This window comes from Gemmatirosa kalamazoonensis (assembly GCF_000522985.1).
GTDB classification, from domain to species: Bacteria; Gemmatimonadota; Gemmatimonadetes; order Gemmatimonadales; family Gemmatimonadaceae; genus Gemmatirosa; species Gemmatirosa kalamazoonensis.
The window spans coordinates 115,343-576,715 of record NZ_CP007128.1 but is presented as its reverse complement, the minus strand read 5'-3'; the positions used below and the strand labels follow the sequence as shown (position 1 = coordinate 576,715).

The 461,373-nt window shown below is 73.2% G+C and carries 368 protein-coding genes, 1 tRNA gene and 6 pseudogenes (2 of these 375 only partly in view); 193 read left to right on the top strand and 182 right to left on the bottom strand.

The window, feature by feature from the left end:
- Positions 1–26: the start of a DNA polymerase domain-containing protein gene (locus J421_RS02495; protein WP_025409583.1), read on the bottom strand. Its footprint begins 982 nt before the window's first position; the window shows 26 of its 1,008 coding nt (coding positions 1–26); it begins with the start codon at positions 24–26; the stop codon falls past the left edge of the window.
- Positions 27–42: 16 nt separating this feature from the next.
- Entirely contained in the window at positions 43–249 is a 207-nt protein-coding gene (locus J421_RS02490; protein ID WP_025409582.1) for a cold shock domain-containing protein, read from the bottom strand.
- 735 nt (positions 250–984) lie between these two features.
- On the opposite strand from J421_RS02490, the gene J421_RS02485 reads away from it, so the two are divergent.
- Positions 985–1,578, top strand: coding sequence for a hypothetical protein (locus J421_RS02485; protein ID WP_025409581.1), 594 nt, complete (start codon positions 985–987; stop codon positions 1,576–1,578).
- Between the two features lie 73 nt (positions 1,579–1,651).
- On the opposite strand, the gene J421_RS02480 is transcribed toward J421_RS02485, so the two are convergent.
- Positions 1,652–2,647 (bottom strand): 3'-5' exoribonuclease YhaM family protein, encoded by a 996-nt coding sequence (locus J421_RS02480; RefSeq protein WP_025409580.1) that lies wholly within the window; start codon positions 2,645–2,647, stop codon positions 1,652–1,654.
- A gap of 109 nt (positions 2,648–2,756) precedes the next feature.
- On the opposite strand from J421_RS02480, the gene J421_RS02475 reads away from it, so the two are divergent.
- Together J421_RS02475 and J421_RS02470 are read left to right on the top strand one after the other, a co-directional pair.
- Positions 2,757–4,046, top strand: coding sequence for a hypothetical protein (locus J421_RS02475; protein WP_025409579.1), 1,290 nt, complete (start codon positions 2,757–2,759; stop codon positions 4,044–4,046).
- Between the two features lie 259 nt (positions 4,047–4,305).
- Positions 4,306–5,166 carry a DMT family transporter gene (locus J421_RS02470; protein ID WP_025409578.1) on the top strand — a complete coding sequence of 287 codons (861 nt, stop codon included), beginning with the start codon at positions 4,306–4,308 and terminating at the stop codon, positions 5,164–5,166.
- On the opposite strand, the gene J421_RS02465 is transcribed toward J421_RS02470, so the two are convergent.
- From J421_RS02465 to J421_RS02435, 7 genes are all read right to left on the bottom strand, one after another.
- Positions 5,163–6,107, bottom strand: coding sequence for a sugar ABC transporter substrate-binding protein (locus tag J421_RS02465; protein ID WP_025409577.1), 945 nt, complete (start codon positions 6,105–6,107; stop codon positions 5,163–5,165). The two genes, J421_RS02470 and J421_RS02465, sit on opposite strands and share 4 nt — an antisense overlap.
- Positions 6,104–7,057, bottom strand: a complete 954-nt coding sequence (locus J421_RS02460) for an ABC transporter permease (RefSeq protein WP_025409576.1) — start codon at positions 7,055–7,057, stop codon at positions 6,104–6,106. The genes J421_RS02465 and J421_RS02460 overlap by 4 nt, the downstream gene beginning before the upstream one ends.
- Positions 7,054–8,151: a hypothetical protein gene (locus tag J421_RS02455; protein ID WP_148306117.1), complete on the bottom strand. Its 1,098-nt coding sequence runs from the start codon at positions 8,149–8,151 to the stop codon at positions 7,054–7,056. The genes J421_RS02460 and J421_RS02455 overlap by 4 nt, the downstream gene beginning before the upstream one ends.
- Before the next feature lie 113 nt (positions 8,152–8,264).
- A complete protein-coding gene (locus J421_RS02450) occupies positions 8,265–10,043 on the bottom strand; it encodes a hypothetical protein (RefSeq protein WP_025409574.1) in 1,779 nt (592 codons plus the stop codon).
- Between the two features lie 107 nt (positions 10,044–10,150).
- Positions 10,151–10,840, bottom strand: a complete 690-nt coding sequence (locus J421_RS02445; protein ID WP_025409573.1) for a response regulator transcription factor — start codon at positions 10,838–10,840, stop codon at positions 10,151–10,153.
- A gap of 93 nt (positions 10,841–10,933) precedes the next feature.
- Complete coding sequence (locus tag J421_RS02440; RefSeq protein WP_025409572.1) at positions 10,934–12,925, bottom strand: CHASE domain-containing sensor histidine kinase; 1,992 nt, start codon at positions 12,923–12,925, stop codon at positions 10,934–10,936.
- 76 nt (positions 12,926–13,001) lie between these two features.
- Positions 13,002–14,189, bottom strand: a complete 1,188-nt coding sequence (locus J421_RS02435; protein ID WP_025409571.1) for an MFS transporter — start codon at positions 14,187–14,189, stop codon at positions 13,002–13,004.
- 80 nt (positions 14,190–14,269) lie between these two features.
- Between J421_RS02435 and J421_RS02430 the strand changes: the two genes are divergently transcribed.
- Both J421_RS02430 and J421_RS02425 read left to right on the top strand, forming a co-directional pair.
- Positions 14,270–16,243 carry a CocE/NonD family hydrolase gene (locus J421_RS02430; protein ID WP_025409570.1) on the top strand — a complete coding sequence of 658 codons (1,974 nt, stop codon included), beginning with the start codon at positions 14,270–14,272 and terminating at the stop codon, positions 16,241–16,243.
- A gap of 44 nt (positions 16,244–16,287) precedes the next feature.
- Positions 16,288–17,595: an AAA family ATPase gene (locus J421_RS02425; RefSeq protein WP_025409569.1), complete on the top strand. Its 1,308-nt coding sequence runs from the start codon at positions 16,288–16,290 to the stop codon at positions 17,593–17,595.
- 250 nt (positions 17,596–17,845) lie between these two features.
- On the opposite strand, the gene J421_RS02420 is transcribed toward J421_RS02425, so the two are convergent.
- Positions 17,846–18,910 (bottom strand): glycoside hydrolase family 43 protein, encoded by a 1,065-nt coding sequence (locus J421_RS02420; protein ID WP_025409568.1) that lies wholly within the window; start codon positions 18,908–18,910, stop codon positions 17,846–17,848.
- Between the two features lie 196 nt (positions 18,911–19,106).
- The gene (locus J421_RS02415) at positions 19,107–21,089 is read right to left on the bottom strand and encodes an acetoacetate--CoA ligase (RefSeq protein ID WP_025409567.1); all 1,983 of its coding nucleotides are present in this window, start codon (positions 21,087–21,089) and stop codon (positions 19,107–19,109) included.
- Positions 21,090–21,222: 133 nt separating this feature from the next.
- On the opposite strand from J421_RS02415, the gene J421_RS02410 reads away from it, so the two are divergent.
- Positions 21,223–21,618: a DUF3597 domain-containing protein gene (locus J421_RS02410; protein WP_025409566.1), complete on the top strand. Its 396-nt coding sequence runs from the start codon at positions 21,223–21,225 to the stop codon at positions 21,616–21,618.
- 4 nt (positions 21,619–21,622) lie between these two features.
- Here J421_RS02410 and J421_RS02405 read toward each other — a convergent pair whose 3' ends face one another.
- Positions 21,623–22,822, bottom strand: coding sequence for an HAD-IA family hydrolase (locus tag J421_RS02405; RefSeq protein ID WP_025409565.1), 1,200 nt, complete (start codon positions 22,820–22,822; stop codon positions 21,623–21,625).
- Positions 22,823–22,966: 144 nt separating this feature from the next.
- On the opposite strand from J421_RS02405, the gene J421_RS34270 reads away from it, so the two are divergent.
- Positions 22,967–23,095 carry a hypothetical protein gene (locus J421_RS34270; RefSeq protein WP_260525838.1) on the top strand — a complete coding sequence of 43 codons (129 nt, stop codon included), beginning with the start codon at positions 22,967–22,969 and terminating at the stop codon, positions 23,093–23,095.
- Here J421_RS34270 and J421_RS02400 read toward each other — a convergent pair.
- Genes J421_RS02400 through J421_RS02375 form a run of 6 tightly spaced genes read right to left on the bottom strand, consistent with a single transcriptional unit; the run spans position 23,092 to position 31,898 of the window.
- On the bottom strand, positions 23,092–24,471 hold the full coding sequence (locus tag J421_RS02400) for a hypothetical protein (RefSeq protein WP_025409564.1): 1,380 nt from the start codon (positions 24,469–24,471) through the stop codon (positions 23,092–23,094). The genes J421_RS34270 and J421_RS02400 overlap by 4 nt on opposite strands.
- Positions 24,468–26,690 carry a hypothetical protein gene (locus tag J421_RS02395; protein ID WP_025409563.1) on the bottom strand — a complete coding sequence of 741 codons (2,223 nt, stop codon included), beginning with the start codon at positions 26,688–26,690 and terminating at the stop codon, positions 24,468–24,470. Before J421_RS02395 ends, J421_RS02400 begins: the two co-directional genes overlap by 4 nt.
- Entirely contained in the window at positions 26,687–27,499 is an 813-nt protein-coding gene (locus J421_RS02390; RefSeq protein WP_025409562.1) for a hypothetical protein, read from the bottom strand. The genes J421_RS02395 and J421_RS02390 overlap by 4 nt, the downstream gene beginning before the upstream one ends.
- 57 nt (positions 27,500–27,556) lie before the next feature.
- On the bottom strand, positions 27,557–28,621 hold the full coding sequence (locus tag J421_RS02385) for a glycosyltransferase family 9 protein (protein WP_025409561.1): 1,065 nt from the start codon (positions 28,619–28,621) through the stop codon (positions 27,557–27,559).
- Between the two features lie 46 nt (positions 28,622–28,667).
- Positions 28,668–31,271 (bottom strand): serine/threonine-protein kinase, encoded by a 2,604-nt coding sequence (locus tag J421_RS02380; RefSeq protein WP_025409560.1) that lies wholly within the window; start codon positions 31,269–31,271, stop codon positions 28,668–28,670.
- A gap of 39 nt (positions 31,272–31,310) precedes the next feature.
- Positions 31,311–31,898 carry an ECF-type sigma factor gene (locus J421_RS02375; RefSeq protein ID WP_025409559.1) on the bottom strand — a complete coding sequence of 196 codons (588 nt, stop codon included), beginning with the start codon at positions 31,896–31,898 and terminating at the stop codon, positions 31,311–31,313.
- A 95-nt stretch (positions 31,899–31,993) separates the two neighbouring features.
- Here J421_RS02375 and J421_RS02370 point away from each other — a divergent pair, with 95 nt between their 5' ends.
- The gene (locus J421_RS02370) at positions 31,994–32,605 is read left to right on the top strand and encodes an outer membrane protein (RefSeq protein ID WP_025409558.1); all 612 of its coding nucleotides are present in this window, start codon (positions 31,994–31,996) and stop codon (positions 32,603–32,605) included.
- A gap of 121 nt (positions 32,606–32,726) precedes the next feature.
- Here the strand turns inward: J421_RS02370 and J421_RS02365 are convergent, their stop codons facing one another.
- Genes J421_RS02365 through J421_RS02355 form a run of 3 tightly spaced genes read right to left on the bottom strand, consistent with a single transcriptional unit; the run spans position 32,727 to position 34,985 of the window.
- On the bottom strand, positions 32,727–32,945 hold the full coding sequence (locus J421_RS02365; protein ID WP_025409557.1) for a hypothetical protein: 219 nt from the start codon (positions 32,943–32,945) through the stop codon (positions 32,727–32,729).
- A gap of 17 nt (positions 32,946–32,962) precedes the next feature.
- Positions 32,963–34,045: an SPFH domain-containing protein gene (locus J421_RS02360; protein WP_025409556.1), complete on the bottom strand. Its 1,083-nt coding sequence runs from the start codon at positions 34,043–34,045 to the stop codon at positions 32,963–32,965.
- A gap of 34 nt (positions 34,046–34,079) precedes the next feature.
- Positions 34,080–34,985: a c-type cytochrome gene (locus J421_RS02355; RefSeq protein ID WP_025409555.1), complete on the bottom strand. Its 906-nt coding sequence runs from the start codon at positions 34,983–34,985 to the stop codon at positions 34,080–34,082.
- A 148-nt stretch (positions 34,986–35,133) separates the two neighbouring features.
- Between J421_RS02355 and J421_RS02350 the strand changes: the two genes are divergently transcribed.
- The 4 genes from J421_RS02350 (at position 35,134) to J421_RS02335 (ending at position 42,658) form a co-directional block, all read left to right on the top strand.
- Positions 35,134–36,714: a protein kinase domain-containing protein gene (locus J421_RS02350; RefSeq protein WP_025409554.1), complete on the top strand. Its 1,581-nt coding sequence runs from the start codon at positions 35,134–35,136 to the stop codon at positions 36,712–36,714.
- A gap of 149 nt (positions 36,715–36,863) precedes the next feature.
- On the top strand, positions 36,864–38,402 hold the full coding sequence (locus J421_RS02345; protein WP_025409553.1) for a hypothetical protein: 1,539 nt from the start codon (positions 36,864–36,866) through the stop codon (positions 38,400–38,402).
- Between the two features lie 14 nt (positions 38,403–38,416).
- On the top strand, positions 38,417–41,404 hold the full coding sequence (locus tag J421_RS02340; RefSeq protein WP_148306116.1) for a serine/threonine-protein kinase: 2,988 nt from the start codon (positions 38,417–38,419) through the stop codon (positions 41,402–41,404).
- Positions 41,405–41,458: 54 nt separating this feature from the next.
- A complete protein-coding gene (locus J421_RS02335) occupies positions 41,459–42,658 on the top strand; it encodes a hypothetical protein (protein ID WP_025409551.1) in 1,200 nt (399 codons plus the stop codon).
- A 162-nt stretch (positions 42,659–42,820) separates the two neighbouring features.
- Here J421_RS02335 and J421_RS02330 read toward each other — a convergent pair whose 3' ends face one another.
- The 7 genes from J421_RS02330 to J421_RS02305 all read right to left on the bottom strand — a co-directional run bounded on the left by J421_RS02330 (position 42,821) and on the right by J421_RS02305 (position 50,434).
- Complete coding sequence (locus J421_RS02330) at positions 42,821–43,702, bottom strand: DMT family transporter (protein ID WP_025409550.1); 882 nt, start codon at positions 43,700–43,702, stop codon at positions 42,821–42,823.
- Positions 43,703–43,709: 7 nt separating this feature from the next.
- The gene (locus tag J421_RS02325; RefSeq protein ID WP_025409549.1) at positions 43,710–44,780 is read right to left on the bottom strand and encodes a TolB family protein; all 1,071 of its coding nucleotides are present in this window, start codon (positions 44,778–44,780) and stop codon (positions 43,710–43,712) included.
- 70 nt (positions 44,781–44,850) lie between these two features.
- Positions 44,851–46,440 carry a S41 family peptidase gene (locus J421_RS02320; RefSeq protein ID WP_025409548.1) on the bottom strand — a complete coding sequence of 530 codons (1,590 nt, stop codon included), beginning with the start codon at positions 46,438–46,440 and terminating at the stop codon, positions 44,851–44,853.
- A 126-nt stretch (positions 46,441–46,566) separates the two neighbouring features.
- Positions 46,567–46,716, bottom strand: a complete 150-nt coding sequence (locus J421_RS32545; protein ID WP_158508637.1) for a hypothetical protein — start codon at positions 46,714–46,716, stop codon at positions 46,567–46,569.
- A gap of 198 nt (positions 46,717–46,914) precedes the next feature.
- Positions 46,915–47,751 carry a replication initiator protein A gene (locus tag J421_RS02315; protein ID WP_025409547.1) on the bottom strand — a complete coding sequence of 279 codons (837 nt, stop codon included), beginning with the start codon at positions 47,749–47,751 and terminating at the stop codon, positions 46,915–46,917.
- A gap of 177 nt (positions 47,752–47,928) precedes the next feature.
- Positions 47,929–48,627: an SDR family NAD(P)-dependent oxidoreductase gene (locus J421_RS02310; protein WP_158508636.1), complete on the bottom strand. Its 699-nt coding sequence runs from the start codon at positions 48,625–48,627 to the stop codon at positions 47,929–47,931.
- 115 nt (positions 48,628–48,742) lie between these two features.
- On the bottom strand, positions 48,743–50,434 hold the full coding sequence (locus J421_RS02305) for an ArnT family glycosyltransferase (RefSeq protein ID WP_158508635.1): 1,692 nt from the start codon (positions 50,432–50,434) through the stop codon (positions 48,743–48,745).
- 142 nt (positions 50,435–50,576) lie between these two features.
- Between J421_RS02305 and J421_RS31950 the strand changes: the two genes are divergently transcribed.
- Positions 50,577–51,896, top strand: coding sequence for a phospholipase D-like domain-containing protein (locus J421_RS31950; protein WP_158508634.1), 1,320 nt, complete (start codon positions 50,577–50,579; stop codon positions 51,894–51,896).
- A 131-nt stretch (positions 51,897–52,027) separates the two neighbouring features.
- Positions 52,028–52,570 (top strand): MerR family transcriptional regulator, encoded by a 543-nt coding sequence (locus J421_RS02290; RefSeq protein ID WP_158508633.1) that lies wholly within the window; start codon positions 52,028–52,030, stop codon positions 52,568–52,570.
- 90 nt (positions 52,571–52,660) lie between these two features.
- Here J421_RS02290 and J421_RS02285 read toward each other — a convergent pair whose 3' ends face one another.
- From J421_RS02285 to J421_RS02265, 5 genes are all read right to left on the bottom strand, one after another.
- Complete coding sequence (locus tag J421_RS02285; protein ID WP_025409543.1) at positions 52,661–53,392, bottom strand: sensor histidine kinase; 732 nt, start codon at positions 53,390–53,392, stop codon at positions 52,661–52,663.
- A gap of 79 nt (positions 53,393–53,471) precedes the next feature.
- The gene (locus J421_RS02280) at positions 53,472–54,488 is read right to left on the bottom strand and encodes a hypothetical protein (protein ID WP_025409542.1); all 1,017 of its coding nucleotides are present in this window, start codon (positions 54,486–54,488) and stop codon (positions 53,472–53,474) included.
- Positions 54,489–54,773: 285 nt separating this feature from the next.
- The gene (locus J421_RS02275) at positions 54,774–57,971 is read right to left on the bottom strand and encodes an efflux RND transporter permease subunit (protein WP_025409541.1); all 3,198 of its coding nucleotides are present in this window, start codon (positions 57,969–57,971) and stop codon (positions 54,774–54,776) included.
- A gap of 41 nt (positions 57,972–58,012) precedes the next feature.
- The gene (locus J421_RS02270; RefSeq protein WP_025409540.1) at positions 58,013–59,254 is read right to left on the bottom strand and encodes an efflux RND transporter periplasmic adaptor subunit; all 1,242 of its coding nucleotides are present in this window, start codon (positions 59,252–59,254) and stop codon (positions 58,013–58,015) included.
- 74 nt (positions 59,255–59,328) lie between these two features.
- The gene (locus J421_RS02265; protein WP_104022150.1) at positions 59,329–60,816 is read right to left on the bottom strand and encodes a TolC family protein; all 1,488 of its coding nucleotides are present in this window, start codon (positions 60,814–60,816) and stop codon (positions 59,329–59,331) included.
- 188 nt (positions 60,817–61,004) lie between these two features.
- On the opposite strand from J421_RS02265, the gene J421_RS02260 reads away from it, so the two are divergent.
- Entirely contained in the window at positions 61,005–61,379 is a 375-nt protein-coding gene (locus tag J421_RS02260) for a hypothetical protein (protein ID WP_148306115.1), read from the top strand.
- A gap of 414 nt (positions 61,380–61,793) precedes the next feature.
- On the opposite strand, the gene J421_RS02250 is transcribed toward J421_RS02260, so the two are convergent.
- From J421_RS02250 to J421_RS31945, 6 genes are all read right to left on the bottom strand, one after another.
- A complete protein-coding gene (locus tag J421_RS02250) occupies positions 61,794–62,885 on the bottom strand; it encodes an HD domain-containing phosphohydrolase (protein WP_025409536.1) in 1,092 nt (363 codons plus the stop codon).
- Positions 62,882–64,585: a sensor histidine kinase gene (locus tag J421_RS02245; RefSeq protein WP_025409535.1), complete on the bottom strand. Its 1,704-nt coding sequence runs from the start codon at positions 64,583–64,585 to the stop codon at positions 62,882–62,884. The genes J421_RS02250 and J421_RS02245 overlap by 4 nt, the downstream gene beginning before the upstream one ends.
- A complete protein-coding gene (locus tag J421_RS02240) occupies positions 64,567–65,910 on the bottom strand; it encodes a GAF domain-containing protein (RefSeq protein WP_025409534.1) in 1,344 nt (447 codons plus the stop codon). The genes J421_RS02245 and J421_RS02240 overlap by 19 nt, the downstream gene beginning before the upstream one ends.
- A gap of 124 nt (positions 65,911–66,034) precedes the next feature.
- A complete protein-coding gene (locus J421_RS02235) occupies positions 66,035–66,883 on the bottom strand; it encodes a menaquinone biosynthesis family protein (protein ID WP_025409533.1) in 849 nt (282 codons plus the stop codon).
- A gap of 5 nt (positions 66,884–66,888) precedes the next feature.
- On the bottom strand, positions 66,889–67,740 hold the full coding sequence (locus tag J421_RS02230) for a zinc ribbon domain-containing protein (protein WP_148306114.1): 852 nt from the start codon (positions 67,738–67,740) through the stop codon (positions 66,889–66,891).
- Positions 67,741–67,831: 91 nt separating this feature from the next.
- Positions 67,832–68,260, bottom strand: coding sequence for a CBS domain-containing protein (locus J421_RS31945; protein WP_158508631.1), 429 nt, complete (start codon positions 68,258–68,260; stop codon positions 67,832–67,834).
- A 139-nt stretch (positions 68,261–68,399) separates the two neighbouring features.
- Between J421_RS31945 and glnA the strand changes: the two genes are divergently transcribed.
- From glnA to J421_RS02200, 5 genes are all read left to right on the top strand, one after another.
- Entirely contained in the window at positions 68,400–69,734 is a 1,335-nt protein-coding gene (gene glnA / locus J421_RS02220) for a type I glutamate--ammonia ligase (RefSeq protein WP_025409531.1), read from the top strand.
- Positions 69,735–69,954: 220 nt separating this feature from the next.
- Complete coding sequence (locus J421_RS02215) at positions 69,955–70,944, top strand: hypothetical protein (RefSeq protein ID WP_025409530.1); 990 nt, start codon at positions 69,955–69,957, stop codon at positions 70,942–70,944.
- A 47-nt stretch (positions 70,945–70,991) separates the two neighbouring features.
- Positions 70,992–71,540: a sigma-70 family RNA polymerase sigma factor gene (locus J421_RS02210; RefSeq protein ID WP_260525837.1), complete on the top strand. Its 549-nt coding sequence runs from the start codon at positions 70,992–70,994 to the stop codon at positions 71,538–71,540.
- Between the two features lie 16 nt (positions 71,541–71,556).
- Entirely contained in the window at positions 71,557–72,816 is a 1,260-nt protein-coding gene (locus tag J421_RS02205) for a carboxypeptidase regulatory-like domain-containing protein (RefSeq protein WP_025409528.1), read from the top strand.
- 224 nt (positions 72,817–73,040) lie between these two features.
- Positions 73,041–75,032 carry a YfbK domain-containing protein gene (locus J421_RS02200; RefSeq protein WP_025409527.1) on the top strand — a complete coding sequence of 664 codons (1,992 nt, stop codon included), beginning with the start codon at positions 73,041–73,043 and terminating at the stop codon, positions 75,030–75,032.
- 78 nt (positions 75,033–75,110) lie between these two features.
- On the opposite strand, the gene J421_RS31940 is transcribed toward J421_RS02200, so the two are convergent.
- The 6 genes and pseudogenes from J421_RS31940 to J421_RS02170 form a co-directional block, all read right to left on the bottom strand.
- The gene (locus J421_RS31940; RefSeq protein ID WP_201773084.1) at positions 75,111–77,585 is read right to left on the bottom strand and encodes a beta strand repeat-containing protein; all 2,475 of its coding nucleotides are present in this window, start codon (positions 77,583–77,585) and stop codon (positions 75,111–75,113) included.
- Positions 77,586–77,597: 12 nt separating this feature from the next.
- A pseudogene (locus J421_RS34745) lies at positions 77,598–78,683 on the bottom strand (InlB B-repeat-containing protein); the annotation flags it as partial.
- 202 nt (positions 78,684–78,885) lie between these two features.
- Positions 78,886–81,114, bottom strand: coding sequence for a glutamine synthetase III family protein (locus tag J421_RS02185; RefSeq protein ID WP_236646283.1), 2,229 nt, complete (start codon positions 81,112–81,114; stop codon positions 78,886–78,888).
- A gap of 181 nt (positions 81,115–81,295) precedes the next feature.
- Positions 81,296–81,811 (bottom strand): hypothetical protein, encoded by a 516-nt coding sequence (locus J421_RS02180; RefSeq protein ID WP_025409523.1) that lies wholly within the window; start codon positions 81,809–81,811, stop codon positions 81,296–81,298.
- Positions 81,808–82,014, bottom strand: coding sequence for a hypothetical protein (locus J421_RS02175; RefSeq protein WP_025409522.1), 207 nt, complete (start codon positions 82,012–82,014; stop codon positions 81,808–81,810). Before J421_RS02175 ends, J421_RS02180 begins: the two co-directional genes overlap by 4 nt.
- Before the next feature lie 13 nt (positions 82,015–82,027).
- The gene (locus tag J421_RS02170; protein ID WP_025409521.1) at positions 82,028–82,624 is read right to left on the bottom strand and encodes a hypothetical protein; all 597 of its coding nucleotides are present in this window, start codon (positions 82,622–82,624) and stop codon (positions 82,028–82,030) included.
- A gap of 178 nt (positions 82,625–82,802) precedes the next feature.
- Here J421_RS02170 and J421_RS02165 point away from each other — a divergent pair, with 178 nt between their 5' ends.
- Both J421_RS02165 and J421_RS02160 read left to right on the top strand, forming a co-directional pair.
- Positions 82,803–83,156, top strand: a complete 354-nt coding sequence (locus J421_RS02165; protein ID WP_148306111.1) for an SWIM zinc finger family protein — start codon at positions 82,803–82,805, stop codon at positions 83,154–83,156.
- 176 nt (positions 83,157–83,332) lie between these two features.
- A complete protein-coding gene (locus J421_RS02160) occupies positions 83,333–84,502 on the top strand; it encodes an alanyl-tRNA editing protein (protein ID WP_025409519.1) in 1,170 nt (389 codons plus the stop codon).
- Positions 84,503–84,601: 99 nt separating this feature from the next.
- Here the strand turns inward: J421_RS02160 and J421_RS02155 are convergent, their stop codons facing one another.
- Complete coding sequence (locus J421_RS02155) at positions 84,602–85,765, bottom strand: trans-sulfuration enzyme family protein (protein WP_104022146.1); 1,164 nt, start codon at positions 85,763–85,765, stop codon at positions 84,602–84,604.
- Positions 85,766–85,963: 198 nt separating this feature from the next.
- Between J421_RS02155 and J421_RS02150 the strand changes: the two genes are divergently transcribed.
- Positions 85,964–86,293: a PadR family transcriptional regulator gene (locus J421_RS02150; protein WP_025409517.1), complete on the top strand. Its 330-nt coding sequence runs from the start codon at positions 85,964–85,966 to the stop codon at positions 86,291–86,293.
- Positions 86,290–88,965, top strand: a complete 2,676-nt coding sequence (locus tag J421_RS02145; protein WP_025409516.1) for an ABC transporter permease — start codon at positions 86,290–86,292, stop codon at positions 88,963–88,965. Before J421_RS02150 ends, J421_RS02145 begins: the two co-directional genes overlap by 4 nt.
- 80 nt (positions 88,966–89,045) lie before the next feature.
- Here J421_RS02145 and J421_RS02140 read toward each other — a convergent pair whose 3' ends face one another.
- Positions 89,046–89,756, bottom strand: coding sequence for a tetratricopeptide repeat protein (locus tag J421_RS02140; protein WP_025409515.1), 711 nt, complete (start codon positions 89,754–89,756; stop codon positions 89,046–89,048).
- Between the two features lie 145 nt (positions 89,757–89,901).
- Here J421_RS02140 and J421_RS02135 point away from each other — a divergent pair, with 145 nt between their 5' ends.
- From J421_RS02135 to J421_RS02085, 10 genes and pseudogenes are all read left to right on the top strand, one after another.
- Positions 89,902–90,372, top strand: coding sequence for a hypothetical protein (locus J421_RS02135; RefSeq protein WP_025409514.1), 471 nt, complete (start codon positions 89,902–89,904; stop codon positions 90,370–90,372).
- 133 nt (positions 90,373–90,505) lie between these two features.
- Positions 90,506–92,323, top strand: a complete 1,818-nt coding sequence (locus J421_RS02130) for a DUF3536 domain-containing protein (RefSeq protein WP_104022144.1) — start codon at positions 90,506–90,508, stop codon at positions 92,321–92,323.
- 532 nt (positions 92,324–92,855) lie between these two features.
- The gene (locus J421_RS02120) at positions 92,856–94,082 is read left to right on the top strand and encodes an ATP-grasp domain-containing protein (RefSeq protein ID WP_025409513.1); all 1,227 of its coding nucleotides are present in this window, start codon (positions 92,856–92,858) and stop codon (positions 94,080–94,082) included.
- Positions 94,083–94,188: 106 nt separating this feature from the next.
- Entirely contained in the window at positions 94,189–95,412 is a 1,224-nt protein-coding gene (locus tag J421_RS02115) for an ATP-grasp domain-containing protein (RefSeq protein WP_025409512.1), read from the top strand.
- A 13-nt stretch (positions 95,413–95,425) separates the two neighbouring features.
- On the top strand, positions 95,426–96,280 hold the full coding sequence (locus J421_RS02110; RefSeq protein ID WP_025409511.1) for an alpha/beta hydrolase: 855 nt from the start codon (positions 95,426–95,428) through the stop codon (positions 96,278–96,280).
- Positions 96,281–96,371: 91 nt separating this feature from the next.
- Positions 96,372–97,088, top strand: a complete 717-nt coding sequence (locus tag J421_RS02105) for an esterase family protein (protein WP_025409510.1) — start codon at positions 96,372–96,374, stop codon at positions 97,086–97,088.
- Positions 97,081–98,289, top strand: coding sequence for an ATP-grasp domain-containing protein (locus J421_RS02100; RefSeq protein WP_025409509.1), 1,209 nt, complete (start codon positions 97,081–97,083; stop codon positions 98,287–98,289). The genes J421_RS02105 and J421_RS02100 overlap by 8 nt, the downstream gene beginning before the upstream one ends.
- Positions 98,289–99,662: an ATP-grasp domain-containing protein gene (locus J421_RS02095; RefSeq protein ID WP_201773082.1), complete on the top strand. Its 1,374-nt coding sequence runs from the start codon at positions 98,289–98,291 to the stop codon at positions 99,660–99,662. The genes J421_RS02100 and J421_RS02095 overlap by 1 nt, the downstream gene beginning before the upstream one ends.
- A 31-nt stretch (positions 99,663–99,693) precedes the next feature.
- Positions 99,694–100,839: pseudogene (locus J421_RS02090) on the top strand (carboxylate-amine ligase); the annotation flags it as partial.
- Between the two features lie 262 nt (positions 100,840–101,101).
- The gene (locus tag J421_RS02085) at positions 101,102–101,863 is read left to right on the top strand and encodes a gamma-glutamyl-gamma-aminobutyrate hydrolase family protein (protein ID WP_025409506.1); all 762 of its coding nucleotides are present in this window, start codon (positions 101,102–101,104) and stop codon (positions 101,861–101,863) included.
- Between the two features lie 177 nt (positions 101,864–102,040).
- On the opposite strand, the gene J421_RS02080 is transcribed toward J421_RS02085, so the two are convergent.
- The gene (locus tag J421_RS02080; protein ID WP_025409505.1) at positions 102,041–102,757 is read right to left on the bottom strand and encodes an endonuclease III domain-containing protein; all 717 of its coding nucleotides are present in this window, start codon (positions 102,755–102,757) and stop codon (positions 102,041–102,043) included.
- Positions 102,758–102,913: 156 nt separating this feature from the next.
- On the opposite strand from J421_RS02080, the gene J421_RS02075 reads away from it, so the two are divergent.
- On the top strand, positions 102,914–104,410 hold the full coding sequence (locus tag J421_RS02075) for a hypothetical protein (protein WP_025409504.1): 1,497 nt from the start codon (positions 102,914–102,916) through the stop codon (positions 104,408–104,410).
- A gap of 134 nt (positions 104,411–104,544) precedes the next feature.
- Here J421_RS02075 and J421_RS02070 read toward each other — a convergent pair whose 3' ends face one another.
- Entirely contained in the window at positions 104,545–105,003 is a 459-nt protein-coding gene (locus J421_RS02070) for a hypothetical protein (RefSeq protein WP_025409503.1), read from the bottom strand.
- A 144-nt stretch (positions 105,004–105,147) separates the two neighbouring features.
- Between J421_RS02070 and J421_RS02065 the strand changes: the two genes are divergently transcribed.
- The 3 genes from J421_RS02065 (at position 105,148) to J421_RS02055 (ending at position 108,005) form a co-directional block, all read left to right on the top strand.
- Positions 105,148–107,256 (top strand): HAMP domain-containing methyl-accepting chemotaxis protein, encoded by a 2,109-nt coding sequence (locus tag J421_RS02065; protein ID WP_025409502.1) that lies wholly within the window; start codon positions 105,148–105,150, stop codon positions 107,254–107,256.
- Positions 107,257–107,381: 125 nt separating this feature from the next.
- Positions 107,382–107,846 carry a hypothetical protein gene (locus J421_RS02060; RefSeq protein WP_148306110.1) on the top strand — a complete coding sequence of 155 codons (465 nt, stop codon included), beginning with the start codon at positions 107,382–107,384 and terminating at the stop codon, positions 107,844–107,846.
- Between the two features lie 87 nt (positions 107,847–107,933).
- Positions 107,934–108,005: transfer RNA gene (locus J421_RS02055), tRNA-Cys, on the top strand.
- A 21-nt stretch (positions 108,006–108,026) separates the two neighbouring features.
- On the opposite strand, the gene J421_RS02050 is transcribed toward J421_RS02055, so the two are convergent.
- Both J421_RS02050 and J421_RS02045 read right to left on the bottom strand, forming a co-directional pair.
- On the bottom strand, positions 108,027–108,431 hold the full coding sequence (locus J421_RS02050) for an STAS/SEC14 domain-containing protein (RefSeq protein ID WP_025409500.1): 405 nt from the start codon (positions 108,429–108,431) through the stop codon (positions 108,027–108,029).
- 22 nt (positions 108,432–108,453) lie between these two features.
- Positions 108,454–110,034 carry an ATP-binding protein gene (locus J421_RS02045; protein WP_025409499.1) on the bottom strand — a complete coding sequence of 527 codons (1,581 nt, stop codon included), beginning with the start codon at positions 110,032–110,034 and terminating at the stop codon, positions 108,454–108,456.
- Between the two features lie 128 nt (positions 110,035–110,162).
- Here J421_RS02045 and J421_RS02040 point away from each other — a divergent pair, with 128 nt between their 5' ends.
- The 3 genes from J421_RS02040 (at position 110,163) to J421_RS02030 (ending at position 116,562) form a co-directional block, all read left to right on the top strand.
- A complete protein-coding gene (locus J421_RS02040; protein WP_025409498.1) occupies positions 110,163–112,094 on the top strand; it encodes a LysR family transcriptional regulator in 1,932 nt (643 codons plus the stop codon).
- A gap of 200 nt (positions 112,095–112,294) precedes the next feature.
- Positions 112,295–114,706 (top strand): ABC transporter permease, encoded by a 2,412-nt coding sequence (locus tag J421_RS02035; RefSeq protein WP_025409497.1) that lies wholly within the window; start codon positions 112,295–112,297, stop codon positions 114,704–114,706.
- A 110-nt stretch (positions 114,707–114,816) separates the two neighbouring features.
- On the top strand, positions 114,817–116,562 hold the full coding sequence (locus tag J421_RS02030; RefSeq protein WP_148306109.1) for a hypothetical protein: 1,746 nt from the start codon (positions 114,817–114,819) through the stop codon (positions 116,560–116,562).
- A gap of 9 nt (positions 116,563–116,571) precedes the next feature.
- Here the strand turns inward: J421_RS02030 and J421_RS31935 are convergent, their stop codons facing one another.
- From J421_RS31935 to J421_RS01995, 9 genes and pseudogenes are all read right to left on the bottom strand, one after another.
- Positions 116,572–117,033 (bottom strand): cbb3-type cytochrome c oxidase subunit I, encoded by a 462-nt coding sequence (locus tag J421_RS31935; protein ID WP_148306108.1) that lies wholly within the window; start codon positions 117,031–117,033, stop codon positions 116,572–116,574.
- Between the two features lie 8 nt (positions 117,034–117,041).
- The gene (locus J421_RS31930) at positions 117,042–117,539 is read right to left on the bottom strand and encodes a cbb3-type cytochrome c oxidase subunit I (RefSeq protein WP_025409494.1); all 498 of its coding nucleotides are present in this window, start codon (positions 117,537–117,539) and stop codon (positions 117,042–117,044) included.
- Positions 117,539–117,883 (bottom strand): cupin domain-containing protein, encoded by a 345-nt coding sequence (locus J421_RS02020; protein ID WP_025409493.1) that lies wholly within the window; start codon positions 117,881–117,883, stop codon positions 117,539–117,541. The genes J421_RS31930 and J421_RS02020 overlap by 1 nt, the downstream gene beginning before the upstream one ends.
- Positions 117,880–118,107: a DUF542 domain-containing protein gene (locus J421_RS02015; RefSeq protein ID WP_025409492.1), complete on the bottom strand. Its 228-nt coding sequence runs from the start codon at positions 118,105–118,107 to the stop codon at positions 117,880–117,882. Before J421_RS02015 ends, J421_RS02020 begins: the two co-directional genes overlap by 4 nt.
- A 16-nt stretch (positions 118,108–118,123) precedes the next feature.
- Positions 118,124–118,696, bottom strand: coding sequence for an SCO family protein (locus J421_RS02010; RefSeq protein WP_158508629.1), 573 nt, complete (start codon positions 118,694–118,696; stop codon positions 118,124–118,126).
- A gap of 14 nt (positions 118,697–118,710) precedes the next feature.
- Complete coding sequence (locus tag J421_RS02005) at positions 118,711–119,472, bottom strand: formylglycine-generating enzyme family protein (RefSeq protein WP_025409490.1); 762 nt, start codon at positions 119,470–119,472, stop codon at positions 118,711–118,713.
- Positions 119,473–119,497: 25 nt separating this feature from the next.
- Positions 119,498–120,589, bottom strand: a pseudogene (gene nirK / locus J421_RS02000) (copper-containing nitrite reductase); the annotation flags it as partial.
- Positions 120,590–120,613: 24 nt separating this feature from the next.
- The gene (locus tag J421_RS32540; protein ID WP_158508628.1) at positions 120,614–120,763 is read right to left on the bottom strand and encodes a hypothetical protein; all 150 of its coding nucleotides are present in this window, start codon (positions 120,761–120,763) and stop codon (positions 120,614–120,616) included.
- 268 nt (positions 120,764–121,031) lie between these two features.
- A complete protein-coding gene (locus J421_RS01995; RefSeq protein WP_025409488.1) occupies positions 121,032–121,688 on the bottom strand; it encodes a hypothetical protein in 657 nt (218 codons plus the stop codon).
- A gap of 282 nt (positions 121,689–121,970) precedes the next feature.
- Between J421_RS01995 and J421_RS01990 the strand changes: the two genes are divergently transcribed.
- Entirely contained in the window at positions 121,971–123,464 is a 1,494-nt protein-coding gene (locus tag J421_RS01990; RefSeq protein WP_025409487.1) for a sensor histidine kinase, read from the top strand.
- A gap of 93 nt (positions 123,465–123,557) precedes the next feature.
- Entirely contained in the window at positions 123,558–123,701 is a 144-nt protein-coding gene (locus J421_RS32535) for a hypothetical protein (RefSeq protein ID WP_158508627.1), read from the top strand.
- Here J421_RS32535 and J421_RS01985 read toward each other — a convergent pair.
- The 3 genes from J421_RS01985 to J421_RS01975 form a co-directional block, all read right to left on the bottom strand.
- A complete protein-coding gene (locus J421_RS01985) occupies positions 123,698–124,045 on the bottom strand; it encodes a hypothetical protein (RefSeq protein ID WP_148306105.1) in 348 nt (115 codons plus the stop codon). The genes J421_RS32535 and J421_RS01985 overlap by 4 nt on opposite strands.
- Positions 124,046–124,127: 82 nt before the next feature.
- Positions 124,128–124,943 carry a mycofactocin-coupled SDR family oxidoreductase gene (locus tag J421_RS01980; protein ID WP_104022994.1) on the bottom strand — a complete coding sequence of 272 codons (816 nt, stop codon included), beginning with the start codon at positions 124,941–124,943 and terminating at the stop codon, positions 124,128–124,130.
- A 1-nt stretch (position 124,944) separates the two neighbouring features.
- On the bottom strand, positions 124,945–125,484 hold the full coding sequence (locus J421_RS01975) for a carboxymuconolactone decarboxylase family protein (RefSeq protein ID WP_201773081.1): 540 nt from the start codon (positions 125,482–125,484) through the stop codon (positions 124,945–124,947).
- A 137-nt stretch (positions 125,485–125,621) separates the two neighbouring features.
- Here J421_RS01975 and J421_RS01970 point away from each other — a divergent pair, with 137 nt between their 5' ends.
- The 11 genes from J421_RS01970 (at position 125,622) to J421_RS01920 (ending at position 146,492) form a co-directional block, all read left to right on the top strand.
- The gene (locus tag J421_RS01970; protein ID WP_025409483.1) at positions 125,622–125,972 is read left to right on the top strand and encodes a PadR family transcriptional regulator; all 351 of its coding nucleotides are present in this window, start codon (positions 125,622–125,624) and stop codon (positions 125,970–125,972) included.
- Positions 125,973–125,984: 12 nt separating this feature from the next.
- Complete coding sequence (locus tag J421_RS01965; protein ID WP_025409482.1) at positions 125,985–128,657, top strand: ABC transporter permease; 2,673 nt, start codon at positions 125,985–125,987, stop codon at positions 128,655–128,657.
- Positions 128,658–128,779: 122 nt separating this feature from the next.
- Positions 128,780–130,069: a dicarboxylate/amino acid:cation symporter gene (locus J421_RS01960; RefSeq protein WP_025409481.1), complete on the top strand. Its 1,290-nt coding sequence runs from the start codon at positions 128,780–128,782 to the stop codon at positions 130,067–130,069.
- A gap of 135 nt (positions 130,070–130,204) precedes the next feature.
- The gene (locus J421_RS01955) at positions 130,205–131,140 is read left to right on the top strand and encodes a hypothetical protein (protein WP_025409480.1); all 936 of its coding nucleotides are present in this window, start codon (positions 130,205–130,207) and stop codon (positions 131,138–131,140) included.
- The gene (locus J421_RS01950) at positions 131,137–133,593 is read left to right on the top strand and encodes a hypothetical protein (RefSeq protein WP_025409479.1); all 2,457 of its coding nucleotides are present in this window, start codon (positions 131,137–131,139) and stop codon (positions 133,591–133,593) included. Before J421_RS01955 ends, J421_RS01950 begins: the two co-directional genes overlap by 4 nt.
- The gene (locus J421_RS01945; RefSeq protein WP_025409478.1) at positions 133,590–135,053 is read left to right on the top strand and encodes a hypothetical protein; all 1,464 of its coding nucleotides are present in this window, start codon (positions 133,590–133,592) and stop codon (positions 135,051–135,053) included. The genes J421_RS01950 and J421_RS01945 overlap by 4 nt, the downstream gene beginning before the upstream one ends.
- Positions 135,050–140,320, top strand: coding sequence for a penicillin-binding protein 2 (locus J421_RS01940; protein WP_025409477.1), 5,271 nt, complete (start codon positions 135,050–135,052; stop codon positions 140,318–140,320). Before J421_RS01945 ends, J421_RS01940 begins: the two co-directional genes overlap by 4 nt.
- Entirely contained in the window at positions 140,287–141,264 is a 978-nt protein-coding gene (locus tag J421_RS01935; RefSeq protein WP_025409476.1) for a hypothetical protein, read from the top strand. Before J421_RS01940 ends, J421_RS01935 begins: the two co-directional genes overlap by 34 nt.
- A gap of 265 nt (positions 141,265–141,529) precedes the next feature.
- Positions 141,530–141,874 carry a PadR family transcriptional regulator gene (locus J421_RS01930; RefSeq protein WP_025409475.1) on the top strand — a complete coding sequence of 115 codons (345 nt, stop codon included), beginning with the start codon at positions 141,530–141,532 and terminating at the stop codon, positions 141,872–141,874.
- Between the two features lie 5 nt (positions 141,875–141,879).
- Entirely contained in the window at positions 141,880–144,540 is a 2,661-nt protein-coding gene (locus tag J421_RS01925) for an ABC transporter permease (protein WP_104022136.1), read from the top strand.
- A 164-nt stretch (positions 144,541–144,704) separates the two neighbouring features.
- On the top strand, positions 144,705–146,492 hold the full coding sequence (locus J421_RS01920; protein WP_025409473.1) for a thiamine pyrophosphate-requiring protein: 1,788 nt from the start codon (positions 144,705–144,707) through the stop codon (positions 146,490–146,492).
- A 76-nt stretch (positions 146,493–146,568) separates the two neighbouring features.
- Here the strand turns inward: J421_RS01920 and J421_RS01915 are convergent, their stop codons facing one another.
- Together J421_RS01915 and J421_RS01910 are read right to left on the bottom strand one after the other, a co-directional pair.
- A complete protein-coding gene (locus J421_RS01915) occupies positions 146,569–148,038 on the bottom strand; it encodes a M28 family metallopeptidase (protein ID WP_025409472.1) in 1,470 nt (489 codons plus the stop codon).
- Positions 148,039–148,312: 274 nt separating this feature from the next.
- Positions 148,313–149,533: an ROK family transcriptional regulator gene (locus J421_RS01910; RefSeq protein WP_025409471.1), complete on the bottom strand. Its 1,221-nt coding sequence runs from the start codon at positions 149,531–149,533 to the stop codon at positions 148,313–148,315.
- Positions 149,534–149,904: 371 nt separating this feature from the next.
- On the opposite strand from J421_RS01910, the gene uxaC reads away from it, so the two are divergent.
- The 16 genes from uxaC (at position 149,905) to J421_RS01830 (ending at position 171,692) form a co-directional block, all read left to right on the top strand.
- On the top strand, positions 149,905–151,323 hold the full coding sequence (gene uxaC / locus J421_RS01905; RefSeq protein WP_025409470.1) for a glucuronate isomerase: 1,419 nt from the start codon (positions 149,905–149,907) through the stop codon (positions 151,321–151,323).
- 33 nt (positions 151,324–151,356) lie between these two features.
- Entirely contained in the window at positions 151,357–154,377 is a 3,021-nt protein-coding gene (locus J421_RS01900; RefSeq protein WP_104022135.1) for a PVC-type heme-binding CxxCH protein, read from the top strand.
- Positions 154,370–155,953, top strand: coding sequence for a UxaA family hydrolase (locus J421_RS01895; RefSeq protein WP_104022134.1), 1,584 nt, complete (start codon positions 154,370–154,372; stop codon positions 155,951–155,953). Before J421_RS01900 ends, J421_RS01895 begins: the two co-directional genes overlap by 8 nt.
- Positions 155,950–157,458, top strand: a complete 1,509-nt coding sequence (locus tag J421_RS01890; RefSeq protein WP_025409467.1) for a tagaturonate reductase — start codon at positions 155,950–155,952, stop codon at positions 157,456–157,458. Before J421_RS01895 ends, J421_RS01890 begins: the two co-directional genes overlap by 4 nt.
- A gap of 44 nt (positions 157,459–157,502) precedes the next feature.
- Complete coding sequence (locus J421_RS01885) at positions 157,503–158,153, top strand: bifunctional 4-hydroxy-2-oxoglutarate aldolase/2-dehydro-3-deoxy-phosphogluconate aldolase (protein WP_104022133.1); 651 nt, start codon at positions 157,503–157,505, stop codon at positions 158,151–158,153.
- Between the two features lie 152 nt (positions 158,154–158,305).
- The gene (locus J421_RS01880) at positions 158,306–159,346 is read left to right on the top strand and encodes a sugar kinase (protein WP_104022132.1); all 1,041 of its coding nucleotides are present in this window, start codon (positions 158,306–158,308) and stop codon (positions 159,344–159,346) included.
- 108 nt (positions 159,347–159,454) lie between these two features.
- A complete protein-coding gene (locus J421_RS01875) occupies positions 159,455–160,720 on the top strand; it encodes an MFS transporter (RefSeq protein WP_343123362.1) in 1,266 nt (421 codons plus the stop codon).
- 123 nt (positions 160,721–160,843) lie between these two features.
- Positions 160,844–162,109, top strand: coding sequence for a pectate lyase (pelA, locus tag J421_RS01870; RefSeq protein WP_025409464.1), 1,266 nt, complete (start codon positions 160,844–160,846; stop codon positions 162,107–162,109).
- Positions 162,110–162,225: 116 nt separating this feature from the next.
- Entirely contained in the window at positions 162,226–163,650 is a 1,425-nt protein-coding gene (locus J421_RS01865) for a glycoside hydrolase family 28 protein (protein ID WP_025409463.1), read from the top strand.
- Positions 163,650–165,014, top strand: a complete 1,365-nt coding sequence (locus J421_RS01860) for a glycoside hydrolase family 28 protein (RefSeq protein ID WP_025409462.1) — start codon at positions 163,650–163,652, stop codon at positions 165,012–165,014. Before J421_RS01865 ends, J421_RS01860 begins: the two co-directional genes overlap by 1 nt.
- A gap of 32 nt (positions 165,015–165,046) precedes the next feature.
- Entirely contained in the window at positions 165,047–166,285 is a 1,239-nt protein-coding gene (locus J421_RS01855; RefSeq protein ID WP_025409461.1) for a glycoside hydrolase family 88/105 protein, read from the top strand.
- On the top strand, positions 166,282–167,055 hold the full coding sequence (kduD, locus tag J421_RS01850; RefSeq protein ID WP_025409460.1) for a 2-dehydro-3-deoxy-D-gluconate 5-dehydrogenase KduD: 774 nt from the start codon (positions 166,282–166,284) through the stop codon (positions 167,053–167,055). Before J421_RS01855 ends, kduD begins: the two co-directional genes overlap by 4 nt.
- Positions 167,056–167,301: 246 nt before the next feature.
- On the top strand, positions 167,302–168,126 hold the full coding sequence (kduI, locus tag J421_RS01845; protein WP_025409459.1) for a 5-dehydro-4-deoxy-D-glucuronate isomerase: 825 nt from the start codon (positions 167,302–167,304) through the stop codon (positions 168,124–168,126).
- Positions 168,127–168,130: 4 nt separating this feature from the next.
- Positions 168,131–169,309, top strand: coding sequence for a DUF4861 domain-containing protein (locus tag J421_RS01840; RefSeq protein ID WP_025409458.1), 1,179 nt, complete (start codon positions 168,131–168,133; stop codon positions 169,307–169,309).
- Positions 169,310–169,428: 119 nt separating this feature from the next.
- Entirely contained in the window at positions 169,429–170,589 is a 1,161-nt protein-coding gene (locus tag J421_RS01835; protein ID WP_025409457.1) for a mandelate racemase/muconate lactonizing enzyme family protein, read from the top strand.
- A gap of 2 nt (positions 170,590–170,591) precedes the next feature.
- On the top strand, positions 170,592–171,692 hold the full coding sequence (locus J421_RS01830; protein WP_025409456.1) for a pectinesterase family protein: 1,101 nt from the start codon (positions 170,592–170,594) through the stop codon (positions 171,690–171,692).
- Between the two features lie 13 nt (positions 171,693–171,705).
- Here the strand turns inward: J421_RS01830 and J421_RS01825 are convergent, their stop codons facing one another.
- The 5 genes from J421_RS01825 to J421_RS01805 form a co-directional block, all read right to left on the bottom strand.
- Entirely contained in the window at positions 171,706–173,289 is a 1,584-nt protein-coding gene (locus J421_RS01825) for an APC family permease (RefSeq protein WP_148306104.1), read from the bottom strand.
- 96 nt (positions 173,290–173,385) lie between these two features.
- The gene (locus J421_RS01820; protein WP_025409454.1) at positions 173,386–175,773 is read right to left on the bottom strand and encodes a glycoside hydrolase family 31 protein; all 2,388 of its coding nucleotides are present in this window, start codon (positions 175,771–175,773) and stop codon (positions 173,386–173,388) included.
- A gap of 113 nt (positions 175,774–175,886) precedes the next feature.
- On the bottom strand, positions 175,887–176,768 hold the full coding sequence (locus tag J421_RS01815) for an EamA family transporter (RefSeq protein ID WP_158508626.1): 882 nt from the start codon (positions 176,766–176,768) through the stop codon (positions 175,887–175,889).
- 9 nt (positions 176,769–176,777) lie between these two features.
- On the bottom strand, positions 176,778–178,535 hold the full coding sequence (locus J421_RS01810; protein WP_025409452.1) for a glycoside hydrolase family 9 protein: 1,758 nt from the start codon (positions 178,533–178,535) through the stop codon (positions 176,778–176,780).
- On the bottom strand, positions 178,532–179,785 hold the full coding sequence (locus J421_RS01805; protein ID WP_025409451.1) for an ROK family transcriptional regulator: 1,254 nt from the start codon (positions 179,783–179,785) through the stop codon (positions 178,532–178,534). Before J421_RS01805 ends, J421_RS01810 begins: the two co-directional genes overlap by 4 nt.
- Before the next feature lie 267 nt (positions 179,786–180,052).
- On the opposite strand from J421_RS01805, the gene J421_RS01800 reads away from it, so the two are divergent.
- The 4 genes from J421_RS01800 (at position 180,053) to J421_RS01785 (ending at position 186,597) form a co-directional block, all read left to right on the top strand.
- The gene (locus tag J421_RS01800) at positions 180,053–183,238 is read left to right on the top strand and encodes a SusC/RagA family TonB-linked outer membrane protein (protein WP_158508625.1); all 3,186 of its coding nucleotides are present in this window, start codon (positions 180,053–180,055) and stop codon (positions 183,236–183,238) included.
- Between the two features lie 14 nt (positions 183,239–183,252).
- On the top strand, positions 183,253–184,941 hold the full coding sequence (locus J421_RS01795; protein ID WP_025409449.1) for a RagB/SusD family nutrient uptake outer membrane protein: 1,689 nt from the start codon (positions 183,253–183,255) through the stop codon (positions 184,939–184,941).
- A 7-nt stretch (positions 184,942–184,948) separates the two neighbouring features.
- Positions 184,949–186,079 carry a glycoside hydrolase family 26 protein gene (locus J421_RS01790; RefSeq protein ID WP_025409448.1) on the top strand — a complete coding sequence of 377 codons (1,131 nt, stop codon included), beginning with the start codon at positions 184,949–184,951 and terminating at the stop codon, positions 186,077–186,079.
- Positions 186,080–186,171: 92 nt separating this feature from the next.
- Entirely contained in the window at positions 186,172–186,597 is a 426-nt protein-coding gene (locus J421_RS01785; protein WP_025409447.1) for a TonB-dependent receptor plug domain-containing protein, read from the top strand.
- Between the two features lie 7 nt (positions 186,598–186,604).
- Here J421_RS01785 and J421_RS01780 read toward each other — a convergent pair whose 3' ends face one another.
- Both J421_RS01780 and J421_RS34740 read right to left on the bottom strand, forming a co-directional pair.
- A complete protein-coding gene (locus J421_RS01780) occupies positions 186,605–187,363 on the bottom strand; it encodes a rhamnogalacturonan acetylesterase (protein WP_025409446.1) in 759 nt (252 codons plus the stop codon).
- Between the two features lie 156 nt (positions 187,364–187,519).
- Positions 187,520–189,876 (bottom strand): annotated as a pseudogene (locus tag J421_RS34740) (glycosyl hydrolase family 95 catalytic domain-containing protein).
- An 84-nt stretch (positions 189,877–189,960) separates the two neighbouring features.
- Between J421_RS34740 and J421_RS01770 the strand changes: the two are divergent.
- The 3 genes from J421_RS01770 (at position 189,961) to J421_RS01760 (ending at position 193,833) form a co-directional block, all read left to right on the top strand.
- Positions 189,961–191,058 carry an ABC transporter permease gene (locus tag J421_RS01770; protein WP_025409445.1) on the top strand — a complete coding sequence of 366 codons (1,098 nt, stop codon included), beginning with the start codon at positions 189,961–189,963 and terminating at the stop codon, positions 191,056–191,058.
- 137 nt (positions 191,059–191,195) lie between these two features.
- Positions 191,196–192,263 carry a sugar ABC transporter substrate-binding protein gene (locus J421_RS01765; protein WP_025409444.1) on the top strand — a complete coding sequence of 356 codons (1,068 nt, stop codon included), beginning with the start codon at positions 191,196–191,198 and terminating at the stop codon, positions 192,261–192,263.
- Positions 192,264–192,333: 70 nt separating this feature from the next.
- Entirely contained in the window at positions 192,334–193,833 is a 1,500-nt protein-coding gene (locus tag J421_RS01760) for a sugar ABC transporter ATP-binding protein (protein ID WP_104022128.1), read from the top strand.
- Positions 193,834–193,908: 75 nt separating this feature from the next.
- Here J421_RS01760 and J421_RS01755 read toward each other — a convergent pair whose 3' ends face one another.
- From J421_RS01755 to J421_RS01745, 3 genes are all read right to left on the bottom strand, one after another.
- Positions 193,909–195,276, bottom strand: a complete 1,368-nt coding sequence (locus J421_RS01755) for a glycoside hydrolase family 28 protein (RefSeq protein ID WP_025409442.1) — start codon at positions 195,274–195,276, stop codon at positions 193,909–193,911.
- A gap of 180 nt (positions 195,277–195,456) precedes the next feature.
- On the bottom strand, positions 195,457–196,548 hold the full coding sequence (locus tag J421_RS01750) for a pectinesterase family protein (RefSeq protein ID WP_025409441.1): 1,092 nt from the start codon (positions 196,546–196,548) through the stop codon (positions 195,457–195,459).
- 103 nt (positions 196,549–196,651) lie between these two features.
- Positions 196,652–197,425 (bottom strand): hypothetical protein, encoded by a 774-nt coding sequence (locus J421_RS01745; protein WP_025409440.1) that lies wholly within the window; start codon positions 197,423–197,425, stop codon positions 196,652–196,654.
- Positions 197,426–197,701: 276 nt separating this feature from the next.
- Here J421_RS01745 and J421_RS01740 point away from each other — a divergent pair, with 276 nt between their 5' ends.
- On the top strand, positions 197,702–198,301 hold the full coding sequence (locus J421_RS01740; RefSeq protein WP_025409439.1) for a DUF937 domain-containing protein: 600 nt from the start codon (positions 197,702–197,704) through the stop codon (positions 198,299–198,301).
- Positions 198,302–198,398: 97 nt separating this feature from the next.
- Here J421_RS01740 and J421_RS01735 read toward each other — a convergent pair whose 3' ends face one another.
- On the bottom strand, positions 198,399–198,815 hold the full coding sequence (locus tag J421_RS01735) for a hypothetical protein (RefSeq protein WP_025409438.1): 417 nt from the start codon (positions 198,813–198,815) through the stop codon (positions 198,399–198,401).
- Between the two features lie 139 nt (positions 198,816–198,954).
- On the opposite strand from J421_RS01735, the gene J421_RS01730 reads away from it, so the two are divergent.
- The 5 genes from J421_RS01730 to J421_RS01710 all read left to right on the top strand — a co-directional run bounded on the left by J421_RS01730 (position 198,955) and on the right by J421_RS01710 (position 206,695).
- On the top strand, positions 198,955–201,225 hold the full coding sequence (locus tag J421_RS01730) for a spermidine synthase (RefSeq protein WP_148306103.1): 2,271 nt from the start codon (positions 198,955–198,957) through the stop codon (positions 201,223–201,225).
- Positions 201,226–201,296: 71 nt separating this feature from the next.
- Positions 201,297–201,644 carry a hypothetical protein gene (locus J421_RS32530; protein ID WP_025409436.1) on the top strand — a complete coding sequence of 116 codons (348 nt, stop codon included), beginning with the start codon at positions 201,297–201,299 and terminating at the stop codon, positions 201,642–201,644.
- A 107-nt stretch (positions 201,645–201,751) separates the two neighbouring features.
- Positions 201,752–204,127: a TonB-dependent receptor gene (locus tag J421_RS01725; protein WP_025409435.1), complete on the top strand. Its 2,376-nt coding sequence runs from the start codon at positions 201,752–201,754 to the stop codon at positions 204,125–204,127.
- A gap of 205 nt (positions 204,128–204,332) precedes the next feature.
- Positions 204,333–206,003 carry a sensor histidine kinase gene (locus J421_RS01715; protein WP_025409434.1) on the top strand — a complete coding sequence of 557 codons (1,671 nt, stop codon included), beginning with the start codon at positions 204,333–204,335 and terminating at the stop codon, positions 206,001–206,003.
- On the top strand, positions 206,000–206,695 hold the full coding sequence (locus J421_RS01710; protein WP_025409433.1) for a response regulator transcription factor: 696 nt from the start codon (positions 206,000–206,002) through the stop codon (positions 206,693–206,695). Before J421_RS01715 ends, J421_RS01710 begins: the two co-directional genes overlap by 4 nt.
- Before the next feature lie 135 nt (positions 206,696–206,830).
- On the opposite strand, the gene J421_RS01705 is transcribed toward J421_RS01710, so the two are convergent.
- The 3 genes from J421_RS01705 to J421_RS01695 all read right to left on the bottom strand — a co-directional run bounded on the left by J421_RS01705 (position 206,831) and on the right by J421_RS01695 (position 210,119).
- Positions 206,831–207,652 carry a DUF4097 family beta strand repeat-containing protein gene (locus J421_RS01705; protein WP_025409432.1) on the bottom strand — a complete coding sequence of 274 codons (822 nt, stop codon included), beginning with the start codon at positions 207,650–207,652 and terminating at the stop codon, positions 206,831–206,833.
- A gap of 213 nt (positions 207,653–207,865) precedes the next feature.
- Positions 207,866–209,542 (bottom strand): GMC family oxidoreductase, encoded by a 1,677-nt coding sequence (locus J421_RS01700; protein WP_025409431.1) that lies wholly within the window; start codon positions 209,540–209,542, stop codon positions 207,866–207,868.
- Positions 209,532–210,119: a gluconate 2-dehydrogenase subunit 3 family protein gene (locus J421_RS01695; RefSeq protein WP_025409430.1), complete on the bottom strand. Its 588-nt coding sequence runs from the start codon at positions 210,117–210,119 to the stop codon at positions 209,532–209,534. The genes J421_RS01700 and J421_RS01695 overlap by 11 nt, the downstream gene beginning before the upstream one ends.
- A gap of 132 nt (positions 210,120–210,251) precedes the next feature.
- On the opposite strand from J421_RS01695, the gene J421_RS01690 reads away from it, so the two are divergent.
- The 5 genes from J421_RS01690 to J421_RS01670 all read left to right on the top strand — a co-directional run bounded on the left by J421_RS01690 (position 210,252) and on the right by J421_RS01670 (position 221,730).
- Positions 210,252–213,407, top strand: coding sequence for an efflux RND transporter permease subunit (locus tag J421_RS01690; RefSeq protein WP_025409429.1), 3,156 nt, complete (start codon positions 210,252–210,254; stop codon positions 213,405–213,407).
- 187 nt (positions 213,408–213,594) lie between these two features.
- Positions 213,595–213,930, top strand: coding sequence for a PadR family transcriptional regulator (locus J421_RS01685; protein WP_025409428.1), 336 nt, complete (start codon positions 213,595–213,597; stop codon positions 213,928–213,930).
- A 160-nt stretch (positions 213,931–214,090) separates the two neighbouring features.
- Positions 214,091–216,805 carry an ADOP family duplicated permease gene (locus J421_RS01680; protein WP_148306101.1) on the top strand — a complete coding sequence of 905 codons (2,715 nt, stop codon included), beginning with the start codon at positions 214,091–214,093 and terminating at the stop codon, positions 216,803–216,805.
- A gap of 192 nt (positions 216,806–216,997) precedes the next feature.
- The gene (locus J421_RS01675; RefSeq protein WP_025409426.1) at positions 216,998–219,730 is read left to right on the top strand and encodes an ADOP family duplicated permease; all 2,733 of its coding nucleotides are present in this window, start codon (positions 216,998–217,000) and stop codon (positions 219,728–219,730) included.
- A gap of 128 nt (positions 219,731–219,858) precedes the next feature.
- Entirely contained in the window at positions 219,859–221,730 is a 1,872-nt protein-coding gene (locus J421_RS01670) for an MEDS domain-containing protein (protein WP_025409425.1), read from the top strand.
- A gap of 145 nt (positions 221,731–221,875) precedes the next feature.
- Here J421_RS01670 and J421_RS01665 read toward each other — a convergent pair whose 3' ends face one another.
- Complete coding sequence (locus tag J421_RS01665; protein ID WP_025409424.1) at positions 221,876–224,521, bottom strand: ABC transporter permease; 2,646 nt, start codon at positions 224,519–224,521, stop codon at positions 221,876–221,878.
- 215 nt (positions 224,522–224,736) lie between these two features.
- The gene (locus J421_RS01660; protein WP_025409423.1) at positions 224,737–225,072 is read right to left on the bottom strand and encodes a PadR family transcriptional regulator; all 336 of its coding nucleotides are present in this window, start codon (positions 225,070–225,072) and stop codon (positions 224,737–224,739) included.
- Positions 225,073–225,279: 207 nt separating this feature from the next.
- Here J421_RS01660 and J421_RS01655 point away from each other — a divergent pair, with 207 nt between their 5' ends.
- Both J421_RS01655 and J421_RS01650 read left to right on the top strand, forming a co-directional pair.
- Entirely contained in the window at positions 225,280–226,578 is a 1,299-nt protein-coding gene (locus tag J421_RS01655; RefSeq protein WP_025409422.1) for a dipeptidase, read from the top strand.
- Positions 226,579–226,661: 83 nt separating this feature from the next.
- Positions 226,662–229,028, top strand: coding sequence for a hybrid sensor histidine kinase/response regulator (locus J421_RS01650; RefSeq protein WP_025409421.1), 2,367 nt, complete (start codon positions 226,662–226,664; stop codon positions 229,026–229,028).
- On the opposite strand, the gene J421_RS01645 is transcribed toward J421_RS01650, so the two are convergent.
- The 5 genes from J421_RS01645 to J421_RS01625 form a co-directional block, all read right to left on the bottom strand.
- Complete coding sequence (locus tag J421_RS01645; RefSeq protein ID WP_025409420.1) at positions 229,004–229,807, bottom strand: molybdopterin-dependent oxidoreductase; 804 nt, start codon at positions 229,805–229,807, stop codon at positions 229,004–229,006. The two genes, J421_RS01650 and J421_RS01645, sit on opposite strands and share 25 nt — an antisense overlap.
- Positions 229,804–230,547 (bottom strand): cytochrome b/b6 domain-containing protein, encoded by a 744-nt coding sequence (locus tag J421_RS01640; RefSeq protein ID WP_025409419.1) that lies wholly within the window; start codon positions 230,545–230,547, stop codon positions 229,804–229,806. The genes J421_RS01645 and J421_RS01640 overlap by 4 nt, the downstream gene beginning before the upstream one ends.
- 287 nt (positions 230,548–230,834) lie before the next feature.
- Positions 230,835–231,641 (bottom strand): nitrilase-related carbon-nitrogen hydrolase, encoded by an 807-nt coding sequence (locus J421_RS01635; RefSeq protein WP_025409418.1) that lies wholly within the window; start codon positions 231,639–231,641, stop codon positions 230,835–230,837.
- Positions 231,642–231,651: 10 nt separating this feature from the next.
- Complete coding sequence (locus J421_RS01630) at positions 231,652–232,446, bottom strand: class I SAM-dependent methyltransferase (protein ID WP_025409417.1); 795 nt, start codon at positions 232,444–232,446, stop codon at positions 231,652–231,654.
- On the bottom strand, positions 232,443–233,693 hold the full coding sequence (locus tag J421_RS01625) for a pyridoxal phosphate-dependent aminotransferase (protein WP_025409416.1): 1,251 nt from the start codon (positions 233,691–233,693) through the stop codon (positions 232,443–232,445). The genes J421_RS01630 and J421_RS01625 overlap by 4 nt, the downstream gene beginning before the upstream one ends.
- A gap of 142 nt (positions 233,694–233,835) precedes the next feature.
- Between J421_RS01625 and J421_RS01620 the strand changes: the two genes are divergently transcribed.
- The 3 genes from J421_RS01620 to J421_RS01610 all read left to right on the top strand — a co-directional run bounded on the left by J421_RS01620 (position 233,836) and on the right by J421_RS01610 (position 237,466).
- Entirely contained in the window at positions 233,836–234,720 is an 885-nt protein-coding gene (locus J421_RS01620; RefSeq protein ID WP_025409415.1) for an aldo/keto reductase, read from the top strand.
- 188 nt (positions 234,721–234,908) lie between these two features.
- On the top strand, positions 234,909–235,709 hold the full coding sequence (locus J421_RS01615) for an extracellular catalytic domain type 1 short-chain-length polyhydroxyalkanoate depolymerase (RefSeq protein WP_236646334.1): 801 nt from the start codon (positions 234,909–234,911) through the stop codon (positions 235,707–235,709).
- 77 nt (positions 235,710–235,786) lie between these two features.
- The gene (locus J421_RS01610) at positions 235,787–237,466 is read left to right on the top strand and encodes a M28 family metallopeptidase (protein ID WP_025409413.1); all 1,680 of its coding nucleotides are present in this window, start codon (positions 235,787–235,789) and stop codon (positions 237,464–237,466) included.
- 41 nt (positions 237,467–237,507) lie between these two features.
- On the opposite strand, the gene J421_RS01605 is transcribed toward J421_RS01610, so the two are convergent.
- On the bottom strand, positions 237,508–237,939 hold the full coding sequence (locus J421_RS01605) for a four helix bundle protein (RefSeq protein ID WP_104022124.1): 432 nt from the start codon (positions 237,937–237,939) through the stop codon (positions 237,508–237,510).
- A 139-nt stretch (positions 237,940–238,078) separates the two neighbouring features.
- On the bottom strand, positions 238,079–239,887 hold the full coding sequence (locus tag J421_RS01600) for a glycoside hydrolase family 15 protein (protein WP_025409412.1): 1,809 nt from the start codon (positions 239,885–239,887) through the stop codon (positions 238,079–238,081).
- Between the two features lie 135 nt (positions 239,888–240,022).
- Between J421_RS01600 and J421_RS01595 the strand changes: the two genes are divergently transcribed.
- Positions 240,023–243,406 (top strand): CPBP family glutamic-type intramembrane protease, encoded by a 3,384-nt coding sequence (locus J421_RS01595; RefSeq protein ID WP_025409411.1) that lies wholly within the window; start codon positions 240,023–240,025, stop codon positions 243,404–243,406.
- Between the two features lie 164 nt (positions 243,407–243,570).
- Positions 243,571–245,745, top strand: coding sequence for a carboxypeptidase-like regulatory domain-containing protein (locus J421_RS01590; protein ID WP_201773076.1), 2,175 nt, complete (start codon positions 243,571–243,573; stop codon positions 245,743–245,745).
- 39 nt (positions 245,746–245,784) lie between these two features.
- On the opposite strand, the gene J421_RS01585 is transcribed toward J421_RS01590, so the two are convergent.
- The 3 genes from J421_RS01585 to J421_RS01575 are packed head-to-tail and all read right to left on the bottom strand — an operon-like array spanning position 245,785 to position 248,559.
- Entirely contained in the window at positions 245,785–246,987 is a 1,203-nt protein-coding gene (locus tag J421_RS01585) for a DUF418 domain-containing protein (protein WP_025409409.1), read from the bottom strand.
- Positions 246,988–247,033: 46 nt separating this feature from the next.
- Positions 247,034–247,531, bottom strand: coding sequence for a hypothetical protein (locus tag J421_RS01580; protein WP_148306100.1), 498 nt, complete (start codon positions 247,529–247,531; stop codon positions 247,034–247,036).
- Between the two features lie 35 nt (positions 247,532–247,566).
- Positions 247,567–248,559: a TolB-like translocation protein gene (locus J421_RS01575; protein ID WP_025409407.1), complete on the bottom strand. Its 993-nt coding sequence runs from the start codon at positions 248,557–248,559 to the stop codon at positions 247,567–247,569.
- Between the two features lie 128 nt (positions 248,560–248,687).
- On the opposite strand from J421_RS01575, the gene J421_RS01570 reads away from it, so the two are divergent.
- On the top strand, positions 248,688–251,594 hold the full coding sequence (locus tag J421_RS01570; protein ID WP_025409406.1) for a BTAD domain-containing putative transcriptional regulator: 2,907 nt from the start codon (positions 248,688–248,690) through the stop codon (positions 251,592–251,594).
- A gap of 3 nt (positions 251,595–251,597) precedes the next feature.
- Here J421_RS01570 and J421_RS01565 read toward each other — a convergent pair whose 3' ends face one another.
- Positions 251,598–251,990, bottom strand: a complete 393-nt coding sequence (locus tag J421_RS01565) for a group II truncated hemoglobin (RefSeq protein WP_025409405.1) — start codon at positions 251,988–251,990, stop codon at positions 251,598–251,600.
- A gap of 67 nt (positions 251,991–252,057) precedes the next feature.
- Between J421_RS01565 and J421_RS01560 the strand changes: the two genes are divergently transcribed.
- The 7 genes from J421_RS01560 (at position 252,058) to J421_RS01530 (ending at position 259,401) form a co-directional block, all read left to right on the top strand.
- A complete protein-coding gene (locus J421_RS01560; protein WP_148306099.1) occupies positions 252,058–253,509 on the top strand; it encodes a carboxylesterase/lipase family protein in 1,452 nt (483 codons plus the stop codon).
- Between the two features lie 160 nt (positions 253,510–253,669).
- Complete coding sequence (locus tag J421_RS01555) at positions 253,670–254,329, top strand: hypothetical protein (protein ID WP_025409403.1); 660 nt, start codon at positions 253,670–253,672, stop codon at positions 254,327–254,329.
- Positions 254,330–254,743: 414 nt separating this feature from the next.
- Positions 254,744–255,106, top strand: coding sequence for a hypothetical protein (locus J421_RS01550; protein ID WP_025409402.1), 363 nt, complete (start codon positions 254,744–254,746; stop codon positions 255,104–255,106).
- A 341-nt stretch (positions 255,107–255,447) separates the two neighbouring features.
- Positions 255,448–255,990, top strand: a complete 543-nt coding sequence (locus J421_RS01545) for an RNA polymerase sigma factor (RefSeq protein WP_025409401.1) — start codon at positions 255,448–255,450, stop codon at positions 255,988–255,990.
- The gene (locus J421_RS01540; protein WP_025409400.1) at positions 255,987–256,910 is read left to right on the top strand and encodes a hypothetical protein; all 924 of its coding nucleotides are present in this window, start codon (positions 255,987–255,989) and stop codon (positions 256,908–256,910) included. The genes J421_RS01545 and J421_RS01540 overlap by 4 nt, the downstream gene beginning before the upstream one ends.
- 42 nt (positions 256,911–256,952) lie before the next feature.
- Positions 256,953–258,557, top strand: coding sequence for a HEAT repeat domain-containing protein (locus J421_RS01535; protein WP_025409399.1), 1,605 nt, complete (start codon positions 256,953–256,955; stop codon positions 258,555–258,557).
- Positions 258,558–258,573: 16 nt separating this feature from the next.
- On the top strand, positions 258,574–259,401 hold the full coding sequence (locus J421_RS01530) for a HEAT repeat domain-containing protein (protein WP_025409398.1): 828 nt from the start codon (positions 258,574–258,576) through the stop codon (positions 259,399–259,401).
- A gap of 55 nt (positions 259,402–259,456) precedes the next feature.
- On the opposite strand, the gene J421_RS01525 is transcribed toward J421_RS01530, so the two are convergent.
- The 10 genes from J421_RS01525 to J421_RS01480 form a co-directional block, all read right to left on the bottom strand.
- Positions 259,457–262,186, bottom strand: a complete 2,730-nt coding sequence (locus J421_RS01525; RefSeq protein WP_025409397.1) for a putative bifunctional diguanylate cyclase/phosphodiesterase — start codon at positions 262,184–262,186, stop codon at positions 259,457–259,459.
- Between the two features lie 58 nt (positions 262,187–262,244).
- Positions 262,245–262,928: a sterol desaturase family protein gene (locus J421_RS01520; RefSeq protein ID WP_025409396.1), complete on the bottom strand. Its 684-nt coding sequence runs from the start codon at positions 262,926–262,928 to the stop codon at positions 262,245–262,247.
- A 96-nt stretch (positions 262,929–263,024) separates the two neighbouring features.
- Entirely contained in the window at positions 263,025–264,569 is a 1,545-nt protein-coding gene (locus J421_RS01515; protein WP_158508624.1) for a trypsin-like peptidase domain-containing protein, read from the bottom strand.
- Between the two features lie 180 nt (positions 264,570–264,749).
- Positions 264,750–265,220 carry a hypothetical protein gene (locus J421_RS32525; RefSeq protein WP_104022122.1) on the bottom strand — a complete coding sequence of 157 codons (471 nt, stop codon included), beginning with the start codon at positions 265,218–265,220 and terminating at the stop codon, positions 264,750–264,752.
- A gap of 3 nt (positions 265,221–265,223) precedes the next feature.
- Positions 265,224–267,734, bottom strand: coding sequence for a cytochrome c oxidase subunit I (gene ctaD / locus J421_RS01505; protein ID WP_104022121.1), 2,511 nt, complete (start codon positions 267,732–267,734; stop codon positions 265,224–265,226).
- Positions 267,731–268,927, bottom strand: coding sequence for a cytochrome c oxidase subunit II (coxB, locus tag J421_RS01500; protein ID WP_104022120.1), 1,197 nt, complete (start codon positions 268,925–268,927; stop codon positions 267,731–267,733). Before coxB ends, ctaD begins: the two co-directional genes overlap by 4 nt.
- A complete protein-coding gene (locus J421_RS01495) occupies positions 268,917–269,516 on the bottom strand; it encodes a c-type cytochrome (RefSeq protein ID WP_104022119.1) in 600 nt (199 codons plus the stop codon). The genes coxB and J421_RS01495 overlap by 11 nt, the downstream gene beginning before the upstream one ends.
- Positions 269,513–271,384 carry a PQQ-dependent dehydrogenase, methanol/ethanol family gene (locus J421_RS01490; protein ID WP_201773075.1) on the bottom strand — a complete coding sequence of 624 codons (1,872 nt, stop codon included), beginning with the start codon at positions 271,382–271,384 and terminating at the stop codon, positions 269,513–269,515. Before J421_RS01490 ends, J421_RS01495 begins: the two co-directional genes overlap by 4 nt.
- Before the next feature lie 130 nt (positions 271,385–271,514).
- Positions 271,515–272,435 (bottom strand): SMP-30/gluconolactonase/LRE family protein, encoded by a 921-nt coding sequence (locus tag J421_RS01485; RefSeq protein WP_025409391.1) that lies wholly within the window; start codon positions 272,433–272,435, stop codon positions 271,515–271,517.
- Positions 272,432–273,178 (bottom strand): hypothetical protein, encoded by a 747-nt coding sequence (locus J421_RS01480; RefSeq protein ID WP_025409390.1) that lies wholly within the window; start codon positions 273,176–273,178, stop codon positions 272,432–272,434. The genes J421_RS01485 and J421_RS01480 overlap by 4 nt, the downstream gene beginning before the upstream one ends.
- Positions 273,179–273,460: 282 nt before the next feature.
- Between J421_RS01480 and J421_RS01475 the strand changes: the two genes are divergently transcribed.
- Together J421_RS01475 and J421_RS01470 are read left to right on the top strand one after the other, a co-directional pair.
- The gene (locus tag J421_RS01475) at positions 273,461–274,402 is read left to right on the top strand and encodes a GntR family transcriptional regulator (protein WP_025409389.1); all 942 of its coding nucleotides are present in this window, start codon (positions 273,461–273,463) and stop codon (positions 274,400–274,402) included.
- Complete coding sequence (locus J421_RS01470; RefSeq protein ID WP_025409388.1) at positions 274,399–275,220, top strand: ion transporter; 822 nt, start codon at positions 274,399–274,401, stop codon at positions 275,218–275,220. The genes J421_RS01475 and J421_RS01470 overlap by 4 nt, the downstream gene beginning before the upstream one ends.
- Here the strand turns inward: J421_RS01470 and J421_RS01465 are convergent.
- The gene (locus J421_RS01465; protein ID WP_104022988.1) at positions 275,217–277,139 is read right to left on the bottom strand and encodes a chloride channel protein; all 1,923 of its coding nucleotides are present in this window, start codon (positions 277,137–277,139) and stop codon (positions 275,217–275,219) included. The genes J421_RS01470 and J421_RS01465 overlap by 4 nt on opposite strands.
- On the bottom strand, positions 277,132–277,635 hold the full coding sequence (locus J421_RS01460) for a MarR family winged helix-turn-helix transcriptional regulator (RefSeq protein ID WP_025409386.1): 504 nt from the start codon (positions 277,633–277,635) through the stop codon (positions 277,132–277,134). The genes J421_RS01465 and J421_RS01460 overlap by 8 nt, the downstream gene beginning before the upstream one ends.
- Before the next feature lie 246 nt (positions 277,636–277,881).
- Between J421_RS01460 and J421_RS01455 the strand changes: the two genes are divergently transcribed.
- The 4 genes from J421_RS01455 to J421_RS01440 all read left to right on the top strand — a co-directional run bounded on the left by J421_RS01455 (position 277,882) and on the right by J421_RS01440 (position 285,228).
- Positions 277,882–279,126, top strand: coding sequence for an efflux RND transporter periplasmic adaptor subunit (locus tag J421_RS01455; protein WP_025409385.1), 1,245 nt, complete (start codon positions 277,882–277,884; stop codon positions 279,124–279,126).
- A gap of 34 nt (positions 279,127–279,160) precedes the next feature.
- Positions 279,161–279,925: an ABC transporter ATP-binding protein gene (locus J421_RS01450; protein WP_025409384.1), complete on the top strand. Its 765-nt coding sequence runs from the start codon at positions 279,161–279,163 to the stop codon at positions 279,923–279,925.
- Positions 279,879–282,434: an ABC transporter permease gene (locus tag J421_RS01445; protein WP_104022116.1), complete on the top strand. Its 2,556-nt coding sequence runs from the start codon at positions 279,879–279,881 to the stop codon at positions 282,432–282,434. The genes J421_RS01450 and J421_RS01445 overlap by 47 nt, the downstream gene beginning before the upstream one ends.
- 349 nt (positions 282,435–282,783) lie before the next feature.
- Entirely contained in the window at positions 282,784–285,228 is a 2,445-nt protein-coding gene (locus J421_RS01440) for an ADOP family duplicated permease (protein WP_025409382.1), read from the top strand.
- A gap of 98 nt (positions 285,229–285,326) precedes the next feature.
- Here J421_RS01440 and J421_RS01435 read toward each other — a convergent pair whose 3' ends face one another.
- A complete protein-coding gene (locus tag J421_RS01435) occupies positions 285,327–285,683 on the bottom strand; it encodes a four helix bundle protein (protein ID WP_025409381.1) in 357 nt (118 codons plus the stop codon).
- Positions 285,684–285,886: 203 nt separating this feature from the next.
- Between J421_RS01435 and J421_RS01430 the strand changes: the two genes are divergently transcribed.
- The 7 genes from J421_RS01430 to J421_RS01400 all read left to right on the top strand — a co-directional run bounded on the left by J421_RS01430 (position 285,887) and on the right by J421_RS01400 (position 302,061).
- Positions 285,887–288,274, top strand: a complete 2,388-nt coding sequence (locus tag J421_RS01430) for an ABC transporter permease (RefSeq protein ID WP_104022114.1) — start codon at positions 285,887–285,889, stop codon at positions 288,272–288,274.
- Between the two features lie 499 nt (positions 288,275–288,773).
- Entirely contained in the window at positions 288,774–289,514 is a 741-nt protein-coding gene (locus J421_RS01425) for an ABC transporter ATP-binding protein (protein ID WP_201773074.1), read from the top strand.
- Between the two features lie 7 nt (positions 289,515–289,521).
- Complete coding sequence (locus J421_RS01420; RefSeq protein ID WP_025409378.1) at positions 289,522–292,023, top strand: ADOP family duplicated permease; 2,502 nt, start codon at positions 289,522–289,524, stop codon at positions 292,021–292,023.
- Positions 292,024–292,047: 24 nt separating this feature from the next.
- Positions 292,048–294,432 (top strand): ABC transporter permease, encoded by a 2,385-nt coding sequence (locus tag J421_RS01415; protein WP_025409377.1) that lies wholly within the window; start codon positions 292,048–292,050, stop codon positions 294,430–294,432.
- A gap of 46 nt (positions 294,433–294,478) precedes the next feature.
- On the top strand, positions 294,479–296,896 hold the full coding sequence (locus J421_RS01410) for an ABC transporter permease (RefSeq protein ID WP_025409376.1): 2,418 nt from the start codon (positions 294,479–294,481) through the stop codon (positions 296,894–296,896).
- A 197-nt stretch (positions 296,897–297,093) separates the two neighbouring features.
- Positions 297,094–299,514 carry an ABC transporter permease gene (locus J421_RS01405; RefSeq protein ID WP_025409375.1) on the top strand — a complete coding sequence of 807 codons (2,421 nt, stop codon included), beginning with the start codon at positions 297,094–297,096 and terminating at the stop codon, positions 299,512–299,514.
- Positions 299,515–299,580: 66 nt separating this feature from the next.
- Positions 299,581–302,061, top strand: a complete 2,481-nt coding sequence (locus J421_RS01400) for an ABC transporter permease (protein WP_025409374.1) — start codon at positions 299,581–299,583, stop codon at positions 302,059–302,061.
- A gap of 7 nt (positions 302,062–302,068) precedes the next feature.
- On the opposite strand, the gene J421_RS01395 is transcribed toward J421_RS01400, so the two are convergent.
- A complete protein-coding gene (locus J421_RS01395; protein ID WP_025409373.1) occupies positions 302,069–302,665 on the bottom strand; it encodes a Uma2 family endonuclease in 597 nt (198 codons plus the stop codon).
- A gap of 144 nt (positions 302,666–302,809) precedes the next feature.
- Between J421_RS01395 and J421_RS01390 the strand changes: the two genes are divergently transcribed.
- Together J421_RS01390 and J421_RS01385 are read left to right on the top strand one after the other, a co-directional pair.
- Positions 302,810–304,195, top strand: coding sequence for a sigma-54-dependent transcriptional regulator (locus J421_RS01390; protein ID WP_025409372.1), 1,386 nt, complete (start codon positions 302,810–302,812; stop codon positions 304,193–304,195).
- Between the two features lie 87 nt (positions 304,196–304,282).
- Positions 304,283–305,737 (top strand): sensor histidine kinase, encoded by a 1,455-nt coding sequence (locus J421_RS01385; RefSeq protein ID WP_025409371.1) that lies wholly within the window; start codon positions 304,283–304,285, stop codon positions 305,735–305,737.
- 23 nt (positions 305,738–305,760) lie between these two features.
- Here the strand turns inward: J421_RS01385 and J421_RS01380 are convergent, their stop codons facing one another.
- From J421_RS01380 to J421_RS01355, 6 genes are all read right to left on the bottom strand, one after another.
- Complete coding sequence (locus J421_RS01380; protein WP_025409370.1) at positions 305,761–306,180, bottom strand: DUF1801 domain-containing protein; 420 nt, start codon at positions 306,178–306,180, stop codon at positions 305,761–305,763.
- A 22-nt stretch (positions 306,181–306,202) separates the two neighbouring features.
- A complete protein-coding gene (locus J421_RS01375; RefSeq protein ID WP_025409369.1) occupies positions 306,203–306,721 on the bottom strand; it encodes a hypothetical protein in 519 nt (172 codons plus the stop codon).
- A 13-nt stretch (positions 306,722–306,734) separates the two neighbouring features.
- Positions 306,735–308,435, bottom strand: coding sequence for a S8 family serine peptidase (locus J421_RS01370; RefSeq protein WP_025409368.1), 1,701 nt, complete (start codon positions 308,433–308,435; stop codon positions 306,735–306,737).
- A 68-nt stretch (positions 308,436–308,503) separates the two neighbouring features.
- The gene (locus J421_RS01365; RefSeq protein WP_025409367.1) at positions 308,504–309,220 is read right to left on the bottom strand and encodes a response regulator; all 717 of its coding nucleotides are present in this window, start codon (positions 309,218–309,220) and stop codon (positions 308,504–308,506) included.
- A gap of 280 nt (positions 309,221–309,500) precedes the next feature.
- A complete protein-coding gene (locus J421_RS01360; RefSeq protein ID WP_025409366.1) occupies positions 309,501–311,312 on the bottom strand; it encodes a GAF domain-containing sensor histidine kinase in 1,812 nt (603 codons plus the stop codon).
- 265 nt (positions 311,313–311,577) lie between these two features.
- Positions 311,578–312,669: a C40 family peptidase gene (locus J421_RS01355; protein ID WP_025409365.1), complete on the bottom strand. Its 1,092-nt coding sequence runs from the start codon at positions 312,667–312,669 to the stop codon at positions 311,578–311,580.
- A gap of 389 nt (positions 312,670–313,058) precedes the next feature.
- Between J421_RS01355 and J421_RS01350 the strand changes: the two genes are divergently transcribed.
- The 7 genes and pseudogenes from J421_RS01350 to J421_RS34735 form a co-directional block, all read left to right on the top strand.
- Positions 313,059–314,294: an alkaline phosphatase family protein gene (locus J421_RS01350; protein ID WP_025409364.1), complete on the top strand. Its 1,236-nt coding sequence runs from the start codon at positions 313,059–313,061 to the stop codon at positions 314,292–314,294.
- Positions 314,295–314,299: 5 nt separating this feature from the next.
- Positions 314,300–314,623 (top strand): antibiotic biosynthesis monooxygenase family protein, encoded by a 324-nt coding sequence (locus tag J421_RS32520; RefSeq protein WP_025409363.1) that lies wholly within the window; start codon positions 314,300–314,302, stop codon positions 314,621–314,623.
- Positions 314,611–315,000, top strand: coding sequence for a globin family protein (locus J421_RS01340; protein ID WP_025409362.1), 390 nt, complete (start codon positions 314,611–314,613; stop codon positions 314,998–315,000). Before J421_RS32520 ends, J421_RS01340 begins: the two co-directional genes overlap by 13 nt.
- Positions 314,997–315,686 carry a cobalamin B12-binding domain-containing protein gene (locus J421_RS01335; protein ID WP_025409361.1) on the top strand — a complete coding sequence of 230 codons (690 nt, stop codon included), beginning with the start codon at positions 314,997–314,999 and terminating at the stop codon, positions 315,684–315,686. Before J421_RS01340 ends, J421_RS01335 begins: the two co-directional genes overlap by 4 nt.
- Positions 315,683–316,885: a sensor histidine kinase gene (locus J421_RS01330; RefSeq protein WP_025409360.1), complete on the top strand. Its 1,203-nt coding sequence runs from the start codon at positions 315,683–315,685 to the stop codon at positions 316,883–316,885. The genes J421_RS01335 and J421_RS01330 overlap by 4 nt, the downstream gene beginning before the upstream one ends.
- A 10-nt stretch (positions 316,886–316,895) precedes the next feature.
- Positions 316,896–317,678, top strand: a complete 783-nt coding sequence (locus tag J421_RS01325) for a hybrid sensor histidine kinase/response regulator (RefSeq protein WP_025409359.1) — start codon at positions 316,896–316,898, stop codon at positions 317,676–317,678.
- Between the two features lie 6 nt (positions 317,679–317,684).
- Positions 317,685–318,053: pseudogene (locus J421_RS34735) on the top strand (ATP-binding protein); the annotation flags it as partial.
- Positions 318,054–318,106: 53 nt separating this feature from the next.
- On the opposite strand, the gene J421_RS33785 reads toward J421_RS34735, so the two are convergent.
- Positions 318,107–318,493: a hypothetical protein gene (locus J421_RS33785; RefSeq protein ID WP_025409357.1), complete on the bottom strand. Its 387-nt coding sequence runs from the start codon at positions 318,491–318,493 to the stop codon at positions 318,107–318,109.
- Here J421_RS33785 and J421_RS34730 point away from each other — a divergent pair.
- Positions 318,384–318,806, top strand: a pseudogene (locus J421_RS34730) (response regulator); the annotation flags it as partial. The gene J421_RS33785 and the pseudogene J421_RS34730 overlap by 110 nt on opposite strands.
- A 181-nt stretch (positions 318,807–318,987) precedes the next feature.
- On the opposite strand, the gene J421_RS33505 reads toward J421_RS34730, so the two are convergent.
- The gene (locus tag J421_RS33505; RefSeq protein ID WP_025409355.1) at positions 318,988–319,653 is read right to left on the bottom strand and encodes a deoxynucleoside kinase; all 666 of its coding nucleotides are present in this window, start codon (positions 319,651–319,653) and stop codon (positions 318,988–318,990) included.
- A 325-nt stretch (positions 319,654–319,978) separates the two neighbouring features.
- On the opposite strand from J421_RS33505, the gene J421_RS01310 reads away from it, so the two are divergent.
- The gene (locus J421_RS01310; RefSeq protein ID WP_025409354.1) at positions 319,979–320,872 is read left to right on the top strand and encodes a PEP-CTERM sorting domain-containing protein; all 894 of its coding nucleotides are present in this window, start codon (positions 319,979–319,981) and stop codon (positions 320,870–320,872) included.
- Between the two features lie 78 nt (positions 320,873–320,950).
- Complete coding sequence (locus tag J421_RS01305) at positions 320,951–321,469, top strand: hypothetical protein (protein WP_025409353.1); 519 nt, start codon at positions 320,951–320,953, stop codon at positions 321,467–321,469.
- Here J421_RS01305 and J421_RS01300 read toward each other — a convergent pair.
- Genes J421_RS01300 through J421_RS01280 form a run of 5 tightly spaced genes read right to left on the bottom strand, consistent with a single transcriptional unit; the run spans position 321,466 to position 327,436 of the window.
- Positions 321,466–323,283, bottom strand: coding sequence for an AAA family ATPase (locus J421_RS01300; RefSeq protein ID WP_025409352.1), 1,818 nt, complete (start codon positions 323,281–323,283; stop codon positions 321,466–321,468). The genes J421_RS01305 and J421_RS01300 overlap by 4 nt on opposite strands.
- The gene (locus J421_RS01295) at positions 323,273–325,951 is read right to left on the bottom strand and encodes an ABC transporter permease (RefSeq protein WP_104022108.1); all 2,679 of its coding nucleotides are present in this window, start codon (positions 325,949–325,951) and stop codon (positions 323,273–323,275) included. The genes J421_RS01300 and J421_RS01295 overlap by 11 nt, the downstream gene beginning before the upstream one ends.
- Positions 325,948–326,301, bottom strand: a complete 354-nt coding sequence (locus tag J421_RS01290; RefSeq protein WP_025409350.1) for a PadR family transcriptional regulator — start codon at positions 326,299–326,301, stop codon at positions 325,948–325,950. The genes J421_RS01295 and J421_RS01290 overlap by 4 nt, the downstream gene beginning before the upstream one ends.
- Positions 326,302–326,315: 14 nt before the next feature.
- The gene (locus J421_RS01285) at positions 326,316–326,513 is read right to left on the bottom strand and encodes a hypothetical protein (RefSeq protein ID WP_025409349.1); all 198 of its coding nucleotides are present in this window, start codon (positions 326,511–326,513) and stop codon (positions 326,316–326,318) included.
- Entirely contained in the window at positions 326,510–327,436 is a 927-nt protein-coding gene (locus tag J421_RS01280; RefSeq protein ID WP_025409348.1) for an alpha/beta hydrolase, read from the bottom strand. Before J421_RS01280 ends, J421_RS01285 begins: the two co-directional genes overlap by 4 nt.
- 57 nt (positions 327,437–327,493) lie before the next feature.
- Between J421_RS01280 and J421_RS01275 the strand changes: the two genes are divergently transcribed.
- The 5 genes from J421_RS01275 (at position 327,494) to J421_RS01255 (ending at position 332,523) form a co-directional block, all read left to right on the top strand.
- Positions 327,494–329,398 (top strand): gamma-glutamyltransferase family protein, encoded by a 1,905-nt coding sequence (locus J421_RS01275; protein WP_025409347.1) that lies wholly within the window; start codon positions 327,494–327,496, stop codon positions 329,396–329,398.
- An 88-nt stretch (positions 329,399–329,486) separates the two neighbouring features.
- Positions 329,487–329,768 carry a GNAT family N-acetyltransferase gene (locus J421_RS01270; protein ID WP_025409346.1) on the top strand — a complete coding sequence of 94 codons (282 nt, stop codon included), beginning with the start codon at positions 329,487–329,489 and terminating at the stop codon, positions 329,766–329,768.
- A gap of 20 nt (positions 329,769–329,788) precedes the next feature.
- A complete protein-coding gene (locus J421_RS01265; RefSeq protein ID WP_025409345.1) occupies positions 329,789–330,898 on the top strand; it encodes an NADH:flavin oxidoreductase/NADH oxidase in 1,110 nt (369 codons plus the stop codon).
- 310 nt (positions 330,899–331,208) lie between these two features.
- Positions 331,209–331,493 (top strand): DUF4342 domain-containing protein, encoded by a 285-nt coding sequence (locus J421_RS01260; RefSeq protein WP_025409344.1) that lies wholly within the window; start codon positions 331,209–331,211, stop codon positions 331,491–331,493.
- A 154-nt stretch (positions 331,494–331,647) separates the two neighbouring features.
- On the top strand, positions 331,648–332,523 hold the full coding sequence (locus J421_RS01255; RefSeq protein WP_025409343.1) for a DUF4440 domain-containing protein: 876 nt from the start codon (positions 331,648–331,650) through the stop codon (positions 332,521–332,523).
- 10 nt (positions 332,524–332,533) lie between these two features.
- On the opposite strand, the gene J421_RS33775 is transcribed toward J421_RS01255, so the two are convergent.
- Both J421_RS33775 and J421_RS01245 read right to left on the bottom strand, forming a co-directional pair.
- The gene (locus J421_RS33775) at positions 332,534–333,532 is read right to left on the bottom strand and encodes a tetratricopeptide repeat protein (RefSeq protein WP_236646332.1); all 999 of its coding nucleotides are present in this window, start codon (positions 333,530–333,532) and stop codon (positions 332,534–332,536) included.
- Positions 333,529–335,979: a serine/threonine-protein kinase gene (locus tag J421_RS01245; protein ID WP_025409341.1), complete on the bottom strand. Its 2,451-nt coding sequence runs from the start codon at positions 335,977–335,979 to the stop codon at positions 333,529–333,531. The genes J421_RS33775 and J421_RS01245 overlap by 4 nt, the downstream gene beginning before the upstream one ends.
- Before the next feature lie 174 nt (positions 335,980–336,153).
- Between J421_RS01245 and J421_RS01240 the strand changes: the two genes are divergently transcribed.
- On the top strand, positions 336,154–337,257 hold the full coding sequence (locus tag J421_RS01240; protein WP_025409340.1) for a TonB family protein: 1,104 nt from the start codon (positions 336,154–336,156) through the stop codon (positions 337,255–337,257).
- Positions 337,258–337,269: 12 nt separating this feature from the next.
- Here the strand turns inward: J421_RS01240 and J421_RS01235 are convergent, their stop codons facing one another.
- Positions 337,270–338,028, bottom strand: a complete 759-nt coding sequence (locus J421_RS01235) for an energy transducer TonB (protein WP_104022106.1) — start codon at positions 338,026–338,028, stop codon at positions 337,270–337,272.
- A 166-nt stretch (positions 338,029–338,194) separates the two neighbouring features.
- Positions 338,195–338,644 carry a hypothetical protein gene (locus tag J421_RS01230; RefSeq protein ID WP_025409338.1) on the bottom strand — a complete coding sequence of 150 codons (450 nt, stop codon included), beginning with the start codon at positions 338,642–338,644 and terminating at the stop codon, positions 338,195–338,197.
- A 229-nt stretch (positions 338,645–338,873) separates the two neighbouring features.
- Here J421_RS01230 and J421_RS01225 point away from each other — a divergent pair, with 229 nt between their 5' ends.
- The 6 genes from J421_RS01225 to J421_RS01200 all read left to right on the top strand — a co-directional run bounded on the left by J421_RS01225 (position 338,874) and on the right by J421_RS01200 (position 347,305).
- Positions 338,874–339,266, top strand: coding sequence for a BlaI/MecI/CopY family transcriptional regulator (locus tag J421_RS01225; RefSeq protein ID WP_025409337.1), 393 nt, complete (start codon positions 338,874–338,876; stop codon positions 339,264–339,266).
- 1 nt (position 339,267) lies between these two features.
- Positions 339,268–341,832: a HEAT repeat domain-containing protein gene (locus J421_RS01220; protein ID WP_025409336.1), complete on the top strand. Its 2,565-nt coding sequence runs from the start codon at positions 339,268–339,270 to the stop codon at positions 341,830–341,832.
- A 60-nt stretch (positions 341,833–341,892) separates the two neighbouring features.
- Positions 341,893–342,711 carry a HEAT repeat domain-containing protein gene (locus J421_RS01215; protein ID WP_025409335.1) on the top strand — a complete coding sequence of 273 codons (819 nt, stop codon included), beginning with the start codon at positions 341,893–341,895 and terminating at the stop codon, positions 342,709–342,711.
- Between the two features lie 90 nt (positions 342,712–342,801).
- On the top strand, positions 342,802–344,169 hold the full coding sequence (locus tag J421_RS01210) for an amidohydrolase family protein (RefSeq protein ID WP_025409334.1): 1,368 nt from the start codon (positions 342,802–342,804) through the stop codon (positions 344,167–344,169).
- Positions 344,170–344,290: 121 nt separating this feature from the next.
- A complete protein-coding gene (locus J421_RS01205) occupies positions 344,291–346,882 on the top strand; it encodes a DUF5916 domain-containing protein (RefSeq protein ID WP_148306097.1) in 2,592 nt (863 codons plus the stop codon).
- A gap of 189 nt (positions 346,883–347,071) precedes the next feature.
- Positions 347,072–347,305, top strand: a complete 234-nt coding sequence (locus J421_RS01200) for a hypothetical protein (RefSeq protein ID WP_148306096.1) — start codon at positions 347,072–347,074, stop codon at positions 347,303–347,305.
- 52 nt (positions 347,306–347,357) lie between these two features.
- On the opposite strand, the gene J421_RS01195 is transcribed toward J421_RS01200, so the two are convergent.
- Positions 347,358–348,002, bottom strand: coding sequence for a hypothetical protein (locus tag J421_RS01195; protein ID WP_025409331.1), 645 nt, complete (start codon positions 348,000–348,002; stop codon positions 347,358–347,360).
- A 175-nt stretch (positions 348,003–348,177) separates the two neighbouring features.
- Here J421_RS01195 and J421_RS31915 point away from each other — a divergent pair, with 175 nt between their 5' ends.
- Positions 348,178–348,390 carry a CsbD family protein gene (locus J421_RS31915; protein WP_025409330.1) on the top strand — a complete coding sequence of 71 codons (213 nt, stop codon included), beginning with the start codon at positions 348,178–348,180 and terminating at the stop codon, positions 348,388–348,390.
- A 58-nt stretch (positions 348,391–348,448) separates the two neighbouring features.
- Here the strand turns inward: J421_RS31915 and J421_RS01185 are convergent, their stop codons facing one another.
- The 3 genes from J421_RS01185 to J421_RS01175 all read right to left on the bottom strand — a co-directional run bounded on the left by J421_RS01185 (position 348,449) and on the right by J421_RS01175 (position 352,056).
- Positions 348,449–350,068: a hypothetical protein gene (locus J421_RS01185; protein ID WP_025409329.1), complete on the bottom strand. Its 1,620-nt coding sequence runs from the start codon at positions 350,066–350,068 to the stop codon at positions 348,449–348,451.
- A 131-nt stretch (positions 350,069–350,199) separates the two neighbouring features.
- The gene (locus J421_RS01180) at positions 350,200–350,955 is read right to left on the bottom strand and encodes an ABC transporter ATP-binding protein (protein ID WP_104022104.1); all 756 of its coding nucleotides are present in this window, start codon (positions 350,953–350,955) and stop codon (positions 350,200–350,202) included.
- A 141-nt stretch (positions 350,956–351,096) separates the two neighbouring features.
- On the bottom strand, positions 351,097–352,056 hold the full coding sequence (locus J421_RS01175; protein WP_025409327.1) for a hypothetical protein: 960 nt from the start codon (positions 352,054–352,056) through the stop codon (positions 351,097–351,099).
- 170 nt (positions 352,057–352,226) lie between these two features.
- On the opposite strand from J421_RS01175, the gene J421_RS01170 reads away from it, so the two are divergent.
- Entirely contained in the window at positions 352,227–353,525 is a 1,299-nt protein-coding gene (locus tag J421_RS01170) for an EAL and HDOD domain-containing protein (protein WP_158508621.1), read from the top strand.
- Positions 353,526–353,898: 373 nt separating this feature from the next.
- Here J421_RS01170 and J421_RS01165 read toward each other — a convergent pair whose 3' ends face one another.
- The 10 genes from J421_RS01165 to motA all read right to left on the bottom strand — a co-directional run bounded on the left by J421_RS01165 (position 353,899) and on the right by motA (position 365,522).
- On the bottom strand, positions 353,899–355,023 hold the full coding sequence (locus J421_RS01165; RefSeq protein WP_025409325.1) for a Kelch repeat-containing protein: 1,125 nt from the start codon (positions 355,021–355,023) through the stop codon (positions 353,899–353,901).
- Positions 355,024–355,055: 32 nt separating this feature from the next.
- Positions 355,056–355,988, bottom strand: a complete 933-nt coding sequence (locus J421_RS33415; RefSeq protein WP_236646330.1) for an FtsX-like permease family protein — start codon at positions 355,986–355,988, stop codon at positions 355,056–355,058.
- Positions 355,889–357,766, bottom strand: coding sequence for an ABC transporter permease (locus J421_RS01150; protein WP_025409323.1), 1,878 nt, complete (start codon positions 357,764–357,766; stop codon positions 355,889–355,891). Before J421_RS01150 ends, J421_RS33415 begins: the two co-directional genes overlap by 100 nt.
- A gap of 13 nt (positions 357,767–357,779) precedes the next feature.
- Entirely contained in the window at positions 357,780–358,112 is a 333-nt protein-coding gene (locus J421_RS01145; protein WP_025409322.1) for a PadR family transcriptional regulator, read from the bottom strand.
- Positions 358,113–358,189: 77 nt separating this feature from the next.
- Positions 358,190–359,233, bottom strand: coding sequence for a hypothetical protein (locus tag J421_RS31910; protein ID WP_148306094.1), 1,044 nt, complete (start codon positions 359,231–359,233; stop codon positions 358,190–358,192).
- Positions 359,230–361,803, bottom strand: coding sequence for a protein kinase domain-containing protein (locus tag J421_RS01135; protein WP_148306093.1), 2,574 nt, complete (start codon positions 361,801–361,803; stop codon positions 359,230–359,232). The genes J421_RS31910 and J421_RS01135 overlap by 4 nt, the downstream gene beginning before the upstream one ends.
- Entirely contained in the window at positions 361,707–362,267 is a 561-nt protein-coding gene (locus J421_RS01130; RefSeq protein WP_025409319.1) for a serine/threonine-protein kinase, read from the bottom strand. The genes J421_RS01135 and J421_RS01130 overlap by 97 nt, the downstream gene beginning before the upstream one ends.
- Before the next feature lie 156 nt (positions 362,268–362,423).
- Positions 362,424–363,350, bottom strand: coding sequence for a flagellar motor protein MotB (locus J421_RS01125; protein WP_025409318.1), 927 nt, complete (start codon positions 363,348–363,350; stop codon positions 362,424–362,426).
- A gap of 72 nt (positions 363,351–363,422) precedes the next feature.
- The gene (locus J421_RS01120; RefSeq protein WP_025409317.1) at positions 363,423–364,658 is read right to left on the bottom strand and encodes a GGDEF domain-containing protein; all 1,236 of its coding nucleotides are present in this window, start codon (positions 364,656–364,658) and stop codon (positions 363,423–363,425) included.
- 6 nt (positions 364,659–364,664) lie between these two features.
- A complete protein-coding gene (gene motA, locus J421_RS01115) occupies positions 364,665–365,522 on the bottom strand; it encodes a flagellar motor stator protein MotA (RefSeq protein ID WP_025409316.1) in 858 nt (285 codons plus the stop codon).
- Positions 365,523–365,602: 80 nt separating this feature from the next.
- Between motA and J421_RS01110 the strand changes: the two genes are divergently transcribed.
- Positions 365,603–366,184 carry a hypothetical protein gene (locus J421_RS01110; RefSeq protein ID WP_148306092.1) on the top strand — a complete coding sequence of 194 codons (582 nt, stop codon included), beginning with the start codon at positions 365,603–365,605 and terminating at the stop codon, positions 366,182–366,184.
- 8 nt (positions 366,185–366,192) lie between these two features.
- Here J421_RS01110 and J421_RS01105 read toward each other — a convergent pair whose 3' ends face one another.
- From J421_RS01105 to J421_RS01065, 9 genes are all read right to left on the bottom strand, one after another.
- Positions 366,193–366,420, bottom strand: a complete 228-nt coding sequence (locus tag J421_RS01105; RefSeq protein WP_025409314.1) for a carbon storage regulator — start codon at positions 366,418–366,420, stop codon at positions 366,193–366,195.
- Between the two features lie 13 nt (positions 366,421–366,433).
- Entirely contained in the window at positions 366,434–367,849 is a 1,416-nt protein-coding gene (gene flgK / locus J421_RS01100; protein WP_025409313.1) for a flagellar hook-associated protein FlgK, read from the bottom strand.
- 12 nt (positions 367,850–367,861) lie between these two features.
- Positions 367,862–368,413, bottom strand: a complete 552-nt coding sequence (gene flgN / locus J421_RS01095; RefSeq protein WP_148306091.1) for a flagellar export chaperone FlgN — start codon at positions 368,411–368,413, stop codon at positions 367,862–367,864.
- Between the two features lie 63 nt (positions 368,414–368,476).
- Complete coding sequence (locus J421_RS01090; RefSeq protein ID WP_025409311.1) at positions 368,477–368,914, bottom strand: rod-binding protein; 438 nt, start codon at positions 368,912–368,914, stop codon at positions 368,477–368,479.
- Positions 368,911–370,344, bottom strand: coding sequence for a flagellar basal body P-ring protein FlgI (locus J421_RS01085; protein WP_104022102.1), 1,434 nt, complete (start codon positions 370,342–370,344; stop codon positions 368,911–368,913). The genes J421_RS01090 and J421_RS01085 overlap by 4 nt, the downstream gene beginning before the upstream one ends.
- 2 nt (positions 370,345–370,346) lie before the next feature.
- Complete coding sequence (locus J421_RS01080) at positions 370,347–371,027, bottom strand: flagellar basal body L-ring protein FlgH (protein ID WP_148306090.1); 681 nt, start codon at positions 371,025–371,027, stop codon at positions 370,347–370,349.
- Positions 371,028–371,032: 5 nt separating this feature from the next.
- The gene (gene flgA / locus J421_RS01075) at positions 371,033–371,461 is read right to left on the bottom strand and encodes a flagellar basal body P-ring formation chaperone FlgA (RefSeq protein WP_025409308.1); all 429 of its coding nucleotides are present in this window, start codon (positions 371,459–371,461) and stop codon (positions 371,033–371,035) included.
- 32 nt (positions 371,462–371,493) lie between these two features.
- Positions 371,494–372,282 carry a flagellar basal-body rod protein FlgG gene (flgG, locus tag J421_RS01070; protein ID WP_025409307.1) on the bottom strand — a complete coding sequence of 263 codons (789 nt, stop codon included), beginning with the start codon at positions 372,280–372,282 and terminating at the stop codon, positions 371,494–371,496.
- 67 nt (positions 372,283–372,349) lie between these two features.
- Positions 372,350–373,039 (bottom strand): flagellar hook-basal body protein, encoded by a 690-nt coding sequence (locus J421_RS01065; RefSeq protein WP_025409306.1) that lies wholly within the window; start codon positions 373,037–373,039, stop codon positions 372,350–372,352.
- 287 nt (positions 373,040–373,326) lie between these two features.
- Here J421_RS01065 and J421_RS01060 point away from each other — a divergent pair, with 287 nt between their 5' ends.
- Entirely contained in the window at positions 373,327–374,511 is a 1,185-nt protein-coding gene (locus J421_RS01060) for an alpha/beta hydrolase (RefSeq protein WP_025409305.1), read from the top strand.
- 40 nt (positions 374,512–374,551) lie between these two features.
- Here J421_RS01060 and J421_RS01055 read toward each other — a convergent pair whose 3' ends face one another.
- Positions 374,552–377,050 carry an ABC transporter permease gene (locus J421_RS01055; RefSeq protein WP_025409304.1) on the bottom strand — a complete coding sequence of 833 codons (2,499 nt, stop codon included), beginning with the start codon at positions 377,048–377,050 and terminating at the stop codon, positions 374,552–374,554.
- A gap of 599 nt (positions 377,051–377,649) precedes the next feature.
- Between J421_RS01055 and J421_RS01045 the strand changes: the two genes are divergently transcribed.
- Positions 377,650–379,305 carry a P-loop ATPase, Sll1717 family gene (locus J421_RS01045; RefSeq protein WP_025409303.1) on the top strand — a complete coding sequence of 552 codons (1,656 nt, stop codon included), beginning with the start codon at positions 377,650–377,652 and terminating at the stop codon, positions 379,303–379,305.
- A 4-nt stretch (positions 379,306–379,309) separates the two neighbouring features.
- Here J421_RS01045 and J421_RS34265 read toward each other — a convergent pair whose 3' ends face one another.
- The 9 genes from J421_RS34265 to fliQ form a co-directional block, all read right to left on the bottom strand.
- Positions 379,310–379,444 carry a hypothetical protein gene (locus tag J421_RS34265; protein ID WP_260525836.1) on the bottom strand — a complete coding sequence of 45 codons (135 nt, stop codon included), beginning with the start codon at positions 379,442–379,444 and terminating at the stop codon, positions 379,310–379,312.
- A 395-nt stretch (positions 379,445–379,839) separates the two neighbouring features.
- Positions 379,840–380,334 (bottom strand): hypothetical protein, encoded by a 495-nt coding sequence (locus J421_RS01035; protein ID WP_148306088.1) that lies wholly within the window; start codon positions 380,332–380,334, stop codon positions 379,840–379,842.
- Positions 380,331–381,164, bottom strand: coding sequence for a sigma-70 family RNA polymerase sigma factor (locus tag J421_RS01030; protein ID WP_025409300.1), 834 nt, complete (start codon positions 381,162–381,164; stop codon positions 380,331–380,333). The genes J421_RS01035 and J421_RS01030 overlap by 4 nt, the downstream gene beginning before the upstream one ends.
- A complete protein-coding gene (locus tag J421_RS01025) occupies positions 381,161–382,099 on the bottom strand; it encodes a MinD/ParA family ATP-binding protein (RefSeq protein ID WP_025409299.1) in 939 nt (312 codons plus the stop codon). Before J421_RS01025 ends, J421_RS01030 begins: the two co-directional genes overlap by 4 nt.
- On the bottom strand, positions 382,096–382,872 hold the full coding sequence (locus tag J421_RS01020) for a flagellar biosynthesis protein FlhF (protein ID WP_158508620.1): 777 nt from the start codon (positions 382,870–382,872) through the stop codon (positions 382,096–382,098). Before J421_RS01020 ends, J421_RS01025 begins: the two co-directional genes overlap by 4 nt.
- A 1-nt stretch (position 382,873) precedes the next feature.
- Positions 382,874–384,961: a flagellar biosynthesis protein FlhA gene (gene flhA, locus J421_RS01015; RefSeq protein ID WP_025409297.1), complete on the bottom strand. Its 2,088-nt coding sequence runs from the start codon at positions 384,959–384,961 to the stop codon at positions 382,874–382,876.
- Complete coding sequence (locus J421_RS01010) at positions 384,961–386,028, bottom strand: EscU/YscU/HrcU family type III secretion system export apparatus switch protein (RefSeq protein ID WP_025409296.1); 1,068 nt, start codon at positions 386,026–386,028, stop codon at positions 384,961–384,963. Before J421_RS01010 ends, flhA begins: the two co-directional genes overlap by 1 nt.
- Before the next feature lie 7 nt (positions 386,029–386,035).
- Entirely contained in the window at positions 386,036–386,827 is a 792-nt protein-coding gene (locus tag J421_RS01005) for a flagellar biosynthetic protein FliR (RefSeq protein WP_025409295.1), read from the bottom strand.
- On the bottom strand, positions 386,828–387,097 hold the full coding sequence (gene fliQ / locus J421_RS01000; RefSeq protein ID WP_025409294.1) for a flagellar biosynthesis protein FliQ: 270 nt from the start codon (positions 387,095–387,097) through the stop codon (positions 386,828–386,830). It abuts the gene before it with no gap.
- Positions 387,098–387,370: 273 nt separating this feature from the next.
- Here fliQ and J421_RS00995 point away from each other — a divergent pair, with 273 nt between their 5' ends.
- A complete protein-coding gene (locus J421_RS00995; RefSeq protein WP_025409293.1) occupies positions 387,371–388,213 on the top strand; it encodes an energy transducer TonB in 843 nt (280 codons plus the stop codon).
- A 4-nt stretch (positions 388,214–388,217) separates the two neighbouring features.
- Positions 388,218–389,024 (top strand): Cof-type HAD-IIB family hydrolase, encoded by an 807-nt coding sequence (locus J421_RS00990; RefSeq protein WP_025409292.1) that lies wholly within the window; start codon positions 388,218–388,220, stop codon positions 389,022–389,024.
- A gap of 37 nt (positions 389,025–389,061) precedes the next feature.
- Here J421_RS00990 and fliP read toward each other — a convergent pair whose 3' ends face one another.
- From fliP to J421_RS00900, 18 genes are all read right to left on the bottom strand, one after another.
- Positions 389,062–390,768, bottom strand: coding sequence for a flagellar type III secretion system pore protein FliP (gene fliP, locus J421_RS00985; protein ID WP_025409291.1), 1,707 nt, complete (start codon positions 390,766–390,768; stop codon positions 389,062–389,064).
- A 16-nt stretch (positions 390,769–390,784) separates the two neighbouring features.
- The gene (gene fliN, locus J421_RS00980; RefSeq protein WP_025409290.1) at positions 390,785–391,201 is read right to left on the bottom strand and encodes a flagellar motor switch protein FliN; all 417 of its coding nucleotides are present in this window, start codon (positions 391,199–391,201) and stop codon (positions 390,785–390,787) included.
- A 34-nt stretch (positions 391,202–391,235) separates the two neighbouring features.
- Positions 391,236–392,270 carry a flagellar motor switch protein FliM gene (locus J421_RS00975; RefSeq protein WP_025409289.1) on the bottom strand — a complete coding sequence of 345 codons (1,035 nt, stop codon included), beginning with the start codon at positions 392,268–392,270 and terminating at the stop codon, positions 391,236–391,238.
- 9 nt (positions 392,271–392,279) lie between these two features.
- Complete coding sequence (locus J421_RS00970; protein ID WP_025409288.1) at positions 392,280–392,843, bottom strand: flagellar basal body-associated FliL family protein; 564 nt, start codon at positions 392,841–392,843, stop codon at positions 392,280–392,282.
- 276 nt (positions 392,844–393,119) lie between these two features.
- A complete protein-coding gene (locus J421_RS00965) occupies positions 393,120–394,649 on the bottom strand; it encodes a flagellar hook protein FlgE (protein WP_104022097.1) in 1,530 nt (509 codons plus the stop codon).
- Between the two features lie 114 nt (positions 394,650–394,763).
- Positions 394,764–395,450, bottom strand: a complete 687-nt coding sequence (locus J421_RS00960) for a flagellar hook assembly protein FlgD (protein ID WP_025409286.1) — start codon at positions 395,448–395,450, stop codon at positions 394,764–394,766.
- Positions 395,451–395,494: 44 nt separating this feature from the next.
- A complete protein-coding gene (locus J421_RS00955; protein WP_025409285.1) occupies positions 395,495–396,742 on the bottom strand; it encodes a M15 family metallopeptidase in 1,248 nt (415 codons plus the stop codon).
- Positions 396,739–397,350, bottom strand: a complete 612-nt coding sequence (locus J421_RS00950; protein WP_025409284.1) for a hypothetical protein — start codon at positions 397,348–397,350, stop codon at positions 396,739–396,741. Before J421_RS00950 ends, J421_RS00955 begins: the two co-directional genes overlap by 4 nt.
- Complete coding sequence (locus J421_RS00945) at positions 397,350–398,207, bottom strand: magnesium transporter MgtE N-terminal domain-containing protein (protein ID WP_148306086.1); 858 nt, start codon at positions 398,205–398,207, stop codon at positions 397,350–397,352. Before J421_RS00945 ends, J421_RS00950 begins: the two co-directional genes overlap by 1 nt.
- 3 nt (positions 398,208–398,210) lie before the next feature.
- Positions 398,211–398,708, bottom strand: coding sequence for a flagellar export protein FliJ (gene fliJ, locus J421_RS00940; RefSeq protein WP_025409282.1), 498 nt, complete (start codon positions 398,706–398,708; stop codon positions 398,211–398,213).
- A gap of 3 nt (positions 398,709–398,711) precedes the next feature.
- A complete protein-coding gene (locus J421_RS00935) occupies positions 398,712–400,124 on the bottom strand; it encodes a FliI/YscN family ATPase (RefSeq protein ID WP_025409281.1) in 1,413 nt (470 codons plus the stop codon).
- Positions 400,117–400,806: a FliH/SctL family protein gene (locus J421_RS00930; protein ID WP_148306085.1), complete on the bottom strand. Its 690-nt coding sequence runs from the start codon at positions 400,804–400,806 to the stop codon at positions 400,117–400,119. The genes J421_RS00935 and J421_RS00930 overlap by 8 nt, the downstream gene beginning before the upstream one ends.
- On the bottom strand, positions 400,793–401,839 hold the full coding sequence (gene fliG, locus J421_RS00925; RefSeq protein ID WP_025409279.1) for a flagellar motor switch protein FliG: 1,047 nt from the start codon (positions 401,837–401,839) through the stop codon (positions 400,793–400,795). The genes J421_RS00930 and fliG overlap by 14 nt, the downstream gene beginning before the upstream one ends.
- A gap of 7 nt (positions 401,840–401,846) precedes the next feature.
- Complete coding sequence (fliF, locus tag J421_RS00920; protein ID WP_025409278.1) at positions 401,847–403,490, bottom strand: flagellar basal-body MS-ring/collar protein FliF; 1,644 nt, start codon at positions 403,488–403,490, stop codon at positions 401,847–401,849.
- A 271-nt stretch (positions 403,491–403,761) separates the two neighbouring features.
- Positions 403,762–404,103 carry a flagellar hook-basal body complex protein FliE gene (gene fliE, locus J421_RS00915; RefSeq protein WP_025409277.1) on the bottom strand — a complete coding sequence of 114 codons (342 nt, stop codon included), beginning with the start codon at positions 404,101–404,103 and terminating at the stop codon, positions 403,762–403,764.
- Positions 404,104–404,117: 14 nt separating this feature from the next.
- Positions 404,118–404,501, bottom strand: a complete 384-nt coding sequence (locus J421_RS00910; protein WP_025409276.1) for a hypothetical protein — start codon at positions 404,499–404,501, stop codon at positions 404,118–404,120.
- Positions 404,502–404,509: 8 nt separating this feature from the next.
- The gene (gene flgC / locus J421_RS00905; RefSeq protein WP_025409275.1) at positions 404,510–405,136 is read right to left on the bottom strand and encodes a flagellar basal body rod protein FlgC; all 627 of its coding nucleotides are present in this window, start codon (positions 405,134–405,136) and stop codon (positions 404,510–404,512) included.
- An 11-nt stretch (positions 405,137–405,147) separates the two neighbouring features.
- Positions 405,148–405,444 carry a hypothetical protein gene (locus J421_RS00900; RefSeq protein WP_025409274.1) on the bottom strand — a complete coding sequence of 99 codons (297 nt, stop codon included), beginning with the start codon at positions 405,442–405,444 and terminating at the stop codon, positions 405,148–405,150.
- A gap of 550 nt (positions 405,445–405,994) precedes the next feature.
- Here J421_RS00900 and J421_RS00895 point away from each other — a divergent pair.
- The 3 genes from J421_RS00895 to J421_RS00885 all read left to right on the top strand — a co-directional run bounded on the left by J421_RS00895 (position 405,995) and on the right by J421_RS00885 (position 409,606).
- Positions 405,995–408,055: a M13 family metallopeptidase gene (locus J421_RS00895; protein ID WP_025409273.1), complete on the top strand. Its 2,061-nt coding sequence runs from the start codon at positions 405,995–405,997 to the stop codon at positions 408,053–408,055.
- A 145-nt stretch (positions 408,056–408,200) separates the two neighbouring features.
- Complete coding sequence (locus tag J421_RS00890; protein ID WP_025409272.1) at positions 408,201–408,917, top strand: M23 family metallopeptidase; 717 nt, start codon at positions 408,201–408,203, stop codon at positions 408,915–408,917.
- An 11-nt stretch (positions 408,918–408,928) separates the two neighbouring features.
- Positions 408,929–409,606 (top strand): hypothetical protein, encoded by a 678-nt coding sequence (locus J421_RS00885; protein ID WP_025409271.1) that lies wholly within the window; start codon positions 408,929–408,931, stop codon positions 409,604–409,606.
- A 126-nt stretch (positions 409,607–409,732) separates the two neighbouring features.
- Here J421_RS00885 and J421_RS32505 read toward each other — a convergent pair whose 3' ends face one another.
- The gene (locus tag J421_RS32505; protein ID WP_158508619.1) at positions 409,733–409,894 is read right to left on the bottom strand and encodes a hypothetical protein; all 162 of its coding nucleotides are present in this window, start codon (positions 409,892–409,894) and stop codon (positions 409,733–409,735) included.
- 98 nt (positions 409,895–409,992) lie between these two features.
- Here J421_RS32505 and J421_RS00875 point away from each other — a divergent pair, with 98 nt between their 5' ends.
- Positions 409,993–410,931, top strand: coding sequence for a cation diffusion facilitator family transporter (locus tag J421_RS00875; RefSeq protein ID WP_025409270.1), 939 nt, complete (start codon positions 409,993–409,995; stop codon positions 410,929–410,931).
- A gap of 52 nt (positions 410,932–410,983) precedes the next feature.
- Here J421_RS00875 and J421_RS00870 read toward each other — a convergent pair whose 3' ends face one another.
- The gene (locus J421_RS00870; protein ID WP_025409269.1) at positions 410,984–412,420 is read right to left on the bottom strand and encodes a sigma-54-dependent transcriptional regulator; all 1,437 of its coding nucleotides are present in this window, start codon (positions 412,418–412,420) and stop codon (positions 410,984–410,986) included.
- A 218-nt stretch (positions 412,421–412,638) separates the two neighbouring features.
- Between J421_RS00870 and J421_RS00865 the strand changes: the two genes are divergently transcribed.
- The 21 genes from J421_RS00865 (at position 412,639) to J421_RS00765 (ending at position 431,468) form a co-directional block, all read left to right on the top strand.
- The gene (locus tag J421_RS00865; RefSeq protein ID WP_025409268.1) at positions 412,639–413,559 is read left to right on the top strand and encodes a flagellin N-terminal helical domain-containing protein; all 921 of its coding nucleotides are present in this window, start codon (positions 412,639–412,641) and stop codon (positions 413,557–413,559) included.
- Between the two features lie 20 nt (positions 413,560–413,579).
- On the top strand, positions 413,580–414,056 hold the full coding sequence (gene fliW / locus J421_RS00860) for a flagellar assembly protein FliW (protein WP_025409267.1): 477 nt from the start codon (positions 413,580–413,582) through the stop codon (positions 414,054–414,056).
- Positions 414,057–414,228: 172 nt separating this feature from the next.
- On the top strand, positions 414,229–415,851 hold the full coding sequence (locus J421_RS00855) for a flagellin N-terminal helical domain-containing protein (RefSeq protein ID WP_025409266.1): 1,623 nt from the start codon (positions 414,229–414,231) through the stop codon (positions 415,849–415,851).
- A 226-nt stretch (positions 415,852–416,077) separates the two neighbouring features.
- Entirely contained in the window at positions 416,078–417,457 is a 1,380-nt protein-coding gene (fliD, locus tag J421_RS00850) for a flagellar filament capping protein FliD (RefSeq protein WP_025409265.1), read from the top strand.
- 59 nt (positions 417,458–417,516) lie between these two features.
- Positions 417,517–418,038: a hypothetical protein gene (locus tag J421_RS00845; RefSeq protein ID WP_025409264.1), complete on the top strand. Its 522-nt coding sequence runs from the start codon at positions 417,517–417,519 to the stop codon at positions 418,036–418,038.
- 187 nt (positions 418,039–418,225) lie between these two features.
- Positions 418,226–418,735, top strand: a complete 510-nt coding sequence (gene fliS, locus J421_RS00840) for a flagellar export chaperone FliS (RefSeq protein ID WP_025409263.1) — start codon at positions 418,226–418,228, stop codon at positions 418,733–418,735.
- Positions 418,732–419,154, top strand: coding sequence for a hypothetical protein (locus tag J421_RS00835; protein ID WP_025409262.1), 423 nt, complete (start codon positions 418,732–418,734; stop codon positions 419,152–419,154). The genes fliS and J421_RS00835 overlap by 4 nt, the downstream gene beginning before the upstream one ends.
- Positions 419,155–419,200: 46 nt before the next feature.
- Positions 419,201–419,806, top strand: coding sequence for a hypothetical protein (locus tag J421_RS00830; protein ID WP_025409261.1), 606 nt, complete (start codon positions 419,201–419,203; stop codon positions 419,804–419,806).
- Positions 419,807–419,877: 71 nt separating this feature from the next.
- On the top strand, positions 419,878–420,189 hold the full coding sequence (locus J421_RS00825; RefSeq protein ID WP_104022096.1) for a flagellar biosynthesis anti-sigma factor FlgM: 312 nt from the start codon (positions 419,878–419,880) through the stop codon (positions 420,187–420,189).
- Between the two features lie 84 nt (positions 420,190–420,273).
- Positions 420,274–420,648, top strand: coding sequence for a response regulator (locus J421_RS00820; protein ID WP_025409259.1), 375 nt, complete (start codon positions 420,274–420,276; stop codon positions 420,646–420,648).
- A gap of 4 nt (positions 420,649–420,652) precedes the next feature.
- Entirely contained in the window at positions 420,653–421,297 is a 645-nt protein-coding gene (locus J421_RS00815; RefSeq protein ID WP_025409258.1) for a hypothetical protein, read from the top strand.
- Between the two features lie 148 nt (positions 421,298–421,445).
- Entirely contained in the window at positions 421,446–422,831 is a 1,386-nt protein-coding gene (locus J421_RS00810; protein WP_025409257.1) for an ATP-binding protein, read from the top strand.
- An 89-nt stretch (positions 422,832–422,920) separates the two neighbouring features.
- Entirely contained in the window at positions 422,921–423,670 is a 750-nt protein-coding gene (locus J421_RS00805; RefSeq protein ID WP_148306084.1) for a response regulator, read from the top strand.
- A gap of 31 nt (positions 423,671–423,701) precedes the next feature.
- Entirely contained in the window at positions 423,702–425,726 is a 2,025-nt protein-coding gene (locus J421_RS00800) for a chemotaxis protein CheA (RefSeq protein ID WP_025409255.1), read from the top strand.
- 37 nt (positions 425,727–425,763) lie between these two features.
- Positions 425,764–427,782: a HAMP domain-containing methyl-accepting chemotaxis protein gene (locus tag J421_RS00795; RefSeq protein WP_025409254.1), complete on the top strand. Its 2,019-nt coding sequence runs from the start codon at positions 425,764–425,766 to the stop codon at positions 427,780–427,782.
- Complete coding sequence (locus J421_RS00790) at positions 427,779–428,306, top strand: chemotaxis protein CheW (RefSeq protein WP_025409253.1); 528 nt, start codon at positions 427,779–427,781, stop codon at positions 428,304–428,306. The genes J421_RS00795 and J421_RS00790 overlap by 4 nt, the downstream gene beginning before the upstream one ends.
- On the top strand, positions 428,303–429,112 hold the full coding sequence (locus tag J421_RS00785; protein ID WP_025409252.1) for a CheR family methyltransferase: 810 nt from the start codon (positions 428,303–428,305) through the stop codon (positions 429,110–429,112). The genes J421_RS00790 and J421_RS00785 overlap by 4 nt, the downstream gene beginning before the upstream one ends.
- Entirely contained in the window at positions 429,109–429,606 is a 498-nt protein-coding gene (locus J421_RS00780) for a chemotaxis protein CheD (RefSeq protein WP_025409251.1), read from the top strand. Before J421_RS00785 ends, J421_RS00780 begins: the two co-directional genes overlap by 4 nt.
- A gap of 5 nt (positions 429,607–429,611) precedes the next feature.
- Complete coding sequence (locus tag J421_RS00775) at positions 429,612–430,061, top strand: response regulator (protein ID WP_025409250.1); 450 nt, start codon at positions 429,612–429,614, stop codon at positions 430,059–430,061.
- On the top strand, positions 430,003–430,452 hold the full coding sequence (locus J421_RS00770) for a chemotaxis protein CheX (RefSeq protein WP_104022095.1): 450 nt from the start codon (positions 430,003–430,005) through the stop codon (positions 430,450–430,452). The genes J421_RS00775 and J421_RS00770 overlap by 59 nt, the downstream gene beginning before the upstream one ends.
- Positions 430,449–431,468, top strand: coding sequence for a protein-glutamate methylesterase/protein-glutamine glutaminase (locus J421_RS00765; RefSeq protein ID WP_025409248.1), 1,020 nt, complete (start codon positions 430,449–430,451; stop codon positions 431,466–431,468). The genes J421_RS00770 and J421_RS00765 overlap by 4 nt, the downstream gene beginning before the upstream one ends.
- 201 nt (positions 431,469–431,669) lie before the next feature.
- On the opposite strand, the gene J421_RS00760 is transcribed toward J421_RS00765, so the two are convergent.
- The 3 genes from J421_RS00760 to J421_RS00750 form a co-directional block, all read right to left on the bottom strand.
- On the bottom strand, positions 431,670–432,914 hold the full coding sequence (locus J421_RS00760) for a sialidase family protein (RefSeq protein ID WP_148306083.1): 1,245 nt from the start codon (positions 432,912–432,914) through the stop codon (positions 431,670–431,672).
- Between the two features lie 167 nt (positions 432,915–433,081).
- Positions 433,082–435,472, bottom strand: coding sequence for a TonB-dependent receptor (locus J421_RS00755; RefSeq protein ID WP_025409246.1), 2,391 nt, complete (start codon positions 435,470–435,472; stop codon positions 433,082–433,084).
- A gap of 153 nt (positions 435,473–435,625) precedes the next feature.
- A complete protein-coding gene (locus tag J421_RS00750; RefSeq protein WP_025409245.1) occupies positions 435,626–436,042 on the bottom strand; it encodes a hypothetical protein in 417 nt (138 codons plus the stop codon).
- A 182-nt stretch (positions 436,043–436,224) separates the two neighbouring features.
- On the opposite strand from J421_RS00750, the gene J421_RS32500 reads away from it, so the two are divergent.
- From J421_RS32500 to J421_RS00720, 5 genes are all read left to right on the top strand, one after another.
- Positions 436,225–436,647 carry a hypothetical protein gene (locus J421_RS32500; protein WP_025409244.1) on the top strand — a complete coding sequence of 141 codons (423 nt, stop codon included), beginning with the start codon at positions 436,225–436,227 and terminating at the stop codon, positions 436,645–436,647.
- Positions 436,648–436,884: 237 nt separating this feature from the next.
- Positions 436,885–437,511 (top strand): DNA-3-methyladenine glycosylase family protein, encoded by a 627-nt coding sequence (locus J421_RS00735; RefSeq protein ID WP_025409243.1) that lies wholly within the window; start codon positions 436,885–436,887, stop codon positions 437,509–437,511.
- Positions 437,489–438,316: a helix-turn-helix transcriptional regulator gene (locus tag J421_RS00730; protein ID WP_025409242.1), complete on the top strand. Its 828-nt coding sequence runs from the start codon at positions 437,489–437,491 to the stop codon at positions 438,314–438,316. The genes J421_RS00735 and J421_RS00730 overlap by 23 nt, the downstream gene beginning before the upstream one ends.
- A gap of 30 nt (positions 438,317–438,346) precedes the next feature.
- The gene (locus J421_RS00725; protein ID WP_025409241.1) at positions 438,347–438,733 is read left to right on the top strand and encodes a VOC family protein; all 387 of its coding nucleotides are present in this window, start codon (positions 438,347–438,349) and stop codon (positions 438,731–438,733) included.
- Between the two features lie 236 nt (positions 438,734–438,969).
- The gene (locus J421_RS00720; protein WP_025409240.1) at positions 438,970–439,863 is read left to right on the top strand and encodes a TIGR01777 family oxidoreductase; all 894 of its coding nucleotides are present in this window, start codon (positions 438,970–438,972) and stop codon (positions 439,861–439,863) included.
- A gap of 10 nt (positions 439,864–439,873) precedes the next feature.
- Here J421_RS00720 and J421_RS00715 read toward each other — a convergent pair whose 3' ends face one another.
- Complete coding sequence (locus J421_RS00715; protein ID WP_025409239.1) at positions 439,874–440,818, bottom strand: UDP-glucuronic acid decarboxylase family protein; 945 nt, start codon at positions 440,816–440,818, stop codon at positions 439,874–439,876.
- A complete protein-coding gene (locus J421_RS00710; protein ID WP_025409238.1) occupies positions 440,815–442,149 on the bottom strand; it encodes a UDP-glucose dehydrogenase family protein in 1,335 nt (444 codons plus the stop codon). The genes J421_RS00715 and J421_RS00710 overlap by 4 nt, the downstream gene beginning before the upstream one ends.
- A 584-nt stretch (positions 442,150–442,733) precedes the next feature.
- Here J421_RS00710 and J421_RS32495 point away from each other — a divergent pair.
- From J421_RS32495 to J421_RS00635, 16 genes are all read left to right on the top strand, one after another.
- Positions 442,734–442,874, top strand: coding sequence for a hypothetical protein (locus J421_RS32495; protein ID WP_158508618.1), 141 nt, complete (start codon positions 442,734–442,736; stop codon positions 442,872–442,874).
- Positions 442,875–442,932: 58 nt separating this feature from the next.
- Positions 442,933–444,567: a hypothetical protein gene (locus J421_RS00705; protein ID WP_025409237.1), complete on the top strand. Its 1,635-nt coding sequence runs from the start codon at positions 442,933–442,935 to the stop codon at positions 444,565–444,567.
- A 680-nt stretch (positions 444,568–445,247) separates the two neighbouring features.
- Positions 445,248–446,687 (top strand): nucleotidyltransferase family protein, encoded by a 1,440-nt coding sequence (locus tag J421_RS00700; protein WP_025409236.1) that lies wholly within the window; start codon positions 445,248–445,250, stop codon positions 446,685–446,687.
- Positions 446,688–446,871: 184 nt separating this feature from the next.
- The gene (locus J421_RS00695) at positions 446,872–448,704 is read left to right on the top strand and encodes a sugar transferase (RefSeq protein WP_148306082.1); all 1,833 of its coding nucleotides are present in this window, start codon (positions 446,872–446,874) and stop codon (positions 448,702–448,704) included.
- A 49-nt stretch (positions 448,705–448,753) separates the two neighbouring features.
- Positions 448,754–449,575, top strand: a complete 822-nt coding sequence (locus tag J421_RS00690) for a WecB/TagA/CpsF family glycosyltransferase (protein WP_104022093.1) — start codon at positions 448,754–448,756, stop codon at positions 449,573–449,575.
- Positions 449,572–450,798: a hypothetical protein gene (locus J421_RS00685; RefSeq protein ID WP_148306081.1), complete on the top strand. Its 1,227-nt coding sequence runs from the start codon at positions 449,572–449,574 to the stop codon at positions 450,796–450,798. The genes J421_RS00690 and J421_RS00685 overlap by 4 nt, the downstream gene beginning before the upstream one ends.
- Complete coding sequence (locus J421_RS00680; protein WP_025409232.1) at positions 450,795–452,369, top strand: oligosaccharide flippase family protein; 1,575 nt, start codon at positions 450,795–450,797, stop codon at positions 452,367–452,369. The genes J421_RS00685 and J421_RS00680 overlap by 4 nt, the downstream gene beginning before the upstream one ends.
- Positions 452,362–452,994 carry a polysaccharide biosynthesis/export family protein gene (locus tag J421_RS00675; RefSeq protein ID WP_201773073.1) on the top strand — a complete coding sequence of 211 codons (633 nt, stop codon included), beginning with the start codon at positions 452,362–452,364 and terminating at the stop codon, positions 452,992–452,994. Before J421_RS00680 ends, J421_RS00675 begins: the two co-directional genes overlap by 8 nt.
- A gap of 179 nt (positions 452,995–453,173) precedes the next feature.
- Positions 453,174–454,553, top strand: coding sequence for a GumC domain-containing protein (locus tag J421_RS00670; RefSeq protein ID WP_025409230.1), 1,380 nt, complete (start codon positions 453,174–453,176; stop codon positions 454,551–454,553).
- Entirely contained in the window at positions 454,550–455,767 is a 1,218-nt protein-coding gene (locus tag J421_RS00665; protein ID WP_025409229.1) for a glycosyltransferase family 2 protein, read from the top strand. Before J421_RS00670 ends, J421_RS00665 begins: the two co-directional genes overlap by 4 nt.
- Positions 455,768–455,814: 47 nt before the next feature.
- Complete coding sequence (locus J421_RS00660; RefSeq protein ID WP_148306080.1) at positions 455,815–456,372, top strand: hypothetical protein; 558 nt, start codon at positions 455,815–455,817, stop codon at positions 456,370–456,372.
- Between the two features lie 17 nt (positions 456,373–456,389).
- Positions 456,390–457,601 carry a GNAT family N-acetyltransferase gene (locus J421_RS00655; RefSeq protein WP_148306079.1) on the top strand — a complete coding sequence of 404 codons (1,212 nt, stop codon included), beginning with the start codon at positions 456,390–456,392 and terminating at the stop codon, positions 457,599–457,601.
- On the top strand, positions 457,594–458,439 hold the full coding sequence (locus J421_RS00650) for a glycosyltransferase family 2 protein (protein ID WP_025409226.1): 846 nt from the start codon (positions 457,594–457,596) through the stop codon (positions 458,437–458,439). Before J421_RS00655 ends, J421_RS00650 begins: the two co-directional genes overlap by 8 nt.
- A gap of 50 nt (positions 458,440–458,489) precedes the next feature.
- Positions 458,490–459,341 (top strand): glycosyltransferase family 2 protein, encoded by an 852-nt coding sequence (locus J421_RS00645; RefSeq protein WP_201773072.1) that lies wholly within the window; start codon positions 458,490–458,492, stop codon positions 459,339–459,341.
- Complete coding sequence (locus J421_RS00640; protein ID WP_025409224.1) at positions 459,320–460,258, top strand: alpha/beta hydrolase; 939 nt, start codon at positions 459,320–459,322, stop codon at positions 460,256–460,258. Before J421_RS00645 ends, J421_RS00640 begins: the two co-directional genes overlap by 22 nt.
- Before the next feature lie 92 nt (positions 460,259–460,350).
- Positions 460,351–461,373: the 5' portion of an acyltransferase family protein gene (locus J421_RS00635; protein WP_201773071.1), read on the top strand. The gene runs 150 nt beyond the window's last position; 1,023 of the gene's 1,173 nt are visible here — the first part of the coding sequence; the start codon lies at positions 460,351–460,353; the stop codon falls past the right edge of the window.

The following is a 461,373-nucleotide window of genomic DNA, read 5'->3' as shown; positions in this document are numbered from 1 at the left end:
CTCTGGGTGCGCCGTTTGGCGGGCATGCCGTCCGGGTGGGGTTCAGACCTTCCGGACGTTCGCCGCCTGTGGGCCCTTCTGTCCTTGCACGATCTCGAACTCGACCTGGTCGCCCTCGGCCAGGCTCTTGAAACCGGTGGACTCGATCGCGGTGAAGTGTACGAAGACGTCCGGTCCCCCCTCACGGCCGATGAACCCGAAGCCCTTGGCGTCGTTGAACCACTTCACGGTGCCGGTCATACGATCCATGCCGCGTACCTCTCTTCTCTTTCGAATCCTACGGGGTGTCGGTGGAGCCCTCGCCAAAGGCTCGGCGGCGGCGGGCGGTTCGGAATCGGACGGGCGAGCAAATCTCGGACCCTTACACCGGCGTCACGTTCGACACGCAAAAGCCCCGGGGCTTCGTGCGCCCCGGGGCCGTTCCTTGCTCTTCGTACCCGTCAGCCGATCAGTCGACGCTCAGGCGGCGCCGGCGATGTACTTAGCAAAACGCCCGCAGCTCGTGCAGCGCAACGTGACGTGCGCGCGAGGCAGCGGGGGAATCTGGGAGGGGTCTCTCTCGATGGGGCCGGAGCAGGACGGACAGCTGAGTGGCGTGCCGGCTCGATCGCTCGTGATGAGGTGGAGCGCCTGCGCCGGGTTGTACGTGTTCGGGCGTGGCTTACGCATGACCCCTCCTGATGGGTGCCGCCGCTTCGAGTTGACGAAGCGGAGTTTCACCCCTGAATGGTAACCACGAAAATGATCTGTTCACAGTGGCGGCGAGGCCTGCCACGGCGACGATCGATCGTGCTCGATACAGTTACGCATGACGGGGCACTGGCGCTGAGGCGTCTCGTCACACGGGGGGTGCTGGCGTTGCTGCCGCTCCTGGCCGGTCTCACCGGGTGCGGCCCCCATGCGCACGTCCCGCCCGTTCCCTCCCCGCAGACCATCGGTGCCGACACCGGACGCGTCGCCCGACTGGCGCGGGCCCTCGCGCCAGTGCTCTACCTGCAGCACGACGAGTGGTTCCCGTTGAGCCGCGCCGTCGCCGTCGTGCATCCCAGCCGCCGAGTCATCGCGTACCACTTACTGTGGAAGGACGATGTCTTCGGCGCGTGGATTCCCAGGACCGTGCCCACCGACGAGGAGATCGTCTGGGTCGGCTACGACACGACGGGGGCGCCCACCGAGGTGTGGACGTACTGGCACGGGACGATCCTCCACACCGCGTGGCCGAAGCGGCAGGTCGCGATCGACGTGCAGTGGGGGAAGCACGGCTCGCTGCCGCACGGCATGCTGCTCGGCGGGCTGCCGCGCTACCAGTCGCTGAACTCCTTCTACGTGATCCAGTCGCTGCTGATGCCCGACTTCTGGCTCGGCAACCTCACGCGAAAGGGGCCGCTGTGCTTCTGTCACGGGTACCGGCGGTACCGCGACTTCGACCACACGGAGCTCCTCGCCGACCATCTCAGCGCCGTCGTCGTGGCCGAGGACCCGAAGCCCGTGCTGCGCGCGGTGTTCGGGCAGCCCTACTCGGAGAAGCCGGCGTGGCCGTGGAAGAACGATCTCTCCAAGGTGAAGGAGATCTCGTAACTCTCTAACGGCGACCGGGTGACGGCGACGGCGTGACCGCGACGGCCCAACGCCGACGGCCCAACGGCGGCCGTCAGTCCCAGTCGTGGCTCCGGCGGTAGACGCGGCGTCCCAGGCGCCAGCTTCGCTTCGACGTGTCGGCGCCGTCGGCCCACAGGTCGGGGTCGTCGAGCGCGTCGAGGAAGTCGGTGGCCTTCGCGCTCGCCTCGTCGGCGCGGTGGACGATCTCCGCCTCGACGGTCATCGGCTCCACGGGGCTGCCGAACTCCAGCTTCCCGTGGTGCGACAGGATCAGGTGCTGGAGCTCCACGAGCTGCGCGTCGCTGCACAGCGGCTTGCCGAACGCCGCGAGGCGCCGCTCGAGCATGAGGATGCCGAGCACGACGTGGCCGACGAGGAGGCCGCAGGGCGTGTGGGTGAAGCCGCCGGCGCCGATCTCGTACGCCTCCACCTTGCCGATGTCGTGCAGCAGCGCGCCGACGACGACGAGGTCCTCGTTCGCGCGGCGCACGGTCTTCGCGGCGGCGACGGCGATGCGCGCGACCTCGAGCGTGTGCTGCAGCAGCCCGCCCATCTTCGCGTGATGGCCGTTCGTGGAGCCGGGGGCGCGCTCGAAGCGCGTGCGGAAATCGTCGTCGCCGAACACGAGCTGCAGCACGCGGCGCAACGTCTCCGACCGCACGGTGTTGCGTGCCCGGTCGAGCGCCGACCAGAGCACGTCGAGGTCCTCGTCGACGTGGGGAAGGAACTCCTCGGGGTTGAACTGCTCCGCGGGGAGCACGCGCAGCGGCGCGGTGAGCTTGAGCTGACGCTTGAGCTGCCCGTTCTTCTCGTACGGCGCGACCTCGCCGATGGCCTGGACGATCTTCCCGCGGTCGGCCCCGTCGGCCCACTCCATCTGGCTCGGCCAGATGGGCGCCGTGTCGATCTGCCCGGACCGGTTGCCGAGCGTCAGGATGACGAACGGCTCGCCGGTGGCCGCCATCTTCTTCTCCGTGCGCTCGCGCACCAGCAGCTCGTGCTGGACGCGGGCGCCGAACGACAGGGACGGCAGAGACAAGAGGGCCATGGGCGAGTAAGCTCGGTCGCTGCGTGATTCTGAGCAAGTAGGCTGCCGGGGCCGGCGCGGTGAGAATGCGGCGCGGCTGCGTCCGTTTCCTGGCGACCAGGAGGGACACATGCCCGTGGTGCACTCGCTCGTCGCGTCGCTCGCCATCCCGATCGCGCTCACGCTGTCGTCGCCGAAGATCGTCGGCGGCAACCCGCTCACGGCGACGATCGCGCTCGCCGCGCCGGCGCCGGCGGGAGGCGTGGAGGTCACGCTCACGAGCTCGAACAATTCGGTGGCGCAGTTCGGCGGCCGGCTCGCGCCGGCGATCGGCACGTCGCAGCTCACGATCGCGGCGGGGAGCGTGAGCGCGACGTTCCCCGTTCGCACGTTCGGCGTCGCCGCGCCGACCACGGTGACGCTGAAGGCGGCGGTGCTCGGCGGCACGGGCACGGCGACGCTGACCGTGGTCCCGGCGTCGATCCTCTCGCTGACGGCGGCGCCGGCATCGGCGATCGGCGGCACGGGCGTCACGGGGACGATCACGCTCGACGGCGCGGCGCCTCCCGGCGGCGCGACGGTGACGGTGCGGCCGGCGCTGGCGTCGGGGCCGGCGACGTTCCCGGCCACGGTCACCGTGCCGGCGAACGCGACGTCGACGTCGTTCGCGATCGCGACGACGCCGGTCGGTCGGCAGACGACGGTGTCGTTCGATGCGGCGCTCGGTGCGTCGGGCACACCGACCAGCGCGACGTTCACGCTGCTGCCGCCGACGATCGGCGCGCTGCTCGTGCTGCCGCCGACGGTGGTGGGAGGCGGCGCGGCGACGGCTCGCGTGAAGCTCACGGGCAAGGCGCCGCTCGGCGGATTCCCGGTGTCGCTGACGTCGTCGGGCGCCGCGGCGAGCGTGCCGTCGACGGCGCTCGTGCCGGCGGGGACCGACCAGGTCGACGCGCCGGTCGCGACGACGCCGGTGCCCACCACGCAGACGATCACGCTGCGCGCCGCGCGCGGCACCACGACCGGCGGGATCACGACGACGCTGGTGGACGGATCGAGCAACACCGTGCAGGTCGGCGAGACGGCGCCGAGCCCCGGGACCGCGACGGCGACGCTGTCGGTGACACCGCCGCCGCCGCCGCTCGCGTCGTTCACGGTGCGCCCGACGACGGTGACGGGTGGGCTGAACGCGATCGCGACGCTGACCGCATCGAGCGGCGTGACGGCGCCGGTGACGGTGAGCCTAACGAGCGACCACCCGCAACTCGTGACCGTGCCCGCGACGACGACGGTGCCCGTGCCGCCGCAGGTCCGCTCGCTCACGTTCACGACCGCGGCGACGACGTCGCCGGTCACGGTGACGGTCACGGCGACGGCGGGCGCGCAGTCGATCACGACGACGCTGACCGTGGTGCCGTAGCGCGCGATGAGACGGGTCGCTGCGACCGATGCTTGACGGCCGCGGCGGAGGGCGGCAGCTTCGCGGCGACCCAACCGGCTGGTGGCTAGGGTTCCGGCACGCGGCAGCGCGGCGAACTGCCTAACGCGTGCGCTGGACCGAGCGCCACGGAAAGCCGCCCGGCCGAGGCGGCAGGCACCCGAAGCGCAAATCGCTCGAGGGGATAGGTTGGCGCGCCGCAGGCGCGCGCAGCCGTCCCCTCGTTCGCGTGAGGTGCCCCGTGTCCGTCGCCGCGCTGTCGCTCGTGCTGGCCGCCGCGTTCGTCCACGCGACGTGGAACCTGCTCGCGAAGCGCGTGAGCGCGACGACGAGCGCACCGGCGTTCGTGTGGCTGTACGGCGCGCTGTCGGCGGCGCTGTACACGCCCGCGGCGCTGTGGGTGCTGCGCGACGCGCCGCCGCTCGGTGCGCTCGATCTCGGGCTCGTGGCCGGCAGCGCGCTCGTGCACCTGGCGTACTTCCTCGTGCTCCAGCGCGGCTACCGCGACGGCGATCTGTCGGTCGTCTACCCGCTCGCGCGCGGCACGGGGCCGCTGCTGTCGGCGACCGCGGCGGTGGTTCTGTTAGGCGAGCGGCCGAGCGTGGTCGCCGTCGCGGGCATGCTGCTCGTGGTGATCGGCGTGCTGCTGTTCGCGTCGCCGGGAAATGGCGAGGGCTCGCGCCGCGCGGGTGTGGCGTTCGGGCTGGCCACCGGGGTGCTGATCGCCGCGTACACCGTGTGGGACAAGTACGCGGTGGCGACGCGCGGGATCTCGCCGCTCCTCATGGAGTGGGCGACGAGCCTCGCGCGGGTGCTGCTGCTCGCGCCGGTCGCGTGGAAGGGGCGAACGCTCGTGCGCGAGGCGTGGCGGCGGCACCGCGCCGCCGCGCTCGGCGTCGGCGTGCTGAACCCGCTGTCCTACCTGCTCGTGATGATCGCGATGCGCACGACGCCGGTGTCGTACCTCGCGCCGGCGCGCGAGATCAGCATTCTCGTGGGCGCGGTGATGGGCGCGCGGATCCTGAAGGAGGGCGACGTCGCGCGGCGCCTCGTCGCGGCGGCGGTGATGCTGTTAGGCGTGCTCGCGCTCGCGTTAGGCTAGGGCGCGCCGGCGTTCGCCTTCGTCACGAGCTCGATGGCGACCGGCTGCTCGGCGGGGACGGGCTGCTTGTGCAGCAGCTTCCACGCGCTCTCGACGGCGCGGCGGCCCATCTCGGCCGGGTGCTGGGCGATGGACGCGGCGAGGCGGCCATCGCGGATGGCGGTGCGCGCATCGGCCTGCGCGTCGAAGCCGACGACGAGCGGCGGCGGTGCCTTGCGCGCCGCGGCGATCGCCTCGAGCGCGCCGAGCGCCATGACGTCGTTCGCGGCGAAGAAGCCGCGCACCTGGGGGTGTGCCTGCAGCGTGTTCTGCGTGACGTTGAACGCCTGGTCGCGCTCCATGTTCGCCGGCTGCGAGCTGACGATGCGGACGTTCGGGAACCCGGCGACCGCCTCGCGGAAGCCGCGCAGGCGCGAGTCGCTCGTCTCGTGGCCCGGCACGCCCTCGAGCACCGCGACGTCGCCGCGGCCGCCGAGCTGCTCGGCGAGGAACTTCCCGGCGAGGCGGCCGCCGTCGACGTTGTCCGATCCGATGAACGTGGCGATCGTGCCGCCCGCCTGACGCAGCGCGGCGGTGTCGAGGCGCGTGTCGACGTTCACGACGGGGATGCCCGCCCGGTTCGCCTTCACGACGGCGGGGACGATCTCGCGCGAGCCGTTCGGCACGATGGCGAGCACCTTCACGCCGCGCTGCACGAGGTTCTCGACGATCTGCATCTGCGCGTTGGGATCGATCTCGCGCTCCGGCGCCTCGACGACGAGCCGCACGCCGAGGCTGTCGGCGGCGGCGGTCGCGCCCTGCACCATGTCGACGAAGAACGGGTTGTTCAACGTCTTCGGCACGAGCGCGACGACGGGCTTGCCGGCGTCGGGGCCGCGGTTGCAGGCGTTCAATGCCGCGAGCAGGAGCGCGGCGACGATCGTTAGGCGGGAGCGCGTCATTTGGTGGGCTTCTCCGAGCGGCGGCGGAGCGTCATGTCGACGACCACCGCGGCGATGATGACGAGGCCGATGGCGACCTGCTGGAGGTACGACGAGACGCTGAGGAGGTTGAGACCGTTGCGCAGCACCGTCATGAGCAGCGCGCCGACGAGCGTGCCGAGGACGGTGCCGGCGCCGCCCATGAGGCTCGCGCCGCCGATGACGACGGCGGCGATCGCGTCGAGCTCGTAGCCGAGGCCCGCGACGGGCTGCGCGGAGTCGAGCCGCGCCACGAGGAGCACGCCGGTGAGCGCGCTCGCGACGCCGCTCAGGACGTAGACCACGCGCTTCCACGCCGACACGCTCACGCCGGAGAGCGCGGCGGCGACCTCGTTGCCGCCCACCGCGTAGACGTACCGGCCGAGGACCGTGCGCGTGAGCGCGACGTGCGCGGCCGCGTAGACGGCGAGCATGAGCAGCACCGGCGCCGGAATGCCTAACGGCTCGGCGTGCGCGATGGCGCGCACCGACGTCGGGAAGCCGGAGATCGGCCGCCCGCCGGTGAGCATGAGCGCCGCCCCGCGCGCGACGGACATGGTGCCGAGCGTGGCGATGAACGGCGGGAGACGCCCCGGGGAGACGAGGAGCCCGTTCGCGAGACCCGACGCGCCGCCGACGACGAGCGCGGCGAGCACGGCGAGCACCGTCGGCAGACCGGCGTGCGACGCGGCGCCGAACGCGATGCCGGCGAGCGCGACGAGCGAGCCGACGGAGAGATCGATCCCGCCGGTGAGAATCACGAACGTCATGCCGACGGACAGCACGCCGACGATCGCCGACTGCTCGAGAACGTTGACGAGGTTGTCGACGGTGGCGAAGTACGGCGTCGCCGCCCACAGCACGAGGGAGAGCAGCAGCAGCCCGGCGAACGTGCCGGCCTCGCGGCGGTGCAGGAGGCGCGCGAGCGTCACGCGCCGGCCGCGTGCCGGTAGGCGTCGATGGACTCCATGCCCGGCACGCCGGCGACGGCGTCGATCAGCGGCGGCGCGCCGGTGACGCCGCGCTCGTCGCGCAGGCCTAACGCGACGTGCAGATCCCACAGCCACCGCCGCGCCGCGCGGCCGGCCATCTCGAGGTCGCCGGCGATGACGCGGCGCAGCACCTCGCGCGCGAGCGTCAGCCCGGCGGGGAACACCTCGGCGACGCACGCGGCCTCGTCGAGCGTCGGCTCGGCTTCGGCGTCGACGGTCTCGCCGGCGCGCAGCATGGTGGCGGCGTCGGTCGCGCCGGTAGCGGCGCCGGCGACGAGGCGGTGCGCACGCGCCGCGCGGCGGACGGCGACGGCGCGCAGCAGCGGGTCGCGGCGCAGCACGTCGAGCAGCAGCGGCTCGCCGATGGCGCCCTCCGGCGCGCGCTCGTAGGGCTCCGGCGCGAGCGGGCCGGCGAGCGCCTGCTGGCGAGCGTCGTCGGTCATGGCGTCGGTCCAGTCCCAGCGGTCCGACGCGGCGTCATAGGCGCCGAGCACCGCGTCCTGCATCTCGTCGGCGTAGTCCTCGGCGATGCTGCGCGCGCGCTCGCCGACGTGGGCGAGCGGCGCGGCGAGGCGTTGGGCGCGCTCCTGCGTGGGCTCCTCGGCGAGCTCCGCGGCGAGCGACGCGAGGTACTCGTTCCACGCGGCGAGCCCCGGCGGCGCCTGCAGGCCGAGCGCGGCGCAGAGCCGGCTCTCGGGATCGTCGAGCAGGAGGAACGGGTGCGTGCCGGGCGCGCCGCGATCCTTCGCGGCGTGGATCGCGCACGCGGCGAGCGCCACGCGGGCGCGTCCCGCGCGCTCGTGCGCCCGCTCCCGCGCCTGCTCGCTCGGCGCGCGCTCGCCACGCGCGGGCGGCGCGACCGAGGCCGCGACGTCGGCGAGCAGCGACCAGAGCGCGAACGGGCTCGCCGCGCCGCGCAGCCCGCGCCGGCCGTCGCCCTCGACGAGCGCGCGCGCGGCGTCGCGCGCGGCGGCGGCGTCGAGAGACTTCGTGAGCGCGCGGTAGGCGGCGGCGTCGAGCACTACTCGTGTCATGGGCCCGAATCTATCCACGGAGGCGGCGGAAGCCGAAACTGCGGAACCGGAAACTGCGGACGCCGGAGCTGCGGAAGCGCCACGCGCTTGCACGGCACTCGATTCGGCCGTTCTCAGTCTCGAACGACTCGCACCGTGTCCGTTGCGGTTGCGGCGCGGTCGCCGGTGCGCACCGTCACCTCGAGGCGATAGGTGCCGGTGGCGTCGGGGGGCCAGGTGAGGGCGAGGGAGCGGGCGGCGGCGACGTCGTTAGGCCGCGCGGCGTCCACGAAGCGGACGGCGACCGGCGTCGGCGGGCCGCCGGCGAGCTTGAGGGCGCGGCCGAGTCGCGCGTACCACGCGGCGTCGATGCGCGTGGCCTGCACCGTGACCTCGGCGGAGTCCGCGCGCGGCAGGTACGTCTCCCAGTAGAGTCCCACCGGCATGCCGGCGACGATGGTGTGCGTGCCGAGCGCGTCGCGCGCGAGCTGCTCCACCGTCGCACCGGGCGCGGCGGCGTGCGCGAGGAGCAGCAGATCGGAGACGACCGTGTCGCGCGGCAGCGGGGCGAGCCCCGTGCGCGCGCGGGCGGCGCGGCCGCGCGCGGGGGCGAGCAGCTCGACGCTCGCCAGATACGCCGCGCGCGGCACGGCGACGATCAGCGCGCCGGCGGTCGTCGCGCTGTCGCGCGCCACCGTCGTCATGCGGCCCGCGGTGTCGACGAGCACGAGCGCGGCACGCAGCGTGTCCGGGCGCGTCGAGTCACGCGGCATACGGCGCCGCAGGTCGCGCGCGGAGTCGGCGCGCGCGGAGTCGCCGTGCCACACGCCGTCCCGCGCGACGCTCCACGCACCGACGACGAGCGTGGAGTCGCCGCGGCGGAAGCGCGCGAGCTGATGCTCGAGCGGGCGCACGCCGCGCCACGCGTAGCGCGGTGCGTAGCGCATCGCGGGAAGCCGCGCGTCGAGCTCCCAGTCGTCGGCCTCGCTCGTCGTCGGCGACTCGACCGCGTCGGCGCGCGGCACGAACGCGTAGCTCGGCGTCGGCTCGTGTCCGATGACGGAGCGCGACTCGCTGCCGAGCATCATCGTGCGGTCGGCGGCCGACCACGCGGTGGGCCACCCGAAGCGCACCTCGGACTCCGCGAGGTCGTCGCCCCACGCCATCTGGTACTCGATGGCGCCCTCGGAGCGGATGCGCGACATCGTGCGGCGCGCCAGCAGCTCGCTGCGCAGGTCGTTGCCGGGGAGCGAGAGCAGCGGCCGCGCGGCGACCCAGAAGCGCCGCTCCCACGCGTCGCGCGCGGGGCCGCACGGCTGCCGCTTGTAGCTGCGCTCCAGCGCGCCCTCGAGCCACCACGCGAGGTCGGTCCAGCGACAACGCTCGGCGGACGGCATGAGCGCGAGCGCGGAGTCGAACGCGGCGGCGGCGGCGGCGTGGTCGCTGCGCTCGTGCCACGCGAAGCCGCGGAGCGCGGCGCACCACCATGCCGTGCCGCGACAGGCCGTGGCCGCGCGCAGCGCGTCGTCCCACCGTCGCGCCTCCACGAGGTAGCGCACCGACTGGCCGGCGACCCAGTCGCTCGTGGAGTCGTCGTGCGCGGCGCGCGACAGCCGCTCGATCAGCGCGTCGCGGGCGGTCGCGATGGCCGCCGGCTCGAGCGGCGGCGGGATCTCATGATTGTTGTCCCAGTAGCAGAGGCGGCCGATGCGGACGTCGCACGGCCCACCCGATCCGCCGGGCCACGTCGGCATCCGGTCGCGGCGGCGCAGCTCGAAGTCGCGCTGGGCGCGGCGCGCGGCGGCGACGGATTCCGGCGCGGAGCGAGGGCGGGACCGGGGGGGCGCCGTGGACTGCGCGAGGGCGAGCGGCGCGAGCAGTGCGAGGCAGGCGACCGCGGCACCGGAACGCATGACTCGGAATCTAGGGCAGGAGGGCAGGAGCGCAGGAGGGCAGGAGGGCAGGAGAACTCGAAAGCTCTCCTGCCCTCCTGCGCTCCTGCCCTCCTGCCCTCGTCCTATCAGCGCTCGTCGTCCTCGGGCTTCGCGGTGAGCAGGAAGCCGATGCCGCGGACGGTGCGGATCTCGGGGGTCGTGATGGCCTGGCGGAGCTTCTGGCGCAGCCGCGCGACATGCGCGTCGACGACGTTGGAGCCGGGGTCGAAGCTCATGTTCCACACGCGCTGGAGCAGCTCGGCGCGCGAGACCACCTGCTCGCTGCGGAGCATGAGGTACTCCAGCATCGAGAACTCCTTCGGCGTCAGCGACAGCGTCTTGCCGTCGCCGGTGACGACGCGGCCCAGGCGGTCGACGGTGAGCGGGCCGAGGTTCAGGACGTCCGGCGGGCCGGAGCCGCCGCGACGGATGGCGGCGCGCACGCGCGCCCGCAGCACGTCGGTGCTGCCGAGCGGTTTCAGGAGGTAGTCGTCGGCGCCGGCGTCGAGCCCGCGCACGATGTGCTCGTCGTCGCCGCGCCCCGTCATGATGAGCACGGGCGTGGTCGAGCCCGCGCGCCGCATCGCGCGCACCACGTCGAGGCCATCGCCGTCCGGCAGCTCGAGATCCAGCAGGATGGCGTCATACGTCTCGTCGAGCGCGCGGTGGGCGCCCTCCGTCGCCGAGTCGCTGACGTCGACCGTGTACTCGCTCTCCAGCGCTCGCGCGACGACTCGGGCCACCATCGGCTCGTCCTCGATCACCAGGACGCGCAAGTCTCCTCCAGGGGATGGTCGGTTCGGTGGCATGCTAACGGGGCCGGTCCATGTCGTGAAGGCCCAAAACCTTACGCCTCCGTCATAGTGTGCCTAACGCGTGCGTCGCGTGGGCAGCGTGACCGGGATCGTGACGCAGAACGTGCTACCTCTTCCGGGCGCCGACGTCACGCCGAGACTCCCGCCGAGCAGCTCGGCGAGCCGCCGTGAGATCGGCAGGCCGAGGCCCGTGCCACCCGGCGTCGCACCCGGCAGCTGCACGAACTCCTCGAAGATCCGCTCCTGGTCCGCGGGCGCGATGCCCGGGCCGTGATCGGTGACCTCGATGAGCAGCGCGTCGCCCGCCGTGCGGCGCCGCTTGCCGCGCCCACGCGTCGGGACCGGCGCGCCATGCGGCAGTCGTGCGCACCGCAGCTCCACCGGATGCCCCGCACCGAACTTCGTCGCGTTCGACAGCAGATTGAGCAGGACCTGCCGCAGCCGCCGCGGATCCGTCTCGACGGTCGCCACGCAGTCGGTCCCATCGAGCCGCAGCTCGCATCCGCGCTCCTCGGCGAGTGGCCGGATGGTGACGAGCAGATCCTCGAGCAGCTCCTCCAGCTTCACCGGCTCGACGACGATCTCCGTCTTGCCCGCCTCGAGCTTGCTCAGATCGAGCACGTCGTTCACGAGCTCTAGTAGATGACGCGCTGCTCGCTGGCTTCGCTGGATGCCGTGCTCCTGCGTCGACGAGAGCGGCCCGTAGACGCCGGCGAGGAGCAGATCGTTGTACCCCAGAACCGCGTTGACGGGCGTGCGGAGCTCGTGGCTCATCGCCGCGAAGAAGCGCCCGCGCAGCGCATCGGATCGCTCCGCCGACTCGCGCGCGCGCACCTCGGCCGCGGTGATCTGGAAGAGCAGCGCGCCGAGCAGCAGACCGAACAGCGCGACCGCGCTCACGATGAGCGTGTTGCGCGTGCTGGCGGTGGTCTCGGGGAGCGGCGTGAAGACGAGCGTCCACACGCGCCCGCCGACGTCGAGCGGCACCACGCTGAGGAGCCTCGTCGCCTCGTCCGCGGACGCGGCGCGGCGTCCCTCGGCCACGTGCGCGACGGGCGCGCCAGGGGTCGCGTAGAGCGGGGTGCTCGTCGTGTCGATCCCGTCGAACACGCGGAACGCGACGCGCGGCTCCTTCTCGCTGCCGAAGATGCCGGCGAACAGGTCGCCGCCGCGGAACGGCGCGTAGACGAAGCCGCGCAGGGCCTCGCGGCGCGCGGCCGTGTCCGCCGGCGTCACGCCCCCCGTGTAGACGGGGACGTAGACGAGGAATCCCGACTGCTCGTCGGCGTCGATCTCCTGCTTCAGTCGCACGACGCCCGACGCGGCGGGCAGGCCGGTGTCGCGCGCGCGGTCCATCGCGTCGCGCCGCGTCGGGTCGGTGTGCATGTCGTAGCCGAGCGCCGCGCGGTTGCGCGCGTCGCGCGGCTCGAGGTAGACGATCGCGTGGTACTCGTCGCGTACACCCCCGGGCCACACGAACGTCGCCGGCGATCCGTCGCGGCGCACGGCCCGCGCGAGCGCCGCGCTGTCGACACGCGGGCCGACGTCGAGCCGACGACTGAAGCCGATGCCGCGTACGCCTCGGTAGTGCACGCCGAGCTCGAGCCGGTCGACGTAGGCGCCGAATTCCGCGGCAGTCACGTCGTCGCTCGCCGCGAACAGGCCGCGCGCGCCGTAGAGCAGCGCGACGTAGGTGTCGAAGCGGCCGCTCACGCGATCCGCCGCGGACTGCACGGCGTTGTCGAAGCGCGCCGCGTCGGACGCGTGGAGCGACATGAGGACGAAGCTCGACGCGGCGACGGTGAGCAGCAGCGTGCCGGCGAGCATGAACGCGGGGAGCCGCGCACGCCACCACGGCCGCCGCAGCCCGCGCGCGGCGGACATGAACACCGCGTGCGCGCTGACGCTCGGCCGATCGTCGAGGACGACCCGCTCCTTCGGCCGCTCCGACGCCGACGCGGCGCTCGCGCCGGCGCCAGCGCTGCCGCTCGACGCGTCGGCGTCGGGAGCATCGCGTGCGGGATCGGCGTGCGGCGGGACGGACATGGGGGCACGGGGAGCGGGAACCATGCCCAATCTAGGGTGGTGACCGCGCGGCTGCCCGTTCCGCGATCGACTGCTGTTAGGCACCTCGCGATCGCGCCAGCCGCCGGATGCTCGCGATGCCGAGCGCGGGACCGACGGCGAGGAACACGAAGGCCCACCGCCAGCCGACGCGCGCGGCGAGCAGCGGCACGAGCTGGATGGAGACCATCGTCAGCAGGAAGCCGATCGACGTCTGTACGGTGAGCGCGGTGCCGACGGCGTGCGGGGGGACGCTCTCGGTGACGAGCACCGAGAACTGCGCGCTGTCGGCGATGACGAAGAACCCCCACGCGAGCGCGACGACGACGAGCGCGCCGGCCGAGCGCGCGAACGTGAGCCCGATGAGCATCGCGCAGGCGCCGCTCGCCGCCATCGACACGACGACGAGCCACTCGCGCCCACGCCGGTCGGCGGCGAGCCCGCCCCACACGCACCCGAGCCCGCCGACCGCGAGCGCGGCGAACGCGAGCGCGCTCGCACGCCCCGCCGCGAACCCGCTCGCGGCGATGAACACGGGGAGCCACGTCCACGCCGCGTAGAGCTCCCACATGTGCCCGAGGTAGCCGCCCATCGCGAGCCGCCAGGGACGATCGCGCACGATGGTGCCGACGAGTCCCCACGAGAACGGCCGCGGCGGAAACGGGTACGGCCCGTCGCGGTAGCCGACGCCGACGAGCAGTGCGCCGACGAGCGCGGCGGCGGACGTCGCGGCGACGACGGGGCGGATCCCGGCGCCGGGGAACGCGTGCACGAGGTACGGCGTCGCCTTGCCGATCGTGAGCGCGCCGACGATGGTGCCGACGGCGAGACCGCGGCGGGCGCGGAACCAGGTGGCGATCATCTTCATCGCCGGCGGGTAGACGCCGGCGAGCGCGACGCCGGTGAGGAAGCGGCAGAGGAGCGCCGCGGCATACGCGTCGGCGGCGAGCAGCCCGGCGTTCGCCGCCGCGCCGACGACCGCGGAGAGCGCGAACAGTCGCCGCGACGGGACGACGTCAGCGAGGTTGAGCAGCGCGGACGTCGCGGTGCCGGCCACGAAGCCCACCTGCACGACGGTGGTGAGCCAGCCGGTCTCGGACGGGGAGAGGTGCCAGCGCGCCTGGTACTGCGCGCTCACGGCGCTCGCCGCGAACCAGAGCGACATGCCGAGGAGCTCGGCCGTCGCGAGCAGTACGAGGGTGCGCCAGCGATCCGGGTGGGTGTCGCGGTGGATGTCGCTCGTCACGGCGTGAACGATAGCACGGTGCCTGGCGGCGGCATGACGCACGCGGATATCGTCCCCGCGTCCCCGACCCGGAGCCGAGCATGTCCCGCGCCCCCCACCCGCTGCTGGCCGCGACGCTGATCGCGACGCTGATCGCACTCGTCGCGGCGCCGCGCCTAACGGCCGCGCAGCCGGCGCCCCGCGACACGGCGCTCGCCGCGCGGCGCGACTCGATCGAGCGGGCGCTCGAGGCGGTCGCGGTGGTCGACCGCAAGATCATGGTGCCGATGCGCGACGGCGTGCGCATGGCGGCGGACGTCTACCGGCCGAAGAACGTCGCCAAGGCGCCGGTCATCTTCTCGCGCACGCCGTACAACTTCAACTTCTGGGACGTGCGCAACGGCACGTGGCGCGACATGAGCACCGCGCTCGACGCGGTGCGGCGCGGCTATGCGTACGTGGAGATGAACGAGCGCGGCCACTTCTTCTCCGAGGGGAGCTACGACATCCTCGGCGCGCCGCGCACCGACGGCTACGACGCCATCGCGTGGCTCGCGTCGCAGCCGTGGTCGAACGGCAAGGTGGGGCTCATCGGCTGCTCGTCGACGGCGGAGTGGCAGATGGCGGTGGCCGCGCTGTCGCCGCCGGGGCTCGCGGCGATCGTGCCGCAGGGGTTCGGCGCGGGCGTCGGACGCGTGGGGCCGTACGTGGAGCAGGGCAACTGGTACCGCGGCGGCGCGGTGCAGATGCTGTTCATCGCGTGGCTCTACGGGGAGCAGAACCAGGTGCGTCCGATGATGCCGCCGAGCGCGACGCAGGCGGAGCGGATCCTCGCGTCGAAGCTGTTCGACCTCGCGCCGCAGATGCCACCGGTGGACTGGTCGCAAGCGCTGCGACACCTGCCGGAGATGGACATCATCTCCGCCGTCGGCGGGCCGCGTGGGATCTTCGCCGACTCCATGCCGGGCCTCGCGACCGGCGGCGCGATGATCCGCCGCACGCCGAACGACTCGGCGTGGTACCGCGGGGGACTGTTCCACGACGACATGCGCATCGACACGCCGGGGCTCTGGTTCATGTCGTGGTACGACGTGTCGGTGGGGCCGAACCTCGCGACGTACAACCACGTGCGGAAGACGGCGTCGCCCGCGGTGGCGAACGAGCAGTACGCGGTGATCGCGCCGACGCTGCACTGCGGATACAAGCGCGCGACGGAGCACACGGTCGTCGGCGAGCGCGACGTCGGCGACGCGCGGCTCGACTACGACGCGCTCACGTTCGGGTGGTTCGACCACTTCCTGAAGGGGGAGGACAACCGCCTGCTCGACACGCTGCCGAAGGTGCGCTACTACACGATGGGGCTGAACCGCTGGCAGACGGCGCCGACGTGGCCGCCGCCTAACGCGAAGCCGCTCACGCTGTACCTGGCGAGCGGCGGCAAGGCGAACACGCTCGACGGCGACGGCCGGCTCACGCCGGCGGCACCGTCGGCGGATCGGCCCGACGGGTTCACGTACGACCCGATGAACCCGGTGCCGTCGCACGGGGGCAACGTGTGCTGCACGGGGAACGCGGTGCAGGGAGGCGCGCTCGACCAGCGCGAGATGGAGCGGCGCGACGACATCCTCGTGTACACGTCGGACCCGCTGAAGGAGGGGACGGAGGTGAGCGGGCCGGTGGAGGTGACGCTGTTCGTGTCGAGCGACGCGAAGGACACCGACTTCACGGTGAAGCTGCTCGACGTGTACCCCGACGGCCGCGCCTACAACCTCGACGAGACGATCCAGCGCGCGCGCTACCGCGAGGGGTACGACAAGCAGGTGTGGATGACGCCGGGCCAGGTGTACAAGGTGACGCTCGGCCCGCTGAACACGAGCAACTACTTCGACGCCGGGCACCGCATCCGCGTCGAGGTGTCGAGCAGCAACTTCCCGCGCTTCGACCGCAACCTGAACACGGGCGGCCGCAACTACGACGAGGCGACCGGCGTCGTGGCGCACAACGGCGTGCACCACTCGCGGAAGTATCCGTCGAGCGTGACGCTCACCGTCATCCCGGGGACGCGGCGCATGTGAGGCCGTTCGCCTCCGCGTGAGATCGCCGAGCACAGGTCATCGGCATGCGCCTCGAGATTCCCAGCCCGTCGCTCGTCCTGCTCGTCGGCCCGTCGGGCTGCGGCAAGAGCACGTTCGCGCGCGCGCACTTCCGCGACACCGAGGTGGTCTCGTCGGACCGGTGCCGCGCGCTCGTGTCGGACGACGAGGCCGATCAATCCGCGACGCGCGCGGCGTTCGAAGTGCTGCACCTCATCGTCGCGAAGCGGCTGGAGCGGTGCCGCTTCACGGTGGTGGACGCGACCAACGCGCATCCCGACGCGCGGCGGCCGCTGCTCGAGCTCGCGCGCCGCTACCACCTCCCGACGGTCGCGGTCGTGCTCGATCTGCCGGTGCCGACGTGCGTCGCGCGCAACGAGCAGCGCGTCGAGCGACAGGTGGCCGAGGACGTCGTGCGGCGGCAGTGGGAGCAGCTGCACAAGGCGCTCGCGCAGCTCCCGCACGAGGGGTTCGGCACCGTCTTCCACCTGCGCTCGTTCGACGACGTGGCGGCGGCGACGGTGTCGCGCGTGCCGCTGCCGGTGGACCGCCGCACGGAGCTCGGCCCGTTCGACGTCGTGGGGGACGTGCACGGCTGCGGCGACGAGCTGGAGGCGCTGCTCGCCGCGCTGGGGTACGCACGCGATCCGTTAGGCGTGTACCGCCACCCGTGGCGGCGGCTGGTGTTCGTCGGCGACCTGGTGGACCGCGGCCCACGCGTGACGGACGTGCTGCGCATCGCGATGGACATGGTGGACGCCGGCGCGGCGTTCTGCGTGCCGGGCAACCACGACGGCAAGCTGCTGAAGAAGCTGCGCGGCCGCCCCGTGCAGGTGTCGCACGGCCTCGCCGAGTCGCTGGAGCAGCTGGAGCGCGAGCCGCGCGAGTTCTGCGAGCGCGTCGTCGCGTTCCTCGACGCGCTGCCGAGCCATCTCGTGCTCGACGGCGGCCGACTGCTCGTCGCGCACGCGGGCATGAAGGCGTCGCTGCAGGGGCGCGACTCGGCGCGCGTGCGCGACTCGGCGCGCGTGCGCGACTTCGCGCTCTACGGCGAGACGACGGGGGAGACGGACCAGTACGGGCTGCCGGTGCGGCTGGACTGGGCGGCGTCGTACCACGGCGAGCGGTTCGTGGTGTACGGGCACACACCGGTGGCGGAGCCGCGGTGGATGCACCGCACGGTGAACATCGACACGGGGTGCGTGTTCGGCGGGCGGCTCACGGCGCTACGGTGGCCGGAGCTGGAGACGGTCTCCGTGCCGGCGCACCGCGAGTACGCCCGCTCGTCGCGGCCGTTCCTGCCGTTTCACTTCGCGGAAGGGACATCGGCCTAACTGGCGCACGCGGAGCCGCGGAGGACGCGGAAAACACCTGCGGATTTCTCGAACTCTCGCGATTCGCTGAATCGAGCCCCGCGTCGTGGAGTCGTCTCCGGCGCGATTCAGTGTCGCCGAGCACGACTCCACGGTCTTGGTCTTCAATTCGAGGAATTTCGAGAATTCGAGGAATCGCTCGGCTTTGCAGGGGTCTCCGCGTCCTCCGCGGCTCCGCGTGCGCCCAGTTACGAGCCGGCGGCGCAGCGTCTCACTTGGTCACCTTCTGCGGCGCGACCGTGGGCGTGCAGCGCGGGCCGTCGGGCGTCCAGCGCAGCGGGTCGACGCAGAGCTGGCGCACGGTCATCTCCTTGTTCCACGCGTGGTAGAGCACCCAGTCGCGGCCGTCGGGGCCCGTGACGATCGCGTGGTGGCCGGGACCGCGCGCACCGCCGGGCGAGCCGCGCAGCACGCGCGCCGACTGGCCCTGGCCGGTGTACGGGCCCAGCACGTGGTCGGCGACCGCGTAGTCCACGCCGTAGTTCGGCGTCTGCCAGTTGGAGCCGCTGTAGAAGAGATAGTACTTGCCGCCGTGCCGCCTGACGTAGGGCGCCTCGATCGTGTGCCAGTCGAACGTCGCGTCGTAGACGTTCATGCGGCGGTGCGCCTCGTACAGCGTCCACGGGTAGCGCGCGCGAAGGATGGTACGGCACTCGCCGGCGAGCTTCGTCATGCCGACGAGGCGATCGGCGGCCAGGCCGGTGCCGGGGTGGAAGCCGCCCTCGGTGTTCGGGTAGTTGCGCGCGTAGAACAGGTACCACGTCCCGTCGGTGTCGCGGTACGGGTGCGGGTCGATGGTGAAGCGGTTGCCGGTGCAGTCGACGAGCGGCGTGCCGGTGTCGACGTACGGCCCCTCCGGCCGGTCGGCGACCGCGACGCGCACGGCGAACTTCTCCTCCTCGATGCCGCCCTGCGCGTAGTACAGGTAGAACTTCCCGCCGTCGAACGCGGGCTCGGGGGCCCAGTACTCGTACCGCGCGTCGGTCGACGGCGGCGTGAGCGCGCCGCCGAGCTCCTCCCAGTCGAACAGATTGCGCGAGCGGAGCAGCGTGAAGATGCGGCCGTCGCTCTTGCGGTCCTTGCCCGTGGTGCCGAACGCGTAGTACACGCCCTGGTGGAGCAGCACGCCGGGGTCGGGCATGGAGCCGGCGTAGACGGGGTTCGTGTACGAGCGCGGCTGGGCGGCGAGCAGCGGAGCGCCCAACGCCGTTAGGCCGGCGGCGCCGGCGGCGCCGGCGAGCTGCGCGAGGAACTCGCGGCGGGAAGTCAGAGGCATGAGGGTTCGCTCTGGGGCTTGTTCACTGCGCAGGTTAACTGCGCGGGCGGTACGGCGCTGACGATACGGCGCGATGGGGCGCGAACGACGCTCGAACCGCTGAAGGGCGCCGCACTGCGCAGTCGAGCGGGGTGAGACGCGTCTTGCGCTGCACCGCGCAGCATCGCCAGCGGCGTATCGCCCGCGCCGTCACGAATCACAGGTGGAGCTCCGGTAGATCGCGGTAGAGGGCGAGCGCCTCGGGATTCGCGAGCGCGTCGGTGTTGCTCACCGTCCGCCCGTGGATGACGTCGCGCACCGCGAGCTCGGTGATCTTGCCGCTGATGGTGCGCGGGATGTCGGCCACCTGCACGATGACCTTCGGCACGTGGTGCGGGCTCGTGCCGTCGCGGATCCGGCGGCGGATGCGGTCGCGCAGCGCGTCGTCGAGCGCGAGGCCCGGGCGAAGGCGCACGAACAGCACGACGCGCGTGTCGGTGGCGCCGCCGTCGGGCACGTCCTGGCCGACGACGAGCGCCTCCACGATCTCCGGAAGCTGCTCCACCTGCCGATAGATCTCCGCGGTGCCCACCCGCACGCCGCCCGGGTTCAGCGTCGCGTCGCTGCGCCCCGTGATCACGAAGCCGTCGTGCACCGTGCGCGCGATCCAGTCGCCGTGCCGCCACACGTTCGGCCACGTGGCGAAGTACGCGTGGCGATACTTCGCGCCGCCGGGATCGTTCCAGAACGCGACGGGCATGCTGGGGAAGGGCATCGTGCACACCAGCTCCCCCTGCGCGCCGACCGGCGCCGGTCGGCCGCGCTCGTCGTACACGTCGACGCGCATGGCGAGCGCGGGCCCCTGGATCTCGCCGCGCCACACGGGCCGCGTCGGCACGCCGCCCACGAAGCACGAGATGATGTCGGTGCCGCCGCTGATGCTCGCGAGGTGCACGTCGCGCTTCACGTCGCGGTACACCCAGTCGAAGCTCGCCGGCGCGAGCGGGCTCCCCGTGGACAGGATCGCGCGCAGCGCGGAGAGGTCGTGCGTGCGATGCGGCGCGAGGCCGTCCTTCTCGCACAGCGCGAGGTACTTCGCGCTCGTGCCGAACACGGTGAGCCGCTCCTCCTGCGCCATCGTCCACAGGGCGTCGGGCGTCGGCGCCATCGGCGCGCCGTCCCACAGCACGATCGCCGCCCCCGTCGCGAGCACGCTCGCGAGCCAGTTCCACATCATCCACCCGCAGGTGGTGTAGTAGAACACGCGGTCGGCGGGGCCGATGTCGCAGTGCAGCGTGTGCTCCTTGAGGTGCTGCAGCAGCGTGCCGCCCGCGGAGTGCACCATGCACTTCGGCAGCCCGGTGGTGCCGGAGGAGTACATGATGTAGAGCGGATGGTCGAACGGCAGCCGCGCGAACGCGAGCTCGGCCCCCGCGTGCGGCGCGACCCAGTCGTCCCACCGGACGGAGCTCGGCACGCCGATGTCGGCGCGCGTCCCGACGACGACGACGCGGCGCAGGCTCGGGATCGCGGCGGCGATCTCGCGCACGCGGCCTAACGAGTCGACCGGCTTGCCCGCGTACTGGTATCCTTCCGCGCACACGAGCACGACCGGCTCGATCTGACTGAACCGATCGAGCACGCCCTTCACGCCGAAGTCGGGAGAGCACGACGACCACACGGCGCCGAGGCTCGCCGCGGCGAGCATCGCGATCACCGTCTCCGGCACGTTAGGCATGAAGCCGGCGACGCGGTCGCCCGCGCCGATGCCCTCCGCCACGAGCGCGGCACGCGCCGCTGCGACGCGGGCGCGCAGCTCGTCCCAGGTCAGCTCGCGCCGGTCGCCGCGCTCGGTGCGCGCGACGATCGCGGGCCCATCACGCGCTTCGCCCGGCCGCAGCAGGTTCTCGGCGAAGTTCAGGCGCGCGCCGGTGAACCAGCGCGGGCCGAGCACCGGATCGGGCGGCGCCATGCGGTCGACGCCGACCACGACCTCGTCCCAGCGGTCGTCGGCGATCACGCGGCCGGCATCCCAGATCGCCGCCCAGAAGCGCGCGGGCTCGTCGACCGACCACCGCCACAGCGCATCGTAGTCCACGCCGCCCGCCGTGCGCCCCACACCGATGCGCTCGGCGAACGCGGCGAGGTTGGAGCGGGCGACGCGCGCGGGCGAGGGACTCCAGACGGGGCCGTCGGTCATGCGCGCATCGTACGGCGTGCTTCACGCCGGCGGCAGGGGTGTCCGGTCCCGTCCTTGCTCGATCGTACGGTACTCCGCCGCCCGGAGGTCCGGGCCGGCGTCGACACTTCCCCGACACTTACGAGACCTGACCATGAGCGTCTTCGGCGAACTCGTCTCCAAGATCTTCAGCCACAGCAAGGCCGCGGCCCCCGCCTCCGCACCTGCGGCTGCCGCGGCACCGGCGGCGCCCGCACCGGCGGCCGCGCCCGCCATGGCCGCCGCGAACTCCGAGCGCGCCGAGGACATCCTCGAGCAGCTCGCCGCGCAGAGCTCGCAGAAGCTCGACTGGCGGAACTCGATCGTGGACCTGATGAAGCTGGTCCACATGGACAGCTCGCTCGCGAAGCGGCAGGAGCTCGCGAAGGAGCTCGGCTACACGGGCGACATGAACGACAGCGCGAAGATGAACGTGTGGCTGCACCAGAAGGTGATGGAGAACCTGGCGCAGGATAACGGGCAGGTCGCGGCGAACCTGCTCAACAAGTGACAAGTCACGCGTCCCGCAGCAGCTGCTCCACGTAAGCCGCGGCGCGCTCGCCGCGATGGGCGGCGAGCCATCGCGTGAGCAGCGCGCGGCTGTCGTCGGCGAGCACGCCGCCGACGATGCGGGGCATCTGGCTGTCGGGGTCCTCGGGGTTGCGCACGCGCAGCATGCCGCCGTCGGCCGGCGCGGCGAGCGCGTGGACGACGGTGTCCACCGCGCTCACGATCGCCGCGCCGAGGCACATGATGCACGGTTCCACCGTGGCGACGAGCACGAGGTCCCGCGCGCTCGCCTCGTCGCGCGGCACGCGCTCGGCGAGCTGCCGGAACGCTTCCATCTCGGCGTGCGCGGTGCGGTCGCCGGTCGCGTTCTCGGCGTTGAAGGCGCGCGCCACCACCGCGCCGCTGCCGTCGGCGATGACGCAGCCGACGGGGACCTCGCCCGCCGTTAGGCCCTCCGCGGCGGCCGCGAGCGCGTCGCGCATGAGCCGCTCGAGCAGCGCGTGCGTGAAGTGCGCCGCGCCCGGCGACGCGACGTGCAGCGCGTCGTCGAGCTCCGCGAGCAGGTGCGCGGGGTCGCGCCACACGCGGCGCGCGCCGGCACCGCGCAGCGTCCGCTCGTCGTTGTAGCCGCCGCACAGCACGCCGAGCGTCACGACGCCGGCGCGCTTCGCCGCTTCCGCGTCGTGCGGCGTGTCGCCGACCATCGCGCACTGCGCGGGCGACAGCGCGAGCTTGTCGAGCGTGGCGAGGACGACGTCGGGCTGCGGCTTGCTCCGCTCGACGTCGTCCTTCTTCACGACGACGTCGACGTGCTCGCGCAGGTCGATGCCCGCGCTCCGGAACGTCGCGTCGAGCTGGCGGTCGCCGCTCGACGTGGCGAGCGCGGTGCGCACGCCGCGGGCGCGGATCGCGGCCAGCAGCTCCACCACGTCGGCGAACACGCGCAGCCGCCGCTCGGTCGTGACGATCTTCACGTACTCGTCGGCGACCATCTGCCGCATCGCGTCGCCGTCGCGCGCGTCGGCCTCGGGGCCGAGCACGTCGGGGACGAGGTTGTCTCCGCCCTTGCCCATCTCGGGGCCGATGCGGTCGGCGCCGAGCCGGTAGCCGAAGCGCGCGAGCGTGCGCACCCACGACTCCACGTGCGCGCCGTTCGTGTCGACGAGCGTGCCGTCGAGGTCGAAGATCAGTGCGTCGAGTGCCATGCGGCCGCCCCTGCGCAAGGGACGGTCCGCTTGCCGCGTGGGCGGGCGGCCGGTACGCTCCCCGTCCCTTCCCCGGACCCAGCGATGCGACGTTAGGCAAGCTGGAGGCGCACGTCACGACGCTTCACGACGCTCGAGGGCGTGATGCGGCGCGCACCGGCGGGGAGCCTGATCTTCGAGGCGTCGAACGAGCTGCACGGCGTGCGCAACGTCGGCGCGGACACGGCGGTGTACTACGTCATTCGGCCGATGCCGAAGACCGGCACGCCCTAGCGCACCGCGGCGTCCGCCGCGGCCGCGAGGTCGTCCCACGTCGCGAACTCGCCCGTCAGCGCCTTCGTCGGCAGACTGACGACAGCCGTCGGCTCGCGATGCCAGAGCACGGGCTGCAGCTGGCGACCGACGGTGTGCTCGAACGACTGCTGCAGGCGGTCGAGTCGATCCGCCGCGAACTCGCGCAGCGACGCGGTCACGACGTACGGCGTCGCTTCGCCGGGATGGTGCTCGCTGTTGCGCACCATCTCCTGCAGCCCCGACTCGAGCTGGTCGAGCGTGAGCGGCAGCACGCCGACGCGCGCAGGGAGCGGCCACGCGGGGAGCGGCGTGCGCTCGTCGACCACGAGCACGCGGAACTCCGTCGGCGAGCCCGCCTGGAGCCACGACCACTGCCTGATCCGCTGTCGCGCCTGTTCGGCGAGCGCCGTCGGGCGCTGCTCGCCGGGACGCTGCGCCAGCAGTCGCAGCAGCGTGTCCTGATGCGCGGCCAGGACGCCGAGCGCGCACATCGCGATCGGCGCCATCCAGTACGGGGCGAACGTCGGCTTCCACGGCGGCGCGTCGTCGATCGCTCCGTGCAGCACGCGCGTCCACTGGTCCACGGTCATCGTCGATGGATCGCGCGCGATCATGCCGCTCGGCCCGAGCCCCAGCACGTACGCGAACATCTCGAGCGCGCGCGACTCCGTCTCCGACGTGTCGCCCGGGAGCCACGCGCGCGCGATGCGCCCGCGCGCCGAATCCCACGCGCGCTCCACGAGCTCCTGCGACCGCGCCATCAGCCGCCGCTCGGAAGCCTGGAACGCGGCATCGATCTCCTGCTGCAGCCGGTCGAGCCACGGCCTCGCCGAGCGCGTGGCGACGAGCGCGGGCGGCGCGGCATGCGCCGTCGGCGGCAGCGCGAGCGGGGCCAGCCCCTCGAGCACGCGCCGCGCCTCGGCGACGACGCGCGTGGCGTCCTCCGTCTTCAGGTCGCGCAGGTTGTACACGTCGCTCAGCGCGTGCAGGCCGTACAGCAGCCGCTCGTGGCGCGCGCGGACGCGCGCGGAGTCGCCGCCGCGCACGCCGCCGGCATACGCCGCGCACACGAGCGCGTCGCGCAGCAGCGGCCCGGTGCGCACGAGCATCGCGGCGAACGAGCGCACGATCGTCGCGTCGGAGGTGTGGCTGTCGGGCTTCCATCCACGCTCGGCCGCCCGCGCGAGCCGAGCGATCGCGTTCACCGTCTCGCCCCACGACGACGACGTCTCCAGGATGCGCAGCGTCGTCGACAGCAGCTCGAAGTCGATGGGCCGGCGCCGGTCGACGCGGAGCGCGGTGCCTAACGATCCGGGCGCCGGTGCCGCCTGCGGCGGTGTGGGGGGGACGGTCACGACGCGCCGAGCCCGCGGAGGAACGTCTCGAACTCGCGCGCGAACGCCGCGTACGGCCGCCAGCGCGACTCGGGGTCGATCTCCTCGGGATCGCCATTGCCCGCGGGGTCGTAGACCCATCGGAACTGCCACGCGTCACCGTCGGTGCGCGCGAGCGGCAGCGGCACCGTGACGACGCCCTCGGAATCGGGCATCGCGGCGTCGAGCTGCAGCGCGTCGAAGATCGCGCCCTCGTACGGTGGCGGGTCGAGTGTCCGCCCTTCCCAGTCGTTCTGATGCTCCTCGAGCCGCGCGCGGAATGCCTCGGGGTTCGACAGCATCTCGGCGAGGCTGCGCACGGCCTGGAACAGAAGCGCGAGATCCTTCTCCGACAGCTCGAGCGTCCACCGCGAGCCGCCTCGTTCGGCGCCGGTGCGGCTCCGCAGATATGCCTCGAAGCGCGAGAGCGCGTCGTCGGAGAGGTCCACCGTCTGCTCGCGCTCCCTCCACGTGCGCGACAGGTAGTACACGGCGTCGTGCGCGAGCCGACGGAACGCGGGATCGCGCTCGAAGCGCTGCCGCAGCTCGCGTCCGTCGAGCACGATCTCGGCCGCGACTTGGATCCGCACGTCGTTCCATCCCGCGGGACCGTCGCGCACGACGGTGAGCGACGGCGCGACGTAGCCCTCGGCGTCGCGGTGGAGCAGCAGCTCGCGGTGCAGATCGATGGTGTGCGCGCGCGACCGGTGCAGCAGGATGTAGGGCAGCACCGCCGCGTCGTCCTTGATCTTGTTCGCCTCCGACGTGGTGGAAGCGACGACCTCCGGCGCCACGAACAGCGCGCTGTCGAGGAACCGGTGCAGCGCGAGCATGTCGTACGACACGAACAGCCGGTGCGTGTAGAACGTGTACTCCTCGGCGAACACGCGCGACGCATCGAGCCGCAGCAGCTCCTCGTAGTAGCTGCGGTCCGTGAGGAAGCAGAAGAACGCGCTCTCCGCCACGAGCTTCTTGAGGTGACGCACCGCGCGGCGCAGCCGCTTCGCGAGGTCGCCCGATTCGGCGTCGACCTTGTCCAACTCGTCGACGACGAACACCGGCGCGAGCCCCGCGGCGCGCGTGCGCTCGATGAGCAGCGGGATCACGCGGTCGAGCGTCGCACGCGACAGGTCGGGGAGAAACGTCTGCTCCCACGACATTCGCCGCGTGCGCTCGGTGTCGACGGAGAGGCGGAGCGTGCCCGCGGTGGCGGCCGCGGTGGCGATGCCGCCCAACGTCGCGAGCAGGCCATCGGTGGACGTGAGCAGCGCGCCGCCCGCGAGGCCGCCCGCGACGAGCGACACGAGCGGCAGCGTGACGGCGCGCGCGGCGTCGGCGCTCCACCCCGCGCGCGCGCGGCGCCGTCCGCTCTCGGCGAGCCGCTCGCGCCGCGTGAACGTGCCGGAGATGCGCTGGTAGGCGTGGCTCGCGCTCACGAGCGCGACGAGCTCGCGCAGCCCGCGGTCGCCGAGCGCGTCGCGCGCCGGGACGCCGTCGGCGAACCATGTCGCGTAGTACCACTCGCTGGACGTATCGCCCGAGCCCACGCCGTGCGGGAGGAATCCGCCGCGCCGCCAGTACTCGTTGAGACGCAGCGGCGTCGGCGACTCGAACAGCTCGAGCTCGAGCTGCGCCGCGAGCTCGAACGCGTCGCGCAGCTCCGCGCGCCGGCGCTCGGCGAACCGCGTCACGCGTCGCCGCGAGCGCGCGTCACGCGGCGAGGTCGCGTTCTTCTCCCACTTCGCCAGCGCCTCGACGCGCTCCACGACGCGGCGTCGGTACTCGCCCGCGAGATGCGTCGCGAGCGCGCGGTGCAGGCCGAGCACGATCTGCTCCAGCACGCCGCGCAGATCGTCGGTCGCCGCGTCGTCGCCCTCCGCGCGCGGCAGCAGGCTGGGACCGTGCAGCGGCACGAGCAGCGGCCGCACGCCGCTCGCCGCGCGCGTCGCGCGCTCCACGGCCGCCGCGACGAGCGTGGTCTTCCCGGCGCCGCGGTGCCCGGCGATGAGGAACGAGCGCCCGCTGATCTCGGCCTTGCAGTAGCGCGACAGCTCGCCGACGAGGCGCATCAGCTCGCGCGATTCGGCATGCGCCGCGGTGGTCTCCGGCGCCGCCTGCGTGCCGGCGAGCGGCTCGGGGAGCTGCCGGATGAGGATGCTCGTGAGGCGGCGGTCGGCGACGGCCGAGGAAGGCCCGGTCATTCGCCTTTCGCCGGCGGCGCGGCGGCCGGCGCCGCGGCGGCGTTCGGCGCCGGCCGCAGCGCCGCGGTGGCGAAGGCGGTGAGCATCGCGCCTAACGCGAGCAGCCCGACGAGGAACAGCACCGCCGGCGACACGCGCCAGCCGCTCGCGCCGCCGCCGAAGCCGCCCCAGTGTCCCTCGACGAGCGGACGGTCGCTGCGCGCCGCGTCGACGAACAGCGCGAAGCAGGCCGCGGCGCCGACGACGAGGACCCCCGCGACGGCGAACACGAAGCCCAGCCCCGACCCGTCGAGCGTGGCGATGGGCGGCAGGGCGACGGCCGCGTGCACGCTGTCGGACGTGATGCGTGCGGCCGGCAGGACGTTAGGCGGCGACGAGACGGCGCCGGCGGGCGCGCGGCCACCGAGCAGCGTGGGCGGCGCGCCGGTCAGCAGAAAGGTCCCGAGAGTGGCGGCGCCCACCACGGTCACGAACGTCACGGTGCCGCGTGCCAGCCGCCTCCACCGCCGCACCTGACTCGACACGTCGGCAGGCCGATCGTCCAGCAGCTCACCGCCGAACGCCAGCAGGAACGCGCCGACGAGAAGCACGACGCCGAACGCGCGCTCGAACCCGGTCGGCGTACCGACCTCACGCGTGGGAGTCGTGCTCGTCCGCCGCGGGGCGCTGTCGAGCCGCGTCGCGGTGTCGCGCACCACCGTCGCGGTGGACGATGCGGGCTGCTGCGTCGCCGGCTGCGAGGACATCCCGTGCGGGAGCGCCAGGCAGAGCACCGCGAGCAGCGGGGAGAGACGACGCCTCGTGCGCATGCGCGGGCCTCGGAGACCGGTTGGCGCCATGATACACGCCGCACCGGGCAGGGCAAGTCACGCCTCGCGCTTCACGTCCAGCACGCCGTAGCGCGCGATCGCCACGTCCACCTTTGCGAGCACGTCGTCCGGCGTGATGAGCGCCATGCGGTCGTCGGGCGGCGGGTCGAAGCTCGACGGGTCGGGCGCCGTGCCGGGCGGTGTGTAGCGGTCGATCCAGAGATCCTCGTACGCGCGGTACGGGCCCACGCGCCACGGGTTCGTGTGCCCGAACAGCCCGACCACCGGCACGCCTAACGCGCGCGCGATGTGCAGCGGCCCCGTGTCGGGCGCGAGCACGAGCGCGCACCGCTCGAGGATCCACGCCACGCGCCGCACGCCGTCGCCCATCGCCCACGTGATCGGCCCGCGCGCCGCCGCCTCGATCGCGCGTGCCACGCCGGTCTCGCGCGCGCCCGGTCCGCCCACGAGCGCGACCTCGAAGCCGCGCTCCACGAGCCCGTCGGCCACCATCGCCCATCGCTCGGCGCGCCAGTCCTTCGCCGCGTTCGCCGACGCGGGGACGATCGCGGCGAGCGGCCGGCCGCTGCGCTCGGCGACGAACGCCGCCTGCGCCGCGCATTCCGCGGGCGAGAACGCGATGCGCCAGTCGCGCGGCATCGACGGCGGGTGGTGCGGGACCTCGAGGTGCGCGAGGAACTCCAGGAACATGTCCTGGGTGTGTGCGCGCGGCCGGGGCGCGAGATGATCGTTCGTCGCGAGCCAGATCCCGTCGCGCGCGCGTCCGCGCTCGAAGCCGAGTCGATGCGGCGCGCCGGAGAACAGCACCGGCCACACGCTCTTGAAGTACACGTTGAGGTTGACCGCGAGATCGAACCCGCCGACCGCGCGCCGCGCCGCGCGCAGCTCGCGACGCAGCGCGAGCACGCCGCGCGCACCTTCGCGACGCCGGTAGCGCACGATCGTGTCGACCGACGGATGGTGCTCGAGGATGCTCGACGGCATCGGCTCGGACACCCACGTCACGTGCCATCCGGCATCCTTCAGCGCGTTGGCGATCGGCAGGCCGTGCACGACGTCGCCGAGCCCTGTGAGGAGTACGATGCAGACGCGCCGAGGCATGGGGAGAATCTAGCGCGGAGCGCAGAGCGCTCTACGCTCTGCGCTCTCAGTGCCTGCCGAGCGCCGCCTTCGCCTCGGCGAGATCGGCGCGCCCTTTCACGAGCCATGCCGACGACGGGTCCGAGCCCTTCGACACGATCGCGATCCCGGCCTCCAGCTCGCGCGTGGACTCGGCGTAGCGCCGCTGACGGAGCAGCGCGCGTCCGAGCTTGATGCGCGCGATGCCGACGTAGAGGTGATCGGGCGGGAGCGTCTTCGCGTAGATGGCGAGCGCGTCGCGCAGCAGCTGCTCGGCACGCGCGTTGTCGCCGCGCTCCGTGAACGTCGTGGCGCGGTTGCCCAACGACGCCCCGACCAGGTAGTGCTCGTTGCCGTACACGGCGCGGAAGATGTCGGCCGTGCGCGCGTAGTAGTCGTCGGCCTCGGCCTGCCGTCCCTGCTCGGCGAGCGCAGCGCCCAGGGCGTTCAGCGTGCCGGCGACCCGCGGGTGCACCTTGCCGTACACGCGCTCCTGGATCGCCAACGCGCGCCGCAGCAGCGGCACCGCCTCGTCCACGCGGTGCAGCTTGATGAGCGGCTGCGCGAGCAGCATCAGCGCCCCCGCGGTCTGTGGATGCTCCGGACCGTACCACCGCTCGAAGATCGCCACGCCCTCGCGGTAGAGGCGCTCCGACTCGGCGTACATGCCGCGCTCGAAGTGCACCGACGCGAGATCCATCAGGTCGGTGCCGATCTGCGGGTGCCCCAGGCCGTAGAGTCGACGGTCGGTGGCGAGCGCGCGACGATAGATCGAGTCCGCGGTGGCGAAGTGCCCCGCGTAGAGATGCGAGACGGCGAGCACGTTGAGCGTCACGGCCAGCTCGCGCGTCATGCCGCCCGACGCCGACTGCATCCGTACGGCGTCGTCGAGCGCGCGGATGGCGTCGTCGAACGCGCCGCGCGCCTGCAGCGCGCGCCCGAGCGCGACCGTCGCGCCCGCGATCTCCGGGTGCCCGGCGGGGCGCAACCGCCGCGTCATCGCGAGGCCGTCGCGGATCAGCTTCTCGCCGTCCGCCACGCGCGCCTGGTCGACGCGCAGGAGCCCTAACGCCACGAGGCTCGCGGCCACCTCGGGGTGCTCCGGGCCGCGGATCGCGCGGCGGCGCGCGAGCGCGCGGGTGAGGAGCGTGTCGGCGCGGTCGAGGCGGCCCAGCTTCTGGTAGATGCCGCCCAGCGTGCCGTAGAGCTCCGCCTGCACCGCGGGCTCGGCGCCGAGGCTCGCTGCCTGCTGCACGCCCTGGTCGAGCAGCGTGATCACGCGCAGCGAATCGGCTGGCCCCTCGTCGGGATCGCCGCCCTCGAAGACGCCGAGCATGAACCGCTGGATGCGCTGCGTGCGCGCCGCCTCGTCGACCGCCGCGTTGCGCGCCGCGGCGAGGCGCACGGTGTAGAACGCGACCAGCGTGACCACGACGACGAGCACCGCGGCGGCCGCCGACACCGGACGCCAGTGACGCCGCAGGAACTTGCCGAGCGTGTAGCGCAGCGTGTCGGCGCGCGCCTCGAGCGGCTCGCCGCGCAGGAAGTGGTCGACGTCGCGGACGAGCGCGTCCACCGTCCCGTAGCGCCGCGCCACGTCCTTGTGCATCGCCGTGAGGCACAGCACGTCGAGGTCGGCCCACGCCGAGCGCCCGACGCCGCGCACCGACGAATCGTTAGGCGCGCGCCGCGCCACTGCCGACGGCCGCTCGGGCTCGGCCTCGAGGAGCAGCGTCTCCGCCTCGCCCGGCGTACGATTCGAGAGGTCGAACGGCAGCCGGCCCGCGAGCAGCTGGTAGAGGATGACGCCGAGCGCGTACACGTCCGTGTGCACGCCGAGTCGGTCGCCGCGGAGCTGCTCGGGGGCGGCGTAGGCCGGCGTGAGCATGCGCAGCCCCGTGCGCGTCTGGTCCTCCGCACCGGCGCCCTCGAGGTGCTTCGCGATGCCGAAGTCGAGCAGCTTCACCGCGCCGTCGGCGGACACGAGGATGTTCGACGGCTTCAGGTCGCGGTGCAGCACGGCGTGGCGGTGCGCGTGCTGCACGGCCTCGCACACGTCGCGGAACAGCCGCAGCCGCTCCGTCACCGACAGCGCGTGCTCGTCGCAGTACGCGGTGAGCGGCGCGCCGGCGACGTACTCCATGACGAACCACGGCGTGCCGTCGGCGAGCGTGCCGGCGTCGAACAGCCGCGCGATGGACGGGTGACTGAGCTGCGCGAGCGTGCGCTGCTCCGCGGCGAAGCGCGCGCGCCGCGCCGGCGAGAGCCACGCGTCGCGCAGGATCTTCACCGCCGCGCGGCTGCCGAGGTCCGCGCGCTCGGCGAGGTACACGACGCCCATGCCGCCCTCACCGAGCACGGAGGTGACGTGGTACGGGCCGAAGTCGTGGAGCGGGAGCGTGGCAACGGTCTCGCCGTCGAGCACGACCCCCGCGACGTCGGCGAGTGCGTCGCGGCCGTCGTCGAGCAGCGGCGCGCCGCGCGCGTCCTCCTCGAGCAGCGTGAGCACGTCGGCGAGCAGCTCGGCGTCGTCGCCGCACTCGCGCGCGAGGTACGCGTGCCGCTCCGCGTCGCGGAGGTCAGCGGCGTGATGGAAGACGATCTGGATGCGATCCCAGCGCAGAGCGTCCATGCCCCCTCCTCGAGGAGGTCAGGCGTCACGCGTCATCCGTCACGCGTCACGCGATTCTCGCATGCGGTGCGCGAGCCACGCCTTCGCCGCGCGCCAGTCGCGAAGGATGGTGGCCTCGGAGACGCCGAGCAGCTCGGCCGTCTCGCCGACGTCGAGGCCGCCGAAGAAGCGGCTCTCGACCATCGTCGCCTGCCGTGGGTGCAGGCGCGCCAGCTCGTCGAGCGCGTCGTCGAGTGCGAGCAGCTCCTCGACGCCGGTCTCGCCGGCGGCGACGGCGTCCTCGAACGTCACGATGGCGACGTCACGGCCGCCGCGCTTGCGCGCGAAACGGCGGCGGGCCGCCTCGACGAGCACCTGCCGCATGGCGCGCGCGGCGATCCGCTTGAAGTGCAGCGACGAGGCGATCCGCAGCCCCGGCGAGTCGGCGAGCTTGAGCCACGCCTCGTTCACGAGCGCCGTGGGGCTGATCGTCGCCGCCGGGTCGGCGCGGCGCACGGTCGCGGCGAGTCGCTTCAGCTCCTCGTAGGTGGCGCTGAACAGGTGGTCGAGCGCGTGGCGATCGAGCGTCCAGGAGACACTCGCGTCGTCGGCGAGACCATGGATCCTGCCGCCACTGGGAGAGAGCATGACGGTCCTGTGCGCGCGTCTGCGCAATGCGGGGCGCTGACCCTCGCGCCACGAAGCGGGGGTAACGGTACCACGCTCACACGGGAGCCGCCACCATGCCTACCGCTGCTCGCAACGTCGTCCGCGTCGTCGCCGCCACCGTCCCTCTCATCGCGCTCGCCGCCGCCCCGCTGCTCGCGCAGGGTGCCCCGGCCGCCGGTAAATCCGCGGCGTCTGCTACGTCCGCACAGTTCCAGTCGGGTCCCCTGTACGCGGGACCGCGGCTGTGGCTCGGCAACCTGAACGGCGCCATCGCGATCGGTGGGCAGGCGGAGCGCGGCTTCACGCAGCCGGGCGCGTTCGGGCCGGGGATCATCGCCGGCGGCGTCGGCATCGACTGGTACAGCTGGAGCCAGAGCTTCGGCGCCGCCGGCGTGCGCGGCGAGTACAAGTACACCGTCATCCCGGTGCAGCTGTTCGGCAACTACCACTTCCCGATCGAGAGCAACAAGAAGATCGACCCGTACCTCGGCGTCGCGCTCGTGTACTCGCACTACAGCGGGTCGTGGAACGGCACGTTCACCGCGCCGGCCAGCGCGAGCGCGAGCACGACGGCGTTCGCGGGGCAGGGCGGGGTGCGCTACTTCGTGACGGACAAGATGGCCGTGCAGGGGCAGGTCGGCTTCGGCTACGGCACGCTGGGGCTGGGCGCGACGTGGAGGTTCTGATGAGGCGGCGCTGATGAGTCGGCGCTGGTGAGGCGGCTCTGATACGGCGGCGCTGAAACCACGCGTCATCAGCGCCGCCTTTCCAGCGCCGACATAACAGCGCCGAAGTGCGAGCGCCGCCTCACCCGACGTACACGATGTCCCCCTCGTCGTCGATCCCCAGCTCCTGGTGCGTGCCGCACACGCCGCAGACGAGCCGTGCGCTCCACGCCACGTGCAGCTCGTGACGGATCGACGCCTCGGCCGGGCGGACGGTGAGCTTCTTGTAGCTGTACTCCTGACAGCGCACGCAGGCGTGCGCGCGGGCGATGCGCTCGGCGCGCTCGCGGGTGATCGCCATTCGTTCCTGACGAGGGCCTAACGGTCGCCGGCGTCGCGGGCCGGCCGCGCGGTCGGGTCGAGCAGGGAGCGGAGCGCGCCCGGCGGCGCCTCGGCCGGGCGCCCGTCGACCGGCGGCGCCGCCGGCACACCCTGCGCGCGCAGCATCTCGCGGAGCCCGCCGAGGGCGCCCATCACGCCGATCGCCTCGGTGGGGAGGAAGACCGTGGAGCCCTTGCCCTGCGCGATCTGCGGCAGCGCGTCGAGGTACTTCAGCCCCAGCAGGTACATCGACGCGTCGCCGCTCGGCAGCGACAGCGCGATGCGGCGCACCGCCTGCGCCTCGGCATCGGCCATCGCGAGACGCGCCTCGGCGGCGCCCTGTGCACGCAGCACGGCGGCCTCCTTGTCGCCCTCGGCGCGGCGGATCGCCGCCTCGCGCTGGCCCTCGGCCTCGAGCACCGCCGCGCGCTTGCTCGCCTCCGCGTTCGTCACCGCCGCGCGGCGCTCGCGCTCGGCCCGCATCTGCAGCTCCATGCTCTGCTGGATGTCGCGCGGTGGCTCGATCGCCTGCAGCTCCACGCGCGTCACGTCGACGCCCCAGCCGATCGCCGCCTCCTCGATCACCTCGCGCATGCGCTGGTTGATCATGTCGCGGCTCGCCAGCGTCTGATCGAGCTCGATCTCGCCGACGATGTTGCGCAGCGTGGTCTTCGTCAGCGTCTCCAGCGCGTACGGGAGGTTCTGCACCGCGTACGTCGCCTTCTGCGGATCGGCGATGCGGTAGTACAGCACCGCGTCGATGTCGATCGTGACGTTGTCCTTCGTGATCACCGGCTGGCTCGGGAAGTTCAGCACCTGCTCGCGCAGATCGATGCGCGACGTGGTGCCGGCGGTGATCTTCTTCATCCCCGAGACGTCCGTCGTCGCGTACCGCACGTCGATCGCGCGCGGCCGCTCCACGAACGGGATGAGCACGTTGAAGCCGGAGTGCGCGATCCGGTGAAAGCGCCCGAGCCGCTCGATCACCATGACCTCGGCCTGGCCGACGATCTTGAAGCTGTTCGTGGCGACGAACAGCACGATGAGCGCGACGACGAGCAGCGGTACGAGTGCGAGCATCGGAGGACTCCTGTGGGTGGCTGCGCAGCAGGTCTCACCGGTTGCCGAACGGCTTCGCCGGCACCGTCTTCAGGAACGCGTAGACGGCCTGGATCTCGTCGTCGGTCATCTTCGCCGTCGCCTTCCACGGCATGATGGAGTCGATCGGCGAGCCGTCGGGGCGGCGGCCGGTGCGGAGCGCGCGCGTGAAGTCGTCGTACGTCCACTTCCCGAGATTGCCCGCCGGCGTGAGGTTCGCCGCCGGCCGCCAGTCGGGCGGGGTGCCCGGGATCTTTCCGCCGGACAGCCCGGGGCCGTGGCACCCCGTGCAGCCGCCCACGTCCGCAAGGTAGTGCCCGTACTCCGCCGTCGGCGCCACCGCCACCCGCTCGGGCGCCCGCTTCGCGTGATCCATCCGCAGGGCGTCCATGAGCGGGAGCTGGCCGCTCGCCCACAGCGCGCGCGCGAGGAAGTGCAGCTCCGTGGCGGGTAGCGGCTTCGCCACCGGCGGCAGCGACCGCAGATAGGCGATCACCGCGCCGACGTCCTCGTCCGAGAACGAGGCGTAGTCGCTCGACGGCATGATGAGCAGCCCCTGGCCGTTCTTCCGCACGCCGTGCCGGATGGCCCGTGCGAACTCGGCGTCGCTGTAGCGCGCGACGTCGCCGCCGGGCGTGAGGTTCCGCGCCACCACGCGGCCGAGCGCGGGATCGTCGACGAACACCTTGCCGGCGTAGTCCGATCCGTGGCACTCGGCGCATTTCCCGATCGCCGTCACGAGGTGCTCGCCGCGGGCGCGCGTGGCCGAGTCGTGCGCGACCGGTACCGGGGTCGCGGCGACCTGGAAAGTCCTGCCGGTGCGCGCCCACGTCACGCCGTAGATGGCGACGACGAGCGCGGCGACGACGGTCAGGAGGCCGCCGAGCGCGTAGGCGAGTCGGCGGAGCCAGCGGTTCTTCATCGGAGGGTCGGTGGGCGGGGTCCGGAGGATTCCGGAGGGCGAGGGACGGCCTACGATGGCACCAGGAGTTTCTTTAGTCCAGAAAAGTCGACAGCCGTACGCCCCACCGCCGTTGCCAGGTCGCCGTCATGAGTTCCACATTGCCCCCATGAGCAGCCCCCCCTCCGGCCAGTCGTCTCCCCCGCACGGCACCCCCGCCCCGCTCGATCCGGAGCTGCACGCCCTCGAGGCGCTCCGTCGCGCGCTCGCCGGGAGCTACGAGGTGGAGCGGCTGCTCGGGCAGGGAGGGATGGGGAGCGTCTACCTCGGGCGCGACGTGACGCTCGACCGGCGGGTCGCCATCAAGGTCATCTCCTCGGATCTCGCCGCGTCGACCGCGCTCCGCGAGCGGTTCCTGCGCGAGGCGCGCACGGTGGCGCGGCTGCGGCACCCGAACATCGTGGCCGTGCACGCGGCGGGCGAGACGGAGGGGCTGCTGTACTTCGTGATGGAGTTCGTCCCCGGGGAGAGCCTCCGCGACCGCCTCGCCCGCGGCCGGTACGACGACGCGAGCGCGGTGACCGCGCTGCGCGACCTCGCCCGCGCCCTCGGCTACGCCCACGCGCAGGGGATCGTGCACCGCGACGTGAAGCCCGAGAACGTGCTGCTCGACGCCGAGACCGGACGCGCGATGCTCACCGATTTCGGGGTCGCGCGCGCGTTCTCCGCCGAGGACGAGCGGATGACCGGCACCGGCTTCGTCGTCGGCAGCCCGCGCTACATGAGCCCCGAGCAGGCGGCCGGCGAGCGCGAGCTCGACGGGCGGAGCGACGTGTACTCGCTCGGCCTCGTCGGCTACGAGATGTTCGCCGGCGAGCCCGCGGTCGCCGGCGGGAGCGCGGCGAGCATCATCATGCGCCAGATCACCGAGCGCCCGGCGCCGCTCGTGACGCGCAACGACCACGTGCCCCCCGCCGTCGCCGGCGTGATCGATCGCGCGCTCGAGAAGAGGCCCGAGGCGCGCTGGGCCACCGCGAACGACATGGCCGACGCGCTGGACACCGGAGTGCGGGACTCGGGACTCGGGACTCGGGACTCGGGAACTGCTCCCCCACGAGTCCCGAGTCCCGAATCCCGAGTCCCGACCCGCCGCCCGATGCTCGTCGGGGTGGCGATCCTCGCGCTGGCGGCGGCGGCCGCCGCGGCGTGGGCGGCCTTAGGCACGAGCGGCGGCGTCCCGCGCGGCGTCGACCCCCGCCGGTCGTATCTCGTCGCGCCGTTCGACGTGCTGAGCCCCGACCCGCAGCTCGCGTGGCTGCGCGAGGGCGCGGTGAGCATGCTGTCGCTCGACCTCGCGCAGTGGCGCGACCTGCAGGTCGTCGACTACGAGCGCGGGCTCGATCTGCAGCGCGACCTCAAGCTCGACGGCGCGCGCCGCATCGGCCTCGACGACGCGCGCCGCCTCGCCCGCAAGGCGGGCGTGTGGACCGTCGTCACGGGCCGCGTCACCGGCATCGGCGACTCCACGCTCGTCGTCGCGAACGTCTACGACGTCGCCTCCGGCAAGAAGGTGGATTCGGCGATGCGCGCCACCCCGCGCGGCGCCGATCCGCGGCCGCTGTTCGACGCGCTCGCGCGCGACCTGCTCGACCTCGTCGGCGCGCCCGCGGTGTCGTTAGGCATCACGAAGAGCACCACCACCTCCGTCGCCGCGTACCGCGACTACCTGGATGGCGCGCGCGCGCGCTGAACGCGTGGCAGCTCCCGCGCGCCGACTCGCTGTTCGCCGCCGCGACGGCGGCCGACTCCACGTTCGCGCTCGCGTACTACAAGCGCGCGCTCACCTACGGCTGGTGGAAGGCCGGCGACCCGCTGCAGTCCGAGCTCGTCGAGCGCGCCGTGCGCAACGCGGGGCGGCTGCCGGCGCGCGAGCGCGCCCTGCTCGACGCGTACGCCGCGTTCTCCACCGCGATGTACGGATCGGAGGCGACCGACTCGGTGCGCGATGCGCGCTTCGTCGACGCACAGCGCAAGTACGCCGCCGCGGTGGCGCGCGACTCCGGCGACGCCGAGGCGTGGTACGGGCTCGGCGACGCGTACTTCCATCACACCACCGGCGGCGGGCCCGACTCGACGACCCGCGACCACTGGACGAAGTCGCTCGCCGCGTTCAATCGCACGCTCGCGCTCGACTCCACGTTCCACCTCGCGTACTCGCACAAGGTCCAGATCTACCAGCAGGCCGCGGGGCCGAACGCGGCGCTCGTGCTCGACGGCGAGACGCTGCGGTCGTTGGGCGATGCCGCGACGCGGCAGGCGTTCCAGGGCCCGCGGCTGACGGCGGCGAAGGAGCGTGCACGCCAGCTCGCCGTGCGCGACGCGCGCGCGTGGGCGGCCGCCGATCCGGTGCCACCGGCGTACATGGCCGTCGCGCAGGCGTACATCCCCGCGTACTGGGACTCCGCCGCCGCGGTGCTCGACGACGCGGTGCGCCGTCTCGGTCCCGATGCGGGGCTGCTGCCGTTCGTGCGGTCGGTCGTGCTCGTGCGCACCGACGCGTCGCGCGCGGTCGCCAGCGTGCACGACGCGCTCGCCACGAGCGACTCGGCGGCGCTCACGCGCGTCGGGGGATCCGATCGGTTCGCGATGCTGATGGCGACGATGCAGGTGGCGGCGCTCGGCGGCCGGCTGTCGGACGCCGACCGCGCCGGACGGCTCGCCGCCGCGGTGCAGCCGACGATTCCCGGCGCCGGCACGCCGACGTCGCTGCTCGTGCAGTGGTACGGCGCGGCCACGCGTGTCGCGGCGGGCGTGAGCACGCCCGCGCTGCGCGGCACGATCGACGGCGGTCTCGCGGGGCTCGACCGCATCCCCGGCCGCTTCGGCGACGGCGCGCGGCGTCAGTCGTTGATGGTGCCCTACGTCGCGATGGCGGCGTTCCGCGACCGCAAGTACGTGGACATGATGCGCCGGTGGCGCGGTGCCGACACCACCGCCTGGCCGGAGGTCGACGCGTTCGACGCGCTGCTCGCCGGCGACACGGCGCGCGCCCGCGTTGCCGCCCAGCGCTTTCCGTCGCCCGACTCCGCGCGCGCTGCCTCCTTCGGGATCAACGCGCCGCGGTGGGTGGTGCGCGCCGAGGTCCTCACGGCGTTGGGCGACACGCGGCGCGCCGTCGCGATGTACGAGGTGATCGACCCGAAGCGCTTCCCCGACGTGCAGATCTTCGATCCGTCGCCGGTGCTGTGGGCGCGCAGCCTGCTCGCCCGCGCGCGGCTGTACGAGCAGCTCGGCCAGCGCGCGGAGGCAGCCGCGGCGTACCAGCGGTTCGCCGCGCTCTGGAAGGACGCCGACCCCGCCCTGCAGCCGCAGCTCCGCGAAGCGCAGGCGGGGCTCGCGCGCGTGCGCGATGTCGGCCCGGCGACGCCGGTCCGTTAGGCGTGGCCCGCGGCGTGAGAGCGGGCGTCCGCGACGAGCTGCAGGCGGCGTTCGGCGCCGCCTATCGCGTCGAGCGGGAGCTCGACGGCGGCGGCATGTCGCGCGTGTTCGTCGCCACCGAGGTCGCGCTCGGTCGTGAGGTCGTCGTGAAGGTGCTGCCGCCCGAGCTGACCGGCGCGATCAGCGTCGAGCGGTTCCGGCGCGAGATCGCGATCGCCGCGCGGCTCCAGCACGCCCACATCGTGCCGCTGCTCGCCGCCGGCGAGTCGAGCGGCGACGACCGGCCGGCGTGGGCGCCGCTCCTCTACTACACGATGCCGTTCGTGCGCGGCGAGTCGGTGCGCGCGCGGCTGACGCGCGTCGGCGCGCTGCCGATCGCCGAGTCGGTGTCCGTCGCGCGCGACGTGGCATCGGCACTCGCGTACGCGCACCGCGAGGGCGTCGTCCACCGCGACATCAAGCCGGAGAACGTGCTGCTCACGGAGCACGACGCGGTGGTCGTCGACTTCGGCGTCGCCAAGGCGCTGCGCGCGGCGGCGACGGACGCGAGCGCGCTCACCTCGGCGGGGCTCGCGTTAGGCACCCCGTCGTACATGGCGCCCGAGCAGGCGACGGCCGACCCGCTCGCGGACCACCGCGTGGACCTCTACGCGCTCGGCGTCCTCGCCTACGAGATGCTCGCCGGCACCCCGCCGTTCGCCGGCCGCGGCGCGCAGGCGCTGATCGCCGCGCACGTCGCCGAGCCGCCCGAGCCGATCGAGCATCGACGGCCCGACGTGCCGCCGGCGCTCGCCGCGCTCGTGATGCGCTGCCTCGCGAAGAATCCCGCCGACCGGCCGCCGACCGCGGACGAGATCGTCCGCGCGCTCGATGCGCTCGACGTGCGGGCCACGCCCGCCGACACGTCGGTGACGCCGCACGCGACGCGTCCGCCGGAGCCCGACGCGCGTCGCACGACGCGACGCACGTTAGGCATCGCGGCGCTCGCGTCGGCCGCGGTGCTCGTCGGCGGGGGCGCGTGGATCGCGTCGCGGCTGCGCGACCCGCCGGTGCTCGTCGATCGCGACGCCGTCGCGGTGCTCCCGTTCCGCGTCGTCGGCGGCGACGCGTCGCTGCGGCTGCTGCGCGAGGGGATCCCCGACCTCGTGGCGGCGCTGCTCACGGGGCGGGTGCATGCGGTGGACGTCCGCACGGTGCTCGCCGCGTGGCGCGCGGCCGGTGGCGAGCGCCTCGACCTGCCGCGCGACGCGGCCATGCTGCTCGCCCGCCGCGTCGGCGCGGGCGCCGTCATCGAGGGGAGCGCGATCGTCGCGCCGGGTAGCCTGTCGCTCGACGGGACGCTGCTCTCGGCCCACGACGGGCGCGAGCGGCACGCGTCCGCGCGCGGCGCCGCGACCGCGCTGCCCGCGCTGCTCGACTCGGTGGTCGGCAAGCTGCTCGCGCTCGACGCGGGCGAGAACGACGAGCGCGCGACCGCGCTCGCCGGCGTGCCGCTCGCCGCGCTGCAGCACTACCTGGAGGGACGCTCGCTCGAGCGCGCGGGACGCTACAACGACGCGACCGCCGCGTACGCGCGCGCGATGGACGCCGACTCGACGTTCGCGCTCGCCGCGCTGCGCTTGTGGCTCACGTCGACGAACTGGACGCCGAGCGCGCGCGCCGCGGACGCGCACCGCCTCGTCGCGCGCTACGCCGACCGACTCGGTCCGCGCGACCGCCTGCTGCTCGGATCGACCGCGGAGCTCGAGCGGCCGCGCACGTGCGCCGAGTCGCTACGCGAGCACGAGCAGGGCGTCGCCCAGGCGCCCGACATGCCGGACCTCTGGTATCTGCTGGGCGAGACGCTCGTGCACTGCGGTCCCGCCATGGGCATCGACGACGCGCTGCGCCGCGCGCTCAACGCGTTCGACCGCGTGCTCGCGCTCGACTCGTCGTACGCCGGCGTGCGCGATCATTACGCGCCGACCTACCACCTCCTCGGCGACACGGCGCGCGAGCGGCGGGCCGTGGACGCGGCGCTGCACGACCCGGCGCTGGCCGACTCGCGGCTGTTCACGGGGTTCATCCAGGGCGATTCGGCGACGATGCGCGCCGCGCTCGCCGAGCTGGAACGCGGGCCGGCGTGGATGGCGGGAGCCGCCCTCGGCCTCGCGGTGACGTACGCCGGTGGCACGCGTGCGGAGGCGGCGGAGCCCCTGCTCGCGCGGGTCCGGCGCGCGGCGGTGACGACGGCCGACCGGGATCGCGCCGAGCGCCAGACGCGTGAGTTCACGCTGACACGCGGCCAGCCGTCGCGCGCCGCGGCCGCGATGCGCGCGAGCCCGGGCGGCGTCGACACCGCGTTCGCGCTGCTCGCCGCGCTGTTCTGGGACGGTGACAGCACGCTCGCGCGCTCGGTGCGCGACGGTGCGCGCCGCACGCTCGACGCACCGCTCGACACCGCGCCGTCGCGGAACGCCGTGCTGACCGCGTTCGCCGTCGGCGAGGATGCGGCGGCCCGACGCGACACCGCGAGCACCCGGCGGGCGATCGCCGCGCTGCGCTCGGTGCCCGCGTCGCCCGCCGCGCCGTGGTCCAACGCACCGGCGCGCCGCTTCGCGCTGCTGCTGGACGCGCAGATCGCGGCCCTCGAGCGCCGTTCCGACGCGCACGCGCTGCTCGTCGCCGCCGACTCCATGCTCCGCGAGGGGCCCGGCGGTCGGGAGCTCGAGGGGGCGGGGAATCTGATCGTGGCGTCGCTGTGGGAGCGTGAAGGGGATCTGCCACGCGCGCTCGCCGCGACGGGACGGCGTCGCGTCGACACGTCCATCCCGTTCGCGTTCTCCACGTATCTGCGCGAGCGTGCCCGCCTGGCCGAGCGCGGGGGGGCGCGGGAGGAGGCGATCCGCGCCTACCGGCACTATCTGACGCTGCGCCGGAACGCGGAGCCGTCGTTCGCGGTCCACCTCGCGTCCGTGCGCGACGCGCTCGCCCGGCTCGAACGGGCGAGCGCGGGACGCTGACGGCGCGTACTCTATCTTCCGAATCTCACCACCACCGAACGCGAGGACGCCGTCGTGTACACCGCCTGCCTGTGGTGCAATTCGCCGCTCGGGAAGAACGAGGTGCTGCCCAGCTTTCCCGTCGGACGCCGGTTCGCGTTCGACGCGCGGAAGGGGCGGCTGTGGGTGATCTGCCCACATTGCGAGCGGTGGAACCTCACGCCGCTCGACGAGCGGTGGGAGGCGATCGAGGCGTGCGAGCGGCTGTTCCGCAGCACGCGGCTGCGCTACTCCACCGATCGCATCGGGCTCGCGCAGCTCGTCGAGGGCGTGGACCTCGTACGCGTGGGCGACGCGCTGCGGCCGGAGCTCGCGGCGTGGCGCTACGGTCGCACGCTCGCGCGCGTCGCCGCGCCGGGCGCCGGCGGCACCGCGCGTGCCGTGGCCGTCGTGGCGCACGCGGTGCTCACCGTCGCCGAGCGGGCCGAGCGCGCGGCGGGGAAGGCGGCGCGACTCACGCGGCCCATCGGGGAGAAGCTCCTCGCGCCGCTGCGCGACGTCGCGCCGCGCGGCGAGGACGTGCAGCTGTGGTGGCGGCTGCACGTGCACGGCGAGAAGGTCGCGCACGTCACCGGCGCGCACGACGGCGAGCGCATCGTGCCGGCGGTGGTCCGCTATCGCCACCTCGCGCACGCGGAGCTCGTGCGGCCTAACGATCGCTCCGACCCGTGGCGCCTCGACGTGCCGCACGACGACGGCGTGCTCACGCTCCGCGGCACCGACGGCCTGCGCGTGGCCGGCAAGCTGCTCGCGAGCCTGAACACGCGGTGGCCGAGCGGCGAGACCGTGCGGCTCGCCGTGCGCAAGCTCGACGACGCCGGCCAGCCCGACGGCTTCTTCCACCGCGTGATTGGGCTCGCCATGCGCACGCGCTGGGGCCGCGTCGAGACGCCGCACGTGTTCCCCTCGGCGATCGTCCCCACGCCGGCGTCGACGACGACCGAGGCGCTCGCGCTCTACATCACGAACCGCTCGTTCTGGAGCCGCGGCGGCATCGGCAGCGAGAGCCGCACGCCGCTGCCCGGCATCAACACGATCGACCGGCTCGCGCTCGAGATGGCGGCGAACGAGGACGTGGAGCGGCGCGCGCTGGAGGGCGAGCTGGCCGAGCTCGAGGCGGCGTGGCGCGAGGCGGAGGAGATCGCGGCGATCGCGGATCAGCTGCCCAACGTTCGCGCCCGCGCGCCGTTCGGGCTCGCGCCGGTGCCGGTGTGAGGCGCGACATTCACGGCTCCACGTACGAGTTTCTGGAGGACTGAAGAAGGACTGAAGGAGGACTGAAGAAGGACCAACAACACTTTCTTGTGTTTGCTCCTTCTTCAGTCCCTCTTCAGTCCAACGAGCACACGTACGTGGAGTCTGGGAGAGGCGAGCACCTCACCGGCCCCACGCCATCAGGAAGCACCCCGCGAGCACCAGCGTCACCCCGACCCGCCGCGGCGTCGACACGTGCTCGCCGAGGAAGCGCGCGCCCAACAGCACGCCGACCGCGATGCTGATCTGCCGCAGCCCCACGACGTACGTCGAGCCGCCGTCGCGCAGCGCGAACAGCGCGAGGCCGTAGCTCAGCGTGTTGAGAACCCCGACCGCGACCGCGGCGCCGCCGTGCGCGCGCCACTCCGCGCGCACCGCGTCGCCGCCCTGCCGGCGCAGCACCCACGCCAGGTAGCACGCGCCGGCACCCGCGGTGTAGCCGTAGAAGTACACGAACAGGTTGACGCGCATCACGGACAGCTTGTCCCAGATCGTGCCCGTGGCGAGCACCAGCGCCATGAGCAGCGCGAACAGCGTCGCCGGCCCGCTCGCGTGGCTGAAGAACGCGCGCAGCTCCACCCACGCGAGCCGCGGCAGCTGCATCACCACCACCCCGCCGAGGATCGCGGCGATCGCCGCCCAGCCTAACGGGCCGACCCGCTCGCCGAACGCGAGCCACCCGAACGCGGGGAGGAACAGCAGCGCGCCGCCGCGGGCGATCGGGTACGTGAACGACAGGTCGCCGTGCCGGTACGCCGTGGCGAGAGTGACGTACGAGACGAGCGTCATCACCGTTCCCACGAGCACGTACACGCCCGTGCCGCGGAGCGCGTTCGACGGCGCCGTCCACAGCACGGCGAGGAACACGGGCAGGTACACGACCGCCTCACACGCCTTGCTGATGCCGACGAACGCGTGCGACCCGCCGGCCCGCTTCAGCAGGTAGTTCCAGTAGGCGTGCGTGACGGCCGAGAGCAGGACCAGCAGAACGGCGGTGAGCGTCACCGCGCGCTCACGGGACCCAGTCCGCCACGAACAGGTTCGTCGAGCTCGCGGTCTCCGCGTGACGGTTCGACGCCCACACGAGCGTGCGGCCGTCGCGGCTGAACATCGGGAAGCCGTCGAACGTGCCGTTCGTCGTCACCTGCTCGAGCCCCGTGCCGTCGAGGCCCACGAGGAAGAGATCGAAGTTGCCGCTGCGCGGGTTCTTGTAGTTGCTCGAGAAGATGATGCGCCGCCCGTCGGCGGTCCAACTCGGCCCGAAGTTCGCGCCGCCTAACGACGTGATCTGGCGCTGCCCGCTGCCGTCGGCGTTCATCACCCACAGCTCCATGCGGTTCGGCCGCACGAGCTTCTCGGCGAGCAGCCCGCGGTACTCGGCCAGACCGGCGCTGTCCGCCGGGTGCCACGCGCGGTAGACGATCGTCGTGCCGTCGGGGCTCCACCACGGCCCGCCGTCGTAGCCCGGCGTGGTCGTCAGGCGCCTAACGTTCCGCCCGTCGATGTCCATCGTGTAGATGTCGAGGTCCCCGTCCTTGAGCGACGTGAACACGATGCGCCTGCCGTCGGGCGAGACCACCGCCTCCGCGGTGTAGACGCCGTAGCGCGTCAGGCGCCGGACGTCGGATCCGTCGCGGCGGCTCGTGTAGATGTCGTAGTCGTCGAGCTTCCACACGTAGCCCTTCGACCGATCCGGCGGGGCGGGGCAGCCGCGCGCGTTGTCGTGCGTGGAGCCGAACAGCACGCGCTCGTCGTTCCCGTAGAAGAAGCCGCACGTCGTCTTGCCGTCGCCCGGCGAGATGCGCGCCAGGCCGCCGCCGTCGCGCACGCGCACGACGTACTGCTGGTCGCAGCCGTTCGGGTCGACGCGACCCTGGAACGTGAGGAACCGTCCGTCGCGGCTGAAGTACGCCTCCGCGTTCTCGCCGCCGAACGTGAGCTGCCGGACGTTCGCGAGATGCCGCTCGCCGCTGTCGGCGGCGACGGCGCGCGAGCCGGTGGGGATGCGCTGGTTCGCGGGGATCGGCGCCTGCGCCGTGAGCGGCGCGGCGGTGAGGACGGCGAGGAGGACGGGGGATCGCATGGACGCAAAATAAAACGGGACCCGGAACGCGAGTTCCGAGTCCCGAGTCCCGAGTCCCGAGTTCCGGCCGTCAGCGCGGCGTCCGCACCGGCGACGCCTGCGCGATCGCGAACAGATCCTTCTGCGACTGTCCCTTCTTGAGCAGCTCGATCGCCTTCTGCAGCTGCGGGTCGTCCTTCAGCGAGTGGCGCAGCGCCGTCGAGTCGCCGAACGCCACGCGCGCGACGCGCTGCTCGATCTGGCGGTCCACCCACTCGTGCCCCGCGTCCCACACCGGGCGCTCGACCTTGATGTTCGCCCGCTGCAGCCGGTTGTAGAAGTCCTCGCGCCACTGCGGCTGCACGGTGAAGTCGGGCGTCACCTTGCCCTTCAGCTCGAACGCGAGATCGCTGAGGATGCCGAACACCTCCGGCGACTTCGGCACGAGCGCCTTGGCGAGCGTCTGCTCCGCGGTGCTCAGCGTGTCCGGACGCACCGTGACGTCGGGCGACACCGCGCCGCCGCCGTACACGATGCGGCCCGCGTCACTGTGATACACGGGGCGCGCCCTCTTCGCCGAGTCGCTCTCCAGCGAGTCGGGGTGCACCTCGACGTACTGCCCGTCGATCATCTTGCGCTCCTTCTGGATCGACCGGCCGCTCGGCGTGAACCACTTCGCCGTCGTCATCTTCAGCGCGTAGCCGCCGTCGAGCGGGAAGAGCGTCTGCACGAGCCCCTTGCCGTACGACGTCGTGCCGACGACGAGCGCGCGATCGTGATCCTGCAGCGCGCCGGCGACGATCTCCGACGCCGAAGCGGAGTACTGGTTCACGAGCACGACGAGCGGGATGGCCGGCGCGAGCGGGTTCTGCGTCGCCGCGTAGCTCTGCGCGTCGCCGCCGCGCCCGCGCACGCTCGCGACTTCCTGACCGCGGCGCAGGAACAGGTTGCTCGTCGCGATCGCCTGCTCGAGGATGCCGCCCGGGTTGTCGCGCAGATCGACGATGACGCTCTTCGCGCCCTTGCCCTGCAACGTCTGCAGCGCGCCGGCGATCTCCTCGGCCGTCTGCTCGCTGAAGCGCTGCACCGGGATGTAGCCGACGGAGCCGTCGAACGAGATCTGGAACGGCACGGCGGGGATGTGGATCTCGGCGCGCGTGAACGTCGTCGTGATCGGCGTCGTGACGCCCGGGCGCTGGAACGACACCTTCACCTTCGTCCCCGGCGTGCCGAGCAGCGCGTTCGACACCTGCGTCGACTTCCAGTGCGTGGTGTTCGAGTCGCCGATCTGGACGATGCGGTCGCCCGACTGGATCCCCGCGTTCTCGGCCGGCGTGTGCGGGAAGACGTTCTGCACCGTCACGAAGCCGCTCTGCTCCGTGATCTCCATGCCGATGCCGCCGTAGCGCCCGTTCGTGGTGCGCGAGAAGTCGGCGATCTGCTTCGGCGTGAACAGCTCGGTGTACGGATCGTTCAGCTCCTTCACGAGCCCGCGCGCCGCCTTCTCGTACAGCGCCTGCGCGCCGACGGTATCGACGAAGCGGTTGGAGACGAGATCCATCACCTGACCGAGGAGCTGGGCGCCGTCGCGGTTCGCGCGCGACTGCAGGATCCACCCGCCGGCGAACAGCGGGGCGGCGCCGAGGAGGACGACGGTCAGGGAACGACGCGAGACTCGCATGTGGGCTGCGGTCGAAGTGTGTGGAACGGGAACGTAGTACATACTGACGGCCGGGCAGGGTGTTCCGTTGCTACACCCGTTGGCGCCCGGCCGTCTCCGGCGGTGCATCCGCGTATCGCGTGCCGTTCACGGCTCTCCCGCCGGCGCTCCCGACGTGCGTCCGGGCGGCTCCGGTCCTTCCTCGGCGCCGAGCGCGAGAATGGCCCGCCAGCTCAGCCCGCGACCGATGCGGAACCCCTTCGCCGTCACCTTCACCCCCCGGGGGCCGACGGTCACGGTGTGGGGGACGCCGTCGATGAGGATTTCACGTTTGAGAGTCTTGTCGAGAGGGAGCGGCATGGGGAGGGCTGGTGAGGCGGCGCTGATGCTTCGGCGCTGATGGGGCGGCGCTGATACGTCGGTGCTGATACCCCGCGCGTTCACCGCCGCCGTTCCAGCGCCGCCCAACAGCGCCGCCCCATCAGCGCCGCCTCATCATTTCATGGCATACTCCACCCACCACTCCCGCCCCTCCTGCCGGATCGCCGCGCTGCGTACGACGCCGCCGGCGACGAGCATCTCGTGGGCGGGCTGGAGCACGCGCTGGAGGTGCGAGGGGTAGCGCTGGGAGAGCGGCAGCTGCTCGGCCCACCGGTCGAGCGGCGCGCGCCAGCGGCCGGCCGACTCGACGCGGAGCCCGGCGAGCAATCGGTAGAGACGGCGGGCGACGGGCGAGTTGAGCTGCTGGTAGCGGCTCCAGGAGATCGTCGTCACGTGCTGCGCGGCGATGTTCGCGCGCAGCGGCGGCGACAGGACGACGCGGGCGTCGCCGGGCTCGTTCGCGGTGAGGGAGGGGAAGAGCGCGAGCTGCTCGCGGTCGCCCACCCGGCGACGCTCGATGACGACCGCGCTGAGGATGGTGAAGCTGAGCGTCGCCGGCGCGCCGCTGGCCGCGCTGAACCATGCGTCGGTCGACTCCAGCGTCGTGCGCTCGAGCCGCGACAGCGCCGCACGGAGCTGCTCGTACGTGCGGCCGTCCGCCTTGCGCCCCATGGTGCGCAGGAACGAGTGCAGCGTGAACGTGAGCGCGCCGTCGTCGGGGCAGTCGGCCTCGTGGAAGCGGTGCAGCAGCTCGACGTAGACGTCCTGGTCGAACGTGCCGGGGAGGCGGTCACCCGGTGCCGGCAGCACCCGCCAGCGGCCCCCGCCGTCCGGGGCGTACTGCAGCGCCCCGTCGTCGGCCGAGTCGCTGAGGCGAAACAGCGGCAGCACCTCGAGCGCGCGATCGAGGAGGACCGTGGTCACCTGCGAGCGACGGGACGCGAGGGGCATGCACGGAAACTACAACCCGGCTGGGGTTGGTGACGACTGAACCCTCGTGCGGCGGCGCTGGAACCGCGGCGCTGAAGCCTCGGCGCTGGTCCGGCGGCGCTGGAAACGCGCGGGATCAGCGCCGCGGTATCAGCGCCGAGGCTTCAGCGCCGTCGTATCAGCGCCGCCGCACCAGATCTAGCCGAGCCGCACGATCTGCCCTGTCACGCTCGCCGACTCGGCCGAGCACAGCCACCGCACCACCCGCGCGACGTCCTCCCGCTCCACGAACGGCCCGTCGCCGCCCATCGCCGCCACGTTCGCCGTCGTCCGCACCGCGCTCAGCGCGACCGCGTTCGCTCGCACGCCATGCGCCCGCTCGTCGGCGGCCACCGCGCGCATGAGCGCGATCACGCCCGCCTTCGCCGCCGCGTACGCCGCGATGCCACCCGCGGCCGCGCCGGGCAGCGCCGCCGGCGACGTGAAGTAGACGAGGGCCCCGCCTCGCCGGCGGAGGGACGGGAGCAGCGCGCGGGTCGTCCGGTGCGCCGTCGCGAGGTTCACGGCGAGCATCCGGTCCCAGTCCGCCACGCTCCCCTGGTCGAGCGGTCCCGTCGGGCCGAAGCCCCCGGCCGCGCACACCACCGCGTCGAGCGACTCGCCGCCGAGTGCCTGCCCGGCGTCGTCGGCCAGCCGCGCCAGGGCGTCGGCGTCCGTGAGGTCGCAGTCGAACGCGTGCGCCTCCGCGCCGCGCGCCCGCACCGCGGCGGCCCGCGCCTCGACGTTTGCGCGGGTGCGGTCCACGAGCAGGAGCCGCGCACCGTCCGCCGCGAACGCCGCGGCGAGCGCCTCGCCAATCTGCCCCTCTCGGCCCACTCCGGTGATCAGGACGTTCATTCGTGCCCCTCGACGGCGCGCTGGAGACGGCGACATGAAGACGGCGACCCCGTCGACGGCGACCGTTCGCCGTGACCGGCTCGCCGTCGCGAGGTCGCCGTCACAGGGTCGCCGCTCAGGGTCTCAGGTTGGGCCAGACGTCCTGCAGCGTCTGATACGGCTCCTCGCACAGCGCCACGACCACGTCGCGCTCCTCGTCCACGACCCACCGCGTGAGCTCGTGCCGGATGCGCCCCATCGGCGTCACTCGGCGGAAGTAGCGGCGGAGCTGCTGCAGCGGGATGCCGACCGCGATCGTCGTCGTGCCGGGCAGGTCACCCGGACCGAAGAACCAGAAGCTCCCCGCCGGGCTCACCACCGGCGGCAGATCGAGCGGCGGACCGTAGTACTCAAGCGCGCCCGCCTCGCCGTAGTTCCCGGCGAGCAGCACGACGTCGGTGCGCTTCGCCGGCGGCAGCGTGTTCACGATCGCGTCCACCCGCGCGGCCTGCTCCGGCCAGCCGAGCATGTCCGCGTAGTCCTGAGGCAGCGCGAGCCGACCACCCGTGTTCGTCGTCGTCCCGGTGCCGCCGAGCGCGGACGCGTAGCGCGCCATCGACGCCGGCGCGAGGATCGGGAGCCCGAACGGGAGCGTCACCGCGCCGTACGCCGCGATCACCGCGTAGGCCGCCCCGCGCGCGATCCGCCGCATGGAGAGCCGCGGCAGCCGCAGCACGCGCCGCTCGAACGCCACCGCGCCGGCGGCGAACAGCACCGGGTAGACGGGGCCGAGGTAGTACGGCTTCCCGCGCAGCACGAGCAGGAGCACGAACGCCGTCACGCACGCCCATCCCACGGCGCGCCAGCGCTCCGCGTCCTCGGCACGCAGCAGGTGCCACGCGCCAAGGACCGCGAGCGCGAACGCGGGGCCGAGCAGCAGCTGGCCGGCGACGAACTCGATCGGCCCCACGCGCTCGAGCTGCGTCGCGCGCAGGTCGAACAGCTGCCCCACGACCGGCCAGCCGAGCCGGATCTGCCCCACCAGGCTCGCCGCGCCGATCGTCAGCGCGAGGGCGACGGCGGCCCACGGCCACGGTGTCGCGAGGCGACGGCGGAGCGGCGTGGCGAGCACGCCGACGAGCACCGCGACGGCGAAGAACGCGATGCTGAACTTCGTGAGCAGCCCGAGCCCCACCGCGGCGCCGAGCCCGAGCCACGCCACGCGATCGGGCGCCGGCGTCGCGCGCGGACGCCGCATCGAACCGCGCGGCGCGAGCGTGCCGATGCGCACGAGCGCGACGAAGCCGAGCGTCCACCACAGCTGGTCGAACACGACCGGCTGGAACAGCGTGCCGGTGCGGAGGAACAGCGGGCTCGCGAGCACCGCGAGGCCGGCGAGCGCGCACGCGCGTCCGCGTCCGCCGAACAGCCGCGCGAGCCCGTACGCGAGCATCACGAGCGCCGTCGCGGCGAGCGCGCTCGACAGCCGGATCGCGGGCAGCGATGCGCCGATCAGCCCCCGGGTCAGCTCGGCCACGACGGCGATGCCGGGCGGGAAGTCCATCTCCCAGAACCGCAGATGGCGCCCCATCGCGAGATACAGCAGCTCGTCGCGGTGCGGGCCGTATGGCGACACGAGGTTCGCGACCATGTGCACCACGAACGTCACCACGCCCGCGACGACGAGGCCGATCCAGACCGGGTTGCGCCAGCGCGCGCGTATCGGATAGGGCGGCTCGTCGTCGGCGACGATCGGGCGCGTGTAGCGAGCCGGCGTGATGACGGGCGCGTAGCCGGTTCGCGGCGGCGTCGCGAGGCGATCGGGCATCATCTGGGGTGCGGCACGGGCCACCCATGCTGGGTCATGCTGGGCGACGACGGCGCAAGCGTACAGTCCGGCCCCCCCCGAGTCCAGACGCGCGGCGCGTCGTGGATCACACGCTTCCTTGATCGCGGAACGGGAACGAGGCGTGCACAACAGCCGGCGCATGCTCGTCTGGCTCAAGCGCATCGCGCTCGCGCTGCTGCTCATCGTGGTCCTCGTGTTCGCGCTCATCGGCCTGCTCACGGTCACCCGTGGCACGCCGGTGGAGTACGTGCTCGCGAAGGGCGATCCCCGCGGTCCGCCGGCCACCGACGACCCGCTGTTCCGTCGCACGATCGAGCTGAACACCGGCGTCGACCTCGAGGCGGGGAACGCCGTGCAGGTGCTCGAGAACGGCGTCGGCACGTACCCACTGCTGTGGCAGGACATCCGCACGTGCCGTCAGACCGTCACCGTGCAGATGTACTTCGCGAAGCCCGGCGCCGTCGCCGACACGATGGGCGCGGTGCTGCGCGAGTGCGCGAAGCGCGGCGTGCGCGTGCTGCTGCTGCTCGACGGCTTCGGCGCGCAGAGCCTCACGAAGGAGTGGCGGGCGTCGCTCACCGCCGCGGGCGTCGAGGTCGCGTACCTCCGCCAGCTGCGGTGGTACACGCTGCACATGGCGACCGAGCGGTCGCACGCGCGCGTCATCGTCGTCGACGGGCGCGTCGCGTACACCGGCGGCTTCGGGCTCGCCGACTACTGGCTCGGCAGCGGCCACAAGCCGGACGAGTGGCGCGAGACCAACGTGCGCTTCGAGGGCCCCGCCGTCGCCGAGCTGCAGGCGGCGTTCGCCGTCGCGTGGGCGGAGGCCACCGGCGAGCTGCTCACCGGCGATGCGTTCTATCCGCCGGTGTCGTTCGACACCGCGGGCACCGTGCGCGCGGGGCTGTTCCATGCCGTGCCGTCGACCGGGAGCACGCCCGCGGAGCGGTTCTACGCGCTCACCATCGCCGGGGCGCGCAAGACGCTCTACATCACGAACGCGTACTTCGTCCCCGACGACGACTTCCGCAACCTGCTGAAGGCCGCCGCGAAGCGCGGCGTCGACGTGCGCATCCTCACGACGGGACCGAACACCGACGTGCGCTCCACGCTGTGGGCGGGACAGTGGCGCTACCCGGAGCTGCTGCGGGCGGGCGTGCGCATCTACGAGTATCAACCCGCGAACATGCACGCGAAGACGCTGAGCGCCGACGGCGTGTGGGGCTCGGTGGGGTCGATGAACTTCGACAACCGCTCGCTCGCGTTCAACAACGAGACGACGCTGCTGATCTACGATCGCCGCATCGTCGCCGGCATGGACACGATGTTCCTGAACGACCTCAAGGCGTCGAAGGAGATGACGCTGGCCGAGGTGCGGCGGTGGCCGTGGTGGCGCCGCGCGCGCTCGGCGATGGCGGACATGCTCGAGCGGCTGCTCTGAGCGTGACGCCGGCGTGACGGGTGCCGTGTAGCGTCGCGCCCCTTCCGCCGCGAGGAGCTGCCATGTCGGTCGTGACGTCGGGTTGGGCACGTGGCCTGGAACGCCCAGGAGTGGGGCAATATCCTTCGCGCATGGCTGACTCCCCCGTGCAATTGCTGCGGCTGCACGCGCGGCACGCGCCGTTCAACGCGCGCAGCCTCGCCGCGCACGCCACCGCGCTCGTCGACGCGGCGGGACTGCGCCCCACGAACGCATCGGCGCGCGCGGCACCGAGCGCGCGCTCGGTGCGCTTCTACGTGTCTAACGGTTTGCTCGACCGCCCGGAGGGGACCGGCACCTCGGCCACGTACGGCTACCGTCATCTCCTCCAGCTGCTCGGCATCAAGATCCGGCAGCGCGAGGGACAGACGCTCGACGCGATCAAGCGCGAGATGAAGGAAGTGAGCGGCGACGCGCTCGAGCGTCGCGTCGCGAACTCGCTCGCTCCCGCGCTCGGCGTCAGCGACGGCGCCGCGCTCGCGCGCCGCAGCGAGGAGGGCCCCGCCACGTGGCGTCGGCTCCCCGTCGCCGAGGGCATCGAGATCCACGTGCGCGACGACTCGTCCGCCTCGTCGGAGGACGGCCTGGTCGCGCTGCGCGAGGCCGTGCGCGCCGCCCTGGGGCGGATGGCGTAAGGCACGAGGGCAGGAGGGCAGGAGCGCAGGAGGGCAGGAGAGTCCGAAGCTCTCCTGCCCTCCTGCGCTCCTGCCCTCCTGCCCTCCGCCTTAGCCGTGCGGCAGGTCGATCGTGGCCGCCACGCCGTCCGGCTGCGCGTTCTCGAGCGTGATCGAGCCGCCGTGGCCGTCGATGACGCGCTGGCAGAGCGCGAGGCCGAGGCCCGTGCCGCCGGCCTTCGTCGTGTAGAAGATCTCGAACGCGCGCTCCTGCGCCTCGCCGGCGAGCGGCGGACCGGCGTTGCGCAGCGTGCAGTGCCACGATCCGTCGGGCGTCACCGACGACGCGAGCGCGAGGTCGCTCGCGTCGGGCGCGGCGTCGATCGCGTTCACGAGCACGTGACGGAACGCCTGCGCGAGCAGCTCGGCGTCGATGCGGCAGCTCGCCGGCGGCTCGGCGCGCGTGCGTTGCACGAGCAGCGACTTGCTCTCGAGGCGCCCGCGCTCATTCTCGAGCACCGTGTCCCACACCGCGTCGGGATCGCCCGGCGTGAGTCGCGGCGGCGTGGGGCGGCCGAAGTCGAGCAGCTCGGTGACGAGGCGGTTCATGCGCTCCACCTCGCGCAGGATCCGGCCGACGTTGCGCTCCACGACCGGGTCGTCGCGCACGCGGAATCGCAGCAGCTGCGCGGCGGACGAGATGCCGTAGAGCGGGTTCTGGAGCTCGCGCGCGACGCCGGCCGCCACCTCGCCGATCGTCTCGTGCCGCCGCCGCCGCTCGGCGCGCTCGTCGGCCGGCCGCGGTGCCGTCGTGGGTGACGGGGAGGGGGACAGGGAGGCCATGGCGCCAAGTTAGGGCTCGGGATATCGACGCGAAACGGCGGAGGACCGGTGGTCCCCCGCCGTGTGCCCGGCGCGCGGCTCAGCGCGCGCGGCCGCCCTTCTTCGCGCCGCCCTTCGCCGCGCCGCGCTTCGCGCCACCCTTGGCCGCGCCCGCGCCGCTGCCGCCGGGGCGCTGCGCGCCGCCGCCGCGGCTGGTGTTGCCGGCGCCCTTCGTCGCGCCGCGGGTCGGGCCGCCGCGCTTCGCCGCGCCGCCGCCCTTCGTGACCCCCTTCTTCGCGCCGCCCGCGGCACTGCGGCCGGCGGTCTTCGCGGCGCCCTTCGTCGCGCCCTTCGTGCTCGTGCCGCGCCCCGGAGAGGTCCGGCCGCCGGCCTTCGGGGCTCCCTTCGTCGCGCCGCCGCCGGTGCTCTTGCCGGTGCCCTTCGCGGAGCCCTTCGCCACGCCGCGCGTCGCCGCGCCGCCCCGGCTCGACCCGCGCTCGGCGCCGCCCTTGGCCGCACTCTTCGTCGCGCCCACGGAGCCGCCCTTCGCGGCGCTCTTCGTCGCGCCCTTCGTCGCGCCCTTCGTCGCGCCCGTCGCGGGGCTCGGGGCAGCGCTCTTCGTCGCCCCGCTCTTGGTCGCCGCGCCCTTCGTCGCCGCGCCCTTCGTCGCCGCGCCCTTCGTCGCGCCGGTCTTCGTGGCGCCGCTCTTCGTCGCGCCGCCGCTCTCCGCACCGCCCTTCGCCGCGCCGCCCTTCGACGCGCCGCCCTTCGACGCGCCGCCGCTCGTGGCACCACCCGCCGCACCGCGGGTCGCACCGCCCGCGGGTCGGCCGCGCCCCCCGCCCGCACCGGCGCCGCCGGCCGACCCGAACAGGTCCGCGTCGTCCTCCTCGTCGTCCTCGTCCTCGGCGCCGAACCCGAGCTCTTCGTCGTCGTCGTCCTCGTCGGGGTTGTCGAACAGCGAGTCCGCGTTGCCCCGGATGCCGGTCCCGTAGGCCTCGTCCTCCTCGTCCTCCTCCTCGTCGTCCGCGTAGCCCGGATCCTCGAAGCCCCCGAGGTCGTCGTCGTCGCGGTCGGCGAAGCGAAGATCGTCGTGCAGCTCGTCACCCATCGGCATAGCGCCTCCTGTGCGTGTGTCGCCTGCTGTGGAGTGTGTCGCCTTGTCGTCGGCGTGGCGTGCGGGGGAATCGCTTCGCCTCCGCGTCGTCGCACGCAGGTCGCACGCAGGTCGCGTGCCCCGTACCGACATATGTTCCTCGCGCGCGCGGCGCGTTGTGCGCAGAACGCGACGAATACTTAACACCGAGGGCAGGAGGGCACGAGGGCGCGCGCGAAACGCGCGAGGGCAGGAGAGCCAATGACTCTCCTGCCCTCCTGCCCTCGTGCCCTCCTGCCCTCGCAGTTAGTCGCCGGAGACGGGCTCCGGTGCGGGGACGTGCGTCGGCGCGCGGCGCACGCGCGACAGCACGGCGTGGCCGACGTCGTCGAGCAGCGTGTACATCACCGGCACGACGAACAGCGTGAGGATCGTCGACGTGATGAGGCCACCGATCACCGCACGCGCCATCGGCGCGCGCTGCTCGGCGCCGGAGCCGATCGCCAGCGCGAGCGGGATCATGCCGAAGATCATCGCGATCGTCGTCATGATGATCGGGCGCAGACGCTCGCGCGACGCGGTGAGGATCGCCTCCACGCGCGCCTTGCCCTTCGCGCGCTCCTGGTTCGTGAAGTCCACGAGCAGGATGCCGTTCTTCGTCACGAGCCCCATCAGCATGATGATGCCGATCATGCTCATCACGTTCATGTTCCCGTTCGTGAGCAGCAGCGCGAGCGTCACGCCGATGAAGCTCAGCGGGAGCGCGAGCATGATCGCCAGCGGCTGCAGGAACGACCCGAACAGCGACGCGAGGATCAGGTAGATGAAGACCACCGCGAGCAGCAGCGCCGAGAGGACGTAGCCCTTCGTCTCGTTCAGGCTCTGCACGTCGCCGGTGAACACCGCGTGGTAGCCGGGCGGCAGGCCGAGCGAGTCGATCGCCGACTTCACCCGATCGGCGACGTCGCCGAGGCCGTAGCCGGGGAGCACGCCGGAGTTGATCGTGATCTGACGCTCGAGCTGGCGCCGCTCGATCTGCTGCGGCCCGACGCCGGCGCGGATGTCCGCCACCTGCGCGAGCGCGATCGTCCCCGGAGGGGCGCCGGCGACCGGCGTCGTGCCCGACGTGGCGTTGGTCCCCGTGAACGTGCCGGTGCCCGAGCGCGGCACCGGGATGTCGGCCACGTTCGCCGCCGTCGTGCGCAGCGAGTCCGGGTAGACCACGATCACGTCGTGCTCGTAGCCGAGGGGATCCTCCCACCGCGTGGCGCGCTGGCCGGCGAACAGCGGCTGCAGCGTCTGCCCGATCGTCCCCACGCTCACGCCGGCCGCCCATGCCTGCTGCCGGTCCACCTGCACGTCGAGCTGCGGGATGTCGCCTTCGTCGCTCGACGTCGGCTCGGCCACGCCGGGAATCGTGCGCATGGCTTCCAGCACCTGGGCCGCGGCGATCTTCAGGCGCGTGATCTCGGGGCCCTGGATGTTGACGCGGATCGGCTGGCCCCGGCCGCCGAAGATGCTCGACGCGCCCTGGATGGTGGCGCGCATGCCGGCCACGTGCCGCAGCCGGTCGCGCAGATCGTTCTGGATGTCCTTCAGGTCGCGGTCGCGCTTCGTCGACTCTTTGAGCTTGATGTTGACGTTCCCGTTGTTCGGCGTGCCGCGGAAGCCGCCGCCCACGTTCAGGTACGTGAACTCGACGTCGGGGTCCTTCTTGATCTCGCGGACCACCGCGCGCGTGCGCTCGAGCGTGTACTCCAGCGTCGAGCCAGGCTGCGTGCGGACACTGACGGAGTAGTCGTCGCCGTTCAGGTCCGGCATCCACGTGAAGCCGAGCTTCGGCACGATGAGGAACGCGATCACGACGGAGACGAGCGCGCCCGCCATCACGATCGCGCGGTGCCGCAACGCCCACGAGAGCCCGCGCGGGTAGCGGTCGCCCACGCGCTCGAACCAGTCGTTGAACGCGAACGCGAACCGGCGGACGGGGTTCCGCGTCGCGCGCCGCGACGCGTGCCCCCCCTCCACGTCGGGGTCGTACCACACGCTCGAGAGCATCGGGTCGAGCGTGAACGACACGAACAGCGACACCAGCACCGCGAACGCGACGCTGACGCCGAACTGGAAGAAGATGCGGCCGATCATGCCGCCCATGAACGCCACGGGGATGAACACCGCGATCACCGCCATCGTCGTGGAGAACACGGCGAGCCCGATCTCGCTCGTCCCCTCGCTCGCCGCCTGGTGGTGGTCTTTCCCCATCTCCATGTGGCGCACGATGTTCTCGCGCACCACGATGGCGTCGTCGATGAGGAGCCCGATGGCGAGCGACAGCGCGAGCAGCGTCATGGTGTTCAGCGTGAAGCCGAACAGCCACATGCCGAAGAACGACGAGATGACGGAGATCGGCAGCGCGAGGCCGGTGATGACCGTCGAGCGCCAGGAGTTCAGGAACAGGTAGATGATCGCGATCGTGAGCAGCGCGCCGAGCCCGATGCTCATCTCGACGTCCTCGAGCGAGTCGCGGATGCGCTTGGAGTCGTCCTTCGTGAGCTGGATCCGCACGTCGCTCGGCAGCCGGCGCTGCAGGTCGGCCACCGCGGCCTTCACCGAGTCGGCGACGGCCACCGTGTTCGCGCCGGAGAGCTTCACGATGTCCACCGAGACGGCCGGCTTGCCGTCGAGCTCCGAGGCGTTGCGCTTGTCGGCGATGCCGTCGACCACCGTCGCCACGTCGCCGATGGTGACCGCGACGCCGTTGCGCACGAGGATCGGGATCGCGGCGAACGCTTTCGGATCGGTGATGCGCCCCGTGATGCGCACGAGCTGCTCGACGTTGCCGCGGTCCACGCGCCCGGCGGGGATCTCCTGGTTCTCCCGGTCGAGCACCTGCATCACCTGCGGTGGGCTGATGCCGTAGGCGCGCATCGCCGAGGGATCGAGCTGCACGCGGATGGTGCGCGCCGCGCCGCCCGAGCGGTTCACCGCACCGACGCCGGGCACCGCCTCGAGGCGCGTCACGACCGACTCGTCGACGAGATCGGTGATCTCGCGCAGGCTGCGCTCGCCGCTCTGCACGGCGAGCGTCACGATCGGCGAGTCGTTCGGATCGAAGTTCTGGATGATCGGCTCGTCGATGTTCGGCGGGAGCTGACGGCGGATGCGGGCGACCTTCGCCTGCACGTCCTGCCGCGCCGCCTGGATGTCGACGCCGAGGTTGAACTGCAGGCGGACGAGCGAGCTCCCCTGCAGCGAGGTGCTGGAGACCTCGTACATCCCCTGCACGGTGTTCACCGCCTCCTCGATGGGGCGCGACACCTGGCGCTCCATCGTCTGCGGCGACGCGCCCGGGTACGTCGTGTTGACGATGACCGTCGGGTACGTGATGTCGGGATACTCGTCGATCGCGAGCCGCTGGTACGCGACGACGCCGAGCACCACGAGGGTGAGCATCATCATCGTCGCGAAGACGGGCCGACGAATACTGACGTCCGATATGAACATGGGCGAAGTCGGGTACGACGGAGTCGATTACTGCGGGCGCATCAACCGCGCGGGCGGCGAGCGTTGGCGGCGCCGCGGTTCCCGCCGCCGGTGCCGGGCGCGCCGTTCCGACGGGTCGGATCGGCGTCGAGCACCTGCACCTTCATGCCGTTCCCGAGCGTGCCGACGTTGCCGGCGACGACCTTGTCGCCCTCGTCGACGCCGGCGAGGACCTCGGCCGTCCCCTGCGACTCGTCGACGATGCCGATGCTCACCGGCGTGCGCGCGAGCTTGTCGCCGTCGATCTTGTACACGAACGGCTTGTCGGCCGCCTCGGGCGACTGGCGCACCGCGGCCGTCGGGACGAGCAGCGCGCCCTGCGCGGTTCGCGCGACGACGCGACCCGTGGCGAACGTGTTGCCCTTCAGCGCGCCGTTCGGGTTCGGGATCTGGACGTACACCGTCACCGAGCGCGACGTGGGATCCACGGTCGGGCTCACGCGCGAGACGGTGCCGTCGAAGCGGCGCGCGTCGGCGACGAAGTGCACGACCTGCCCGGGGCGCACGTCGCCGGCGAGTCGCGCGGGCACCGCAGCGGTGAGCTCCAGCACGTCGCCGCGCACCACGGTGAACAGCGTCGTGCCGCGCGAGACGTGCTCGCCCGGCTCGGCCAGCCGCTTCTCGACGACACCGCCGCTCGGCGCGAGCACGCGCGTGTCGCGCGCCGTGTTCGACGTCGCGGCGAGGCGTGCCTGCGCGGCGGCGACGCGGGCGCGCGCGGCGTCGGCGTCGTTGCGCGCGGCGCGCATGTCGCGCTCGGCGATCGCGCCGGCCTTGTACAGATCCTCCGACTGCTTCGCGTTCCACTCCGCGGTCGACGCCGAGGCGCGCGCGCTCGCGAGATCCGCTTCCGCGCTCGCGCGGTCGCTCTGCTGCGTCACCGACTCGAAGCGCGCGAGCAGCTCTCCCGCGCCCACGCGCTGTCCCTCGCGCACGAGCACCGCCTCGAGGTCGCCCTCGATGCGCGCGCGCACGTCGATGACCTCGAGCGGGCGCAGGTCGCCGGTGACGGGCACCGCGGACTCGATCGCGCCGCGGTGCACGGTCGCGACGTCGGCCCCGGAGAGCATGATCGTCGACGCGCCGCGCCCGCCGCCACCGGGGCCGCCACCGCCACCCGGTCCGCCGCCGCGGCCCCCTTCGGCCCCGCGCCCGGCGGCGGTGCCGGCCGCCTCGGCGTCCGACGACTTGCCGCCGCATGCACCGAGCAGCAGAAGCGCTCCGATGAGCGCTCCACGCGCCACGCTCCGCGCTCGCCATCCGCCGCGAGCTGGCCGAGCGTGGAGCGTGGCGCGTGGAGCGTGGTAGTGATCCTTGGTCATTGAGATTGTCCCACGAGGGGAATCGGCCGGCCGAGCGCGCGATCGAGATCGGCGGCCGCGAGATAGACGTCGAACGTGGCGCGCAGGGCGTTCGTCTGCGCGGTGAGCAGCGCGAGCTGTGCGTCGGAGACTTCGAGCTGCGTGCCGAGGCCGCGCGTCTGCCGCAGCTCGGCGAGGCGGAACGCTTCCTCGGCCTGTGCGACGTTCGCGCGCTGCGACTGGAAGAGCGCCGTCACGCGCCGTGCCTGCGCGCGCGCCTGTGCCACCTCGACCGCCACACGCTCGCGCGTCTGCGCGAGCTGCAGCTCCGCGACGCGCTGGTTCGCCTGCGCGAGGTCGACGTTCCCCTTCGTGCGCAGCCCGTCGAACAGCGGCCAGCTCACCTGCAGGCCGGCCGAGCGGTCGGCGAAGAAGCCGTTGTTCTGGCAGATGCGCGTGTCGGGCGACCCCACCGGACAGAGGTCGTTGCTCGCGCGGCCGAGTCGGAACGGGAACGCCGGCGTCGCGGGCAGTGCGAGATAGCCGGTCGTGAAGAACACGCTGATCGTCGGCAGGTAGTCGGCGCGGGCCACCTTCACGGCGGCCGCGCGCGCACCGACCGCTTCCTCCGACGCGCGGAGCAGCCCGCGGTCGCCGGGCTCGGTGTCGGACGCGACGCGCGAGAGCACGGCGAGCACCGACGTCGAGTCGGTCGACACGCTCGTGGTGAGCGCGAGCGGCCGCTCCAGCGGCAGGTTGAGCAGCCGCTTCAGCTCGAGGTACGCGAGCTCGCGATCGTTGCGCGCCTGGATGGCGAGCGGCTCGAGGTTCGTGCGCTCCACGCGCACGCGCAGCACGTCGTAGCGCGACGCGCGTCCGCCGCGCTCGAGCTGCTCGGCCTGCGCCACGCGCTGGGTGGAGAGCGCGAGGTTGCGCTCCTGGATCGCCACGAGCTGATCGGCGGCGAGCGCGTTCAGGTACGCGCGCTGCACGTCGACGGTCACCTGCGCGCGCGTCTCCGCGGTCGCGAAGCGGCTCGACGCCTGGGTGTGCCGCGCTCCCTGCATCCCGGCGACCGCTCGGCCGCCCTGGAACAGCGGCATCGAGAGGTTGACGTTGCCGTTGTAGTTGTAGCGCTGCGCGAACACGGAGCTGACGATCGTCGAGCGCGCGTTCTCGATGGTCTGCGTGTAGCCGCCGTTGAAGCGGAGCTGCGGCAGTGCCGTCGCGCGTGCGACGGTCAGCTGCGCGCCGGTGGCGTCCTCCTGCGCGTCCGCGATCCGCACCTCATCGCCGACGTTCAGCGCGCGCGTGACGGCGTCGGGAAGCGACACGAGGAGGGTGTCGCCGCGCGCCTGGAGCGTGACGGGCGGCTGCGCGGCGAGCGCCGAGAGCGGCACGAGCGGCGCGAGCCCCGCGCCGCCGGCGAGCAGGGCGGCGGCGACAGGGCCAAGAAACGATGAGACGCACCGTCGAGGTGCGCCCGGAAATGACTGCGTCGGCATACGCCAGTATACGAGCGCCGGAGGGGGAACGTTCAATCGTGCGTGCGAGGCGGAATCGGGTGCGTCGAAAGGGGATACGGCCGAACGGGGTAGGGCGGCCAGTCCCGCGGCCGCCGTTCGCGCTTCCGCTTCACCCGATTCCGCCGGACCCGATTCCGCCTCACGCGGTGGTGCGGTATCCGTTCCTCATGCCTAAGACGCTGATTGTGTTCGCCGGCGACGATCCGGCCGGTGCCGAGGCGATCGCCGAGGGCGCGCGGTCCGTGCGGTTCGCCGAGGTCGACGTGCTGCCGATCGATCCGCCGCCCGATCCGACGTCGTACGACGCGGTCGTGGTGGACGCCGCGCTTCCCGACGTCGGTCTGCTGGGCGGGGCGCCGCTGGCCGACAAGGTGGCGTCCGCGTTCGGGGTGGACGACGCGGCGCGCTGGGGGACGCTCCGATCGCTGGCCGACCGCGGGTGCCTGATCGTGCCGCCGGCGGAGGATGCACACGCGCACGGGCGGCGGGTTGCGACGGTGGCGGGATGGATTCATCACGCGCGGTCGCATCGTCATCACTGACGCACGGCGGGACGATCGACGGCGGGACGATCGACGGCGGGACGATCGACGGCGGGACGGTCGACGGCGGGACGTTTTACGGCGGGACGATCGACGGCGGGACGGTCTACTGCGGTGATCACACCGCGTTCGGCTGGATCCGGTCGGCGTCCGATTGGTACGCCGGCGCGTTCAGCGCATAGCATATTGGGCGAAGGGGGGGAGCCCCCCTAGGACCTAGGGACCGCGCGCCCGCCGTATCCGTCCCGCCGTCGATCGTCCCGCCGTAAGGCGTCCCGCCGTAAGGCGTCCCGCCGTAAGGCGTCCCGCCGTAAGGCGTCCCGCCGTAAGGCGTCCCGCCGTAAGCGTCCCGCAGTGAGGCGTCCCGCTGTGAGGCGTCCCGCAGTGAGGCGTCCCGCAGTGAGGCGTCCCGCCCTACTCGATGAACGTCAACCGCCGCCCCCGCTCCACGACCGCGCGCAGCGCGTCGTAGACCACCGGATCGAGCAGCGACCCGGCGAGCGTCGCGAGATGCGCCAGCGCCTGCTCGGCGCTCATCGCCGCGCGGTACGTGCGCGACGACGTCACCGCCTCGAACGCGTCCGCCGCGGCGAGGATCCGGCCGCCGATGGAGATGTCCTCGCCGGAGAGCCCCTTCGGGTAGCCGCGCCCGTCCCACCGCTCGTGGTGGTCGGCGACGAAGCGAAGCACCGGGCCGAGGTGGCGCAGCGGGCCGAGGATGTCGAGGCCGATGCGCACGTGCTCCTTCACCTGCGCGTACTCCTCCGGCGTCAGCGCGCTCGGCTTCGACAGCAGCACGTCGCTCACGCCGATCTTGCCGACGTCGTGCAGCCGGCCCGCGAGCCGCACGTCCTCGATCGTGTCCTCGTCGAGATGCAGCTCGGACGCGACCGACGCCGCGAGGTCGGCGATGCGCGCCGACGCGCCGCGGAACGACACGTCCTTCGCCTCCATCGCCGTCACGAGCGCCTCGGCCACCTGCACGCTGATGTCGCGCAGCGCCGTCTTCTCGCGCTCGAGCTCCCGCGTGCGCTCCTCGACCTCGTCGCGGATCGTGCGCTCCACCGCCTGCTGGCCGGCGACGAGCGTGCGCCGGTGCAGCGCCTGCTCCACCGACTGCAGCAGCACCGCGAGCTCCACCGGCTTCACGAGATAGTCGACCGCGCCCTGGGTGAGCGCGTTGCGCGCCGTCGGTGCGTCGTTCACGGCGCTCAGCATCACCACCGCGAGCTGCGGATCGATCGCGTGCGCCTGCGGCACGACGTCCAGGCCGCTCAGCCCCGGCATGCGCACGTCGCAGAGCATGAGCGCGAACGCGCCCGGCGTGATCGCGTCGAGCGCTTCCTGGCCGGACGCCACCGCGTGCACGTCGTAGCCGCGCGCGCGCAGGAAGCGGCCTAACGCGAGGCGGATCGTCTCCTCGTCGTCGACGACGAGGATGCGCACGCCGGTGGCCGGCGCGACGCCGGTCAGCGGGACCGCGGTCGCGGCGAGAGGATCGGTCATGAGGCGGAGGAGGAGAGCGCGGCGTCGATGGCTGGCACCCCGGCGGGGTGCGTCGGCAGCACCATCTCCAGCGTCGTGCCGAGTCCCGGCGTGCTCTCGACGCGCAGCTCGCCGCCGTGCGTCTGCACGATGCCGTAGCTCACGCTGAGGCCGAGCCCCGTGCCCTCGCCCGCCGGCTTCGTCGTGAAGAACGGTTCGAAGATGCGCGGCAGCACGTCGGGCGCGATGCCGGTGCCGGTGTCGGTGAGCGACAGCACGACGCGGTCGCCGGTGTGGCGCGTCGCGGCCTCGATCCGACGCAGCGGTGTCTCGCGCATCGCATGCTCGGCGTTCAGCACCACGTTCAGGATCACCTGCTGCAGCTTCGCCTCGTCGCCGTACACCACCGGCAGGCTCGGGTCGAGCGCGAGACGCACGTCGATGCCGGCGGCGCGCAGCGCGTAGCTGCGCAGCCGCAGCGTGCGCTCCACGAGCTCGTTCAGATCGAGCTCCGCGTACGCCGGCTCCGTCTTGCGCGAGAACACGAGCAGGTCGCGCACGACCCCCACCACGCGGTCGGCCTCGCGCTTGATGAGGCGCACGCTCTCGCGCTGGTCGTCGGTGAGCACGTCGTCGGCCAGCAGCTCGGCGAACGCGGAGATGCCGGTGAGCGGGTTGTTGATCTCGTGCGCCACGCCGGCCACCAGCTCGCCGAGCGCCGCCATCTTCTCCGCCTGCCGGAGCTGCTCGGTCATCTGCCGCTCCTCGACGAGGCGGCGGCGCCGCTCCTCGCCGAGCAGCAGCGCGTCGAGCGCGAGCGCGATCGGCGCGGCGAGCTGCGCGAGCGTGTCGCGCGCCGCCTCGGCGAGCGGGATGCCTAACGGCGTGGTCACGGCGAGATCGCCGAGCGTGCGCCCGCGCGCGACGAGCGGCACCATCACGGCTGCCGCCGCCGTCCCCGGCTGCCCGGTGGCGTCGGGGCATCGCTCGGGGGTGAGCACCGTGCGCAGGTCGTCGACGATCACCGGACGCACGCGCGCGTCGGAGGCGCGCCGCGCGGCGCGCGCGCTCGTCGCCGAGCGCAGCCCGCGCAGGAACGTGATCGTGCCGACCGCCGCCGCGCACTCGACGTAGGCCGCGCCCGCGCCCTGGTCGCGCAGCACGCTGAGCGCCTTGCCGGCCGACGGCACGAGGCGGTCGAGCACGCCGAGGATCGCCGCCGCGCCGGCGTCGAGCGACGACGCGTCGAGCGCGACGCGCGCGATCTCGGCCGCCGCCGCCGCGCGGTCGCGCTCCCGCTCGCGCGCCACGAGCAGCGTCGCGTTGCGCACCGCGACCGCGACGTGCGCCGCGAAGTCGGCGAGCAGTCGACGCTCCGGCTCGTCGAACGCGTGGCGCTCGGCGAACTGCAGCGACAGCACGCCGCGCGTCTCGTCGGCGACGAGCGGCAGGATGGCGAGCGCACGCGCCGGCGTGCCGCGCAGCCGGTCGGCGATGCGGCGGTCGCCGGTCGACGGCGACTCGGGAAGCGTGCCGTCGACGAAGCTCGGCTCTCCGTCGCGCACGGCGCGGCCGCCGGCCGTCTCCCAGAACGTCGCGGCATCCACCGCGCCGGCGACGGCGGCGCCGGTGCCCTCGCTGTACAGCCGCTCGACGGTGCGCGTCCCCGGATCGGTGAGCACGACGGTGAAGCCGCACGCGCCTAACGCCTCGCGCACCACGCCGGCGAGCGCGGGGTAGAGCGTCTGCGGCGTGACGTGCCGCGCGAGGATGCGCGCCGCGTCGGCGAGCAGCCGCGCGTCGCGCGCGCGCCGCGCTCCACCGTGCGGTACAGCCGGTTGTTCCGCACCGCGAGCGCTCCGTGCTCGGCCAGCTTTTCGGCCAGCGCGCGGTCGTGCGCGGTGAAGCCCTCGGCTCCGCCGGTGACGACGCACAGGGCGGCGAGCACCTGCTCGCCGACGGCGAGCGGCGCGACGAGCACCTGCCGCGGCGCGCTCCCCGCCGCCGGGTCGTCGAACCGGCTCACGACGACCTGCCGCGCGGCGATCGCCTCGTGCAGCGGCGACGGCGGCTCGTGCAGCTCGGTGCGCTGTCCGGCGAGTGCGCCGAGCGTGCCGTTCGCGGCCGCGATGCGCGCGTCGCCGTCGAGGACCACGATGCACGCGCCGTCGCCGCCCAGCAGCGCTCGGCCCGCGGCGGCGAGCTGCTCCAGCGCCCGGTCCACCTGATCGGCGGCACCGGCGATCTCGCGCGTCAGGTCGACGAGCGCCTCGCTCGTCTCGCGCTCCGCCGTCGCCGGCGTGCTCGGCGTCTCGCTCGGCGTCTCGCTCGGCGTCTCGCTCGGCGTCTCGCTCGGCGTCTCGTGCGGCGTCTCGCTCGCAGCAACGGGGTTCGTCGCCGTCTCGTCCGTCGCCGTCGTCGCGTTAGGCGCCTCGTTCGGCCACAGGTCGCCCCACTCGTCGTCGATGGGCGGCGTCGCCTTCGAGGGCTCGACGCGCGCGGGCTCGACGCGCGACGGCTCGACACGCGACGGCTCGACACGCGGAGGCTCCGCACGCGCCGGCTCCGCACGCGGCGGCTCGACCGGCCGCGCCGGAGGACGCACGAACAGCGCGTTAGGCGGCGCGTCGAGCGCGGCGTTCGGCGACGGCGCGGCGCCACGCAGCGGCTCGCCGGTCGGGCGCACCATCACCGACACGCCGGTCCCGTGCGGCGACACGTGCCACAGCGCGCGCGGCGCGCCGCGGGTGTCGTGCACCGTGAACGACGCGTCGGGCACCGTGCGCCCGCGCACCGCGTCCGCCGCCGACTGCAGCGCGAGCGCGGCGATCTCCTGGCCGCCCTGGCGCAGCAGCGCCGCGAGCTCCATCCCCACGATGCCGAGCGGCGACTCGGCGCCGAGCAGCTGCGCCGCGCCGAGGTTCGCGTACACCACGCGACCGGTCGCGTCGAGCCGCATCACCGCGTCGCGCGCCTCCCCACCGGTCGCCCGGTCCGCCTCTTCCCCCGGCCGCCCGGAGGTACGCGCGGACGCCGGCTCGCCCATGGTGGGCGCGTCGGTCGAGGAGGGGCGGAGTGTGTCGGAGGACGGCTGAGGCACGAGGGGACTGCGGACGGGGGCGCGGTTTAGCGACTCCGGGAGAGACCCGCGGGTAACAACATCCTCCGCTCTAGTCGACGAAGGTCACGTCGACCGCGTGTGGGATCACCCCCGCATCGACGCCGCGCTTCAGGAACAGCTTCACCGCCTCGCGCCCGCGCGGGCCGTAGTCCAGCGTCCAGTCGTTGACGTACATCCCCACGAACTCGTCGGCCTCGCCCTTCTCGAGCCCGCGCGCGAAGCGCATCGCGTGGTCGAGCGCCGCACCGCGGTGGTCGAGCGCGTAGGCGATGCTCTCGTGCAGATGTCGCGACACGAGCCGGATGGTGTCCTCGCCGAGGTCCTTGCGCACGACGTTGCCGCCGAGGGGAAGGGGCAGGCCGGTCTCGCCGTACCACCACACGCCCATGTCGGCCACGAGGTGCAGCCCGCGCGACGCGAACGTGAGCTGGCCCTCGTGGATGAGAAGCCCCGCATCCACCTCGCCGCGCTCGACGACGTCCTCGATCTGGTCGAACGGCGTCCACACCGGCGTGAACTCCGGCTCGTAGAGGCGCAGCGCGAGATACGCACTCGTGAGCGGGCCCGGCACCGCGATGCGCAGCCCCTTCACGTCGGTCTTCGTCATCGGAGTGCGCGCGACGAGCCGCGGGCCGTACTGGTCGCCCATCGACGCGCCGTGGGGCAGCAGCGCGTAGCGGTCGGCGATGTACGCGTACGCGTGGATCGAGACGGCGGTGACTTCGAGCTCGGCGCGGCGCGCGCGCTGGTTCAGCGTCTCGATGTCCTGCAGCTCGTGCACGTAGCGCAGGCCGTCGGTGTCGATCTTCCCTTCGGCGAGCGCGTAGAACATGAACGCGTCGTCGGAGTCGGGGCTGTGGGCGACGTGGATCGTGCGCGGTTCGACGGTCGTGGTCATCTGGCTTACTTGGCTCCCTTCGCGGCCTTCACCGCGTCGTCGATGTCGTTCGCGTGGCGCTGATACTCCTCGAGCCCGCGCTGCCGTTCCCCGCTGCGGTCGGCGGCGAGCAGGCGGTCGCGGTACTCGGCGAGCGCCTTCGCGTCGTTGCGCATCGACGCCGCCTTCGTGGCGAGGACGAGGCCGAGGAGGTGCGTCGGGTTGCGCTGGAGGATGGTGTCGGCCTGCGCCCGCATGACGTCGGCCTGTCCCGCGACCTCGGCCACGCGTCCCATGTCGTAGCGCTGGTCGAGGTCGAGGTCGCCCATGCCGGCGTAGTTCTGGAGCGCCATCTGGGCGAAGAACGTCGCGGAGTCGGCCTTCCCCTGCGTGCTGAGCGCCATCACGCGGTCGAACAGCCGGTCCGCGATCTCGCGCGGCGACATGCTCGCGAGGTTCGGCGGGCGACCGCCACCGCCGCCGCCCGCGAACGGCGCGTTCGCCGCCGCGCCTCCCTCGCCGAGCGACGCCTGCGGCAGCGCGTTCGCGGATCCGTCGACGGCCGAGCCCTTCGCCGACGCGAAGTTGCGGCCGGCGAAGTTCGCGGCGAGCGCGAGGAGCGCGACGAACGCCACGGCCCACGGGGCGAGCGAGGCGGTGCGGTCGCGCGCCGCGGCCGGGCGCGTCGGGGCGGCAGCGCCGGCGGCGAGGCCGCAGCGGTGGCAGAAGCGAGCGCCGGGCGAGAGCGGCGCGTCACAGCCGGCGCAGGTCGCGCCGCCGAGCGACGCGCCGCAGGCCGAGCAGAAGCGACCGGTCCCGGGCTCCCCGCAGGCGGGGCAGCGCAGGAGAGCGGGCGCGTTGGGGGCGGGCGAGGTCATGCCGCAAGCTAACTAGGGCAGGAGGGCAGGAGCGCAGGAGGGCAGGAGAGCTGATGACTCTCCTGCCCTCCCGCCCTCCTGCCCTCCTGCCCTAGTTGTTCGCGCCGGGCTGCGAGATCTTCTCGATCGTCTTCTCGACCTTCCGGCCGTCGGTCTCGAGGACGACGTCCGCCTGCGACACGATGCCGACCACGGAGCCGCCGTCGTCGACGATCGGGATGCGGCGGACCTGCGAGTCGGACATCGCCTGGAGGACGTCCTTCACGTTGTCGTCCGGGCGGCAGGTCTTCGGGTTCGCCGACATCGCGTCGCGCACCTGGGCGGACGACATGCCGTCGCCGACGACCCGGATGGCGATGTCGCGGTCGGTGATGACGCCGACGAGGCGGCGCGAGCCCTCGCTGTCGACGACGGGGAGGACGCCGGTGTCCTCGGTCTTCATCAGCCGCGCCGCCTCCTGCACCGACGTCTCGGGCGTGACGACGCGCGGGTTCTGCGTCATGATGTCTCTAGCTTTCATGCGTTTCCCTCCCTCGCGGGTGTGGTGGAACCCAACACCGAGGGCAAGCTGGATGCCGCACCCTTCGACGGCGACCTGGAGCCGGCGACGCCGTCGAGAGGTCGCCGTCGAAGGGTCGCCGTCGACTATTTTGGTGCCCATGGCAGACACCCCGACTCCGAAAGAACTGCTCGCCCGCGCGAAGGACGAGAACGTTCGCTTCCTCCGCCTCCAGTTCACCGACATCCTCGGCGTCAACAAGAACGTCGAGGTGCCCGCGTCGCAGTTCGGGAAGGCGCTCGCCGGCGACATCATGTTCGACGGCAGCTCCATCGAGGGGTTCGTGCGCGTCGAGGAGAGCGACATGCTCCTCAAGCCCGACCTCACGACGTTCCAGGTGCTGCCGTGGAGCGACCCCGAGGCGCGCGTCGCGCGCGTCATCTGCGACGTCGCGATGCCCGACGGGCAGCCGTTCGCCGGCGACCCGCGCGGAGTGCTGAAGCGTCAGCTCGAGCGCGCGCGCGCCATGGGCTACACGATGATGGCCGGCATGGAGGCGGAGTTCTTCCTGTTCCGCGCCGGCCCCGACGGCGGCACGAGCACCACGACGCACGACGTCGGCGGCTACTTCGACCTCGCGCCGGTCGACCGCGGCGAGGACGCGCGCCGCGCGATGGTCGACATGCTGGAGCAGATGGGCTTCGAGGTCGAGGCCGCGCATCACGAGGTCGCGCACGCGCAGCACGAGATCGACTTCCGCTACGCCGACGCGCTGCGCACGGCCGACAACATCGCGACGTTCCGCCTCGTCGTGAAGCACGTCGCGCAGCAGTTCGGGCTCGTCGCGTCGTTCATGCCGAAGCCGATCTTCGGGCAGAACGGCAGCGGGATGCACACGCACCAGTCGCTGTTCCGCGACGGCAAGAACGCGTTCTTCGACGAGAAGGCGGAGTGGCAGCTGTCGAAGACGGCGCTGCACTACATCGGCGGGCAGCTGCGCCACGCGCGCGGCATGTGCGCCGTGACGAACCCGCTCGTGAACTCGTACAAGCGGCTCGTGCCGGGCTACGAGGCGCCGGTGAACGTCGCGTGGAGCATGCGCAACCGCTCGCCGATGATCCGCGTCCCCGAGCGGCGCGGCGCCGGCACGCGCGTCGAGCTGCGCGTCCCCGACCCGGCGGCGAACCCGTACCTCGCGCTCGCCGTCATGCTCGCCGCGGGGCTCGACGGCATCGAGTCGCAGGCCGACTGGCGCGAGCCGGTGAACCAGAACATCTGGGAGATGAGCTACCGCGAGCGCCGCCGCCTCCGCATCGACGACCTGCCGCACGACCTGAACGAGGCGTGCGACGAGCTGGAGAAGGACGACGTGATGCAGGCCGCGTTAGGCGACCACGTGACCGAGAACTACCTCGCCGCGAAGCGGCAGGAGTGGCGCGAGTACATCACGCAGGTCACGGCGTGGGAGCTGGAGCAGTATCTCGCGAAGTACTGATGCGGCGGCGCTGGTGAGACGGCGCTGACGCATCGGCGCTGGAACGGCGGCGCCGAGCACGCGCGGGATCAGCGCCGCCGAAGCAGAGCCGCCCCATCAGCGCCGCGTCGTCAGCGCCGCCTCTCGCGCATCACACCACGCCGCGGATCCCACTCGGCATCCCGGTTTTGTGGCGCGGGTCTTGTCAGGCGACCTCTCACTCACGTGAAAGGTCGAAGCCATGGGACGCGCGATTCGATCGATCTCCGCCGTCGCGTGCGCCGCGCTCCTCGGCGCGTGCGCCGGACGGTCGCTGCACATGCCCCGTCTGCCGCGCATCGGCGAGAGCTTCCTGCCGCCCGTCGTGCCGTACGCGAGCCTGAGCGACACGACCACGATGAGCGGCCGGCTCTGGTATCGCGCGCGCGGTACCGCGTACGACCTCTACGTGCAGTCGCCGGCGGTCATCCCCGAGGTCGACGAGCGGCTGCAGGAGACGACGCGCCAGTTCGCGCGGCACTTCGGCGGCGCGCCACGCGTCGCGGTGCTGGTGTTCGAGACGCCGGCCGACCCGACGCGCGAGTTCGACTTCACGCCGTTCCGCGCGACCCACACGCAGGTGCTCGCGTTCGTGCGCGGCCGCAAGGGCGCGCGCGGCGGCACGGTCGGCATCGACGACGGCCTGATGCGCGCGCGGTTCGCCGAGCTGTTCCTCGCCGCGTACGCCGACTCGGTGCTCGCCGCGCGCACCGGACGGTGGGACGCGACGTCCGGCGGACACGCGGTCGACCGGCTGCCGCACTGGTTCGCCGAAGCGGTCATCTCGCGCGTCGCGGGCCCCGAGACGGTGGAGCCGGGCGTACGGTTCCTCCGCGCGAACCGCCCGCACCTCGTGCCGCTCCAGCGGCTGTTCGCCGCCTCGCGACTCGCCGCGCCGGCGTGGTGCGAGATGGCCGACCGGAAGCTGCCGTCGCTGTCGTTCGGCGCGCCGCGCGCCGGGGGCGCCGCGGGCGCCGACCCGCCGGCGCTCCTCGCCGCCGAATCCACCGTGTTCGGCGAGTTCCTCGTCGATCGGTACGGGCCGACGTTCCTGCAGGCGGTCGCCGACGCACTGCTCGAGGGGCTGCCGACGGAGCGGGTGTTCGCCGCGCTGCCGGGCGTGCCGGAGGACCGGACGGCGCTCGAGCGGAGCTGGAGCGAGTGGCTGGCGGCGGCGGCCGTCGATCGTTAGGCGGATGACGGCCGAGGCACGGACTCGTCGGGATCCGACGGCGATCCGTGTGCAAGTTCGCGCGGCTCGTACGTTCAAGAGACATGGACGACGCCGATCGGCTGTTCCGGACCTACCATGCCCCGCTCGTGCGCTACCTCACGCGCCGGCTCGGGGATCGCGACTGGGCCGAGGAGGTCGCGCAGGAGACGTTTCTGCGCGCCCTCCGCCACGGCCCCGTCGAGCACGAGCGCGCCTGGCTGTTCGCCGTGGCGACGAACCTCGTGCGCGACGAGGCCCGGAAGGACGCTCGGCGCCGCCGCCACCTCGAGCTGCTGCGCGAGGAGGCGGCCGACGCGTACGTGGAGCCGGAGCCGACGTCGCTCGAGCGGGCGCAGGAAGCGGCGCTCGCCCGGCGGGCGGTGGACGCGCTGGCGGAGCGCGACCGGATCGCGCTGCTCATGCGGGAGGAGGGCTTGGACTACGGGGAGATCGCCGAGGCGCTGGGGCTCTCGGTGGGGTCGGTCGGCACGACGCTGGCACGGGCGCGCCGGCGGCTCGTGGAGGCGTACGAGGCGCTCGTCGGCGGGCGCGGGAGGGACAGTCATGCGTCCTGACGAGACTCTCGCCCCGATGCCGCACCTGGACGAGGGCACGGCGCACGCCTGGCTCGACGGCGCGCTGTCGCCGGAGGAATCGGCGCGCGTCGAGTCGCACGTCGAGAGCTGCCGCGATTGTGCCGCACTGGTGGCCGAAGCGCGCGGGCTGATCGCCGGCGCGACGCGCATTGTCGGCGCGCTGGACATCGTGCCGGGCGGGGTGATCCCGACCCCCGCGGCAGCGCCCGTCGCGCCCGTCGCGCCCGTCGCCGCTCCGCGTCCCGCGCGCCACCCGCGCCGGTGGATGGTGCGCGCCGCGGCGGGGATCGCGGTCCTCGTCGGCGGTACCACGGTCGTCATGCGCTCCGCGTCGCGGCCGCAGTACGCGGCGGCCGACTCGGTCGCCTACAGCGTTCCGGCCGCGGCACCGGGTCCGAGCGCGGCGGCGGCCGATCTCGCGACGCCGTCGATGGCGCCCGCGCCGACGCTCCCGGCGCCGACGCAGCCCGTCGCGGAGGGGGCACCGCCGATGGGAGCGCGGGAGCCGGCCCTCGCGGAGCGGCGCGCGTCCACGCCGGCGATCGCGGCGGGTAGCGCGCCGCGGACCGCACCCACCGATGCGGCGAAGCTCGCCGCGTCGGCCCCACCGCGCGCCGACGCGCCGCGCGGCACGATCGCCGGCATGGTGACCGATCCCCGCGGCGCCCCGCTGCCGCTCGCGAGCGTGACCGTCGCCGGCGCGCCGCAGGGCGCGACGAGCGACTCGGCCGGCCGGTTCGTGCTCCCCGCGGTGCCCGCGGGCGAGGCGACGGTCGTCGCTCGGCGCCTCGGCTACGGGCCCGGAACGGCGACCGTCACCGTCGCGCCGGCGGAGACGGCGAGCACCGCGCTCACCCTCTCTTCGGCCGCCGTCGCGCTCTCCCAGACCGTCGTCACCGGTGCGGCGGCGGCGGCGCCGGCCGCCACGGCGCAGCGCATGCGCGCCGGCCGCGCCGCGCCCCGGAGCGACGACCGCGCCGTCGCGGGCTGCTACGTCGTGCGCCTGGACGCGACGCCGAAGCCCGACAGCGCGCGCTCGCTCGGGCTGCCGATGCGGCTGCGCCTCGACGCGCCGCCGCGCGCGGGCGCGCGCTGGTCGCTCGACGCCGACGGCACGCTGCGCGTCACGTTAGGCACCGCGCCGACGTCGCTCGTGCTGCGCGCCGCCGACGACGGCTGGTCGGGGACGGCGACGGCCGACGGGCGGAGCGCGCCCGTGTCGCTCACGCGCGCGTCGGACTGCGAGGCGCGGTGATCGGCGCGCCCGTCGGGGCTCCACGTACGAGTGGTCGTTGGACCACGGCGGACTGAAGGAGGACTGAAGAAGGAAACACCAACAAGAAGTGTTGGTCCTTCTTCAGTCCTCCTTCAGTCCTTCTTCAGTCCTTCAGAAACTCGTACGTGGAACCAGGCCACGTGCGTGTGCAAGCGAGCGCGCCGAGAGCGTCTCCCGTGTGCACCCTTCGACGGGAGACCTCGATGCGATCGATCCTCACTCATGCCGCGGCGGCCGGCGCGCTCGCCCTCGCCGCCGTGGCTCCCTCGCACGCCCGCGCGCGGCGCGCCGACGCGATCGTCACCGGCGTCGTCCGCGACGCGGCGCGCGGCGCGGCGATCGGCAACGCGTACGTCGCTATCGCCGATCGGCAGATCACCGCGCTCACCGACGCGAGCGGCCGTTTCGTGCTGCACGTGCCGCGCGCCGCGCGCGGCGACGTCGTCGTGCTCACGGCGCGCGCGATCGGCTACGGCACGGCGACGCAGCGCGTGCGCCTCGCCGGCGACACGACGCACGTGAGCCTCACGCTCGCCGCCGCGTCCGTGCAGCTCTCGGCGGTCGTCACGGGCGCCGCGGCGGGGGCAGCCGACGCGCAAGGCGCGCCTAACGTCTCGTACGCGCCGAGCACGCGGCAGCGGGCGCGGGTGATGCAGGGCGCGGCGGGCAAGCGCATCGGCCGCGGCACCGTGCGCGGTACGATGGGCGGCACCCTGCGCGACACCGCGCGCCCCGAGCCGTTGGGCGAGCGCGCGCCGGTCGATCGCGAGGGCTACGACCGCATCGAGGACAACCCGTTCCTCGCCGTCGCGACGAATCCGCGCTCGACGTTCTCGGTCGACGTCGACGCCGCGTCGTACGGCAACGTGCGGCGCTTCATCACGCAGGGCCAGCGGCCGCCGGCGGACGCGGTGCGCATCGAGGAGCTCGTGAACTACTTCCCGTACGACGTGCCCGCGCCGCGCGGCGACGACCCGATCGCCATCACCACCGAGGTCGCGCCCGCGCCGTGGCGCCCGGAGCACCGCCTGGTGCGCATCGCGCTGCGGGCGCGCCCCATCGACGTCGCGCAGCTGCCGCCGAGCAACTTGGTGTTCCTGATCGACGTGTCGGGGTCGATGGACGAGCCGAACAAGCTGCCGCTCGTGAAGCGTGCGCTGCGCCTGCTCGTCGACCAGCTCCGCCCGCAGGACCGCGTGGCGATCGTCGTGTACGCGGGGGCCGCGGGGCTCGTGCTCCCGTCCACCAGCGGCGAGGACAAGGCGCGCATCGCCGAAGCGATCGACCGGCTCGAGGCCGGCGGCTCGACGGCGGGCGGCGAGGGACTGCTGCTCGCCTACAAGGTCGCGCGCGACAACCGGGTGCCCAACGGAACGAATCGCGTGATCCTCGCCACCGACGGCGACTTCAACGTGGGCCCGTCGAGCGACGCCGAGATGGAGCGGCTCGTCGAGGCGAAGCGCGCGGAGGGCACGTACCTCACCGTGCTCGGCTTCGGAACGGGCAACTTCCAGGACGCGAAGATGGAGAAGCTCGCGAAGCGCGGGAACGGCAACTACGCGTACGTCGACGACCTGGCCGAGGCGCGCAAGGTGCTCGTCCGCGAGCTGGGCGCCACGCTGCACACCGTGGCCGACGACGTGAAGCTGCAGGTGGAGTTCAATCCCGCCGCGGTGCGCGGCTATCGGCTCATCGGCTACGAGGACCGCCTGCTGCGCGACGAGGACTTCGCCGACGACAAGAAGGACGCCGGCGACGTCGGGGCGGGGCACGCGGTGACGGCGCTGTACGAGGTGGTGCCGGCGGGCGTGACGGGCACCGTGTCGCTGCGCGGCGTGGACCCGCTGCGCTACGGCGCGGCGCCGGCGCCTAACGGCCGCGGGCGCGACGAGCTGCTCTACGTGCAACTGCGCTACAAGCGCCCCGGGGAGTCGACGAGCCGGCTCATGACGCACCCCGTGCCGACGACGGTGGCTCGCGACGCGTCGACCGACTTCCGCTTCGCCGCCGCGGTGGCCGAGTTCGGGATGCTGCTGCGCGACTCCGAGCACAAGGGCCGCGCCACGGGCGAGCAGGTGCTGACGCTCGCCCGTGGCGCGTTAGGCGACGACGACGGCGGATACCGCGCCGACTTCGTGCGCCTCGTGGAGCGGTGGCGCGGCCTGGAGCCCACCACCGCGTCGCGGGAGAAGTGATGCGGTGTGGCTGCGTCGCTGCGTGGCTACGTGGGCCCTCAGGCGACCACGCAGCCACGCAGCCACGCAGCTACGAGGTCACGGCTTCCGCATCCACACCACGCTCTTCGACCGCAGGAACTGGATGAACGCGCTCGACGAGCCGGTCGCGCCGGCGGCGACGATCTGCGCGTTGTTCTGCGGCGTGCCGCCGGCGAAGGTGAGGAAGTCGCCGCCGACGGCCGTCACCGTCCACGTCGTCTGCGCGCCGGTGCGCAGCCCCCACGTCGGGTCGTAGCCGGCGGCCGACAGATCGGGGATGTCGAGCGTCCAGTTCGCGGGAGCGGTGCCGGTGTACGCCGCGGTCTGCGTCACCGTCACGGTGTGTCCGGTCTGCTGGAACGACGCGGTGGCAAGCCCGTTGTAGTTGCTCTGCGATGGCACCTGCGCGCGCAGCCGCAGGTACGGCGTCGTCGCGAGGCTCGTCACCGAGGTCGCGCCGAGCGACGGCCCGAGCGTCACGGTCTGGGCGCCGGCCGTGCGCAGGTACGTGAAGACGTACCGGAACGACGTCGGCGTGTTGCCCGGCGGCGTGGCGATGACCGCGATCTGGTGGATGTCGCTCGGCTGCAGCTGCGACGCCGGCACCGCGTAGTACGGCAGCGTGTTGCCGCTCCCCAAGCCGGTGAAGAACCCGGCCGATGCGCCGTTCGCGGTGAGGAACGAGACGGTCGCGAACGCCTGGTCGGTGCCGAGGTTGTTGACCGTGATCGTGCCCTGCGCCGGATCGAACGCTTCGCTGCTCGAGAAGTCGAGCGTCGGAATCACGCTGTTGTTCGGGTAGTTCGTGTTGCGGCGGATGATGACCTTCGAGAGCGCCTGCGTGCCGGTGGACAGATCGAGCGACGCCCGCGTCGCGATGAGGTCGCGCGGTCCGTCGGGGACGTTCGTGAGCGTGAACGCGGTGCCCTGGAGCCCGAAGATCGACTTCGTCGCGCCGCCGACCGAGACGCTCGCGAAGTCGGTCTGGCCGAGGCCAGCGACGTTGCCGGTGAGCGTCTTCGCGCCGAGCGGCGCGGTGTTGCCGGTGCACCGGTTCGCCGTCGTCGTGAGATCGCTCACCACGCCGTACATCACGGTCGTGTTGAAGTTCGTCCCGTTCTGCGTCACGTAGGCGACGCCGCCGTTCGTCCCGACGGTGAAGCTGAACGTGTTGTTCGCCCCCGGCGTGACGCGCGTCCACGCGCCGGTGCCGTTCTGCACGGCGAGCCAGATGGGGACCTGCGTCGGGTCGCAGCCGGTGAAGCTGAACGTGACGTTGCCGGTGCCGCCCGTCGGCGCCTGCGTCACCTGCACGGTGAACGTCGCCGTCTGCTGCGTGACGCCGGTGCCCGTGCCGGTCACGGTGATGGTGTACGTGCCGGGCGCCGTCGTGGCGCCGGCTGTGATGTTGAGCGTCGACGTGCCGCCGGTGGCGCTCGCCGGGTTCGGCGTCACGGTGAGCCCCTGCGGCGCACCGGTGACGGCCAGGTTCACCGCGCCGGTGAAGCCGTTCGCGCGCGTGACGTTCACCGTCGTCGTCGTGCTCGCGCCCTGCTGCACGCTGACCGACGCGGGCGACACGGCGAGCCCGAAGCTCCCCGCGGGCTGCGCGGCGGTCACGGTGACGGCGAGCGTCGCGGTCTGCTGCGTGACGCCAGTGCCGGCGCCGGTGACGGTCACGTTGTAGGTACCCGGGGCGACGGTGGCGGCCGCGGCGACGTCGAGCGTGGCCGTGGTGCCGGTGACGCTGGCGGGGTTCGGCGTGACCGTGAGCCCCTGCGGCGCGCCCGACGTGGTGAGCGCGACCGCGCCCGTGAAGTTCGTGCGCGTGAGGGTCACCGTCGATGCGGCGGCCGCCGTGGCGCCCGCCTGCACGCTGACCGCGGCCGGCGCGAGCGCGAGCGCGAAGCTCGCCGCCGGTGCCGCGGTGACGTTCACCGTGAGCGTCGCCGTCTGCTGCGTGACGCCCACGCCGGTGCCGGTGATGCTGACGGGGTACGACCCCGGCGCGACCGTCGCTGCGACCGCGACATCGAGCGTCGCCGAGGTGCCGGAGACGCTGATGGGATTCGGCGTGACCGTGAGCCCCTGCGGCGCGCCCGACGCGGCCACGACGATGACGCCGGTGAAGTTCGTGCGCGTCAGCGTCACCGTCGACGCGGCGGTCGCGGTGGCGCCCGCCTGGACGCTCACGGCGGCCGGCGCGAGCGCGAGCGTGAAGCTCGCCGCCGGCGCGGCGTTGAACGTCGCGGTGACGTTCTGCGCCGCGTTCAGCGTGACGACGCAGGTGCCCGTCGCGTTCGTGCACGCGCCGCTCCACCCGGCGAACGCGCTGCCCGCGGCGGGAGCGGCGGTGAGCGTCACCGCGGTGCCCGACGCGTAGCTGTTCGTGCACGTGCCGGGGCAGGTGATGCCCGCGGGGCTCGACGTCACCGATCCCGTGCCGGTGCCCGCCGTCGCCACGGTCAGCGCGAACGTCTGCGCGACCTGGCTGAACGTCGCGGTGACGGTCGCCGCCGCCGTGACGTTCACGGTGCACGTGGTCGTCGTGCCGGTGCAGGCGCCGCTCCAGCCGCCGAAGGCGCTCCCCGCTGCCGGCGCCGCCGTCAGCGTCACCGACGTGCCGGAGGCGAAGTTCGCCGCGCAGGTGCCGGGACAGGTGATGCCCGCCGGCGCCGACGTCACGGTGCCCGTGCCCGTCCCCGCCGTGGCGACGGTGAGGGCGAACGTCTGCGGCGCCGGCGCGAACGTCGCCGTCACGCTCTGCGCGGCGGTCATCGTCACGGTGCACGTGCCCGTCGCGTTCGTGCACGCGCCGCTCCAGCCGGTGAACGTGCTGCCCCCGGTGGCGGCGGCGGTCAGCGTCACCTGCGTGCCGGCGGCGAAGCTCGCCGTGCAGGTGCCCGGGCACGTGATACCGGCCGGGCTCGACGTCACGGTCCCGGTGCCGCCGCCGGCCGTCGCGACGGTGAGCGTGTTGTTCACCGGCACGGTGTTGAACGTCGCGGTGACGCTCTGCGCGGCGCTCAACGTCACCGTGCAGGTGCCGGTGGCGTTCGTGCAGGCGCCCGACCAGCCGGCGAACGCGCTGCCGGTCGCCGGGGCCGCGGTGAGCGTCACGGTCGCGCCCGCGGTGAAGCTCCCCGAGCAGGTGGCGCCGCAGTCGATGCCGGCGGGGCTCGACGTCACGGTGCCCGTGCCGGTGCCGGCGCGCGTCACGGTGAGCGTCTGCGTCGCGGCGTTCACGGTGAGCGCGACGGTCGCCGTCTGGCTCGTGACGCCGGAGCCGCTCGCGGTGATGGTGAGCGTCGCGGGGCCGGCCGCGGCGTTCGCCGCGACGGCGACGTTCAGCGTGCTGGTCAGCGTGCCGCCGGTGAGCGACGTGGGCGTCAGCGTCGCGTTCACGCCGCTCGGCGCCCCGGTCACGGCGACGGTCACGGCGCCGGTGTAGTTGCCGCCACGCGTCAGCGTGACGGTCGAGGTCGCGCTCTGTCCCTGCGTCAACGTGAGCGTCGCCGGCGCGACCGACACGCCGATGGTCGGCGTCGGCGGGGGGACGTCGGTGCCGCCGTCCCCGCCGCCGCACGCGGCGACGAGAGCGCAGACCAACGCGGTGAGCGCACGCGGCATGACGCGCGGACGCGGGTTGCTGAGGATCATCGCGAGACCTCCTGATGCGGTTACGAGAATCGGATCGGAGGGACAGTGCGCAGGACCCTTCAGCCGTCCGTCATCCCGCTCTCATCCCGTCGTCATTTCCGGGTCCGAACGCGCGAGGGCCCCGGGGTCGACGACCCCGGGGCCCTATCATGCATGACGATCCGTGCGCGCGTCAGACCGGGAACAGCATCTCCCGGTACTTCGGCAGCGGCCAGTGGTCGTCGGGGAGGCCGAGCTCCAGCGCGTCGCTCGCCGCGCGCACGGCGGCCATCGCGTCGGCACCCTCGCTCGTGAGCAGCTTCGCGCAGGTGTCCGGCGACTCGTGCGAGTGCTCCGCACGGGTGACCACCTCGCCGAGCGCGCCGCGGGCCTCCTCGAGCGCGACGATCAGCTTGCCGACGCGGTCCGCCGCGGCGACCTGCGGGATCGTGCCGACGCCGGCCGACTTCGCGTGCGCGGCGCCCGTCGCGAGCTCGTTCGCGTACGAGTACGCCGCCGGCAGCACCAGCGTGTCCACGATCTGCTGCAGCGTGTGCAGCTCGATGAGCATGTCCTTCACGTACCGCTCGACGCGCACATGGTAGCGGCTCTCGAGCTCGGCCTCGCTCAGCACGCCGGTGCTCGCGAACAGCTTGCGCGTCGACTCCGTGGTGAGCTGCGCGAGTGCCTCGGGGGTGCGGCGCAGGTTGAGCAGCCCGCGGCGCTCCGCCTCCTGCACCCACTCGTCGGAGTAGTTGTTCCCCTCGAACAGCACCGACGCCGACGCCTTGAACGACGGCCGCACGACCTCCAGCACGGCGTCGTCGATCTCCTTCGTCGTCTCGAGCTGCTTCCGCAGCTTGTTCGTGAGGTCCTCGATCGCCTCGGCCACGGCGACGTTCAGCAGCATCACCGGGAACGCGATCGACTGGCTCGAGCCCACGGCGCGGAACTCGAACTTGTTCCCCGTGAACGCGAACGGCGACGTGCGGTTGCGGTCGGTGTTGTCCTTCTCGATGTCGGGGAGCTTCGCGACGCCGAGGTCGATGAGCTGCTGCGACGCGTGCTTCTCGCGCGACCGGCCGGCGCTGATGTCGTCGATCATCTGCGACAGCGTCTGCCCCATGAACACAGAGATGATCGCCGGCGGCGCCTCGTTCGCGCCCAGGCGGTGCTCGTTGCCCGAGGTGCCGATGCCGGCGCGCAGCAGCCCGGCGTGCTTGTGCACGGCCTGCAGCACGGCGGCGAGGAAGATGAGGAAGCGCACGTTCTGATGCGGCGTCTTCCCCGGCTTCAGCAGGTTCAGCCCGTCGAGGTCCGCGCTGTCGGCGGCGAGCGACATCGACCAGTTGCAGTGCTTGCCCGAGCCGTTGATGCCGGCGAACGGCTTCTCGTGCAGCAGCGCCTGCAGCCCGTGGCGGAGCGCCACGCGGCGCAGCGTCGACATCACGAGCTGGTTGTGGTCGACGGCGAGGTCGGTCTCCTCGAAGCGCGGCGCCATCTCGAACTGGCTCGGCGCGACCTCGTTGTGCCGCGTGACGATCGGCACGCCGAGCTTGTACAGCTCGTGCTCCACCTCGGCGATGCACGCCGCGATGCGCTCCGGGATGTTGCCGAAGTAGTGGTCCTCGAGCTGCTGCCCGCGCGGCGGCGCGGCGCCGACGAGCGTGCGGCCCGCCATCACGAGGTCGGGGCGCAGCGCGAACTGCGTGCGGTCGATGAGGAAGTACTCCTGCTCCGGCCCGAGCGTCGTGATGACGCGCTGCACCCCCGAGTCGCCGAGCAGCTCGAGCAGCGCGATCGCCTTCTCGGAGAGGACGTCGGAGCTGCGGAGCAGCGGCGTCATCTCGTCGAGCGCCTCGCCGTTGTAGCCGATGAACACCGACGGGATGCACAGCGTGCGCGTCCCCGGCCCCTCGACCACGAACACCGGGCTCGCCGGGTTCCACGCCGTGTAGCCGCGCGCCTCCCACGTCGCGCGCAGCCCGCCGCTCGGGAAGCTCGACGCGTCCGGCTCGCTCTGGATGAGCTGCGCGGCGCTGAACGCCTCGATCGGCGTCCCCTCGTCGTCGAACGACAGGAAGGCGTCGTGCTTCTCCGCGGTGAGCCCCGTCTGCGGCTGGAACCAGTGCGTGTAGTGCGTCACCCCCTTCGAGACCGCCCACTCCTTGATCGCCTCGGCGATCGGCGCGGCGATCTCGGAGTCGAGCTTCTTTCCGAGGCGGATCGTCGCCTGGAGCTTCTGGAAGACCTTCTTCGGCAGCTTGTCGCGCATCTGTCGCGCGCCGAAGGTGTTCTGACCGAAGTACTGCGACGTCTGCGTTCCCCCCTTGGCGTCGCCGTTCAGGCGCGCGAGGGCGGGAGCTTTGACGGTCATGTCGTGCAGGGCGGCCTTGCGGGGGGCGGCAGGCGCGGTGGCCATGGAGTGTGGCTCCGGGTGGGGCGGTGAGGGCGGGGAACGGGGGCACGACCGGACCCGCTGGGGAACGGCGTAACGTACCGGCTACCGTGCAGATTCGGCAAGGCCGGAACGACGTTCCGCAGAATTCGGCATTTGTTGTGTGCTACTGTCGCGCTCGTGCTGCGTTTTGTGCAATTCTGTGCTACGGCACGGCCGCCTGCTCGGGCTGCGGCGCCCCTGCCTGCACGGCGAACTGCACCCGCTCCATGAGCGTCTCGCTGAGCGTCAGCAGGATCACGACGAGGTTCCCCGAGCGCACGAACGTGGGATGCACGTCCCAGTGCCTGAGCGTACCGGTGGGGGTCACGCGCACCGTGTCGAGCGCTGCCACGTCGCGGGCCAGCCGCGTGGTGTCGTCGTAGAAGAATGCTTGGACCTCGCCCCGCCCCACCGAGTAGTGCAGCCCGGGCACGGCGAGGAACTCGTAGCGGACGGTGTCCGCCTGCGGCTTCACCACGAGCCCCGCCTTCTCGAGGCGGTCGACGAGCGCGCATGGACGCCAGCGGCCGTCGTGCACGCATCCCTTCGCGTCGGTCGTCGCGCGCGCGGCCGGCCGGATGGGCGGCGGGGCGGCCTGCGCGTCGTCGCCCGGCTTCCCGCCGCCGCCGCACGACGCCGCGAGGGCGACGGCGGCGACGATCGCGCGCGGTCGGGTCATGCGCCGACGTCGAGCGCCGGGCCGTGCGGGCCGCGCCGGTGGTGTCCCGGCGGGTCGGTGTAGTCGTCCGGCGAACGGGCGAACGGCGGATGCGGCGGCTCGTGCGCCCCCGACGTGCCGGCCGCCGTATCGGCCGCCGTGTCCGCTGCCGCGGTATCCGATCCCGCCGTCTCCGATGCCGCGTTCTCCGGTCGCTCCGTCATCGCGTCTCCGTGATCAGAAGCTGAAGTAGATGCCGCCCTCGGCGACGAAGTTCGCCGTCGTGGACGTGCCGAACACGAACGGGGCCCGCAGGTCGACCCGCGCCCCGAACCGGTCCACCATGCCGATGCGGGTGCCGACCGCCGGCGTGAACGCGAAATCGGTGCGCCTGATCCGGCGGCCGTTGCCGATCTGCGTCAGCAGGTTCTGGCGCGACGTGTGGAAGACGCCGATCCCGAACGAGATGAACGGGTCGACCGCGCCGCCCAGTGGCTGCGGCAGGACGCTCGCATCGGTCTGCACGCCGACGTGCAGCGTGCTGAGCTCGGGCCTGCCCTGGCTCGTGGTGTAGGCGGCGAACAGGCCGCCGCGTGTCCGTCCCCACAGACTGCGTGCCGGCCGGTCGGGATCGTAGCGCTCGAACTGGAGCCGTGCGCCGACTCCGTCGAGGCTCGACTTGTCCGTGCCGATCTTGTCGGCCAGCGCGTAGCGGGCGCCGAACACCTCCAGCGACCGCCGCTCCAGCAGGCGACGCTGCGCCTGCGCGCCCGCCGGCGCGAGCGCCAGGAGCACCGCCGAAAGGGCGGCGATCCGCCCGACGTCCATCCGCATCCGCCGTCCCTCCCCTGCCGTTGGCTGGCCCGCGTGCCCTGTCCGCGCTTTCCGGGCTGCAGCGTTCGTGCCTCCCGCCGGTCCCCCGACGGATGAACCCGGAGCGCGCCGCGGGGTACCTAGAGGGCGTGCCAACGTGTTGTCGGACATACGATTAAGCCTGGACTGGAGGTAGGACGTGGCACAGGTGTTCTCGAGCATCCCATCCACGGTGGGAGTGCTCATCGACTTCGATGCCCTCGGCGGCATCGATCTGGATCGACTCGAGCGGAGCCTCGACCTGCGGGCCGAGCGGGTGGGCCAGGGGCGCTATCGCGTGTTCGGCGGCTCCTCCGAGCACTGGGTCGACCTGCACGACGGTACCCACCCCCGCTGCGACTGCGGCGACCATCTGTGGCGCGAGCAGATCTGCAAGCACATCCTCGCAGCACTGCTCCGCGAGGGCGACGAGCGTGTGGTGCGGGCGCTCGCGGCACTCGCCGGGAAGTGGCGGGCGCTCGCGCCGAGCGCCACGCGGAAGCAGGCCGCATGACAAGCTAAGACGCCGCACGCGGCGACGTCGGGCACTCCCTCCTGGGATCGAACCGCAGCGGACGCAGAGGGCCGCGGAGGACTGCACTCGGTGTCCTCTGCGGCCCTCTGCGTCCGCTGCGGTCGACTCACGCTGCAGGCGAGGCGCGCCGAGAGGCACGTCTTACATTCTGCCGCATGACGACTCGCATCTATTACACCGACGCCGAGTGCGTCGCGTTCTCGGCTCGCGTCGTGGACCTCGCGGAGGACGGGCGGCGCGTCTACCTCGACCGCACGGCCTTCTATCCGACCTCCGGCGGCCAGCCGCACGACGTCGGCACGCTCGGCGACGTGCCGGTCGTCGACGTGGTGGACGAGGACGAGCGCGTGGCGCACGTGCTCGCGGCGCCGCTCGCCCTCGACGTCGGCGCGACGGTCGACGGCGCGGTGGACGCCGCGCGACGCGTCGATCACATGCAGCAGCACACGGGGCAGCACCTGCTGAGCGCCGTGTTCGCGGATCTGTTAGGCGCCGAGACCGCGAGCGTGCACTTCGGGCCCGCACTGTCGACGATCGAGCTCGCCGGCGGCACGGTGGATCGCGACGGGCTGGTCGCCGTGGAGGCGCGCGCGAACGCGCTCGTCGCCGCCGACGTGCCCGTGGCGGTGACGTTCGAGGATGCGGCCGCGGCGACCGGGCTGCGCAAGCCGACCGGGCGCACCGGGGAGATCCGCGTCGTGTCGATCGACGGCGTGGACCGGAGCGCGTGCGGCGGCACCCACGTGCGCTCGACGGCACGCATCGGCGCGGTGCTGCTGCGACGCGTGGAGCGCATCCGACAGAACGCGCGGGTGGAGTTCGTGTGTGGCCTGCGCGCCGCGCGCCGCGCGCGCGCCGACTACGACGCGCTCGCCGACGTCGCGGCCGCGTTCTCCACCAGCGTGGACCAGGCACCGGCGACGGCGCGCGCGCAGGCCGAGGCGCTGCGCGATGCGCTGGGCAGCGTCGAGCGGCTCACGAAGGATCTCGCCGCGCTGCGCGCCGAGTCGCTCGTCGCCGCGGCGGTGCCCGACGCGCGCGGCGCACGGTGGATCGTGCAGCGCGTGCCGGGGAAGGTGGACGAGCTACGGGCGCTCGCGCTCGCGGTGGCGGAGCGGCCGGGCGGGGTGTTCGTCGCGTTAGGCGCGGAGCCGCCGGCGGTGCTCGTGGCCGCGGCGGCGGACAGTGGGGTGGACGCGGGCGCGGTGCTGAAGGAGGCGCTCGCGCAAGTGGGCGGGAAGGGCGGCGGGTCGCTGCGGCTCGCGCAGGGCAAGGTGCCTAACGTGGCGGACCTGGACCGCGTCGCGGCGCAGGTCCGGGGCTGATCCGTCTCACGCGGAGGCGCGGAGCACGCGGAGAACACCAACTGCTCTGGTAGTTCTCCGCGTCCTCCGCGCCTCCGCGTGAGACCCCGACCGGTGTCGTCACATCTCCAGCGCCTGCGCGAGATCCGCGACGAGATCGTCCGCGTGCTCGATCCCGATCGAGACCCGCAGCAGGTTCTGCGGCGTCGTCGTCTCCGGGTGCTCGTTCGACGCGCGGTGCTCGATGAGGCTCTCGACGCCGCCGAGGCTCGTGGCGCGCGTGAAGACGCGGCAGCGTGCGGCGAGGCGCATCGCCGCGTCGCGGCCGCCTCGGATCTGCACCGAGAGCATGCCGCCGAAGCGCGGCTCGCCGTCGGCGCACATCTGGCGCTCGGCGATCGCGTGGCCCGGGTGCGTCGGGAGACCCGGATAGTGCACCGCCTCCACCGCCGGGTGGTCCGCGAGGAAGCGCGCGACCGCGAGCGCGTTCGCCGACTGCGCGCGGACGCGGAGCGCGACCGTGCGCACGCCGCGCAGCAGCAGCCAGCAGTCGAACGGCGACGGCACCGCGCCGGCGCGCTGCTGCACGGCACGCACGGCGGCGAACAGCGCGCCGGCGTCGCCGGCGAGCGTGCGCGTCACGATCACGCCGCCCGTGAGGTCGGAGTGGCCACCGAGGTACTTCGTCGTCGAGTGCATCACGAGGTCGGCGCCGAACGCGAGCGGACGCGAGAGCACCGGCGTCGCCCACGTGTTGTCGCACGCCACGAGCGCGCCGGCGCGCCGCGCGCGCTCGACGACCGCCGCGATGTCGGTGATGCGGAGCAGCGGGTTCGACGGCGTCTCGATCCACACGAGCCGGCGGGCGCGTTCCGGCGCGCGCCCGAGCGCGGCGCTCACCGCGTCGAGGTCGGTCGCGTCGACGAACGCCACCGACAGGCCCCACCGCGCGAAGATCTCGCGCAGCACGAGCCCCGTGCCGAAGTACGTGTCCGCCGCCGCGACGACGTGAGCGTCGGGGCCCAGCGCCTGGAACACCGCCGTCGTCGCCGCCTGGCCGGAGGCGAACGCCGCGGCGTCGGCGCCGCCGTCGAGCGCCGCGAGGCACCGCTCCAGCTCCGCGCGGTTCGGGTTCGTCGTGCGGGCGTAGACGTGGCCGGCGGGGTAGCTCCCGTCGGGCTCCCGCTCGAACGTGGTCGTGAGGTGGATCGGGGCGGTGACGGCGCCCGCGTCGCGCGACGCGGGGGCACCGGCGTGGACGGCGAGGGTCTCGATGTGGGGCATGCCGCGAACCTAACGTGACGCACCGCGTCGGGCTGGCAGGATGTTGCGCTCGAATGGTACGGCGGCGACGCTCGCGGCAGCGTACTCTGGGCGAAGGGGGGGGAGCCCCCCAGTACCTAGTCCCGGCCGCGGCTTACCCTTGCCGAACTAGGGTAGCGGCCCTATCGTGTCCCCCAGTTCAACTAGGGGAGAACGGCGATGCGCGTCGACCTGCCGCAGGGCACCCTCGAGACCCTCGTCCTCAAGACCCTCACCTGGGGGCCGATGCACGGCTACGGCGTCGGCCGATGGATCGAGCGCACCAGCGACGACTCGCTCATCGTCGAGGAAGGGTCGCTCTACCCCGCGCTCCACCGCATGGAGAAGCGCGGCTGGATCGCCCCCGACTGGCGGCAGACCGAGAACAACCGCCGCGCGAAGTACTACGTGCTCACCGACGAGGGACGTCGACAGCTCGCCAGCCAGACGCAGCGCTGGTCGTATCTCGTCGCCTCGATCGGCCGGGTCCTCGAGGCCAGCACGCCGTGAGCGCGGAGTCGAAGGTCCCGCTCTGGCGACGCTATCGCCGCTTCTGGGGCCCCGACGCAGCCGCCGACGTCGACGACGAGCTCGCGTTCCACCTCGAGCAGCGCGTCGCCGATCTCGTTGCCGCGGGGCTCGCGCCCGACGCCGCGCGCCGCGAGGCCGCGCAGCGCATCGGCGACCTCGACGCGCTGAAGCGGTCGGTCGTCGCGATCGACGAGTCGGACGCGCCGCGCCGCCGCGCGCTCGAGCTGTTAGGCACCGTGGGCGCCGACGCGCGCCTCGCGCTCCGTGGGCTCCGCCGCAACCCGATCGTGGCGCTCGTCTCCGTGCTCACGCTCGCGCTCGGGATCGGCGCGAACGCCGCGATCTTCGGGGTCGTGTACGCGGTGCTCCTGCGCCCGCTCCCCTACGTCGCGGCGGATCGCATGACGGTGGTGACGGAGACGCAGGGCGGCTCGCGCACCGGCGCAGGGCCCGGGCAGTACACGGAGTGGGTCCGCCGCAACCGTGCGTTCGAGGCGCTGTCCGCGCAGACGTGGACGAGCTTCAACCTCTCGGGGCCGGAGGGCGACGCGGAGCGCGTGGTCGGCGCGATCGCGACGCCGAGTCTGTTCCGCACGCACGTCATGAAGCCCGAGGCCGGGCGCTACTTCCTCCCCGAGGAGGCACAGCCTGGCCGCGATCACGTCGTCGTCCTCAGCCACGCGCTCTACGTCGAGCGATTCGGCGGCGATCCGAAGATCGTCGGACGCGCGATCCGTCTGAACGACCAGCCGTACACCGTCGTCGGCGTGGCGCCCGACGGCTTCACGCTGCAGGACGACGCGGAGCGGCTCTGGGTGCCGCTCGTGCTGACGGCGAAGGACGAGGCGATCTTCTCCGACCACTGGCTCACGGTCTTCGGTACGCTGCGCCCCGGCGTGTCGATCGAGGCCGCGCAGCGCGACATGGAGCGCGTCTCGCGCGAGATCGCCGCGCTGCATCCGACCGACATGGTCGCTCGCTCGGCGCGCGTCATCGACTACCGCGAGGACCTCGCCGAGTACTACCGGCGACAGCTCGCGGTGCTGCTCGGCGCGGTCGGCTTCATCCTGCTGCTGGCCTGCCTCAACGTCGCCGGGCTGCTCCTCGCGCGGCTGAGCGGGCGCCGCAAGGAGCTGGCGATCCGCGTCGCGTTAGGCGCGGGGCGCGCGCGCGTGATGCGGCAGCTCGTCACCGAGGCGATGGTGCTCGCGCTGGCCGGCGGCGTCGCGGCGCTGCTCGTCGCGCGCATCACGGTGCGCGCCCTGCTCGCCGTCGCTCCGGCGGGGGTGCCGCGGCTGAGCGAGGGCACGGCGGCCGCCGCGGCGCTGCTGTTCGCCGTCGTGCCGACGCTCGTGAGCGGCATGCTGCTCGGCGCGCTGTCCGCGGCGCGCGGGGTGCGCGGCGGCTCGCCGCAGACGCTCCGGGCGGGTGGGCGCGACGCGGGGGCGACGCCGCGCGACCGCATGCGGAGCGCGCTCGTCGTGGGGCAGATCGCGCTCGCGCTCGCGCTGCTCGCCGGCGCGGGGCTGTTCGTGCGCAGCGCGCGCAACCTCGGTCGCGTGGACCTCGGCTTCCGGGCCGACCGGTTGGTCTCGGCGCACGTCACCCTCGCCGGCACACGCTACGACACGCCCGAGCACCTCACCGCCGGCGCCGCGCGCCTCCTCGATCGCCTGCGCGCGCTGCCCGGCGTGCAGTCGGTGGCCGCGTCGACGTCGCTGCCGCTCGCCGACAACGGCCCCGACGCCGAGGTGCACGTCGAGGGGCGCGAGTATCCGGCGGGGCAGGCGCCGTACGCCGACTTCCGCATCGTGACGCCCGGCTACTTCGAGACGATGGGGATCTCCATCGTCCGCGGGCGCACGTTCACGCCCGACGACCGCGCGGGCGCGCCGCCGGTCGCGATCATCAGCGCGTCGCTCGCGCGGCGCCTGTGGCCGAACGAGAGCGCGCTCGGCAAGCGCTTCTCGTGCTGCGTGGGCGACGGCGTGCGCGTGTGGCGTGAGGTGGTCGGCGTGTCGCGCGACGTGCGGCACTACCTCACCGACCCGCCGCGCGACGAGATGTACGTGCCGTACGAGCAGACACCGCCGCAGACGTGGATCTGGTTCGGCAACGGCATCACGCTCGTGGCGCGCACGGTCGGCGACGCCGGGCCGGTGCTGCCTAACGTGCGCCGCGCCGTCGCCGCCGTCGACCCGACGCTTCCGGTGTACGACCTGCGCACGTACGACGACCTGCGGCGCATCGCGTCGGCCCAGAACCGGTTCGCGACGCTGCTCTTCTCGGCGTTCGCGCTCCTCGCGCTGACGCTCGCCGCGGTCGGCATCTACGGCGTGCTCGCGTACCTCGTCGCGCAGCGCACGGCGGAGATCGCGGTCCGTCTCGCCATCGGCGCGCGGCGACGCGACGTGCTGGCGCTCGTGCTCCAACAGGGCGCGCGGCTCGCCGCCGTCGGCATGATGCTCGGTCTCGCGCTCGCTGCCGCGGGGAGCCGCGCGCTCGCGTCGCTGCTCTTCGGCGTGCAGCCGACCGACCCACTCACCTACACCGTGGTCGTCGTCGCGCTCGGCGCGGTGGCGCTCGCGGCGTGTCTCGTGCCGGCGCGGCGGGCGAGCGCGGTGGAGCCGCACGCGGTGCTGCGATCGTAGGGCGCATCCCGGTCATCGCGTTCCCGTCCTCTCGATACGCTCGATGGATAGCGTGGTAACGCGATGCAGACGACGCGTCCTCAGACTGGCTCCAGCTCCCCCTTGATCCGCTCGATCGCCTCGCGCGCCCCGTCGCCCACCGCGGTGCCGGCATGCGCGTCGGCGAGGCGGCGCAGCTCGCGCAGCGCTTTTCGGGGCTCGCCGAGCGGGCCGAGATAGAGATCCACGAGACGGTTCGACGCGCGCAGGTCGTGCGCCTCGGTGCGCGCGGGGTGACGCTGCACCTCGCGCAGCAGCGCTTCGGCGCGCGCCGGATCGCGGGCGAGCACGAGCAGCTCGGCCGCGTGCAGCCGCGCGATCGACTCGCCGGGCTGCGCCTGGATGATGGCTTCGTAGCCGGCGAGCGCGCCGGCGACGTCCCCCTTCGCGGCGAGCGCTTGGAGCCGCGAGTACTCGGGCTCCGCGGGGCAGCTCGCGCCGCTCGGCTGGACGATCGACAGGAACGCGCGGCCCGCCGCGTCCGACAGTGAGCGCACGATCACCGCGGTCGCCACGCCGGTCACGACGCCCGCCGCGAGGCTGCGCAGGAACGCGTGCGCCGGCGTCGGTGGGATCATCGACGCGCCGAGCCCGAGCCCGGTCGTGATCGTGCCGGCGATGACGCCCCACACGGTGGCGCGGATGCCGATCACGGCGTCGGGCCCCTGTCGATCGAACAGCGTGAGGGTGTACGCGGCGGGGGGCGCCGAGGGAGCGGCCGCGCGGGCGGAGGTGGGATCCTGCGACGACATGAGGGAGGGGAAATCGGACGCCCGGAGGACGGTGCGGTGAGCGTCACCCCACATACGATCATCGCGCCGGAAGGAAACGCGGAGGCCGCCGTCGCCGCGCCCACCTCGCTCCGACCGGCGCGCCCATCGTGTTAGCTTCCCACGCATGCTGGACAATCATCTGCATCGCTTCTGCGGCGGCCGGTATCAGCGCGCCGTCGAGACCGTGACGATCCGCGTGAGCGGCATGAGCGCCGAGGTGCAGCGCGAGCTGTACCGCTGCATGAAGTGCAACGACGAGCAGCGCACCGTGGAGCAGCGCGAGCTCGCCGAGCGCGCCGCGGTGGATCGCATCCGTGCCGAGCACGCGCTGCTGCTGCCGAAGGAGATCCGACAGCTGCGCGAGTCGATCGGCGTCACGCCCGCGCAGCTCGGCGAGCTGCTCTACGGCACACCGCGCGGCATCGTCGAAGGGTGGGAGCGCGGCCGCTACCTGCAGAATCGCGAGACCGACGCCCTGCTGCGCAGCCTGCGCGACCGCGAGACGCTGGAGCGCCGCGCCGCGAAGGCCGGCGTCACGCTGCCGACACCCGCCGACGCCGCACCGGCCGCCGTCCCCGACTCCACGGCTCCGTGAGTGCCTAACGCAACGAGCGTTCGTCCACAGATTACACAGATGAAGAACAGCGATGAGGGACTAGCTCGCAGCTAGAACCGCATCGCTATTCTTTTTCTGTGTAATCTGTGGAAGCAAGCCGTCCCCATAATCCATGCACTCGGTCGTCATCCACGCCCACTTCTACCAGCCGCCGCGCGAGGATCCCTGGTTCGAGGAGATCGAGCGCGAGCCGGACGCCGAGCCGTATCACGACTGGACGGCGCGCGTGGCCGCGGAGTCGTATCGCGGCGTGGTGGCCGCACGGGTGCTCGACGGCGAGGGGCGCATCCGCCGCGTGGTCAACGCGCTCGCGTACACGAGCTTCGACGTCGGGCCGTCGCTGCTCGCGTGGCTCGCGCGGCGCATGCCGACCGTGCACGACGCGATCGTCGCCGCCGACCGCGAGAGCCGCGCGCGCGTGGGGCACGGCAACGCGCTCGCGCACCCGTACGACCACGTCGTGCTGCCGCTGCTCGGCCGGCGCGACAAGGTCACCACGGTGCGGTGGGGCATCGCCGATTTCGTTAGGCGGTTCGGCCGCGCGCCGGAGGGGATGTGGCTCCCCGAGACCGGGGTCGACGACGAGACGCTCGACGTGCTGGCCGAGCAGGGGATCCGCTTCACCGTGCTCGCCGGGCACCAGGTGACCGACGCGCCGCCCGACGGCGCGCCGGGCCTCTACACCACGGCGAGCGGGCGCGAGATCGCGCTGTTCGTCTACGACGGCAAGCGGTCGGCCGACGTCGCCTTCGGCGGGCTGCTGCGCGACGGCCGCCGCATGGCCGAGCAGCTCGCCGAGGAGACGGCGCCGGCGGACGGCGACTCCGCGGACAGCGGGCGCCTCGTGGCCATCGCGACCGACGGCGAGACGTACGGCCATCACCACCGCTTCGGCGACATGGCGCTCGCCGCGGCGGTGGACATCCTCGAGCGCGACCGGCGCGTGCGGCTCGAGAACTTCGCCGCGTATCTCGCGCGGCATCCGGCCACGCGCCCGGTGGGGATCGTGGCGCCGAGCGCGTGGAGCTGCGGGCACGGCGTGGACCGGTGGCGGCTCGACTGCGGCTGCCGCGTCGAGCCGGGGACGCAGCAGCGCTGGCGCGCGCCGCTGCGCGAGGCGGTGGACGGCCTCACCGCCGACGCGCACGCGCTGTTCGAGCGCGAGGGTCCCGCGGTGCTCGGCGACCCGTGGGCGGCGCGCGATCGCTACGAGGCGGGGGAGAACGGCGAGCGCGGCCCGCTGCCGCGCGGCGCACCGACGCCCGACGCGTCCGAGGTGCGCGCCCGCGCGCTGCTCGAGATGGAGCGCCACGTGCTGCGCGCGAACACGTCGTGCGCGTGGTTCTTCGACGACCTCGCGCGTCCCGAGCCGCGCATCGTGCTGCGCGCCGCGGCGCGCGTCATCGAGCTCGCCGGTCTGGTGGACGCGGACGCCGCGCGCGAGATGGAACGACGGCTGCTGGAGCGGCTCGCGCGCGCGCGGAGAGCAACGACGCCGGCGAGGGAACGGGCCGCGACGTCTACCTGCGCCGCGCGCGCCCGACGCGTCCGCCCGCGATCCGCGTGGCCGCCGGCTACGCCGCGCTTCGCCGCTTCGGCGCCGACGCGGACGCGGAGCTGCCCGAGGCATGGTCGGCCACCGTGCACGGACAGCACGGGCATCTCGTGCGGCTCGTCCAGCGGCGCACGGGGCGCGAGTGGACGTTCGACGTGCTCGTCGACGTGCCGGGGTTCGCGACCGGCGCGCAGCACGGGCGCACCGGCCTCACCCCGCCTGGTTCGCAGCCGGTGGTCACCGAGGAGCATCCGGTGCAGGGCCGCTCGGTCCCGGTGCGGCTGGCGGACGTCGATCCGCGCGCGATCACGGTGCTCGTACGACAGACCGCGCACGACGGCGCCCCCGAGGCGGCGCCGCTCGGCACCGCGCTGAAGCTGCCCGACCTGCCGTACCGCGCGCGCCAGGCGGTGGAGCGCGCGGTGCGGCGCGCCGTCGTGCACCGGCTGCTGAGCGAGGAGGAGCGCGAGCAGCTCGAGGCGGGCGAGGCGGAGCTCGCGCCGCTCGTCTCGTCGGCGCTGCGACGGGCGGTGCAGACGCTCGCCACCGACACGTCGCCGCCGGCGATCGCGCGGGTGCTCGGCCTCATCGACCTGCGCGACTCGCTGCGCGGCGTACCGCCGTTCGACGCGCAGACGCTCTTCCATCAGGTGCGCTCGACGGCGTCGCCGGAGGCGGCGGCGCGGCTGGCGCCGGTGGCCCGCCGGCTGGGATTCTCGCCGCGCGCGTGGTCGGACGACTGGGCGTCGTCGGAACTCGAGTCGTCGGGACTCGGGACTCGCGACTCGGGACTCGGCGCGGAGGAGCCAATGGAGCGGACGGACGCGGGCGAAGCAACGGCCTGATCCCTGCTGGCAGCACCGGATCCCCGAGTCTCGAGTCCCGAGTCCCGAGTCCCGAGTCCCGAATGCCGACCGTTCTCTTCGCCGCCCCGCTCCTGAGCGAGAATGCCTCGCGCATGGTGACCGCGATCGCGTCGCTGCCCGGCGTGCGGTTAGGCGTCGTCTCCACCGACCCGCAGGAGCGGGCGCCGGAGGCGGTGCGGCGCGCGATCGCGGCGCACTGGCGGGTGGACGACGTGCTCGATCCGGGGCAGCTCGCGTGGGCCGTGGAGTCGCTGGCCGATCGACTGGGACGCCCCGATCGGCTGTTCGGCGCGTACGAGCAGCTGCAGGTGCCGCTGGCCGAGGTGCGCGAGCGGCTCGGCATCGCGGGGCTGCCGAGCGAGGCGGCGCGCAACTTCCGCGACAAGGCGCGCATGAAGGACGTGCTGCGCGCGGCGGGCGTGCCGGTGGCGCGGCACCGGCTCGCGGAGACGGTCGCCGACGCGGACGCGTTCGTGCGCGAGGTCGGTTTCCCGGTCGTCGTGAAGCCGCCCGCCGGCGCCGGCTCGGTGGCGACGTTCCGGGCGGACGACGCGAGCTCGCTCGCGCACGCGCTCGAGGCGGCGCCGCCGTCCGGCGGGAACCCGGTGCTCGTCGAGGAGTTCGTGACGGGGGACGAGCACTCGCTGGAGACGATCTCGATCGACGGCCGGCAGGTGTGGCACTCGCTCACCCACTACTATCCGACGCCGCTCGAGGTCGTGCGCAACCCGTGGATCCAGTGGTGCGTGGTGCTGCCGCGCGAGGTGGACGAGCCCCGCTACGACGACGCGAAGGCGGTGGGCGACCGCGCGCTGCAGGCGTTAGGCATGACGACGGGGCTGACGCACATGGAGTGGTTCCGGCGGCGCGATGGGAGCGTGGCGGTGAGCGAGATCGCCGCGCGCCCGCCCGGCGCGCAGATCACGACGCTCGTCTCGCGCGCGACCGACACCGACTTCGTGCGGAGCTGGGCGGAGGTGATGGTGTTCGGCACGTTCGCGCCGCCGGCGCGGAAGTACGCGGCGGGCATCGCGTTCCTGCGCGCGCAGGGACCGCAGGGGGGACGCATCCGGGCCGTGCACGGACTGGAGCGGGTGCGCCACGACGTGAAGGAGCTCGTCGTCGACGCGCAGCTCCCGACGCTCGGCGCCGAGGCGCGGCCGACGTACGAGGGCGACGGCTGGATTCTCGTTAGGCACCCGGAGACGCAGGTCGTGGTGGAGGCACTGCGGGACGTGGTCTCGAATGTCCGAGTCGAGCTGGCGTGAGATGCTGCGTGGCTGCGTGGCTGCGTGAGGGGCCTGCACGTCACGCAGCCACGCAGCACGCAGCCACGCAGCGAGGACGAACCTTGAACGTCCGAGGGATCTCTCGATGAACGTGATCATGATCGCGCCCGGGTACCCGGCGGAGATGCCGTACTTCACGCGCGGGCTCGCGCGCGCCGGGGCGAAGGTGTACGGACTGTCCGACGTGCCGCAGCACGAGCTGCCGCCGCTCGCCCGCGAGCACCTGAGCGGCTACATGCAGACGGCGTCGCTCGCCGACGAGGACGCCGTCGTGCGCCAGGTGGTCGAGGCGACGCGCAGCACCCGCGCCGGGATCGAGCGGGTGGTGTGCCTGTGGGAGCCGGGGGTCATCCTCGCCGCGAAGCTGCGCCGCGCCCTCGGCGTCCCGGGCATGGGTGTCGAGCAGGCGACGCTGTTCCGCGACAAGGACGCCATGAAGCAGGCCGTCGGCGCGGCCGGCATCCGCGTGCCGAAGCACGTGCGCGCGACGACGAACGACCAGGTGCGCGCCGGCGTGGAGCAGGTCGGCTATCCGGCGATCGTGAAGCCGATCGCGGGCGCCGGCTCCATGGACACGTTCCGCGTCGACGACGCGCGCGAGCTGGAGCAGGCGCTCGCGAAGATGGGGCACATCGACGAGGTGAACGTCGAGGAGTTCATCGACGGCGAGGAGTACACCTACGACACGATCTGCGTCGACGGCGAGATCAAGTTCTTCAACGTCGGCTTCTACCGTCCGCGCCCGCTCATCGCGCGGCAGAACGAGTGGATCAGCCCCCAGACGCTCACGCTGCGCGACGTGCACGGCGAGCGCGTGGCGGGCGGCGTCGCGATGGGGCAGGCGGTGCTGAAGGCGCTCGACTTCCAGACCGGCTTCACGCACATGGAGTGGTACAAGAAGCCCGACGGCGAGGTCGTGTTCGGCGAGATCGCGGCGCGGCCGCCCGGCGCCCACACCGTGGATCTCATGAACTACGGCAACGACATCGACTGCTTCGACGGCTACGGCGAGGCCGAGATCAAGGGCACGTGGTCGCAGAAGGTGGAGCGGAAGTACAACTCGGTGAACATCTTCAAGCGCGCCGAGGGGCAGGGGCGCATCCGGCGCATCGAGGGGCTCGACCGCATCCGGGAGCTGTTCGGCGAGTGGATCGTGAACGTCGACCTGCTGCCCGTCGGCGCGCCGCGGCGCGACTGGATCCTCACGCTCGTCTCCGACGGCTACGTGACGCTGCGCCACCCCGACCTCGAGCGCGCGCAGGAGATGGCGGATCTCGTGGGCACCGACCTCCGCATGTACGCCGGATGAGCGGAGCGACCGGATGCCGTTAGGCAGCCTCCCCGTCGGCGGCGTCCCCGGCGTGTCCCCGTTCCGCCGCCGCGCGCGCCCCGAGGGGATCGCGCGGCGGCGCCGCACGCCGCCGGGAAGCATGTACGTGCTCCCCGAGGTGTTCAGCCCGCAGCTGTTCAACACGCGCGACGTGTACGTGTACCTGCCGCCATCGTACGGGCGCGGCGACTTCCGCTTCCCCGTCATCTACATGCAGGACGGGCAGAACCTGTTCGACCCCGCGCTCTCGTTCTCGGGCTCGTGGCGCGTCGACTTCGCGATGACGACCGCGGCGCGACTCGGCTTCGAGGCGATCGTCGTCGGCGTGGCGAACACGGGGAGCGCGCGGCTCGACGAGTATGGGCCGTTCCTCGAGCCGGCGATCGGCGCGGGGGGCGTCGCCGACCTGTACGTGGACTTCCTGCTCGACACGCTGAAGCCGCAGATCGACGACGAGTTCCGCACGCTGCCGGAGCGCGAGCAGACGGGCATCGTCGGCTCGTCGATGGGCGGGCTCGTGAGCCTGTACGCGTTCTTCCGCCGCCCGCACGCGTTCGGCTTCGCCGGCGCGCTCTCCCCCGCGCTCTGGTTCGGCGAGCGGCGGATCTTCGACTGGGTGCGCCACACCCCGAATCCCCCGGGCATGGGCCGCCTCTACGTCGACATGGGCACGCGCGAGGGCGGCCACACGCTCGCCGACGCGCGCCGTCTCCGCGACGTGTTGCTCGCCAAGGGCTACACGGAGGGGGAGAACTTCCGGTACGTCGAGGAGGAGGGCGCGCGGCACACGGAGGCGACGTGGCGCAGACGCTTCAAGAAGGCACTACCGTTCCTACTCAGCGCATAACTCCACGGGTGGCTGCGTGCTGCGTAGCTGCGTAGCTGCGTGATCACGCAGGCGGTACGCAGCCACGCAGCCACGCAGCAAGGTTCGAGGCATGCACCACGAATACCACCGCTGGTACAGCCCATCGCTCGGCCGCGACATGGAGCTCCAGGTCTTCGGCCACGCGGGCGCGAAGCTGCTCGTCTTCCCGACGTCGCTCGGCACGCACCGCGAGTGGCCCGACCGCCGCATGCACCTCGTGCTCCGCGACCACCTCGAGAACGGGTGGCTGCAGATGTACACGCTCGACCAGGTGCACCACGAGAGCTGGTACGACGACATGCGCCACCCCGGCGCGCGCGCGTGGCGGCAGCTGCAGTACGACGAGTACGTGTATCGCGAGGTGGTGCCGCTCACCTACGCGCGGAACCGCAACGACTTCATCATCGCCGCCGGCGCGAGCTTCGGCGCCTACCACGCGATGACGTTCGGGCTGCGCCACCCCGACGTCGTGCGGCGCATCATCGGCATGAGCGGGAAGTACGACATCACGTTCATGACCGGCGGGTACGTCGACCAGAACGTGCACGCGGTGAACCCGCAGGCGTTCGTGCGCACCGCGCAGCCGTGGCAGGTCCGCGCGTGGCAGCAGCAGGACATCATCATCGCGATCGGCGAGACCGACCCGTCGATCGAGGACAACCGCGCGATGTCCGGCGCCCTGTGGGAGAAGGGTGTCGGCAACGCCCTGCGCATCTGGGATGGCTGGGCGCACGACTGGCCCTGGTGGGAGCGCATGATTCGCCTCTACCTTCGTGGACATGACTGACAAGAGCGACGAGCCGCCGCGTCCTGCGGCGAAGACGGGCGGACTCCGCCCGAAGAAGGGTCTCCCGGCGGCGGCGCCGACCGAGGCGACGGCCAAGCCGAAGGCGACCACGTCGAAGGCGACACGGGCGCCGTCGAAGGCGTCGCCGTCGGACGTGTCGTCGTCGGCGAGGGCGATCGCGCGGACGGGGACGGGCGACGCCGCCGCGGCCGGCGCGGTGGACGCGAACCTCGCCGCCGCCGGCGCGCCCGCCGTCGTGGAGCGCACGCGCACGGGGCGCATCGGGCTGTTCGTCGGCCGCGAGTGGTCGTGGCCCCCGGCGTTCATCGAGGCGGTGAACGCGCGCGACGCGGGCGTCGTCGCCGAGTTCGCGAAGATCGGCGCGCCGCACTTCGACGAGCCGTGCCCGTACGACGTGTGCATCGACCGCATCTCGCACGAGGTGCCGATGTACCGCTCGTACCTGAAGCAGGCCGCGCTCCAGGGCTCCACGGTCGTCAACAACCCGTTCATGTGGAGCGCCGACGACAAGTTCTTCGGGGCCGCGCTCGCGCACCGCTTGGGCGTCGCGAGCCCGAAGACCGTCGTGCTGCCTAACAGATCGTACGTCCCCGGCATCGTGCCGACGGAGAGCCTCCGCAACCTCGAGTACCCACTCGACTGGCAGGGGATCGTCGACTACGTCGGCCTGCCGTGCGTGCTGAAGGACGCCCACGGCGGCGGATGGAAGGACGTCTACATCTGCCGCACGGTCGAGGAGCTGATCGAGAACTACAACGAGACCGGGCTCCTCACGATGGTCGTGCAGGAGTTCATCGAATGGGAGCACTTCGTGCGCTGCCTCGTCATCGGGCGCCACGAGGTGCTGCCGATGAAGTACGACCCGAAGGCGCGGAAGTACATCGTCGAGCACGCGCACCTCTCGCCGGAGCTCGGCGCGCGCATCGTCGGCGACGCGCGCAAGCTGTGCAACGCGCTCGGCTACGACATGAACTCCATGGAGTTCGCGATCCGCGGCGGCGTGCCGTACGCGATCGACTTCATGAACCCCGCGCCCGACATGGACATCAACTCGCTCACGCCCGAGTACTTCAAGTGGGCGGTGGAGAAGATGGCCGACCTCGCGGTGCGGCTCGTGCAGCACCCGCGGCAGCTCCCGCGCGAGGTCGGGTGGGCGTCCCTGTTCGCGATGGGGCGCTGATGCGGCAGGCCGTCGACGCGTACCACGATCTGTTGGGCGGCACGACCGGGGAGCAGCTCGCGGCCGACACGCAGGGTGCGCTCGACGAGCAGCTCGCGCGGCGCGGGCTCGTGTTCGGCGAGCGCGCGCTGTGCACCGTGCTCCGCCCGCGCTTCTACGCGCCGGCGCAGTTCCGCCTCCTCGGCGACCGCGTGAAGCCGCTCATGCGCGCGTTCGACCAGGCGTTCCGCGCGGCGATGGAGGACGCGTCGCTGCGCGCGCAGTTCCGGCTCGCGGAGTGGGAGGAGGCGCTGCTCGACATCGACTCCGGGTTCGACGCGCCGAGCCCCACGTCGCGGCTCGATCTGTTCGTCATGGATCCGCAGCGCCTCGACGACCCCGGCTCCATGGCGCTCACCGAGTACAACGCCGAGGTGCCGGCGGGCGCGGCGTACGCCGACGCGCTCGGCGACGCGTTCCTCGACCTGCCCGCGATGCGCGAGCTCGCGCGGACGTGGCGCGTGTGGCCGATCCGCTCGCACAACGGCGTGATCCACGTGCTGCTCGACGCGTGGCGCCAGTTCTCGGGCGGCACCGCGAAGCCGCGGATCGCGATCCTCGACTGGCCGAGCGTGCCGACGTACTCCGAGTTCGTGCTCTACCGCGACCATTTCACCGCGCTGGGCATCGAGTCGGTGATCTCCGACCCGCGACTCGCCGAGTACCGCGACGGGAAGCTGTGGTGCGAGGGGCAGCCCGTGGACCTCGTGTACAAGCGCGTGCTGCTGTCCGAGCTCGTCGAGGAGATGGGGCTCGACAACCCGGTGCTGCGCGCCGTGCGCGATCGGGCGGTGTGCATGGTGAACTCGCCGCGCTCCAAGATCCTGCACAAGAAGGCGAGCCTCGCCGTGCTCTCCGACGAACGCAACCGCCGCCTGCTCGACGCCGACGCCGCGGCCGCCGTGGACGCGTTCATCCCGTGGACGCGTGTGGTGGAGGAGCGGCGCACGACGCACGGCGGGCGCGACGTGGACCTCGTGGAGTTCATCCGCCGGGAGCGTGAGCGGCTGGTGCTGAAGCCGAACGACGACTACGGCGGCGCCGGCATCGTCCTCGGCTGGACGGTGGACGCGGCCGAGTGGGAAGGGGCCCTCGCGCGGGCGCTCGCCGAGCCGTACATCGTGCAGGAGCGCGTGCCGATCCCGTCGGAGCCGTACCCGAGCCTCGCCGGCGGCCGCGTGCACATCATCGACCGCATGATCGACACCGCTCCCTTCGTCTCCTACGGCGCGCACGCCGACGGTCTGCTCACGCGGCTGTCCACGGCGGCGCTGCTGAACGTCACGGCGGGCGGTGGATCGCAAGTGCCGGCATTCGTCGTGGAACCGCGATAACGCGGCTGCCGCGCAGCGTTCTCGGAGGGTTATGAAGCAACCAAGCCTGACGTTAGGCGTCGAGGAAGAGTACCAGATCATCAACCCCGAGACGCGCAACCTGCAGAGCCACATCAGTCGGCTCCTCGGGCGCGACATCCCGGGCGTGGGGGAGCTGAAGCCGGAGCTCCACCAGTCGATCGTCGAGGTGGGCACCGAGGTGTGCCGCACGCCGGCCGAGGTGCGCGCGGAGCTCGTGCGGCTGCGCGGCGGCGTGATGGACGCGCTGCGCGAGGACGGCCTCACCATCGCCGCCGCCGGCGCGCATCCGTTCGCGAACTGGATGGAGCAGGAAATCACGCCGCTCGAGCACTACATCGGCGTGCGGCGCGACATGGGCGACCTCGCGCAGCGACTCCTCATCTTCGGCATGCACGTCCACATCGCGATCGAGGACCGCGAGTTCCTCATCGACGCGATGAACGTCTCGCGCTACCTGCTGCCGCACATCCTCTGCCTCACGACCAGCTCGCCGTTCTGGTTGGGCCGCGAGACGGGGCTCAAGTCGTACCGCAGCGCGGTGTTCCGCGGCTTCCCGCGCACCGGCATCCCGGCCCGCATGACGGGGTGGGGGGAGTATCAGCAGTACGTCGATACGATGGTCGCCACGGGCTCCATCCCGCACGGCGGCAAGATCTGGTGGGACGTGCGGCCCCACCACAAGTTCCCGACCCTCGAGTTCCGCGTCTGCGACATCTGCACGCGCGTCGACGAGGCGGTGTGCATCGCCGCCATCATCCAGGCGATGGTGTTCAAGCTCTGGAAGATGCGCCGGGACAACATCACGCTGCGCAACTACGCGTCGCCACTCATCGAGGAGAACAAGTGGCGCGCGATGCGCTTCGGCCTCGAGGGAAAGCTCATCGACTTCGGCAAGGAGCAGGAGCAGCCGGCCGCGGACCTGATCCGCGAGATGTGCGACTGGTTCTGCGGCGACGCGGCCGACGAGCTGGGGACGCGGAAGGAGATCGAGTACGCCTACCGCATCCTCGCCGAGGGCTCGAGCGCCGACCGCCAGATCGCGACGTGGCGCCGCACGGGCGACCTGCGCGCGGTCGTCGACCAGCTCATCGTCGAGACGGCCGAGGGGGTGCGCGAGCCGCTGCTGGCGCGGCCCGACGAGGTGGCCCCCGACGCGCTCACCGCCGCCCGCGAGCGGCACGCGGTCGCGTCGGCCGGCACGGAACCTGTCCAGGAGGGCGACGGCGGCTCGAGCGCTCCGCCGACCGTGGACGGGCCGCTCGACCGGCGCCAGTCGCCGCGCCCCGGCCGCCGCGCCTCCGACGGCTTCGACCTCACGGCGGCCCCGCCGGGCATCCAGGCCAGCCGAACGGAACCGTAGTGCGTATATGGTCGTCCAGGGGTATAGTACGGGACGATCTTCCGTAGATGAGAGGTCAATGAGCGAGCTTTCCCGACGCCCGGTCATCGGGGTCACCACCCAGACGCTGCACGCCATCCAGGGAATCCCCGAGGGGCTTCCCGAGAGCTGGGTGATGAACCAGCGCTACTTCCGGGCGATCATGGAGCTCGGCGGCGTGCCGTGGATGATCCCGCTGATCCCGGAAGATCCGGACACGCTGCGCGCGATCTACGAGCACCTCGACGGGCTGCTCATCCCCGGCGGGGTGGACATGGATCCCCGCACCTACGGCGAGTCGCCGTCGCCGCACCTCGGCGTGCTCGACCCGGCGCGCGACGCGACCGAGCTGCAGCTCACCCGCTGGTCGATCGCCGACGGGCTGCCGGTGCTCGGCCTCTGCCGGGGCGCGCAGGTCATCAACGTCGCCGCCGGCGGCACGCTGTTCCAGGACATCGCGGCCGAGATCCCGGGGGCCCAGCCGCACGACCTGTATCCGACGAGGGGATTCGCGCGCACGCACCTCGCCCACCCCGTCGACCTGACCGAGGGGACCCGGCTGCGCGATGCGTTCGGCGCCGCGACCGCGCCGGTGAACAGCATGCACCACCAGTCGGTGAAGCGGCTCGGCGATGGGCTCGTGGTGTCCGCGGTGGCGCCGGACGGGGTGGTGGAGGCGGTGGAGGTGGCCGACCCGGCGAAGTTCGTCGTCGGCGTGCAGTGGCACCCCGAGGTGTTCGAGCGCAACGCCCCCGCCGTGCAGTCGCTGTTCGACGAGTTCATCGCGCACGCGGCGGCGTGACCGTCCGATGCGGCGGTTCCGATAGCGCGGTTCTGAAACGGCGGTTCTGATGAGGCGGTTCTGATGGGGCGGTTCTGAAACGGCGGGCAGTCGCCTTTTCAGTCGCCGTTTCAGAACCGCCGTTTCAGAACCGCCTCATCAGAACCGCCGTTTCAGAACCGCCGCATCAGCACGGCATCACCGGTGCGACGTCACCCCGACCTGCCGACACATGTCGAGCACCGGGCACGTCGAGCACTTCGGCCTCACGCCGGTGCAGACGTGCTTGCCGAACGGCACGAGCAGCCGGTTGATCTCCACCCAGTAGCGCTTCGGGAGGATCTCCTCGAGCGCGACCATCGACTGCTCGGGCGTGCGCGTCGCGATCACGCCCCACCGGTTCGTGACGCGGTGCACGTGCACGTCGACGCCGATGCGCGTCTGGCCGCACGCGATGCCTAACGCGAGGTTCGCGCACTTCGGCCCCACGCCGTGGAACGACGTCAGCACGTCGAAGTCGCACGGCAGCGTGCCGCCGAACTCCTCGTGCGTGCGGCGCGCGATCTCGCGGATGGTGCGCGCCTTCCCCTCGTGGAACGTGGCAGCGTGGATCAGGCGGTCGATCTGCGCGTCCGTCAGGCGCGCCATCGCCGCCGGCGTCGGCGCGGCCTCGAACAGGGCGAGCGCGGTGGGAAGCATCGTCTCGTCGAGCGTGCGGATGGAGATCACGCACGCGACGAGCTGCTCGAACACGCTGCCGTGGCCGCGATCCTTGAGGTCGAACATCGCGGCGTCGGCGACGTCGAGCGCCTTCAGCTCGCGGCGGATGCGCGGCAGCGCGACGCCGAACCGGAACGGGCGCTTGTCGGGCGTCGTGCCCGGTGTCGAGCGACGCTTGGCGGAGCGGGTGGCCATGCCCCGATCGGTCGCACGAACCAAGCCCGTCACCCGCGGCGCCGTACCGCGATTCGCCCCACCGGGCGTGCGATCCGAGGACGCGACGCGGCAGACTGCCGAGGTACGGCGGGGGTCCACCGAGGACCCGCCGCACCCTCCCTCGACCTGCCGCCCATGTCACGCCCGCTCCGCCACGCCCTGCTCGCATCCCTGCTCGCGACCCCACTCGCCGCACAGCCGACGTCCGCCCGCGCCGTGATCGACACGGCCATCGCGCGCATGGGCGGCCGCGCCGCGCTCGACTCGCTGCGCACCGTGCAGTACGAGATCATGACGCAGTGGCTCAACCTCGCCGCCGACGGCCAGCCGATGCGCGACCGGCCGAGCTACGAGCGCCAGTCGGAGTGGCGCGACTACCGCAGCCGCACGTGGCGCAACGTGCGGCGCTTCGCCGGCCCGGCGCTCTCGTCGCCGGAGGTCGTCGACGTCGTGACCGACACCGTGGGCGCGCGCCGGCTCCCGCCCGGCATGCCCGGCACCCCGACCATCGCCACGCCGGCCGCGGCGATCGACCGCTGGGTGCCGCTCAACGTCGCGTACGTCGACGAGCGGCGCGAGCTGTTCGCGTGGGCGCCGGAGCGCGTGGTGCTGGAGCTCGCGGCGGCGCGCGATCTCGCGGCGCGCGCGGACACCACGATCGGCGGCGACCGCCATGCGGTCCTCACGGCGACGATCGATGGGCTTCCGTTCACGGCGTTCGTCCGTCGCGCGAGCGGCCTCCCCACCGCGGTGCGCTTCCGCGCCGACGAGACGAACGACTTCGGGCTCGCACCGTTCGGGCCGATGGAGGTCGAGATCTGGTACTCGATGTGGGCGCCGAACGCGTCGGCGCGCGCCACGCTGCCACGGCAGTGGGACACGAAGCGCGTCGGCAAGCCGTACAAGCGCATGACCGTGCTCGGCGCCACGTTCAACGCGCCGATGGCGGCTGACTCGCTCGCGTTCCCCGACACGGTCCGCACGCTCGCGCTCACGTTAGGCAGGAAGCCGATGGGCGACCTGCCGATCGACTCCGGCGTCGTGGTGGCGAACGGCGCGGTGGTGCAGTTCTACGGCGCGCCGTCGCCGGCCGGCGCCGTGCGCGTCGGCGACGCGTGGCATCTCGTCGACGGCGGCAACCTCGCGCTGAACGCGGAGCGCGCGGCGGCGTGGCTGGCCGCGAACGCGCCGGGCGACGCGAAGGGCACCGCGGCGGCGATCGTGACGTCGAACCGGCCGGCGAGCGTGGCGCTGTGGGCGGCGCGCGCGGGCAAGCGCACCTACGTGAGCCCGGCGGGCGCGGAGCCGGTGCGGCAGGCGCTGCGACGGTTCGGCGCGCCGACCACCGGCCTGCAGGTCGTCGCACGCGGGCAGTGGCTCGGCGCCGGCGCGCGCGACTCGCTGTGGATCGAGCCGATCGGCCTCGCGAACGGCGGCGGACTGCTGCTCTACGCGCCCGCGCAGCGCTGGGCGTACTCGGCCGCGGTGTCGGCGCCGTCCGACGTGCAGCTCGTGGCCGACGCGATCCGGCGCCGCGGGTGGGCGATCGAGCGCGTCGGCGTGCCGGGACGGCTCGCCGGCATGCCCGCGCCGGGCGGTGCGCCCGGCACGACTCCACGTACGAGTTTCTGAAGGACTGAAGAAGGACTGAAGGAGGACTGAAGAAGGAGAACACCAACAAGAAGTTGGTCCTTCTTCAGTCCTCCTTCAGTCCGCCGAGGTCCAACGACCACTCGTACGTGGAGTCGTCCCCGGCGCGCACCGCGCTAGAACACGAGTCCCACGGTCGCCAGGTCGCGGCCGAGGCGCTGGTGGCGGCGCACCTCGGCGAACAGCCCGGGGAGCAGCGGGAGCTTCGCCCGCACGCCGGCGCCGGCGCTCCACCCGCGCGTCTTCTCGTCGCCGCCGACGCCGTACTCGCCCCAGCCGGCGGTGACGTACGGCGTCACGATCGGCACGGGCAGCTGCGCGACCGCGTTCACCGAGAGCGCCAGCGGCCCGCCGCCGGTGCTCTTGCCGACGACGAGCGCGTCGCCGCGCACCGCGACCGGGAACAGCGGGAGCCCGAGCTGGACGTAGCCGAGCGCGTGGGTGTGCGTCTCGGCGGCCCGGGCGCCGCTGCGGTGGCCCACGCCCGTGCCCCCGCCGACGCCGGCCGACAGGAACTGCGCCCGCGCGGCGGAGAGCGGGACGGCGAGGGCGAGCAGCAGGTGGCGTGGGCGCATCGGGAGGCGGTGGGAGACGAGGCAATGTACCCCGCGCGGCGTCCCTGGGTCGGGCGCGCGTCACCGTCCCGCGCCATCTCAAGCCGCCCGCGGGAGGGGTCGATACTCCGAGTCTGGACTCCTCTCTCCTCCTTCCGCTCGCTCATGCGCTGGTTCCGCGATCTCGCCCTCTCCACCAAGCTCGCGCTGTCGTTCGCCGTCCTGGTCCTGCTCACCGAGGGACTGGGCGCGCTCGCGCTGCAGGGCACCTCGCGCGTGAACGGGGCCGCGGAGGAGATCGCGCGGCACTGGCTGCCGAGCGTGCGCTACTCGCTCGGCGCGAGCCGCGCGGCCGCCGACTACCGGAGCGCGGAGGCGATGCTCGCGCTGTCGAAGACGTCGGTCGACCGCGACGGGTACGTGGCGGAGATGGGGACGCACGCGCAGGAGCTCACCGAGCAGCTCGACAAGCTCGCCGCCACCATCCGCACGAAGGACGACTCGGCCACGTTCCGCGACTTCCAGCACGCGTGGTCGCAGTACGAGGCGACGAGCGCGCGGATCGCGGCGTTCGTGAAGGCCCGCGACGACTCCGCGGCGTTCGACCTGCTGAGCGGCGAGTCGCAGTCGCAGTTCGACGAGGCGAGCGCCGCGCTGGCGCGCGTGGTGGACGCCGCGGAGGAGGGCACGAAGCAGCAGGTCGCGTTAGGCATGCGCACGTACGACGTGACGCAGCAGCGCGTCGTGGTCGCGATCGTGTCGTGCATCGTGCTCGGCCTCGTCGTCGCGGTGAGCCTCACGCGGAGCATCGCGCGTCCGATCCGGATGATGACGGAGAAGATGCGCCGCCTCGCGCTCGGCGACACCGACCACGAGATCGTGCCGAAGAGCCGCGACGAGGTCGGACGGCTGCTCGAGTCGCTGCGCGACATCGTGGCGTCGCAGCAGCAGCTCGCCGACGCCGCGCGCCGCCTGGCGGAGGGCGATCTCAGCGTGCCGCTCACGCCGCGCAGCGAGCAGGACGTGCTGGTGCGGTCGTTCGCGGAAGTGCAGACGACGCTCGCGGCGCTCATCGGCGAGGGCAACACGCTCGTCGAGGCGGCGAAGGCGGGGACGCTGCAGGTGCGCGGCGACGCGGCGCACTTCCGCGGCGCGTATCGCGAGCTGGTGCAGGGCATGAACGACGTGCTCGCCGCCGTCGCGTCGCCGATCGCCGAGACGAACGCGGTGCTCGACCGCGTGTCGGCGCGCGACCTCGGCGCGCGCACGTCGGTCGACTGCGCGGGCGAGTACGCCGCGATGCAGGCGAAGGTGAACGCGACGCTCGACACGCTCGGTGACGCGCTCGCGCAGGTCGCGTCGGCGTCGTCGCGCGTCGCCGGCGCGAGCGGCGAGATCGCCGCCGGCGGCGCCACGCTCGCCGAGGGCGCGTCGCGTCAGGCGAGCGCGCTCCAGGAGGTGTCGGCGAGCCTGCACGAGCTAGCCGCGACGGCGAAGCAGAACGCGGCGCACGCGCGGCGCGCGCAGGGCATGGCGGAGCGCGCGCGCGCCGGCGCCGCGTTGGGCGTCGCGGGGATGTCGCGCCTGAGCGACGCGGTGACGCGCATCAAGCAGTCGAGCGACGCGACGGCGAGGATCGTGAAGACGATCGACGAGATCGCGTTCCAGACGAACCTCCTCGCGCTGAACGCGGCCGTGGAAGCGGCGCGCGCCGGCGACGCGGGCCGCGGCTTCGCCGTCGTCGCCGACGAGGTGCGCGCGCTCGCGCAGCGCTCGGCCGCCGCGGCGCGCGAGACCGCGGCGCTCATCGAGGACGGCGTGCAGAACGCGGAGCGCGGCGTCACGGCGAACGCCGAAGTGCTGAAGCAGCTCGAGGGGATCCACGGCGACATCGAGCGCGTGAGCGACGTGATGGCGGAGATCGCGGCGGCGAGCGAGCAGCAGGACGGCAGCGTGTCGCACATCAACGTCGGGCTCGAGGAGATGAACGCGATCACGCAGCAGGTCGCGGCGAACGCGCAGCAGTCGTCGAGCGCGTCGGTGGAGCTCTCCGGGCAGGCGGAGCAGATGCGCGAGCTGGTGGCGACGTTCCGACTCGGCGACGCGCTCGACGGGCCGCCGCAGGCCTCCACCCCGGAGGCGCCGGTCGCGCCGGTCGCGCCGATCGTGCGGCCGCGCCCCACGCCCGCTCCGCGGGTGTCGCGGTGGCGCCCGGATCCGGCGCGCGTGATCCCGTTCGGCGACGAGGACGACGAGGCGCTGCACGGGTTCTGATCGGCCTCGAGTGTGACGGGCGACGCGGATCGCGACGAGCGCGGCACAGGCTGTGCGCGCAAGCTCGCATCCACCGGGGAGGAGAGGTCGATGCGAGGATGGCGTACGGCACGCTGGGGGGAGGCATGACGGTGCCGTTCCCCGACGCGCGTCACGGCGCGCGGCGCGAGCTGCATCGCGACCAGCCCGGACGCGAGGGGATCGAGGCGGAGCTCGTGAGCCGCCTCACCGCCGGCCTCGGGTCGGAGAGCACGCGGCGCAGTCTCGTGCGGTGCCTCGACGGCGAGCTGTCGGGGCAGGCCGCGCTCATGCAGCTGCTGCTCGCCGGCACGAGCGTGACCGCGCTGCGCGAGCTGGTGGACGAGATCACCGCGCGCGCCGACGCCGACTCGCGGGCCGGCGACTCGCTCGTGCGCGACCGGGCCGACGCGCTGACGCGCCTGTTCGTGGAGAACGAGGCCGCGTGCGCCCGCGCCGCGGCGCGGCTGGCGCGCGCCGAGGAGCCGCGCGCGAGCACCGACGAGCCGGCGGCGGACGAGGTGACGTACTACGAGCGGCTGTTCGAGCAGCTCGTGACGCGCGAGGCGTGAGGCGCCCTCGTCGGCGCCGCGCGAGGGGTTGAGAAAGGGGGGCGGGACAGCGAACTTGCGAGCCCGGCCTGGACGACGGTCCGGTCAGGCACCGTAGCCAAGTGGTAAGGCAGCGGTCTGCAAAACCGCTATTCGCGGGTTCGATTCCCGCCGGTGCCTCCTCGCGAACGGCCCCCGAGCTCACCCTCGGGGGCCGTTCTGCGCATCGGCCGACGGCGGCGTCGCGAGCCACGACAGGGCATCGCCGAGCTCGTGAAAGATCTCCACCGTCACCTGCGGATGATCGTTCAGCGTCTGGAACATGCGCGCGATGCCTAACTGCACCCGGCTCGCGACCACGAGCGCCGACTTGATGGGGTTCGGCAGCACCATCCCCAGTCGCCGCTCGGTGAACGCGAGGAACTCCGCGAAGCCGACCTCCACGCCGGTCACGTCCGTCATGTCGGTGAGGCGGTTGGGCATCGGGAGCACGCGCGCCTCCGCCTCGAGCACGGCGTCGGCGAGCGCGCGCAGATCGCGCGGCGTGATCGTGTCATGGATGCGGATCCGAATCAGATCGCCTTCCATCCAGAGTGCGAACGCCATGTGACGTGTTCCCGTGCGTCGGCTAGCGCCGGCCGGAGGACGACGTTCGCGACGCGTCGTCGAGCACGTCGCGGACATGGCGGAGGAGCGTCTCGGGCCCGAACGGCTTCGCGAGCAGCGCTGCGCCTTCCGCGAACGTACCGCGCGCCGCGACGGCATGCGCGCTGTAGCCCGACATGAGCAACGCTCGCAGACGCGGCCGCGCGGACCGCAGACGCTCGATGAGCGAACCAGCGCTCACCCCGGGCATCACCACGTCGGTGAGGACGAGGTCGATCGCTCCCGCGTGCTGCTCGGCGGTCGCCAAGGCATCCTGCGCGTCTCTCGCCGCGAGGACGCGGTAGCCGCCGCGCTCCAGCATCCGCCGCACGGCCGCGCGCACCGGCGCCTCGTCCTCCACCAGCAGCACGGTCTCCCGCCCACCGGTGATCGTCCCGGTCGGCGCCGGCTGCTCGGCGACGTCGCCGCGCGCGGCCTGCGGCAGCAGCACGGTGAACGTCGACCCCGCTCCGGGCGCGCTCTCCACGTACACGACGCCGCCGGACTGCCTGACGATGCCGTCCACGGTCGCCAGCCCGAGGCCGGTGCCCTCGCCCGGCGCCTTGGTGGTGAAGAACGGCTCGAAGATCAGCGCCTGCGCGGGCGCGTCGATCCCGACGCCGGTGTCGCGCACGCGCAGCGCGACGTACGCGCCCGCCGCCACGCCCTCGTGCGCCGCGGCCGCGCGCGCATGCAGGGTGACGTTCTCGGTCGAGAGCGTGAGCGTCCCACCGTTAGGCATCGCGTCGCGCGCGTTCAGCGCGAGGTTCATCAGCACCTGCTCGAGCTGACCGACGTCGGCGTCCACCGGCGCGAGGTCGGGAGCGAGCGCGATCACCAGCGCGACGTCCTCGCCCAGCACTCGACGGAGCATGCGCTCGACGTTGGCGACGACGCGGTTCAGGTCGAGGCGCTCGGGACGGAGCACCTGCTGGCGACTGTAGGCGAGCAGCTGCTGCGTCAGCGCGCCGGCTCGCTTCGCCGCCGCCTCGATGTCCACGATCTCCTGGCGCGCCGGCGCGTCGGACGGCAGCGTCTCGCGCGCGAACTGCGTCGCCGCGCCGATCACCGTGAGGAGGTTGTTGAAGTCGTGCGCGATGCCGCCGGCGAGGCGGCCGACGACCTCCAGCTTCTGCGCGTGCCGGAGCTGCGTGTCGAGCTGGTGCCGCTCGGTCACGTCGAGCGTGACGCCGATCATCCGGCACGGCGTTCCGGCGGCGTCCGGTATCACGCGGCCGTGCAAGCGCTGGAATCGTGTCGCGCCCTCGGCGTCGAGGATCCGATACTCGACCGTGAACTCCTCACCGCGCCGCACGGCCTCGGCACTCGCCTGCGCGACCTTCTCGCGATCGGCCGGCAACACGGCGGCGAGAAACGCGGTGAAGTCCTCGAACTCGACCATCGGGATCGACGCCGCCGCGCCGGCGCTCGGTCGCGCGGCCACCTGGACGCGGTCGGTCCGCAGGTCGCGCTCCCAGACGACCATGCCGACGAGCTCCAACGCGAGTCCCAGGCGCTCGTCGCACTGCCGTGCGGCGTCGGTCGGATGCGACGAATCGGTCATGTCACGGCTGCCTCGTGTGCATAAGCGAGCAGGATAGACGGGATGGCGTGCGGGAGCGAATACTTCGTGGGCACCACAGCCATGCCTGGTCGGCATGGCGCGACCATCGCGCCGGCGGAGCGCACCGCATGGAGCTGCGCCAGCTTCGTTATCTGCTGACCGTCGCGTCCGAGGGGTCATTCCTCGCCGCATCACGCCGGCTGCGGGTCGCGCAGCCGGCGCTCTCGCGTCAGGTGGCGCGTCTGGAGGCGGAGCTCGGCGTGTCGCTGCTCGAGCGCGGGCCGCGCACGGTGACGCCCACGCCGGCCGGTGTGGCCGCGGTGCGGCTCGCCGGCGCGTTGTGCACGGCCCTGCGCGACGCGACGACGGCGGCGCGGGTCGCGGATCGCGGCGTCGCCGGCGCGTGCCACCTCTGCGTGTCGCGCATCGCGATCTGGAGCGAGCTCGTCGCGCGCATCGTGACCGCGGCGGCGCGCGCGCTGCCGCGTGTGGAGCTCGTCATCTCGGAGGCGGACGGTCCCGATCAGTGGAGCGCGGTCCGCGAGGGAAAGGCGGACATCGCGCTCGGGTTCGCACACCCGCCCGGCGACGCCTCCGGCGACGACGGGCTCGAGATGATCGCGGGCCCATGCAGCGAGATCGACGGCGTGCTGCTCGGCGCCGAGCACCCCCTCGCCGGGCGGACCGCGATCGCGGCGCACGAGCTTCGCCCGTATCCGATGGTGCTCGTCGAGTGGCTGGAGCCGGCGGCGCGACGCGCCTTCGGCCGGTCGCCGCTCCGCGCGGCATGGCACGAGTCGCTCAGCGTGCGGACGTACGAGGACGCGCGCACGCAGCTCACGCTGGGGCGTGGATGGCTGCCGTTCTCCACGCACTGGACGCACTGGACGCTGCCCGGCATGGTCCTCGTCCCGCTCGCCGACTGCCGCGCGCCGATGCCGCTGTGGGCGGCGCATCGTGTCGACGAGCGGGACGAGACGGTCCGCGCGGTGATCGCCCTCATCGCGCAGGAAGCCCGTGCGCCGGTGACGCACACGGGCACCTCGTCGGCGCCTAACGGCCCGGCCGCGAGCGACGCGGCGCTCGCCGACGAGGACGCACCGGAGCGCACGCTGCGCGAGACGGAGCTGCGCCACTTTCGGTACTTCCGGGCCATCGTCGAGCAGGGAAGCACGAGCGGCGCCGCCGCGTGGCTCGGCCTGACGCAGCCGGCGCTCTCGCGGCAGATCCGGGCGCTGGAGCGCGCCGTCGGCGTACCGCTGCTCGCGCGTGGCGCGCGCGGCGTGGCGCCGACGGCGGCGGGACGCGCGCTGCACGAGCGGTGCGCGCCGCTGCTCGCCGCCGCGGAGCGTTTTCCCGACGACGTGCGCGCTGCCGCGTTAGGCGCGCCGGGCCGCTGCGTCCTCGCGTGCGCGAGCACGCCGATCGTGCAGCACATCTCGGCGAACGCGCTGCGCGCATGCGTGGCGGCATCGCCGCCGTTGACGCTCGACGTGATCGACGTCGCGTCGCCGATGCAGCCCACCGCGCTGCTCGACGGGCGATGCGACCTCGCGCTCGGCCATCCATCGCCGACCTCGCTGCCCGCGGTCTCGGCGCGCCTCCGCCGCGAGTTCCTGCTCGACGATGTGGGCGAGCTCGCGCTCGTGTCGCCGTCGCATCCACTCGCCGGCCGCGACGAGATTCGGCTCGCCGACCTGCACGATCTGCCGCTGCTCTTCATCCCGCGCGAGCTGTCGCCGTCTGTCTACGACCGCGTGTTCGACGCGTTCGCGCGGGCCGCTTTCACTCCCAAGCTCGGGCCGGCGGCGGACGGGCTCCAGACGCAGTGGATGCGGGCGCGCGCGGGGCTCGGTTGGTGCCTCGGTTTCCGATCGTACCGCATCGCGCCGCCGCCGGGGCTCGCGCTGCTGCACGTGGCCGACCTGTCGGTCGCCTTCGGGGTCGAGCTCGTGTCGCACCGCGACGAGTCGCGTGAACCGGTGCTGCGGGCGATCGCCGCGATCCGCGCCGGCGCCGCCGAGGCGAGCGCGGCTCTCGCTTCCGGCGCACGATCCTGAGCACCTGTCCGCATCCGGACACCGCCTTCCCACGAGCGCGCACGACGGCTTCTCGTGGCGCCGGACGTTCACCGCCAACTCGTTGTGCCGCAACGGATTCTGTCGCATCTCGCGAGTCGGCGTGGTGGCATGCGACTTCCTTCGCACCAGGGTGCCCGGCGGTGCCTCCCGCCGCCGAGGTCCCCCCTACCGACCCGCCCATGCTCGCCGATCTCCGGCTCGCTCGCCGCACGCTCACGAGGGCGCCCGGCTTCACGACCGTCGCGCTCCTGACGCTGGCCCTCGGCATCGGCGCCACCACCGCGATCTTCAGCGTCGTCTACGGCGTGCTGCTGAAGCCCCTGCCGTTCGCCGAGCCGGAGCGGCTCGTGAGCCTCATGCACCGCGGGCCGGGGATGAACATCCCGCTGATGAACCAGGGCCCCGCGACGTACTTCACGTACGTCGACCACCAGCGCGTCTTCCAGGACATCGGCGCCTGGGACACGAAGGAGGTCTCGATCGTCGGGCGGGGCGACCCGGAGCGGGTGCAGGGGCTCGCCGTCTCCGCTGCCACGCTGCCGCTGCTGCGGGTGCATCCCGCGCTCGGCCGACTGTTCACGGCGGAGGAGGATGCGCCGGGCGCGGCGCTGCGGACGATCCTGACCTACGGCTACTGGCAGCGCCGGTTCGGCGGCGCCCCTGACGTCGTGGGGAAGCCGATCGAAATCGGCGGGCGGGTGGCCGAGGTGGTCGGCGTGCTGCCGCCGTCGTTCCGGTTCCTGCGCACCGACCCGGCCGTGATCCTGCCGCTCCAGCTCGACCCGGCGGACGCGGCGCGCGGCATGAGCTTCGGGTTCCAGGCACTCGGCCGCCTGAAGCCCGGCGTGACGCTCGCCCAGGCGAACGCCGACGTCGCGCGCATGATCCCGATGCTGCCGCATGCGTTCGACGTGCTGCGGCTGGAGCCTAACGTCCGGCCGCTCGCCGACGACGTGATCGGCAACGTCGGCCAGCTGCTCTGGGTGCTGCTCGCCGCGGTCGGCGTCGTGCTGCTCATCGCGTGCGCGAACGTCGCGAACCTGCTGCTCATCCGCGCCGAGGGGCGCCAGCAGGAGTTCGCGCTGCGCGCGGCGCTCGGCGCGAGCCGCGGGCGCGTCGCGCGCGCGGTGCTGGCGGAGGGCGTGCTGCTCGCGCTCGGCGCCGGCGCGCTCGCGCTCGTGCTCGCGCACGGCGCCATCCTGCTGCTGCGGTGGATGGCGCCGGCGCAGCTCCCGCGCGTCGACGAGATCGCGATCGATCCGACGGTGCTGCTGTTCACCGGAGCGATCTCCGTGTCGGCCGGTCTCCTGTCCGGCGTCGTCACGCTGCTCCGGTTCGGCGCGCCTAACGCCGCGGCGCTGAGGGACGGTCGCCGCGCGACGAGCGACGGGCCCGGGCGGCAGCGGACGCGTCATGCGCTCGTCGTCGCGGAGGTCGCGATGGCGCTCGTGCTGCTCGTCGTCTCGGGATTGATGATCCGGACGTTCGTCGCGCTGCGGCACGTCGATCCCGGCTTCGTGCGACCGGCGCAGGTGCAGACGTTCCGCGTCGCCGTCGCGCCGGGCGTGATCGACGACGATGCGCAGCTCGCGAGCACGCATCAGCAGATCGCGGAGCGTCTCGCTGCGGTGCCCGGCGTGACCTCGGTCGGCCTCGCGTCGCACATCACGATGGACGGCGAGGACAACGGCAATCCGCTCTACGTCGACGGCGTCCCCGTCGCGGAGGGGACGATGCCGCCGCTCCGACGCTTCAAGAGCGTCGCGCCCGCGTTCTTCGAGACGATGGGGATCCGTCTGGTGGCGGGACGGCCCATCACGTGGAGCGACGTGCACGAGCGCCGGCTCGTCGCCATCGTCTCGGAGACGCTCGCGCGCGAGTACTGGAAGGATCCGGCGCGCGCCATCGGCCAGCGCGTGCGGAGCAGCCCGGACAACCCGTGGCGCGAGATCGTCGGCGTCACCGGCGACGAGCGCGACGACGGTCTGGATCGGCCGCCGACGGCGATCGTGTACTGGCCGCTGCTGAACGACAGCTATCCGGAGCGGACGATGGCGTACGCGGTGCGGTCGAGCCGCGTCGGCACGGCGGGGTTCGTGCGGGAGCTGCAGCATGCGGTGTGGTCGGTGAACCCGAACCTGCCCGTCGCCGCCGCGCAGACGCTGGCGGAGATCGAGTCGCGCTCCATGGCGCAGACGTCGTTCGCGATGGTGATGCTCGCCGGCGCCGCGACGGTCGCGCTGCTGCTCGGCGTGGTGGGCATCTACGGCGTGCTCGCGTACGTCGCGGCGCAGCGGACGCGCGAGATCGGGCTGCGCATGGCGTTAGGCGCGCAGGCCGGCGCGGTGCGGCGGCAGTTCCTCCGCCACGGGCTCGTGCTGACGGGCGCGGGCATCGCGGTCGGCGTCGTCGCGTCGCTGGCGCTCACCCGCGTCCTCTCGGCGCTGCTGTTCGGCGTCGGCCCGATGGACCCGCTCACCTATGGCGCGATGTCGGCCGCGCTCGCGGCGGTGGCCCTGCTCGCGACGTGGATTCCGGCCCGGCGCGCGTCGCGCATCGATCCGGTCGTGGCGCTGCGCGCGGAGGGGTGAGCGCCGCGTGGTCGGCGCGGCGGCGGCCGTGGTGACGGTCGGCATCGTCTCTGCGAGACGCTCGTCCCGACCGATCACGGTCGAGTCGTCGTCCCAGCCCGCCGTCGCCGATGTCGCTCGCATCTTCACACGCCGCCGCTCGCGCGATCCCGGCTCTCGCTGGGATGCTGCTGCTCGCCGCCGTCCTGGCGTGCGGCGGCTCGCCGGACGCCTCGCGGGAGTCGCCGCCAGAGCCGACCCGACCGATCCAGGTCGCGGACGGCACGCCGCCGACGGTCAGCTACACGCTGCGGCCGCTCGGGGACGACACGCTCGAGCTGGCCGGCACGGCGACGGACGACCGCGCCGTCACGGCCGCCGATTGGATCTTCGTGCGGCCGGCGCTCGGCGGGGGCCGGCCGGACACTCTCCGTGGCAGCGTCGGCATCGTCGTGCCGGCGCGGCAGATCACGTTCCGCTTCCTCCTGCCGCGCGACGGCCGGCTCATGACGTACGCGGCCTACGTGACCGCGCGCGACAGCGCGGGGAACGTCACCGCGGGCCCGCCGGCGTGGTTCGACGACCTCGATCCGCGCGTCCGGCTGTTCGGCCTGCCGGGCGGCAACGTCCTGGAGAGCGCGGACACGCTGCGGCAGCGGGGCGTCTCGTTCAAGGCCTTCTATGCCGTCGCGGGCGGCGTGTCCCTGATGACCGCGACGCTCGACGCAGGCACGCCGGGCGAGCGGATCCTGAAATCGTGGCCCGCGACCGAGCTACCCGTCGTGCAGGACACCGCGCGCATCGTGATCGACGGGCCGCTGCCCGCGGGGCGGCACACCATCACGGTGAGCGTCACGGACCTCTCGGCGCACGAGGGCCGCGCGAGCTTCACTCGCGTGTACGAGCCCAGGATCGACGACGTGGCGTACTCCGTCAGGCTGCTCCCCGCGCCGGCGGACGCACCTGGCGGTACCGTCGCGCGGTACCTGGCGAGCGACGGCACGGTGGCCGGCGGCGTGATCTCACTCGACGGTCAACCGTACCCGGTTGTGTGGCACGCCGGCGTCCCCGAGTTGCTGCCGCGTGGCCAGAACGGACCGGGCTTCGCCGATCGCGTGAACGCGGTCGGTGACGTGCTCGGAACGCTCGGCGGTGTAACGCACGCGTGGGTGGCGCACGGTCCACTCGTCCGGATCAGTCCGAAGGGCGTGCCGACGCCGGGGTGGTTCACCGATGGACTCTGCTGCGGACTGTCCGTTGGATTGAACGACGCGGGGATGGCGCTCGTCGTCGGCAACGGGGTCTTTCTGTACGACATCCACGCGGAGCAGGCGCAGTTCCTCACCACACTGATCCCGCCGATCGAGCACGTCGTGGCGCTGAACAACCGGGGCCAGGTCCTCGGCAACTTGGCCTCGGGTCTCGTCATCTGGGGTCCGCCGCTCGATGTCCGGCCGCCCGTACTGAGCGCGCAGGACCGGTTCCTCACCGCGCCCCTCGCGCTGAGCGACGCGGGGCACGTGCTGATGACCATCGACGGACGGCTCGCGCTGTCGACGCCGGGGCAGGACGGGCTGCTGCTCAGCGACTTCCTCGGTCGGAGTCCGATCGTCCCAACCAGCGCGGTGATGGACCAGCGCGGCACGTGGGTGGTCGCGCGCACGGCGCTCGACACGGCGCAGCCGCTCGAGCTCCTCCGTTGGCGGGTGGCCGATCACACGACCCGACGCGTCGTGTTCTCGGCGCCCGGCTGGCAGCTGGAGCAGCTCGTGGGCGTGAACGAGCGCGGGCAGATCCTGCTGAACCTCGTCGATGCGAACCACGCGCCGGACACGCCCGTTAGGCACGTGGCCGCGGTGCTCGATCCGCCGGGCTGACGACAGCGCTCAGAACCGCTCGCCCCGCGCCTCGCGCCCCGCGCTCCCCACGGGCCGGATGCGCGACCACATCGTGTAGAAGAAGATGCCGAGCCCCGCGACCTGCATCGCGCCGCCTAACACGATCGACCATCGCAGCCACGCCGCGGCCGAACCGCTCAGCGCGCGCGCGAGCTCGCCGGCGACGCGCCCCGCCGTGCCGAGCGTCACGAGCCAGTACGCCGCCTCGGCGAGGCGCGGCTGGTAGCGCGCGTCCTCCTTCGCCGGCCGCGGGAAGAGCCACAGCGCCACGCCGAGGATCATCAGCATCACGAACCCGACGAGGATCGCGTGCGTGTGGGCGCTCACCGCGTGCGGCGTCACGTGACCCCAGCCCAGCTCACGGGCCGTGACGAGCCAGAGGCCGATGAGCAGTCCGACGGCGAGGAAGCCGATCGCGGTCTTGAGGTAGCGGCGGACGAGGCTGTGCATGACGAACGTCACGACGGCGCGTGCGGCGCGGCACCGACGACCGGCGGCCGAGCGCGGGCGGGCGCCACTGCCATGCGCTCGTCGATCCGACGCGCCGCGCGACGATGCGCCGGGCTGCCGTCGATCGTGCGCCACACGAGATAGACGAACACGTACGCGCCTAACGCGGACAGCGTGCCGCCGGTCGCGAGCAGCGGCGTGCCGACCGACGGATCGTGGGCCCGGACGATGAACCCCGACACCATGAGCGCGAGTCCCGCGTTCGATCCCCACCAGTGCCACGCCGCGGCGCGCCGGCTGCGCAGCGGATTGCCGCTGAAGCGCGGGATCACGTGGTACGCGACGCCGTAGATCATCATCGTCACGAAGCCGAGCAGCACCATGTGCACGTGGGCGAGCCGATAGATCGTCCACGGCGGGTACGCCGCCATCGCCACGCCGAACGTGACGCCGAGCGCGAGCCACGCGAGGCTCGCCTTCAGGAACGCCTTGACGAACCATTCCATCAGCGTGTCCCCGGTCGCGGCGTGATCGCCGCGAGCAGCAGCAGCTCCTCGGATTCGGCGCGCATGGCGTGCAGCTCGTTAGGCGCGTAGACGACCATGTCGCCGGCGGCGCACGCCGCGTCCACCGGTGTGCCGTCCTTCTCGCCGGTGAGCACGCCGCGTCCGGCAAGGACCACGAGGTGCACCGACGACGCGTTGCGGTGTGGCGGTACGTGCTGCCCCGGCCCGAGCCGGAACACGACGAGCCGCGCGTCGGGTGAGTCGTGCACGATCGCGGTCGCCGGGCGCGAGGGGTGCGGGGCGGCCGCGTCGCGCGCGGCGCGGATGGGATCGAGCCGGATCACGGCCGCACCTGCGATTGGTGGATCGTCCGCTCGAGGGTGCCGAGGAGGATCGCCAGGTCGGCGCCGTCGTCCGCGGCGGCGTCCCGGAGGGAGCGCGCGCCGCCGCAGCACGCGTCGATGCCGAACGCATTGAAGACCACCGCCGTTTCCGGATGGTCGCGGAGCAGCTCGTTCACGCTGCGCGCCTCGTCGACGCGCGGGATGCGAATGGATGACTGATTCATGATGTCGTTGGTCGGGTCAACGCGCGAGGCGCCGCGCGAGCCGGATCGTCTCCGGCGTGCCGGCCAGCGTCGCCTGCTGGTGCACCACGGCGCCGTCGGCGTCGAGCAGCGTGATCGCGTTCGAGTGCGCGAGCTCCTCCGCCGACAGCCGGCGGTAGCGCACGCCGAGCGTCGCGGCGAGATCGCGCACGTCGCCGTCGCTGCCGCTCAGCAGCGTCCACCGCGACGCGTCGAGGTCATGCTCGGCCGCATATGCGGCGAGGCGGCCGGCCGTGTCGCGCTCGGGATCGAGCGACACGAGCACGATCCCCGCCGTCGTCGACGCGGCGATGCGCCTCAGCTCCCCGATGATGAGCGGGCACGTGCTCGTGCAGTGCGTGTAAACCATCGCCACCGCCTGCGGCCGGCCGCGCAGCGAGGCGAGCGTGCGCTCGGCGCCGCGCTGGTCGCGCCACGTCGATCCGAGGTCGTAGACCGAGTACGCATCCACGCTCTCGACCGGTGCCCGCGGCGCGGCGCGCTCCGGACGGGTGCACGCGGCGGCGCCTGACAGCGCGGCGGCGATGAGGAGTGCAAGGCGAGGCGTCATGGCGAGGGCCATCGTCACACGGCGCAGCGCACGCCGAGCGTGCGGAGCGTCGAGCGTCCGGTGAGGCCGGCGCGCACCGCGTAGCGCATGAACGCCGGATAGTTCGTGGGATCGGTCGCGCCGACGGCGGCGCTCGCGCAGAACAGCGCGTGGTCGCTCGCCGCCACGCCGCTGCCGCCGTCGCGCGAGTCGTCGGAGACGAGGATCCCGTTGAAGTCGAGCGTCCACTCCCACGCCAGCTCGTGCAGGTCGCGCACGCCGTACGCGTTGCGCGCGGCGCCGCCGACGGGCAGCGCATGCGCCGAGCGGCGCGCGTAGAGGCTCAACAGCCGGCGCACGAAGTCCGGCTCGCGCGCCGCGTCGCGCCGCGTCTCGCTCGCCGCGGCGGCGTACTCCCACTCGTCCACCGTCGGCAGGCGCTTGCCGCGCCACGCACAGTACGCCTTCGCGGCGAACCACGAGACGTCGGTGACGGGGCGACGCAGCGCGTAGGCGTCGCCCGGCGCGAGCGCGTCGCGCCACGTCGCGAGATACCCGCGCTCGGCGAACAGCGGCTTCACGGCGCCGCGCCGCCACTGCGGGTTCGCGCGGACGAACGCGAGGTAGTCGGCGTTCGTCGCCGGCTCGATGTCGAGCGCGAACGCGGCGACGGCCACTCGCCCCTCGCCGGCGCGCCGGTAGAGCGGCTCGTACGATCCCGCCGGGAGGCGCACCATCCCGGCGAGCGTCGCGGCGACGAGCAGGTGGCCGAGCGCGTTCGCGAGCACGTCACTCACCCGTCGAGACGAGGCCCTTGATCGACGCGAACACCTTCGGGTTGTCGGGGCCCGTGACCTTCAGGATGCCTAACGCTCCCTTGTTGAAGGCGCGGAAGATCGCGTGGTCGACGAGCACCAGGTCGCCCGGCTTCTCGACGCCGAACTCCACGATCACCGAGCCGCCCGCCGGCACCGCCGTCGTCTGCACGCCGTGCTGCGTGACCTCGGTGCCGCCGTCGGCGTAGACGTTGTCGAACACCTCGCCGATCACGTGGAAGGAGCTCGTGAGGTTCGGGCCCGCGTCGCCGAAGAAGATGCGCACGCGCTGGCCGACGTTCGCTTGGAGCGCCCCGTCGCCGGTGAGCGCGCCGACCGCGCCGTTGAAGACCACGTACGTCGGGCGCTCGTCGACGCCCTTGTCCATGTCGAGCGTCTGCAGCCCGTGCTCGCCGAACTTGCCTTTCGTGTAGAACTCGGACTGCATGACGTAGAACTCGCGGTCGACCTTCGGCAGCCCGCCCTTGGGCTCGACGAGGATCATGCCGTACATGCCGTTCGCCATGTGCATCGGCACCGGCGACGTCGCGCAGTGATAGACGAAGAGGCCCGCGTTCATCGCCGTGAACGTGAACACCGACTCGTGGCCGGGGATCGTGAGCGACGCCTTCGCGCCGCCGCCGGGGCCGGTCACCGCGTGCAGGTCGATGTTGTGCGGCATGGTCGCCTTCGGATCGACCTTGAGGTGCAGCTCGACGAGGTCACCCTCGCGGACGCGGATGAACTTCCCGGGCACCGAGCCGCCGAACGTCCAGATCGGGTAGTCGACGCTGTCGGCGATGCGCGCGACCTTCTCGATCACCTCGAGGTTCACGATCACCTTCGTCGCGTGGCGGCGGGTGATCGGCGGCGGAACGTTAGGCGCGTCGGTGAGCACCGCGACCTCCTCGCCGACGATGCGCTCGGCGGGCGTCCGCACCGGCACCGCGCCCGGCGCTTCGGCGGCGTCGGCCGACGGCGTGCCGCAGCCGGTGAGCGTCGCCGACGCGAGCACGGCGGCGCCGGCGAGCAGGGAGCCGAACAGCACGCGGCGGGTCGGTGTGGCGACGACGGCGACGGAGAGCGTCGAGCGAGTCATGATAGGAGTCCGGTTGGGGGATGCTCAGGCGGCGGCCGATGCCGGCTGGCCGGGAGCGCCGAGGAGCTGCGCGATCGTCTCGTCGGCGTGCAGGGCGGTCGCGCGCTGCTCGCTCGACGCGCGAGCGAGGACGAGGATGGCGCGGAGCGCGTAGTCAGCCGTGTGCGAGAGCACCGGGACGACCTCCAGACGAGTTTCTCATGTGCATATGAGTTTCGTCGGTGGCCGTGGCTTGCTCCGTCGGCGGAACGGTGGAAATCCCGTGCGGGTTTCCCGGACGCGCGTTCCGCACATCGGCATGCGGCATGGGCGAGCGCGACGGGGCGGCTTCCACGTGGAAGCCGCCCCGTCGCGCGCCGCGATTCGCAGCGTGGAGTCGTTCAGGAGGTCGTGACGATGTACCCCGCGTCGTGCGCGCTCGGCTGATCGACGTAGGAATCGGTCACAGGGCACCCGCCGTGTCGGTGAGTCCGAAGACCACGTTGTAGCCGCTGAAGTGCTTGATGCGGCGCGCCACCTTGCCGCTCGTCACGTACGTCGTGAGCGTCGGGTCGTCGACCGACTCGTCGATGCAGCCGGTCGCGAGGAGCGGCGAGCACCACTCGATCGTCGCCTTCTTGCCCGCGCCGGGCGCGGCGTCACCGAGGAAGAGGATCTCCGTCGTGCCGGGCACGAAGCGCACGTCGGGGGAGAACACGACCTGGACGCGGCCGTCGGCGTTGCGCCACGAGGTCACGGTGAACGTGATCGGCTGCGTGGCCGGCGTGCACGGCTGGTCCCAGGTGCCGGGGCCATAGCCGGAGGTCTTCGGGTCGCAGACGCTGTTCGCGTCGAACCGGACGCTGTGACCGTCGCCGAACGACTGGGTCCGGGCGCGGCCGTCGTAGACGAACGTCTCGGTCTTGGGGTCCGTCGCCGCACCGGTCTTGTCGAACGCGCTCGTGGCGCGGGGGCGGGAGGTGCCGGCGGCCTCGGTCGGCGAGTCGGAGCACGCCGTCACGAGCGCCATCATGGCCACGAGCGGAAGCAGCACGAGCGCGCGGCCGGGACGGCGGCGGCTCAGGGCGAAGCGTAAACGAAGACGACGGGCGGTGATCATGAAAGCTCCGTGAGGTTCCGGTGACGTGCACGGGCCCGCGCGAGCGCGGACCAGCTTGCGGTCGGGTATCGGCACCTCGCGCGAGAACTTGAGTCCGGGCGGGCGGCACGACGGTTGCCCCCCGGCCCGGACCCGTCGGGCGCCTCCCGGCGCCTCCCGCCCCTCCAACGTCCTCGAACTCTGGCCTTCACCTCCCGAGACCGGACCGATCGGCATTCCGCCCCCCGCGCCGCGGCGCCGGCGCTGACGCCAGGGCGGCGTGCCGCTGCTGTCGCCTTCGGGGTGGCCGCCGTGGTGCTCCTCGGGCTGTTGACGTTCGGCACGACGCAGCGGGGGCGGGAATCGACCGCGTGGGTCGGGCATACCTATGAAGTGCTCGCCTCGCTGGAGGCCGCGCAGGGTCGGGCCGTGGATGCCGAGACGGGCGTGCGCGGCTTCGCGGCGACGGGCGTGCCGCGCTTCCTCGACCCGTACGCCAGCGCCGAGGGCGACGCCCGCCGCGAGCTCCAGCGGCTCCGGCGCCTGACGGTCGACAACCCCGGGCAGCAGCGGCGGCTCGACACCCTCGAGGCCCGGCTCACGCGGGTCTTCTCGCACCTGGACTCCGCGGTGGCGCTCGTGCGCGCCCGCGCGCCGGCGCAGATGTCCGCGCCGGAGGTCACGGCGCTGTTCGCCGGCGGCAAGGCGGAGATGGACGCCGTGCGCGTGGCGGTGGCGGCCGTGGGCGCCGAGGAGCGGCGGCTCCTCGCCGCGCGCACCGCCGCCGACCGCCGGCTCGATGAGCTGATGGGTCTGGCCGTCTTCGGCGAGACGCTCGCCGCCGCCGTGTGCGTGCTGGTCGTCGCCCTGCTGCTCGCGGCCGCCGAGCGCGCCCAGGAGCGTCACGCCGAGGCCGAGCACGCGGCGCGGGTCGAGGCCGAGGACGCCGCGGAGCGGCTGCAGGAGCAGGCGATCGAGCTCGAGGCGCTGAACCTGGAGCTCCACGAGCAGGCGGAGGCGCTCGAGGCGCGCGGCGCCGAGGCCGAGCGGGCGCGGGAGGAGGCCGAATCGGCGAGCCGGGTGAAGGGGCAGCTGCTCTCGACCGTGAGCCACGAGCTGCGCACCCCGCTGAACGCGATCGGCGGCTACGCGGAGCTGCTCGAGCTCGGGCTCCGCGGCCCGCTCACCGACGCGCAGCGCGAGGACATCTCACGCATCCGGCGCGCGAACCAGCACCTGACGGGGCTCGTGACCGACCTGCTGAACTTCGCGCGGCTGGAGTCGGGGCAGGTCGCGTTCGAGCGGGCCGACGTGGCGCTCGCGACCGTCGTCGACGACCTGGAGGCACTGCTCGCCCCGCAGCTCGCGGCGAAGGGGCTCGCGTTCGTTCACCACGCATGCGCGCCGGCACCCCCGGCGCCGCCGTGGGTGGTGCGGGCCGACGCGGAGAAGCTGCGGCAGCTTCTCCTCAACCTCCTCACGAACGCCATCAAGTTCACGGAGCCGGGTGGGCAGGTGATGCTCGTGTGCGAGTCGGACGCCGACGCGGGGGTGGTGCGGCTCGTCGTGCGCGACACCGGGCGCGGGATCGAGGCCGAGCACCTGGCGCGCATCTTCGAGCCGTTCGTGCAGGTGGACCGGCACCGCACCCCCGCGAGCCAGCAGGGCGTCGGACTCGGTCTGGCGATCAGCCGCGACCTCGCCCGCGGCATGGACGGCGACCTGACGGCGGAGAGCACGCCGGGGCAGGGGAGCACGTTCACGCTGACGCTCCCGGCCGCTACCCCAATGGACTGAGTCACATGCGTTCCGATGTGACGCGGCTCACATAAGCCGGCCGGCGATCCGGGTATTCTCTCGCGTCTTCAGAGGGGATCGGGAGGCCGCGGTATGGGCACGCTGCTGAGCACGGTCGCCGGCTGGGTCGAGGCCGGGGTCGTCTACGGGGTGGTGGTGATCGGATCGCTGCCGCTGTACGCACTGATGCTCTTGCATCCGCCGCGCGGCACGCGGCGTCGGGCGCGGCCGCGTTAGGCCGTCGGCCGGGTGGCGTCCGTCGTCACCGGCCCGCAGGGGACGCCGATGTGGTCCACCGCATCCATCGCGACGCGCATCCACCGCGCGGCGAGCCAGTCGGCCGCCACGGGCACGTTCGATCCCGACGCGACGCCGTGCATCACCGTCCCGATGATGAGCCGCCCGTCGAGCGCGCAGTGACGCCCGAGTCGCACGACCGCGGCGCACACCCGCACGATCGCCGGCTCCGCGTCGAGCACCGCCTCCACCGTCGGCACGCCGGTGCCCCGCTGCATGATCTTGATGAACTCGAGGCGGAGCACCTGCAGCGGCTCGTTCAGCTCGGCGGCGATCATCGGCACGGTTAGGCGGGAGGCAGCGGTCGTGGAGACGCTGTGCTGATTTGGCTCCCATGCACGCGCGTGTCAATGCCGCGGGCGCGCGCTACCGGGTCAGCAATCCCGCGTCGAGGACGAGTGACGCGCCCGTCACGTATCGCGCCTCGTCGGAGGCGAGGTAGAGCACTGCCGCGGCGACGTCCTGCGGCTCGATCCACGGCACGGGCAGCAGGTTGCCGGCCGAGCGCTCGGCGATCGCCTGCGGCGTCGTGCCTTCGAGCTCGGCGAGGCCGTCGTTCATCGGCGTGTTGACGCCGGTGGGATGGATCGCGTTCACGCGCACGCCGTGCGGCGCGAGCTCGATGGCCCACGACTTCGTGAGCCCGGTGAGTCCCCATTTCGACGCCGCGTAGTGCGACAGCCGTCCCATGCCGCGCAGCCCGGCGACGGAGGAGTTGTTGACGATGACGCCGCGCCGCTGGCGGATCATCACGGGGATGACCCGCCGCGCGACGAGCCACGCGCCCTTGAGGTTGATGTCGAGCATCGCGTCCCACGCGTCCTCGGTGAGCTCGTGGGCGAGGCCGTAGGCGCAGATGCCGGCGTTGTTGAACAGGACGTCGATGGTGCCCAGGGTGCGCACCGTCTCGTCGACCGCGGCAGTGACCGCGGCGTCGTCGCGCACGTCGCCGGCGAACGTCAGGCAGCGTGCGCCTAACGCCTCGCACTCCGCGGCGAGCGATCGCAGATCGTCGGACGTCCCCATGCCGTAGCCGGGGTAGGCGAGGGGCTTCGCGACGTCGAACGCCGCGACGCTGGCGCCCTCGCGCGCGAACGCGAGCGCCGTGGCGCGCCCCTGCCCGTGCGCCGCGCCGGTGACGAACAGCACGCGGTCGCGGAAGCGACCCTCAGGCGCCGGCATGTCAGGCGCCGGCATGTGCGCGCTCCCGCCGGTAGGGCTCGAGGTAGCCGTCGAGCGGCACGCCGAGCGCGTTGTTGACGACGTTCGTCGCGATCATGAGCGCGCCGAACGCGGTGAGCGCGACGAGCTGCGCGTCGGTGTAGCGCGCGCGGAGCGGCGCGAACACGTCGTCCGGGACGCGGTGCTGGTCGCGGGCCATCGCGCGCCCGAACGCGACGATCTCGGCCTCCGCGTCGGAGAGCGCGAGCCGGTCGGGATCCTCGCCGGAGTCGATGAGGATGCGGCGGAAGAACGTGGAGCAGATCAGGCAGTCGGTCTCCGCCGACACGGCGTGCGCGAAGATCGTCGTGAGGCGGTCGCCGAGGAACGGGCGCACGGTGTCGCGGAGGTCGTACCACGTCATGAGCGCGCGGAACGCCGGCACGGAGTGGAGCAGCGTACGCTTCATGTTCGTGATGCGTCCGACGTGGGCCGCGTGGTCGTCCGCGGCGGCGCGGGCGTCGGTGGGCGCGTGGTCGAGGTCGAGCGGGGCGATGCGCATGGTGGATCCGATCGCGGGTGCGATCCGAAAGCTGCACCGGGCGGCGGTGCCGCGACAGCCCGCGTCCAGGACGGTCATTCCCTTGACATTCGAGGAAATGCGTCGCATCGTGTCCTCAAACTTCTAGGGAATGACGCATGCCGACCACCGCCACCCAGCTCGGCCTCCTCCAGGGCACGCTCGACGTGCTCGTGCTCAAGGCGCTGTCGTGGGGCCCGCAGCACGGCCACGCCGTCGCGCGCCTGATCCGCAGCTCCACCGACGGCGCGTTCGAGGTGCTCGACGGCTCGCTCTACGCCGCGCTCCACCGCATGGAGGAGCGCGGGTGGGTGGAGGCGGAGTGGGGACTCAGCGACCGGGGAAAGCGCGCGAAGTTCTACCGCCTCACCGCGTCCGGCCGGCAGCAGCTCCGGGCCGAGGTCTCGGCGTGGCAGAAGTACGCGGTCGCCGTGGGCAAGATGCTCGGCGCCGTCGCCCAACCCGCCTAACGGGAGCCCGCCATGCCCACGCCCAAGCCGCCGCTCTGGCGACGCTATCTCCGCTTCTGGGGCGCGAACCCGGCGCAGGATCTCGACGACGAGTTCCGCTTCCACCTCGACACCGAGATCGAGGAGCTGGTCGCGGCCGGGATGTCGCCGGAGCGCGCGCGGGCCGCCGCGCTCGCGAAGTTCGGCGACGTGGAAGCGGCGCGCGCCGATTGCCGCGCGTCGGACGAGCGGCGCGAGGCGCGCGCCCAACGGGCCGCGTCGCTCGACGTGCTGCGCCAGGACGTGAAGCACACGTGGCGGTCGTTCCGACGGCGCCCGCGCTTCCTCGCCGCCGCGGTGCTCACGCTCGCCATCGGCATCGGCGCGAACACCGCGATCTTCAGCGTCGTGAACGGCGTGCTGCTGAGCGACCCGGGCTACCGTGATCCCGACCGGCTCGTGCTGCTCTGGCAGACGGCGCGCGACGTGCCGCAGATCGCGGTGTCGTATCAGGACTTCCTCGACTGGCAGCAGCGCACGCGGAGCTTCGAGGGCGGTGGCGCGGGCCTCGCCGCCGTGAACGGCTACGAGTCGTTCACGCTCACCGGCGTGGCCGAGCCGGAGCGCCTCTCGGGCGCGCTGACGACGGGGAACATGTTCCGCGTGCTCGGCGTGAGCGCCGCGCATGGCCGCACGCTCACGCCGGCTGACGAGGCCGCGGGGGCCGAGCCGGTCGCGGTGCTCACCGACAAGTTCTGGCGGCGTCGCTTCGCCGGCGACGAGCGCGTCGTCGGCCGCACCATCCTGCTCGACGGGCGGAGCTACACGATCGTCGGCGTGATGCCGCCGTCGTTCCGCTTCGGCGGCGTCGACGTGTGGGTGCCGATCGGGCAGTTCGCGCACGAGGAGCGCTTCGCGTCGCGCAGCAACCACCCGGGGCTCACCGGCATCGGGCGGCTGCGGCCGGGCGTCACGCTCGACGCGATGAACGCCGACCTGGCGCGCGTGTCGGCGCAGATCCACAAGGAGCATCCCGAGACGGACGGCATCGGCGCCGCCGGCACGTCGCTCGAGGAGATCACCGTCGGCGGCGTGCGCCCCGCGCTGCGCATGCTGTGGGCGGCCGTCGGGCTCGTGCTGCTCATCGCCTGCGCGAACGTCGCGAACCTGATGCTCGGCCGCGTGGCCGAGCGGCGGCACGACTTCGCGCTGCGCGCGGCGATCGGCGCGGGGCGGCGGCGGCTCGTGCGGCAGGCGCTCACGGAGAGCGTGGTGCTCGCGCTGTTGGGCGGCGCGCTCGGCGTCGCGCTCGCGTGGGCCGGCGTGAAGCTGCTGCTCGCGCTGGAGCCCGCGAACCTGCCGCGGCTCTCCGCGATCCGCGTGGACGGCGTGGTGCTCGCGTTCGCGCTCGGCGTGTCGCTCGTCACGGGGCTGCTGTTCGGCGTGGTGCCGGCGCGCATGCTGGCGCGGAGCGATCCGATCGGCACGCTGCGCGAGGCGGGGCGCGGCGCGGTGGGCACCGGCCGGCGGCGCGGGCTCGCCGCGGGGCTCACGGTGACCGAGGTGGCGCTCGCGCTCGTGCTGCTCGTGGGCGCGGGGCTGCTGCTCCGCAGCTTCGCGAAGCTCACCGGCGTCGCGCCGGGATTCGACCCGCGGCACGTCGTGGCCGGGCTCGTGGAGCTGCCGAAGGCGCGCTATCCCGACGACGCGTCGCGGCGTCGCGCGTTCGACGAGCTGCTGCGGCGCGCGGCCGCGGTGCCGGGCGTGGAGGTGGCGGCGTTAGGCAGCGACCTCCCGGTGAACAGCGGGTGGCAGACGACGGTGACGTTCGAGGGCGTGACGTTCCGCGAGGGGAACCCGCCGCTGCTCGACGCGACGCTGGCGTCGACGGGCTTCTTCCGCGCGCTCCGGGTGAAGCTGCTCGAGGGCCGCACGTTCGAGCCGGCCGACGATGCGTCGCACCCGCGCGTCGCGGTGGTGAGCGCGCGCGTGGCGCGGCGGGTGTTCGGCGCATCGAGCGCGGTGGGGCGTCGCATCAAGCAGGGGCCACGCGAGTCGGACGCGCCGTGGATCACGATCGTCGGCGTGGTGGACGACGTGCGCAACGACGGCCTCGCGACGGAGCCGCGCGGCACGCTGTACTTCCCGTTCGATCAGTCGCCCGGGAGCTCGTCGTGGGTCATCGTGCGCACGACGCTGCCGGCGGGGCGCGTGGTGCCGGCGCTGCGGCGCGAGCTCGCGGCGATCGACCGGGACCTGCCGCTGTCGGAGGTGCAGACGCTGGAGGACGCGCTGTCGCGCACGGTGTCGCAGCCGCGCTTCTCGATGCTCATGCTCACGATCTTCGCCGGCGCCGCGCTGCTGCTCGCCGCGGTGGGGCTGTACGGCGTGATCGCGACCGGCGTCGCGCAGCGGCAGCGCGAGATCAGCGTGCGTATCGCGCTCGGCGCGCGCCCGCGCAGCGTGGTGCGGTGGGTGGTCGGCCAGTCGCTCCGGCTGACGGTCGTCGGCATCGCGATCGGCGCGGCGGCGGCGTACGCGTCGGGGCGCGTCCTCGCGTCGCTGCTCTACGAGGTGCGTCCGACCGACCCGCCGGTGTTCGTCGCGGTGGCGGTGCTGCTCGCCGCTGTGGCCGTGGTGGCGGCGCTCGTGCCGGCGATGCGCGCGGCACGCACGGATCCGGCGGCGGTCATTCGCGAGACCTGACGGCGGGACTCGGGACTCGGGACTCGGGACTCGGGACTCGGGACTCGGGACTCGGGGGGGACGAGTTCCGAGTCCCGAGTCCCGAGTCCCGACTCCCGCTGTCAGGTCGTAAGTTGACAGCCATGTCGCTCACGACCCGCGTGCTCGTCGCGCTCGTCCTCGGTCTCGCGCTCGGCGTCCTCGTCTCCGCGGTGGGCTCGCCGGCGCTCGTGCGCGCGGCGGGGGCGATCGAGCCGCTCGGCACGTTGTGGATCAACGCCATCCGGATGGTCGTGATCCCGCTCGTCGTCGCGAGCCTCGTGGTGGGCGTGGCGTCGTCGTCGGACACGCGGTCGGTGGGACGGATCGGAGGGCGCGCGCTCGTGGTGTTCGTCGTCGCGCTGCTCGTCGGCGGCGTGTACGCGGTGCTTGTCGCCACGCCGCTGCTGCGGCTCGTGCCGTTGTCGCCGGCCGCGACGTCGGCGCTGCGGGCGAGCGCCGCGTCGACGGCCGCGGTCGCGCGCGAGGGCGCGACGAAGATCCCTACGGCCGCGCAGTGGCTCGTGGATCTCGTGCCCCCGAATCCCGTGAAAGCCGCGGCCGACGGCGCGATGCTGCCGCTCATCGTGTTCACGCTGCTGTTCGCGCTCGCCGCGTCGCGCCTAACGGCGGAGCGGCGGGCGCCACTCGTCGGCTTCTTCCATGCGGTGGCCGACGCGTCGCTCGTGCTCGTGCGGTGGGTGCTCGCGGTGGCGCCGATCGGCGTGTTCGCGCTCGCGCTGCCGCTCGCCGCGCGGTTGGGTGCCGCGGCGGCGGGCGCGGTGGCGTCGTACGTCGTGATCACCGCCGCGGCGACGACGCTGTTCATGCTGCTCGTGCTGTACCCCGCCGCGGTCGTGCTCGGGCGCGTGCCGCTCGGCCGCTTCGCGCGCGCGGCGCTTCCCGCGCAGGCGGTGGCGTTCAGCTCGCGGTCGTCGCTCGCCGCGTTGCCGGCGATGATCGAGACGGCGCGCACTCGGCTCGCGCTGCCCGAGGCGGTGACGACGTTCCTGCTGCCGCTCGCCGCGGCGACGTTCCGCGTGGGCGGCGCGGTCGGGCAGACGATCGGCGCGCTGTTCCTCGCGCGCCTCTACGGCGTCACGCTCGACGTCGAGGCCATGCTCGCGATCGTCGCGACGGTCGTGGTGATGACGTTCAGCATCCCCGGCGTGCCCGCGGGCTCGGTCATCGCGATCGTGCCGGTGCTGCTCGCGGCGGGCATTCCGGTCGAGGGGCTCGGCATCCTCATCGGCGTGGACACGATCCCGGACATGTTCCGCACGACGACGAACGTCACCGGCGACCTCGTGGCGGCGACGATCGTGGGGGGCAGGGGCGGGGCGACTCCACGGACGAGTTTCCGTGGGACTGAAGAAGGACTGAAGGAGGACTGAAGAAGGAGAACACCAACGAGTCGTTGGTCCTTCTTCAGTCCTCCAAGAACACGTACGTGGAGTCCCGACGGGCGCGACTGGCACTTCCGCCCGCCCACCGCCGTAAGGGAATCCGTCACTCCAGTGGAGAGGCTGATGACGGAGTCGTACCAGCCCGACGTCCCGCGCCGGATCGTGCTCTGGGGCGCGACGGGCGCGGGGAAGTCGACGTACCTCTCGACGCTCGTGTTCTACCACCGGCAGCCCGCCGACGAGCGGCGGCTGTGTGTGCTGCCGGCCGACGCCGTGACCGCGGAATGGGTCACGCGCCAGGTGCGCGCGCTGCGCGGCGACGGCCCCGACGCGCGCGCACAGACCCGCGAGGCGCGCGAGCTGCGCTTCCAGCTCTACGACCTGCCGGCGCGCGCCGCGTCTCGCTTCCACGATGCCGCACGGCGACCGTCGCGGCGACTCGGCGAGCTCGCGGTGTGGGACGTGCCCGGCGCGACGTACGACGGCGCGCCGCCGCCCGAGATGCTCGACGCGATGCTCGACGCGGCCGGGATCGTGCTGCTCGTCGATCCCGGCCGTCATGCCGAGCGCGGCGACGGACGCCGGGCCGTCGACGATGCGGCGGCGTATTACACGTCGTTCTTCCAGAGCACGCTCGGCGCGCTCGTGCTGCGCCTGCGCGCGCGCGCCGGCGGGCGCCCCGATCCGCGCCTCGACGAGCAGAATCGGCTGCGCATCCCGGTCGCGGTGTGCCTCACGAAAGCGGACGAGCACGAGATGCTGCGCGCCGACGAGAGCCGGCGCGTGCAGCTCCGCGAGATCGTCGGCGAGAGCGCGGGACTGCTCGAGACGTCGCTCACCACGCACACCGTGATCGCTATCAGCGCGCTCGGCCGCGCGCTCGAGAAGCGCGACGGGCGCGACGTGCTCGTCGGCGACCCCGAGCCGTGGAATGCGCTGCGCCCGCTGCGGTGGGTGCTCGAGCACGGCGCCCCGCGCCCCGCCGCGCCGCTTCCCGATCCGAGCGCCGCACCGACGATCGAGGTCGCGCGCGCCGTCCGCCCGGAGGTCAGCGCATGACGACGGTCCCGCTGGCCGGAGCGCCCGACTACGCGCCGTCCGCGCCCGGCGCGCCTAACGGGCCGAACGAGGCGCCCCCGTTCGCCGGCACCGCGCGCGCCGTGTTCGGCCTCGTCGACGACCAGTACGCCGTCGTCGCGCACTCGCCGAACCTGACGCCGGAGGCGGCGCACGCGCTCTGTCGCGCGGTGAGCATCGGCGACCCGACCGTGCCGATCGACGGCGCGCTGTCGTGCCTCGACGTGCCGGGGTGGGGGATCGTCTGCACGCGCTACGCGACGCTGCACGACGCGCGCGGGCGCCTCGCGCTCGTGTCCGACAGCGTGGCGATCGACCGCGCGACGTTCCTCGCCCTGCGCGCCGATCCGTTCCGGTGCATGCCGCGCCGCCAGGAGCTCGCCGGTGTCGACGCGCCGCGTGCGCTGGACGTGCCGCGCTTCGCGCCGAGCACCCCGGCCGCCGAGATGGCGCGGCTGGCCGAGGCGCGGCGCGCGGTGGACGAGATGCACGAGCTGCGGCCGCTGCTCGCCGCGCTGCTCGCCGGCGACCGCGTGCTGTGGGTGTCGCCCGCCGCGCCGCTCGTGGGGCTGCTGCAGTGCGTGGTGCTGCTGCTCCCGCCGACGCTCCGCACGCTCGTGACGTTCCAGACTGCGGCCACGCGCGCGCCTCGCAGCATGCCGCGCCTCACCGGCGCCGACCGGCGCTACGCGGAGCTGGGCACGGTCGAATGGACGCGCGAGCTGCCGCGCGAGATCGGCCTGGCCGACGCGCGCGCCGACGCCGCGGCCGACGCGCTGCTCGCGCTCGACGGCGACGCGCTGCTCGCCGCGCACGCGCTGTACGAGGACCTCGCGCCGGCGACACCGCAGCCGCGCGCCCTGCTCGTCGAGGTGGAGCGCGTCGCGCGTCTCGGCGCGCACGCGACGGCCCGCAGTCGCGGCGACGCGGCCGGGGCGCTGCGCGCGGCGGCGCGCGCCGACGATGCGCGCGAGCGCGAGCGGCTCGCCCGCGCGACGCTCGCCGCGTTCGCGCCCGAGGCGTTAGGCGCCGCGCTCGTGGCCGTGCTGGCCGAGCGGAGCGCCGACGCGTACGCGCTCGGCGCGCGACTCGTGACGGAGCTGCTGCGCGAGGAGGCCGGCGCCGACGGCGCGGTCGCGTCGCGCGTGCTCGATGCGGTGCTCGGCGGATGCGATCGGCTGCGCTGGGCAGGCGACACGGCGGCGCGCGACGCGCGGGCGGCCGTCGCCGTGGTGGCCGCGCGGCGCGGCGACGGCGAGCGGCTGGTGCAGCTCGCCGACGTGGACGCCTCGTACGAGGTAGGGACGACGCCGTGGCGCGGAAGCGCCGCGTCCCGGCTCACCGGCACCGTGGTGACCGCGCTCGTCCACGCGCGCGACGGCGACGCCGAGGCGGCCGTCGCCGCGCTCGACGCGATCGGCGCGCTGGCGACGACGCTCGCCGGACCCGCGCGCCGCGACGCCGCGGGGCTCGCGCTCGCCGTCGCGGCACGCGCCGTGGCGACGTGCGCGCGCGCAGCCTCGGACTCTGGCACACCGGACCGACTGCGCAGGCTCGCCGAGTCGCTGCTCGGCTTCTGGGCGCGCGTGGCGCCCGGCGATGCGCGCGGCGAGGCGGTGCGCTGGCTGCTCGACGATGCGGACACGCGCGCGCTTTCCCCGCACGACGAGGGCGCCGCGATGCGCTCGCTCACGAGCGCACCGCGCGACGAGCGCGCGGGATGGCTCGGCGCCGCGACGCTGCGCGCGCTCGCCCACGGCACCGACGTCGGCGCCGTCGTCGCGGTCGCCGAGTCGCTGCCCGCCGACGCGACGTTAGGCACCGTGCTCGGCGCGCTGCTCGGGCGTGCCGCGCTCGATGGGCCCCCACTCGGCGGACGGTGGCCGGCGCTGCTCGCGCACGTCGACGTCGATGCGCGGCGCGTGCTCCTCGCGCGGTCGCTCGCACGCGCGACGACCGATCCGATCGCGCTCGACGAGCTCGCGGCGACGTGTGCGGCGCTCGCGGACCTCGACTACCGCCTCGATGCCGCGGCGGCCGATGCCGCGGCGCCGTCACTGGCCCGTTGGGCGGCGACGCTGCCGCCGACGCGCGCCGGCGCCGCAAAGCTCGGCGCCGCGCTCGCGCTGCTCGGTGAGCTCGCCGACGCCGACGCGGCGTCGTCGCTGGCCGCCGCCGTCGTGCACGACGCGCCCGAGGCGCTGCGCTCGCTCGTGCAGCTCCGACGGCTCGCCGCGAGCGCGGCCGAGGTGGAGGCGACACGCGAGCCGAGCGCGTGGGCCGTGCGGCGCGCGGCGCTGCGCACGCTCCGCCGCAGCGACGAACTGCTTCCCGCGCAGCGCGCGCTGTTGCGCGCGTTCCTCGGCGCGCCGGACGATGCGCGCCCGTGGTGGCGTGCGCTGCTCGGGCGCCGAGGCCGGGAGGACGGACGATGACGCTCCCCGACGCGACGCTGGAGCACGGCGTCACCCTGTGGGGCGCGCCCGGGGCGGGCAAGAGCGGACTGTTAGGCGCGCTCTACGCCGCGTCGCTCGCCCCGGATGCCGACGGCTGGTCGGCGCACCCGAAGGACGCCGAGGACGCGCTCACGCAGGAGCGGCTGAAGGACGCGTACCTCGGTCTGCGCGGGCGCACGAACACGAAGACCGGCATGCCGGCCGCCGGCGAGTATCCGCCGCTGCGGGTGCTGCTGCGCCGTCGTCGCGGCGGGCGGCAGGTCGGCGCGATGCGCGTCGCGCTCGTCGACCCGGCGGGCGAGTTCTCCACGCAGCTCGAGCTCGGGACGACACGCGAGGGGCGCTCGCTGTTCGCGCGGATCGCGCGCGGCGGCGGCGTCGTGTGGCTCGTCGAGCCGGGGCAGCGGCCGCACGACGTGGGCGCACGCATGCTCGCGCTGCAGCACCTCGTCGCGCTGCTCGAGGCGAGCGGCGGCCGACAGCTCGGCATCCCGGTCGCGCTGTGCCTCAGCAAGGTCGACCAGCTGCCCGACGCCGAGCGCGCCGCGGCGCGCGCGGATCCGGCCGCCGCGCTCCGCGCGCATCTCGGCGAGACGACGTTCACGTGGTTCGAGGCGGCGTGTCCCGCGATGCGGTGCTTCGCCGTCACCTCCGCGGGAAGCGTGGAGGGCCGCGTCCAGCCCGAGGGGCTCGATCCGGTGTTCGACTGGCTCGCCGAGCTGTCGACGCCGCATCCGACGGTGCGCGACCGTGTCGCGCGCGCGAAGGAACTGTTAGGCACCGCTCGTCCCGTCGTGCGCGCGTCGGTCGCGCTCGCCCTGCGGAACCGCGTCGTGCAGGTCGTGCTCGTCGCCGCCGCGGCGGTGACGGTCGGCGCGGCCGCCGTGCAGCTCGTGCCGGTGGCGAAGCACATGCTCGCGCGGCCGGTACGCGCGCTCGAGTCGCTGCCGCGTGACAGTGCGGGCGGCGCGGTCGCACGCACCGCGACGGGCGAAGTCGCGCGCGCGGCGCTTCCCGACGGCCAGGCGCTCGCGCGACTCCGCGACGCGCGCGGCGCCGCGAACCGTGGCGAGTGGCGCGACGCGGTCGACGCGCTCGCCAACCGGGTGCCGCCGCCGGCGCTGCGCTTCGCGTGGGACTCGCTGTACGTCGTCGCCGCGCTGCAGGCCGCGGCCGACGAGAGCGACGCGACGGTGGCGCGCGGGCTGCGCGAGGCGGCGCGCGCGCGGGCGACCGACGCCGTGCGGCGCGGGCCGGCAGGGAGCCGCCGGCTCGTCGGTCTCCGCTTCGCGCGCGGCGTCGCGTGCGTCGACGGCGGGCTCGCGTGCCCGCTCGCCGACGTGCGCGCCGACTTCACGTGGGCGCTGTTAGGCCCGCCGCCGATGCGGCGCGAGGCGCGGCTCCGGCTCGCGACGCTCGACGCGGGAGGTGCGCCGTGACGCTCGCCCTCGCGATCCTCGCCTGCCTCACGATCACCGCGCTCGCCGCGCTGTGGGCGGCGCGCAGCGGCGCGCGCTGGCGCCCGCTGCAGACGCTCGTCGTCGCGCTCGCGCCGCTCGCCGCGCTGGCGCTGCTCGTGCGCCAGGCGCCGCCGCGCGCCGGATGGGCGCTGCGCGTCACTGGCCAGTACGCGCCGATCGCGGACACGGTGCTCGTGGGCGGCACGCCGGCCGCCGACGTGCGGCTGCCGGTGTCGACACCCGGCGTGGGCGGAGCGCTCGTGCGGCTCTGGTACGACCATGCAGCGCACGCCGTTCGCGTGCGCGTCGACTCCGGCGTCGCGCCGGTGTCGCTCGACGGCGCGCCGGTGAACGCGGCGCCGCTCGCGCACGGCACGCGCGTCACGCTGACGTCCGCGCCGCGACTCGTCGTCACCGCGGCGATGCCGATGTGGCCCGCCGGCTGTCTGCTGCGCGTCGAGCGGCTGTGCGGCGAGCGTACGCTGATCGTGCACGACGGCGCGAACGTCGCGCGGATCCCGGTGCGCGTCGGGCGCGCGGGCGTGCCGGCGGGCGCCCTCGGCGACCGTCGCCTGTCGCGCGCGCCGTTCGCGCTCGTGACGGCGGCGCGTCGCGTGTGGATCGTCGCGAGCCCCGCGGGCCCCGTGCGCGTGAACGGACACCCGGTGCCCGGCGCCGCCTCGGCGCGCGCCGGCGACGGCCGGTGGCCCGAGCTGCGCGTCGGCGTCGGCATGCTCGCCGAGGGGCTGCGCGTGCATCCGGACACGCTCGCGAACCGGGTGTCGCTCGACTTCGTGGGGCGCACGCGCGGCGACCGGTGGTCGCTCGGCACGTCGAGCGGGCGCGTCGTGCACCGCGTCGTCGCGGCGACGCGCGCTGGCCCGGGAACGCTCCGGCTGCTCGACCTCGACGCCGCGGCGCCGTTAGGCCCACGCGCCCGCCCGTACGCCGGCGCCCTGGAGTGGACGGGCCGCGAGTTCCGCTGGCACGTCGCCGGATCGTCGCGCGTCCTGCGGCCCAACGCGGTGGAACGCTTCCCCGGCGTCGGTGCGCCGGTGGCCGAGCGCGGACACCTCGTCCGGATCGAGGCGCCGGGCGCGGCCCGTGGAGCGCTGCTCGCCGCTGGGGCGATCTGGGCCGCGGGCGCGCTGCTGCTGGCCCTCGCGGCGCCCGGCGGCGCGTTGCGCGTCGCGGTGCTCGGCCTCGCGTACCTGCTCGCACTCGTGCGCATGGCGCTCGCATGGCGCGTGAGCGCCGCGCCGCCGTACAACGCCGAAGCGCTGCCGTGGGCGGCGCTGTTCCTGGCGACGTTCCCGCTGCTCGTGTTCCTGCTCGAGCGGTGGCCGAGCGCGGTGGGGCGCGGACGCGAGCGGATCGCCCGCGCGCTGACGCCGGCGGGCGGCAATCCGTTAGGCGTGCTCGGCGCGCGTCCGGCCGCGGCGGTCGCGGCGCTGCTCGCGCTCGCGGCGGTCGTCGGCGCGCTCGTCGTCGCGGCCGGGCCGCTGCGCCTCGCCGGGACGCACCTCATGCTCGGCCTGTTCGTGCTCGGCGCCGGCACCGTGGGGCTCCTGCTGCTGCAGCGCGTGCTCGTCGCCGGCGAAGCCGGCGCGTTCGTGCACGCGTCGCCGGTGGGGATGCTGTCGCCGCGCGCGGAGCGCGGCTTCGGCGCGCGGCAGATGTGGCGCGCCTTCACCGCGCTGCTCGTCGTGCTCGGGCTCTACGTCGCGCTCGCGTGGTCGATCCGCGGCGTGCCGTCGCCGCTGCTCGCCGTCGGCTACGCCGCGGGGGCCGCGCTCGCGTACGCGTTCGTGTGGGCGCGCGAGCGGGTGCGTCCGCGCGTCGAGCCGCGTCGGCTCGCGACGTGGGTGGGCGGCGCGTCGCTCGGCGCGGCGGTGGTCGCGTTCCTCGCGACGAGCGTGGTGCGACCGCACGCCGTGGCGCTGCCGCTGCTCGTCGCCGGCATGGTCGGCGCGGCGACGGCGGCGGCGGGTGCGGCGGCGCTGCTGCCGCTCGCGCGTCCGCTGCGCGGGTGGCCGTATCGCCGCGCCGACGTGCTGCCGCCGTTAGGCTTCGCGCTGCTGCCGGTGGGGCTCATCTTCGTCGCCGGATGGACCGGGCTGCGGCGCGTCGCGATCACCGTGGGCTACGCGCTCGCCGTCGCCGCGCTGCTGCTCGTCGTGCGCGTGTTCGCCGCGTGGTGGCACCGCGAGACGGGACTGCGCGTGCGGCAGCAGCTCGGCGCCGCGCCGGAGCGGCTGTCGCGCATGCTGCTTTTCGGGCCGCTGCTCGCGCCGCTCGTCGTGTACCTCGCGTACGGCGTGGTCGACCGCGGTCTGCTGCTCCTGCTGCTCGCGGCGGTGCTCGTCGCCGGGACCGTGGCCGCGGCGACCGTGGGACGCGCGGCGCTCGCCGCGGCGGCGACGGCAGTCGTCCTCGTGCTCGGCGTGCTCGTGCCGCGCGCGGTGTCGGTCGACGCGAGCGCGCTGGCGACGCGGCCGATGTCGCTCGCCACGCCGCAGATCCGCTACGCCGCGGTGCGCGCGCCGGACGCGCTCGGCCACCAGCTCGCGCTCGCCCGCGAGGAGACGGGGCGCGAGACCGTGAACACGCTGCAGCAGACGTGGGGCATGCGCGCCCACGCGGCGAACGGCGGCACCGCGGGCGGCGGGCTGTTCTCGCTGCCGTTCGACGGCGCGGCGATCCCCGAGGAAGTCGCGCTCACCGACAACGCGTTCTCGGTGTTCGTGCTCGGCGAGCACGGCTTCGTCGGCGGGGTCGCGGTGCTCGCCGCGTTCGTCGCGTTCGGGCTCGTGCTGCTGCTCGCCGCGCGCGTCGCGGCGCGTCGCGTGGAGACGGCGCACCTCGCGCTGCTGCTCGCCGGCATCGCCGCGTACGTCGTGCTGCCCGCGCTGTACATGGCGGCGGCGAACGTGGAGCTGCTCCCGCTCACCGGACAGAACTTCCCGCTGCTCGGCCTCCGCTCGGGCGCCGACGTCGCGTTCGTGTCGTGGCTCGCCGCGCTCGCCGTCGTGGCGCTGCCCGCCGCGCCGCGCGACGACGATCCGGAGCGCGAGGAGGTGCGGCGCGGCGACCTGCGGCGGCTGCGGCTCACGTTAGGCACCGTGGGGGCGCTCGTCGTCGCGGCCGCGGTGAGCGTCTCCGCCGCGGCGTGGCGCGCGACGCACGCGGAAGTGCCGACGTTCGGGCTCGACGCGCTGGCCGACGACCTGCGCGAGCTGGTGCGGCGCGGTGATCTCGTGCGGCAGGGCGACACGCTCGCGGTGGCGACGGCGTCGTCAGGCAAGGCCGGGCTGCGCGACGGGGACCTCGTGCGCGCGCTCGTGCAGCGCAGCAACGCGTTCGCGCGCGGCACGGCGGCGCCCCGCGCGACGTGCCTGGACCGCGTGCCGTGGCTCACGTGGAGCGGCGAGGCCGCGGTGCGCGTGAACGACGCCGGCTGTCGGCTCGGTGGGCCCGCGGCCGGCGAGCGGTGGCGCGGCGCGCTCGTCGCCGGCGCGGCGTCGGGACAGATCGTCCTCACCGGCCTCGCCGCGCCGATCGTGCTCGGCCCGGGGGGTGCGGCGCGCGCCGTCGCGCGCTGCGGCGGTCCCGCCGATACGATCCGCGCGCTCGCCGTCGAGCTGACGTGCGGCGACGTGGCGGTGGAGGTGCAGGGCGGCGCGCATCCAACGGCGCGGCTCACGGCCGGATCGCTCGCGTCGCTCGACGGCACGCCGCTCGGCCGCGCGCACCGGGCGCTCGCTCGCGGTGCCGTGCTCTCGTTGGGCGCCACGGCGACGCTCGTCGTGGACTCGCTGCCGGGCGGCGCGCTGGGCTTCGCGCGGTGGCGCAACGGCGCCGTGGAGCGCGTGACCGACGGCGCGCCGCCGCTGCTCGCCGCGCTCGACTCGGTGCTCGCGCGCACGATCGTCACCGCGCGCGCCGGGGACGACGCCGACGTCGCGCTCACGCTCGACCCGTCGCTCTCGCACGCCCTGTCGGCCCGCCTCGCCGAGCGGTGCGCGGCGCTCGGCGCGCCGGCCGGCGAGGTGCGACGGTGCAGCGCGATCGTCGTCGATCCCGAGCGCGGCGACGTGCTCGCGGTCGCGTCGTGGCAGCGGCCAGGGCTCGCGCGGCCGCCGTACGAGCCGATCGACGCGAACTTGCGTGCGCACCGGCCCGGTTCCGTCATCAAGCCGATCCTCGCCAGCGCGGTGCTCGCGCGCTATCCCGCGCTCACCACGCTCGAAGTCGCGCAGCCGTCGGACACGTTCTCCGACGCGGCGGGGTGGCCGCTCGGCGGGCGCGCCATGCACGCCGCGCGCAACGGCTGCGACGATCCCGTCATCACCTGGCATTGCTTCCTCCCGAACTCGAACAACCGCTTCGCGGTGACGTTAGGCCTGTTCGGTCTCGCCGAGGAGCCGGCGACGGGCGGGCTGCCGGTGCTGGGCGCGGCGGCCGAAGGCCCGCCGATGACGGTGCGCGGCACGCGGCTCGATCGGCGTCCGGCGCTCCCCGCGAAACGGCCGGCGGCGTATCTCGCGTCGCCGCTGGCGCGCAATCTCGCGCTGCTGTTCGGCGCGCGCGCCGGCCGGCAGACGCCGGGCGCGTTCGACGACGCGCTGTGGCGCGCGGCGCGCGACTCGGGGCTCGTCCGCGGCGGCGCGGCGTGGCAGCGCGTGTCGCCGGCGCTCCCCGAGATGCCGCTCGACGACCGCGCGTTCGCCGACCTGCGGCACGTCGCGGGATTCCTCATCGGCGAGACCGACAACCGGTGGAGCAACGCGGCGCTCGCGCAGGCGGTGAGCCGCATCGCGACGGGGCGCGCCGTGGAGCTGCGCATCGTGCGCCGCATGGGCGCGGTGTCGCTGCCGGCGCCGGCGTTCGACACGCTGCCGTTCGGGCCGGGCCGCGACGCGGTGCTGGAAGGGATGCGCGGCGTCGTGCACCGCGGCACCGCGCGCGACGTCGCGCCGCTGTTCGCCGCGCCGACGCTCGACCTCGTCGGCAAGACCGGGACGCTGGAGAGCGACGCGCTGGAGCCGCTGTCGGCGTTCCTGTGGGCGGGCCGTTCGTCGGCGAAGGGCGCCGCCCTGTGCGCCGCGGCGGGGATCGTCGTCGTGGAGCTCGAGCCCGGCGCCGCCGAGCGGCTGCGCGCCGCGAAGCTGTTCGCCGATGCCGTCGCGCCGTCGCTGCGGGAGGAGTTCGGATGGGGAGGCACGCCGTGTACCCGCGCGCGCTGACACGCCTAACGACGTTGGTCGCCCTCGCCGCGCTTCCCGCGGCGGCCGGCTGTCGCGCGCGCGACACCGTGCGCCGGCTGGTCGGGGCCGAGGGGTCGCGCGCCGCGGTCGACTCGCTCATCGCGCTGCGCAACGAGGTGGAGTATCTGCGCGCGGCGTCGGCGGAGCGCGACACGCTGCTGCAGCAGGTGCGCGAGACCCAGGACTTCATCGACAGCGTCGACACGGACCTCACGCGCCTCGCCGGCCCCGACACGCTGCAGCTCCGTCTCGCCGGCGAGGGCGTCGACTCCGAGCCACCGGTGCGCGAGCTGATGCGGCGCCGCATCCAGCTCGTCGCCGAGCGGCTCGCGCGCAACGAGGCCGAGGCGCGCGAGCGGGCCGAGCGCCTGCGCGACCTCGCGCGGCGCAACGACGTGCTCGAGGCGCGCGTCGCGGAGCTCGACTCGAGCGTGGTGCGCTTCCGCGAGATCGTGCAGGGGCAGCAGGAGCAGATCGCGTCGCTGCTCGCGCGCGTCGACACGCTGGAGAGCGAGAAGGCGCAGCTCACGGCGGAGCGTGGCGCGCTCGCCGACTCGGTGCAGCGGCTCACCGCGCGCGCCGATTCGGTGTTCGTGATCGCGGCGTCGCGCCAGGAGCTGCTGCGGCTCGGCGTGGTGGTGGAGGAGGGCGGCACGCGCGTGCCGCTCGTGGGGCGGCTGAACACGGTGATCGTGCCGGCGCGCGCGCCGCGCGATCGGCTGTTCGCGGTGCTCGATCGTCGACACGACCTCGTGATCCGGCTGCCCAACGGCGACCGGCCGTACCGCATCGTGTCGTCGCACGACCCGGCGCTGCTCGATCCGGCGCAGCCGGGCAACCCGGTGGTGCGCGGGGTGCTGCGCATCGCCGATCCCGACCGGTTCTGGGCGACGTCGCGGTACCTGGTGCTCGTCGAAGAGTGACGACGGCGCCGGGAACGGCGCGGGCGGTGCGGCGCCGACGATACGGCGCGATGCTGCGCAAACGGCGCCAACCGCGCGGCATGGCGCAGTGCCGCGGTGTGAAACGTCGTTTGCGCTTCACGGCGCAGTATCGTCGGCGCCGCATCGCAGCCGCGTGCGCGGCGCCGTCCGCGCCGCTGGCGCAGTCGGGATCGCACCGGTCGTTCACCTTGCAAGACTATGTGAGCGGCGATACGTTGCCCGCGAACCACGATTGGAGGCGCGGGTGGCACGCGACCAGGGAGCGCTGCTCCAGGGCACGCTCGGACTGCTGATCCTGAAGGCGCTCGTCGTGCAGGAGCTGCACGGCTACGGCATCGCGCGGTGGGTGCAGGACGTCACCGGCGACGTGCTGCAGATCGAGGAGGGCTCGCTGTATCCCGCGCTGCGGCGCCTGGAGGACCGCGGGCTCATCTCGTCGCGCTGGGCGATCACCGAGAACAATCGGCGCGCGCGCTGGTACGCGCTCACCCGCGCCGGCCGCGCGCACCTGCGCGAGGACGCGTCGACGTGGCTGCAGTTCTCGCGCGCGGTGACGCAGGTGCTGCGCGCCGAGCCGTCGGTGCTCTGACGCCGATGCGCTTGCGCCGAGTGCTCCGCTTCTGGGGCCCCGACGTCGAGGCCGACGTGGACGACGAGCTGCGCTTCCACCTCGAGTCGTGCGCCGCCGACCTCGTGGCGCGCGGCCACCCGCCGGACGAGGCGCGCCGCCTGGCCCGCGCGCGCTTCGGCGACGTCGACCGCGTGCGCGACTGGCTCCGCACGCACGACCACGACCTGCAACGCCGAGCGAGGAGAGCCGAGTCGATGGAGACGCTCCTGCAGGACCTGCGCTACGCCGCGCGCAAGCTGTGGCAGCAGCCGGCGTTCACCGGCGCGGTGACGCTCGTGCTCGCGTTGGGCATCGGCGCCGCCGCCGCGATGTTCAGCGCGGTCGACGCCGCGCTCCTGCGGCCGCTGCCGTTCCTGCGCGACGACCGGCTCGTGATGGTCGACGACGTCGACATCCCCGTGCGCGAGTTCGCGCGCCCGGCGGGCGTCCCGAAAGCGGCGCCCGACATCGCCGACGTGCGCGCGCTGCGCGGCGTGTTCGCGGCGGTCGCGGCGTACGCGCCGGGTGGGCTCAATCTCACCGGCGGCGACGAGCCCGCGCGCGTGCGCGTCACGCTCGCGACGCGCGACTTCTTCGCGACGATCGGCCGAGCGCCGGCGCGCGGGCGCGGCTTCACCGTCGAGGAGGCGACGCCCGACGGACCGCGCGCGGCGGTGCTGTCCGACGCGCTGTGGCGGCGGCAGTTCGGCGGCGACCCCGCGGTGATCGGCCGCGAGGTGCGGCTGAACGACGTGCCGCACCGCGTCGTCGGCGTCATGCCGCCCGGAGTCGCGTTCCCCGAGCAGACGGAGATCTACCTCCCGCTCACCGAGCCGATGTCGCTCGCGCGGTGGGAGCCGTTCCGCCAGTTCATGCCGACGCGCGTGATCGCGCGCCTCGCGCCCGGCGTGACCGCGCACGCGGCGGGGGAGCGGATGCTCGCGCTCGTGCGTGCGTATCGCCACGCCGGCGGCCCGGGCATGCCGCGCCTCGCCGCCGACTCGCTCGCGCGGCCGCTGCGCGAGGCGCTCGTGGGCCGGCGGCGTACTGCGCTGCTCGTGCTGTTCGCGGCGACAGCGATGGTGCTGCTCGTCGCGTGCGCGAACGCGGCGAACCTGCTGCTGTCGCGCGCCGCCGCGCGCCGCGCGGAGATGACGCTGCGCGCGACGTTGGGCGCCACGCGCGGGCGGCTCGTGCGCCAGCTCCTCGTCGAGTCGACGCTGCTCGCGCTCGCCGGCGCGGCCCTCGGCGTCGCCTTCGCGTTCGCGGGGCTCGGTGCGTTAGGCAGCCTGATGCCGTCGGCGCTCGCCGGCACGGCGCCGCCGCGCGTCGACCTCCGCGTGCTCGGCTTCTCGCTCGGCGTCGCGCTGCTCACGGGGCTCGGCTTCGGGCTGTGGCCGGCGATCGGCGCGTCGCGCGCGGACGCGGCGGAGACGGTGAAGGCCGGCGCGCCGGGCGGCACCGCGCCGCGCGAGGGTGCGCGGCTGCGGCAGGCGTTCGTCGTCGCCGAGCTCGCGCTCGCCCTCATGCTCGCCGTGGGCGCGGGTCTCATGCTGCGCAGCTTCGACGCGCTGCTGGCGACCGACATCGGCGTGCGCGCGGAGCACGCGGCGACGCTCGAGCTGTCGCTCCCGAACGCGCGCTACCGGCAGCCCGCCGCGAGCCGACGCTTCCTTGCCGACGTGCTCGCGCGACTCGCGGCGATGCCCGACGTGCAGGCGGCGGCGTTCGTGAACAACCTGCCGCTCAGCCCCAACCGCGGCATCGGGATCAACGTCACGGCGGTCGGCCGACCGCAGCCGGCGGGCGAGATGGTGTTCGCGTCGCAGAACATCGTGAGCCCCGACTACTTCCGCGCCGCCGGCATCCCGCTGCTGCGCGGCCGCACGCTCGCCGCGGGACTCGACTCCACGCGCCGCGCGGAGCTCGTCGTGAGCGATCGGATGGAGAAGGTCTACTGGCCGGGCGAGGACGCGCTCGGCAAGCTCGTCGCGTTCGGGCGCGACACGCTCGTCGTCGTCGGCGTCGTGGGCGACGTGCGCGCCGGATCGGTGGAGGATGCACCGCCGCCGCAGATGTACCTGTCGATCGATCGCTCGCCGCCGCAGAACGTCGCGCTCGTCGCGCGCGGCCCGGCGTCGGCGGACGTGCTCGCGCGCCGGCTGCGCGACGCGGTGCGCGCGGCGGATCCCGCGCAGGCGGTGTTCAACGTGCGGCCGATGTCCGACGTGGTCGCCGCCGCCGTGGCGCCGCGTCGCACGAACACGCTGCTCATCACGTTGTTCGGCGTCGTCGCGCTCGGGCTCGCGGCGGTCGGCGTGTACGGCGTGATCGCGTACGCGGTGGCGCGTCGCACGCGCGAGATCGGCATCCGCATGGCGCTCGGCGCGCAGCGCGACGACGTGCTGCGGCTCATGGTCGCCGAAGCGATCCCGCTCGCCGGCGTGGGCGTGGCGATCGGGCTCGCCGGCGCGTGGGCGCTGCGCACGGTGATCGCGAGCCTGCTCTACGGCGTGACGCCGGCCGATCCGGCGACGTTCGTCGGCGCGGCGGCGCTGCTGCTCGCCATCGCCGCCGTCGCGACGCTGGTGCCGGCGCACCGCGCGACGCTCGTCGATCCGGCGAGGACGATAAAGGCAGACTGATGATTCGGCGCTGGTGAGGCGGCGCTGATGCTGCGGCTCTGATGCGGCGGCGCTGATACCACGCGTCACCAGCGCCGCCGTTCCAGAACCGACAGTCCTAGCGCCGCCGTTTCAGCGCCGCCGCATCAGCACCTGCTGGTACGCCGTCTGCCTCCCGCCGGGCCATGGCGAACAAGACGGTGGCGGACCACATGGTGGAGCGGCTGCGCGCGTGGGGCGTGCGCCGCATCTTCGGCTACTCCGGCGACGCGATCAACGGCGTCATCGGTGCGCTGCATCGCGTGGGAGCGGGCGAGCCCGGCGCGCCGCTCGAGTTCGTGCAGGTCGCGCACGAGGAGCTCGCGTCGCTCATGGCGACCGCGCACGCGAAGTTCACGAATGAGGTCGGCGTCTGTCTGTGCACCGGCGGGCCGGCGGCGATCCACCTGCTGAACGGGCTCTACGACGCGAAGCTCGACCACGTGCCGGTGGTCGCGATCGTCGGTCAGCAGGCGATGACGGGGCTCGGCGGCGGCGAGCAGCAGGAGACGAACCTGCACACGCTGCTGCAGGACGTCGCGAGCGCGTACGTCGAGGTGCTCGCGACGCCGGAGCAGCTGCGGCACGTCGTCGACCGCGCGTTCCGCATCGCGGCCGGCGAGCGCGCCGTGACGGCGATCATCGTGCCGCACGACGTGCAGAAGAAGCCCGCCGTCGAGGTGCCGCCGCACGAGCACGGGCAGCAACACTCGGCGCCCGGCTGGCTGCCGCCGCGGCTCGTGCCGCGCGACGAGGACCTGCGCCGCGCCGCCGACGTGCTGAACGCGGGACGGAAGATCGCGATGCTGATCGGCGCCGGCGCGCGCGGCGCGGGCGACGAGGTGCTCGCCGTCGCCGAGCGATTGGGCGCCGGCGTCGCGAAGGCGCTGCTCGGCAAGGACGCGGTGCCCGACGACCTGCCGAACGTGACCGGCTCGGTGGGCTTTCTCGGCACCGCGGCGAGCAACCGCATGATGCGCGAGTGCGACACGCTGCTCATGGTCGGCACGTCGTTCCCGTACACGGAGTTCCTGCCGGAGGAGGGGCAGGCGCGCGGGGTGCAGATCGACGTCGCGCCGCGCAACCTCGCGCTGCGCTATCCGGTGGAGGTGCCGCTCGCCGGTGACGCGGCGGAGACGCTGCGCGCACTGCTGCCGCTGCTGCGGCCTAACGACGGTTGGCGCGCACAGGTGGAGGCGTGGACGCGCGACGCATGGGACGCCGCGGACCGGCACGCGATGACCGAGGCCGCGCCGGTGAACCCGCAGCGGCTCGCGCTGGAGCTGATGCAACGCCTCCCCGACGGCTGCATCCTCACCGCCGACTCGGGGTCGTCGACGATGTGGGCCGCGCGGCACGTGCGGCTGCGGCGCGGCATGCAGTTCTCCGTCTCGGGCGGCCTCGCGACGATGGGATGCGCGATCCCGTACGCGACCGCCGCCAAGCTCGCGCACCCCGACCGCGCCGTGATCGCGCTCGTCGGCGACGGCGCGATGCAGATGAGCGGCCTGAGCGCGCTCGTCGACGTCGCGAAGCACTGGCGGCGCTGGGCGGACCCACGTCTCGTGGTGTGCGTCTTCAACAACCGCGACCTGAACTTCGTGACGTGGGAGCAGCGGCTCATGGAGGGCGAGCCGAAGTTCCCCGCGTCGCAGGACCTGCCCGACGTGCCCTACGCCGATTACGCGAAGCTGTTAGGCCTCGGCGGCGTGCGCGTGGAGCGGCCGGAGGACGTGGGCGCGGCGTGGGGCCGGGCGCTCGCCGCCGACCGCCCGTTCGTCATCGACGCCGTGGTGAGCGCCGACGTGCCGACGTTCCCGCCGACGCTGAAGCCGGAGCAGGAGGACACGCTGGCGAAGGCGCTCGCCGAGGATCCGGACGCCGCCGCGGTGCTCGAGCAGATGCAGCGCCAGGAGATCGCACAGAGAGCGTAGAGCGTGGAGCGTAGAGCGTGGAGCGTAGAGCGTGGAGCGTGGAGGAGATAGTTCGCTCCACGCTCCACGCTCCACGCTATCTCGACGAGGTGCGAGGCGTCCCGCGCGGGAGGGGCTCGGGTAGATCGGCGATCACGTACGCATACGCAGCGATCACGCCGACGAGCTTCGCCATGTCGGCCGGATCGAGCTTGTCGGGCGTGTCGGCGTTCGTGTGATGGAACCAGAAGTACTTCGAGCCGTCGACCTCGGGCTCGCCCACCGGCACGCCGAGCTGCGCGAGCGGACCGACGTCGGTGCCGCCGCCGCCTAACGTCAGCGCCGCGGCGTTCATGCGGCCGAGCAGCGCGCCGACCTGGCGCAGGATCGCGACGGCGGAGTCGCTCGCCGTGACGCCCATGCCCAACGGCCGGAACGCGCCGTTGTCGGACTCCATCGCGAACACGTGCTTCGCCGCCTCGGCCGCGTGCGCCTTCGCGTAGCCCTGGCCGCCGCGCGCGCCGTTCTCCTCGTTCGTCCAGCCGACGACGCGGATCGTGCGGCGCGGCGTGAGCCCGAGTCGCTTCAGGAGCTTCACCGCCTCCCACGAGACCGCGACGCCGCCCGCGTCGTCCATCGCGCCCTGGCCGACGTCCCACGAGTCCATGTGCCCGCTCACGATCACGATCTCGTCGGGCTTCTCGCGGCCGACCAGCTCACCGACGACGTTCTTCGACGGCACGTCGGGGAGCACGTGCGCGCCGAGCTTCAGCGTGACCGTGATCGGCTGGCCGCGCTGCTGCATGCGGTGCATGAGCATCGCGTCCTCCACGGTCACCGCGGCGGCGGGAATGCGCGCGACGGTGCTGTCGTAGCGCAGGCCGCCCGTGTGCGGCGTGTTCATGGAGTACGACGCCACGGAGCGCAGCAGCATGGCGACCGCGCCGAGCTTCGCGGCGCGCGACGCGCCGAGCGCGCGGTACATCACCGTCTCGCCGTAGCTCACGAACGGCGCGTCGATGAGCACGATCTTCCCCTTCACGTCCGCCGCGCGGCGCTGCAGCTCGTCGAAGTCGGAGACGACGACGACCGGCGCGGTGATGCCGTTAGGCGGCGTCCCGACGGTGCCGCCGAGGCCGAGGATGGTGAGGCTCTTGCGGCGCGTCGGCGTCACGAGCTCCGCCGACTCGGCGCCGCGCACCCAGTGCGGCACCATCACCGGCTCGCCGCGCACGTTCTGCAGCCCGTCGTCCTTCATGCGCGCGAGGACCCAGTCGAGCGCCTTCTCCAGCGCGTCGGAGCCGGCGAGCCGTGGGCCGAACGTGTCGGTGAGCTCCGCCATGCGCTTCCACGCCGTGCTGTCCTTCACCGCCGCGTCGACGATGCGGTCGACCGTGGCCTGGTACGCGGCGATCGTCGGGCCCGGCGTGACCGGGGGCAGGGCGCCGGCGACCGTGTCGCTGCCGACGTGCAGCTGCGCGGCGCGCGCCGGCGCGTTAGGCGTCTGCGCGGCGAGGGTCGATGCGGCGAGCGTCGTCAGCGCCGCGATGGAAAGAGATCGAGTCATGTCGAAAGATAGTCGCGCCGCGGGACGGGCCACTGGCAGAATCACGCGGAGAACTGCTTTGGCCGTATGAGTTGACCGCAGAGGACGCGGAGGGCCGCAGAGGACTGCCTCTTCCTGCCCTTCTTGAATTGAACCACGGAGGACACGGAGGACACGGAGGAGAACCACTTCAATTGGTTTCCTTCGTGTCCTCCGTGTCCTCCGTGGTTGAAAAAAGCAGTGACGTTCTCTGCGGCCCTCCGCGTCCTCTGCGGTTCGATCACACAGTAGAAGCCTACGCCACCTGCGGCGCCGCGAAGACGGGCGCCGTCACGAGCGCGGTCGCGCCACGGAGGCGCGGCGAGACGCCGGCCGCCTCGGGGATGATCGGCGTCGCGCTCGCGGCGAGCGTCAGCGCGCGCTTCGCGACCTCGGCGTGCACGATCGGCGCGATGCGGTCCCACGCGGCGGTGAGCTCGCCGCCGACGATGATCTGGGCGGGGTTCAGCGCGTTGATCACCGTCGCGAGGCCGACGCCGAGGAAGTGCGCCGTCTCGTCGAGCGCGGCGCCAGCGCGCGCCTCGCCGGCGCGGGCGCGGGCGAGGACGTCGTTCACCGTGAGGCCGCTCGACCGCAGGAGGTCGCGCGTCTGCGCCGGCGAGAGGTCGCGGCCGAGGTAGCGCTTCAGCGTCGCGAGGTTCGAGGTGTACGCCTCGAGACAGCCCTGCGAGCCGCAGAGGCAGGTCGGGCCGTCGAGCGCGATCGGGATGTGGCCGAACTCGCCCGCCGTGTTGCCCTGGCCGCGGACCACCTGGCCGTTCACCACCACGCCGACGCCGACGCCGTCGGAGACGGTGACGTACGCGAAGTCGCTCGTCGGCTCGACGCCGTGCTGGCCGAGCCACATGTGGGCGAGCGCGCAGGCGATCGGCGCGTTCTCGATGAACACCGGCAGCCCCGTGCCGGCGGCGATCGCGTCGCGCACGTCGACGTCGCGCCAGCCGAGCTGCGGGGAGTTCAGGACGCGCCCCGTGCGCTGGTCCACCATGCCCGGCACGACGAGGCCGATCCCCTCGCAGCGGCCGACCGCGCCGTGCTCGCGCAGCAGCCGGCGGATGCGCGTGACGAGCGCCTCGACGAGCGCCGTCGGCTCGACGAGCGTGTCGAACGACTCGGTGGCGACGGGCGTGCCGCCGAAGTCGCCGAGCATGAGGTAGGTGCGCGAGAAGCGGACGTCGACGCCGACGACGAGGCGGTCGCGGGTGCGGACGTAGAGCATCTTCGGCTTGCGGCCGCGCGGGGCGTCGACGGTGGCGCCCTCGTAGATCGACTCCTCGTCGAGCAGCTCGTCGACGAGCGCGGTGACCATGCCGCGGCCGATCGCCATGCGGCGGGCGAGGTCGGCGCGCGAGATCGGCTGGTGCTCCCGGACGAGGTTCAGCAGGATCTGCCGATTGATCTCGCGCGGGGTGGAGCGGGTGGCGCGGACGAAGCGACGGGTGTCGATCTTACGCATGGCGTGTCCGGGCTGCCGAATTGGAGGTACGCCCCCGATGTTGCGGTGTATTGCGGCGGGGGGCGTTCCGTCATAGACTGACGTGCCCTTTTGTTCCGACCAGGAACAATATTGGGCGGCCGCATCGATTCGTCCAGCGCCAGTCGGTCACCGGTCGCTCCCGCTCGAAGATCCGCCGCTCCGCCGCGCGGCGCCGTTCGCGCCCTGCCGCGCCGCTGTCGTCCCTCCGCGGTCCCGGTGCGCGGGGCTCCCCAGGAGATTGTTCGTTGTCCGAGCAAAACGTCGTCGACAGCGCCCGGCCGGCCGCCGCCGGTCGCACCAACGGCACCAACGGCAGCAGCGTCGCCCGCGGCCCCGTCGCGTCGCCGCTCGTGCTCCACCCGGACCGCTTCTTCGATCCGGATCCCGCCATTCGCCGCGTGGCGCGCGCGCTGTACGAGGAGACGCGCACGCTCCCGCTGATCTGCCCGCACGGCCACGTCGATCCGGCGATCCTCGCCACGAACGACGCGTTCCCGGAGCCGACCGCGCTGCTCGTCATCCCCGACCACTACATCTTCCGGATGCTCTACTCCCAGGGCGTCCCGATGGAGGCGCTCGGCATCCCGACGCGCGACGGGACGGTCGAGGAGCGCAGCCCGCGCATGATCTGGCGGGTGTTCGCGAGCCACTACTACCTGTTCCGCGGCACCCCCACGGGGATCTGGATCGACGCCGAGCTGCACGACGTGTTCGGCGTGAAGGTGAAGCTCACCGGCGAGACCGCCGACCGGGTGTACGACGAAATCGCCGAGAAGCTCGCGAGCCCCGAGTTCCGACCCCGCGCGCTGTTCGAGCGATTCGACATCGAGGTGCTCGCGACGACCGACGCGGCGAGCGACCTGCTGCCGCATCACCAGGCGATCCGGGCGAGCGACTGGGCCTACGGCGCGCGTCGCGTGGTCCCCACGTTCCGTCCCGACGCGGTGCTGCGGATCGCGCGCCCGTCGTGGCCGCACGAGCTGGCGGCGCTGGAGCGGGCGCACGGCGCGCCGATCACGTCGTTCGAGGCGTTCCTGGCCGCGCTCGCCGAACGCCGGCGCTACTTCCAGGCGCTCGGCGCGACCGCCACCGACCACGCGGTGCTCGAGCCGTGGACCGCGCGCCAGACGCCGGAGACGATGGAGGCGCTCTTCCAGCAGGCCCGCCGCGGCGAGGCGACGGCGGCCGACCAGCGCACGTTCGAGGCGCACCTCTTGATCGAGCTGGCCCGGCTCTCGACCGAGGACGGGCTCGTGATGCAGCTCCATCCGGGCAGCTGGCGCGACCACAACGCGCCGATCGCCGCGCGCTACGGCCCGGACAAGGGCGCCGACATCCCGGTGGCCACCGAGTACACGCGCAACCTCCAGGCGCTCCTGGCCGCGCACGGCAACGATCCGCGGCTGACGCTGATCCTGTTCACGCTCGACGAGACGACCTACGCGCGGGAGCTGGCGCCGCTGGCGGGGCACTATCCGGCGCTGAAGCTCGGGCCGGCGTGGTGGTTCCACGACAGCCTGGAGGGGATGCGGCGCTACCGGGAGCAGGTGACGGAGACGGCGGGGGTCTACAACACGGTGGGGTTCAACGACGACACGCGGGCGTTCTGCTCGATCCCGGCGCGGCACGATCTGGCGCGGCGCGTGGACGCGAACTGGCTCGCCGGGCTCGTCGCGCGCCACCAGCTCGACCTCGCCGACGCCCGCGAGCTCGCCCGCGCCCTCGCTTACGACCTGGCCCGCACGACCTATAAGTTCGACCGGACGTAACAAGCGCCGCCCGCCTCCGCACGGAGCCTCGCCATGCCTCACCGTCTGCCACGCCGCGCCGCCTTGGGCGCGCTCGTCGCCGCGCTGCCGGCGGCCACGGTCGTGTGGACCGGCACGCCGATGCCGGGCGTGGCGGCGATGCCGGGGCTGGAGGCCGTGGTGTTCGCGGACTCGGCCATGCTCACGAACCCCACGGACCTCGACGTCGACGCGCGCGGGCGCGTGTGGGTGCTGGAGGGGTTCAACTACCGCACGGCGATGCACCCCGAGAACCCGGTGCGGCCGGAGGGCGACCGCATCCTGATTCTCGAGGACACGACCGGCGACGGCCGCGCCGACAAGGAGACGGTGTTCTACCAGGGGCGCGACGTCGACGCGGCGCTCGGGATCGCCGTGTTGGGCGGCAAGGTCATCGTGTCGGCGTACGAGCACGTGTTCGTCTTCACCGACGCCGACGGCGACGACCGGCCGGAGAAGAAGGAGGTGCTGTACACGCTGTCGCCCGAAGAGAGCGACCACGGCGTGCACGCGTTCACGTACGGTCCCGACGGGCGGCTCTACTTCAACGTCGGGAACGCGAGCAAGGTCCTCAAGGATCCGCGGGGCAACGTGATCGTCGACCGCGCGGGGAACCGCGTGACGAGCGAGGGAACGCCGTACCGTCAGGGGATGGTGCTCCGCGCGGAGCCGGATGGGAGCGGCGTCGAGGTGCTCGCCCACAACTTCCGCAACCCGTACGAGGTGGCGGTCGACGCGTACGGCACGCTGTGGCAGAGCGACAACGACGACGACGGCAACCGCGCCGTGCGCATCAACTACGTGATGGAGCACGGCAACTTCGGCTTCACCGACGAGATGACCGGCGCGGGGTGGTCGGCGCACCGCACGAACGTCGAGCCGGAGATCCCGAAGCGGCACTGGCACCAGAACGACCCCGGCGTGGTGCCTAACCTCCTCTACACGGGGGCGGGCGCGCCGTCGGGGATCATGGTGTACGAGGGCGCGCTGCTGCCGGCGCCGCTGCGCGGGGCGATGATCCACGCCGACGCGGGCGCCAGCGTGGTGCGCGCGTACCCGGTGCGCCGCGACGGCGCGGGCTACGCCGCGCGCTCGGTCGACGTGCTGAAGTCGACCACCGACGCGATGTTCCGCCCCGTGGACGTGGCCGCGGCCCCCGACGGCTCGCTGTTCGTCGCCGACTGGTACGACCCGGGGGTGGGCGGCCACGACGTGGGCGACCTCTCGCACGGGCGCGTCATCCGCCTCGCGCCGCGCGGGGCGCGCTACCGCGTGACGCCGCCCGACCTGTCGACCGCCGCCGGCGCGGTCGCCGCGCTCGCGAGCCCGAACCACGCCGCGCGGCAGCTCGCGCACGCGAAGCTCGCGTCGTTAGGCGCCGCGGCCGAGCCGCAACTCGCGGGCGTGTGGCGCACGGCGCCCGACCCGCGGCGGCGCGCCCGCGCGCTGTGGCTGCTCGCCGCGCTCCCCGGCGACGCCGGCGCGAGGTGGATCGGCGCTGCGCTCGCCGATACGAACCCCGACCTCCGCATCACCGCGCTGCGCGCCGCGCGCCGCTACGACCGCGACCCGCTCGCCGTCGCGGCGAAGCTGGTGCGCGACCCGTCGCCGCAGGTGCGGCGCGAGGTGGCGCTCGCGCTGCGCGGCGAGCGGAGCGTGGAGGCCGAGCGGTTGTGGGTCGCGCTCGCGCTCCAGCACGACGGACGCGATCGCTGGTACCTGGAAGCGTTAGGCATCGGCGCCGACGAGCAGTGGGACCGGTTCTTCCCGGCGTGGCGGCACGCCGCTGGGGACGGGTGGAACACGCCCGCGGGCCGCGACGTCGTCTGGCGCGCGCGCACCGACTCGGCGCTGCCGCTGCTCGCCGCGCTGATCCGCGACCCGCGCACGCCGGCGGCGGAGCGGCTCCGCTACTTCCGCGCGTTCGACTTCCAGCGCCGCAGCGACGCCCGCCAGCGTACGCTGCTCTCGCTGCTCGACGGCGCCGACGGGACGACCACGACGCTGGTGCTCGCGGCGCTCGACACCGGCGGCGTGGCGGCCGACGCGCGGCTGCGCGCGGCGCTCGACCGCGCGCTCGACGCCACGCGCGGCACGCAGGAGTACGTGGAGCTGGTGCGCAAGTACGACGTGCGCGACCCCGCGCGCGCGGACGAGCTGCTGCAGCTCGCGCTCGCGACGCCGGAGAGCAGCGAGGGGGTGGAGGCGGCGCGTGTCGTGCTGCGCCGCAGCGGCGTCGCGCCGTTCCGCGCGCTCGTCGAGGGCGACGACCCCGATCGCGCGGTGGCCGCGCTCACGGTGGTGGGGCGCGCGGGCGGAAGCGCGGCCGACGCGTACGTGGAGGAGGTCGCGCTCGACCGCGCGCGTCCGCTCGCGCTGCGCCTCGCGGCGGCGCGGATGTGGGCGCCCGGGTGGGGCGGCTCGGTGCGCCTGCTGAAGGTGGCGCAGGAGGGGAAGCTGCCCGACGACATGAAGGCCACCGTCGCCGACCTGCTGCGCACGTCGTGGCGTCCGCAGGTCCGCGACGCGGCGATCAAGCTCTTCGGCGCGCCCGCGCTGACGACCGCCGACGGCCGCACGCTGCCGCCGCTCGAGGCGCTCGCCGTGCGCACCGGCGACGCGGCGCGCGGACGCGTCGCGTTCCAGCGCACGTGCGCGACGTGCCACAGCACGACGCGCGGCGCGGCGCCGGTGTTCGGCCCCGGACTCTCCGCGATCGGCGGCAAGCTCGCGAAGCCCGCGCTGTACACGGCGGTCCTGCACCCCAGCTCGGGGATCGCGTTCGGCTACGAGGGCACCGTGCTGCGGCTGCGCGATGGATCGCAGGCGGTCGGCATCGTGGCGAGCGAGACGGCCGACGAGATCGCGCTGCGCGTCGGGCCGGGCATCACCACGAAGTACAGGAAGTCCGAGATCGCGTCGCGCGAGACCCTCGACCGCTCGCTGATGCCCGAGGGGCTCGCGCGGTCGCTCACCGAGCAGCAGCTCGTCGACGTGGTCGAGTATCTGGCATCACTCGGGAGCGGACATGACTGAACCGGTGACCATCGGCGTGAGCGAGCGTGTGCTCGACCGCGCGCAGCAGCAGGGGGTCGGGCGTCCGACGGAGCTTCCGCCGGGCGCGCCCGATGCGGTGCGCGTGCATCCGAGCGACGACGTCGCCGTGGCGGTGCGGCCGCTCGCCGCCGGCACGCGCGTCGACGTGCCCGGTGCGAGCGTGACGCTGGCGGAGGACGTGCCCGCCGGTCACAAGATCGCGCTGCGCGACATCGCCGCCGGCGAGGCGGTGGTGAAGTACGGCATGCCGATCGGCGCCGCGACCGCGCCGATCGCCGCCGGCGCGTGGATCCACTCGCACAACATGGCGACGCGCCTGTCGGGCGCGGAGACGTACGAATACCACGGGGCCACCGCGCCTAACGCGAGCGCCGGCACGATCCCGACGTTCGACGGCTACCGCCGCCCCGACGGCCGCGTGGGCACGCGCAACGAGGTGTGGATCATCAACACCGTCGGCTGCGTGAACACGGCCGCCGAGCGCATCGCGAAGCTGGCGAACGAGCGGTACGCGGGCGAGATCGACGGCGTGTTCTCGTTCTCGCACCCGTACGGCTGCTCGCAGCTCGGCGACGATCTGAAGAACACGCAGAAGGTGCTCGCCGGCCTCGCGCGGCACCCGAACGCCGGCGGCGTGCTGGTCCTCGGACTCGGCTGCGAGAACAACCAGATGGCGAGCTTCCTGGGTGTTGCCGAGGGCGTCGATCGTTCCCGCCTGCGCTTCTTCAACTCGCAGGACGTCGTCGACGAGCTGGAGACGGGCGTGGAGCTCATCGGCGAGCTGGTGGCGGAGATGAAGCACGACCGCCGCGAGCCGGTGCCGGTGTCGGAGCTCGTGATCGGCCACAAGTGCGGCGGGTCGGACGGCTTCAGCGGCATCACGGCGAACGCGCTGCTGGGCCGTCTCGCCGACCGCCTGACGGCGATGGGCGGCGGCGTGATCCTCACCGAGGTGCCGGAGATGTTCGGCGCCGAGCAGGTGCTGCTCGACCGCGCCGCGAGCCGCGAGGTGTTCGACGAGCTCGTGTCGATGGTGAACGACTTCAAGGAGTACTTCATCCGCCACGGCCAGCCCGTCTACGAGAACCCGTCGCCGGGGAACAAGGCGGGCGGCCTCACGACGCTGGAGGAGAAGTCGTTAGGCGCGATCCAGAAGGGCGGGCGCGCGACGGTGACGCGCATCCTGCGCTACGGCGAGCGGGCCGCGCCGGGCGGGCTCTCGCTGCTGGAGGCGCCGGGGAACGACGGCGTGTCGAGCACCGCGATGACGGCGAGCGGCGCGACGGTGCTGCTGTTCACGACGGGACGCGGCACGCCGTTGGGCTTCCCCGTGCCCACGGTGAAGGTCTCGTCCAACTCGCCGATCGCCGAGCGCAAGCCGCACTGGATCGACTTCAACGCCGGCCGCCTGCTGGACGGCACGGCGACGATGGACCAGCTCACCGACGAGCTGCTCGCGTTCGTGATCGACGTGGCGAGCGGCCGCGTGAAGGCGAACAACGAGAAGCACGGCTACCGCGAGATCGCGATCTGGAAGGAGGGAGTCACGCTGTGACCGACACGACCACGCTGCCGCGTCTCAATCGCTCGCTCGTCCCGGACGCGGACCGGCGGCTGCTGGAGCTTCCGGAGAAGGCGGTGCAGTTCGGCACCGGCGCGTTCCTCCGCGGCTTCATCGACTTCTTCGTCGACGCGGCGAACCGGCAGGGAACGTTCGACGGGCGCATCGTCGCCGTCGGATCCACGGGCAGCGGGCGCGACGAGATCCTCGAGGCGCAGGATGGCCTGTACACGCTCGTGTCGCAGGGCGTCGTGAACGGCGCCGTCGCCCAGGACACGCGCGTGGTGTCGAGCGTCAGCCGTGCCCTGTCGGCGAACGCGGAATGGGACGCGGTCCTCGCCGTCGCGCGGTCGCCGGAGCTGGCGCTCGTGTTCTCGAACACGACCGAGGTGGGGATCGTGCTCGACGAGAGCGACGCGTTCGAGATGTCGCCGCCGAAGTCGTTCCCCGCGAAGCTCGCGCGCTTCCTGTACGAGCGCGCCTCGGCGTTCGAGTACGACCCCGCGCGGTCGGTCGTGGTGGTGCCGTGCGAGCTGATCGAGGACAACGGGGCGAAGCTGAAGGCGATCGTGCGCGCGCACGCCGAGCGGTGGCGGCTGGACGCGCGGTTCCTGGCGTGGCTCGACGCGGTGCCGTTCTGCGACACGCTCGTCGACCGCATCGTGCCGGGCGCGCCGAAGGGCGCCGAGGCGGAGCGGCTGCGCGAGACGCTCGGCTACGACGACGGCCTGCTGACGACGTGCGAGCCGTACCGCCTGTTCGCGATTCGCGGCGACGCCGCGTTGAAGGCGCGGCTCGGCTTCGCCGACGCGGACCCGGGCATCGTCGTCACGGACGACATCACGCCGTATCGCGAGCTGAAGGTGCGGCTGCTGAACGGTACCCACACCGCGTTCGTGCCGGCGGCGCTGCTCGCCGGGTGCGAGACGGTGCGCGAGGCGGTGGAGCATCCGCTCGTCGGCCGGCTCGTGAAGCGGCTCATGTTCGACGAGATCGCGCCGACGGTGCCGGCGCCCGGGGCGGAGCAGTTCGCGCGCGACGTGCTCGATCGGTTCTCCAACCCGTTCATCCGCCACGCGCTGGTCGACATCACGCTGCAGGCGACGATGAAGACGCGCGTGCGGCTCGTGCCGACGATCGAGCGGTACGCGGCCGCGCACGGCGCGGCCCCACCGGCGCTCGCCTTCGGCATCGCCGCGTACCTGCTGCTCCAGCGCCCCGAGCACGACGCGCTGCGCAAGACGGACGACCAGGCGGGCCCGGTGCGCGCCGCGTGGGCCGGCCTCGCGCCCGCCGGTGCGATCCCCGACGACCGCCGCGACGAGATCGCCGCGGAGCTCGTGCGGTGCGTCCTCTCCGACGTGGCGCTGTGGTCGACGGATCTGACGGCGGTGCCCAGCTTCGGCGTGTCGGTGACGGCGTCGCTGTTAGGCATGCTGCGCGACGGCGTGCCGGCCGCGCTCGAGGCGCTGCTCGCGGCGCCGGCCCGACCGGAATGAATCATCTGCGGACGACCAACACGAGCAACGAGACACTCCGAACCATGGCCACGACGCTCGCATCGACCGACGCCACCGTGCTGGCGCGCCTGCGGCAGACGAAGATCGTTCCGGTGATCGTCATCAACGACGCTGAGGACGCCGTGCCGCTCGCGGCGGCGCTCACCGAGGGCGGCCTCGCGTGCGCGGAGGTGACGTTCCGCACGAAGGCCGCCGGCGAGGCGCTGCGGCGCATCTGCGCCGAGAACCCCGACATGCTCGCCGGCGCCGGCACCGTGCTCACGCCGCAGCAGGCCGCCGACGCGAAGGCGGCGGGGGCGCACTTCATCGTCGCGCCGGGGTTCAGCCCCGCGGTGGTGGACTACTGCCTCGAGCACGACATCCCGGTGTACCCCGGCGTCTGCACGCCGACGGACGTCGAGGCCGCGCTCGCGAAGGGGCTGAAGACGCTGAAGTTCTTCCCCGCGGAACCGGCCGGCGGCGTGAACTACCTGAAGGCCATCAGCGCGCCGTACAACATGGTGGAGTTCATGCCCACGGGTGGCATCAACGCCTCGAACATCGGCGCGTACCTGGCGATGAAGAACGTGGTCGCGTGCGGCGGCTCGTGGATGGCGCCGAACGATTGGATCGCCGCGAAGGCGTTCGACAGGATTCGCGAGGCGACGCGTCAGGCCGTCGAGGTGGTTCGATAGGCTGGAGGGTCGAGGCGAGGACTCGCTGGGGATCCAACGGCGATTGAAAGGATCCAGAGATCCAACCGATCGCACTTGGATCCCCAGAAGTAGTCGCCTCGCCCCGAGTCCCACATCGCAACGATCAATCTCTCTCGAGGAGCACGAATACAATGGCCCAACCCCAGCGGGTGGTCACGTTCGGCGAGGTGATGCTGCGACTGAAGTCGCCCGGGTTCGAGCGGCTGTTCCAGTCGCCGGTGCTGGAGGCGACGTTCGGCGGCGCGGAGGCGAACGTCGCCGTGTCGCTGTGCAACTACGGGCTGCAGGCGCGCTTCGCGACGGCCATCCCGTCGAACAACATCGGCGACGCGTGCGTGGGTGAGCTGCGCCGGTGGGGCGTCGACACGAGCGCGGTGAAGCGCCAGGGCGACCGCATGGGGATCTACTTCCTGGAGACCGGCGCGAACCAGCGCCCGTCGAAGGTGACGTACGACCGCGCGGGGTCGAGCATCGCGTCGGCGAAGAGCGGCGACTTCGACTGGGACGCGATCTTCGACGGCGCGAGCTGGTTCCACGTCAGCGGCGTGACGCCGGCGCTGTCGCAGAGCGCGGCCGACCTCTCCATCGAGGCGGCGAAGGCGGCGCAGGCGAAGGGCGTCACCGTGAGCTGCGACTACAACTACCGCAAGAACCTCTGGAAGTACGGCAAGAAGGCGCCGGAGGTGATGCGCGAGCTCGTGAAGCACGTCGACGTCGGCATCGCGAACGAGGAAGACTGCCAGATGTCGCTCGGCGTCAAGATGGACGACGTCGACGTGCACTCCGGGCAGCTCGACACGGAGAAGTACGAGGCGATGGCGAAGAAGGTCCTCGCCGAGTTCCCGAACCTGAAGAAGCAGGTCATCACGCTGCGCGAGAGCCACAGCGCGGACCGCAACGGCTGGTCGGCGTGCATGCACAACGGGACCGAGTTCCTGATGAGCAAGCACTACGACATCACCGACATCGTGGACCGCGTCGGTGGCGGCGACTCGTTCGCGGGCGGGATGATCTACGGGCTGCTCAGCTACCCGAACGACCAGCAGGCGCTGGAGTTCGCGACGGCGGCGAGCTGTCTCAAGCACTCGATCAACGGCGACTTCAACCGGGTGACGGTGCCGGAGGTGGAGGCGCTCATGAAGGGCGACGCGAGCGGCCGCGTCCAGCGGTAGGTTACGATCGGCTCCCCACTTCGAGGCAACGACATGGCGACACGCACCGCGCGCGAGGCGACGACGCCCGGCCAGGCCCCGCCGCCCGGCTTCCGCCCGGGCTCGGGGATGGCCGAGAAGATCGGCAGGTACCGCTGGACGATCTGCGCGCTGCTGTTCTTCGCGACGACGATCAACTACATCGACCGCCAGGTGCTCGGCATCCTGGCGCCGGTGCTGCAGCGCGAGCTGCACTGGTCGGAGACCGACTACAGCGCGGTCGTGTCGTGGTTCACGGCGGCCTACGCGCTCGGCTACCTGTTCGCGGGGCGGCTGCTCGACAAGGTGGGGACGCGCGCCGGCTACGCGATCGCGATCGTGATCTGGAGCGTCGCGGCGATGTCGCACTCGCTGGCGCGCAACGCGTTCCAGTTCAGCCTCGCGCGCTTCGGGCTCGGGCTCGGCGAGTCGGGCAACTTCCCGGCGTCGATCAAGACGGTGGCGGAGTGGTTCCCGGCACGCGAGCGCGCGCTGGCGACGGGGATCTTCAACGCGGGGACGAACGTCGGGGCCATCGTGGCGCCGATCATGGTGCCCATCATCGCGTCGGCCTTCGGCTGGCGGGCGGCGTTCATCTGGACGGGCCTCCTGAGCGCGACGTGGCTCGTGTTCTGGCTCGTGATCTACCGCCCGCCGCAGGAGCACCCGCGGCTCTCGGCCGGGGAGCGGGCGTACATCACGAGCGACCAGCCGCCGACCGGGGCGGTGAGGATGCGGTGGACGGAGCTGCTGAAGCACCGCCAGACGTGGGCGTTCGCGTTAGGCAAGGGGATGACCGACCCGATCTGGTGGTTCTATCTGTTCTGGCTCCCCAAGTTCCTCGACGCGCGGTTCGGGCTGAAGCTCTCGCAGCTCATCGCGCCGCTGGTGGTGATCTATCTCATCGCGGACTTCGGGTCGATCTTCGGCGGCTGGCTGTCGGGCGCGCTCATCAAGCGCGGATGGTCGGTGAACGCCGGACGGAAGACGACGATGCTCATCGCCGCGACGATCATCGTGCCGACGATGTTCGCGCCGCGCGTGGACGGGATGTGGACGGCGATCTGCATCGTCGGCATCGCCGCGGCGGCCCACCAGTGGTGGTCCGCGAACATCTTCACGCTGGCGAGCGACATGTTCCCGCGGCAGGCGGTGGGCTCGGTGGTCGGCATCGGGGGCTTCACGGGCGCGCTGACGGGCTTCGGGTTCCAGCGACTGACCGGCTGGATCCTGCAGAACAACGGCAGCAACTACACGCCGGTGTTCCTGATGTGCGGCTTCGCGTATCTGACGGCGCTGCTCGTCATCCATCTGCTCGTGCCGCGGCTGCAGCAGGCGCGGCTCGAGGCGGCGTGACGACGGTGCTCGGCTTCTGAACCGCAGAGGACGCAGAGAACGCAGGGGAGGGCAACGAGCCCCTCTGCGTGCTCTGCGTCCTCTGCGGTTCCATTTCAGGTTCATTTGCTCGCCTAACGATCAATGTCGCGCCGCTGGGTCGTGATCGGGCTCGCCGTACTCGCACCGGCGAGTAGCGCGCAGCCCGCGCATCCGCCGGGGTGGAACCCGACGGACTCGATCCGGCAGCTGCCGTCGTACCGGCCGGCGCACGACACCGTCACGCTCCTCACGCCCGCCCGCATCGCACGCTACGCGCGGCGCGACTCGGCGGCGTGGATGGCGTATCTCGCGCGCTCGCGCGCCGTGCACGCGCGCGACACGGCGTCCATGCAGGCGGAGCTCCGCCGCGTCGGACGCGACACGATGACGCGCGCGCCGTACACGCACGACTTCGACGTGAAGCCGTGGATGACGCCGGCGTGGTTCGCGACCGACAGCGCGCGCCGCATGGCGGACGTCATCCTCACCTACCAGGCCCCGAACGGCGGCTGGTCGAAGCACGTCGACTTCACGCAGCATCCGCGCGCGCCCGGCGAGAGCTACTTCGCGGAGACGAACACGTGGGGATGGATCTCCACGCTCGACAACAGCTCCACGACGGAGGAGCTGCACTTCCTCGCGCTCGCCGACCGTGCCCGCCCCGACGCCCGCTACCGCGCGGCGTTCCTGCGCGGGCTCGACTGGCTGCTCGACGCGCAGTACCCGAACGGCTGCTGGCCGCAGAACTATCCGCTCGAGGGGAGCTACCACGACGCCGCGACGTTCAACGACGGCGCGATCGTGAACGCGACGCGCCTGCTGCGCGAGACGGCCGAGGGACGCTATCCGTTCGTGCCGGCGGCGACGCGCGAGCGGGCGCGCACGGGCGCCGCGAACGGGCTCGCATGCATGCTGAACACGCAGGTGCGCGTCGGCGGCGCGCTCACGGTGTGGGGACAGCAGCACGACCCGCTCACGCTCGCCCCGACGAGTGCGCGCAGCTACGAGCTCACGTCGCTCACGGGCTCGGAGAGCGTGGCGATCGTGCGCTATCTCATGAGCGTGCCGTCGCCGAGCGCGCGCGTGGTCGCAGCGGTGCACGCGGCCGCCGACTGGTACCGGCGCACGGCACTGCGCGACTCCGTGTACGAGGGCTACGAGCTGCGCGCGCGTCCGGGAGCGGGTCCGCTCTGGGCGCGTCTCTACGAGATCGGCACGAACCGCCCGATCTTCAGCAACCGCGACGGCGTGCTGCTCTACGACTGGAACAAGCTCACCGATCGGCGGCGCGGATACGGCTGGTTCACGACGGAGCCCGCGACGATGCTGCAGGAGTACGACGCGTGGGCGAAGGCCCATCCCCGCTGAGGGAACTGCTTCGTCCGCAGATTCCGCAGATTCCGCAGAAGCTCCTGACTCATTCACCGCGAAGGAATCTGCGTAAGCTGCGTAAGCTGCGGCCAAAACGAACAGCACCATGACACATGCCTAACACCAATCCCTCCCGCCGCACGTTCGTGAAGACGCTCGCCGCCGGCGCGGGCGCGCTGGCGCTCGCTCCGTCGCTCGAGGCGTGCCGCACGCTCGGCGCGGGCGGCGCGTCGAAGACGGGGTGGGACCTGGTGCCCGACATCCTCGCGCGCATCAAGCCGCCGACGTTCCCGGCGCGGATGTTCGACGTCACGCAGTACGGCGCGAAGGGCGACGGCGCCACCGACTGCACCGCCGCGTTCCGCGCCGCGATCGACGCGTGCAACGGGGCGGGTGGCGGCCGGGTGATGGTGCCGGCGGGACGGTTCCTCACCGGGCCGATCCACCTGAAGAGCAACGTGGACCTGCACGTGACGAAGGACGCCACGGTACTGTTCACGACCGACACGAAGGCGTACCTGCCGCAGGTGCTCACGCGCTTCGAGAGCACGGAGCTCATGGGCTACTCGCCGTTCATCTACGCGCTCGACCAGCAGAACATCGCCGTCACCGGCGAGGGGACGCTCGACGGCCAGGCGGGCGAGGAGAACTGGTGGCGGTGGAAGGGCGGCGCGAACCGCAGCGGCCAGTCGCAGGTGCCGGCGCGCAACCGGCTCGTGGAGATGGCGGAGCGCGGCGTGCCCGTCGCGCAGCGCGTGTTCGGCGAGGGCGACTACCTGCGGCCGAACTTCATCCAGCCGTACCGGTGCCGCAACGTCCTCATCGAAGGCGTGACGATCGTGCGGTCGCCGATGTGGGAGATCAATCCCACGCTGTGCACGAACGTCACCGTGCGCGGCGTGAAGATCGCCTCGCACGGCCCGAACAACGACGGCTGCGATCCCGACTCGTGCCGCGACGTGCTGATCGAGAACTGCGAGTTCGACACCGGCGACGACTGCATCGCCATCAAGTCGGGGCGCAACGCCGACGGGCGCCGCCTGCACGTGCCCACGGAGTACGTGATCGTGCGCGGCTGCCGGATGAAGGACGGCCACGGCGGCGTGACGATCGGCTCCGAGATCTCCGGCCACGTGCGCTACGTGTTCGCGGAGAAGTGCACGATGGACAGCCCGAACCTCGACCGCGCGCTCCGCTTCAAGAACAACGCGATGCGCGGCGGGATCCTGGAGCACATCTACATGCGCGACGTCACCGTGGGACAGGTGGCCGACGCGGTGCTCTCGGTCGACCTGTACTACGAGGAGGGGCAGAACGGCCCCTACGAGCCCGTGGTGCGCGACGTCGAGATGCGGAACGTGACGAGCAGGAAGAGCAAGTACGGGCTCTACATGCGCGCCTATCCGCGCTCCGAGATCGCCGACGTCCGCATCCTCGACTGCCACTTCGACGGCGTGGAGAAGGGGAACGTCACCGACGGCGTGCGCGGACTCGCGCTGCAGAACGTGACGATGAACGGCCGCCCGATCACCGCCTGATGCCGACGCGTCGGGAGTTCCTCGCGGCGAGCGGTGCGACGCTCGTCGGACTCGCCCTGCCGCGGGGCGCGCTGCTCGGCGCGGCCCCGGAGGATCCGGCCGTCGCGGCGATCCTGCGGCGCATCGTGGCGCCGACGTTCCCGTCGCGCGCCTTCCGCGTCACCGATCACGGCGCCGTGGGGAACGGCGTCGCCGACTGCCGTCCCGCGTTCGCGCAGGCGATCGACGCGTGCAACCGCGCGGGCGGCGGACGCGTGATCGTGCCCGCGGGGCGCTGGGTGTCGAACGGGCCGATCCACCTCAAGAGCGCCGTCGAGCTGCACCTCGAGGCCGGCGCGACGATCCGCTTCAGCGCCGACCCCGCGCACTACCTGCCGATGGTGCTCACGCGGTGGGAGGGCACCGAGTGCTACAACTACTCGCCGCTCGTCTACGCGTACGAGGCGACGAACGTCGCGATCACCGGCCCGGGCACGCTCGACGGCAACGGCGCCGCGGGGTTCGCGGCGTGGCGCGCGAAGCAGGACGCGGACGTGAACCGGCTGCGGCAGATGGGGATCGACCAGGTGCCGGTGCACGAGCGCGTGTTCGGCCCCGGCCACGTGCTGCGCCCCGGCATGGTGCAGCTCTTCGGCTGCCGCAACGTGCTGCTCGACGGCTTCACGATCGTCGACGCGACGTTCTGGAGCGTGCATCCGCTGCTCTGCCAGAACGTGACGATGCGCGGCGTGACGGTGCGGAGCCGCAACCCGAACAACGACGGCATCGACCCGGAGTCGAGCGTCGACGTGCTCGTGGAGCGGTGCACGTTCGACACCGGTGACGACTGCATCGCGGTGAAGTCGGGGCGCGACCAGGACGGATGGCGCGTGGGGCAGGCGGCGGCGAACATCGTGCTCCGCGACTGCGACATGACGTCGCTGAAGGCCGCGCTGTGCATCGGCAGCGAGATGTCCGGCGGCGTGCGCGACGTGCACCTCTACGGCTGCCGGGTGAAGAGCTGCGCCACCGGCGCGTACTTCAAGACGAACCTCGACCGCGGCGGCTCGATCCGGCGCGTGCGCATCCACGACGTCACGATCGGCGAGGCGGAGAGCTTCATCAACTTCACGACGGCGTATCAGGGCTACCGCGGCGGCAAGTTCCCGCCCGACGTGCGCGACGTGTCGCTCGAGCGGGTGACGTGCGACCACGCGAAGACCGGCATCCGCGCCGTCGGCGTGCCCGACGCCCCGCTGCGCGACCTGCTGCTCCGCGACGTGACGCTCACGCGCGCCGACGTGCCGCACGAGGTGAAGTACGTAGAGAACCTCAAGCTCGAGCGCGTGCGGGTGAACGGGCAGCTGTTGAGTGGCCTTTCATGACTCCGCGTCTCCGCGTGAGACGACACAGCACAATGACGATGCTTCGTTTCCTCGCCGCGATCACCCTTACGGCCGCGACGGCCGGGGCCCAGCAGCAGCTCGGGGAGGGCTCGCCGCAGCCTGGCAACAGGCCGTACGCGATCCCCGACTCGTCCGGGCGGCCGCGTGTCACGGCCACGCCCTGGTCGGTGCGGTTCGCCGAGTCGGTCATGAAGCGCAACCCGCAGACGCATCGCCGGTGGGACTACACGGCGGGCGTCGTCCTCGGCGCGATCGAGAAGGTCGCCCTCGCACGGCGCGACACGGCGATGCTCGGCTACGTGCGCCGCAACATGGAGCGGTTCGTGAAGCCCGACGGGTCCATCGACGGCTATAGGATGGACGAGTTCAACATCGACGCCGTGTCGCAGGGACGGCTGCTGTTCGGCCTCGCGCAGCGCACGACCGACCCGCGGTGGCGCAAGGCCGCCGACCTGCTGCGCGAGCAGCTGCGCCGGCAGCCGCGCACCGCGGAGGGCGGGTTCTGGCACAAGCAGATCTACCCGCAGCAGATGTGGCTCGACGGGCTGTACATGGGCGAGCCGTTCTACGCGCAGTACGCGAAGGAGTACGGCGAGCCCGCCGCGTTCGACGACGTCGCGCGTCAGTTCCTGCTCGTCGCGCGCCACACGCGCGACCCGCGCACGAGCCTCATGTACCACGGCTGGGACGCGGCGCACGTGCAGAAGTGGGCCGACAGCGCGACGGGGCTGTCGCCGAGCTTCTGGGGGCGCGCGATGGGCTGGTACATGGTCGGCGTCGTCGAGACGCTCGACTACCTGCCGGCGAGCCACCCCGACCGTGCGGCGATCGTGCAGACGCTGCGCGACGCGGCGGAAGGCGTCGCGCGCGTCCAGGACCCGGTGACGGGGCTCTGGTGGGACGTGCTCGATCAGTCGAACCGCCGCGGGAACTACCTCGAGGGGAGCGCGTCGAGCATGTTCGTCTACGCGCTCGCGAAGGCCGCGCGGCTCGGCTACATCGACACGCGTTACCGCGACGTCGCGCGCCGCGGGCTCGACGGGCTGCTGCGCAACCTCGTGCGCGAGAACGCCGACGGCAGCGTGTCGCTCACGAACATCGTCGCCGTCTCCGGGCTCGGCGGACAGCCGCGCGCCGACGGCTCGTTCCGCAGCGGCACGTTCGAGTACTACGTCGGCGAGCCCGTGGTGACCGACGACTACAAGGGCGTCGGCCCGTTCATCCTCGCCGCGCTGGAGCTGGGCAAGTGAACGCATCGCTCGAATCGCTGTTCTCGCTCGAGGGCCGGCGCGCGCTCGTCACCGGCGCGAGCCGCGGGCTCGGACGCGGCATGGCGGAGGCGCTCGCGAGCGCCGGCGCCGACGTCGTGTGCGCGAGCTCGAAGCCCGGCGGCGCCGCGGAGACCGCGGAAGCGGTGCGCGCGATGGGCCGTACGGCGTGGGAGGTGGACGCGGATCTCGCCGACCGCGACGCGGTGCTCGCGATGGCCGAGCGCGCGGAGCGGCTCGCGGGGGGGATCGACGTCCTCGTGAACAACGGCGGCACGATCCGGCGCCACCCGGCCGTCGACCATCCGCTCGCCGACTGGGACGCGGTGCTGCGCACGAACCTCGACGCGGTGTTCCTCCTCTCGCAGCGGCTCGGCCGCGGCATGATCGAGCGCGGCGCGGGGAAGATCGTCAACGTCGCGTCGCTGCTCTCGTTCAGCGGCGGCATCACGGTGCCCGGCTACACGGCGAGCAAGCACGCGGTGGCCGGCGTGACGAAGGCGCTGGCGAACGAGTGGGCGCGGTTCGGCGTGCAGGTGAACGCGATCGCGCCGGGCTACTTCGCCACCGACAACACCGAGCGGCTGCGTGCCGACGAGACGCGCTTCGCCGAGATCAGCGCGCGGATTCCCGCCGCGCGGTGGGGCGACCCGCAGGACCTCGCCGGCGCGGTGATCTTCCTCGCCTCGCGGGCGAGCGACTACGTGAACGGGCACGTGCTCGTCGTCGACGGAGGCTGGATGGCCCGGTGAGCACAACGACGACTCACGCGGAGCCGCGGAGGACGCGGAGACCGCAAAGCCGAGCGATTCCTCGAATTCTCGGAATTCCTCGAATTGACGAACCGAGGCCGTGGAGTCGTGCCCGGCGACACTGAACCGCGCCCGGGACGACTCCACGACGTGGGGCTCGATTCAGCGAATCTCGAGAATTGAGGAGATCCTCAGCCGTACTCCGCGTGCTCCGCGGCTCCGTGTGAGACCCGAAACAACGCACCCATGAGATACCTGCCTAACGCCGCGACGACGTCGCGGATGACCACCGAGGAGCTCCGCGCGAGCTTCCTCGTCTCCGACATCTTCCGCCCCGGCGAGGTCCGGCTCGAGATCGTCGATCTCGACCGCGTCGTCATCGGCGGCGCGGTGCCGACCGGCGCGCCCCTGAGGCTCGAGGCGCACCCCGACCTGCTGGCCGAGTACTTCACGGAGCGGCGCGAGCTCGGCGTGCTGAACATCGGCGGCGTGGGCACCGTCACGGTCGACGGCACGCGCCATCTGTTAGGCCGCAAGGACGTGCTGTACGTCGGGCGCGGGAGCCGCGACGTGTCGTTCGAGAGCGCGGACGCGAAGGACCCGGCGCGCTTCTATCTCGTGAGCTATCCCGCGCACGCGTCGCACCCGACCACGGTGGTGACGCAGTCCGAGGCGCAGGGAGCGACCATCGGCGCGCTGGAGACGGCGAACCGGCGTCGCGTGGCGCGCTACATCCACACCGCCGGCGCGCGCAGCGCGCAGCTCGTCATGGGCGTCACGACGCTGGAGCCGGGGAGCGTGTGGAACACGATGCCCGCGCACACGCACCACCGCCGCACCGAGATCTACCTGTACTTCGACCTGCCGCACGACGCGATCGTGCTCCACCTGCTCGGCCAGCCGTCGGAGACGCGGACGATCGTGGTGCGCGACGGCGAGGTCGCGCTGTCGCCCGGCTGGTCCGTGCACGCGGGATGCGGCACGAGCGCGTACTCGTTCTGCTGGGCGATGGGCGGCGAGAACCAGGACTACGCCGACATGCAGCCCGTCGACATCTCCACGCTGCGGTGAGCTCATGATCCGTCACCTCACACTGCTCGGCGCCTGCGCCGTCGCCGCGCCGCTGGCGGCCCAGGCGCCGCGCGCCACGCTCCGCGCCGAGAACACGTTGGGCATCACCCGCGTCGACGAGATGATCGCCGTGCCGTGGTCCGCGGTGCGCCAGCGCCTCGCGGCGGCGACGCCCGAGCACGTACGGGTGCTCGACGCCGCTGGGCGCGAGCTCACGAGCCAGGTCGTCGACGACGATGGCGACGGCACGTCCGACGAGCTGCTGTTCCAGGGCACGTTCTGGCCGAACGAGACGAAGGACTTCACCGTGGAGGCCGCGGCGCCGACGGCGAAGCCGAAGGTGAAGACGTTCGCCCGCCACGACGACCCGCGCGACGACGTCGCGTGGGAGAGCGATCGCATCGCGTGGCGCGTCTACGGCGAGGGGCTCAAGAAGACGTCGTCGGCGATGTCGTCGAACGGCATCGACATCTGGGTGAAGAAGACGCGCGAGCCGATCGTCGAGAAGTGGTACGGCAAGGGACACGACTCGTATCACGTCGACACCGGCGAGGGCGCCGACTTCTACGATGTCGGCGAGACGCTCGGCGCCGGCGGCATCGGCGTGTGGCGCGGCGACTCGCTGTACCGCGCCGACAACTTCAAGGCGTGGAAGATCGTCGCGAACGGGCCGCTGCGCACGATCTTCGAGCTGCGCTACGACCCGTACGACGCCGCCGGCCAGCGCGTCTCCGAGGTGAAGCGCGTCACGCAGGACGCGGGGCAGAACTGGTTCAAGCAGGAGAGCACGCTCCGCTCCGCCGACGGCAGCGACATCACGTACGCCACGGGGCTGTTCAAGCAGCCGGCGGCGGTCGGCATCGAGAGTAAGGCGCAGCCGCTCGCCTGGCTCACCGCGTGGGCGCCCGTCGTACCGAAGAGCGGCGGCCACGGGGAGCTCGGCGCCGCGGTGCTCGTCGAGAAGAATCGCCTCGTCGACTGGAAGGAGACCGGGAACCACTACCTCGCGATCCTGAAGGCGAGGAGCGGCGTGCCGGTCACGAACTACGTCGCCGCCGGCTGGACCGACAGCGGCGACTTCCGCGACGTGAAGGACTGGTGGAAGTACCTCGACGCAGCGGCCCAGCGCATCGCGTCGCCCATCAGGGTCACGTTAGGCGGGGCGAGCGCTGCGGCTCGGTGACGCATCATTTCCATTGCGTTACCATCTATCTCCATAGGCCCGAGTGCCTTGGCGCTAGCGCCTATGGGGATGATGGTAACGCAATGGAAATGATGCGTAACGCTCTTGCCTCCAGCCCAATGCGCATCGTCGAGATCCGCGAGACCACGCACTCCATCGCCTCGCCCATCGCGAACGCGTACGTCGACTTCTCGGCGATGACGCTGTCGCTCATCGCGGTCGTCACCGACGAGGTCCGCGACGGTCGGCGCGTCGTCGGCTACGGGTTCAACTCGAACGGCCGCTACGGGCAGGGCGGATTGATCCGCGAACGGTTCGCGCCGCGCGTGCTCGAGGCGGATCCCGACTCGCTCGTGAACGACGCGGGAACGAACCTCGATCCGCACCACGTGTGGGCGGCGATGATGCGCAACGAGAAGCCCGGCGGCCACGGCGAGCGCTCGGTGGCCGTCGGCGCGATCGACATGGCGGTGTGGGATGCGGTCGCGAAGATCGCCGGGAAGCCGCTGTTTCGCCTCCTCGCCGAGCGGCACGGCGGCACCGCCGACCCGCGCGTGTTCGTCTACGCCGCCGGCGGCTACTACTACCCGGGCAAGGACCTCGGCGCGCTGCGCGGCGAGATGCGCAGCTACGTCGACCGCGGCTACACCGTGGTGAAGATGAAGATCGGCGCCGACATCGCCGAGGACGCGCGACGCATCGAGGCGGTGCTCCGTGAGCTGGGGAGCGACGCGCGCCTCGCCGTCGACGCGAACGGGCGGCTGGATCTCGAGCAGGCGATCGCGTACGCGAGGCTGCTGCGCGAGTACCCGCTGTTCTGGTTCGAGGAGGCGGGCGACCCGCTCGACTACGCGCTGCAGGCCGCGCTCGCCGAGATCTATCCGGGGCCGATGGCCACCGGCGAGAACCTGTTCAGTCACCAGGATGCGCGGAACCTGCTCCGCCACGGCGGCATGCGCCCCGACCGCGACTGGCTGCAGTTCGACTGCGCGCTGTCGTACGGGCTCGTGGAGTATCTGCGCACGCTCGACGTCGTCCGCGCCGCCGGCTGGTCGCCGCGCCGCTGCATCCCGCACGGCGGCCACCAGCTCTCGCTCGCCATCGCCGCGGGACTCGGACTCGGTGGCAACGAGAGCTACCCGGATCTGTTCCAGCCGTTCGGCGGCTTCCCCGATGGGACGCGTGTCGAGGACGGACACGTCGTGCTGCCCGAGCTTCCCGGGATCGGGTTCGAGGGGAAGGCCGATCTGATCCGCGTCATGCGCGACCTCGCCGAGTGACCATGCCCATCCTGCCCGTTCTGTTAGGCGCCGCGCTCGCACAGCCGCCACGCTACCAGGCCGTCGTCGACGCCAGGTTCGCCGGCAGGGACAGCGCGGTCGTCGACGGCACGCCGACGTTCCACACCATCGGCGCCGCGCTGCGGACCGTGCCCGGCGAGAACGCGGCCACGTTCGTCATCTTCATCCGCAACGGCACGTACCACGAGAAGCTCGTCGTGCAGAAGCCGAACGTCACGTTCCTCGGCGAGAGCCGCGCCGGCACGGTGCTGACGTGGGACGACGCGGCGGGCACGCCGGTTCGGCCGGGCGAGGAGATCCAGGGCGCGGAGCACGGCACGCACGGCACGCGCAACAGCTACACGCTGCGCATCGCCGCCACCGACTTCCGCGCCGAGCGCCTGACGATCGAGAACGGGTTCGACTTCGACGCGAACGCCGCGAAGCCCGACACCGATCCCACCAAGCTGCGCGGCACGCAGGGCGTCGCGGTCATGACGTACGACGGCGCCGACCGCACCACGTTCGTCGACGTGCGGCTCGTCGGGTACCAGGACACCGTGTTCCCGAACGTCGGCCGCCACTACTTCCACCACTGCGAGATACTCGGCCACGTCGACTTCATCTTCGGCGCGGGGCAGGCGGTGTTCGACGACTGCGACATCGTGACGCGGGACCTGCACCGCCCGCAGGAGGGGAACGGCTACGTCGTCGCGCCGAGCACCGAGATCTCGAAGCCGTACGGGTTCCTGTTCATCCACAGCCGGTTGAAGCGGGAGACGCCGGGGGTCGCGAAGGGATCCGTCGCGTTGGGCCGCCCGTGGCATCCCGGCGCGCGCGTGACCGCCGTCGGGAGCGCGGTGTTCGTCGACTGCTGGATGGACGACCACATCGGCGCGAAGGGATGGGACCGCATGTCGTCCGTCGACTCGGTGTCCGGCGTGCGCTACTGGTTCGCCCCGGAAGCCGCGCGCTTCCTCGAGTACGGCAGCACCGGCCCGGGCGCGATCGCGAGCCCCACGCGCCGCGTCATGACCGACGGTGACCTGCGCACCTACACGCCGGCGCGCGTGCTCGACGGCTGGATGCCGACCGTTCGTTAGGCGTCGAGCCGTCTCACGGATCCCCGGTGGAGGCGGCTCCGAGCGGTTCGGACGCGGATCGCGCGGATGACGCGGATAGCGACGTGGCACGAGGCGACGGGGCGACACTCGTCGCCACTCCGAGGCCGGCATCCGGCGCATCCGAGCGATCCGCGTCGACACTCGCGGAGGGCGACCCGTTCGCGGGGGCCTGCCCGCGAGGCCGCAGCAGCGGATACGCCGCCGCGCACACGACGAGCAGCGCCGCGGCGACGGTCGCCTCGCGCGGGTTCGTGAGCGACGTGTTGACGAGCAGCCCCGTCGACCCGAGCAGGAACAGCGCCGGCACCACGGGATAGCCGGGCACGCGGAACGGCCGCTCGGCGTGCGGCGCGCGCCGGCGGAGGCGGAACAGCCCCACGGCGTTCGATGCGAAGCCCACGCAGTACACGAGCGTGATCGTCGTCGTGAGCTGGTCGAACGTCCCCGCCCAGGCGAACGCGGTGCCTAACGCGCCCAGCGCGACGATGGACCAGACCGGGACGTGCGAGCGGTCGCCGACCCGACCGAACAGCGCGGGCAGCACGCCGTCGCGCGCCATCGCGTAGGGCACGCGCGGGATCGCGAGCATCGTCCCGTTCAGCGAGCCGACGACCGCGACGAGGAACAGCGCGGTGGCGAACGCCGCGCCCGGGCCGCCGAGCAGCGCCGTCGCCGCGCGGTTCGCCACGGACGGCGCGTGCGGGAAGCGCGTCGAGCTCGCGGTCGCGATCTGGTCGAGCGGCAGCGCGGCGAGGAACGCGACGTTCACGAGCACGTACAGCGCGACGACGACGAACGTCGCCGTGGTGAGCGCGAACGGCAGCACGCGGCGCGGGTCCTTCACCTCGCCGGCCGCCATCGACACCATGAACCAGCCCGCGTACGCCCACACCGACGCGAGCACCGCCGCGCCGAACCCCGCGAGCCCGCCGCGGGCGCCGCTCACCGCGTGCGCCGGTCCGAGGAACGCGAGCGACGCCGTGCCGCGCGCGACCGCGGCCGCGAGCCCGACCACGAGCACGAGCAGCCCGGCCACCTTCGCCGCGGCGACGACCGTCTGCAGCCGGCCGCCGACGCGCACGCCGAGGCAGTTGAGCGCCGTGAGCGTCGCGATGACCGCCGCGGCCACGAGCTTGCGCGCCATGGGCTCGAGCGGCACCAGCGCGGCGAGGAACGTGGCGAACGCCACGCCGTACGCCGCCGCCGCGCCCGCGCCCACCACCCAGCGCGCCGCCCCGAACACGAACGCCGGCCCGCGCCCGAACGCCTCGCGCAGGTAGACGTACTCGCCCCCCGCGCGCGGGAACATCGCGCCGAGCTCCGCGTAGGTGAGCGTCGCCGTGAGCGTGAGCGCGCCACCCACCACCCACGCGAGCAGCACCGACCACGCCGCGCCCGCCTCCTGCGCCATCACCGCCGGCTTGAGCAGGATCCCCGTGCCGATCATCGTGCCGACGGCCAGCGCCGTCGTGTCCACGCGAGTCAGCGCGCGCCGCAGCTCGCCCATGCGATGTCCCTCGGCAGGATGGATCGCGAACTTGGCGCGCCGGGGCTCGGCGCGCCAGCTGGACTCCACGTACGTGTGTCCGTTGGACCACGGCGGACTGAAGGAGGACTGAAGAAGGACCAACAACAAGAAAAGTTGTGTTGTTGGTCCTTCTTCAGTCCCTCTTCAGTCCTCCTTCAGTCCTTCGGACCTCGTATGTGGAGCCGTGACCCGCCACGCGACACGCCCCGCGAGCGGATCGCCGACCAGCCGCCCGCCCTGCACGCGGATGGTCCGCACGGAGTCGCCCGGCATCGTGAACGTCCCCGTCGCCGCTGCCCCGTCGGTGCTGAACGCGCGCAGCTCCACGTGCGCCCAGTCGATCGCGCCCGTGTGCTGCGCGACGGCGACGTGCGGGATCACCGCGTGATCGCGCACGAGCAGCACGATCGGGATCGGCCCCGCCTCGATGCGGTGCCAGCGCGCCCCGTCGTATGGGCGCCCCGTCTGGTAGTCGATCCACCTGCCCGGCGGCAGATACAGCGACCGCAGGGTCGCGTTCTCCTCGAGCAGCGGCGCGACGAGCAGGTCACTGCCGAACAGGTACTCGTCCTCCACCAGCCACGACGTCGGATCCTGCGGGTACTCGAAGAACAGCGCGCGCAGCATCGGCCACCCGCGCTCCGACGACAGCTTCGCCTGCGCGAGGATGTACGGCATGAGCGCGTACTTGAGATCCACCGCGCGCCGGAAGTCCACCACGAGCGCGCTGTCGTACTCCCACGGCTCGCGCGGCGGCGCACCGTGCGTGCGCGTGTGCGACGTCAGCACGCCGAACGCGAGCCACCGCCGGTACAGGTCGCGCGGCGCGCGCTGCACGAAGCCGCCGACGTCGTGGCTCCAGTACGTGAACCCCGAGAGGCCGAACGAGATCCCCGCGCGCAGCTCCGCGGCCATCGCCTGGTTCGTGTTCTCCGCGTCGCCGCCCCAGTGCAGCGGATAGCGCTGGCTTCCCGCCCACGCGCTCCGCCCCCAGATCACGCCGTCGCCCGTCACGCGCTTCGTGACGTCGTACACCGCCGCGTTGTAGCGCACGGGATAGAGATTGTGCTCGTACCACCCCGTGCGACCGGAGCGGTAGAGGCCCGTCGCCGGCGCGTTCTCGCCGAAGTCCGCCTTGATCGCGCCCACGCCTAACGACAGCAATCCGGCGAGCTTGTCCTGGTACCAGCGCACCGCGTCGGGGTTGCTGAAGTCGAGCACCGCGTCCTCGCCCGGCAGGCGGCCGCCCTCGTCGCGCACGTTGAGCCCCTTGTCGACGATCTCCTTCCACAGCGCGTTCTTCGGCGTGAAGTACGTGTACTGCCAGAGGCTCACGCGGAAGCCGTCCGCCTTCAGGTCGCGGATCATCGCCGCCGGATCCGTGAAGCGCGTCGTCGAGAACTGGTAGTCGCCGCGCCAGTCGGTCTCGAACCACCCCGTGTCGAGGTGCAGCACGTCGGCCGGGATGCGGTACGCGCGCAGCTTCTTCGCCACGTCGCGCACCTGCGCCTCGGAGTTGTACGTGATGCGGCTCATCCACAGCCCGAACGACCAGAGCGGCGGCACGGGGCTGCGGCCGGTGATCGCCGTGTACTCCGTGAGCACGTCCTTCGGGTCGCCGAGGAACACGAACAGGTCGAGCAGCTCGTCGCCGGTGTAGATCGTGTGGTGCGCGTCGTACTCCGCGCCGACGTCGAACGTCACCGGGGCGCTCGTGTGCACGAACATCCCGTAGCCGCGGCTCGACACGAAGAACGGCACGGCCTTGTACTGCCACCGGCTCTGCGCGCCCATCGCGTCGCGCAGATACGCCACCACGTGCTGCCCGCGCTTGTCGAGCCGCGTGAACGACTCGCCCATGCCGAAGATCTTCTCGTCCGGCGCGAGCTCGAACGTCGCCGCGGTGGAGCGCCCCACGTCGCGCGCGCGCCGCACGAAGGAGAACGGCACGTACGGGTAGTACGACGCCGGCTGTCCCGCGCGCTGCGTGCGCGTGAGCAGCCGGCCCGCCGCGTCGCGGATCTCGATCGACCACGGGTTGCGCACGAGCCGCACCGATCCGTACGCACTCGTGTACGTCACCGCGCTGTCCGTGGCCGCCGTGCGCCACGACCGGTCGCTCGGCACGGGCCCGGCGAGCATCGGGTCGTCGGCCGGCTGCATCGACTCCAGCGGCACGTCGCGCGTCGAGAAGCGGAGCCGCACCGCGCGCGGGCTCACGAAGTCGATCGCGAACGGCAGCGCGGGGTCGCGGTCGTACTCGGTGCCCGGGAACTCGTTGCCCGGCGCGCGCGACAGCCCCGGATCGAGCTTCTCGAAGTTGAAGCTCGGCACGCGCGCGTACCGCTCCCACTGCAGCGTGCCGCGCCCCGCCGCCGCGTCGAACCGCGTCATCCGCGCGCCGACGAAGTACAGCTGGTCGACGCGGTGGAAGTCCTCGCTCACGTCGATCGGGTCACCCAGCAACGGCTGCGATTCGACCTGACCGGCCCACGCGAGGCAGAGCAGGGCGGCGAGGAGTCGTGTCCGCATCGATGGCCGTCTCCAATGACTGGTTGGTGTCACGCGGAGCCGCGGAGGACGCGGCGAACTACCAAGCTCCTGGTGTTCTCCGCGACCTCCGCGGCTCCGCGTGAGTCATCGTCTCATCCTCCTAACGCGATCAGCGCCGCCCCCGCGCTCACGAGCACCGACCCCGCGATGCGGTGCGCCGCCGCCTGGCGCTCGCCGAGCACCAGCACCGCGAGCACGCTCACGAAGATGACGCTCGTCGACGAGATCGACACCACGTACGCGGCGTCCTGCATGCGCAGCGCGAGCTGCAGCCCGACCTGCTGCAGCGCGAAGAACAGCCCCGCGAGCAGCACGAGGCGCGTCCAGCGTCCGGCGTCCACCGCCACCGGGCCCGCGCGGCGTCGTCCCGCCAGCGGCAGCAGCACGGCGAGCGAGAGCGCCGAGCCGACGCCGAGCGTCGTGCCCCACGGCAGCGGCCCCACCTCCGCGATGCCGATCTTGTGCAGCACCGACGTGATGCTGAAGCACGCCGTCGACGCCACCGCGTACCAGCTGCTCGACTTGCGCGCCAGCGCGCGCACCGGCGCGAGGATCGACCCGCCGGCGGTGAGCCCCACCGTGTAGATGCCGGCGGCGAGCACCGCCACGCCGAACGCCGCCGTCGGCGTCGGCACCTCGCGCAGGATGACCGCGCCGCCGGCCATCACGAACAGCGGCAGCAGCCCGAAGATCGGCTGCACCTCCGACAGCTCGCCCTCGCGGAACGCGCGCACCATGCACAGCACGCCGACGCATTCCGGTGGCAGAACCTCCGCCACCGTGCGCCAGTACGCCGGCGTGGCGTGCGGCCGCGCGCCCATCGCCAGCACGATCGCGCCGAGCAGCAGCCCGCCCACGAACCGGTACCACACGGTGGATGCCACCACGCCGCCGTGCGCGAGCGCGCGCTTCAGCGCGAGGTTCGTGGCGGCGGACGTGAGCGCCGCGAGCAGAGCGAGCAGGATCCAGCTCACGTCGCGCACCTATCGCCGCGACGCGAGAGCGTCCAGCGCGACGGCGAGATACGCGAGCGGCGCGTTCCAGTTGATCGCGATCTCGTTCGCCGCGTACGCGCACGTCGCGTCCACGTACGAGCGCGCGGGCACGCGCGTCGGGTAGCCCGCGCACCGGTCCTGCTGCCCCGGGTTCGGCCCGCCGACGAGCATCCCCGGCACCGGCGCGACGACCGTGTCGGCCTCCGACGGACGGTGGTGCGGGTGCATCGGCGTGCGCGCGCCGAAGCCGGTCACGAACGAGTAGCCCGTCGCGTTCCGGCCGAGCAGGTAGTCGAGCACCGCGCGCGCGGTGCCTAACGCCGCGGTGTCGCCGGTGGCGCGCCACGCCTGCACGAGCGCCATCGCCTGGTTCGCCGCCACCGCGTTGCTCCCCCACACGAAGTCGCGCGTCGTCATCGGCACGCCGTACGGGGACTGCCGCGCGCGCGCGACGAGCGAATCGGCGAGCGACGCGAGCCGCCGCACGAGCGCCGTCGTGTCGAACCCCGCCGGCAGCGTCGCACGATGGTCGACGAGCGAGTACAGGCCGAGCGTGCGCACCGATCCCCAGCTCGGCACGTCGGCGGCCGGCGCCGCGTGCGGCTCGGCCGCGACGAGGAAGCTGTCGGCGCGCGTCGCGAGGTACAGCTCCGCGGCCGCCCACCGCCGCTCGTCGGCGAGCTGCGTGTCGCCGTACGCGCCGGTGTTGATCGCCGGCGCGTGCCGCTCGTTCAGGCGCCGCTGGTCGTACACCGAGTCCGGATGCTGCCGCGCCCACCGCCACGCGGCCAGCGCCTCGCGCGTGAGCGAGTCGGCGAGCCCCGGCAGCTCGCGCGGCCACGCGCGCACGACGAGCGACGCGTGCGCCGCGACGGCCGCGAAGTCGAGCGCCGCCGCGGTGCTCTTCTGCACGACGTAGCGCGGCGCGCGGTCCGCGTCGGGCATCTCGAACCGGTCGAACTCCGCGGTCGTCAGCTTGTGGTACACACCGCCGTCGGCGGGATCCTGCATGCGGCGCATCCAGCGCAGATTCCACAGCGCCTCGTCGAGCGCGTCGGGCAGCGCGTCGCCGCTCTCCGGCACGTCGGTGTCGAGCCGCGCCGCGTGCGCGGGAAACTGCTCGACCGCGAGCAGCAGCGTGTACGTGCTGATGGCGGAGTTGACGACGTACTTGTTGTAGTCGCCCGCGTCGTACCACCCGCCCGGCGCGGCGATCGTCGTGCCCGCGGGTCGCGCGTCGCTCGCCGCCGACGGGTGCACGAGCACGCGGTCGTCCGGGTGTCCGGCGGGGCGCGCCCACGGGCCGGCCCACCGCGCCTCGATCGGTGTCGACGCGCGGAAGAAGTAGAACGCCTTCACGGCGCCGCGCGCGAGCTCGTGGTACGGCGTGTCGCTCACCACGAACGGCGTCGACACGCCGACGTCGGGCACGGCGAGCACGTAGCGGCCGGGGCGCCGCAGCGCGCCGAACTCCGCGCGCCGCACGACCTCCTCCGATGGCGCCCATCGTTCCGGCGGCGAGAGCGCGCCCGCGAGCACCGTGTCGCCGCGCGCATCGAGCACGGCGAACCGCGTCGCCGCGCTGTCGGCGACCACGGCGGCCTTCGCGCCCGTCGTCGGGAAGCCGAGCTGATTCAGCCGGATCGCCGCCGACGGCTGCGCGCCCGCCCGCGCGGCGCCTAACGACACGCCCAACGCGGCGAGCGCGGCGCCGCGCGCCCCGAGTCGGCGGGCGGCGCGCGTCACGCGTGCGCGCCGAACGCGAACGCGGGCGTCGCCTGCTGCGCGCCGCGCTTCAGCAGCACCTGCGGCGCCGGCGAGAAGCACTGGTGGATCGGCAGCGTCGCCACACCGAGCGCCGCGGCGTCCTCGCCGGCGGTGCCGACGAGCAGCCGCGCCGTCGCCGCCTTCTCCGGCACTCGGCGACCGGGCAGCCGCCGCGTCACGGCGTCGAGCAGCGCCTGCATCATCCGCTCGGACAGCCGTCCGCCGAAGAAGATCGCCTCCGGATCGAGCAGGTACTCGACGGCCAGCGTGAGGCCTGCGAGGTAGTCGGCGCCGGTGTCCATCCACGCCTGCAGGGCGGGGTGCCCCGCGCCGTACAGCGCGTCCAGGTCGGCCGGCGTGCGGGCGGCGATGCCGTCGCGCCGGAGCGCCTCGTACAGCCGCGGCAGGTAGAAGTGCGCGCCGACGTGCGACCGCGCCTCGCTGTCGTCGCCCGACCCGAGGCCCGCGTCGCCGGCGAGCACCGGCGGCAGGTAGGCGATCTCGCCGGCGTTGCCGGTGAAGCCGTTGAACGCGGTCCCGTTCATCACCAGCCCGCCGCCGAGCCCGGCGCCGAAGCAGAAGTAGAAGAACGTGCCGATGCGCTGGCCGGCGCCGTACCAGCGCTCGCCGGCGGCCGCCGCGGTGGCGTCGTTCTCGAGCAGCACCGGCATCGCCAGGCGGGCCTGCAGCCAGTCGGCGAGCGGCACCTTGTGCCAGCCGGGGAACGACCGCGGGTTCACGAGATATCCCAGGCCGTCGGGCGTCGGATACATCGGCCCCGGGATCGCCACCCCCACCCCGCACACGGCCGACCGGGCGATCCCGCGCTCGGCGATCAATCGCTCGACGGTGGCGACCATGAGCTCGAGCGTCTCCGCCGGCGACGGGAACTCGAGCTCCACGTGCACGCGATGGCGCACGTTGCCGGCGACGTCGAGCAGCAGGCCGGTGAGGTGGTCGCGGTTGAAGTCGAGGCCGATGCCGAACGCGCCATCCGGGTTGATGGCGAGCGCGGTGGACGGGGCGCCGCGTCCCTCCTGCCGCCGGTCGCCCTCCACGATGAGGCCGAGCTCGCGGAGCTCCCGGGTGAGGTTGGAGATCGTCTGCCCGGTGAGGTGGGTGCGGCGGGCGATCTCGGCACGGGGGAGGGGGCCGAACAGCCGGATCACCTCGTGAACGAGCCGCAGGTTGTACTGCTTCGTGTGGAGGAGGTTGGATCCGGTGAGCATGGCGCCTGGGCGGGGGCGGGGGGCCCGCGGGGCCCGCGGCAAGATAGTGACGTGGACGCCGACCGGGGGGTCGAATTGACAAATCAACTTGACGAAATCGTTTATCGGCGTAGCCTAGACGGGACGCACGCCGCCGGCGGTCCGGGACCCGACGCATTTGGTACAGCGGACCGCCTAATTCACGTCGACATTTTGGAACGTGCCAAACCTCGATTTTGGAACGTGCCAATGTCCCGCCTTACCCCATCCCCTTCGGAGGCGCACGCCATGACGTTCCGCTCCCGCGCAGTGGTCGCGGCGACCCTGCTTGGAACGTTGGTCGCGACCACGCACGCGCACGCCCAGGTGCCGACCGGCAGCATCGCCGGCCGAGTCACCAACGCGACCACCCAGACTCCCATCGTCGGCGCCCGCGTGTCCGTCGTGGGCACCACGCGGCAGGCCGTCACCCGCGAGGACGGCCGCTTCGTCATCACCGCCGTCCCCACCGGCTCGCAGCGCGTCCGCGTCGCCGTCCTCGGCTACTCGGCCCAGGAGCAGCCGGTCGCCGTCACGACCGGCGGCAGCGCGACGCTCGCCTTCGCGCTCCAGCCGGCCGCCGTCCAGCTCAGCGAGATCGTCACCGTCGGCTACGGCACCCAGCGCCGCGCGGACCTCACCGGCTCGGTGGCGTCGGTCGCCACGACCGAGCTGCAGCAGACGACCGTCAACACGCTCGAGCAGGGGCTCCAGGGGCGCGTCGCCGGCGTCCAGGTCACGCAGGGTGACGCTGCCCCGGGCGGCGGCATGCGTGTCCAGATCCGCGGCGTCAACTCCATGAACGGCGGCAGCGCCCAGCCGCTCTACGTCATCGACGGCGTGCCGGTCGCCAGCTCGGGCACGAGCAAGATCCAGGGTGGCCTGAGCCAGATCGACCTCCGCTCCACGACCGAGACCAACCCGCTCGCCCAGATCGCGCCCGAGGACATCGAGTCCATCGACATCCTGAAGGACGCCAGCGCGACGGCGATCTACGGCAGCCGCGGCGCGAACGGCGTCGTCCTCATCACGACGAAGAAGGGCACGCGCGACCGCGCCGGGCAGTACACGTTCAACCTGTCGCAGGGCGTCTCGAGCGTCGTGCGGCAGATCGACGTGCTGAACGCGTTCGACTTCGCGACGTACGTCAACACCGCGTTCATCAACGCGTTCGGTCCGCAGACGCAGTACCCGTACGGCGGCCGCCCCGGCTCGCAGACGCCGGACAGCATCCGCAACACGTTGGGCAACGGAACGAACTGGCAGGACGCGATCTTCCGCAACGCGCCGGTCACCGACGGCACCCTCGGCTTCTCCGGCGGCGACGACAAGGGGAGCTACGCGCTCTCCGGCAACCTGCTGCAGCAGGCGGGCGTCATCCGCGGCTCGGAGTTCAAGCGCGGCGGCCTGCGGCTGAACCTCGACCGCAGCGTCAGCGATCGCTTCCGCGTCACGCCGAACGTCGCGCTCACGCGCTCCGTGAACAACATGGTGCGCTCGTCGACGATCAACGGCTGGAACGCGATCGGCATCGTGCGCGGCGCGGTCACCTACGTGCCGTTCCAGTTCCGCGACACGACCCAGGCCGACCCGCGCGCCGAGTCCCCGACCGTGCTGTCGCAGTACGGGTCCAACCCGCTGCGGTACACCGACGAGGTGCACGAGAACGACCAGATCACGCGCGGCATCGGCGGCGTGCGCGGCGTGCTGAAGCTCGGCCACGGCTTCTCGTTCGACGAGAACCTCGGCGCGAACTACGAGCGCCGCACCTACGGCGCGTACTTCCCGAGCACGGTGAACGAGGGGCGCCTCGCGAAGGGCGACGCGATCTCGAACGGCTCCGAGTTCGGCAACCTGCTGACCGAGAGCCTGGTGCGCTACGAGCACGAGATCTCGGGCCGTCAGCGCATCGACGCGCTCGGCGGCTTCACGTGGCAGAACGACAAGAGCACCTGGCAGTCGCAGGAAGTGCAGGGCTTCCCGAACGACATCCTCGGCGGGAACGTGCTGCAGAACGGCACGCAGCCGCAGCTCCCGTACAGCGGGCTCTCCACGTCGCAGCTCGCGTCGTGGCTCGGGCGCGTGAACTACTCGCTGAACGATCGCTACCTGTTCACGGCGACGATCCGCGCCGACGGCTCGTCGAAGTTCGCGTCGAACAACAAGTGGGCGACGTTCCCGGCGTTCGCGTTCGCGTGGAAGGCGATCGACGAGCCGTTCCTGAAGCACGCGCCCGGCCTCTCCGACCTCAAGGTCCGCCTGAGCTACGGCAAGTCGGGCAACCAGGCGATCGGCGCGTACCAGTCGCTCCCCGCCATCTCCGGCGTGGCGATGACGCTGAACGAGACGATCGTTCCCGCGTACGTCGTGACGCAGCTCGGCAACCCGAACCTGCGCTGGGAGACGACGTCGCAGTTCGACGGCGGCGTCGACTTCGGCCTGTTCGACAACCGCTTCACCGGCACGGTCGACGTCTACCGCAAGAACACGTACGACCTGCTGCAGCAGATCACGCTCGCGCAGAACACGGGCTTCTCGAGCGCGTGGATCAACTCGGGCAACGTGACGAACCGCGGCGTGGAGCTGCAGGCGGCGTTCGACGTCATCCAGAGCAACCACCGCGGTGGCCTGAGCTGGAACATCAGCGCGAACGCGTCGCACAACACGAACCGCATCGCGAGCCTCGGCAACGGCATCAAGCAGCAGTTCGCGGGCAACCTCGGCGCGGGCGGCAACCTCGAGGTCACGCCGTTCATCCAGAAGCCCGGCCTGCCGATCGGCGCGATGTGGGGCTACGTGACCGATGGTCTCGTGCGCACGCCGCAGGACTCCGTCGCGTACTCGAAGATCCTCGGCTCCGCCGCGTGGGTCGGTGACCTCAAGTACAAGGACCTGAACGGCGACGGCAAGATCAACGCGGACGATCAGACCGTGATCGGCGACGCGAACCCGAAGTGGGTGTACGGCGTGACGAACACGCTGCGCGTCGGCCGCTTCGACCTCAGCGCGCTCGTCACCGCGGTGCGCGGGAACTCGATCCTGAACACCGAGCGCATGCGGTACCTGACGCTCGACGGCACCATCAACATCCCGCGCGAGTTCTACGACAACGCGTTCGACCCGAAGACCAACCCGGACGGCAAGTACCCGATCATCCGCCAGAACCGCAAGGCGGACGCGCGGTTCCACGACCTCTTCCTCGAGGACGGGTCGTACGTGCGGCTCAAGAACGTGCAGCTCGGCTACAACATCAAGCTGCCGGGTGCCCGCACCGCGCACGCGTACGTGAACGGCGTGAACCTGCTCACGTGGACGAACTACACGGGCTTCGACCCGGAGGTGAGCGCGTTCTCCGGCACGAACCGCATGGGCGTCGACCTGGGAAGCTACCCGCTGTCGCGCATCGTCACCTTCGGCATCAACACGACCTTCTGAGCGGCGACCGAACCATGACGCTTCATCGAGCCACGATTCGCATCGCGTTGGGCGCGCTCGCCGCGACGATGCTGGCGGCGTGCAAGGACGTCACCGACCTCCCCGAGACGGCGGCGACGTTCATCTCGCCCGACAAGTACTACCAGACCGACGCGCAGGCCGTCTCCGCGGTGAACGGCGTGTACGCGCCGCTCATGGGCTGGAACGGCTGGAAGTCGCCCGCGCAGTACGGCCTGATGTGCGACGAGCCCGAGCTGCTGTGCTGGAACTGGATGGCCGGCGGCTTCGCCGGCCAGCAGGCGGGCCAGTGGTACATGCAGGACAACAGCGTGTACATCGGCGACTACCAGATCATCGAGCGCGCGAACGAGGTGCTCGCCAACGTGCCGAAGAGCGCCGGCATCTCCGACGCGACCAAGAAGCTGTCGCAGGGGCAGGCGCTGTTCGCCCGCGGCTACGCGTACTTCGACCTCGTCCGGCGCTACGGCGGCGTGCCGCTGCGCCTCGAGCCGTACCAGCCGGACGCGCAGATGGGCGCCCTGCCGCGCAGCGCGCCCGAGGTGATCTGGCTGCAGGCGGCGAAGGACCTCAAGGCCGCCGCCCCGCTGCTGCCGACGACGTACAGCCAGCCGAACGGCCAGGGGCTGCCGCGCGCCGCGACGGCGTGGGGGCTGCTCGCGAAGGTCTATCTGCACATGGCGGGCGACGAGGCCACGGGTACGCCGCTCGCCGCGCTGAAGTCCGCCTACCTCGACTCGGCGCGACTCGCCGCGCAGACCGAGATGGCCGACGCGTCGGTGCGCCTCGAGTCGAACTACATGGACCTGTTCGACATCAACAAGCAGAACACGAGCCCCGAGATCCTGTTCGCCATCCAGGGCGCGGCGGTGAACAACTCGGGCTCGCAGGTCCCGGCGTACTTCGGTCCGAAGGGCGACTGCACGGTCGTCGGCAGCTGCGGCCAGGGGTTCCTGAGCCTGCGCGAGGACTTCGTGAAGTCGTTCGAGGCGAACGACAAGCGCGCGGAGCACAACAAGGCGATCGCGATGTCGTGGGAGTTCACGAACAGCTCGTGGGGGAAGATCCGCGCGCTGCAGCGTGACTCGCTCGCCGCGCTCCAGAGCGCGGGGCTCGTGGCGAAGGACTCGGTGGTGCGCTACGGCAGCTGGAGCGAGGGCTGCGGCCGCTTCGCCGAGGACTTCCACCAGCTCACGCTGAAGGGCGGGCAGCCGACGATGGTCGCCGTCGCGCCGCCGTACTACACGCTGAAGTACATCGACCCGACGCACCTCAGCACCGATCAGGCGGCGGCGAACAACTTCATCATCCTCCGCCACGCCGACGTGCTGCTCGTGTTCGCCGAGGCGGAGAACGAGAAGAACGGCCCGACCGGCGCCGCGTACGACGCGATCAACCAGGTGCGCACGCGCGCCGGCCTCCCCAAGCTCGCGGGGCTCAGCCAGGCGCAGTTCCGCCAGGCCGTGTGGGCGGAGCGCTCGCACGAGCTGTACGGCGAGTTCCAGTCGCGCTTCGATCTCGTGCGCGAGGGGCGCTGGCTCGACGTGATGAACCAGAAGTCCGCGATCGCGGACTACGCGAGCCAGGGGACGTGCAAGCCGCGCCAGGCGTACCAGAAGCTGCAGAACATCCCGAGCAAGGAGCTCGCGGCGAATCCGGCGCTGACGCAGAACCCGGGCTACTGAGCCCCCGATGCGCGGATCGTTAGGCGCCCTCGTCGCGTTGCTCGTCGCGGCGGGGGCGTCGTGCGCTCGGTCGGCGGAAGCGCAGCCGGTCGACGCGCTCGCCACGGCGGAGACGCGCGCGCTGTTCGCGAACATGCGGCGGCTCGCCGGGCGGCAGGTCATGTTCGGTCATCAGGACGACCTCGCGTACGGCCACGACTGGACCGGCGAGCCCGGTCGCTCCGACGTGAAGGCGGTGGCGGGCGCGTATCCGGCGGTGTACGGCTGGGAGTTCGGCGGCGCCGATCTCGCCCGGTTGCGCGGCTGGATCGTGGAGGGCTACCGGCGCGGCAGCGTGATCACGCTGAGCTGGCACATGCCGAACCCGGTGACGGGCGGCAACGCGTGGGACACGACCGGCCGCGCGCTTCCCACGCTGCTGCCTGGCGGCGCGCACCACGCCACGTACGTCGCGTGGCTCGACCGCTTCGCCGACTTCGCCACGTCGCTGCGCGCGCCGGCGCCCGACGGCGGCACCGCGCTCGTGCCGCTCGTCTTCCGGCCGTTCCACGAGATGAGCGGCGGCTGGTTCTGGTGGGGCGCGTCGCACACGCGCGCCGACGACTACCAGCGGCTGTGGCGCTTCACCGTCGAGTACCTCCGCGACCGCCGCGGCGTGCACAACCTCCTGTACGCGTACTCCCCGGACAAGGTCTACGACTACGGCCCGTCGCACTACCTCGACTGGTATCCCGGCGACGCGTACGTCGACGTGCTCGGCGTCGACCAGTACTGGTGGCCGCCGAGCGCCACGTGGGCGCCGAAGGACCAGGTGCAGGCGCTCGTCGAGTCGCTGCACGTCGTGGTGGGCGAGGCGGATCGGCGCGGCAAGGTCGCGGCGATCACCGAGACGGGCTACGAGACGCTCCCCGACTCCACGTGGTGGACGGGGAAGCTGCTCGCCGCGCTGAATGCCGACTCGATCACGCGCCGCGCGGCGTACGTGCTCGTGTGGCGCAACGCGAACGCGGCGCGCGAGAAGCGCGAGCACTTCTATGCGCCGTACCCGGGGCAGGCGAGCGCCGCGGACTTCGTGCGCTTCCGCGCGCACCCGCTCATCGTGTTCGAGGACGAGCTGGGGGCGATGTATCGGGATTAGTGACGCATCACGTCCACGGCGTTACCATCAGCTCCATGGAGCCGGCCATGGCGGCTCGATGGATGATACGTTCCGCGACGGAGGTCCCGCTCATGAAACAGCGCCTCCTGGTTCTGCTGCTCCTCGCCGCGTGCCACGGGGGCACCGCGGCGCCGTCTCCCACACCCGAGCGGCCGGGTGCCGACGAGCGGGCGCGCACCGCGACGGCCGACGACTGGCGGGGGAGCACGCCGGTGCGGGCCGAGGAGCTGTTCATCGGCCGCTTTCCGGGCGTGCGCGTCGTCGCCGCGGCGGGCGGCATCTCGGTGCGCATCCGCGGCACGTCGACCATCAACGGCGACGGCGCGCCGCTCTACATCGTCGACGGCATGCCGATGGACGCGCCTAACGGCCTGCTCAGCATCAGTCCCGGCGACATCGCGAAGATCGAGGTCCTGAAGGACATCGGCGCTACGTCGTACTACGGTGTGCGCGGGGCGAACGGGGTGGTGCTCATCACGACGAAGCGCGGGCGGTGATCGTCGCTCAGTCCACGCCGACCACGTGCTTCGCGAGCGGCCCGCCGAGGCCGCGCAGCGCGCGAGCGGCCAGCCGCGCGACCTCCGTCGCTCCGCGCGGCGAGAGGTGCGTGTCGTCCTGCCGCGCCTGCGGGAACGACGGGAACTGGCCCTCCGTGGTGTACACGTAGAGCGCCTTCGAGCCCGTGGGCCCCGCGGCGGTCACGAGGTCCTCCGTCAGCAGCTGGAGATCCACGAAGCCCGCGCCCAGCTCGCGCGCCACGTCGCGCGCCACGAACGGATACGCCCCGTGCGTGTCCTCGAGCACGCCCTGCGCGTTGAACTTGCGCCGCACGATGGAGCTCAGCACGACCGGCGTCGCGCCCGCCGCCCGCGTCTCGGTCACGAAGCGCGAGAGGTTCCGACGATAGCCCGTGTAGGGGTTCGTGTAGCGCGTCGAGTCCTCGACCTTCTGGTCGTTGTGCCCGAACTGGATGAGGACGTAGTCGCCCTTCTTCAGCCGCGCGCGCACCGAGTCCCATCGGCCCTCGGCGATGAAGCTCTTCGTGCTGCGGCCGTTCACGGCGCGGTTGTCCACCGTCACGTCGCGGTCGAGGAACTGCGGGAGCGCCTGTCCCCAGCCGCGCTCCGGGTTGTGCTCCGGATCCGGTTTGTTCGCCATCGTGGAGTCGCCGATCATGTAGACGACGATGCGCTCCGGCGGGGCGACGCCGGTGAGGGCGATGATCGCGAGAAGGGATGCGGCGAGCCGGAGTGCTGATCTCATGGGTCGAGAGGGCGCAGGCTATGGGCGAGTACTCCATGGGGATTGCGAGAACGATGAACAGGATCTCCGGATGTGCTCAGGGCTGAGGCCTCAGCACATCTCGAGATCCTTCAGATCCTTCGAATCCCCAGTGAGTACTCGCCTCGGCGCTCCCACCTAGGGCTGGAACGTGATGTGTTGTCCCTTCTTGGTTTCATACGAACGAACGGTATCGCCGTACCGTACCTGCAGTCGCCCGCCCAGCCGCGACGTGAATCGCGCCTCGACGAGCTTGGCTCCCGTCCACGAGAGCAGATCGACGTCGAAGCCGCCGCGCGCGCGCAGACCGCGCACCCGTCCGTTAGGCCACGCCGAGGGCAGCGCCGGCAGCAGATCGACTTCCCCGGCGTGGCTCTGCAGCAGCATCTCCACGATCCCCGCCGTCAGGCCGAAGTTGCCGTCGATCTGGAACGGCGGGTGCGCGTCGAACAGGTTGGGGTACAGCCCGCCCGGCGCCGTCGTCGTGATCTTCAGGTCGCGCGTCGGCGAGACGAGGCTCCGCACGAGCGCGTACGCGTGGTCGCCGTCGCGGAGCCGCGCCCAGAAGTTGATCTTCCACGCCTTCGACCATCCCGTGCCCTCGTCGCCGCGCTCCTCGAGCGTGCGGCGCGCGGCGGCGAACAGCGCCGGGGTGCTCGGCGTGATCTCCGCGCCGGGGTGCAGCCCCCACAGGTGCGACACGTGGCGGTGGTGGTCGGTGGGGTCGTCGACGTCCTCCAGCCACTCCTGCAGCTGCCCGCGCCGGCCGATTGCGTCTGGCGCGATGCGCGCGCGCATCGACCGCAGCGTGTCGCGCAGCGCCGCGTCGACGTCGAGGATCTCGCTCGCCTGGATCACGTTCGCGAACAGGTCGCGCACGATCTGCCGGTCCATCGCCGGGCCGAGCACCAGGCCGCCGTGCTCCGGCGAGTTCGACGGCCCGGTGATGAGCATCCCCGAGCGCGGATCCTCGAGCAGCGCGTCGACGAAGAACCGCGCCGCGCCGCGCATGATCGGGTACGCGGTGTCGGCGAGGAAGCGCCGGTCGCCTCCGTACTCCCAGTGCCGCCACAGGTGCTGCGCGAGCCACGCGCCGCCCGACGGCCAGATGCCGTGGTTCGAGTTGTTGATCGGCGCCGCGCCGCGCCACAGGTCGGTGTTGTGGTGCAGCACCCACCCGCGCGCCCCGTAGTGCACGCGCGCCACCGCCGCGCCGGTCTGCGACAGGTCGCGCAGCATGTCGAACAGCGGCGCGGTGAGCTCCGGCAGCGCCGTCGGCTCCGCGAGCCAGTAGTTCATCTCCGTGTTGATGTTCACGGTCCACTTGCTGTCCCACGGCGGCTGGTTGCTGTCGTTCCACAGCCCCTGCAGCGTCGCCGGCTGCCCACCCGCGCGGCTCGACGCGATGAGCAGGTAGCGTCCGTACTGGAACAGCAGCGCGGCGAGCGCCGGATCCCCCGCCGTCGCGAAGCGCGCGAGCCGCTCCGCGGTCGGCCGCAGGGCAGCGTCTGCGCTGCCGAGGTCCAGCGTCACGCGGCGGAACAGCCGCTGGTGGTCGCGCTCGTGCGCCGCGCGCATGGCGGCGTAGCTGCGCGCGCGCGCGTCGCCGCGATCGTGCGATCGTCGCGCGCCGTGGGATCGGCGGACACGTCGTGATAGCTGACGTGGTTCGTCGCGCCGGCGAGGACGAGCGTCACCGCGTCGGCGCCGGTCACCGTGATGGACGTGTCCGACGTCGCGACACGTCCTCCGTCGGGCCGCACGTCGAGCCGCGCCTCGAAGCGGATCGCGCCGCCGGCCACGCCGCCGCGCATCGCGAGCTGCCGTGCGCCGACGTGCACGCGCGTCGCGCCGTCGTGCGCGCTGGCGAGCGACGCGACGACGGTCACCGCGCCCGGCCGGTCGGCCGAGAGATGCACGACGATCGCGCCGTCGGGGTGGCTCGCGAACACGTCGCGCGCGTACGTCGTGCCGCCGATGCGGAAGCGCGTCGTCGCGACGGCGCGGTCGAGGTCGAGCGCACGGCGGTAGTCGGTCACCGCGGCGCCGTCGAGCGCGGGAAAGGCGAGGTGCAGGTCGCCGAACGCCTGGTACGCCTGCTGCCGCAGCGGCACGCTCATGAAGCGCTCCATCGCGAGCGCTTCCGCCTCACGCTGCTTGCCGGCGAGGAGGAGCGAGCGCAGAGTGCCGAGCACCGCGAACGCACCCGGGTGCTCGTACGCGTGCGGCGCGCCGGTCCACACCGTCCCCTCGTTGAACTGGAGTCGCTCGTGGGCCACGCCGCCGAACACCATCGCGCCGAGTCGTCCGTTGCCCACCGGGAGCGCCTCGATCCACTCGCGTGCCGGGGCGACGTACCAGAGCGTGAGCGAGTCGCCGGGCGCGGCGGGGCGCTGCGCTCCCGCGCGTGCGGCGAGGAGTGGGAGGATTGGGACGAGTGCGACGAGCGGGAGCGTCCGGAACGTCACGCGGATGGTCATGATGCACGAAGAGATCTGGTGCGCTGCTGTCTCGCGTTGACACTGCTCGGTTCGCCCCTACCTTCCTGAAGAATACTTTATCCCGTCTTGGAGCCCCTCGTGGAAGCCACGGCCTCGCCGACCACCGACCTCCCCCTCTTCCGGCGCGTGAGCGGCACGCTGCTGCGCTCGCAGCAGCTGGGTCTCGTCATCGTCCTGATCATCCTCGGGGCGGCGCTCACCGCGGCCGCCGGGTCGCATCCCGACCGCGTGACCGGCGCGCAGGTGAACAATTTCCTCAACGCGTACACGCTGATCCAGATGGCGACGGACGCGAGCGCGTTCGCGATCATGGGCGTGGGCGCGACGATCGTCATCATCTCGGGCGGCATCGACCTCTCCGTCGGCGCGATCTACGCGCTCGCCGGCGTGGTGATGGCCATGGTGCTGCGCGCCGCGGGACCGATGGGACCCATCGCCACGGTGCTCCTCGGCCTCGGCGCGTGTCTCGGCGTGAGCCTGGTGTGCGGGCTGCTGAATGGATTGATGGTGATCGGGCTCGGCGTGCACCCGTTCATCATCACGCTCGGCACGATGTGGATGCTGCGGGGCATCGCGTTCGTGATCAGCAAGGCCGAGAGCATCCTCGTGCCGAGCGCGCTCACCGACGTCGTGAAGGCGAGCCTCGGCTTCCGCACCGCGCTCTATCCGGTGCCGCTGCTCGTGACGCTCCTCGTGACGGTGATCGGCAGCGTGTACCTCGTGCGCACCGTGATGGGGCGGCACGTGTTCGCGATCGGCGGCAACGTCGAGGCGAGCCGCTTCTCCGGGCTCGGCGTCGACCGCGTGAAGCTCGGCGTGTACGTCATCTCCGGGATCTCGGCGGGGATCGCCGCGTTCGTCGGCGCGGCGTTCTACGGCTCCGCGACGTCGTCCGACGGGACGGGGTACGAGCTGTACGTGATCGCGGCCGCGGTCGTCGGCGGGGCGAGCCTCGCGGGCGGCAAGGGGAGCGCGGTCTCCGCGCTGCTCGGTGCGCTGCTCATCGTCACGATCCGTCAGGCGATCCGCACGCTGCACCTCGACCAGAACTACGAGTGGATCATCATCGGCGGCGCGCTCATCATCGCCGTCGTGCTCGATCAGAGCGGCAGCCGGCTGCTCGCCCGGCGCCTCGCCGCGGCCAGCGCGACCGCCAACCGCCCTCGCGCTGCGTAGATGCCTGACCACACTTCGTGCTCACGCGGAGCCGCGGAGCACGCGGCGATCCCGGCCTTCGCCGGGATGACGTCACCGTGGTCTTCTCCGCGTCCTCCGCGGCTCCGCGTGAGACGTGCCCACACCCGAGAACCCGAATGTCCGTCACGTCCGTGATCACGCGCCGCGCGGCGCTCGGCCTGCTCGCCACCATCGGTCTCGGCGCGTGCAGCCGGGGCGGCGCCGGGAACGACTCGGCCACGTCCGGCACGCCTAACGCGACGACCGCCGGCGCCTCCGCGTCCGGCAAGAAGACGTTCACCATCGCGATGATCGCGAAGAGCTCCACGAACCCCGTCTTCCTCTCCGGACGGCAGGGGGCCGAAGCAGCCGCCGACTCGATCGGCAAGGCGACCGGTGTGACGGTGAAGATCGACTGGCTCACGCCGCCGAACGAGGACGCCGCCGTGCAGGCGCAGCGCATCGCGCAGGCGGTGAACGCGGGCGACGACGCGATCCTGCTCTCGGCGAGCGACGCGAGCAAGCTGGTGGGCGCGATCGACGAGGCGGTCGCGCGCGGCGTGCCGGTGATGACGTTCGACTCCGACGTGCCGACGTCGAAGCGCTTCAGCTTCTACGGCGGCGACGACGAGGCGATGGGCCGCCAGGTGATGGCCGAGCTGGCGAAGCAGATGGGCGGCAAGGGGAAGATCGGGATCCTCGCCGGCAACCAGAACGCGCCGAACCTGCAGAAGCGGGTGAAGGGCGCGAAGGACGAGGCGGCGAAGTATCCCGGCATGCAGATCCTCGGGACGTTCTATCACATCGAGACGCCGCAGGACGCCGCCGCGGAGGTGCTCCGCGCGCAGAACGCGTATCCCGACATCCAGGGGTGGGCGTTCATCGGCGGCTGGCCGCTGTGGACGAAGACGCTGCTGACGGACCTCGATCCGAACAAGGTGAAGATCGTCTCCGTCGATGCGCTGCCGTCGGAGCTGCCGTACGTCGACAAGGGGCTCGCGCCGGTGCTGTTCGCACAGCCGACGTACAACTGGGGCTACGTGAGCGTGAAGACCATCTGGGACCACGTGCACGACAAGAAGGACGTGCCGGCGCACGTGCAGATGGATCTCATCCGCGTCGACAAGTCGAACCTCAACCAGTGGGCCAAGCAGCTCAAGGACTGGGGCTTCAGCGACGTCGACCCGAAGTATCTGAACCAATGACACCGACGTGGCTGCGTGGCTGCGTAACAGCGACGTGCTCACGCAGCCACGCAGCGACGCAGCCACGTAGATGACCTCTCCTGCAGTGGAGTTCCGCGGCGTCACCAAGCGCTTTCCCGGCGTGGTGGCGCTGGACGACGTGTCGTTCGACGTGCACGCGGGCTCGGTGCACGCGGTGTGCGGCGAGAACGGCGCGGGGAAGAGCACGCTCGGAAAGATCCTCTCCGGCATCTATCAGGCGGACGCCGGCGAGGTGCGCCTCGAGGGGCGGCCGGTGCGGTTCGCGAGCCCGCGCGACGCGCTCGCCGCGGGTGTCGCGATGGTGCACCAGGAGCTCGCGTTCTGCGAGAACCTCACCGTCGCCGACAATCTGTGCCTCGGCCGCCTGCCGAGCCGGTGGGGCTTCGTCGACCGCGGCGCGCTGCGCGAGCGGGCGCGCGCGCTGTTAGGCACCGTCGGCGCGTCGATCGACCCCGACCGGCCGATGGCGTCGCTGGGCGTCGCCGAGCAGCAGGTGGTGCAGATCGCCGCCGCGGTCGGCGAAGGGGCGAAGGTCGTCGTGTTCGACGAGCCCACGAGCTCACTCGGCGAGGCCGAGGCGGCGAACCTGTTCCGGCTGATCGACGAGCTGCGCGAGCGCGGCGTCGCGATCCTCTACGTGTCGCACCGCATGCCGGAGATCTACCGGCTGTGCGACACCATCACCGTGCTCCGCGACGGTCGGCACGTCGGCACGCATCCGACATCGGAGCTCGACGAGGCGTCGCTCGTGCAGCTCATGATCGGCCGCCGGCTGGAGCAGTACTTCCCGGCGCACGTCAGCGCGCCGCGCGGCGAGGAGCGGCTGCGCGTGGAGGGGCTCACGCGACCCGGACACTTCGAGGACGTGTCGTTCACGCTGCACGCGGGGGAGGTGCTCGGCCTCGCGGGGCTCGTCGGCGCGGGGCGCTCCGAGGTGGCGGAGACGATCTTCGGCATCGTGCCGGCGGCGCGCGGATTCGTGTCGGTGCGCGGCAAGCGCGTGCAGATCGCGCACGCGACGGACGCGATGGCGCACGGCATCGGCTTCGTGCCCGAGGACCGCAAGAAGCAGGGGCTCGTGCTCGGCATGCGCACGCGCGAGAACACCACGCTTCCCACGCTCGACCGCCTGTCGCGCTTCGGCTTCGTCGACCGCGCGGCGGAGCGCGACACGGTGCGCATTTACTTCGACCGGCTGCGGGTGAAGGCGACACAGGAGACCGTGACCGCGGCGCTCTCCGGCGGCAATCAGCAGAAGATCGTGATGGCGAAGTGGCTCGCCGCGGGCGGCGACATCCTCATCCTCGACGAGCCGACCCGCGGCGTGGACGTCGGCGCGAAGGCCGAGATCCACGCGTGGATCGACAAGCTCGCGGCGGAGGGCGCGGCGGTGCTGCTCATCTCGAGCGAGCTGCCGGAGCTGCTGAACCTCTCGTCGCGCGTCGTGGTGCTGCGCGAGGGGCGCGTGGTCGGCGAGCTGCCGCGCGAGGCGGCGTCGCAGGACGCGCTGCTGCGGATGATGGCCGGGCTGACCTCCGAGGCCGCCTAACGCGGGGCGGATCTCACGCGGAGGCGCGGAGCACGCGGAGAACTCCCTTGGCTCTGCGGTCGATGCTTTGGCTGTTCACCGCACCGGGAACGGCGCGAAGCGTCCCTCGCACGACGGAGCCGCGGCGGCGTCCTTGCGCACGGCGGGCCCGGTCATCTTCACGTCGTCGCCCGCGATCGGCAGGTTCGTGCCGCCGGCGCCGAGCGTCACGTCGGCGTGCGACGCCTTCAGCTTCACCGTCGCGACGTCGTCGAACGTCACGCCGTCGAGCGTGATCCCGAGCCGGCGCTCCGCGTCGTAGCCGTCGAGCGTGATGCGGCCGGCATCGAGCACGCGCACGTTGCGGAGCACGATGTCGCGGAACACCGGGATCAGCGTGCCCGTCGTCTGCGGCGAGGCGCTGTAGTGCGTGTCCATGAAGATCGGCTCCTTCGTCTTCCGGATGCACACGTTCTCGTACGTCACGTTCGACACGAGCCCGCCGCGCGACGCGTTGGACTTGATGCGCAGCCCGTTGTCGGCGCCGTCGACCGTGAGGTCGGTGACGAGCACGCGCTCGACGCCGGCGTTCGTCTCGCTGCCGATCGACATGCCGTGGCCGCGGTAGAAGTGGTTGTGCGACACGGTGACGTGCGTCGTCTTCGCGCTGCCGCCCTTGATCGCGACGTTGTCGTCGCCGGTCAGGATCCAGCTCCGCGTGATCGTCACGTTCGTCGCGCCGGCGGGGTCGATGCCGTCGGTGTTGCGCGCGTTCGGGCTCGGCGTGTGGATCTTCACGCCCCACGCGGTGAACCCGTCGCCACGGTCGAACACGACGTGGAAGTTCGGCGAGTTGCGGAGCGTGATGCCGTAGAGCGTGAAGTCGTTCGATCCGTTCGTCTGGATCATGCGCGGGTTCTGCTGCGGCGGGCCGGTGCGCGCCTGCTGCGCGAGGTCCCACCACGAGATCGTCTGCCCCGCCATCGTCGCCCAGCCGCGGCCGTCGATCGTGCCGCCGCCCATCACGCCCGCGTGGTCGGCTCTGTCGACGGCGATGAGCGGGCGGCAGCCGCGAGCGCCCTCCTTCCGCACGCCGCAGCTCCCCGCCGACGTCGCGTACACCTCCGGATCGCGCGAGCCGAACAGGATCGCGCCCGAGTCGACGACGAGCGTGACGCCGGGCCGCAGTTTGAGCGGCCCGCCGAGGAACGCGCGCCGCGGCCCGTCGGCCTTCAGCACCACGGCGCGCCCGGCCGCACAGCCGTCGATCGCGCGCTGGATGCGGTCGGTGTCGAGCCTTCCCTCGTCGGCGTCGGCGAGCGTCGTGTCGCCCACGGGCACGAGCGACGCGTCGAGCGTGGCGCACGCCGGCGGAATCTTCGGCTCGGCGACGGTGCGCGTGTCCTGCGCGCCTAACGGTGAGACGAGCGTGGCGAGGGCTGCGATGACGGCGAAACGTGGCATGTGCTCGGTACCGCTGGAGAGGTCTCACGCGGAGCCGCGGAGAACGCGGAGAATGTCAAGAGCGAACGCCTGGGGATGACAGGATCCCAGGATCCTGAGGATCTCTTCATCCCCAGGTCTTTGCTGTTCGAAGAGGCAGTGCCCCGCGTTCTCCGCGGCTCCGCGCGAGACGAAACGGCATCATCGTCGAGCCGACGGTGGCGTCCATCCATCGAGCACGCGCTCCACGGTGTAGCGCGCCGCGTCGGCGTCGGTGAGCTGGAGGCGGCGCGGGCTCGCGACGGCGCCGGGGCCGGTGCTGCGGTACTCGTAGAAGCGCGACGCGTTGGGCTCTGCCCACACCGCGTTGCCGGCGGAGTCGGTGCCCATGCGCATGCGGTCCCACCCCTTGGCGCCCACGTGGTCGTCCATCCAGCAGTCGACGAACACCGCGCTCCCCACCGCCTGCGGATCGCCGCCGGCATGCCACGGCCGTCCGAGCACCACGGTGTTGGCCGCCATCGCCGGCGTCTCCTTCGTCAGGCGGCTGCGCACGAACAGGAAGCCGTACGGCCGGCGGAGCGGGGTGCTCGGCGCGGCGACGTAGCCGTTGTTCGTCGGGCTGCCGCGGTCGCGCGACACGATGACGCACTCGTCGAACACCGCGACGCCGGCGCCGAAGATGAAGTCGACGCTGCCGGTGATCTCGCACTTGTGGAAGTACGCGCGTCCCGCGTTCGGGTACAGCGTGTCCTGATGTCCCGCCACGCGCACGTCCTCGAACGACGCGCGGTCGCTGGCCGAGTCGAGCGCGAGCGCGACGGCCTGCGCGCCCTGCAGCTTCGTGGGGTCGTCGGCCGGCTTGCGCATGTTCGCGAGGTAGTCGAACGCGTTCTCGACCGTGAGATGCTCGGCGCGGAAGTCCGGCGCCGCGACGCGCAGCGTGTAGCTGCCGAACGTGCCTAAGGGCGCGCCGCCGCCCGGGCGCGGGGTGCCGGCGGCGTCGTCCCACGTGATCACGACGCCGTCGCGGCTCTCGCCGACGAGCGTGACGCGCGGCCGCGCGACGACGAGCTTCTCGCGGTAGCGACCGTTGCGCAGGTAGACCGCGGCGGGCCCGGTCTTGGGCAACGCGCCGAGCGCCGTGCCCAGCGTGTGGTACGTCGGCGCGCCGGCGACGCGGGCACCGTCGCGTCCGGTGAACCGCGCGTCGACGACGGCCGCCCACCGCTGGGCGCCGGCGCCCGCGGGGGCCACGAGAGCGAGCGTGAGGACGAGGGCAGCGCGCGTCATGCACGAAGAGTGGGCGGCTGTATTGTTCCCGGCAAGAACAATATGCGGGGACGCGAAAACGCGCCGGCCGGGTGCCCCGGCCGGCGCGTTCGCGATCCGTGCGTCAGTCGTCGTAGCGCTCGCGGCCCCGCCGGCCGTTGTTCGACTTCTCGTACACCGGCTTGCCGTTGCGGTCGAACACGACGTTGCCGTTGCGGTCGCGGACCAGCGTCTGGTTGCCGCGGCGCTCGTACACGACCTGGCCGCGCCGGTCGTAGACGACGTTGCCGTTCCGGTCGAGCGCCACCTCGCCGCGGCCACGCGCGACCTCGCCGTTGCGCTGGTACACGTCCCCACGGTCCCAGCCGCCGTTGCCGTTCGTGCTGCCGTTCGCGTCGTGATCGCAGCTGTCGTTGTGGTTCCGATCCCAGCAGCCGAGCCGCGAGTTCCAGTCGCCGTTCCCGTTCCGGTCGGCCACCGTGCCGTTCGACTGCCAGTACGCGCGGATGTCGTAGTAGCCCTGCCCGCCCTGCGAGTCCGTGATGCGGATGATGCCGTCGCCGGAGTTGTAGCCGGGCTGCTGGATGACCTCGACGTTCCCGCGCCCGCTGACGCGCTGCACGTACAGCGTGCCGTTGCCGGTCGGGAGCGTCCCTCGCGTCACGAAGCGGCCGCGGCTCTCGTTGCTGCTCGCGCCGTACACGCTCACGCCGCCGCGCCCGACGTTGATGCGCGTATCGCGATCGACGTTGCCCTGCCACTCGAAGACGAGCCGCATGTTGCCGTTCTGCGGCTGGCCCCACTGGGCCTGGGCCGCGCGACCGCCGAGCAGGGCGACCGCTCCGACGAGCGCCGCCTGGAGCTGCTGTCTGCCGAAAGAACGAAGCGTCCGAGTCATGCTTGCCTCCTGCGAGTTGACCTGCCGTCGGCGGCCTCTGCGTCGCCGGCCTGCCCACCCGAAAGGCAACGCGCGTGCGCGATCGGGCCGCCGCCTGTTTGTGGTTGCAAGTCGTTCATCCGTAGCTACTTACGTGACAGAACGTGACCCGGGTCACGGACTTCGGCGGCGGCGTTGTACACGCTGTGGGACGAAACGCCGTCCAGATCATGGGATGGGCGGAAGGCGGCGCGGTTCTTCCACCCGCGACCGATCTCACCCGAACCGCACCCTCCAATGAGCGTTCTCGACCTCGTCCAGCAGCACCTCGGTCCGGACCAGATCCGGCAGCTCAGTCAGCAGATCGGCGCCGACCCGGCGCAAACCGAGACGGCCGTCCAGGCCGCGCTGCCGATGCTGCTCGGCGGCATGGCGAGCACCGCCCAGGATGCCGGCGGTGCCCAGGGCGTCCAGGAAGCGATGCAGCAGCACGAGGGGTTGCTCGGTGGCCTCGGTGGCCTCGGCGGCTCGCTCGGCTCGATCCTGTCCGGCGCGCTCGGTGGCGCGGGCGGCGCCGGGGGCGGCATCCTCGGCAACGTCCTCGGACGCCACGAGGGGCAGGTGAACGACGGCGTCCAGCAGGCGTCGGGGCTCGACGCGGGTCAGACGAAGAAGCTGCTCCTCATCCTCGCCCCGATCGTGCTCGCCGCGCTCGCGCATCAGCGCAAGCAGCAACAGCAGAGCGCCACCCAGCCGTCAGCGGCTGACCTGAACGCCGACGGCATCCCCGACGCGCTCCAGCAGGAGGCCCGTCAGGCGCAGGCCCAGACCCAGCGCACCGCGCCGCACATCGGCGGCATCGTGGGGAAGATCCTCGACGCGGCGACGCGGCACTGACCGAGACAGGGCAGGAGGGCAGGAGGGCGCGCGCGAAACGCGCGAGGGCAGGAGACCTTATGGCTCTCCTGCCCTCCTGCCCTCCTGCCCTCCTGCCCTATCTCTTGGCCGTCCAGACGTCGTTCGTCCGATTCGCGTCCGGGTACTCGTGGTCCGGATCGAGCTCGACGCGCACGATCGCGGGCTTCGCGGGGACGCGGAAGCGGGCGACGCGGGAGCCGTTCAGGAACACCTCGAGCGGCACGCCGCAGCGCGTCGGCGCCTTGCCGTCCGCGCGGTAGATCGCGATCGGCGCGGGGGCCTTCGCGCGACCGAGGTCGTGGATGAGGATCTCCACGAGGCCGTTCTCGACGGGGTAGACGTCGACGATCGCGTGGTCGAGGTACGACGCGCCCATCCCGCGCGGCGGCTTCGGGTCGGACGGGGGCGACGGTTGGGCCGCACCGACGGACGCGGTGAGCGCGGTGACCGCGGTGACCGCGGCGGCGACGGCGAGCGACGACGACAGGCGCATCGAGTGAAGTGCGGGCGACGCCCCCACGGCGCCGCGTCCCTCGCGTTCATGCACGGCGCGGACCAGCCGAGTCGGCTCCGGTGACGCTCGAGCGCGGTCGGCGGCAGATTACCCGCGCCACCACCGTCCGCGGGAGGTCATGCGCCACAGGTCGTTGTTCGTCGTCACGGTCGCGTGCAACGCGGCGCTGCTGTTCGCCGTGGAGCCGATGGTGAGCAAGCGCGTGCTGCCGCTGTTCGGCGGGGCGCCGTCGGTGTGGAACACGTGCCTGATGGCGTTCCAGGCGATGCTCCTGGCCGGCTACCTGTACGCGCACGTGGTGGCGCGCCGGCTCGGCCGTCGGCAGACGGTCGTGCACCTCGCGCTGTTTGCCGCGTCGCTGCTCGCGCTGCCGCCGGTCGTGCGCCATGCCTCGCCCCCCGCGGGATGGCCGCCGGCCGGGTGGCTGCTCGTGCTGCTGCTCGGCGCGGTGGGGGCGCCGTTCGTGGTCCTCTCGGCGGGGGCGCCGCTGCTCCAGCGGTGGTACGCGGCGCTCCCGGGACGCGGCGAGCCGTACTTCCTCTACGCGGCGAGCAACGCGGGGAGCATGCTCGCCCTCCTCGGCTACCCGCTCGTCGTCGAGCCGCGGGTGGGACTCGCAGGGCAGGCGCACGGATGGGCCGCGGCGTACGCGGTGCTCGGCGCGGCGCTCGCCGCGTGCGCGTTCGTGGTGCGCGGATCGGGGACGGGGCTCGTCGCGACCGCGCCGGCCGTCGACGCGTCGCTCGGGTCGCCGGGCGCCGTGTCGGCCGAGCGGCTGCGGTGGACGTTCCTCGCGCTCGTGCCCTCCGCGCTGCTGCTCGGCGTGACGCGCTACGTGACGACCGACGTGGCGCCGGTCCCGCTGCTGTGGGTGATCCCGCTCGCGCTGTATCTGCTGTCGTTCGTCGCCGCGTTCGCCGAGCGGGCGCGGGTGCCTAACGAGATCCTGGAGCCGCTGTTCGCCGCCGCGCTGCCGCTGCTCGCGCTGCTCGCCGCGCTCGGCGTGAACCGTCCGCTGTGGTCGATCGCGGGCGCGCACCTCGCCGCGGTGGCGCTCGCGTCGCTCGTCTGCCATCAGGCGCTCGCCGACCGACGTCCGGCGCCGGAGCGGCTCACGGAGTTCTACCTGTTCGTGTCGCTCGGCGGGCTGGCCGGCGGCGTGTTCGACGCGATCGTGGCGCCGGCGGTGTTCGACACGCTCGCCGAGTATCCGATCGCCATCGGGCTCGCGGGCGCGGCGTGGGCGTTCGGGCGCGTGCGGCACGCGCCGACGCCCGCGCCGGTGGACGGGCCGCGGCCGCACCTGTTCGCGCGCCTCGTCGACACCACGTCCGACTCCGACGAGACGACCGACCGGCTCGATCGGCTGGTGTGGTACGTCGTCGCGCCGGTGACGGCGGGCGGGCTGCTGCTCGCGGCGGTGCTCGTCCGCGCGGACGTGCCGTCGGGCGCGCGCGCCGCGGCGACGGCGGCGCTCGGCGTGCCGGCGGCCCTCATCGTCTTCGCGCTGCGGCGGCGTCCCATGGCGTTCGCGCTCGGGCTCGCGGCGCTGCTGCTCGGCGCGACCGTCGGACAGCTCTCGCGCGGGGGCGGGGTGCTGCTGCGGGCGCGCAGCTTCTTCGGCACGTACGCGGTGCGCGTGAGCGGGCCGTACCACCACCTGCAGAACGGGACGACGCTGCACGGCGCGCAGGACGTGCGCGCGCCCACGACGCCGATCACGTACTACCACGAGCGCGGACCGTTAGGCGCGCTGTTCGCCCGCGTGCCGACGCTCGCGCGCGACGGCCGCCGCGTGGGCGTCGTGGGGCTCGGCACCGGCACGCTCGCCTGCTACGGCCGCCGTGGCGAGCGGTGGACGTTCTACGAGATCGATCCGGTGATCGTGCGCATCGCGCGCGACCCGCGGCTGTTCACGTTCCTGCGCGACTGCCCGCCGACGGCGGACGTCGTGGTGGGCGACGCGCGCCTGCGGCTGGCCGAGGCGCCCGCGGCGACCTACGACCTGCTCGTGCTCGACGCGTTCAGCTCGGACGCGATCCCGACGCACCTGCTGACGCGCGAGGCGATGGCGCTCTACCTCGCGAAGCTCCGCCCGGACGGCGTGCTCGCGGTGCACGTCAGCAACCGCTACCTCGACCTCGTGCCGGTGCTCGCGGAGCTGGCGCTCGACGCGCGGCTCGCCGGGTCGTACGGCAACGACGTGAGCGGCGAGGGCCGGCGCCACCCGATGATCTCCGCGTCGACGTGGGTGGTGCTGTCGCGCCACGCCGCGGCGCTCGGCGCGCTCACGCGCACGCGCGGGTGGGCGCCGCTGCCGCCGACGGGCCGCGTGCGGCTGTGGACGGACGACTTCACTGACGTGCTGTCGGTCGTGAAGTGGCGCTGATGCCCTCCCGGGGTCGCAGGCGGCGATGGCGTCCTACCCGGGCGGTGCCGGTCGTGGCTATCGTTCGGCCGATGCGTCGCCTCCGGCTTCTCCGCGGCCTCTCCGCCGTCCTCGCGCTGCTGCACCTGCTGGTGCCGCCGCTCGTGGGCATCGCGGACGCGCGCCTGGAGGCGGAGGCCGCGCGCTCGGGTCGGGCCATCGTCCACGTCGAGTCACACGGCTCGCCGACGTGTCCGCGCGTCCACCCGACGGACTGCGCGCTGTGCCAGGTGGTGGCGCTGCTCGCCACGCCGTCGCGCGCCGCGTGCGCGCTGCCGACGGCCACGATCGCCCTGGCCGCGCCCGTCGCGACGGCCCTCGGCCGCCCGACCGTCGGGCGCCACACCCTCGCCCTTCCGCGCGGGCCTCCGACCGCCTGACCGCCCACGACCGCCCGTCCGGGCGGCCGTCCCCGCGCGCTGCCCATGCCCGTGTTTCCCCGGGCGTCGGCGCCGTGCGCGCGCATCCACGGTCAGGAGACCCCATCATGTCGAGCTTTCCCGCACGACGCGCCGCCGGCGCGCTGTGCCTCGTCGGCACGTCCGTCGTCGCGCCGGTCGCCGGCGCCACGACGCATCATCCCGCATCCGCCGTCACGTCGCCCGTCGCCGCGCCGCCCGTATCCGGGGTGGTGCAGGACGAGGTCGGCCGCCCCCTCGCGAACGTCGACGTCGTCGTGAGCGAGGCCGGCCGCGCGACGACCACCGCGGCCGACGGCACGTTCACCCTGCGCGGCCTCGGCGCCGGCACCTACCACCTCAACTTCCTGCTGCTCGGGTACGCGCCGGGGCACGTCGCGGTCACCGTGCCGGAGAGCGGCGCACCGGTGCGCGTGACGGTCACGCTGAAGGCGACCACGGTGCGGCTGCAGACCGCTGTCGTCACGGCGACGCCCACGGGCACCGATCCGATGGCCATCACCCAGTCGACGGCCGAGCTCTCGGGCAAGGCGCTGAGCCGCGAGCTCGGGGCGAGCGTCGCGCAGACGCTGTCGAACGAGCCCGGGCTCGCGATGCGCTACAACGGGCCGGCGGCGAACGTGCCGGTCATCCGGGGGCTCACCGGCGAGCGCATCCTGGTGCTGCAGGACGGCCAGCGCGCGGCCGATCTCTCGTCCGCGTCGAGCGACCACGCGCTGTCGATCGACCCGCTGAACGCGCAGCGCATCGAGGTCGTGCGCGGCCCCGCGTCGCTGCTGTACGGCAACAACGCGCTCGGCGGCGTGGTGAACGTCATCTCGAACGACATCCCGACCGAGGTGCCTGGCCACCTCGCGGGCGACTTCGGCACGCAGGCGGAGTCGGTGAACCCGGGTGGCGCGGTCTCGGCGGGGCTCACCGCGCCGGTCACGCGCCGCGTCGCCGTGTCGGCGCGGCTCAACGCGCGCTCGCTCGACGACGTGCGCGCGGGCGGCGACGTGCGGCAGCTCGGCACGTTCTCGCGCAACCAGGGCGCGGTGCTCGGCCTCGGCTACGTCGGCGTCGACGCGACGGGCGGGCTGGCGTATCGCGGGCAGCGCTTCGACTACGGGCTGCCGACGGCGGCGGGCGACCCGGAGGAAGGCGGCCACATCCGCGGCCAGCGCAGCGAGGGGGTCGGGCGGTTCGATCTCAACGTGAACCGCGCCGGCGTCGAGACCGTGCGCCTCGACGGCACGGCCCAGTGGTACCGGCACGACGAGGTCGAGAACACCGGCGCGGTGGGGACGAGCTTCGACCTCGCGACGCAGACGATGAACGCCACCGCCCGCACGCTGTGGGCGCCGGGGTTCAAGGGGGCGCTCGGCCTGTCGGGGCTGTTCAAGCAGTACGCGTCGACCGGCGAGGAGGCGCTGACGCCGGCGGCGAACAGCACCAGCGGCGGTCTGTTCGTCTATCAGGAGATCCCGTTAGGCACCGTGGTCACGGACACGACGGCCGAGTCGCGGCGCGCGCACCTGCAGCTCGGCGGCCGCTACGACGTCTACCGCATCCGGTCGATCGCCGGGGACGCGAAGTTCGGCCCCGGGCGCACGACGACGTTCACGAACGTCTCCGGCTCGCTCGGCGCGAGCGCGCCGCTGGGCAGGTACGTGACGCTGAGCGGCAGCGCGTCCCGCGCGTTCCGCGCGCCGACGGTGGAGGAACTGTACTCGAACGCGTTCCACGCCGCCGTCGGCACGTACGACGTCGGCAGCCCGAGCCTGCGGGCGGAGGTGAACACGGGCGTGGACGGCATCGTGCGCGCACGCAGTGGCCGCACCTCGGTGCAGGTCTCGGCGTACGCGAACCGGATCGCGAACTTCATCGCGCCGAACCTCGTGCGCGACACGACGCTCGCCGACGAGGGCACGGTGCCGCTCAACGTGTACGCCCAGCGCGACGCGGCGATGCACGGGGTGGAGGGACAGCTCGAGGCGGAAGTCGTCAGGCACCTGGTGGTGGGCGCGGTCGGCGACGTGGTGCGGGGGCGGTTCACCTCGGGGGGCGCGCTGCCGTTCCTGCCGTCGGGGCGCCTCGGCGGCTCGCTGCGGTGGGACACCGGGCGTTTCTTCCTCGGCGGCGACGTGCGCCACGGCTTCGCCCAGTCGCAGGTGTCGCAGCCGGGATGCGCGCCGGCGGACCGGGCGCGGCTCGGCCCCGGCGGCGCGTTGCCCAGCGATCCGACGAGCGACACGCCGTGCGTGGACGTGCCGACGCCGGCGTACACGCTGCTCAACCTGAACGCGGGCGCGACGTGGCTCGTGCGCGGGCTGAGTCACTCGGTGACGCTGCGCGTCGACAACGCCGGCGACACGCGCTACTTCGACGCGTCGAGCCGGATCAAGAGCTTCACGGCGAACCCGGGGCGGAACGTGAGTCTCGTGTACAAGCTGCTGTACTGACTCGGGACTCGGGACTCGGGACTCGGGACTCGGGACTCGGGACTCGGGACTCGGGACTCGGGTGACGGGGCGGTTCGCGTCAGAGTCTCGTCAATGCGTCACCGCTCCCTTGCACCTCGCGGTGCGGCGGCGCAGATGACGACGGAGGCCGCCGAGTCCCGAGTCCCGAGTCCCGAGTCCCGAGTCCCGAATCCCGCCCCTCGGAATGAAGACCGCCGCGCTGCGCGCGCCCCAGCTCATGCTGCTGCTCCTCGCCACCCTCGCCGTCGCGGCGCTCGCCGCGATCGAGGCCGAGGGGGACGTCGGCGCGCACCGGGCGACGGCGGAGCGGGCGATGCGCGACTACCTCGCCGTCGCCGGCCGCGACGCAGTGGACGCGGTAGCCGACGCGGCGACGGCGGAGGCGACGGTCGCGCTCGCGCCGGCGGCGGGCCCGCGCGCGAGCTCGCCGTACGACCTGCTGCCGCCGCCCGAGGTGCTCGCGCGCCCGACGGCGACGCCGCTCGCCTGTCCGACGGACGGCGCGACGGCGTTCGCGCGGCTCGACCTGCGCGACGGCACGCTCGCCGCCACCGGCGCTCCGGGTCGCGACTCGACGCTCGCGCGGTGGCTGCACGACACGCTCACTGCCGTGGTGACGAACGGCGAGGCGCGCGCGGCGACGCCCGGCGGGATGCCGGTGGGCATCGTGTTCGGCCGCGGGCCCGGCCCGGGCGCGGGGCGCGCCGTGGTGTATGGCGTCAAGCGCGCGCCGTTCGACGCGCCGATCGCGGTCTACGGTGTGGTGACGTGCGCCGCGGCGCTCGGCCCCGCGCTCGTGGCGCGCGCGGCGAGCGCGAACGCCGCGCTCGCGCCGACGCTCGCCGACTCGCTGCTCGTGCTCACGGCGGGCGACGACGGCGTGGGGCACGAGGACGCCGCGGCGCCGGTGGCGCGCGCGCGCGTCGGCGGGCTGGAGGTGCGCGCGTGGGCGGGGCCGGGCGCGCAGCGCCGGCTCGTGGTGCGGCGTGGGAGCGGGCCGCGGCTCGCGCTGCTCGGCGTGCTCGCCGCCGTCACCGCGTCCCTCGCGTTCCTCGCGCTCGCGCAGCTCGGGCGCGAGCAGGACCTCGTGCGGCTGCGCGCCGACTTCACGTCGAGCGTGTCGCACGAGCTGCGCACGCCGCTCGCGCAGATCCTGCTCTACGGCGAGACGCTCGCGTTAGGCCGCGCGCGGAGCGACGGCGAGCGGCGCGCCGCCGCGGAGACGATCGTGCGCGAGGCGCGCCGGCTGATGCAGATGGTGGAGAACGTGCTGCACGTGGCGCGCGCCGAGCGACGGGCGAACGGCGTGTCGCCGAACACGCTCGCGCTCGCGCCGCTCGTCGGCGAGGTGGCGGCGGGGTTCGCGCCGCTCGCCGCGGCCGCGAGCGCGACGGTGCTCGTGGCGCTGCCCGGCGCGCTCTCGGTGCGGGCCGAGGCGGGTGCGCTGCGGCAGGTGCTGCTCAACCTGCTCGACAACGCCGTGCGCTACGGCCCGCCCGGCCAGGTCGTGCGCGTCGGCGGGGCGTACGCCGCGCGCGGCGCGGTGCGGCTGTGGGTCGACGATCAGGGCCCGGGCGTGCCGCCGCGCGACCGCGAGCGAATCTTCGCGCCGTTCGTGCGTCTCGCGCGCGACCGCGTGGCGCGCGACCACGGCGAGGCGTCGCGTCCGGGGAGCGGGCTGGGGCTCGCGGTGGTGCGCGACCTCGTGGCGCTGCACGGCGGGCGCGTGTGGGTGGAGGACGCGCCGGGGGGCGGGGCGCGGTTCGTCGTCGAGCTGCCTAACGGCGACGTGCCCGACGGCGAGGTGCCCGACGGCGAGGTGCCTAACGGCGACCTGGCGCGGGGGCGCGCGTGAGCGAGGCGGCGGCGCGCGCGGCGCGCATCCTGGTGGTGGAGGACAACGAGGCGCTCGCGGCGGGGCTGCGCAACAACCTCGAGTTCGAGGGCTACGAGGCGTACGTCGCGGGCGACGCGGCGGCGGGGCTGGCGGCGGCGCGGCGGCACACGCCGGACCTCATCATCCTCGACCTCATGCTCCCCGACGCGGACGGCTTCCGCGTGCTGCGCGCGCTGCGCTCCGCGGGGGACGCGACCCCGGTGCTGGTCCTCACGGCGCTGGGCGATGAGGCGGACAAGGTGCGCGGGCTGCGCGTCGGCGCGGACGACTACGTCACGAAGCCGTTCGGGCTCATGGAGCTGCTCGCGCGCGTCGAGGCTCTGCTGCGGCGCACCGCGCGCGCGACGGGCGCGACGACGGTGCGCTTCGGCGACGTCGCGGTGTGCCTCGCGACGCACGACGTGACGCGCGCGGGGCGGCCGGTGCCGCTGCGGCCGAAGGAGTACGAGCTGCTCGTCGCGCTGCTGCGCCGCGAGGGCGCGGTGGCGGCGCGGCACGAGCTGCTGCGCGAGGTGTGGGGCTACGACCCGAGCGTCAACAGCCGCACGGTCGACACGCACGTGCTGGAGCTGCGGCGCAAGCTGGAGGCGGACCCGTCGAACCCGCGGCACCTGCTGACGGTGCGGAAGGCGGGGTACCGGTTGGCGTGACGACTGGAACGGCGGCGCTGATACCTCGGCGCTGAAACGGCGGCGCTGGAACAGCGGCTCTGAAAGCGCGCGGTTCCAGCGCCGCCGTTTCAGCGCCGCCTCGACAGCGCCGAGGTATCAGCGCCGCCGTTCCGATCAGCCCCGCCGCCGCACCCGCACGCCCCCGTTCGTCGTCCGCACCCGCACCGGCGGCCCACCCGCGCCGAGCCGCGTCGTGATCGTCCGGCCGAGCCGACCGCTCACCGTGACCGGGAAGTCCAGGTCCATGCGGCCGTTCACCGTCCCGGTCTCGAGGTCCGCGTTGTAGCGCTCCGGCACCTCCAGCGTGACGCCGCCGTTCTGGGTGCGCACCTCGAGCCCCGCGCCGCGCCACCGGTCGCCGTCGAGCGCGACCTGCACGCCGCCGTTCTCCGTCGCGCCGTGCACGTCGCCCGAGAGGCCCGTGAGCCGCACACCGCCATTGACCGCATCGAAGCGGATGCTCCCCTCGACGTCGGCGATGCGGATGCCGCCGTTGTTCGTCACGAGGTCGAGGTCCGTGCGCCGCGGCACGTACACGGTGTAGCTCACCCACCAGCCCTCGCGCGACCGCGTGCTCGGCCCCGTCGCGCGCACGTCGGGCGACGTCTCGATCTTCACCTGCTCCACGAGATCGCCGGCGTCGGCCTCGCTCCGCGCCTGGGCCTCGATGCGGGCCACGATCTTGATCTCGCTGCGGTCCCAGCCGACCACCGACACGCCGCCGTTCTCCCGGCCGTCGACGCGCAGCCGGCTGCGGGCGGGGATCGTCAGCTCCTTCACGTCGCACGCGTGCGCGCGGTCGTCGCCCCACCGCTGATTCTCGCAGCGCACGAGCCAGTCGGCGATGGACTCGTCGCGCTGGGCGGCGGCGGGGGACGCCGCGGCGGCGGCGACGAGAGCGACGAGAGCGGCGAGAGCGAGGCGGCGGATCGACACGAGCAGTGTCCTCTGGTGATGGGGCCGACGGTCAGACAGCGGCCGCGCGCCAAGGGTTTGCTTCGCGCGGAGCGGCGGACCTGAGCTCCACGTACGTGTTTTCGTTGGACTGAAGAAGGACTGAAGAGGGACTGTTGTTGGTCCTTCTTCAGTCCTCCTTCAGTCCTTCTTCAGTCCTACAGAAACTCGTACGTGGAGTCCGGATAGGCGCGACTAGATCTCGTTGCGCCGCGCGGCCCGGATCATCCCGTCGGCCGCGCGGAACGCGAGCGCCATGATCGTCATCGTCGGCTGCCCGCGCCCGCTCGTCACGAACGACGAGCCGTCGACGATGAACAGGTTCGGCACGTCGTGCGCGCGGTGCCACGCGTTCACCACCGAGTGGCCCGGATCGTTTCCCATGCGGCAGGTGCCGAGCAGGTGGGGGTTCGCGTAGTCGGGGAAGTCGGCGATCGGGAACGACCACCGCCGCTGCGCGCCGGCCGCGTCGAGCAGATCCACGGCGCGATCCCGGAACCAGTGATACAGCTTGAGGTCCTCGGCGTGCTCGCGGAACGTCACGCGGATCGCCGGCTGCCCCCACGCGTCCTTCGCCGTCGGGTCGAGCGTGATGTCGTTCGTCGGCACGGGGAGCGACGTCGTGTGCCCGAACGCGTACACGGTGCGCGGAAACTCGCGCAGCCGCCGCTTGAAGTCGGCGCCCCACGTCGGTGCCTCGGGATCGAGGCTGCCTAACGCGTACATCACCGGCGGCGTGTCGAAGCGGAAGTCGAAGCCGCCGCCCCCGTGCAGGCCGAGCTTCGGATCCAGCTCGTAGGTGTCGTGGACGACGCGCGTCACGGCGACGCCGCGGTAGCCGTTCACCGGATGCTCGAACACGCCGACGCCGATGCCGGCGCCGTTGAACATGAGGTTCCGCCCGACCATCCCGCTGGAGTTCGCGAGCCCGTGCGGGAACAGCGTCGACGCCGACATGAGCAGCAGCCGCGGCGTCTCGCCGCCGTTCGCGCACAGCACCACCGCTTTCGCCCGCTGCACGCGCTCGCGCTTCTCGCGGTCGAAGTACACGACGCCCGTCACGCGGCCGCGCGCGTCGTGCTCCACGCGATGCGCGTAGCTGTTCGGCCGAATCTCGCACGTGCCGGTGCGCTCGGCCTCGCGGATCATCGTCGCCAGCGTGCTCGACTTCGCGCCGAACTCGCAGCCGAAGAACTCGCAGAAGCCGCAGTGCTGACACGCGCTGCGCCCGCGATACGGCACCGACGCGATGGCCAGCGGCGCCGGGAACGCGTGCCATCCCACCTTGCGCGCCGCGCGCTCGAGCAGCACGCCGGGCGACTGGTTCGGCAGCGGCGGCATCGGATACGGGCGGCTGCGCGGCGGGTCGAACGGGCTCGCGCCGGCCTGGCCCGAGACGCCGACCTCCCACTCGACCTTCGTGTAGTACGGCTCGAGGTCGGCGTAGCGGATCGGCCAGTCGTCGAAGCTCGTGCCGGCGATGGGGCCCTTCTGCGACCGCTCCACGAAATCGATCTCGTGAAAGCGCCAGAAGTTCGCCGTGAAGTGCAGCGTCCCGCCGCCGACCGCGCGGCCGTAGACGAGCAGCTTGCGCGGCGTCGCCGTGTCGGCGGCGGTGCGGCGGCCGGTCTGCGGCGAGCGCGCGACGTCGTTCGTCAGCGCATTGCCCTGCATGACCGTGAGCTCGTCGTGCGTGAAGTCGGCCTCGGTGAGATATGGCCCCTGCTCGAGCACGACGACGCGCAGCCCGGCGCGCGAGAGCTCGCGCGCCACCACGCCGCCCGCCGCGCCCGAGCCGACGACCACGAAGTCGACCGCGTCGGCGTCGGCGTACCGGGGGCCGCGGGGTCGGGACGCACGCTCAGTCGGCATCGGTGGTCCTCCCGTCGTACCAGCCGAACGGCGCCATCCAGTGGAAGCGGTTCTCGAAGCCGATGAGCCGCCAGCCCACGCGGCCGCGGTTGCCGCCGTGCTTCGGGTCCGCGAGCAGACCGGCGACGACGGCAGCGCGCGCGGCGCCGAAGAACTCCGACTTCGCCTCCTCCATCGCGCTCAGCACCGCGAGCTGTCCGGCGGCCGGCAGCGCGGCGAACGAGCGCCCGCCGCGCGCCGCGGCCGCATCGCGCAGCTCGCCCAGCCCCTTCGTGAACAGCGGGCGCTGCTCCTTCGCGAACGTCGCGAGCCCGCGGTCGATGAAGAACACCGAGCCCGCCTCGCGCGCGCCGAGTCCGTCGGGCTCCGAGGGGACGATCTGCGCCGCGAACGCGTCGAGGTCCGCGGCCTGGCTCGCGGTGAGCGTCGCGAGCCGCTCGCCGCGATAGGTCTCGGTGTCCGTTGCGTTAGGCTCGGCCGCAGCGGGCGGGGCGTCGAGCGCGGTGAGCCACAGCGCCGCGGCACCGCCGGCGACCGCGCCGAGGAAGCGGCGTCGGGTGAGCTCGTCTGGGGACATGGCGGGGCGGGGAGGAGGGGAGCGGCGCGCTACGCTACGTCCGCCCGGACGTCGGCGCAACGACGCCATCCACACGCGCGTGTGACAGGTAGCAGTCGCCTCCGGCACGGCTCCCGCGACAGATTTCACCGCATGTACATCTCCGATTTCGCCATCCGACGGCCGATCATCACGGTCGTCGTGATGCTCGCGCTCGTCGTGTTCGGCCTGGCCGCGCTGCGCCGGCTGCAGACGGACGAGTTTCCCGACATCGACGCGCCGATCGTCTTCGTCGGCATCGCGTACCCGGGCGCCTCCCCCGAGCAGGTGGAGCGCGAGGTCGTCGACCGACTCGAGGACCGCATCGCCGGCATCAGCGGTCTCGACGAGCTGCGCTCGACGTCGACCGACGGGTTCGCGCAGATCATCATCATCTTCAAGTTCGACAAGCCGACCGACGAGGCGACGCAGGACGTGCGCGACGCGATCTCCGCCGTGCGCGCGCAGCTCCCGCAGGAGATCATCGAGCCGATCGTCCAGCGCTTCGACCCGTCGCAGCAGCCGATCGTGTCGCTCGCGCTGACGTCGACGACGCTCACGCCGCCGCAGCTCACCGAGATCGCCGACAAGACGATCGGCGGCGAGCTGCGCGCGGTCCCCGGCGTCGCGCAGGTGAACATCGCCGGCGCCGACTCCGCGACGCTGAACGTGATCCTCGATCCGAACCGGCTCTCGGCCACCGGCGTCGGCGTCGACCAGGTGGTGAACGCGCTCCGGTCGCAGAACCTCGCCGCGCCGGTGGGCTCGGTGACGGGGCCGATCACCGAGCGGTCGATCCGCCTCGAGGGACGGCTGGAGCGGCCGGAGGACTTCGCGCGCCTCACCGTCGCGCAGCGGGGCGGCGTCGCGATCCCGTTAGGCCAGGTCGCGACGGTCGAGGCGGGAGCCGCGGAGCGGCGCTCGGCGGCGCTCTACAACGGCCGTGAGGCGATCGGCATCGACATCGTGAAGTCGAAGGGCTACAGCACGACGCAGGTGGCCGACGGCGTGAAACAGCGACTCCCGGCGCTGCGGAAGGCGCTGCCGGCGGGAACGACGATCGAGATCGTGCGCGACGCCGGCGAGCGCGTCGACCGCTCGGTGGAGGACGTGGAGAAGACGCTGTTCGAGGGCGCGCTGCTCACCGTGCTCGTCGTGTTCCTGTTCCTGAACTCGTGGCGCTCGACGGTGATCACGGGGCTCGCGCTGCCGGTGAGCGTGCTCGCGTCGTTCGTGCCGCTCTGGCTGCTCGGCTTCACGCTGAACTCGATGTCGCTGTTGGGCCTCTCGCTCGCCATCGGCATCCTGATCGACGACGCGATCGTGGTGCGCGAGAACATCGTCCGGCACGTGGAGATGGGGAAAGACCATCTCACCGCGTCGCACGAGGGCACCGACGAGATCGGGCTCGCCGTCGCGGCGACGACGTTCTCGATCGTGGCGGTGTTCGTGCCGGTCGGCTTCATGAGCGGCTTCGCGGGGCAGTGGTTCAAGCCGTTCGCGCTCACCATCGCGTTCGCCGTGCTCGTGTCGCTGTTCGTGTCGTTCTCGCTCGACCCGATGCTCTCGGCGTACTGGGCCGACCCGCAGATCGAGGCGCACGAGCGGCGCAACCCGATCGCGCGCGCGCTCGACCGGTTCAACCGCTGGTTCGACCGGCAGGCGAACCGCTACCGGTCGGGCGTCGCGTGGGCGCTCGACCACCGGTGGACGATGATGGCGCTCGCCGCGCTCACGTTCTTCGGCGCGCTGTTCATCCAAGTGCGCTTCGGTGGCTTCGGCTTCACGCCGGACAGCGACCGCAGCGAGCTCACGGTCACGGTGGAGGCGCCGCCGGGGTCGAGCCTCGAGTACACGCGCGTGCAGACCGAGCAGATCGCGGCGCGGATCCGCACGCACAAGGAGGTCGCGTACACGTACGCCACCGTGGGCAGCGCGAGCGGGTCCGGCGCCGTGGACGTGGGGTCGATCTACGTGCGGCTCGTGCCGAAGGCGCAGCGCGACCTGAAGCAGTCGGCGTTCGGCCGCGTGCTGCGGCAGGAGCTGCGGCGGTTCGCGAGCGCGAACGCGTACCTCCTCGAGGCGGGCGGTCCGGGCGGCGGACAGAAGCCGTTCCAGCTCCAGCTCCAGGGTCCCGACGCGCGCACGCTGACCACGCTCGCCGACTCGATCGCGCGGAAGGTGCGCAGCGTGCCGGGCGCCGTCGACGTCGGCCTGTCGACGAAGGGACAGAAGCCCGAGCTGCGCGTGACGATCAACCGCGGACTCGCCGGCACGCTCGGCGTGAGCGTCGGGCAGATCGCGCAGGCGCTGCGCCCCGCGTTCGCCGGCGTCGACGCCGGGAACTGGGTGGACCCGAGCGGCGAGACGCGCTACGTCCGCGTCAGGCTCCCGGCGGGCTCGCGCGAGAACGCGGCCGACCTCGCGCGGATCCCGCTCGCGCTGCCCGGCGCCGGCGGCCCCGGCGGGGCGCCCGCCGTCGTTCCGTTAGGCCAGGTGGCGGACATCGCGCCGAGCGCGGGGCCGGCGCAGATCGACCACTACCAGCGGCAGCGCGTCGTCGTCATCGGCGCGAACATCGAGCGGCCGCTCGGCGCGGTGACGCAGGGCGTGCAGCGCGCGCTGCGCGACGTGCACCTGCCGGCGGGCTACCAGATCGTGCCCGGCGGCCAGGTGAAGAGCCAGGGCGAGATCTTCTCGAGCTTCGGCATCGCGATGCTGATCGCCGTGATGCTGATGTACCTGATCCTCGTCATCCAGTTCGGCAGCTTCCTGGATCCGCTCGCGATCCTCATGTCGCTGCCGCTGTCGCTCATCGGCGTCGTGCTCGCGCTGCTCGTGACGCGCGACACGCTGAACATCATGAGTCTCATCGGCATCATCCTGCTCATGGGCATCGTGGCGAAGAACGCGATCCTGCTCATCGATTTCGCGAAGTGGACGCGCGAGCAGAGCGCGGTGCCGCTGCGCGACGCGCTGATCGAGGCGGGCGCGATCCGGCTGCGGCCGATCCTCATGACGACGCTCGCGCTGATCGCCGGCATGATCCCGGTCGCGCTCGGCCTCGGCGAGGGCGCGGACTTCCGCGCGCCGTTAGGCCGCGCGGTGATCGGCGGCGTGATCACGTCGACGCTGCTGACGCTGTTCGTGATCCCGACGGTGTACGAGATCTTCGACGGCTGGCGCTCCTACCTCGGCGCCAAACTGCGGCGTCGAGCACCGGCACCGCACGGGGTGGCGACTCCGGCCGCGGAGCCGGCTGGAGACTGATGCAGCGGCGCTGATACGGCGGCGCTGATGCCTCGGCGCTGATACGGCGGCGCTGATACCGCGCGTGTTCAGCGCCGGGTTATCAGCGCCGGGGTTCCAGCGCCGCCGTTCCAGCGCCGCCGCATCAGGTCTTGCCCTCAAACTCAGAGGGGTGCATATTCGCCCTCAAATTCTGAGGGGACTCCCAATGCCGCCCGTGCCGGACCTCGATCTCCTGAAGGGCACGCTCGACGTGCTCGTGCTGAAGACCCTCTCGTGGGGCCCGCGCCACGGCTACGCCGTCTCGCGCTGGATCGCCGAGACCACCGACGACGCGCTGAGCGTCGACGAGGGAGCGCTGTACACCGCGCTCCACCGGCTCGAGCAGCGCGGGCTCGTGGAGAGCGAGTGGGGGCTCTCCGAGAACAACCGCCGCGCGAAGTACTACCAGCTCACGACCGCCGGCCGCAGCGCGCTGCGCGCGCAGACGCAGCGGTGGACGCGCTATGCCGAAGCCGTGTTCAAGGTGCTGCAGACCGCCTGAGACCAGAGAATGAGCGGCGTCGACGGCGCTTCGCCCGCCGCGCTCGAACCGCGCGGTACGGCGCCGTTCAGCGGTGTGAGACGCCGTTTGCGCTTCACAGCGCACCATCGTCAGCGCCGTATCGCCCGCGCCGTCCCGGCGCCCGCACCCCACGAGCCTCATGCCTAACATCCCAGGGTTGCGCCGCGTCTTCCGCCTCGCCACGCGCCGCGCGTCGATCGACGAGGACATCGACGCCGAGCTCGCGTTCCACTTCGAGCGCGCCGTCGCCGATCGCGTGGCCCGCGGCGTCGCGCCCGCCGCCGCGCGGGCCGAGGCGGAGCGGCGCTTCGGCGACCTGCAGGCGACACGGCGCCGGCTCCACGACATCGACGCGCGCCGCGACCGCGGACGCCGTCTCGTCGAGCGCGCGCAGGATCTCGGACACGACGTGCGGCTCGCCGCGCGCACGCTCCGCCGCGCTCCCGGCCTGACGGCGGCGATCGTGCTCACCCTGGCGCTCGGCGTGGGCGCGAACGCGATGATGTTCGGCGTGATCGACCGGCTGCTCCTGCGGCCGCCGGCCCACCTGCGCGACGTCGAGCGCACCGGGCGCGTGTTCGTCACCCGTCCGGGCGCGGAGCCGACCGCGGACGTGAGCTATCCCGCGTTCCGCGACCTGCGCGAGGCCACCGCGGGCGCGCTCGACGTCGCCGCGGTCACGACGTACACGGCGCCCGTGGGCGAGGGGGAGGGGGCGCGGCTGGCCCAGATCGGGCTCGCGAGCGCGAGCTTCTGGGGACTGTTCGACATGCGCCCCACGCCCGGGCGTCCGTTCGTCGACGCCGAGGACCGACTGCCTAACGGTACGCGCGTCGCCGTCCTCGGCCACGACTACTGGCGTGAGCTCGGCGCCGACTCCGCGGTGATCGGCCGGCAGCTCTACGTCGGCGACCACCGCTTCACCGTCGTCGGCGTCGCCGCGCCGGGGTTCACGGGCCTCGGCCTGCGACCGGTCGACGTGTGGGTGCCGCTCACCGCGGGGGCCGCCGACGCGCTCGGGCCGACGTTCGCGACGGCCTACGACCGCGACTGGTTCACCGCCGTCGCCCGCCGCCGCCCCGGCGTGAGCGCGGTGGTGGCCGACGCGCGGCTCACCGCCGCCCTGCGCGCGAGCGCGGCACGCCACGACACCACCGGCACCGCGTCGACCGTGCGCGCGGCGCTGTACCCGGTCGCCGGCGAGCGCGGGCCGCGCGCGAGCGACAGCGTGCGCGTGACGCTGTGGGCGACGGGCGTGGCGGTGATCGTGCTGATCGTCGCGTGCGCGAACGTCGTGAACCTGCTGCTCGTGCGCGCGCTGCAGCGCGAGCGGGAGACGGCGGTGCGCCTCGCGCTCGGCGTGAGCGGCGGGCGGCTCGTGAAGCAGCTCGTCGTGGAGGCGTCGCTGCTCGCGGCGCTCGGTGCCGCCGCGGCGCTGGCGCTCGCGTGGGTGGGCCGCCTGCTCGTCGCGCGCGCGCTCGTGCCGAGCACCGGATTCGGCGGCGTCCGTCCGACGGGCAGCGTGTGGCAGGGCGCGCCGGTCGATGCGCGCACGCTCGCCGTCACGGGCGCGATCGCGCTGGGGAGCACGCTCGTCGCGTCGCTCGCGCCGGCGCTGCACGCCCTGCGTCCCACGCTCGTGCGGCGGCTGCGCGGTGGTGCGCGCGAGGGAGGCACCGGCGCGCGCCACGGCCGGCTGCGCGGCGCGCTCGTGGTGGCGCAGGCGGCGCTGTCGGTGCTGCTGCTCGTCGGCGCGGGGCTGTTCGTGCGCTCGCTGCAGAAGGCCCGCGCGGTGCGACTCGGCGTCGATCCGCCGCACGTGCTGTACGCGTGGGTGGAGCTGCGCGACGTGCCGCTCGACTCGGCGGCGCGCGCGGCGCTGTACGAGCGGCTCGCCGAGCGGGCCCGGACGCTGCCGGCGGTGGAGGAGGTTGGGACCGCGCTCGCGTTCCACCTGGGCCGGCGGGCGCGCGACGTGCGCCTCGCGAACGGCGATCGCGTGGAGCTCGGCGACCACGGCGTGCGCGACAACGTCGTCGGCGGCGACTACTTCCGCGCCGTCGGCACGCGCCTCGTGCGCGGCCGCGCGTTCGATCGGCACGCCGTGGCGCGCGACGCGGCGACGATCGTGGTGAGCGAGCGGCTCGCGCGCGCCGTGTGGCCGACGGCGAGCCCGTTAGGCCGCTGCCTCGTCGTCGGCCCCGACCCGACCTGCCGTGAGGTGATCGGCGTCGTGGAGGACGTGCGCGCGGCCGACCCGCGCGATCCGCTCGAGCCGTCGGTCTATCGTCCCGCCGCGCCGACGGAGGGGAGCGGGATCGGCGCGATCGTGGTGCGCACGCGTGGCCCGGCACGGGCGGAGGCGCAGACGCTGCGCCGCGCGCTCGTCCCGCTGCTGCCATCGCCGGCATACCTCGCGGTGAGCTCGCTCGACGAGGACACGGCGTCGGCGCTGCGCCCGTGGGAGACCGGAGCGACGCTGTTCGGCGCGTTCGGGGTGCTGGGCCTGCTCGTCGCGTCGCTCGGGCTGTACGGCGCGCTCGCCCACGACGTCGCGCAGCGCCGGCACGACTACGGGATCCGTCTCGCGTTAGGCGCGCTGCGCGGTGACGTCCTGCGGCTCGTGCTGCGCCGCGGGCTCGGCGTCGCGCTCGGCGGGCTGACGCTCGGTCTCGGTCTCGCGCTCGTCGCGGGGCGCGCCGTCGCGAACCTGCTGTTCGGCGTCACGCCGCACGATCCGCTCACGTTGCTCGGCGTCGTGGGGGTGCTCGGCGCCGTCGCGCTGCTGGCGAGTCTCGTTCCCGGCTGGCGGGCGGCGCGGGTCGATCCCAACACCGCCTTGAGGGCCGAATGAACGGCGCTGGTGGCGGCGCGGGCGATACGGCGCTGACGATGGTGCGCTGTGAAGCGCAAACCCCGTCTCACACCGCGGCACTGCGCTGTACCGCGCGGTTCAGCGGTGTGAGCGTCGTCTGCGCCCCATCGCGCCGTATCGCCCGCGCAGTATCGCCCGCGCCGTGCGCGGCGCCCGAACCCCACGAGCCTCATGCCTAACATCCCAGGACTGCGCCGCTTCTTCCGCCTCGCGACGCGGCGCACCGACGTGGCCCGCGACGTCGACGCCGAGCTGGCGTTCCACTTCGAGATGACGGCAGCGGAGCTCGAGCGCCGCGGCCTGTCGCCGCAGGCGGCGCGGGACGAGGCGCGGCGCCGCTTCGGCGACGTCGATGCGCGGCGCGCCGAGCTCCGGCGCATCGACGAACGGCACGACCGCGCACGGCGGTCGACGGAGTGGCTGCAGGGGCTCGCGAGCGACGTGCGACTCGGCGCCCGCACGCTCCGCCGCTCGCCCGGCTTCGCGGCCGTGGTGGTGGTCACGCTCGCGCTGGGCATCGGCGCGAACGCGATGATGTTCGGCATCGTCGACCGGCTGCTGCTGCGGCCGCCCGCGTACCTGCGCGACGCGGGGCGCACGGGACGCATCTTCTTCACCCGCACGCTCGACGGGTCCACGGACACCTACGACAACGTCGGCTACGCGTTCCTGCGGGACATCCGCGAGGGGACGCGCGGCGCCGTGGACGTCGTCGGCGTGTCGACGGGGGAGGGGATCGTCGGCGACGGTGTGTCGGCGCGCACGGCGCACGTGGGCATGGCGTCGGGCGAGCTGTGGTCGCTGTTCGACGCGCGGCCCGCGTTAGGCCGCTTCTTCGGGCCGCAGGACGACCGGCTCCCGGTGGGCGCGCCGGCCGCGGTGCTCGGCTACGAGTACTGGCGGCGCGAGCTCGGCGGCGATCCGTCGGTGCTCGGGCGCCCGCTGCGCGTCGGCGGCGGCACGTTCACCGTCGTCGGCGTCGCGCCGAAGGGCTTCACCGGCGTCGGCCTGCGACTCGTCGACGTGTGGGTGCCGCTCACCGCCGGTTCGGCGAGCTCCATCGGGGCGGAGTTCGCGTCGCGCTACAACATGTCGTGGTTCGAGCTCGTGGCGATGCGCCGCGCCGGCGTGAGCGAGACGCGGGCGAACGCGCTGCTCACGCGCGCCTACGTCGAGAGCCTGCGCCGGCGCATCGCGGTGCAGCCGACCGCCCGCATCGCGCACGTGCCGCTCGCGTCGCTGCAGCCGAAGGCGGCGATGTACTCCGTGCTGCTCGACCGCGGCCCGAAGGCGACGGACGGCGCGCGCGTGGCCGTGTGGGTGGCGGGGGTCGCGCTCATCGTGCTGCTCGTCGCCTGCGCGAACGTCGCGAACCTGCTGCTCGCGCGCGCGGTGGGACGCGAGCGCGAGGTGGCGGTGCGCGTGGCGCTCGGCGTCGGGCGCGCGCGGCTCACGCGGCAGCTGCTCACCGAGGTCGCGCTGCTCGCCGCGCTCGGCGCGGTGGCGGGGCTGCTGCTCGCGCGCGTGGGCGGCGCGTTCGTCACGCGCGTGCTGATCCCCGACATCGCGTTCGGCGACGCGCTCGCCGACGGGCGCACGCTCGCCGTGACGGCGGCGATCGCGATGGCGGCCGGGCTGCTCGCGTCGCTCGCGCCGTCGCTGCGCGCGCTGCGCCCCGACCTCGTCACCCGCCTGCGCGGCGGTGCGCGCGAGGGCGGCGAGCGTCACGGCCGCACGCGCGCGGCGCTCGTGCTCGCGCAGGCCTCGCTGTCGGCGGTCCTGCTCGTCGGCGCGGGGCTGTTCGTGCGATCGCTGCGCAACGCGCACGCCGTCGACTTCGGGTTCGAGCCGGCGCGGGTGCTGTACGCGTCGGTGCAGCTGCGCGGCGAGCGGCTCGACAGCGTGCGCACCGCGACGCTGTACGCGCGCCTGGCCGAGCGCGCCGGCGAGCTGCGCGACGTGGAGACCGTGGGCACGACGTTCGAGCTGCCGTACTACCGCGGGTTCACGACCGACCGCGTGCGCGTGCCGGGGCGCGACTCGGTGACGGGGAACGCGGAGGTGCACGGCAACACCGTGGGGCTCGACTACTTCCGCGCGATGGGCACGCGCGTGCTGCGCGGCCGGGTGTGGGATCCGCGTACCCCGGCCGCGGACACCGACGCGGTGGTGCTCAGCGCGGCGCTCGCGAAGCTCGTGTTCGGGACCGACGACGTGGTGGGCCGGTGCGTGATCGTGGCCGAGAACGACCCCGCACCGTGCCGACCGATCATCGGCGTGGTGGCGGACGTGCGGCGCGGCGATCCGCGGCAGCCCGGCGTGCCGGGGTTCTACGTGCCGCGCCCGGAGGTCCCACGGTGGTTCGACATGAGCGGGCTCGTGATCCGCACGCGGGGCGATGCCGCGCAGCAGATGCTCGCCGTGCAGCGGGCGCTGCAGCCGCTCGCGCCGGGCGCGGCATACGTGAGCGTGCACGCGATGGCGGACCTCGTCGCTCCCGAGCTGCGGCCGTGGATGGTGGGCGCCACGCTGTTCTCCGCGTTCGGCGCGCTCGGCCTGCTCGTCGCCGTGGTGGGCCTCTACAGCGTGCTCGCGTACGACGTCGCACAGCGGCGCCGCGACATCGGCGTGCGGCTCGCGTTAGGCGCGCGGGCCGGCGACGTGCTGCGGCTCGTCGTGCGACGCGGGGTCGCGTTCGCCGCGGTGGGCGTCGCGACCGGCGTGGCGCTCGCGCTCGCGGCAGGGCGCGCGATGGGCGCCCTGTTGTTCGGCGTCTCGCCGCACGACCCGACGACGATCGGCGTCGTGGCCGTGGTGCTCGTCGCCGCGGCGGTCGCGGCGAGCCTCGTGCCCGGCTATCGCGCCGCGCGGATCGACCCGGCGACGAGCCTCAAGGGCGAGTGAGGTAGCCTCGGCCCGTGCCGCGCCGTGTCGGCGGCACGGGGCGTGCCCCGTGTGTTATCCTTCGGGAGGGGCGGGGACGGAGTGGAGCGGTGTGCCACCACTCGGCCGGTCCGCGGAGGCGCCGAGGCATGACGATGCAGCCGATCGAGTCGGGTTCGTCCCACGAACCCGCCGAGCGTTTCGTACGCAGGCGCGACGAGCACGCGCCGGGCCACCGGCACGCCGTGCAGTTCTACGAGCGCGACGACTTCCTCGCGCGGGTGGTGAGCGATTTCGTGAGCGACGGCCTGGCGGCCGGGGAGCCCGCGCTGATCATCGCCACGGCAGCGCACCGCGCGGCGATCACGCGCGCGCTCGCCGCGACCCACGACGTCGACGCGCTGCAGCGCCGCGGCGACCTGCGGCTGCTCGACGCGCAGGCGATGCTCGACACGTTCATGGAGGGCGGCGTCCCCGATCCGGCGCGCTTCCGCGAGGTCGTGGGTGCCGCGATCGCGCGCCTGGCCCACGGACGGCCTCGGGCCGTCGTCCGTGCGTACGGCGAGATGGTAGACGTGCTGTGGGGCGAGGAGAACGTCCACGGCGCGCTGCGGCTCGAGGCGCTGTGGAACGAGCTCGCGTCGACGCACCACTTCACGCTGCTCTGCGCGTACGCCATGGCGCGCTTCGGCGACGCCGCGCAGGCCGAGGCGTTCGCCGAGCTGTGCGCGGCGCACGACCACGTCGTACCGGCCGAGACGTACCCGCACGCCGACGCGACGGCGCGCCAGCGCGAGATCGCGCGCCTGCAGCAGCGTGCCGCCGCGCTGGAAGCGGAGGTGGCGCGCCGCGAGCGGCTCGAGCGCCAGCTCCGTGCGGAGCTGGCGGCGCGCGAGCGGGCCGAGGCCGCCGTGCGGGCGAGCGAGCAGGAGCTGAAGGACTTCCTCGAGAACGCCGCCGAGGGGATCCACTTCGTCGCCGCCGACGGGACGATCCTGTGGGCGAATCGCGCGGAGCTGGAGCTGCTGGGCTGCACGCGCGAGCAGTACCTCGGTCGGTCGATCAACGACTTCCACGCCGACGCGCACGTCATCGCCGACATCCTCGCGCGCCTCCGCCGCGGCGAGACGCTGCACAACCGCGCCGCGCGCCTGCGCCGACCGGACGGCGAGATTCGCCACGTGCTGATCAACTCGAACTGCCTCTGGCGCGACGGCGAGCTGCAGTACACACGCTGCTTCACGCGCGACGTCACCGAGCTGCACGCCGCGGAGACCGAGCGCGAGGCGCTGCTCGCGCGCGCCGAGGCGCTGCGGCGCGAGGCCGAGGGCGCCAGTCAGGCGAAGAGCGCGTTCCTCGCGATGATGAGCCACGAGCTGCGCACGCCGCTGAACGCGATCGGCGGCCACGTGCAGCTCATGGAGCTCGGCATCCACGGGCCGCTCACCGACGCGCAGCGCGACGCGCTGGACCGCGTGCAGCGCAGCCAGCGGCACCTGCTGTCGCTCGTGAATGACGTGTTGAACCTGGCGCGCGTGGAGAGCGGCCGCATCGAGTACGATGCGGAATCGCTCCCGCTCGAGTCGCTGCTCGCCGAGATGCGCGCCATGGTCGAGCCGCTGCTGGAGGGGGGCGCGCTCACGTGCGAGGTCGGCGCGGCGGCCGACGCGACGAACGTGTACGCGGACCGCGAGAAGGTGCAGCAGATCGTGCTGAACCTGCTCACGAACGCCATCAAGTTCACGCCGGCGGGCGGCCGCATCACGCTGGAGTCGGGCGTCGACGGCGACGCGGCCGTCGTGCGCGTGCGCGACACCGGGATCGGCATCCCCGCGAACCGGCTGGAGAGCGTGTTCGAGCCGTTCGTGCAGATCGGGGCGCGCGCGTTCTCGCCGCAGGAGGGCGTCGGGCTCGGGCTCGCGATCAGCCGCAACCTCGCGCGTGGCATGCGTGGCGACCTCACCGTCGAGAGCACGGTCGGCGAGGGGTCGTGCTTCACGCTGCGGCTGCCGCTCGCCTAGCTCCACGTACGAGTTTCTGAAGGACTAAAGAAGGACTGAAGGAGGTCTGAAGAAGGAACCTTTCAAGTGTCCTTCTTCAGTCCTCCTTCAGTCCTTCTTCAGTCCAACGAACACACGTACGTGGAGCCCTGCCGGGCGCCCCGAGTCACGCGTCGCGCATCACCACCAGCGGCTCCACGCGCGCCGCGCGACGCGCGGGAATGACCGTCGCCGCGAGGGCGACGACGGCGAGCACCACCGGCACGGCGAGCAGCACGAGCGGATCGGCCGGCGCGACGCCGAACAGCAGGCCGCGCAGCAGCCGACCGGCGGCGAGCGCGCCGACGAGCCCCGCGACGACGCCGGCCGCGGCGAGCGTGCCGCCCTCGCGCAGCACCATGCCGCGCACGCGGCCGGCCGATGCGCCTAACGCGAGACGCACACCGATCTCGCGCCGGCGGCGCGCGACCCCCGCCGCCACGACGCCGTAGATCCCGACGGCGCCAAGGAGCACGGCGACGAGCGCGAACGCGGCGAGCAGCGTCATGGTGAAGCGCGGACGCGCCGCGGAGTCGGACACGACGTCGTCGAGCGTCGTCACCTCGCCGACCGGCACCGACGGATCCACCGACGCCACCGCGGCGCGCAGCGCGCGGGCGAGCGTCGCCGGATCGGTCGACGCCTGCGCGCGCACGACGAGGCGCATCGGCCGCGCGATCGCCTGGCGCATCGGCACGTAGAGCGACGGCGCGGCCGCCGCGCTCAGGCTGTCGCGGCGCACCGTGCCGACGACGCCGACGATCGTGATCCAGCTCGTCGGATCCCACACGTAACGAACGCGGCGTCCGATCGGATCCTCGCCGGGCCAGAACCGGCGCGCGGCCTCCTCGTCGACGAGCCCGACGCGCGGGGTTCCCTCGCGGTCCGTCGGCGCGAGCGCCCGGCCGCGGAGGAGCGGGATGCCTAACGCCTGCAGGTAGTCGCCGGTGGACCACGTCACCACGGGGAGCGGGGGCTCGACGCCGGGCGGCGTCGGGTGGTCCTCGACGGCCATCGCGGTGAAGTACGCGCCGCCACCGAACGGGAGCCCGTTCGCGAACGCCGCCGCGCGCACGCCCGGCACCGCGCGCACGCGCTCGAGCGCCGCATCGTAGAACGCGCGCACGCGCGCCAGCGTGTCCGACGCGACGATCGGGTTCGGCACCGTCGCGGTGAGCACGCGCTCGGTGCGGAAGCCGAGCTCCACCTGCCGCAGGCGCCAGAAGCTCTTCATCAGGAGCCCCGCCGACGACACGAGGACGACGGCGAGCGCCACCTGGGCGACGACGAGCGCCCGCGGCGCGCTCGCCGCCGCGGCGTGACCGCTCGCCCCGCCGCGCAGCGCCGCCTGCGCGTCCTGCCGCGACGCGCGCAGCGCCGGGAGCAGCCCGAACGCGAGCCCGCTCAGCGTCGCCAGTGCGGCCGTGACGCCGAGCACGCGGAGGTCGATGCCGATCTCCTCGACGCGCGGCACGCCCGGCGGCAGCAGCGCGACGAGCCCGCGCACCGCGAGCGCGGCGAGCGCGAATCCCGCCGCGGCCCCCAACGACGCGACGAGCACGCTCTCCGTGAGCAGTTGCCTCGCGATGCGCCGCCGTCCCGCGCCGAGCGACGCGCGCACCGCGATCTCGCGCGTGCGGCCGGCGGCGCGCTCCGCGTACAGCGTCGCGACGTTCACGCACGCCACGAGCAGCACGAGCGACACGGCGCCGAGCAGGACGAGCAGCGTCGGTCGGGCCGAGCCGACGACCGCGTCGCGCAGCGGCACGACGTCGACGTCGTGTCCCCAGCCGTCGGGCATGCGCACGGGAAACGCGGATCGCGCGCGGTCGAGCAGCACGTTCGCTTCGGCGCGCGCCTGGGCGGGCGTGACGCCGGGCGCGAGGCGGCCGACGAGCGCGAGGTACGTGCCCCACCAGTAGTCCGGCGACGCGCGCGTCGCGGTCGGCACGGACCACAGCTGGACGTCGCCGTTCGGGAAGCGGAAGTCGCGCGGCATGACGCCGAGCACCGTGTGCGCGACGCCGTCGAGCCGGATCGTGCGGCCGACGACGCGCGGGTCGCTCCCGTAGCGCGTGCGCCAGAGCGCGTCGGAGAGCACCACCGCGTGCCCGCGTCCGGGGTCGCGCGCGTCGGGCGCGAACGCGCGGCCCAACGCCGGCCTGACGCCGAGGACGTCGAACGCGTTCGGCGTGACGAGCGAGACGACGAGCCGCGCCGGCTCCCCCTCGTCGGTGACCGAGACCTCGCGCCCCGTCTCCGCGCCGGCGAGCCCGCGGTACGACCGCGACTGCGCGACGAGGAGGTCGTAGATGCCTAACGGCACCTTGCCGGTGGGCCACACGCGCACGAGGCGGCCGGGCGCGGCGTAGGGCAGGGGCTTCAGGAGCACGCCGTCGACGACGCTGAAGATCGCGGCGTTCGCGCCGATGCCCAACGCCAGCGTGAGCACGGCGGAGGCGAGGAACAGCGGCCGGCGGCGGAGCGAGCGCGCGGCGAAGCGCAGGTCCTGGCGCAGCCCGTCCCACCAGTCGCCGAGTCGCACGCGGCGCACGCGCGCACGGTCGATCGCGCGGAGCTCGGCCCGCGCGGCGCGCACGTCGCCGAACTCGCGCGCCGCCTGGTCGCGGGCGGCGTCAGCGCTCGCGCCGGCGGCCGTCAGCTCGCGCACGCGTGCGTCGAGGTGGAAGGCGACCTCGGTCTCGACGTCGTCGTCGATCTGGCGCGGGGACCAGGGGAGGCGGAAGAGGCGGCGCGGGGAGTCGTTAGGCATGGGTGTCGTGCCTGGGAAAGCGGTTCCTTCACGGCCGGTCTGGAAGGGCGGTTCTGGAACGGCGGTTCTGACACGGCGGGAGGGGCGGAGACGGCGGGGCCGCGGGGCCCGTGCAGCGGCAGCCCGCCGCATCAGAACCGCCGTATCAGAACCGCCGTATCAGAACCGCCGTATCAGAACCGCCGTTCCAGAACCGCGTGATCGGTACCGTGGTATCACGTCGTCGCCCCGAGCACCTTGAACACCGCCTCCGCATACCGCGTCCACCGCGCCGTCTCGGTGCCGAGCTGCCGCCGCCCGGCCGCGGTGAGCCGGTAGTACTTCGCCCGGCGGTTGTTCTCCGAGAGCCCCCACTCGGCCACCACCCAGCCGCGCGCCTCGAGTCGATGCAGCGCCACGTACAGCGCGCGATCCTCCACCGTCAGCGCCTCGTCCGACGTCCCCTTGATCCACCGCGCCACGGCGTACCCGTGGCGCGGCCCGAACATCAGCGCCTTCAGCACGAGCACGTCGAGCGTGCCCTGCAGCAGATCGAGGTCGGCGGTCCCCATCGGTTTCCCCGGAAATGTTCCGGGGAACCATGCGCCCCGCTCCCCGCGCCGTCAAGACATCCGACAGCGCGGAGGGACGAACGGATGCGCGCCCCATCGAACGCGGTCCCCGCGTGTACCTTTCGACGTTCGTCCGCGTCTCCCCCCACCGACCGCCATGCGACCCGCCCCCCCCTCGCCGCGCGGCTCCTGCTCGCCGCCGCTCTCGTGGCCACCGCCGCCGACGCCCAGCCCGCCGCCCAGCCGTCCGATGCCGCGCTCCGCGCCCGCGTCGAGCGGCTGCTGAAGTCCACGCCGCTCATCGACGGGCACAACGACCTCCCGTGGGCCATCCGCGAGGCCGGCGACCGGGCAGGGAAGCACGGCACGCTCGACGTCGAGGGCTACGACCTGCGCCAGCACACCACCGGCCAGACGGACTTCGCGCGCATGGCCCAGGGACACCTCGCCGGGCAGTTCTGGTCCGTCTACATCCCCGGCGAGCCGACCGACCCCGCGTACGCGCGCGACGGCGCGGTGACCGACCGGCCCGGGTACGCTGCCGTGCAGCTCGAGCAGATCGACGTCGCGCGGCGCATCATCGCGCGCTACCCGGACAAGATGGTGCTCGCGACGAAGGCGGCCGACGTCATGCCCGCGTTCCGCGCCGGCAAGATCCCGTCGTTCCTCGGTATGGAGGGCGGGCACGCGATCGACAACTCGCTCTCGCTCCTCCGCACGTACTACGACCTCGGCGTGCGCTACATGACGCTCACGCACAACGTGACGCTCGACTGGGCGGACGCGGCGCTCGACACCGCGAAGCACGGCGGGCTCACGCCGTTCGGCCGCGAGGTCGTGCGCGAGATGAATCGCCTCGGCATGCTCGTCGACCTCTCGCACACGTCGCCGGGAACGATGAGCTCCGCGCTTGACGTCACGGAGGCGCCGGTCATCTTCTCGCACTCCTCCGCGCGCGCGATCGCCGACCACCCGCGCGACGTCCCCGACTCCATCCTCGCGCGGCTGCCGAAGAACGGCGGCGTGGTGATGGTGACGTTCGTCCCGAGCTTCATCTCGCAGGCCGTCTACGACTGGCAGAAGACGCGCGAGGCGGCGGTCGCCGACGCGCGCCGGCGGGCGAACGGCGACACGGCGGCGGCGCGCGCCGCGGTGCGTGAGTGGGAAGCCTCGCACCCGGAGCCGAAGACGACGGTGAAGGACGTCGCCGACCACGTCGAGCACGTGCGCAAGGTCGCGGGCATCGACCACGTGGGGCTCGGCGGCGACTACGACGGCAACTCCGACTGGCCCGAAGGGATGACCGACGTGACGTCGTATCCGATGCTGTTCGTCGAGCTCGCTCGCCGTGGCTGGTCCGACGCCGACCTCGCGAAGCTCGCGAGCGGCAACGTGCTCCGCGCGCTGCGCGAGGCAGAGGCCGTCTCGGCGCGGCTGCGCCGGTCGCGCCCCGCATCGGCCGCCACGATCCGCGAGCTCGATCGGCCTAACGTGACGCACCCGTAACCGTTACGACGCCAGCGATCGCTCGTCTCTCACCGGTCGCGTCTCCCCCGCCCGACGCGACCCCGCCCCTTCCGCGCCCTCCGATGTCGATCTCCGGTTCGCTCCTGATCGAGTCGCGTCGCGTCGCCGTACCGGGCCTCGCGCCCGTGACCGAGGCCGATGACGTGCGGATGCTCCGCGAGCTGCTCGACGCCAGCACCGATCTCGTCTGCGCCGCCACCCCCGACGGGCGGCTGACGTTCGTGAACCGCGCCTGGCAGCGCACGCTCGGGTACACGGCCGACGAGGCCGCGTCGCTGTCGGCGCCCGATCTCGTCGCCCCGGAGGACCGCGGGCGCTACATGGACGTCGGGCGGCGCCTCGTGACCGGCGAGACGATCGAGGAGTTCGAGGCGGTGCTCGTGGCGAAGGACGGTCACCGCGTCGTCTGCCGCGGCCGCGCCGTCCCGATCATGGTCGACGATCCCGCGATGCCGGGCCGCCGGATCTGCGTCGGCACGCGCGCCGCCTACCGCGACGTCACGGCCGACCGCCGCGCCGAGGCGATGCGCGCGCGACTCGCGAAGACGATGGAGGCGACCCCCGACTTCGTCGGGATGAGCTCCCACGACGGCCGCATCCTGTTCCTGAACGACGCCGGTCGCCGACTCGTCGGCATCGCGCCGAGCGACGATCTGTCGACGATTCTCGCGCCGCATCTCCATCCGCCGGAGACCATCGCGCTGCTGCTGCGCGAGGCGTTCCCGGCCGTGGAGCGCGGCGAGACGTGGACGGGCGAGGGCGAGCTGCTCTCGTTGACCGGCGAGCGCATCCCGGTGTCGATGGTGATCGTGCCGCATCCCGGCATCGGCGGCACCGACGAGGTGCCACGCTTCACCGCGGTCATGCGCGATCTGCGCGAGCGCAAGCGCGCCGAGGCGGAGCTGGCCGCGCGCGAGCGCGAGCTGCGGACGCTGCTCGGCGCGCTCGCCGACGTCGTCCTCGTGCTCGACGCCGAGGGCACGTACCTGCGCGCCGTGCCGGCGTGCTACGAGCTGTACATCGCGCCGCCCGAGACGCTCATCGGCCGTAAGGTGCACGACGTGCTGCCGCGCGACGTCGCCGAGGCGGTGCTCGGCGTGGTGCACGCCGCGCTCGTCTCCGGTGCGCCGGCGACGCTGGAGTACGCGCTCGACGTGCCCCGCGGCCGTACGTGGTTCGCCGCCACGTGCTCGCCCCTCGGCGACGGCACCGTGCTCTGGGTGGCGCGCGACATCACGGCGCGGCGCGAGGCGGAGGAGCAGCTGCGCCAGGCGCAGAAGATGGAGGCGCTCGGTCAGTTCGCCGGCTCGATGGCGCACGACTTCAACAACTTCCTCATGGTGATCCGCGGCAACGCGGACGCCGTGCTGGCCGATCTGCCCGCCGACGACGCGGCGCGCGAGGCGTTAGGCGACATCGTCGCCGCGGCCGATCGCGCGGAGGGCCTGACGCGGCAGATCCTCGCGTTCAGCCGCCGGCAGGTGCTGCGTCCGGCGCGCGTGGAGCTGAGCGCCGCCGTGCCGGCGATCCAGCGGCTGCTCGAGCAGGCGGTGGGCCCGCAGGTGCGTCTGGAGATCCGGCTCTGCCCCGACGCCGGCGGCATCCGCGCCGACGCGACGCAGCTCTCGCAGCTGCTCATCAACCTCGCCGTGAACGCGCGCGACGCGATGCCCGACGGCGGCACGCTGACGATCGAGACGACGGCCGTGACGCTCACGCGGGGCACGCCGCACGTCCACGGCGTGGTGCCACCGGGCACGTACAGCATGCTGACGGTGCGCGACACGGGGGTCGGCATGAGCGAGGCGACGCTCGCGCGCATCTTCGAGCCGTTCTTCACGACGAAGCCGCGCGGACGCGGCACGGGCCTCGGCCTGGCGACGGTCTACGGCATCGTGCAGCAGTCGGGGGGCCACCTCACCGTGGCGTCGCGCCCCGGCGAGGGGACGACGTTCGTGATCTACTTCCCGCAGCTCGCGCCCGAGCCGGCGCCACCCGCCGATCCCGCCGGCGCGCCGACCACGGCCGGGGGCCATCGCGTGCTCGTGGTCGACGACGAGCCGGCGGTGCGGCGCATCACCCAGCGCATCCTGAAGCAGGGCGGCTTCGCGGTGACGACCGCCGACGGCGCCGAGTCCGCGCTCGCGCTGCTCGCCACCGACGCGACGCGCGGTACGCTGCCGCACGTCGTGCTCACCGACGTCCAGATGCCGGGCCTCGGCGGCCGCGAGCTCGGCGACCGCATCGCGGCGCGCTTCCCCGACCTGCCGGTGCTCTACATGTCGGGCTACACGACCGACGACCTGCTCTCACAGCACCTCGTGCGCGACGGCCAGCACATCATCGTGAAGCCGTTCACGGCGGAGACGCTGGTGGCCGCCGTGAAAGAGGCGGCACTCCGCACTCACGTCCCTCCGTACCACTCGTAGCCCGCGTCCGTCCAGTAGCCGCCGTTGCGCTGGGCCATGAACACGACGCGCGTCAGGTACTTCGTGTTCTTGTAACCGAGCTTGATCGGCGAGTGCACGCGCGCCGGCGCGCCGTAGGCCGGGGAGAGGAACTGCCCGTCCTTCGCGTAGACGACGAGCGTCTGCGGATGGGTCGCGCTCTCGACGTCCCAGCTCTCGTGGTACGGCGTGTCGCCGTCGACGTCGAAGCTCTGGAAGTCGACGTACTGCGCGTTGGGCAGCGCACCGGCGAGCCGCGCGAGCTCGCGCAGCCGCACGCCCCAGAACGTCGCCACCGCGTTCCATCCTTCCACGCAGTAGTGGTTCACGCGCTGCTGCGTCTGCGGCAGCGCGACGAGCTGCTCGAGCGACAGGCGGAGCGGCGTGCGCACGAGCCCCGACACCTCGAGCGCCCACGGGCCGCGTGCCGCCGCGTCCCACGTCGGCACGGCGCGCGCGACGTGGTACGACGGGAACGCCATCCCGGCGGCGTGCGCGCCGCGGCGGGCGTGGTCCATCGCGGTGTGGCGCAGCAGCCACCGCTCCACGCCCTCGTTCTTTCGCTCGGCGAAGCGCAGCAGCCGCTGCGCGGCGCGCGGGCCCTGCGAGTCGCACGCGGCGAGCGCCGCGCCGGCGAGCGCCGCGGCGAGCGACGTGCCGCGCGCGAGGAACGCGCGGCGGTCGAGCGAGGCCTCGGTCTCCAGACGGTGCGCCGCGCGGTCGACGAGCTGCGCGGCGAGGATGCGCAGGTCGCGGCTCACGATGCCTTCTCCATGTCGGGCGCCGGGCGCGTGCCCGCCCACTTCGGCAGCAGGTGGTGGAACGGCCGCGCGTTGCGCGACTCCGGCGACAGCCGCTCGTCGTAGCCGCCCGTCGTCATCGACCGCAGCGCGTACGGGTCCACCGCGAGCACCATGAAGACGTGCCCCACCGCGAGCAGCGCGACGAGCACCATGCCGACGAAGTGCCAGTAGCGCGCCCACACGTAGCCGCCGAACAGGCTCGTGAGCCAGCCTAACGACACCGGCTTCCAGATCGCGAGCCCGGAGAGCACGACGAGCGCGGTGACGACGGGCAGCGTGAAGTACGTGAGCTTCTGCAGCGTGTTGTGCTTCCCCTGCCGCGGGTGGTCGCGGCGCAGGCCGAGGTAGAAGCGGATCATCTCCACCGCGCGCCGGCCGTCGCCGCGCCGCGGCACGAGGTCGCGCCAGTCGCCGTGCAGGAAGTTGAAGATCACGTACGTGACGCCCGCGGCGACGAGCAGCCACATCGCCGCGAAGTGCCAGTGCCGCGCGCCCGCCAGCCAGCCGCCGAACGTGAGCCACTTCGGGATGGGGTGCCCCTCGAACGGGTAGCAGCAGAACGTCTGCCCCTTGCGGTGGAACGCGGGATACGCGTTGAAGATGCGCAGCCCGGACGTGATCATGAGGCCGACCGCGAGCGCGGCGGCCCAGTGCGTGACTCTGACGACCCAGTGGTGGCGGACCCGCGTCTCAGGCATGGCGGCTTCCTCGGAGGCGACGCTGCCTGAATGCCGGGCAGGCGAGAATGGTTCCCAGAAGGCTCACGCGGAGCCGCGGAGCACGCGGAGAACGGGTCCTTTGAATTGAACCGCAGAGGACGCAGAGGGCCGCAGAGGACTGCCTCTTCGAACAGCAAGCGATCTGGGGATGAAAGGATCCTGAGGGATCCTGGGATCCTTTCATCCCCAGGTCTTTGCTGTTGACGTTCTCTGCGGCCCTCTGCGTCCTCTGCGGTTCAATGCCGTTCCACGGCTCCGCGTGCCACTCAGTAGTCGACGCCCTCCACGCGCAGCGGCACGACCGGGAACTCCGCCCGGTACCGGTCGACGACCGCGCGGTCGACCTCTCCCACCACGACCGTCTCGTCGGAGTCGCCCGCGTCGACGAGCACCTCGCCGTTCGGCGCGACGAGGCACGAGCCGCCGCAGAACACGGCGCCGTCGGCGGCCGGGCCGACGCGGTTGCAGAGCGCGAGGTAGGCCTGGTTCTCGGCGGCACGTGCGCGCGCGAACAGTCGCAGCGCCTCGCCGCGCGGATGCGGCCACTCCGACGACACCACGAACAGCTGCGCACCGTCGACGGCGTCGCGGCGGTACTGCTCGGGGAAGCGCAGGTCGAAGCAGATGCTGAGCGCCGAGTCGATCGCGCGCGCGCCGTCGCCGATGCATGCGCGCACGCGCTGCGCGCCGCCGGTCAGATGCTTCGGCTCGTCCATCGCCGCGAACAGGTGCGCCTTGTCGTAGCACACGGGCGCACGTCCGTCGGGCTGCGCGAGCCACAGCCGGTTCGCGAGCGCGCCGCTCGCCGTCTCGGTGATCACGCTGCCGCCCACCCACGCGTTTCGAGCGTCGGCGAGGCGCTGCATCGCGGCCACCGCGGCCGGCGTGTGCCGACGCGCGACGTCGCGCCACGTACCGTGCGCGTAGCCGGTCGTCCACAGCTCGGGCAGCAGGTACAGGTCGGCCGGCCCTGCGTCGCCGACGAGCGATTCGGCGCGCGCGACGTTGCGCTCCGGCGCGCCGTCCGCCACCGCCATCTGCACGAGCGCGATGCGCAGCGTGGTCTCGCTCATCTCTCCCCCGTCACGTCGTTAGGCGCTCGGCGCGCACGATCATCTCGGGCGCGCCGTCGGTGAGCGGCGACCGGTCGAAGTCGCCGAGGATCTCGCGCACGGCGAAGCCCGTGCGGGCGAGCAGGTGGACCAGCTCCGCGCGGACGTACCAGCGCATGTCGAACGCCTGCACGACCCGCCGCGGCGGGTCGCCGGGCGCGCCCACGTAGTATATCAGCTCCGTCTCGCTCACCTGCTCGGTCCACCGGACGCGCGGGATGCGCACCGTGCGCCGCAGGACGCGGCCGTCGGGGAGCGTCACCGTCGTGTCCTCCTGCTCGGCGGCGCGGTCCCGCGTCAGCGCGGCGAAGCTCGGGTTGAAGACGTCGAGCACGAGCCGGCCGCCCGGCACGACGTGACGCGCCACGCTCGCCAGGCACCGGAGCTGGTCGTCGACGCCGACGAGATGCTGCAGGATGCGGAACGGCGCGATGGCGAGCGCGAACGTGGTGCCTAACGAGAAGTCCCGCGCGTCGGCGCGGTGGAGCGTGACGCGCTCGCGGACCGCGCCGGGCTCCGCGTCGAGCTTCGTCCGGCAGCGCGCGAGCATCCCCTCCGACGCGTCGAGCCCCGCGACGGCGACGCCGGCGCGCGCGATCGGCAGTGTGATGCGGCCGGTGCCGCAGCCGAGCTCCAGCACCGGCCCACCGCCGCGCGTCGCCTCCTCGACGTAGAACGCGACGTCGCGTCGCGCACCGTATGCGGGGACGGCGTCGTAGAGGGCTCCGACCTCCGGGACGACGTCGTAGGCCCCGCCCGCGGTCATCCCGCCGTCGCCGCGACCGCCCCGCGGTCGGCGCTCGGCTTCAGCGGACGCTCGCCGGTGAGCAGCGCGCGCAGCACCGCCGATCCCTCGCGCACCATCGTCGTGTCACACGAGTACGCGAAGCGGATCGCGTCCTTCGCGTGCTCGCCGAACGCCTCGCCCGGTGCCGAGCCGACGCCTAACGACGCGAGCGTGTCGGACAGCTCGTTCGCGTCGCCGACGCCGAGCCGGCGGTACACCGACGGGTCGAGCGCGACCCAGAGGTAGAACGCGCCCTGCGGTGTGAACGGGCGCACGCCGTCGATGCCCTTGAGCGCGCCCAGCAGGATGTCGCGCCGCACGAGATACTCGGCGCGCATCGCCTCCAGATGGTCGCGCGGACCCTCGAGCGCGGCGGTGGCGGCCCACTGCGCGACGGAGTTCACGCCGTTGATCGAGCAGCGGAGCACCTTCGGCAGCCGCTCCTGCAGCTGCGCGCTCGGCGTCGCGACGTAGCCGACGCGCAGGCCGCTCATGGCGTGGCTCTTCGAGAACGAGAACACGCTCACCACGCGCTCGGCGAGGTCGCGCGACACCGTGCGCGCGACGGCGGCGGCGGAGTGGTGCGCGTTCGGCGGATAGATGACGTCCTCGTACGCCTCGTCGCTCACGACCCACAGCCCCTTGCGGTCGGCGATCTCGAGGATCGCGCGCAGCCGCTCGCGATCGAGCACCGCGCCCGTCGGATTGTGCGGCGTGTTCACGAAGATCGCCTTCGTGCGCTGCGTCACGTGGCGCGCGACGGCGTCGGGATCGTACACGTAGCCGTCGCCCTCGTGCAGCGGCACGCCGACCGCGTAGCCGCCGGCGAGGCGCACGTGCTCCGCGACCTCGGTCCACATCGGATCCGGCAGGATCACCTCGTCGCCCGGATCGAGCAGCGCCTCGAACGTGACGAACAGCCCGTGCATCGCGCCGTTGGTCACGAACACCGCGTCGTCGCTCGCGAGCGGGATGTCGTTCACGCGCTCGAGCTTCCGACGGATCGCCGCGCGCAGCGCGGGGATGCCGGAGGTGGCGACGTAGTGCGTCTGCCCGCGCGCCGCGGCGTCGTTCAGCGCGGCGAGGATGTGCGGCGCGACGGAGAAGCTCGGGTCGCCGGACTCGAAGCGGTACACCTTCGCGCCGGCGGCCTGCGCGTCGAGCAGACGTTCGCGGATCTGGACGATCTTGCCGAGCGAGATGTGGTCGAGGACGTGGGAAGGCATCGTGTGGTGGGCCTGGGGACACGGTGGATGACGATCCTCGTCTCGCACGCTGTCCGATCCCGTCCACGAATGCAATGCGCCACGCAATAGTTGTTTTCGTGTACGAAGTCCGGCCGGCGCGCGCCTTGCCCAACCGACGGGTATGACTTCCACGTTGCCCACCACTCCGACCGCTGCAGCGAGCGGCACCTTCGCCCTCGGCGGCGACCTCCCGATCCACCGCCTCGGCTACGGCGCGATGCAGATCACCGGGCCCGGCATCTGGGGGATGCCGGCCGATCCGGAGGAATGCCTGCGCGTGCTGCGCCGCCTTCCCGAGCTCGGCGTCAACTTCATCGACACGGCGAACTCGTACGGCCCGCACGTGAGCGAGATGCTTATCGCCGACGCGCTGCACCCGTATCCCGAGGGGCTCGTCATCGCCACGAAGGCGGGGCTCGAGCGGCCGGGACCGGGGAGGTGGACGCCGAAGGGCGATCCGGCGTACCTGCGCGCGGAGTGCGAGGGGAGTCTCTCGCGTCTCAAGGTCGAGCGCATCGATCTGTTCCAGCTCCATCGCGTGGACAAGGACGTCCCCGCCGACGAGCAGTTCGGGCTGCTCGCGGAGCTCGTGCAGGAGGGGAAGGTGCGCCACGTCGGCCTGAGCGAGGTGACGGTGGAGCAGATCGAGGCGGCGCGCCGCGTGGTGCCGATCGCCACGGTGCAGAACCGCTACAACCTCGCCGAGCGGCAGTCGGAGGACGTGCTCGAGTACTGCCAGCGCGAGGGGATCGGGTTCATCCCGTGGTACCCGCTGCTCACCGGCAAGCTCGCGCAGCCCGGCAGCACGCTGGCGCGCGCCGCCGAACGGTTAGGCGCGACGCCGGCGCAGGTCGCGCTCGCGTGGCTGCTGAAGCGCTCGCCGGTGATGCTGCCGATCCCCGGCACGTCGAAGGTCGCGCACCTCGACGAGAACGTCGCCGCGGCGTCGCTGCAGTTGTCGGCCGACGAGGTCGAGGCGCTCTCGCGCGAGGTGGGCGCGGCGTGACTCGTTTCGTCTCACGCGGAGCCGCGGAGCACGCGGAGAGCTGTCTTTGCCGTGCGATCGAACCGCAGAGGGCGCAGAGGGCCGCAGAGGAAACCAACAGCAAGTGGTGCTCCTCTGCGATCCTCTGCGTCCTCTGCGGTTCGATTCGAAGCGGCAGTTCTCCGCGCCCTCCGCGGCTCCGCGTGAGCATGCTCGTGCTCCTGCTCGCGCTCGCGGCCGTGCCGAGCGCCCGCGCCGCGGCCGACGTCACGACGTCGACGATGGCGACGGTGCGCGTGAACGGCATCGAGCGCCGCTACCGGCTGCACGTGCCGCGCGGGGCGCCTAACGAGCCGCTGCCGCTCGTCGTCGCGTTCCATGCCGCGGGGTCGAGCGCGGAGCGGCAGGAGCGGGCGAGCGGGCTCTCCGCGCTCGCCGACCGCGAGGGATTCGTCGTCGTGTACCCCGAGGGGCGCGCACGGCACTGGCGGGCCGACGACGGCGACGAGCGGTTCGTGCGCGCGGTCGTCGCCGAGGTCGAGCGGCGCGTGCGCATCGACCCGCGGCGCGTGTACGCGACCGGCGTGTCGAACGGCGCGACGATGGCCGAGCGTGCGGGGTGCGCGATGAGCGACCTGTTCGCCGCGATCGCGACCGTCGCCGGCGTCTACCGCGTCGACGCGACGTGCGCGGCGTCGCAGCCGGTGCCGGTGCTCGCGATCCACGGCGCGCGCGACCGGCTCGCGCCGGTGTCGGCGGCGGAGGGCTGGGTGGCCTCGTGGACCGCGCGCAATGGCTGCGCGCCGTCGCCGGCGGCGGTGCAGGGGCCGGGCGTGACGACGCGCGCGTGGGGCGGCTGCGCGGCCGGCGCCGACGTCGTGCTCGACGTGCTGTGGACCGTCGGCCACGGCTGGCCCGGCGACCCGTCCGACCCCGCCGTGCGCGCCTCGCCGCTCGACGCGACGGGCGCGATCTGGGCGTTCTTCGAGGGGCATCCGATGCGGGAGTGACGAGCGCGCATTGCGGACGGCGCGATCGCGTGTTGCGTAGTGGGTGTAGTGCATCCGAGCTCTCGACGACACCCGCCATGTCCCTGCCGCGCCGCGCCGCCACGATCGCGCTCCTCGCGCTTCACTCGCTCGCCGCTTGCGCGCACCCCCGCGCGCCCGCTCCTGTCACCGCGACGTCGCCGGACATCACCGAGGCCGATCTGCGGCGCCGCCTCTTCCTGATCGCCGACGACTCGCTGATGGGCCGCGAGACGGGCAGCGCGGGCGCGTACCAGGCCGCCGAGTACATCGCCGCGGAGTTCCGTCGGCTCGGGCTCGAGCCCGCCGGGGAGAACGGCACGTACTTCCAGACCGTCCCGTTCTGGCGCGCCGCGATCGACGCCACGTCGCGACTCGATGCTGGCGGCGTCGCGCTGACGTTAGGCCGCGACTTCGTGCCGGCGAGCATCGGCGCGGCGCCGCGCGTGCTCGACGGCGCGCCGGTCGTCTACGGCGGACCGGCGAACGATCCCGCGCGCTGGATCTCGGCCGAGCAGGCCGCGGGCAAGGTCGTCGTGCTCGACCTGCCGCCGGGCGTGTCGATGCGCGGCCTCGCATTCATGACCGCGAACTGGCGCGACGCGCGGGCCGTGGCGCTCGTCGCGCTGGAGCAGATCGGCGCCGAGACGATCGCCCGGCTGCGCGAGGGGCGCCCCGTGGCCGACACCGCGCGCAACCCGCGCGTGGTCCCCGTGCTCTGGATCTCGCGCGCCGCGGCGGGAGCGATGTTAGGCACCTCGGCGCCCTCGGCGCCGGGCGCATCCGGGCGCGCCCTCAGCGGCCACTTCGACATCGCGCGCACGCCCGTCGCGTTCCCGGCGCGCAACGTCGTCGCGGTGCTGCGCGGGCGCGACCCGTCGCTGCGCGGGGAGTACGTGTCGCTCACCGCGCACAACGACCACGTGGGGTTCGACCACAGCCCCGTCGACCACGACTCGCTGCGCGCGTTCAACACCGTGGTGCGACCGATGGGCGCCGACTCGCCGCCGCGCGAGCCGACGGCCGAGGAGTGGCGGCGCATCCACACGATCCTCGACAGCCTGCGTCGCGCGAACCGTGCGCGCCCCGACTCGATCCGCAACGGCGCCGACGACGACGGCTCCGGCACCGTGTCGATCCTCGAGATCGCCGAGCGCATGGCCCGCGGCACGCCGGAGCAGCGGCCGCGGCGGTCGATCCTGTTCGTGAGCCACACCGGCGAGGAGGCCGGTCTGCTCGGCTCGCGCTGGTTCGCCGATCATCCGACGGTGCCGCGCGACTCCATCGTGGCCGAGATCGACCAGGACATGGTGGGGCGGGGCACGGTGCACGACTTCCCGCGCGGCGGCACCGGCGCCGGCGGCGACGCGTACCTCGAGGTGGTCGGCGCGAAGCGGCTGTCGCGCGCGTTCGGCGAGATGGTGGAGGCGGCGAACGCGCGCCAGCCGATCCCGTTCGTGTTCGACTACACCTACGATCAGCCGGGGCATCCGCTGCAGTACTACTGCCGGGCGGACCACTACAGCTACGCGCGCTATGGCATCCCGTCGCTCGCGATGTCGCGCGGCGAGCACCAGGACTATCACCAGGTGACCGACGAGGCGCAGTACATCAGCTATCGCGACCTCGCCCGGGTGTCGCGCCTCGTGTACGACGCGGCGGGCTCCATCGCGAACGCCGACGCGCGCCCGCCGCTCGATGCGCCGAAGCCGGACCCGAATGCGCCGTGTCGGCAGTGAAGCGTGGGTGCGTGGCTGCGTGGCTGCGTGGCTGCGTGGCGTCACGAGTCGCGGCCGAGGTTGCGATGCCTCTCGCGCGGAATGGTGATGAGCAGCATGCGTATGATGCGCTCGAGCGTGTCCTGACGATGCTGCACGATCTCGTGACCGAGTAGCGGCAGGCCGAGACGATACCAGACGACGCTCTCTCGTGCCGAGCCGAGCGAGTACTCGTACAGCCGAACGCGGTCGCGACCCGAGCTGCGACTGTAGCCCTCACTCAGGTTGGCACCGACTGAACCGAGTGCGCGGTAAAGCTGTCCTGCGATCGGCGCAGTGACTGGATGTTTCGAGAGGAGCAACACGTCGGGCCATGCGACGTCGGCGGCAAAGAGCGCGTTCTGGTATGCCGGAAGACGCCAAACCGGATCGCCGCGGACATCGGCACGTGGTCCGGCAAGCCACTGCTCGAGCGAGGGTAGGCGAATATCCATGCCTGCAAGGTCCCGTGCGCGGCCGTGCGAACAGAGTCATTCCGACGCACGAGTCGTCCGAGCCCACGCAGCCACGCAGCCACGCAGCCACGCAGCCACGCAGCCACGCAGCCACGCAGCCACGCAGCCACGCACCCACTCACGTGCTCGCCCGCTGCTCCACCGGCTTCTGCGGCTGCTCCTCGCGGCGCGACAGGTTCATCGCGGTGCCGACGAGCGCCACGTGCGGGAACGCCTGCGGGAAGTTGCCCGTGAAGCGCTGCGTGCGCGGGTCCCACTCCTCGGCCAGCAGGCCGACGTCGTTGCGCAGCGCGAGCAGCCGCTCGAACAGGCGGCACGCGTCGTCGCGGCGCCCCTGCAGCACGTAGTTGTCGGCGAGCCAGAAGCTGCACGCGAGGAACGCGCCCTCGCCCGGCGGCAGCCCGTCGGCGGTGTGCTCGGAGTCGTAGCGCATCACGACGCCGCCGTCGACGAGCAGCCGCCGCTCGATCGCCGCGACCGTGCCGCGCACCCGCGGATCCTCCGGCGGCAGGAAGCCGACGATCGGCAGCAGCAGCAGGCTCGCGTCGAGCTGGTGCGAGCCGTACGCCTGCACGAAGCTGCCTAACGACGCATCGTAGCCGTGGCGGCACACGTCGGCGTGGATCGCGTCGCGCAGCGTGCGCCACCGGTCGACCGGCGCTTCGAGATGGAACTGCGCGGCGCTCTTCAGCGCGCGGTCCACCGCGACCCACGCCATCACCTTCGAGTGCGTGAAGTGCTGCGGCCCGCCGCGCACTTCCCAGATCCCCTCGTCGGGCTGCGTCCAGATCTGCTCGACGTACTTCACGAGCGCGCACTCGAGCGACCAGCCGTCGGCGTCCGACGCGATGCCGCCCTGCCGCGCCTGATGCAGCGCGTCGAGCACCTCGCCGTAGACGTCGAGCTGCCGCTGCGCGTGCGCCGCGTTGCCGACGCGCACCGGCTTCGAGTTCTCGTAGCCGGGAAGCCACGGCGCCGTCCACTCGATGAGGTGCCGCTCGCCCGCGATGCCATACATGATCTGCAGCTGCGACGGGCTGCCCGCCGCCGCGCGCAGCAGCCAGTCGCGCCACGCCGATGCCTCGTCGTAGTAGCCGGCGCCCATGAGCGCGAGCAGCGTGAGCGTCGCGTCGCGCAGCCAGCAGTAGCGGTAGTCCCAGTTGCGCGTGCCGCCGAGCTGCTCGGGGAGCGACGTCGTCGGCGCGGCGACGATGCCGCCCGTCGGCCGGAACGTCAGCGCCTTCAGCGTGACGAGCGACCGGCGCACCGCCTCCTTCCAGTCGCCGTCGTAGGTGCAGCGCGCATCCCAGTCGTTCCAGAACGTCTGCGTGTCGGCGAGCGCCGACTGCGGCTCGCAATGGTTCGGCGGGTCGAGATGCGACGGCCCGTAGGCGAGCACGAACGACCGCGTCTCGCCCTCGCCGACCTCGAAGTCAGCGACCGTGGTGAGCGACTCGCCGCGCACCGGGACCTCGGTGCGCAGCACGACCATGTCCGGGCCGGCGATGGCGCGCAGCGCACCGTCCGGGAGCCGGCTCACCCACGGCACGAGCGCCCCGTAGCCGAAGCGCAGCACGAGCTCCATGTGCATCGCCACGCGTCCGCGCTTGCCGACGACCATGCGGACCAGGTCGGAGGTGGTGCCGCGCGGCGGCATGAAGTCGACCAGCGTGACGGCGCCGTCGGCGGTCTCGAACTCGGTCTCCAGGATGAGCGTCCCCTCGCGGTACCGGCGCGTGCTGCGCGCGCCGGCGTCGGCGGGCGCGAGGTGCCACCGCCCGTTCTCGGGGCGGCCGAGCAGCGCGGCGAACACGGCGCCGGAATCGAAGCGCGGCCAGCAGAGCCAGTCGATGGAGCCGGTGCGCGAGACGAGGGCAGCGGTCTCGCAGTCGCCGATGAGCGCGTAGTCTTCGATCCTGGCAGTCACGACGTCGGGAGTGGCTCTCGCGGGGACTAGGTCCTGGGGGGGCTCCCCCCCCTTCGCCCATGGTTGCTGGGACGGAACGCGAAGACGGTACCATTCCGACGCGCCGCCCCTCGTTTCGAACGCCTTCTCCCGCGCATGCCACGCCGCGCCCTGGTCGTCGCCGCGCTCGCCGCGGTCTGCGTCGCCGTCACGCTCGCCCTGTTCGACCGCGCCTACCCCCTCGTCGACGTCGGGCTGCGCCTCGACCGCGAAGACGCGATTGCGCGCGCACGCACCCTCGCGGCGCGCGACCGGCTCGCCCCGCCAGCCGCCCGCGCCGCGGCGCGCTTCGAGTCGAACGACACGCTCTCCACCTACGTCGACCTCGCGGCCGGCGGTCCCGATGCGCTCCGCGCGCTCGTGCGCGGCCGCGAGCTCGCCGTCTACACGTGGGCGGTGCGCCTGTTCGAGCCGGGCAGCCCGCGCGAGACGGTGGTGCGCTTCGCGCCCGACGGACGGCTCGTCGGCGTCGACCGCACGCTCGCCCAGGACGAGCGCCGCCCCACCGTGCAGGACGCCGTCGGCCGCGCCACCGCCGACACCACGCTCGCCCGCTGGGGCGGCGGCGACCCCGCGCGCTGGCGCTTCGTCTCCGCGAGCTACGTGACGCGGCCGAGGAGCGGGCGCGTGGACCGCACGTACACGTACGAGCGCGTCGCGGGCGGGCCGGGCGCGCGGGTGGGCGCGGCGCCGGTGCGCGCCGAGGTGACCGTGACGGGCGACAGCGTGGACGCCACGCGCGCCGCGCCGTTAGGCGTGCGCGTGTACGCGGAGATCCCCGAGGCGTTCCTCCGGCGCTACGGCGAGATGCGCTCGGCGAACGACTTCCTCGCGTCGCTCACGATCCCGGCGATGGGGATCTTCCTCGTCGCCGCGTTCGCCGCGCTCGTGAAGCTGCGCGAGCACGGCATCCGCTGGCGCCCCGCGGCGGTGCTCGGCGCGGTGGTCGGTGTGCTGTTCCTCGCCGCGGGGCTCGATCAGATCCCGGGCGCCTGGTTCGACTACGACACCGCGACGTCGCCGACGACGTTCGTCGTGCAGCTCACGCTCGAGGCGCTCACGGCCGGCGTCGGCGCGGGGCTGTTCGTCGCCGGGGTCGTCGCGGCGGCGGAGCTGCTCACGCGGCGCGCGTTCCCCGCGCACTACGACTGGTGGAGCTACTGGCGCCACCGCGGCGCCCCGCCGATCGCGCGCCGAGTGCTCGGCGGCTACGCGCTCGCCACGTTCGGCTTCGCGTACGTCACGCTGTTCTACGTCGCGACCCGCGCGCTGCTCGGCTGGTGGGTGCCCACCGGCACGCTCGACGACCCGAACCAGATCGCGTCGCCGCTGCCGTGGGCGACGGCGCTTGGCCTCGCCACGTTCGCCGGCACGTGGGAGGAGTCGATCTTCCGCGCCGTGCCGCTCGCGCTCCTCGCGCTGTGGGCCGCGCGTCGCGCGCACCGCGCACGGTGGATGGCGTCGGGCATCGTCGTCACCGCGCTCGTCTTCGGCTTCGGGCACGCGAACTACCAGTCGTGGCCCGCGTACTCGCGCGGCGCGGAGCTGTTCCTCGAGGCGGCGCTGTGGGCGGTGCTCTACGTGCGGGTCGGTCTGCCGACGACGATCGTCGCGCACGCGCTGTACGACCTCACGTGGTTCGGGCTGTTCTCGCTGCACGGCAGCGGCGCTGCGTACCGCGTGACGTTCCTCGTCGTCCTCGCCTCGCTGCTGGCGCCGGCGCTCGCCGTCGCGCAGGGATGGCTCGTGCGCCGCCGCGCGCTCGCCGCGGGCGCGGTGCTCCCCGATCCGCCGCGTCTCGGCGACTGGCGTCCGGCGCCGCCCGAGGATGCGCCCGAGCCGGTGCCGGCGGAGGCGCCCGTCGGTGCGCGGTCGCGCGCCGCGCCCGTGGTGACGCGAGCCGCGCTGGCGATCGCCGTCGTCGGCCTGCTCGCGCGCGTGCTCTGGCCCCGCCCGACGCCGTTAGGCCCCGCGTTCAGCGCGCCGGCCGCGCGCGCGATCGCGGCGGCCGATTCCGCGGCACGCGCGTTCGGCGCGGATCCGGCGCGACTGCGGCGCTTCGTCACCACCGATGGCGATGCCCACGGCGACGTGCGCCGCTTCCTGCTGCGCGCGGAGGGGCGCGACGCGGCGGCGCGCGCCGTCGAGGTGCTCGCGACGACGTACCTGCCGACGAGCTGGTGGCACGTGCGCTACGCGCGCACCGCGGGCACGGTCGCCGAGCGCGCGGAGGAGTGGCGCGTGCGCGTGCTCCCCGACGGGCGCGTGCTCGACGTCGTGCGGGTCGTGCCCGAGGCGCGCGCCGGCGCAGCGCCGTCCGCCGATTCCGCGCGCGCCATCGCCCGCCGTGCGCTCGCCGGCGCGCGCATCGCGTTGGTGACGCTCCGGGAGGCGGACCTGGAGCAGACGCCGCGCCCGGCGCGGCTCGACACGCGGCTGGAGTACGACGACCCGTCGGCGCGGCTGCCGGCGGGGGCGACGGCACGCGTGCGCGTGGTGCTCGCCGGCGACGAGGCGGTGTCCGTTAGGCGGCTGGTGCGGCTGCCGGAGACGTTCGAGCGTGCGGAGCGCGAGCGGGCGAGCCGACGCGCGCTCGTCCTCGCGCTCGCCGGCATCGCGCTGTTCGCGCTCGTCGTGGGGCTCATCCTCGGTGCGCTGCGCCGGCCGCTGCTCGCCGACGCGCCGCGCCTGGTCGACCGTCGCGTCGGCCTCGCGCTCGGCGCCGCCGCGGCGCTGGCGTCGATCGGCGCGTGGGCGAACGGACTCCCCTCGATACTCGCCGCGTGGCCGACCGAGCAGCCGTGGACGACGTACCTCGCGCAGGCCGCGCTGTCCGCGGCGATCCTCGGCGGCGCGACGGCGGTGCTCGTCGCCGCGCTGTGGACGCTCACCGACGCGCTGCGCCGCCGCACCGCGATCCCGTTCTGGCCGCGCCCCGTCGAGCGACGCGTCGCCGCGCTGCACGGCATCGCGTTGGGCATCGGCGTCACGACCGTGCAGTTCGCGGCGGCGCGGCTCGCCGTCGTCGGATGGCCCGTGCCGCGCGGCACCGCGGCGGCCGAGCTGCTGCCATGGGCCGGCGGTGCGATCGGCGTGCTGCCGACCGCGCTCGTCGCGCCCACCGCGGCGATCGTCGGCCTCGCGCTCGCCGTCGTCGCTCGACGCCCCGCCGCGTGGTGGAGCGCGCTCGCCCTCGCCGCGGCCTGCGCGGCGACCATGGCCGGCGCGGGTGCCGAGCGGCCGGTGGAGAGCGCCGCCGTCGCGGTCGTGGCCCTCGCCGCGGTGGTCGCGCTCGCGCGCGGGTTCGGCGCGACGAGCGGCGCGTCGTGGGTGTTCGCCGCGCTCGCCGCCACGTTCGCCGCATCGCTGCGCGGCGCGTTAGGCGGCGAGACGGTCGCCGATGCCATCTCCGCGCTGCTCGGCGCGGCGACGGCGGCGGGGCTCGCGTGGGTGCTCTGGCGGGCGTGTGCCGTGCGTTGAACCGCAGAGGACGCAGAGGGCCGCAGAGGACACCAAGTGCAGTCCTCTGCGGCCCTCTGCGTCCTCTGCGGTTCATAAGGTGTTCTCTGTGGTTCGGATTCACGCCCTGTCCCGCGCCGAGATCCAGGGATACCCTTGTGCGGACTCTCCACCGGAGACGAGCGATGCGCATCCGCAGCGCCTTGATGATCGGTGCCGTCACGATCGCCGCGGGGATCGTCGCGGCCGCGGCACTCCCCGACACGCGCGACGCGATCGTGGAGCGATCGACCGTGCACGTCGGCCCGACCGACATCGGCGGCGTCGTCACCGGGCCGAAGGGTCCCGAGGCCGGCGTGTGGGTGATCGCCGAGACGAGCGACCTGCCGACGAAGTTCGTGCGCATCGTCGTCACCGACGACGCCGGACGGTATCTGATCCCCGATCTGCCGCGCGCCGGCTACAGCGTGTGGGTGCGCGGCTACGGCCTCGTCGACTCGCCGAAGCGGAACGCCGCGCCGGGTGCCACGCTGAACCTGCGCGCCGTCGTCGCGCCTAACGCGCAGGCGGCGGCCGAGTACTACCCCGCGGGGTACTGGCTGTCGCTGCTGCGCGTGCCCGACAAGCGCGAGTTCCCCGGCACGGGCCCCGAGGGCAACGGCATCTCGCCGAACATGAAGAGCCAGGCCGAGTGGATCCGCGTGGTGAAGTCCGGCGGCTGCATGGCGTGCCACCAGCTCGGCAGCATGGGCACGCGGCGGATCCCGCCGTCGTTGGGCAAGTTCCCGTCGTCGTTCGCGGCGTGGGAGCGGCGCGTGCAGTCGGGGCAGGCGGGCGCGCAGATGCTGTCCACGATCGACGGCCTCGGGCACCAGCGCGCGCTCGCCATGTTCGCCGACTGGACCGATCGCATCGCGGCCGGCGCCGTGCCGCCGGCGCCGCCGCGGCCGCGCGGCATCGAGCGCAACGTCGTGATCACCGAGTGGGACTGGGCCGATCCGAGAGCGTACCTGCACGACGAGGTCTCCACCGACCGGCGCAACCCGACGGTGAACGCGTACGGCAAGATCTACGGCGCGCTGGAGCTGAGCGCCGATTACCTGCCGGTGCTCGACCCGCGCCGCAACGAGACCGACCGCGTGCCGCTCACCACGCGCGACCCCGAGACGCCGATCGCCGCCGGCAACGTGCGCGGTGCGCGCTCCGCGTACTGGGCCGACACCGTGCTCTGGACGAGCCGCAACAACGTCCACAACCCGATGCTCGACGCGCGGGGCCGCGTGTGGATCACGTCGGCCGTGCGCGGGCCCGACAACCCCGCGTTCTGCAAGGCCGGCTCCGGACATCCGTCGGCGCTGTTGTTCCCGCTCGCGCGCTCGGGACGCCAGCTCGCCATGTACGATCCGTCGACGAAGAAGCTCACGCACATCTCGACGTGCTTCGGCACGCACCACCTCATGTTCGCCGAGGACGCGAACAACACGCTGTGGACGAGCGGCGGCGGACCGGTCGTGGGGTGGCTGAACACGAAGCTGTTCGAGGAGACCGGCGACGAGGAGAAGGCGCAGGGGTGGACGGCGCTCGTCCTCGACGCGAACGGCAACGGCCGGCGCGACGAGTACGTCGAGCCTAACGCGCCGCTCGACCCGACGAAGGACAAGCGCATCGCCGCCGGCTTCTACGCCGTCTCGCCGGCGCCCGACGGCTCGGTGTGGGGCTCGTCGCTCGGGTTCCCCGGCGCCGTCGTGCGCCTCGTGCCGGGCGCGAATCCTCCCGCCACCGCACTCGCCGAGCTGTACGAGCTCCCGTACGGCCAGCCCGGCATGCGCAACGTCGGCTTCTCGCCGCGCGGCATGGACGTCGACCGCGACGGGGTGGTGTGGGCGGCGCTCGCGAGCGGGCACATGGCGTCGTTCGACCGCCGCAAGTGCAAGGGCCCGCTGAACGGCCCCACCGCCACCGGTCAGCACTGCCCCGAGGGATGGACGTTCTGGGCCGAGCCGCTGCCGCAGCTCCAGGGCGTGAGCGATCCCGGGAGCGCGGAAGGGAGCTACTACACGTGGGTCGACCAGTTCGACGCGCTGGGCCTCGGTCGCAACACACCGATCGACACCGGCAACGAGTCGGAGGCGCTGCTCGCGCTGAAGGACGGGAAGTGGGTCGTCCTGCGCGTGCCGTATCCGTTGGGCTTCTACACGAAGTGGATGGACGGCCGCATCGACGACCCGAACGCCGGCTGGAAGGGGCGCGGGCTCTGGGCCACGGTGAGCACGCGCGCGCCGTTCCACATGGAGACCGGGAAGGGAACGACGAGCAAGGTGCTGCACTTCCAGCTCAGGCCCGACCCACTCGCGCATTGATGGCTGCGTCGTCGCGCTACCACGCCGCCCGGCGATGGCTCAGAAGCGCGCCCCGTACGTCGCGCGTCGCCACAGCCACTCCACCGGCCCGTACCGGAACCGCCGCAGCCACCACACGCTGAGCGGGATCTCGACCGATGCGACGCCTAGGGCGAGCAGCACGCCGCGCGTCGGCGTCACGGCGTCGAACAGGCCTAACGCCAGGCACGCCGGCACGACGAGCACCGCCTGCAGCAGGTAGTTCGTGAACGCCATCCGTCCGACGGCGCGGAGCCACGCGAGCCGCGCCGACCACGCGGGGCGCCGGAGCAGCAACGCGAACGCCGCGACGTACGTCGCCGTTAGGCTCCACGCCGAGATCCAGTACGTCTGGTTCAGCACGATGTCGCGCGCGGCCGACGCGTGCCCCGGCCCCCACCACGCCGGGAGCAGCGCCACGGCGGCGCGGCTCGCGATCGCCGCCGGCAGCGCGACGGCGAGCGTGCGCAGCGCCAGCCGCCGGTCGGCGGCGAGACGCGTGAGGAACCGCGCGCGGTCGGCGAGCACCCCGACGAGCATGACCGCCAGGATCCGCGGCCACGACAGCCACGGCGACGTCACGTACCAGTACCGGAGCCACGCGAGATTGTCGGCCCAGTAGTGGCGCCACGACACGTCCGGTACCGCGACGGGTCGCTGGGCGAGACGCCAGTGTGCGGCGCGCAGCGCGAGCTCCACCGCGTACGGCACCATCGCGAGCACCACCGCCGCACCGACGATCCGACGCGCCGGCCACCGGCGCGCGACGAGCAGCAGGAGCCCGAGGATCGCGTAGTTCGCGAGGATGTCGCCGTTGCGCAGCAGCGCGGCGTGCAGGATCCCGACGGCCAGCAGGAACAGCATGCGCCGCACGTGCACCGCCGTCGGATCCCACCCGTGCGACTCGACGCGCCGCCAGTGCTGCGCCGTGCCGACGCCGAACAGGAACGCGAACATCGTCAGGAACTTCGCGTCGACGAGGATGCTCAACACCGTGTCCACGGCGCGCTCCGCCGAGGTCCACGTCTCGGGCGGCGGTGAGCCGAGGTTCCACATCGTGTACGCGACGAGGACGCCGAGGATCGCGACGCCGCGCAGCGCGTCGACGAACGCGAGCCGCTCCGACGCGGCGAGCGGCCCGACGCGCGTCGGGAGGGGCGGTGCGGAGTCCGACGCGGGGGTGTAGCCCGCGGATCGCGGCGGACGTGTCGTGTGGAGAGGCATGTGTCTCGGGTGTGGGGCGCTCGGTGTCCGCGGGCGGGTGTCTGCCTCACGGCCTCGCCCTCTCGCGAGTGTGTCGTTGCGCCGCGAACACGATGTACGCGACGTCGTGCAGGTCGATCTCGACGCCATGCTGTGTCACGACCCCTTCCGAGAACGCGACTCGCGTCAGCGTCACGCGCCCGACGGTGCGGCGCCCGTCGCGCCGCACGACGACGTCGTCAAGCACGCGCCCCGTCGGCGCCGCGGGGAGCGTCTCGCCGGCGGCGGGCCGCGCGGCGACGTAGCGGACGCGCGCGCGCGGGAGCGTCCGGCCGCGCGACGTGAGTCCGCCGACGGAGACGGCGAGCGTGGTGTCGTCGGGCGCGCCGAGCGGGTTCGCGTCGACGTGCGTGCCGTCGCGCAGCCGCACGTCCCACTGCCGCCAGCCGCCCTGCGCGACGTAGCCGTGCAGCACGCCGCCGTACACGCCGCCCGACGCGCGCACCGTGCCGAGCGGCGACACAGCGGTGAGGAGCACGGCCGCCGCGATGAGAATCGTCGTCATGGGATCTGCCTCGAGTGAGAGCGTGATCGCGGCGCCTAACGCCACGAGAGCGGCCCGTAGGGGTAGACGGAGAGCTGGCGGACCACCGCCGACTGCGGGTCGCCCGGCCGGAACAGCACGACCAGGCGCATGGGCATGGAGACGTCGTACGTCACCGCGGCCATCGACTGGCCGTCCGGCGACCACGCGCCGGCGGTGACCGACTTGCCGAGCCGCGTGAGCTGCGTCAGCTCGGGGCGTCCGACGAGCGGCATCGCCCACAGCTGCTGGTTCCACACGAACGCGAGCCGGCGTCCGTCGGGGCTCACGACCGGCGCGCTCGCCGGCGTGGCCACCTGCCCGCCGTCGACGCGCGACGGCCCGCGCAGCGCCGCGTCGGTGACCCACACGCCGGCGTTGCGGCATCCGCTGCCCATCATCAGCAGCCGGCCGTCGGGCATCCATTCGGGGTCGTAGAACCCCTCGTACCGCGCGAGCTCGGCGCCGCGCCGATCGCGCACGATGACGAACGACCCGAAGTACATGTCGTAGTTGTCGCGGCACACGGTGCCGCCGCCGCCCATCGCGCTGAACGCCACGAGCCGGCCGTTCGGCGCCACCTTCGGCGTGCGGCACACCCGGTTGTCGCTCCACCGGAACTCGCGGCACACGAACAGCGGCGGGCCGGGCACGCCGCGCGCGTCGGCGACGACGACCGCGTGGTCGGCGTACAGGCCACCGCCGACGCGCTGCAGGAACGCCGTCTCGCCGGATCGCGCGACCGATCCGTCGAGCCCATTGAAGCGGACCGTCACGTCGCCGGTGGCGAGGTCCATGTCGAGGATCGTCGCCGGGTGGAACGGGTCGCCGTTGCCGGGCGACGAGAACGTGAGCACACCCGAGTACGACGGCGCGGTGTTCGCCGCGCGGAGCGAGCGGACGCCGCGTCGCGCCGCGCCCATCGCGGCGACGAGGCAGAGGAGGAGCGCGGTGAGGCGCGCGCCGCGCAGCGCGAGCCGGCCGATCTGGAGCGAGGTCCGGAGTCTCATGGCAGGGGGTGGATGCGTCGTGCTTGTTGGCGTCCGGGGCGGCGGGTAGAATCGGGGCGCCAACCTCGCCCTCGGACGTCACCACGCCCTCAACGGCGCGTCACGCCCGCTTCATCAGCGCGTCAACGGTGTCCAACGCGTTGCGGCTCAGGACTTTCGGCGGGCTGTCGATCGATCGGCCGGGCGGCGACGCGGACGTGGGCGCGCGCCCGCGCACGCTGGCCCTGCTCGCCATCCTGGCCGCCGCCGGTGCTCGAGGCCTGCCGCGCGAGCGGGCGATGGCCGTGCTGTGGCCCGACGCCGACGAGGACCGGGCGCGCCACGCGCTCTCCCAGGCGCTCTACAACCTCCGACGCGACCTTCGCGGCGACGTCGTGCTCGCCGCGCCGACGCTCCGCCTCGATCCGGCGCGGATCACGAGCGACGTCGCCGAGCTGAGGGACGCGGTCGCGGCGAAGGAGTGGGACGTCGCGGCGGGGCTCTACGTCGGGCCGTTCCTCGACGGCTTCCAGCTCGCCGACGCCCCCGAGTTCGAGCGATGGGCGGAGGCCGAGCGGGCGTCGCTCGCCACCGCCGGCATTCGCGCCATCGAGATCGTCGCGAAGGCGTGCGCCGAGGCCGGCCGGCTCGACGAGGCCGCCGAGCACTGGCACCGGCTGACGCGCCTCGACCCCGCCGACCCGCGCCTCGCGGCGTCGTACATGGAGGCGCTCGCCGCGCTCGGCGACCGCGCCGCCGCGCTCGCCCACGGCCGCGCCCACGCCGAGCTGCTGCGACGCGACTACGAGGCGGAGCCGCACTCCGCGATCGCGCGGCTCATGACGCGCCTGCGCGAGCTGCACGTCACCGGCGCGCACGCCGCCGTCGCCTCGCCGCCCGCGACCACGGTCTACGCGCCGCCCGCGCCCGCCGAGGTCGAGGAGCCGCCCGACGTGCCGCCGACCGCGCCGCCGGCCGCGCCGCCTAACGCGCCCCGTCGCCGCGCGTCGCATATGACGGTCGCTGCCTCGGTCGTCGCCGTCGCGGTGCTCGCCGTGCTCGCGGCCCTCGGCTGGCGGTGGGCCGCCGCCACGCGCGCCCCCGCGCGGCCCATCCTCGCCGTCGGCCGCATCCACGACCTCGCCGCTCCCGACTCGGCGGCGCCGGGCGCGGTGCTGAGCGAGATGCTCGCCACGAGCCTCGGCCGGTTGAGCGACCTGCAGGTCGTCGCGAACTCGCGCATGGTGGAGCTGACGCCGCGCGACGCGGACACCACGCGCACCGCGTTCACCGACGCGGCGCGCCGCGCCGGCGCCACCGAGATCGTCGAGGGCGAGCTGATCCCGCTCTCGGGCGGGAAGCTCCGCCTCGAGGTGCGGCGCGTCGACCTCGCGCGCGGTCTCGTGCGCGGCGGCTACCGCGTCGCGGGGGTCGACCGCTTCGCGCTGTTCGACAGCGTGACCGCGCTCATCGCGCTCGACCTCGAGGTCGGTGCGCCTAACGGATCGCTCGCCGAGGTGAGCACCCGCTCGCCGCTCGCCTATCGACTCTACGAGGAGGGGCTCCGCGCGCTGTACCAGTACGACGCGGGCGCCGCCTACCGCCTGTTCACGGCGGCGATCCGCGAGGACTCGTCGTTCGCGATGGCGACGTACTACGCGTGGCGCGTGGCGCAGGGCTCGGACGACGCGGCGGCGTGGCCGCTCGCCGATCGCGCGCTCGCGCTCTCGTCGCGCGCCACGCCGCACGATCGACTCATCATCGTCACGCACCTCGGCGGCGTCCTCTCCGATCCGCGAGCCCGCGCCACCGCGGAGACGCTCGCGACGAGCTACCCGCGCGACCCCGAGGCGCTCGTGCGCGCGGCGGACGTCACGACCGACCTGCCGCGCGCGGTGGAGCTGTACGATCGGTCGATCGCGCTCGATTCCGCGGCCGGCCTCGGGCGCGACGCCGCGACACCGTGCCGGCTGTGCGACGCGCTCCACAACCTGACGGGCCGCTACGAGGCGGAGGACTCGAGCGACGCGGTGTTCCGCACGCTCGCGCGGTGGCGCGCGATCCGGCCGACGGATCCGATGCCGTGGCGCGTGATGGCCGACTGGCTCGTCGGGTTCGGGCGGCGCGCCGAAGCGGACGAGGCGGCGCGCCGCGCCGAAGCGTTAGGCAGCCCCACGGTGCGCTCGCGGCTCGGCGACCTCGTCACCGCCATCCGGCTGGACGATCTGCCCGCCGCCGACAGCGCCTGCACCACGGGGCTCCCGACGTCGGACAGCGCGGCGTTCGGGCAGTTCCGCTGGTACTGCGCGATCGCGCTGCGCATGGAAGGGCGGTACCGCGAGGCGCGCGCGCTGATGCACGAGGGTCTGCTGCCGCGCTCCACGGTCGTGCGGTCGCGGTGGCCGGCGGACCCGTACGCGCAGGCGATCGTCGATCTCGAGGCGGGCTACCCGCTGCTCGCGGCGCGCGAGTTCCACGCCATCTATCGACCGGACATGGATCCGGACGCGAGGCCGTCCCGCGCCGGCCATCGGGCGCGCTACGCCGCGTGGGTGCTCGCGCTCACCGCCACGGCGGCCGTCGCCGGCGGCGACACGCTCCAGGCGCGCCACCTCGTCGACAGCATCCAGTACTACGGCCGGCGGAGCCTGTTCCCGCGCGACCCGCCGCTGCACCACTTCGTGCGCGGGCTGCTCGAGTCGCGCGCGGGACGCGAGGAGTCGGCGGTGCGCGAGCTCCGCGCGGCGATGTCGTCGCCGACGTTCGGGTACTCGCGCATCAACTACGAGCTCGGTCGCGGTCTCCTCGCGCTCGGCCGCCCGGCGGACGCGATCGGCGTGGTGCAGGCCTCGCTGCACGGCGGCTTCGAGGGGCCGGGGCTGTACGTCACGCGCACGGAGCTGCACGAGCTGCTCGCGCGCCTGTTCGACGCGGCGGGACGGACGGACAGCGCCGCGGTGCACTACGCCGCCGTGGAGCGCGCATGGCGCTCGGCCGACCCGTTCCTGCGCCCGCGCTACGACGCCGCGCGGCGATGGCTCGCCGCGCAGCGTTAGGCGTCACTCCTCTCGATTGCGCATGTGATCGGCGAGCGCGTGCAGCCGCCCGCGCAGGTGCTCGCGCACCTCGCCCGGCATCTCCTGCTCGTCGAGCGCGCGGTCCATGCACCACAGCCACTCGTCGCGCTCCTTCGCGCCGATCGAGAACGGGAAGTGCCGCATGCGGAGCCGCGGGTGACCCCGCGCCTCGGCGTAGATCGGCGGTCCGCCGGTCCACCCGGTGAGGAACATGTACAGCTTCTCGCGCGACGCCTTCAGGCTCGCCGCGTGGAGCCGGCGGATCGTCGCCGCCTCGGGGGCGGTGTCCATCAGGTCGTAGAAGCGGTCGACGAGGCGGCGGACGCCGGCGTCGCCGCCGAGCAACTCGTAGTGCGTGGCAGTCGATGTGTTCATCCTGTCGAAACATACCACGTCGTCGCGCCGGCTTGTGGAGCGTCGCACCGGCGTGCAGCATGACCGCATGCGCACCTCCCACCGCCGCCTCGCCGTCGCCCTCGCGCCGATCGCCGCGTGCCTCGCGATCGCCGCGCGTCCGCTCGCCGCACCCGCCCCACGCGTCACCGTCGACACCGGCGTGCTCGAAGGTACCGTCGACTCGGCGAGCGACGTGCTCGTGTTCCGCGGCGTGCCGTACGCCGCGCCGCCGGTCGGCGCGGGCCGCTGGAGGCCGCCGCGGCGCGCCGCGCGGTGGACCGGCGTGCGCAAGGCCGACCGGCTCGGCCACAACTGCATGCAGGGGCAGCCCTACGCCGACATCGACCCGTACGCGGCGGGCGTGTCGGAGGACTGCCTGTACCTCAACGTGTGGACCACGTCGTTAGGCGGCCGCCGGCCGGTCATGGTGTGGATCCACGGCGGCGGCTTCTTCGCCGGCTTCGGCGGCGAGGAGCGACACGACGGCGCGCCGCTCGCCAGGAAGGGGGTGGTCGTCGTCACGCTGAACTACCGCCTCGGGCCGTTCGGCTTCATGGCGCACCCGGCGCTCGCCGCGGAGTCGCCGCATCACAGCGCGGGGAACTACGGGCTGCTCGACCAGATCGCCGCGCTGCAGTGGGTGAAGCGCAACATCGCGCGCTTCGGCGGCGATCCGTCGCGCGTCACCATCTTCGGCGAGAGCGCGGGCGGCATGAGCGTCGGGTCGCTCGTCGCGTCGCCGCTCGCCGCGGGGCTGTTCCAGCGCGCGATCATGGAGAGCGGCACCGGCGTCGGCGTCGGCATCTCGCGGCTGAGCGAGGGCGAGGCGACCGGGCGGCAGCTCGCCGATTCGTTAGGCATCCACGGCGACGGCGCCGACGCGCTGGCGCGGCTCCGCGCGGCGAGCGCCGAGAGCGTGCTCGCCGCGTCGGGACGGCTGGCGCGCCCCGGCACGCCGGTGCACTGGCCGGTCGTCGATGGCTGGGTGCTGCCGCACCCGGTGGACTCGGCGCTGTCGTTAGGCACGGCGAACCGGGTGCCCGTGATCGTCGGCAGCAACCGCGACGAGGGGGACGAGTGGATGGGCGCGCCCTCGCGCACGTTCGGGCGCCTCGCGTCGACGCGCGTGCCGACGTGGCTCTACATCTACTCGCGCGTCGGCGAGGACAGCGCGAGCCGGGCGCGCGGCGCGTACCACAGCTCGGAGATCACGTTCGTGTTCGGCCGTCCGCATCCGCTGCAGGCCTCGGCCGGCCGCGCCGCATACGACTCCACGCTCGCCGAGGCGATGAGCGACTACTGGGTCAGCTTCGCGACGAGCGCCGACCCGAACGGGCCGCCGAACGGGGGTCGGCTGCCGCGCTGGCCGCGCTACGATCGGGCCACGGATGCCCTGCTCGAGCTCGGCCCCGAGATCGCGCCGCGTACGCTGTGGCGGAAGGCCGTCTACGACTCGCTCGACGCGGCGGCGCGGGCGCGGGGGCAGCTCCGCCCCTGATATGGCTGGGGCTGCCTAACGCGGGCTCAGCCGACCCTTGCGGGTTTCGCGCATGGCTGACACCGTCACGCTACCGTCATGAAGTCGATGTCCGACGCGCTGTGGCGTCGCACCTCCCCGGTGCGACGCAGAGGTCCCCACCCCGCTGGAGGTCCCACCGATGCGTCCCGTCCGACTCGCCCTCTACGCGCTCTCCGCCGTAGCCACCGCCATCACCGTCGCGTGCGGTGACTCGGTCTCACCCCCGACCCTCCAGCCCGGCGCCGCATCGCTCGCCGCCGGCGGAGCACCAAAGGTCACGATCTGTCACGCCGCCGGCCGCGCCGGCACCACGCACTACATCGAGCTCACGATCGCCGTCGGCGGGCTCAATGGGCACTTCCTGAACAACGGCACGCCGAAGGCGGGACACGAGCTGGACTTCATGGGGCCGTGCAGCCCCACGGTCCAGACCGGCACGCTGCGGGTCTGCGTGGCGAACGGCACGCCGGCAGGCAGCGGACTCGGGAACGTCGCCTTCACCGGTGACGCCGGCGCGTTCAGCCTTGGCATCCCCGATGGCGGCAGAGCGGTTGGCGGCACGAACTGCAACGACGCGGTCGTCTCCGTCGGCGCGGCCGAGGTCACGGGGGATCCGGACGGCAGCTCCATCTGGCTGATGTGCTTCAATGGCGGGAGCCTCGTGTCGGGCCCCAACGGCGTCTACCACGACTCGAGCCCGACCACGGTGAGCGCCAACGTGACCGCTGGGAACACCACCACGGTGACCATGATGTACGGCCGCGACAACACGGCCGACATCGGACAGTGCTTCCTGTAGCGCGTCGTTCGCGCGCGTAGAGCGCGCGGACGGTCCGGACCGAGTCCCGGGCGAGTCCCGGGCTGGCTGGAGAGGCGGCGACGTCGACACGACGTCGCCGCCTCTCGCGTTCGCCGGCGTCTGCTGCGCGCAGTCCGACGCGGTAATCGCCCGGCGTCCCGGCGCACGAGCTTCCGCGGCTCCGCCGGCCGTCGTTAGGCACATGCCCCAGGCCGGCGGTCGTGATCGCGACCAGCGGCGACCTCGGCACCTGGATCGCGAGCCACGCCCGTGACAGGACGGCAGAGACCGCCTAACGCCTAACGTGCAAGCTCAGAGGAAGAATCTCGACTGACCCTTGCGTGGTTCATATGTCACCAACACCGTGACCAGCCGTCGGGCACGCTCAGGATCTGCGTCGCGAACGGCAGCAACATGACCGCCGCCTTTCATGGCAGCCCCCTCGGCGCGATCCACCTCGCCGGCGACGTGAACCCCTACGACGAGAACATCCCCGACGCCGGCAACGCGGCGAACTGCACCGACCAAACCATCTCCACGGGGCCGCTGCAGATCGACAACACGCACCCGTCGGACGTCTGGCTGATGTGCGTCTACGGCGCGACGCCGCTCCCGGGGGCCAACGTGAACGTCTACCTCCCGAAGGGCGGCACCAACTCGGTGACCACCTCGATCGCCGTCGCGACCACCACCGTGGTGACGTTCCTGCACGGGTTCGATAACTCGGCGGAGCCCGGCCAGAACTACGGGCCAGGTTGTACCGAGCTCGGGTTCTGATCGGCGGGCGTGCACCGAAGCTGTGTCGGTGCGCCCGCCGCGACCGGAGCACTAGGTAGACGGCTCGCGTAGAGTAGAAACAACGAGAGGGGCGGCACGTCGACGCGTGAACGTACGCGAACGACGTCGCCGCCCTTCGCGTCTCCCCCCGCCTCGCGCGTGACACCCGGGCCGCGCCGCCGTCGTACCTTTCGAACGCGCGCCTGACCACGTCGACGCGCGTCCCACCCCGCGCGCCCGCCTCTGGCCCCGCCGGCCGCGCCGCGCAACCGTTTCCGGGCCCCTCGTGTCAGAGGGTCGGCCGCTACCGAGAGGAGCGGCCCCATCCCAGCCAGGGTCGAGTGACCGAACCGAACCTCATCGCGCGCGCCGTCGCCGGCGACATGGCGGCCCAGCGCGCCCTCTACGACCAGCACGTCGACCGCGTCTACCGACTGGCCTACCGGCTGGCGGGGGACGAGGAGCTGGCGCGCGACTTCACCCAGGAGACCTTCGTGCGGGCGTTCGACCGGTTGGGGAGCTTCCGCGGCGATTCGTCGCTCGGGACGTGGCTGCACGCCATCGGCGTGTCGGTCGCCCTGAACGGGCTGCGCAAGGTCAAGCGGTGGCGCTCGCGCGAGACCCAGCTCGACGACGCGCTGACGGTCGGGACGACGGCTCGCACGTCGGAGCCGGACCTCAAGGAGCGGCTCCGCCAAGCGGTCGACGCGCTCCCCGAGGGCTACCGCACCGTGTTCGTGATGCACGACGTGGAAGGCTACACGCACGAGGAGATCGCCCAGACGCTCGGCATCCAGCCGGGGACGTCGAAGGCGCAGCTGTTCAGAGCCAGAGCGAAGCTCCGCACCGCACTCGCGGACTTCGCGGGAGAGTGGGTCTCATGACGTGGAACGACGACACCAGCTCCGACGCGCCCGACTTCGGCGGCGGCGATGCGTGGCCGAGCGACGGCCTCGATCGCCTGATCGCCGACACGGCGCGCGAGTACAACGCTCCCCCGCCGACCGTGCCGCGCGACGCGATGTGGCAGGCCATCGTGGCCGCCCGCGCGCCGCAGGCCGTCGACACCACGCCCGCCCCGGCGGTGGACGTGATTCGCCTCGCCGACGTCCGCGCTGACCGCGCGGCGCGTCGCCGCGGGCTGTGGGCCGTCGCGGCCGCGGCCGCGATCTTCCTCGCCACCGGCGTCGGCATCGGTCGGTGGTGGGGGCAGGGACAGGTCGCGAGCGGCGACTCGACCGCGACGCGCGTCGCCAGCACGGCGCCGACGTCGACGCCGAGCGCGGCCCGCGACACGGCGACGCCCGACACGGCGACCGCGGCACCCGACACGGCCACCGAGCCGTCGGCCGACGCGCCGCGCACGACGCGTCTCGCGACGGCCACGCTCCGGACGCCGGGCCGCTCGCCCGGCGACGATCGCGCCGTCTCCGACGCCTACGACGTCGCGGTGCTGCGCCACTTCGCGCAGGCCGAGGCGCTGCTCGTCTCGTACCGCGCCGACACCGTGGACGCGGCCATGGACACGCGGCTCGCCGCGTGGGCCCGCCCGCTGCTCGGCGACACGCGGCTGCTGCTCGACTCGCCCGCGGCGAGCGATCCGCGGCGGCGGCGGCTGCTCGAGGACCTCGAGCTGGTGCTCTCCGAGGTGGCGCGTCTCGCGCCGCCCAACGACATCGCGGGACGCGACTCCGTCGCCGGCCCGCCGTCGCGCCGCACCGAGCGGCAGCTCATCGACGGCACGCTGCGCAGCGCCCAGCTGCTGCCGCGGCTTCGCACCCTGGTGCCCGCGGGCACCGACTGACGATCGACACGACACCGTATCCAATTCCGGGAGACCGTCCCCATGATGCTGCTGACCCACCTCGTCGCGGCTGGCGCGCTGGCGCTCGCGGGAGCGCCCGCACCGGCGGCCGCCAGCGCGCCTAACGCCAGCGCGCCGCGCGCGATCGTCGCGCCGCACGCGAAGCAGGATTCCGCCGATGCGCTCTACCGCGCGGGCCGCGACGCGATCGCGCGCGGCGACTACAAGCGCGCCGCCGAGCTGCTGCAGCGCATCGACGAGCGCTTCCCCGGCTCGTCGCAGGCGAGCGACGCGCTCTACTGGCGGGCGTTCGCGCTCTACCGCGTCGGCGGCACGAACGAGCTGCGGAGCGCCCGCGCCGCGCTCGCGCGGCTGAAGGACAAGGGGAGCGACGCGTACCGCAGCCAGTCGGCGTCGCTCGACACGCGCATCTGCGGCGAGCTCGCGCGGCGCGGCGACGCGCAGTGCGCGGAGACGGTCGAGAAGCGCGCGGACAGCCTCGGCATCGTTGCGGCGGTCGGTGACGTGGTGCGCGCGGCGACCGCCGTCGCGGCCGACGCGGCGCGCGCCGCGACCGCGGCCACGGCGGACGCGCTGCGCGACCCGAGCGTGCAGGCGGCGCTCGCCGAGGCGCGCTCCACCGCCGCCGCCGCGACGCGCGCCGGCATCGACGAGGGCGTGCGCGCCACGAGCGACGCGCTGCGCGACGCCGACCGCGCCATGCGCGAGACGTCGCGCACGATGGGCCGCTCGTCGTCGCGCCGCTCGAGCGACTGCGCGGACGACGACGACGACGTGAAGGTCATCGCGCTGAACGCGCTGATGCAGATGGACGCCGACCGCGCGCTGCCGCTGCTCAAGAAGGTGATGGCGAACCGCGAGAAGTGCTCGGAGGTGCTGCGCAAGAAGGCCGTCTTCCTCATCGCGCGGAAGAACACGCCCGAGGCGGCCGACATGCTCGTCGACGCGGCGCGCAACGATCCCGACACCGACGTGCGCAAGGAGGCCGTGTTCTGGCTGTCGCGCGTGAGCGGCGACAAGGCCGCGGAGTTCCTGCGCGACGTCGCGCTGAACTCCGGCGACGTCGAGGTGCGGAAGCAGGCGGTGTTCTCGCTCTCGCAGTCGAACACGCCCGCCGGGCGCGAGACGCTGCGCCAGATCGCCACCACGTCGAACGTCGACGCGGAGATCCGCGGCGAGGCGATCTTCTGGCTCGGTCAGCGCGGCACGGCCGAGGACATGGACTTCCTGCGGACGCTCTACCCGAAGCTCACGGACCGCGATCTCAAGGACAAGGTGCTGTTCGCCGCGTCGCGCCGGCGTGGGAGCGGCGGGTGGCTGCTCGACGTCGCGAACGACCCGAAGGAGACGATCGAGCTCCGGAAGCAGGCGCTGTTCTGGGCGGGGCAGGGCGGGGCGCCGGTGGAGCAGCTCGTGGGGCTCTACGACAAGACGACGGACCCCGAGATGAAGAAGCAGCTCGTGTTCGTGTATCAGCAGCGCGGCACCGGGCCGGCGTTCGACAAGCTGCTCGACATCGCGCGTACCGAGAAGAACGCCGACGTCCGCAAGGACGCGATCTTCTGGCTGTCGCGCTCGAAGGACCCGCGCGTCGCCAAGCTGATCGAGGACATCATCAACAAGTGACCGGAGGATGACTTCCATGCTCCGCCCCTCGATCACGACCGCACTGCTGTTAGGCACCCTCGTCGCGCGCCCGGCGCTCGCGCAGGCCGACCTGTCGTCGCGCGGCGCGCCGCTCGCCCAGCGCGTGGCGGCGGTGCGCGACGGCACGGTGCGCCTCACGTTCACGGTGCGCCCGGACGTCTGCGGCAACGGCAGCAACATCCACATCCGCCGCGACGGCGACGACCGCACGCGCACCTACCGCGACGACTCGTGGCGCCGCTCGCGCGACGTCGAGTGGGACGACGACTGTCAGACGGGCCCCGGCCGGCTCGCGATGGACGTGAGCGGCGGCCAGGTGCAGGCGGTGCGCTTCTACGTCGGCGGCCGGTGGCGCGCCGCGGGGTCCGACGTCACGGACCTCGGCCAGGTGCCGGCGCCGCAGGCGGCGGGGCTGCTGCTCGGCCTCGCGGAGCGCGGCAGCGGGCGCGCGTCGCGCGACGCGGTGTTCCCGAGCACGCTCGTCGACAGCGTGACGGTGTGGCCCGCGCTGCTCCGCCTCGCGCGCGACGACCGCGCCGAGCGCGAGACGCGCTCGCAGGCGGTGTTCTGGCTCGGCCAGGCGGCGGGTGACGCGGCGACGAAGGGGCTCACGGAGCTCGCCGACGACCCGGAGCGCGAGATCCGCGATCAGGCGGTGTTCGCGTTGTCCCGGCGCCCGAGCGAGGAGGGCGTGCCGGCCCTCATCCGCATCGCCCGCACGCACCGCGACCCGGCCACGCGCCGCTCGGCGCTGTTCTGGCTCGGCCGCTCGCAGGACCCGCGCGCGCTCGCGCTGTTCGAGGAGCTGCTGACGAGCAAGTGACGCTGCGTGGCTGCGTGGCTGCGTGGCTGCGTTGAGCCGTCACGCAGCCACGCAGCTACGCAGCCACGCCGTCGCAGATCATCGCCTCGATCTCGTCCGCCGGCAGGGGCCGCGCGAACAGGAACCCCTGCCCGTAGCCGCAGCCCAGCGCCTGCAGGTGGCGGCGCTGCAGCTCGTCCTCGATCCCCTCGGCAACGCAGTGCAACGCGAGCGAGTCGCCCAGCGCCACGATCGTGCGCGTGAGCGCCGCGCGCGGGCCGCCGCGGGTCACGCCGTCGACGAACGCCTTGTCGATCTTCAGCACGTCGACGGGGAACTGCTGGAGGTAGCCGAGCGACGAGTAGCCGGTGCCGAAGTCGTCGATCGCGAGCCGCACGCCGAGCGCCTTCACCGCGGCCAGTGTCGCGAGCGCGGCCGACGGCTCGGCGATGATCACGCTCTCCGTGATCTCCAGCACCAGCGCGTGCGGCGGGAGCCCCGCGTCGTCGAGCGCGGCACGCACGTCGTCGGCGAGCGATGGGTCCTGGAGCTGCCGCGCCGAGAGGTTCACCGTGATGGTGAGCGGCGGCGCCAGCGGGTCGGCGGCGTGCCGCGCGGCCTGCCACCGCGCCGCCTGCGCGCACGCTTCGCGCAGCACCCACCGGCCTAACGGCACGATGAGCCCCGTGGACTCCGCCGCGGGGATGAACACCGTGGGCTGCACCAGCCCGCGCCGCGGGTGCTGCCAGCGCACCAGCGCCTCGAGCCCCGCCACCTTGCCGTCGGCCAGCTCCACGATCGGCTGGTAGTGGACGCGCATCTCCGCGCAGTCGTCCGCCACGGCGCGGCGCAGATCGCCTTCCAGCTCCATCCGGTCCACGACCGCGGCGTGCATCGCGGGCGCGAAGATCTCGTACGTGCTCTTGCCGCGCTGCTTCGCGCGGTACATCGCGACGTCGGCGTTGCGAAGCAGCTCCTCGGCGCCGTCGGTCGAGCGTGCACGCGCGATCCCGACGCTCGCCCCCACGCTCACGTCCTGCCCGGCGAGCGTGATCGGCACGCGCACCGAGTTCACGATGCGCTCGGCGACGATCACCGCGTCGGCGTCGGCGTGCGCGTTCTCGAGCAGCACGCCGAACTCGTCGCCGCCGAGTCGCGCCACGGTGTCGCAGCCGCGCGTCGCGTTCAGCAGCCGGTCGGCGACGACGGCGAGCAGACGGTCGCCCTCGCGGTGGCCCAACGAGTCGTTCACCGTCTTGAAGTCGTCGAGGTCGAGGAACAGCGCCACCACGCCGTGAGGGTCGCGCCCCTCGCGCGCGAGCGCATGCTCCACGCGGTCGCGGAACAGCGCGCGGTTCGCGAGCCCCGTGAGCGGATCGTGGAACGCCTGGTGGATGAGCTGCGCCTCGAGCCGCGCGCGCTCCGTGACGTCGCGCACCGTGATCAGCACTCCGCGCACGGCCGGATCGTCGTACAGGTTCTCCGCCATGCACTCCACGGCGCGCCACGTCGCGCCGTCGCCGCTCACGCGGTACTGCGACGGGCCGAACGTGCGGTGCTCGCTGCGCGTCACGGCCAGCGCCTCCGCCGCGTCGGCCGCGTCGTCGGGGTGCACGAACGTCACGAGCGGCTGCCCCTCCGCGTCCTCCGGGCGCACGCCGAGCATGCGCTCGAGCGACGGGCTCGCGAAGCGCACGATCCCGCGGCCGTCGACGATGAGAATGAGGTCCGACGAGTTCTGCACGAGCGTGCGGAACCGCGCCTCGCCCGCGCGCTCCGCCTCGAGCCGCACGCGCGCGCCCTGCAGCCGCACGTGCTCGCGCCCGACCATGTACTGGCGCACGAACACGAGCGACGTGACGACGATCGTGGCTGCGAGCAGCACCAGCGTGCGCGGCGTCCACGCGCCGCCGACCGCGACGGCGAAGAACACGAGCAGCAGCACCGCGCTGACGTACGGCAGCAGGCTCGCGCGCGTCTGCGGCGCGGTGCGCTCCTCGGCGGCGGGCTCGCTGGCGCGCCGCTGCGCGCACGCACCGGCGGCGAGCATCAGGCATCCCAGCAGCCACATCAGGTCACTGAGCCCACCCGGGTCGTACGCGCCGGTGAATGATTGCCGCAGGTACAGCAGGTCGCCCGCGAAGCGCGAAAGCAGGCCGGCCGCGGCCCAGCGTACCGCGCCGCGCGTCGCGCCGCCGCCGCGGCGGAGGGCCACGTACGCCGCGAACAGCAGCACGACGTCGCCGAGCGGGTAGAGCGTGTTGACCACGAGCTGCGCGAGGTCGTCGCCGCGCGCGATCGCCGGCCAGAGCGCGAGGTACCACACCACCGCCGCGCCGCTCGACAGCACCATCGCCGTGTCGAGCCACACGCGCAGTCGCTCCTCGCGCTCGAGCGGCGCCGCGGGAAAGCGCAGGACGCCGAGCAGGACGAGCGGGAAGAAGAGCAGCTGCACGCCGTCCGCGGCGGAGAGCGGCGGGCGGCCGAGCAGCTCCCACAGCACGCCGGCGAGCCACCAGACCGTCACCGCGGCGGCGAGGTCGCGCCACGCCCGCCGCGCCCGCCGATCCACGTCCGCGCGGCGCGGCGCGAGCCAGAGCACGACGACCAGGCCGACCCCGAGCGGCACGAGCGCGTTCGCGCAGAGCTGCGCCTTCGCCGCCGCATCGCCGCCGGGAGCGAACCGCCAGCCCCAGAGCAGGAGCGCCGCGGCCGCCGTGGCGACGACGACCGCCTGGAACGCCGCGCCGAGGCGGTCGCGCACCGGGGCGTGGCGCGTGGCGGGGACGTCGGACGGCGCGGGCATCGTGTACTAACATCGGCCGGTCCGACGACGACCTTGAGGCTGCGACGCTGCTACGGGGTCAGGGTCGCCGCTCGAAGCGGGTGAACGTCCCGAACACGACGTCCCAGAGCGGCGAGCTCACGCCGTAGTCGCTGTCCGTGTCGACGTAGTGGTGCCGGGCGTGGCGCTTCTTCAGGTAGCGGCCCCACGGCGTCGGCATGCCGAAGTGGTGCACGGCGTAGTGCGTCGTGTCGTACACGAGGTACCCGGCGACGAAGCCGGCGAACGGTGCCGGCGCGTGCAGCGGGCCGAGGACCGCGCGGAACAGCAGCCACGTCCCGATCGCGATCGGCACGCTCGCCCCCGGCGGCATGACGAGCCGGCTGGAATCGCTCGGATACTCGTGGTGCACGCCGTGGGCGATGAAGTACGAGCGGTGGCGCCAGCTCGGCAGCGCGGGGAGCACCGGCTCGTCGGGCGCGAGCCGCGCCACCACGTCGTGCGTCTCGGCCATGATGTGGTCCGGCGCGTGGAAGACGTGCCGGTGCAGCAGGTACTCGGCGAGCGTCCACAGCAGCAGGCCGGCGACGAACAGCAGCGCCGTCGTCCCTCGCGTCGTCCGCGCCGTCCACAGCAGCCCCGCGACGAGCGGCACGTAGATCACGTGCGGCACCGCCGGATGCACGTGACTGAACCGCTCGAGGAACCCGCTGCGGAACATCCGCACGGACACGTCGGCGTTCGAGACGTAGTGCTCGGGCATGGGGCACATATTAGGGCAGGAGGGCAGAAAGGGCAGGAGGGCAGGAGAGCTTCGGGCTCTCCTGCCCTCCTGCCCTCGTGCCCTCCTGCCCTGGCCTTACTGGTTCAGCGGCACGTTCACCACGCGGGTGCCCGCCGCGCCGACGCTGAGGCGCGAGTTGTAGACGAGCAGGCTGATGACGCCCGGCGCGTTGTCGACCGCGTCCTTGAGCTGCGCGCCCGACGTGATCTGCCGCTGGACGCCGCCGCGGCCGATCACCGCGACGATGACGTCGCCCTCGATGAGATGGCCGCGCGCGGGGCCCGTCTCCTTCACCTCGCTCACGAGCAGGCCGTGAATGCTGCTGTTCGTGACGCGCGCCTGGGTCGCCAGCTCGGGGGTGAGCGGTTCCACCGAGACGCCAAGACGTCCCGCTGGCGTCGCGTTGCTGCGCGGCTCGCCGGCGTCGTTGGCGGCGACCGTCTCCTTCTCCGGCGGCGCCTCCTGCAGCGGCACGCGCGCCGTGCCCTGCGTGCCGTAGCGCGCGTAGGCGAGCGTCACCGTCTGGCCGGGCTGGTAGCCGTAGATCGTGCGCTGCAGCGCGGCGACGCTGGAGATCGGCTTGTTGTCGACCGAGACGATGATGTCGCCCTGCTTCAGCCCCGCCTTCTCCGCCGGGCTCCCCTCCTGGAAGCCGCTCACGAGCGCGCCGCGGATCTCCTTCATCCCGGCGGCGAGCGCGTCCTCCGCCTTCACGTCCGTGATGGAGACGCCGAGGATGGCGCGCCGCACGCGGCCGTACTTGTGGAACTGGTCCATCGCGATGCGCGCGATGGAGGCCGGCACGGCGAAGCCGTAGCCCGCGTACACGCCGGTGGGGCTCTCGATCGCGCTGTTGATGCCGATCACCCGCCCGTCCATGTCGAGCAGCGGGCCGCCCGAGTTCCCGGGGTTGATGACGGCGTCGGTCTGCAGGAAGTCGGCAATCGCGAGCTGGGAGCTGAACAGGTTCGAGAGGTCGCCCCCGCGCTCCTTCGCGCTGATGATGCCCGACGTCACCGTGGAGCGCAGGCCGAGCGGCGCGCCGATCGCGAGCACCGGCTGGCCGACCTGCACCGCGGCGTCGTCGCCGAGCGGCAGCGTCGGCAGCCCCGTCGCGTCGATCTTGATGAGCGCGACGTCGGTCGACGGGTCGCGGCCGATCACGCGCGCCGGGTAGATGCGCCGGTCGTAGAGCGTGACGAGGAGCCGGTTCGCGTCCTCGACGACGTGGTTGTTCGTCAGGATCTCACCGTCCGACGAGACGATGAACCCCGAGCCGGAGGAGCGCTGGATCGGCGCGCGGCCGCCGCGCCCGCCCGGCGGCACGAGCTGGAAGCCGCGCGGCAGCAGGTCGCGCAGCCCCGGCGGGACGTCGCCGCCGCCGTTGTCGCGCGACGCGACGCGGGGCGCGCCCTCGTTCTCGATGTAGACGACCGCCGGCGTCACCTGCCGGGCGATCTTCACGAAGCCGGAATCCTGTGGACCGCCGGCACCGGGCGTCGCCGCCGGGGCGGTGAGGGTCGCCGGCGTCTGGCCGGTCATCGACGCGATCTGCGCCGGAGCGTACTTGAACGCGAGCGTGCCGCCGACACCGAGCACCGTGGCGGCGACTACGCGCACCGCGGTAGAGGCGGTCGCGCGGGAGAGCAGAGTACCACGCATGACGTGAATGCCTCGCCTGAATTGGTGTAACCGTGCTGTCCGTTCCAACGGAATCTACCCCGAATCGACACGCCGGTGCCGTGCCGTGGTTGCCTGCCAAGATGTCAGACGGCGCCGCGCGGGCAAGGGCCGGGTGACTCAGACGCCGCACGGTGGGACGAACAGCACGGCCCCCGCGTGGGCGACGCTCACCAGGAGGAACGTGAGACTGGTGAGCACGCCGGCCAGCGCCAGGAACCGCGTGCGGCCCTCACCCGTCTCGAGCAGCGCCGTCTCCGGCGCGTGCGCGGCGCCCCGGCCGGCCCCCGCCTGGTGCTCCTCGCGCGTCCGCGCCCACGTGCGCCACGCCACCGCGCCGGCCGCCGCGGCGACGACGATCGCCGCCGCGCTCACCGCGAGCGCCACCCCGCGCACGCCGCTCGCCGCACCGGCGAGCGGCGCAAGCCGCGGAAAGCAGCCGTGCGCGGCGACGGGGAGATTCACGAGCGTCTGGACGCTCCATGCCGCCGGTCCGCCGAACAAGCCGAACGCGAGCGCCGCGAGTCCCGCGCGTGCGCGCGCCGGGGCCGGATGCGCGTCGCCCGATCCATCGTGCGCTGCCGTCGCCATCGCTCACCTCAGGTGCGGGCTCACGTAGAGCGACGTGAACACGGCGAGCCACACCGCGTCCACGAAGTGCCAGTACAGCGCGACGTTCGTCACCGCCTCGTGCCGCCGCGCCGCGAAGTGCCCGCGCAGCGCGCGCACGAGGACCACCGCGAGCATGACGAGCCCCACGAGCACGTGCGCGCCGTGGAAGCCGGTGATGGTGTAGAACAGCGAGCCGTACGCGTCGTGCGTCGCCGATGCCCGCTCGCGGCCGTACTCCACGGCCTGCAGCGCGAGGAACGCCACGCCGAGCGCGATCGCGATGGCGAGGCCGGTGCGCAGCCGCGCGGTCGCGCCCACGCGCGCGCCGCGCTCCGCCCACCACACCACGACGCTCGACGCGAGCAGGATCGCGGTGTTCAGCAGCGGCAGCCCGAATCCCGGCATCGCGCTCGGCCACGCGTTCCCCGACATCGACGCGAGATAGAAGTAGGAGAACAGCAGGTAGGCGAAGAAGGCGCCCTCGGTGGCCACCGCCCCGGCCATCCCCCACCACCCGACGCTCCGGCGCCCGCTCGCGCCTACCGGCAGCTCTCCGAACGACGTGACCTCCGTGCCGACGAACGCCGTCGCCGCATCGGGCCACAGCCACGCGATCGCGCACGCCGCCGTGCCCACGGTGCCTAACGCGGCGAGCCAGAGCAGCGAGAACAGCAGTCCGTACGCGACGACGCCGAGCGAGGCGGCGAGCAGCACCGGCGCGTACGAGTCCTCGGGCATGCGCATCACCGCCGTGGCCTCGGCGTCGAGCGGCGTCGTGGCGAACGTCTCGCGGCCGTCGGCGAGCACGGGACCGCGGTCGAGCACCGAGCGCGCCGAGCCTTCCTCGAGGCGGCTCTCCCATAGCGGATGCCGGCTGCCGATCGTCGGCAGCACGGCGAAGTTGTACGGCGGCGGCGGCGACGGCACGCTCCACTCGAGCGTCGGCGCGTCCCACGGGTTCGCGCCCGCCAGCGCGCCGCCGCGGCGGCTGCGCAGCACGTTCACCGCGAACAGCACCACGCCGAGCGCGAACAGGAACGCGCCGACCGTCTCCACCGTGTTGTACGCGTCCCACCCGAGCCCCGCCGGATACGTGTAGATGCGCCGCGGCATGCCCAACAGCCCGACGATGTGCATCGGGAAGAACACGAGGTTCGCGCCGACGAACATCGTCCAGAAGTTCCACGTGCCCAACGTCTCGTCCATCAGCCGGCCGGTGAACTTCGGGAACCAGTAGTACACGCCGGCGACCACGGGGAACACGTTGATCCCCACGAGCACGTAGTGCAGGTGCGCGACGACGAAGTACGTGTCGGTGAGCTGCCAGTCGAACGGGACGGCGGCCGTCATCACGCCGCTCACGCCGCCGATGACGAACAGCGCGATGAAGCCGAGCATGAACTTCATCGCCGCGGGATACCACGGCTGGCCGTCCCACAGCGTGGCGAGCCACGCGAACACCGCCACCGCGCTCGGGATCGTGATGAAGATGCTCGACGCGCCGAAGAACGCGAGCGCGAGCGGCGGGATCCCGGTCGCGAACATGTGGTGGAGCCACACGCCGAAGCCGAGGATCCCCGTCGTCACGGTGGCGAGCGCGACGAACGTGTAGCCGACGAGCGGCCGGCGGCAGAACGTCGGCAGCGCGTCGCTCACGATTCCCATCGCGGGCAGCACGACGACGTACACCCACGGATGGCCGAACATCCAGAACAGGTGCTGCCAGAGCAGCGGATGCCCACCGGCGGCCGCGTCGAAGAAGTGCGTGCCGACGCGCCGGTCGAGGAACAGCATCACCGCCGCGGCGGAGAGTGCCGGCAGCGCGAACAGGTTCGCGAACGAGGCGGTGAGCGTGCCCCACACGAGGATCGGCAGCCGGTTGAGCGACATCCCCGGCGCCCGCGTCTTGAACAGGGTGGTGACGAAGTTGATCGACCCCACCGTCGTCGACACGGCGAGCAGCAGCAGCGTCAGCGCGTAGAAGTCCACGTTCAGCCCGGGATCGAACTCGCGCGCCGCGAACGGCACGTAGTCGAACCAGCCGGCGTTCGGCATCGCGCCCAACGGAAGGCTCGTGTACAGGAAGATCCCGGCGACGAGGTACGTCCAGTACGACAGCGCGTTCAGCCGCGGGTACGCCATGTCGCGCGACCCGAGCATGAGCGGCCACAGGTAGTTGCTGAACCCCGACAGCACCGGCGCGGCGTAGAGGAAGATCATCGTCACGCCGTGCATGCTGAACAGCTGGTCGTACCAGCCGGCGGTGAGCAGGTGCTGGCCGCTCACCGCGAGCTGCGCGCGCATGAGCAGCGCCTCCGCGCCGCCGATCACGAGGAACGCGATCGACGTCACGAGGTAGCGCAGGCCGATGGTCTTGTGGTCCACCGTGGAGAGCCACCCGCGCCATCCGCGCGGCGTCTCCCACGTCTCGCGCAGCCGCTCGAGCGGCGCGCGGTCGACGGTGACCGTGGGCAGGACGGGCGCGGCGCTCATCGCAGCGTCTCCAGGTAGGCGACCACGGCGCGCAGCTCGGCCGCGTCGAGCGGCATCGCGGGCATGCGCACGCCCTCCTTCACGCTCGGCGCGTCGTGGATCCAGCGCGCGAGGTTGGCCGGCGTGTTCTCCAGCGCGCCGGCGCCGATCGTCGGGCGCGACGCGATATGGGTGAGGTCGGGGCCGACCCTGCCTAACGCCATCGTGCCCGCCACCGCGTGGCAGACGCCGCACGAGCGCGCGAACACGTGCGCGCCGGCGGAAGCCACGCCGTCGTTAGGCACGGCGGCCTCCGCGCGCCGCGCCTGCGCCCACCGGTCGAACGCCACCCGCGGCTCGGCGGTGACGGCGAGCGCCATCTCGGCGTGCTGCAGGCCGCAGTACTCGCCGCACATGCCGCGCGACGTGCCGGGACGCTCGGCCTCCACCCACGTCTCGTTCGTCTGCCCCGGGATGACGTCGGTCTTGCCGGCGATCTGCGGCAGCCAGAACGAGTGGATCACGTCGGCCGAGTGCAGGCGCACGCGCACCGGCACGCCGACGGGAAGATGCACCTCGTTCGCTGTCGTGAAGCCGAGCTCCGGGCGCGCCGGATCGGAGTAGCGGATCTCCCACCACCACTGGTGCGCGATGACGTCCATCACGAGCGGCGGGGTGTACGGCGGGCGGCTCGCGGCGGCGAGCGTCGCCATCGTGCCGGCGTAGGCGACGAGCAGCACGGCGACCGTGACCGCGGTACCGACGTAGATCCAGCCGAGCCCCGACTTCACCTCGCGGCGTCCGGTGCCCTCGTCGCGCTCGCCGCGCCGGCGCGCCATGCCGGCAACGATCGCGACGCACACGAGGAGCACCACCGCGCACGCCGTGGCCGTGAGCCACCGGCCGAGCGTGGCCTCGCTCCGTCCCGCCGAGCCGGTCGCGTCGAGGTACGACGTGGTGCCGTTACAGGCGGCGAGGGTGAGCAGGGCCGTCAGGCGCGCGATTCCATGACTCCACGTACGAGGTTTCGTGGGACTGAAGAAGGACTGAAAAGGGACTGAAGAAGGACCAACTGCAAGTTCTTTGTTGTCGTCCTTCTTCAGTCCTTCGAAGTCCTTCTTCAGTCCTCCGCAAACTCGTACGTGGAGTCCCGACCGGCGCGAGCTCGATCGCGCCACGCGACTCGCCGGGCCGTGGCGCGCGTCAGTGCGCATTGTTCCGCCCCTTCAGCGTCGAGAACGACGTCGTGTCCTCGTCGCCGAGGTCGCCCTGGCGGCCACGGTCGGCGAGGCGGCCGGGGTAGGCGCCGCCCTTCGACTGGATGTAGGCGACGAGCTTCCAGATCTGCGCCGGCGGGACGGAGCGTCCCCACGCCGGCATCCCCTGCGGGCGCCCCTCGAAGATCGACTTGTAGATGTCCGCCGGCGAGCCGCCGTAGCGCCAGTACGTGTCGGTGAGGTCGGGGCCCATGCCGCCCTTCAGGTCGTAGCCGTGGCACCCGGCGCAGTTCATCCCCACGAACGTGTCGCGCCCCTGCGCGACGGCGGCGGCGTCGCTCGCGTACGGGTTCGTCACCGTCGCGTCGAGCGTGTTGTTGCCGACGCCCGCCAGGTCGCCGATGGCGACGCGCGCGAGCACCCCCTCGTCGGGGAGGCCGGTGGTGTCGGCGGCGTGCAGCGGCAGCGGCTGCCGCTGCGGGAGGGTGCGGTCGCCGACCTCGCCGCCGCGCACGTCCTGCGTGTCGCGACGACAGGCGCCCAACAGCGTTAGGCACGCCGCGAGGGCGATGCTGGCGCGTGTCATGGCTTCCCTCCCTGCTTCTTGGGGGCGCCCGACTGGTCGCCCGGCGCCGGCGTCGCCGTCGCGGGGATGTTGGCGCCCAACGTGAAGACGTAGTACGTGCTGCCGCGCGCCGGGAACCCGGGCTGGCTCTGCGTCGTCATCGCGCCGCCGCCGACGCCCGCGGCCACCGCGACGTACTGGTGGCCGTCCGGCGCGCGGTACGTCATCGGCGCGCTGATGATCCCCGAGCCGAGCTTGCGCGACCACAGCACCTTGCCCGTGCGCGCGTCCACGGCGCGGAACCAGCCGTCCACCGTGCCGTAGAACGCGACGTCGCCGGCGGTGACGAGCGCGCCGCTGTACGTGAGGAACGGCTCGGGAATCCCCCACATCTTCTTGCCCGTCGCGGCGTCGAACGCGACGAACTCGCCGTAGTTGCCGCCGGGCCCGACGTGCCGCGTCATCTGCGCGCCCCAGTACGGCGTGCCGGCAATGTAGCCCACCTCGCGTCCCTTGTAGTCCATGCAGATGTTCTGCACGGTGACGTAGAACCACCCCGTGCGCGGCGAGAACGCCGACGGCTCGAAGTCCTTCACGCCGATGTCGGCCGGGCAGATGTCGCGCACCCAGCGGCCCGGCGGCACCGTGTGCTTCTCGGGGACCACGTTAGGCATCCCGGTCGTCAGGTCGACGCCGGTCGACCAGTTCTCGTGCCCGAACGGCGCGGCGACGAGCACCTGGCCCGTGCGGCGGTCGATCGTGTACGCGAAGCCGTTGCGGTTGAACTGCACCATCACCTTGCGCGTCTCGCCCTGGATCGGCAGGTCGACGAGCACGTTCTCGTTCACGCCGTCGTAGTCCCACTCGTTGTGCGGCGTGAACACGTACGCCCAGCGCGCCATGCCGTCGTCGGCGTTCCGCGCGAACACGCCGCTCGTCCACAGGTTGAGCCCCGGGCGCTGGTCGGCGTTCCACGGCCCGGTGTTGCTCGTGCCGTAGTAGATCCACTTCGTCTCGGGATCGTAGCTCACCCACCCCCACACCGCGCCCGCGCCGTGCTTCCACGCGCCGGCGGGCCACGAGGTGGCGCCGAGATCCTTGCCCCTGAGCCACGGGTAGAACGGCGCGAACTCGGCGCCGATGCGCACCATGGAGTCGGGGCCGACGGAGTACGCGCGCCACAGCTCCTTGCCGGTGCTCGCGTCGAGCGCGGCGAGCCAGCCGGCGACGCCCATCTCGCCGCCCGAGTTGCCCACGTAGACTCTGCCGTCGGCGACGAGCGGCGCCATGGTCATCGTCGTGCCGTCCTCCACGTTCGCGAGCTTCGTGCGCCACAGCTCCTTGCCGGTGGCGGCGTCGACGGCGACGGTGTGATCGTCGAGCAGGTTGTAGATCAGCTTCCCGTCGTAGAGCGCGGCGCCGCGGTTCACCGCGTCGCAGCACGCCTTGCCGATCGCGATGGGGCTCGGGTTCGGCTCGAACGTCCACTTCACCGGCGCGCCGGGCTTCGTGAGGTCGAGCGCGTACGCGCGGTTCGGGAACGGCGAGACGATGTACATCGTGTTGTTCGCCACGAGCGGCGTCATCTCGTGGCCGTAGTGCGACTCGCCGTCGTCGAACGTCCACGCGAGCTGCAGCTGGCTCGCGTTCGCCGTGGTGACCTCGGCGAGCGGCGAGTAGCGCGTGCCGCCGTAGTCGCGCGACGGCATCAGCCAGTCGCCGTCGCCCGCGCCGGGCGGCAGCCAGGCCGCGCCGCGCGCCGCGATCGCCGGGAGCGCCACGTCGCCGCTCGACGCGGCGGTGACGCGCGCCGAGTCGGGGGTGCGGCCGGCGGCGTCGCGCGTGCCGCAAGCGCCTAACGCGAGTGCGCCGGCATGCAGGGCGAGCATCATCGTCCACGTGCGGATCTCACGCGGAGCCGCGGAGAACGCGGTGAAGGCCAAACCGGAAGTTGCAGTTCTCCGCGTTCTCCGCGGCTCCGCGTGAGACGCCGAGCGATGGCGCGACATCGGGATCCTCCTAACGGATGGGGAGCAGGTAGAGCGCGTTCCCCTGCATCGAGGTGACGGCGAGCCGGTGGCGGCGCGTGTCGAGCGCGACGCCGGCGGGCGACGTGACGCCGGTGAGCAGCGGCGTCACCGAGCCGTCGAGCGCGACGCGCCACACGGCCTTCGCATCCCAGCTCGTCACGAGCAGCGAGCCGTCGGGGAGCCGACGCAGCCCGTCGTCGCGCCCGGCCGGCAGCGTGCGCGCCGTGTCCCATCGCGACGGCACCGCGCCGCCGACGTGCTCAAGCCGGTTCGCGCCGAACGTCGTGACGAGCACCCCGCCGCCGTCGCGCGTGATGCCGTCCGGGCGGCCGAGCGCGAGCCCCCGCGCGATCGCGACGACGCGGCCGTCCGGCGCCACGCGCCACACCGCGTCCACGTCGCGCGTCGTGTCGGGCGGCGTCGTCGTGCGGTCGGGGCCCGTGTCGGTCACCCACATCGAGCCGTCGGGCGCGAACAGCACGTCGTTCATCATCCATCCCGGCAGCGCCACCGTGCGCAGCGGCGCACCGGTGCGGCGGTCGAACTCGTGCACGCCGCCGAGGTCCGCGACGGCGAGCGTGTCGCCGCGGATCGCGAGCCCCTTCGGCGCGTCGAGCGTCGCGCCGCGCACGCCGCCGGCAATCCACTTCAGATCCAGCACGCGCCCGTCCGGCGCGACTCGGCTGATGAAGCCGTTGCCATCGCGCGTGCCGCCGTCGCCCGCGACGTTGCTCACGAGGAACACGTCGGCGGCGGAGTCGTACACGAGGTTCTCCGGCCCCTGGAGGCCGGCGTTCGCCACCGACACCACGTCGGGCGCGCTGGGCGTGAGCGTGGCCGGGGCGCGACAGCCGCTCGACGCGACGGCGCCGAGCGCGGCGCCTAACGACAGAAGCCGATGTGCGCTCATCGCTGCGACTCCGCGAGCGGGAGCGCGAGCCCCACGATGAGCGCGAGCGGCCGCGCATCGGTCACGAAGTGCCGGCCGGTGGGCACCTCGTCGCCCGCCTTCGGCAGCCCCGTGGCCACGTAGTCGAGAATCCCGAACACCGAGGCGGCGTGCAGGTACGTGTACCGCGGTGCGGCGCGGAACACGTGCGCGTGCGCGACGAGGTCGAGGTCGAGCTTGTGCGTGTACGCGGCGCGGTCCCGCGGACGCGCGGCCTGGCTGAACAGATCGCCGACGTTCGCCGCGACGTCGAGCAGCCCGCGCGAGGCCGACGCGTCGAGCAGCGACACCGAACCGCCGATCGTGAGCGTCGGCGCGTTGGCGTGCACGTGCCCACCGAGCTCGTTCGCCGTGTAGAGCGTGAACGGGTTGCGCGCCTCGCCGGCGTTCGGCAGCCACTGCACGCTGCCGAACAGACTCACGCGCTGTATCGCGGTGCGCGCGGCGGCGGCGAGGATGAGCTCCAGCGCGGACGACGAGGGGAGCCGGTGCGCCGCGCCGCCGGCGCTCTGCACGACCGGGCCGTGCGCGAGGTGCGTGCGCAGCAGCCCTGGCATCGCGGTGACGCTCGGCGCGCACAGCACGCGGCAGTGCGGCGCTGGCGACTGGGCGGCGGCGGGCGCGGCGCCCACCGTGGTGCCGGCCGCGCCGGCGGCGACGAGCGCCGCCATGAGCCACGCGCGGGTTGGGTACGACTTCGACATGCGACACCTGCGGACTGCTGGACCGAATCGCTACGCCGCGCGGTGCGGCGTAGCGGCCGGGCCGCCCCGGTGCCGCTCGCGTCCCCGAGCCGGGCGGGTTCTGCGATGGCCGCCGGAGCGCCGGCCACGTGGAGGCATCGCATACCGCGCGCCAACTGCTGCACTCCATGTACAGTAATTAACGATCTTAACGCTCATTGGTGCACACCCGGCACAGCAGCTCGCGCTCGCGGCACGGGAGTGGCAGGCCCGAGCGCGCACCCGACATGGAGGAGACACGGCATGCCGCGCATCGGACGCGACGGGGTGGCGGACGCGCTGCGGGATCGGATCGTGAGCGGGCTCCACGTCGGCCGGCTCCGCGGGGGGCAGCGGCTGCCGAGCACGCGCGCGCTCGCCGCGGAGTTCGGCGTGAACGAGCGGGTGGTGCTCGCCGCGCTGCGGACGCTCGCCGACGAGGGGTTCGTCGAGCTGCGGCCACGCTCCGGCGCCTACGTCGTCCCGCCGCATCCGGCGGGCGGCGGCGGCCTGCCGGACCTCGCGGGGTGGCTCGTCGCGATGCTCGTCCAGGCGCGCGCGCGGGGGCTCGCGCCGCGCGAGGTCTCGGAGTACGTGCGGCGCGCGCTGGAGACGCGCCGCGTGCGCGCGGCGTGCATCGAGTGCAACCGCGACCAGCTCCACCTGCTGTGCTCCGAGCTCGCCGAGGACCACGGCTTCGTCTCCGAGAGCGTGGAGGTCGACGACCTGCGCGGGGCCGAGACGCCGCTCGCCGCGCGCCGCGCCGACGTGCTCGTGACGACGCTCTATCACGCCACCGAGGTGCAGGCGGTCGCCGACCGGCTCGGCAAGCCGTGGATCGCCGTCTCGCTGCGCCCGGACGTCATGGATGACGTCGCGCGCGGGATGCGCGAGGGGCCGGTGTACTACGTCGCCACCGACCCGCGCTTCGAGGCGAAGCTGCGCCGCATGCTCGGACCGTTAGGCCCGGCGGAGCGCGTGCACGTGCTCGTCGTCGACCGCGACGATCTGTCGACGATCCCCGACGACGCGCCGACGTTCGTGATGACGAGCGCGCGCGAGCGCGTCGCGGCGCTGCTCGGCGGGCGCTCCGGTCCCGGGCGGCCGATCCAGCCGCACCGCTTCCTGTCGGACGACGCGGCCCGCGCGCTGCTCACGTTCCTCGTGCGCGCGAACATGGCCGCGCTCGCGGGAGCGCACGCGTGACGGGCGACACCACGGCGCACCCCGCCGAGACCGCGGAGCGGTGGCACGCGCTGGGCGAGCTGGAGGCGTGGCTCGAGAAGCCGATGGTGGTGCTCAGCTTCGCGTGGCTCGCGCTGTTCGTCGTCGAGTTCACGCGCGGCCTGTCGCCGTTCCTGCAGGCGGTGGGCACCACGATCTGGGCGCTGTTCGTGGTCGACTTCGTGCTCCGGTTCTGGCTCGCCCCGCACAAGGTCGCGTACCTGCGGGCCAACTGGCTGACCGCGCTCTCCCTGCTCGTGCCCGCGGTGCGCGTGCTGCGCGCGTTCCGCGCCGTGCGGGCGCTCCGCGGGCTGCGGGCGCTGCGCGGCCTGCGGCTGGTGAAGGTGGTCGGCACGCTGAACCGCGGCGTGCGCGCGCTCGGCCGCAGCTTCGCGCGGCGCGGCATGGGCTACGTGGTGGCGCTCACCGGGCTCGTGGCGCTCGCCGGCGCGGCGGGCATGTACGCGTTCGAGCGCGACGCGCCGGGCACGGAGCTGACCAGCTACGGCAGCGCGCTGTGGTGGACGGCGATGATGCTCACCTCCGTGGGAAGCGACTACTTCCCGCGCACGGGCGAGGGACGCGCGCTCTGTCTGCTGCTGGCGCTGTTCGGCTTCGCGGTGTTCGGCTACGTGACGGCGGCGCTCGCGACGTTCTTCGTCGGGCGCGACGCGCACGACCCCGACGCCGAGGTGGCCGGCCAGGCGTCGATCGACGCGCTGCGGACGGAGATCGTCGCGCTGCGCGCCGAGGTGCGCGCGCTGCGCGACGACGTGCGCCCGCCTAACGGCGCGGCCTAACGATCCGGCCCGGCCGCCGCCGTCGCGCGCTGCGGCATGCGGAACGCTGGCGTGCCGCGGCGGCGCGCGGCCTGCAGCCGCGGCGCGTGCGCGGCGAGCAGGTCGCTCCGCGAGACGATCCCCACCACGCGGCGCGGCGCGTGGCGCTCCACCACCGGGAGCCGGCCGACCGCCTCGATCACCATCTGGTCCGCCGCGTCGCGGAGCGTGCTGTCGGTGAACACGATCGCCGGCGGCCGCTTCACGAGCGCCCCGATCGTCTGCCGTTCGTCGGCCTCGGGGGCGAGCAGGTCGCGCCGCGTGAGCACGCCGACGAGCAGCCCGAGATCGTCCACCACCGGGTAGCCCTGGTGCGATGCGTCGCGCGTGCTGGTGAGCAGCCACGCCCGCACCTCGGCGAGCGTGCGGCTCGCCGGCAGCGTGACGATGTCGGCGCGTCCGGCGATGACGTCGCGGACGAGGATCTGGCTCAGCCAGTCCGCCGCGTATTCCGTGCGCACCTCCGCGCCGCGGCGCGCGAGCTTCTCGGTCATGATCGACCGACGGTTCAGCAGCAGCGCCGCGAGGTACGCGGCCGAGCAGCCGCCGAGCAGCGGGAGCAGGCCTAACGGCTGGCGGGTCGTCTCGAACGCGAACACGATCGACGCGAGCAGCGCGTGCGACGCGCCGGCGAAGATCGCGGCCATGCCGACGAGCCCCGCGACCCGGGCGTCGACGCCGAGCGACGGCGCCGCCGCGGCGACCGCCGCGCCGAGCCACGCGCCCAGCCCGCCGCCGACGGTGAACAGCGGCGCGAGCGTGCCGCCCGACGTGCCGCTGCCGAGATAGATCGACCACGACACGAACTTCAGCACGACGAGCGCGATGAGCGCCCGACCCACGATCTGCCCGTCGATCGCCCCGACGATGTTGTTGTAGCCGACGCCGAGCGTTCGCGGCTCGACGAGCCCCACGAGGCCGACGACGACGGCGCCGATCGCCGGCCACCACATGAAGTGCACGTGGAATCGGTGCCCGAACCGCTCGAAGCCGTCCTCGATGCCGTAGGTGATGCGCGTGATGCCGGCGGCGAGCGCGCCGATCAGCGCGCCGAGCAGGACGTAGAACGCCATCGCCTCGCCGCCCGGCGACGTGACGCCGGAGAGAGGGAACATCGGCGCCGAGCCGTCGAACGCGATGCGCGCGGCGGCGGCCGACGCGGCGGCGAGCGCCACCGGCACGAGCGAGCGCGGACGGTACTCGAACAGCAGCAGCTCCACGGCGAGGAGCACCGCGCTGACCGGCGACCCGAACGTGGCCGACATGCCCGCCGCCGCGCCGGCGGCGAGGAGCGTCTTGCGCTCGTCGGCGGTGACGTGCACGAGCTGTCCGAGGAGCGAGCCCAACGCGCCTCCGGTCGCGATGATCGGCCCCTCGGCGCCGAACGGGCCGCCGGTGCCGATCGCCACCGCGGCGCTGAGCGGCTTCAGGAACAGCACGCGCGCCGGGATGCGGCTCTCGCCGAACAGCACCTTCTCCATGACCTCGGGGATGCCGTGGCCGCGGATGGCCGCCGAGCCCCATCGTGCCATGACGCCGACGACGAGCGCGCCGAGCACGGGCACGAGGACGACCCAGCCGCCGAGTGTGTGGCCGGCGGGGGAGGCGGGCGTGACGCTGAAGCGGTGGTGGAACGCGACGTTCGTGACGAGCGCGATGAGCCCCACCAGCACCTGGGCGAGCACCGCCGCCGCGACGCCGAGCGCGACGCACACCGCGGCGAGCGCCACGACGCGGCGGTCCACCGGCTCGTACTCCGCGGGGGTGCGGAGCGTGGCGGTGACGGAGGATTCGACGGCCGGCTCGAGGCCGGGTGCGACGGGGATGGCGCCGTCGGGGGCGGCGGCGTGCCGGGAGGCGGGCTGAACCGGATCAGCCATCGCGACGGCGCGGCCGATCACTGCTCCGCTCGAAGAACATCGGGGCCGGGGCGTCGGCGAGGCCCGCGGCGTCGACCCACGCCTCGAGTCCGGCGGCGATCGCCTCGCGCCGCGCCGCGGGGAGCTCGCGGAACGACGCGATGAGCCGCTCCTGAGTGGACGGCGGCGCCGCGTCCACGATGTTGCGGCCGCGCGCGCTCAGGGTCAGCTCGCGGCGACGGCCGTCGGCGGCGGGGGTCCGTCGCCGCACCAGCCCCGCGTCGACGAGCCGTCCGACGACCTCCGAGACGGTGCTCTGCGAGGTATGGACGCGTTGGGCGAGCTCGCCGAGCGACATGCCCGGCGAGGCGCCGAGCTCGCGGAGCACGAAGAGCTGGGCCGACGTCACGGCGTGCTTGCGGCGCGCGTCGCGCCCGGCGGCTCGCAGGGCGCGCACGAGGCGACGCAGCGCGTTCAACGCCCGGACGGACTCCGCGTCGTCACGCGGGTCGTCCATTCTGGGGGAATCCTCGGATCGAAGTGCCATTGCCGGCAATCTACGAAGGGAGGGGGGGGCGTGTCGAACGGTGTCCGGATCCGGACAGTGCGGTCCCGGGAGCGGACGCCGGCCCGTCGGGGAGGGGTGCCCGGTGGCACGTAAGTCGTTGATTCATAACGCACTACAAAGCGGCAACGGGGGCACGAAGCTTGTCTTTAGAGGAGGCGCCGGAACACCCCCGATCGACCCTCTTCCCGACCTTCCGTGGACATCGCACGCGCCCCAAAGCCGAAGCGCGGCCGCTACATCGCCATCGCCGGTGGCCTCGTCGCCATCGTCGGCGTCAGTGTCGCTCTCACGAAGCTGGAGCCCGCGGCGCCGAGCGTCGAGCGGGCGACGTTGTGGATCGACACCGTTCGCCGTGGGACGATGGTACGCAACGTCCGCGCTCCGGGCACGCTGGTGCCCGAGCACGTGCGCATCATCACCGCGCTCACCGCGGGCCGCATCGAGCAGAAGATCGCGACGGTGGGCCAGACGGTGCAGCCGGGGACGGTGCTGCTCGAGATGTCGAACCCCGACGTGCAGCTCCAGGCGCTCGAGGCCCAGCGCGCGCTCGCGGCGGCCGAGGCGAACCTCGTGAGCCTGAAGTCGAACCTGCAGACGCAGCGCATGCAGCAGCAGGCGACGATCGCCACGGTCACGGCCCAGTACAACGACGCGAAGCGCCAGCTCGACGTCTTCGAGTCGCTCGACAAGAAGGGGATGTCGAGCGCGAACGAGGTGGCCAAGGCGCGCGACAGCATGCACGAGCTGGAGGCGCGGCTGAAGATCGAGAAGGACCGGCTCGCGCTCCTCGAGCGGACGGTCGGCGAGCAGCTCAAGCTCGAGGAGGCCAACGTCGCGCGGCAGCGCAGCGTCGCGCAGTTCCAGCAGGACCGCATCAACTCGATGCACGTGACGGCCGGCGAGCCGGGGGTGCTCCAGGACATGACGCTGGATCTCGGCCAGTATGTCCAGGCGGGGGCCCCGCTCGCGCGCGTGGCGCAGCCCGGGAAACTCAAGGCCGTTCTGCGCGTACCGGAGACGCAGGCCAAGGACATCGTCATCGGCCAGCCGGTGTCGGTCGACACGAGAAACGGTTTGGTCAATGGGCGTGTCTCACGCGTGGATCCGTCGGCCGTGAACGGGACGGTCACCGTGGAGGTCGCGCTGGAGGGCGAGCTGCCGAAGGGCGCCCGGGCCGACATCTCGGTGGACGGGACGATCGAGATCGAGCGGCTCCCCGACGTGATCTACGTGGGACGGCCCGCCTACGGGCAGGCCGAGAGCACGGTGGGGCTGTTCCGGCTCGATCCGGACGGCAAGACCGCGCAGCGTGTCCAGGTGCAGCTCGGTGTCGGCTCGGTGAACACGGTCGAAGTGAAGAAGGGCCTGAACCCGGGCGACAAGGTGATCATCTCGGACGTCTCGCAGTGGGACGCGCAAGACCGGCTCCGCATCAAGTAACGCCCCGCTCCTCCCTACACCCGCCCCCCAGACCATGAGCAACGCGACCCAGCCGACCGGCGCTCCGCAGTCCTCGTCCCGCTCCCCGCGTCAGGCGGGCGACTCGCTGATCCGGCTCGAGGGGATCAAGAAGGTGTTCCTGACGGACGAGGTGGAGACGCACGCGCTCTCCGACGTGCACCTCGAGATCCGCGAGGGCGAGTACGTCGCGATCGCCGGCCCGTCCGGATGCGGCAAGACGACGCTGCTCTCGATCCTCGGGCTGCTCGACACGGCGAGCGACGGCGTGTACACGCTCGCCGGCCAGAACGTCACCACGCTCTCGGCGGCCGATCGGGCGCGCGTCCGCAACCGCCAGATCGGGTTCATCTTCCAGGCGTTCAACCTGATCGGCGACCTGACGGTCTACGAGAACGTCGAGCTGCCGCTGACGTACCGCACGGGCGACGCGGCGCTCTCGGCGAGCGAGCGGCGCCGCCGCGTGACCGAGGCGCTCGAGCGCGTCGGCATGGCGCACCGGCAGAAGCACTACCCGGCGCAGCTCTCCGGCGGTCAGCAGCAGCGCGTCGCCGTCGCCCGCGCCGTCGTCGGCGACCCGGCGATCCTGCTCGCCGACGAGCCCACGGGAAACCTGGACTCGGCGAACGGCGAGAGCGTGATGGAGCTGCTCCACGAGCTGCACCGCGGCGGCGCGACGGTCTGCATGGTGACCCACGACCCGCGCTACGCGCAGCACGCCGAGCGCAGCATCCATCTGTTCGACGGCCGCGTCGTCGAGGAGACGTTCGCGCCGGTCTGATCGGCGGTCGTTAGGCGCAGCACCCACAACGGGCGGCTCACGTCGTTGGGCCGCCCTTCGTGTATCCCGACGAACGGAATCGACCCATGATCACGGATCTCCGGCGCGCCGCGCGCGCGCCCTGCTGCGCTCTCCCGCGTACACGCTGGCCGCCGTCGCGACGTTCGCGATCGGCATCGGTGCGAACGCGACGGTGTTCGGCGTCGTGAACGCGGTGCTGCTGCGCGCGTTCCCGTTCCACGAGCCGGAGCGGCTCGTGGCCCTGTACGAGTACGCGCCGCGCGGGAAGGACGATCGCATGCCGCTGTCGGCGGCGAACTTCCGCGACTGGCGCGACGGCTCGCACGCGTTCGCGTCGATGGCGCTCGTCACCGACGCGGCGTTCACGCTGCGCTCGGACCCGTCGTCGGGCGCGTCGGAGCCGGAGCGGATCTCCGGCGCGCGCGCCTCGGCGGGGCTGTGGCAGACGTTAGGCGCCCCGCTCGCGCTCGGCCGCGGCTACACCGCGGACGAGGACCTGCCGGGCGCGGCACCCGTGGCGGTCATCAGCCACTCGCTGTGGCAGCGGCGCTTCGGCGGGGACCGCGGGATCGTCGGCCGCACGATGACGCTGAACGACGCGCCGACGACGATCGTCGGCGTGCTGTCGCCGGACTTCCGCTTCCCGCTCGCGCAGAGCACCGACGTCGTCATGCCGTTCCGGTGGGACGAGAAGACGTGGAATCGGCGCGGCAACCACTTCGCGAGCGCGGTCGCGCGGCTCAGGCCGGGCGTGACGGTGTCGGCGGCGCAGGCGGACCTGCAGACGATCGCGGACCGCATCGCGCGCGACTATCCGGAGATGCAGAAGGGCTGGGGCGCGCGCGTCGTGCCGCTGCACGAAGCGGTCGTGTCGGGCGCGCGGTCCATGCTGCTGCTGCTCATGGGCGCGGTGGGCGCGGTGCTGCTCATCGGCTGCGCGAACGTCGCGAACCTGACGCTGGCCCGCGTCGCCGCGAAGCAGCGCGCGACCGCGGTGCGCGCCGCGATCGGCGCCGGACGCGCGGAGCTCGTGCGGCAGCATCTCGCCGAGAGCGTGGTGCTGGGCATCGCCGGCGGCGCGGCGGGCCTGGCGCTCGCGAGCCTGATCTCGCGCGCGCTGCCGTCGCTCGTGCCGACGGAGATCCCGCGCATCTCCGACGCGGGAGTCGACTGGCGCGTGGCGGCGTTCACGTTCGCGGTGAGCGTGGCGGCGAGCGTGATCGCCGGGCTCGTGCCCGCGTGGCAGGGCTCGCGCGCCGATCTCGCCGAGGTGCTGCGCGACGGCAACAAGGGATCCACGGCGGGCGCCGCGCGTGCGCGCTCGCGCGACATGCTGTTCGTGGCCGAGGTGGCGCTGTCGCTGCTGCTGCTGGCGGGGGCGGGGCTCGCGCTGAAGAGCTTCGCGAAGCTGCTCGCGATCCAGCCGGGGTTCGCGCCGGAGCGCGTGCTGGTGGGGCGCGTGCAGCTGCCGCGGCTGCGCTACGCCGACAGCCTGGCGCAGACGCGCTTCTGGGACGCCGCGCTGCAGCGGCTGCGCGAGACGCCGGGCGTGCGCGCCGCGGGCGCGACGAGCTTCCTGCCGTTAGGCGGCGACGAGGCGTACGGCGCATACGGCATCCGCGGTCGTCCGGTGGACGTCGAGCACCGGATGATGGCGCAGTTCCAGTTCGCGACCGACGGCTACTTCGACGCGATGGGCATCCCGCTGCGCCGCGGCCGCGTGCTCTCGACGGACGACCGCGCGGGCACGCCGCTGGTCGCGGTGGTGAACGAGGCGCTCGCGCAGGCGCACTTCCCCGGCGAGGACCCGATCGGCCAGGAGGTGCAGCCGTTCGGCGAGGAGGGGCCGGCGTTCCGCATCGTCGGCATCGTGGGCAACGTGAAGCACCGCGCGCTCACCGATTCGCTGCGGCCGCAGATCTACTTCCCGTCGCGGCAGCTCGGCAGCGATGCCGGGTGGTTCGTGGTGCGCGGCACGGGGAGCCCGGAGACGCTCGCCGGCGCGCTGCGCCGCGAGGTGCACGCGGTCGATCCGACGCTGGCGATCGCCGACGTGCAGCCGATGCGCGGCGTGGTCGCGACGAGCGTGGCGCGGCAGCGGTTCCTGGCGCAGCTGTTAGGCGGCTTCGCGGTGAGCGCGCTCGTGCTCGCGCTCGTGGGCATCTACGGCGTCGTCGCGAACACCGTCGTGCAGCGCTCCGGCGAGTTCGGGATCCGCGTCGCGCTCGGCGCCACCCGCGGCGACGTGCAGCGCGACGTCCTCGGTGGCTCGCTCGCGCGCACGGCGCTCGGCCTCGCGATCGGGCTGGGCGGCGCGCTCGTCGCCGGGCGCGCGCTCGCGACGCAGCTCTACGACGTGCGCATCACGGACCCGGTGGTGCTCGGCGGGATCGCGGTGCTGCTCGTGGCAGCGGCGCTGCTGGCGAGCTGGGTGCCGGCGCGGCGGGCGACGCGCGTCGATCCGATGAGGGTGCTGCGGAGCGAGTAGCGCTCGTCGGATCTCACGCGGAGCTGCGGAGAACGACATTGAACCGCAGAGGACGCAGCGGGCCGCAGAGGAGAACCAACAGCAATTGGTTGTCCTCTGCGGCCCTCTGCGTCCTCCGCGGTTCATTCACACAGCCAAGGCAGTTCTCCGCGTTCTCCGCGTCTCCGCGTGCGACATGCCACGGCCACAGTGTCCGGTTCCGGGACGCCGTTTTTCACGTCCGCACAGCGCACGGCGGCCGCGGAATTCCAACGTGTTGCGGGAGTGAAGGTTAGGCGGTACATCGGTTGGCACGCGGCTTTCCTTGCGGTGCACCGGGTTCCGACCACGACCTCTCGCCCCCACCGCCGTGTCGACCGATCTGCGGTTGGTGCTTCGCCTGCTGCGCCGCGCGCCCGCGTTCACGTTCGCCGCGGTGCTCTGCCTCGCCGTCGGACTCGGCGCGAACACGGTGGCGTTCAGCCTTCTGGACGCGGTCGCGCTCCGCCCGATCCCGTTCCCCGACGCCGAGCGGCTCGTCGACGTGCACGAGACGAGCGCGACGAAGCTGTGCGCGGGGTGCGGCGTGGGCACGTCGTACGAGGGGTTCCTCGACTGGAAGCGCGACGCGCGGTCGTTCGACGCGATGGGCGCGTACGTGGAGCGCGGCGTGGTGCTCGGCGGCGACGAGGGGACGGTGGCCGCGGGACGCGCGCGGCGCGTCGCGGAGCGCGTGCAGGGCGCGGTGGCGACGGCGCCGCTGCTCGCGCTCGTCGGCGCGCGGCCGGTGCTGGGCCGCTCGCTCGTCGCGGCCGACGAGGGGCGCGACGCGGTGCGCGTCGTGGTGCTCGGCCACGCGCTGTGGCAGCGCCGCTTCGGCGGCGACTCGTCGATCGTCGGACGCACGGTGCGACTGAACGGGCTCGCGCACGTCGTCGTCGGCGTGCTCGCGCCGCGCTTCCGCTTTCCGGAGTTCGCCGAGCTGTGGGTGCCGCTCACGCCGTCGACCGCGAGCACGGGACGCGACGCGCGCGAGCTCGGCGTCGTCGCGCGACTGCGGCGCGGCGTCGGCGCGCCCGCGGCATCGGCGGAGATGGCGACGCTCGCGCGGGCGATCGAGCGCGCGCATCCCGAGACGCAGGCCGAGTGGAGCGCGGCGGTGACGCCGCTGCGCACCGACATGGCGGGGGACGAGGCCATCTTCGGCTGGACGCTGTTCGGCGCCGTGGTGCTCGTGCAGCTCGTGGTGTGCGCGAACCTCGCCGGGCTGCTGCTCGCGCGCGCCGCGGGGCGGTGGCGCGAGCTCGCGGTACGCGCCGCGTTAGGCGCCGGCGGGCGGCAGCTCGCGCGGCACGTCATCGTCGAAGTGGCGGTGCTCGCGGCGATGGGCGCCGCGGCCGGCTTCCTCGCCGCGCGGGCCGCGCTGACGGCGATCGCCGCGCAGGTCGAGGGGTCGATCCCGTACTGGATCGAGCTGCGGATGGACTGGCGCGCGGTGCTGTTCTGCGTCGGCGTCACCGCGCTCACGGTGGCGATCGTCGGCGGCGGCGTGGCGCGGCGCGCGGCGCGCCCGGACGTGCAGGCGGCGCTGAAGGACTCCGCGCCGACGGCGAGCGCCACGCGGCGCCAGAGCCGGATGCGCGACGCGCTCGTCGTCGGCGAGCTCGCCGCGTCGCTCATGCTGCTCGCCGGCGCGGGGCTGCTCGTGAAGACCTCGCTGCGTCTCATGCGCCCCGCGGAGGGCGCCGACGCGACGCGCCTCGTGTCGGCCGACGTCGCGCTGCTCGACACGCTGTGGGTCGACTCGTCGCGCGTCGCGGCGGCGGCCGAGCAGCTCGCCGAGCGCGTCACGCGGCTGCCGGGCGTGGAGGCGGCGGGTGCGTCGCGGTTCGAGTTCCTCGCCGGCTTCGGCGCGAGCGACCGGGCGATCACGATCGAGGGGGGCGCGACGCCCGCGGGTGCGTCGCCGCGCTTCGCGTACGCCGTGACGCCGGGATGGTGGCAGGCGCGCGCGCTGCGCGCGGTGAGCGGCCGGCTGACGACGGCGGCCGACGGCGCGGGCGCGGAGCCGGTCGTCGTCATCAACGAGGCGATGGCGCGGCGCCTGTGGCCCGGCGCGTCGGCGTTAGGCCGTCGGCTCAAGCTCGGGCCGAGCGAGGCGACGGTCGCGTGGCGCACGGTGGTCGGCGTCGTCGCCGACGAGCCGCGCACCGGCACGTCGACGCGCGTGCAGAACCTGGCGTACGTGCCGTTCGCGCAGTGGCCGGGCCGTCCGCTGTCGGTGCTCGCGCGGGCGCGCACGCCGGCCGACGTGCGCGCGCTCGTCGCGGCGATCCCCGGCGCGGTGGCGGCGGCGCTGCCCGAGGAGCCGGTGGAGCGCGTGCAGACGCTCGCCGCGGGGGCGCGCGCCACGGCGCGGCCGTTCTGGCTCATCGCGGTGACGCTCACGGCGCTGTCCGCGTTCGCGGTGCTCGTCACGGCCGTCGGCGTGTACGGCGTGATCGCGTACGGGGTGGCGCGGCGCACGCGCGAGATCGGCATCCGGCTCACGTTAGGGGCGACGCGGCGCGACATCCTGGCGCTCGTCGGCGGACGCGCGGTGCGGCTCGCCGCGGCGGGCGCGGCGCTCGGGCTGCTGGGCGCGGCGGCGTCCACGCGCGTCATGCGCGGGATGCTGCTCGGCACGGATCCACTCGATCCCGGCGTGCTGTTCGGCGTGACGGTGCTGCTGTCGGTCGTGGCGGTGGGGGCGGGGGCGATTCCGGCGAGGCGGGCGGCGCGCGTGGAGCCGACGATCGCCCTGCGGGCCGAATGAAACGGCGCCGATGACGGCGCGGGCGATACTGCGCTTACGATGCGGCGCGATGAGGCGCTAGAGACGCAAACACCGCTCAACGGCGCCGTGCTATGGGGTCAGGTGGTGGGTGGGCGGAGGCAGCGCAGGAGGCCGGAGAGCAGTTGTTGGACGTGACGGATGCGGCGCTCGATGTCGATGACGTCCTTCGATGGGGCCAGGGAGCGTATGCCGATGCGCATGATGTCGGTCTCCAGCTCGTGCAGTGAGCCTTCCGCGATGTCGAGGTAGCGCGCGAAGTCGGCGTCCGAGCGGCCGTGGCCCTCGGCGATCGAACGCGGGATTCCCTCGCTGGAGCGGCGGATCTGATCGGCAAGCGCAGCGCGCTTTCGCGGGAGCTGGTCGGCGAGCCGATCGATGTCGAGCGAGAGATCGAACGACTCCTTCCACACGCGGAGGTCTCGATAGGAACCCATGAGCGATCAGAGGACGGGTTGACCGATCCACCATCGCGCGTCCGAATCCACCGCACCAACCGAATCAACGCACCCCGATCCCTCACGACGCAGGGCGGCGCAGTGCGGCGCAGTGCCGCGGTGTGAGCGTCGTTCGCGCATCATCGCGCCGCACCGTCCGCGCCGTACCGCCCGCGCCGTCATCAGCGCCATCAGGAGGAACGATGCTGACCGATCTCCGCCACGCCGCGCGCGCCGCCGTGCGCTCGCCGTCGTCGTCCGGCGTCGTGGTGCTGTGCCTCACGCTCGGCCTCGCCGTCACGACGACGATGTTCGGGATCGTGAACGCGCTGCTGCTGCGTCCACTGCCGTACGCGGATCCGGGGCGGCTCGTCGTCGTGCGCGAGCGGCGCGCCGAGGCGCCGGGCGGCGTGCGCGGGTCGCTGTCGCTGCCCGACTTCGCCGATTACCGCGGCGCCGCGCGCGCGTTCGTCGGCTTCGCCGCGTACCAGGGGCGCGGCTACAACGTGCAGACGGCGAGCGGCGCGGCGTACGTGGAGGGCACGGCGGTGAGCGCGTCGCTGTTTGCCGTGCTCGGCGTGCGTCCGCTGCTCGGTCGAGGCTTCGTGGCGGAGGAGGAGCGGCCGGGGCAGGGGCGCGTGGCGATCGTGTCGTTCGACACGTGGCAGCGGCTGTTCGACGGCGACCGCGCCGTGGTGGGGCGGCGCGTGCTCGTGAACGGGGAGCCGTACACCGTCGTCGGCGTGATGCCGGAGGGGTTCGCGTTTCCGTCGACGGAGGGGCTGTGGACGCCGCTCACGCTCGACCCGACGCGCGACGTGCGCGGGGACCACGCGGTGACCGGCGTGGCGCGTCTCCGCGCCGGCGTGTCGCTCGAGGCGGCGCGCACGGAGCTCGACGTCGTCGCGCGGCGGCTCGAGGCGCAGTACCCGACGACGAACGCCGGGTGGCGGCCGACGGTGCGCACGATGCGCGACGACATGATGAGCGAGATGCGGCCGGCGCTCGCGATCTTCCAGGCGGCGACGCTGCTCGTGCTGCTCATCGCCTGCGCGAACGCGGCGAACGTGGTGGTGGCGCGCGGCGCGTCGCGCGAGCGCGAGCTGGCGATGCGTGCCGCGCTCGGCGCGCATCGTGGACGGCTGCTGTCGCTCGTGCTGTGCGAGTCGACGCTGCTCGCGCTCGCGGCGGGCGCGATCGGCCTGCTGCTCGCCTCGTGGGGACTGCGCGGATTCCTCGCCGCCATCCCGGTGGAGCAGCCGGCGTGGATGGACTTTTCGACCGACCGACGCGTGTTCGCGTACGCGTTAGGCGCGGCGCTGCTCGCCGGCCTCGTCGCGGGGCTGCCGGCCGCGCTGCGCGCGTCGCGCCAGGCGCTCGGCGTCGCGGGGGCGCGTTCGGCCGGCGGCGTGCAGCAGACGCGCACGCGCGGCGCGCTCGTCGTCGCGCAGCTCGCGCTGTCGCTCGTCCTCGTCATCGGCGCATCGCTGCTCGGGCGCAGCATCGCCGCGCTGCAGCGCGTGGATCCGGGGTTCGACACGCGCGGCCTGCTGACGCTGCGCGTGGTGTTCGCCGGGGGCGGCTACGAGATCGGTGGCGCGCGCGACGACGCGGTGGCGCGTACGGTGGAGCGGCTCGCGTCGCTGCCGGGCGTGCGCGCGGCCGCCGCGGCGACGCAGGTGCCGATGCGCGGCGCCGACGTCACGCGCGTGGACGTCGACGGCATGGCGCTCCGCGAGGACGACGGGCGCCGCGAGGTCACGTGGAACGCGGTGACGCCCGGCTGGTTCCGCGCGCTGGGCGTGCCGGTGCTCGCCGGACGCGACTTCACGGCGGTCGAGTCGCGCGACACCACGGTGGTGATCGTCAGCTCGGCGATGGCGCGCTCGCTGTGGCCCGGGCGCTCCGCGTTAGGCGGCCGGGTGCATCTCGGGCCGCGCGGGCGCGGGAAGTGGGCGACGGTCGTCGGCGTGGTGGGCGACGTGCAGCAGTGGGGGCTCAACGAGCCGCCGACGGTGGAGCTCTATCTCCCGTTCGGGGCCGAGCCGCCAGGGATCGCGACGTTCGTCGTGCGGTCGACGGCGCCGACGGTGACGCTCGCGCCGGCGATGCGCGCCGCGCTGCGCGGGGCGGCGCCCGGGATCGCGCCCGTGGACGTCACGCCGATGGAGACGGTGATCCGCGACACGCACTGGCAGCCGAAGGTGTTCTCGGCGCTGTTCGGCGCGTTCGGCATCGCCGCGCTCGTGCTGGCGGCGGCCGGCGTGTACGGGCTCACGGCCTACGCGGTGTCGCAGCGGTCGCGCGAGATCGGGGTGCGCGTGGCGCTCGGCGCGCGCGGCGGGCAGGTGGTGCGCCTCGTCGCGCGGCGCGGGCTCGCGCTCACGGGGATCGGGCTCGCGGTGGGGATCGCGCTCGCGCTCGCGGTGTCGCAGGTGATGCGGCGGGTGCTGTTCGGCGTGACGCCGACGGACCCGGTGGCGTTCGTCGCCGCGCCGCTGCTGCTCGCGCTGGTGGCGCTCGCGGCGAGCGTGGTGCCGGCGCGGCGCGCGGCGCGGGTGGATCCGGCGGAGGTGCTAAGGAACGAGTGAGAGGGGGGGAGGACGAACGGCGGGACGTCTACGGCGGGACGTCTACGGCGGGACGTCTACGGCGGGACGTCTACGGCGGGACGATCTACGGCGGGACGATCTACGGCGGGATCCTGCGGCGTTCGGAGGGACCCGGTCGGCGTCGGATTGGTACCGGAGCGCAATCGGCGCGCAGCACCTTGGGCGAAGGGGGGGGAGCCCCCCAGGTAACTACGATCGCGCGCGAGCGATCCCGCCCTGGATCGTCCCGCCGTTCGACGTCCCGCCGTCGATCGTCCCGCCGTTCGTCGTCCCGCCGTCGATCGTCCCGCCGTACCAACCATCCCCTCCCCCCAGGTGTCCGGGAGTGGGACGCCGGAATCCCATGCGCGGACAGCATCGCGCCTCGGCGTCCCGCACGGCTTGCGTAAGTCGTTGCGTCATCGGTAGTTGATGACGTGCCCGCGTGGCACGCGCCTTCCCTTGCACCCGGCCGTTCGATCCTCCAGCCCCGCCTCTCATGCCGCTCTTCGGATCCGCCCCCGCGCCCACCGACGCCGCGCTCGAGCTGCCCCCCGGCGCGCCGCTCGTGTCACTGCACGACGTCGAGAAGTCGTACGACGTCGGCGGGGGCAAGCAGTACGTGCTGCGCCGCATCTCGCTCGACGTGAGACCCGGCGAGTTCGTCACCATCATGGGCCCCTCGGGTGCGGGCAAGTCCACGCTGCTCGCCATCCTCGGCCTCCTCGACCACCAGTGGACGGGCGACTTCGAGTTCGCCGGCCACGCCGTGCACCGCCTCGCGCCGCGCGACCGCACCGCGTTAGGCCGCCGCCACGTCGGCTTCGTCTTCCAGCAGTACCACCTGCTCGACGACCTCACGGTGGCCGAGAACCTCGACGTGCCGCTCGACTACCGCGGCGTGAAGAAGAGCGAGCGGCAGGCGCTCGTCGCGGACGCGCTCGACCGCTTCGGCATGGTCGGCAAGAAGGATCTCTTCCCGCGCCAGCTCTCCGGCGGCCAGCAGCAGCTCGTCGGCATCGCGCGCGCCGTGATCGCGAAGCCCACGCTCCTCCTCGCCGACGAGCCGACGGGCAACCTGCACTCGGCGCAGGCGCGCGAGATCATGGAGCTGTTCACGCGGCTCAACCGCCAGGGCACGACGATCATCCAGGTCACGCACTCCGAGGAGAACGCGCGCTACGGCAGCCGCATCGTGAACCTGAAGGACGGCTGGGTCGTGTCGGACGAGAAGAACTGAGGAATCGATGAGCAACGACCTGCGCCTCGCGCTCCGCCAGCTCCGCCGCACGCCCGGCTTCACGATCGTCGTGGCGATCGTGCTCGCGTTAGGCATCGGCGTCAACGTCGCGACGTTCGGGGCGGTCGACGCACTGTTCTTCCGCGCGCCGTCCGGCGTGCGCGCGCCGGAGGAGGTCCGGCGCCTGAACGTGACGATGCCGCCGGTGCCGGGGCAGCAGGTCTTCTTCAACATCAACCACTCGTTCGCCGACGTCGCGGCGCTGCGCGCGCGGCACGAGACGTTCGCGAAGCTCGGCGCGTACACGACCGGCACGGCGGTCGTGAGCGCGGACGGCGCCGCGGCGGAATCGGGCGGCGAGCCGCCGAAAGCGCAGATGACGATCGCCGACGCGTCGTACTTCGCCACGCTCGGCGCGCGGCCGTTCATCGGTCGCACGTTCACCGCGGGCGAGGACTCCACGTTCGACGCCGCGCCGGTCGCGGTGCTCGGCTACGCGTACTGGCGCCGAGCGTTCGACGGCGACCGCGCGCTCGTCGGCCGCACCATCCGCGTGAACGGTCGCCCGTTCACCGTCGTCGGCATCATGCCCGAGGGCTTCGGCGGCGTCGAGCTGACGCCGGCGGACGTGTTCCTCCCTACGAGCATGGCGAGCGCGGTCGGCTACCAGGCGAAATTCATCCGCAAGCCGTCGATGAAGTGGCTCAACGTCGTCGCGCGGCTCGCGCCGGGCATCGACGCGCGCCGCGCCGAGGCCGTCGCGACGACGGTGCTGCGCGGCATCGACGCGTCGAACCCGGGGCCGGTGCTCGGCTTCGACAAGAAGCGGCCGCGCAGCATCGTCGCCGCCGCGCTGAACGATCACTTCGGCCACGGCGCGTTCACGTCGAGCGCGCCGGTGCCGCTCTGGATGCTCGGCGCGACGGGCGCCGTGCTCCTCGTCGTCTGCGCGAACGTCGCGAACATGCTCGTCGCGCGCGCCGAGCGCCGGCGGCGCGAGATCGCCACGCGCGTCGCGCTCGGCGCCGGTGGCAGGCGGCTCGTGCGCCAGCTTCTCGCCGAGGGGCTCGTGCTCGCGGTGCTCGGCGGCGCGGCCGGCGTGCTCGTCGCGATGCTCGGCGCGCGGCTGTTCGTGCTCGTGCCGAACATGCCGCGGCTGGAGCACCTCGTGGACGGCCGCGCGGCGCTGTTCGCGCTCGCCGTGACGCTGCTCACGACGATGGGCTTCGCCCTCGCGCCGGCGGTGCAGGCCGCGCGCAGCGACGCGGGAGAGCTGCTGCGCGCGGGCGTGCGCGGCACGGCGCGCGCCACGCCGGTGCGCGCGGTGCTGCTCGCGGTGCAGTTCGCGGCGTCGCTCGCGCTGCTCGGCGCCGGCGGGCTGTTCGTCCGCTCGCTCCGCAACGTGCAGGGCGTCGACGTCGGGTTCGACGTGTGGCACTCGCTCGTCGCATCCGTGGACTGGGACGCGTTCAAGGTGCCGTCGAAGGACGCGCGCGCGCTGCTCGATCGCGTGGCGGAGCGGGCGCGCGCGCTGCCGGGCGTGGTCGGCGTGTCGCCGGTGATGCTCGCGCCGTTCGACGGCGTGTCGATGGCGACGCTGAAGGTCCCGGGCCGCACGGACCTCGACGCGGTCTCCGGCGTGCCGGGCGGCATGTTCTTCACGAACGCGGTGGACACGGCGTACTTCCGCACGTTAGGCATCCCCGTGCTGCGCGGCCGCGCGTTCGACGGCCGCGACGGGCCCAACGCGCCGGGCACCGTGGTGGTGAGCGAGACGTTCGCGAAGCGCGTCTTCCCCGGCGAGGACGTCATCGGCAAGTGCGTGAAGACCGGGATGGAGGACAACGCGCCGTGCACGACGGTCGTCGGCATGGTGAAGGACGCGCGGTTCATGGGGCTCACGGGCGACATCGCGCCCATCTACTACTCGCCGCTCGCGACGCAGAGCGACGGGCCGGCGCAGCTCGTGGTGCGCCTCGCGCCGGGTACCTCGGCGGCGATGCGGCGACAGACGATGGCGGCGATCCGCGGGCTCCTCACGTCGCTCGACTCGCGCGTGCAGTTCGCGAGCGTGCGGCAGCTCGGCGAGGCGTCGATCCAGGCCGCGCTCGGGCCGTATCGGGTGGCTGCGGCGGCCTTCACGGTGTTCGGCGCGCTCGCGCTGCTGCTCGCGGCGATCGGGCTGTACGGCGTGGTGGCGTACGCCGTCGCGCAGCGCACCGGCGAGTTCGGGGTGCGCGTCGCGCTCGGTGCACGCGCGCGCGACATCACCACACTCGTGCTGCGGCAGGGCATCCGTCTCACGCTCGTCGGCGGCGCCTTCGGTGCCGCGGGCGCGGTCGCCGTCGGACGACTGCTCAAGAGCCGGCTCTACGGCGTGGAGCCGGTCGACTTCCCGACGTTGGGCGCGGTGGCGGCGCTGCTCGCCGCATCCGCGCTGCTCGCCTGCTGGATCCCGGCGCGCCGCGCGGCGCGCGTGAATCCGACGGAAGCGTTTCGCGCCGAGTAGCGTCTCTCTCGTTCCCCCGCTCACATGCTCTCGGACTTCCGCATCGCTGCCCGGCGTCTCCGTCGCGCGCCGGGGTTCACGACGGTCGCGCTGCTGACGCTCGCGTTGGGCATCGGCGCCACGACCGCGATCTTCAGCGTCGTGAACGGTGTGCTCCTGCGGCCGCCGCCGTACCCGGAGCCCGATCGCCTCGTGGTGGCGTGGGGCGTGTACCCCGACTTCGGGCGCACGAGCACCTCGCTGCCCGACTTCCTCGACTGGCGCGACGGCTTCGCGCGCGTCGGCGAGCTCGCCGCGATCGGCGATGCGCAGTACACGGTGACCGGCGACCGCGCGCCGGAGCGCGCGAACGGCGCCGCGGTGACGGCGAACTACTTCCACGTCCTCGGCATCGCGCCGGTGCTCGGCCGCGACTTCGTGGCCGACGACGAGCGCGGCGCGGTGCCGAGTGTCGTCATCCTCGGCAACGAGTTCTGGCGCCGACACTACGGGGCCGATCCTGCGGTCGTCGGCAAGGCGATCACGCTGAACGGCATCTCGCGCACGATCATCGGCGTCGCGCCGGCGGGTCTCGAGTACCCGGCGTCGCCCGACCTGCTCGTGCCGCAGCGCACCGACACGACGTTCAACCGGCGCTCCGAGTTCCTCGACGTGCTCGGCCGCCTGAAGCCGGGCGTCACGGTCGAGCAGGCGCGCGCGACGCTCGCCGCGGTGAGCGCGCGGCTCGCGCAGCAGTACCCGCAGACGAACGCGCGCATCCGCTCCGACCTCGGCACGCTGCGGGAGGAGCTCGTGGGGCCCGCGCAGCGCGCGCTGTGGGTGTTCATGGGCGCCGCCGGGCTGGTGCTGCTCGTCGCGTGCGCGAACGCCGCGAACCTGCTGCTGGCGCGGGCCGCGGGCCGCGCGCGCGAGGTGGCGCTCGTCGCCGCGTTAGGCGCCGGGCGGCGGCGCGTGTTCCGGCAGCTCCTCGTCGAGAGCCTCGTGCTGTCGGTGGCCGGCGGGGCGCTCGGCGTGCTGCTCGCGTCGCTCGGCGTGAAGCTGCTCGCCGCGTCGCACTTCGACGCGATCCCCCGGCTCGGCGCGGTGCAGGTCGACGGCCGCGTGCTCGGCTTCGCGCTCGCCGTGAGCGTGCTCACGGGGCTGCTGTTCGGCGTGGTGCCCGCGATGCGGCTGTCGAGCGAGAGCCTGCAGGGCACGCTGCGCGCCGGCGGCCGATCGCTCGCCGGCACGGCGGGCGGACGCCGCACGCGCGATGCGCTCGTGCTGGCCGAGGTCGCGATGGCCGTCGTGCTGCTCGTCGGGGCGGCGCTGCTCGCGCGCAGCTTCCAGCGGCTGCTGTCGGTGTCGCCGGGCTTCGATGCGGAGCACGTGCTGACGGCGCGCGTGTCGCTCCCCCGCGCGCGCTACCCGGACGACGTGCGTACGCGCGCCGCGTGGGACGCGGTGCTGATGCGCGTGCGCGCGGTGCCGGGCGTGACGTCCGCCGCGCTGACGTCGAACGTGCCGTTCGCCGGCATCGGCTACTGGAGCGTGCAGGTGGAAGGGCGCACGCCCGATCCCAACCGCACCACGAACGAGGACGCGCAGCCGTACTCGGTGACCGACGGCTACTTCAAGACGCTCGGCATCCGCCTCGTGCGGGGACGCGTGATCGACGCGCGCGACCGCGACGGCGCGCCGTACGTCGCCGTGATCAACACGGAGATGGCGAAGCGGTTCTGGCCCGGCCGCGACCCGATCGGCGGCCGCGTGAGCGTCGACGGCGAGACGTGGTGCACGGTCGTCGGCGTCGTCGCCGACACGCGGCAGGAGGGGCTCGGCCAGCGCCCGTACGCCCAGCTCTATTTCAGTGCCGCGCAGCTCGCGCGCGGCTCGATGTTCGTCGCCGTGCGCGGCGCCGGCGATCCGAGCTCGTACGTCGCTGCGGTGCGCAACGCGGTCGCCGCGGTCGACCCCGAGCTGCCGGTCTACGACACGCGCACGCTGGCCGAGCGCCTCGACCGCGACGTGGCGCGGCCGCGCGTCACGGCGATGCTCGTCGCGCTCTTCGCCGCGGTGGCGCTCGCCCTCGCCGCGGTCGGCATCTACGGCGTGGTGGCGTACGGCGTCGCGCAGCGCGCGCGCGAGTTCGGCATCCGGATGGCGTTGGGCGCGCGTCCGCGGTCCGTCGTGCGGCTCGTCGTCGGGCAGGGGACCGCGCCGGTGCTCGCCGGCCTCGCGTTAGGCCTCGGCGCCGCGTGGGGCGCGTCGCGCGTGCTCGGCGCGCTGCTCTACGGCGTGAGCGCCACCGACCCCGTGGCGTTCATCGTCGTCACCGTGTTCCTCGGCGCCGTCGCGCTCGTCGCCGCGTACGTGCCCGCGCGGCGCGCGACGCGCGTCGATCCCGTCGTCGTGCTCGCGCAGGACTGACACCGCCTGACGCCGCCCAACATCGCCTCACCCTGACTCACCGCCGATGCTCTCCGACCTCCGGTACGCTCTCCGACAGCTGCGCTCCGCGCCCGGCTTCGCGCTCGTCGCCGTGCTGTCGCTCGCGTTGGGCATCGGCGCGAACGCCGCGATCTTCAGCGTCGGCAACGCGCTGCTCCTGCGTCCGCTGCACGGCGCGGGTGATCTCGTACGCGTCTACCGCAACCATCACAGCCCGCTGAACTACAGCGAGCTGACGGCGGTGGCGGAGCAGACGCGCGGCGTGTTCGCCGACGTCGTCGGTGAGCGGCTGATGTCGCTCGCGCGCACCGACGGCACGGAGCCGGAGAAGCTCACCGGCTCCATCGTCGCCGGGAACTTCTTCCCCGCGCTCGGCGTGCGTCCCGCGCTCGGCCGCGTGCTCACCGGCGCCGATTCGGCGGCGCAGAGCGCGCAGCTCGTCGTGCTGAGCCACCGCTACTGGGAGCGTCGGCTCGGCGCCGACCCGAACGTCGTCGGCCGCGTGCTGCGCATCAACGGGCAGCCGTTCACGGTCGCCGGTGTCGCGGACGCGGGGTTCACGAGCTCCGTGATGCCGTGGCGCCCCGACGTGTTCTTCTCGAGCGCCGCGTCGCTGCCGCTCACCGGGCAGCGCGCCGAGGAGTGGGGCGGGAGCCTCTACATCACCGCGCGGCTGCGCGACGGCGTGAGCCGCCGTTCGGCCGACGCGGCGCTCGCCGTCGCGGCGCGGCGCATGGTGGCCGCCGACACGGCGCGCTACGCGGGCGACCGGTTCACGCTGCGCACGGACCACGCGCGCGGCGTCAACGCCGAGCTGCGCACGCCGGTCGTCGCCGGGACGGGCTTGTTGTTAGGCGTGGTGTCGGTCGTGCTGCTCATCGCGTGCGCGAACGTCGCGAACCTGCTGCTCGCGCGCGCGACGACGCGCGGGCGCGAGGTGGGGATGCGCGTGGCGCTCGGCGCGAGCCGTGGCCGGCTCGTGCGGCAGCTCCTGACGGAGAGCGTGGTGCTCGCCGCGGCGGGCGGCGCGCTCGGGCTGTTCGTCGCGTCGTGGGCGACGCGCGCCCTCGGCGACGCGCTGACGGCGCGCGTGCCGGAGCCCGTGCTCGTCGACTTCGCGCCCGACGCGACGGTGACGCTCTACACGGTGGCGCTCACGGTGGCGACGGCGCTGCTGTTCGGGCTCGTCCCGGCGCTGCGCGCGTCGCGCCCCGCGGTGCTGCCGGCGCTGAAGGACGGCGCGGGCGGCGCGGTGGGCACGCGCTCGCGGCTGCGCGGCACGCTGGTGGGCGTGCAGGTCGCACTGTGCACGCTGTGCCTCGCCGTCGCGTCGCTGCTCGTGCACAGCCTGTCGAACGCGCGGCGCATGGATCCGGGCTTCGACACCCGCGGCGTGCTCGATCTCGCGGTCGACCTGCAATCGCGGCAGCTCGAGCCCGCGGCGCGACGCGAGTTCTTCCGCCGGCTGGTGGAGCAGGCGCGCGCGACGCCCGGCGTGCGCGCGGCGTCGGTGGCGGCGATCGTGCCGTTGGGCGGCTCGAACATGCAGACGCTCGTGTGGGCGTCCGGCGTGCGCGGCGACCGGCCCGACGGCAGCCGCCTGGTCTACTTCAACACGGTGGGCGACGGCTACTTCGAGACGCTGCGGCTGCCGATCGTGCGCGGCCGCGAGTTCACCACCGCCGATCGCGACGGCGCGCCGGGCGCGCTGGTGGTGAACGAGACGATGGCGCGCCGGCTGTGGCCCGACGGCGACGCGCTGGGGCGCCGAGTGAGCCTCGACGGTCCGGGCGGTCCGTGGCTCACGGTGGTCGGCGTGGCGCGGGACGCGAAGTACAACTCGGTCGGCGAGGACACGCCCGCGTTCATGTATCTCGCGGCCGCACAGAGCACGCGGGCCGAGATGGTGCTCCACGCGCGCGCCGCCGACCCGACGACCGCCGCGACCCTCGGCCGCACGCTGCGGGCGGCGGTGGTGTCGATGGACCCGCTGCTGCCGCCGCCGACGGTGGCGACGATCGACGACGACATGCGCATCTCGATGCTCCCCGCGCAGCTCGGCGCGGCGTTCACCGCGGTGTTCGGCGGGCTCGCGCTGCTGCTCGCGGCGGTCGGCATCTACGGCGTGGTCGCGTTCGCGGTCGCGCGCCGCACGCGCGAGATCGGCGTGCGCGCGGCGTTGGGCGCGGCGCCGGCGCGGCTCGTCCGCCGCATGATGGGCGAGGCAGGGCGCGCGGTGGTCGTGGGCCTCGCGATCGGGCTCGCGCTCACGCTGCTCGTCGAGCGCCTGCTCGGATCCGCGCTGTACGGCATCGGCGCGGTCGATCCGGTGACGCTCGTCGCCGCGCCGCTCGTGCTGGGGCTCGCGGCGTCGCTCGCGGCGTACCTCCCGGCGCGGCGGGCGACGCGGGTCAGTCCTACGGTGGCGCTGCGATCGGAATGATGAGGCGCGAACCGCGCTGTTGACGGCGCGGGCGATACGGCGCCGACGATACAGCGCGATGAGGCGCGAACGACGCTCGCACCGCTGAACGGCGCCGTGCCGCGCGGTGAGCGTCGCTCGCGCACCATCGTGCCGTATCGTCCGCACAGTATCGCCGCCGCCGTCCCCAGCGCAGTAAGATCCCAAACCTCACACCGATGTTCTCCGACCTTCGCCAAGCCTATCGATCGCTGATCGCCGCGAAGGGTCTCGCCTTCGTCGCCATCCTGACGCTCGCGCTGGGCATCGGCGTCACGACCGCGACGTACACGGTGATCGACGCCGTGCTCCTGCGCCCGCTGCCGTACGAGGCGCCCGATCGGCTGGTCTATCTGTGGGAGCAGGGGAAGACGTTCGAGAACGTGAACGCGCAGTCGTCGCTGCACGACGTCACGGAATGGCGCCGCGACGCGCGCACGCTGTCGCACGTCTCGGCGTACCGCTACTGGCTGTTCAACCTCGCCGGCGCGCCGCAGGCGGAGGCGGTGCTCGGCGCGCACGTCACGGCCGACGCGTTCGCGACGCTCGGCGCGCGCCCGGCGCTCGGCCGCAGGTTCGTCGCCGGCGAGGACCGGCCCGGCGCGCCCCGCGTCGCGGTGCTGAGCGACGCGCTGTGGCGCCGGCGGTTCGGCGCGGATCCGCATGTCGTGGGTCGCACGTTCCGCATGGACGGCACGACGTACGCCGTGGTCGGCGTGATGCCGGCCGGCTTCGACCTGCCGAGCACCCTGCCGCACAACGCGCTGCTGCCGTCGCGCGCGCTCGAGCTGTGGGTGGCGTCGGACGTCGATCCGGTGAAGGACAGCCCGGACAACATCGGCTGGTGGGCGTTCGGGCGGCTCGCGCCGGGGGCGACGCTGGAGCAGGCGTCGTCGGAGCTCGCGCGCCTCGCCGTCGCGCAGCACCGGCGCAACCCCGCCGCGGCGGAGACGATCCATGTGCGCGGCCTGCGCGCGCACGTCGTGCGGCCGATCCGGTCCGCGCTGCTGCTGTTCGCGACCGCGGTGGGGCTCGTGCTGCTCGTGGCGTGCGCGAACGTCGCCGGGCTGCTGCTCGCGCGCGGCACGTCGCGCGGCCGCGAGCTCGGCGTGCGCGTGGCGTTAGGCGCGACCGGCGCGCGCCTCGTCCGGCAGCTGCTGGCCGAGAGCCTGCTGCTCGCCGGCGCCGGGGCGGCGGGCGGGCTCGCGCTCGCGTCGCTCGGCGTGCGGTGGCTCGTGGCGCTCGCGCCTAACGGACTGCCCCGCGTCGCCGAGGCGGGCATGCACCGGCCGGCGCTCGCGTTCGCGGCACTCGCCGCCGTCGTCGCATCGGTCGTCGCGGGATTGCTCCCGGCGCTGCACGCGGCGCGCACCGCGCCCGCCGGCGCGGCGCGCTCGGTCGGCCGCGGAACGACGTTGGGCGGCGCCGCGCAGCGGGCGCGCGGCGTGCTCGTCGTCGCCGAGGTCGCGCTGTCGCTCGTGCTGCTCGCCGGCGCCGGGCTGCTCGTGCGCAGCTACGTCACGCTCGCCGGCGAGCCGCTCGGATTCCGCCCCGAGCGGCTGCTCACGATGTTCACGCTCATGCCGGAGTCGCGCTTTCCGACGGACCGCGCGCGCGGCCAGTTCCTGCTGCGCGCGGCGGAGCGCATCCGCGCGCTGCCCGGCGTCGAGGGCGTCGCGATCACCGACGCGGTCCCGCTCTCCGGCCTCGGTGGCTACGCCACGGCATGGGTGGAGGGCGAGCCGCAGCCGAAGCCGGAGGATCTGCCGACGCTGTGGCCGCATGACGTGTCGGCCGACTATCACGCGGTGCTCGGCATCCCGCTGGTCGCCGGGCGCGCGTTCTCCGACCGCGACACCGCGGGCGCGCGCCGCGTCGTCATCGTCAGCGCGTCGCTCGCCCGGCGGCTGCTCCCGCACGGCAGCCTGGTCGGACGCAGGCTCGGCGGCCTGCGCGCGGAGCCGCTCACCGTCGTCGGCGTCGTCGGCGACGTGCGCGCGAACGCGATCGACGAGGGCCCGCAGCCGGCGGCGTACCTGCCGGTCGCGCAGGAGACCGACATCGCCGGCTCGCTGCTCGTGCGCACGCGCGGCGCGCCGCTCGCGCTCGAGCGCGCCGCCCGCGCGGCGATCGCGTCGGTCGATCCGGAGCAGCCGGTGATGAACGTCCGCACGATGGACGACTACGTCGCGCAGGCGCTCTCGACGCGGCGCTTCTCGCTGTTCCTCACGGCGGTGTTCGCGGGGAGCGCGCTGCTCCTCGCCATGGTGGGGCTCTACGGGCTGCTCGCGTATCTCGTGGCGCAGCGCGCGCGGGAGATCGGCGTGCGCGTCGCGTTAGGCGCGCAGCGGGTGGACGTCGCGCGGCTGGTGCTCGGCGGCGCGCTGCGCCTCGCGGGCACGGGAGCGCTCGTCGGCGCGCCGGTGGCGCTGCTCGGCGCGCGGCTGCTGCGGTCGCAGCTCTATGGCGTGGGGCCGAGCGATCCGATCACGCTCGTCGCGGTGGCGGCGACGCTGGTAGGCACCGCGGCGCTCGCCGCGCTCGTGCCGACGCGCCGCGCATCGCGCGTGGATCCCGCGATCACGCTGCGACAGGAGTGACGCGTCGGGGACGGCGCGGGTTGGGTTGGTGTTCCGCCCGCGCCACCCCGAACCGGAGCCACGCCCATGCCCTCCGACCTCACGCTCGCCCTGCGCTCGCTGCGGCGCGCACCGGGCTTCCTGACCGCCGTCGTGCTCACGCTCGCGTTAGGCATCGGCGCCACGACGGCGATCTTCACGGTCGTCGACGCGATGCTGCTGCGGCCGTTGCCGTACCGCGACGCGGCGCGGCTCGTCGCCGTCTGGGCGAACCCGGCGAACGACGCGACCATCCCGACGCCCGCGTCGTACCCCGACTTCGCCGACTGGCGCGCCGCGCTCGGCGGCCGGCGGTTCGACGACGTCGCGTTCGCGCGCAGCGAGGGGCTGCTGCTGCGCGGCACGGAGAGCGCCGTGAGCCTCAACGTCGCGTACGTGAGCGACGGCTTCTTCCGCGTGCTCGGCGGGCGTCCGCTGCTCGGGCGTACGTTCCGCCCCGACGAGGAGCGGGCCGGCGCGCCCCACGTCATCGTGCTCGGCCACCGGCTGTGGCGCACGCGCTTCGGCGCCGACCCGTCGGTGATCGGGCGCACGCTCGACTTCGCGGAAGGGAGCTACACCGTGGTCGGCGTGATGCCGCCGGGCTACGAGTATCCCGGTCGGTGGACGGAAGCGTGGGCGCCGCTCGCGCCGCTTGCCGCGGAGCGTCCCGCCGTCGCGCAGCGGCTCGAGCGGCGCGACCTGCGCGTGGACTCGCGGGTGATCGCGCGCCTCGCACCCGGCGTGTCCGCGGCGAGCGTCGGCGCCGATCTCGCCGCCGTGGCGCGCCGGCTCGCCGTCGAGCATCCGGACGCGAACCGCGACATCGGTGCGCACGTCGTGCCGCTGCGCGAGGAGCTCGTCGGCTCCGTGCGCACGCAGCTCCTCGTGCTGCTGGGGGCCGTCGGGCTGCTGCTCCTCGTCGCGTGCGCGGACGTCGCGAACCTGTCGCTCGTGCGCGCGACGGCGCGGGCGCGCGAGCTGGCCGTGCGCGCCGCGTTAGGCGCCGAGCGCGCGCGGCTGCTCAGGCGGCTGCTCGCGGAGAGCGTCGTCGTCGCGCTCGCCGGCGGCGCGTTCGGCGTGCTGCTCGCGATCGGCGGCGTCGCGGCGCTCCGTCGCGCGGCGCCGGAGCCGCCGCTGTCGAGCGCCGTGCCGCGGCTCGACGCGGTCGCGGTGGACGGACGCGTGCTCGCGTTCGCGCTCGTCGTGTCGCTCGCGACGGTGCTGCTGTTCGGCCTCGGCCCCGCGCTCAATGCGCTGCGCGCCGGCTCCGCGCGGACGCTGCGCGAGGGAACGCGATCGTTGGGCGGCGGCGCGGGCGCGCGGCGGTTCCGCGACGCCGTCACCGTCGCGCAGGTCGCGCTCACGCTCGTGCTGCTCGTCGGCGGCGGGCTGCTCGGCCGCAGCTTCCTCGCGCTGCGTGCGCAGGACGCTGGCTTCCCCGTGGAGCGCCTCGTCGTGCTCCGCGTCGCGCCGCTGGCCGAGCGATACGAGACACCGGAGCGGCTCGTCGCGCTCTACGATCGGCTGCGCGCCGCGGCGGCCGCGATCCCCGGCGTGCGCGCCGCGGGGATCGTGAACCACCTCGCGCTCACCGGCGCCGGCATCCCGACGCGCGTGCGGATCGCCGGCGGTCCCGACACGCTCGGCGCGCTGTTCCGCGTCGCCGACGGCGGCTACTTCGCGGCGAGCGGCATCCCCGTGCGGCGCGGCCGCGCGCTCGACGACGCCGACCAGGCGCGCGCCGCGACGCCCGACGCGGCCGACGTGCCCGCGGTGGTGGACGCGGAGCTGGCGCGCACGACGTGGCCCGGGCAGGATCCGTTAGGCCGCCGGTTCACCGTGTTCAAGCAGGCGTCGGGGCGCGCCGACTTCGGGCGACCGGTGCAGGCCGTCGTCGTCGGGGTGGCCGGCGACGTGAAGTTCCAGTCGCTCGCCGATGCGACGCCGATCCCCACGGTGTACCTGCCGATGACGGTGAACCCGTGGCGGTGGGGCTACCTCGTCGTGCGCGCGGCGGGGGATCCGGCGGCGCTCGTCGCGTCCGTGCGGCGCGCAGTGCGCGGGGTCGACCCCGACATCCCGGTGACCGACGTGCGCACCGGCGCCACGCTCGTCGGCGACACGATGTCGCAGCGGCGGTTCGACCTCGCGCTCGTGCTCGCGTTCGCGCTCTCCGCGCTCGCGCTGGCGGCGGTCGGCGTGTACGGCGTGGTGGCGCAGGGGACCGTGCTGCGCGCGGGCGAGCTCGCGGTGCGCTCGGCCATCGGCGCGGGACCGACGCGGCTCGTGCGGCTCGTGCTGCGCGGCGCGGCGACGCTCGCCGGCGTGGGGATCGTGTTGGGCGCCGCGCTGTCGGTCGTCGCGACGCGCGTCCTCGGCTCGTTGCTGTTCGGCGTCGGGCGGTTCGACGTCGTGACGTACGTGGGCGTCGCGGTGGTGCTCGGTGGAGTGGCGCTGCTCGCGAGCGCGATCCCGGCGCGGCGCGCGGCGCGGACGGATCCGGCGGCGGTGCTGCGCGGTGACTAACGGTTCGTCACGGCTCCGCGAACAGGTCCGCGAGCGTGATGACGAGCGGCTCGCCGGCGCCCTCGGGGTGCCAGGCGAGCCGCTCGCGTTCGATGCGAGGGAAGTGCGCGTCCGGCGTCCAGACCTCGACGGTTCGCGCGGATGGATCGGCGGTCCAGTAGGTGGGAACGCCGCGATCCTGGTACAGCCGCCGTTTCGCGAAGCGGTCGCGCATCCGGCTGTTCGGGCTCACGACCTCGATCGCGAGCAGCAGGTGATGCACCGGTGCGAAGCGGCCGGCGCGGCGCGCCTCCCGCGCCATCTCGCGCGGCACCACGAACACGTCGGGCTGCACCAGCACGTCGTCGCGCCCCCACGTGATGTCGGCGGGGGCGAAGTAAACCACCGCGTCGAGCCGCTCGGCCTGCACGTACTGTTTCAAGCGCGAGTAGATCTCGCCGGCCGTGAACTGGTGCGGCTCCCCCGGGCCGGGCGTCACGAACAGCTCCCCGTAGACGCACTCGTACCGCGTCGAGCCCTCCTCGGCCTCATTGAGCGCGCGCACCATCTCCGCCGTGTAGTACGACGGCTCCGGCTCGACGACCGTGGTCCGTGGAGTCTCCATGCCCCAATCATCCGCTCGGCTCCGGCGAGTTCGCAAGTGCCTCGGCGCCAACAACTTCGGAGCCGCCCGCCGAGCGCCCGTCACATTCGAACGCACGCCGTGTCCCGCTGACGCCGCTGCCTCCCGCGCGTAGCTTCCAGAACGATGACCGCCCCCACCGACACCACCGAGAATCCGCCGCGCGTCCTCGTCGCCGACGACCAGGCCGCGATCATCGACGCGCTGCGTCTGCTCTTGTCCGACGAGGGCTTCGAGGTCGAGACCGCGCGCTCGCCGCAGCAGCTCGTGACCGCCGTCGAGTCGCGCGACTTCGACGTCGTGCTGATGGACCTCAACTACACGCGCGACACGACGTCGGGCCGCGAGGGGCTCGACCTGCTGCCGCGGCTGCAGTCCGCCGACGGCGCGCTGCCCGTCGTCGTGATGACGGCGTGGGGGAGCGTGGAGGGCGCGGTGGAGGCGATGCGGCGCGGCGCGCGCGACTACGTCGAGAAGCCGTGGGACGACGCGCGGCTCGTGCACACGCTGCGCACGCAGGTGGAGTTGGGCCGGGCGCTCCGCCGCACGATGCGGCTGGAGAGCGAGAACCGCGCGCTCCGCCGCGACGCGTCGAAGAGCGTCGAGATCATCGCCGAGAGCGCGGCGATGCAGCCCGTGCGGCGGCTCATGGAGCGCGTCGGCCCCTCGGACGCGAACGTGCTCGTCACCGGCGAGCACGGCACGGGGAAGGAGCTCGTCGCGCGCTGGCTGCACGCGTCGAGCGCGCGCGCCGGCAAGCCGCTCGTGATCGTGAACATGGGCGGCCTCTCGGAGGGCGTGTTCGAGTCCGAGCTGTTCGGCCACGTGAAGGGCGCGTTCACCGACGCGAAGGCCGACCGCGTGGGCCGCTTCGAGCTCGCCGACACGGGCACGATCTTCCTCGACGAGATCGGCAACATGTCGCTGTCGCAGCAGGCGAAGCTCCTTCGCGTGCTGCAGAGCCGCGAGGTGGAACGCGTGGGCTCGTCGCGCCCGCGCCGCATCGACGTGCGCGTGATCTCGGCCACGAACGCCGACCTGCGCGCGGAGGTCGCGGCGGGGCGCTTCCGCGAGGATCTGCTGTACCGGCTGAACACGGTCGAGATCCACCTCCCATCGCTGCGCGAGCGGCGCGACGACGTGCCGCTGCTCGCCGCGCACTTCCTGCGGCTGCACGCCGCGCGCTACCGCAAACCGCTGAAGGGCTTCGACCGCGACGCGCTGCAGCTGCTGCTGTCGCACCCGTGGCCCGGCAACGTGCGCGAGCTCGATCACGCCGTGGAGCGTGCCGTGCTCATGGCCGTCGGCGACGCCGTGCGCGCCACCGACTTCGCGCTCTACGTCGACCGCGGCGCCGGCGCGGCGCTCGAGGAGATGACGCTCGAGGCGGTGGAGAAGGTGCTCATCCAGAAGGCGCTCGCGCGGTGGAACGGGAACGTCAGCCACGCGGCCCAGGCGCTGGGGCTGTCGAGGAGCGCGCTGTACCGGCGAATGGCGCAGTATGGGCTGTGAGCGGTCGGGACTCGGGACTCGGGACTCGGGACTCGGGAGTCCGCAGCCCCGAGTCCCGAGTCCCGAGTCCCGAGTCCCGATTGCTCCATGACCCACTCCGGGAAAGTCTTCCTCTGGGTGTTGGGCAGCGGCCTGCCGGCGGTGGCGGTCGCGCTGGTGCTGCTGGAGCGCACGCCGATGGACGGGTCGCTCCGGTGGACGCTCGAGCTGCTCGTCACGATCGCGTGGGTCGTCGGGTCGGCCGTCGTGCGCTCGCACGTCGTGCGGCCGCTGCAGACGCTGTCGAACATGCTCGCCGCGCTGCGCGAGGGCGACTTCTCGACCCGCGGTCGCGGCGCGCGTCCCGACGACGCGCTCGGCCTCGCGCTCCTCGAGGCGAACCTGCTCACCACGACGCTGCGCGAGGAGCGGCTCCGCGCGCTGGAGTCAGCGGCGCTGCTGCGGCGCGTGATGCAGGCGATCGACGTCGCGGTGTTCGCGTTCGACGAGGCGCGGCGGCTCCGACTCGTGAACCGACAGGGCGAGCGGCTCATGGCGCGGCCGGCGGAGCGACTGCTGGGCGTGGACGCGGAGGAGCTCGGGCTCGACGAGCTGCTCGCCGGTGAGGGCGACGGCGCGCTGCGCGACACGACGCCGCGCGTGGTGAGCGCGACGTTCCCGGGCGGCGGGGGGCGGTGGGAGGTGCGGCGCGGTGAGTTCCGGCAGGGCGGCCGCCCGCACGAGCTGCTGCTCGTCACGGACCTCAGCGAGACGCTGCGAGCCGAGGAGCGGCTCGCGTGGCAGCGACTCATCCGCGTGCTGAGCCACGAGATCAACAACTCGCTCGCGCCGATCAAGACCATCGCCGGCAGCCTGCTGCGGCGCGTGCGCTCCGCCCGCGAGAAGGCGCAGCGCGCCGCGGCGCTCGGCGCGGGCGCTGGGGCGCCGCCTAACGGATCGCCTAACGCGCCGGCGCTTCCGGCCGCGCCGCCGACGTCGTCCGGTGTGGTCGCTGCGTTCGGCGCCGCGGACGACGACTTCATGCACGGACTCGGCGTCGTCGCCGAGCGGGCGGACGCGCTCGGGCGGTTCATCGGCGCGTACGCGCGGCTGTCGCGTCTCCCGCCGCCGCAGAAGCGGCCCGTCGACGTCGCGGCGTGGGTCCGGCGCGTCGCGTCGCTCGAGCCGCGCGTGCCCGTCACGGTGAAGGCCGGGCCGCCGCTCGTCGTGCTCGCCGATCCCGACCAGCTCGACCAGCTCCTCATCAATCTCGTGCGCAACGCCGCCGACGCGTCGCTCGAGACGCACGGCGGCGTGGTCGTGCGGTGGGAGGCGATGCCGTCCGCGGTGCGCGTGGTCGTCGACGACGAGGGCGCGGGGATCGCCGACGCGACGAACCTGTTCGTGCCGTTCTACAGCACGAAGCCGCAGGGCTCCGGCATCGGCCTCGCGCTCTGCCGCCAGATCGCCGAGGCGCACGGCGGCACGATCACGCTGGAGAACCGCGACGACAAGCGGGGCGGGCGGGCGACCGTCGTGCTGCCGCGCGCGGAGGCGGCGTGAGCGCGCACCGCGTCCGTTAGGCGTCAGGCCTTGCGGCGCGGGCGGCGCGCCGCATCGGAGGCGTTCAGCGCCGCGGCCTCGCGGATCAGCGCCACGAACGCGGCCTCGTCGATCTGCTCTCCCTCGTGGATGTCGATCACGCGCCGCGCGTTGCCCTCGAGGCTGGAATTGAAGAGGTGCCGCGGATCGGCGAGCTGCGCGCCCTTCAGGAACGTCAGCTTCACGACGTTCTTGTAGCTCTCGCCGGTGCAGATGATGCCGTCGTGCGACCAGACCGGCACGCCCCGCCACTTCCACTCCTCCACCACGTCCGGGACCGCCTGCCTGATCAGCGCGCGCAGGCGGGCGAGCGTCGCGCCTCGCCAGTCGCTCAGCTCCTCGATCCGCGCGTCGATGAGCGCGGACGGTGACTCGCCCGTCCGGTTGCCGGTGCTCTTCTTCATCTCGTCCCGTCGTTCGAGTTGTTCACGGTGCGCGCTGCAGCATCTCCGCCACCTCGTCCCACGCGCCCGCGTCAAGCCGCTCACACAGCCGCGCGAGCGCCGCGAGTCCCGCCATCTGCAGCCACAGCTTCACGTGGTCCGGGTATCCCGCGTTCGCCAGCACGCCCAACAGCCCGGTGCGCGACACCACGCCCTCGCGATAGCGCGCGAGCACGCCGCAGAGCCGTGGCTGGTCGGCGATCAGCGGCAGCAGCTCGAGGGTGATCGCCGGGCTCACCGTGCGCGCGAGGCAGGCGAGCACCCGTGCGCCCAACGCGCGCAGCGTGTCGTCGGGCGCGTCGCTCGTCTCGACGAGGTAGAGCAGCCGCCAGAACAGCCGCTCCTCGTCGGGCGCCTCCTCCCACGGCGCGGCGTCGCTCTCGGCGACGTCGAGCGGGTCGGCGGCGAGCACGGGGGCCGCCCACTCGCGCAGCTCGTCGCGCGTCGCCTCGCCGGCGACGTACGCCTTCAGCCGCGCGGCGAGGTCGTACAGCGACGCCACGGTCGCGACGCGCTCACATCTTCTTCTCGAGCACCATCTTCACCGCCTCGTACACGTTCACGATCCCTCCCGACGTGGAGAGGGACCCGAACGGCACGCGCGTGTCCTCCGATCCGGGCCGCACGACACGCTGCGTCGCGTGGCGTGCCGCGGACGCGACGAGGACCCGCTTCACGTCGGCCGCGGTGAGCTCGGGGAAGTATGACATGAGCAGCGCCGCGGCGCCCGCGACGACCGGCGAGGCCATGCTCGTGCCGCTCAGCCGCTCGTAGCCGCCCGGCACCGTGGAGTAGATGTCCTGGCCCGGCGCGAACAGATCCACGCGCTCGCCGTTCCAGTTCGAGAACTCCGCGGCGAGCTTCTCGCCGCCCTTCCAGCTCGACGCGCCGACCTCGATCCAGTTCTGCGCGTGGCCGCCGGTGACGTAGAACGGCGTCGGGAAGCTGGGCTTCGTCGCGATGTCCTCGCCGTCGTTGCCGGCGGCGTGCACGAGCAGCACGCCCTTCGAGTCGGCGTACTTCACGGCGTCGTCCACGGCGCTCTTCTGCGGCGACCATCCCTTGCCGAAGCTCATGTTGATGATCTGCGCGCCGTGGTCCACCGCGTAGCGGATCGCGTTCGCGATGTCCTTGTCGCGCTCGTCGCCATCGGGCACCGCGCGCACCATCATCACGCGCGTGCCGACGGGGGCGATGCCGTCGAGCCCCACCCCGTTGCCGCGCACGCCGGCGATGATCCCCGACACGTGCGTGCCGTGCATCGCGTCCGGGCCCATGACGTCGGAGTTGCCGTACGTGCGCTGCCCGAGGTTCGCCGGGTCGTCGCCGACGATCGGGCGCGGGTCGTAGTTCAGGTTGAGCCCGTACTTCACGCGGCTCTCCACGTCCTTGCGGGCCTCGGCGATCGCCTGCGGCGTGATGCCGCCCGCGGCGAGCTGCAGGTAGAGCGAGCGCGCCTGCTGCACGCGCGCGTTGCTCGACGACAGCGCGCGCACGCGGGCCGTCGTCACCGAGTCGTGGATCGCGGCGCGCAGCTCCACCATCGCGGCGTCGAGCGCGTTCGCGATCGACACCACCTGCTGCTGCTCGCGCAGCGCGTTCTCGCGCGCCTCCTCGTACTCCGTCGCGACGCGCGGGCACACGCTCGTGAGCGAGTCGCCGCCCATCGCGCGCGCCTGGCAGCGCACCTGCAGCCGCGTCACCTCGTACGTGTCGTGGTCGACGTCGCGTCCGTCGCGGCCGCCGATGAAGTTCCATCCGTGCACGTCGCCGGCGAGCCCGTCGCCGTCGCCGTCGGCCGCGCCGGACGACCCGTTCGTCGCCGTCTCGCGCGGGTTCGTCCACAGGTTCGCGCGCAGGTCGGCGTGCGACGTGTCCACGCCGCCGTCGATCACCGCGACGAGCACGGCACGCTGCGGCTGCCGGCCGGCGAGCAGCTCGCGCTCGGCCTTCCGCAGGCTGATCCCCGCGTAGCCGTCCGCCGCGAGGTCGAGCAGATGCCAGTCCTGCGGCGGCTCGTCGGCCGTCACCGCCGGCACCGGCGTGCTCGCCGTCGCGGGCGGGGTTGTCGTGTTAGGCGCGCCCGTCGTCGGCGTCGGCGTGGGAGCCGGTGCGGGCGCGGCGCGGCCGGAGGTGCACGCGCCGAACGCGAGCGCGACGGCGAGGGCGAGCGGTGCGGCGAGGCGGCGCGGGACGGCCGAGCGGGGCATGGACATGGGATGACGCGAAAGGGTCCCTCGTACGTCGGAAGCGGCGTGCGAGCGCACGCGCGGATCGGCGGCCGTCAACGCGGGCCGCCGTCGCCCGAGCCGACGCCGCCGGCGTCGAGCACGAACCGCGTGAGCCCCGCCACCGTGCGGATGCCGAGCTTGCGCATGAGGCTCTCGCGGTGCGTCTCGACGGTGCGGTGGCTGATTCCGAGCTCGCTCGCGATCTCCTTGTTCGTGAGGCCACGCGCCACGCCGTCGAGCACCTCGCGCTCGCGCGCCGTGAGCAGCTCGAGTGACGCGGCCGCGCCCGCGGCATCGCCACGCGCACCGGCGCTCGGATCGACGCGCGACGTGTCGCCGCGGCCGCCGTCGGCGCCGCTGAGGCCGAGCGCGGCGGGGGTGCTGAAGTACGAGCCGCCGGCGTGCACCGCGCGCACGGCGAGCCGCAGCTCGGCCGCCGCGCTGTCCTTCAGCAGATAGCCGCTCGCGCCTGCGCGCACGCCCTCGCGCACGTACTCGGCGTTGTCGTGCATGCTCATGATGAGCACGCGCGTCTCCGGCGCCGCGTCGCGGATCTTCGGCGCCACGCGCAGCCCGGACTCGCCCGGCATCGACACGTCCAGCACGACGACGTCGGGGCGGTGCTCGGCGGCGAGCCGCACGGCGTCGGGCCCGTTGCCCGCCTCGGCGACGACGACGAACCCGGTCTCGCCCTCGAGGATGTGACGGATCCCCTCGCGCACGACGGCATGGTCGTCGACGACGAGGACGCGGATCGGTTCGGTGCTCATGGATCCCAATCTAGTCGGGTCCCCCCCCTGACAGCCCCGCCGGTGGGGCGAGCCGTCGCGCCGCATGATCGTAGCTATAGCTACCAGGGGGCGGGCGCAAACGACGCCGGGGCCGGCGCGGGCGGTACGGCGCGGACGGTGAAGCGCGATGATGCGCAAACGACGCTCACACCGCTGAACGGCGCCGTACCGCGCAGTCGAGCGCTGTTGGCGCCGCGAGCGCCCCATCGCGCCGGATCGTCGGCGCCGTATCGCCCGCGCCGCATCCAGCCGTCACCCGTCACCCGTCCCGCGTCGCCAGCGGCACCCGCACGTTGAGCTGCGCCCCGCGTCCCGCGTCGCCGATCGTCACCGTGCCGCCGAGCGCCGCGATCCGCTCGCGCATGCCGACGAGCCCCATGTGTCCCTCGCGCTCCCATCGCGTGAGGTCGGCGGGCGCGCCGAGGCCGCCGCCGTCGTCGCGGATCGTTAGGCGGACCTCCGGCGCGGCGCCGTCGTTCACCGCCACCGTGACGTGCGCCGACGCCGCGCCCGCGTGCCGCGCGACGTTCGAGAGCCCCTCCTGCAATGCGCGGAACAGCGCGAGCTCCGCGTCCTCCGTCAGCGGTGGCAGCGTCGCCGGCGCGTCGAGCGTCGTGCGCACGCCGCTCCGCTCCTGGAAGTCGGCGCACAGCGAGCGCAGCGCCGGCAGCAGCCCGAGGTCGTCGAGCAGCGACGGACGCAGGTCGTTCGTCACGCTGCGGATGCTGCCGATCCCGGTGTCGATGAGGCTCAGCACGCGGTCGAGCCGCTCGCGCCGCTCGGGCAGGTCGGCGCGCAGCACGCCGAGCTGCATCTTCACGGCGGTGAACACCTGCGCGGTCTCATCGTGCAGCTCGCGCGACAGCCGGCGGCGCTCCTCCTCGTGCTGCCGCACCATGCGCGTCGACAGCCGCTGCAGCTCCTCGGTGCGCGCGCCGAGCTGCTCGTAGAGCGCCGCGTTGTGCAGCGCCGCGCCCACCTGCTGGCCGAGCGCGCGGAGGAACGTCTCGTCGAGCGCGGTGAACGGGTCGCGCGCGTCGCCCGCGAGCACGAACGCGCCGGTCGCGACGCCCTCGCGCAGCACGGGAAGCGCGGCGACCGACGCGTGCCCCGCGACTCCCGGCGCGACCTGCGGACGACCCGAGCGCATCACGCGGTCGAGGAGCGTCGCGAGCTCGCCCTCCGGGTGCGTCCCCGTCCATGCCGCGCAGGAGCCACCTCCGCGAATGCAGGTGAGCGTGGAGCGTGGAGCGTGGAGCGTGGCAGCGGCGAGTGCTCCGCGCTCCACGCTCCACGCTCCACGCTCCTCGTGATCGGATGCGAAGTATGCGCTCCCGCGTACGGCGGGGAGCTCCAGCGGACGCTCGAGCAGCGCGGTCAACACGTCGCCGCCGCGCTGCAGGTCGCCCGACAGCGCGCTGAGCGCCGAGAGGCCGCGCCGCAGGTCGTCGAGCACGAGCACCAGGATCCCCGCGCCGACCGCGAGCTCGAACAGGATGTCGAGGTAGTAGCCCCACGGCGTCCACGCGCCCTGCGCGCGCAGGAACGGGTAGTCGAGATGGTGCAACCCCCACAGGAAGAACGCGCCGGCGAGCAGCCGCGCCCCCGACGACCGCACGCGCCGATGGTAGTCGAGGAACGTCCATCCGCTCCACAGCGTCGCGAGGCTGAGGAACGTCACCATCGGCGCCGCGGCGAGCAGGAACGAGTCGAGCCGGTAGATCGCGACGACCGACCACACCGGCGGGAACAGCGCGACGAGCAGGTAGCGCCACCGCCACGCGAGCTGCCGCGAGAACACCAGCGCCGCCCACAGCAGTGCGAGCGCGGTGAGCCCCGTGATGACCTGATGCACGTACAGCCACGGGCGCTTCCCGCTCAACAGGAACGAGCCGATCGCGCCGAGCCGCAGCAGGTACAGCGTCCACGCCGCGGCGAACCACGCGAAGTACGCCTTGCGGTGGCGCTGGAACAGGAAGATGCAGAGCGTCGCGAGCGCCGCCGTGATGACGGCCTGCAGCAGCGCCGCCGCGAGTTCGTCGCTCGCGACGGGCGGGAGTTGCGGTGGCATGACTCAAAGCTACCAGCGGCGGTTCTGATGCGGCGGTTCCGACGCCTCGGTTCCGATGAAGCGGGAGGGGCTGATACGGCGGGGCTCATACCGCGCGGCCGATGGTCGGTTCTGGTACGGCGGCTGCCCGCTGTATCAGCACCGCGGTGTCAGCCCCGCCGTACCCGCCCCGCCGCATCAGCCCCTCCCGCCGTTCCAGAACCGCGGTATCAGAACCGCGGTATCAGAACCGCGGTATCAGAACCGCCGCATCAGCACCGCGGTATCACAACGGCTTCGGCGCCCGATCCGGTGGGTCCAGCACCGCGTCCGCGGCCGTCCCCACGCGGCCGAGCAGGGCCCGCACCAGTGAGCGCCCGTCCGACGTCACGCGCCGCGCCGCCACCATCCGCTGCACGTACCACTGCCCGCGCCGCGTGTCGAGATCGTCGTACCGCACGCCGCCGCCGCTCGACGACGCGTGGATGATGCGGCGTCCGCCGGCATAGATCGCGACGTGGCTGATCGCCTCGCCCGGCTCGGCGAACATCACGAGGTCGCCCGGCGCCACCGCGTCCCACGAGGCGGGAAGCGCGAGCCCCACCTGCGCCTGCTGACGCGACGTGCGCGGCAGCTCCACGCCGTTGCGCGCGTAGACGTACTGCACGTAGCCCGAGCAGTCGAATCCCGTCGTCGGCGACGTGCCGCCCCACTTGTACGGCACGCCGAGGTAGCGCTCCGCCGACGACAGCACGCGCGCCGCCGACGCGCTCGCGACGGTGCCGCCTCCGCGTCCGCCGCTCGGCGCGGGCATCGAGATCACGCGGCCGCCCGTGCGTGCTCGCCCGGCCGCGCCGAATCGCAGCGCGAGGCCCACCCGCATCTCGCTCCATCGTGTCGACCCGCCGCTCGACGAGAGCGGTGTACGCGTGCGCGACTCCGCCGAGAGCTCCAGGGTGCCTAACGGCACGAGCAGCCCCGCGCCGTAGCTCCACGTCGTCGCCGACGAGCCGTCACCGCCGGTCGACATGCCGATGCCGGCGAGCCCGTAGAGCATCGGCGTCCCCGCCGCGCGTCGCCCGCCGAGTGCCTGCGGCAGCACGAGCAGGTCGCCGTCCGCCGTCCATCCCGCGGCGTGCATCGACGACGACGCGTCCACGCTCGACTCGCGCTCGAGCGACGTGCCGCCGCCGAGTCGGACGCCGACCGCGCCGCTCGACATCGTCCCCTGCAGCCCGACGACGAGCCCCGTCGGTCCGGCGGACGGCGCGGTGCCGAGCGGATAGGCGGCGTACGGGCCGACGGAGGCGGAGCCCTGGGCCGTGGCCACGGCGGGGACGAGCAGGGCGGGGACGGCGGCGAGCGCGCGGCGGTGCATCGGGGACTCCAGGCGGGAACGTCGCCCGCTCGCTGAGGCACCCGGCGGGCCAGCCGGGCCCCGCCGCCTAACGACCCGGCGCGCAACGACTTGCGCGCGGGTCGCGGGAGCCGGCGCGTCACTCCGCGGGGACGACGGGCCGTCCGGTTGGGACGACATCTGGTTGGGGCGCGCGCGATGGGCGAGGTTTGGTATGGGGCGTGGTGGGGACGGCTCGCCGCCACGTACGGCTCCCCGTGAGTTGGAACGCGGATCACGCGGATGCCGCGGATAGGCTCGCGCCTTCAGCCTATCCGCGGCATCCGCGTGATCCGCGTTCCAGGAGGAGCCGTCCGCACGCGGAAGCCAGCCACGGTGCGCATCCCCGATTTCCGTCCGCCGACTCTCGCATGCGTCTTCTCACGCTGTTCACGGCACTCCTCGCCACCCTCGCCGGCCCGACCGTCGAGGCGCAGCCCGACGACGCGCGCCCCTACGTCGTCCTCGTCTCGTTCGACGGCTTCCGCGCCGACTACCTCGACCGCGTCTCGCTCCCCGCGTTTCGCCGCGTCGCCGACGCCGGCGTGCGCGCGCGCGCGATGTGGCCGAGCTTTCCGTCGAAGACGTTCCCGAACCATTACACCATCGTCACCGGGCTCTATCCCGGCGATCACGGCATCGTCGCGAACACGTTCTGGGATCCCGTGCGCGGCGCCGGCTTCCGCATCAGCGATCGCGCCGCGTCCACCGACGGCACGTGGTACGGCGGGGAGCCGATCTGGGTGACCGCCGAGCGGCAGGGCGTGCGCGCGGCGTCGTGCTTCTGGCCGGGCTCCGACGCGGCGATCGGCGGCGTGCGGCCGAGCACCTGGATGCCGTACGACGAGTCGCTGCCGAACGACGCGCGCGTCGACAGCGTGGCGGCGTGGCTCCGCCGGCCCGCGGCGTCGCGGCCGCATCTCGTGACGATGTACGTCTCCATCGTCGACAAGACGGGGCACGAGCACGGTCCCGGCGCCGCCGCCACCGACAGCACGCTGCGCGAGGCCGACCGCATCCTCGCCCGGCTGCTCGATTCGCTCGCCGTGTCGCCGACCGCGGGGCGCGTGAACCTCGTCGTCGTCGCCGACCACGGCATGATGGACGTCGCGAGCGACCGCGTGGTCGACCTGTCGCGCTGGGTCTCGCTCGACGGCGTGCGCACCGCCGATCCCGGGCCCGTGCTGTCGCTCTGGTTCGGCGCCGACACGGCGCGCCGCGATTCGGCGTACGCGGCGCTCGCGCGCGGGCTCGCGGCGAGCGGCGCTCACGCGCGCGTGTACCGCCGCACGGAGACGCCGGAGCGGTGGCACGTGCGCGCGACCGCGCGCGCCGGCGACCTGCTCGTCGCCGCGGATCCCGGATGGATCGTCACGCCGACGCCGCCGAAGGGACCCGTCACCGGCGGCCAGCACGGCTGGGATCCCGCCGTCGCGCCGGAGATGGGCGCCATCTTCCTCGCCGCCGGGCCCGACGTCCGCGCCCGCGGCACCATCGTGCCGTTCGCGAACGTCCAGGTGTACCCGCTGCTCGCACGGATGCTGCGAATCACGCCCGCTCCGCGGCTGGACGGCGACGACCGGCTCGCGCGGGCTATCCTTCGCTGACCGGCATGTTCGTCTTCATCTCGCACCTCACCGTCCCACCCGCGGACCACGCCGACCTCGAGCGCCACTTCCGTGAGCGCTCCGGGCTCGTCGACGACTTCCCGGGGTTCCTGTACCTGCAGCTGCTGCGGCCGCAGGCGGGCGGCGCGACGCACACGTTCCTCACCGCGTGGGAGAGCCGCGAGGCGTTCCGCCGTTACATGCGCAGCCGCGAGCACGCGGTGTCGCACGCGCGCGAGCCGGGCGAGATCATGGGGCGCACCGAGGTGCGGCACGAGGCGTACGAGGTGCTCATGGACTCGCGGAGGCCCGCGGCATGGATGCCGTGACGCCGTCGGCCGAGGGTCGCGCGGCGTCGCGGCTGCTCGCGCAGAAGACCGAGCTCGCCCACGCCGTCACCGAAGCGATGTACGCCGAGCGCCCCGAGCTGCTCGAGCGCTACGGCGAGACGGGACGCGCCCGCTGCCTGGAGGATCTGCACTTCACGCTCGAGCACCTGGTCCCCGCCGTGGACCTCGGCGACGCGTCGATGTTCGCCGGCTACGTGCGGTGGCTCGACGCGCTGCTCCGCGCGCGCGGCGTGCCGACGCGGGACGTGCTCCGCTCGCTCGAGCTCGTGGAGCGCGAGGTGCGCGCGCGCTTCCCCGACGACGAGGCGGACGCGGTCGCGCCGTATGTGCGCGCCGGCATCGAGGTCGTGACGTGACGGCGGCCGGGTCGGGCGCCGCCGAGGTCCGCGACGCGTACGTGCGCGCGCTGCGCGACGGCGACCGCCGCGAGGCGTTCCGCCTGATCGACGAGGCGCGCGCGGCCGGTCTCGATCTCGGCACGATCTACATGGACGTGTTCCAGCCGGCGCTGCGCGAGGTCGGGCGCCTCTGGCAGGAGAACGCGCTCACCGTCGCCGACGAGCACCTCGCGACGGCGATCACGCAGGCGGCGATGGCGCGCGTCTACGAGCAGGCGGCGACATGGGACGGCCACGCGCGGCGCACGCTCGTCGCCGCGTGCGTGGACACGGAGCGCCACGAGGTCGGCCTCCGCATGCTCTGCGATCTGCTCGAGTGCGCGGGGTGGGACACGACCTATCTCGGCGCGACGGTGCCGGTGGACAGCCTCGTGATGATGCTGCGGCGGCGTCGACCCGACGTGCTCGCGCTCTCCGCCGCGCTGCCGCCGCATCTGCCGCGACTGCGCGACACCATCCGCGCCGTGCGCCTCGCGATGCACGACGCGCCGCCGCTCGTGCTCGTGGGCGGTCGGCCGTTCCTCGAGGATCCGGCGCTCGCCGCGCGGCTCGGCGCGGACCTGACGGCGGCCGACGCGACGACCGCCGTGCGCCTGCTGAACGAGCGGCTCGCCCCGCCCACGGCCGCGTCCGACGCCGCGTGACCGAGACGTCGAGCGGCGCACCGATCCCGCGTCTCGCGGGATCCTTCCGCGCGTTTCCCGGTGGCGTGCTGCTGCTCGACGCCGACGGCGTGGTGCGGGAGTCGAACGGCCGGCTCGACGAGGCGTTAGGCACGCCGCTCGTCGGGCGGCCGTTCGGCGACGCGCTGGACGGCCCCTCGTCGCGCGCGAAGTGGGAGCGCGCGCTCGCCGCGGCGCGCGACACCGACGACGGCGACGCGGCCGACGGCCGCGTCGTGGAGCTCGTGCTCGCGGGGCGCGAGACGCTCGGCGAGCCGCGGGCGTTCTCCATGCTGTGGGACGACGACGGGCGCGCGGTGTGGCTCGTGGAGCACCCGCGCGACGCGCGGCTCGACCGGCTGCGCGAGCAGGTCACCGACGTGAACTCCGAGCTCGCGAACGCGCAGCGCGACCTGCTGAAGGAGCGGAGCCGCCTCGCTCGCGCGCTCGCCGAGCTGGAGACGCGCAACGCGGAGCTCGAGGCGACCACGCGCGAGCTGGCGCGCAGCAATCGCGCGCTCGACGAGTTCGCGCACGTGGTGTCGCACGACCTCAAGACGCCGCTGCGTTCCATCGCGAACTACGCGCGGTGGGTGGCCGAGGACGCCGGCGGCACGCTCGCCGACGAGCCGCGCGCGCACCTCGACGCGCTGCGCGGGCAGGTCACGCGCATGCGATCGATGATCGACGGCGTGCTCGCGTACGCGCGCGCTGGGCGCGAGCCGTCGGCGCCGGAGCCGGTGGACGTCGGCGCGCTGCTCGGCGAGATCGTCGCGCTGCTGCATCCGCCGGCCGGCGTGCGCGTCGTCGCGGAGGGGCCGCTTCCCACGCTGCGCACGGCGCGCGCGCCGCTGCAGCAGGTGCTGCAGAACCTGATCGACAACGCGATCAAGCACGCCGGGAGCGACAGCGTGGACGTGCGCGTCGGCGCGCACGAGGCGGGCGACTGGTGCGAGCTGGCGGTGTCCGACGACGGTCCCGGGATCCCGGAGCCGTCGCGCGAGCGAGTCTGGGAGCTGTTCCACACGCTGGCGCCGAGCGATGGCGAGCGCACGGGCATCGGGCTCGCCGTCGTCAGGCGCCTCGTCGAGGGACATGGTGGGCGGATATGGGTGGAGTCGCCGAACGATCGCGGAGGCGCGACGTTCCGATTCCTGTGGCCGAGGGTGAGCGGTGGTTGACGAGACGACGATGGAGCGACGCACGATCCTGCTCGTGGAGGACGAGCCCGGCGACCGCGCGCTGGTGCGCCGGCTGCTGCGCGGCGCGCGCCGGGCCTACGACATCATCGAGGTGACGACGGGGCGGGAGGGGCTCGCGCGCTGCGCCGAGTCGCCCCCGGACTGCGTGCTCCTCGACTTCCATCTCCCCGACATGACGGGGCGCGAGTTCCTCGACGCGCTGCCTAACGGCGCGCGCGCGGTGCCGGTGGTGGTGCTCACCGGCGAGGAGGACGACGCCGTCGCGAACGACACGCTGAAGCGCGGCGCGCAGGACTACGTCGCGAAGGACGGCGTCACGGCGCAGGGGCTCGCGCGCGTGATCGAGAACGCGATCGAGAAGCTCCAGATCCGGCGGGCGCTCGAGGAGCAGCGCGCGGCGATGGAGCTGCAGAACCGGCGGCTCGAGCTGCTGCGCGACGAGCTGCAGTCGAAGCTCGTCGAGCTGGCCGACGCGACGAAGGCGAAGGACCGCTTCCTCGCCGTGATGTCGCACGAGATGCGCACGCCGCTCAACGCGATCCTCGGCTACGCGGACCTGCTCGACATGGAGCTGGAGGGGGATCTGTCGCAGGGGCAGCGGCACTACCTCGAGCGGATGCGGCTCGTGAGCGGCCACCTGCTCGCGCTCATCAACGACGTGCTCGATCTCACGCGGGCCGACGCGCGCAAGCTCGAGCTCGACCTGCGCCCCGTGGACCTCGGCGCGGTGGTCGAGGAGTCGGTCGCGCTGCTCGAGGGGCACGCGCGCTAGAAGGGTGTGACGCTCGCGATCGACGGATGCGGCGCCGCGCTGCCGCACGTGCACGCCGATCTGCAGCGGCTGCGGCAGGTGCTCACGAATCTCGTCGGCAACGCGTTGAAGTTCACCGACGATGGCTCGGTGCGCGTGCGCTGCGAGACGCGCGACGACGGCACGGTGGAGATCCAGGTCGTCGACACCGGCATCGGCATCGACTCCGCGGTGCTGCCGCTCGTGTTCGACGAGTTCTATCAGGCGCACTCCGAGCTGACGCGCCGTCACGGTGGGAGTGGGCTCGGGCTCGCGATCTCGCGCCGCCTCGTGGAGCTCATGGGCGGCTCGCTCGACGCGACGAGCGTGGTCGGGCGCGGCTCCACGTTCACCGTGCGGCTGCACGCGGCGGCGGCGGGGAGCGAGCTGCGCCCCGAGGACGTCGCCCGTCACGCGGCGCAGCACGACGCGCGGCGCGCGCACCAGCAGCCGGTGCCGAACGTCTCCGTGGTGGCATATGGCGCGGACCGCGACGCGCTGGCCGAGCTGTCGCGGCGCGTGAGCCCCGGCGTGACGCTGCGATGGACCACCGACCCGGATGGCGTCGCCGCCCTGGCGACCGAGGCGGGCGCGGCGCTCGTCGTGCTCGACGTCGGCAGCGCGGGCGGCGCGGCGTGGCGTGCGGCGCTCGCGCTGCAGGGTGTCGGCGATCTCGCGTCGACCGCGGTGCTGCTGCTGCCGTCGCTCTCGGCAGCGATCCCCGACGAGACGTCGCCCGTGCTGGACCTCGGCTGCGTGTCGCTCGTGCCGAAGCCGTTCACCGCCGAGCAGCTCACGCGCGCGGTGTCGTCGGCCGCGCATCAGGGCGTCGCGTCGCCGGTGAGCGATGGCCCATCGTTCGACGTGCTCGTGGTGGACGACGATCCCGACTCGCGGCGCGTCGCGGCGCGCTTCCTGGAGGACGCGCGGCTCACCGTGCGCGAGGCGCCCGACGGCGAGTCCGCGCTCGCCGACATGCGCGCGCACAGGCCGGACGTCGTGGTGCTCGACCTCATGATGCCGGTGCTCGACGGCTTCGGCGTGCTCGCCGCCATGCGCGCCGACCCGCTGCTCGCCGGTGTCCCGGCGGTGGTGCTCACCGCGAAGAGCCTGACGGAAGCGGAGCGCCAGTACCTGTCGCGCACCGCCGTGCGTGTGCTGCAGAAGGGTGAGCACCGCCTGGCCGACGTCGCCGCGCTCGTGCTGCACGCGGCAGCGCGGACTCGGGACTCGGGACTGGGACTCGGGACTCGTCCCCCCGAGTCCCGAGTCCCGAGTCCCCAGTCCCGAGTTAGGCGCGCGCCGCGAATAGCTCCGTCTGCGGGAGCTCCGGCTCGAGGCGGCGCCGCACGCGCGCGGCCACGGCGTCGATCGCGTCGGGGTCGGCCACGAGGTCGTAGTCGCGCACGTCGATCGAGAGCACGGGACAGCGGTGGAACCCCGCGATCCACCGCTCGTAGCGGCGATGTAGCGCCGTCCAGTACGCGACGTCGGTGTCGCGCTCCTTCGGGCGGCCGCGGCGTGCGATGCGGCCGAGCACCACGTCGAGCGGGCCGTGGAGGTAGACGAGCAGCCGCGGCGGGCGCGCGCCGGGGGAGTGCAGCAGCTCCGCGTACAGCCGCTCGTACAGCTCCCACTCCGTCGCCGTCATGAGGTGCTCCTCGTACAGCCCGCGCGCGAACACCTCGGCGTCCTCGTACCACGTGCGGTCGAGGATCCAGCTGCCGCCGCCCGCGCGGATGTGCCGCATGCTCGCGAAGCGCGTCGCGAGGAAGTGGAGCTGCAGGTGCAGCGCCCACCGCCGCATCGACGCCGGCCCGCCCTCGTAGAAGCGCTCGAGCCAGGGGTTCTCGCCGTCGACGCTTTCCGGCGCGAGCTGCAGCCCGAATCGCGCCGCGAGCGCGCGCGTCAGCGTGCTCTTGCCGACGCCGACCATGCCGGCGACACCGATCAACATGAGGTGAGAGAGAGCGAGGTCGCGGGACGGCGCGGAATCGTGCGCGAACGGTGGCCGGGCGCGATGCGCGCGGCAAGGTCTTGACAGTGGCGCCGAGCCCGGACCCCCCGGCTGTGGCGCGCATGCCACGATCGCGCGACACGGGCGCCACAGCCGCCGTCGCGCGCGGCGCCGCAACGTTAGGCAGAAGGCGCGACACGCCAAGCAGTTAGGCGCAGTGGGCGGGACACCTCGGGTCGGGATCGCCGCTTGCGCTGGCGGGGCGCGTCGTGAATCGCACTCGACGTCGCAGCCGCTTCCTCCTCTCGTCGCACGGAGCCCTCTCGTGAACTCTCGCCGCGTCTCCCTCCTCGCCGTTCTGCTCCTCGCGCCCGCCGCGCCCGCGCTCGCGCAGACGGTCATCGTCACGTCCCCGAACGGCATGGTCTGGAGTGACGGCTCGCCGCGCTACACCGTCCCGTTCGCGTACGATCAGTGGTTGCCATCGAATCTCGGTGGAACGGACGCGCAGGGCGTGGCTGGCATCGAATCGTTCTTCCCGCGCAGCGGCAACGGTTCAGCCGTGATGAAGATCGAGCAGTGGAACGGCAGCTCGGCGGGCAAGGCCGATCTCGAGTACTTCTTCGGCGGCCAGTATCTCTCCCCGTTCTCGCTCGGCTCGCTCGACGGCGCGAGCTACGATTTCTACCGCGACGCTCAGAGCACGGTAGCCGCGAACCAGAATCCTGCGCTCCGCTTCTACGTCGACGCGGACGGTAGCGCGGCGACGACGGGCGATCGCGGCTACCTGATCTACGAGCCGGTGTACAACGGCAACGCCGCGCCTGCCCCGGACGTCTGGCACACGGAGCTGATCGGCGCGTCCAGCAACTTCTGGTTCCGCCAGTTCACGCCGGGCGTGAGCGACTACACCGCGACCGGCAACGGCGCAGCGCTCTCGAGCTTCCTGAGCTACACCGCGCCGAACGGCGCGTCGCTCTCGGCCAACAGCATGGTGTTCGGGTTGAGCACCGGGATCGGCAGCGGCTGGACCGCCGATGCAAGCTGGTTCGGCGCCGTGGACAACGTCAGCGTCACGGTGAACGGCAGCACGACGACCTTCAACTTCGAGACGGTCCAGGCGCCGTGCGTCACGACGCCCGAACCGGTGACCCTCGCCCTCGTCGGCGGCGGCCTGCTCGCGCTCGCCGCTGCCGCGCGCCGACGCCGCACCGCCTAACGACGGCGTCCCCTGGCGCGGGCGTGGCCGGAGCGGTATTCACAGCTCCGACCCCGTCCGCGCCTCGCGCCCCCGCCCATGCGCCTCTCTCTCGCGCTCGTCGCCCTCGCTGGACTGACCGCCTGCGGCCGCCGCGACCACTCCGACGTGAAGCTCTCGTTCGACTCCACCGCGGCCGCCGCCGCCGCGCACGAGCCGCTCGGCCCCGGCGACGAGCGCATCACGAGCACCGACGGCGCGGTCATCCTCTCGCTCGTCGGCGACTCGGTGCGCATGCAGCTCTCCGACTCCCTGCGCCGCAGCGTCCAGCAGTCGCTCGACACCGCGGGCAAGAGCGGCTTCGCCGGGATGATCACCCGCTCCGTGAGCGGCGTGGTGGGCAACGCGCTCGGCTTCGTCGTGCGCATCCCCGTGCGCGACATCGACGAGATCAGCGCCAACGACGGCGAGATCGACATCTCGTCGAAGGGCGGACAGAGCCACTTCCGCACCAGCGGCTCCAACAACCGCGGCGGCCAGCACTCGCGCTTCGCCCCCGCCGACGCCGAGCGCTTCGTCGCCGCGGTGAAGGCGCGCAAGGCGGAGCTCGCGCGTTAGGCGCGGCGGATCCCCGCCTCCGGCGTCCACGCGCCGAGCTCCACGAGATCCACCACGCGTGCCGCGTCGCCGGCGCGCACCGCGTCCGGCCACGCGCGCTGGTGCGTGGCGACGACGAGCTGCGTGAACGACGCGCTCTCCGCCGCGAGCAGCGCGAGCAGCCGGGCGGCGTGCGCCGCATCCACCGACGCGAGCACGTCGTCCAGCACGACGATCGGCGGCGCCCCGCCGCGCGACGCGTACTTCGTCGCCGCGAGCCAGAAGCAGAAGCCGAGCGTGTCGAGGTGCGACTCGCTGAAGTACGCCTGCGGCGGCACGTCGGCGAGCGCGCCGAACGCCGCGTCCTGGTGCAGCGAGCGGCGCCGCTTCTCGTCGAGCCGCAGACGGCCGATCCGCAGCCCTTCCTCGGGGTGGAGCGCCTCGTACAGGCGGTTGCACTCGTCGCGGATCGCGTCGAGCGTCTCCTGCACGAACGCGGTGCGCTCGCGGCGCACGAGCAGCAGCACCGCCTGCAGCCGATCGTGGGCCGCGCGCGCGTCGTGCAGCTCGTCGCGACGCGCCACCACCTGATCGTACGCCGCGCGCACCGCGTCCGCGCGGCCGATCTGCCGCTGCAGCTTCCCCGCGCGGCCCACCGCGAGGTCGCGCAGCGCCGCCGCCCGCTCTGCCAGCGCGGCCACGTCGTCGTCCGCCGCCGTCGCCGCGGCCGCGTCGCGCAGTCGCGTCGCGGCATCGCGCACGGGTGCGTCGAGCCGGTCCACCGTGAGCAGCCCGGCCAGCGCGCATGCCGACCCCGCGCGCCGCGCGTGTGTCGCCGCGATCGACGCGCGCGCCGTCGCCGCGTCACGCTCCGCGCTCTCGAGGCGCGCCGCCGCGCCCGCGAGCTCCTCCACGCGCGCGAGCCGCTCGGCGAGCCGCGCGCGCAGCGCCGCGGCGTCCACCGCGCGCTCGCACACCGGACACGCCTCGGCATCGGGGCCGAGGAGCGCGTACACCTCGCGCAGCACCACCGCCAGCTCGCGCGTCGTGCCGGCGCGCTCGAGCCGATCGAGCGCCGCGCGCGCGTCGTCCACCGCGGCCTGCGCCTGCTCGACACGGCGCGACGCGTCGGCGAGCGTCGCGTCGTCGTGCTGCAAGCGCTCGGCGGCGCGAGCCACCGCGTTCGCGCGCTCGGACTGCGCGTGCAGCGCGTCGAGCTGCGCGGCGTCCTGCGCCCGCGCCCACGCTTCCGCGGACTCCGACGGGCGCTCGGCGGCGATCCACATCTCTTCGAGTGCACGCTCCGCCTGCGCGAGCGCGCCGTCGAGCGACTTCGCGGCGTTCGCCGCGTCGCGCGCGGCGGCAGCGAGCGACGCCTCGCACGACTCGACCTGCGCGACGTCGATGAACCGCTCGATCACCGCGTATCGCTCGCTCGGCTGCGCGTCGACGAGGCGTACGAGCCCCGCGCGCCGCAGCACGTGCACCGGCGGGCCGCTCCACGCCGGCACGCCGACGACCCGGTCGCCCTTCAGCACCGCGCTCCACTCGCCGCGGCCGGTGCGGACCGCGACCTCCACGTCCTCCACGCGTGCGCCCGCGGCGACGAGGTGCTTCGCGTTCGTCGAGCTGCGATCGTCGATCGATCCGCGGCTCGCGTTGCACACCGCGTCGATCGCGTCGACGAGCGACGACTTGCCGGCGCCGTTCTCGCCGAACAGCAGCACGAGCGGACGCGACGCGTCGAGCGAGATCTCGGTGTCGCCCGTGGCGCCGCGGAAGCGGCGGAGGCGCACCGCGGCGATGCGGTCGCGGGCGTCGGGCTCAGTGCGCACGCAGCGCCCGCGTCGGATCCACGCGCGCCGCGCGACGTCCCGGCACCCACGCCGCGACGAGTGCCACCACCCCGAGCACCGCCGCCACGCCCGCCAGCACGCGCGGGTCGGTCGGCGATACCTCGTACAGCATCGCGCGCAGCACGCGTGTCGCCCACGCCGCGCCCACGCCGCCGATCACGATCCCGGCCGCGACGAGCCGCCCGCTGCGCCCGACGACGAGCCGCAGCACGTCGCCGCGCGTGGCGCCCAACGCGACGCGCACCCCGAGCTCCGGCGTGCGGCGCGTGACGCCGTAGCTCACCACGCCGTAGATCCCCGCCGCCGCCATCACGAGCGCCGACGTGGCGAAGACGCCGAGCAGCACGGCGTAGAACCGCTGCCGCGTCAGCGACTCCGACATCAGCCCGCGCATCGTCGTGATCTGATCGACGGGAAGCGTCGCGTCGACCGTCCGGATGGCCGTGCGCACGGCCCCCGCGAGCGCGGCGGCGTCGCCCGCGCCGCGCACGACGAGCTTCACGTACGGGGCCGGCGCCGCGGCGAACGACTGATAGATGTGCGGCGGCGCGGGCTGGTCGAGCGCGAGCCCCTTCGCGTCGCCCACCACGCCGACGATCGTGCCGCGCTGCGTGCCGTAGAACTCCACGACGTGCCCGATCGGATCGCGGCCGGGAAAGAAGCGCCGCGCGAGCGCCTCGCTCACGACGATCGAGCCGCGGTCGGCGGCCGCGTCGTCGGCCAGCAGCCGGCCGCGCCGCAGCGGGATGCCTAACGTGCGGAAGTACTCCGCCGTCGTCGCGGTGAACAGCGTGACGTCCCCGGCCTGCCGCTGCGGTGTCGGCCCGTCCACGACGGAGATGGTGCCGAGGTCCCCCGCGGCGAGCGGCGTGCCGCTCGATACGGCGGCCGCCGTGACGCCGGGAATGGCGCGCGCACGCTCGAGCACCGTCTGCGCGAACCGGCGCGTCGGCTCCTCGCCCGCGTGGCGCGTGCCGCGCAGCTCGATCTGCGCGACGAGCACGCCGTCGGGCTCGAACCCCGGATCACCGCGCACGAGACGCGCGAAGCTCGCGCCGAGCAGCGCCGCGCCGACGAGCAGCATCATCGTGAGCGCGACCTGCGCGACGACGAGCACGTCACCCGCGCGCCGCCGCTCGCCGCCGATCTCCACGACGTCCGCCGCCTCCTTCAGCGCGGCGGGCGACGCGCGCCGCACGCTCTGCAGCGCCGGCGCGAGCCCGAACGCGATGCCGGTGAGCACGCTGGCCAGGAGCGTCGCCGCGAGCACGCGCGCGTTCACGCCGATCGTCGAGACGTGCGGCAGCTCGTCGCCGCCCAGCGCCACGAGCAGCGGCACGCCCACGTACGCGAGCGCCACGCCGAGCGCGCCGCCCGCCAGCGCGAGCAGCACGCTCTCCGTCAGCAGCTGCCGCACGAGCCGCCCGCGCCCGGCGCCGATGGCCAGCCGCACCGCCACCTCGCGCCGTCGCGCGACCCCGCGCGCGAGCTGGATGTTCGCCACGTTCGCGCACGCGACGAGCAGCACGAACACCACCGCGCCGGTGACGAGCAGCAGCGGCCGGCGCGCCTCGCCCACGAGCTGATCGCGCAGCGGGATCACCACCGCCGCCACGCCGCTCCACGATTCCCCCTCGTTGCGCTCGAGTCGTGCCGTCGTCACGTCGAGCCGCGCCATCGCGTGCGCGGGCGTGACGCCCGGGCGCAGACGCGCCACCGTCCAGTAGCCACCGTACGGCCGGTGCGTCGTCTCCTCCGCGCCCGCGGCGGCCGGCGTGGCGAGCGCACGCCACAGCTGCGCGCTCTCCGGGAAGCGGAACGCGCGCGGCATCACGCCGACGATCGTGTGCGGCGTGCCGTCCAGCACCACCGTGCGCCCGATCGCCGACGGGTCCGCGCCGAAGCGCGACGCCCACAGCGCGTAGCCGAGCACCGCGACCGGCGGCGCGTCGGGCCGCGCGTCGTCGCGCGTGACCGCGCGCCCGAACAACGGCGCGGCGCCGAGCAGCGGGAAGAAGTTGGGCGTCACGCTCACCGCGATCACGCGCTCCGGATCGCCGCGGCCGCTGAGCACCGGGTCCCCGCCGCGGTACCCGGCCACGTCCTCGAACGCGTCGCGCTGCGCGGCCCACACGTCGAACGCGAAGCGCGACGCGGTGCCGTATATCGTCGCGCCGGCGCGCCGCGCGCGCGGGATCGGCCCCACGCCGACGAGCTGCTCCGGGTCGCGAAACGGCAGGGAGCGTAGCAGCACGCCCTCGACGACGCTGAAGATCGCGGTGTTCGCGCCGATCGCGATCGCGAGCACGAGCACCGCCACCGCCGTGGCGGCGCGGTTCGCGGCGTGCGTGCGCACGGCGAAGCGGAGGTCCTGCCAGAGGGAGCGCATGCCGTGGCCTCGCGGTGGAACGTGGTCGGTGCCTAACGGTCGCCGGGCGCGCGCCTCGGCCAGCCGCTCGAGCAGGCCGTGCGCGACGACGTCGCCGAGCGCGCGCACCCAGAATCGGACGCGTGCCGGACGCGACGGCGACGTGGCGAGGAAGTCGCGCCGCTGGTCCTGGAACGCCTCGCGCAGCGCCTCCTCGAAGCGCGCGCGGAACGCCGGCGGATAGAGCCGCAGCAGCCGCGCATACCAGGCGGGGCTCATGCGAGCCGCGGCCGTGCGCCGGACGCGCCGGCGACGAGTCGCGCGAGCCGGTCCATCTCCGCCGCGACGACGCGACCGCCGAGCGGCGTGAGGCGGTAGTAGCGTCGGCGCTCGTCGTCGCGCTCGGGCGCGGGCCGTCGCGCCGATTCCACGACGAGGCCGTCGTCGACGAGCCGCTTCAGCGTGCGGTACAGCGCGCCGGGCTGCAGCCGCACCGCCCCCTCCGAGCGCAGCGATGCGTCCTGCATGATCGCGTAGCCGTGCCGCTCCCCGTCGCGCAGCGCGAGGAGGATCATCAGCACGTCGGCCTTGAGCGGCAGGTGCCGTCGGAGTATGGACGAACTGTCCATAGTGTGCCGCTACGCTACCGGCCGCGGCGCGCGAGGTCAAGGGTGCCGTCCACGAGCGCTTCCCAGTCCCGCTGCGTCATCGCGCCCTGCGCGATCCGCTCGGCGAGCGCGTCGCGCTGCTCCGCGGCGACGACGCCTTCCGCGACGAGCCGCGCGGTGACGCGGCGCGCGAGCTCCCGCGCCGGCGCGACGCGCTCGCCGCCGTCCGTCACCGTGTCTCGCGCGCGAGGCCGTGCCGCGCGAGCCACCTGCCGGCGAGGTCGATCCACCCGCCGAGATACGGATCGCCCGGCGCGAGACCGAAGCCGTGCCGCCCCGCCTCGTAGACATGCAGCTCGACCGGCACGCGCGCGGTGCGCAGCGCCTCGTAGAGGTGGATCGAGTTCTCCACCGGCACCGTCGCGTCGTCGCTGCTCGCCACGATGAACGCCGGCGGCGTCTCGCGCGTCACCTGCGTCTCGTTCGAGAACAGCCGCAGCATCGACGAGTCGGGCGACGTGCCGAGGAGGCTCGTGCGCGAGCCGCGATGTACGAGCGGGTCGAACATCGTGACCACCGGATAGACGAGCACCATGAAGTCGGGACGCGCGCTCACCGTGTCGCTCGCGCCGACGCGCGCCTGCGTGCCCGCGTAGTGCGTCCCCACCGACGACGCGAGATGCCCGCCCGCCGAGAAGCCGACGACGCCGATGCGGTGCGGGTCCACCTTCCACTCCGCGGCGCGGGCGCGCGCGATGCGCACCGCGCGCAGCCCGTCGTCGATCATCGCCGGGTAGTGGTAGCGCGGCCCGAGCCGGTACGTCGCGACGAACGCGGTGACGCCGAGCGTGTTGAGCCAGTGGGCCACCGCGACGCCCTCCTTGCCCGTCGCGAGGTGCGAGTAGCCGCCGCCGGGGAAGATCACCGCCGCGGCGCCGGTCGCGCGGTCGGCGGGGGCGGGGAAGACCGTTAGGCCGGGCCGGTCGACGCTCGAGTCGCCGACGGCGCCCGGTGCGCCCGCGGGCCACAGCGGGATCACCTGCGCGTCGCGCGGCACGAACGTGTCGGCGGGAGCGACGTCCTTCTGGACGGGCTGCGCGGCGGCGGCGCCGGCGAGCAGAGCGAGAGCGGCGACGGAGGCGAGGGCGCGATGCATGACGATTATCTTGATCGGAGGACGATCGCTTCGCCATCTCGCACCGGGGATTCGTCGATGTTCCGCCTCCGCCTCGCACTCGTCGCGACTTTCGTGGTCCTGCCCGCGGCCGGGCACGCCCAGGCCCGACCGCAGGCCGAATGGCCGCTGCCGCCGCTGAAGACGCAGAAGCCGCCACTCCACGCGAAGCACTGGCTCGCCATCACCGGCAAGCCGCTGAGCGCGACCGCGGGGGCGATGATGTTCCAGAAGGGCGGCAACGCCGTCGACGCGGCGGCCGCGATGCTCGCCGCCGGATGCACCATCTGGGACACGCTCTCGTGCGGTGGCGAGACGCAGGCGCTGATCTACGACCCGCGCCAGAAGAAGGTGATCGGCATCAACGCGTTAGGCGTCGCGCCGAGCGGCGCCACGCCCGAGTACTACCGCTCGCGCGGCTACCGCTACCCGCCGGAGTACGGCCCGCTCGCCGCCGTCACGCCGGGCACGCCCGGCGGCTTGATGACGATGCTCGCCGAGTACGGCACGCTGTCGCTGAAGGACGTGCTCGGCCCCGCGATCCAGCTCGCCGACGGCTACCCGATCGAGGCGCAGCTCGCGCGGACGATCGAGCAGTACCGGGACACGATCAAGCAGTGGAAGGTCGCGCCGTCGATCATGCTCCCGCACCGCGGCGAGAACTGGGAGGCGCCGCAGCCCGGCGAGATCTTCGTGCAGAAGGATCTCGCCGCGACGTGGCGCAAGCTCGTCGAGGCCGAGCAGCAGGCGCTGCGCGCGGGGAAGACGCGCAAGCAGGCGATCTACGCCGCGTACGACCGCTTCTACAAGGGCGACATCGCGCGCGAGATCGTGCGCGGCACGCGCGACGACGGCGGGCTGTTCACGATGGAGGATCTCGCGACCTGGAAGGTCCGCATCGAGGAGCCGGTGAGCACCACCTACAAGGGCATCACCGTCTACAAGCTCCCGTTCTGGCAGCAGGGGCCCGCGATGCTGCAGGCGCTCAACATCCTGGAAGGCGTGGACCTGAAGTCCATGGGCTACAACTCGCCGCGTTACATCAACACCGTCTATCAGACGCTGAGCCTCGCGTTCGCCGACCGCGACTTCTACTACGGCGACCCGTACGTCGCCCCCGAGGAGCCGGCGAAGGGGCTGCTGTCGAAGGCGTACGCGAAGACGCGCCTCGCGCAGCTCTCCTGGGACCGCAACGACCCGAACGTGAAGCCCGGCGATCCGTATCCGTTCCAGGGAGGGCAGAACCCGTTCACGGATCTGCTCGCGAGGTGGACGGTCGTGCCCGCGCCCGACACGCTGAAGCGCTCGGGCCAGCAGGACAAGCCGGTGCCTAACGATTCGGCGTTCTTCGACTCCTTCTACGCCGGCACGACGTCGATCGAGGCGGCCGACTCGGCGGGGTGGGTGGTGTCGGTCACGCCGAGCGGCGGATGGGTGCCGGCGGTGATCGCGGGGCGCACCGGAGTCGGGCTGAGCCAGCGCGCGCAGAGCTTCGTCACCGACGCCACCGACGGGCCGTTCAACGTCATCGCGCCCGGCAAGCATCCGCGCGTCACGCTCACGCCGACGCTCGCGCTGAAGGACGGCGCGCCGTACCTCGCGTTCGCCGTGCAGGGCGGCGACTCGCAGGACCAGAACCTCCTGCAGTTCTTCCTGAACGTCGTCGAGTGGGGGATGACGCCGCAGCAGGCCGTCGAGGCGCCGAACATCAACAGCTACCAGATGCGCTCTTCGTTCGGCGCGCACGAGTCGCGCCCCGGCCGCATCCTCGTCGCGAGCTCGACGCCGCAGTCGGTGCGCGACGCGCTCGTGCAGATGGGCTACACGCTCGAGGTGGAGGCGCGCACCTCGGGACCGATCAACGCCATCCTGTTCGACCGCGCGCACCGCTCCATGTGGGGCGGCTCCAGCAACCACGGCGAGGACTACGGGATCGCGTGGTAGGCAGAGAGAGCGTGGAGCGTGGAGCGTGGAGCACGCATTGTGCGAGAGGAAGCCCTCTCCGCTCCACGCTCCACGCTCCACGCTCATCATGAACGTGACTCATCACCCCGACGCGCGCCGCTTCGTCGTCGACCTTCCCGACGGGCCCGCCTATCTCGCGTACGAGCCGCTCGGCCGCGACACGCTCGATCTCCAGCACACCATCGTCCCCGAGGCCGAGCAGGGGCAGGGCGTCGGCACCGCGCTCGTCGAGGCGGCGTTCGAGCACGCGCGCGCGAACGGGCTGCGCGTCGTGCCGAGCTGCCCGTTCGTCGAGGAATGGCTCGGCGACCACCCCGAGCAGCTCGACGTCGTCGCGAGCGGCGAGTAGGCGTTAGGCACCGGCGCACCATGGCCACCGCCACGCTGTTCACGCCGATCGAGGTCGGCGGCGTCAGGCTCGCGAACCGCATCGTCATCGCGCCGATGTGCCAGTACTCCGCGGTCGACGGCTGCATGACCGACTGGCACCTCATCCACCTCGGCCACCTCGCGCTCTCCGGCGCGGCGCTGCTCACGATCGAGGCGACCGCGGTGGTCCCCGAGGGGCGCATCACGTACGCCGACGTCGGCCTCTGGTCCGACGAGACCGAGGAGGCGATGGGGCGCACGCTGGAGAGCGTCCGCCGCTGGTCGCGCATGCCGATCGCCATCCAGCTCGCGCACGCCGGGCGCAAGGCGTCGAGCGAGGTGCCGTGGAAGGGCGGCGCACATTTCCCACCCGACCACCCGAACGGCTGGCAGACGGTCTCCGCGTCGGCCGTGCCGTACGACGAGCGCTCGTACGCGCCGACCGCGCTCGACGCCGAGGGGCTCGCACGCGTGCGCGACGGGTTCGTGGATGCGGCGCGCCGCGCCGCGCGGCTCGGCATCGACGCCGTGCAGCTCCACGGCGCGCACGGCTACCTGCTGCACCAGTTCCTGTCGCCGCTCGCCAACCAGCGCGACGACGAGTACGGCGGCTCGCTCGAGAACCGCATGCGCTTTCCGCTCGAGGTGTTCGACGCGGTGCGCGCGGCGTTCCCGGCGGAGCGCGCGGTGACCATGCGCGTCTCCGGAACCGACTGGGCGGACGGCGGATGGGACGTGGAGCAGACGATCGCGTTCGCGCGCGCGCTCGAGGCGCGTGGCTGCGCCGCGGTGCACGTCTCCAGCGGCGGCCTCACGCCGCACCAGCGCATCCCCGTCGGGCCGAGCTATCAGGTCCCGCTCGCCCGCGCCGTGAAGCAGGCCACGTCGATGCCCGTCGTCGCGGTCGGGCTCATCACGGACTTCGAGCAGGCCGAGGCGATCGTCGGCACCGGCGACGCCGACATCGTCGCGATCGCGCGCGCCATCCTGTACGACCCGCGCTGGCCCTGGCACGCCGCCGCCCACTTCGGCGCCCGCGTCCGTGCGCCGAATCAGTACCTGCGCTCCCAGCCGCGGCAGTTCCGCGACCTGTTCGACATGGGCGAGTGAGGCGCGGAGGGCGCGGAGAACACCATTGAACCGCAGAGGGCCGCAGCGGGCCGCGGAGAACGGCAACTGCTTTTTCTTACCACAGAGGACACGGAGGACACGGAGGAGAACCCTTTCAAAAGCGTGGGTTTCCTCTGTGTCCTCCGTGTCCTCCGTGGTTCAATACGAAGAGGCAGTCCTCTGCGGCCCTCTGGGGTTCGATCCGAGCAGCCCGTCAGTGCAGAAGGCTTGCAACCCGGCGCCGCGAGGCGCGTATGTTCGAGGGAGGGCCAGCTCCCGCCCTCCTGCGCTCCTGCCCTCCTGCCCTGTCATGGCCACGTACACCGAAGAGATCAGCGTCGCCGGCGGCAAGCTGAAGTCGACGCTCAAGAGCATCCTCCGCGAGGGGAACGTCCGCCGTGTCGTGATCCAGAATTCGAGCGGCCGTACGCTGCTCGACGTGCCGCTCGCCGCGGGGATCGTCGGCGCGGCGCTGCTGCCGTTCTGGGCGGCGATCGGCGGCATCGCGGCGCTCGCCGCCGACTTCAAGATCCTCGTCGTGCGCGACGTCGTCGGCCCGCCGGCGCCGATGCCTAACGACGCGCGCCGCCAGTAGCCGCCGTCGGTCGTCCCGGCGCGCGTCCTTCCGTCACCGGGGCGCGGCACCCCGTCACGGCGAGTGGCGGCGTGCCTCCCGGCGACGCGCATCGGCGGGGCACATTCGCGGGCGTGCAGCACCGTGCCGCCCTCGTTCCCCACACGCCCGCTCCGTGCGCATCGCCATTCTCGCCGCCCTGCTGGTCGCCGCGCCGCTCGCCGCGCAGGCACCCTCCGACGACGCCGCGTCGCTCATCGCCGCCGAGCGTGGCTTCGCGCGCCTGTCTGCCGACTCGGGGACGTGGCTCGCGTTCCGGACGAACCTCGACGCCCGCTCGATCATCTTCCAGCCCCGCGCGACCGACGCGCAGGCGTGGTACGCCGCGCATCCGCCGCGCGACGGGATGCCGCCGCAGGGCACGCTGTTCTGGACCCCCGCGCACGTCGGCGTCTCGTCCTCGGGCGACCTCGGGTTCTCCACCGGGCCGTACCGGTTCGAGCGGCTCGGGCGCGACACGGTGCGCGCCGGCGGCGTGTTCGCGAGCGTGTGGGGACGGCGTCCCGGCGAGCCGTGGCGCGTGCTCGTCGACCTCGGCGTCGGCGGCACGGCGGTGCCCACGGTCGACCCCGAGCGTAGCGTGCGCGTCGCGGCCGCCGGCCAGCCGTCGCGCGCGACGAGCGACGCGAGTCTCGCCGAGGTGCTGCGCGTCGACAGCGCGCTCGGCGCGCGCTTCGCCGATCCGTCGTCGCCGGACGGGCTCGTGGCGCGCACCGCGGACGACGCGGCGCTGCTGCGCGACGGCGTCGGCGCGCGCATGGGGCGTGACGCGGCGCGTTCGATCGCGGAGGCCGCCGGCGCGAGCTATCGGTCGACGCCGATCACCGGCACGGTCGCGCGCGCGGGCGACCTCGCGTACACGTACGGCACCTACACGCGCGTCGCGGGCGATGCGGTCCAGGCGGGCAACTACCTGCGCGTGTGGCGGCGCGACGCGGCGGGGTGGCGGCTCGTGCTCGACGTCGCGTCGCCGGTGCCGAAGGGCGCCTGACGTTAGGCGCTCAGCCGAGCGCGTCGAGCAGCTGGCGCGCGGCGACGAGATCGGGCGTGTCGAATCCCTCGGTGAACCAGGCGTAGACCGGCGCGAGCTGCTCGTGCGCGCGCGCACGGTCGCCGCGCGCGAGCCACACGCGCGCGGCGCTCGTCGCGGCGCGCAGCTCGAGCGACCTCGCATCGCGTGCGCGGGCGTCGGCGAGCGCGCGCTCGAAGGACGCGTCGATCTCCGACGCGTCGCCGCCGAGCGCGTGCAGCGCCTCGCCGCGCAGCCGCTCCAGCTCCGAGTCCCAGTAGTGGTCCGCCGTGCTCGCGGAGCACTCCAGCCCCTCCGCCGTCGCGGCGAGCACGTCGTCGACGCGGTCTGCATGCAGGCACGCGTCGGCGAGGATGGCGAGGAACTGCGGCCGCGCGACGAGCGAGCCCGCGGCGAGCTGCCCCGCGAGGCTGCCGCGGATCTCGGCGATCCCCTCGTCCACGTCTCCACGTATCGCGACGGCCCACCCGTGCAGCACCGCGCCCCACGCGCGTGTCGTGACGATGTCCCGCTCCTGCGCGATGGCGAGCACCGTCTCCGCGTACCGGAACGTGTTGGGCACGTCGTTGCGGAACTGGTGGATGAACGCGCCGAACAGCGGCGCGAAGCCGCGGGCCTCCGGATGCGGGACCCGATCGGCCAGTGCCTGCGCCGCGTTCACCTCGCGCAGCGCCTGATCGGGGTAGCCGAGCACCCACAGCGTCCGCGCCTTCTCGGCGCGCATGCCGACGCCCGGCTCGATGAGGATGGAGACGAACGCGGGGGCGAGCTCGATGCCGTAGGCCGCGAGTCCCCGCTCGAAGCAGGCGAGCGCCGCATGGTGTCGGCCGAGGTGGTGCAGCGTGATGCCGAGCACCTCCTGCGCGATGACGATCATGGCGCGGTCGCCGACGCGCTCGGCGAGCCGTAGCGCCTCCTCGCCGATCGAGAGCGCGACGTCGAGCTTTCCGGCGACGATGTTATACGTCACGACGCCGCCCAGCACGCCGAAGAACTCCGGCCGCTCGCCGAGCTGCTGCCACAGCGCGTGCGCCCGCCCGTAGGCCCGGGCGACTTCCGGTGCCGCCGACCCCTGGAGCGCGGCGAGCGACGTCGCGAGCACGCTCTGGAGCAGCATCTCGCGCTCGGCGCGCTCCGGCGTGTCGGGAAGCTGCGCGAGGAGCTGCAGCGCGCGGCGCGACAGCGCCACGGCCTCCTGGCTCGCGAAGACGCGCGCCGCGTTCTGCGCGGCGACGAGCATGTGCTCCGCCGCGTGGCGCGTGTCCCGCGCCGCCTCGAACAGTGCGGCGAGATCGCTCGCGATCTCCCCGCTGCGCGCGCCGTATGCGTCGCCGAGCGCCCGCGCGGCGCGCTCGCTGAGCGAGACGCGGCGCGACGGCGTGAGCGCCGCGTAGAGCGCGTTCTGGTAGAGCACGTGCACGAAGCGATAGCGCACGTTGAGCGCGCCGTTAGGCAGCTCGTGCTCGCGCGCGCGCGCTTCACGAACCCGTACACGTGCTCCAGCGTCTCCAGCCGCTCCTCGACGTCCGCGGGGTCGGTGCCCGTGAGCGCGGCGACGATGGCCGAGTCGAACTCGTAGCCCTGGACGCCCGCCGCCGTGAGCAGCCGCCGATCGTCATCGCCGAGCTGCTCGATCTTCCGCTGGATCATGCCGCGAATCGACTCCGGCAGCTCGACCTCGACGACGGGCGTCGGCCGCGCGAGCGTCCACCGCTCGTCGGCGCTCGCGACGACGCCGCGCGTGCGCAGGTAGCGCAGCAGGTCCGCCATGAACAGCGGGCTGCCGTCCGTCTTCGCGTGGATCAGCGCGGCGAAGTCGGGTGGGAAGTCGTGCCCCGGGAACTCCAGGCGCAGGTACTGCTCGACGTCGCCCACCGTCAGGAACTCCAGCGCGAGCTCGTGGCACAGCCCGCGCGCCTGCAGGTCGAGCTTGAGCTGCGCGAACGGGTGCCTGCCCAACAGCAGCTCCGCGGGCCGCACCGTGACGACGATGAGCAGGCGCATCGCGTCGAGCCGCGCGGCGAGATACGCCAGCACGTCGACCGTCGACGCGTCGGCCCAGTGCAGATCGTCGAGGAACAGCACCACCGGCGAGGTGCGCGACAGCTCGTCGAGGAACGTCCCCAGCTCGCGCTTGAGACGCTCCTGCGAGCTCGCCTGCACGCTCATCAGCGCGCGTCCCTCGGACGAGTCCTCGGCCGCGGCGGGCGCGAGCTGGAGGTACCACGTGGGCGCGTGGCGTCGCATGAGCGCCGCGACCGTCGACGCGCCCGCGCCGCGCAGCATCGCGTCGAGCGCCTCGAGGATCGGCAGATACGCCTCGGTGCCCGCGAGACGTTCCGAGCAGCGGCCGCGCGCGATGCGACACGGCCGCGTGGCGCTCGCGACTTCCGCGAGGAACGCCTCGACGAGCGTCGTCTTGCCGATCCCCGGCTCGCCGGCGACGCTGAGCAGCGCGCCGTGCCCGCGCTCCGCGTCGGCCATCGCCTGGCGCAGCGCCGCGCGTTCGCCATCGCGTCCGACGGTGTGCCGCTCCGATGGCGCGTCGCGCCGCGCGGCGGCCGGCGTGGCGCCGAGCGTCAGGCCGGCGAGCGCCGCTTCCACCTCCGCGGCGGACGGGCGCTGCCGCGGCTCGCGCTCCAGCATCCGCGCGAGCAGCACGTCCAGCTCGCGCGGCACCGCGGGGTTCGCGGCCGTCGCCGTCGGCGCCGGTCCGGTGAGCATCGCGCTGAGCACGGCCACGTCCGACGCGTTAGGCATGGCCGCGAACGGGTGGCGGCCCGTCGCCAGCTCGTACAGCACCACGCCGAGCGAGAACACGTCGGTCGCGCCGGTGAGCGGCTCGGCGCACGCCTGCTCCGGCGACATGTAGCGCACCGTGCCGACGGCGCGGCCCGCCTGCGTCGGCGCCGCCTCCGCGCCCGTCGCGCGTCCGTCCTGCGCCGCGACGAGCCGCGCGATGCCGAAGTCGAGCACCTTCACGTAGCCGTCGGGCCGCAGCATCACGTTGTCCGGCTTGATGTCGCGGTGGATGATGCCGTCCGCGTGGGCCACGGCCAGCGCGCGCGCGATCTGCGCACCGATGCGCGCGACCTGCTCCACGGGCTGCGGGCGCGCGGTGAGCGGCCGCAGCGTGGTGCCGCCGACCAGCTCCATCGCGATGTAGCGCCCCGGCTCCGCCTCGCCGATCTCGTAGATCGTGACGACGTTCGGGTGGTTCAGCGCCGAGGCGGCGCGGGCCTCGCGCACGAACCGCTCGACCGCCGTCTCGTCGGCGGCGACGCGCGTCGGCAGCAGCTTGAGCGCGAGCTCGCGGCCGAGGCGGAGATCGCGTGCCCGGTACACCTCGCCCATCCCGCCCTGGCCGAGCGTCTCCTGGATCTCGTACGGGCCGAGCTGGATCCCGGGTGTGAGCATGTGATCCGGTGGACGGGCCGTGGTGCACGAATGACGCGCTAGCATTCCACCCGGTCGACGGCGCCGCTAGGGGCGAGCGAGAGGGCACCATCGGCGCGCCGCGCGGTACCATTCCGGCGCGGCCCGTCCGGCCGCCCGTCGCCGCTCGCGCCTCCGACGCCCCGCTCCCGTCCCATGCGCCTCGTTCTCCTCGCGACCCTCGTCGCCGCGTCCGCGTCCGCGTCTGCGACCGCGGGCGCCCAGCCCACCGTGCGCGGTACCGTGCGCACCGCCGACGGTGCGGGGGTGCTGGGCGCGACCGTGTGGCTCGTCGGCGCGCGCGCACCGGACGACTCCGCCATCGCCGCGACGACGGACGCGACCGGCGCGTTCCAGTTCGCGCTCCCGTACACCGCGTCGAGCGAGATCGTGGTGCGCCGGCGCGGCCTGCGCGACGCGCGCGCGCCGTTAGGCACCGTGGCCCGCACCAGGCGCGGCGTCGAGCTGCCCGCAGTGACGCTCGCCCCGGCCGCGCCGCCGCTCGTCACCGCGGTGGTGCCCGACACCGGCGCGTTCACGGGGAACGCGGCGCCGTTCTACCGGCGGCTGGTCGCGCGGCGCGGCGACTTCCTGACGCGCGGCGAGCTCGCGCGCCTGAAGCCGTCGCGCGTGTCGTCCGCGCTGCGCACGCTTCCCGGCGTGATGGTGGAGACGGCGAACGGCGCGTCGTACGTGCGGCTGCGCGGCAGTCGCTGCTTCGCGTCGCTGTGGCTCGACGGCGTGAACGTCGGCGGCGGCCGCTTCGACGTCGACGCGATCGCGCCGTCGTCGCTCGCCGGCATCGAGATCTACCCGTTCCCCACCGGGCTGCCGATCGAGTACCAGTCGTACGAGGGGACGTCGTGCGGCGTCGTCGCGTTGTGGACCCAGCGCGACGGCTTCGACGATCTACCGGAGCCCGCGACGGTCGCCGAGCCGTCGAGCGTGCGGCTCGCGTCGGAGGTCGACACGCCGGCGCGGCTCGCCGACGGCAGCACGTTCGCGCCGGGCTATCCGGCGGCGTCGCGCGCCGAGGGGATCGGCGGCCGCGTGCTCGTGGAGCTCGTCGTCGACAGCACCGGCGCCGTGGAGCGCGGCACCGTCGGCATCGTCGCCGCCGCGTCGACCGATCTCGCCGACCCCGCGCTGCGGGCCGCGTCGCGCCTGCGGTTCGTGCCCGCGCGGGACCACGGTCGGCCGGTCAGGCAGCTCGTGCACGTGGTGGCGGACTACCGGGTCTCCCAACCGCGCCGCCGTTAGGCAGCGTTGCCGTCAGATCGGCTCGGGCAGCGTGTCCTTGTCCGTCTTCGGCGGCTGGAGCACGAACTGGAAGCTCTGGATCACCTGCTGGCGGACGACGCGGCCGCTGCGCACGGCGGGGCGGAAGTGCATCCCCGGGATGGCCTCGCGCACCGCGGCCGCGAACAGCGGGTGCGTCGTGCCGATGACGTGGAGCGACCCGTTCTCGATGCGCCCCGCGGTGTCGACCACGAACTCCACCGTCACGCCGCCGGTGATGCCGGCGACGCGGAGCGCCTCGGGGTAGAGCGGCGCGACGGCGTCGGCCTGGCGCTCCACCTCGCGGTCGACGTCCACCGCCTGGAAGATGTGGTCGTCGCCGACGAGCGTGGTGGAGTCGGGGGCGGGAGGCGCCTCGAGGTCGCGGACCGCGCGGGCCAGCGCGTGGCCGGCGCCGTCCGCGGCGCCGAGCGACGTGCCCACCGCGTCCGCCACGCCGCGCTGGAGCGCCGGGTCGATCCCATGCCAGGCGAGCACGCCGCCGGGCAGCCCGTCGCCGCGCACCGCGTCGGACGGGGGATCGTTCCGCGGCAGCAGCGGAGCGAGGAAGATCACCTCGTGCGCCGGGCGGTCGTCCGCCTTGTCGCGCGGAAGGAGGCTGACGCCGGAGGCGATGGCGAGCAGCGCGTGCAGGCCCAGGCTCGGCGCGATCCACCAGGTCAGTCGCGCAGCGGAGCTATGTCGGCCCGAGATGGGGGCGAACTGCAGCGGACGCATGGCGGTGGGTGCCATCGGATGGCGGGCGGCGCCGACGGCCGCCCGTACTCGTTAGACGATAGCATTCGTCCCCCGGTTTCGCCCGTTGGACGACGGTCGTTCGTCACCGGGTCCTGCGACTCGTCACCGGCGACCCGGCGCCAGAAGAGACCCCGGCGCGCCGGCGCGAGTCATCCCTGCGTCAGCGCGCCGGGCGCGGGTTCGTGAGGTAGACCGACGCCGCGCCCGCGCGCGACAGCGCCGCCGACACCGACATCACGTCGGTCGGCGTCGCGGCGGCCGGCAGCCGCACGCGCACCACGTAGCGCGCGACGTAGGCGGGGCGGGGATACGTGCCGAGGCCCTCGACGTCGGACGTGCGCGTGACGCCGAACGCGGTCGTGTCGCTGCGCGTGACCTGCGTGCCGAGCTGACGGACGACCTCCGCCACGTTCTGCAGCCGCGTCTCCGCGCGTTGCGCCGCGAACTCCGGCCGGTCGGCGCCCGCCTCGAGGACGATCGCGAGGCTCGGCGGCTCGGCGCTCGGCTGGCCGGCGACCGCCTCGGCGATCTGGGCGTGGGCCGAGCGGGCCGCGACGAGGGCGGCGGCGAGCAGCGAGAGCGCGGCGGGCAGCGATCGGCGCATCGGCATGTGGACCTCCGGGGTCGGAGACGGCACCAGCGACGGAACGGCACGTAGTGTTGTCCAACATACGGCACGGGGCGGACCATGCACGAGTTCGTTCTTCGGGTCCCTCCGCACGACGAGGTCATGGTGCGTGGAAACTCACTCTTGACGTGCCGCGTAGGTGCGAATACTTTCGCACTGTGCGAAGGATTTCGCACTTGCCGGACGCCACCACGCACCGGACTGTCCCCTCATGCCGAACCCGCCGCCGCTCTCCGCGCTCACCCGCCGGGAGTCGCAGATCATGGAGATCCTCTTCCGCCGCGGCCAGGCCACGGCGGCCGAAGTGCTCGCCGAGCTGCCCGACGCGCCGAGCTACTCCACCGCCCGCAAGCTGCTCGAGATCCTGGAGGAGAAGGGATACGTGCAGCACGCGCAGGAGGGCCCGCGCTACGTCTACACGCCGGTCGTAGCGGCCGACGACGCGCGCAACTCGGCGCTCGAGCAGATGGTGCGCACGTTCTTCCACGGCTCGATCGGGTCCGCCGTGACGGCGCTGCTCGAGCTGCAGGGCCCGCAGCTCTCCGACGAGGAGCTCGACCGGATCGCCAAACTCGCCGAGCAGGCGAAGAAGGAGGGACGCTGAGATGACGGCACTCCTCGGGACGAAGCTGTGGGGCGACCTCGCGACGTCGATCGCGTTCAAGGGCGCCGTCATCCTCGCCGTCGCGTTCCTCGCGACGCGCCTCCTGCGCCGGCAGCCCGCCGCCGTGCGGCACTCGGTGTGGCTCGCCGCGCTGCTCGCCCAGCTCGCGACGCCGCTGTTGGGCGCCGTGCTTCCCGCCTGGCGCCCCGCGCTGCCGGCGTGGACGCTCACGGTCGGCCTGCATCGGGATGCCGGTGCGACGCAGCTCACGGTGCCGCTCGTCGGTGATCCCGCAGACTTGCCGGCGGACCTGACGGCGGGACGGACTCCTGCGGGACGAAACACTGCGGGACGTCCACCGCGGGACGAATACGTCGGGGAGCTTCCCGCCGCCGATCGTCCCGCCGTCAGTCATCCCGTCGTCGATCGTCCCGCCGTCAGTCGTCCCGCAGTTCTGCTGTTAGGCGTCTGGAGCGTCGGCGCCGGCCTCGTGCTGCTCTGGCTGGTCGCCGGGTCGTTAGGCGTGACGCTCATCGCGCGGCGCGCCGAGCGCGTGACCGACGGCGAGTGGCTCACGCTCGCGACGCAGCTGTCGAACGACATGGGGCTGCGCCGTCCCGTGGTGCTGCTGCGCGGCCGCGGGCTCGCGGTGCCGGTGACGTGGGGCGTGCTCGTGCCGGTCGTGCTGCTGCCGGTGGAGGCGGAGGACTGGACGCTCGAGCGTCGGCGCACGGTGCTGCTGCACGAGCTGGCGCACGTGCGGCGGCTCGACATGCTCTCGCAGCTCGCCGCGCACGTGGTGCTCGCGCTCTGCTGGTTCGATCCGCTCGTGTGGATCGGCGTGCGCGCGCTGCGCAGCGAGGCGGAGCACGCGTGCGACGATTGCGTGCTGCAGCACGGCACCGAGCCGTCGGCGTACGTGAGCGACCTGCTCGCGATCGTGCGTTCGGCACGGCCGACGCGCGTGCCGGCGCTCGCCGCGTTCGGCATGGCGCGCCCGAGCGAGTTCGAGGGACGCGTGCTCGCCATCCTCGATGCGCGCACGCAGCGCCGCACCGTGGGACGGCTCGCGAAGCTCGCGACGATCGCCGCCACGTTCGGCGTGGTCGCGCCGCTCGCCGCGATGCGTCCCGCCGATCCGACGACCGCGCGCCCGGCGCAGGAGAATGCGCCCGCGGCGCCGACGCACGAGTCCACCTCGACGTCGCCGCGCGCGCCGGCCAGCGCGTCGGGCAGCGCGTCGGCGAGTGCATCGGCGAGTGCGTCGGCCAGTACGGGCGGCGCATCGACGAGCGCGTCGATCCAGACGCGCGACGAGCCGCAGTCGAGCGTGGCGGTCAACACGAGCACGGCCACGAACACGAACGTCGTCACGAACGAGACGAGCAGCGTCACGAGCAATGTCACGAACACGCTGACGCGCGCGGCGATGAGCTTCCTGAACGGTCTGTCGCAGTCGGTGCAGTCGGCGCAGCCGCCGGTCGTGCACGTCGCGCCGCAGCCGATGCCCGCGCCGACCCCGACGCCGTTCATCTACGACGGCAACGGCCGCTTCCGGCTGCGCAACGAGGTGAGGGTGCGGACGCCGCGGCCGCCGCGCATGTACATCGGCAATCAGCCGCGCGCCGGATCGAGCGCCGCCGTGGTGCCGCTCATCGGCGCGCTCGGCGACAGCGACGTGCAGGTGCGCCGCGCCGCGGTGCACGCGCTCGGCGAGCTGGAGGATCCGCGCGCGGTCGAGGCGCTCATGCAGGCGCTCCGCCGCGACACCGACGCGAACGTCCGCGAGAGCGCGGCGTGGGCGCTCGGCCAGCTCGAGGACGCGAAGGCGGTGCCGGCGCTCGTCGAGGCGCTGCGCGGCGACCAGTCGCCGTCGGTGCGCAAGCAGGCGGCGTGGGCCCTCGGCCAGATCGAGGACAAGGGCGCCGTCGACGCGTTAGGCGCCGCGCTCCGCGACCAGAGCGTCGACGTCCGCCGCACCGCGGTGTGGGCGCTCGGGCAGATCGAGGACCCGCGCGCCGTGCCGCTGCTCACGCCGGGCCTCACGAACTCCGACGCCGAGGTGCGCAAGCAGAGCGCGTGGGCGCTCGGGCAGATCGAGAGCAAGGACGCGATCGAGCCGCTCGCCGCCGCGCTGAAGGACGGGGAGCCGAGCGTGCGCGACATGGCCGCGTGGGCGCTCGGTCAGATCGAGGACGCGCGCTCGGTGCCCGCGCTCAGCGCGGCGCTGAAGGACCAGTCGGCGACCGTGCGGCGCAAGGCGGCGTGGGCGCTCGGGCAGATCGAGTCGCCGACGGCGGTGAATGCGCTCGTCGCCGCGCTCTCCGACGACGACCGCGACGTCCGCAAGACGTCCGCGTGGGCGCTCGGCCAGATCGAGGATCCCGCGGCCAGCACGGGGCTCGCGACGCTCGCGCGCTCCACCGATCCGGAGATGCGGCGCGTCGCGGTGCAGGCGCTCGCGCACATCGGCGGGGCGAACGCCGTGGAGGCGCTCGTCGCGCTCCTGAAGGACCCCGATCCGGAAGTTCGGCGCGCGGCGGTGGCGGCCCTCGGCCGCCGCTGACGCCGACCGAAGGGACTGCCTAACACCGGCCGACTCCGGGACTCCTTCCTCGAGGCCGACATGTCCGAGCCGCAATCCGGCGGGCGCAGGCGCGCCCGCCTCGCCCCCGGCGCGCTCGCCGTCGCAGCGGTGCTGGCGTCGGTGCTCCTCGTCGTGCTGGCGCGCACGCCACGCGCGCGCGCCGCGGTCGTCACGGCGGAGGGCGCGCTGCCTAACGGCGCCCTCGACCCGCGCCGCGTCGACGCGTTGCTCGCCGCGGTGCGCGGCACCGGGCCGGTGGCGTGCGAGCTCGCGGTGCGCACCGTCTCCGGCCGCAACTGGAACGGGCGCGGCGGCGATCCGACGAGCGCCGACACCGCGGCGCGGTCGCTCGTCGACGATGTCGTCACGATGAACGCCGACGCGTCGTCGGTGCCGTCGCTGCGCGCCGCGCTCGGCGACGCCGACGCCTGCGTGCGGCGCGTCGCCGCGCCGCTGCTCGGCCGCGTCGACGACCAGGCGGCGACGGACGCGCTGCTCGCCGCGCTCCGCGACGCGTCGGCACCGACGCGGGTCGCCGGGGCGACCGGGCTCGCGTACGGCGGCCGTCGTCGCGCGGCGGCGGCGCGCGACCCGCTCGTCGCTGCGCTGCGCGACGCCGACGCGGGCGTGCGCGCGGCGTCGGCGTGGGCGCTCGGGCAGCTCCGCGTGCCCGGTACGACGCCGCTGCTCGTGGCGGCGCTGCGCGACCGCGACGCGGCGGTGCGGCGCGCCGTCGCGGTCGCGTTAGGCAGCCTGGAGGACGCGGCCGCCGTGGACGCGCTCGTCGCCGCGCTGCGCGACGACGCGGATCCGCTCGTGCGGCAGGCCGCCGCCTGGGCGCTCGGGCAGATCAAGTAGCCCGCGCCGATCCCGATCACACCCGGCGCCTCGCGGCGTCTCGCCGGAGGCGCGTCCGCGAACGGCCGTCCCGGCCAGGAGAACCCTCCCATGACTCGGTTCCGCCGACTGCTCCCGGTGATCGCGACCGCGATCGCGTGCACGTCGGCCGCGTCGGCGCAGACGTCGGCGCGCCCGCCGCTGCGGATGGAGGCGCGCCCGCTCGCCGCGCCCGCATCGTACGCGCGCGTGAATCGCGGCGCACCGACGTACGCGCTCGTCAACGGGCGGTGGTGGGACGGCGCGCGGTTCGTGCCGCGCACGTTCTACGCGGTGGAGGGGATCCTGCGCGAGGCGCGACCCGCGCGCGTCGACAGCACGATCGACCTCGCGGGGCGCTGGGTCGTTCCGCCGTTCGGCGACGCGCACAGCCACAATCTGTACTTCGCCCGCGCGCGCATGGACTCGGTGCGCGACGCGTACGTGCGCGAGGGCACGTTCTACGTGCAGATCCTCGGCAACAGCGCGAGCAAGCTCGCCGCGGTGCGCGACCACTACAACACGCCGTGCGCGATCGACATCGTCGCCGCGAACGGCATCCTCACGCCGACCGACGGCCACGGGATCGAGGTGGCCGAGGCGCTCGCGTTAGGCTACCGCGACCCGTGGGCCGCGATCTACGACGCGCGCGCCGACACCGTGCGGCGGAGCCGTCTCGCCGAGGACGACCAGTACTGGCGGCTCGACGACGTCGCGGACGTGGAGGCGAAGTGGCCGCGCATCCTCGCCGCGAAGCCGGACCTCATCAAGATCACGATCATCGGCACGCCCGACGCGTCGGGGCAGCGGCCGTCGTGGCCGGAGCGCATGTGGTTCATGCGCGGGCTCTCGGAGGCGGTCGTGCGCGCGGTGGTGTCGCGCGCACATGCGGCGGGGCTACGCGTCGCGGCGCACATCGAGACGGCTCGCGACTTCGAGGTCGCGGTGCGCGACGGCGTCGACGTGATCGCGCACATGCTCGGCCCCGACTTCCGCGCCGGCGAGGAGACCGCGTACCGCATCGGCGACGACGTCGCGCGCATGGCGGCCGAGCGCGGCGTGGTGGTGGTGCCCACGGTCGCGATCACGCTCGACGTCACGCCCGACCCCGACGATCTCGCGCGCGTGCAGGCCGTGCAGCGCGAGAACCTGCGCCGCCTCGCCGAGCATGGCGTGCGCATCGCGATCGGGCGCGACGAGGTGTGGCACACCGCGCGCGAGGAGCTCGACGCGCTGCGCGGGCTCGGTGTGCTCGACACGCCGTCGCTGCTGCGTGCGTGGACGGAGACGCCGCGCACGATCTTCCCCGGCCGCCGCATCGGGCGGCTCGCCGACGGCTACGAGGCGAGCTTCCTCGCGCTCGGCCGCGACCCGCTCGCGAACCTCGACGCGGTGCGCGACGTCGCGATGCGCGTGAAGCAGGGATGCGTGCTGCCGTGAACGAAAACGTCAAAGATCCCACGAAACCATTTCGCTCGAGCGGCCGTCCAAGGTGACGCGACGAGCGACCGTAGGTGCGGCCGCTCACCGCCCGCCCGACCTCCTTCCTTCGGTGGATCGCATGCTGCGTCGTCTGACGTGCATCACTCTGGTGCTTCCCGCGCTGCTCGGCGCACAGCAGGTCGCGTCGAACCGCGGCACACCGCCCATCGCGTCGAGCGCGAACGGGGAGCCGGTCGCGGCGCGCGCGAGTGCCACCATCGCCTCCGCGGCGCGCGCACGACAGGCTCCGACGATCGATGGACGGGACGACGACGCCGCGTGGCGCGACGCGCAGGTGATCGACCAGTTCCTCGAGTACGATCCCAACCCCGGAGCCGAGACGCGCTTCAAGACCGAGGCGCGCGTGCTGTACGACGACAAGGCGCTGTACGTCGTGGTGCGCATGTTCGATCCCGCGCCCGACAGCATCGTGTCGCTGCTGAGCCGGCGCGACGTGCGCACGGCGAGCGAGCAGATCAAGCTGATGATCGACAGCTACCACGATCGGCGCACCGGCTTCGAGTTCTGCCTCAACCCGGCCGGCGTGAAGCGCGACTTCTACGTCTACAACGACAACAACGAGGACGTGACGTGGGACGGCGTGTGGGACGGCGTCGCGCGCGTCGACTCGACGGGCTGGGTGGCCGAGTTCCGCATCCCGTTCAGCCAGCTCCGCTTCCCGAAGGTACCGGAGCACACGTTCGGCCTCATGATCGTGCGCGACGTCGCGCGCACCGGTGCGCGCATCTCGTGGCCGCTCTACCGGCGCGATCGGCAGGGCTACATCTCGCAGGCCGGGGAGCTGAACGGCCTCACCGCGCTCCCGTCGCCGCGGCGGCTCGAGGTCGCGCCGTACGTCGTGGCGAAGAACGTGACGCAGGCGCGTGTGGGCGGCGCCGCCGGCTTCACGCATCCGCAGCAGACGACGTTGGGCGCCGACGTGAAGTACGGCCTCACGTCGAACCTCACGCTCGACGCGACGGTGAACCCCGACTTCGGCCAGGTGGAGGCCGACCCGTCGGTGCTCAACCTCTCCGCGTTCGAGCAGTTCTACGACGAGCGGCGGCCGTTCTTCCTCGAGGGCGCGGGCATCTTCAACTTCCGCACGTCGTGTCAGGACATCGACAGCGGCTGCACGGGGCTGTTCTACTCGCGGCGCATCGGGCGCGCGCCGCAGCTCGCCGGCCAGTTCGGCGACGCCGCGAGCCCCGCGTTCACGCCGATCGCCGCGGCGACGAAGCTCACCGGGCGGCTCGGGAGCGGGCTCTCGGTCGGCGTGCTCGACGCGGTGACGGGGCGCGAGAACGGACCCGACGGCGCCATCATCGAGCCGCGCACGAACTACTTCGTCGGGCGCCTGCTCCAGGATCTGCGGCAGGGACAGAGCGGCATCGGCGTCATGGTCACCGCGGTCGACCGCGCGCTCGATCCGACGGCCGCGCAGTACCTGCGGCGCAGCGCGTACGTCGGCGGCGTCGACTTCCGCCACCGCTTCTACAAGAAGTACTACGAGCTGCACGCGATGGCGGCGGGAAGCACGGTGCGCGGCTCGGAGCAGTCGATCGCGGCGCTGCAGCGCGACGGCGTGCACCGCTACCAGCGCCCCGACGCGGGGCTCGACTACGACACCACGCGGACGTCGTTAGGCGGCAACGCGCAGCGCCTCACGCTGTCCAAGTTCGGCGGCGGGCACACCCGCTTCCAGTCGCTCTACCAGCGCTACTCGGCCGGGTTCGAGTCGAACGACCTCGGGTTCCAGTCGCGCGCCGACTGGCAGCTCATGCACAACTGGTTCGCGCTCACGTTCCAGAAGCCGAAGTGGTTCTACCGCAGCGTGCAGATGAACTACAACCTCCACAACGAGTGGAGCGCGGGCGGACTGCCGACGTCGATCGGCGTGAACACGAACTACCACGTCCAGTTCAAGAACACGAACTGGATCCACATCGGCGGCAACTGGAACGACTTCACCGCGACGTACAGCGACCGCATGGCGCGCGGCGGTCCGGCGGTGCGCAAGTCGCCGTCGGTGAACTTCTGGTCGGGGTGGAACGGCGACTCGCGCCGCGTGGTGACGCCGACCTTCTGGATGGGCGGCTTCCGCGGCGACGAGGGGCGTTCGAGCGACTTCTGGATGAACCCGGGCGTGGATCTGCGCCTCGCGAGCCGCTTCTCGACCTCGTTCTCGCTGAACGTCGACCGCTCGATCAACGACGCGCAGTGGGTCGCGAACCTCGGCGCGATCGGCGCCGACACCACGCACTACACGTTCGCGCGCCTCGATCAGACGACGGTGAACATGTCGGCGCGCGTGAACTTCACCGTCTCGCCGACGCTGTCGTTCCAGTCGTACGTCGCGCCGTTCGTGAGCACGGGGAGCTACTCCGACCGCAAGCAGCTCACGAACCCGCGCGCCGCGCGCTACGCCGATCGCTTCGCGTCGTACCCGGGCGGCCCGGAGGGCTTCGACTTCAAGCAGGTGAACGCGAACGCGGTGCTGCGGTGGGAGTACCGCCCCGGCTCGACGATGTTCGTCGTGTGGCAGCACGCGCGCTCGGGCTACGTCGACACGGCGTCGCGCTTCGACTTCGGCCGCGACTACGGCGATCTGTGGAGCATCCACCCGAACAACACGTTCCTCGTGAAGCTCTCGTACTGGCTGAATCCCTGATGCGGCGGCGCGTCATCGTCTCCAACGAATCCATTTCGCCGCGCTTTCGCGTATGGAAGTGTGAGGGCGCCACGGCTCTTTCGACGCCGCTCGGTGTATATCAGCGCGAAGACCGGATCGCCCGGCACGCGCCTGGCAATACGGTCGGGCAGGGCAGTAGCGGCTGACGACTTCGGGAGGAGGGAGACCATGCCCCGCTTTCAGTTCTCGGTCGGACGAAACGGTGTCGTGCGGGAGGCGGGTGCAGTGCTCTGCGAGTCCTTCCAGGAAGCGCTCAGCGCGATCGCCGAGCAGTCCGACGTGACGGAGGGAGAGACGCTGGAGATCGGCGTCGCGGGATTCCCGCCCGCGCGCTACGACTTCGTGATCCCCGCGGTGGGGGATGCGGGCTGGCACCCTCGCATCCCGAGGCTCGCGGCCTGACTGCCTTTCGACGGCGACTTGTCACTGACAGGTCGCCGTTTTCACGTCGCCCTCAGAGCGAATCGAGCAGATCGTCGATCGCCTTCTGCGACGCGTCGGCGAGCGGGCCGCCGGTGAGGATCTTCTGGAGGATGTCCACTGCCTCGGCGGCGAGATCGTCGGGGTGCTTGCGGTCGCCGGCGAAACGGACGATGTGGCCGAGCAGGATCGTCTCCATCGGCGGGCCCTCGCCCTCAGCCTCGCCGTCGCCTTCCTCCTCCCGGTCCTCGAAGCTCGGCACGCTCGCCTTCCACGGCTCGTCGGCGTCGGCCGCCTCGCGCAGGGCGTCGGAGCGGACGAGCGCGAACAGGCGGCACTGCAGCCCCGGCTCCTCCTCGTAGGCGAACAGCCCGAGCGGCACGGGCTCGTCGAACAGGCCGAGCGAGAGCAGGCGCTCGATCGACTCGGCGTCCATCGCGCTGCGGGCGATCAGCCGATCGCCGATGAAGGCGCCGAGCGCCATCCCCTCCGGCGCGCGCTCGTCGGTGAGCCGGTCGACGCGCACGGGGACGGGCTGGGCCGTGGTGACGAACACCGCGGGACGCGGCTCTCCCTCCGCCTCGCCCTCGGCCTCCCCCTCGCCCTCGTGCTCTCCCCCGCCGAACGCCTCGTCGTCGCCGTCATCGTCCGCGTAGGGATCGTACGCGTCGTCCCGCATGTGGTCGTTCCTCCGGAAAACGTCGGTCCGCTCGTCGCGGGTGCCTGGCGCAAAGATACCCACGACCACGTGGCGGCGGAGCCCCGAACGGGCCCTCGGCTTGCCTAGTACACGCTGTGCACAAACACGGCGCTGCGAGGGACCAGCGCCCGACACACCCACTGGAGGACCACCCATGCGCGATGACATCCGCGACGACCGCACGCTTCAGGAGCGCGGCGTCGAGAACTCGGTCGAGGGCAAGGCCGACCACATGAAGGGACACCTGAAGGACGCCGTCGGCGGGCTCACCGGCGACAGCTCGCTGCAGGCCGAAGGGAAGGCCGATCAGCTGAAGGGCAAGGCGAAGGACACGCTCGGCAAGGTGGAGCGGAAGCTGGACCAGTAAGGCGTGGCTGCGTGGCGGCGTGGCTGCGTGAACTGACTTCACGCAGCCACGCAGCACGTCAGTTGATCGTCTCCGTCCGCTCGAACACCCGTCCCAGCCACGACAGCAGCGGTAGCAGCTCGGCCGCGACGGCGACGGTGCCGAGGAGGGCGGCCGGGGCGAAGGTCCAGATGCTCCACGTGCCGCGGAGCGCCCACACGACGCCGGTGGCGAGCGCCGCGGGGAGGGCGAGCAGGAGGCAGAGGATCGCGAACGAGGCGGCCACGGACAGGATGCTCTGTCCCATCGCTTCCACGCCGCGCGCGCCGGCGCCGAGTCGCACCCAGCCGGGGAAGAGCAGGGCGGCGCCGTTCTGGACCGTGAGCCCGGCCGCGTTCACCCCCGGCAGCGCGAGCGCCGCCGCCGCGGCGAGCGCGAGACGGTCGCTCGCCGACATCGGCACGATGCGGCCGAGGAAGCTCACCGCGAGCAGCCCGACGAGCAGCGCGAGCTGGAACACGGTCAGTGCCGCCGTCGAGGACGCGATCTGGGCGGCCACGATCTCGCGGCCGCTCAGCGGCCAGGCGCGGAGCACCGCGAGGTTCGGCAGGTCCTGACGGAGGTCGAACCGGATCCACATCGGTCCGGCGATCACGAGCAGGCCGCCCCACACGCCCGCCACGACGAGCGCTACCTCGGCGATCCGCTCGTCGCGCATGGCGAGGAGGAGCGCGGCGGCGGCCAACGCGCCGAGCAGGCCGAGCTGGCGAAGGAGGAAGCCGGCGCGGAGGGCGGCGACGGCGTTCTTCCAGAGGATCGCGACCGCGGGTGCCCCGGTCGGGGCGAGCGGGATGGAGCGTCGCCGCAGGATCCCGGTGCCGGCGTCGGTGGTGAAGTCGTCGCCCGGCCGGTCGTGATCGATGCCCGGCGTGCCGCGGGCGCGCGACGCCCGGCGCGCGGCGACCCGCTCCGACGCTTCGACCGCGGCGTCCTCGAACGCGACGTCGGTGCGCAGCACCCACAGCGCGTGCAGCGCGAGCAGGACGAGCGCGGGGCCGATCGCCCGGAGCCACTCCCCGGCGCTCACGGCGAGGGCGGGCGTCAGCAGCGCGCGGAACGGGGAGAGCACCGTGCGCGCGGGCTCGGCCTCGAGCTCGCGCATGAGCGCGCCGAGCAGCGCGGTCGGGCCCGACGACCAGGCGCGATCGAGCATCGGCGCGGCGCGCAGCAGCGTCCAGCCGAGCGCCGCGGCCCCGAGCGCGACGACGACGATCGGCACGGCCTGCCGCCGCCGTCCCGCGGCGCCGTGCTTCACCACGCTGGCCGTGCTGAGCGCCGCGCCGAGGCGGTGGAGGTAGAGCACGGAGAACAGCACCCACAGGCCGAGCGCGCGCCGCCACGCCGCGAGGTGCATCCCCTCGCCGCGCAGGATCACCGACCAGACGATGGTGTTCACGAGCACGATGAGCTGCGCGCGGAGCAGCTTCGCGCCGACGAGCGCGCGGCGGGTGAGCGGGGCCGCGAACAGGACGTGGATCTCGGCCGGCGTGAACGCGAGCGCGCGCTCGTTCGCGCCGGCGACCCACCACTTCGCGACGAGGAACGCGAGGCCGAACGCCGCCACGCGCACGACGGTGGCCTCGCCGAGCACCGCGGCGGCGCCGCCCTGGTGCGCGGGGCGCACGAGGAACCACCACATGTAGACGCCGCCGGCGACGAGTGCGATGGCGTGGCGCGGCGAGCGCAGGCGCCGGAGCTGGCGTCGCAGCCGGTTGCGGAACGACGCGCCGGCGAGGTAGACGAGGGCGGCGAGCGGCCCGGCGGGTCGCGTCAGACCGGGGCTCCGAGCGGGGGCGGCGGCGGGGCCTCGCCCTCGGTGAGCGCGACGAACAGCTCCTCGATGGGGAGCCCGGCGAGCGCCGGACGCTCGGCCACGATCTCGTCGATCGTGCCGTACGCCACCATGCGCCCCTGCCGGACGACGAGGAGCCGGGTGCACAGCTGCTCGACGAGGTGCAGCAGGTGGGAGCTGAGCACGACGGCGGCGCCGGCGCGCGCGCGGGCGGCGATCGTCGCCTTCATGCGGCGGATGCCGACCGGATCGAGCCCGGTGAGCGGCTCGTCGAGCAGGAGGACCTGCGGGTCGTGCAGCAGCGCGCAGGCGATGGCGAGCTTCTGCTTCATGCCGCGCGACAGCTCGTCGGGGAGCGCGCGCCGCTTCGCGGTGAGCTCCAGCTCCTCGAGCAGCGGCGCCGCCTTCTGCTCCGCGTCGGCGACGTGGTAGAGCCGCGCGACGAAGCGGAGGTGCTCCTCGACGGTGAGGTAGTCGAACAGGTGCGGCTCGTCGGGCACGAACGCGAGCCGCCGCTTGGCCGCGACCGGGTCCACCGCGAGGTCGATCCCCGCCACCTCGACGCGTCCGGCGGAGGGGCGGAGGATGCCGGCGAGGCAGCGCAGCGTCGTCGTCTTGCCGGCTCCGTTCGGTCCGACGAGGCCGAGCACCTCGCCCGGCGGCACGGCGAACGTGAGCGCGCGCACGGCGACGAGGCCGTCGTAGCTCTTCCGGAGCTCGTGGACGTTGAGCATCCACCAAATATGGTGAGGCGGCGCTGAAACCTCGGCGCTGAAAAGGCGGCGCTGATACGGCGGCGCTGGACACGCGCGGTATCAGCGCCGCCTTTCCAGCGCCGAGGTTTCAGCGCCGCCGTAGCAGCGCCGCCGTTCCGGTCAGATGGCGAGCGGCCCCGTGAGCCGCATCTTCACTTCCGCGCCCTTCGGCAGGCACCCCTCGTACTGGGTGTCGGAGCGCGCGCCGGCCGCGCCGGCCGCGGCGCCTGCGGCGGCGCCGATGACGGTGCCCTTGGCGCCCTTGCCACCGAACACGCGGCCGAGGATCGCGCCGGTCATGGCGCCCTTGCCGACCTTGCTCGCGTCGCTGCGGCTCCCCGGGGGGCCCTTCAGGGGCTTCCTCTCGAGCACCCCGTCCACCCACGCGACCTCGGCGACGATCGGGCGGAGGTAGCCCTCGATGGCGATGCTGCGCGCGGCGAGCTCCACGCGGCCGTGATCATAGGGGCCGCGGATGATGGAGGAGAGCTCGAGGACGACGTCGGTGCCGGCGGGGAGGGTGCCGCCGTCGGCGGCGGCGACGGGCTCGCGCAGCGTCGCGACGAACTTGTCGCCGGCCTTGTTCGTCGTGCTGCAGATCGGCTGCGTCGTCGAGAGCACCATCGCCGTGCCGGCGGCGAACGTGTGGCCGACGGCGGCGGGCGCCGGGCCGTGCATCGGGGTGGGCATCGGAGCCGGCACGGGCGCCGAGTCGTGCGACGCGGCGACGGCGGCGGGAGCGGTGGCGACGGGCTCCGGGCTCGGCGGCGGTGCGGCCGGCCGGGACGTGGGCTCCGCAGCGACGCGGCGCGGCGTGGGCGCGGCCTGCGGCGTCGGCGGCGTCGGCGCGGGCGACGGGGTCGCGGCGACGGGGCGCGCGGCGGGCAGCCGCAGGGCGACCGCGGTGTCCGCGTTCGGCAGCGGGAGACTATCCGTGCGCGTCGCGCGCCCGGCGTCGGCGGCGAGCGTGAGGTCGCGCGAGAGCGCGCTGTCGGCGGGCGCGGCGTCCTGGCGGGCGCACGCGGCGGCGGCCAGCAGGGCGAGCGCGCCGACGAGCGGCGGGCGTATGCGGGGGATCAAAGGCAGGCTCCCGAAGGGGGACGAGTCACTCGTTACAACGGGGCGGCGTGCGCCGCCAGGGCGCACTGCAGCGACCCGCCGATGCGGCAGTACCCACCGGCGCGCGCGCGGTTCCGACGGCCCGTTCGGCGGACGTATCCGGGCGGCGACTCGGTCGTCCAATGGGCATCATGCCCCTCCTCCGTCGCCGCGAGTCGGCCGCCCCATCTCCGTCGCCGGCCGCCGAGGCCGTGGACGCCACGGCGATCCGCGACGTGTTCGTCGCGCGGCAGCCGATCTTCGACGAGCACGATCGCCTGTTCGCGTACGAGCTGCTCTACCGGAGCGGCACGCAGCAGAACTTCGCGAACGGCGTCAGCGCGGACCAGATGTGCACCGACACGGTGCTGCACGCGGTCCTCAGCATCGGGCTGAACCCGCTCACGAACGGCACGCTCGCGTTCGTGAACATGACCCGCGACTTCCTGATGCGGAACCTGTACGAGCTGTTCGACCCGACGACGATCGTGGTCGAGCTGCTCGAGACGGTGGAGCCGGACGACGAGGTGGTGGAGGCGTGCCGCCGGATCGTGCGCTCGGGCTATCCGCTCGCGCTCGACGACTTCGTGAACGCGCCGGGCTACGAGCCGCTGCTCCGCATGGCGAAGATCGTGAAGATCGACGTGCTGAATCGCCCGGAGGAGGAGCTGAAGCAGGTCGCGCGCGAGCTACTGCCGCACGGCGTGCGGCTGCTGGCCGAGCGCGTGGAGTCGGCCGAGGTGCGCGACATGTGCCGGCGGCTCGGCTTCACGCTGTTCCAGGGCTACTACTACAGCCGCCCGCAGATCGTGTCGCACCGCGAGCTGTCGGTGGAGCACACGACGATGCTGCGGCTGCTGTCGATGCTCGACAACCCGACGGCGACGGACACCGAGATCGAGGACGGCTTCCGCTCCGACCCGTCGCTGTCGTACAAGCTGCTGCGCATCGCGAACTCCGCGGCGTTCGGCGGCCGCGACGTGCAGTCGATCGGCTTCGCGCTTCGCATGGTGGGCCGGAAGGTCCTGCACCGCTGGCTGTCGCTGCTGCTCATCTCGTCGGTGGCGTCGTCGAGCGGGATCGCCGGGGAGCTGGTGCTCGCGGCGCTCGTGCGCGCGCGGCTGTGCGAGCTGATCGCGCAGCGCACCGAGCGCGCGCAGGCGATGGGGCCGATGTTCCTCGTCGGGCTGTTCTCGCTGCTCGACGTGCTGCTGCGCATGCCGATGGAGGGGATCCTGTCGCGCATGGCGATCGCGCCGGAGGTGCGCGCGGTGCTGCTGTCGCGCTCCGGGCCGTACGCGCCGACGCTCGCGCTGGTGGAAGCGCAGGAGCGCGGCGACTGGCAGGCGGTGCAGGACGCGGCGGCCGCCGTGGGGATCGGCGCGGGCGACGTGTCGAAGGCCTACACGGAAGCGCTGGCGTGGGCGGGCGAGCGGATCGGGGCGGCCTAACTGGCGCCTAACTGCGGGACGCCCGACGGCGGGACGACGAACGGCGGGACGATCTACGGCGGGACGATCTACGGCGGGACGATCTACGGCGGGACGATCTACGGCGGGACGATCCACGGCGGGACGGCCCACGGCGGGATCGCGCGCGCGCGGGATCGTAGTTACCAGGGGGGGCTCCCCCCCCTTCGCCCATAGTTCCGCGCCGGCGGTCGCAGCGCGGTACCGATCCGACGCGGGCCGGATCCCGGCCACCGCATCCCGATCCCGCCGTTAGGCATCCCGCCGTTCGTCGTCCCGCCGTTCGTCGTCCCGCCGTTCGTCGTCCCGCCGTCAGTCGTCCCGCAGTCAGGTGTCCGTCACTCGTCCCGCCGTATCAGGGCTGAAACACGAACGTCTGCGCCGTAGCGGGCAGCCCACCCCGTTCCTCCGCGTAGCCGCCCGCCACCAGCACGCGGCCGTCGCGCAGCGGCGTGGCGGTGGCGAAGAAGCGGGCGGCGCCTAACGATCCGGCGGCGAGCGCGAACGTGCGGGTCGCGGGGTCGTAGACCTCGGCGCGGTCGCCGCCGCCGGCGATCAGCACGCGGCCGTCGGCGAGACGCGCGACGGCGTCGGGGAGCTTGAACCGCTCCAGCGTCGTGCGACCCGCGGCGACGAAGCGGCCCGACGTGGGCTCGTAGCGCTCCGCCTCGGCGATCATGCCGCGCCAGTCGCGGCCGTCCGATCCGCCGACGACGAGCACGGTGCCGTCGACGAGGCGCACGGCGGCGTGCTTGTAGCGCGGCGCGAGCAGGTGCCCCGTGGACGCGAACGTGCCGTGCGCGGGGTCGAACAGCTCGGCCTCGCCCTGCATCACGCGGTTCGGGTAGCGGCCCGCGCCGCCGCCGCCCACGACGAGCACGCGGCCGTCCTCGAGCAGCGTGGCGGAGTGCGCGCCGCGCGCGAACGCCATGTCGTGCGTCGGCGCGAAGCGGTTCGTCGCCGGATCGTAGATCTCCGCCGATGCGATCGGGCGCATGTCGGCGTCGTAGCCGCCGGTGACGAGCACGCGGCCGTCGGCGAGCAGCGTCGCCGCGTGGTCGGCGCGCCCGACGACGAGCGCGCCGGCGGGCGCGAAGCGGCCCGTGCGCGGGTCGAAGATCTCCGCCGCCGAGGTCACGCGATACCGTCCGCTCCAGCCACCCACGACGAGCACGCGTCCGTCGCGGAGCGCCGTGGCGGAGTGCCCCGAGCGCGCGACGCCGAGCGCGGGTCCGTCGACGAACGCGCCGGTAGCGGGGTCGAAGATCTCTGTGCTCGCGAACGCGATGCCCTCGGCGCCGCTCCCGCCGAAGCCGCCGGTCACGAGCACGCGGCCGTCGGGGAGTGCGGTGGCGGTGTGGCTCGCGCGCGCGATGCGCATGCGGCCGAGCGCGCGCACGCTGCCGGGCGAGGTGGCATCGTGGGCCGCGGTCGCGAGCAGGGTAGCGGCGGCGAGCGTGAGCGTGCGAACGATGGACATGGCACGGCCCTCCGGTCGATGAAGCCAGCGCGTCACTCCGCGCGCAGAGCGTCCGCGGGATTCGCGCGCGAGGCGCGGCGCGCCGGGAGCGCGCACGCGACGAGCGTGACGGCGAGCAGCAGCAGCGCGGCGCCTAACGGCAGCGCGGCGCCGGCGCCCGTCGCGCCGGCGACGGTGGCGCGCACGACCGCCGCCGCGGTGACCGCGGCCGGAATGCCGACGATGAGTCCCGCCCCGGCGAGCGCGAGCCCTTCGGCGACGACGTTGCCGGTGATGCGCCGCGGGGACGCGCCGAGCGCGAGGCGCACGCTGTGCTCGCGGCGCCGCTGCTCCACGCCTTGCGCCGCGACGCCGTACAGACCGAGCGCGGCAAGCAGCACGGCGAGCACGCCGAACGCGCTCACCCACACGGCGGCGGTGCGCTGCCGCCAGAGCGTACCGGCCATCTGCTCGCGCATGGTGTGCGCGGCGACGACCGGCAGATCGGGATCCAGCTCGTGCACGACGCGCGCGACGGCGGCCACCGCGGCCCGGCCGTCGCCGGCGCTGCGCACGGCGACCGTGGCGCGGGCATCGTACGCCTGCAGCATCGGCACGTAGAGCAGCAGCGGCGGCTCGTCGGTGAGCGAGAGATAGCGGATGTCGGCCGCGACGCCGACGACCGTCATCGCGGGGCGCGGCTCGCCCCATGGGTCGGGCCACACGATGCGGCGCCCGAGCGGATCGGCGCCGGGCCACAGCGCGCGGGCGAGGCGCGCGCTCACGACGGCGACGAGCGCGCCGCTGGAGTCGTCGCGCGCGGTGAAGTCGCGCCCGCGGAGCAGCGGGATGCCTAACGTGCCGAAGAAGCCCGGGCCCACGCGGTTCATGCGCACGCGGAGCCCGAGCTCGCGCTCGCGCGCGCGCGCAGCACGTCGCGCGGCGGCTCCTGTCCGGGCAGGAACAGCGACACGCCGTCGCTCCAGTCGCGCGGCGGCATCGTCTTCGCCAGCGTGGCGCCGCGCGCTCCCGGAAGCGCGGCGAGCCGGTCGAGCAGCGCGCGGTACACCTGCTCGCCGCGCGCGCGGTCGTAGCCGCGCATGCCGAGGTCCACCGACGCGACGGCGAGCGCGTCGGGATCGAACCCCGGGCCCGCGGCGAGCGTGTCGCGCACGGCGCCCAACGTCACACCGGTGGCGACGAGCAGCACGACCGACACCGCGACCTGCGCGGCGACGAGCCCGCGCTGCAGCTGCGTGCGACGTCCGCCGGCGCGCGGCGACGCGTCGGCGAGCACGCCGGCCGGCGCGGTGCGCGACACGCGAAGCGCGGGCACGAGCGCGAGCAGCAGCCCGGAGAGCGCGGCGGTGCCGAGCGCGAACAGCAGCACGCGCCAGTCGGGCGCGACGTCGAGCGCGCGGAGCGTGGAGACCTCGGGCTGCAGCCGAGTCGCGACGCGCGCCACGAGCCACGCGACGAGCACCGCGGGCCCGGCGGCGAGCAGCGCGAGCATCACGCCCTCGGTGAGGATCTGCCGGAGCAGCCGCACGCGCGTGGCGCCTAACGCGAGCCGCATGGCGACCTCGCGGCGGCGCGCCGCCGAGCGCGCGAGCACGAGCCCCGCGACGTTCACGCACGTGGCGAGCAGCAGCAGCCCGACCGCACCGCCGAGCAGCGCGAGCACGCTCGCGACCTCGGCCCGATCGTCGGGCGACAGTCCCACGCCGCGCAGCGCGCGCAGCGTCCGTCCGGCGTTCGTCGTCGGATGCTCGGCCGCGACGCGCGCGGCGATGGCGCCGAGCTCCGCGTCCACGCGCGCCGGCGCGGCGCCGTCGCGCAGCCGGCCGAACACGCCGAGCCACCCCGCCGAACGGTCCTGCAGGATGTCGCTCGAGAAGCGCGGCGCGGCGATGCGGAGCGCGCTCATGGGGAGCCACGCGTCCAACGGCGTGTCGGGCGCGACGCCGACGAATCCCGGCGCCGCGACGCCGACGACGGTGAACGGCCGCCCGTTCACCGTGACCGCGGCGCCGACGACGCGCGGGTCGGCACCGAGCGTGCGGCGCCAGAAGCCGTGCGCGAGCACCACGGCCGGCGCCGCGTCGGGTGCATCGTCGGCGGGGCCGAGCAGACGGCCTAACGCGGCGCGTGCGCCGAGCACGCGGAAGTAGTCGGCGGTGACGACGTCGCCTGCGATGCGCTCGGCGGCGCGGCGCGCATCCGGGCCGCGGAACGCGAGCGGCGCGTACGTGTGCGCGGCGAGGCCGTCGATCGCGCGCGCGGCGTCGCGCACGTCGGCGAAGTCGGGATAGGCGAGGCTGAGGTACGTGTCGCCGAACTGCACGCGCTCCAGCGTGACGAGTCGCGCCGGGTCGCGCACGCCGGCCGGCGGGCGCAGCAGCGCCGCATCGGCGACGGCGAACACGCCGGCCGTGCCGCCGATGCCGATGGCGAGCGTGACGACGGCGACGGCGGTGAACAGCGGCGCGCGCCGCATCGTGCGCAGCGCCCACCGCGCGTCGGGGAGCGCGGTGTATATCCAGCGGTCCACGCGCGCCGCGCGGACGCGCTCCTTCACGCGCTCGGCGCCGCCGAGCTCCTCGCGCGCGGCGCGCCGCGCGGCATCCGGGGCGAGCCCGGCGCGCGCCTTCTCCGCGGCGAGCAGCTCGACGTAGGCCTCGAGCTCCGCGTCGAGCTCGTGCTCGACGAGGTCGCGGTCGGCGAGGTCGCGCCAGAGGCTGCGGAGGCGAGCGAGGGGGCGCATAGCGGCGCGTCGCTCAGGTGGCCTCGAGGGCCGACGCGATGGCGACGGCGATGGCGTTCCACTGCGCGGTCTCGCGCGCGAGCTGCTTCCGTCCGGCCGGCGTCAGGCGATAGAACTTCGCGCGGCGGTTGTTCTCGGACTCGCCCCACACGGACGCGAGCCAGCCGGCTTCCTCCATGCGGTGGAGGGCGGGGAAGAGCGATCCCGGCTTGACCTGGAACGTGCCGCCGGTGAGCTGCTCGACGCGGCGCGCGACGCCGAGGCCGTGGAGATCCTCGAGCGCGAGGGCCTTGAGGATCAGGAGGTCGAGGGTGCCCTGGAGGAGGGCCTGGTTCTTCGGCGGCACGCGCCTTCTCCTATCGAATGGCTATACGAGAAGGTAGTGCGCTCGTATAGAATGTCAATAGGAGGCAGGCGCGTTGGTCAGAACGCCGCCACGCAGCACCCGAGCCCGCACGTCATCCACCCGGGATCGCTCGGCTGGTTGCGCAGCAGCCGAGCCAGGTCCGCCGCGTCGCGCCGGATGGCGGGGGACGACTTGTCGCGCACGCCGGTGAATTCGGCGAGCCGCTGTGGCAATGTGGTCGCGTCGAGGCCGACGCCGTTCACCCACTGCAACAGCGCATCGGTCCGAGACCGCTGGACAGGCAATGTCGCGCGGTACCGGTCGAGCGGTTCGCGGAGGAGTGCGGAGTTCGCCTTCAACGCGAGCATTCGCATACCGTCGCAGGTCATGAACGCCGCGCCGGTCATCTTCTCGTCACCGTCGTGCGCGTGATCGCATCGATAGAACGACCGCGAGTTGCCGACCGGGACGAGCTCACGGGTCTGCGCATCCACACCATACACGTGCCACTGGGAGACCTTGTGCTGCACCGGATTCGCCGGCGGCTGGCCCGTCCCGTCGAAGCGAAACGGCTCGATGACGAGGTAGAACTCGCGCTCGAGTCGTGTCCCGCGCCGGTTGATGCCGAAGAGCTTGTCCTCGGGCGCGTTGGGATCGCCATCGGCTTCGATCCGTGCGACGACGAGGGCCCGTTGCTTCAGCTTCGACAGCGGGACGAACTCCGCGTCCCAGGTCATCGCGATTCGAAACTGCGGTCCCGGCCCGGTTCCCGTCTTCGGTTCACGAGCGACGCGTTGCGAGTAGTTGAAGTACGGAACCGTATCACGGATCCAGGCTGCGACGGCGCGCGACTGGGGCTTCTTCCAGTCCGGGTTCCACGTCGAGCGTGCCCATCCGACGCATCGATACGGCGCTTTCGTGGCAGCGTCGTCGAACACGCAGGCATCCAAACCCTTGGGCTCGTAGTCGTCCTCCTTCGCGCCGAACGCCGCGCGGCCCGCGACGCCCGTCGAAGGCCGCGATGACTGCGCGCCGGCTGCCGGCCCTGCGAGCAGCCAGGCGACCAACAGCATCGTATCGACGATCCAACTCCTGGTGCGACGCTGCGACGGGTGTGTCATCTGCTCGGAGATTGTGTGGTGGAGAGCGCCCTCCGACGTTCCTGCCAGAGGCGACCCGCCGCGTCGCGAGCCGTGATCGATTGCAGCAAGTCCAACGACCGCCGGAGCCCGGCTGCCTGCGACAGCCTGCTGAGCGTGTAGGCATTCATGCTCGCGAGGCTGTTCATCGCGTCGAGCAGTTGCTGGCGCGCGTCCGTGGTATCGCCAGCCTGCACGAGTGCCCATGACTCCGCGAACAGGAAGTCCCACGTGATCGACGTGATGTCGGCCCCCGCGCGACGCTCGCGCGCCGCCGCGAGCACATGGCGCGCGGCGGAGGGATCGTGGCGAGCGAGCGCCAGGTAGGCCGCATCGACCGGAGCGGTCGGTGTGAACTCGGTGAGGATGCCCGGGCCGAGGCACGGCACCGCGTCGCGGTAGGCCGGCTGCAGAACGCGTGCACGCTGTCGCGCCACCTCCGCCGGCGCGAACGAGATCGAGACCGCGCGCTCGAGCCGCCGGCGACTCTCGTCCATCCCATCGCAGGCGCCGAGGACGGCGCGCACCTGGAAGAGCTGCAGCGAGTCGGCGACCGGCTGCGGCAGCGCGGGGTCGGGTGCTGCCGGTACCGACCAACGCTCCGCGCGCGCGACGTCGCCGACGAGGGCGGCGAGCGGCAGCAGCGTGTCGCGCGCCTCGCCGGGCTGCGATGGGCCGTCCGCCAATGCGGTGCGGGCGATCCGTGCGGCGCCCGCGAAGTCGCCGCGTCGCAACGCGAGGCGCGTGCGCGCGACGGCGATGCGCGCGCGCTCCTCCTCGGATCGTGCGCCGGCCGCCGCTTTCTCGAGCGCGGCGGGGGCCGACTGCTCCGCGGCGCCGTCGCCGATCTGACCAGCGAGCTCCAGCGCGAGGGCGCGTCGGAACCACGCCTGGCTCGACTCCGGTGCGCGCTGCGTCCACCGCTCGGTCAGGTCGAGCAGCACCTCGCGGCCGCGCCGCGTTGCGGCCGTGTAGGTGCGCGGCACGGCGCGGGCGCCCGCACGCAAGGACTCGTCGAGCGACACAGGGAAGAAAGCGAGCGTGTCCGCATCGAGCGACGGCAGCGCCACATACGGTCCGCCGCCGTCGCCCGCGAGCCAGCCGCGTCGCGGAACGTTGCCAGCGGCGGACGTGCTCCGAAGGATGCGCTCGAACAGCGCGCCAAGCAGCGCGGACGACGGCGCGCGCTCGACCGCTTCCCGGAAGGCCGCGAGCGATGCCCACGTGCTAGAGCGGAAGCGCGCGCCCTCGGGTGTCCGCAGCACGGTGGTGTCGAGCCGCGCGCACTCGCCGAGGCCGAACCATCCGGCGAACGACGACGGATCTCGCACCGTCGTCGCCCGGAACGCGGCGCACGCGCTCGGATAGTCCTTCGCTGCCATGGCGCCTAACGCCACGGCGAGGGTGGAATCTCGCCCCGTTAGGGAACCAGCGCGCGCCGTCGCCGTGAACGGCAGCCAGGGGCGTGGATCTCGCGGGTCGCGCCACGCGCCGGCCTGCGCCGCCCACAGCGACGCGAGGGCGAAGCGCGGATTCGCGCGTGCGCTCGCCATGAACGACTCGGCCGCCGAGTCGAGCTGGCCGGAACGCAATTGCTCCCAGCCTCGAACGTACGACCGCAGGGCGCCTAACGATCGACCCGGCATGGTCTCGGCATCTGGCGCGTCCACCACGTCGGGTCCAGCGAGGGCCCGTCGGACGAGTCGCGTCACCGTCGGTGCGGCGTCCACCGCCGTCGCTGATGCGATCTCGACGAGCCGTCGCGACGTGCCCGCACTCCCGTCCACCGCATCGACGATCACCCGCGCCGAGTCCCCCAGCCGCACCGCCGACGCCGTGAGCACCAGCGCCGGTCGTCGCGCCCGATCGCTCACGCGCACCTCCGACCACCCCTCGAGCTCCGCGCGCAGCGCCCGCGCCACGCGCTCGGTCAGCGCCGCGTCGCGCGGCCCGTCCGTCGCCGACGCCACGCGCACGAGCAGCGTCCCTGGCGGTGCCGCGTCGTCGCGCGCGCCTAACGCCCACCAGCCGAGCGCGGCGACCGCCGCGGCCGCCGCGACGCCCGCGACGCCCGCGACGCCCAACGCGACGCGCCGCGCGCGCTCGCGGCGATCCGGCCGCGGGCGCCGCGGCGATGGCGGCACCTCGCCGGTCCCCGTCGCGTGCAGCAGCCCCGTACCCGCCAGCGCCTCCGCGAACGCCCGTGCCGTCCCGAACCGGTCGGCCGGCGCCGTCGCGAGCGCCAGCCGCACGATCTCCTCCAGCTCCGGGCTCACCGTCGCGCGGTGGCGCGTGAGCGACTCCGGTGGGTGCGTGAACCGCTGCGCGATCGTCGCCTGCGCGGTCGCGGCGCTGAACGGCGGCACGCCGGCCAGCATCTCGTACAGCACGCAGCCTAACGCGTACACGTCGCTGCGCCCGTCGAGCTCCCGCTCGCCCGACGCCTGCTCGGGGCTCATGTACGCCGGCGTGCCGCGCACCAGTCCCGTCGTCGTCGTCCACCCCGGCGCGTCGTCCAGCGCGCGCGCGCGATGCCGAAGTCGCCGAGGCACGCCTCGTCGCCGACGAACAGGATGTTCTCCGGCTTCACGTCGCGGTGGATGACCCCGTGCGTGTGCGCGAAGTCCAGTGCGACCGCGATGGCGTGCGCGATCGCGACCGCCGTCCGGATCGGAAGCTGCCGCTCGCGCGTCAGCCGGTCGCGCAGGCTGCCGCCGTCGAGGTACGGCGCGACCCAGTAGAACTGATCGCCTTCCGCGCCCTGATCCAGCACGCTCACGATGCGCGGGTGCTGCAGCTTCGCCGTCGTGCGGATCTCGCGCAGGAAGCGCGCGGCGTCGAGCGACTGCGCCAGCTCCGGCCGCAGCACCTTCACCGCGACCCGCCGGTCCTGCGCCGCGTCACGCGCGAGGTAGACGAACGCGCTCGCGCCGCGTCCGAGCTCGCGCTCGACGGCGTAGCGTCGGCCGATCAGGGTAGGGGCGGGAGGCGTGTCGATGCGGGGCGGGACAGTCACGCGCGACCGGGGTTCGGAGGCGCGAACATATGAACCCGTTCATCCCCCCGCCAGCGCGCGCCCCCAGCGCGCGCCCAGCGCGCGCCCAGCGCGCGCCCAGCGCGCGCCCAGCGCGCGCCCAGCGCGCGCGGCCAGCGCGCGCGGCCCAGCCGATGATCAGCTCTGGCCGGGAACGGCGCTCGCCGCCGGAGACGCGGCGGCCGGCGCGCGGCGCGGCGGCGCGACGCGCGGGGCGCCGTCGACCGATGCGGCGTGCGGCATGGCGACCACGCCGGGCACCGAGTCGCCGATCGCGGCCTCGTCGGCGCCGAGGTCGCGGTAGCGCAGCAGCACCGAGATGCGGCGGTTCGACGGATCGAGCGGGTTCTCGGGCACGCGCAGGTGCCGGTCGGCGAGGCCACGCACCTCCGCCACGCGCTCGGGGGAGAGTCCCGACGCGGTGAGCACGCGTCGCGCGGCGTTCGCGCGCTCGGCGGACAGCTCCCAGTTCGTGAACCCCGCGTTGCTGCCGAAGCTCGCGGCGTCGGTGTGGCCCTCGAGCACGATCGGGTTCGGCAGCGGCTCCAGCTCGGGCGCGATCGCGTGCAGCACGATGACCGCGGCGGGCTTCATCTGCGCGCTGCCGAGCGCGAAGAACACGTCGCCGCGTCCCGTCTCGATCAGCTCGATGCGCAGCCCTTCCTTCGTCACCCCGACCTCGACCTTCGCGCCGAGTCGCTGCAGCTCGCCGTTCTTCGCGAGCATCTCGCGGAGCTGCTGCGCGAGCACGTTGAACTTCTGCGACTCCTGGTTGCGCACGATCATGCGCAGCTGGCTCGTCTGCACCTTGCTCGGCGACGCGCCGGAGGAGATGGGGCTGGCGCCGGCGGAGTAGCCCTTCTTGTAGCCGATCGGGTTCGAGAAGTAGCCCTCGATGGCCTGCTTCAGCTTGTCGTCCATGCCGAGGATCCACATCACCATGAAGAACGCCATCATGGCCGTGACGAAGTCCGCGTAGGCGACCTTCCACGAGCCTCCGTGGTGGGCGCCGCCCGCGACCTTCTTCTTCCGGACGATGACGATCTTCTTCGCGTCCTTGGACATCGACGGGGGAGGGGGACGAGGTGACGTGGGGAACGGCGCCCCACCCCCTGGAGTATCGGCAGCTCGGCGCCGCTACTGGACCAGCGCGAGCGCGCGTCGGCGCACCGGCGGCGCCTGCACGCCGTCGACCGCGAACGCGTTCTTGCCGCGGGTCTTCACGTCGTACATCGCGATGTCCGCGCGGTGCAGCAGCGCGTCGCCGGCCTCCGCGTCGCCCGGCGGGCCGCCGTGGCGCGCGACGCCGATGCTCGCGCCGACGTGCAGATCGACGCCGTCGATGACGAACGGCGCGGCGAGCGCGTGCAGGATGCGCCGCGCGATGATCTCGACGTCCGACGACTGCGCGACCTTCTCGACGAGCACCGCGAACTCGTCGCCGCCGAGGCGCGCCACGGTGTCGCCGCCGCGCGTCGCGTTCAGCAGCCGCTCGCCGACCATGACGAGCAGCCGGTCGCCGGCGGCGTGGCCGAGCCGGTCGTTCACGCACTTGAAGTCGTCGAGGTCCACCATGAGCACCGCGACCTGCGGCGCGTGCTCGCCGGCGAGCGCGCGCACGAGCCGCTCCTGGAAGCGCGCGCGGTTCGCGAGGCCGGTGAGCGGGTCGTGGTAGGCCTGGTGGGCGAGCGCCTCGCGCGAGCGGCGCAGCTCCTCGACCGCGGTGCCGAGCGCCTCCGCGGTGGAGTTGAAGCTGACGGCGAGGAAGCCGAGGTCGTCGAGCGCGCGCGTGGGAAGGCGTACGGAGAAGTCGCCGCGCTCGAGCGAGTCGAGCGCGCGGCGGGCGCGGCGCAGGCGATACGTGAAGCGCATCGGCGACGCGATCGCGAGCCAGCTCAGCGCGACGAGCACCGCGGTCTCGAGCGCGACGGTGGTCCGCGGCGTACCGCTCACGAGGCGCGCGATGGGGTACACGACCGCCGTGACGGCGACGTGCACGCGCGCGGCGCGGGGGAGCCCCAGCCCGTACGCCGCGGCGACGACGACGTAGAACGCGACCGCGAGCTCGCCGTGGTCGCCGGTCATCGCGCACGTCGCCGCCGTGGCGACGGCGTCGGCGCACAGCATCGCCCAGAAGTGCCTAACGCGGATGTGGTCCGCGCGGATGCGCCACGCGCACCATGCGTTGCCGAGCAGCAGCACGGCCGACGGCAGCGCGACCGCCCACCACGGGGCGGGGAAGAAGTCGAGCGCCGCGTCGCACAGCCCGAGCGCGAGGCCGAGGAGTCCGAACGCCCACCGCCGGTGGACCGACTGGCGGTGTCGCGCGAGAACGGTGAGCCGCTTCTCGCGCGCGAAGCGCGGGTCCGTCATGGGCGCTTACGCGGCCTTCTTGCGCGTGAGCGCCTCGAGCTCGGCGAAGCTCGGCCGGTCGTGCGGATCGATGTTGCGGCGCGCGAACTCCACCGCCGTCATCGGCGCGTCGCCGCGGGCGAACGAGAGCAGCGCGGTGCGGATGCAGCACATGTACGCGTGCTCCGCCTTCACGCGCCCCTCGATCGCCTTCGCCATGGGACCGAGCACGCCGTACGAGAGCAGGATGCCGAGGAACGTGCCGACGAGCGCCGCGGCGACCTTCTCGCCGATCTCGCTCGCCGCGCCGCCGATGGAGCCCATCGTGATGATGACGCCGAGCACCGCGGCGACGATGCCGAAGCCGGGCATCGCGTCGCTCACCGTCGCGAGCGCGTGCGGCACGTGCATGTTCGCCTCGTACTGCTGGTCGAGGTCGATGTCGAGGATCTCGCTCAGGTTGTGGTCCTCGACCGCGCCGGTGAGGAGCACCTTCAGCGTGTCGCTGAGCAGCGCGACGCCGGCCTTGTGCGAGCTGAAGTGCGAGAACTTCGTGAAGATGTCGCTCTTCTCCGGCTCCTCGATGTGCGCCTCGAGCCCCACGAGACCGTCCTTGCGGGCGCGCTGAAAGACCTCGTAGAGTACCTGCAGCAGCTCGCTGTACGTCTCGTGCGCGAACGGGTTGGGCTTCAGCAGCCCGAGGATGCCGGTGAACGTCCCCTTGATGACCCCCATCGGGTTCGCGATCACCATCGCGCCGAACGCGCTGCCGCCGATGATCAGGAACTCGTTCACCTGAATGAGCGTCGCCACGTGACCGTGGTGCATCACGTAGCCACCGATCACGCTTCCGAACAGGATCAGGAGTCCGATGACGACGAACACGGCGACGAAGGCAGGGGAGAGGAGAGGGCAGGGCAGATGACCGGTCGTTCGACCGGGGTCTCTCCTCAGTATCGGCCCGGATGACCGAAAACTTTGCTGTCGCCGTGCGCTGGCTCACCGAACAGGACGCGCTGCTGCGCGGCCTGGCCCACGCGTTGAGCAACCGCGTCGGCACGCTCGTCGCCGCCACCGGGCTGCTGGAGCCGGGCGCGGTCGCGCCGGCGTCGATCGTCGGCGTGCTGCGCGACGAGACGGAGCGGCTGGAAGGGGTGCTCGTCCTCGTGCGGCTGCTCGCCGGCTCGGCGTCGGACGTCGACGTCGCGGAGCCGCTCCACCTGCCGGATCTCGTCACGCCGATCGTGGAGCTGCACGCCCATCACCCACAGCTGCGCGACGTGCCGGTGACGGTGACGCCCGACCCGCTCGCGCCGCCGGTGCGCGCGCGGCACGTGGGCCTGGCGCGCGCGCTGCTGCTGCTCCTCGGCACCGCCAAGCGCGGCGCGGCGGCGAGCATCGCATGGACGCTCGACGGCGACGACGTCGCGCTCACGGTGAGCGGCGCGGCGGGCGACGAAGCGTCGGCCGCGGCGGCGCGATGGCTGGCCGGCGTGCCGGTGGAGGCGACCGCGGCGGGCTACGTCATGCGCCTGCCGCGCGTCTGACCTGCGCGTCACGCATCACGCGTCTTGAGTCGCGCGACCCACTCGCCGGCGTGCGCCGCGGTCGCGCTCCGGTTCGAGTCGGCGACCGCCGCGGCGATCTCGCCGCGCAGGATGGCGACGTTCGCCGGCGCCTCGATGCCGAGCCTAACGCCCCCGCGGTCGGACGCGAGGACGACGATGCGAATGCCGCCGTCGATGACGATGGATTCGCCGGGGCGGCGGGCGAGAATGAGCACGGGAAATCCTCGGTCAGATCATGTCGACGAGCGTCTTCATCATGTCGCTCGCCGTGGAGATCACCTTCGCCGCCGCGGCGTACGCCTGCTGCGCGCGCATGAGCGTCGTGAGCTCCTCGTCGAGGTTGACGCCGCTCACCGACTTGCGCCGCGTGTCCGCCTGGTCGGCGAGCGTCGCGTGCACGTCCGCGTCGGTGCCCGCGGCGGAGACGCGAGCGCCGAGCCGGCTCGCGACGTCGCCGTAGAAGCTCGTGAACGAGCCGCTCTGCGTCTGCCCCGTCGCGTCGACGTACGTGACCTGGCCGGCGGCGGAGCGCAGCCCCGCGAGCGCGAGCGCCACGTCGTTGTTGCCCGGCCCCGGGATGGCGGCCGCCGCGGCGCCGGCCGCGATGTTCGCCGCGCTCGCGGCGACCGCGGCGCTGAGCGAGATGTCGCCCGCCGTCACGTGCGTCGGATCGAAGAAGTTCCCCGCCGCGACCGGGGCGCCGTTCGCCGGGTACAGCTCGCCCGTCGCGTGGATCGCGTTCACCGCGGTGACGAGCCCGTTCGCGAGCGCGTCGAGCTGCCCGCGGACGTCGGGGAGGTCGCGGTTCATGAAGTCGACCATCGCCTGCGACGTGCCGCCGAACGGCAGCGCCGGCTCGTTGCCCGGGTCGAGGTGGATTCCGACGACGCCGGTGGCCGAGACGATCGTGCGCGCGTGGCGGCCGGTGGTGCCGTCGACGACCGCGTTCGTGCCGAGCGACACCTGCACCGATCCGTTCGGGTACTCGATGACGTGCGTGTCGCCGAGCTTCGCCAGCTCGTCGATCGCGAGGTTGCGCTTGTCGCGCAGGTCGGCCGCGGTCGTGCCGCCGACCTCCGCGCCCATGATGCGCTCGTTGTAGCCCGCGATCTGGTCGGAGAGCTGGTTGATGCGCGTGACCGTCGCATCGAGCTGGGTCGCGACCTGCGCGCGCATCCCGACGAGCTGCCGGTCGAACCCGTTCAGCATCTCCGCGACGTGCTGGCCGTTCTGCTGCACGACCGAGCGCGCGGCGGAGCTGGCCGGCTGCGACGCGAGATCGGACCACGACGACCAGAACGCGTCCATCGCCGCAGCGAGCCCGGTGTCCGACGGCTCGCCGAGCAGCGACTCGATGCCGCCCAGCAGATCCTTGCGGAGCTGCGACGACGCGGACCCGGACGCCTCGTTGCGGTAGGCGGTGTCGAGCGCGGAGTCGCGCAGCTGCGCGACGTCGGCGACGCGCACGCCGTTGCCCATCTGCCCGAGCATCGGCTGCTTCATGAACTCGGCCGAGAGCTCGACGCGCTGGCGCGAGTAGCCCTCGGTGTCGACGTTCGCGATGTTGTGGCCCGCGGTGTCGATGATGAGCTGCTGCGCGCTCATCCCGCTGCGCGCGATGCCGAGAACGGAACCGAGTGACATGGCGGGCTCCGGTCAGCCGGTGCGGTCGAGCAAGGCGCCGGCGTTGCCGCCGACGTTCGCGCCGACGACACCGTTAGGCGCGGCGGCCGGGATGCCGGCGAGCGCGCGCGCCTGCGCGTCGCCGCTGGAGAGCGCGTCGCGGAGCACGCGGCGGTTCACGTCGACCTCGCGCGCGAGCACGGCGGCGCTGGCCTGCAGCTCGTCGCGCGCGCCGCGCAGCACGTCGTCCATGCCCTCGCCGAGCACCGTCTCCAGATCGCGCGCCGGCAGCTCCTCGACGCCGACGATGAGGCGGTTGATCTGACGCCGGCGCACGCGCGCCTGGCCCAGCGTGGCGAGGATGCGGTGCGTCGCGAACACCGAGTCGTCGACCGCCTGCAGGTCGTCGGTGCCGACGGCCGAGCGCTGACGGCGCAGCGTCGCCACGAGCTCGTCGAGCAGCTTGCGCTCGGAGCGCAGCGCGTCGAGCAGCGCGTCGCGCGCCGCCGGCGTCATCGGGCGCGGCTTCGCGGACGGCCGCGCGGCGCCCTCGAGCGCGAGCGCGAGGGCCGGCGCGTGCGCCATGCTGCGGGGCGGGGCGTACGACGGCACGGCGATGGTGCTGGCGTGAGGCGTGGGAAGCGCCATTTATCGCGAGGGGAGCGGGATCACGGGCGTCGGCGCGCGGAGCTGCGTCAACTTCGTGGACGGCGCAGTGTGCTCGGTGGTCTGTTCGGTCTTCGATCCAGGGAGCGCGGCGCGGAGCTGCCGGTACGCGGCATCGGCCAGGCCGTGCGCCCACTGCGTGGGAGTATCGGCCGCCAAGTGCTGGTCCATGAGCCCCGTGAACATGTCCTCGCCGGTGGCCGCGCCGATCGCGCCCTCGCCCTGCGGGACGGTCTCGCGCATGGCCTTGAACAGCTGCTCGACGAACAGCGACTCGAGCTGCTGCGCGGTCTTCTTCAGTTTGACTTCATCGGGGGTCGGGACTCGGGACTCGGGACTCGGGACTCGGGAACTGCTCCCCCACGAGTCCCGAGTCCCGAGTCCCGAGTCCCGAGTCCCGGGTCCAATGGGTCCACTCATCGGACGACCACCTCGGCGGCGAGCGCGCCGACCTCGCGGAGCGCGAGGAAGATCGCCGCGATCTCGGGCGCCGGCGTCTGCACCGCGTGCAGCGCGGCGGCCACCTTCTGCACCGTCGTGCCGGGCGTGACGCGCACGTCGCCCGGCGCGACCGACGTGTCGCCGGGCGCCGGCGCGGGGCCGGTCTGGGCGCCGATGGTGAGCGTCACCGCGCCGTGGCTCACGACCGCCTCGCCGACGGTCATGTCGCCGCCCGCGACCACCGTGCCGTCGCGTCCGTCGATGACGAGACGCGCGATGCGGTCGGGGCGCACCGCGAGGTCGCGGACCTTGCTCAGCATGAGCGCGCGGTCGCCGGTGTCGGGGAGCGCGAGCGCGACGGCGCCCGGATCCTCGACCGTCGCGGTCTTCGCGCCTAACGCGCCGTTGATCGCGGCGGCGATCTTCGAGGCCGTGCCGACGTCGGGCTCCTTCAGCAGCAGCCGCGACGCGCCGGCGAAGCTCGGACGCGGCAGGTCGACCTCGAGCTGTCCGCCGTTCGGCAGACGCACCGTCGTCTCGACCGTCGGCGCGGCGTAGCGGTCGCGCGGGTCGGCGGACTCGCTCACCATGAGCGCGCCCTGCGCGAGCGCGTACGGCTTGCCGCCCGCCTCGGCGACGAGTGGCGTCATCCACAGCACGCCGCCGCGCAGCGAGCGCGCGTCGCCCATCGACGCGACGTGCACGTCGAAGCGGCCGCCGGAGCGGAGATACGGCGAGACCTCCGCGGTGACGAGCACCGCGGCGACGTTGCGCGTGCGGAGCAGCTCCGCCGGCACCTCGACGTCGAAGCGGCGGAGCAGGTTCACGACGCTCTGCACCGTCATGCCCGAGCCGCGGACGCCGTTCGCGCGGTCGCCGGTGCCGTCGAGGCCCACCGCGAGGCCGTAGCCGACGAGCCGGATCGGCGCGGCGCCCTCGGCGATCGTGAGGTCCTTGATGCGGACGTCCTGGGCGCGCAGCGCGGCGGGCGCGAGGGCGCCCAACGCGAGCAGCACCGCGCCGACGGCCGAACGCGTCGGACGGCGGACGGTGTCACGCACCGAATCGGCGAGCTCCGCGACGACGAGGGCGACGGCGCGCTCGAGGCCGCGCTTCGCGGGCACGGCGACGGCGGCGAACGCCTGGAACGGCGTGAGGCGGAGGTGCTCGAGGCGCGGCGGGTGCTCGGCGTCGGCCGACGGTGTCGGCTCGTCGACGACCACGGTGCCCATGGCGAGCGCGAGGCGGCGGCGGCGCGCGTCGGCGGCGCGGCGCGTCTCGAGCGCGCGCGCGTCGTACTCGGCCAGCAGGCGGCCGAGCGCGGCGTAGTCCGTGGCGGTCTGCTTGGGCGGTGCCACGACGGCGTTGCGCAGCGCGGCGCGGAGGAGGGAGAACGGGTAACGGCGCATGCTCACGGCCAGACGATGCTGACCACGCGGGAGACGAGGCCCTGCTTCGGCTTGCCTAACGGGCCGGGGGAGAGGTAGGTCAGCTGTGCGTCGGCGATGCGCGACGACTCGACGACGTTCGCGGTGGAGACGTCCTGCGCGCGGAGCCAGCCGGCGAGGGAGATGTTCTGCTTCCCCTTGTCGACGTCGACCAGACGCGTGCCCTTCACCTGCAGCAGCCCGTGCTCGCCGACGGATACGACGCGCACGCTCATCTCGCTCTGGAAGCGGTTCTCGCGGCGCGCCTCGCCGCGGTTCTGGGCGTCGGCGTTGTTGCGGCTGTTGATGCGCGCGTCGATCGCCGTGGCCTTCGGGCCGCCGGTGTTGACGTCGACGCCGAGCCCGAGGTCGCGGTTGCGCCGCTGCGTCGCGAGGTCGTCCTTGATCGCGCTCGAGATCGTGTAGTCGTCGACGAGCACGGTGATGATGTCGCCGACGACGAACTCGCGGCGGTCGGACAGCCAGCTGTGCAGGCCGGGACGGGCGGGAGCCGGTGCCGCGGGAGCGGAAACCGCGGATGCGGGTGCGGCGGCGGGTGCGGCGGCGGGTGCGGCGGCGGGTGCGGCGGCCGGCTGCGCGAGAACGGCGGCGGGCGCGAGCAGCAGCGCGGCGGCGAGCGTGAGACGCATGCGGGTGTTAGGCACGTTGGTCACTTCACTTCCACGACGCCCGGCGCGACGACGATGCCGTCGAGGCGGCGGCGGACGTCGACGTGCACGGTCACGCGTCCGCCGAGCGGCGCGGCGTTCTGGGCGACGCCCTTGAGGCGCACCTCGATCCCCGTGTCGCGGTAGACCACGGCGACCGGCGTGTTCGCGGCGACGACGTTAGGCGGCGCGACGGCCGGCTCGCGCAGCGGCTCGCCGGCGGCGATCATCCGGCGCGTCTGCGAACCGACGAGCGCAGAGCGCAGCGCGCAGAGCGCAGAGCCGCCCTTCGCGTCCACCATGCTGATGTCGTCCGCCGTCAACGTCTGCCCGCGGACGAGCGCGCGCGCGGCCACGGGCGTGCACGACGCCTTCGGCTGCGCGGCGAGCGGCGTGCCGAGTGCGACGAGCAGGAGAAGCGCGAGCAGCACGCTCCACGCTCCAGGCTCCACGCTCGACGCTCTCATTTCACCAGGTTGTTCGCGATCTCCAGCATGTCCTCGCTGTTCTTGATCGCCTTCGAGTTGATCTCGTACGCGCGCATGGCGGAGATCATGTCCACCATCTCCTGCACGATCTCGACGTTGCTCGACTCGACCGCGCCCTGGACGCAGCGGCCGAAGCCGTCCTCCTGCGGGAAGCCGGTGACCGGCTCGCCGCTCGCGGCCGTCGCGGCGTAGAGGTTCTCGCCCTGGGCCTGCAGCCCGGCGGGGTTCGCGAACCGCGCCACCTCGATGCGCCCGAGCTCCTCGGGCTGCGTCGACTGGCCGCGCGTCGCGCTCACGATGCCGCTGGCCGAGATGGTGAGGCCCGTCGCGTCGCTCGGGATCTTGATGTTCGGCACCAGCGTGTAGCCGGAGCCGGTGACGAGCACACCCTGGTCGGAGATCTGGAACGTGCCGTCGCGCGTGTACTCGGTCTGGCCGCCGGGCGCCTGCACCTGGAAGAAGCCCTCGCCCTCGATCGCGACGTCGAGCGGTCGGTTCGTCGTCTCGAGCGCGCCCTGCGTGTGCAGCCGCTGCACGCCGACGAGCCGCGTGCCGCGCCCGATCTGCACGGCGGGCTGCGTCTGGCTCTCGGGCTGTCCGAGCACGGCGGCGCCCTGCACGGTCTGATAGAGCAGGTCCTCGAAGTTCGCGCGGCTGCGCTTGAAGCCCGTCGTGTTGACGTTCGCGAGGTTGTTCGCGATGACCTCGGTGCGGAGCTGCTGGGCCATCATGCCGCTGGCGGCGGCGCGGAGGGCGGGATCCATATCGGGACTCGGGACTCGGGACTCGGGACTCGGGACTCGGGACTCGGAACTCGTGACTCGTTCGTGGTCAGACGGGCTTGCCCAACTCGTTGGCCGCGGTGCCGCGCACGGCGTCCATCGTGCTGATCGCCTTCTGCACCGACGCGTACGCGCGCTGCACCGCGATCATGTCCACCATCGACGAGACGGTGTTGACGTTGCTCTCCTCGACGAAGCCCTGCGTCACGGAGCGCTCGGCGTCGGGCACCCGGGCGCGGGCGCCGTCGGGGACGAGGAGGGTGCCCCCCTCGTGCGCGAGCGTGGCCGGGGCGCCGGCGCGCTCGAGGCGCAGCCGGTCGATCGCCGCGCCGTTCACGCGTACCGTGCCCGTGCCGTCGATCGTCACCGTGCCGTCGGGCACGACGATCGGCCCCTGCTCGCCGAGCACCGGGTGGCCGCTGCCGTCCACGAGGCGGCGGGCGGGGTCGAGGGCGAGCGATCCGCCGCGGCTGAACCGCTCGCCGTTCGGGGTGTCGACGACGAGGAACGCGTCGCCCTTGATCGCGACGTCGAGCGGGTTGCCGGTCTGGCGGAACGAGCCGGCGCGCGTGTCGGTCGCCGTCTGGGCCACGGTCAGGGCATCGCCGAACATCTTCCCGAACACGCGCTCGGCCTTGAAGCCGTCGGTCGACGCGTTCGCGAGGTTGTTCGAGGCGATCTCCTGCCGGCGCTCCCAGTAGCGGAGCGCGCTGGCGGCGCTGGAGAGACCGTTCGGCATGTGCGGCGGGAGGGAGGGGGCGTGCGAGAGGGGGCGCGACGTGGTTCCGCGCGCCACAGGGGCAAAGCAACCGCCGGACCGTCGTCGGCCGACCCCGTGCTCTCCGGCAAGTCGCTGCAAGGAAACGACTTGCGCGATAGGCCGCGGATCGCGCGCGGGCGCGGCCCGCCGGCAGATCTGGCCGCTGCGGCAAATTCTGCCGGTCGCTCGACGCATCCGGCCCCGCGGCCGCCGCGTAGAGCGCATGCTCGCGCCGACCGCCGTCCTTCCCCGAATGCTTCCGCCAGGTGCGCCTCCGCCGATCGATCGCGATCCTGCTCGTCGCCCTCCCGCTCGCGGCGACGCTCGTCCCGCTCGTGCTGCCTCCATGGCGGTTCGGCCTCGTGGTCCTGCGGATCGCGACGGCCGAGGTGGGCCCGCTGCTGTCGCTGCTGGCGCTGATGCTCGGCGGCGTGGCGATCGCGCTGCTCCGGGACGCACGCCACCGGTGGCTCCTGACTGTCCCCGTACTGGCGGCAGCCGTCCTCGGGCTCGTGCCGGCGGCGACAGCGTTCCGCGCCGGGGCAGCGGGGATGGCGGCCGTGGACGGGCTGGAGCTGCGACGCCCGCGCCCGGCGGACGGCTCGGCGGTCCATCCGGTGCTCCCGCCGCGACGGCTCCTGCTGGGCGCGGTCCGCGGGCTACCGGCACCGACGGGTGTCACGGAGCGGGTGGTCCACTACGCCGCGGTCGACGGCTCGCCGCTCGCGCTCCGTCTGTACCGCGCGGCTGGCGGCGCTCCACGGCCGACGGTCGTCGTGCTCTACGGCGGCGCGTGGCGCAACGGCGACGCCGCGCAGGGGGCGCCGATCCAGCGGTGGATCGCGGCAAACGGCTACACGGTCGTCGCGCTCGACTACCGGCACGCCCCCGCCCACCCGTACCCGGCGGCGCTCGACGACGTCCGCCGCGGCCTGGCGCTCGTGCGCGATTCGGCCGCCGCGTGGGGTGTGGACACGGCGCGCGTCGCGCTGCTTGGCCGCTCGTCGGGCGGGCACCTCGCGACGCGCACGGCATGGGGCCCGGTCGCGCCGCCGCTGACGATCCGCGGCACCGTCAGCTTCTACGCGCCGTTCGACCTCGCGCGCGGCTACGTCGACCCGCCGTCGCCCGACCCGATCGGCGTGCGCGCCGTGCTGCGCGACTTCCTCGGCGGCGCGCCCGACGCGGTGCCCGACCGCTACCGCGACGCGTCGCCGAAGACGTGGGTGCGGGCGGGGCTGCCGCCGGCGCTCCTCGTGTACGCCGGACACGACCACCTCGTGAAGCCGGCGTTCGGCCGCGCCGCCGCGGCGGCGCTACGGCGCGCGGGGGTGCCGGTCGTGTACGTCGAGGTGCCGTGGGCGGAGCACGGGTTCGACCTGGCGGACGGGGGGCCGGAGGGGACAGCGGTGTTGGGCGTCGTGCTGCGCTTTCTGCAGCGGGTGCTATGAGTTCGATCCGACTGCGCCGGGGACGGCGCGTCGTCGATCCTCAGTCCGCTCGGAGTGTGATCGCCGGATCGACGCGCCCCGCGCGCCGCGCCGGCACCCACGTCGCGAGCAGCGCCACCGCGCCCACGAGCGCCGGCACGACGACGAACGTCAGCGCGTCCGCCGCGTCCACACCGTAGAGCAGCGCGCCGAGCGCGTGCGAGCCGACCCACGCGCCGCCGATGCCTAACGTGAGCCCGGCGGCGATGAGCGGCGCGCCCTGGCGCATCACGAGCCGCGCGAGGTCGGTCTGCCGCGCGCCGAGCGCCAGGCGCACGCCGAGCTCGCGGGTGCGCTGCGCCACGCCGTACGCGACGACGCCGTAGACGCCGACGCCGGCGAGCGCCACGGCGACGAGCGCGAACATCGCGACGAGCCCCGTGCGCGCGCGGGGCGCGCCTAACGACTCCGCGACGCGCAGCTGCATCGTCGACGTGCGGGCGACGGGCTGGTTCGGGTCGACGGTGCGCAGCTCGCGGCCGACGGCGGCGGCGAGCGCCAGCGGGTCGCCGGTCGTGCGCGCGACGACGCCGAGCGAGCGCGCCGGGCGCTGGCGGAACGGGAGGAAGATCTCGGGGCGCGCGACGTCGGTGAGCCCGTCGTGGCGCACGTCGCGGACGACGCCGACGATGTGCCGCTCCGCGCTCGGGAAGTCGAGCCGCGGCGGCGCGTTCGGGCGATCGAAGCGCAGCGCCTCGATGCTGATCGCGAGGCGCTTGCCGATCGGATCCTCGTCGGGAAAGTACTTGCGGGCGAGCGCCTCGTTGATGACCGCGACGGGCGGCGCGTGCTCGTCGTCGGTGGCGGCGAGCGCGCGCCCGCGCACGACCTCGATGCCCATGGTCGCGAAGTACGTCGGCGTCACCGCGCCGAAGATCGCCTCCGGCTCGTCGTTCGGCGCGGGCTCGTCGCGGCCGAGGACGCGGAAGTCCGAGCTCGGCGGCGGCCCGCCTAACGGCAGCGTCTCCGCGGCGCCGACCGCGCGCACGCCCGGCAGCGCGGCGACGCGCGGCAGCAGCTGGTCGACGAGCTGCGCGGTGCGCGCCGGGTCGCGGTACGTCGGCAGCGCGAGGTTGAGGTCCACGACGAGCACGTCCTCGGCGCGGAAGCCGGGGTCGACGCGCGACAGCCGCAGGTAGCTGCGCAGCAGCAGCCCCGCGCCGACGAGCAGCGCGAGCGAGAGCGCGATCTGGCCCACGACGAGGCCGTGCCGCGCCCGCCGGCTCACCGGCCCGCCGGTCGCGCGCGCGCCGCCGGCGAGCGCGGCGTGCGGCGCGAGCGCGGAGAGGCGAATCGCCGGCAGGAGGCCGACGAGCAGGCCGGTGCCTAACGTGAGGACGGCGGCGAACGCGAACACGCGTCCGTCGAGCGCCACGTCCTCGCGTCCCACCGCGAACGGCGTGAACGGCGTCGGCGCGACGAGCGCCGCGGCGGCCGGGAGCCGGACGATCCAGCTCGCGACGAGCATCGCCGCGGCGCCGCCGAGGAGCGCGAGCGCCGCGCTCTCCGCCAGCAGCTGCGCGACGAGCCGCGACCGACTCGCGCCGAGCGCCGCGCGGAGCGCGATCTCGCGGGAGCGCGTGGCCGAGCGCGCGAGCAGCAGGTTCGTCACGTTGAAGCAGCCGATGAGCAGCAGCGCCGCCGCGGTGCCGAGCATCATGCCGAGCGCGGGGCGCACGGCGCGCGCGTACTGCTCGCGGAGCGGGACGGCGCGCAGCGTCCATCCCTGGTTGAAGTACGGCTCCGCGCGGGCGAGCTCGCCGGCGACGCGCGTCAGCTCTCCCTGCGCCTGCTCGATGCGCACGCCCGGCCGCAGCCGAGCGACGACGCCCATCGCGTTCGCCCCGCGCGCGTAGACGCGCTGCGCGAACGGGTCGAGGCCTAACGGCAGCCACACGTCCGGCGGCTCGGGCGCGCGCACGAACGCGAAGTCGGGCGGCAGCACGCCGACGACGGCGTACGACACGCCGTTCAGCACGAGCTGCTTGTCGGCGACGTCGTGCGACGCCCCGAAGCGACGCGCCCACAGCCGCGCGCTCACGACGACGCCGCGCGCGGTCTCGCGCCGGTCGTCGTCGGGGGTGAACAGCCGGCCGTGCAGCGGGCGCACGCCGAGGAGCGTGAACAGCCGCGCCGACGCGACGGCGTACTGCACCTCTTCCGGCTCCGCGCCGCCGGTGAGATCGAACCGACTGCGCGCATCCGTGGTCCACGCGGCCATGCCGTCGAACGACCGCGCGGCGCGCTCGACGTCGAGGAAGTTCGGGAGCGAGAGCGGGAGGTCGGCGTAGCCCGAGCGCGGGTTGTCGCCCCACACGAGCACGAGCCGGTCGGCGTCGACGTAGGGCAGGGGGCGCAGCAGCACCGCGTCGGCGACGCTGAACACCGCGGCCGTGGCGCCGATGCCGAGGGCGAGCGTGCACAGGGCGGCCGTGGTGAAGCCGCGGGTGTGCGCGAGGGTGCGCAGCGCGGTGCGGAGGTCACGCAGCAACGAGCGCATGGAGCGGTCCGGGTGCAGGGGCGGAACGAACGTCGACCGACGGTCCGGCAAGGGAAGGAGCGTGCCCGTCAGCCGCGCGGCGAAGTCGGTGTCACTGCGTCACTTGCGCGCGCGAGCGCGGCGCGGGCTGTCCGCTCGTGGGACGGTGTGTCGCGTTGCGCGACAGAGGGGTCGACTTACTGCGGGACGATCCACGGCGGGACGATCCACGGCGGGACGATCCACGGCGGGACGGTCAACCGCGGGAGAACCACCGGCGCGGTACCTAGTTACTAGGGGGGCTCCCCCCCCTTCGCCCAAGGTGCTATGCGCTCGAAGCACCGCCGTACCAATCGAACGCCAATCGGATCCTCTGACCGTATCCCGATCCCGCCGTAGACGTCCCGCCGTTCGCCGTCCCGCAGCAATTCGTCCCGCAGTGGATCGTCCCGCCGTCCCTCGCTCGTTAGGCGTCCCGCCGTTAGGACACCGCGTTAGTCCGCGTTGCCCCCGTCCGTACCGGGCGCCACTATGGAGACGCGTCCCGGCCACCCGTGCCGTGTCGACGACGATGCCGCCGTGGCCGGGATGCAGCAGGTGGCTGTCGGGAGTGCTGCGACATGGGCAAGCGACGCACGACGCAGCGGGTGCTGAAGTTCAAGCAGAACTGGTCGGTCGGATCCAACGCGGCGGAGTACGAGGACAGGGATCTCCTCGAGCGCGCGTTCGTCGACACGGGCGTGCTCGATCTCCTCCGCGACACGCGCGACCCGAAGTGCGTCGTCGTCGGCCGCACCGGTGTCGGCAAGACCGCGCTGCTGCTGCAGCTCGAGCGGAGCTCCGACCGGGTGCTGCGCATCCGCCCCGACCAGCTCTCGATGAAGTACCTCGTGGGGTCGACGATCCTGCCGCGGCTCCGGGCGCTCGACGTCGACCTCGGGCCGTTCTATCAGCTCCTCTGGCGCCACGTGCTCACGTCCGAGGTGCTGCGCCACTACTTCCGCCTGCACGGCGGCGGTCCGTTCGACGCGCCCGGACGGTGGACGCGGCTGCTCCGCCTGTTCGATCGACGGAAGCGCGAGGCGCTGGAGTACTTCCGTCAGTGGAGCCCGTCGTTCTGGGCCGACACCGACGTCAGGCTGCGCGAGATCACGCAGAAGCTCACCGACGACATCCAGGCGAAGCTCGGCGCGGACCGCTTCGCCGCGCTCACCGGCGAGAGCCGGCTCGAGGACACGGTGCGTGAGGAGATCGTGCCGCGCGTGCAGCAGGTGATCGACGCCACGTCGCTCCAGTACATCCAGCGCGGCATGGAGATCCTCGAACGCGACGTGCTGCCCAACTGCGTGCAGCCGTACTTCGTCGTCGTCGACGATCTCGACCAGGACTGGATCGACAGCGAGACGGCGTACGAGCTGATCGACGCGCTGCTGCAGGTGCTCGGCGACTTCGTGCGGCTGGCGAACATCAAGGTCGTCGCCGCGCTGCGCGAGAACGTCCTCGTGTGGCTGCATGCCGACCGGCCGCGCGGGTGGCAGCAGCGCGAGAAGCAGCGCGACCTGCTGCTGCCGCTCGCGTGGTCGAAGCCGCAGCTCGAGGACATGCTGGAGCGGCGCGTGCGCGCGTCGGTCACGACGGAGCACGATGGGACCATCCACCTCGCGACGATCCTGCCGCCGCCGCGCGTCGACGGCGTCACCGCGCTTGACTACCTCGTCGCGCGCACGCTCAACCGCCCGCGCGACCTGATCAGCTTCACGAACGACATCCTCAAGAAGGCCGCGTCCGAGCTGCGCCACGGCAAGGGGCTGCTCTCGTGGGAGATCATCGAGCTCGCGGAGCGCGAGCACTCCAAGCACTTCCTGCAGGCGCTCGAGGACGAGTGGCGCGCGAACTACATCGACCTGCGCGCCGTGCTCGAGGTGCTGCGCGGCGGCCCGCACCGCTTCACGACGGCGTCGCTGGCGCGCGCGAAGAGCGCCGCGCTCGTGCACGAAGGGAAGGCCGCGCTCGCGCGGGGGCTCGGCTCGGCGACGTCGCTGTGCGCGCTCGCCGCCGACGTCTACGAGCGGAGTCACGACCACACGCTCGTGTGGTGCGCCGTGCTGCCGGTGCTCTACCAGATCGGCGCGTTGGGCGTGTGCCGCGCGCCGGGCGACCCGCCGGTGTACGGCTGCGACCCCGACGCGCACGATCCGCGCGTCGTCGCGGGGTTCAGCATGCAGGCCGAGTGGATCGTCCACCCCGCGCTGCGTTCGGCGCTCGGGACGGTCTGACGGCTCAGCCGTCGCGCTCTTCCGGCGCGGGCGGCTCCTCACGGCCGTCGTCGCGCAGCGTCTCGAGCGCCTCGTGGCGGCGGTGCGGCGGCAGGTCGATCAACCGCGTCGCGAACGCCGCGCGCTCGTCGGTGGTCATCGATTGGTCGTCGGCGGCCGATGCGTCGGGCGGTCGGTCGGCGGACTGGGCGTCGTCCGGCGCGTGTTCTCCGGCGGCCATAGACCTCTCTGCCAGGTGAGATTCGAGAGGCATAATAGGGCGCCGGTGGGACGTGTCAATGACGGTATCGTCACGCCGCTCCGACCTTCGTTGTGTGAATGAACCGCAGAGGACAGGGCGAGGTGCCAGGCGAGTACTCCGGGGATCCAAGTGCGATCGAAAAGATCTCGAGATCCTCTTCATCGCCCTTGGATCCCCAGCGTACTCGCCCAGCACCTCGAACCGGCCGAACGGAACGTCGAGTCCTCGTGGTTCAATTCAAAGAGAGCCGCCTCTGCGGCCCTCTGCGTCCTCTGCGGTTCAATTCAGCGGCGTCAACGCTGCCGACTCACGTTCAGCGCGAGCGCGATCGCGTCGCGCGACAGCCCGGTGCGCCGCGCGATCTCCGCGCTCGGCGCGCCGGCCGCGGCGAGCGCGATGACCGGCGGGGCGGGGCGGCGCGTGGACGGCCGCGTGCGGCGCCACAGCACGAGCGCGCGCAGCCCGGCGGCGAGCGCGGCGGCGACGAGCAGCCCGAGCGCGACCCGCGCGACGAGCGTGCCGATGTCGTGCGTCGACAGCAGATCGTGAGCGTAGCCGCGCGCCGCGTAGCGCACGTCGGTCCCGCGCCACCGCGCAGCGAGATCGGCGGCCGTCGCGGCCGCGCGGTGGACGATCGCGCCGCGCATGCTCGCGCTGCGCGCGATGGCGCGCGCCGCGCCGCCGAACGCGAGCCCCGCCGCCATCGCCGTCGACGCGCCGAGGAGCGCGCGCCCCGTCGCCGAGCGCGGCAGCTTCACGTTAGGCAGCTGCATGTCGGGCCGCCTCACGCGACGCGCGCCCGCAGGGGCGCCAGCTCGCCGCGCAGCTTGCCGAGCGCCTTGGAGCGGATCTGCGACACGCGCGACTCCGTGAGGTCGAGCACCGTCGCGATCTCGTGCAGCTTCAGCTCCTCGAAGTAGTACAGCGACAGCACCACGCGCTCCTGCTCCTTCAGCTTGAGGATCGCCTCGCGCAGGATCGCGACCTCCTGCTCGTGGTTCAGCTTGTCCTCGGCGCCGTCGTCGTCGGACGGCAGCAGGTCGAGCGGCGTCGGGTTCTGCGAGTCGCGATCGCCGGGCGCGCGGTCGATCGGCACGTGGTGCGCGCCCTCGATGTCGCCCTGCCACTTCCACAGCGTGTCGAGATCCACGTTCAGGTGGTCGGCGACCTCCTTGTCCTCCGGAGCGCGGCCGAGCACGCGCATGAGCGACTCGCGCGCGGCGGCGATCTCGCGCGCCTTGCGCCGGATCGAGCGCGGCACGTGGTCCTGGCGCCGCAGCTCGTCGAGGATCGCGCCGCGGATGCGGGGCGCCGCGTACGTGCTGAACGCGAGGCCGCGCGACGCGTCGAACGACTCGAGCGCGTTCATGAGCCCCATCGTGCCGGCGCTCACCAGCTCGTCGAAGTCGGCGCGCACCGCGAGCGTGCGCGACATCTGCCGCGCCACGTGGTGCACGAGGCCGAGGTGCTCGGTGAGCAGCTGCTCGCGCGCCGCCGTGTCGCCGGCGGCGAGGCGCCTCCACGTCGGGTCGGTGGCCGGGGCAGCGGATCCGTTAGGCGGCGTCGCGCGCGGCGTGCCCTGCGGCGTCGAGCGGCGCGTGGCGGAGGGGGAAGTCATCGAGTCGCTCCGGAGGGAACTGCCGAGGAACGGAAGGAAGGGGCGTACGAGGTAGGAATCGATCGGCGCGGCGCGCGTTCCGCCGCGCGATCACTCGCGAGATCGGCGAGCAGCCGCTCGACGAGCGCGTGTGCCGCCACCGCCGCCGGCGAGCCGGCCGCGGCGTCCTGCAACGGCATCCCCGCGCGCAGCGCGAGCGCCAGCGAGCCGTCGTCGGGCAGGGTGCCGGCGTGCCGCACCGGCGCCCCGAGGAACTCGGTGCACGCCGCCGCGATCTGCGCGAAGCCGAGCCGCGCCGCATCGTCGTCGCGCCGATTGACGATCACGTCGCAGGCGACCGCGCCGCCGGGGAGCGCCGACGTCCGCTCGCGCGCCGCCTTCACGAGCGCGTAGCTCGCGGCGAGTGCGATGGGGTCGGTGTCCGCGACGACGAGCAGCCGCGCCGGTGGGGCGCTGCCCCCGCCGGCGTCGCAGCACGCGCACACCGCGTCGAGCCGCGATCCACCGTCGAGGACGATCAAGTCGTGCGCCGGGTAAAGCGCCGCCACGCGCCGCAGCAGCGCGCGCTGCTCCGCGGGGTCGAGGGCGGGGGACCCCGCGCTTCCCGGACCGCCCGGCACGAGCGACAGCGTCGCGCTCACCGGCACGGCGAGCGACGCGACGTCGACGCCCGCGCGCAGGTCGGCGAGCGTGCGCTCCGGCGCGATGCCTAACAGATACCGCTGCGGCCCGACGTGCGGGTCCGCGTCGACGAGCAGCACGCGGCGGCCGAGCGATGCGGCGGCGAGCGCGACGAGCGCCGCGACGACCGACGTGCCCGCGCCGCCCTTGCCGCTGCCGACGACGAGCACCTGCGCGCCGCCGTCGTCGGGCACCGCGGCCGCGGCGGGGCGGCGCGCGACGAACGAGCGCAGCGCGTCGAGCTGCGCGCTCACTCGATCCCTCCGCGAACGCCGAGCGCGCGCACGAGGCGCGGCACGCCGGCGGCGAGGTCGGTGGGGATCGACTGGCCGTCGGTCACCCAGCGCACCGGGAGATCGAGCGCCGCGGCGAGGTCGGCGACGCCGGACTCCTCGGGCACCTCGTCGAGCTTCGTGAGCACGGCGTGCGTCGCGTGCTCCATCGCGTCGCGCACCGCCTCGGCGACGTCGCGCCGCACGGTCGCCGGCACCACCAGATGCACCTCGTCGGGCGCGATCGCGTCGAGCAACGCGCGCCACTCCGCGGCGTCGCCCGCCTTCGGGCCGCGCCCGGGCGTGTCGACGATGACCACGTCACGGTCGGCGAGCCGCGCGAGCGCCGGCGCGACGTCGGCCGGCTCGTACGCCACCTCGAGCGGCACGCCGGCCACCTGCGCGTACGTCTCGAGCTGCGCCACCGCGCCCGCGCGGTACGTGTCGAGCGTCACGAAGCCGACGCGGCGGTCGCCGAACGCGTCGGGGTGCAGCGCGGCCTTCACCGCGGTCGTCGTCTTGCCGGCGCCGGTGGGGCCGACGAACGCGATGACGGACGGCCGCTCGGGCTTCGGCGTCATGCGCGCGCGGAACCGCTCCACGTCGCGGTGCGGCGCGGCGACGATCTCGATCGCCGACGCGGCGCCGACCTGCAGCGACGACGTCCGCAGCACCACGGCGTCGTCGCCGAACGCGGCGCGCGCCTGCGCCGACACCGCAACGAGGTCGCGGCCGCGGAAGATCCGACGTGTCACGTCACGCCGCATGCAGCATCTCCCACGTGCCCGCGCTCTGCAGCGTCACGTTAGGCGGCAGCTCGGCGAGCGACACCACCGGCAGGGCGGGGAGCACCGGCTCGATGAGGCGCCGCACGCCGACGCGGAGGCTCGGCGGCGTGATGAGCGGCAGCGGACGGCCGTCCATCGACGCGCCGGTCGACAGCCCGTTCAGGTCGCGCAGCAGCCCGGCGAGACCGTCGGGCGTGAGCAGCCCCATGGCCTGCGCGTTCTGCCGCGGGCCGAAGAGTCCCGTCAGCGCCTGCTCGAGCCGCGGCCCGATCGTGATCCCCTGCACGACGCCGGTGGCGTCCGCGTAGAGCCGCGCGATGACGTTGGAGAGCGCGCGGCGCGCGTGCTCGCACAGCAGCTCCGGATCCTTCGTCGCGTCCGCCGCGTCGCCGAGCGCCTCGAGGATCGTGACGAGGTCGCGGATCGGCACGCGCTCGCGGAGGAGGCGCTGCAGCACGCGGTGCAGGGTGCCGAGCGACATCTTGTTCGGGACGACTTCCTCGACGAGCGCGGGGTGCGTCTTCTTCAGCGTCTCCACCATCTCCTGCACGTCCTGGCGGCCCAGCAGCTCGGCGGCGTTCGCCTTCAGCACCTCGATGAGGTGCGTGGCGACGACGGTGGTCGGCTCGACGACGACGTAGCCGTACGTCTCGGCCTCGCCGCGGCGCGTGCTCGCGATCCATTTCGCCGGCATGCCGAAGCTCGGATCGACCGTGTCCATGCCATCTATCTCCTGCATGACTCCCCCGGTATTCAGAGCCATGAGGAAGCGCGGCATCACCTCGGCGCGCGCGATCTCGCTGCCGCGGAGCTTCACGAGGTACTCGTTGCTCGGCAGGCGGATGTCGTCGCGGATGCGGATGGGCGGGATGAGGATGCCCAGCTCCAGCGCGCTCTGCTTGCGCAGCATCGAGATGCGCTCCAGCAGGTCGCCGCCCTGGCGCTCGTCGATGAGCGGGATGAGCGCGTAGCCCACCTCGAGCTCGATCGGGTCGATCTGGAGCAGGTCCTTCATCGGGTCCGGCGCCTGCACCGGCTCCGGCGTCTGGACCTCCACCTGCTCGGCCGCGGCGAGGCGCGACCGCTGCGCGCTCTGCGAGAGCCTGCCTAACGCCGCGGTCCCGCCGGCGAGCGCGAGGAACGGGAACATCGGCAGGCCGGGGACGAGCGCGAACACCGCGAGCACGCCGGACGCCATGAACAGCGCCTTCGGGTGCGCGCCGAGCTGGCTCGTCACGACGTTGCCGATGCGCGCGTCCTGGCCGGCGGCGGTGACCATGAGGCCCGCCGCGGTGCTCGTGATGAGCGCCGGCACCTGCGACACGAGCCCGTCGCCGACGGTGAGGATCGTGTACGTCGCGGCCGCCTTGCCGATCGGCAGCCCGCGCTGCACGACGCCGATGAAGATGCCGCCGACGATGTTGATCGCGGTGATGAGCAGCGCGGCGATCGCGTCGCCCTTCACGAACTTCGACGAGCCGTCCATGGCGCCGAAGAAGTCGGCCTGCTTCGCGATCTCCTCGCGGCGGCGCTTCGCCTCCTTCTCGTCGATGAGCCCCGCGCCGAGGTCGGCGTCGATGGCCATCTGCTTGCCGGGCATCGCGTCGAGCGTGAACCGCGCCGCGACCTCGGCGACGCGCCCGGCGCCCTTCGTGATGACGATGAAGTTGATCCCGATGAGGATCAGGAAGATCACGATGCCGACGGCGTAGTTGCCGCCGATGACGAACGTGCCGAACGCCTCGATGACCTTGCCCGCCTCGCCGCGGCTGAGGATGAGCCGCGTGCTCGACACGTTCAGCGCGAGGCGGAACAGCGTCATCACGAGCAGCAGCGCGGGGAACGAGCTGAACTCGAGCGGGTCGGTCGTCTGCAGCGACACGAGCAGCACGACGAGCGACATGCCGATCGACGTCGCGAGGCTCAGGTCGAGCAGCACCGGCGGGAGCGGCACGACGAGCAGCGCGACGACGAGCACGACGGCGACCGCCATGCCGATCTCGGCACGCGAGCGGTTGCCCGCGTTCGCGGGGACGGGAATCGCGGCGGTAGCCATCAGGCGGCCGTGTTGGTGCGCTTGCGCATGACGAAGGCGAGGACTTCGGCGACGGCGAGATAGAGCTCGGTCGGGATCATCTGCCCCAGCTTCACGGCGGCGATGAGGGCACGAGCGAGGGGGACGTTCTCGACCACGGGGACGCCGGCCTCGTAGGCGAGCGCCTTGATGCGCTCGGCCACCTTGCGGCGGCCTAACGCGACGACGTACGGGGCGGGCGCGACGCTCGGGTCGTACTTCAGCGCGACCGCGATGTGCACCGGGTTCACGAGCACGACGTCGGCCTTCTTGACGTCCTTGAACATCTGCTGGCGGACCCGCTGCCGGGCGAGCGCGCGCATGCGCGACTTCACCATCGGGTCGCCCTCCTGATTCTTGTGCTCCTGCTTGACCTCTTCCTTCGTCATGCGGAGCCCCTTCTCGTGCTGCCACAGCTGCCACGCGTAGTCGGCGCCGGCGAGCGCGAGATACGCGAGCCCCGCGGTGCGCAGCATGCCCACGCCGTACTCGCGCACGATCTCGAGCAGCGCGCGCGGCGGCTGCTGGCCCAGCGCGGTGATCGCCGGCCACGCCGGCGCGAGCACGTGCCACACGGCCCACCCGACGATGAGCAGCTTGAGGAGCGCCTTGAACAGCTCCACGAAGCCCTGCGTGCCGATCACGCGCTTCGCGTTCTGCGCGGGGTTCAGCCGGTTGAAGTCGGGCGTGATCGGCTTCGCGCTCATCGTGCCGCGCGCCTGCAGCGCGCCGATGGCGAGCGACGCGCCGGCCATCGTGGCGAGGAACGCGGCGAGCGCGCCCAGCGTCTTCCAGCCGAACAGCCGGATGAGCGAGACGATGCCCGGCCCGTCGACCACGCCGACGCTCGCGTACCCGAGCCCCGAGCCCATCAGGTCGCGCATCGCGCGCGCGAGACCCGGGCCCGTCGCGTTCAGCGCGAGCGCGGAGGTGAGCAGCAGCACGGCCGCGTTCAGCTCCTGGCTTCGCGGAACGCGCCCGTCCTTCGCCGCGTCGTCGCGCTTGCGCTGGGTCGGGGCTTCTGTCTTCTCCTGCTCGGTATCGGCCATCGGAGCGTCAGCGAGCGGCGAAGGCGTGGAACACGAGCTCGAGCTGCCCGGCGAGCGCGGTGCCCCATCCGGTCATCCACGTCGCGACGAACGCGAGCGACGCGCAGAGCGCGACGAGGCCCAGCGCGATCTGGATCGGGAACGCGATCGTGAGCGCGTTGAGCTGCGGCGCGACACGCGACAGCACCGCGAGCGCGACGTTGCCGATCATCGACGCGGCGATCACCGGCGCGGCGAAGCGGAGGCCGAGCACGAACAGCGTCGCGCCCTGCGACAGCAGCGCACGCAGCCCCTCGCTCACGTTCAGCGCGGTGCCCACCGGCAGCGCGCGCGTCGACTCGGCGAGCGCGTCGAGCATCACGAGGTGGCCGTTCACGGCGAGCAGCACCGTCACCGCGAACATCTGCCCGAACTGGGCGAGCACGCTCGACGACGCGCCGTTCAGTGGATCGAGCAGCGAGGCGCCGGAGACGCCGATCGCCGTCGACGTGAGGTCGCCCGCCGTCTCCATCGCGCCGACGAGCACCGCGGCGCCGAAGCCGATCGCGAAGCCGACGAGCGACTCGGTGAGGAACGCGGCCGGCGTGATCTGCGGCCCGGTGCGCGACGCGTGCAGCGCCGCGGCGTGCGCGCTCGGCGCGAGCAGCACCGTGAGCAGCAGCAGCACGCCGGTGCGCAGCTGCATCGGGATCGGCTTCGCCGAGAACACCGGCGCGATGAGCACGAGCCCCCCCACGCGGCAGGCGAGGAGCACGAGGGTCGGGGCGTAGCCCGGCGCGAAGAGATCGAAGCCGGGCATCTACGACACGAACGACGGGAGGCTGCGGAACAGCTCCGTCGTGTACTTGATGAGGATCTGGAGGATCCAGGGGAGCGCGATGAGGAACGTCGCGCCGACCGCCACGAGCTTCGGCACGAACGACAGCGTCTGCTCCTGGATCTGCGTCACCGCCTGGATCACGCTCACCAGCAACCCGACGCCGAGCGCCACGATCAGCATCGGCCCCGCGACCATCAGGGCGAGCATGATCGCGTTGCGCGCGAGATCGACGATGAGCTGATGCGACACGGCGGGGGGGAAACGCGGGGGGACGTGCGGAGGGGGTCCGACGCACCGGGAGAAGGCAGGCCCGGTGCCATGGCGCGCTCGGCCGATGCTGGCGGCCAAGTCGTTGGCGGAGCGAGACTTCGTGATTCGCGTCACGCGGGGTCGGGGGACGGCGATCGTGCCGGACGGCAGTTCTTGCCGGGTGGCTGGCGGCGCAATCTTCCGCCTTCCGGGGCGGTGCCGGCGTCCGCGTGGGGCGGCTAGGTTGCCCGTTCGCCGCCGTTGAACCTGTCGATGCCGCCTCTCCCTCTCGTCTCGCTCGCGCTCCTCACGACGCTCGCCGCGCCGCCGGCCGCGTGCGACTCGGCCGCGCTCCGCACCCCCGTGGCGACGGTCGTGGACACGCTGCGGCTGGTCGCGCGCGGGGGGAACGGGCTGGCCGTGCTGCCGCACCCGTGGATCGACTTCGTGCTCGATGCGGTCGCGACTCGGCTACGCATCGCGCAGCCGCTGGACATGCCGGTGTTCGACGGCGCGGGCACGGTGATGGGGGAGCGGGAGTCGTTCACGCGCCCCGTGCTGCGCGACGAGGTGCGCGTCACGATGCGCCGCGACGGACACGTCACCGACGTCGATCTCGTGACGCGGTCGCTCGCCGACGCCGCCGACGCGGCGCTGCTCGCCGCGGTGCACGCTGCCGACTCCGCGGACGCGCTGGTACCGACGCCGGCGGAGGTGCCGGAGCGGGCGACCGTCTTCGTGTCGCTCACCACGCGCGAGCCGCCCGACACCACGAAGCCGCCGATCGACCGCGCGACGCGCGACGTCGCCCTGCTCACGCTGCCGCTGTTCCGGGACGCGACGTGGGTGCTGCCGCGGCCGGGCAACCAGGGCCCGCGCTACCCGCTGGCGGAGAAGGCGGCCGGCGTCCAGGGGGCCGTGCATCTCGAGTTCGTCATCGACGAGCACGGACGGCTCGTGCCCTCGACGCTGCGCGTGCTGCGCTACACGAGCGAGCCGTTCGTGCGCTCGGTGTACGACGCGTTGCAGCACATGGAGTTCCTGCCGGCGACCGTCGGCGGCTGCCCGGTGAAGCAGCTCGTGCGGCAGCCGTTCACGTTCGAGCTCCGGCCGTGACGCCGTGATCCCTCTCGTCTTCGTCGACGTCGACGGCACGCTCGTCGGCACCTCCGGCGACGTGCTCCCCGCCGTGTGGACCGCCGTCGAGCGGGCGCGCGCGTCAGGCATCCGCCTCGCGCTCTGCTCCGGCCGCCCCGGGTTCGGCAAGACGCGCGGGTTCGCCGAGCGGCTCGATCCCGACGGCTGGCACGTGTTCCAGAACGGCGCGAGCGTGATGCGCTTCGCGTCGAACGGCCACCCCGGCGAGTCGCGCTCGCACGGCCTCTCGCCGGAGCTCGTCGCGTGGCTCGTGCGCCGCGCCGACGAGACCGGACGCGTGCTCGAGCTCTACACCGACGAGGAGGTCGCCGTGGAGCGCGACGCCGACCGCGCGCGGCGTCACGCGGGGTTGCTGGGCATCCCGTTCGTCCCGCGCCCGTTCGCATCGCTCCGCGCGCCCGCCGTGCGCGCGCAGTGGCTCGTGTCGCGCGAGGAGGCCGACGCCGTCGTCGCGGAGCCGCACGCGGGGCTGCACTACTCGCCGTCGGTGTCGCCGGTGATGCCCGACACCATGTTCGTGAACATCACCGCCGAGGGCGTCGACAAGGCGCACGCCGTGCGGCTCGTGGCGGCGGCGTACGGCGTGCCCGTCGCGCGCACGATGATGGTCGGCGACGGGGCGAACGACGCGGCCGCGATGCAGGCCGTCGGCTTTCCCGTCGCGATGGGGAACGCCGAGCCCGAGGCGCTGGCCGTCGCGCGCACCGTCGTCAGGCACGTGGACGAGCTGGGGCTCGTCGAGGCGCTGGAGCTGGCGGCTGGGCTCTGACGGCGACCGTGCGAGGGTCGCCGTCGTCAGGTCGCCGTCACTTGAACGACTGCACCACGCTCTGGATGACGAGCGTCCAGCCGTCGACGAGCACGAACAGCAGCAGCTTGCACGGCAGGGCGATCATCGCCGGCGGCAGCATCATCATGCCCATGCTCATGAGCACCGAGCTCACGACGAGGTCGATGATGATGAACGGCAGGAAGAGCGCGAAGCCGAGCTGGAACGCGGTGCGCAGCTCGCTCGTGACGAACGCCGACATGACGACGACGAGCGGCACCTCCTCGACCGTCTTCGGCGCCTGCTCCACGTGGCTCATCTCGACGAACGTCTGCAGGTCGCGCTCGCGCGTCTGCCGCAGCATGAACTCGCGGAACGGCCGCACGCCGACCTGCATCATCTCGGCCTGCTCGATCTTCCCGGCGAGCCACGGCTGCAGCGCGGTCTGGTTCACCGTGGAGAGCGTGGGGCCCATGACGAACCCCGTGAGCAGCAGCGCGAGCGCGGCGACGAGGTGATTCGGCGGCGCGTTCTGCGTGCCGAGGGCCTGCTTCAGGAAGTGCAGCACGATGAGGATGCGCGTGAAGCCCGTCATCATGAGCACGAGCGTCGGCAGCAGCGTGAGCACGCCCATCATGACGACGATGCCGACCGTGCCGCTCAGCCGCAGGCCGTCGCCCTTGCCGCCGGCGACGCGCAGATCGAGCTGTGGGGCGAGGCGGGCGATCATCGTGTCCGCGCTCGCCGGCGCGCCACGGGGCGCCGACGCACCCGGCGCCATCGGCGCGGGGCCGGTGCGCTGGCCGCCGGGCCCCGCCGGCGCCTGCGTGTCGCGTCCGCGACCGAGCCGCGCGGGAGCGGCCTGGCGCAGCGCGTTCTGGTACAGGGCCGCCCGGGTCGCGGCGGGAAGGACTGGAAGAGCCGTAGCGGCGGAAGCGGGTGCGGCGGGAGCGGGTGCGGCGGTGACGTTAGGCGCGTTAGGCGTGTTGGGCGCAGCGCTGTCGGGACGCGCCTGCGCGGCGGCGCGCGACGGCGTCCAGGCGAGCGCGCCGAGCACCGCGCCGACGAGCGCGAGCTTCGTGGCCGAGGAGAGCGCCATGCCGAGCATCGAGCGGAACGCGTCGGCGCCGGCCGGAGACGCGGCGCGCGCCGGAGCCGCGGGCGCCGAGACGTCGAGCATGATCCGCGACACGCCCCCCGGGGGCGTCGAGATCGCCGCGAGCCACGACGGCGCCGCGTCGTCGGCTGCGCCGGCCGACCCGGTGGCCGACCCGGCCCCCGACGCCTCGCCGACGCCGTCGGCCGACGCGTCAGGCGCCGACCGCGCGGCCGCGGCACGGCGGGCCAGCGTCGTGCGCAGCCATGCCGCGCCGGGGAGGCCGAGCAGCTCCGGATGCGCCGTGAGCGCCGCGACCACGCCCGACGACGCCGAGCGCGAGCTCTCGAACGGCACCGGCGTCGACGACGACGCGAGCACCGCGGCGCGGTCGTCGCCGTCCAGCTCCACGAGCTGCCGGATGCCGCCGTCGCTCACCGCCATCGTCAGCACCTTCTCGCCGACGCGCACGACGACGATCGACTGCTTCGGGCCGAGCGGCAGCCGCTGCACCACCTCCATCGGGAGGCGGTTCCGCGCGCCGCCGAGCGTGGGGCTGAATCGCTTCAGCAGCCGCAGCGCGACGAGGAGCAGCGTGAGGACGGCGCCTAACGCGACGAAGACGCCGAGGGTGGCGCTCGCGGTCATCGGAGTGGTCCGGCGGTCAGGCGGCGGACGCGGGCACGGCGCCGGTCGCCGCGAAGATGCGGCTGATGCGCACGCCGAAGTGCTCGCCGAGCACCACGACCTCGCCCTCCGCGAACTTGCGATCGCCGACGTAGATGTCGATCGGCTCGCCGGCGAGGCGGTCGAGCTGGATGACCGCGCCGCGGCCGAGGCGCAGGATCTCCTGCACCGTCATGCTCGTGCGACCGAGCTCGATCGACACCGGCAGCGACAGGTCGAGCAGCATGCCGAGCGGCACTTCCGTCGAGCCGCCGAGCGCGGCACCGAAGTCGGCGCCGAAATCCGATGCGGGGCTGTACGTGCCGTCGGCGTCGTCCGACGTCGGCACCGGCTGGCCGGTCGCCTTCGCGGCCTGCACGCTCGCGACCAGCGCGTCGATTTCTGCGGGATTCATACTCGGGACAGGTGGGAGCGGGGAGCGGAAGGCGCTATTCGGTGTCGTCGTCGTTCAGATTCTCGGGCGGGGCGATCTGGTCGAGCAGGCGCACGGCGAGCTTGCGGCCGACGCGGCCCGCGCTGCCGCGGAATCGCGTGCGCCCGCCCACCGTCACCGAGAGCTCGGCGTCGCGCGGGATGCCCGTCGCGACCACCTGGCCGGGCGCGAGCGCGCTCAGCTCGCGCAGCGACATCTGGAAGCGCGGCAGACGCGCCGAGACCGTCACCGGCGTCGCGCGCAGCGCGGCCTCCGTGCGCAGGCGCGCCTCCTCGCGCTCCTGCTCCGTGCCGCCCGCCTGGCCGACGCGCTTGTTGCCGCTCCCCTGGAAGAACTTCTCGAGCACCGAGAAGGGCAGGCAGATCAGCAGCAGAGAGCTCGTCTGACCCGCCACCACCTCGACGTTCGCGACGAGCACCGGATCTTCGCGGTTGGCGATCTGCAGGATTTCGGGGCTCGACTCGAAGCCGGTGATCTGCAGCTCGAGCGGCACGTGGTCCTGCCAGATCTCCGTCAGCAGCGCGACCGCGCGCTCGGCCACGATGCGCAGCGTCATGCGCTCGACCGGCGAGAACGCGCGGTTCGGGATCGTCGCCGCGCCGCCGCCGCCGAAGAAGCGGTCGACGGTGAAGAAGCCGAACTCGTGGCCGATGTCGATCGCGCCCTGCGCGCCACCGGTGTTCTGCACGTCGAAGATGTACGTCGCGCACGGCGTCGGCAGCGACAGCGTGAACTCGCCGAAGCTGAACTGCTCGACGCTCTGCAGGCGCATCTCGATCTGACCGCGCACGCGGCCGATGAGCCACCCTTCGAGCGACTTCACCATCCGCTCGTACATCGCCTCCAGCGTGCGCAGTCGCTCCTTCGAGACGCGGTGCGGGCGCCGGAAGTCGTACGTCTGCACCTCCGTCTCGTCGGACGACACGGTCTTGCCGCCGGCCGTCACCGTCGCCGGCATCGGCGCGGTGAGGTTGCCGGCGCCGCCGAGCAGTCGGTCGATGTCGTACTGGGAAAGCGTCTCGGTCGACACGGGCGGCTCTTACTGGATGACGAACTGCGGGAAGTAGATGCGCAGCGTCGCCTTCTTCTTGAACAGCTTGCGCGCGGCGACGGTCAGCTCGGCCTTGATCTGCTCGCGGAGCCGCATGTCGGCGAGCTGCTCGACGGTCTTCGCGCCTAACGTCACGAGCACCGCGTCGCGCAGCTCGGCGTCGCGCGTCTTCATGTCCTCGAGCAGCGCGGCGCTCGTCGTCTCGAACGCGACGGAGAGCAGCAGGAAGCGCGTGCCCCCCGACTCGGCGGGGTTCAGCACGAGGTTGTCGAGCGTGTAGACCTGGTTCGTGCTCTCGCCCGGCTTCGCCTCGCCGTCGCCGCCTTCGGCCGACGCGTCCTCGGCGGACGCCGTGGCGTCGGTTCCGCGGGCAGGGCGCGCGGCGGAGGCGGCGGGGCTGATCCCCTTCGCCATCGCGGGGCCCACGACGAACACGCCCGACGCGCCGCCGACCGCGAGGCCGAGCACGAGGGCGAGGGCGAACGGCATCATCGCCTTCATCTTGCTCGGCGACGAATCGGCGGCCGGCGGCGTCTGAGCGTCGGCGGACATTTCTGGGCGGGAGGGGAGAGGCGGGGGACGTGCTTTTCCGGGGCGAGGGAAAAGCAGGGCCGGTGCCAGGGGGCGCGATGAGCGTGGAGCGTGGCGCGTGGAGCGTAAGTATTTACCCAGCAACGAGTTCAAGTCGAACGCCGGTCGCCGGCCCGGGACGTGGCCGGATGAACGAAAGCGCCGAGCGGCAAGGATTGCCGCCCGACGCCCGGTAAGAGTTGCCGCGCGCTCTACGCGCTACGCTCCACGCTCATCGCTCTACGCTCTACGCTCGGCTTACCGCTTGATCTGCAGCAGCTCCTGCAGCATCTCGTCGCTCGACGAGACCACCTTGCCGTTCGCCTGGAAGCCGCGCTGGGCGACGATCATGTTCGTGAACTCCTGCGCGAGGTCGACGTTCGACATCTCGAGCGCGCCGGAGGTGATCTGCGACTGCGACCCCTCGAGCGCGAAGCCGAGGACCCCGGCGCCGGAGTTGGCCGACTCCTGGTACATGTTGTCGCCCGTGCGGAGGAGACCGGACGGGTTGTTGAAGTCGGCGAGGACGATCTTGCCGAGCGGCGACGTCGTGCCGTTCGTGAAGAAGCCGGTGATCGTGCCGTAGCGATCGATCGAGAAGTTCTGGAGCGTACCGGCGGTGTAGCCGTCCTGGTCGCGCAGCACCGCGGTCGACGACGTGGCGTACTGCGTGAGCCCGAGCGTGCCGCTGCCGTAGTCGACGCTCACGTTCACGTCGTCGGCGCCGAGGACGCCGAACTGGACGTTGATCTGGTCCGACTGCGTGGGATCGAGGTTGCCCTGCGTGTCGAAGACGAGCGTGCCGCTGTTGATGCCGTTGCCGGTCGCCGCCGGCGGGATGAAGTAGTCCACCGACACCGCGTCGCCGTCGCTGACGCCCGACTGCGGATCGATCGTGACGGCGCCCGACGCGTCGGGGCCGCTGATGTACTGCGGGTCCACCACGGTGCCGCTCGCCGTGACGACGCGCGCGACGACCGAGTTCGCGTCCGCGCGGGGCAGGGTGACCTTGCCGCTGGCGACGGTCTGCGTCGACGTCACGGTGCTCGCCGTCGGGTCGATCTGCCAGTTCCACGTGTTCGCCGCGGTCTTGTAGAACTGGATCTTCACGTCGTGCTTCGTGCCCTGCGAGTCGAAGATCGAGATCGACGTCTCGCTGAACGCGCCGGCGTTGCGGGCCTCGCCGCGGGTGCCGGCGTTGAAGCCGCTCTGCTGCGGCCCGGCGCCGTCCGGATCGCTCGTGTCGAACACCGGCGCGGCCGCACTCAGGTTGCCCGCGAGCTTCATCGTCGACGTCACCTTCGCGGCGACCTTCTGGCCGAACGGGAGCTTGATGTCCTGGATGCCGTCCTGCAGCACGCCGTTCTGGTACACCTTGCCCTGCACGACGAAGCCGTTCGTCGGCGAGACCATGCGGCCGTCGGCGTCGAGCTGGAAGTTGCCGGAGCGCGTGTAGAAGCTCTGGTTCCCCTTGCGCACGACGAAGAACGAGTCGCCCTGCAGCGCGAGGTCGGTCGTCTGCCCCGTCGTCTCGATGTTGCCCTGCGTGAAGAGCTGGTCGATGGAGCCGATCTGCATGCCCAGCCCGACCTGGATCGGGTTGATGCCGCCCTGGTCTCCGGGCGGACGGCTCGCACCCTGCAGCAGCTGCGCGAAGCCTTCCTTGAACGTCACGCGTCCGGCCTTGAAGGCGACGGTGTTAACGTTTGCGATGTTGTTGCCGATAACATCCATGCGGACCTGATGGTTCCGGAGGCCCGACACGCCGGCGAAGAGGGAACGAAGCATCGATGAAAGGGATGCGGGTTAGGCAGCCGTGCTGCGTGGCTGCGTAGCTGCGTGTAGCGTGAGTGTCCTTACGCAGCCACGCAGCACGCAGCCACGCAGCTGTCAGATGAACGATCAGCCCGTGATCTCGGTAACCGACATGTACGGCACTTCCACCCCGCCGATCGACACCACGGGGCCGTGCGACGAGAAGCGCACGCCGTCGATCTTGCCGCTGACGTACGTCGGCGCGGCGTTGGTCTCGTTCGTGCCCGCGTCGGTCTCCACGACGTACTTGTACGTACCGCCGGCGAGCGACTTCGCCGACGAGCCGACGGTGAAGGCGTGGCGCCCCGCGCTCACCGCGCCGAGGTCCTGCGACGCCACCTCGGTGCCGTCCGACGCGTAGACCTTCAGCGTCGCGTGCGTCGCGCCCGCGGGCACGTCGGCGAGCACCGACGCCGGCGCGCCCTTCGTCGTGTCGACCGAGTCCGCCGCGACGACGACCGACTTGCCGACCGCGCCGAGCGCGCCGTTGTTCGCGAGCAGCGTCGCGAGCCCCGTCTGGCCAGTCGACTGCGTGGACAGCGTCTCGTTGATCTGCGTGAGCTGCTCGACGCTCGAGAACTGCGCGAGCTGGGCCGCCATCTGGCTGCTGTCCATCGGGTTCATCGGGTCCTGGTTCTTCATCTGCGCGACGAGCAGCTGGAGGAACTGGTCCTTGCCGAGCGCGCCGCCGGGGCCGCGCGTCAGGCTGTCGGGCTGCGTCGTCGTGCTCTGCGTCGCCGTGCTCGGCGCCGCGGCGGAGATTCCGGTGGCCATGGGGGTCGGGGAAGGGTGATGCCTGACGGATGCCTAACCGATGCCTAACGGCCGTCGCGTCGCGGGCGGCGCCCGCCGCGCGGATCGGTGTCGTCCGGGCTGTCGGCGTCGCGCCGCTGCCGGCGCTGATCGTTCGCGTCGCGCTGCTGGGCGTCGCGCGCCTGCGCGTCGCGCCCTTGCGCGTCGCGGCCCTGCTGCTGCGCGCCCTGCTGCGAGCCTTGCGACGACGAGCCGCCCGCGCCGGAGCGCTCCGCGCCCGACGTGCCGGCCGCCGCGGCGACGAGCCGTCCGGCGTCGATCGCCTCGGCGCCGCGCCCGACGCTCGAGATCTGCACCGTGTCCGTCGTCAGGCCGTGCCGGTCGAGCGCGCCGCGCAGCTCGTTCACGCTCGCGCGCATCCGCTCCGCCGCAGCGTGGTCCGCGAGGTCGATCGACGCGCCGACCTCGAGACCGCGCAGCCCGACGCGGATGCGATCGATGCCGCCGGCGAGGTTCTCGAGCCGCAGCGTGATCGACGACATCGGCTGCGCCGGCGCCGCCTCGCGCGCGTCGAGCAGCTGCGCCACGCGCATCGCGGCATCGACGCCCGCCGCTGGGGCGGGGGCCGCCACGCGGGCGGACACGTCGGCGAACGTCGTCGCGCCCGTGCCGCTGCCTAACGCGCTCGCCGCGCTGTCGCCCGCCGGCTCGCCCGCGCGGCGCGACCCCGCCGTGACGGCGCTCGTGTCGCGCGGTGCCTGCCGCGAGCCGCCGCGCCGATCGCCGCCGTCGGAGCCACGCGACGCGTCGCCCTGCCGCTGCGCGGCGAGCGCGGCGTGCGCCGCCTGCACGAATGCGTGACGCGCGCCGTCGATCGTCGCGGCCGTGTCGACCGTCGACTCCACCGCTGCCTGCGCGCCCGCGACCTGCGCGCCCGCGACCTGCTCCGCCGACGGGTGCGCGCTGCGAGGCATCTCGAGGTGGCCGGGGTCGCGCATGCCGAGCGTGCGCAGCCCCTCCTCGCGCGCCACACGCTGCAGCGCCTCGAACCCCGCGCGGTCGCTCCACCCGCCGTCCACGGTGACGTCCACCGCCTCGCCGGCGGTGTGGCGCGAGTGGCGCGTCCACGTCACGACGTCGCCGTCGCGCGTGCGGCCCTGCGCGTACAGGAAGTCCTGCCGCTCCTGCGTGCGCGTGCTCTCGACCGCCTGCACGTCGTGGCCCGTCTCGTCGCGCATGCGCTCCACGACGCGCTCCAGCCGCGCGCGGAGCTCGGGGTCGACGCCATCGAGCGCGCGCGCGATCTGCGTCACGTCCGTCGCGGCCGCGCCGTTCGTCGCGTCGGCGCCCGCGGCGCCCTCGGTGCCGTCGGCATCCTTCGCGTCGTGCGCGCCGCGCGCGCCGCGCTCGTGGCGTCGGCCGCGTGCCGCGCTCGTGGCATCGGCGGCGTCGGAATGGTTCGTCGCGTCGGCGGCGGCAGCGGCATCGTGCTCTCGGGGGGGGGCCCCCGCGGCGGTCGTCGCGCCGCTCGCCGCGTCTCGTCGTCGTCGCGCGTGCCCGCGTCGCCGTGCGCGTCCTCGCCTGCCACGTCGCGCGCCTCGTGCCGCCCGACCTGGCGCCGCGCGTCCACGTCGTCGGTCCGGTCGGTCCGGTCGGTCCGGTCGGCGCGCGCCGTCGTGCCGCGCGTCGACGTGCCCTCGGCGCCCGTCTCCTCCGACGTCCCCTCGTCGCGATCGCCGAGCGACTCGGCGGCCGGCTCCTGACGGGGCGGCGGCTCGGGGCGCGGCGGCGGCGTCATCGCCGCCGTCAGCATGGACGCGAACGCCGGCGAGTCGGCGGGCGACGTGTGATCGTTAGGCGTCCGGCTGCCCGTCGACGCGCCGCTCAGCGTGTCGAGCAGCCCCGCACTCGTGACCTGCATCAGCGGCCTCCCGCGGTCGGGGTACGGAGCGCCAGCTTGCCGAGCGCCGCGGCGCGCGGCGCGGGAAGCGCGGCGAGGATCGCCGCCGCCTGGCGGTCGGCGAGCAGGGCGAGAATGGTCTGCACGTCGCGATCCTCCATCTGCTCGAGCACCCGCGCGGCCTCCTTCGCCGCCATGTTGCCGAACACCTTCGCGAGGCGGCGCTCCGGCGGTCCGTCGGCGCGCGCCGCCGCCGTGGCCGACGCGATCCGCGTCTCCACCAGCGGCTTCGGCGACCGCACCATCACCGCCGCCGAGTCCGCGCGCGCGGAGGCGCGGTGCGCGGGCTCCTTCGGCGTCCGCGCCGGCGGCGTGCTGCGCGGGGCGGGCGACGCGGTGTTCGGCGTCCCGCTCGACGGCTCGTTAGGCACCGCGGCCGGCACCGTGCCGCTCGCCGGAGCCGGCGTCTCGTTCGACGCGACCTGCGTGGGCGTGATGGGCGCGTGCGTCGCCGGCGCCGTCGTGCGCGGCCGGTCCACCGGGCGTCGCGGCACCGTCCCGATCGTCACCGGCCCCGCCGTCCTCTCCGGAGCCGGCGCCCGCGCGCTGTCGTGCGCCGCGCTGTCGTGCGCCGCGCCGTCGTGCGCCGCGCTGTCGACCGGCGCGGTCGCGGGCACGCTCGACGAGTCGGCCGCGGCGTGCTCGCCGCCTTCCGGCGCCGCCGGGTGCGCGGGCGCGGCCTTCGCCGGCGCGCGCGTCGGCATCACGCCGACCAGCGGCGCGGCGCTCTTCGCTTGCTGGATCTTCATCGCCGTCGTGCCGCTGACGCCGAGCAGCAGCCCGACGAGGAACGGCATCATCAAACGCACCATGCCCATGGCTTACGACTCGTCCGAATCGGTGGGGGACTGCTGTCCGGCGCCGCCGTGCGCGGTGTACGCCTGTGTGAAGCGCGTGAGCGCGATCTCGTCCATGCGCTGGCGGTCGGCGGCGCTCTCGCCGGCCCGCCAGGTCTCCTGGGCGCGCTCGCGCAGTCGATCGAGCGTGCGGCGGTCGCGGTACGCGGCGCGCAGGTCGTCCTGCCGCTGCGCCACGACGTCCTCCGCCGACGTCGTCGCCGACGCCGCTTCCTCGACGCGCTCGTCGAGCCGCCCGAGCAGGAACTGCAGCGTGCGCAGCGCGCCCACGCTCAACTCTCCCGTCTCCGCCACCTCGGTGGGCGCCGCCTGTCGGGCGAGCGCGGCGCGCGCGGCCTCCAGCCGCTCCTGCTCGGCGCGCGCGGCCGCCGCGATCTCCTCCGCGGCGACGAGCGCCGTGGCGGCGTCGCGCTCCTTGCGCTCGCGCAGGTCGAGCACGCGCTGCAGTCGGAACCGGAACACCCGTTAGGCTCCCCGCCGCGACTGCGCGGCGATCTGCTTGCCGAGGTGCGCGAGCGTCGCGCGCGTCATGTCGTACTTGCTCGCCTCGTCGGGGCGCTGCTGCAGGAAGCCGAGCGCCTGCTCGCGCAGCGCGATCGACGCGTCGACCATCGGGTCGCTCCCGCGCTGGTACGCGCCGACGAGGATGAGGTCCTCCTTCTCGCGATACGCCGCCTCGAGCTTCAGCAGCGCGTTCGCCGCGCCCTTGTGCTCGGGGGTGATGATCTGGTCGCGCACGCGGCTCTTCGAGTCGAGCACGTCGATCGCGGGAAAGTGGCCCGCGGCGGCGAGCTTGCGCGTGAGCACGACGTGGCCGTCGAGGATCGAGCGCGCGGCGTCGGCCACGGGCTCGTTGAAGTCGTCGCCGTCCACGAGGACGGTGTAGATGCCGGTGATCCCGCCGCGCTCACCGTTGCCCGCGCGCTCCAGGAGCCGGGGCAGGGCGGCGAACACCGACGGCGGATAACCCTTCGTCGTCGGCGGCTCGCCGACGGCGAGGCCGATCTCGCGCCACGCCATCGCGACGCGCGTCACCGAGTCGACCATGAGCAGCACCTGCTTCCCCTGGTCGCGGAAGTACTCGGCGATCGCCGTGGCGACGAGCGCGCCGCGGGCCCGCACGAGCGCCGCCTGGTCGCCGGTGGCGACGACGAGCACCGAGCGGGCGAGCCCCTCCGGGCCTAACGAGTGCTCGATGAACTCGCGCACCTCGCGGCCACGCTCGCCGAGCAGCGCGATCACGTTCACGTCGGCGCGCGCCTGGCGGGCGATCATGCCCAGCAGCGTGCTCTTGCCGACGCCCGAGCCGGCGAAGATGCCGACGCGCTGGCCGCGCCCGAACGTCAGCGTGCCGTCGATCGCGCGCACGCCCGTCTCCATCGGCTCGCTCACCATCTCGCGCACGAGCGGATTCGGGGGCTCGGCGGCGAGCGGCACGCGCTCCTCCACGTCGAGCTTCCCCTTGCCGTCGATCGGGTGGCCGAGGCCGTTCAGGATGCGGCCGAGCAGCCCCGGACCGACGTCGACCCCGAACGAGCGGCCTAACGGCAGCACCGAGCTGCCGGGGTGCAGCCCGTCCATCTCCCCGAGCGGCATGAGCAGCACGCCGCGCTCGTGGAAGCCCACGACCTCGGCCAGCACCGACTGGTCGCCGGCGAGCGACGTGATGCGGCACAGCTCCCCGAGCCCGACGTCGAGCCCCGCGGCCTCGATCACGAGGCCGACGACGCGCGTCACCTTGCCGTACGTGCCGAAGCGCGGACAGTCGTCGAGCAGGCCGAGGAGCGCCGTGGTCGGATCCTCGCCGGGCGACACCGTGAGGATGCCGCCGGGCGGGGTGAGGCGCGCCGTGCGCGCGGACCGATTCGCGTTAGGCATGGTGGCCGCTCAGCCGGCGGTACACGCGCTCGAGCGCCGTGTCCACGCGCCCGTCCACGATGCGCTCGCGCCCTTCCACCACCACGCCGCCGCGCTCCACGCGCGGGTCGGGGATCCACCGCACCTCGCCGGCGCGCCGCGACTCGGTGAGCGTCGACTTCAGCGTGTCGAGGTCCGACGGATGCACGCGCACCTGCAGCGACTGGTCCTGCGGGAACTCCGCCGTGGCCCGCGCCGCGAGATCGCGCACCAGCCCGTCGTCGTCGCGCACCTCGCGCCCGACGACGACGCGCGCGGCGGCCGAGGCGAGCGCCGCGACGTTGTCCTGCAGCGTGCCTAACCACCGCGCCTCGCCCTCGCGCACCGCTTCGGCGGCGAGCCACAGCGCCTCCAGCGCGCTCGCGAGCGCGAGGCGTCCGGCTTCCTGAGCCTCCGCGCGTCCCTGCGCCACGCCGGCCGCGTACGCGTCCGCCTGCAGCTGCTCGCGCTCGACGAGCGCCTCCTCCTCGCGCCGCGCGAGCGCCGCGCGCACCGCGTCCTCGAGATCCCGCGCGGTGACCGGGGTGTCGGCGTCGTAGGTCGGCTCCAGCTCCGGCATCTCGAGCTCGGGGAGCTCGAACGCCTCCACCGGGATCTGCTCCGGCATCCAGGCCGCCGCGCGGCCGCGATCAGACGAGAACATCGTCGCCATTCCCCGAGGTCAGCACGATCTCGCCCGACTCCTCGAGCTTGCGCACCTGCGTCACGATCACCGCCTGCGCCGCCTCGACGTCGCGCATCTTCACGGGGCCCATGAACTCCATCTCTTCCTTCAGCGCACCGACCGCGCGCTGCGACATCGCGCTCATGATCTTGTCGCGCAGGTCGTCGCTCGCCGCCTTCAGCGCGAGCGCGAGCTGCTTCGCCTCGATCTCGCGCAGCAGGCGCTGCAGCGACTTGTCGTCGAGCCCCGCGAGGTCCTCGAAGACGAACATGAGGTTCTTGATTTGCTCGCAGAGCGACGCGTCGCGCTCGCTCACGCCCTCGAGCAGCTCCTTCTCCAGCGTGCCGCTCACGAGGTTCAGCACGTTCGCCACGGCGGCCGGACCACCGGCGGCGCTCATGCCCTGCGAGAAGTTGAGGTCCGCCTCGCTCGACAGCGCGCGTTCGATGAGCTGCAGCATCTCCGGCGCGACCTTCTCCATGCGCGCCATGCGGAAGATCACCTCGCCGCCGAACGACGTCGGCAGCTCGCGCAGGATCGCCGCGGTGTGCTGCGTGTCGAGGTGCGCGAGCACGAGCGCCGCGGTCTGCGGATGCTCGCCGCGCAGCGTCGTCGCGAGCTGCTGCGGATCGGCCTTGCGCAGGCGGTGCAGCCCCGCGGTGTCGGCGATCTGCGACGAGATGCGGCGCATGATCGAGTCGGCGCGCTGGCGGCCGTAGGCCTTCTCCAGCACCTCCTTCGCGTACTCGAGACCGCCCGTCGTGAGCGACGCGACGCCCAACGTGGACTCGAGCCACTCGGTGAGCACCGCCTCCATCGTCTCGGGGGCGACGCGATCCATCCGCGCGATCTCGTACGTGACCAGCTCGGCCTCGTCGGGGCTCAGCCCCGACGTGAGCTTCGCGGCGGCCTCGGCGCCGACCGCCATGCAGACGATGGCGATCTTCTGGCGGCCGCTGATGAGACGACCGTGGACGGTCGTGGGCTTCGTGTGGGCGACGGCGGTCGTCATGAGTCGGTCAGTCCTGCTTCAACCACGAGCGGACGACGCGCGTCGCCGCCTCGGGGCGCTGGTCGATGATCGCGAGCGCCTGGTCGCGCACCGGGTTCGGCACCTCGTGCAGCACCATCGGCTCGTTCGTGTTGGCGCCGCCGGTGATGTAGACCGTCTGGTGCTCGCCGCCCTCGATGAGCGGCCGGCCCGTCGACGGGTCGTACAGCTCGCCCGGCGCGGCGCCGTGCCCGGCGCCGTACCCGGCGCCGTATCCGGCACCGTGCCCGGCACCCTCCAGCATCGGCCCACCGGCGCCCGCGGCGAGGGCAGGGACGCTCTCGCCCGCCGCCAGCTCGGTCACCTTCGTCGGCCGCAGCGCGCGCAGCGTGAGCACCGCGACGAGCAGCACGCCGAGCAGCGCGGCGGCCGTGACGACGGGCCGCTGCATCTCGCCGACGCGCGACAGCAGGTCCGTGCGCTGCTCCGCCATCGGGGCCATCGGCGCCATCGTGCCGTCGAACGCCGTGTTCACGACCGAGAGCTTGTCGCCGCGCGCCGAGTCGAGGCCGACCGCGTTGCGCACGAGCGTGTCGATGCGCGCGAGCTCAGGCCCCGTCCGCGGCAGCGACGTCGGCTTCGGGCCGGGGACGAGCCGATCGTTCACGAGCACCGCGACGGTCAGACGCCTCACGTTGCCGATCGCGCCGCTGAACGTCTCGGTGCTCCGCGTCGTCTCGTAGCTCGTCGCGGTGTTGCTCGACGCCGAGCCGCCCTGCGCGCCCGGCGTGACCTCCGCCTTCTGCTCGGTGGACACGACCTGCTTGTCCGGATCCACCGCCTGCGTCGTGCGCTCGACGCGGTCGAAGTTCACGACCGCGGAGACCTGCACGCGCGCGTTCTTCGGGCCGACGATCTCGCCGACGATCGCCTGCGCCTTCTTCTCCAGGTAGCTCTCGACCTCGCGCTGCACGGCGAGCTGCTGGCTCGTGAGGCCGGCGAGCGATCCGGCCTCGTTGTCGAGCGTGAGCATGCGCCCACCGTCGTCCACGATCGTCACGTGCTCGCTCCGCAGCCCGTCCACCGACGCCGCGACGAGGTGCGCGATCCCCTGCACGACGTCGTTCGGCGGCGTCTCGCCGTTCTGGAGCTTCAGCACCACGCTCGCCTCGATCGGCCGGTCGGACGCGCGGAAGACGGTGCCTTCCTGCATCGCGATGTGGACCTGGGCGAGCTCGATCCCGCGCATCTTGCTGATCGTGCGCTCCAGCTCCCCCTCGAGCGCGCGCCGGTAGTTGATGCGCTGCGTGAAGTCGGTCATCCCCCACGACGGCTGGTCGAACAGCTCCAGCCCGGGGCGTCCCGCGTTCGGCAGCTCGCCGCCGCTCGCGATCGCGACGCGGGCGCGGGCGACGTCCTCGGCCTTCACCTGCAGCTCCGTGCCGCCCTTCTCGAGGCGGTACTCGATGCCGACCTCGGTGAGCTTCTGCGTCAGCTTGTCGGCCTTCTCGAGCGGCACGTTCGCGAACGCAGGCACCCACGTCGGCGCGGTCGCCCAGCGCGAGATCCCGAACACGAGACCGGCGGCGAGCAGGCCGACGAGCAGGATCGCCGCGCGACGGGGGCCGCCGACGCGATCGAGCAGGGGCTGGAAAGCTGGGGAGAGTGCCACGTCGAGGAGGGGGAGACGCGGAAAGCGGGGCGGGACTTCGAAGCGGACCCCTCAGAGGCACGGCCCGTACCGTTCAGGTCTCTTCGGCTAAGTCGCTGCCGGAGCGGGACTTGTGAGGAAGATGGCGCTGCCGGGCGGAGCGGGCGAATGTGCCAGGCGGCAATTGTTGCCGACTCCGGAGCGGCCGGAAGTGCCGCTCGCGCAAATGGGGTCGGAGTCGATTGACCGCTCGTATCGACGCCGACCCCATCTCCCGTTCCTGACCCGGCCGTCAGCTCTGCATGCTCACCAGCGTGCGGTACGCCTCGGTCATCTTGTTCCGCAGCTCCACCATGAGGTCGAGCGACAGGCTCGCTTCCTCCGTCGCCGCCATGACCTGGTGGATCTCGACGTTCTCGCCGCGCACGAACCGTCCCTGGAGGTCGGCCGCGGCGTCCTGCTGCGCCGAGACGTCGCCGACGAACCGCTTCAGCGTGTCGCCGAACGACGGGCCCTCGGTCGAGCCGGGGCCGACGACCGGGACCTGGATGCCGGCGCCGTCGAGCGGACGCGTCGGGCCGAGCGCGCCCGGCTGCATCATGCGCCCGGACAGGGCGGAGATCGGATCGGACATCGAAGGGCTCCGGCTCAGGCGCGGACGTCGAGGCGCCCGCCGCGCACGGCGGGGGCAGCCTGCGCCATCGGGTTGATGTGCGCCGCCACTCGGCCGTAGGTCAGCGGCCCGCTCTGCGCGGCCTTCGCGAAGAACGCCCGCTCGTCGCTCGTCAGCACGCTCCACAGCTCCGGGTCGGTCCCTGCCGGGGCCTCGGCGGCGAGCGTCGTGGCGGGCGCGGCGAGCGACGGCTGCGGCTTCAGCGCCGGGGCGGCCGGAGTCGCGGCGGGCCGGGCCGCGCCCGGCCGCACCTGGCCGGGCTGCACGCCGCCGTTCTGGGCGGGGCGCGCGGGGCTCGTGCCGGCCGTGCGGCCGAGGTTGCCGAGCAGGGGATTGTTCTGGACGCCGTAGATGGACATGGGTGGGGTCAGATCGAGATCGCCGACTTGAGCATCGCCTTCGCCGACTGGAAGACCGTCGCGTTGGCCTCGTAGATCCGCTTCGCGTCGAGGAGATCGACCATCTCGTCCGAGACGCGCACGTTCGGGTAGCGCACGTAGCCGTTCGCGTCCGCGTCGGGATGCCCGGGGTCGTAGACGAGCGGGCCCTCGGAGGCGTCCTCGGCGATCTGCGCGACGCGCACGCCGTGCTGGCCGTCGTCGCTCGGAAGCGCCGGAACGGTGATGTTCCGCGGATCGTCCCCGCCGAGCCCACCGACCGACAGGCCGGGGACCTGGAACGCCGGCACCCCGAACGGCGGCACGTTCGGCGGCGCCGTCGTGCCGAGCGTGGCGGCGGTCTGCGGCACGCCGAACCGGTCCGTGTCCGCCGACGCGGCCTGGAGCACGGTCACCTTCCGCTTGTACGGCCCGCCGCCGTCGGTCCGCGTCGTCTCGGCGTTCGCGAGGTTGCTCGCGATCGTCTCGATGCGCTGGCGCTGGGCGGAGAGGCCGCTCGCCGCGAGGGCGAGCGAGCGGAACATCGGCCGGACCGGCGACTGCGGCAGGATCGCCGGCAGGAGGCCGATCGGGCGGGAGCTCGGGAAATCGGGCATCGGCTATCGGATCAGCGGTCGCGGATCGACGTCCGCAGCTGCGCGTACGTCTTCTCCAGCAGCTTCGCCGTCGTCTCGTAGCGGAGCTGCTCGTCGCCGAGGCTCATCATCTCCGCCTCGATGTCGACCTTCTCGCCCTGCGCGGCCTGACCGGGCGCGGCGGGGTCGGGGAGCGCGAAGCCGTCGGCGTTGCCGAGCGAGGCCTTCGCCACCCGATCGGCGATGCCGCGCGTGCGGGCCGCGCTGGCGTCGAGCCCCTCACGGAGCGAGCCGGCGTTGGACACGCGGTTGATGAAGCCGAAGAGCATGGCGGGAGAGGCGGGAAGGAGGTGGGACCGTGCGGCACCGTCCCGAGGCAACGGCCGGACCCGACCGCTCGAACCGGCGATCGCGTTGTGGCGCAATGACTTGAGCGATTCGGCCGACGATGGCTCCGCCCGGCAGGTTCGTCCGGAGCGGCAGATCCTGCCGGGTCCGTCGCGCCGTTCAGGACCTACGGTTCCGCATCGCTCCGCGAGGTTTGGACGCGGATCACGCGGATCACGCGGACACTTCCGGATAGGAATGAGGCCGAAGGCTCACGCCTCATTCCTATCCCGTAGTGTCCGCGAAATCCGCGTCCAACACTCGAGGAACCCGGCTCCGACGCGGCGCCTCGTCGGGCGCCACCGAGCCTCGCCCCGCTGGCCATCCGTTCAGAATTCGTAAAGAAACCGTGTAAACGGATGACGATCGTGTGACCTGGGCCACTAGCTTCCAGTCTGTAGACGCTTCCGCGCCCCACCGCGCTCCCTGGTGTGGCGCCCCGCCACCTCGTGCGCGCCGCCCTCGGTCGCCACGCCTCGGAGAGTCCCCCCGATGTCCTTCCGTCGTTCCCGCTTCACCGCGCTCGCCGCGGCCGCCGGTCTCGTCACCCTGCCGCTCGGCGCGCAGACCGCGTCGAACCCGCGGCCGCTCGACCGCACGAACATGGACACGACCTGCGCCGCGTGCACCGACTTCTTCCAGTTCGCGAACGGCGGCTGGCTGAAGACCGCGCAGATCCCGGCGGCGTACCCCCGCTGGGGCAGCTTCGAGATGCTGGCCGACAAGAACCAGCTCGTCCTGCGGCAGATCGTCGAGGAGTCGGCGGCGCAGAAGCCGGTGGCCGTGGCCGACCGGAAGGGCGCCGCGGCGAACGTGCAGAAGATCGGCGCGTTCTACCGCTCGTGCATGGACTCGGCGACGGCCGAGCGCCTCGGCATCGATCCCGTCCGGCCGCTGCTCACGCGCATCGACGCGATCAAGACGACCGACGACGTGAAGCGCTCGCTCGCCTCGCTCGAGGCGGACGCCGGGCTCGCGCCGTTCGGCTCCGGCGCCGGCCCCGACGCGAAGAACTCGAAGGCGCTCATCGTCATCGCCACGCAGGGCGGCCTCGGGCTCCCCGACCGCGACGTGTACCTCGTCGACAACCCGCGCTTCAAGCAGTTCCGCGACGCGTACGTGCAGCACATGGTGAACCTGTTCACCATGGCCGGCATGCCGGTCGCCGACGCGCAGGCCGACGCGCAGAAGGTGCTCGCGCTCGAGACGAAGCTCGCCGCCGCGCAGATGTCGCGCGTGCAGATGCGCGACCCGAACGCCGTCTACCACAAGACGACGCTCGCCGAGTTCCAGAAGACGACGCCGAACATCGATTGGGCGGCGTTCTTCAAGGCGCAGAGCGCGCCGGCGTTCACGGACATCAACGTGATGACGCCGGACTACTTCAAGGCGGTCGACTCGCTGCTCGTGAAGGAGCCCGCCGATGCGTGGCGCGCCTACTTCCGCGCGCACGCGCTGCACGGCGCGGCGGGGCTGCTGAGCGCCGCGTTCGTGAACGAGAACTTCAAGTTCGGGCAGCTGTTCTCCGGCGCGAAGGAGATGCAGCCGCGCTGGAAGCGGTGCACGAGCGCGACGAGCGCCGCGCTCTCGGATCCGGTGGGCCAGGAGTACGTGCGCCGCACGTTCACGGAGCAGGACAAGGCGCGCGCGAACGCGATCGTGAACAACCTCCGCGCCGCGCTGAAGGAGCGGATCGAGGGGCTCACGTGGATGAGCGACGCGACGAAGCGCCAGGCGCTCACGAAGCTCGCCGCGTTCACGCAGAAGATCGGCTACCCCGACAAGTGGAAGGACTACTCCGATCTCCAGATCGCCGACGGCTCGTACTACGCGAACCTGCAGCGCGTGCAGGAGTGGGGGCGCGCGCGGAGCTGGGCGAAGCTGAACAAGCCGATCGACCGCACCGAGTGGCTGATGATCCCGTCGGAGGTGAACGCGTACTACCGCCCCGACTGGAACGAGATCGTGTTCCCCGCGGGCATCCTCCAGTTCCCGTTCTTCAACCCGCAGGCCGACGACGCGGTGAACTACGGGGCGATGGGCGCCGTGATCGGCCACGAGATGTCGCACGGCTTCGACGACCAGGGCCGCCAGTTCGACGCCGAGGGCAACCTGCGCGACTGGTGGACGGCGGACGACGCCGCGAAGTACAAGACGCAGGCGCAGCGCGTCGTCGAGCAGTTCGACGGCTACACCGTGGTCGACTCGGCCACGCACGTGAAGGGGCAGCTCACGCTCGGTGAGAACATCGGCGACCTCGGTGGCCTCACGATCGCGTACGCGGCGATGGAGAAGGCGTTGGGCAACAAGCCGCGCACGAAGATCGACGGCTTCACGCCCGAGCAGCGCTTCTTCCTCGGGTGGGCGCAGGTGTGGCGCGAGACGATGCGGCCCGAGGCGGCGCGCAACCTCGTGCTCACGAACGTGCACTCGCCGGGGGTGTGGCGCGTGAACGGCCCGCTGTCCAACATGCCGGAGTTCAAGGCGGCGTGGGGCTGCAAGGACGGCGACGCGATGGTGCGGCCGGCGGAGAAGCGCGCGCAGATCTGGTGAGCCGGCGCTGATGGCGCGGCGCTGATGCCACGGCGCTGAAACGGCGGCTCCGAACCTGCGATCGTTCGCAGTGTCGGAGCCGCTTTTTCAGCGCCGCCCCACCAGCGCCGTCTTGCCGGCGCCGCCGTTCGAGTAGGATTCACCCATGCGACGACTCCTCCTGCTGCTGGTCTCGACGGCCGCGTGCGGCGTCGAGTACCGGCCCGGCGACGGGCACTCGGGCAGCTCCACCGGGGCGACCACCTCGGTCGCCGCGCGCGACACCGTCGTCCGCGTCGACACGGTGGTCCGCGTCGACACCGTGTGGCTCGCGCGCGACTCGCTCTGGGCGCTCGACCCGAGCGCCGGCGGCGACTCGGCGGCCGCGGTGCGCGTCGACTCCGCGCCGCCCCCGCCGGCGGCGTCCGATCTCGACGCGCTGCGCGCGCGGCGGCTCATCGTGCCGGTGCAGGGCGTGGCCGCGTCGTCGCTGCGGAGCAACTTCGCCGAGAAGCGGGGCGGCGGCCGGCCGCATCAGGCGCTCGACATCATGGCGCCGCGCGGCACGCCGGTCCTGTCGGCCGACGACGGGCGCGTCGCGAAGCTGTTCACGAGCAAGGCCGGCGGGCTCACGGTGTACGTCGTGAGCCCCGACGGCCGCTTCATGTACTACTACGCGCACCTCGACCACTACCGGGACGGCCTGGCCGAGGGCGCGACGGTGAAGAAGGGCGACGTGCTCGCCTACGTCGGCTCCACCGGCGACGCGTCGCCGGACGCGCCGCACCTCCATTTCGCGATCGCCCGCGTCACCGACCCGAAGCAGTGGTGGGGCGGGACGCCGATCGATCCGTATCCGCTGCTCGCCCCGTCCGGTCCCTGACCCCGTCCCGCATGCCGCACGCGCGTTCCCGCCGCGACTTCCTCGCCTCCCTCGCCGCGACGGCCGCCGCGGTGCCGCTCGCCGGTCTCGCCGCGCCCGCGGGGGCCGCCGCGCCTGCCCCGTTCGACGACGCGTGGACGGCCCGCGTCGCCGCCGCGAAGCACAAAGCCGTCTTCGACGGGCCCGATCCGACCGACGGGCTCGCGCTCACGCAGTCGTGGATCTACCGCCGCGGCTACGAGGCGATGGGTGCCGCGCCGCGCGACGTCGTGCCGGTGGTGGTCCTCCGCCACGCTGCGGCGGTCGTCGCGGCGGACGACGCGCTGTGGGCCAAGTACCCGATCGGCGCGCTGCGCAAGATCGACGACCCGGACACCAGGAAGCCGGCCGAACGCAACCCGTGGGCGCGCACCCCGGTCGGCAAGCCGACGGGCGTCGAGGACATGCTCGGTCCGGGCACGGACCCCACGGTGGAAGGGGTGATCCGCTCCGGCGGCATCGTGCTTGTGTGCAACCTCGCCCTCGCCAACTCGTCGCGCGCCATCGCCAAGCAGCGCGGGCTCAAGGCCGACGACGTGCTGGCCGAGCTCCGCGCGGGCCTCATCCCCGGCGTCATCCTCCAGCCCTCGGGCGTCTACGCGACGGCGCGGGCGCAGGAGGTGGGGGCGGTGTTCATGCGTAGTACGTGACTGGGTGGTCGGGACTCGGGACTCGGGACTCGGGACTCGGGACTCGGGACTCGGGACTCGGGACTCGGGACTCGGCGCTGCGGACTCCCGAGTCCCGAGTCCCGAGTCCCGAGTCCCGACATTCTGTCAGGCGGTGCGCATCCGCCGGGTCCCGCGCATGACGAGCTGCTCGATCGCGTAGCCGGCGACGGCGATGGCGACGACGCGGAGGAGCGGGTTCGGGATCCAGCGGGCGAGGCGGCGCTGGGCGGTGCGGTTCAGCAGGCCGGAAGCGAGGGGACGGAGCATCGGATCTATCCTCCAGGTCGATTGAGTCGGGGTGCGATAATCATCCGGTAGCAGGGGCAAGCGTCGTTCCGAGGGCGTCGCTTAGATTGCCCGACTCGATGAGCGCCCCCTCTCACGCTTCGAGCGCCGACCCCGTCCGGCGCGGCATCCGCTCCACACAGGCCGGGCTCGTCGCGAACGCGGTGCTCGCGTCGATCAAGCTCGCCGCCGGCCTGATCGGCAATGCCTACGCGCTCGTCGCCGACGCGGCGGAATCGATGGCAGACATCCTGGCGTCGCTCATCGTCTGGGGCGGCCTCGCGATCGCCGCCCAGCCCGCCGACGAGAACCACCCGTACGGCCACGGAAAGGCGGAGGCGCTCGCCGGCGCGGCGGTGTCGCTGATGCTCGTCGGGGCCGCGGTCGGCATCGCCGTCGAGGCCGTGCAGCAGATCCGCTCCCCGCACGAAGTGCCCGCACCGTGGACGCTCGTCGTGCTCGTCGTGGTGATGCTCGTGAAGTGGCTGCTCGCGCGCCGAGTGCACGCGGTCGGCGAGGACCTCGGCAGCACCGCGGTACAGGCGGACGCGTCACACCACCTGAGCGACGCCATCACGTCGGCGGCCGCGTTCGTCGGCATCAGCGTGGCCATCCTCGGAGCCCGCAACGGCGGCGGCGCGCGCTGGGCGGCGGCGGACGACTGGGCGGCGCTGTTCGCCGCCGGCGTCATCCTCTACAACGGCGTGAACCTGTTCCGCCCCGCGCTGCACGATCTCATGGACCGCATGCCCGGCACGGACGTCATCGGCCCCGTGGCCGACGCGGCGCGCGACGTGGCCGGCGTGCTGGCCGTGGAGAAGCTCGTCGTCCGCAAGGCAGGGATGCACTACTTCGTCGACATCCACGTCCAGGCCGACCCGTCGACGTCGCTGCACGACGCGCACATCATCGGCGGCTGCGTGAAGGGCGCCATCCGGCGGGCGATCCCCGCGGTGGCGGGAGTGCTCGTGCACATGGAGCCTTACGAAGAGACGGCGGCGCTGGAAGGGCGGCGCTGATGACTCGGCGCTGATACGGCGGCGCTGATCCCGCGTGTTTCCAGCGCCGCCGTCACGGCGCCGCCTCACTGGGGTTGTTCAGCTTGTTCCGCAGCGTCCGCACCGACATGCCGAGCAGCTCCGCGGCCCGCGTCCGGTTGTTGTCCGCCACCTGCAGGGCGCGCGCGATGAGCACCTTCTCGGCGTCGTTCACGTCGAGCGACGTCAACACCACCCGCATCGGATCGTCCGCCGCCGGGCCGCCGTTGCCCTCGGCGGGGTGCGCCGTCGGGGACCAGGGGGCCGACCCCGCGCCGCGGCCGCCGGCGATCGCGTGGGTCAGGCCGAACCGCTCGGCCTCGAGCGCGTGCGGCGGGAGCACCGGGTCCGGCGTCAGGATCACCGCCCGCTCCACGACGTGCTGCAGCTCGCGCACGTTCCCCGGCCACGGATAGCGCTGGAGCATCTCCAGCGTCTCGGGGGCGATCCCCTCCAGCTTCTTCCCCATCTCCTCCGCCGTCCGCATGGCGAACCGGTAGGCGAGCAGGGGAATGTCCTCGGCCCGCTCGCGCAGCGCCGGGATCTGCATCGGGATCACGCTCAGGCGGTAGAACAGGTCCTGCCGGAAGCGCCCGCCGCGCACCTCGTCCGCGAGGTCGCGGTTCGTCGTCGCGATGATGCGCACGTCGACCTTGATCGGCGCCGTGCCGCCGACGCGCTCGAACTCCTGCTCCTGCAGCACGCGCAGCAGCTTCGCCTGGAGGTCCAGGCGCATCTCGCTGATCTCGTCGAGCAGCAGCGTGCCGCGGTGGGCGCGCTCGAACGCGCCCTCGACGCGCTTGATGGCGCCGGTGAACGCGCCCTTCTCGTGGCCGAACAGGGCGCTCTCGATGAGCCCCTCGGGCAGGGCCGCGCAGTTCAGCGCGATGAACGGCCGGTCGCGGCGGTCGCTCTGCTCGTGGACCGCGCGCGCGAACAGCTCCTTGCCGACGCCGCTCTCCCCCTGGAGGAGGATGGGGGCGCGGGTGGGCGCGGCCGTCTTCACGGTCTGGAGGATCTTCCGGATCGCCGAGGAGTCGCCGACGATCTGGCGCTCGCTCCGGATCTCCATGACCTCGCGCTTCAGCGTCTCGTTCTCGCGCCGCAGCCGCACGTACTCCAGCGCCTGGTCGACCGCGAGCTCGAGCTGCTGGGGGCGCACCGGCTTCGTGATGTAGTCGATCGCCCCCGCCTTGATCGACGCGACCGCGTGCTCGATCGACGCGTACCCGGTGAGCATGATGACCGGGACGTCGTAGCCCTCGCGCTGCAGCATCGACAGGAACTCGAGCCCCGTGATGCCGGGCATCCGGTAGTCGGAGACGATGAGGTCGACGGCGTTGCGCTCGAGCAGGTGCAGCGCCTCCGGCACGTGCCGGGCGCCGAGCGTCTCGTGCCCGGCGCGCCGCAGCGTCTCCTCCACGATCAGCCCCACGGCCGGCTCGTCGTCGACGTACAGGATGGTCGCCATGACTCAATGATAGGGCAGGAGGGCACGAGGGCAGGAGGGCAGGGCGGCAATTCCTGCCGTGACGAAACGGCGTACCGCTGCGTCCTTGCAACGATTGCCGGTGTGCTTCGTCACGCCGGCCGGTACGGGACTCGGCGCGGCGTGCCGAGACTCGCGGGCATGGGAGGCGTTCTCCTGCCCTCGCTTCGCGCCCTCCTGTCCTCCTGCCCTCACCCGGCATGCGCATCACCAACGCTCTCGTCACCCACGGCCTCATCTCGCAGCTCACGGGCGCCAGCGCCCGGCTCACCGAGGCCCAGGAGCGCGTGACCACCGGGCTGCGCGTGCAGAAGATGTCCGACGACCCCGCGGCCGCGGCGACGATCATGCAGACGTCGAGCGCGCTCCGGTCGCTCGGCCAGTTCCGCACGAACGTCCAGCGGGCGAGCGCCGAGGTGACGGCGGAGGATTCGGCGCTCGGGCAGCTCGGCGACGTCCTCATGCGGGCGAAGGAGCTCGCCTTCGCGCAGCAGGGCGTGAACGCGAACGCGACCACGCGCGCCGCGGCCGCCGCGGAGGTGCAGCAGCTCATTGGGCAGGTCGTGTCGATCGGCAACACGAAGTTCGGCGACAGCTACATCTTCGGCGGCATGAACTCGACGAACGTCGCGCCGTTCGACGCGAGCCAGACGACGCAGACCCCGAACTACGTCGCCATCCCGGCGGGCGCCGCGACGCCGCGGATCCCGCAGGGGATGCGGTCGATGGAGACCGAGTCCGGACAGCCGATGACCGGCGCGCACGACGGCGACACGGTCTTCCTGCAGACCGGCGTGCTCTCCTCGCTGCAGGATCTCTACGCCGGCCTCACCGCGAACTCCGGCTCGGCCGTCACCACCTCGCTCGGGGAGCTCGACGGCGCGTTCAACGCCGTGCAGGCGCTCGTCGGCGACGTCGGCGCGCGGCAGAACCGCCTGGACGCGATGGCGGCGCACCTCGACGCGTACGAGCAGAACCTCCAGGGCACGAAGTCGTCGCTCTCCGAGGTGGACATGGAGGAGGCGATCACCGAGATGGTCGCCCGCCAGACCGCCTACCAGGCGGCGATGCAGGCGTCGTCGCGCGTCATGGGGCTCAGCCTCACGGACTACCTTCGTTAGGCGCGGGGCCCCACACGCCCGTGCCGCTCACCCTCGCCCCCGTCCCGGCGCCGATGTCGTCCGACGAGTCGATCGTCCTCCCGTCGCTCCTTCTGGAGTCGGTCACCGCGCGCCGGTCCGATCTCTTCACGCTGCCCGCCGGCGTCTACGGGTTCGAGAGCTGCCGCACGTACGCGCTCGTGCCGTCGGGCCGCGAGAAGCTGTGGTGGCTGCAGTCCGCCGACCGGCCGGAGCTCGTGTTCCTCGTCGCCGACCCGTTCCACTTCTTCCCGGGCTACGAGGCCGACGTGCCGCCGGCGGAGCTGGCGCAGGTCGGCGCGTCGAGCGACGGCACGCTCATGGTGCTCGCCATCGTGACGCTGCCGCAGCGCGACGGGGAAGGACCGACCGCCAACCTGCGGGCGCCGCTCGTGCTGGACGTGGATCGGCGCGTGGGCCGGCAGGTGGTGCTGGTGGACGAGCGGTACGCCGTGCAGACGCCGTTCGCGCTGAGCTGAGCGTCACCGGCTCCGCGCCGGCGCGGGCCGCGTTCGCACGGAGCACCGTGCGAGCGCGGCCCGCTCAAGTTTTCCGGGGGCGCGTCGATACGTAGACCCAGACGGCCAACAGGGGCTGTCGACGCACACCGGAGCACGGACGCTCCGCGAACTGTAAAAGGAGTTACACGGTATGAAGATCCAGACGAACACCGCCGCGACGAGCGCCCTGGGCTACATGAAGGTCAACGCCCAGAACACCGAGCGCTCGATCCAGAAGCTCTCCTCGGGCTTCCGCATCAACCGCGCGGCGGACGACGCGGCGGGCCTCGCGATCGCGAACGCGCTCCGCGCCGACGTCAAGACGCTCGGCCAGGCGCAGCGGAACGCGGCGCAGGCGAGCGCGATGCTGCAGGTCGCCGACGGTGCCGCGCAGACGATGGGCAACATCTTCGATCGTATGCGCGAGCTCGCGTCGCAGGGCGCCTCGGCGACGATCGGCGGCCAGGGCACGAAGCTGCAGGACGAGTGGGACGCGCTCTTCAGCGAGGCCACGCGCATCGTGACGAGCACGTCGTACCAGGGCACGAACGTGCTGAAGGACCTCGTCGGCTCGTCGTCGATCGCCGCGACCGCCGGTCAGATCGGCTGGGCGTCGGACAGCACGATCGACGGCGCGAACTCGGCGCTCGACGTGGCGCTGGCGGACGGCACGTACCAGCTGAAGGACGAGGTGGACGCGCAGGGCAACGCCACCGGTAAGCTCGAGCTGTGGTCGACCGGCGCGAACGCCGCGAAGCTCGCGACGTCGACCGCCGCGCTGACGACGACGGGCGCGACGCAGACGGCCCACTTCGGCGCCGGCTTCGGTGACGTGGAGATCAGCAGCTCGTTCGTCGCCGCGGCCCCGGCGAGCCTGGGCACGGCGGGCACGTCGACGCTCGGCGCGACGAACCCGATCGACGCCAGCGACACGACGTTCCTGTCGATCACGACCGACGTCGGCGTGGACACGAACGGCCAGTACACGGTCGATGAGGACGCGAACTTCATCACCCTGTACAAGCAGGGCAGCGGCACGCTGGACCCGGCGAACATCGTCGGCCGCATCGACAAGTCGACGCTCCATGCGGCGGCGACGCCGGGTGACGAGCTCGGTCAGGTCGCCGCGTTCGAGGATGCCGCGGGCAACAGCATCGGCATCACGCTCACGCTCGGCTTCAACTACGACAAGGCGAACACCGACCTCGCGACGCTGCAGTTCGACATCGCGGGTGCGGCGGCGGCGACGCCGGCTGCGGCCAGCAGCGCGAACGGCGACAGCTTCATCTCGACCGGCCAGAAGGCGGCGATCGCGGCGGGTGCTCCGTCGATCCTCGTCGGCACGAGCGCCAGCCAGGGCGCCGGCGCGGCGGGCTACCTGAGCGACGACTCGATCGGCCTCGACATCGGCTCGCTCGACGTCAACGCGATCAACGACCTGATGGGCGCCGGCAACACCGTCTCGTCGGCGGTCTCGCTGACGACGGCCGCGGGCTCCCGCGACGCGCTGGCCCGCCTCGACACCGCGCTGCAGACGCTGAACACGTTCGTCGGTAAGCTCGGTGCCGCGGAGTCGCGAATCGACTACGCGACGCAGAACGTCGACTCGATGCTGCAGAACACGCAGGCCGCCGAGTCCTCGATCCGCGACGCCGACATGGCGCAGGAAATGACGACGTTCACGAAGAACAACATCCTGCAGCAGGCGGCGCAGTCCATGCTCGCGCAGGCGAACCAGGGCTCGCAGGGCATCCTCCAGCTGCTCCGCGGCTGATCCGGATCCCGCTGGTTCGGTCGGTTAGGCACGACGCGACGTCCCCGGGGGCCTCCCCGGGGACGTCGCGCATTTCCGCCCGTCGGGCCGCGGTGGGTGAGGGGCTACAGTTTCGTGGCGCTGCGGTCGACACTCTCAGCCGGACCGACCGTGGCGTTCGCGCCGGTCCGGTCGTCCTCGCAGGAGGCCTCCACGGACGGAGGCGCCGCACGACAGGAGGGACCCCATGGCAGACCCGATCAGCACAATCCCCGGCGTCTCGAGCGGCATCGACTGGGCTTCCGTCGTCGACCAGATCATCGCGGTCGAGAAGAAGCCGGCGACGCGCATGCAGGCGACGCTCGACGACAACAGCAAGAAGCACGACGCGCTCGAGCTGCTGCGGCAGGCCGTGTCCGCGCTGCAGACGGCGGCCGACGGGCTGCGCACCGGCAAGGCGCTCGACGCGTTCACGATCGGCGCCACGGGCACCGACGGCAGCGGACGCAGCGTGCTCGCGGCGTCGGTGGGCACGGGCGCCGTCACCGGCACGACCTCCGTCGCCGTCACCGCGCTCGCCACGGCGCAGAAGACCGTCGCCGCCTCCGGCTGGAGCGCGTCGCAGACGCTCGCCGCGGACGGCGGCCTGCTCCTCGGCGGCAAGAGCGTCGCCCTGAAGCAGGGGGACACGCTGGCGATGGTCCGCGACCGGATCAACCTGCAGACCGGCACCACCGGCGTGCAGGCGTCGATCGTGTCGATGAATGCGAACGGCACCGACCAGCGGCTCGTGCTCACCGGCACGAAGACCGGCCTGGCGAACGCGTTCGCCGTCGCCGACGACACGAGCGGCGCGCTCGTCGCCTCGCTCGGCTTCGACGGCAGCAACGCGGTCGACGCGGGCGACGCGTCGTTCACGATCGACGGCGGGACCACGCCCGTGACGCGCCCGACCAACGTCGTCACCGACGCGCTCCCCGGCGTGACGCTCACGCTCACCGCGAAGGGGACGAGCACCATCACCGTGGACCGCCAGGCGGGCGCCGGCGCCAGCGCGGTGCAGTCGTTCGTCGACGCGTACAACCGCCTGCAGTCGTACGCCAAGTCGCAGAGCGTCAGCGGCGCCACGCTGCAGAACGATCCGATCCTGCGGTCGATCCGCGCTTCGCTCGGCACGATGACGCTGACCGCCGCGCCGGTGCTGGACGACAACGGCAATCCCACCGGCATCGCGGCCGACCTCGCGGCGTTAGGCACCCTCGGCGTCGCGGTGCAGAAGGACGGCACGCTGACGTTCGACCGCACGAAGCTCGACGCGAACTATCCGTCGCGCATGGAGGACGTGAAGGCGCTGCTCGCCGACCGGATGGGCGACTTCTACGACTTCGCGCGCGACATCACGGCGACGTCCACCGGCCGCATCGACAAGCGCGAGTCGGACATGGACACGCAGACCGCGACCATCCAGGCGCGCATCGACGCCCTGAACTCGCGGCTCGACAAGAAGCGCACCGCGCTCCTGCTCCGCTACGCGAAGTTCGAGGCGTCGCTCGGCAAGCTGAAGTCGATCGGCGACACGATGAGCACGCAGTTCACGAGTCTGATCAACAGCACCAAGAACAGTTGACCGACGTCCACCCGCGCACCCCGATACTCGTCGGCGGCCGCTGCCGCCGGGAGTGACCCATGCGACCTGTCTCCCCTTCCATCGACCCGCTGGCGCACCGCGCCACCATCGACGCGCTCGACGCGCAGCGTGCCGCCTACCGGCGCTACGCGCGCACGCTCGAGGCGCAGCGGGGCACCCTCACCGACGGCGACCCCGATCGTGCGGCGTCGGCGGTCGACGAGGCCGCGCGCGGCTTCGGTGAGCTGCAGGCGGGCGCCCAGAAGCTCGCGCCGGCGCTCGATCACGCGCGGCAGACGGCGAGCCCCGATCAGCTGCGCGAGATCCAGCAGCGCGTCGAGGAGCTGATGCACGCCGCGCAGTCGGCGGAGGCGGCGATCCACAACCTCAGCTCGCAGCTCGAGGTGTGGCGCGACGCATACGGGCGGCAGCTCGCCGAGCTGGGGATCACGCCGGGCGAGGGGAGTGGCGGCGACGATCCACCGGGGGCGGATCCGACGGCGCGCCCCGCGCCGTACGGCGCGCGCGGCGGCGGCCACGCGGGGCTCGCGGCGCCGCGACTGCTCGATCGGAAGGCCTGACGCGGGGCGCACCAGCACGGTGCGCCCCACGTCGTTCGTGGGCGCGCGGTCCGCGGTGAGGCGCGGTGAAGCGCGGTGAAGCGCGGTGAAGTGCGCTGTGAGCGATGCCGATACTGCTGTACAGCGGCGCGACGCGAGACGCGCACGGCACCCCGCCACGATTCACCGACGAACGCAGGCCCCACGAATGAGCTACCCGGCCACGACCTACACGCCGTCCGCCCCCTCGATGCCGTTCGCGCCGAAGACGCCGGTGCCCGTGCGGCGCCCGACGCCCGTCGCCGCTCGGCCCACGGCCTACGCCACGCAGGCCGCGCGCTACCGCGACGCGGAGCTGGGGACGGCGACGCCGGGTCAGCTCGTCGTGATGCTGTACGACAAGATGCTGCTCACGCTCCGCCGCGCGCGCATCGCGTTCGACGCGAAGCAGATCGAGGTGCGGTGCGAGCAGATCCTGAAGGCGGGCGAGATGATCGCCGAGCTGCGCGCGTCGCTCGATCACCAGCACGGCGGCGCGATCGCGAAGCAGCTCGACGCGTTGTACAGCTTCATGCTGCGCGAGCTGCTCGCCGCGAACCGCAAGCAGGACGCGCGCAAGATCGACGGCGTGATCCGCATGGCGAGCGAGCTGCGCGACGCGTTCGCCCAGGTCGTGGCGGGCGGCGCGGGCGCGACGCCGGTGGCGCGCGGCGCGTGACCGCTCCCGCGTATCCGGTGCACCCGCTCGAGGCGAGCGACCGGCTCGCCTGGCAGGCCACGGCGGCGGTCGGGCTGCTGGAGCGGTTCGGCGACCTCGTGATGGTCGCCCTCGACGCGGTCGGCAGCCGCGACGACGAGGCGCTCGCCGCCGCCCTCGCGGAGCGCGAGCGGCTCATGGCCCAGCTCCAGCCGCTCCTCGCCGACCTCGCGACGGCCCGGCTGTCCGCCTCGGAGCTGGAGCTCGCCGGCCCGTACTCGCGGCGCGCCGTGGCGACGATCCTCGGCCCGGTGGACGAGGCGCTCCGCTACGCGAACCTGCTGCACGCGCGGCTCACCGACGAGGTCTCCGAGCAGGCGCCTCCGGCGCCGGTCGCGCGACCCCGGCCGCGGCGCGCCGCGCTCGCGCTGGTGCGCTGAGTCGGTGAGCGCGTTGCGGCCGGACGGGTGGATCGTCGGAGACCGTATGGCCTCCTCACCCCGTTCCCGGCCAGCGAGCGAGCAGCGCGCGGCGCGCGTCGAGGCGCGGCTCGCGATCTACGCGCGCTACGCCACGCTGCTCGGCGAGGAGATGGCCGCCGCGTGGAGCGCCGACCCGGAGCGGGCCGCGCTGCTGACGCGGGAGCTCGCGCGGGCGCGGGCCGAGCTCGCGGAGCAGTACGACGAGCTGCGCGGGTGGCCCGACGAGGCGTCGCCGACGTCCCCCGACGGGTTCGGGGCGGTGCTCGCCGACGCGGTGCTCGAGGCCGACCAGCAGCGGGAGCTGGAGGCGGCGCTCCGGGCGCGCCTGGAAGCGCTGCGTCCCGGGCTGGCGCTGCCGGCGCCGCCGATGGCGCCGGACGCGTCCGACGAGGAGTCCGCGGCGGACGAGCCGGTCGATGGGATCGCCCCGTTCGGGGGCGCGCTCGTCGCCGCGCGGTCGAGTGGGGTCGGAGGGGTGCTCGGCGGGCAGTTCCCCGGCGTGGTCGCCGGGACGGCGTTCGGCATCCCGCACGAAGCGAAGGACGTCGTGGGCGCGGGCAGCGAGGGGGCACCGCCGACCGGCGGCGCGCGCCTCGACGTCCGGTTCTGAAGTCGGCCGGTCAGGCCGCTGTTAAAGTTCTCGGGCCGCCGTCCGATAATCGGAGGCAAGGAGGCATTGCCATGAAAATTCAGGGTCAACGCAGTGAAGCGCTCCGTCCGGCGACGCAGACGCCGGCGGTGCAGGGCACGACGGCCGAGCCGAAGGCTCAGCCGGCACAGGGGGGGACGACGGGGACGGGCGCTCGCCGCTCGGACTCGGTCCAGATCTCCGACGCGGGGCGCGCGCTGTCGACCGGCGAGACGTCGGGCAGCTCATCGCTGACGCCGGAGCGTGTCGCGGAGCTGCGTCGACGCGTGCTCGAGGGTGCGTACAACGCGAACCACGTGGTGAGCCAGGTCGCGCAGCGGATCCTGGAGCGCGGTGACGTCTGACCCCGGTGCGGCGCGGTGGACCGGCAGCGGCACGTCCGCGCACCGGCCCGCCCGCCGCGCGCTCTTTTTCGAGGATAGCCACTCATGAAGTTCCTGGTCGTCGACGACTCCTCCACGATGCGGCGCATCGTCGTGAACTCGCTGCAGCGCATCGGCTTCGACAACACGATCGAGGCGGGGGACGGTCGTGAGGCGCTGGAGAAGTTCGACCCGTCGGTGACGTTCGTCATCACCGACTGGAACATGCCGAACATGACGGGCACCGAGCTCGCCCGCGCGCTGCGCGGCCGCGCCGACGGCAAGCAGGTCCCGATCCTCATGGTGACCGCGCGCTCGGTGCGCGACGACATCATCGAGGCGATGGAGGCGGGCGTGAACAACTACATCGTGAAGCCGTTCACGCCGCAGATCCTCAAGGAGAAGATCGACGCGCTCCTGTCCGTCGCCACGGCGGGTTGACGTCATGGCCGTGCGTCACGAGGTGCTGTACGACACGGAAGCGGCGCTCCGGCTCGTCGACCACGAGCTGAGCGAGCACCGCCCGCCTAACGATTCGCCGGCGACGCCCCCGGCGACGGCAACGTCGCTGCCCGCGCTCCTGGAGCGGGTGACGGCCGAGATCCAGACCGTGCTCACGAGCCTGCGCGACAGCCGCGACGCGCTCGAGACGGCGACGGTGGAGCAGCTCCAGCGCACGAGCGAGAAGCTGCGCGAGGTCACGTCGGCCACCGAGGGCGCGACCACGGACATGCTCGACGCGCTCGATCGCGCGCAGGCGCTCGTCGACGACCTGGACGCCGCCGACGCGACGGGCGACCGCGACGGCGCGCGCGCGACCCGCGACCGGCTGCGCGAGGAGATCTTCGGCATGGTCGGCTCGCTCCAGTTCCAGGACATCACGACGCAGCAGCTCGCGTACGCGGGCAGCGTCCTGACGGAGATGGAGGACCGCCTGCTCGCGCTCGCGCAGCTGTTCGACCCCGCGGCCGCGTTCGCGCGCACCGCCGTCGGCGCGCCCGACGCGCGCAGCTACGACGCGCACGCGACGCTCGCCCAGCCCGAGCAGCGCCAGGCGCTGGCGGACGCGATCTTCCGGCTCGCGCGCTGACGGGCGAGGGCAGGAGGGCAGGAGGGCAGGAGGGCAGGAGGGCAGGAGGGCAGGAGGGCAGGAGACCTTGTGGCTCTCCTGCCCTCGCGCGTTTCGCGCGCGCCCTCCTGCCCTCCTGCCCTCGCGATACGTGCCGATACTTCCGGACATGATCCACGACCCCGTGCTCGCCCACGAGATCCGCACCCCGCTGCACGGCGTGCTCGCCGCAGCGGAGCTGCTCGACGACGGCGCGCTGTCGGCCGAGCAGCGGGGGCACGTGGAGACGATCCGCGAGGCGGCGCGCGCCCTGCTCGCGCTCGCCGACGACGCGCTCACCGTGGGACGCGACGCGCGCGATGCCGACGCGACGTGCGACGTGCGCGAGACGGTGCACGGCGTCTCCCGGCTGCTCGCGCCGGCCGCCGCGGCGAAGGGGCTGACGCTGCTCACGCGCATCGACCTCGACGTGCCCGCGCACGTGCGCGCCGCCGCGGGGCCGCTGCGGCAGATCCTCGTGAACCTCGTCGGCAACGCCGTGAAGTACACGGCGACCGGCGGCGTCACGGTGCGCGTGCGCCGCGACGGCGCGTCGGTCGCGCTCGAGGTCCACGACACCGGCCCCGGCCTCCCCACGCCGACGCCGCGCGCGTTCGAGCCCGCCGCCCCGAACGGCGGCGCGGGACTCGGCCTAACGATCGCCGCGGCCCTCGTTAGGCGGCTCGGCGGCACCCTGGAGGCGCGTTCGACGCCGCACGAGGGCACGGTGTTCTCGTTCACCGTTCGAGCCGCCGTCGTCGCTTCCACCGCGGTCACCCCGAGCGCAGCGACGGGCGACGGACCCTCTGCCGCAGCGACTGCGAGGCTTCTCGTGGTCGACGATGATCCCGTCGGCCGCCGGGTGACCGCGGGCCTGCTCGCGCGCCTCGGCCACCGCGTGGACGTCGCGGCGACGGTGGCCGAGGCGCGCGCGGCGCTCGATCGCGCGACGTACGACGCGTTGTTCCTCGACTGCGCGCTCCCCGACGGCGACGGCTGCGACGTCGCGCTCGCGCTGCGCCGCGCGGAAGGGAACGACGCGCACACGCGCATCGTCGCGCTCACCGCGAGCCCCGACGCCGCGGTGCACGCCCGCTGCCTCGACGCCGGCGTCGACGCGTGCCTCGTGAAGCCCGCCGATCTGGCGGACCTCGCCGCCGCCCTCGCGCCGCGCGCCATCGATCCGGCGACGCTCGACGCGCTCGCCCGCTTGGAGAACGACGCGCCGGGGTTGCTCGCGCGCGTCGCCGACGACTACGCGCGGGCCGCCGACGAGGCGCTCGGTGCGCTGCGCCGCGCGATCGGCGCCGGCGACCGTCGCGCGGCGGTCGAAGCGGCGCATCGGCTGCGCGGGTCGAGCGCGAGCGCGGGCGCGGCGCATGCCGCGACGCTCGCCGGTGCCGTGGAGCGTGCCGCGCTTCGTGACGCGCGGCACGTCGACGCGTCGCTCCTGCGCGCGTTGGAGCGGGCGGTGGTGGTGGCCGGGGAGGAGCTCCAGCGCGCGAATACGCGTTAACCCACGCGTTCCATCGGCCGATACTCGGTCGGAGAGGCAGTGGTGGGCGTCGTGGCCCCCGCCTCGCGCAATTCCCCCCGGAGCCGTTCGTGATTCTTCTCATCGAAGACGACCTCGTCACCTGCCACATCATGACGGCGCTGCTGAAGCGGCTCCGGCATCCGCACGTCGTGGCCCACAATGGCGCCGAGGCCAACGAGGCAGTGTCCAAGTATCCGGTCGATCTCATGATCGCCGACCTGATGCTGCCGGACACCAATGGCCTCGATCTCATCGAGCAGATCCTCGTGCGGCCGCACCTGCAGGACATCCCGGTCATGTTCTGCACCGCCCACGCCGACCCGAAGACGGTGGAGCGCGCGCTCGCCGTGGGCGCCGTGGACTTCGTGAAGAAACCGCTCAACGTCGACGCGTTCGCGGGGCGCATCGAGCGCGCGCTGAAGCGCGCGCCGGCGCGCTGGGAGTCGTGGCGCGAGATGATCAAGCGCCTGCGCGTCGACAGCCGCACGTTCCAGCCCCTGCTCACGCTCGCCCGCGACCAGCTCGCGGAGCTCGTGCAGACGTTAGGCCGCATCCGCGAGCAGAAGGCGACGGTGGAGGAGATCGGTCGCGAGGAGCTGTCGGCCCGCGTGCTCGGCGTGCGCGGCGCGGCGCTCAACGTCGGCGCCGTGCGCACGGTGCAGCTCATCGACTTCCTCTGGTCGGGGCGCGGCAGCGAGGAGGACGTCAACGACCTGCACGCCGCGCTCGTCATCGAGCTGAGCGCGTTCGAGCAGGCGCTCCAGAGTCGCACGTCGAGCTACTTCTCGGCCGCGGCGGCGGGCGGGTTCGGCCGGTAGCGGCTCGCGCACGCGCGGGGACAACGCTCTCATGGAATCGCTTTCCGACGTCGTCTCGCTGCTGCTCCAGCTCGAGCCGGACGATCGCGAGGAGCTCGCGCGAGTGCGCGAGCTGCTCGCAGAGCTGGCCTTCGAGAACCGCGTCTCCATCGCCGCGCAGCCGACGGTCGCGCGCGCCGTGCGCCTGCTCGCCCCGCTCGCCGCCGGCACCGCCGACGATCCGGGGGCCGCGTTCGCCGAGCTCACCGCGCTCGTCGAGACGCTGCTCGAGCCCGACGCGGAGGTCTCCGCCGTCGCCGCGCCGAGCGAGGCGAGCTGCGCGCCCGAGGTTCTCTCGGACGATCTCGACGCGGAGCTCTGTCGCGATTTCCTCACGGAGAGCCGCGAGTGCCTCACCGCCGCCGAGGCCGCGCTGCTTGCGCTCGAGCAGTCGCCCGACGACGCGGAGGCGGTGAACACCGTCTTCCGTGCGTTCCACACGGTGAAGGGGACGTCGGCGTTCCTCGGCCTCGCGCGCGTGAGCGCGTTCGCGCACGAGGCGGAGTCGCTGCTCGCGCGCGTGCGCGACCGCGTGACGCCGTACGACCCCGCGTGTGCCGACCTCGCGCTCCGGTCGGCGGACATGCTGCGGGCGTTGCTCGAGGCGGTCGACGACGCGCTCCGCGCCGGGGGGGCAGGATGCCCGGTCGCGTGTCCCGACGGATACGACGCGCTCGTCGCCGCGATGTCGCCGACAGCCGCGCCGGGCGCGGCGCGCGGCCTGGTGCCCAACACCGTGGCCGAGGACCCGGCCGAGGCGTCGCACGGCGAGCGCCGTCGCGGCGACCGCCGTCACGCGGACCGCCGCGCGGACGACGCGTCGAGCGTTCGCGTGCGCACCGACCGTCTCGACCGGCTCATCGACCTCGTCGGCGAGCTGGTGATCGCGCACTCCATGATCGCCGGCGACGAGGCGTTAGGCAGCCGCGGCGCCGAGCACCACGAGCTGGCGAAGAAGATCGGGCACGCCGGCAAGATCGTGCGCGAGCTGCAGGACCTCGGCATGTCGATGCGCATGGTCCCGCTGAAGCCGACGTTCCAGAAGCTCGCGCGGCTCGTGCGCGACGGCGCCGCGAAGCTCGGCAAGGACGTCGAGCTCGTGACGGAGGGCGAGGACACCGAGATCGACCGCACGCTCGTCGACATTCTCGGCGATCCGCTCGTGCACATGGTGCGCAACGCGCTCGATCACGGCCTCGAGACGCCGGACGATCGCGAGCGCGCCGGCAAGCGACGCCAGGGGCGCATCCGCCTCGCCGCCTACCACGCCGGGGGCAGCGTCGTCGTCGAGCTGCACGACGACGGGCGCGGCCTGTCGCGCGAGCGCATCCTGCACCGCGCCATCGAGCGCGGGCTCGTCGACGCCGACCGCCCGTTGAGCGACGCCGACGTCTTCCAGCTCATCTTCGCGCCCGGCTTCTCCACCGCCGAGGTGATCACCGACGTCTCCGGCCGCGGCGTCGGCATGGACGTCGTGAAGCGCAACATCGACGCGGTGCGCGGCCGCGTGGAGATCTCGTCGACGCCGGGGCAGGGGACGACGTTCCTCCTGCGGCTCCCGCTCACGCTCGCCGTCACCGACGGCATGCTCGTGCGCGTCGGCGACGAGCGCTACGTCGTGCCGCTCACGAACATCCACATGAGCTTCCGCCCCGAGCCGTCGATGCTGCAGACGGTGGCCGGTCGCGGCGAGATGGCCATGTTGCGCGGCGAGGTCATGCCCGTCGTCAGACTGCACCGGCTGTTCGCCGTCGCCGGCGCGGCCGAGGACCCGTCGCGCGCGCTGCTCATGATCGTCGGCGACGGCGGCCGCAAGAGCGCGCTGCTCGTCGACGAGCTGTTGGGCCAGCAGCAGGTCGTCGCGAAGTCGCTCGGCGAGGGGCTCGCGCGCGTGCGCGGCGTCGCCGGCGGCGCGATCCTCGGCGACGGCCGCGTGGGGCTCATTCTCGACGTCCCCGAGATCTGCGCGATCGCCGAGGGCGCCGATCCGGGAGCCGCCCGCCGCGCCGTCGCCTGACCGCAATCACGACCGTCTTCCCCGTACCGATCTCGTCATGACCTGGCTCGCCCGGGTGCGGCTGCGCACCAAGTTCCACTTCGCGTTCGGCGCGGTGCTCGCGGCGCTCGCCGCGGTCGGCGCGACGAGCCTCGTGAAGCTCCGCACCACCGACTCGGCGGCCGAGGCGGTGTCGCGAAAGTGGCTGCCCGCGATCGGCACGATCGGCGAGATGCACATGCAGCTCCTCACGATGCGCATCAAGGAGCTGAAGGTCGTCATCGCGACGTCGGCGCACGAGCGCGACTCGAGCCTGACGCTCCTCGCCGCCGCGCGCGACTCGGTGCACCGTCTCGCCGACTTCTACGCGTCGCTCGGCGGCGACGATGGCGACCGTGCGCTCCTCGCGAAGCAGCGCGCCACCGTCGATGGGTACCTCGCCGCGGCGCGCGACGTCGCCGCGCTCGCCGCCGCAGGCCGCATGGCCGCCGCGGACTCGCTCATGCGCGGGCGCTCGCAGGCCGAGCTCTCCGCCGCGCAGGCGACGAACGCCGAGCTCCGCGCGTTCGCGCTCGCGAGCGCGGCACGACGCATGGCGGAGACGAAGCACGCGTTCGGCTCCGCGCGCGTGATCGTGCTCGCGCTGCTCGCGGTCGGCCTCGCGCTCGGCCTCGCGTTCGCGGTGGTGCTCACGCGTACGATCACCGGCGCGGTGGAAGCGGTGCGCGCGCGCGCCGAGCGTCTGCGCTCCGTGTGCGTCACGCACCTCGGCGACGCGCTGCGCGGGCTCGCGCACGGCGACCTGTCGCTCGAGATCACGACGTCCACGGAGCCGCTCGCGGTGACGTCGAACGACGAGCTCGGAGATCTCACGCGGACGATCAACGGCATGATCGAGCAGACGCGCGCGACGGCGGAGGCGTACGGCGCGGCGCGCGCCATGCTCCGCGCCACGCTCGCGCAGACCGAGCGCGTCGTCGCCAGCGCGCGCGCCGGCGACCTGTCCGCGCGCGCGGAGGCGGCGTCGCTCGAGGGCGCGTTCCGCGGCCTCGCCGAGGGGCTCAACGCCACGCTCGACGCGGTGGTCGCGCCCATGGAGGCGTCGGCCGCGACGCTCGAGCGGCTGGCCGACCGCGACCTCTCGGCGCGCGTCGAGGGCGACTTCCCCGGCGACCACGCGCGCGTGCAGCGCGCCGTGAACGGCGCCCTCGACGCGCTCGTCACCGCGCTCGACGAGGTGCGCGTGGCGAGCGAGCAGGTCGCGTCGGCGGGCGTGCAGATCTCCGCCGGCAGCGAGACGCTCGCCGGCGGCGTGAGCGAGCAGGCGGCGAGCCTCGAGGAGGTCTCGGCGAGCGTCGCCGAGCTCGCGACGATGACCGAGCGCACGACGGCGAACGCGCACGAGGCCCGCGCGCTCGCCGGCGAGGCCCGCACGCGCAGCGCGGCCGGCGCCGAGAGCATGACGCGCCTCGCCTCCGCGCTCGACGACATCCGCCGCTCGGCCGACGAGACGGCGAAGATCGTGAAGACGATCGACGAGATCGCGTTCCAGACGAACCTCCTCGCGCTGAACGCGGCCGTCGAAGCGGCGCGCGCCGGCGACGCGGGCCGCGGCTTCGCCGTCGTCGCCGACGAGGTGCGCGCGCTCGCGCAGCGCTCCGCCGACGCCGCGCGACAGACGGCGGCGATCATCGAGCGCAGCCAGTCGCAGGCGCTCGCCGGCACGCGGCTCGGGCTCGAGGCCGGCGATCACTTCGCGCGCCTCACCGACGGCGTCGCGCGCACCGACGACGTGATGGCGGAGATCGCGGCCGCCGCGCAGCGCCAGGCGGAGGGCGTCAGGCAGATCAACGCGTCGCTCGAGCAGATGAACGGCGTCACGCAGCAGACCGCGGCGAACGCCGAGGAGAGCTCCGCGGCCGCCGCCGAGCTGTCGGGGCAGGCGGCGCGGCTGCAGCAGGTCGTCGGCGCGTTCCGCCTCGCCGCGCGCCACTCGTCGGAGTCCACGCCGCCCCGAGTCGAGCGGCCGCGCACTCCCGCCACCAACCGGCTCGCCTCGCTCCTCCCGCTCCGATGACCGCGCCTAACGCCATGACCGACGCGCGTCCGCGCGGGGGCAAGTTCCTCACGTTCTTCCTCGGCGACGAGGAGTACGGTGCCGAGATCCTGAAGGTGCAGGAGATCATCGGCATGCAGCCGATCACGCGCGTGCCGCGCACGCCGGCGTTCGTGCGCGGCGTCATCAACCTGCGCGGCAAGGTCATTCCGATCGTCGACCTGCGCGAGCGCTTCGGCATGCCGCCACTCGAGGTCGAGGGCGACGCGGGCGCGCAGCGGTGCATCGTCGTCGTGCACGTCGCGGCGGCGAGCGCCGTGGTGCCGATGGGCGTCGTGGTGGACCGCGTGAGCGAGGTCGCCGCCGTCGGCGAGTCCGACGTGGAGGACGCGCCGAGCTTCGGCGCCGGCGTGCGCACGGAGTATCTGCTCGGCCTCGCGAAGGCGCCGACCGCCGACGGGCAGGGACGCGTGCGCCTGCTGCTCGACATCGACCGCGTGCTCGCCGCCGACGAGCTGGCGGCCGTCGCCGGCGCGGCCGAGTGACGTTCGCCGTCGCGCTCGATCCGTCGCTGAGCGCGGACGAGTTCCGCGCCATCGGCGCGCTCGCCTACGACATCGCCGGGATCGTGCTGCCGCCGGGGAAGGAGGGCCTCGTGCGCGCGCGGCTCGCGCGCCGGCTGCGCGCGCTCGGCGCCGCGTCGTACGACGAGTACCTCGACCTCGTGCGCGATCCCGCCGGCGACGAGCTCTCGGCGATGATCGACGCGCTGACGACGAACAAGACGGAGTTCTTCCGCGAGCGCGCGCACTTCGATTTCCTCGCGCGCGAGGTGCTGCCGACGCTCGGCACCGGCCCGCTGCGCGTGTGGAGCGCGGGGTGCTCCACGGGCGAGGAGCCGTACACCCTCGCCATGGTGCTGCGCGACGCGCTGCCGGATCTCGGGCTGCGCGACGTGCGCGTGCTCGGCACCGACGTGTCGCGCCGCGTGCTCGCCCACGCGAAGGGCGGCGTGTACGCCGATGCCGCTGCGCGCGCGCTGCCGCAGGACGTGCGCCGCCGCCACTTCGTGCGCCATCCCGACGGCTGGCAGGTGAACGGGCCGCTCCGCGCGCTCGTCACGTTCGCGCGGCTGAACCTGATGGCGCCGTGGCCGATGCGCGGCCCGTTCCACGCCATCTTCTGCCGCAACGTGATGATCTACTTCGACCGCGCCACGCAGCAGCGGCTCGTGGAGCGGTTCACTGCGCTGCTCGCACCGGGCGGCCACCTGTTCGTCGGGCACGCCGAGAGCCTGACGGCGATCGACCACGACCTCACGTACGTCCAGCCCGCGGTGTACCGGCGGTGAGCCCGCAGGCGGGCGACCTCGTGGTGGGCATGGCGGATCTGCGCCTCGCCCGTGGTGCGACGCGCCTCGTGACGTACGCGCTCGGGAGCTGCCTGGGCATCACCGTGTGGGATCCGGTGGCGCGCGTCGGCGGGCTGCTGCACGTCATGCTGCCCGACTCCGGCATCGACGCCGGCAAGGCCGCGCGCAACCCGGCGATGTTCGTCGACACGGGCGTGCCGCTGCTGTTCCGCCAGAGCTACGAGCTCGGCGCGCGCAAGGAGCGCATCGTCGTGCGCGTGGCCGGCGGCGCGCACCACGGCGCCGTCGAGCACGACGATCCGTTCGAGATCGGCAAGCGCAACTTCCTCATGCTGCGCCGGCTGCTGTGGAAGAACGACGTGCTCCTGAAGTCCCACGACGTCGGCGGGTGGCAGACGTCGCGCACGATGCGGCTCGACCTCGTCACCGGCGAGGTCACCGTGAAGGCGAACGGCCGGACCTCCACCCTGTGACCCGCATGCCTTCCCCCCTCCACGTCCTCATCGTCGACGACAGCACCGTGATGCGGAAGATGGTGGCGCGCGTGCTCCGCCTCAGCCGCGTCCCGTTAGGCACCGTGCGCGAGGCGGCCGACGGCGCCGAAGCCCTGCGCGCGATCGCCGAGCGCCGCGTCGACCTCGTGCTGCTCGACGTCAACATGCCGGTGCTCGACGGTGAGCAGACGCTGCGCCGCCTGCGCGCCGACCCGGCGACCGCCGCCCTCCCCGTCATCGTCGTGTCCACGGAGAGCAGCGCGACGCGCGTCGACGCGCTCGCGGCGCTCGGCGCGGCGTTCGTGCACAAGCCGTTCGCGCCGGAGGATCTCCGCGCGACCATCCTTCGCATCACCGGTGTTCCCGCCCAGCCGTATGACGACTCCGACGCGCTTCCACTCGCCGCTGCACTCGGCCGCGGCTACGACTTTTGAGGCGCTGGCCCTCCTGCTCCCCTCCGCCGGCCTGACCTCGGCGGAGGCGGCCGCGCCGTACGCGCACGCCGTGGGCGTCGCGTTCGCCGGACCGCTGCAGGGGCGGCTGGAGCTCCGCGTCTCGGCCGACGTCGCGCGGTGCATCGCCGAGAACATGCTGGGCACCGACGACGCCGACGCGGCGCTCGTCGGCGACGCGCTCGGCGAGCTGGCGAACGTCGTGTGCGGCAACCTGCTCCCCGAGATCGCCGGGCGCTCGGCGGTGTTCCACCTCGCCGCGCCGCGCGCGCTCGATCTGCGTCCCGTCGGCGGCACGCCGGCGTTCGCGGCGGCGTTCGGCGTCGACGGCGGCCGCGCGGAGCTCGCGCTCTACCTGGACCGCGCGTCGTGATCCGCGTCCTCGTCGTCGACGACTCCGCCGTCATGCGCCACGTGCTCGCCGGTGAGCTCGCGCGTCATGCGGACATCGAGGTCGTCGGCACGGCGTCCGATCCGTACGAGGCGCGCGAGGCGATCGTGCGGCTGCGTCCCGACGTGCTCACGCTCGACGTGGCGATGCCGCGCATGGACGGGTTGAGCTTCCTCGAGAAGCTGATGCAGCATCATCCCATCCCGACCGTCGTCGTGAGCGCGTTCTCGGGCCCCGGCCGCGGACGCGAGACGGCGCGTCGCGCGCTCGAGCTGGGCGCCGCGGAGGTCGTCGCGAAGCCCGCGTCGGTGCGCGAGCGTGCCGCGCTCGCCGACGCGCTGGCCCATGCGGTGCGCGCCGCGGCGGGCAACGCGGTCCATGCGTCAGGCACCGGCGAACCGGCGCGCGCCGTCGCACCGGCCGCGGGACCCGTGCTCGCGATCGGTGCGTCGACCGGCGGTACGCGCGCCATCGAGTCGGTGCTCGCCGCGCTGCCGGCGGACGCTCCGGGCACCGTGATCGTGCAGCACATGCCGCGGCACTTCACCGCGTCGTTCGCGCAGCGGCTGCGCGACGCGTGCCCGCTCGACGTGCGCGAGGCGCGCGACGGCGACCGCGTGACGGCGGGGCTCGCGCTCGTCGCGCCCGGCGACCGGCACCTCGTGCTCCATCGCGCCGGCACGTCGTACGTCGTACGCCTCAGCGACGGGCCACTCGTGCACCATCAGCGGCCTGCGGTCGACGTGCTGTTCGAGAGCGTCGCGCGCCACGCCGGCGCCAACGCCGTCGGCGTGCTGCTCACCGGCATGGGCGCCGACGGCGCGCGTGGTCTGCTCGCCATGCGCGAGGCGGGGGCCCACACGCTCGCGCAGGACGAGCAGTCGTGCGTCGTGTTCGGGATGCCGAAGGCGGCGATCCAGCTCGGCGCGGCGTGCGAGGTGCTGCCGCTCGACGCGATCGCCGCGGCGGTGCTGCGCGCGGCATCCGCGTCGCGTTGAGATAGGATTACGGCGCCGGTGACGGCGCGGGCGATGCTGCGCTGTCGATGCTGCGCTGTGAAGCGCAGACGGCGTCTCACAGCGTCGAACGGCGCCGTACGGCGCAGCCGAGCGGTGTGAGACGTCGCTAGCGCATCATCGCGCCGTATCGTCAGCGCTTCACCGCCGCCGCAGCGCGCGGCGCCGTCGGCGCCCCGGTGGCTAGAGGCGCCCGTCGCGCATCACGATCGTCTTGCGGCCGACCGACGGCAGCGGCTGGTGCGCCTCCGTGTCGCGCGCGGCGTGGTGGTGCTCTTCCACGCTGCCGGCCTCCTCGTTCCACGCGAGCGTCACGCGCCCCGCGTGCGCGGCGAGCACCGGGAACGTCGCCGAGCGTCCCGGGGCGCTCGCCTCCGAGGCGGGGCCGAACGTCGCGCCGCCGTCGCGCGACACGCGCACGAGCACGCGCGGCTGCCGCACCGTCCCGTCGTCCCACGTCGCCACCACGGTGGGCTCGGCGTTAGGCGCGGCGTTAGGCGCGGCATCGAGCGCGAGCTGCACGTGGGCGGGGCGCGAGTACGTCGCCACGCCCAGCGGCGCGGGCGCGCCGAATGTGCGGCCGCCGTCGTCGGAGCGGGCATAGAACACGCCGGCCGCGCCCTCCTTGCCCGTCCACCACGCGACGTGCACGCGCCCCGCGGCGTCGACCTGCAGCGACGGCCCGGCGTGCGGGCAGCCGTCGATCACCCAGCCGTCGCGCTGTGCGGCGACCGGCGCCGCCCACGTGCGTCCGCCGTCGGCGGAGCGCGCGACGACGACCTGTCGCACGTTCCCCGGGAAGACCTTGCGCCACGCCGCGTACACCGTGTCGCCGCGCCCCGCGACGACCGCCGTGCGGCAGCACGGGCACGCCTCGCCGGCGGGGTCGACGCGCACGTTCGGCGCCCACGTGCGGCCGCCGTCGGTGGAGCGCGTCATGAACGTCGCACTCTTGCCGGCGCGCCCGTCGAGCCACGTCGCGTACACGGTGTCGCCGCGCCCCGCCTGCAGCGCGTGGAAGTTGAAGCTCCCGAACGGCTGCGGCAGGTCAGTCACGCTCGCCGGCGCCGTCCACGTACGGCCGCCATCGTCGGAGCGGGCGAAGCGGAGGGCGCTCATGGGGAAGCGGCGGCCCGGCACGTCCTTGCCGACGACCCACAGCGCGTAGAGCGCGCCGCTCGGCGCGAACGCCAGCTTCGGCGGCGCCTCGCCGTGCGGCTCGATCGGGCCCAGCGCGTCGCGCAGCTCCGCCGTCGCGCCTAACGCGCCGTCCGCGCCCACCGGCGCGACGTACAGCCGCCCGTCCGTCCCGCCGCCGGGCGCCGACACCCACGCCACGGCGCGGCGGCCATCGGGCCCCACCGCGAACGTCGGCGCCGCGCCCACCTCGGTGCTCGCGCTCACGACACGCGCCTCGCCGAAGGTCACGGACGCCTCCGGCGTCCTCGCGCCCTCGGCCGTCCCACACGCGATCGCGCCGAGGAGAGCGAGCGTGGAGCGGAGAGCGTGGAGCGTGGCAGGCCAGCGAGAGCGCTCCACGCTCCACGCTCCACGCTCCACGCTCCGCATGTTCGTCGTCGACGGATGCATGGCGATCAGCGCCCGACCCGCACGCCGGCATAGATGGTCCGCGGCGTGCCCGGCGTGAACTGCTGCCCCTGCACGGCGTCGAACGACACCACCTCGGCGTACACGGCGTTCGTCACGTTCACCATGCGCCCGAACAGCTCGAGGTTCGGCCGCACGACGTAGTTCGCGTGCAGGTTCACGATGTCGTAGCCGGCGTAGCTGTGCGTGTTCTGCGCGTCCGTGAAGTAGCGTCCCGTGTGCGTCCACTCCGCGGCCACACGGCCGCCCTGCAGCGGCGCCGGCGACCAGGTGAGCAGCACGTTCGACAGGTCGCGCGGCGCGGCCTCGATCGTGTTGCCGTCGTAGCGCACCTCGGCCACCGCGGGCTTCGTCGACGTCGCGGCGCGCGCGGCCTGCGGCACCCACGTCACGTACTTCTGGCTCGACACCGACTGCGCCACGTCGAGCCGCAGCGACGGTAGCAGCGCGGCGCCGACGCTCGTCTCGATCCCCTTGTGCCGCGTCTCGCCGGCGTTCGTCGCGATCCGCCGCGCGCTCGCGTCGATGAACGTGATGATGTCGTCCTTGAGCGTCATGTCGTACGCCGCGACCTGGTACACGAGGCGCCGGCCGACCTGTCCGCGTACGCCGCCCTCCCAGCTCGCGACCTTCACCGGCTTGAGGTCCACCGTGTTCAGCGCGGAGCCCTGCGTGAACAGCTGCCCCTGCGACGGCGCGCGGAAGCCCGTGCGGTACGAGCCGTACAGCGCGACCGCCCGCGACAGCTCCCAGCTCGCGCCGATCTTCGGGCTCACGCGCGAGTAGTCGCGCGTCGTGCTCGCCGGCACGCGGTGCGCGCCCGTGTCCACCGGCGCGAGGTGCGTGTCGTACAGGTAGCCCGACGCGTCGTAGCGCACGCCGGCGTCGATGTGGAGGGTCGGCAGCGGCGAGAGCTCCGCCTGCACGTACGGCGACGCGCTGCGGTACGTCACGTCGTAGTCGTACTGCGTCGCGCCGTCCTTGTACGACTGGTAGATCGCCGCGCCGCCCGTGCCCGACTTCGTGAGGATCGCCTGCTTCGCGAGGAAGCTCCCCGGCGAGTAGTCGACGTCCAGGCCGGCGATGAGCTTCGTCTTGAGCGGCACGATCTCACGTCGCACGCGCGCCAGCACGCCCAACGAATAGTTGCGCGTCGTGTACGTCTGCGGGTCGTACGAGAGCTGCCAGTTCGGGAGGATCGACAGCACGTCGTAGCGCGCGTACGGCGTCACGCTCACGAGCGTCGCGCCGCTCTCCTTCTCGAGGGCCGTCGACGCGCGCAGCGCGCGCACCTTGCGGAACGCGAGCGGGCTGCGGTTCGCCGTGCTGCGCGCCGTCCACCGCAGGCTGTCGAGCGACAGCGCGTCGTTCTGGTCGATCGTGGAGCCGGTGACCACCGTGCGCGCGTTCACCGTGCCGAAGTGGTCCCAGCGCACCGTGCCCGAGTAGCGGTGGTACGGCGAGTCGTCGCGGCGTCCGGCGCCGGAGACGTCGGTGAGGTTGAGGTCCGTGCGGAGGCCGTTCGCGCCCCACGTATTGCCCGCCGTCGCCAGCATGCGCCGGTAGCCGCCGTCGCCGCCCTCGAGCGACAGCTCGCCCGACGGCTTCGTCGGCGCGGGGCGCGTGAGCACGTTGATCACGCCGCCGATCGCGTCGCTGCCGTAGAGCGCCGTGCCGGGCCCCTTCAGCACCTCGATGCCGCCGCTCTGCGGCAGGTTCACCTCGTACAGCGCGTTGTGGTTGAAGAACCCCGTCGCGCGCGTCGGGATGCCGTCCTCGAGGTAGAGGTAGAGCGGCTTCGTGCCGATCGGCTGGCGGATGGCCATGTTGTGCCCCTCCGCCGAGAGCTGGCCGACGTAGACGCCGGGCACGCGCTTCATGATCTGCGCGGGGTGCGCGGCGCGCGCGAGACGCACCTCGGCGCCGTCCACGACGTCGATCGTCGCCGACGACTCGGTGCGGCGCTGCCGCTCCTTCGACGCGCTCACCACCATCGGCGCGACGACCGTCGCCTGCTCGGCGAGCGTGAGCTCCACCGTCTGCGCGCCGCCGTCGACGGTGACGGTGCGCGTCGCCTCGGCCAGCCCCACGCGGCGCGCGACGAGCGTCCAGCTCCCCGCGGGCACGTTCGGGATGACGAAGCGGCCGTCGTTGTCGGTCTGCGCGCCGCGCACGCCGGGGGTCCCGTCGGCGTTGCGCAGGACGACCATGACGTCGCTCAGCGGCTCGCCCTTCGGCGAGGTGACGCGGCCCTCGATCGCGCCGGCGGTCGCGGCGCGCGCGGAGGGCGTCGCGTGCGGTGCGTGCAGGGCGGGAGGCTGCTGCTGCGCCGCCGCGATCGACGGCGCGACGAGCAGCGGGAGAACGAATCGGTACATGGACGGGCTCGGGCCTGAGGTCCGGCCGACACGCCCGTCCAGCGAGGGACGGCGGCGCGCGCGGCGGTGAGGAGGTCGTCACTCGATCGCCACCGTGCGCGGGAAGGGGACGCATCGCCCTCGAGGGGAGGGCGCGCGTCGCGGCACGGCGGCTCAGGCCGTGCGCGGAGGTCCGTTCGCGAAGGGAAGGAGCCGGGGCGCGGACGCCAGCGGCGCCGCGGCGTCGGCCTCGATCGGGGCGACGCGCCGCCGGACCACGACCTGCCAGCGGATCGCCTGCGCGCTCGGCGCCACCGCGCCGACACTCACCGAGCAGCTGCCCAGGCAGCTGCAGACGTGCCCGCCCTCGTGCGCGGCGTGGTCGTGCCCCGTCGCGGGCGCCATCGCCATGTGGCCATGATGGCTCGCCGTCGAATGCGCCGCGGTCGCCGCCGTCGCCGTGGTCGCCGTCGCCGCGACCACTCCGTCGTGCATCGGGCACGGGTGCAGCGCGACCGGCTCTCCCCACGCGAGCAGGAAGAGCAGGTTCACGAGCGCCGCGGCGATCCGCCGGAGGGGACGGTGTCTCATAACGAGGGAACAATACGCTGCTTTGTCGGCCAGGCCACATGGGTAATACGACCCGACCGTGTCGGATATTCCCTGATTATCGGCCCGCCGCGTCTACGCCGGCGGGCCGGGGTCGGATTCGGGGCCGCGGTACCCGTCTTGCCCGAAGGAGGGGACGTTTCCCACCAGAGAAGGAGCAGCCGATGGGCAAGCCGAAGCACAGCAACGACCGCCGGGGCGAGCAGAAGGGCGCCCAGCAGCACGACGAGGGGCAGTACGGCCCGAAGGCGTTCGAGGCCAAGTGGGCCGAGATCACCGACCACGGCAACTCGCGGCGTCAGTCGGAGCGCGCGATGACCGACCCGAACCGGGGCGGCGGCCGCGGCGACGGGCAGGCCGAGCTCCACGAGCGGGAGCTGCGCGACGCCTCGATGCGCGACGGGCGCCACCGCCTCTCCGAGGAGCGCAAGCAGCACGACGAGGCCGACCGCGCCCAGGCGAAGAACCACCTCATCGCCGACATCGAGGTCCACGGCCACGACCGCAGCAAGTTCCAGGTCCCCCACGGCCGCGCGCGTAACGACGGCGGGCAGACGTTCAAGAGCCCGGGGGAGTCGGGCAAGTAACGGGACTCGGGACTCGGGACTCGGGACTCGGGAGTCTGCAGCCCCGAGTCCCGAGTCCCGAGTCCCGAGTCCCGAGTCCCGAGTCCCGAGTCCCGAGTCCCGAGTCCCGAGTCCCGAGTCCCGAGTCCCGAGTCCCGAGTCCCGAGTCCCGAGTCCCGAGTCCCGAGTCCCGAGTCCCGAGTCCCGAGTCCCGAGTCCCGAGTCCCGAGTCCCGAGTCCCGACTGTATCTTCGCGGCATGCCCGACTATCGCCGCGCGATTACCCATCTCAAGCGAGCGGACCCCAAGCTCGCCGCCGTCATCGAGCGCGTCGGGCCGTGCCGGTTCGCCGTCCGTGCCGAGGGCACGCACTTCGAGGCCGTGGCTCGCGCGATCGTGTTCCAGCAGCTCTCCGGGAAGGCCGCGGGGACGATCCACAAGCGCTTCCACGGACTGTTCGGCGACCGGTGCCCCGAGCCCGGCGAGCTGCTCCTCGCGCCGGACGAGGATCTGCGCGGCGTGGGGCTCTCGCGGCAGAAGATCGGCTACCTCCGCGACCTCGCCGACCGCGTCGCCTCGGGCGACGTGCCGCTCGACGACATCGACTCGCTCGGCGACGAGGAGGTGGTCGCCGCGCTCACCCGCGTGAAGGGTGTCGGCCGCTGGACGGCGCAGATGTTCCTCATGTTCCGACTCGGCCGCCCCGACGTGCTCCCCGAGCTCGACCTCGGCGTGCAGAAGGGGATCCAGCTCGCGTACAACAAGCGCGCGCTCCCCACGCCGAAGGACGTGCTCCGCATCGGGGCGCCGTGGGCGCCGTGGCGCAGCGTCGCGTCGTGGTACCTCTGGCGGAGCCTCGAGAATGGCGACGGCCAGGGCGGCTGACGCGCCGTTAGGCACCCCCGGCTACGTCGAGTGGCCGCCGTCGCCCGCGCTCGCGCCGTGGGTGCAGTGCTACTGGAGCATCCGCGGCACGGCGGCCGGGTCGGTGCCTAACAGAGTGCTCCCCGACGGCTGCGCCGACGTCATCGTCGATCTCGCGGCGGCGCCGTACGCGTTCGTAGCGGGCCCCATGCGCGCGGCGAGCGTGGTCTCGCTCGTCGGACGCGTGGACCTGTTCGGCGTGCGCTTCCACCCCGGCGCCGCCGCGGCGCTCCTCGACGCGCCGCTCGACGCGCTCCTCGACCGCGACGTCCCGCTCGACGCGCTGTGGGGACGCCTTGCCGCGGAGCTCGAGGAGTCGCTGGCGACGGTCGTGCCGGCGGACCGTGTCGCGTGCGCCGAGCGCATCCTCCTCGCGCGGTCGACGCACACGGGCGCCCTCGGCCGCGAGACGGCCACCGTCGGGCGCGCCGTGGGGCTCATGCGCCGCTCGCGGGGCGGCGCCGGCGTGCGCGCCGTCGCGTCCGCGCTCGGAAAGAGCGAGCGGTGGCTCGAGCGGGCGTTCGCGCGCCAGGTCGGCTACGGGCCGAAGATGCTCGCCCGCGTGGTGCGCCTCCAGCACGCCGTGTCGCTCGTGCAGCGCGGCGCGCCGCGCCCGTGGACCGCGGTGGCGTACGACGCCGGCTACGCCGACCAGGCGCACCTCGTGCGCGAGTTCCGGGCGCTCGCCGGCGTCACCCCCGCCGCCTACGCGGCCGAGCGGCGGCGTGTCGGATTCGTTCAATACGACGGGGACGGGGAGGCCTAACGTGCACGCGTCACCCCACTGGAGCCAGCCATGACCGACACCGCCGCCGCGCACGACACGCCGAAGGTCGACGCCGCCCACGACCGCCGCATCGACTACATCGAGCTCCCCGCGACCGACGTCGCGGCCACGAAGCGCTTCTACGCGCAGGCGTTCGGCTGGAAGTTCACCGACTACGGCCCCGACTACACGAGCTTCGAGGACGGCCGCCTCACGGGCGGTTTCCACACCGGCGCCCCCGTCGTGCGCGGCGGCGCGCTCGTCATCCTGTTCGCCGTCGACATCGACGACGCCGAGCGCCGCGTGAAGGAAGCCGGCGGCACGATCGTCACGCCGACGTTCTCGTTCCCCGGCGGCCGCCGCTTCCACTTCACGGATCCGAACGGGAACGAGCTCGCGGTCTGGACGGACCGTTAGGACGCGGCCTTGCATTGTCACCCGGAGCCGCGGAGGGCGCGGAGAGCCCGCGACGCCGAACGATTCCTCGAATTGAAGACCCAAGACCGTGGAGTCGTGCTCGGCGACACTGGATCGCGCCCGGGACGACTCCACGACGTGGGGCTCGATTCAGCGAATCTCGAGAATTCGAGAAATCCTCAGGTGTTGTCCGCGTCCTCCGCGGCTCCGCGTCATGCCCGCACAGCCACGAGCGAATGACCACGATCGCGATCACCGGCGCCACGGGGCTCATCGGCGGCGCGCTCGTCGCGCGGCTCGGCGCGCTGGGGCACACCGTTAGGCGCATCACGCGCACCCCGCGCGCCGCGGGCGACGTCGGCTGGGATCCTGCCGCCGGCCGGCTCGACCCCGCGGCGCTCGACGGCGTCGACGGCGTGGTGAACCTCGCCGGGCGCTCGATCGCGGATCGGTGGACCGACGCGACGAAGGCCGACATTCTCCGCAGTCGGGTGCAGGGAACGCGGCTCGTCGCCGAGTCGATGGGGCGCGTCGCGCGGCCGCCGCGCGTGCTCGTGAGCGCGTCGGCGGTCGGCTACTACGGCGAGCGCGGCGACGAGGTCCTCGACGAGTCGAGCGCGCCCGGCGACGGGTTCCTCGCCGACGTGTGTCGCGCGTGGGAGGCCGCCACGGCTCCGGCGGAGGAGGGCGGCGTGCGCGTCGTCCGGACGCGCTTCGGACTCGTGCTGAGCGAGCACGGTGGCCTGATGCCGCGGCTGCTGCTGCCGTTCCGGCTCGGCCTCGGCGGCACGCTCGACGACGGACGACAGTGGATGAGCTACGTGTCGCTCGACGACGTCGTCGGCGCGATCGACTTCGCGCTCGCGACGGACGCGGTGCGCGGCCCGGTGAACGTCGTCGCGCCGGCGCCGGCGCGGAACGCGGAGTTCACCGAGGCGCTCGCCCGCGCGCTGCACCGGCCGGCGTTCCTCCAGGTGCCGCGCACCGCGCTGCGCCTCTTCATGGGCGCACGCCAGGCCGACGAGACCGCGCTCGTCAGCCAACGCGCCGTGCCCCGTGCGCTCCTCGACGCGGGCTACGCGTACCTGCACCCCACGCTCGACGACGCGATCCGCGCCGCCCTGCGTTAGGCGTTAGGCGTCAGGCGTCGACCGTCTCCAGCGCGCGCTCGAAGAACGCGATCGTGCGCTCCAGCCCCTCCCGCAGCGGCACCTTGGGCTCCCAGCCGAGCATCCCGCGCGCGCGGGTGATGTCCGGCTGGCGCACCTTCGGGTCGTCGACGGGCAGGTCGCGGTACTCGATCGGCGCCGACGTGCCCGTCAGCTCCACGACCAGCTCGGCCAGCTGGCGCACCGTGAACTCCACCGGGTTGCCGATGTTCGTCGGCTCCGGGTCGCCGTGCATGAACAGGCGGTAGAGGCCCTCGACCTCGTCCTCCACGTAGCAGAAGCTGCGCGTCTGCGAGCCGTCGCCGTAGATCGTGAGCGGCTCGCCGCGGAGCGCCTGCACGATGAAGTTCGACACGACGCGGCCGTCGTTCGGCCGCATGCGCGGACCGTACGTGTTGAAGATGCGCACGATGCGCGTGTCCACCCCATGGTAGCGGTGGTACGCCATCGTCAGCGCCTCGGCGAATCGCTTCGCCTCGTCGTACACGCCGCGCGGGCCGACGGGGTTCACGTTTCCCCAGTAGCTCTCCGGCTGCGGGTGCACGAGCGGGTCGCCGTACACCTCGGACGTCGACGCGAGGAAGAAGCGCGCGCCCTTCGCCTTCGCCACGCCGAGCGCGTTGTGCGTGCCTAACGCGCCGACCTTGAGCGTGGGGATCGGGTGCTCGAGGTAGTCGATCGGGCTCGCCGGCGACGCGAGGTGCAGCACGCCGTCGAGCGGTCCGTCGATGAAGACGTAGTCCGAGACGTTGTGGCGGATGAACCGGTACCCCGGGTGCCCCGCGAGGTGCGCGATGTTGTCGGGGCTCCCGGTGATGAAGTTGTCCATCCCCACCACCTCGTGCCCGTCGCGCAGGAAGCGGTCCGTCAGGTGCGAGCCGAGGAAGCCGGCGCCGCCGGTGATGAGGACCTTCATGCGACGGTCTGTGCCGCCGGCCGGCCGCCCAGTGGACGCCCGATCGAGTGATACTCGAAGCCGAGCGCCTCCATCTTGCGCGGCTGGTACAGGTTGCGTCCGTCGACGACGATCGGGCGGGCGAGCGCCCCGCGCACGCGCTCGAAGTCGGGGTGCCGGTACTCGTTCCAGTCGGTCACCACGGCGAGCGCGTCGGCGCCCTCAACCGCGTCGTAGCTCGTCGCCGCGTACGTGATGCGGTCGCCGAGGACCTTCTGCGCGTGCGTCATCGCGACGGGGTCGTGTGCCACCACGTCGGCGCCGGCCGCGAGCAGCGCCTCGATGAGCGTCAGCGCGGGCGACTCGCGCATGTCGTCGGTCTGCGGCTTGAACGCGAGGCCCCACACCGCGACACGCGTCCCCTTCACGTCGCCGTCGAGCGCCGCGACGAGCCGGTCGTACATGACGTGCTTCTGCCGCTCGTTCGCCTGGTGCACCGCCGCGACGACGCGCAGCGGCACGTCGTTGTCGCCCGCGGTCGCGAGCAGCGCCTTCACGTCCTTCGGGAAGCACGAGCCGCCGTACCCCGGGCCGGGGAAGAGGAAGCTCGAGCCGATGCGCGCGTCGCTGCCGACGCCGCGCCGCACGTTGTCGACGTCCGCGCCCACGCGCTCGCACAGCAGCGCGAGCTCGTTCATGAACGAGATGCGCGTGGCGAGCATCGCGTTCGCCGCGTACTTCGTCAGCTCGGCCGAGGCGATGTCCATGAACAGGATCGGCTTCCCCGTGCGCACGAACGGCGCGTAGAGCTCCGCGAGCACCGAGCGCGCGAAGTCCGTCTCCACGCCGAGCACTACGCGGTCGGGGCGCATGAAGTCCTCGACCGCGGCGCCTTCCTTCAGGAACTCCGGGTTGCTGCAGACGTGGAACGGCACGCGCGCGTGGCGCGCGAGGCAATCCGACACCTTCTTCGCGGTGCCCACCGGCACGGTGGACTTGGTGATGACGACGGTCTCGCGCCGCAGGTTCTTCCCGACCGTCTCCGCGGCGGCGAGCACGTGGCGCAGATCCGCCGAGCCGTCCTCACCCGGTGGCGTGCCGACGGCGAGGAACACCACCTCGGCGGTCGCCGCGGCGGTCGCCGAGTCGGTGCTGAACCGCAGCCGCCCCTGCTCCTGGTTTCGGCGGACGAGCTCCTCGAGCCCCGGCTCGTAGATCGGAAGGATGTTGTTCTGCAGGTCGGCGATCTTCTGCGCGTCGATGTCCGCGCAGACGACGTCGTTGCCCGTTTCTGCCAGGCACGCGCCGACGACGAGGCCGACGTAGCCGGTGCCGATGACCAGGATCTGCATTGCGACGGTTGTAACGAGGGGACGCCGGGGACGGACCGTAGTCCGGCGGGCCGGGGTGGTGAGCACCGGCGGATGGAGGGAACCGCGGAGCAGCGGGCCGACGATAATGTCGGCTGGATCATTAAGCAATCGGCATGAAACGCGGAGCCGGAACCGTGGCGTGGATGCAACGGACCCTCCCGGCGGCCGGTCGTTCGACGTAGCGAAGACGCATCCTATGACCGCACTCCCTCCCGCGCGCCTCTCGTGCCCCGTCACTGATGTCGTCCGTCTCGAGCGCGTCGAGCGATCGCATCGACGGCGTACGACGACGTACGACGACGTACGACGACGTACGACGACGTACGGCGACGTACGGCGACGTACGGCGACGTACGGAGCGTCGTCGACGTGCGGGCCGATCTCGCGTGAATTCCCCTCAACGGCTCTTGCACCGCCGCTCGCGCCGTCGCAGAATGCCACGCACCATCCCCACCCAGTAAGGCGCGCGCCCTGAGTCGCCGGGCGGGCGAACCGGAGCCGCCGGCGGGTCCGTCGGCGCGCGCTCCGCCCTGCACGACCGCATCTCCCTCCGCTTCACGCCGATGTACATCGATCCCGCCGCAGGCAGCACGATCATCCAGGTCGGTGCTGCCGTTCTCGTGTCCACGCTGGCCTTCGCCGGCCGAGTGCGACACGGGATCCGGACGCTCCTGCAATCGCTGTTCACGCGCCGCCCGCAGTAGTGTGACGTCGGTCGACGGGTCGTCCTCGCGACCCGGACAGCTTCACGAGGCGAGCAGGGTGCGCACGACTTGGCTGCGGCGAATCCATCCCGCGCTGTTCGCGGTGTTCCCGATCCTGTCCCTCGGGGTGCAGAACCCGGGGCGCTTTCGTGCGCGCACCGCGCTGCTGATCTGCCTCGTCGCCGTGGCCGGCGTCGCGCTCGGATATGTCGTGGCGTACGCGGTGGCGCGGTGGCGCCGCCGGGAAGGCGCGGCCGATCGCGCGGCGCTCGCGACGTTCGTGGGGGTAGCGCTGTTCTACGCCTATCCCGTCCTTCGGTCGGCATACGCGCGCCTCCGCGCCGGTGGCGCGCGCTCGCCGGCCGTTGCCGCGGTCGTGGCGGTCGTCGCGCTGCTCGCCGTCGCGACCTGGGTCGCGCGGCGCCGCGGCTGGCGCGTCCGCGTGCCCTCGGCGGCCGGCGTCGGACGTCGGCTGAGCCTCGCGGGCGCGCTCCTCGTCGTCGGCGCGCTGGCACAGCTCACGTTCGTCCACGTGCGCGACGCGCAGGTCATCGCGCGCAACCCGCTCGTGCGCGAGCTGGACCGCCCGGTGCCGCTGCGCGCCGGGGCGCATGCGCGACTCCCGAAGCGCGACATCTACGTCGTCGTGCTCGACGAGTACGCGAGCGCCGAGGTGCTGCGCGAGCGGTTCGGGTTCGACAACCGGCCGTTCGAGGACAGCCTGCGGGCGATCGGGTTCACGATCCCGACGAGCGTGCGGAGCAACTACGCCGTCACCACGCTGTCGGTGCCGTCGCTGCTGAACTTCGCGCGCATGGACTCGCTCGGCGCCGGCATGCCGTCGCACACCAAGGACTGGGCGCCCGCGTCGTACGTGCTGGAGCACAACCGAGCCGCGCGCTTCCTGAAGGGGCAGGGCTACCGCTTCCTGTTCTTCCCGGCGCGCTTCTTCGCCCCGACGCGCGAGAGCGCGGAGGCGGACGAGGAGTACGACCCGTACACCGGCATCGACGTGGCGCGCGCGACGTACGGGTCGGAGTTCGCCTTCGAGCTCGTGACGAACACGCCGCTCGCGCGCCTGCGGCCGCTCTTCCGGCCATACACCGCGGTGCGCTTCGAGCATGCCGCCCGCACGCTGAACGGCCTGACGACGGTGCCGCGGCGTCCGGGGCCCAAGTTCGTCTTCGCGCACGTACTGATGCCGCACGTCCCGTTCACGGTGGACGCGTCGTGCCGGCCGCTCGCGAACGCGAGCTGGGACTCGACCGACTTCGCGGGACACGTGCAGTGCGTGAACCGGCTCACGCTGCGGGCGGTGCGGTCGATCCTCGCGCAGTCGTCGACGCCGCCGATCATCATCCTGCAGGGCGATCACGGGACGCAGTCGCTGCACACGTTCGACAACGCACCGGAGGCGTTGACCGTCGCGCAGGCGCGGGAGCGGTTCCGCGCGTTCGGCGCCTACTATCTGCCGGACGGCGGCGCGGCGGCGATGCCGGACTCCGTGAGCGTCGTGAACGTGCTGCGCTACGTGTTCGGCTACTACTTCGGCGCCGACCTGCCGTCGCTTCCCGACGACATGTACTTCTCGAGCTGGCAGTACCCGTACGCGCTCACACGCGTGGGGAGCGACTTCCACGTCGATACGTCGCTCCGCACGGCGAGCCGGCCGTCGGACGGCATCGCGCGCTGAGCAGCCGACGCGTCGGTGTGGCCCGGTGCGGCGGGCCATACCCTTGGGATCCCAGCGTGATGACGGTCGACGCGTGGCGCTTACGCAACGGTGGATAAGGCGTACGGAGCCTGCACCAGTGACCCCGTCTCCGAACTATTGCATTTTCGTGAGATTAGTCACAGAATAGCCTCGCCTCAGACGTTCCGAGCGCAGCAGAGCAGCAGCGCAGGCACCGGAGCGGTGCAGGGTAGGCAGCGTTGACGAGTTCGGGAAGCCGTTCGTAGCTCGGGATGTCGCAGCGGAAGCACGTCGGGTTTGTTCACCCCCCACAGGCTGGAAGCGCTTCGGCGCGCCCCCGCCTGCCGCACTTCGCCGGCGCAATGCCGCGCCGACAGTGCCCCTCCGCCGATCCCTCCTCGCGCGACACGGTCACCGATCCCGCTCCCGCTGCGGGCTCGCGCACTCTCGGCGCCGTCACGGGGCGCCTCACGTAGCACCGCCACGCTCGTCGCAATCCACCTCGGCCCCTCGCGTCGTATCTCGTCGCGAGTCCCGCCACCAGTTCCCGTGACCCCCCGTCGGCTCGCCCCCGGCGCTCGCCTTTCCGGCGAGCGCGAGTCCGTCCTCGTGCCTTCACCGGGCGAGCCGGACGCGATGGCGAGGCTGCACCAACGGTTCCCCCCTCGCCGTGGCCGTCGATGAACGAACCGAACGCCGCCAGCACGTCGCACGTGAGCACCGCGGCGCATCGCTCGTCACCGCACCTCATGACGTCCGACCGCGAGCGCCGTAACGAGCGGCTCACGCTCGGCGCGCCCGTCGATCGCAACCCGGACGCGAGCGCCGCCGTGGCGGGTGTCGTGCTCGCCGGCGTGTCGGCGTGGGGAGGCGGCGCGTTCGAGCGCACGTTGCGCGGGCCGCTCCTCCCCGTCGCGCAGGAGCCGCTCCTCAGTTATCCGCTGCGATGGCTGCGCGCGGGCGGCGTGCGCGGCGCCGCGGTGTGCGCGGGCGCCGCGACCGGCGCGGTGCGCGAGCGGTTCGGCGGTGGCTCGTCGCTGCGCATGACGTTGAGCTACTACGAGGACGCCGCGCCGCGCGGCCCGGCCGGGTGCGCGCGCGATGCCGCGCTCGCGACGACCGCGGAGCGCTTCGTCGTCGTCGAAGGTGCGTTCATTCCCACGCTCGATCTCCGCGCGCTGCTCGCCGCGCATCGCGAGTCGGGCGCCGCGGCGACGACGGTCGTCGAGATCGACCGCCGCCGCAACGCGATGCGCCAGTCGTGGCCCGCGATGCCCGGCGGCGTCTACGTGTTCGAGCGCCACGTGCTCGAGCGCGTCCCCGCGACCGGTTTCCAGGACATCAAGCAGGGACTTCTGGAGCGGCTCTACGCGCACGGCGAGCACGTCGCGGTGCACGAGGTGGCGGGGCTGTCCCCGCGCGTCCTCGACCTGCACTCCTATGCCGGCGTGAGCTCGTGGCTCATCGCCAGCGCGGTCGACCGTCGCGCCGCCGCGCTCGACGAGGTGATCGGGTCGGCCATCGAGACGCTGTGGCTCGAGACGTCGACGCACGAGACGACGCGCTTCGACGGCTCGCGCGTCGACGCGCCGGCGCGCGAGTCCGGCCCCCGCCGCCAGGCGACGCCGGACGACGGCGGCACGTACGTGCCGTTCGCCGAATGGTCAGAGGACGGCGACACGCTCGTGCACCCGACCGCCTTCGTGCACCCGACGGCGCGCCTGATCGGTCCCGTGCTCGTGGGCCCGAACGCGTTCGTCGACGAGCGCGCCGTGGTCGTCGGCCCGACGAGCATCGGGCCCGGTGCGATCATCGACGCCGGCGCCGTCGTCTCGCGGAGCGAGCTATGGGCCGATGCACACGTCGGCACCGGCGCGAACGTCGATGGCTCGCTCTTGGCCGATGGCGCCGCCGTCGGCGCGCGTCGACACGTCTCCGGCGCCGTCCTCACCGCATCGCCGCGCGTCACGCCGGTGCCTAACGGCACGCGCGTCCCCTCGGCGCGCGCCTCCTCGCACGTCCCCTCGTCGGTCGTCGTCCCAGTCGTCCCCTCGCTGTCGGTCGAAGCTTCGGTGCGCCGCGCCGCGCTCTCCACCCCGCCACACCTCCCGCTGCAGTAGCCACCCGTGTCGGCGACGCCGCCGACCCGGCTCCCCCCTGATGGTCACCCCCACTCCCGCGTCGCCGGCCCCCCGCCGCGACGTGCCGTCCTCCCTTTGACGATCATCCCCATCCTGCTCGACACGCGCCCTCCGTACCTCGGTGCGGAGTCGACGCAGTCGCGCTGCTGCTGCGCCGACTGGCGTGGGCGTTCTGATGGAGGAGATCTCGCTCGCCATCGCGGCGGTGACGTCGCACCGCCTGGTGGTGGTGCCGCGCTTCGCCCCCGATGCGGCGTACGCCGCCGCCGTGCGCGCGGTGCACCCCGACGTCGACGTCGTGCCGACGCAGGCGTTCCGGGACCCGCTCGCGCGGTGGGAGCCGTCGGACCACCTGCTCGTGATCGCGCCGGAGTGCTACCCGGTCGAGGGACTCCCGCTGCGCGATCTCGTGGGCGGCGCGGCGAGCGACGGCAGCATGCTGCGCAACCTGCTCGCGTTCGAGACGAGTCCCGCGGGCACGAAGGAATACGTGCATGCCGGCGAGGGCGGGCGCGTGCGCCGCATCCAGCGCTACTTCGAGCCGGTGACGTGGCCATTCCCCGCCGGCGTCGTCGCGTCGCTCGTGCCGGTGGCGTGCCTGCTCACGATCCCCGACCTGCCGTGGGCGTCGCTCGCCGCGCTGCGCACGGCGATGGCGGCGCGCGGCGTTCCGAGCCAGGACTCGCCGTACCACGGTCGCGTCGTGCACCTCGACGACGAAGCGGGCGCGCTCGCGCTGGCGGAGTCGCGGGTGGAGGCGATGGCCGCGGCGTCCCAGGCGCTCGGCGCGGCGCGCGGCGAGGACGCGGGGTCGCTCGTCATCGGCCGGGGCGCGCGCGTGCACCCGTCGGCGCGGCTGCTCGGCCGCATCGCGCTCGGCGAGGGTGCCGAGGTCGAGGCCGGCGCGCTCATCATCGGCCCGTCGCTCGTCGGCGCGCGGGCGCGCGTGGAGCGCGGCGCGGTGGTCGCGCAGTGTCTCGTGACGCCCGACGCGGTGGTGCCGCGCGACGCGGCGATGCGCCACCGCGTCGTCACGACGGGTGCGGTGACGCCCGCGGGCACGCCCGGGCATGACGACCGCGCGGAGCCGGCATCCGGCGAGCCGCCCGTCGCGCGCCCCGTGCTGCAGCGCCGTCACGTGCACAGCAGCGCGCCCGCCGCGTCCGCGGTCGACGTGCGGCCGAGTGCGTACCTGCGGGGCCGTGCGGTCGTGGAGCCGGTGCTCGCGGCCCTCGCGCTGCTGTTCCTGCTGCCGGTGTTCGCGGTCGTCATGCCGCTGATCGCGCTCACGTCGCCCGGCCCGGTGTTCTACGGCGACCTGCGCGAGGGCCGCGGCGGGCGCGTGTTCCGCTGCTGGAAGTTCCGCAGCATGCGCACGGACGCGAACGACATGCAGCGTCAGCTCGCCGCGGTGCAGCAGATGGACGGGCCGCAGTTCAAGATGGCGCACGACCCCCGCGTGACGCGCGTCGGGCGCGTCCTGCGGCGGCTCAACGTCGACGAGCTGCCACAGCTGTGGAACATCGTGCGGGGCGAGATGAGCTTCGTCGGCCCGCGCCCGTCGCCGTTCCGCGAGAACCAGATCTGCGTGCCGTGGCGGCACGCGCGGCTCTCGGTGCGGCCGGGCCTCACGGGGCTGTGGCAGGTGTGCCGCCACGACCGCGCGAACGGCGACTTCCACCAGTGGATCCAGTACGACCTGCTGTACGTTAGGCACGTCTCGCTCGCGGTCGACCTGCGCGTGCTGGTCGCGACGTTCCGTACGCTCGGCGGCCGGTGGCCGGTGCCGGTGGAGCGGATGCTCGGCACGCGCACGGCGAGTCCCGCCGCCCCCGCCGCGCTGCCCGACACGATCGCGTCGCCCGCGGTCAACGTGGCCGAGTTCCACACGCACGACGTCGCCGAGGTGCTCCCGCCGTCGACGGAGCCGAGCAGCGTCGGCGGCGGATCCCTGCGTCGCATGCGCGTCGCCGACGCCCGCCGCCGGGCGGTCTGAGTTCCGACGCCCGACGCCCATCTCACCGAGCTTTCGCCATCGCGCGTTCATGACTCTGGCCTATTCCGACGCCCTCGCGCCCACGCGCACGCCCACGCGCGTGCCGACGCGGCGCGTGCAGCTCGGTCGCGTGCTGATCGACGCGGTGACGTTCAACGGCGCGCTCGACGCCGTGACGGAGCTCGTCGAGCGCGGCGAGGGCGGCGCGGTGTTCACGCCGAACGTGGACCACATCGTCCAAGTCGAAAAGCACCAGGAGTTCCACGCGGCGTATCGGCGCGCGAGCCTGACGCTGGCGGACGGCGCGTTCGTGGTGTGGGCGACGCGCGTGCTCGGGCGCCCGGTCCCGGCGAAGGTGTCCGGTTCGGATCTCGTGTGGCCGCTCGTCGAGCGCGCCGCGCAGCACGGCTGGCGTGTCTATCTCGTCGGCGGTCGCCCGGGCGCCGCGGCGGAGGTCGCGCGCCGCGCGCAGCGCGAGCACGGGCTGAACGTGGTCGGCGTCGACGACGGCACCGTCGACCTGAGCGACGCCGAGTCTTGCGCCGCGTCGTTCGCGCGTGCGCGCGCCGCGCGGCCGGATCTCGTGCTCGTCGCATTCGGGTCGCCCAAGCAGGAGGTCTGGATCGACCGCGCTCGCGCCGCGATCGGTCCTGCGGTCGCGATCGGCGTCGGCGCGACGTTCGACTTCCTCGCGGGGCACGTGCGACGCGCGCCGGCGTGGATGTCCCGTGCGGGGCTCGAGTGGCTCTTCCGGCTCTGCCAGGAGCCGCGACGAATGTGGCGACGATACCTGCTTCGAGATCCCGTGTTCGTGCTGGTGGTGCTGCGAACCGCGCTGCAGGCGTGGCGAACGAAGGAGGCGGGCGCGTGAGATCGTATCGCTGTGCCGCGGTGGTGATGTTCGCGACGATGGGAGGGGCCGTTCCTGTCGTCGCGGCGGCGCAGCCGTCGGACCTGTTCGGTGACAAGACGCTCAGCGGGTGGCGCGCGTCCGTGCGCTCGTCGGGCACGTGGGACAGCAACGTGCGGCTCGCCGGGCCGGGCGGCGACGCGGACGTCGGGTCGTGGCTCGGCGCGGAGGCGGCGCGACTGTGGCAGACCCCGCGGACGCGCGTGACGCTCGCGCTCGACGGCGCGGTCGTCCGGTACCGCACTTCGAGAGATCTCGACCGCGACAGCTACACCGCGCTCCTCCAGGCGACGCGGCGCCTCAGCCGTCGCGCTACTGGCACGTTCGACTTCCGCGGCGAATCGGCGCTGACGAATCGCACCATCGGTGTGGGCGGTGACGGGCCATTGCTCGCTGGCATGGCCGGGATCCGCACGCAGAGCGCGGTGAGCACACTCGTCTATCGCAGCTCGCGCGCGACCACGGTCGGCTTCCGGGGCGGCTACCAGCACGTCGCCTACGACACGCCCGGGCTCCTCGGCGGCTGGTCGGCGACGGCGGGTGGGCAGTTCGGCCGCCGCGCGGGCCGGGGGTCGGTCCTCCAGCTCGATTACGAGGCCCGTCGCAGCGAGATCGCGGCGCGGGCGTCGTCGTCGTATCGCGCGAGCGGCGCATGGGAGCTGCGGCTCGGCGAGCGCGTCGACGCGCGGTTCACGGGCGGCGTCGCAGTGGCCGATCTCGAGGGAATCGGCGCGGTCGCGATCGACGCGCCGGACGTGCCGACGACGCGCGACGTCGCCACCGTGGGCGGAGCCGTGCTGCGGCTGCACCGCACGCGTGATCGACTGGACGCCGAGTACCAGCGCAGCATCGGCCAGCTGTTCGGACGTGAGACGCCGGAGCTCTTCACCACCGACGCCGTCTCGCTGGCGTACGACCGCGCCGTGACGACGGGCCTGCATCTGCGCGCGCTGGCGCGGCAGGTGTGGGGGGTGCAGCGTGGTGCCGCCGACCACCGACTCCAGACGACCGAAGGTCTCGCCGAGCTGCGTTACCTCGCGCGCCGGGGACTCGTCTACAACCTCAGCGTACTCACGAGCCGGCGCGCCGATGTCCTCACGGTCGACGGCCGGCGAGTCACGCTCGGTGTCGGTTACGGCTGGTCGCAGCTGCGCTCCATCCCTCCCACGACAGACCTCCAGTGAGCGCGACCGTCGCCCCTCTCGCCGAGCCGTCGGCCCCGCCGGAGACGACCGAGCGCGCCGTGACCGCGGCGGCGAGCGCCACGTCGAGCTTCGACTCGGACGTCGTCGCGGCGCTGCGCAACGCCACGAAGCTCGGGCTGTCGCTCGTCGCGATGTGGGGCGTGCAGCTCGTGATCCGCGTCTTTCTGCCGCGGTGGCTCGGCCCGGAGCTGTTCGGCAGCTTCCAGTTCGCCGACGCGTTCACGTCGGGACTCTTCGTGCTCGCCGGGCTCGGTGTCGAGACGTACATCCGCAAGGAGGTCTCGACGCGGCGCGAGCACGCGGGTGACTTCGTCGCCGGCCTCGTGGTCGTGCGCGTGATCCTGGGTGTACTCCTGATCGGCGCCGCGCTCGTCGGATTGACGATCGCGGGGCGCCCGCCAGTGGTGCTGCGCCTCGTGTTCCTGCTCGCGCTCACGCAGCTCTTCGTCGTGAACAACGCGACGCTCGGCGCGTTGCTGCACGCGGTAGGCGAGGTGCACGGCCTCTCGGTGCTCGGCGTCGTGTCGAAGATCCTGTGGGGGGGCGGCGCGCTCGTCGGCCTGCTCGCGGGGGGCGGCGTGGTGAGCGTCGGGGCGGCGATGCTCGCCTCCGAGGTGGTCAAGGGCGTCGGGCTCCAGGTCCTGGTTCGGCGACACGTCAGGGTGCGCTCGCGCGTGAACGTGCGCGCGACGCTCGCTGTCCTGACGGCGAGTGTGCCGTTCTTCGTGGCGAGCCTGTCGCAGGCGCTGATGGGGCGCATCAACGTGACGCTGGTCTCGTTCCGCGCGAGCGATCTGGAGCTCGGGTGGTACGGCGCCGCAGCGAGCCTGGCCGGCATCGGCATGTTGCTCGAGCCGCTGCTCGGCTGGGTGCTGCTCCCGCTCAGCGCGCGCGCGGAGTCGCGATCGCCGGACGAGTTCACGCGGCTCACGCGACGCTCCATGCGCCTGGTGCTCACGGCGTCGGTGCCGATCGCGCTGTTCATGGGCCTGTGGGCCGACGTCATCGTGCGCGTGCTGTTCGGGGCGAAGTTCGCACCCGCGACGGACAGCCTGCGCGCCACGGCGCCGTGCTTCGTGCTCGGCTATGTGAGCATCGTGAGCTGCACGGCGCTCATCCCGCTCGGCCGCGGCTGGACGGTGACCGCCGTGTCGGTATCGTCGCTGGTCATCTCGGTGACGCTGAACTGGTTCCTCATCCCCGCGGGCCACGCGCTGTTCGGCGCCGGCGGGGCGGGGATCGGCGCCGGTGTCGCGCTCACGCTGAACGAGGTGTTCAGCGCGGGCGCGCTGACGCTGGCGCTCGGCGGCCGCGCGTTCGATCGATCGGGGCTCGCGATGCTCGCCAAGATGCTGATCGTGTGCGCGGTGGTCGCCGCGCTCGATCGGCTCGTGCTGCTGCCGTACGGTGTCGCGCGTCTGCCGGTCGACGCGGCGGTGTACGGCGCGCTCGCGCTGCTCTGGCGGGCCGGGGATTACGACGTGCTCGCGAACGTCGCGAGCCGGATTCTGAGTCGACGAAGGAGCTCTCATGCGGTCGCTGTTGTCTGACGTCGCCCGGCGTGGCCGGCGGTACGTCGCGCTGTTAGGCGCGCCGGTCGTGTTGCTCGCGACCGGCGCGTGCGCGCACGGCACCGGCCCGTTCGTGTGGGTGGATCAGATCCCGGAGCGCGACGTGGCCCCGGTGGGAGGCGAGTACCGCCTCGGCCCGGGCGACGTGGTGACGGTGCAGGTGTTCAGCCACGCCGAGATGTCGGGTCGGACGAAGGTCCGCGACGACGGCAAGCTCTCCATCCCGCTGCTCGGCGATGTGGTCGCGGCGGGGCTGTCCCCGAGCGCGCTGGCGCACACCGTGGAGACGGAGCTCGGGAAGCAGAACCTGGCCGTCGGGACGCGCGTGACCGTAGCGCTCGAGGAGCGTGCCCCGCTGCGCGTTTCCGTGATCGGTGAGGTGGCGCGCCCCGGGCTGTTCGCGCTCGATCCGGGTGCCGGGGTGGCCGAGGCGCTGGCGAGCGCCGGCGGGTTCACGGAGTTCGCGCACCGCGACCGGTTGTTCGTCGTTAGGCGGCAGCCGGAGCTCGTGCGGATCCGTCTCACGTACGACGACCTCGTACGCGCACGCGGGCGCGCGGCCGAGCTGCGCCTGCGCCCCGGTGACGTGGTCGTGGTCGAGTGAGATACATCCCGAGCGCATACCCCGAGCCGGCGACGGCCGATCCCATGCAAACGACCTCACGATCCACTGCCTCTCCCGCCGCGACGCGTCTCGCGCCGCCGGGCCTTTCGCGCGCTCCCCGACCGACGGAGCCACCGCCGCCCGAAGAGGGGCAGGACACGCTGTTCGACCTCAGTGTCGTGCGCGACCTGACGCGCTTCGTGCTGAGCGCCGTGTGGCGCCATCGCGTGGCCGGGCTCGCGACATTCGTCGGGATCCTCGGCGCGGTGGTCGTCGCGCTCGTCGTCATGCCGCGCACGTACGCCACCGAGGCGCGGCTGCTCGCACAGCGCAACCTGGTGCTTCCCGTTCTTAGCAATCCGCGGCGCAACGTTCCGACTGAAGCGGACACGCCGACGCGGCAGGCCAGCGAGGCGATCCTCAGCCACACGAACCTCGTCGCCATCGTCAAGGCCACCGACCTGGTGGGCCAATCGCGCCGGCACCGCCAGCTCCTCAGCCGGCTCAAGCACGGGCTCTTCGAGCGCTTCTTCCCGGATCCGCCGGAGGATGTGCAGGTCGAGCGCCTCGTCGGGATGCTGAAGCAAAACCTCTGGGTCAACGTCACCGACGGCACGGTCTCCATCGGCGTGATGTGGCCGGACCCCAACCTCGCCTACCGCATCGTGCAGGCGGCACAGGAGAACTTCTTCGAGGAGCGCCACACGTCGGAGCTCGCGCTCATCTCGGAGAGCATCAACATCCTCGAGGGCCACGTTTCCGACGTGAACGAGCAGATCCGCGCGTCGATCGACTCCATGGCGCGGCTCCGGCAGTCGGTGGCAGGCACGACGCGCGGGCCGACCGTGAACGCGCTGCGTGCCGTCGCGCCGAGCTCCGAGGTTCTCTCCGCGCAGTCGCGGCTGGAAACCGTTAGGCGCACGATCGCCGACTTGGAGCAGTTCCGCAGCCGTCGTCTCGCCGAGATGCAGGCCACGCTCGCCGACCAGCGCAACACGTACGGCGCCGCGCACCCGGTGATCGCGAACACGGAGCAGGCGATCCGCGCGCTGTCGGCGGACTCGCCGCAGCTACAGCAACTGCGTCGCGAGGAGCTGGACCTGCGCAACACGCTCGCCCGGCTCGGCGCGGACCCGACGGGGACCGTGGCGCCGGCGAACACCGACCCGTTCGTCGCGGCAGCTGCCCTACGCGGCCTCGAGCGCATCCAGCAGGACTCGGTGCTGAACGAACGCATGCAGTATGCACGCTCGCGTCTGCGCATCGCAGTCAGCTCGTACGAGGACCTGCTCTCGCGCCTCGACGCGGCGCGCATCGAGCTGCAGACGGCGCGCGCGGCGTTCAAGTACAAGTACGGCGTGATCTCCCCCGTCCAGGTACCGCTCACGCCGATCAAGCCGCGGCCCGCGAAGTTCCTCGCGGCGGGCTTCGTGCTCGCGTCGATGCTCGGGCTGTTCGTGGCGGTGGCGCTCGACGTCACCGGCGGTCGCGTGCTCCACCACTGGCAGATCCAGCGCTCGCTCGGGCTCGAGGTCTTCGGCGAGGCGCCGCCGGTATGACGCTCCCGGGCCTCGCCGCCGCCATGCTGCTCGTCGCCGCCGTGCCGCCGACGGCGGCGGCGCTGTACCTCGGCGTGCTCGCGCTGCTCGCGCGCCGGGCCGCGCCCGCGGACGCGACGGGACGCGGGCCCGCGACGCGCTTCGACGTGATCGTGCCGGCGCACGACGAGGAGTCGGGGATCGCGGCGACGATCGCGAGCCTGCGTGCGCTCGACTATCCGTCCGAGCGCTACCGCGTCGTCGTCGTGGCCGACAACTGCACCGACGCGACGGCCGAGTGTGCGCGCGCCGCGGGCGCGCTCGTGTGGGAGCGGAACGACGCCGAGCGTCGCGGCAAGGGCTACGCGCTCGCGCACGGCTTCGCGGCGAGCGTAGAGGAGGGCTTCGCCGAGGCCGTCGTCGTGGTCGACGCCGACACGACGGTGTCGCCGAACCTGCTGCGCGAGCTCGACGCGGCACTCGCGCGCGGCGCTGACGCGCTGCAGGCGAGCTACGGGATCCGCAACCCCGACGCGTCGTGGCGCACGCGGCTGCTGACGCTCGGCTTCACGTTGTTCCACGACATCCGCTCGCTCGCGCGGGAGCGCCTGCGCCTGTCGAGCGGCCTGCGCGGCAATGGGATGTGCTTCCACGCGGATCTCCTGCGCCGCGTACCGCACCGCGCGTTCTCCATCGTCGAGGACCTCGAGTACGGCCTACAGCTCGGTCTCGCCGGCGTGCGCGTGGCCTACGTCGGGGCGGCGCACGTGTACGGTGACATGCCGTCGAGCACGGACGCGTCGCGCTCGCAGCGCGCGCGGTGGGAGCGCGGCCGCCGCGCGGTGGGCCGCGAGTACGCGGGGCGACTGCTGCGCGAGGCCGTGCGTCGGCGCGACGTGGTGCTGCTCGACCTGCTGCTCGACGTCGTCGTGCCGCCGCTCAGCCGCCTCGTTGCGGCGCTCGTCGTCGGGTGGACAGTCGCGGTGGCTGCGGCGGCACTCGGCGCTCCGGCCGCATCCGCCGTCGCGGTGTGGACGGTCGGCGCGCTCGCGATCGTCGTCTATCTCGCGCGCGGGTGCGCGCTCACCGGCAACGGGCTCCGCGCCGCCGCGGACCTCGTCTACGCGCCGGTCTACATGCTGTGGAAGCTGACCGTTGCCGCTGGCCGCGCGACCCGGAACGACGAGTGGGTCCGCACGAGCCGCGCGGTGTCGGCGAATCGAGGTGGAGCATGATCGGACGTACTCATCGAGCCGCCGCTGCGGACATGCCCGCGGTGGGCGTGCCCGCTTCGCACGGGGCCGGCGCGAGCACGAATAGCGCGATCGCGAGCGTCGTGAGCGCGAACGGCGCCAGCGCGCACGGCGATCACGAGCTGGCGCCGCATCCGAGCACGCGCGCCGACGGCGAGTGGGCACAGCTGTGGTTCGCCATCCAGCGCCACAGCTGGTCGACGCTCGCGGTGGTGCCTGCGGAGCGGACGCAGAACGCCTTCGGTCCGGCGCGCGCGCTGGCCGTCGCGGGGCACGTGTACCGCGCGGGCGCGGTGAAGATGATCGACGCGACGAAGGCCGATGCGCGTGAGATCCAGGGTATCATCGCAGCGGCGAAGGATGCGGCTGCGGCCGGCGCGCAGGTCGTGATCGCGCTCGGGTCGCCGCTCGTGAACCCGGCGGCCATCGCGATCGCGCGCGCCGCGGACGCGGTGGTGCTCGCGGTGCCGTTAGGCGAGGCGATGCTCGCCGACTCGCGCCGCGTGATCGAGAGCATCGGCCGCGAGCACTTCATCGGAAGCGTCGCGGTCCGCCAGCCCAAGGCAACGCGGGTGAAGAAGCGGTGACGACGACGCTCCCGAACATGTCCACCGCGCGTTCCGCAGGCGCCGCGCCGAACGCCCACCCGACCACGCGCGTGGAGGTGGTCACGACGCTAGACGGGCTGCGGCGGCTGGAGGCGGAGTGGACGGCGCTGTCGGCGCGCGTGCCCGACGCGACGCCGTTCACGACGCACGAGTGGGCGGTCGCGTGGTGGACGCACCTGCGGCGCGCGACGCGGTGGAAGCGCGACGCGCTGCGGGTATTCGTCGTGCGCTCGGCCGACGGCGCGGCGATCGCGTTCGCGCCGTACATGCTCACCGAGTACCGCGCGCTCGCCGTGCCGGTGATGCGCATCCTGCAGCCGATCGGCGCCGATCCGAACCTCACGGAGCTGCGCGCGATGCTCGTCGCGCCCGAGCACGAGGCGGCGGCGGTCGCGGCACTGCTCGCGGCGCAGCGTACCGTGGGGCCCGCGCCCGACTGGATCCGCGTCGCCGGACTCCGGCGCGACGGCGACGCGCGGCGGCAGCTGCTCGCGCGCGCCGACGCCGTGGCCGACCGCGAGATCTCGGCCTTCTCGTTGCGCCTGCCCGACAGCTGGGAGGAGTTCAAGCGTACGCGCCCGCGCAACGTGCGCGAATCGCTGCGCAAGTGCTACAACTCGCTCGCGCGCGACGGACACGAGTGGCGCTTCCGCGCGATCGAGGGGGGGCCGGAGTTGGACGCCGCGCTCGCGCGCTTCTGCGAGCTCCACGCGTACCGCGCGCAGGCGGGCGGCTCGGTTGCGCACCCCGACTACTTCGCGCCCGCGCCGTCGCGCGCGTTCCTCGGCGACGTGATGACGCGGCTCGGCAGCCGGGGCGCGGCACGCGTGTTCCAGCTCGAGATCGGCGGCGAGGTGGTCGCGGCGCGACTCGGCTTCCGCTTCGGCGACGAGCTGTATCTCTACTACTCGGGCTACGACCCGGCGTGGGGGAAGTACAGCGTGATGACGACCGTCGTCGCGGAGACCATGCGCCACGCGATCGAGCAGGGGATCACGACCGTGAACCTCTCGACCGGCGCCGACGTGTCGAAGACGCGGTGGCGGCCCGAGGAGCTGCCGTTCGGCGACGTCGTCGTCGTGAACGCAGGCGCGCGCGCGCGCTTCTCCCACCTGGCGTTCACGCGCGCCGCGGCGTGGAAGTCGGCGCGCCGGCGCCGAGCGTTGATGACCGCCGCGGCATCGCCGTCGCAGGAGTCCAATGACTGAGCCACTCGTGTCGGTCGTCATCCCGACGTTCCGTCGTGAGGTGATGGTCGTCGAGGCGGTGCGCTCCGCGCTCGCGCAGACCGGCGTCCGTGTCGAGGTGATCGTGCTCGACGACAGTGCCGAGGGCTCGGCCGCGTCGGCGATCGCCGCCGTCGGCGACCCGCGCGTGCGCTACGTCCACCGAGCCGTCCCGTCGGGCGGGAACCCCGCGCTCGTGCGCAACGAGGGACTGTCCCTCGCGACGGGGGAATACGTGCACTTCCTGGACGACGACGACGTCCTGTGCGAGGGAGCGCTCGCCGCCACGGTGGCCGCGCTGGTGCGCAAGCCGTCGGCGGGTGTCGCGGTGGGCATGGTCGTGCCGTTCGGTGACGATCCGGTCGCGCTCGAGCACGAGCGAGCCTACTTCGCGGCCGCGGCGCGTCGGCTGAAGCACGCGCGCACCCGCTTCACGCTCACCGCCACGATGCTGTTCGACGTCACGCCGCTCGTGAACTCCGAGTGCACCGTGCGCCGCTCGTGCGCGCAGGCCGTCGGCGGCTACTCGCCGGACGTCGCGCGGTGCGAGGACGTGGACTTCTATCTTCGCGCGATCCGGCACTGCGGCTTCGTGCTCGTCGACCGGCCGGTGGTGCGCTACCGAACGGGCACGCCATCGCTCATGCACTCGCAGAGCGACGAAAAGCTTCTCGTCGAGTCGTACGACCGGATCCACCGGCACTACCGACGCCAGTACGGGGTCGCGGAAGTCACGATCATGCGTCTCTTCGTTCTCGCGTCGGCGCTCGGCGCGTCGTGCGCCGTGCTGTTCGGCATGGAGTCCTGCGTACCATGGTGAAGACGATGGAAGGAGCAACCCCGGGCGTGGAGGCCGGCGCCGATCCCGTCGTGTCAGTCGTCATCCCGACGTTCCGTCGCGAGGGGATGGTCGTCGAGGCGGTGCGGTCGGCGCTCGGACAGACCGGCGTGGCGCTCGAGGTGATCGTGCTCGACGACAGCCCCGAAGCGTCGGCCAAGGCGGCGATCGCTGCGATCGGCGATGCACGCGTGCGCTACGTACACCGCGCGGTGCCGTCGGGGGGGAACCCGGCGCTCGTGCGCAACGAAGGGCTGTCGCTCGCGCGCGGCGAGTTCCTGCACTTCCTCGACGACGACGACGTGTTCCTCGACGGCGCGCTCGCCGCGTCCATCGCGGCGCTGCGCCGCACGAACGCGGGCGTGGCGGTGGGGCTCGTGAAGCCGTTCGGCCCCGATCCGGCCGCCGTGCGCGAGGAGACGCAGTACTTCGCCGACGGCGAACAGTGGCTGCGCCGCGCGAAGTCGCGCTTCGCGCTCGTCGCGGGGATGTTGTACCGCCGCACACCGCTCGTGAACTCGGCGTGCACCATCCGCCGCACCTGCGCGGAAGCCGTCGGTGGCTACTCGGCGGCGGTGCGCATCGTGGAAGACGTGGACTTCTATCTCCGCGCGATCCGGCGCTTCGGCTTCGTGTTTCTCGACCGCACGGTCGTGAAGTACCGCGTCGGCCTGCCGTCGATCATGCACTCGCTCACGGACCGGGGCGTGCTGAAGGGATCGTATCGGCAGATCTACCTCCAGTACCGCAACGAGCACGGGCCGGTCGAGCTGCTGGCGCTGCGCGCGTACGACCTCGTGCGACGGCTGGGTGGCGTCTCGTTCTCGCACGCCGCCACGCAGGTCGCGAGCTGGGGCCTCGGGTGCGCGATCGCTTTCGGCTGACGCGCGTGCGCCGGTGGGCGCCGTGGCTCGCCCTCGCGCCCGTGGCACTCGTGGGCGCGCTCGCGGGCGCGATCGCGTGGCGCGTGTCGGCGCGCGTGCGCGCGACGCTGCACCCGCCGCGCGCGCCGATCGTCGCGCCGGACGGCCTAACGGACGTGCGCGATGTGCGCTTCGCGGCCGCCGACGGTATCGAGCTGCACGGGTGGTACGTGCCGTCGCGCAACGGCGCGGCCGTGATCCTCGGGCACGGGTGGGGCGCCGACCGCGGCGCCATGCTTCCCGAGGCGCGCGCGCTCGCGGAGCGCGGCTACGGCGTGCTGCTGTTCGACTGGCGAGGGCATGGCGAGAGCGGCGGCACGCGCACCACGTGGGGCGTCGACGAGCAGCGCGACTTCGACGCGGCGATCGCGTTCGTCACCGCGCGGCCGGACGTCGATTCGACGCGCATCGGCGCGATCGGCTTCTCCATGGGCGGCATGGTGGTCGCGCAGGTGGCGGAGCGCGACCCGCGCGTCCGCGCCGTCGCAGTGGAGGGCGCATTCACGTCGCTCGAAGACGAGATGCGCCACGACGAAGGCAAGTGGAAGTGGTGGAGCGGCAGCGTGGCGGTGTGGACGCTGCGCCTCGCCGGCGTCGCCGTCGAGCGCGAGCGGCCGATCGACGGGATCTGCCGCCTCAGCCCGCGGCCGCTGCTCGTCATCGACGGCTCCGTCGACGCCGACCTGCCGGTGAGCGTCGCCCGGCACATGTACGCGCAGGCCTGCGCGCCGAAGCAGTTGTGGATCATCCCGGGCGCGACGCACCGGACGTACGCCGCGTCGGCCGGGCGCGAGTTTGGCGCCCGGCTGGGGGCGTTCTTCGACGACGGCCTGCGCCCTCGCGACGGACGGGGCCTAACGGCAGCGCGGGTACCGTGACGCCGCGCACGACTTTGGACTTGAGCGATGAGGACCGCATGCTAGCGCAGCGGCACCGGCCGGATCCCACGCGCCATGACGCGCCCCTGGTCATGAGCGGGCACCAGCCCGCGCTCGACGGCGTCCGCGGCATCGCCGTGCTCCTCGTCGTGATCTTCCACACCACCCACCTGAGCTACGAGACAGCGGTGGGGAGGGTCGTGTGGTGGCTGGCGGGCGCCGGCTGGACGGGGGTCGATCTGTTCTTCGTGTTGTCGGGGTTCCTGATCACGGGCATCCTGTTCGACGCGAAGGGGAAGGCGAACTACTTCCGCAATTTCTACATACGGCGGGTGCTCCGAATCTTCCCGCTGTATTACGCCGTCCTCGCGGTGTCCTTCCTCGTGCTCCCGTCGCTGGCTGGCGCGCTCGCGCTCGACTCGCGTGTCACGACACAGGGGTTCGTGTGGTACGTGCTGTACCTGTCGAACTACTACCAGCTCTCGATCCCGTGGACACACCCGGTGCTCGGCGTCGTGTGGTCGCTCGCGATCGAGGAGCAGTTCTACATGGCGTGGCCGCTGCTGATCGCCTCAGTGTCCGCGAAGAGAGTCGCGCGCCTGTGCGCGATTGTCGCGGGACTCGCGGTCGCGGTCCGCACCGGTCTGACGATCGCGGGGCTGAACGGCGAAGCCACGTACGTGGTGACGTTCTGTCGCATGGATGCCCTCGCCGTCGGCGGGCTACTTGCCGTCACGCTTCGTACGAGCCGGGCGGCCGCTAGGCAGTGGCTACGACCCGCGCTTGCCGCCGCGGTGCCCGTGATCGCCGCGATGGTGCTGCTTCCGATGGGCTCGACGTACAACGTGCTGAAGGACACCATCGGCTATACAGCGACCGCGATTCTGTTCGCTGGACTGGTCTACGCTGCGGTCACGGGGAGCGCGGAGAACGTGGTGCGCCGTGCGTGCTCGTCGTCCGTCCTGCGCCTGTTCGGACGGTACAGCTACGCGATCTACCTGGTGCACTCGCCGCTCGACGCGATCCTTCGCCGGAAGCTGTTCCCGACGCCACTGCGCCAGATCGCGGGGTCGGATCTGCCGACGCAGGCGGCGTACTACGCGGTGGCGATCGGC

Excerpts from the sequence above, each read along its gene's own strand:
- fliG (WP_025409279.1), bottom strand. The coding sequence starts at position 401,839 with ATGACGACCGCCGTCGCCCACACGAAGCCCACGACCGTCCACGGTCGT.
- J421_RS01475 (WP_025409389.1), top strand. The coding sequence starts at position 273,461 with ATGCCGCGCATCGGACGCGACGGGGTGGCGGACGCGCTGCGGGATCGG.
- J421_RS00735 (WP_025409243.1), top strand. The coding sequence starts at position 436,885 with ATGCCCGACTATCGCCGCGCGATTACCCATCTCAAGCGAGCGGACCCC.
- J421_RS02240 (WP_025409534.1), bottom strand. The coding sequence starts at position 65,910 with ATGGGCGAGCCGGCGTCCGCGCGTACCTCCGGGCGGCCGGGGGAAGAG.
- J421_RS00755 (WP_025409246.1), bottom strand. The coding sequence starts at position 435,472 with ATGTACCGATTCGTTCTCCCGCTGCTCGTCGCGCCGTCGATCGCGGCG.
- J421_RS00890 (WP_025409272.1), top strand. The coding sequence starts at position 408,201 with ATGCGACGACTCCTCCTGCTGCTGGTCTCGACGGCCGCGTGCGGCGTC.
- J421_RS02040 (WP_025409498.1), top strand. The coding sequence starts at position 110,163 with ATGGAGCTGCGCCAGCTTCGTTATCTGCTGACCGTCGCGTCCGAGGGG.
- J421_RS00725 (WP_025409241.1), top strand. The coding sequence starts at position 438,347 with ATGACCGACACCGCCGCCGCGCACGACACGCCGAAGGTCGACGCCGCC.
- J421_RS02075 (WP_025409504.1), top strand. The coding sequence starts at position 102,914 with ATGTCACGCCCGCTCCGCCACGCCCTGCTCGCATCCCTGCTCGCGACC.
- J421_RS01200 (WP_148306096.1), top strand. The coding sequence starts at position 347,072 with ATGCCCCGCTTTCAGTTCTCGGTCGGACGAAACGGTGTCGTGCGGGAG.
- J421_RS00715 (WP_025409239.1), bottom strand. The coding sequence starts at position 440,818 with ATGAAGGTCCTCATCACCGGCGGCGCCGGCTTCCTCGGCTCGCACCTG.
- J421_RS00820 (WP_025409259.1), top strand. The coding sequence starts at position 420,274 with ATGAAGTTCCTGGTCGTCGACGACTCCTCCACGATGCGGCGCATCGTC.
- J421_RS01695 (WP_025409430.1), bottom strand. The coding sequence starts at position 210,119 with ATGTCCCCAGACGAGCTCACCCGACGCCGCTTCCTCGGCGCGGTCGCC.
- J421_RS02365 (WP_025409557.1), bottom strand. The coding sequence starts at position 32,945 with ATGGCGATCACCCGCGAGCGCGCCGAGCGCATCGCCCGCGCGCACGCC.
- J421_RS02325 (WP_025409549.1), bottom strand. The coding sequence starts at position 44,780 with ATGCGATCCCCCGTCCTCCTCGCCGTCCTCACCGCCGCGCCGCTCACG.
- J421_RS02440 (WP_025409572.1), bottom strand. The coding sequence starts at position 12,925 with ATGTCCGTCCCGCCGCACGCCGATCCCGCACGCGATGCTCCCGACGCC.
- J421_RS01235 (WP_104022106.1), bottom strand. The coding sequence starts at position 338,028 with ATGGCACCCACCGCCATGCGTCCGCTGCAGTTCGCCCCCATCTCGGGC.
- coxB (WP_104022120.1), bottom strand. The coding sequence starts at position 268,927 with ATGCGCACTGACGCGCGCCACGGCCCGGCGAGTCGCGTGGCGCGATCG.
- J421_RS00995 (WP_025409293.1), top strand. The coding sequence starts at position 387,371 with ATGCCGCCTCTCCCTCTCGTCTCGCTCGCGCTCCTCACGACGCTCGCC.
- J421_RS01495 (WP_104022119.1), bottom strand. The coding sequence starts at position 269,516 with ATGACACGCGCCAGCATCGCCCTCGCGGCGTGCCTAACGCTGTTGGGC.
- J421_RS01150 (WP_025409323.1), bottom strand. The coding sequence starts at position 357,766 with ATGCGCCCCCTCGCTCGCCTCCGCAGCCTCTGGCGCGACCTCGCCGAC.
- J421_RS02385 (WP_025409561.1), bottom strand. The coding sequence starts at position 28,621 with ATGCCTCGGCGCGTCTGCATCGTACTCCTCACAGGGCTCGGCGACGTC.
- J421_RS02265 (WP_104022150.1), bottom strand. The coding sequence starts at position 60,816 with ATGCCGACGCAGTCATTTCCGGGCGCACCTCGACGGTGCGTCTCATCG.
- J421_RS02215 (WP_025409530.1), top strand. The coding sequence starts at position 69,955 with ATGGGACGCGCGATTCGATCGATCTCCGCCGTCGCGTGCGCCGCGCTC.
- J421_RS01550 (WP_025409402.1), top strand. The coding sequence starts at position 254,744 with ATGACCGCCGCCTTTCATGGCAGCCCCCTCGGCGCGATCCACCTCGCC.
- J421_RS02475 (WP_025409579.1), top strand. The coding sequence starts at position 2,757 with ATGCCCGTGGTGCACTCGCTCGTCGCGTCGCTCGCCATCCCGATCGCG.
- J421_RS01565 (WP_025409405.1), bottom strand. The coding sequence starts at position 251,990 with ATGAACACATCGACTGCCACGCACTACGAGTTGCTCGGCGGCGACGCC.
- J421_RS01490 (WP_201773075.1), bottom strand. The coding sequence starts at position 271,384 with ATGCTCGCCCTGCATGCCGGCGCACTCGCGTTAGGCGCTTGCGGCACG.
- J421_RS00730 (WP_025409242.1), top strand. The coding sequence starts at position 437,489 with ATGGCGACGGCCAGGGCGGCTGACGCGCCGTTAGGCACCCCCGGCTAC.
- J421_RS02285 (WP_025409543.1), bottom strand. The coding sequence starts at position 53,392 with ATGGCCTCCCTGTCCCCCTCCCCGTCACCCACGACGGCACCGCGGCCG.
- J421_RS00875 (WP_025409270.1), top strand. The coding sequence starts at position 409,993 with ATGAGCGCCCCCTCTCACGCTTCGAGCGCCGACCCCGTCCGGCGCGGC.
- J421_RS00845 (WP_025409264.1), top strand. The coding sequence starts at position 417,517 with ATGCGACCTGTCTCCCCTTCCATCGACCCGCTGGCGCACCGCGCCACC.
- J421_RS01715 (WP_025409434.1), top strand. The coding sequence starts at position 204,333 with ATGAAGACCGCCGCGCTGCGCGCGCCCCAGCTCATGCTGCTGCTCCTC.
- J421_RS01580 (WP_148306100.1), bottom strand. The coding sequence starts at position 247,531 with ATGACGACGATTCTCATCGCGGCGGCCGTGCTCCTCACCGCTGTGTCG.
- flhA (WP_025409297.1), bottom strand. The coding sequence starts at position 384,961 with ATGGCTACCGCCGCGATTCCCGTCCCCGCGAACGCGGGCAACCGCTCG.
- J421_RS01755 (WP_025409442.1), bottom strand. The coding sequence starts at position 195,276 with ATGCCACGTTTCGCCGTCATCGCAGCCCTCGCCACGCTCGTCTCACCG.
- J421_RS00870 (WP_025409269.1), bottom strand. The coding sequence starts at position 412,420 with ATGGCGACCATCCTGTACGTCGACGACGAGCCGGCCGTGGGGCTGATC.
- J421_RS02230 (WP_148306114.1), bottom strand. The coding sequence starts at position 67,740 with ATGACCTCGCCCGCCCCCAACGCGCCCGCTCTCCTGCGCTGCCCCGCC.
- J421_RS01725 (WP_025409435.1), top strand. The coding sequence starts at position 201,752 with ATGTCGAGCTTTCCCGCACGACGCGCCGCCGGCGCGCTGTGCCTCGTC.
- J421_RS01485 (WP_025409391.1), bottom strand. The coding sequence starts at position 272,435 with ATGAGCGCACATCGGCTTCTGTCGTTAGGCGCCGCGCTCGGCGCCGTC.
- pelA (WP_025409464.1), top strand. The coding sequence starts at position 160,844 with ATGTCGCGCCGCTGGGTCGTGATCGGGCTCGCCGTACTCGCACCGGCG.
- J421_RS01910 (WP_025409471.1), bottom strand. The coding sequence starts at position 149,533 with ATGCGTAAGATCGACACCCGTCGCTTCGTCCGCGCCACCCGCTCCACC.
- J421_RS02045 (WP_025409499.1), bottom strand. The coding sequence starts at position 110,034 with ATGACCGATTCGTCGCATCCGACCGACGCCGCACGGCAGTGCGACGAG.
- J421_RS01915 (WP_025409472.1), bottom strand. The coding sequence starts at position 148,038 with ATGACTCGATCTCTTTCCATCGCGGCGCTGACGACGCTCGCCGCATCG.
- J421_RS00720 (WP_025409240.1), top strand. The coding sequence starts at position 438,970 with ATGACCACGATCGCGATCACCGGCGCCACGGGGCTCATCGGCGGCGCG.
- J421_RS00690 (WP_104022093.1), top strand. The coding sequence starts at position 448,754 with ATGACTCTGGCCTATTCCGACGCCCTCGCGCCCACGCGCACGCCCACG.
- J421_RS02170 (WP_025409521.1), bottom strand. The coding sequence starts at position 82,624 with ATGCGGATGGACGTCGGGCGGATCGCCGCCCTTTCGGCGGTGCTCCTG.
- flgG (WP_025409307.1), bottom strand. The coding sequence starts at position 372,282 with ATGGATCCCGCCCTCCGCGCCGCCGCCAGCGGCATGATGGCCCAGCAG.
- J421_RS00770 (WP_104022095.1), top strand. The coding sequence starts at position 430,003 with ATGACGACTCCGACGCGCTTCCACTCGCCGCTGCACTCGGCCGCGGCT.
- J421_RS02095 (WP_201773082.1), top strand. The coding sequence starts at position 98,289 with ATGCGGCAGGCCGTCGACGCGTACCACGATCTGTTGGGCGGCACGACC.
- J421_RS02315 (WP_025409547.1), bottom strand. The coding sequence starts at position 47,751 with ATGCCCCTCGCGTCCCGTCGCTCGCAGGTGACCACGGTCCTCCTCGAT.
- J421_RS01170 (WP_158508621.1), top strand. The coding sequence starts at position 352,227 with ATGCCCCTCCTCCGTCGCCGCGAGTCGGCCGCCCCATCTCCGTCGCCG.
- J421_RS01480 (WP_025409390.1), bottom strand. The coding sequence starts at position 273,178 with ATGTCGAAGTCGTACCCAACCCGCGCGTGGCTCATGGCGGCGCTCGTC.
- J421_RS01840 (WP_025409458.1), top strand. The coding sequence starts at position 168,131 with ATGATCCGTCACCTCACACTGCTCGGCGCCTGCGCCGTCGCCGCGCCG.
- J421_RS02450 (WP_025409574.1), bottom strand. The coding sequence starts at position 10,043 with ATGCGTTCCGGTGCCGCGGTCGCCTGCCTCGCACTGCTCGCGCCGCTC.
- J421_RS01700 (WP_025409431.1), bottom strand. The coding sequence starts at position 209,542 with ATGCCGACTGAGCGTGCGTCCCGACCCCGCGGCCCCCGGTACGCCGAC.
- J421_RS01180 (WP_104022104.1), bottom strand. The coding sequence starts at position 350,955 with ATGCTCAACGTCCACGAGCTCCGGAAGAGCTACGACGGCCTCGTCGCC.
- J421_RS02010 (WP_158508629.1), bottom strand. The coding sequence starts at position 118,696 with ATGACGCCTCGCCTTGCACTCCTCATCGCCGCCGCGCTGTCAGGCGCC.
- J421_RS01525 (WP_025409397.1), bottom strand. The coding sequence starts at position 262,186 with ATGCCCGCGCCGTCCGACGTCCCCGCCACGCGCCACGCCCCGGTGCGC.
- J421_RS02080 (WP_025409505.1), bottom strand. The coding sequence starts at position 102,757 with ATGGCCACCCGCTCCGCCAAGCGTCGCTCGACACCGGGCACGACGCCC.
- J421_RS00825 (WP_104022096.1), top strand. The coding sequence starts at position 419,878 with ATGAAAATTCAGGGTCAACGCAGTGAAGCGCTCCGTCCGGCGACGCAG.
- J421_RS00750 (WP_025409245.1), bottom strand. The coding sequence starts at position 436,042 with ATGAGACACCGTCCCCTCCGGCGGATCGCCGCGGCGCTCGTGAACCTG.
- J421_RS02200 (WP_025409527.1), top strand. The coding sequence starts at position 73,041 with ATGCGATCGATCCTCACTCATGCCGCGGCGGCCGGCGCGCTCGCCCTC.
- J421_RS01275 (WP_025409347.1), top strand. The coding sequence starts at position 327,494 with ATGTTCCGCCTCCGCCTCGCACTCGTCGCGACTTTCGTGGTCCTGCCC.
- J421_RS02015 (WP_025409492.1), bottom strand. The coding sequence starts at position 118,107 with ATGAATCAGTCATCCATTCGCATCCCGCGCGTCGACGAGGCGCGCAGC.
- J421_RS01740 (WP_025409439.1), top strand. The coding sequence starts at position 197,702 with ATGAGCGTTCTCGACCTCGTCCAGCAGCACCTCGGTCCGGACCAGATC.
- J421_RS02355 (WP_025409555.1), bottom strand. The coding sequence starts at position 34,985 with ATGAAGAACCGCTGGCTCCGCCGACTCGCCTACGCGCTCGGCGGCCTC.
- J421_RS02035 (WP_025409497.1), top strand. The coding sequence starts at position 112,295 with ATGCTCGCCGATCTCCGGCTCGCTCGCCGCACGCTCACGAGGGCGCCC.
- J421_RS01120 (WP_025409317.1), bottom strand. The coding sequence starts at position 364,658 with ATGACGGACCCGCGCTTCGCGCGCGAGAAGCGGCTCACCGTTCTCGCG.
- J421_RS01435 (WP_025409381.1), bottom strand. The coding sequence starts at position 285,683 with ATGGGTTCCTATCGAGACCTCCGCGTGTGGAAGGAGTCGTTCGATCTC.
- J421_RS01795 (WP_025409449.1), top strand. The coding sequence starts at position 183,253 with ATGACGCTTCATCGAGCCACGATTCGCATCGCGTTGGGCGCGCTCGCC.
- J421_RS02120 (WP_025409513.1), top strand. The coding sequence starts at position 92,856 with ATGCCGACCGTTCTCTTCGCCGCCCCGCTCCTGAGCGAGAATGCCTCG.
- J421_RS01955 (WP_025409480.1), top strand. The coding sequence starts at position 130,205 with ATGACGGAGTCGTACCAGCCCGACGTCCCGCGCCGGATCGTGCTCTGG.
- J421_RS01045 (WP_025409303.1), top strand. The coding sequence starts at position 377,650 with ATGGGCAAGCGACGCACGACGCAGCGGGTGCTGAAGTTCAAGCAGAAC.
- J421_RS01410 (WP_025409376.1), top strand. The coding sequence starts at position 294,479 with ATGCTCTCCGACCTCCGGTACGCTCTCCGACAGCTGCGCTCCGCGCCC.
- J421_RS01860 (WP_025409462.1), top strand. The coding sequence starts at position 163,650 with ATGCCGACGCGTCGGGAGTTCCTCGCGGCGAGCGGTGCGACGCTCGTC.
- J421_RS01555 (WP_025409403.1), top strand. The coding sequence starts at position 253,670 with ATGCGTCCCGTCCGACTCGCCCTCTACGCGCTCTCCGCCGTAGCCACC.
- J421_RS01370 (WP_025409368.1), bottom strand. The coding sequence starts at position 308,435 with ATGTCCATGCCCCGCTCGGCCGTCCCGCGCCGCCTCGCCGCACCGCTC.
- J421_RS01765 (WP_025409444.1), top strand. The coding sequence starts at position 191,196 with ATGTCCGTCACGTCCGTGATCACGCGCCGCGCGGCGCTCGGCCTGCTC.
- J421_RS02100 (WP_025409509.1), top strand. The coding sequence starts at position 97,081 with ATGACTGACAAGAGCGACGAGCCGCCGCGTCCTGCGGCGAAGACGGGC.
- J421_RS02135 (WP_025409514.1), top strand. The coding sequence starts at position 89,902 with ATGCTGGACAATCATCTGCATCGCTTCTGCGGCGGCCGGTATCAGCGC.
- J421_RS01970 (WP_025409483.1), top strand. The coding sequence starts at position 125,622 with ATGCCGACCACCGCCACCCAGCTCGGCCTCCTCCAGGGCACGCTCGAC.
- J421_RS01260 (WP_025409344.1), top strand. The coding sequence starts at position 331,209 with ATGGCCACGTACACCGAAGAGATCAGCGTCGCCGGCGGCAAGCTGAAG.
- J421_RS02260 (WP_148306115.1), top strand. The coding sequence starts at position 61,005 with ATGCCTAAGACGCTGATTGTGTTCGCCGGCGACGATCCGGCCGGTGCC.
- J421_RS01865 (WP_025409463.1), top strand. The coding sequence starts at position 162,226 with ATGCCTAACACCAATCCCTCCCGCCGCACGTTCGTGAAGACGCTCGCC.
- J421_RS01780 (WP_025409446.1), bottom strand. The coding sequence starts at position 187,363 with ATGAGATCAGCACTCCGGCTCGCCGCATCCCTTCTCGCGATCATCGCC.
- J421_RS01995 (WP_025409488.1), bottom strand. The coding sequence starts at position 121,688 with ATGATCACCGCCCGTCGTCTTCGTTTACGCTTCGCCCTGAGCCGCCGC.
- kduI (WP_025409459.1), top strand. The coding sequence starts at position 167,302 with ATGAGATACCTGCCTAACGCCGCGACGACGTCGCGGATGACCACCGAG.
- flgK (WP_025409313.1), bottom strand. The coding sequence starts at position 367,849 with ATGTCACTCGGTTCCGTTCTCGGCATCGCGCGCAGCGGGATGAGCGCG.
- J421_RS01585 (WP_025409409.1), bottom strand. The coding sequence starts at position 246,987 with ATGCCTCTCCACACGACACGTCCGCCGCGATCCGCGGGCTACACCCCC.
- J421_RS02420 (WP_025409568.1), bottom strand. The coding sequence starts at position 18,910 with ATGCCTCTGACTTCCCGCCGCGAGTTCCTCGCGCAGCTCGCCGGCGCC.
- J421_RS31915 (WP_025409330.1), top strand. The coding sequence starts at position 348,178 with ATGCGCGATGACATCCGCGACGACCGCACGCTTCAGGAGCGCGGCGTC.
- J421_RS31945 (WP_158508631.1), bottom strand. The coding sequence starts at position 68,260 with ATGAAAGCTAGAGACATCATGACGCAGAACCCGCGCGTCGTCACGCCC.
- J421_RS01935 (WP_025409476.1), top strand. The coding sequence starts at position 140,287 with ATGGGGAGGCACGCCGTGTACCCGCGCGCGCTGACACGCCTAACGACG.
- J421_RS01635 (WP_025409418.1), bottom strand. The coding sequence starts at position 231,641 with ATGAGCGAGACCACGCTGCGCATCGCGCTCGTGCAGATGGCGGTGGCG.
- J421_RS01745 (WP_025409440.1), bottom strand. The coding sequence starts at position 197,425 with ATGACTCGGACGCTTCGTTCTTTCGGCAGACAGCAGCTCCAGGCGGCG.
- J421_RS01650 (WP_025409421.1), top strand. The coding sequence starts at position 226,662 with ATGTCGATCTCCGGTTCGCTCCTGATCGAGTCGCGTCGCGTCGCCGTA.
- J421_RS01385 (WP_025409371.1), top strand. The coding sequence starts at position 304,283 with ATGACCCACTCCGGGAAAGTCTTCCTCTGGGTGTTGGGCAGCGGCCTG.
- J421_RS32495 (WP_158508618.1), top strand. The coding sequence starts at position 442,734 with ATGTACATCGATCCCGCCGCAGGCAGCACGATCATCCAGGTCGGTGCT.
- glnA (WP_025409531.1), top strand. The coding sequence starts at position 68,400 with ATGGCAGACACCCCGACTCCGAAAGAACTGCTCGCCCGCGCGAAGGAC.
- J421_RS00935 (WP_025409281.1), bottom strand. The coding sequence starts at position 400,124 with ATGCCTAACGCGAATCGGTCCGCGCGCACGGCGCGCCTCACCCCGCCC.
- J421_RS02480 (WP_025409580.1), bottom strand. The coding sequence starts at position 2,647 with ATGGCCCTCTTGTCTCTGCCGTCCCTGTCGTTCGGCGCCCGCGTCCAG.
- J421_RS01085 (WP_104022102.1), bottom strand. The coding sequence starts at position 370,344 with ATGCGCCGTTACCCGTTCTCCCTCCTCCGCGCCGCGCTGCGCAACGCC.
- J421_RS32520 (WP_025409363.1), top strand. The coding sequence starts at position 314,300 with ATGTTCGTCTTCATCTCGCACCTCACCGTCCCACCCGCGGACCACGCC.
- J421_RS01030 (WP_025409300.1), bottom strand. The coding sequence starts at position 381,164 with ATGACTTCCCCCTCCGCCACGCGCCGCTCGACGCCGCAGGGCACGCCG.
- J421_RS01460 (WP_025409386.1), bottom strand. The coding sequence starts at position 277,635 with ATGGACGACCCGCGTGACGACGCGGAGTCCGTCCGGGCGTTGAACGCG.
- J421_RS02250 (WP_025409536.1), bottom strand. The coding sequence starts at position 62,885 with ATGACCGATCCTCTCGCCGCGACCGCGGTCCCGCTGACCGGCGTCGCG.
- flgN (WP_148306091.1), bottom strand. The coding sequence starts at position 368,413 with ATGGCGCACGCGCCGGCCCTCGCGCTCGCGCTCGAGGGCGCCGCGCGG.
- J421_RS01520 (WP_025409396.1), bottom strand. The coding sequence starts at position 262,928 with ATGCCCGAGCACTACGTCTCGAACGCCGACGTGTCCGTGCGGATGTTC.
- J421_RS00865 (WP_025409268.1), top strand. The coding sequence starts at position 412,639 with ATGCGCATCACCAACGCTCTCGTCACCCACGGCCTCATCTCGCAGCTC.
- J421_RS01750 (WP_025409441.1), bottom strand. The coding sequence starts at position 196,548 with ATGACGCGCGCTGCCCTCGTCCTCACGCTCGCTCTCGTGGCCCCCGCG.
- J421_RS01240 (WP_025409340.1), top strand. The coding sequence starts at position 336,154 with ATGCGCCTCGTTCTCCTCGCGACCCTCGTCGCCGCGTCCGCGTCCGCG.
- fliE (WP_025409277.1), bottom strand. The coding sequence starts at position 404,103 with ATGTCCGATCCGATCTCCGCCCTGTCCGGGCGCATGATGCAGCCGGGC.
- J421_RS01965 (WP_025409482.1), top strand. The coding sequence starts at position 125,985 with ATGCCCACGCCCAAGCCGCCGCTCTGGCGACGCTATCTCCGCTTCTGG.
- J421_RS02320 (WP_025409548.1), bottom strand. The coding sequence starts at position 46,440 with ATGCGAGTCTCGCGTCGTTCCCTGACCGTCGTCCTCCTCGGCGCCGCC.
- J421_RS02030 (WP_148306109.1), top strand. The coding sequence starts at position 114,817 with ATGTCGCTCGCATCTTCACACGCCGCCGCTCGCGCGATCCCGGCTCTC.
- J421_RS00810 (WP_025409257.1), top strand. The coding sequence starts at position 421,446 with ATGATCCACGACCCCGTGCTCGCCCACGAGATCCGCACCCCGCTGCAC.
- J421_RS00650 (WP_025409226.1), top strand. The coding sequence starts at position 457,594 with ATGACTGAGCCACTCGTGTCGGTCGTCATCCCGACGTTCCGTCGTGAG.
- J421_RS01790 (WP_025409448.1), top strand. The coding sequence starts at position 184,949 with ATGCGCGGATCGTTAGGCGCCCTCGTCGCGTTGCTCGTCGCGGCGGGG.
- J421_RS01975 (WP_201773081.1), bottom strand. The coding sequence starts at position 125,484 with ATGCGCATCGCCCCGCTCGACCTCGACCACGCGCCCACCGACGCCCGC.
- J421_RS01665 (WP_025409424.1), bottom strand. The coding sequence starts at position 224,521 with ATGCCTAACGACTCCCCGCGCCGCCTCTTCCGCCTCCCCTGGTCCCCG.
- J421_RS02415 (WP_025409567.1), bottom strand. The coding sequence starts at position 21,089 with ATGACCGACGGCCCCGTCTGGAGTCCCTCGCCCGCGCGCGTCGCCCGC.
- J421_RS00795 (WP_025409254.1), top strand. The coding sequence starts at position 425,764 with ATGACCTGGCTCGCCCGGGTGCGGCTGCGCACCAAGTTCCACTTCGCG.
- J421_RS00900 (WP_025409274.1), bottom strand. The coding sequence starts at position 405,444 with ATGCTCTTCGGCTTCATCAACCGCGTGTCCAACGCCGGCTCGCTCCGT.
- J421_RS01430 (WP_104022114.1), top strand. The coding sequence starts at position 285,887 with ATGCTGACCGATCTCCGCCACGCCGCGCGCGCCGCCGTGCGCTCGCCG.
- J421_RS00910 (WP_025409276.1), bottom strand. The coding sequence starts at position 404,501 with ATGTCCATCTACGGCGTCCAGAACAATCCCCTGCTCGGCAACCTCGGC.
- J421_RS01900 (WP_104022135.1), top strand. The coding sequence starts at position 151,357 with ATGCCTCACCGTCTGCCACGCCGCGCCGCCTTGGGCGCGCTCGTCGCC.
- J421_RS01125 (WP_025409318.1), bottom strand. The coding sequence starts at position 363,350 with ATGTCCAAGGACGCGAAGAAGATCGTCATCGTCCGGAAGAAGAAGGTC.
- J421_RS01165 (WP_025409325.1), bottom strand. The coding sequence starts at position 355,023 with ATGTCCATCGTTCGCACGCTCACGCTCGCCGCCGCTACCCTGCTCGCG.
- J421_RS02405 (WP_025409565.1), bottom strand. The coding sequence starts at position 22,822 with ATGGCACTCGACGCACTGATCTTCGACCTCGACGGCACGCTCGTCGAC.
- J421_RS01950 (WP_025409479.1), top strand. The coding sequence starts at position 131,137 with ATGACGACGGTCCCGCTGGCCGGAGCGCCCGACTACGCGCCGTCCGCG.
- J421_RS33505 (WP_025409355.1), bottom strand. The coding sequence starts at position 319,653 with ATGTTGATCGGTGTCGCCGGCATGGTCGGCGTCGGCAAGAGCACGCTG.
- J421_RS01690 (WP_025409429.1), top strand. The coding sequence starts at position 210,252 with ATGTACATCTCCGATTTCGCCATCCGACGGCCGATCATCACGGTCGTC.
- J421_RS31910 (WP_148306094.1), bottom strand. The coding sequence starts at position 359,233 with ATGACACACCCGTCGCAGCGTCGCACCAGGAGTTGGATCGTCGATACG.
- ctaD (WP_104022121.1), bottom strand. The coding sequence starts at position 267,734 with ATGAGCGCCGCGCCCGTCCTGCCCACGGTCACCGTCGACCGCGCGCCG.
- J421_RS02490 (WP_025409582.1), bottom strand. The coding sequence starts at position 249 with ATGGATCGTATGACCGGCACCGTGAAGTGGTTCAACGACGCCAAGGGC.
- J421_RS01610 (WP_025409413.1), top strand. The coding sequence starts at position 235,787 with ATGTCCCTGCCGCGCCGCGCCGCCACGATCGCGCTCCTCGCGCTTCAC.
- J421_RS02455 (WP_148306117.1), bottom strand. The coding sequence starts at position 8,151 with ATGACACGAGTAGTGCTCGACGCCGCCGCCTACCGCGCGCTCACGAAG.
- J421_RS02130 (WP_104022144.1), top strand. The coding sequence starts at position 90,506 with ATGCACTCGGTCGTCATCCACGCCCACTTCTACCAGCCGCCGCGCGAG.
- J421_RS01090 (WP_025409311.1), bottom strand. The coding sequence starts at position 368,914 with ATGAGTGGACCCATTGGACCCGGGACTCGGGACTCGGGACTCGGGACT.
- J421_RS01210 (WP_025409334.1), top strand. The coding sequence starts at position 342,802 with ATGACTCGGTTCCGCCGACTGCTCCCGGTGATCGCGACCGCGATCGCG.
- J421_RS01980 (WP_104022994.1), bottom strand. The coding sequence starts at position 124,943 with ATGCCGGCGCCTGAGGGTCGCTTCCGCGACCGCGTGCTGTTCGTCACC.
- J421_RS02150 (WP_025409517.1), top strand. The coding sequence starts at position 85,964 with ATGCGCGTCGACCTGCCGCAGGGCACCCTCGAGACCCTCGTCCTCAAG.
- J421_RS00775 (WP_025409250.1), top strand. The coding sequence starts at position 429,612 with ATGCCTTCCCCCCTCCACGTCCTCATCGTCGACGACAGCACCGTGATG.
- fliD (WP_025409265.1), top strand. The coding sequence starts at position 416,078 with ATGGCAGACCCGATCAGCACAATCCCCGGCGTCTCGAGCGGCATCGAC.
- J421_RS01735 (WP_025409438.1), bottom strand. The coding sequence starts at position 198,815 with ATGCGCCTGTCGTCGTCGCTCGCCGTCGCCGCCGCGGTCACCGCGGTC.
- J421_RS02360 (WP_025409556.1), bottom strand. The coding sequence starts at position 34,045 with ATGCTCGCACTCGTACCGCTGCTCGTCGTCGCGCTCATCGTGCTGTTC.
- J421_RS00800 (WP_025409255.1), top strand. The coding sequence starts at position 423,702 with ATGGAATCGCTTTCCGACGTCGTCTCGCTGCTGCTCCAGCTCGAGCCG.
- J421_RS00815 (WP_025409258.1), top strand. The coding sequence starts at position 420,653 with ATGGCCGTGCGTCACGAGGTGCTGTACGACACGGAAGCGGCGCTCCGG.
- J421_RS00655 (WP_148306079.1), top strand. The coding sequence starts at position 456,390 with ATGTCCACCGCGCGTTCCGCAGGCGCCGCGCCGAACGCCCACCCGACC.
- J421_RS01800 (WP_158508625.1), top strand. The coding sequence starts at position 180,053 with ATGACGTTCCGCTCCCGCGCAGTGGTCGCGGCGACCCTGCTTGGAACG.
- J421_RS00965 (WP_104022097.1), bottom strand. The coding sequence starts at position 394,649 with ATGCTTCGTTCCCTCTTCGCCGGCGTGTCGGGCCTCCGGAACCATCAG.
- J421_RS01835 (WP_025409457.1), top strand. The coding sequence starts at position 169,429 with ATGCGCATCGTCGAGATCCGCGAGACCACGCACTCCATCGCCTCGCCC.
- J421_RS02305 (WP_158508635.1), bottom strand. The coding sequence starts at position 50,434 with ATGCCCGATCGCCTCGCGACGCCGCCGCGAACCGGCTACGCGCCCGTC.
- J421_RS01540 (WP_025409400.1), top strand. The coding sequence starts at position 255,987 with ATGACGTGGAACGACGACACCAGCTCCGACGCGCCCGACTTCGGCGGC.
- J421_RS01920 (WP_025409473.1), top strand. The coding sequence starts at position 144,705 with ATGGCGAACAAGACGGTGGCGGACCACATGGTGGAGCGGCTGCGCGCG.
- J421_RS02370 (WP_025409558.1), top strand. The coding sequence starts at position 31,994 with ATGCCTACCGCTGCTCGCAACGTCGTCCGCGTCGTCGCCGCCACCGTC.
- J421_RS02140 (WP_025409515.1), bottom strand. The coding sequence starts at position 89,756 with ATGTCGTCGCAGGATCCCACCTCCGCCCGCGCGGCCGCTCCCTCGGCG.
- J421_RS02115 (WP_025409512.1), top strand. The coding sequence starts at position 94,189 with ATGAACGTGATCATGATCGCGCCCGGGTACCCGGCGGAGATGCCGTAC.
- J421_RS01885 (WP_104022133.1), top strand. The coding sequence starts at position 157,503 with ATGGCCACGACGCTCGCATCGACCGACGCCACCGTGCTGGCGCGCCTG.
- J421_RS02395 (WP_025409563.1), bottom strand. The coding sequence starts at position 26,690 with ATGACCGGGCCTTCCTCGGCCGTCGCCGACCGCCGCCTCACGAGCATC.
- J421_RS01295 (WP_104022108.1), bottom strand. The coding sequence starts at position 325,951 with ATGAGCCCCGCCTGGTATGCGCGGCTGCTGCGGCTCTATCCGCCGGCG.
- J421_RS01895 (WP_104022134.1), top strand. The coding sequence starts at position 154,370 with ATGACTGAACCGGTGACCATCGGCGTGAGCGAGCGTGTGCTCGACCGC.
- J421_RS01365 (WP_025409367.1), bottom strand. The coding sequence starts at position 309,220 with ATGAGCACCGAACCGATCCGCGTCCTCGTCGTCGACGACCATGCCGTC.
- J421_RS01605 (WP_104022124.1), bottom strand. The coding sequence starts at position 237,939 with ATGGATATTCGCCTACCCTCGCTCGAGCAGTGGCTTGCCGGACCACGT.
- J421_RS01270 (WP_025409346.1), top strand. The coding sequence starts at position 329,487 with ATGAACGTGACTCATCACCCCGACGCGCGCCGCTTCGTCGTCGACCTT.
- J421_RS01395 (WP_025409373.1), bottom strand. The coding sequence starts at position 302,665 with ATGGAGACTCCACGGACCACGGTCGTCGAGCCGGAGCCGTCGTACTAC.
- J421_RS01205 (WP_148306097.1), top strand. The coding sequence starts at position 344,291 with ATGCTGCGTCGTCTGACGTGCATCACTCTGGTGCTTCCCGCGCTGCTC.
- J421_RS01625 (WP_025409416.1), bottom strand. The coding sequence starts at position 233,693 with ATGCCTTCCCACGTCCTCGACCACATCTCGCTCGGCAAGATCGTCCAG.
- J421_RS01355 (WP_025409365.1), bottom strand. The coding sequence starts at position 312,669 with ATGCACCGCCGCGCGCTCGCCGCCGTCCCCGCCCTGCTCGTCCCCGCC.
- J421_RS01415 (WP_025409377.1), top strand. The coding sequence starts at position 292,048 with ATGCTCTCGGACTTCCGCATCGCTGCCCGGCGTCTCCGTCGCGCGCCG.
- J421_RS00950 (WP_025409284.1), bottom strand. The coding sequence starts at position 397,350 with ATGCAGGTCACGAGTGCGGGGCTGCTCGACACGCTGAGCGGCGCGTCG.
- J421_RS00970 (WP_025409288.1), bottom strand. The coding sequence starts at position 392,843 with ATGTCCGCCGACGCTCAGACGCCGCCGGCCGCCGATTCGTCGCCGAGC.
- J421_RS02105 (WP_025409510.1), top strand. The coding sequence starts at position 96,372 with ATGCACCACGAATACCACCGCTGGTACAGCCCATCGCTCGGCCGCGAC.
- J421_RS02380 (WP_025409560.1), bottom strand. The coding sequence starts at position 31,271 with ATGGACGCTCTGCGCTGGGATCGCATCCAGATCGTCTTCCATCACGCC.
- J421_RS00895 (WP_025409273.1), top strand. The coding sequence starts at position 405,995 with ATGTCCTTCCGTCGTTCCCGCTTCACCGCGCTCGCCGCGGCCGCCGGT.
- J421_RS01945 (WP_025409478.1), top strand. The coding sequence starts at position 133,590 with ATGACGCTCCCCGACGCGACGCTGGAGCACGGCGTCACCCTGTGGGGC.
- J421_RS31935 (WP_148306108.1), bottom strand. The coding sequence starts at position 117,033 with ATGCACAGCCTCGTCCGCCGCTACCTCAAGACCGCGATCGGCTTCCTC.
- J421_RS34270 (WP_260525838.1), top strand. The coding sequence starts at position 22,967 with ATGCGGCGCGCACCGGCGGGGAGCCTGATCTTCGAGGCGTCGAACGAG.
- J421_RS00945 (WP_148306086.1), bottom strand. The coding sequence starts at position 398,207 with ATGGGCATGGTGCGTTTGATGATGCCGTTCCTCGTCGGGCTGCTGCTC.
- J421_RS02425 (WP_025409569.1), top strand. The coding sequence starts at position 16,288 with ATGCGCCTCGAGATTCCCAGCCCGTCGCTCGTCCTGCTCGTCGGCCCG.
- J421_RS01575 (WP_025409407.1), bottom strand. The coding sequence starts at position 248,559 with ATGAGACTCCGGACCTCGCTCCAGATCGGCCGGCTCGCGCTGCGCGGC.
- J421_RS02160 (WP_025409519.1), top strand. The coding sequence starts at position 83,333 with ATGACGACTCGCATCTATTACACCGACGCCGAGTGCGTCGCGTTCTCG.
- J421_RS01730 (WP_148306103.1), top strand. The coding sequence starts at position 198,955 with ATGCGCCACAGGTCGTTGTTCGTCGTCACGGTCGCGTGCAACGCGGCG.
- J421_RS02205 (WP_025409528.1), top strand. The coding sequence starts at position 71,557 with ATGCCGCACCTGGACGAGGGCACGGCGCACGCCTGGCTCGACGGCGCG.
- J421_RS01530 (WP_025409398.1), top strand. The coding sequence starts at position 258,574 with ATGCTCCGCCCCTCGATCACGACCGCACTGCTGTTAGGCACCCTCGTC.
- J421_RS01340 (WP_025409362.1), top strand. The coding sequence starts at position 314,611 with ATGGATGCCGTGACGCCGTCGGCCGAGGGTCGCGCGGCGTCGCGGCTG.
- J421_RS01685 (WP_025409428.1), top strand. The coding sequence starts at position 213,595 with ATGCCGCCCGTGCCGGACCTCGATCTCCTGAAGGGCACGCTCGACGTG.
- J421_RS01960 (WP_025409481.1), top strand. The coding sequence starts at position 128,780 with ATGTCGCTCACGACCCGCGTGCTCGTCGCGCTCGTCCTCGGTCTCGCG.
- J421_RS02430 (WP_025409570.1), top strand. The coding sequence starts at position 14,270 with ATGTCCCGCGCCCCCCACCCGCTGCTGGCCGCGACGCTGATCGCGACG.
- fliN (WP_025409290.1), bottom strand. The coding sequence starts at position 391,201 with ATGAATCCCGCAGAAATCGACGCGCTGGTCGCGAGCGTGCAGGCCGCG.
- J421_RS02235 (WP_025409533.1), bottom strand. The coding sequence starts at position 66,883 with ATGACCACGACCGTCGAACCGCGCACGATCCACGTCGCCCACAGCCCC.
- J421_RS02310 (WP_158508636.1), bottom strand. The coding sequence starts at position 48,627 with ATGAACGTCCTGATCACCGGAGTGGGCCGAGAGGGGCAGATTGGCGAG.
- J421_RS01390 (WP_025409372.1), top strand. The coding sequence starts at position 302,810 with ATGACCGCCCCCACCGACACCACCGAGAATCCGCCGCGCGTCCTCGTC.
- fliP (WP_025409291.1), bottom strand. The coding sequence starts at position 390,768 with ATGACCGCGAGCGCCACCCTCGGCGTCTTCGTCGCGTTAGGCGCCGTC.
- J421_RS02410 (WP_025409566.1), top strand. The coding sequence starts at position 21,223 with ATGAGCGTCTTCGGCGAACTCGTCTCCAAGATCTTCAGCCACAGCAAG.
- J421_RS00665 (WP_025409229.1), top strand. The coding sequence starts at position 454,550 with ATGACGCTCCCGGGCCTCGCCGCCGCCATGCTGCTCGTCGCCGCCGTG.
- J421_RS01065 (WP_025409306.1), bottom strand. The coding sequence starts at position 373,039 with ATGCCGAACGGTCTCTCCAGCGCCGCCAGCGCGCTCCGCTACTGGGAG.
- J421_RS00855 (WP_025409266.1), top strand. The coding sequence starts at position 414,229 with ATGAAGATCCAGACGAACACCGCCGCGACGAGCGCCCTGGGCTACATG.
- J421_RS01615 (WP_236646334.1), top strand. The coding sequence starts at position 234,909 with ATGCTCGTGCTCCTGCTCGCGCTCGCGGCCGTGCCGAGCGCCCGCGCC.
- J421_RS01680 (WP_148306101.1), top strand. The coding sequence starts at position 214,091 with ATGCCTAACATCCCAGGGTTGCGCCGCGTCTTCCGCCTCGCCACGCGC.
- J421_RS01560 (WP_148306099.1), top strand. The coding sequence starts at position 252,058 with ATGCGCACCTCCCACCGCCGCCTCGCCGTCGCCCTCGCGCCGATCGCC.
- J421_RS00710 (WP_025409238.1), bottom strand. The coding sequence starts at position 442,149 with ATGCAGATCCTGGTCATCGGCACCGGCTACGTCGGCCTCGTCGTCGGC.
- J421_RS01230 (WP_025409338.1), bottom strand. The coding sequence starts at position 338,644 with ATGCCGATGCGCCGATCGCTGCCCGCCGCGCTCTCGCTGCTCGCCGCC.
- J421_RS01875 (WP_343123362.1), top strand. The coding sequence starts at position 159,455 with ATGGCCGAGAAGATCGGCAGGTACCGCTGGACGATCTGCGCGCTGCTG.
- J421_RS01265 (WP_025409345.1), top strand. The coding sequence starts at position 329,789 with ATGGCCACCGCCACGCTGTTCACGCCGATCGAGGTCGGCGGCGTCAGG.
- flgC (WP_025409275.1), bottom strand. The coding sequence starts at position 405,136 with ATGCCCGATTTCCCGAGCTCCCGCCCGATCGGCCTCCTGCCGGCGATC.
- J421_RS02290 (WP_158508633.1), top strand. The coding sequence starts at position 52,028 with ATGGCTGACTCCCCCGTGCAATTGCTGCGGCTGCACGCGCGGCACGCG.
- J421_RS01465 (WP_104022988.1), bottom strand. The coding sequence starts at position 277,139 with ATGGCTGATCCGGTTCAGCCCGCCTCCCGGCACGCCGCCGCCCCCGAC.
- J421_RS01660 (WP_025409423.1), bottom strand. The coding sequence starts at position 225,072 with ATGGGGACCGCCGACCTCGATCTGCTGCAGGGCACGCTCGACGTGCTC.
- J421_RS02465 (WP_025409577.1), bottom strand. The coding sequence starts at position 6,107 with ATGACGCGCTCCCGCCTAACGATCGTCGCCGCGCTCCTGCTCGCGGCA.
- J421_RS01405 (WP_025409375.1), top strand. The coding sequence starts at position 297,094 with ATGTTCTCCGACCTTCGCCAAGCCTATCGATCGCTGATCGCCGCGAAG.
- J421_RS01010 (WP_025409296.1), bottom strand. The coding sequence starts at position 386,028 with ATGGCCGATACCGAGCAGGAGAAGACAGAAGCCCCGACCCAGCGCAAG.
- J421_RS00930 (WP_148306085.1), bottom strand. The coding sequence starts at position 400,806 with ATGTTCTCGTCTGATCGCGGCCGCGCGGCGGCCTGGATGCCGGAGCAG.
- J421_RS02050 (WP_025409500.1), bottom strand. The coding sequence starts at position 108,431 with ATGGCGTTCGCACTCTGGATGGAAGGCGATCTGATTCGGATCCGCATC.
- J421_RS01400 (WP_025409374.1), top strand. The coding sequence starts at position 299,581 with ATGCCCTCCGACCTCACGCTCGCCCTGCGCTCGCTGCGGCGCGCACCG.
- J421_RS32535 (WP_158508627.1), top strand. The coding sequence starts at position 123,558 with ATGGGCACGCTGCTGAGCACGGTCGCCGGCTGGGTCGAGGCCGGGGTC.
- J421_RS02280 (WP_025409542.1), bottom strand. The coding sequence starts at position 54,488 with ATGCCGATGGGTGACGAGCTGCACGACGATCTTCGCTTCGCCGACCGC.
- J421_RS01855 (WP_025409461.1), top strand. The coding sequence starts at position 165,047 with ATGACGATGCTTCGTTTCCTCGCCGCGATCACCCTTACGGCCGCGACG.
- J421_RS01185 (WP_025409329.1), bottom strand. The coding sequence starts at position 350,068 with ATGTGGTGGTTCCTCGTGCGCCCCGCGCACCAGGGCGGCGCCGCCGCG.
- J421_RS00700 (WP_025409236.1), top strand. The coding sequence starts at position 445,248 with ATGAACGAACCGAACGCCGCCAGCACGTCGCACGTGAGCACCGCGGCG.
- J421_RS34265 (WP_260525836.1), bottom strand. The coding sequence starts at position 379,444 with ATGACCACCGACGAGCGCGCGGCGTTCGCGACGCGGTTGATCGACCTG.
- J421_RS01305 (WP_025409353.1), top strand. The coding sequence starts at position 320,951 with ATGCGCCTCTCTCTCGCGCTCGTCGCCCTCGCTGGACTGACCGCCTGC.
- J421_RS01620 (WP_025409415.1), top strand. The coding sequence starts at position 233,836 with ATGACTTCCACGTTGCCCACCACTCCGACCGCTGCAGCGAGCGGCACC.
- J421_RS01325 (WP_025409359.1), top strand. The coding sequence starts at position 316,896 with ATGGAGCGACGCACGATCCTGCTCGTGGAGGACGAGCCCGGCGACCGC.
- J421_RS02375 (WP_025409559.1), bottom strand. The coding sequence starts at position 31,898 with ATGCTCTCTCCCAGTGGCGGCAGGATCCATGGTCTCGCCGACGACGCG.
- fliS (WP_025409263.1), top strand. The coding sequence starts at position 418,226 with ATGAGCTACCCGGCCACGACCTACACGCCGTCCGCCCCCTCGATGCCG.
- J421_RS32530 (WP_025409436.1), top strand. The coding sequence starts at position 201,297 with ATGCGTCGCCTCCGGCTTCTCCGCGGCCTCTCCGCCGTCCTCGCGCTG.
- J421_RS01350 (WP_025409364.1), top strand. The coding sequence starts at position 313,059 with ATGCGTCTTCTCACGCTGTTCACGGCACTCCTCGCCACCCTCGCCGGC.
- J421_RS01670 (WP_025409425.1), top strand. The coding sequence starts at position 219,859 with ATGACGATGCAGCCGATCGAGTCGGGTTCGTCCCACGAACCCGCCGAG.
- J421_RS01675 (WP_025409426.1), top strand. The coding sequence starts at position 216,998 with ATGCCTAACATCCCAGGACTGCGCCGCTTCTTCCGCCTCGCGACGCGG.
- J421_RS01280 (WP_025409348.1), bottom strand. The coding sequence starts at position 327,436 with ATGCATCGCGCCCTCGCCTCCGTCGCCGCTCTCGCTCTGCTCGCCGGC.
- J421_RS31930 (WP_025409494.1), bottom strand. The coding sequence starts at position 117,539 with ATGGAATGGTTCGTCAAGGCGTTCCTGAAGGCGAGCCTCGCGTGGCTC.
- J421_RS01055 (WP_025409304.1), bottom strand. The coding sequence starts at position 377,050 with ATGCGCTCGTTGCTGCGTGACCTCCGCACCGCGCTGCGCACCCTCGCG.
- J421_RS02155 (WP_104022146.1), bottom strand. The coding sequence starts at position 85,765 with ATGCCCCACATCGAGACCCTCGCCGTCCACGCCGGTGCCCCCGCGTCG.
- J421_RS01380 (WP_025409370.1), bottom strand. The coding sequence starts at position 306,180 with ATGAAGAAGAGCACCGGCAACCGGACGGGCGAGTCACCGTCCGCGCTC.
- J421_RS02085 (WP_025409506.1), top strand. The coding sequence starts at position 101,102 with ATGAGCGAGCTTTCCCGACGCCCGGTCATCGGGGTCACCACCCAGACG.
- J421_RS01220 (WP_025409336.1), top strand. The coding sequence starts at position 339,268 with ATGACGGCACTCCTCGGGACGAAGCTGTGGGGCGACCTCGCGACGTCG.
- J421_RS01450 (WP_025409384.1), top strand. The coding sequence starts at position 279,161 with ATGAGCAACGCGACCCAGCCGACCGGCGCTCCGCAGTCCTCGTCCCGC.
- J421_RS01245 (WP_025409341.1), bottom strand. The coding sequence starts at position 335,979 with ATGCTCACACCCGGGATCCAGCTCGGCCCGTACGAGATCCAGGAGACG.
- J421_RS01215 (WP_025409335.1), top strand. The coding sequence starts at position 341,893 with ATGTCCGAGCCGCAATCCGGCGGGCGCAGGCGCGCCCGCCTCGCCCCC.
- J421_RS02275 (WP_025409541.1), bottom strand. The coding sequence starts at position 57,971 with ATGTTCATATCGGACGTCAGTATTCGTCGGCCCGTCTTCGCGACGATG.
- J421_RS02390 (WP_025409562.1), bottom strand. The coding sequence starts at position 27,499 with ATGCGCACGAGGCGTCGTCTCTCCCCGCTGCTCGCGGTGCTCTGCCTG.
- J421_RS01630 (WP_025409417.1), bottom strand. The coding sequence starts at position 232,446 with ATGACCGCGGGCGGGGCCTACGACGTCGTCCCGGAGGTCGGAGCCCTC.
- J421_RS01225 (WP_025409337.1), top strand. The coding sequence starts at position 338,874 with ATGCCGAACCCGCCGCCGCTCTCCGCGCTCACCCGCCGGGAGTCGCAG.
- J421_RS00830 (WP_025409261.1), top strand. The coding sequence starts at position 419,201 with ATGGCCTCCTCACCCCGTTCCCGGCCAGCGAGCGAGCAGCGCGCGGCG.
- J421_RS02185 (WP_236646283.1), bottom strand. The coding sequence starts at position 81,114 with ATGGCCACCGCGCCTGCCGCCCCCCGCAAGGCCGCCCTGCACGACATG.
- J421_RS01005 (WP_025409295.1), bottom strand. The coding sequence starts at position 386,827 with ATGCCCGGCTTCGATCTCTTCGCGCCGGGCTACGCCCCGACCCTCGTG.
- J421_RS02110 (WP_025409511.1), top strand. The coding sequence starts at position 95,426 with ATGCCGTTAGGCAGCCTCCCCGTCGGCGGCGTCCCCGGCGTGTCCCCG.
- J421_RS02070 (WP_025409503.1), bottom strand. The coding sequence starts at position 105,003 with ATGCGCCCACGCCACCTGCTGCTCGCCCTCGCCGTCCCGCTCTCCGCC.
- J421_RS00885 (WP_025409271.1), top strand. The coding sequence starts at position 408,929 with ATGCCGCACGCGCGTTCCCGCCGCGACTTCCTCGCCTCCCTCGCCGCG.
- J421_RS01360 (WP_025409366.1), bottom strand. The coding sequence starts at position 311,312 with ATGCCACCGCAACTCCCGCCCGTCGCGAGCGACGAACTCGCGGCGGCG.
- J421_RS02350 (WP_025409554.1), top strand. The coding sequence starts at position 35,134 with ATGAGCAGCCCCCCCTCCGGCCAGTCGTCTCCCCCGCACGGCACCCCC.
- J421_RS02060 (WP_148306110.1), top strand. The coding sequence starts at position 107,382 with ATGACGGTGCCGTTCCCCGACGCGCGTCACGGCGCGCGGCGCGAGCTG.
- J421_RS32505 (WP_158508619.1), bottom strand. The coding sequence starts at position 409,894 with ATGCTCCGTCCCCTCGCTTCCGGCCTGCTGAACCGCACCGCCCAGCGC.
- J421_RS01110 (WP_148306092.1), top strand. The coding sequence starts at position 365,603 with ATGACCGAAAACTTTGCTGTCGCCGTGCGCTGGCTCACCGAACAGGAC.
- J421_RS01590 (WP_201773076.1), top strand. The coding sequence starts at position 243,571 with ATGCGCATCCGCAGCGCCTTGATGATCGGTGCCGTCACGATCGCCGCG.
- J421_RS01925 (WP_104022136.1), top strand. The coding sequence starts at position 141,880 with ATGCGCTTGCGCCGAGTGCTCCGCTTCTGGGGCCCCGACGTCGAGGCC.
- J421_RS01420 (WP_025409378.1), top strand. The coding sequence starts at position 289,522 with ATGAGCAACGACCTGCGCCTCGCGCTCCGCCAGCTCCGCCGCACGCCC.
- J421_RS00790 (WP_025409253.1), top strand. The coding sequence starts at position 427,779 with ATGACCGCGCCTAACGCCATGACCGACGCGCGTCCGCGCGGGGGCAAG.
- J421_RS02180 (WP_025409523.1), bottom strand. The coding sequence starts at position 81,811 with ATGACCCGACCGCGCGCGATCGTCGCCGCCGTCGCCCTCGCGGCGTCG.
- J421_RS32525 (WP_104022122.1), bottom strand. The coding sequence starts at position 265,220 with ATGGCGACGGCAGCGCACGATGGATCGGGCGACGCGCATCCGGCCCCG.
- J421_RS01880 (WP_104022132.1), top strand. The coding sequence starts at position 158,306 with ATGGCCCAACCCCAGCGGGTGGTCACGTTCGGCGAGGTGATGCTGCGA.
- J421_RS01425 (WP_201773074.1), top strand. The coding sequence starts at position 288,774 with ATGCCGCTCTTCGGATCCGCCCCCGCGCCCACCGACGCCGCGCTCGAG.
- J421_RS01535 (WP_025409399.1), top strand. The coding sequence starts at position 256,953 with ATGATGCTGCTGACCCACCTCGTCGCGGCTGGCGCGCTGGCGCTCGCG.
- J421_RS32500 (WP_025409244.1), top strand. The coding sequence starts at position 436,225 with ATGGGCAAGCCGAAGCACAGCAACGACCGCCGGGGCGAGCAGAAGGGC.
- J421_RS01595 (WP_025409411.1), top strand. The coding sequence starts at position 240,023 with ATGCCACGCCGCGCCCTGGTCGTCGCCGCGCTCGCCGCGGTCTGCGTC.
- J421_RS01760 (WP_104022128.1), top strand. The coding sequence starts at position 192,334 with ATGACCTCTCCTGCAGTGGAGTTCCGCGGCGTCACCAAGCGCTTTCCC.
- J421_RS01785 (WP_025409447.1), top strand. The coding sequence starts at position 186,172 with ATGAAACAGCGCCTCCTGGTTCTGCTGCTCCTCGCCGCGTGCCACGGG.
- J421_RS01640 (WP_025409419.1), bottom strand. The coding sequence starts at position 230,547 with ATGCCTGAGACGCGGGTCCGCCACCACTGGGTCGTCAGAGTCACGCAC.
- J421_RS01820 (WP_025409454.1), bottom strand. The coding sequence starts at position 175,773 with ATGCGGACACGACTCCTCGCCGCCCTGCTCTGCCTCGCGTGGGCCGGT.
- J421_RS02065 (WP_025409502.1), top strand. The coding sequence starts at position 105,148 with ATGCGCTGGTTCCGCGATCTCGCCCTCTCCACCAAGCTCGCGCTGTCG.
- J421_RS01195 (WP_025409331.1), bottom strand. The coding sequence starts at position 348,002 with ATGCGGGACGACGCGTACGATCCCTACGCGGACGATGACGGCGACGAC.
- J421_RS01290 (WP_025409350.1), bottom strand. The coding sequence starts at position 326,301 with ATGGACAGTTCGTCCATACTCCGACGGCACCTGCCGCTCAAGGCCGAC.
- J421_RS00960 (WP_025409286.1), bottom strand. The coding sequence starts at position 395,450 with ATGGCCACCGGAATCTCCGCCGCGGCGCCGAGCACGGCGACGCAGAGC.
- J421_RS01830 (WP_025409456.1), top strand. The coding sequence starts at position 170,592 with ATGCCCATCCTGCCCGTTCTGTTAGGCGCCGCGCTCGCACAGCCGCCA.
- J421_RS02175 (WP_025409522.1), bottom strand. The coding sequence starts at position 82,014 with ATGACGGAGCGACCGGAGAACGCGGCATCGGAGACGGCGGGATCGGAT.
- J421_RS01805 (WP_025409451.1), bottom strand. The coding sequence starts at position 179,785 with ATGCTCACCGGATCCAACCTCCTCCACACGAAGCAGTACAACCTGCGG.